This window comes from Streptomyces sp. BYX5S (assembly GCF_054724165.1).
In genome coordinates this window covers 1,764,455-2,217,427 of sequence record NZ_CM138829.1, presented here as the reverse complement: position 1 = coordinate 2,217,427, position 452,973 = coordinate 1,764,455, and the positions used below count along the sequence as shown (strand labels likewise).

The 452,973-nt window shown below is 71.5% G+C and carries 420 protein-coding genes, 1 tRNA gene, 3 rRNA genes, 5 pseudogenes and 1 riboswitch (2 of these 430 only partly in view); of the genes and pseudogenes, 181 read left to right on the top strand and 248 right to left on the bottom strand.

All coding sequences use genetic code 11. The features are described from left to right. A protein-coding gene (locus tag ACYBSK_RS10055; protein ID WP_460246995.1) for a serine/threonine-protein kinase crosses the window boundary here: on the top strand, positions 1-1,235 show its 3' portion. 361 nt of this gene lie to the left of the window's left edge; the window shows 1,235 of its 1,596 coding nt (coding positions 362-1,596); its start codon lies beyond the left edge, outside the window; the stop codon is at positions 1,233-1,235. Positions 1,236-1,242: 7 nt separating this feature from the next. Here the strand turns inward: ACYBSK_RS10055 and ACYBSK_RS10050 are convergent, their stop codons facing one another. Beyond that, positions 1,243-2,052, bottom strand: coding sequence for an SGNH/GDSL hydrolase family protein (locus ACYBSK_RS10050; protein WP_460245832.1), 810 nt, complete (start codon positions 2,050-2,052; stop codon positions 1,243-1,245). Between the two features lie 223 nt (positions 2,053-2,275). Here ACYBSK_RS10050 and ACYBSK_RS10045 point away from each other — a divergent pair, with 223 nt between their 5' ends. From ACYBSK_RS10045 to ACYBSK_RS10025, 5 genes are all read left to right on the top strand, one after another. Then, entirely contained in the window at positions 2,276-2,686 is a 411-nt protein-coding gene (locus ACYBSK_RS10045) for a hypothetical protein (RefSeq protein ID WP_460245831.1), read from the top strand. Positions 2,687-3,081: 395 nt separating this feature from the next. After that, the gene (locus tag ACYBSK_RS10040) at positions 3,082-3,912 is read left to right on the top strand and encodes a glycosyltransferase family 2 protein (RefSeq protein WP_457476538.1); all 831 of its coding nucleotides are present in this window, start codon (positions 3,082-3,084) and stop codon (positions 3,910-3,912) included. A gap of 65 nt (positions 3,913-3,977) precedes the next feature. Beyond that, the gene (locus ACYBSK_RS10035) at positions 3,978-4,985 is read left to right on the top strand and encodes a glycosyltransferase family 2 protein (RefSeq protein WP_457481702.1); all 1,008 of its coding nucleotides are present in this window, start codon (positions 3,978-3,980) and stop codon (positions 4,983-4,985) included. Continuing rightward, entirely contained in the window at positions 4,982-5,803 is an 822-nt protein-coding gene (locus tag ACYBSK_RS10030; RefSeq protein WP_457476537.1) for a polysaccharide deacetylase family protein, read from the top strand. Before ACYBSK_RS10035 ends, ACYBSK_RS10030 begins: the two co-directional genes overlap by 4 nt. Beyond that, positions 5,796-9,749 carry a lipopolysaccharide biosynthesis protein gene (locus ACYBSK_RS10025; protein WP_460245830.1) on the top strand — a complete coding sequence of 1,318 codons (3,954 nt, stop codon included), beginning with the start codon at positions 5,796-5,798 and terminating at the stop codon, positions 9,747-9,749. The genes ACYBSK_RS10030 and ACYBSK_RS10025 overlap by 8 nt, the downstream gene beginning before the upstream one ends. 130 nt (positions 9,750-9,879) lie before the next feature. On the opposite strand, the gene ACYBSK_RS10020 is transcribed toward ACYBSK_RS10025, so the two are convergent. Further along, entirely contained in the window at positions 9,880-11,301 is a 1,422-nt protein-coding gene (locus ACYBSK_RS10020) for a GH39 family glycosyl hydrolase (protein WP_460245829.1), read from the bottom strand. Positions 11,302-11,440: 139 nt separating this feature from the next. Here ACYBSK_RS10020 and ACYBSK_RS10015 point away from each other — a divergent pair, with 139 nt between their 5' ends. Next, a complete protein-coding gene (locus ACYBSK_RS10015; RefSeq protein ID WP_460245828.1) occupies positions 11,441-12,535 on the top strand; it encodes a DUF5925 domain-containing protein in 1,095 nt (364 codons plus the stop codon). A 214-nt stretch (positions 12,536-12,749) separates the two neighbouring features. Here ACYBSK_RS10015 and ACYBSK_RS10010 read toward each other — a convergent pair whose 3' ends face one another. Further along, complete coding sequence (locus ACYBSK_RS10010; RefSeq protein ID WP_460245827.1) at positions 12,750-13,115, bottom strand: GntR family transcriptional regulator; 366 nt, start codon at positions 13,113-13,115, stop codon at positions 12,750-12,752. A 71-nt stretch (positions 13,116-13,186) separates the two neighbouring features. Here ACYBSK_RS10010 and ACYBSK_RS10005 point away from each other — a divergent pair, with 71 nt between their 5' ends. Both ACYBSK_RS10005 and ACYBSK_RS10000 read left to right on the top strand, forming a co-directional pair. Next, positions 13,187-14,122 (top strand): GNAT family N-acetyltransferase, encoded by a 936-nt coding sequence (locus ACYBSK_RS10005; protein ID WP_460245826.1) that lies wholly within the window; start codon positions 13,187-13,189, stop codon positions 14,120-14,122. Further along, entirely contained in the window at positions 14,100-14,597 is a 498-nt protein-coding gene (locus ACYBSK_RS10000; RefSeq protein WP_460245825.1) for a ribonuclease FAU-1 family protein, read from the top strand. Before ACYBSK_RS10005 ends, ACYBSK_RS10000 begins: the two co-directional genes overlap by 23 nt. Here ACYBSK_RS10000 and ACYBSK_RS09995 read toward each other — a convergent pair. Continuing rightward, entirely contained in the window at positions 14,590-15,189 is a 600-nt protein-coding gene (locus tag ACYBSK_RS09995; RefSeq protein WP_460245824.1) for a class I SAM-dependent methyltransferase, read from the bottom strand. The two genes, ACYBSK_RS10000 and ACYBSK_RS09995, sit on opposite strands and share 8 nt — an antisense overlap. 108 nt (positions 15,190-15,297) lie before the next feature. Here ACYBSK_RS09995 and ACYBSK_RS09990 point away from each other — a divergent pair, with 108 nt between their 5' ends. Continuing rightward, positions 15,298-15,441 (top strand): hypothetical protein, encoded by a 144-nt coding sequence (locus ACYBSK_RS09990; protein ID WP_457476529.1) that lies wholly within the window; start codon positions 15,298-15,300, stop codon positions 15,439-15,441. Between the two features lie 10 nt (positions 15,442-15,451). Here the strand turns inward: ACYBSK_RS09990 and ACYBSK_RS09985 are convergent, their stop codons facing one another. Genes ACYBSK_RS09985 through ACYBSK_RS09970 form a run of 4 tightly spaced genes read right to left on the bottom strand, consistent with a single transcriptional unit; the run spans position 15,452 to position 18,955 of the window. Then, positions 15,452-15,934, bottom strand: a complete 483-nt coding sequence (locus ACYBSK_RS09985; protein WP_460245823.1) for a GNAT family N-acetyltransferase — start codon at positions 15,932-15,934, stop codon at positions 15,452-15,454. After that, a complete protein-coding gene (locus ACYBSK_RS09980) occupies positions 15,931-17,439 on the bottom strand; it encodes a tripartite tricarboxylate transporter permease (protein WP_460245822.1) in 1,509 nt (502 codons plus the stop codon). The genes ACYBSK_RS09985 and ACYBSK_RS09980 overlap by 4 nt, the downstream gene beginning before the upstream one ends. A gap of 5 nt (positions 17,440-17,444) precedes the next feature. Next, on the bottom strand, positions 17,445-17,975 hold the full coding sequence (locus ACYBSK_RS09975; RefSeq protein WP_460245821.1) for a tripartite tricarboxylate transporter TctB family protein: 531 nt from the start codon (positions 17,973-17,975) through the stop codon (positions 17,445-17,447). After that, entirely contained in the window at positions 17,972-18,955 is a 984-nt protein-coding gene (locus ACYBSK_RS09970) for a Bug family tripartite tricarboxylate transporter substrate binding protein (RefSeq protein WP_460246994.1), read from the bottom strand. Before ACYBSK_RS09970 ends, ACYBSK_RS09975 begins: the two co-directional genes overlap by 4 nt. Before the next feature lie 180 nt (positions 18,956-19,135). On the opposite strand from ACYBSK_RS09970, the gene ACYBSK_RS09965 reads away from it, so the two are divergent. Beyond that, positions 19,136-19,792 carry a response regulator gene (locus tag ACYBSK_RS09965; RefSeq protein ID WP_460246993.1) on the top strand — a complete coding sequence of 219 codons (657 nt, stop codon included), beginning with the start codon at positions 19,136-19,138 and terminating at the stop codon, positions 19,790-19,792. A 166-nt stretch (positions 19,793-19,958) separates the two neighbouring features. Beyond that, a complete protein-coding gene (locus ACYBSK_RS09960) occupies positions 19,959-20,933 on the top strand; it encodes a lytic polysaccharide monooxygenase auxiliary activity family 9 protein (protein WP_460245820.1) in 975 nt (324 codons plus the stop codon). Between the two features lie 188 nt (positions 20,934-21,121). Here the strand turns inward: ACYBSK_RS09960 and ACYBSK_RS09955 are convergent, their stop codons facing one another. After that, positions 21,122-22,090 (bottom strand): DNA polymerase Y family protein, encoded by a 969-nt coding sequence (locus tag ACYBSK_RS09955; RefSeq protein WP_460245819.1) that lies wholly within the window; start codon positions 22,088-22,090, stop codon positions 21,122-21,124. Then, entirely contained in the window at positions 22,087-25,551 is a 3,465-nt protein-coding gene (locus ACYBSK_RS09950; protein ID WP_460245818.1) for a DNA polymerase III subunit alpha, read from the bottom strand. The genes ACYBSK_RS09955 and ACYBSK_RS09950 overlap by 4 nt, the downstream gene beginning before the upstream one ends. A gap of 195 nt (positions 25,552-25,746) precedes the next feature. Here ACYBSK_RS09950 and ACYBSK_RS09945 point away from each other — a divergent pair, with 195 nt between their 5' ends. Beyond that, entirely contained in the window at positions 25,747-26,817 is a 1,071-nt protein-coding gene (locus ACYBSK_RS09945; protein WP_457476522.1) for a DUF3533 domain-containing protein, read from the top strand. Positions 26,818-26,929: 112 nt separating this feature from the next. On the opposite strand, the gene adhE is transcribed toward ACYBSK_RS09945, so the two are convergent. From adhE to ACYBSK_RS09900, 9 genes are all read right to left on the bottom strand, one after another. Continuing rightward, positions 26,930-29,539: a bifunctional acetaldehyde-CoA/alcohol dehydrogenase gene (gene adhE, locus ACYBSK_RS09940; protein ID WP_460245817.1), complete on the bottom strand. Its 2,610-nt coding sequence runs from the start codon at positions 29,537-29,539 to the stop codon at positions 26,930-26,932. Between the two features lie 252 nt (positions 29,540-29,791). Further along, positions 29,792-30,874, bottom strand: a complete 1,083-nt coding sequence (locus ACYBSK_RS09935) for a S1 family peptidase (protein ID WP_457476520.1) — start codon at positions 30,872-30,874, stop codon at positions 29,792-29,794. A 231-nt stretch (positions 30,875-31,105) separates the two neighbouring features. After that, complete coding sequence (locus ACYBSK_RS09930; protein WP_457476519.1) at positions 31,106-32,038, bottom strand: slipin family protein; 933 nt, start codon at positions 32,036-32,038, stop codon at positions 31,106-31,108. A gap of 163 nt (positions 32,039-32,201) precedes the next feature. Further along, positions 32,202-33,107 (bottom strand): S1 family peptidase, encoded by a 906-nt coding sequence (locus ACYBSK_RS09925; protein WP_457476518.1) that lies wholly within the window; start codon positions 33,105-33,107, stop codon positions 32,202-32,204. A 234-nt stretch (positions 33,108-33,341) separates the two neighbouring features. Continuing rightward, positions 33,342-33,938 (bottom strand): GTP-binding protein, encoded by a 597-nt coding sequence (locus ACYBSK_RS09920; RefSeq protein ID WP_460245816.1) that lies wholly within the window; start codon positions 33,936-33,938, stop codon positions 33,342-33,344. Further along, on the bottom strand, positions 33,922-34,308 hold the full coding sequence (locus tag ACYBSK_RS09915) for a DUF742 domain-containing protein (RefSeq protein WP_460245815.1): 387 nt from the start codon (positions 34,306-34,308) through the stop codon (positions 33,922-33,924). The genes ACYBSK_RS09920 and ACYBSK_RS09915 overlap by 17 nt, the downstream gene beginning before the upstream one ends. Next, positions 34,305-34,733 (bottom strand): roadblock/LC7 domain-containing protein, encoded by a 429-nt coding sequence (locus ACYBSK_RS09910; protein ID WP_457476515.1) that lies wholly within the window; start codon positions 34,731-34,733, stop codon positions 34,305-34,307. The genes ACYBSK_RS09915 and ACYBSK_RS09910 overlap by 4 nt, the downstream gene beginning before the upstream one ends. Next, positions 34,730-37,084 carry a sensor histidine kinase gene (locus ACYBSK_RS09905; protein WP_460245814.1) on the bottom strand — a complete coding sequence of 785 codons (2,355 nt, stop codon included), beginning with the start codon at positions 37,082-37,084 and terminating at the stop codon, positions 34,730-34,732. Before ACYBSK_RS09905 ends, ACYBSK_RS09910 begins: the two co-directional genes overlap by 4 nt. A 194-nt stretch (positions 37,085-37,278) precedes the next feature. Then, positions 37,279-38,487 (bottom strand): DUF5685 family protein, encoded by a 1,209-nt coding sequence (locus ACYBSK_RS09900; RefSeq protein ID WP_460245813.1) that lies wholly within the window; start codon positions 38,485-38,487, stop codon positions 37,279-37,281. Between the two features lie 327 nt (positions 38,488-38,814). Here ACYBSK_RS09900 and ACYBSK_RS09895 point away from each other — a divergent pair, with 327 nt between their 5' ends. Then, complete coding sequence (locus tag ACYBSK_RS09895) at positions 38,815-39,264, top strand: cell division protein SepF (RefSeq protein WP_457476512.1); 450 nt, start codon at positions 38,815-38,817, stop codon at positions 39,262-39,264. Between the two features lie 67 nt (positions 39,265-39,331). Here the strand turns inward: ACYBSK_RS09895 and ACYBSK_RS09890 are convergent, their stop codons facing one another. After that, positions 39,332-40,954, bottom strand: coding sequence for an MFS transporter (locus ACYBSK_RS09890; protein ID WP_460245812.1), 1,623 nt, complete (start codon positions 40,952-40,954; stop codon positions 39,332-39,334). Positions 40,955-41,203: 249 nt separating this feature from the next. Here ACYBSK_RS09890 and ACYBSK_RS09885 point away from each other — a divergent pair, with 249 nt between their 5' ends. Together ACYBSK_RS09885 and ACYBSK_RS09880 are read left to right on the top strand one after the other, a co-directional pair. Next, positions 41,204-42,337: a hypothetical protein gene (locus ACYBSK_RS09885; protein ID WP_460245811.1), complete on the top strand. Its 1,134-nt coding sequence runs from the start codon at positions 41,204-41,206 to the stop codon at positions 42,335-42,337. 222 nt (positions 42,338-42,559) lie between these two features. Then, positions 42,560-43,549 (top strand): phosphatase PAP2 family protein, encoded by a 990-nt coding sequence (locus ACYBSK_RS09880; protein ID WP_460245810.1) that lies wholly within the window; start codon positions 42,560-42,562, stop codon positions 43,547-43,549. 104 nt (positions 43,550-43,653) lie between these two features. On the opposite strand, the gene ACYBSK_RS09875 is transcribed toward ACYBSK_RS09880, so the two are convergent. Next, positions 43,654-43,869, bottom strand: coding sequence for an I78 family peptidase inhibitor (locus ACYBSK_RS09875; protein WP_460245809.1), 216 nt, complete (start codon positions 43,867-43,869; stop codon positions 43,654-43,656). 377 nt (positions 43,870-44,246) lie between these two features. Between ACYBSK_RS09875 and ctaD the strand changes: the two genes are divergently transcribed. Next, entirely contained in the window at positions 44,247-45,932 is a 1,686-nt protein-coding gene (gene ctaD / locus ACYBSK_RS09870) for an aa3-type cytochrome oxidase subunit I (RefSeq protein ID WP_460245808.1), read from the top strand. On the opposite strand, the gene ACYBSK_RS09865 is transcribed toward ctaD, so the two are convergent. The 4 genes from ACYBSK_RS09865 to ACYBSK_RS09850 all read right to left on the bottom strand — a co-directional run bounded on the left by ACYBSK_RS09865 (position 45,929) and on the right by ACYBSK_RS09850 (position 50,038). Next, positions 45,929-46,729 (bottom strand): hypothetical protein, encoded by an 801-nt coding sequence (locus tag ACYBSK_RS09865; protein ID WP_460246992.1) that lies wholly within the window; start codon positions 46,727-46,729, stop codon positions 45,929-45,931. The two genes, ctaD and ACYBSK_RS09865, sit on opposite strands and share 4 nt — an antisense overlap. 71 nt (positions 46,730-46,800) lie before the next feature. Continuing rightward, entirely contained in the window at positions 46,801-48,048 is a 1,248-nt protein-coding gene (locus ACYBSK_RS09860) for a glycosyltransferase family 4 protein (RefSeq protein ID WP_457476506.1), read from the bottom strand. 177 nt (positions 48,049-48,225) lie between these two features. After that, entirely contained in the window at positions 48,226-49,506 is a 1,281-nt protein-coding gene (locus ACYBSK_RS09855) for an ABC transporter substrate-binding protein (protein ID WP_460245807.1), read from the bottom strand. Further along, positions 49,481-50,038, bottom strand: coding sequence for a hypothetical protein (locus ACYBSK_RS09850; RefSeq protein WP_457476504.1), 558 nt, complete (start codon positions 50,036-50,038; stop codon positions 49,481-49,483). Before ACYBSK_RS09850 ends, ACYBSK_RS09855 begins: the two co-directional genes overlap by 26 nt. A gap of 156 nt (positions 50,039-50,194) precedes the next feature. Between ACYBSK_RS09850 and ACYBSK_RS09845 the strand changes: the two genes are divergently transcribed. Genes ACYBSK_RS09845 through ACYBSK_RS09835 form a run of 3 tightly spaced genes read left to right on the top strand, consistent with a single transcriptional unit; the run spans position 50,195 to position 54,513 of the window. Next, on the top strand, positions 50,195-50,665 hold the full coding sequence (locus ACYBSK_RS09845; protein WP_457476503.1) for a hypothetical protein: 471 nt from the start codon (positions 50,195-50,197) through the stop codon (positions 50,663-50,665). 15 nt (positions 50,666-50,680) lie between these two features. Then, positions 50,681-53,803, top strand: coding sequence for an ABC transporter permease subunit (locus ACYBSK_RS09840; RefSeq protein WP_460245806.1), 3,123 nt, complete (start codon positions 50,681-50,683; stop codon positions 53,801-53,803). Continuing rightward, positions 53,800-54,513, top strand: a complete 714-nt coding sequence (locus ACYBSK_RS09835) for an ATP-binding cassette domain-containing protein (RefSeq protein ID WP_460245805.1) — start codon at positions 53,800-53,802, stop codon at positions 54,511-54,513. Before ACYBSK_RS09840 ends, ACYBSK_RS09835 begins: the two co-directional genes overlap by 4 nt. On the opposite strand, the gene ACYBSK_RS09830 is transcribed toward ACYBSK_RS09835, so the two are convergent. Continuing rightward, a complete protein-coding gene (locus ACYBSK_RS09830; protein ID WP_460245804.1) occupies positions 54,449-55,027 on the bottom strand; it encodes a transglycosylase family protein in 579 nt (192 codons plus the stop codon). The two genes, ACYBSK_RS09835 and ACYBSK_RS09830, sit on opposite strands and share 65 nt — an antisense overlap. Before the next feature lie 114 nt (positions 55,028-55,141). Then, a complete protein-coding gene (locus ACYBSK_RS09825; protein ID WP_457476499.1) occupies positions 55,142-55,789 on the bottom strand; it encodes a LysM peptidoglycan-binding domain-containing protein in 648 nt (215 codons plus the stop codon). 419 nt (positions 55,790-56,208) lie between these two features. Here ACYBSK_RS09825 and ACYBSK_RS09820 point away from each other — a divergent pair, with 419 nt between their 5' ends. Then, complete coding sequence (locus tag ACYBSK_RS09820; RefSeq protein WP_457476498.1) at positions 56,209-56,991, top strand: hypothetical protein; 783 nt, start codon at positions 56,209-56,211, stop codon at positions 56,989-56,991. 196 nt (positions 56,992-57,187) lie between these two features. Next, positions 57,188-57,493 (top strand): hypothetical protein, encoded by a 306-nt coding sequence (locus ACYBSK_RS09815; protein WP_457476497.1) that lies wholly within the window; start codon positions 57,188-57,190, stop codon positions 57,491-57,493. A 91-nt stretch (positions 57,494-57,584) separates the two neighbouring features. On the opposite strand, the gene der is transcribed toward ACYBSK_RS09815, so the two are convergent. The 6 genes from der to ACYBSK_RS09785 all read right to left on the bottom strand — a co-directional run bounded on the left by der (position 57,585) and on the right by ACYBSK_RS09785 (position 62,608). Continuing rightward, complete coding sequence (gene der, locus ACYBSK_RS09810; protein WP_457476496.1) at positions 57,585-59,060, bottom strand: ribosome biogenesis GTPase Der; 1,476 nt, start codon at positions 59,058-59,060, stop codon at positions 57,585-57,587. Between the two features lie 79 nt (positions 59,061-59,139). Continuing rightward, the gene (locus tag ACYBSK_RS09805; RefSeq protein WP_460245803.1) at positions 59,140-59,787 is read right to left on the bottom strand and encodes a lysophospholipid acyltransferase family protein; all 648 of its coding nucleotides are present in this window, start codon (positions 59,785-59,787) and stop codon (positions 59,140-59,142) included. Then, entirely contained in the window at positions 59,784-60,476 is a 693-nt protein-coding gene (gene cmk, locus ACYBSK_RS09800) for a (d)CMP kinase (protein WP_457476494.1), read from the bottom strand. The genes ACYBSK_RS09805 and cmk overlap by 4 nt, the downstream gene beginning before the upstream one ends. 113 nt (positions 60,477-60,589) lie before the next feature. Further along, entirely contained in the window at positions 60,590-61,675 is a 1,086-nt protein-coding gene (locus ACYBSK_RS09795) for a prephenate dehydrogenase (protein WP_460245802.1), read from the bottom strand. Next, the gene (gene aroH, locus ACYBSK_RS09790; RefSeq protein WP_399240359.1) at positions 61,672-62,034 is read right to left on the bottom strand and encodes a chorismate mutase; all 363 of its coding nucleotides are present in this window, start codon (positions 62,032-62,034) and stop codon (positions 61,672-61,674) included. Before aroH ends, ACYBSK_RS09795 begins: the two co-directional genes overlap by 4 nt. Positions 62,035-62,158: 124 nt before the next feature. Beyond that, positions 62,159-62,608 (bottom strand): YidB family protein, encoded by a 450-nt coding sequence (locus ACYBSK_RS09785; protein ID WP_460245801.1) that lies wholly within the window; start codon positions 62,606-62,608, stop codon positions 62,159-62,161. A gap of 133 nt (positions 62,609-62,741) precedes the next feature. On the opposite strand from ACYBSK_RS09785, the gene ACYBSK_RS09780 reads away from it, so the two are divergent. From ACYBSK_RS09780 to ACYBSK_RS09765, 4 genes are read left to right on the top strand one after another with little or no spacing between them, the layout of a single operon-like run. Next, positions 62,742-63,407, top strand: a complete 666-nt coding sequence (locus ACYBSK_RS09780; protein ID WP_460245800.1) for a hypothetical protein — start codon at positions 62,742-62,744, stop codon at positions 63,405-63,407. A gap of 27 nt (positions 63,408-63,434) precedes the next feature. Further along, positions 63,435-64,013, top strand: coding sequence for a DUF6529 family protein (locus ACYBSK_RS09775; RefSeq protein ID WP_460245799.1), 579 nt, complete (start codon positions 63,435-63,437; stop codon positions 64,011-64,013). Beyond that, positions 64,010-64,483 carry a Rieske (2Fe-2S) protein gene (locus ACYBSK_RS09770; RefSeq protein WP_460245798.1) on the top strand — a complete coding sequence of 158 codons (474 nt, stop codon included), beginning with the start codon at positions 64,010-64,012 and terminating at the stop codon, positions 64,481-64,483. The genes ACYBSK_RS09775 and ACYBSK_RS09770 overlap by 4 nt, the downstream gene beginning before the upstream one ends. A 22-nt stretch (positions 64,484-64,505) precedes the next feature. Further along, entirely contained in the window at positions 64,506-65,198 is a 693-nt protein-coding gene (locus tag ACYBSK_RS09765; protein WP_457476488.1) for a nucleotidyltransferase domain-containing protein, read from the top strand. Here the strand turns inward: ACYBSK_RS09765 and ACYBSK_RS09760 are convergent. From ACYBSK_RS09760 to ACYBSK_RS09710, 11 genes are all read right to left on the bottom strand, one after another. Beyond that, entirely contained in the window at positions 65,188-66,204 is a 1,017-nt protein-coding gene (locus ACYBSK_RS09760) for an ADP-ribosylglycohydrolase family protein (RefSeq protein WP_460245797.1), read from the bottom strand. The two genes, ACYBSK_RS09765 and ACYBSK_RS09760, sit on opposite strands and share 11 nt — an antisense overlap. Continuing rightward, entirely contained in the window at positions 66,201-66,926 is a 726-nt protein-coding gene (locus ACYBSK_RS09755; RefSeq protein ID WP_460245796.1) for an NUDIX hydrolase, read from the bottom strand. The genes ACYBSK_RS09760 and ACYBSK_RS09755 overlap by 4 nt, the downstream gene beginning before the upstream one ends. Before the next feature lie 80 nt (positions 66,927-67,006). Beyond that, positions 67,007-68,140, bottom strand: a complete 1,134-nt coding sequence (locus tag ACYBSK_RS09750) for a pseudouridine synthase (RefSeq protein ID WP_457476485.1) — start codon at positions 68,138-68,140, stop codon at positions 67,007-67,009. Between the two features lie 10 nt (positions 68,141-68,150). Beyond that, positions 68,151-68,726, bottom strand: a complete 576-nt coding sequence (scpB, locus tag ACYBSK_RS09745; protein ID WP_460246991.1) for an SMC-Scp complex subunit ScpB — start codon at positions 68,724-68,726, stop codon at positions 68,151-68,153. A gap of 71 nt (positions 68,727-68,797) precedes the next feature. Further along, a complete protein-coding gene (locus tag ACYBSK_RS09740) occupies positions 68,798-70,003 on the bottom strand; it encodes a segregation and condensation protein A (RefSeq protein ID WP_460246990.1) in 1,206 nt (401 codons plus the stop codon). A gap of 27 nt (positions 70,004-70,030) precedes the next feature. Then, positions 70,031-70,663, bottom strand: a complete 633-nt coding sequence (locus ACYBSK_RS09735) for a hypothetical protein (RefSeq protein WP_457476483.1) — start codon at positions 70,661-70,663, stop codon at positions 70,031-70,033. Then, positions 70,648-71,829, bottom strand: a complete 1,182-nt coding sequence (locus ACYBSK_RS09730) for a ParA family protein (protein ID WP_457476482.1) — start codon at positions 71,827-71,829, stop codon at positions 70,648-70,650. The genes ACYBSK_RS09735 and ACYBSK_RS09730 overlap by 16 nt, the downstream gene beginning before the upstream one ends. Before the next feature lie 342 nt (positions 71,830-72,171). After that, positions 72,172-73,287, bottom strand: coding sequence for an alanine dehydrogenase (gene ald / locus ACYBSK_RS09725; RefSeq protein ID WP_460245795.1), 1,116 nt, complete (start codon positions 73,285-73,287; stop codon positions 72,172-72,174). A gap of 144 nt (positions 73,288-73,431) precedes the next feature. Next, positions 73,432-75,450: a tetratricopeptide repeat protein gene (locus tag ACYBSK_RS09720; protein WP_460245794.1), complete on the bottom strand. Its 2,019-nt coding sequence runs from the start codon at positions 75,448-75,450 to the stop codon at positions 73,432-73,434. A 393-nt stretch (positions 75,451-75,843) separates the two neighbouring features. Then, on the bottom strand, positions 75,844-76,482 hold the full coding sequence (locus ACYBSK_RS09715; protein WP_460245793.1) for an NUDIX domain-containing protein: 639 nt from the start codon (positions 76,480-76,482) through the stop codon (positions 75,844-75,846). A 117-nt stretch (positions 76,483-76,599) separates the two neighbouring features. After that, a complete protein-coding gene (locus ACYBSK_RS09710; protein ID WP_460245792.1) occupies positions 76,600-78,285 on the bottom strand; it encodes a CTP synthase in 1,686 nt (561 codons plus the stop codon). A 506-nt stretch (positions 78,286-78,791) separates the two neighbouring features. On the opposite strand from ACYBSK_RS09710, the gene ACYBSK_RS09705 reads away from it, so the two are divergent. Continuing rightward, on the top strand, positions 78,792-80,594 hold the full coding sequence (locus ACYBSK_RS09705; protein WP_457481697.1) for a glycoside hydrolase family 15 protein: 1,803 nt from the start codon (positions 78,792-78,794) through the stop codon (positions 80,592-80,594). On the opposite strand, the gene ACYBSK_RS09700 is transcribed toward ACYBSK_RS09705, so the two are convergent. After that, positions 80,591-82,108, bottom strand: a complete 1,518-nt coding sequence (locus ACYBSK_RS09700; protein ID WP_460245791.1) for an APC family permease — start codon at positions 82,106-82,108, stop codon at positions 80,591-80,593. The genes ACYBSK_RS09705 and ACYBSK_RS09700 overlap by 4 nt on opposite strands. 223 nt (positions 82,109-82,331) lie before the next feature. On the opposite strand from ACYBSK_RS09700, the gene ACYBSK_RS09695 reads away from it, so the two are divergent. Then, the gene (locus ACYBSK_RS09695) at positions 82,332-83,996 is read left to right on the top strand and encodes a PucR family transcriptional regulator (protein ID WP_460245790.1); all 1,665 of its coding nucleotides are present in this window, start codon (positions 82,332-82,334) and stop codon (positions 83,994-83,996) included. A gap of 31 nt (positions 83,997-84,027) precedes the next feature. Here ACYBSK_RS09695 and ACYBSK_RS09690 read toward each other — a convergent pair whose 3' ends face one another. The 5 genes from ACYBSK_RS09690 to ACYBSK_RS09670 all read right to left on the bottom strand — a co-directional run bounded on the left by ACYBSK_RS09690 (position 84,028) and on the right by ACYBSK_RS09670 (position 89,278). After that, entirely contained in the window at positions 84,028-85,155 is a 1,128-nt protein-coding gene (locus tag ACYBSK_RS09690; protein WP_457476475.1) for a glycosyltransferase family 4 protein, read from the bottom strand. Positions 85,156-85,393: 238 nt separating this feature from the next. Next, complete coding sequence (gene recN / locus ACYBSK_RS09685) at positions 85,394-87,118, bottom strand: DNA repair protein RecN (RefSeq protein ID WP_457481696.1); 1,725 nt, start codon at positions 87,116-87,118, stop codon at positions 85,394-85,396. Between the two features lie 136 nt (positions 87,119-87,254). Then, positions 87,255-88,175, bottom strand: coding sequence for an NAD kinase (locus tag ACYBSK_RS09680; RefSeq protein ID WP_457476474.1), 921 nt, complete (start codon positions 88,173-88,175; stop codon positions 87,255-87,257). Beyond that, complete coding sequence (locus ACYBSK_RS09675; protein ID WP_457476473.1) at positions 88,172-88,987, bottom strand: TlyA family RNA methyltransferase; 816 nt, start codon at positions 88,985-88,987, stop codon at positions 88,172-88,174. The genes ACYBSK_RS09680 and ACYBSK_RS09675 overlap by 4 nt, the downstream gene beginning before the upstream one ends. 6 nt (positions 88,988-88,993) lie before the next feature. After that, positions 88,994-89,278 carry a hypothetical protein gene (locus tag ACYBSK_RS09670; RefSeq protein WP_460245789.1) on the bottom strand — a complete coding sequence of 95 codons (285 nt, stop codon included), beginning with the start codon at positions 89,276-89,278 and terminating at the stop codon, positions 88,994-88,996. Positions 89,279-89,320: 42 nt separating this feature from the next. Here ACYBSK_RS09670 and ACYBSK_RS09665 point away from each other — a divergent pair, with 42 nt between their 5' ends. Continuing rightward, a complete protein-coding gene (locus tag ACYBSK_RS09665; protein WP_460245788.1) occupies positions 89,321-89,668 on the top strand; it encodes an SCP2 sterol-binding domain-containing protein in 348 nt (115 codons plus the stop codon). On the opposite strand, the gene ACYBSK_RS09660 is transcribed toward ACYBSK_RS09665, so the two are convergent. From ACYBSK_RS09660 to ACYBSK_RS09650, 3 genes are read right to left on the bottom strand one after another with little or no spacing between them, the layout of a single operon-like run. Beyond that, positions 89,652-90,527: an ABC transporter ATP-binding protein gene (locus ACYBSK_RS09660; RefSeq protein ID WP_460245787.1), complete on the bottom strand. Its 876-nt coding sequence runs from the start codon at positions 90,525-90,527 to the stop codon at positions 89,652-89,654. The two genes, ACYBSK_RS09665 and ACYBSK_RS09660, sit on opposite strands and share 17 nt — an antisense overlap. Then, positions 90,524-91,588 (bottom strand): FecCD family ABC transporter permease, encoded by a 1,065-nt coding sequence (locus tag ACYBSK_RS09655; protein ID WP_460245786.1) that lies wholly within the window; start codon positions 91,586-91,588, stop codon positions 90,524-90,526. Before ACYBSK_RS09655 ends, ACYBSK_RS09660 begins: the two co-directional genes overlap by 4 nt. Continuing rightward, positions 91,585-92,631, bottom strand: coding sequence for a FecCD family ABC transporter permease (locus tag ACYBSK_RS09650; RefSeq protein WP_457476468.1), 1,047 nt, complete (start codon positions 92,629-92,631; stop codon positions 91,585-91,587). Before ACYBSK_RS09650 ends, ACYBSK_RS09655 begins: the two co-directional genes overlap by 4 nt. 63 nt (positions 92,632-92,694) lie before the next feature. On the opposite strand from ACYBSK_RS09650, the gene ACYBSK_RS09645 reads away from it, so the two are divergent. Both ACYBSK_RS09645 and ACYBSK_RS09640 read left to right on the top strand, forming a co-directional pair. Further along, positions 92,695-93,720 carry an ABC transporter substrate-binding protein gene (locus tag ACYBSK_RS09645; protein WP_460245785.1) on the top strand — a complete coding sequence of 342 codons (1,026 nt, stop codon included), beginning with the start codon at positions 92,695-92,697 and terminating at the stop codon, positions 93,718-93,720. Beyond that, positions 93,717-94,538 carry a siderophore-interacting protein gene (locus ACYBSK_RS09640; protein WP_460245784.1) on the top strand — a complete coding sequence of 274 codons (822 nt, stop codon included), beginning with the start codon at positions 93,717-93,719 and terminating at the stop codon, positions 94,536-94,538. Before ACYBSK_RS09645 ends, ACYBSK_RS09640 begins: the two co-directional genes overlap by 4 nt. A gap of 121 nt (positions 94,539-94,659) precedes the next feature. On the opposite strand, the gene ACYBSK_RS09635 is transcribed toward ACYBSK_RS09640, so the two are convergent. After that, positions 94,660-95,718 (bottom strand): HAD-IIA family hydrolase, encoded by a 1,059-nt coding sequence (locus ACYBSK_RS09635; RefSeq protein WP_460245783.1) that lies wholly within the window; start codon positions 95,716-95,718, stop codon positions 94,660-94,662. A 72-nt stretch (positions 95,719-95,790) separates the two neighbouring features. Between ACYBSK_RS09635 and ACYBSK_RS09630 the strand changes: the two genes are divergently transcribed. Beyond that, positions 95,791-97,092, top strand: a complete 1,302-nt coding sequence (locus tag ACYBSK_RS09630; RefSeq protein WP_460245782.1) for a DUF1015 family protein — start codon at positions 95,791-95,793, stop codon at positions 97,090-97,092. A gap of 81 nt (positions 97,093-97,173) precedes the next feature. Here ACYBSK_RS09630 and ACYBSK_RS09625 read toward each other — a convergent pair whose 3' ends face one another. From ACYBSK_RS09625 to ACYBSK_RS09600, 6 genes are all read right to left on the bottom strand, one after another. Continuing rightward, positions 97,174-97,854: a hypothetical protein gene (locus ACYBSK_RS09625; protein ID WP_457476463.1), complete on the bottom strand. Its 681-nt coding sequence runs from the start codon at positions 97,852-97,854 to the stop codon at positions 97,174-97,176. After that, positions 97,791-98,669, bottom strand: a complete 879-nt coding sequence (locus ACYBSK_RS09620; protein ID WP_460245781.1) for a hypothetical protein — start codon at positions 98,667-98,669, stop codon at positions 97,791-97,793. The genes ACYBSK_RS09625 and ACYBSK_RS09620 overlap by 64 nt, the downstream gene beginning before the upstream one ends. A gap of 223 nt (positions 98,670-98,892) precedes the next feature. Further along, positions 98,893-99,009, bottom strand: a 5S ribosomal RNA gene (gene rrf / locus ACYBSK_RS09615). Between the two features lie 135 nt (positions 99,010-99,144). Next, a 23S ribosomal RNA gene (locus ACYBSK_RS09610) occupies positions 99,145-102,266 on the bottom strand. A 309-nt stretch (positions 102,267-102,575) separates the two neighbouring features. Further along, positions 102,576-104,101, bottom strand: a 16S ribosomal RNA gene (locus ACYBSK_RS09605). Together the 16S, 23S and 5S rRNA genes form the textbook arrangement of a ribosomal RNA operon. A gap of 538 nt (positions 104,102-104,639) precedes the next feature. Continuing rightward, the gene (locus ACYBSK_RS09600) at positions 104,640-105,281 is read right to left on the bottom strand and encodes a DNA-3-methyladenine glycosylase (RefSeq protein ID WP_460245780.1); all 642 of its coding nucleotides are present in this window, start codon (positions 105,279-105,281) and stop codon (positions 104,640-104,642) included. A gap of 114 nt (positions 105,282-105,395) precedes the next feature. On the opposite strand from ACYBSK_RS09600, the gene ACYBSK_RS09595 reads away from it, so the two are divergent. The 3 genes from ACYBSK_RS09595 (at position 105,396) to ACYBSK_RS09585 (ending at position 107,467) form a co-directional block, all read left to right on the top strand. Further along, positions 105,396-106,178, top strand: coding sequence for a sporulation protein (locus tag ACYBSK_RS09595; protein ID WP_457476460.1), 783 nt, complete (start codon positions 105,396-105,398; stop codon positions 106,176-106,178). Positions 106,179-106,244: 66 nt separating this feature from the next. After that, positions 106,245-106,787 carry a YbhB/YbcL family Raf kinase inhibitor-like protein gene (locus ACYBSK_RS09590; protein ID WP_460245779.1) on the top strand — a complete coding sequence of 181 codons (543 nt, stop codon included), beginning with the start codon at positions 106,245-106,247 and terminating at the stop codon, positions 106,785-106,787. Positions 106,788-106,960: 173 nt separating this feature from the next. Next, a complete protein-coding gene (locus tag ACYBSK_RS09585; protein ID WP_457476458.1) occupies positions 106,961-107,467 on the top strand; it encodes an HNH endonuclease in 507 nt (168 codons plus the stop codon). A gap of 90 nt (positions 107,468-107,557) precedes the next feature. Here ACYBSK_RS09585 and ACYBSK_RS09580 read toward each other — a convergent pair whose 3' ends face one another. From ACYBSK_RS09580 to ACYBSK_RS09570, 3 genes and pseudogenes are all read right to left on the bottom strand, one after another. Then, complete coding sequence (locus tag ACYBSK_RS09580) at positions 107,558-108,517, bottom strand: SPFH domain-containing protein (protein WP_457476457.1); 960 nt, start codon at positions 108,515-108,517, stop codon at positions 107,558-107,560. Positions 108,518-108,653: 136 nt separating this feature from the next. After that, entirely contained in the window at positions 108,654-109,088 is a 435-nt protein-coding gene (locus ACYBSK_RS09575) for an NfeD family protein (protein ID WP_457476456.1), read from the bottom strand. 338 nt (positions 109,089-109,426) lie between these two features. Beyond that, positions 109,427-109,957: pseudogene (locus ACYBSK_RS09570) on the bottom strand (ABC transporter ATP-binding protein); the annotation flags it as partial. Between the two features lie 165 nt (positions 109,958-110,122). Between ACYBSK_RS09570 and ACYBSK_RS09565 the strand changes: the two are divergent. After that, complete coding sequence (locus ACYBSK_RS09565; protein ID WP_457476455.1) at positions 110,123-110,905, top strand: hypothetical protein; 783 nt, start codon at positions 110,123-110,125, stop codon at positions 110,903-110,905. Positions 110,906-110,989: 84 nt separating this feature from the next. On the opposite strand, the gene ACYBSK_RS09560 is transcribed toward ACYBSK_RS09565, so the two are convergent. The 4 genes from ACYBSK_RS09560 to ACYBSK_RS09545 form a co-directional block, all read right to left on the bottom strand. Next, complete coding sequence (locus ACYBSK_RS09560) at positions 110,990-111,229, bottom strand: chaplin (protein WP_457476454.1); 240 nt, start codon at positions 111,227-111,229, stop codon at positions 110,990-110,992. 204 nt (positions 111,230-111,433) lie between these two features. Further along, positions 111,434-111,679, bottom strand: a complete 246-nt coding sequence (locus ACYBSK_RS09555; RefSeq protein WP_457476453.1) for a chaplin — start codon at positions 111,677-111,679, stop codon at positions 111,434-111,436. 148 nt (positions 111,680-111,827) lie between these two features. Further along, positions 111,828-112,469 (bottom strand): response regulator, encoded by a 642-nt coding sequence (locus ACYBSK_RS09550; RefSeq protein WP_460245778.1) that lies wholly within the window; start codon positions 112,467-112,469, stop codon positions 111,828-111,830. Further along, positions 112,462-113,607, bottom strand: a complete 1,146-nt coding sequence (locus ACYBSK_RS09545; protein ID WP_460245777.1) for a GAF domain-containing sensor histidine kinase — start codon at positions 113,605-113,607, stop codon at positions 112,462-112,464. Before ACYBSK_RS09545 ends, ACYBSK_RS09550 begins: the two co-directional genes overlap by 8 nt. Before the next feature lie 185 nt (positions 113,608-113,792). On the opposite strand from ACYBSK_RS09545, the gene ACYBSK_RS09540 reads away from it, so the two are divergent. The 3 genes from ACYBSK_RS09540 to ACYBSK_RS09530 all read left to right on the top strand — a co-directional run bounded on the left by ACYBSK_RS09540 (position 113,793) and on the right by ACYBSK_RS09530 (position 116,648). Beyond that, the gene (locus ACYBSK_RS09540; RefSeq protein ID WP_460245776.1) at positions 113,793-114,488 is read left to right on the top strand and encodes an SDR family NAD(P)-dependent oxidoreductase; all 696 of its coding nucleotides are present in this window, start codon (positions 113,793-113,795) and stop codon (positions 114,486-114,488) included. Then, positions 114,488-115,570 carry an S-adenosylmethionine:tRNA ribosyltransferase-isomerase gene (locus tag ACYBSK_RS09535; protein ID WP_460245775.1) on the top strand — a complete coding sequence of 361 codons (1,083 nt, stop codon included), beginning with the start codon at positions 114,488-114,490 and terminating at the stop codon, positions 115,568-115,570. The genes ACYBSK_RS09540 and ACYBSK_RS09535 overlap by 1 nt, the downstream gene beginning before the upstream one ends. A gap of 322 nt (positions 115,571-115,892) precedes the next feature. After that, the gene (locus tag ACYBSK_RS09530; RefSeq protein ID WP_457476448.1) at positions 115,893-116,648 is read left to right on the top strand and encodes a transglycosylase SLT domain-containing protein; all 756 of its coding nucleotides are present in this window, start codon (positions 115,893-115,895) and stop codon (positions 116,646-116,648) included. A gap of 116 nt (positions 116,649-116,764) precedes the next feature. Here the strand turns inward: ACYBSK_RS09530 and ACYBSK_RS09525 are convergent, their stop codons facing one another. Continuing rightward, positions 116,765-119,302, bottom strand: a complete 2,538-nt coding sequence (locus ACYBSK_RS09525) for an ABC transporter ATP-binding protein/permease (protein ID WP_460245774.1) — start codon at positions 119,300-119,302, stop codon at positions 116,765-116,767. 271 nt (positions 119,303-119,573) lie between these two features. Between ACYBSK_RS09525 and ACYBSK_RS09520 the strand changes: the two genes are divergently transcribed. Then, positions 119,574-121,232, top strand: coding sequence for a streptophobe family protein (locus tag ACYBSK_RS09520; protein ID WP_460245773.1), 1,659 nt, complete (start codon positions 119,574-119,576; stop codon positions 121,230-121,232). Between the two features lie 178 nt (positions 121,233-121,410). Next, complete coding sequence (gene serB / locus ACYBSK_RS09515; RefSeq protein WP_457476445.1) at positions 121,411-122,652, top strand: phosphoserine phosphatase SerB; 1,242 nt, start codon at positions 121,411-121,413, stop codon at positions 122,650-122,652. A 72-nt stretch (positions 122,653-122,724) separates the two neighbouring features. Here the strand turns inward: serB and ACYBSK_RS09510 are convergent, their stop codons facing one another. The 4 genes from ACYBSK_RS09510 to ACYBSK_RS09495 all read right to left on the bottom strand — a co-directional run bounded on the left by ACYBSK_RS09510 (position 122,725) and on the right by ACYBSK_RS09495 (position 125,473). Continuing rightward, the gene (locus tag ACYBSK_RS09510; RefSeq protein ID WP_457476444.1) at positions 122,725-123,243 is read right to left on the bottom strand and encodes a SixA phosphatase family protein; all 519 of its coding nucleotides are present in this window, start codon (positions 123,241-123,243) and stop codon (positions 122,725-122,727) included. A gap of 171 nt (positions 123,244-123,414) precedes the next feature. Next, entirely contained in the window at positions 123,415-123,618 is a 204-nt protein-coding gene (locus ACYBSK_RS09505; protein ID WP_457476443.1) for a hypothetical protein, read from the bottom strand. 190 nt (positions 123,619-123,808) lie between these two features. Continuing rightward, positions 123,809-123,919: an SGM_5486 family transporter-associated protein gene (locus ACYBSK_RS09500; protein ID WP_306322525.1), complete on the bottom strand. Its 111-nt coding sequence runs from the start codon at positions 123,917-123,919 to the stop codon at positions 123,809-123,811. A gap of 243 nt (positions 123,920-124,162) precedes the next feature. Continuing rightward, positions 124,163-125,473: a CynX/NimT family MFS transporter gene (locus ACYBSK_RS09495; protein ID WP_457476442.1), complete on the bottom strand. Its 1,311-nt coding sequence runs from the start codon at positions 125,471-125,473 to the stop codon at positions 124,163-124,165. An 84-nt stretch (positions 125,474-125,557) separates the two neighbouring features. Between ACYBSK_RS09495 and ACYBSK_RS09490 the strand changes: the two genes are divergently transcribed. Then, positions 125,558-126,253 (top strand): FadR/GntR family transcriptional regulator, encoded by a 696-nt coding sequence (locus tag ACYBSK_RS09490; protein WP_460245772.1) that lies wholly within the window; start codon positions 125,558-125,560, stop codon positions 126,251-126,253. On the opposite strand, the gene ACYBSK_RS09485 is transcribed toward ACYBSK_RS09490, so the two are convergent. The 3 genes from ACYBSK_RS09485 to fabG form a co-directional block, all read right to left on the bottom strand. Beyond that, positions 126,228-126,563: a hypothetical protein gene (locus ACYBSK_RS09485; RefSeq protein ID WP_460245771.1), complete on the bottom strand. Its 336-nt coding sequence runs from the start codon at positions 126,561-126,563 to the stop codon at positions 126,228-126,230. The two genes, ACYBSK_RS09490 and ACYBSK_RS09485, sit on opposite strands and share 26 nt — an antisense overlap. Before the next feature lie 369 nt (positions 126,564-126,932). Beyond that, positions 126,933-127,709: an enoyl-ACP reductase FabI gene (gene fabI / locus ACYBSK_RS09480; RefSeq protein ID WP_457476439.1), complete on the bottom strand. Its 777-nt coding sequence runs from the start codon at positions 127,707-127,709 to the stop codon at positions 126,933-126,935. Positions 127,710-127,714: 5 nt separating this feature from the next. After that, a complete protein-coding gene (gene fabG, locus ACYBSK_RS09475) occupies positions 127,715-128,434 on the bottom strand; it encodes a 3-oxoacyl-[acyl-carrier-protein] reductase (RefSeq protein WP_457476438.1) in 720 nt (239 codons plus the stop codon). 195 nt (positions 128,435-128,629) lie between these two features. Between fabG and ACYBSK_RS09470 the strand changes: the two genes are divergently transcribed. From ACYBSK_RS09470 to tyrS, 3 genes are all read left to right on the top strand, one after another. Further along, positions 128,630-130,153, top strand: a complete 1,524-nt coding sequence (locus ACYBSK_RS09470) for a TldD/PmbA family protein (RefSeq protein ID WP_460245769.1) — start codon at positions 128,630-128,632, stop codon at positions 130,151-130,153. Beyond that, the gene (locus tag ACYBSK_RS09465; protein WP_460245768.1) at positions 130,150-131,544 is read left to right on the top strand and encodes a metallopeptidase TldD-related protein; all 1,395 of its coding nucleotides are present in this window, start codon (positions 130,150-130,152) and stop codon (positions 131,542-131,544) included. Before ACYBSK_RS09470 ends, ACYBSK_RS09465 begins: the two co-directional genes overlap by 4 nt. 81 nt (positions 131,545-131,625) lie before the next feature. Further along, on the top strand, positions 131,626-132,900 hold the full coding sequence (gene tyrS / locus ACYBSK_RS09460; protein WP_457476435.1) for a tyrosine--tRNA ligase: 1,275 nt from the start codon (positions 131,626-131,628) through the stop codon (positions 132,898-132,900). 122 nt (positions 132,901-133,022) lie between these two features. Here tyrS and ACYBSK_RS09455 read toward each other — a convergent pair whose 3' ends face one another. Beyond that, positions 133,023-133,298: a GlsB/YeaQ/YmgE family stress response membrane protein gene (locus tag ACYBSK_RS09455; protein WP_457476434.1), complete on the bottom strand. Its 276-nt coding sequence runs from the start codon at positions 133,296-133,298 to the stop codon at positions 133,023-133,025. A gap of 224 nt (positions 133,299-133,522) precedes the next feature. On the opposite strand from ACYBSK_RS09455, the gene ACYBSK_RS09450 reads away from it, so the two are divergent. Both ACYBSK_RS09450 and ACYBSK_RS09445 read left to right on the top strand, forming a co-directional pair. Further along, positions 133,523-133,873, top strand: coding sequence for a DUF3099 domain-containing protein (locus ACYBSK_RS09450; protein ID WP_460245767.1), 351 nt, complete (start codon positions 133,523-133,525; stop codon positions 133,871-133,873). Positions 133,874-134,078: 205 nt separating this feature from the next. Continuing rightward, positions 134,079-134,339 carry a hypothetical protein gene (locus tag ACYBSK_RS09445; RefSeq protein WP_457476432.1) on the top strand — a complete coding sequence of 87 codons (261 nt, stop codon included), beginning with the start codon at positions 134,079-134,081 and terminating at the stop codon, positions 134,337-134,339. 27 nt (positions 134,340-134,366) lie between these two features. Here the strand turns inward: ACYBSK_RS09445 and moaA are convergent, their stop codons facing one another. The 3 genes from moaA to ACYBSK_RS09430 all read right to left on the bottom strand — a co-directional run bounded on the left by moaA (position 134,367) and on the right by ACYBSK_RS09430 (position 137,496). After that, complete coding sequence (moaA, locus tag ACYBSK_RS09440; protein ID WP_457476431.1) at positions 134,367-135,356, bottom strand: GTP 3',8-cyclase MoaA; 990 nt, start codon at positions 135,354-135,356, stop codon at positions 134,367-134,369. 152 nt (positions 135,357-135,508) lie between these two features. Further along, a complete protein-coding gene (locus ACYBSK_RS09435) occupies positions 135,509-137,131 on the bottom strand; it encodes a solute symporter family protein (RefSeq protein ID WP_457476430.1) in 1,623 nt (540 codons plus the stop codon). Beyond that, positions 137,128-137,496 carry a DUF485 domain-containing protein gene (locus tag ACYBSK_RS09430; RefSeq protein ID WP_460245766.1) on the bottom strand — a complete coding sequence of 123 codons (369 nt, stop codon included), beginning with the start codon at positions 137,494-137,496 and terminating at the stop codon, positions 137,128-137,130. Before ACYBSK_RS09430 ends, ACYBSK_RS09435 begins: the two co-directional genes overlap by 4 nt. 269 nt (positions 137,497-137,765) lie before the next feature. Here ACYBSK_RS09430 and ACYBSK_RS09425 point away from each other — a divergent pair, with 269 nt between their 5' ends. From ACYBSK_RS09425 to ACYBSK_RS09410, 4 genes and pseudogenes are all read left to right on the top strand, one after another. Then, positions 137,766-139,307 (top strand): S8 family serine peptidase, encoded by a 1,542-nt coding sequence (locus ACYBSK_RS09425; RefSeq protein WP_457476428.1) that lies wholly within the window; start codon positions 137,766-137,768, stop codon positions 139,305-139,307. Positions 139,308-139,422: 115 nt separating this feature from the next. Then, positions 139,423-140,847, top strand: a complete 1,425-nt coding sequence (locus ACYBSK_RS09420) for a CoA transferase (protein ID WP_460245765.1) — start codon at positions 139,423-139,425, stop codon at positions 140,845-140,847. Between the two features lie 188 nt (positions 140,848-141,035). Beyond that, entirely contained in the window at positions 141,036-142,055 is a 1,020-nt protein-coding gene (locus ACYBSK_RS09415; protein WP_460245764.1) for a CopD family protein, read from the top strand. A 97-nt stretch (positions 142,056-142,152) separates the two neighbouring features. Further along, positions 142,153-142,368 (top strand): annotated as a pseudogene (locus tag ACYBSK_RS09410) (hypothetical protein); the annotation flags it as partial. On the opposite strand, the gene ACYBSK_RS09405 reads toward ACYBSK_RS09410, so the two are convergent. The 8 genes from ACYBSK_RS09405 to ACYBSK_RS09370 form a co-directional block, all read right to left on the bottom strand. Further along, complete coding sequence (locus ACYBSK_RS09405; protein ID WP_457476425.1) at positions 142,317-143,360, bottom strand: zinc-dependent alcohol dehydrogenase family protein; 1,044 nt, start codon at positions 143,358-143,360, stop codon at positions 142,317-142,319. The pseudogene ACYBSK_RS09410 and the gene ACYBSK_RS09405 sit on opposite strands and share 52 nt — an antisense overlap. 40 nt (positions 143,361-143,400) lie before the next feature. Beyond that, positions 143,401-144,075, bottom strand: a complete 675-nt coding sequence (locus ACYBSK_RS09400; protein WP_457476424.1) for a lysoplasmalogenase — start codon at positions 144,073-144,075, stop codon at positions 143,401-143,403. After that, a complete protein-coding gene (locus ACYBSK_RS09395) occupies positions 144,072-144,956 on the bottom strand; it encodes a sterol desaturase family protein (RefSeq protein WP_457476423.1) in 885 nt (294 codons plus the stop codon). The genes ACYBSK_RS09400 and ACYBSK_RS09395 overlap by 4 nt, the downstream gene beginning before the upstream one ends. A 72-nt stretch (positions 144,957-145,028) precedes the next feature. Further along, positions 145,029-145,751 carry a VIT1/CCC1 transporter family protein gene (locus tag ACYBSK_RS09390; protein ID WP_457476422.1) on the bottom strand — a complete coding sequence of 241 codons (723 nt, stop codon included), beginning with the start codon at positions 145,749-145,751 and terminating at the stop codon, positions 145,029-145,031. 25 nt (positions 145,752-145,776) lie between these two features. After that, complete coding sequence (locus tag ACYBSK_RS09385; protein ID WP_460245763.1) at positions 145,777-147,012, bottom strand: amidohydrolase family protein; 1,236 nt, start codon at positions 147,010-147,012, stop codon at positions 145,777-145,779. Then, positions 147,009-148,292, bottom strand: coding sequence for an amidohydrolase family protein (locus ACYBSK_RS09380; RefSeq protein WP_460245762.1), 1,284 nt, complete (start codon positions 148,290-148,292; stop codon positions 147,009-147,011). Before ACYBSK_RS09380 ends, ACYBSK_RS09385 begins: the two co-directional genes overlap by 4 nt. Positions 148,293-148,309: 17 nt before the next feature. Continuing rightward, a complete protein-coding gene (locus ACYBSK_RS09375; RefSeq protein WP_460245761.1) occupies positions 148,310-149,194 on the bottom strand; it encodes an SDR family NAD(P)-dependent oxidoreductase in 885 nt (294 codons plus the stop codon). 1 nt (position 149,195) lies between these two features. Continuing rightward, on the bottom strand, positions 149,196-149,993 hold the full coding sequence (locus ACYBSK_RS09370) for an acetoacetate decarboxylase family protein (protein ID WP_457476418.1): 798 nt from the start codon (positions 149,991-149,993) through the stop codon (positions 149,196-149,198). Positions 149,994-150,115: 122 nt separating this feature from the next. Here ACYBSK_RS09370 and ACYBSK_RS09365 point away from each other — a divergent pair, with 122 nt between their 5' ends. The 6 genes from ACYBSK_RS09365 (at position 150,116) to ACYBSK_RS09340 (ending at position 155,630) form a co-directional block, all read left to right on the top strand. After that, positions 150,116-150,748 carry a TetR/AcrR family transcriptional regulator gene (locus ACYBSK_RS09365; protein ID WP_460245760.1) on the top strand — a complete coding sequence of 211 codons (633 nt, stop codon included), beginning with the start codon at positions 150,116-150,118 and terminating at the stop codon, positions 150,746-150,748. A gap of 57 nt (positions 150,749-150,805) precedes the next feature. Continuing rightward, positions 150,806-151,801 (top strand): DEDDh family exonuclease, encoded by a 996-nt coding sequence (locus tag ACYBSK_RS09360; protein ID WP_460245759.1) that lies wholly within the window; start codon positions 150,806-150,808, stop codon positions 151,799-151,801. A gap of 81 nt (positions 151,802-151,882) precedes the next feature. Further along, on the top strand, positions 151,883-152,116 hold the full coding sequence (locus tag ACYBSK_RS09355; RefSeq protein WP_356388499.1) for a hypothetical protein: 234 nt from the start codon (positions 151,883-151,885) through the stop codon (positions 152,114-152,116). Between the two features lie 84 nt (positions 152,117-152,200). Next, positions 152,201-152,995 carry an SURF1 family cytochrome oxidase biogenesis protein gene (locus ACYBSK_RS09350; protein WP_457476415.1) on the top strand — a complete coding sequence of 265 codons (795 nt, stop codon included), beginning with the start codon at positions 152,201-152,203 and terminating at the stop codon, positions 152,993-152,995. 81 nt (positions 152,996-153,076) lie between these two features. Continuing rightward, positions 153,077-154,870, top strand: a complete 1,794-nt coding sequence (locus ACYBSK_RS09345) for a glycoside hydrolase family 15 protein (protein WP_460245758.1) — start codon at positions 153,077-153,079, stop codon at positions 154,868-154,870. A gap of 4 nt (positions 154,871-154,874) precedes the next feature. Next, on the top strand, positions 154,875-155,630 hold the full coding sequence (locus ACYBSK_RS09340) for an SDR family oxidoreductase (protein WP_460245757.1): 756 nt from the start codon (positions 154,875-154,877) through the stop codon (positions 155,628-155,630). A gap of 5 nt (positions 155,631-155,635) precedes the next feature. On the opposite strand, the gene amaP is transcribed toward ACYBSK_RS09340, so the two are convergent. From amaP to ACYBSK_RS09315, 5 genes are all read right to left on the bottom strand, one after another. Next, positions 155,636-156,223: an alkaline shock response membrane anchor protein AmaP gene (gene amaP, locus ACYBSK_RS09335; protein ID WP_460245756.1), complete on the bottom strand. Its 588-nt coding sequence runs from the start codon at positions 156,221-156,223 to the stop codon at positions 155,636-155,638. After that, on the bottom strand, positions 156,220-156,870 hold the full coding sequence (locus ACYBSK_RS09330; RefSeq protein ID WP_460245755.1) for a DUF6286 domain-containing protein: 651 nt from the start codon (positions 156,868-156,870) through the stop codon (positions 156,220-156,222). The genes amaP and ACYBSK_RS09330 overlap by 4 nt, the downstream gene beginning before the upstream one ends. Beyond that, positions 156,867-157,202, bottom strand: coding sequence for an Asp23/Gls24 family envelope stress response protein (locus ACYBSK_RS09325; protein WP_457476410.1), 336 nt, complete (start codon positions 157,200-157,202; stop codon positions 156,867-156,869). Before ACYBSK_RS09325 ends, ACYBSK_RS09330 begins: the two co-directional genes overlap by 4 nt. 3 nt (positions 157,203-157,205) lie before the next feature. Next, positions 157,206-157,391 carry a hypothetical protein gene (locus tag ACYBSK_RS09320; protein WP_457476409.1) on the bottom strand — a complete coding sequence of 62 codons (186 nt, stop codon included), beginning with the start codon at positions 157,389-157,391 and terminating at the stop codon, positions 157,206-157,208. 70 nt (positions 157,392-157,461) lie between these two features. Continuing rightward, positions 157,462-157,932: an Asp23/Gls24 family envelope stress response protein gene (locus ACYBSK_RS09315; RefSeq protein WP_460245754.1), complete on the bottom strand. Its 471-nt coding sequence runs from the start codon at positions 157,930-157,932 to the stop codon at positions 157,462-157,464. Positions 157,933-158,039: 107 nt separating this feature from the next. Here ACYBSK_RS09315 and ACYBSK_RS09310 point away from each other — a divergent pair, with 107 nt between their 5' ends. After that, positions 158,040-158,810 carry a nucleopolyhedrovirus P10 family protein gene (locus ACYBSK_RS09310; protein ID WP_460245753.1) on the top strand — a complete coding sequence of 257 codons (771 nt, stop codon included), beginning with the start codon at positions 158,040-158,042 and terminating at the stop codon, positions 158,808-158,810. Positions 158,811-158,941: 131 nt separating this feature from the next. Here the strand turns inward: ACYBSK_RS09310 and ACYBSK_RS09305 are convergent, their stop codons facing one another. The 3 genes from ACYBSK_RS09305 to ACYBSK_RS09295 form a co-directional block, all read right to left on the bottom strand. Further along, entirely contained in the window at positions 158,942-159,733 is a 792-nt protein-coding gene (locus ACYBSK_RS09305; RefSeq protein WP_457476406.1) for an enoyl-CoA hydratase/isomerase family protein, read from the bottom strand. A gap of 130 nt (positions 159,734-159,863) precedes the next feature. Next, positions 159,864-160,085, bottom strand: coding sequence for a helix-turn-helix domain-containing protein (locus ACYBSK_RS09300; RefSeq protein WP_006123601.1), 222 nt, complete (start codon positions 160,083-160,085; stop codon positions 159,864-159,866). 370 nt (positions 160,086-160,455) lie between these two features. Beyond that, positions 160,456-162,054 carry an ABC-F family ATP-binding cassette domain-containing protein gene (locus tag ACYBSK_RS09295; RefSeq protein ID WP_460245752.1) on the bottom strand — a complete coding sequence of 533 codons (1,599 nt, stop codon included), beginning with the start codon at positions 162,052-162,054 and terminating at the stop codon, positions 160,456-160,458. A gap of 223 nt (positions 162,055-162,277) precedes the next feature. Here ACYBSK_RS09295 and ypfJ point away from each other — a divergent pair, with 223 nt between their 5' ends. Next, positions 162,278-163,165: a KPN_02809 family neutral zinc metallopeptidase gene (ypfJ, locus tag ACYBSK_RS09290; RefSeq protein ID WP_460245751.1), complete on the top strand. Its 888-nt coding sequence runs from the start codon at positions 162,278-162,280 to the stop codon at positions 163,163-163,165. Positions 163,166-163,183: 18 nt separating this feature from the next. Here the strand turns inward: ypfJ and ACYBSK_RS09285 are convergent, their stop codons facing one another. The 3 genes from ACYBSK_RS09285 to ACYBSK_RS09275 form a co-directional block, all read right to left on the bottom strand. Then, positions 163,184-164,575 carry a hypothetical protein gene (locus ACYBSK_RS09285; protein ID WP_457476403.1) on the bottom strand — a complete coding sequence of 464 codons (1,392 nt, stop codon included), beginning with the start codon at positions 164,573-164,575 and terminating at the stop codon, positions 163,184-163,186. 121 nt (positions 164,576-164,696) lie between these two features. After that, on the bottom strand, positions 164,697-165,827 hold the full coding sequence (locus ACYBSK_RS09280; RefSeq protein ID WP_460245750.1) for an alpha/beta hydrolase: 1,131 nt from the start codon (positions 165,825-165,827) through the stop codon (positions 164,697-164,699). 80 nt (positions 165,828-165,907) lie between these two features. After that, the gene (locus ACYBSK_RS09275) at positions 165,908-166,576 is read right to left on the bottom strand and encodes a class II aldolase/adducin family protein (RefSeq protein WP_460245749.1); all 669 of its coding nucleotides are present in this window, start codon (positions 166,574-166,576) and stop codon (positions 165,908-165,910) included. 196 nt (positions 166,577-166,772) lie between these two features. On the opposite strand from ACYBSK_RS09275, the gene ACYBSK_RS09270 reads away from it, so the two are divergent. From ACYBSK_RS09270 to ACYBSK_RS09235, 8 genes are all read left to right on the top strand, one after another. Beyond that, positions 166,773-167,519 (top strand): lysozyme, encoded by a 747-nt coding sequence (locus tag ACYBSK_RS09270; protein ID WP_457476400.1) that lies wholly within the window; start codon positions 166,773-166,775, stop codon positions 167,517-167,519. Positions 167,520-167,724: 205 nt separating this feature from the next. Further along, positions 167,725-168,999, top strand: a complete 1,275-nt coding sequence (locus ACYBSK_RS09265) for an inorganic phosphate transporter (RefSeq protein WP_460245748.1) — start codon at positions 167,725-167,727, stop codon at positions 168,997-168,999. A gap of 16 nt (positions 169,000-169,015) precedes the next feature. Then, on the top strand, positions 169,016-169,237 hold the full coding sequence (locus ACYBSK_RS09260; RefSeq protein ID WP_457476398.1) for a hypothetical protein: 222 nt from the start codon (positions 169,016-169,018) through the stop codon (positions 169,235-169,237). Positions 169,238-169,346: 109 nt separating this feature from the next. Then, positions 169,347-169,490, top strand: a riboswitch (cobalamin riboswitch). A gap of 37 nt (positions 169,491-169,527) precedes the next feature. Then, positions 169,528-170,484, top strand: a complete 957-nt coding sequence (locus ACYBSK_RS09255) for a cobalamin biosynthesis protein (RefSeq protein WP_460246989.1) — start codon at positions 169,528-169,530, stop codon at positions 170,482-170,484. After that, entirely contained in the window at positions 170,481-171,992 is a 1,512-nt protein-coding gene (locus tag ACYBSK_RS09250; protein ID WP_460245747.1) for a cobyric acid synthase, read from the top strand. The genes ACYBSK_RS09255 and ACYBSK_RS09250 overlap by 4 nt, the downstream gene beginning before the upstream one ends. Positions 171,993-172,101: 109 nt before the next feature. Further along, a complete protein-coding gene (locus ACYBSK_RS09245; protein WP_460245746.1) occupies positions 172,102-174,171 on the top strand; it encodes a putative cobaltochelatase in 2,070 nt (689 codons plus the stop codon). Continuing rightward, the gene (gene cobO, locus ACYBSK_RS09240) at positions 174,172-174,771 is read left to right on the top strand and encodes a cob(I)yrinic acid a,c-diamide adenosyltransferase (protein WP_457476395.1); all 600 of its coding nucleotides are present in this window, start codon (positions 174,172-174,174) and stop codon (positions 174,769-174,771) included. Then, on the top strand, positions 174,765-176,168 hold the full coding sequence (locus ACYBSK_RS09235) for a cobyrinate a,c-diamide synthase (protein WP_457476394.1): 1,404 nt from the start codon (positions 174,765-174,767) through the stop codon (positions 176,166-176,168). Before cobO ends, ACYBSK_RS09235 begins: the two co-directional genes overlap by 7 nt. A gap of 5 nt (positions 176,169-176,173) precedes the next feature. On the opposite strand, the gene ACYBSK_RS09230 is transcribed toward ACYBSK_RS09235, so the two are convergent. Continuing rightward, positions 176,174-176,905: a ZIP family metal transporter gene (locus ACYBSK_RS09230; protein WP_457476393.1), complete on the bottom strand. Its 732-nt coding sequence runs from the start codon at positions 176,903-176,905 to the stop codon at positions 176,174-176,176. 48 nt (positions 176,906-176,953) lie between these two features. On the opposite strand from ACYBSK_RS09230, the gene ACYBSK_RS09225 reads away from it, so the two are divergent. From ACYBSK_RS09225 to cobC, 3 genes and pseudogenes are all read left to right on the top strand, one after another. Beyond that, entirely contained in the window at positions 176,954-177,343 is a 390-nt protein-coding gene (locus ACYBSK_RS09225; RefSeq protein ID WP_460245745.1) for a cobalamin biosynthesis protein, read from the top strand. A gap of 80 nt (positions 177,344-177,423) precedes the next feature. Then, a pseudogene (locus ACYBSK_RS09220) lies at positions 177,424-177,657 on the top strand (Rv2231c family pyridoxal phosphate-dependent protein CobC); the annotation flags it as partial. Between the two features lie 129 nt (positions 177,658-177,786). Continuing rightward, the gene (cobC, locus tag ACYBSK_RS09215; protein WP_460246988.1) at positions 177,787-178,875 is read left to right on the top strand and encodes an Rv2231c family pyridoxal phosphate-dependent protein CobC; all 1,089 of its coding nucleotides are present in this window, start codon (positions 177,787-177,789) and stop codon (positions 178,873-178,875) included. Between the two features lie 289 nt (positions 178,876-179,164). Here cobC and ACYBSK_RS09210 read toward each other — a convergent pair whose 3' ends face one another. Further along, positions 179,165-180,112: an SCO1860 family LAETG-anchored protein gene (locus tag ACYBSK_RS09210; protein ID WP_457476391.1), complete on the bottom strand. Its 948-nt coding sequence runs from the start codon at positions 180,110-180,112 to the stop codon at positions 179,165-179,167. A 340-nt stretch (positions 180,113-180,452) separates the two neighbouring features. Beyond that, positions 180,453-181,547, bottom strand: coding sequence for an amidohydrolase family protein (locus ACYBSK_RS09205; protein WP_460245744.1), 1,095 nt, complete (start codon positions 181,545-181,547; stop codon positions 180,453-180,455). A 75-nt stretch (positions 181,548-181,622) separates the two neighbouring features. On the opposite strand from ACYBSK_RS09205, the gene ACYBSK_RS09200 reads away from it, so the two are divergent. The 5 genes from ACYBSK_RS09200 (at position 181,623) to thpD (ending at position 186,352) form a co-directional block, all read left to right on the top strand. Further along, positions 181,623-182,723 (top strand): pyridoxal-phosphate-dependent aminotransferase family protein, encoded by a 1,101-nt coding sequence (locus ACYBSK_RS09200; RefSeq protein WP_457476389.1) that lies wholly within the window; start codon positions 181,623-181,625, stop codon positions 182,721-182,723. Between the two features lie 404 nt (positions 182,724-183,127). Then, positions 183,128-183,670 carry a diaminobutyrate acetyltransferase gene (gene ectA, locus ACYBSK_RS09195; protein WP_457476388.1) on the top strand — a complete coding sequence of 181 codons (543 nt, stop codon included), beginning with the start codon at positions 183,128-183,130 and terminating at the stop codon, positions 183,668-183,670. A 63-nt stretch (positions 183,671-183,733) separates the two neighbouring features. Continuing rightward, positions 183,734-185,005 (top strand): diaminobutyrate--2-oxoglutarate transaminase, encoded by a 1,272-nt coding sequence (gene ectB, locus ACYBSK_RS09190; protein ID WP_457476387.1) that lies wholly within the window; start codon positions 183,734-183,736, stop codon positions 185,003-185,005. Positions 185,006-185,045: 40 nt separating this feature from the next. Further along, positions 185,046-185,450: an ectoine synthase gene (locus ACYBSK_RS09185; protein WP_457476386.1), complete on the top strand. Its 405-nt coding sequence runs from the start codon at positions 185,046-185,048 to the stop codon at positions 185,448-185,450. Between the two features lie 5 nt (positions 185,451-185,455). Next, positions 185,456-186,352: an ectoine hydroxylase gene (thpD, locus tag ACYBSK_RS09180; RefSeq protein ID WP_457476385.1), complete on the top strand. Its 897-nt coding sequence runs from the start codon at positions 185,456-185,458 to the stop codon at positions 186,350-186,352. A 77-nt stretch (positions 186,353-186,429) separates the two neighbouring features. On the opposite strand, the gene ACYBSK_RS09175 is transcribed toward thpD, so the two are convergent. From ACYBSK_RS09175 to ACYBSK_RS09145, 7 genes are all read right to left on the bottom strand, one after another. Continuing rightward, positions 186,430-187,512, bottom strand: a complete 1,083-nt coding sequence (locus tag ACYBSK_RS09175) for a maleylpyruvate isomerase family mycothiol-dependent enzyme (protein WP_460245743.1) — start codon at positions 187,510-187,512, stop codon at positions 186,430-186,432. Further along, positions 187,512-188,078, bottom strand: a complete 567-nt coding sequence (locus tag ACYBSK_RS09170) for a sigma-70 family RNA polymerase sigma factor (protein ID WP_457481693.1) — start codon at positions 188,076-188,078, stop codon at positions 187,512-187,514. Before ACYBSK_RS09170 ends, ACYBSK_RS09175 begins: the two co-directional genes overlap by 1 nt. A 157-nt stretch (positions 188,079-188,235) precedes the next feature. Continuing rightward, complete coding sequence (locus ACYBSK_RS09165) at positions 188,236-189,324, bottom strand: aminotransferase class V-fold PLP-dependent enzyme (RefSeq protein WP_460245742.1); 1,089 nt, start codon at positions 189,322-189,324, stop codon at positions 188,236-188,238. 83 nt (positions 189,325-189,407) lie between these two features. Beyond that, positions 189,408-190,124, bottom strand: coding sequence for a DsbA family oxidoreductase (locus ACYBSK_RS09160; protein WP_460245741.1), 717 nt, complete (start codon positions 190,122-190,124; stop codon positions 189,408-189,410). 104 nt (positions 190,125-190,228) lie between these two features. Further along, on the bottom strand, positions 190,229-190,702 hold the full coding sequence (locus ACYBSK_RS09155) for a GNAT family N-acetyltransferase (protein WP_460245740.1): 474 nt from the start codon (positions 190,700-190,702) through the stop codon (positions 190,229-190,231). Between the two features lie 67 nt (positions 190,703-190,769). Further along, entirely contained in the window at positions 190,770-191,378 is a 609-nt protein-coding gene (locus tag ACYBSK_RS09150; RefSeq protein WP_457476380.1) for a DUF1349 domain-containing protein, read from the bottom strand. Between the two features lie 37 nt (positions 191,379-191,415). Then, positions 191,416-192,948 (bottom strand): aldehyde dehydrogenase (NADP(+)), encoded by a 1,533-nt coding sequence (locus ACYBSK_RS09145; RefSeq protein ID WP_457476379.1) that lies wholly within the window; start codon positions 192,946-192,948, stop codon positions 191,416-191,418. 131 nt (positions 192,949-193,079) lie between these two features. Here ACYBSK_RS09145 and ACYBSK_RS09140 point away from each other — a divergent pair, with 131 nt between their 5' ends. The 7 genes from ACYBSK_RS09140 to ACYBSK_RS09110 all read left to right on the top strand — a co-directional run bounded on the left by ACYBSK_RS09140 (position 193,080) and on the right by ACYBSK_RS09110 (position 198,963). Continuing rightward, positions 193,080-193,874, top strand: a complete 795-nt coding sequence (locus tag ACYBSK_RS09140) for an IclR family transcriptional regulator (RefSeq protein WP_457476378.1) — start codon at positions 193,080-193,082, stop codon at positions 193,872-193,874. Continuing rightward, positions 193,874-194,338, top strand: a complete 465-nt coding sequence (locus ACYBSK_RS09135; protein WP_460245739.1) for a GNAT family N-acetyltransferase — start codon at positions 193,874-193,876, stop codon at positions 194,336-194,338. Before ACYBSK_RS09140 ends, ACYBSK_RS09135 begins: the two co-directional genes overlap by 1 nt. A gap of 94 nt (positions 194,339-194,432) precedes the next feature. Next, positions 194,433-195,893, top strand: coding sequence for a peptidoglycan D,D-transpeptidase FtsI family protein (locus tag ACYBSK_RS09130; protein ID WP_460245738.1), 1,461 nt, complete (start codon positions 194,433-194,435; stop codon positions 195,891-195,893). A 124-nt stretch (positions 195,894-196,017) separates the two neighbouring features. Further along, positions 196,018-196,605 (top strand): SigE family RNA polymerase sigma factor, encoded by a 588-nt coding sequence (locus ACYBSK_RS09125; RefSeq protein WP_457476375.1) that lies wholly within the window; start codon positions 196,018-196,020, stop codon positions 196,603-196,605. Next, positions 196,602-197,426 carry a hypothetical protein gene (locus ACYBSK_RS09120; protein ID WP_460245737.1) on the top strand — a complete coding sequence of 275 codons (825 nt, stop codon included), beginning with the start codon at positions 196,602-196,604 and terminating at the stop codon, positions 197,424-197,426. The genes ACYBSK_RS09125 and ACYBSK_RS09120 overlap by 4 nt, the downstream gene beginning before the upstream one ends. 91 nt (positions 197,427-197,517) lie before the next feature. After that, on the top strand, positions 197,518-198,345 hold the full coding sequence (locus tag ACYBSK_RS09115) for a pectate lyase (RefSeq protein WP_457476373.1): 828 nt from the start codon (positions 197,518-197,520) through the stop codon (positions 198,343-198,345). A gap of 126 nt (positions 198,346-198,471) precedes the next feature. Further along, positions 198,472-198,963, top strand: coding sequence for a hypothetical protein (locus tag ACYBSK_RS09110; protein WP_460245736.1), 492 nt, complete (start codon positions 198,472-198,474; stop codon positions 198,961-198,963). 2 nt (positions 198,964-198,965) lie between these two features. Here ACYBSK_RS09110 and ACYBSK_RS09105 read toward each other — a convergent pair. Both ACYBSK_RS09105 and ACYBSK_RS09100 read right to left on the bottom strand, forming a co-directional pair. Further along, positions 198,966-199,424: pseudogene (locus ACYBSK_RS09105) on the bottom strand (right-handed parallel beta-helix repeat-containing protein); the annotation flags it as partial. An 86-nt stretch (positions 199,425-199,510) separates the two neighbouring features. After that, positions 199,511-200,305 (bottom strand): HAD family acid phosphatase, encoded by a 795-nt coding sequence (locus ACYBSK_RS09100; RefSeq protein ID WP_460245735.1) that lies wholly within the window; start codon positions 200,303-200,305, stop codon positions 199,511-199,513. 242 nt (positions 200,306-200,547) lie between these two features. On the opposite strand from ACYBSK_RS09100, the gene ACYBSK_RS09095 reads away from it, so the two are divergent. Beyond that, the gene (locus tag ACYBSK_RS09095; RefSeq protein WP_460245734.1) at positions 200,548-200,784 is read left to right on the top strand and encodes a hypothetical protein; all 237 of its coding nucleotides are present in this window, start codon (positions 200,548-200,550) and stop codon (positions 200,782-200,784) included. 21 nt (positions 200,785-200,805) lie between these two features. Here ACYBSK_RS09095 and ACYBSK_RS09090 read toward each other — a convergent pair whose 3' ends face one another. From ACYBSK_RS09090 to ACYBSK_RS09015, 16 genes are all read right to left on the bottom strand, one after another. Beyond that, positions 200,806-201,984: a dienelactone hydrolase family protein gene (locus ACYBSK_RS09090; protein WP_460245733.1), complete on the bottom strand. Its 1,179-nt coding sequence runs from the start codon at positions 201,982-201,984 to the stop codon at positions 200,806-200,808. Then, positions 201,977-203,011: a pectinesterase family protein gene (locus ACYBSK_RS09085; protein WP_460245732.1), complete on the bottom strand. Its 1,035-nt coding sequence runs from the start codon at positions 203,009-203,011 to the stop codon at positions 201,977-201,979. Before ACYBSK_RS09085 ends, ACYBSK_RS09090 begins: the two co-directional genes overlap by 8 nt. Next, complete coding sequence (locus ACYBSK_RS09080) at positions 203,011-204,156, bottom strand: pectinesterase family protein (protein ID WP_460245731.1); 1,146 nt, start codon at positions 204,154-204,156, stop codon at positions 203,011-203,013. The genes ACYBSK_RS09085 and ACYBSK_RS09080 overlap by 1 nt, the downstream gene beginning before the upstream one ends. Before the next feature lie 177 nt (positions 204,157-204,333). Next, the gene (locus ACYBSK_RS09075; protein ID WP_460245730.1) at positions 204,334-205,653 is read right to left on the bottom strand and encodes a pectate lyase family protein; all 1,320 of its coding nucleotides are present in this window, start codon (positions 205,651-205,653) and stop codon (positions 204,334-204,336) included. A 44-nt stretch (positions 205,654-205,697) separates the two neighbouring features. Further along, a complete protein-coding gene (locus tag ACYBSK_RS09070) occupies positions 205,698-206,519 on the bottom strand; it encodes a rhamnogalacturonan acetylesterase (protein ID WP_460245729.1) in 822 nt (273 codons plus the stop codon). Between the two features lie 129 nt (positions 206,520-206,648). Next, on the bottom strand, positions 206,649-208,019 hold the full coding sequence (locus tag ACYBSK_RS09065; protein WP_457476364.1) for an ABC transporter substrate-binding protein: 1,371 nt from the start codon (positions 208,017-208,019) through the stop codon (positions 206,649-206,651). After that, entirely contained in the window at positions 208,016-209,587 is a 1,572-nt protein-coding gene (locus ACYBSK_RS09060) for a glycoside hydrolase family 43 protein (protein ID WP_460245728.1), read from the bottom strand. Before ACYBSK_RS09060 ends, ACYBSK_RS09065 begins: the two co-directional genes overlap by 4 nt. Further along, positions 209,584-210,447, bottom strand: coding sequence for a DUF6807 domain-containing protein (locus ACYBSK_RS09055; protein WP_460245727.1), 864 nt, complete (start codon positions 210,445-210,447; stop codon positions 209,584-209,586). Before ACYBSK_RS09055 ends, ACYBSK_RS09060 begins: the two co-directional genes overlap by 4 nt. Continuing rightward, positions 210,444-211,670, bottom strand: a complete 1,227-nt coding sequence (locus ACYBSK_RS09050) for a Gfo/Idh/MocA family protein (RefSeq protein WP_460245726.1) — start codon at positions 211,668-211,670, stop codon at positions 210,444-210,446. Before ACYBSK_RS09050 ends, ACYBSK_RS09055 begins: the two co-directional genes overlap by 4 nt. Before the next feature lie 8 nt (positions 211,671-211,678). Further along, positions 211,679-212,605, bottom strand: coding sequence for a carbohydrate ABC transporter permease (locus ACYBSK_RS09045; RefSeq protein ID WP_457476360.1), 927 nt, complete (start codon positions 212,603-212,605; stop codon positions 211,679-211,681). Then, positions 212,602-213,543, bottom strand: a complete 942-nt coding sequence (locus tag ACYBSK_RS09040; protein ID WP_460245725.1) for a carbohydrate ABC transporter permease — start codon at positions 213,541-213,543, stop codon at positions 212,602-212,604. The genes ACYBSK_RS09045 and ACYBSK_RS09040 overlap by 4 nt, the downstream gene beginning before the upstream one ends. 151 nt (positions 213,544-213,694) lie before the next feature. Next, positions 213,695-215,434 carry an L-arabinonate dehydratase gene (gene araD, locus ACYBSK_RS09035; RefSeq protein ID WP_460245724.1) on the bottom strand — a complete coding sequence of 580 codons (1,740 nt, stop codon included), beginning with the start codon at positions 215,432-215,434 and terminating at the stop codon, positions 213,695-213,697. After that, positions 215,431-216,348 carry a dihydrodipicolinate synthase family protein gene (locus ACYBSK_RS09030; protein ID WP_460245723.1) on the bottom strand — a complete coding sequence of 306 codons (918 nt, stop codon included), beginning with the start codon at positions 216,346-216,348 and terminating at the stop codon, positions 215,431-215,433. The genes araD and ACYBSK_RS09030 overlap by 4 nt, the downstream gene beginning before the upstream one ends. Then, positions 216,345-217,016: a GntR family transcriptional regulator gene (locus ACYBSK_RS09025; protein ID WP_457476356.1), complete on the bottom strand. Its 672-nt coding sequence runs from the start codon at positions 217,014-217,016 to the stop codon at positions 216,345-216,347. The genes ACYBSK_RS09030 and ACYBSK_RS09025 overlap by 4 nt, the downstream gene beginning before the upstream one ends. A gap of 251 nt (positions 217,017-217,267) precedes the next feature. Beyond that, a complete protein-coding gene (locus tag ACYBSK_RS09020) occupies positions 217,268-218,428 on the bottom strand; it encodes a hypothetical protein (RefSeq protein WP_460245722.1) in 1,161 nt (386 codons plus the stop codon). Next, a complete protein-coding gene (locus ACYBSK_RS09015; RefSeq protein WP_460245721.1) occupies positions 218,425-219,387 on the bottom strand; it encodes a 5-dehydro-4-deoxyglucarate dehydratase in 963 nt (320 codons plus the stop codon). The genes ACYBSK_RS09020 and ACYBSK_RS09015 overlap by 4 nt, the downstream gene beginning before the upstream one ends. A 213-nt stretch (positions 219,388-219,600) precedes the next feature. Here ACYBSK_RS09015 and ACYBSK_RS09010 point away from each other — a divergent pair, with 213 nt between their 5' ends. The 6 genes from ACYBSK_RS09010 (at position 219,601) to ACYBSK_RS08985 (ending at position 225,815) form a co-directional block, all read left to right on the top strand. After that, positions 219,601-220,446, top strand: coding sequence for an NAD-dependent epimerase/dehydratase family protein (locus ACYBSK_RS09010; protein WP_460245720.1), 846 nt, complete (start codon positions 219,601-219,603; stop codon positions 220,444-220,446). A 318-nt stretch (positions 220,447-220,764) separates the two neighbouring features. After that, entirely contained in the window at positions 220,765-221,526 is a 762-nt protein-coding gene (locus tag ACYBSK_RS09005) for a DeoR/GlpR family DNA-binding transcription regulator (RefSeq protein ID WP_460245719.1), read from the top strand. Between the two features lie 117 nt (positions 221,527-221,643). Continuing rightward, a complete protein-coding gene (locus ACYBSK_RS09000; RefSeq protein WP_457476351.1) occupies positions 221,644-223,017 on the top strand; it encodes an ABC transporter substrate-binding protein in 1,374 nt (457 codons plus the stop codon). After that, positions 223,014-223,952 (top strand): carbohydrate ABC transporter permease, encoded by a 939-nt coding sequence (locus tag ACYBSK_RS08995; RefSeq protein ID WP_460245718.1) that lies wholly within the window; start codon positions 223,014-223,016, stop codon positions 223,950-223,952. Before ACYBSK_RS09000 ends, ACYBSK_RS08995 begins: the two co-directional genes overlap by 4 nt. Continuing rightward, positions 223,952-224,785, top strand: coding sequence for a carbohydrate ABC transporter permease (locus ACYBSK_RS08990; RefSeq protein ID WP_457476349.1), 834 nt, complete (start codon positions 223,952-223,954; stop codon positions 224,783-224,785). Before ACYBSK_RS08995 ends, ACYBSK_RS08990 begins: the two co-directional genes overlap by 1 nt. A gap of 40 nt (positions 224,786-224,825) precedes the next feature. Further along, positions 224,826-225,815, top strand: coding sequence for a zinc-dependent alcohol dehydrogenase family protein (locus ACYBSK_RS08985; RefSeq protein ID WP_460245717.1), 990 nt, complete (start codon positions 224,826-224,828; stop codon positions 225,813-225,815). Between the two features lie 81 nt (positions 225,816-225,896). Here ACYBSK_RS08985 and ACYBSK_RS08980 read toward each other — a convergent pair whose 3' ends face one another. After that, on the bottom strand, positions 225,897-226,853 hold the full coding sequence (locus ACYBSK_RS08980; protein ID WP_457476347.1) for a PRC and DUF2382 domain-containing protein: 957 nt from the start codon (positions 226,851-226,853) through the stop codon (positions 225,897-225,899). A gap of 244 nt (positions 226,854-227,097) precedes the next feature. Further along, a complete protein-coding gene (locus tag ACYBSK_RS08975) occupies positions 227,098-228,327 on the bottom strand; it encodes a TerD family protein (RefSeq protein ID WP_460246987.1) in 1,230 nt (409 codons plus the stop codon). Between the two features lie 145 nt (positions 228,328-228,472). On the opposite strand from ACYBSK_RS08975, the gene ACYBSK_RS08970 reads away from it, so the two are divergent. Beyond that, positions 228,473-229,966 carry an amino acid permease gene (locus ACYBSK_RS08970; RefSeq protein ID WP_460246986.1) on the top strand — a complete coding sequence of 498 codons (1,494 nt, stop codon included), beginning with the start codon at positions 228,473-228,475 and terminating at the stop codon, positions 229,964-229,966. Between the two features lie 4 nt (positions 229,967-229,970). Here ACYBSK_RS08970 and ACYBSK_RS08965 read toward each other — a convergent pair whose 3' ends face one another. Then, positions 229,971-231,410, bottom strand: coding sequence for an alkaline phosphatase PhoX (locus ACYBSK_RS08965; protein ID WP_460245716.1), 1,440 nt, complete (start codon positions 231,408-231,410; stop codon positions 229,971-229,973). 138 nt (positions 231,411-231,548) lie between these two features. On the opposite strand from ACYBSK_RS08965, the gene ACYBSK_RS08960 reads away from it, so the two are divergent. The 4 genes from ACYBSK_RS08960 (at position 231,549) to ACYBSK_RS08945 (ending at position 234,294) form a co-directional block, all read left to right on the top strand. Continuing rightward, complete coding sequence (locus ACYBSK_RS08960; protein ID WP_460245715.1) at positions 231,549-232,304, top strand: SDR family NAD(P)-dependent oxidoreductase; 756 nt, start codon at positions 231,549-231,551, stop codon at positions 232,302-232,304. An 87-nt stretch (positions 232,305-232,391) separates the two neighbouring features. Next, entirely contained in the window at positions 232,392-232,631 is a 240-nt protein-coding gene (locus ACYBSK_RS08955) for a hypothetical protein (RefSeq protein WP_457476344.1), read from the top strand. A gap of 71 nt (positions 232,632-232,702) precedes the next feature. Continuing rightward, positions 232,703-233,836, top strand: a complete 1,134-nt coding sequence (locus tag ACYBSK_RS08950; protein WP_460246985.1) for a chymotrypsin family serine protease — start codon at positions 232,703-232,705, stop codon at positions 233,834-233,836. Between the two features lie 11 nt (positions 233,837-233,847). Continuing rightward, positions 233,848-234,294, top strand: a complete 447-nt coding sequence (locus ACYBSK_RS08945) for a hypothetical protein (RefSeq protein ID WP_457476343.1) — start codon at positions 233,848-233,850, stop codon at positions 234,292-234,294. A gap of 190 nt (positions 234,295-234,484) precedes the next feature. Here the strand turns inward: ACYBSK_RS08945 and ACYBSK_RS08940 are convergent, their stop codons facing one another. After that, positions 234,485-235,921, bottom strand: a complete 1,437-nt coding sequence (locus ACYBSK_RS08940; protein ID WP_457476342.1) for a hypothetical protein — start codon at positions 235,919-235,921, stop codon at positions 234,485-234,487. Between the two features lie 263 nt (positions 235,922-236,184). Here ACYBSK_RS08940 and ACYBSK_RS08935 point away from each other — a divergent pair, with 263 nt between their 5' ends. After that, positions 236,185-238,020, top strand: coding sequence for an endonuclease/exonuclease/phosphatase family protein (locus tag ACYBSK_RS08935; RefSeq protein ID WP_457481689.1), 1,836 nt, complete (start codon positions 236,185-236,187; stop codon positions 238,018-238,020). Between the two features lie 8 nt (positions 238,021-238,028). Here ACYBSK_RS08935 and ACYBSK_RS08930 read toward each other — a convergent pair whose 3' ends face one another. From ACYBSK_RS08930 to ACYBSK_RS08915, 4 genes are all read right to left on the bottom strand, one after another. Then, a complete protein-coding gene (locus ACYBSK_RS08930) occupies positions 238,029-238,781 on the bottom strand; it encodes an SRPBCC family protein (protein ID WP_457476341.1) in 753 nt (250 codons plus the stop codon). Positions 238,782-238,900: 119 nt separating this feature from the next. Continuing rightward, positions 238,901-239,566, bottom strand: coding sequence for a hypothetical protein (locus ACYBSK_RS08925; protein WP_460245714.1), 666 nt, complete (start codon positions 239,564-239,566; stop codon positions 238,901-238,903). Then, positions 239,563-239,718, bottom strand: coding sequence for a hypothetical protein (locus tag ACYBSK_RS08920; RefSeq protein ID WP_460245713.1), 156 nt, complete (start codon positions 239,716-239,718; stop codon positions 239,563-239,565). Before ACYBSK_RS08920 ends, ACYBSK_RS08925 begins: the two co-directional genes overlap by 4 nt. Then, positions 239,715-240,014, bottom strand: a complete 300-nt coding sequence (locus ACYBSK_RS08915) for a hypothetical protein (protein WP_460245712.1) — start codon at positions 240,012-240,014, stop codon at positions 239,715-239,717. The genes ACYBSK_RS08920 and ACYBSK_RS08915 overlap by 4 nt, the downstream gene beginning before the upstream one ends. 212 nt (positions 240,015-240,226) lie before the next feature. On the opposite strand from ACYBSK_RS08915, the gene dapA reads away from it, so the two are divergent. From dapA to ACYBSK_RS08860, 11 genes are all read left to right on the top strand, one after another. Then, positions 240,227-241,117: a 4-hydroxy-tetrahydrodipicolinate synthase gene (gene dapA / locus ACYBSK_RS08910; RefSeq protein ID WP_460245711.1), complete on the top strand. Its 891-nt coding sequence runs from the start codon at positions 240,227-240,229 to the stop codon at positions 241,115-241,117. Between the two features lie 396 nt (positions 241,118-241,513). Beyond that, a complete protein-coding gene (locus ACYBSK_RS08905; RefSeq protein ID WP_460245710.1) occupies positions 241,514-241,912 on the top strand; it encodes a hypothetical protein in 399 nt (132 codons plus the stop codon). Positions 241,913-242,117: 205 nt separating this feature from the next. Then, entirely contained in the window at positions 242,118-243,071 is a 954-nt protein-coding gene (locus ACYBSK_RS08900; RefSeq protein ID WP_457476335.1) for a hypothetical protein, read from the top strand. A 102-nt stretch (positions 243,072-243,173) separates the two neighbouring features. Further along, complete coding sequence (locus ACYBSK_RS08895) at positions 243,174-244,703, top strand: peptidoglycan-binding protein (protein ID WP_460245709.1); 1,530 nt, start codon at positions 243,174-243,176, stop codon at positions 244,701-244,703. Further along, entirely contained in the window at positions 244,700-245,404 is a 705-nt protein-coding gene (locus ACYBSK_RS08890) for an ABC transporter ATP-binding protein (protein ID WP_460245708.1), read from the top strand. The genes ACYBSK_RS08895 and ACYBSK_RS08890 overlap by 4 nt, the downstream gene beginning before the upstream one ends. Then, entirely contained in the window at positions 245,401-246,690 is a 1,290-nt protein-coding gene (locus tag ACYBSK_RS08885; RefSeq protein WP_460245707.1) for an ABC transporter permease, read from the top strand. Before ACYBSK_RS08890 ends, ACYBSK_RS08885 begins: the two co-directional genes overlap by 4 nt. Positions 246,691-246,843: 153 nt before the next feature. Continuing rightward, the gene (locus ACYBSK_RS08880; protein ID WP_457476331.1) at positions 246,844-247,353 is read left to right on the top strand and encodes a SigE family RNA polymerase sigma factor; all 510 of its coding nucleotides are present in this window, start codon (positions 246,844-246,846) and stop codon (positions 247,351-247,353) included. Between the two features lie 13 nt (positions 247,354-247,366). Continuing rightward, complete coding sequence (locus ACYBSK_RS08875; protein WP_460245706.1) at positions 247,367-248,308, top strand: hypothetical protein; 942 nt, start codon at positions 247,367-247,369, stop codon at positions 248,306-248,308. A 94-nt stretch (positions 248,309-248,402) separates the two neighbouring features. Beyond that, entirely contained in the window at positions 248,403-248,720 is a 318-nt protein-coding gene (locus ACYBSK_RS08870) for an SCO4225 family membrane protein (protein WP_460245705.1), read from the top strand. Positions 248,721-248,773: 53 nt separating this feature from the next. Beyond that, positions 248,774-249,043 (top strand): type II toxin-antitoxin system Phd/YefM family antitoxin, encoded by a 270-nt coding sequence (locus ACYBSK_RS08865; protein ID WP_460245704.1) that lies wholly within the window; start codon positions 248,774-248,776, stop codon positions 249,041-249,043. Beyond that, the gene (locus ACYBSK_RS08860) at positions 249,033-249,491 is read left to right on the top strand and encodes a type II toxin-antitoxin system VapC family toxin (RefSeq protein WP_457476327.1); all 459 of its coding nucleotides are present in this window, start codon (positions 249,033-249,035) and stop codon (positions 249,489-249,491) included. Before ACYBSK_RS08865 ends, ACYBSK_RS08860 begins: the two co-directional genes overlap by 11 nt. Before the next feature lie 371 nt (positions 249,492-249,862). Here the strand turns inward: ACYBSK_RS08860 and ACYBSK_RS08855 are convergent. The 14 genes and pseudogenes from ACYBSK_RS08855 to ACYBSK_RS08790 form a co-directional block, all read right to left on the bottom strand. Next, positions 249,863-250,004 (bottom strand): annotated as a pseudogene (locus ACYBSK_RS08855) (IS256 family transposase); the annotation flags it as partial. Positions 250,005-250,125: 121 nt separating this feature from the next. Beyond that, positions 250,126-251,121 carry a 2,3,4,5-tetrahydropyridine-2,6-dicarboxylate N-succinyltransferase gene (gene dapD / locus ACYBSK_RS08850; RefSeq protein ID WP_457476326.1) on the bottom strand — a complete coding sequence of 332 codons (996 nt, stop codon included), beginning with the start codon at positions 251,119-251,121 and terminating at the stop codon, positions 250,126-250,128. 87 nt (positions 251,122-251,208) lie between these two features. Next, the gene (locus ACYBSK_RS08845) at positions 251,209-252,234 is read right to left on the bottom strand and encodes a CU044_5270 family protein (RefSeq protein ID WP_460245703.1); all 1,026 of its coding nucleotides are present in this window, start codon (positions 252,232-252,234) and stop codon (positions 251,209-251,211) included. Beyond that, a complete protein-coding gene (locus ACYBSK_RS08840; protein WP_460245702.1) occupies positions 252,231-252,869 on the bottom strand; it encodes an RNA polymerase sigma factor in 639 nt (212 codons plus the stop codon). The genes ACYBSK_RS08845 and ACYBSK_RS08840 overlap by 4 nt, the downstream gene beginning before the upstream one ends. 92 nt (positions 252,870-252,961) lie before the next feature. Next, complete coding sequence (locus tag ACYBSK_RS08835; protein ID WP_457476323.1) at positions 252,962-253,504, bottom strand: TetR/AcrR family transcriptional regulator; 543 nt, start codon at positions 253,502-253,504, stop codon at positions 252,962-252,964. Next, a complete protein-coding gene (locus ACYBSK_RS08830) occupies positions 253,504-253,824 on the bottom strand; it encodes a DMT family transporter (RefSeq protein ID WP_457476322.1) in 321 nt (106 codons plus the stop codon). Before ACYBSK_RS08830 ends, ACYBSK_RS08835 begins: the two co-directional genes overlap by 1 nt. Before the next feature lie 200 nt (positions 253,825-254,024). After that, complete coding sequence (locus ACYBSK_RS08825; protein ID WP_018533312.1) at positions 254,025-254,360, bottom strand: metal-sulfur cluster assembly factor; 336 nt, start codon at positions 254,358-254,360, stop codon at positions 254,025-254,027. Further along, positions 254,357-254,815, bottom strand: a complete 459-nt coding sequence (sufU, locus tag ACYBSK_RS08820; RefSeq protein ID WP_457476321.1) for a Fe-S cluster assembly sulfur transfer protein SufU — start codon at positions 254,813-254,815, stop codon at positions 254,357-254,359. The genes ACYBSK_RS08825 and sufU overlap by 4 nt, the downstream gene beginning before the upstream one ends. A gap of 12 nt (positions 254,816-254,827) precedes the next feature. Continuing rightward, positions 254,828-256,084 (bottom strand): cysteine desulfurase, encoded by a 1,257-nt coding sequence (locus ACYBSK_RS08815; protein WP_460245701.1) that lies wholly within the window; start codon positions 256,082-256,084, stop codon positions 254,828-254,830. Beyond that, the gene (gene sufC, locus ACYBSK_RS08810; protein WP_255969546.1) at positions 256,081-256,845 is read right to left on the bottom strand and encodes a Fe-S cluster assembly ATPase SufC; all 765 of its coding nucleotides are present in this window, start codon (positions 256,843-256,845) and stop codon (positions 256,081-256,083) included. The genes ACYBSK_RS08815 and sufC overlap by 4 nt, the downstream gene beginning before the upstream one ends. 7 nt (positions 256,846-256,852) lie before the next feature. After that, positions 256,853-257,176: a non-heme iron oxygenase ferredoxin subunit gene (locus ACYBSK_RS08805; protein ID WP_457476319.1), complete on the bottom strand. Its 324-nt coding sequence runs from the start codon at positions 257,174-257,176 to the stop codon at positions 256,853-256,855. Beyond that, positions 257,176-258,360 carry a Fe-S cluster assembly protein SufD gene (gene sufD / locus ACYBSK_RS08800; protein WP_457476318.1) on the bottom strand — a complete coding sequence of 395 codons (1,185 nt, stop codon included), beginning with the start codon at positions 258,358-258,360 and terminating at the stop codon, positions 257,176-257,178. The genes ACYBSK_RS08805 and sufD overlap by 1 nt, the downstream gene beginning before the upstream one ends. Positions 258,361-258,421: 61 nt before the next feature. Continuing rightward, positions 258,422-259,846 (bottom strand): Fe-S cluster assembly protein SufB, encoded by a 1,425-nt coding sequence (gene sufB / locus ACYBSK_RS08795; RefSeq protein WP_457476317.1) that lies wholly within the window; start codon positions 259,844-259,846, stop codon positions 258,422-258,424. Beyond that, on the bottom strand, positions 259,843-260,565 hold the full coding sequence (locus ACYBSK_RS08790) for a helix-turn-helix transcriptional regulator (RefSeq protein ID WP_460245700.1): 723 nt from the start codon (positions 260,563-260,565) through the stop codon (positions 259,843-259,845). The genes sufB and ACYBSK_RS08790 overlap by 4 nt, the downstream gene beginning before the upstream one ends. Before the next feature lie 207 nt (positions 260,566-260,772). Here ACYBSK_RS08790 and ACYBSK_RS08785 point away from each other — a divergent pair, with 207 nt between their 5' ends. The 4 genes from ACYBSK_RS08785 (at position 260,773) to ACYBSK_RS08770 (ending at position 264,422) form a co-directional block, all read left to right on the top strand. Further along, complete coding sequence (locus tag ACYBSK_RS08785) at positions 260,773-261,564, top strand: AAC(3) family N-acetyltransferase (RefSeq protein ID WP_460245699.1); 792 nt, start codon at positions 260,773-260,775, stop codon at positions 261,562-261,564. Positions 261,565-261,620: 56 nt separating this feature from the next. After that, entirely contained in the window at positions 261,621-262,544 is a 924-nt protein-coding gene (locus tag ACYBSK_RS08780; RefSeq protein ID WP_460245698.1) for an ABC transporter ATP-binding protein, read from the top strand. After that, a complete protein-coding gene (locus tag ACYBSK_RS08775) occupies positions 262,541-263,329 on the top strand; it encodes an ABC transporter permease (protein ID WP_460245697.1) in 789 nt (262 codons plus the stop codon). The genes ACYBSK_RS08780 and ACYBSK_RS08775 overlap by 4 nt, the downstream gene beginning before the upstream one ends. Positions 263,330-263,435: 106 nt before the next feature. Continuing rightward, complete coding sequence (locus tag ACYBSK_RS08770; protein ID WP_460246984.1) at positions 263,436-264,422, top strand: COX15/CtaA family protein; 987 nt, start codon at positions 263,436-263,438, stop codon at positions 264,420-264,422. A 16-nt stretch (positions 264,423-264,438) separates the two neighbouring features. Here ACYBSK_RS08770 and ACYBSK_RS08765 read toward each other — a convergent pair whose 3' ends face one another. The 3 genes from ACYBSK_RS08765 to ACYBSK_RS08755 all read right to left on the bottom strand — a co-directional run bounded on the left by ACYBSK_RS08765 (position 264,439) and on the right by ACYBSK_RS08755 (position 267,032). After that, entirely contained in the window at positions 264,439-265,533 is a 1,095-nt protein-coding gene (locus ACYBSK_RS08765; protein ID WP_460245696.1) for an amidohydrolase family protein, read from the bottom strand. Positions 265,534-265,650: 117 nt separating this feature from the next. Continuing rightward, on the bottom strand, positions 265,651-265,986 hold the full coding sequence (locus ACYBSK_RS08760; protein WP_457476311.1) for a hypothetical protein: 336 nt from the start codon (positions 265,984-265,986) through the stop codon (positions 265,651-265,653). Positions 265,987-266,081: 95 nt separating this feature from the next. Then, on the bottom strand, positions 266,082-267,032 hold the full coding sequence (locus ACYBSK_RS08755) for a heme o synthase (protein WP_457481687.1): 951 nt from the start codon (positions 267,030-267,032) through the stop codon (positions 266,082-266,084). Between the two features lie 379 nt (positions 267,033-267,411). Between ACYBSK_RS08755 and tkt the strand changes: the two genes are divergently transcribed. The 5 genes from tkt to pgl are packed head-to-tail and all read left to right on the top strand — an operon-like array spanning position 267,412 to position 274,052. Beyond that, entirely contained in the window at positions 267,412-269,499 is a 2,088-nt protein-coding gene (gene tkt / locus ACYBSK_RS08750) for a transketolase (RefSeq protein ID WP_460245695.1), read from the top strand. A gap of 34 nt (positions 269,500-269,533) precedes the next feature. After that, complete coding sequence (gene tal / locus ACYBSK_RS08745) at positions 269,534-270,652, top strand: transaldolase (RefSeq protein ID WP_457476309.1); 1,119 nt, start codon at positions 269,534-269,536, stop codon at positions 270,650-270,652. Between the two features lie 4 nt (positions 270,653-270,656). Further along, on the top strand, positions 270,657-272,192 hold the full coding sequence (gene zwf / locus ACYBSK_RS08740; protein WP_457476308.1) for a glucose-6-phosphate dehydrogenase: 1,536 nt from the start codon (positions 270,657-270,659) through the stop codon (positions 272,190-272,192). Continuing rightward, positions 272,189-273,262, top strand: a complete 1,074-nt coding sequence (gene opcA, locus ACYBSK_RS08735) for a glucose-6-phosphate dehydrogenase assembly protein OpcA (RefSeq protein WP_460245694.1) — start codon at positions 272,189-272,191, stop codon at positions 273,260-273,262. Before zwf ends, opcA begins: the two co-directional genes overlap by 4 nt. A 55-nt stretch (positions 273,263-273,317) precedes the next feature. Continuing rightward, complete coding sequence (pgl, locus tag ACYBSK_RS08730) at positions 273,318-274,052, top strand: 6-phosphogluconolactonase (protein WP_460246983.1); 735 nt, start codon at positions 273,318-273,320, stop codon at positions 274,050-274,052. Positions 274,053-274,113: 61 nt separating this feature from the next. On the opposite strand, the gene ACYBSK_RS08725 is transcribed toward pgl, so the two are convergent. The 12 genes from ACYBSK_RS08725 to uvrC form a co-directional block, all read right to left on the bottom strand. After that, positions 274,114-274,596 carry a DUF2087 domain-containing protein gene (locus ACYBSK_RS08725; RefSeq protein WP_457476305.1) on the bottom strand — a complete coding sequence of 161 codons (483 nt, stop codon included), beginning with the start codon at positions 274,594-274,596 and terminating at the stop codon, positions 274,114-274,116. 156 nt (positions 274,597-274,752) lie between these two features. After that, positions 274,753-276,411, bottom strand: coding sequence for a glucose-6-phosphate isomerase (gene pgi, locus ACYBSK_RS08720; RefSeq protein WP_460245693.1), 1,659 nt, complete (start codon positions 276,409-276,411; stop codon positions 274,753-274,755). 152 nt (positions 276,412-276,563) lie between these two features. Next, positions 276,564-276,851 (bottom strand): RNA polymerase-binding protein RbpA, encoded by a 288-nt coding sequence (locus ACYBSK_RS08715; protein ID WP_007448238.1) that lies wholly within the window; start codon positions 276,849-276,851, stop codon positions 276,564-276,566. Positions 276,852-277,127: 276 nt separating this feature from the next. Beyond that, positions 277,128-277,358: a preprotein translocase subunit SecG gene (gene secG, locus ACYBSK_RS08710; protein WP_306322637.1), complete on the bottom strand. Its 231-nt coding sequence runs from the start codon at positions 277,356-277,358 to the stop codon at positions 277,128-277,130. Positions 277,359-277,471: 113 nt separating this feature from the next. Next, positions 277,472-278,227, bottom strand: coding sequence for a triose-phosphate isomerase (gene tpiA, locus ACYBSK_RS08705; RefSeq protein ID WP_457481686.1), 756 nt, complete (start codon positions 278,225-278,227; stop codon positions 277,472-277,474). Positions 278,228-278,266: 39 nt separating this feature from the next. Then, positions 278,267-279,478 carry a phosphoglycerate kinase gene (locus tag ACYBSK_RS08700; RefSeq protein ID WP_457476303.1) on the bottom strand — a complete coding sequence of 404 codons (1,212 nt, stop codon included), beginning with the start codon at positions 279,476-279,478 and terminating at the stop codon, positions 278,267-278,269. 116 nt (positions 279,479-279,594) lie between these two features. After that, positions 279,595-280,602, bottom strand: coding sequence for a type I glyceraldehyde-3-phosphate dehydrogenase (gene gap / locus ACYBSK_RS08695; RefSeq protein ID WP_460245692.1), 1,008 nt, complete (start codon positions 280,600-280,602; stop codon positions 279,595-279,597). Positions 280,603-280,794: 192 nt separating this feature from the next. Then, positions 280,795-283,743: a M14 family metallopeptidase gene (locus ACYBSK_RS08690; protein WP_460245691.1), complete on the bottom strand. Its 2,949-nt coding sequence runs from the start codon at positions 283,741-283,743 to the stop codon at positions 280,795-280,797. Positions 283,744-283,938: 195 nt separating this feature from the next. Further along, on the bottom strand, positions 283,939-284,952 hold the full coding sequence (gene whiA / locus ACYBSK_RS08685; RefSeq protein WP_457476300.1) for a DNA-binding protein WhiA: 1,014 nt from the start codon (positions 284,950-284,952) through the stop codon (positions 283,939-283,941). After that, entirely contained in the window at positions 284,943-285,980 is a 1,038-nt protein-coding gene (locus ACYBSK_RS08680) for a gluconeogenesis factor YvcK family protein (RefSeq protein ID WP_460245690.1), read from the bottom strand. Before ACYBSK_RS08680 ends, whiA begins: the two co-directional genes overlap by 10 nt. Continuing rightward, positions 285,977-287,074: an RNase adapter RapZ gene (rapZ, locus tag ACYBSK_RS08675; protein ID WP_457476298.1), complete on the bottom strand. Its 1,098-nt coding sequence runs from the start codon at positions 287,072-287,074 to the stop codon at positions 285,977-285,979. Before rapZ ends, ACYBSK_RS08680 begins: the two co-directional genes overlap by 4 nt. Continuing rightward, on the bottom strand, positions 287,071-289,194 hold the full coding sequence (uvrC, locus tag ACYBSK_RS08670) for an excinuclease ABC subunit UvrC (RefSeq protein ID WP_460245689.1): 2,124 nt from the start codon (positions 289,192-289,194) through the stop codon (positions 287,071-287,073). The genes rapZ and uvrC overlap by 4 nt, the downstream gene beginning before the upstream one ends. 177 nt (positions 289,195-289,371) lie before the next feature. On the opposite strand from uvrC, the gene ACYBSK_RS08665 reads away from it, so the two are divergent. Next, on the top strand, positions 289,372-290,322 hold the full coding sequence (locus ACYBSK_RS08665; RefSeq protein ID WP_460245688.1) for a hypothetical protein: 951 nt from the start codon (positions 289,372-289,374) through the stop codon (positions 290,320-290,322). Positions 290,323-290,417: 95 nt separating this feature from the next. Here ACYBSK_RS08665 and ACYBSK_RS08660 read toward each other — a convergent pair whose 3' ends face one another. Next, positions 290,418-290,843 (bottom strand): Rieske (2Fe-2S) protein, encoded by a 426-nt coding sequence (locus ACYBSK_RS08660; protein WP_460245687.1) that lies wholly within the window; start codon positions 290,841-290,843, stop codon positions 290,418-290,420. 523 nt (positions 290,844-291,366) lie between these two features. On the opposite strand from ACYBSK_RS08660, the gene ACYBSK_RS08655 reads away from it, so the two are divergent. Continuing rightward, complete coding sequence (locus ACYBSK_RS08655) at positions 291,367-292,341, top strand: carbohydrate kinase family protein (RefSeq protein ID WP_460245686.1); 975 nt, start codon at positions 291,367-291,369, stop codon at positions 292,339-292,341. A gap of 117 nt (positions 292,342-292,458) precedes the next feature. Here ACYBSK_RS08655 and uvrA read toward each other — a convergent pair whose 3' ends face one another. Beyond that, positions 292,459-295,512 (bottom strand): excinuclease ABC subunit UvrA, encoded by a 3,054-nt coding sequence (uvrA, locus tag ACYBSK_RS08650; RefSeq protein ID WP_460245685.1) that lies wholly within the window; start codon positions 295,510-295,512, stop codon positions 292,459-292,461. 298 nt (positions 295,513-295,810) lie between these two features. Here uvrA and ACYBSK_RS08645 point away from each other — a divergent pair, with 298 nt between their 5' ends. Both ACYBSK_RS08645 and ACYBSK_RS08640 read left to right on the top strand, forming a co-directional pair. Continuing rightward, positions 295,811-296,539, top strand: a complete 729-nt coding sequence (locus tag ACYBSK_RS08645) for a maleylpyruvate isomerase family mycothiol-dependent enzyme (RefSeq protein WP_457476292.1) — start codon at positions 295,811-295,813, stop codon at positions 296,537-296,539. Between the two features lie 9 nt (positions 296,540-296,548). Further along, on the top strand, positions 296,549-297,205 hold the full coding sequence (locus ACYBSK_RS08640) for an MBL fold metallo-hydrolase (RefSeq protein ID WP_460245684.1): 657 nt from the start codon (positions 296,549-296,551) through the stop codon (positions 297,203-297,205). Between the two features lie 47 nt (positions 297,206-297,252). Here the strand turns inward: ACYBSK_RS08640 and aroQ are convergent, their stop codons facing one another. The 8 genes from aroQ to ACYBSK_RS08600 all read right to left on the bottom strand — a co-directional run bounded on the left by aroQ (position 297,253) and on the right by ACYBSK_RS08600 (position 306,369). Beyond that, a complete protein-coding gene (aroQ, locus tag ACYBSK_RS08635; protein WP_460245683.1) occupies positions 297,253-297,726 on the bottom strand; it encodes a type II 3-dehydroquinate dehydratase in 474 nt (157 codons plus the stop codon). 82 nt (positions 297,727-297,808) lie between these two features. Next, entirely contained in the window at positions 297,809-298,909 is a 1,101-nt protein-coding gene (locus tag ACYBSK_RS08630; RefSeq protein ID WP_460245682.1) for a calcium:cation antiporter, read from the bottom strand. Between the two features lie 93 nt (positions 298,910-299,002). Beyond that, positions 299,003-299,305, bottom strand: a complete 303-nt coding sequence (locus ACYBSK_RS08625) for a hypothetical protein (protein ID WP_457476288.1) — start codon at positions 299,303-299,305, stop codon at positions 299,003-299,005. Between the two features lie 129 nt (positions 299,306-299,434). Beyond that, the gene (locus ACYBSK_RS08620) at positions 299,435-300,424 is read right to left on the bottom strand and encodes a TerC family protein (protein WP_457476287.1); all 990 of its coding nucleotides are present in this window, start codon (positions 300,422-300,424) and stop codon (positions 299,435-299,437) included. Between the two features lie 234 nt (positions 300,425-300,658). Further along, positions 300,659-302,533 carry a TerD family protein gene (locus ACYBSK_RS08615; protein ID WP_460245681.1) on the bottom strand — a complete coding sequence of 625 codons (1,875 nt, stop codon included), beginning with the start codon at positions 302,531-302,533 and terminating at the stop codon, positions 300,659-300,661. Positions 302,534-302,543: 10 nt separating this feature from the next. Further along, positions 302,544-303,110 (bottom strand): TerD family protein, encoded by a 567-nt coding sequence (locus tag ACYBSK_RS08610; RefSeq protein ID WP_457481685.1) that lies wholly within the window; start codon positions 303,108-303,110, stop codon positions 302,544-302,546. 163 nt (positions 303,111-303,273) lie between these two features. Beyond that, positions 303,274-305,424: an excinuclease ABC subunit UvrB gene (uvrB, locus tag ACYBSK_RS08605; protein WP_460245680.1), complete on the bottom strand. Its 2,151-nt coding sequence runs from the start codon at positions 305,422-305,424 to the stop codon at positions 303,274-303,276. A 75-nt stretch (positions 305,425-305,499) separates the two neighbouring features. After that, a complete protein-coding gene (locus ACYBSK_RS08600) occupies positions 305,500-306,369 on the bottom strand; it encodes an MHYT domain-containing protein (RefSeq protein WP_460245679.1) in 870 nt (289 codons plus the stop codon). Between the two features lie 212 nt (positions 306,370-306,581). Between ACYBSK_RS08600 and ACYBSK_RS08595 the strand changes: the two genes are divergently transcribed. The 3 genes from ACYBSK_RS08595 to ACYBSK_RS08585 all read left to right on the top strand — a co-directional run bounded on the left by ACYBSK_RS08595 (position 306,582) and on the right by ACYBSK_RS08585 (position 309,568). Continuing rightward, the gene (locus ACYBSK_RS08595) at positions 306,582-307,457 is read left to right on the top strand and encodes a glycerophosphodiester phosphodiesterase (RefSeq protein ID WP_460245678.1); all 876 of its coding nucleotides are present in this window, start codon (positions 306,582-306,584) and stop codon (positions 307,455-307,457) included. Between the two features lie 41 nt (positions 307,458-307,498). Continuing rightward, the gene (locus ACYBSK_RS08590) at positions 307,499-308,071 is read left to right on the top strand and encodes a methylated-DNA--[protein]-cysteine S-methyltransferase (protein ID WP_457476282.1); all 573 of its coding nucleotides are present in this window, start codon (positions 307,499-307,501) and stop codon (positions 308,069-308,071) included. Positions 308,072-308,314: 243 nt separating this feature from the next. Continuing rightward, complete coding sequence (locus ACYBSK_RS08585) at positions 308,315-309,568, top strand: MFS transporter (RefSeq protein ID WP_460246982.1); 1,254 nt, start codon at positions 308,315-308,317, stop codon at positions 309,566-309,568. 24 nt (positions 309,569-309,592) lie between these two features. Here ACYBSK_RS08585 and ACYBSK_RS08580 read toward each other — a convergent pair whose 3' ends face one another. Next, positions 309,593-309,967 (bottom strand): cupin domain-containing protein, encoded by a 375-nt coding sequence (locus ACYBSK_RS08580; RefSeq protein ID WP_460245677.1) that lies wholly within the window; start codon positions 309,965-309,967, stop codon positions 309,593-309,595. A 208-nt stretch (positions 309,968-310,175) separates the two neighbouring features. On the opposite strand from ACYBSK_RS08580, the gene fdhA reads away from it, so the two are divergent. Beyond that, positions 310,176-311,402 carry a formaldehyde dehydrogenase, glutathione-independent gene (fdhA, locus tag ACYBSK_RS08575; protein ID WP_457476280.1) on the top strand — a complete coding sequence of 409 codons (1,227 nt, stop codon included), beginning with the start codon at positions 310,176-310,178 and terminating at the stop codon, positions 311,400-311,402. Positions 311,403-311,481: 79 nt separating this feature from the next. On the opposite strand, the gene ACYBSK_RS08570 is transcribed toward fdhA, so the two are convergent. Continuing rightward, complete coding sequence (locus tag ACYBSK_RS08570; protein ID WP_457476279.1) at positions 311,482-312,282, bottom strand: methyltransferase domain-containing protein; 801 nt, start codon at positions 312,280-312,282, stop codon at positions 311,482-311,484. Positions 312,283-312,451: 169 nt separating this feature from the next. On the opposite strand from ACYBSK_RS08570, the gene ACYBSK_RS08565 reads away from it, so the two are divergent. Further along, a complete protein-coding gene (locus tag ACYBSK_RS08565) occupies positions 312,452-313,579 on the top strand; it encodes a magnesium and cobalt transport protein CorA (RefSeq protein ID WP_457476278.1) in 1,128 nt (375 codons plus the stop codon). A gap of 41 nt (positions 313,580-313,620) precedes the next feature. On the opposite strand, the gene ACYBSK_RS08560 is transcribed toward ACYBSK_RS08565, so the two are convergent. Next, a complete protein-coding gene (locus ACYBSK_RS08560; protein ID WP_460245676.1) occupies positions 313,621-314,253 on the bottom strand; it encodes a nucleoside/nucleotide kinase family protein in 633 nt (210 codons plus the stop codon). Positions 314,254-314,297: 44 nt separating this feature from the next. Between ACYBSK_RS08560 and ACYBSK_RS08555 the strand changes: the two genes are divergently transcribed. The 3 genes from ACYBSK_RS08555 (at position 314,298) to ACYBSK_RS08545 (ending at position 317,141) form a co-directional block, all read left to right on the top strand. Next, on the top strand, positions 314,298-314,996 hold the full coding sequence (locus ACYBSK_RS08555) for a DUF2293 domain-containing protein (RefSeq protein WP_457476276.1): 699 nt from the start codon (positions 314,298-314,300) through the stop codon (positions 314,994-314,996). Between the two features lie 61 nt (positions 314,997-315,057). Next, complete coding sequence (locus ACYBSK_RS08550; protein WP_457476275.1) at positions 315,058-315,543, top strand: anthrone oxygenase family protein; 486 nt, start codon at positions 315,058-315,060, stop codon at positions 315,541-315,543. Positions 315,544-315,638: 95 nt separating this feature from the next. Next, positions 315,639-317,141: a glutamate synthase subunit beta gene (locus ACYBSK_RS08545; RefSeq protein ID WP_457476274.1), complete on the top strand. Its 1,503-nt coding sequence runs from the start codon at positions 315,639-315,641 to the stop codon at positions 317,139-317,141. 22 nt (positions 317,142-317,163) lie between these two features. On the opposite strand, the gene ACYBSK_RS08540 is transcribed toward ACYBSK_RS08545, so the two are convergent. Next, the gene (locus ACYBSK_RS08540) at positions 317,164-317,436 is read right to left on the bottom strand and encodes a DUF397 domain-containing protein (protein ID WP_457476273.1); all 273 of its coding nucleotides are present in this window, start codon (positions 317,434-317,436) and stop codon (positions 317,164-317,166) included. Further along, positions 317,437-318,306, bottom strand: coding sequence for a helix-turn-helix domain-containing protein (locus tag ACYBSK_RS08535; RefSeq protein ID WP_457476272.1), 870 nt, complete (start codon positions 318,304-318,306; stop codon positions 317,437-317,439). A gap of 377 nt (positions 318,307-318,683) precedes the next feature. Here ACYBSK_RS08535 and ACYBSK_RS08530 point away from each other — a divergent pair, with 377 nt between their 5' ends. Together ACYBSK_RS08530 and ACYBSK_RS08525 are read left to right on the top strand one after the other, a co-directional pair. Further along, complete coding sequence (locus ACYBSK_RS08530; RefSeq protein ID WP_457476271.1) at positions 318,684-319,082, top strand: ATP-binding protein; 399 nt, start codon at positions 318,684-318,686, stop codon at positions 319,080-319,082. 55 nt (positions 319,083-319,137) lie between these two features. Continuing rightward, positions 319,138-319,614 carry a hypothetical protein gene (locus ACYBSK_RS08525; RefSeq protein ID WP_457476270.1) on the top strand — a complete coding sequence of 159 codons (477 nt, stop codon included), beginning with the start codon at positions 319,138-319,140 and terminating at the stop codon, positions 319,612-319,614. Between the two features lie 142 nt (positions 319,615-319,756). On the opposite strand, the gene ACYBSK_RS08520 is transcribed toward ACYBSK_RS08525, so the two are convergent. Together ACYBSK_RS08520 and ACYBSK_RS08515 are read right to left on the bottom strand one after the other, a co-directional pair. Then, positions 319,757-319,942: a hypothetical protein gene (locus ACYBSK_RS08520; RefSeq protein WP_460245675.1), complete on the bottom strand. Its 186-nt coding sequence runs from the start codon at positions 319,940-319,942 to the stop codon at positions 319,757-319,759. A 149-nt stretch (positions 319,943-320,091) separates the two neighbouring features. After that, complete coding sequence (locus ACYBSK_RS08515; protein WP_460245674.1) at positions 320,092-320,784, bottom strand: DUF899 domain-containing protein; 693 nt, start codon at positions 320,782-320,784, stop codon at positions 320,092-320,094. Positions 320,785-321,017: 233 nt separating this feature from the next. Between ACYBSK_RS08515 and ACYBSK_RS08510 the strand changes: the two genes are divergently transcribed. Continuing rightward, positions 321,018-321,983 carry an endonuclease/exonuclease/phosphatase family protein gene (locus tag ACYBSK_RS08510; RefSeq protein ID WP_460245673.1) on the top strand — a complete coding sequence of 322 codons (966 nt, stop codon included), beginning with the start codon at positions 321,018-321,020 and terminating at the stop codon, positions 321,981-321,983. Between the two features lie 30 nt (positions 321,984-322,013). Here ACYBSK_RS08510 and ACYBSK_RS08505 read toward each other — a convergent pair whose 3' ends face one another. Next, positions 322,014-323,837, bottom strand: coding sequence for an FUSC family protein (locus ACYBSK_RS08505; RefSeq protein WP_460245672.1), 1,824 nt, complete (start codon positions 323,835-323,837; stop codon positions 322,014-322,016). A gap of 138 nt (positions 323,838-323,975) precedes the next feature. Here ACYBSK_RS08505 and ACYBSK_RS08500 point away from each other — a divergent pair, with 138 nt between their 5' ends. Next, positions 323,976-324,509, top strand: coding sequence for a 2'-5' RNA ligase family protein (locus tag ACYBSK_RS08500; RefSeq protein ID WP_457476265.1), 534 nt, complete (start codon positions 323,976-323,978; stop codon positions 324,507-324,509). On the opposite strand, the gene ACYBSK_RS08495 is transcribed toward ACYBSK_RS08500, so the two are convergent. From ACYBSK_RS08495 to ACYBSK_RS08485, 3 genes are read right to left on the bottom strand one after another with little or no spacing between them, the layout of a single operon-like run. Next, positions 324,497-325,285 (bottom strand): nucleotidyltransferase domain-containing protein, encoded by a 789-nt coding sequence (locus tag ACYBSK_RS08495; protein WP_460245671.1) that lies wholly within the window; start codon positions 325,283-325,285, stop codon positions 324,497-324,499. The two genes, ACYBSK_RS08500 and ACYBSK_RS08495, sit on opposite strands and share 13 nt — an antisense overlap. Positions 325,286-325,294: 9 nt before the next feature. Further along, positions 325,295-325,720 carry a hypothetical protein gene (locus ACYBSK_RS08490; RefSeq protein WP_457476263.1) on the bottom strand — a complete coding sequence of 142 codons (426 nt, stop codon included), beginning with the start codon at positions 325,718-325,720 and terminating at the stop codon, positions 325,295-325,297. Between the two features lie 32 nt (positions 325,721-325,752). Next, positions 325,753-327,216, bottom strand: a complete 1,464-nt coding sequence (locus tag ACYBSK_RS08485) for an NCS1 family nucleobase:cation symporter-1 (protein WP_460245670.1) — start codon at positions 327,214-327,216, stop codon at positions 325,753-325,755. 156 nt (positions 327,217-327,372) lie between these two features. Between ACYBSK_RS08485 and ACYBSK_RS08480 the strand changes: the two genes are divergently transcribed. Both ACYBSK_RS08480 and ACYBSK_RS08475 read left to right on the top strand, forming a co-directional pair. After that, a complete protein-coding gene (locus ACYBSK_RS08480) occupies positions 327,373-328,047 on the top strand; it encodes a GntR family transcriptional regulator (RefSeq protein WP_460245669.1) in 675 nt (224 codons plus the stop codon). 65 nt (positions 328,048-328,112) lie between these two features. Beyond that, positions 328,113-328,526 (top strand): (2Fe-2S) ferredoxin domain-containing protein, encoded by a 414-nt coding sequence (locus ACYBSK_RS08475; RefSeq protein WP_457476260.1) that lies wholly within the window; start codon positions 328,113-328,115, stop codon positions 328,524-328,526. Here ACYBSK_RS08475 and pip read toward each other — a convergent pair. From pip to ACYBSK_RS08450, 5 genes are read right to left on the bottom strand one after another with little or no spacing between them, the layout of a single operon-like run. Beyond that, positions 328,504-329,484, bottom strand: coding sequence for a prolyl aminopeptidase (gene pip, locus ACYBSK_RS08470; protein WP_460245668.1), 981 nt, complete (start codon positions 329,482-329,484; stop codon positions 328,504-328,506). The genes ACYBSK_RS08475 and pip overlap by 23 nt on opposite strands. A 35-nt stretch (positions 329,485-329,519) precedes the next feature. Beyond that, positions 329,520-330,728, bottom strand: a complete 1,209-nt coding sequence (locus ACYBSK_RS08465; protein WP_460245667.1) for a nitrate/nitrite transporter — start codon at positions 330,726-330,728, stop codon at positions 329,520-329,522. A gap of 9 nt (positions 330,729-330,737) precedes the next feature. Next, on the bottom strand, positions 330,738-331,466 hold the full coding sequence (locus ACYBSK_RS08460; protein WP_460245666.1) for a uracil-DNA glycosylase: 729 nt from the start codon (positions 331,464-331,466) through the stop codon (positions 330,738-330,740). Positions 331,467-331,482: 16 nt separating this feature from the next. Next, positions 331,483-333,015: a YfcC family protein gene (locus ACYBSK_RS08455; RefSeq protein ID WP_460245665.1), complete on the bottom strand. Its 1,533-nt coding sequence runs from the start codon at positions 333,013-333,015 to the stop codon at positions 331,483-331,485. Next, entirely contained in the window at positions 333,012-334,415 is a 1,404-nt protein-coding gene (locus ACYBSK_RS08450; RefSeq protein ID WP_460245664.1) for a M20/M25/M40 family metallo-hydrolase, read from the bottom strand. The genes ACYBSK_RS08455 and ACYBSK_RS08450 overlap by 4 nt, the downstream gene beginning before the upstream one ends. Positions 334,416-334,564: 149 nt before the next feature. On the opposite strand from ACYBSK_RS08450, the gene ACYBSK_RS08445 reads away from it, so the two are divergent. Continuing rightward, positions 334,565-335,029, top strand: coding sequence for an RNA-binding S4 domain-containing protein (locus tag ACYBSK_RS08445; protein ID WP_457476254.1), 465 nt, complete (start codon positions 334,565-334,567; stop codon positions 335,027-335,029). 43 nt (positions 335,030-335,072) lie between these two features. On the opposite strand, the gene ACYBSK_RS08440 is transcribed toward ACYBSK_RS08445, so the two are convergent. Beyond that, on the bottom strand, positions 335,073-335,483 hold the full coding sequence (locus ACYBSK_RS08440; RefSeq protein WP_460245663.1) for a DoxX family protein: 411 nt from the start codon (positions 335,481-335,483) through the stop codon (positions 335,073-335,075). 104 nt (positions 335,484-335,587) lie between these two features. After that, a complete protein-coding gene (locus ACYBSK_RS08435) occupies positions 335,588-336,268 on the bottom strand; it encodes a class I SAM-dependent methyltransferase (protein WP_460245662.1) in 681 nt (226 codons plus the stop codon). Positions 336,269-336,390: 122 nt separating this feature from the next. Here ACYBSK_RS08435 and ACYBSK_RS08430 point away from each other — a divergent pair, with 122 nt between their 5' ends. Beyond that, positions 336,391-336,675 carry a DUF6343 family protein gene (locus tag ACYBSK_RS08430; RefSeq protein ID WP_457476251.1) on the top strand — a complete coding sequence of 95 codons (285 nt, stop codon included), beginning with the start codon at positions 336,391-336,393 and terminating at the stop codon, positions 336,673-336,675. A 9-nt stretch (positions 336,676-336,684) separates the two neighbouring features. Here ACYBSK_RS08430 and ACYBSK_RS08425 read toward each other — a convergent pair whose 3' ends face one another. The 6 genes from ACYBSK_RS08425 to rpsA form a co-directional block, all read right to left on the bottom strand. Continuing rightward, positions 336,685-337,047, bottom strand: coding sequence for a tetratricopeptide repeat protein (locus tag ACYBSK_RS08425; protein WP_457476250.1), 363 nt, complete (start codon positions 337,045-337,047; stop codon positions 336,685-336,687). A gap of 91 nt (positions 337,048-337,138) precedes the next feature. Continuing rightward, positions 337,139-337,531 carry a hypothetical protein gene (locus ACYBSK_RS08420; RefSeq protein WP_457476249.1) on the bottom strand — a complete coding sequence of 131 codons (393 nt, stop codon included), beginning with the start codon at positions 337,529-337,531 and terminating at the stop codon, positions 337,139-337,141. Then, entirely contained in the window at positions 337,528-338,136 is a 609-nt protein-coding gene (gene coaE / locus ACYBSK_RS08415; RefSeq protein WP_460245661.1) for a dephospho-CoA kinase, read from the bottom strand. Before coaE ends, ACYBSK_RS08420 begins: the two co-directional genes overlap by 4 nt. Before the next feature lie 23 nt (positions 338,137-338,159). After that, positions 338,160-339,098 carry a PAC2 family protein gene (locus ACYBSK_RS08410; protein WP_457476247.1) on the bottom strand — a complete coding sequence of 313 codons (939 nt, stop codon included), beginning with the start codon at positions 339,096-339,098 and terminating at the stop codon, positions 338,160-338,162. Between the two features lie 116 nt (positions 339,099-339,214). After that, on the bottom strand, positions 339,215-340,741 hold the full coding sequence (locus ACYBSK_RS08405) for a flavin monoamine oxidase family protein (protein ID WP_460246981.1): 1,527 nt from the start codon (positions 340,739-340,741) through the stop codon (positions 339,215-339,217). 353 nt (positions 340,742-341,094) lie between these two features. After that, entirely contained in the window at positions 341,095-342,603 is a 1,509-nt protein-coding gene (gene rpsA, locus ACYBSK_RS08400) for a 30S ribosomal protein S1 (protein WP_457476245.1), read from the bottom strand. 364 nt (positions 342,604-342,967) lie between these two features. On the opposite strand from rpsA, the gene ACYBSK_RS08395 reads away from it, so the two are divergent. After that, entirely contained in the window at positions 342,968-343,792 is an 825-nt protein-coding gene (locus tag ACYBSK_RS08395) for a class I SAM-dependent methyltransferase (RefSeq protein WP_457476244.1), read from the top strand. 40 nt (positions 343,793-343,832) lie between these two features. After that, positions 343,833-346,388, top strand: a complete 2,556-nt coding sequence (gene hrpB / locus ACYBSK_RS08390; RefSeq protein ID WP_460245660.1) for an ATP-dependent helicase HrpB — start codon at positions 343,833-343,835, stop codon at positions 346,386-346,388. On the opposite strand, the gene ACYBSK_RS08385 is transcribed toward hrpB, so the two are convergent. The 3 genes from ACYBSK_RS08385 to ACYBSK_RS08375 all read right to left on the bottom strand — a co-directional run bounded on the left by ACYBSK_RS08385 (position 346,378) and on the right by ACYBSK_RS08375 (position 349,451). Next, positions 346,378-347,382 carry a PorA family protein gene (locus ACYBSK_RS08385; protein ID WP_460245659.1) on the bottom strand — a complete coding sequence of 335 codons (1,005 nt, stop codon included), beginning with the start codon at positions 347,380-347,382 and terminating at the stop codon, positions 346,378-346,380. The genes hrpB and ACYBSK_RS08385 overlap by 11 nt on opposite strands. Before the next feature lie 37 nt (positions 347,383-347,419). Continuing rightward, entirely contained in the window at positions 347,420-347,554 is a 135-nt protein-coding gene (locus tag ACYBSK_RS08380) for an SPW_0924 family protein (protein WP_460245658.1), read from the bottom strand. A gap of 178 nt (positions 347,555-347,732) precedes the next feature. Further along, the gene (locus tag ACYBSK_RS08375) at positions 347,733-349,451 is read right to left on the bottom strand and encodes a lytic transglycosylase domain-containing protein (protein WP_460245657.1); all 1,719 of its coding nucleotides are present in this window, start codon (positions 349,449-349,451) and stop codon (positions 347,733-347,735) included. Positions 349,452-349,627: 176 nt separating this feature from the next. Between ACYBSK_RS08375 and ACYBSK_RS08370 the strand changes: the two genes are divergently transcribed. Beyond that, a complete protein-coding gene (locus ACYBSK_RS08370) occupies positions 349,628-350,485 on the top strand; it encodes a DUF4184 family protein (RefSeq protein WP_460245656.1) in 858 nt (285 codons plus the stop codon). Between the two features lie 67 nt (positions 350,486-350,552). Here the strand turns inward: ACYBSK_RS08370 and polA are convergent, their stop codons facing one another. Further along, complete coding sequence (gene polA / locus ACYBSK_RS08365) at positions 350,553-353,222, bottom strand: DNA polymerase I (protein WP_460246980.1); 2,670 nt, start codon at positions 353,220-353,222, stop codon at positions 350,553-350,555. A 263-nt stretch (positions 353,223-353,485) separates the two neighbouring features. Here polA and ACYBSK_RS08360 point away from each other — a divergent pair, with 263 nt between their 5' ends. Both ACYBSK_RS08360 and ACYBSK_RS08355 read left to right on the top strand, forming a co-directional pair. Beyond that, on the top strand, positions 353,486-355,765 hold the full coding sequence (locus tag ACYBSK_RS08360) for an FdhF/YdeP family oxidoreductase (protein WP_460245655.1): 2,280 nt from the start codon (positions 353,486-353,488) through the stop codon (positions 355,763-355,765). A gap of 61 nt (positions 355,766-355,826) precedes the next feature. Continuing rightward, entirely contained in the window at positions 355,827-356,297 is a 471-nt protein-coding gene (locus tag ACYBSK_RS08355; protein WP_460245654.1) for a PaaI family thioesterase, read from the top strand. 60 nt (positions 356,298-356,357) lie between these two features. Here the strand turns inward: ACYBSK_RS08355 and ACYBSK_RS08350 are convergent, their stop codons facing one another. Further along, complete coding sequence (locus tag ACYBSK_RS08350) at positions 356,358-358,247, bottom strand: Xaa-Pro dipeptidyl-peptidase (protein WP_460245653.1); 1,890 nt, start codon at positions 358,245-358,247, stop codon at positions 356,358-356,360. Positions 358,248-358,525: 278 nt separating this feature from the next. Between ACYBSK_RS08350 and ACYBSK_RS08345 the strand changes: the two genes are divergently transcribed. The 6 genes from ACYBSK_RS08345 to ACYBSK_RS08320 all read left to right on the top strand — a co-directional run bounded on the left by ACYBSK_RS08345 (position 358,526) and on the right by ACYBSK_RS08320 (position 365,153). After that, on the top strand, positions 358,526-359,143 hold the full coding sequence (locus ACYBSK_RS08345; protein WP_460245652.1) for a hypothetical protein: 618 nt from the start codon (positions 358,526-358,528) through the stop codon (positions 359,141-359,143). Between the two features lie 341 nt (positions 359,144-359,484). Next, the gene (locus tag ACYBSK_RS08340; RefSeq protein ID WP_457476234.1) at positions 359,485-360,723 is read left to right on the top strand and encodes a branched-chain amino acid ABC transporter substrate-binding protein; all 1,239 of its coding nucleotides are present in this window, start codon (positions 359,485-359,487) and stop codon (positions 360,721-360,723) included. 116 nt (positions 360,724-360,839) lie between these two features. Beyond that, positions 360,840-361,769 carry a branched-chain amino acid ABC transporter permease gene (locus ACYBSK_RS08335; protein WP_457476233.1) on the top strand — a complete coding sequence of 310 codons (930 nt, stop codon included), beginning with the start codon at positions 360,840-360,842 and terminating at the stop codon, positions 361,767-361,769. Positions 361,770-361,774: 5 nt separating this feature from the next. Further along, positions 361,775-363,574 (top strand): branched-chain amino acid ABC transporter permease, encoded by a 1,800-nt coding sequence (locus ACYBSK_RS08330; protein WP_457476232.1) that lies wholly within the window; start codon positions 361,775-361,777, stop codon positions 363,572-363,574. A 5-nt stretch (positions 363,575-363,579) separates the two neighbouring features. Further along, entirely contained in the window at positions 363,580-364,440 is an 861-nt protein-coding gene (locus ACYBSK_RS08325; RefSeq protein WP_457476231.1) for an ABC transporter ATP-binding protein, read from the top strand. Beyond that, positions 364,437-365,153, top strand: coding sequence for an ABC transporter ATP-binding protein (locus ACYBSK_RS08320; protein WP_457476230.1), 717 nt, complete (start codon positions 364,437-364,439; stop codon positions 365,151-365,153). The genes ACYBSK_RS08325 and ACYBSK_RS08320 overlap by 4 nt, the downstream gene beginning before the upstream one ends. 68 nt (positions 365,154-365,221) lie before the next feature. Here the strand turns inward: ACYBSK_RS08320 and ACYBSK_RS08315 are convergent, their stop codons facing one another. Further along, the gene (locus ACYBSK_RS08315; protein WP_457476229.1) at positions 365,222-365,875 is read right to left on the bottom strand and encodes an ANTAR domain-containing response regulator; all 654 of its coding nucleotides are present in this window, start codon (positions 365,873-365,875) and stop codon (positions 365,222-365,224) included. A gap of 107 nt (positions 365,876-365,982) precedes the next feature. Between ACYBSK_RS08315 and ACYBSK_RS08310 the strand changes: the two genes are divergently transcribed. The 3 genes from ACYBSK_RS08310 (at position 365,983) to ACYBSK_RS08300 (ending at position 368,985) form a co-directional block, all read left to right on the top strand. Next, positions 365,983-366,057 (top strand) — tRNA-Leu (locus ACYBSK_RS08310). Positions 366,058-366,163: 106 nt separating this feature from the next. Beyond that, positions 366,164-366,946 carry a transcriptional regulator gene (locus ACYBSK_RS08305; protein WP_460245651.1) on the top strand — a complete coding sequence of 261 codons (783 nt, stop codon included), beginning with the start codon at positions 366,164-366,166 and terminating at the stop codon, positions 366,944-366,946. A gap of 134 nt (positions 366,947-367,080) precedes the next feature. Next, entirely contained in the window at positions 367,081-368,985 is a 1,905-nt protein-coding gene (locus tag ACYBSK_RS08300; RefSeq protein WP_460245650.1) for an alkyl/aryl-sulfatase, read from the top strand. A 67-nt stretch (positions 368,986-369,052) separates the two neighbouring features. Here ACYBSK_RS08300 and pyk read toward each other — a convergent pair whose 3' ends face one another. Next, on the bottom strand, positions 369,053-370,489 hold the full coding sequence (gene pyk / locus ACYBSK_RS08295; RefSeq protein ID WP_457476226.1) for a pyruvate kinase: 1,437 nt from the start codon (positions 370,487-370,489) through the stop codon (positions 369,053-369,055). 132 nt (positions 370,490-370,621) lie between these two features. After that, a complete protein-coding gene (locus ACYBSK_RS08290) occupies positions 370,622-371,308 on the bottom strand; it encodes an SIMPL domain-containing protein (protein ID WP_457476225.1) in 687 nt (228 codons plus the stop codon). A 164-nt stretch (positions 371,309-371,472) separates the two neighbouring features. Here ACYBSK_RS08290 and ACYBSK_RS08285 point away from each other — a divergent pair, with 164 nt between their 5' ends. After that, positions 371,473-373,272: a bifunctional metallophosphatase/5'-nucleotidase gene (locus tag ACYBSK_RS08285; RefSeq protein WP_460245649.1), complete on the top strand. Its 1,800-nt coding sequence runs from the start codon at positions 371,473-371,475 to the stop codon at positions 373,270-373,272. A gap of 12 nt (positions 373,273-373,284) precedes the next feature. On the opposite strand, the gene ACYBSK_RS08280 is transcribed toward ACYBSK_RS08285, so the two are convergent. From ACYBSK_RS08280 to ACYBSK_RS08265, 4 genes are all read right to left on the bottom strand, one after another. After that, the gene (locus ACYBSK_RS08280; protein ID WP_460245648.1) at positions 373,285-374,718 is read right to left on the bottom strand and encodes a lysine N(6)-hydroxylase/L-ornithine N(5)-oxygenase family protein; all 1,434 of its coding nucleotides are present in this window, start codon (positions 374,716-374,718) and stop codon (positions 373,285-373,287) included. Continuing rightward, positions 374,715-376,130: a pyridoxal phosphate-dependent decarboxylase family protein gene (locus ACYBSK_RS08275; RefSeq protein WP_460245647.1), complete on the bottom strand. Its 1,416-nt coding sequence runs from the start codon at positions 376,128-376,130 to the stop codon at positions 374,715-374,717. The genes ACYBSK_RS08280 and ACYBSK_RS08275 overlap by 4 nt, the downstream gene beginning before the upstream one ends. 336 nt (positions 376,131-376,466) lie before the next feature. After that, the gene (pepN, locus tag ACYBSK_RS08270) at positions 376,467-378,968 is read right to left on the bottom strand and encodes an aminopeptidase N (protein ID WP_460245646.1); all 2,502 of its coding nucleotides are present in this window, start codon (positions 378,966-378,968) and stop codon (positions 376,467-376,469) included. Positions 378,969-379,093: 125 nt separating this feature from the next. Then, complete coding sequence (locus ACYBSK_RS08265; protein WP_457476220.1) at positions 379,094-379,432, bottom strand: chorismate mutase; 339 nt, start codon at positions 379,430-379,432, stop codon at positions 379,094-379,096. Positions 379,433-379,565: 133 nt separating this feature from the next. On the opposite strand from ACYBSK_RS08265, the gene ACYBSK_RS08260 reads away from it, so the two are divergent. Continuing rightward, on the top strand, positions 379,566-380,480 hold the full coding sequence (locus tag ACYBSK_RS08260; RefSeq protein WP_457476219.1) for a hypothetical protein: 915 nt from the start codon (positions 379,566-379,568) through the stop codon (positions 380,478-380,480). 112 nt (positions 380,481-380,592) lie between these two features. Here the strand turns inward: ACYBSK_RS08260 and ACYBSK_RS08255 are convergent, their stop codons facing one another. Continuing rightward, positions 380,593-381,558, bottom strand: coding sequence for an SDR family oxidoreductase (locus ACYBSK_RS08255; protein WP_460245645.1), 966 nt, complete (start codon positions 381,556-381,558; stop codon positions 380,593-380,595). 1 nt (position 381,559) lies between these two features. Next, on the bottom strand, positions 381,560-382,324 hold the full coding sequence (locus ACYBSK_RS08250; RefSeq protein WP_460245644.1) for an SDR family oxidoreductase: 765 nt from the start codon (positions 382,322-382,324) through the stop codon (positions 381,560-381,562). A gap of 106 nt (positions 382,325-382,430) precedes the next feature. On the opposite strand from ACYBSK_RS08250, the gene ACYBSK_RS08245 reads away from it, so the two are divergent. Genes ACYBSK_RS08245 through ACYBSK_RS08230 form a run of 4 tightly spaced genes read left to right on the top strand, consistent with a single transcriptional unit; the run spans position 382,431 to position 385,904 of the window. Further along, positions 382,431-383,201, top strand: a complete 771-nt coding sequence (locus tag ACYBSK_RS08245; RefSeq protein WP_460245643.1) for an enoyl-CoA hydratase family protein — start codon at positions 382,431-382,433, stop codon at positions 383,199-383,201. Continuing rightward, a complete protein-coding gene (locus ACYBSK_RS08240) occupies positions 383,198-384,052 on the top strand; it encodes a CoA transferase subunit A (RefSeq protein WP_460245642.1) in 855 nt (284 codons plus the stop codon). The genes ACYBSK_RS08245 and ACYBSK_RS08240 overlap by 4 nt, the downstream gene beginning before the upstream one ends. Continuing rightward, positions 384,049-384,807 (top strand): CoA-transferase subunit beta, encoded by a 759-nt coding sequence (locus ACYBSK_RS08235; RefSeq protein ID WP_460245641.1) that lies wholly within the window; start codon positions 384,049-384,051, stop codon positions 384,805-384,807. Before ACYBSK_RS08240 ends, ACYBSK_RS08235 begins: the two co-directional genes overlap by 4 nt. After that, entirely contained in the window at positions 384,804-385,904 is a 1,101-nt protein-coding gene (locus ACYBSK_RS08230) for an NAD(P)H-dependent flavin oxidoreductase (RefSeq protein WP_460245640.1), read from the top strand. The genes ACYBSK_RS08235 and ACYBSK_RS08230 overlap by 4 nt, the downstream gene beginning before the upstream one ends. Before the next feature lie 141 nt (positions 385,905-386,045). Here the strand turns inward: ACYBSK_RS08230 and ACYBSK_RS08225 are convergent, their stop codons facing one another. The 6 genes from ACYBSK_RS08225 to ACYBSK_RS08200 form a co-directional block, all read right to left on the bottom strand. Further along, positions 386,046-387,590, bottom strand: a complete 1,545-nt coding sequence (locus ACYBSK_RS08225; protein WP_460245639.1) for a DEAD/DEAH box helicase — start codon at positions 387,588-387,590, stop codon at positions 386,046-386,048. A gap of 134 nt (positions 387,591-387,724) precedes the next feature. Next, complete coding sequence (locus ACYBSK_RS08220; RefSeq protein ID WP_005318814.1) at positions 387,725-387,928, bottom strand: cold-shock protein; 204 nt, start codon at positions 387,926-387,928, stop codon at positions 387,725-387,727. Between the two features lie 207 nt (positions 387,929-388,135). Next, on the bottom strand, positions 388,136-388,786 hold the full coding sequence (locus tag ACYBSK_RS08215; RefSeq protein ID WP_460245638.1) for a TetR/AcrR family transcriptional regulator: 651 nt from the start codon (positions 388,784-388,786) through the stop codon (positions 388,136-388,138). Positions 388,787-388,799: 13 nt separating this feature from the next. Continuing rightward, the gene (locus ACYBSK_RS08210; protein ID WP_460245637.1) at positions 388,800-389,957 is read right to left on the bottom strand and encodes an acetyl-CoA C-acetyltransferase; all 1,158 of its coding nucleotides are present in this window, start codon (positions 389,955-389,957) and stop codon (positions 388,800-388,802) included. A 6-nt stretch (positions 389,958-389,963) separates the two neighbouring features. Beyond that, the gene (locus ACYBSK_RS08205; RefSeq protein WP_457476209.1) at positions 389,964-390,572 is read right to left on the bottom strand and encodes a TetR/AcrR family transcriptional regulator; all 609 of its coding nucleotides are present in this window, start codon (positions 390,570-390,572) and stop codon (positions 389,964-389,966) included. Further along, positions 390,569-391,357, bottom strand: a complete 789-nt coding sequence (locus ACYBSK_RS08200) for an SDR family oxidoreductase (RefSeq protein WP_460245636.1) — start codon at positions 391,355-391,357, stop codon at positions 390,569-390,571. The genes ACYBSK_RS08205 and ACYBSK_RS08200 overlap by 4 nt, the downstream gene beginning before the upstream one ends. A 98-nt stretch (positions 391,358-391,455) precedes the next feature. On the opposite strand from ACYBSK_RS08200, the gene ACYBSK_RS08195 reads away from it, so the two are divergent. The 3 genes from ACYBSK_RS08195 (at position 391,456) to ACYBSK_RS08185 (ending at position 394,518) form a co-directional block, all read left to right on the top strand. Beyond that, on the top strand, positions 391,456-392,595 hold the full coding sequence (locus tag ACYBSK_RS08195; protein ID WP_460245635.1) for an acyl-CoA dehydrogenase family protein: 1,140 nt from the start codon (positions 391,456-391,458) through the stop codon (positions 392,593-392,595). Beyond that, positions 392,595-393,542 carry an acyl-CoA dehydrogenase family protein gene (locus ACYBSK_RS08190; RefSeq protein WP_460245634.1) on the top strand — a complete coding sequence of 316 codons (948 nt, stop codon included), beginning with the start codon at positions 392,595-392,597 and terminating at the stop codon, positions 393,540-393,542. Before ACYBSK_RS08195 ends, ACYBSK_RS08190 begins: the two co-directional genes overlap by 1 nt. 250 nt (positions 393,543-393,792) lie before the next feature. Further along, positions 393,793-394,518 (top strand): glucose 1-dehydrogenase, encoded by a 726-nt coding sequence (locus tag ACYBSK_RS08185; RefSeq protein WP_460245633.1) that lies wholly within the window; start codon positions 393,793-393,795, stop codon positions 394,516-394,518. Positions 394,519-394,559: 41 nt separating this feature from the next. Here the strand turns inward: ACYBSK_RS08185 and ACYBSK_RS08180 are convergent, their stop codons facing one another. Further along, positions 394,560-395,153 carry a HutD/Ves family protein gene (locus tag ACYBSK_RS08180; protein ID WP_460245632.1) on the bottom strand — a complete coding sequence of 198 codons (594 nt, stop codon included), beginning with the start codon at positions 395,151-395,153 and terminating at the stop codon, positions 394,560-394,562. Positions 395,154-395,216: 63 nt separating this feature from the next. Between ACYBSK_RS08180 and ACYBSK_RS08175 the strand changes: the two genes are divergently transcribed. Next, positions 395,217-396,131 (top strand): chitosanase, encoded by a 915-nt coding sequence (locus ACYBSK_RS08175; protein ID WP_460245631.1) that lies wholly within the window; start codon positions 395,217-395,219, stop codon positions 396,129-396,131. A gap of 135 nt (positions 396,132-396,266) precedes the next feature. Here the strand turns inward: ACYBSK_RS08175 and ACYBSK_RS08170 are convergent, their stop codons facing one another. The 3 genes from ACYBSK_RS08170 to ACYBSK_RS08160 all read right to left on the bottom strand — a co-directional run bounded on the left by ACYBSK_RS08170 (position 396,267) and on the right by ACYBSK_RS08160 (position 403,406). Then, on the bottom strand, positions 396,267-397,730 hold the full coding sequence (locus ACYBSK_RS08170) for a glutamate synthase subunit beta (RefSeq protein WP_457476202.1): 1,464 nt from the start codon (positions 397,728-397,730) through the stop codon (positions 396,267-396,269). Continuing rightward, positions 397,723-402,321: a glutamate synthase large subunit gene (gene gltB / locus ACYBSK_RS08165; RefSeq protein ID WP_460245630.1), complete on the bottom strand. Its 4,599-nt coding sequence runs from the start codon at positions 402,319-402,321 to the stop codon at positions 397,723-397,725. The genes ACYBSK_RS08170 and gltB overlap by 8 nt, the downstream gene beginning before the upstream one ends. Positions 402,322-402,674: 353 nt before the next feature. Continuing rightward, positions 402,675-403,406 carry a VIT1/CCC1 transporter family protein gene (locus ACYBSK_RS08160; protein ID WP_457476200.1) on the bottom strand — a complete coding sequence of 244 codons (732 nt, stop codon included), beginning with the start codon at positions 403,404-403,406 and terminating at the stop codon, positions 402,675-402,677. A gap of 220 nt (positions 403,407-403,626) precedes the next feature. Between ACYBSK_RS08160 and ACYBSK_RS08155 the strand changes: the two genes are divergently transcribed. The 10 genes from ACYBSK_RS08155 to ACYBSK_RS08110 all read left to right on the top strand — a co-directional run bounded on the left by ACYBSK_RS08155 (position 403,627) and on the right by ACYBSK_RS08110 (position 415,176). Beyond that, positions 403,627-404,715 carry a LacI family DNA-binding transcriptional regulator gene (locus ACYBSK_RS08155; RefSeq protein ID WP_460245629.1) on the top strand — a complete coding sequence of 363 codons (1,089 nt, stop codon included), beginning with the start codon at positions 403,627-403,629 and terminating at the stop codon, positions 404,713-404,715. Between the two features lie 16 nt (positions 404,716-404,731). Beyond that, positions 404,732-405,700 carry a carbohydrate ABC transporter permease gene (locus ACYBSK_RS08150; RefSeq protein WP_460245628.1) on the top strand — a complete coding sequence of 323 codons (969 nt, stop codon included), beginning with the start codon at positions 404,732-404,734 and terminating at the stop codon, positions 405,698-405,700. A 65-nt stretch (positions 405,701-405,765) separates the two neighbouring features. Continuing rightward, positions 405,766-406,545 carry a carbohydrate ABC transporter permease gene (locus tag ACYBSK_RS08145; protein WP_460246979.1) on the top strand — a complete coding sequence of 260 codons (780 nt, stop codon included), beginning with the start codon at positions 405,766-405,768 and terminating at the stop codon, positions 406,543-406,545. After that, on the top strand, positions 406,545-407,858 hold the full coding sequence (locus tag ACYBSK_RS08140; RefSeq protein WP_457476197.1) for an ABC transporter substrate-binding protein: 1,314 nt from the start codon (positions 406,545-406,547) through the stop codon (positions 407,856-407,858). The genes ACYBSK_RS08145 and ACYBSK_RS08140 overlap by 1 nt, the downstream gene beginning before the upstream one ends. Before the next feature lie 30 nt (positions 407,859-407,888). Beyond that, the gene (locus tag ACYBSK_RS08135) at positions 407,889-408,989 is read left to right on the top strand and encodes an ADP-ribosylglycohydrolase family protein (RefSeq protein WP_457476196.1); all 1,101 of its coding nucleotides are present in this window, start codon (positions 407,889-407,891) and stop codon (positions 408,987-408,989) included. Continuing rightward, positions 408,986-410,554, top strand: coding sequence for an ADP-ribosylglycohydrolase family protein (locus ACYBSK_RS08130; RefSeq protein WP_460245627.1), 1,569 nt, complete (start codon positions 408,986-408,988; stop codon positions 410,552-410,554). Before ACYBSK_RS08135 ends, ACYBSK_RS08130 begins: the two co-directional genes overlap by 4 nt. After that, positions 410,551-411,696 (top strand): ADP-ribosylglycohydrolase family protein, encoded by a 1,146-nt coding sequence (locus ACYBSK_RS08125; protein WP_460245626.1) that lies wholly within the window; start codon positions 410,551-410,553, stop codon positions 411,694-411,696. The genes ACYBSK_RS08130 and ACYBSK_RS08125 overlap by 4 nt, the downstream gene beginning before the upstream one ends. Next, positions 411,696-413,120, top strand: a complete 1,425-nt coding sequence (locus ACYBSK_RS08120) for an ADP-ribosylglycohydrolase family protein (RefSeq protein ID WP_460245625.1) — start codon at positions 411,696-411,698, stop codon at positions 413,118-413,120. The genes ACYBSK_RS08125 and ACYBSK_RS08120 overlap by 1 nt, the downstream gene beginning before the upstream one ends. Then, positions 413,117-414,349 (top strand): CaiB/BaiF CoA transferase family protein, encoded by a 1,233-nt coding sequence (locus ACYBSK_RS08115; protein ID WP_460245624.1) that lies wholly within the window; start codon positions 413,117-413,119, stop codon positions 414,347-414,349. The genes ACYBSK_RS08120 and ACYBSK_RS08115 overlap by 4 nt, the downstream gene beginning before the upstream one ends. Beyond that, complete coding sequence (locus tag ACYBSK_RS08110; RefSeq protein WP_460245623.1) at positions 414,346-415,176, top strand: HpcH/HpaI aldolase/citrate lyase family protein; 831 nt, start codon at positions 414,346-414,348, stop codon at positions 415,174-415,176. Before ACYBSK_RS08115 ends, ACYBSK_RS08110 begins: the two co-directional genes overlap by 4 nt. An 86-nt stretch (positions 415,177-415,262) precedes the next feature. On the opposite strand, the gene lgt is transcribed toward ACYBSK_RS08110, so the two are convergent. The 10 genes from lgt to ACYBSK_RS08060 all read right to left on the bottom strand — a co-directional run bounded on the left by lgt (position 415,263) and on the right by ACYBSK_RS08060 (position 423,526). Next, positions 415,263-416,183 carry a prolipoprotein diacylglyceryl transferase gene (lgt, locus tag ACYBSK_RS08105; protein ID WP_457476190.1) on the bottom strand — a complete coding sequence of 307 codons (921 nt, stop codon included), beginning with the start codon at positions 416,181-416,183 and terminating at the stop codon, positions 415,263-415,265. Positions 416,184-416,256: 73 nt separating this feature from the next. Continuing rightward, positions 416,257-417,033: a DsbA family protein gene (locus ACYBSK_RS08100; protein ID WP_457476189.1), complete on the bottom strand. Its 777-nt coding sequence runs from the start codon at positions 417,031-417,033 to the stop codon at positions 416,257-416,259. Positions 417,034-417,112: 79 nt separating this feature from the next. Beyond that, positions 417,113-417,931, bottom strand: coding sequence for a tryptophan synthase subunit alpha (trpA, locus tag ACYBSK_RS08095; protein WP_457476188.1), 819 nt, complete (start codon positions 417,929-417,931; stop codon positions 417,113-417,115). After that, positions 417,928-419,214 (bottom strand): tryptophan synthase subunit beta, encoded by a 1,287-nt coding sequence (trpB, locus tag ACYBSK_RS08090; protein WP_457476187.1) that lies wholly within the window; start codon positions 419,212-419,214, stop codon positions 417,928-417,930. The genes trpA and trpB overlap by 4 nt, the downstream gene beginning before the upstream one ends. Positions 419,215-419,283: 69 nt before the next feature. Continuing rightward, a complete protein-coding gene (gene trpM / locus ACYBSK_RS08085) occupies positions 419,284-419,466 on the bottom strand; it encodes a tryptophan biosynthesis modulator TrpM (RefSeq protein ID WP_460245622.1) in 183 nt (60 codons plus the stop codon). 10 nt (positions 419,467-419,476) lie between these two features. Next, positions 419,477-420,283, bottom strand: coding sequence for an indole-3-glycerol phosphate synthase TrpC (trpC, locus tag ACYBSK_RS08080; protein ID WP_457476185.1), 807 nt, complete (start codon positions 420,281-420,283; stop codon positions 419,477-419,479). 124 nt (positions 420,284-420,407) lie between these two features. Next, positions 420,408-420,860: a DUF2752 domain-containing protein gene (locus ACYBSK_RS08075; RefSeq protein ID WP_460245621.1), complete on the bottom strand. Its 453-nt coding sequence runs from the start codon at positions 420,858-420,860 to the stop codon at positions 420,408-420,410. A gap of 105 nt (positions 420,861-420,965) precedes the next feature. Next, positions 420,966-421,217, bottom strand: coding sequence for an HGxxPAAW family protein (locus ACYBSK_RS08070; RefSeq protein ID WP_457476183.1), 252 nt, complete (start codon positions 421,215-421,217; stop codon positions 420,966-420,968). 96 nt (positions 421,218-421,313) lie between these two features. Continuing rightward, positions 421,314-421,967 (bottom strand): TIGR02234 family membrane protein, encoded by a 654-nt coding sequence (locus tag ACYBSK_RS08065; RefSeq protein ID WP_460245620.1) that lies wholly within the window; start codon positions 421,965-421,967, stop codon positions 421,314-421,316. Positions 421,968-422,038: 71 nt separating this feature from the next. Further along, the gene (locus tag ACYBSK_RS08060; protein WP_460245619.1) at positions 422,039-423,526 is read right to left on the bottom strand and encodes an anthranilate synthase component I; all 1,488 of its coding nucleotides are present in this window, start codon (positions 423,524-423,526) and stop codon (positions 422,039-422,041) included. Positions 423,527-423,604: 78 nt separating this feature from the next. Between ACYBSK_RS08060 and ACYBSK_RS08055 the strand changes: the two genes are divergently transcribed. Then, positions 423,605-424,093 (top strand): hypothetical protein, encoded by a 489-nt coding sequence (locus ACYBSK_RS08055; RefSeq protein WP_460245618.1) that lies wholly within the window; start codon positions 423,605-423,607, stop codon positions 424,091-424,093. On the opposite strand, the gene hisI is transcribed toward ACYBSK_RS08055, so the two are convergent. Then, positions 424,074-424,451, bottom strand: a complete 378-nt coding sequence (hisI, locus tag ACYBSK_RS08050; protein ID WP_457476179.1) for a phosphoribosyl-AMP cyclohydrolase — start codon at positions 424,449-424,451, stop codon at positions 424,074-424,076. The two genes, ACYBSK_RS08055 and hisI, sit on opposite strands and share 20 nt — an antisense overlap. A 71-nt stretch (positions 424,452-424,522) precedes the next feature. On the opposite strand from hisI, the gene ACYBSK_RS08045 reads away from it, so the two are divergent. Beyond that, a complete protein-coding gene (locus ACYBSK_RS08045; protein WP_457476178.1) occupies positions 424,523-425,158 on the top strand; it encodes a TIGR03085 family metal-binding protein in 636 nt (211 codons plus the stop codon). On the opposite strand, the gene ACYBSK_RS08040 is transcribed toward ACYBSK_RS08045, so the two are convergent. From ACYBSK_RS08040 to hisD, 11 genes are all read right to left on the bottom strand, one after another. After that, the gene (locus ACYBSK_RS08040) at positions 425,130-426,422 is read right to left on the bottom strand and encodes a PucR family transcriptional regulator (protein WP_460245617.1); all 1,293 of its coding nucleotides are present in this window, start codon (positions 426,420-426,422) and stop codon (positions 425,130-425,132) included. The genes ACYBSK_RS08045 and ACYBSK_RS08040 overlap by 29 nt on opposite strands. A gap of 119 nt (positions 426,423-426,541) precedes the next feature. After that, complete coding sequence (locus ACYBSK_RS08035) at positions 426,542-428,527, bottom strand: LuxR C-terminal-related transcriptional regulator (protein WP_460245616.1); 1,986 nt, start codon at positions 428,525-428,527, stop codon at positions 426,542-426,544. Between the two features lie 102 nt (positions 428,528-428,629). Continuing rightward, the gene (gene bdeA / locus ACYBSK_RS08030) at positions 428,630-429,562 is read right to left on the bottom strand and encodes a bis(hydroxyethyl) terephthalate hydrolase (protein ID WP_460245615.1); all 933 of its coding nucleotides are present in this window, start codon (positions 429,560-429,562) and stop codon (positions 428,630-428,632) included. A gap of 156 nt (positions 429,563-429,718) precedes the next feature. Then, positions 429,719-430,474: an imidazole glycerol phosphate synthase subunit HisF gene (hisF, locus tag ACYBSK_RS08025; RefSeq protein ID WP_457476174.1), complete on the bottom strand. Its 756-nt coding sequence runs from the start codon at positions 430,472-430,474 to the stop codon at positions 429,719-429,721. Then, positions 430,471-430,875 carry a RidA family protein gene (locus ACYBSK_RS08020; RefSeq protein ID WP_460245614.1) on the bottom strand — a complete coding sequence of 135 codons (405 nt, stop codon included), beginning with the start codon at positions 430,873-430,875 and terminating at the stop codon, positions 430,471-430,473. The genes hisF and ACYBSK_RS08020 overlap by 4 nt, the downstream gene beginning before the upstream one ends. After that, on the bottom strand, positions 430,872-431,600 hold the full coding sequence (gene priA / locus ACYBSK_RS08015; protein WP_457476172.1) for a bifunctional 1-(5-phosphoribosyl)-5-((5-phosphoribosylamino)methylideneamino)imidazole-4-carboxamide isomerase/phosphoribosylanthranilate isomerase PriA: 729 nt from the start codon (positions 431,598-431,600) through the stop codon (positions 430,872-430,874). The genes ACYBSK_RS08020 and priA overlap by 4 nt, the downstream gene beginning before the upstream one ends. After that, on the bottom strand, positions 431,597-432,244 hold the full coding sequence (hisH, locus tag ACYBSK_RS08010; RefSeq protein ID WP_460245613.1) for an imidazole glycerol phosphate synthase subunit HisH: 648 nt from the start codon (positions 432,242-432,244) through the stop codon (positions 431,597-431,599). Before hisH ends, priA begins: the two co-directional genes overlap by 4 nt. Further along, positions 432,244-432,408: a hypothetical protein gene (locus ACYBSK_RS08005; RefSeq protein ID WP_457476170.1), complete on the bottom strand. Its 165-nt coding sequence runs from the start codon at positions 432,406-432,408 to the stop codon at positions 432,244-432,246. Before ACYBSK_RS08005 ends, hisH begins: the two co-directional genes overlap by 1 nt. Beyond that, positions 432,405-433,004 (bottom strand): imidazoleglycerol-phosphate dehydratase HisB, encoded by a 600-nt coding sequence (hisB, locus tag ACYBSK_RS08000; RefSeq protein ID WP_385768792.1) that lies wholly within the window; start codon positions 433,002-433,004, stop codon positions 432,405-432,407. Before hisB ends, ACYBSK_RS08005 begins: the two co-directional genes overlap by 4 nt. Further along, the gene (locus ACYBSK_RS07995; protein ID WP_460245612.1) at positions 433,001-434,101 is read right to left on the bottom strand and encodes a histidinol-phosphate transaminase; all 1,101 of its coding nucleotides are present in this window, start codon (positions 434,099-434,101) and stop codon (positions 433,001-433,003) included. Before ACYBSK_RS07995 ends, hisB begins: the two co-directional genes overlap by 4 nt. Continuing rightward, positions 434,098-435,423, bottom strand: a complete 1,326-nt coding sequence (hisD, locus tag ACYBSK_RS07990; RefSeq protein WP_460245611.1) for a histidinol dehydrogenase — start codon at positions 435,421-435,423, stop codon at positions 434,098-434,100. Before hisD ends, ACYBSK_RS07995 begins: the two co-directional genes overlap by 4 nt. 227 nt (positions 435,424-435,650) lie before the next feature. Here hisD and ACYBSK_RS07985 point away from each other — a divergent pair, with 227 nt between their 5' ends. The 5 genes from ACYBSK_RS07985 (at position 435,651) to ACYBSK_RS07965 (ending at position 441,064) form a co-directional block, all read left to right on the top strand. Beyond that, positions 435,651-437,165, top strand: a complete 1,515-nt coding sequence (locus ACYBSK_RS07985) for an oxidoreductase (RefSeq protein WP_460246978.1) — start codon at positions 435,651-435,653, stop codon at positions 437,163-437,165. A gap of 309 nt (positions 437,166-437,474) precedes the next feature. After that, complete coding sequence (locus tag ACYBSK_RS07980; RefSeq protein WP_460246977.1) at positions 437,475-438,452, top strand: hypothetical protein; 978 nt, start codon at positions 437,475-437,477, stop codon at positions 438,450-438,452. Positions 438,453-438,457: 5 nt separating this feature from the next. After that, a complete protein-coding gene (locus ACYBSK_RS07975; RefSeq protein WP_460245610.1) occupies positions 438,458-439,243 on the top strand; it encodes an LON peptidase substrate-binding domain-containing protein in 786 nt (261 codons plus the stop codon). Positions 439,244-439,266: 23 nt separating this feature from the next. Further along, positions 439,267-439,773, top strand: coding sequence for a Cys-tRNA(Pro) deacylase (ybaK, locus tag ACYBSK_RS07970; RefSeq protein WP_457476166.1), 507 nt, complete (start codon positions 439,267-439,269; stop codon positions 439,771-439,773). A gap of 274 nt (positions 439,774-440,047) precedes the next feature. After that, positions 440,048-441,064, top strand: coding sequence for a dihydrodipicolinate synthase family protein (locus tag ACYBSK_RS07965; protein WP_460245609.1), 1,017 nt, complete (start codon positions 440,048-440,050; stop codon positions 441,062-441,064). 233 nt (positions 441,065-441,297) lie between these two features. On the opposite strand, the gene ACYBSK_RS07960 is transcribed toward ACYBSK_RS07965, so the two are convergent. The 4 genes from ACYBSK_RS07960 to ACYBSK_RS07945 form a co-directional block, all read right to left on the bottom strand. After that, entirely contained in the window at positions 441,298-441,978 is a 681-nt protein-coding gene (locus tag ACYBSK_RS07960; protein ID WP_457476164.1) for a DUF2567 domain-containing protein, read from the bottom strand. Between the two features lie 34 nt (positions 441,979-442,012). Further along, positions 442,013-442,822 carry an ABC transporter permease gene (locus tag ACYBSK_RS07955; protein ID WP_460246976.1) on the bottom strand — a complete coding sequence of 270 codons (810 nt, stop codon included), beginning with the start codon at positions 442,820-442,822 and terminating at the stop codon, positions 442,013-442,015. 5 nt (positions 442,823-442,827) lie between these two features. Continuing rightward, positions 442,828-443,808 (bottom strand): ABC transporter ATP-binding protein, encoded by a 981-nt coding sequence (locus tag ACYBSK_RS07950; protein WP_457481678.1) that lies wholly within the window; start codon positions 443,806-443,808, stop codon positions 442,828-442,830. A 211-nt stretch (positions 443,809-444,019) separates the two neighbouring features. Beyond that, complete coding sequence (locus ACYBSK_RS07945) at positions 444,020-445,267, bottom strand: NYN domain-containing protein (protein WP_460245608.1); 1,248 nt, start codon at positions 445,265-445,267, stop codon at positions 444,020-444,022. A 280-nt stretch (positions 445,268-445,547) separates the two neighbouring features. Between ACYBSK_RS07945 and ACYBSK_RS07940 the strand changes: the two genes are divergently transcribed. Further along, entirely contained in the window at positions 445,548-445,721 is a 174-nt protein-coding gene (locus ACYBSK_RS07940; protein ID WP_457476162.1) for a hypothetical protein, read from the top strand. A gap of 81 nt (positions 445,722-445,802) precedes the next feature. Here the strand turns inward: ACYBSK_RS07940 and dnaE are convergent, their stop codons facing one another. After that, entirely contained in the window at positions 445,803-449,342 is a 3,540-nt protein-coding gene (gene dnaE / locus ACYBSK_RS07935) for a DNA polymerase III subunit alpha (RefSeq protein ID WP_457476161.1), read from the bottom strand. 190 nt (positions 449,343-449,532) lie between these two features. Here dnaE and ACYBSK_RS07930 point away from each other — a divergent pair, with 190 nt between their 5' ends. The 4 genes from ACYBSK_RS07930 to ACYBSK_RS07915 all read left to right on the top strand — a co-directional run. Continuing rightward, positions 449,533-450,864: a DUF2252 domain-containing protein gene (locus tag ACYBSK_RS07930; protein ID WP_457476160.1), complete on the top strand. Its 1,332-nt coding sequence runs from the start codon at positions 449,533-449,535 to the stop codon at positions 450,862-450,864. Positions 450,865-450,947: 83 nt separating this feature from the next. Then, positions 450,948-451,628, top strand: coding sequence for a hypothetical protein (locus tag ACYBSK_RS07925; RefSeq protein WP_457476159.1), 681 nt, complete (start codon positions 450,948-450,950; stop codon positions 451,626-451,628). Between the two features lie 75 nt (positions 451,629-451,703). Next, positions 451,704-452,555, top strand: coding sequence for a thioredoxin domain-containing protein (locus ACYBSK_RS07920; protein WP_460245607.1), 852 nt, complete (start codon positions 451,704-451,706; stop codon positions 452,553-452,555). A 96-nt stretch (positions 452,556-452,651) separates the two neighbouring features. Further along, positions 452,652-452,973 carry the 5' portion of an alkaline phosphatase D family protein gene (locus ACYBSK_RS07915; RefSeq protein WP_460245606.1) on the top strand. Its footprint extends 1,322 nt past the window's final position, so 322 of the gene's 1,644 nt are visible here — the first part of the coding sequence; its start codon is at positions 452,652-452,654; the stop codon falls past the right edge of the window.

Sequence of the window (452,973 nt, the reverse complement as noted above, 5' to 3'; positions counted from 1 at the left end):
GCAACGTCCTGCTGTCGAACGACGGCAGGGTGGTGCTCACCGACTTCGGCATCGCCATGGTGGAGGGGACGTCGGCGCTCACGATGACGGGCGAGGTGATCGGTTCGCCCGAATTCCTCGCGCCCGAGCGGGCGTTGGGCCGCACGCCGGGGCCCGAGTCGGACCTGTGGTCGCTGGGTGTGCTGCTGTACGCGTCGGTGGAGGGGCACTCGCCGTTCCGGCAGGACACCCCGCTGAGCACGCTGCGGGCCATCGTGGACGAGGCGTTGCCGCCGCCCCTCAACGCGGGCCCGCTGGCCCCGGTCATCGAAGGTCTGCTGCGCAAGGATCCGGCCGAGCGGACCCCGGCCGCCGACGCGGAGCGGGATCTGCGCACCGTCGGCGCGGGCGGCACCGTGCGCGCCGGTCCGGTGCGGGCCTCGCCGCTGGCCTCGGCGCAGACGGTGACCTCGCTCCAGTCGCCCACGCCGCCGACGCCGGCCGCGGCGGGCGCGGGGGCGACCTCGACGACCGCCCCGGTCCCCGCCGGGACGGGCACCGGCTATCCGCGCCGGGCCTCCGTCGCCCTGATAGCGGGCATCGTCGCCCTCCTCCTCGCCATCGGCGGACTCACGTACGCCCTCCTCAACCGTGACGGCAACGACCCCAACGGGTCGACGAACAACGGCGGCGGTACGTCAGGCGGCGCGGGCGGCGGCGACTCGACCAGCGGCACGAACGACGGGAGCGGCGGCAGCGACGACGGGGGCGGGGGCGGCACCACCGGCGGGAGCGACGACGGCGGCTCCTCGGCCACCGGCGGGAGCGGCAACGGCGGCTCCGGCAGCGGTGGCCACTCGACCACCCCGGCGCAGTCCGTGCGCGTCAGCGTCCAGGCGGTGCGCGGCAGTTACGCGGGGCCGTGCCCGCCGCCGTCCGCGGCCGCCCCGGCCTTCTCCGCGACGATCACGGTGGGCCGGACCCCGGCCTCCGTGCAGTACCGCTGGGTGGTGAAGGACGGCGAGGCGTCGGACCCCGGCTGGAAGACGCTGAGCGTGCCCAAGGGCGCGGCGAACAAGGCCCGTACGGTCACCACGACGCAGTCGCGCTACAAGGAGGGCGGGACGCTGCGCGACGAGATCGGCGTCGAGGTGCGCAGCCCGGTGGCGGCGCGGTCCAACTACGTCGCGTACGCGGTGACGTGCGAGGTGGTGACCCCGACGAGCGGAGCCACCACCGGTTCACCGTCCTACTGAAGCCCGCTCACGCGGCGTCGGTGAACACCGGCAGATAACCGCTCGCCTGTCCGGTGGCCGTGGGGTGGTACGACTCCCCGATGTTCGTCCAGTTGACGCTGTGCAGCCACGAGGAGCCGGAGCAGATCTCGTGCCCGGCGAACGTGGTGGTCACGTCGCCGAAGGTGAAGCCGCGGGCCTGGGCGTTCTGCTTGATGGTGGAGTTGAGCAGGTCGGCGGCGCTGTTGATGGCGGAGCGCTCGTTCTCGGAGAGCCCGGCGACGCAGGTGCCGCTCAGCTTGTAGAAGCGCGGGTAGCCGAGCACCACCACGCGGGCCGAGGGCGCCTTGAGGGTGATCGCCGAGTAGACATCGCCGAGCTTGCCCGGAAGCGTCGACGTGACGTACGTACGGGCCTCGTTGATGCGGGACAGACAGGTGGCCTCGGAGTACAGGACACAGGTGGTCATGACGTCGGCGAAGCCCGCGTCGTTGCCGCCGACGGAGAGGGAGACGAGTCCGGTGCCGGTGCCGAGCGGGCCGAGCTGGTTGGCGATGACATCACCCGTACGAGCACCCGAACACGCCGTGAAGTTAAAGCTTGAGGGTGAATGGGCGGCTGCCCACAAGGCCGGGTACGCCTTGGTGGAGCGCTTGCAGGAACCGCTGGCGCTGTCGTAGCTGCCGGCGCCGACGCCGGACGAGTAGGAGTCGCCGAGGGCCACATAACCCGTGGCCGCAGCGGTGTCGGAGGCCTGCGCGACCGTCGCCCCGGTGAGGGCGGCCGCCACGGCAAGCGCGAAGGAGGAGACGTATGCCGCAATTCGGAAAGATCTCATGGAACCTCCTTTAGCAGGATCGGCAGGGTCGCTGCCGCCCGCACGTGTTGCAGGTTCATGCCAGAGTTGACATACCCTCAGCTCACTCGCGCTACGCCCGTAGAAGTACGTCCAACTGGACTCTCGCGCAACGGAGTTGCGGGTCCGGGCCACCTTGACGCCGGACCGAGGACTGCGCGACATTGAAGCCCGGCATCCGGCGCTTCGGGGGGCAAAGTCGCCAATGCAGACCATCGGCATCAAGCCGTCCGCATCGGACGGCCGTCAGCTGCTCGCGGGAGCGGGCGCCGTCGCGGGAGCGGCGGGCCTGATCCTCGCGCTCTCGCACGCGGACTCCCCGCTGCGCGGGCCGCTCGCGCTCTTCTTCCTGCTCGCCGCGCCCGGCTCGGCGTTCGCGGCCGCCCTGCGCGGCCTCGACCCGTGGGCCCGCGTGCTCGTCTCGACCGCCGGCGCGGTCGCGGTCGTCATGCTGGTCTCCCAGGGCATGCTCGCCGTGCACCGCTGGTCGGTGGACGGCGGGGTGCTCGCCATCGGCGTACTGAGCGCCTCCGCTTTCCTTCTGCAATGGGGCGTCCGACGGCTGCGCGGGGGTGCGGCACGGGACATCCTCAACCGGATCGGAAAAATCCACTGAGGAGGGACGCACGTTAAGAGAATGGCCAAAACAATAAAAACGTGAGGCCTCGTTCCAGGTCTTGCCATACAGTCCTAATCATCAATACCGTCGTACATCCACCCGCATCGGGCCAGTAAGAAATGCGATCAAGGGGAGGGACCGAGGTCGCGAAAGGCCCGGAGCGGGGCGCGGCAGGGGGGTGCCGCGCTCGGCGAGCCACGCGCTTCGGCGTCGTGGGCCGCCGTGTCGCGTGCCGCGCGGCCGGTCCGACGAACCGGTGTGTACAGCCAGCTCACCCGGCCTGAACGGAGAGCTCTTCCGGCATGCCGTAAGTGAGAACCCCCCTTTCGAACCGGACACGAAGCCGGACCGCCCGGGGGCGGGCGGTCCACCGGACGAGAGGGACCAGACTCATGAGCAGTTCCGTTGTGCCTCCGGTGATCCCTGAAGGGACGACTCCGGAAGGCCGAATTCCCGCCCAGTACCGGGCGATCTCCACGCACCTGGCCATCGCGCCACGGGTCAGCGTGGTCATTCCCGCGATGAACGAGGCGGAAAATCTTCCGTACGTCTTCAAGACCCTTCCCGACTGGATCCACGAGGTCGTTCTGGTGGACGGGAATTCCACCGACAACACCGTGGAAGTGGCCAGGGAATTGTGGCCGGACGTCGTGGTCGTGCCGCAGCACGGAAAGGGCAAGGGAGATGCCCTGATCACCGGCTTCAAGGCCTGCGGCGGCGACATCATCGTGATGGTCGACGCGGACGGCTCCGCCGACGGCCAGGAGATCGTCTCCTACGTCTCCGCGCTCGTCTCCGGCGCCGACTTCGCCAAGGGCTCGCGGTTCGCCAACGGCGGTGGCACGGACGACATGACGCCCATCCGCAAGCTCGGCAACTGGGCGCTGTGCTCGGCCGTCAACGCGAAGTTCGGCGCCCGGTACACCGACCTGTGCTACGGATACAACGCGTTCTGGCGGCACTGCCTCGACGAGATCGAGCTCGACTGCACCGGGTTCGAGGTGGAGACCCTGATGAACATCCGGGTCGTCAAGGCGGGGCTGAAGGTGCAGGAGATACCGAGCCACGAGTACCTGCGCATACACGGAGCGAGCAACCTTCGCGCCGTGCGGGACGGGCTGCGGGTGCTGAAGGTGATCGTGAAGGAGCGGTCGAACCGGCGGGACCTGCGGCGACGCGCCGCCACGCCGCGGCTCCGCGTGGTGCGGGGGGACGGGTCTTGAGCGGTCGTACCGGCGTACGGTCGCGGGGCGCCGCCCCGGACCCCGCTCCTCAGTCGCCGCAGGGGCTGGAAAGCGTCTCCGTCGTCATCTGTGTCTATACCGAGGACCGGTGGAGCGACATTCTCGCCGCCGTCGACTCCGTGCGCGGGCAGTCGTACGCCGCGTTGGAGACGTTGCTCGTCGTCGATCACAACCCGGGGCTGCTCGCGCGGCTCGTCGAGGAGTTCGACGGGGCGGCGGACGTGCGGGTGCTGCCCAATGCCGGGCCCCGGGGGCTGTCGGCCGGGCGGAACACCGGGATCGCCGTCGCGCGCGGCGGGATCGTCGCGTTCCTCGACGACGACGCCGTCGCGGAGCGGGACTGGCTGCACTGGTTCGCCGAGGGCTACGCGGATCCGCGGGTCCTCGCCGTCGGCGGGCGTACCGAGCCGATCTGGGCGTCGGGCCGCCGGCCCGTCTGGTTCCCGGAGGAGTTCGACTGGGTGGTGGGCTGCACGTACAGGGGGCTGCCGCGCGGCAAGGTCGAAGTGCGCAACGTGCTGGGCGGCAACGCCTCCTTCCGGCGCGGCGCGTTCGACATCGCGGGCGGTTTCGCCACCGGGATCGGCCGGGACGGCGACAAGCGCCCGCTGGGCTGCGAGGAGACGGAGCTGTGCATCCGGATCACGCGCGCGAGACCGGACGCGGTGCTGCTGATCGACGACCGGGCCGTCATCCACCACCGGGTGCCGGCGGGACGGGAGCGGTTCGGCTACTTCCGTACGCGGGCGTACGCGGAAGGTCTGTCGAAGGCGCTCGTGGCGCGCAGTGTCGGCGCCGACAAGGGACTCGAGTCCGAGCGGGCCTACACGTCCCGGGTGCTTCCGGCAGGAGTGGCGCGCGGCGTACGGGACTTCGTGCTCGGCCGGGCCGGTGGCGCGGGCCGCGCCGGGGCGATCGTCGCGGGCGCGCTGACGACGGTCGGCGGATACGCGGTGGGGAGCCTGCGGGCGCGCCGCGGGGGCGCCCGGTTCACGGTGCCCGGGATCGACGCCGCCACGGACACGGTCGGGAGAACGGAGGCGGCCGCATGAGCGCCCGAGCGCGGACGTCCGGCGACGGCGCCGTGCCGATCCTCATGTACCACGCCGTCTCCCCCGACCCGAACCGCGCGACCCGTCAACTGGCAGTGACGCCAGGCCAGTTCGCCGAGCAGATGGCGCTGCTCGCCGACCACGGGCGCACCCCGCTGACCACCGCCGAGCTCGCCGCCCGCTGGCGCGACGGGCGGGCGCTGCCCGACCGGCCCGTCCTGATCACCTTCGACGACGGCTATGAGGGCGTGCACACGCACGCCCTGACCGCTCTCGCCAAGCATGGTTTCGCCGCCACCCTGTTCGTCTCGACGGGGTGGCTGCGCGGCGCGTACGACACCGGGGGCGGGCTCGACGCGATGCTCGACTGGCACCAGGTGCGGGCGCTCGCCGCGCAGGGCGTGGAGATCGGCGGGCACAGCCACACGCATCCGCAGCTCGACCAGCTCGACGACGAGGAGCTGGAGTTCGAGCTGGTGCGGTGCCGCGAAATCGTCTGCGGCGAGCTGGGCCGCATGCCGCGCTCCTTCGCGTACCCGTACGGTCACTCCGACCGGCGGGTGCGGCAGGCGGTGCGCGCGGCCGGGTACGCCCAGTCGCTCGCCGTCGGCAACGCGCTCGCCCGGCGCCGCCAGGGCCCCTACGCCCTGCGCCGGGTCACCGTGCGCCGCTCCACCGACCTCACCGAGTTCGAGCGGCTCGTCGAGGGCCGCGCGATCGGCCGCAACTTCGCCAGGGACCGTGCCCTCACCAAGGGGTACGCCGTGGTCCGCAGAGCCCGACAGGCCCGCCGGAAGGCAGCGCGAACCCGTGTCTGACACGACGACCACCCCCGCCAAGGCCGATCCGGCCACCACCACCGACGCCGGACCGCGGGAACCCGTCGGCCGCCGGCTCAGGCTGCCCGGCATAGGGCGCGGCAGGAAGGGCAACAAAGACGGCATGGGTGGGTCGGGCGGCGGAAGCCAACTGTTCCGGAACGCCTATGCGCTGATGCTGAACACCGGCATCTCCGGCGTCCTCGGTGTCGGCTTCTGGCTGGCCGCCGCGCACTACTACACGGCGGACGCGGTCGGGCAGGGCTCGGCGGCCATCGCGGCGATGAAGTTCCTCGCGGGCCTCACCGCCGTGACGCTGACCGGGGCGCTCGCCCGCTTCATCCCCGTCGCCGGACGCGCCACCGGCCGGTTCATCTTCCGTACGTACGCGGGGAGTTCGGCGGCCGTCGCGTTCGCCGCGCTGGTCTTCCTGCTGACGCTCGACGTGTGGGGGCCCTCGTACCGGTTCCTGCACGGCACGCTGCACGGGCTCGGCTTCGTCGCGGCCGTCGTCGCCTGGTCGCTGCTGACGTTGCAGGACGGGGTGCTCACCGGGCTGCGCAGCGCGCTGTGGGTGCCGGTGGGCAACACGGTGTTCTCGCTGGTCAAGCTGGGACTGCTGGTCGCGTTCGCGGGGGCGTTCGCGACGACCGGCGTGTTCGTGTCGTGGGTCGTCGCCATCGCGTTCTCCGTGGTCCCGCTGGGCCTGCTCGTGTTCCGGCGGCTCGTGCCGCGGCACATCGAGGCCACGGGCGACAGGTCCGAGCCGCCGACGCTGCGCGAGATGGGGCGGTTCCTCGCCGGCGACTACACGGGGTCGCTGTTCTCGCTCGCCGTCGTCTACCTGGTGCCGGTGCTCATCGCCTCGCAGGTCAGCTCGGCGGACAACGCGTACTTCTACATCGCGACCACGATCGGCGGCACGGTCAACCTGCTGGCCATCAACATGGGCGCCTCGCTGACCGTGGAGGGCTCGCACGACCCGGCGCAGCTCGCCGCGAACACGCGGGCCGCGCTGCGCCGCATGGCCCGCATCATGCTGCCGATCTGCGCCCTGCTGTTCGTGCTGGCGCCGTACGTGCTGCACGTCTTCGGCGCCGACTACTCGGACGCGGCGACCCCGCTGCTGCGGTGGTTCGCGGTCGGGGCGGCACTGCGGGTCGTCATGGAGACGTACTTCGCGGTGCTGCGCGCACAGAGCCGCACCTCCGGACTCGCCTGGCTCCAGGGCCTGTTGTGCGTGCTCGTCCTCGGTCTGACGCTGCTCCTGCTGCCCCGGATGGGGCTCACGGGCGCGGGCGTCGCCGAGATCTCCTCGCTCGCCGTCATCGTGGCGATCGCCGCGCCGAAACTGTGGCGCGTGGTGCGCGCGGCCCCCGCGGCCCCGGCACCCGAGGGCGCGCCGCCGGACGGCGACCTCGCCGACCTGGGCACGCCGAAGGCGGGGGCGGCCGGGAAGGAGGGCGGCCCCAAGTGGGCGCTGCGCGACGCGATGGACTCGGACACGCTGCAACTCGCGGTGCAGCTGAACCTGGACCACCAGGAGCGCCGCCCCGACGTGCGCCCGCGCCTCGTGACACCGCCGACGGGCAGCCACCTGCCCACGTGGGCGCTGAAACCACCGTACGCGTCCACCTCGCAGGCGACCAGCGGGACCCACGGCGAGGACGGCTCCGGCACGGGCGGGCCCTCCGGCACCGACACGCCCCTCGACGCCGACGCGATCTTCGGCCCCAACCCGGCCCGCGCCACCACTGCGACACCGCGCGCCGTTCCCGACCCCGGCCCTGAGCCGCCGGACCGGGACGACGACCCGCACCCGGACCTCGTCGACCTCGCCTTCGACGACGTACGGGAGGAGGACGTACGCGCGGATGAGCCCGCCACGGCGGGGCCCCTCACCCCGGCGGAGCCGGCCCGCCGGGCGCGGCTGACGCCCACCGTCGTGGTGCTCGCGCTGCTGCTCGTCGCGGCGCTCGGGCTGTACTGGGGGCCGGTCCTCGGGATGGGCGAGGCCGATCTGGACCGGATGGGCGGGCTCGGCCTGGTCTCCGTCCTGTCCCCCGTGACGCTGCTCGGCGGCGCCCTGCTCATCGGTGTGTTCGCGTCGCTGCTCTGGCTCGAACGCCCGCACAAGCGGCTGCTGTTGCTGACGCTCCTCGCCACGGTCGTGTCGCTGCACGCACTGCCGGCCGTCATCGAGGCGGAGCCCCGGTTCGCGACGGCCTGGCAGCACCTGGGCTTCATGGACTACATCGACCGCACCGGCTCCGCGGTCCCCGACCTGGACGCCCGCTGGAGCTGGCCCGGCTTCTTCGCCGCCGCCGCGTTCCTCGCGAAGGCGTGCGGGGTCGACGACCTCACCGAGATCGTCCGGTGGTGGCCGACGGCCGTCCAACTCCTGTACCTGGCGCCGATGTTCTTGCTGCTGAAGTCCGTACGGGCGAGCTGGCGCGCCAAGTGGACCGGGCTGTGGATCTTCGTGCTCAGCGGCTGGGTGGGCCAGGACTACTTCTCGCCGCAGGGCTTCACGTACCTGCTCTATCTGGTCTTCGTGGCGATCCTGCTGGTCTACTTCCGCGCGCCGCGCATGCTGTGGGGCAAGCGGCGTCCCGGCGAGACGGAGGTCGCGCCGACCGACAGACGGCAGCGGGCGGTGCTGCTCGTCGTACTGATCGCGCTGTTCGCGGCGACGGTCCCGGCGCACCAACTGACGCCGTTCGTGATGCTGGGCGTCCTCGCGGTCCTCGTCCTGGTCGGCAAGTCCGAACTGCGCGGACTGCCGCTGCTGTTCGGCGTCATCGTCGTCGTCTGGCTGGGCTTCCTGGCCGAGCCGTACTGGTCCGGGCACTTCAACGAGCTGTTCGGCGGGGTCGGCGGCGTCGGCGGCAACGTGACGTCCTCGGTATCCGGCCGTATCCAGGACGGCAGTTCCAGCCACAAGCTCGTCCTGTACACGCGCGTGGCGCTGGCCGGCGCCGTCATGGCGTTCGCCGCTTACGGCTGGTGGCGCCGCCGCGAGTGGAAGTACCGCGAGCGCTCGCTCCTGGTCCTGACCTTCGTGCCGTTCCTCGGTTTCGGCATGCAGAGCTACGGCGGCGAGATGGCGCTGCGGGTCTTCCTGTTCGCCCTCCCGGGCGCCGCGCTGCTCGCCGGTCTCGCGCTGTTCCCGCGCACCGGCGTCACGGCGAAGGAGCGCGACAAGGACCGCATCAGCCTCGCGCCGCTGGCCGCGCTCATGGCGGGCCTGATGCTCATGGGCGGCTTCCTGGTGGCCCGTTGGGGCAACGAGCCGTTCGAGCGGATCCGTCCCGGCGAGGTCGCGGCGATGGACTACGTCTACGCCCACGACAAGCCGACCGTGCGCCTGCTGTGGCTGAGCAACGACGTCGTCGACAACGTCACGCCCGCGCTGCCGTGGGGCGCCCGCGACATGGAGCGGGTCAACTACGTGCCGACGCTCGCGCCCGTCGACCCGGTGCTGGTCGGCGGCCTGGTCAAGGCGCTCAAGGACGCGGGCCCCAACTCGTACCTCATGCTCAACAAGAGCCAGGTCGTCTATCTCCAGATGGACGTCGGCTACTCCCAGGCCTGGCCCACCCGCCTCGTCGAGAACCTCGACCGGCGCGAGGAGCTGAAGAAGGTCTACGTCAACGCGGACGTCACCATGTACCAGCTGCGCGAGGAACCGGCGGGCAAGGCCCCGAAGGCCGACCCGGGCCCGATCGGCCCCCAGGTCACCTGGACCCCGTGGTCCCTGGTGGGCGCACTCGCGGCGGTCGCCCTGATCGTGCTGCTCACGGCACGCGAGGTGGTACGCGTCGCGGCACGCCCGAGCGTGCGCCAACTCCGCTGGCTCCAAAGCACGTTCTGGTTCTCCCTGCCACTCCTGGCGGTGGTCCTGGCGTCGCTGGTCCAACGGTTCATCACGATGGGCCTGAACTGAGCAACGGGACCACATTCGAGCCCCTGCGGCGATTGACCAGCGAGACCACATTCGAGCCCCTGCGGCGATTGAGCAGCGGGGTCCGGGGCAGAGCCCCGTGACCGCAACGCCGTCGACCGCAGGGGGGCACCTACCGCCGCAGCCACTTCACCTCGTAGCCCCGCATCCCGAACCGCCGCCCATCAACCTTCGCGCTGATCGGGCGGTCCAGGGTGTTCACGACGAGGATCGCCTCGTCGTCGGCGAGGACGCGTACGTTCGGGACGTCGTCCCGGGCCACCGACACCTTCTCGTACACCGTGCCGGGACCGAACTCCTCGTTGAAGCGTGACACCAGCCCGTACATCGGCAGCGGCGCTCCCCCGGAGGCGCGGTCGGTGGGGCGCCACAGGCAGCCCGCGCAGCGCGCGCCCTTCTCGTCCTCGGGGTTCCAGTAGAACCCGGAGGTCGCCCCGCCCTGGGCCAGCGCGATCATCCCGGAGGCCTGCACGGCGACGCGGTGCGGTTCGCTCCAGCCCTGCCGCTCGTCGCGGCTGTCGGCGGGCTCCACGTAGTACTCGGCCCACCACAGCGGCAGGTCGCCGGTCTGCCGCTCGATCCATCTGCTGACGGCGGTGAACTTGTCGGTGGCGGCGAACTCGTCGGGCAGCATCTCGTCGTCGTTCGTGTAGCTGGATCCGTCGACGACGACGAAGTCGGCGCCCGCCCTGTGCTTGTTCCAGTACGTGAAGGCGTCGACGATCCGCTGGTCCATGCGCCCCCACGGGCCGCTGACGGCGTCGGAGGTGCCGTCGGTCTGCTGCGGGTGGAGGCTGTCCATGACCAGGTAGGGGCCGCCGACCATGATGTCCTCGCGGACGTCCTTCAGCGCCTTGTAGACCCGGTTGTACAGCTTCGTGTACCCCTCGTAGTCCCAGCGGGCCTCGTCGTCGTTCCAGAACCCCTTGAACTCGTTCCAGACGATGAAGTGCCGTACGTACGGGTAGCGCTTGGCGACGGTCGCCGCGAGTTTCGCGAAGTCCGCGTAGTGCTCGGGCGACGGCGCGGTCTCCAGGGAGGCCCTGCTCCAGTCCGTGTTGCCGACGCCGGCCTTGCCGCCCTTCATCCAGTCGGGCGCGCAGCACAGCGTGACCACGGGCGTGCCGCCGGACTTGCGGATGAAATCGATGCGCCGGTCCATCTCCTCGAACTGGTAACGCCCCTTCACCGGCTCCGGGTTGCTCGCGCCCCAGCCCATGATGTGCTGGTTCTGCGGCATCGGGCGCTCACCCAGCAGCTTCTCCGCGCGCTCGACCGCCGCGGACGCGCCCTCGTCGGCGGAGAACTGGGTGTGGGTGAAACCCCAACCGACCTGCGGGCCCAGCTCCTTGGGCGGCTCGCCGGGCGTGCCGTGCACCCGGTCGCCGTCGGTCGTGGTGCCCGTCGTGTCGCGGTCGTTGTCCGGAAGCGTGCTGACCACCGTCAGCACCAGGGCCAGTACGGCCATCCCCACACCGAGCAGGGCGATGAGCCGCCATCGCCGTACCCCCGATTCCCACCCATGACGTCCCATCAAGGACAAGGGTAACGAGGGCAGTTGGCGGAAGGACCAGCTCCGTTGCCACGGACTCGTAACGGCGGGTGCGGTTCCGGACGGGCGCGCGCTGCGGAAATTCCGTGCGGACGACCCGTTCGTGCCGGATCATGGCGGCATGTCTGCCAACCCCTTCGACGTGCTGCCGGTCCGGTTGGGCGTCGACGACAGCGACTCGCCGTCCGACGTCGTCGACGCCCTGTTCCTCGGCCGCTTCGCCACGGGCGAGCAGCCCTTCTCGCACGCCGCGAACATCGACCGGGTCCGCTCCGCTGCCACCCTGCTGCCGCCGGGCGCCCGCGTGCTGCGCTCCGCGCGCGACGACGACCGCAGCGCGACGCTCGCCGAGGGCGACGGGTGGACGCTGCTCGTCTCCCGGTGGAGCAGGGGCGCGGACGTCACCGTGACGGCGACGAGCGCGGAACTGGCGGAGAAGGTGCTCGGGCAGGCCACGGACGGGGCGGCGGACGAGCCGGAGCCGCAGCCGGAGAACGTGACGATGGGCTTCTGGTACGTGTCGCCGCGGCGCGGCCCGCACCGCACGACCCGGCAGATCTCGGCCGGTACGTGGGAGGAGGTGCGGCCCAACTACACGGCGCCGGTCGCCGAGGCGATGGACGGGCTGATGAAGACGCGGCCCGAGGACATCGCGGGCCGGCTCCTGCTGCTGCACGGACCGCCGGGGACGGGCAAGACGTCGGCGCTGCGGACGCTGGCGCGGTCGTGGCGGGACTGGTGCCAGGTCGACTGCGTCCTCGACCCCGAGCGGCTGTTCTCCGACGTCGGCTATCTGATGGACATCGCGATCGGCGAGGACGACGGTACGGGCAAGGGCCGGTGGCGGCTGCTTCTGCTGGAGGACTGCGACGAGTTGATCCGGGGAGAGGCGAAGCACACGGCGGGGCAGGCGTTGTCGCGCCTGCTGAACCTGACGGACGGGTTGCTGGGACAGGGGCGCAATGTCCTGGTGGGGGTCACCACGAACGAGGACCTGGAGCGGTTGCACCCGGCGGTGGTGCGGCCCGGCCGGTGCCTCGCCCGGATCGAGGTGTCCGCGCTGACGCGTCGCGAGGCGACGGAGTGGTTGGGGACGGAGGACGGGGTGGGGCGGGAGGGTGCCACCCTGGCGGAGTTGTACGCGTTGCGGCGCGGGGTGTCTCCGACGGCGGTGCCGGATCCGCGGGGCGGGGCGGAGGCGGGGCTGTACCTGTAGCCCCGGCTCCCCCTACGCCACGGGGCTCCGCCCCGGACCCCGCTGCTCAATCGCCGCAGGGGCTTGATTACCCGGTCCTCCGCCGCCCCAGGGGCTGGAGGTGTCCGCACCGGCGCTGCGGCCCCCGCAAGAGCTGGCAGTGTCCGCACCGGCGTGTGGCCCCCGGAAGGGCTGGAATGTCGGCAGCGGCGCCGTGGCTTTCCGCAGGCAGCTGTTACGCGTACGTCGCGCGCAAGGCGTCCTCGACCGTGGCGTGGGCGGCGTCCTTCGACAGGCCGAGGCGGCGGACCCGTTCCGCGTACGCCTGTGCCGCCAGTACGGCCTCGCGCTCCGCCGCGTCCCCCGCGGAGGCGACGAACGTCCCGTTGCGGCCGCGCGTCTCGATCACCCCGTCCGTCTCCAGGGCGCGATACGCCTTGGCCACGGTGTTCGCGGCGAGGCCGAGCTCCTCGGCGAGGCCGCGGACCGTGGGCAGCTTGTACCCGACGGGGAGCGCCCCCGACCTGGCCAGTTCCGAGATCTGGGCCCGCACCTGCTCATAGGGGGCCCCGCTGTCGTCAATGCGGATCTTCAAGGTCACGCGCCCGATTCTCCCGCAGCGCGGAAAAATGGGAGGCACCCGGTCGCGCGTGGCGCGTAGCGTGCGCGTCCATGACCGTGATCGTGCGCGCGCTGCGCCCCGACGACCCGGCGGACACCACGGCGTTCGCCCGGATCCGCCGCACCTGCCTCCCCGCCATGCTCGCGACCCCGGCCGCCGTCGCGTACGCCACCGCACACGCCCATCCCGACGCCCACTACCGCCAGCTGATCGCGCTGGCGGGCGACGGGGAGACGATCGGCACCGCGCAGGTCGGCATCGCCCACGAGAGCCCGGAACCGGGCCAGGGCTACGCGAACGTGTACGTGCACCCGGAGCACACCGGCCGCGGCGCCGGCACGCTCCTGCTGCGCACGGCGGAGGAGCACCTCGTCCAGCACGGCGCGACGCAGGCGCACTGCTGGGCCCTCGACGCCCCGCGCAACCTCGCCTGGGCCGCGGCGCAGGGCTACCGTCCGGGCCGCAGCGCCCACTTCCTGCGTCTGGACCTCACCGCGGGTTCGCTCCCGCCCCGGCAACCCGCGCCGTCCGGCGTCGAGTTGCGCACCGGGTCCGCGTACGCGGCGGACCCCCGGCCCCTGTTCGAGCTGGACGCGGAGACCACCTCCGACGAGCCGAGCGACATCCCGGCCGAACTCAGCGACTACGAGCAGTGGTTGCGCGACACCTGGTACCACCCGCTGCTCAACCAGGAGCTGACGACGGTGGTCCTGGTGGACGGCGTCCCCGCCGCGTTCACGGCGGCCCTCACCGACGGCGAGGGCCGCTACGTGTCGGGCATGACCGGCACCGCACGCGCCTTCCGCGGGCGCGGCCTCGCCAAGCTGGCCAAGAACGACTCGCTGCACCGGGCCCGCGCCGCCGGGGTCACCGTGGCGTACACGGGAAACGACGCGGGCAACGAGCCGATGCTCGCCATCAACAAGTGGTTCGGCTACGCCCTCGACGCGACGGAGATCCGCCATGTCCGCACCCTCCCCCGCTGAGACCGTCCGGGTGCGGCTGGTCAAGGCGGGCCGTACGAAGATCAGTTACCCGGCGGAGCTGCTGCACGACGACGGCGTCCGCGTCACCGTCCGCGCCCCCTGGGCCGGTGACGGCGTCCGTGACTTCGGCTTCGTCCGGTTCGCCCCCGGCGACGTCTTCACCGAGCACTACTGGCGCGACCGCTGGTACGCGGTGAAGGAGGTCCGTACCGCCGACGGGACGCTGAAGGGCTGGTACTGCGACATCACCCGCCCCGCCGTCCGCACCGCCGAGGGGGACCTCCGCTCCGAGGACCTCGACCTCGACCTGTGGGTGTCGGCGGACGGCCGCCGGGTGCTGCGCCTGGACGAGGACGAGTTCGCCGACAGCGGCCTCACCGCCCGGGACCCGGGGGCCGCGAGCGCGGCGGTGCGGGCCCTGGACGAGCTGGAGCGGTTGGCGAGGGACGGCGCCTTCCCGCCGTCCCTCACGTGAGCGCCACCACCGCGTACCGCTCGTCCGTCACCTCCTTGCCCCACAGCCGCGCGTCCCCCGACAGCGGTACGTGCCGGACGTCCGCGACGAGCGGCGCGAGCACGTCCACGAGCCGCTCCGCCGGGATCCCGGCCGGACTCACCTCGCCCCACACCCCCTCCACCAGCACCAGCCGCCCGCCGGGCCGCACCAGCGACACCCAACGCCGCAGCACCGCCCCGGTGTCCGGCAACGTCCACAGCACATGCCGGGCCAGTACCACGTCGTACGCCCCCTTTCGTACGGGTGGTGACGACGCGTCCCCGACCAGGAACGCGGCGTCACGGCCCGCCAGTTTCCGGCGGGCCAGCCGCAGCATGTTCGGCGCGAGATCCACCCCGGTCACCCGGTGTCCCCGCTCCGCCGCGAGGAGTGCCAGGCTGCCCGTCCCGCAGCCGAGATCCAGCACGTCGCAGGCGTTTGGGGGCATCCACCCCGCAAGTCGCTCCGCCCAGGCGGCCCGCACCCCCGGATCCCTCAGTCCATGGTCCGCCTCCTCGTCGAATCCGTCCGCCAGCGCGTCCCAGTCGACCGTTCCCCCGGATGTCTCCATGCCCCCATCGTGACAACCGCCACTGACAATTGCGCTTCGAAGGGGGACCCTCCGGGAACAGGTCTACAACGGCCCCACGTTGGGACCCGTGTAGGTACAGGAGGCACCATGCGCCGAGTGACCGTGCACAAGCCGACCGGATCGAGCACCCTCAGGCGCCGCCTGCGCGAGGACGCGACCGCGGCCGATCTCAAGCGCGAACGCCCGGAAGTGCGGCGTGACGTCCGCAAGACGTGGTGGCCGGACGAGTGAGCGGGGCCGGTCAGATGTCACTCAGACCCGGTGCCAGCCGCTTGCGGTAGTGGATGCGGTCGTAGGGGCCGTCCGTGCGGCGCTCCACGACCTCGTATCCGTACCGCGGGTACAGCTTCTGGTTCTCCCACATGAGGGCGTTCGTGTAGAGACGCACCTCGGGGAGGCCCTGTGCGCGGGCGTGCTCGTCGACGAAGGCGAGCAGGCGGCGGCCCACCCCCTGCCCGTGGGCGGCGGGGTGGACCGCGATGCTGTCGAGGAAGAGGTGGTCGGGGCGTGCCTCGACCACGACGAGGCCGGTGATCTCCGGCTCTCCCGTGACGTACACCCGGCCGGCCGCGACGTCCGCGGCGTGGTCGGCCTCCATGGGCACGGGCACGAGCCCGATGCGCTCGATGTAGGGGTGGTACGCCGCGTCCGTGACCGCCTTGACGGCGGGCACGTCCGCGGCTGTCGCCCGGCGGATCCCGGGCCCGGGGTTCTGGTCGCTCATGCCGTCCTGTCTACGCCACCGCCCCTGCCCCGCACCACCAGCTTCTTCACGAGCGGCCACGCGACGATGAGCAGGACGACGGCGTAGACCGTCACGGAGAACGGGGTGTTCACCAGTCCGCTGACGCTGCCGTCGCTGATCTGGAGGGCGCGGCGCAGCTGTTGTTCGGCGTTGGGGCCGAGGATGACGCCGATGACGGCGGGCAGGACGGGGAGTCCGTAGCGGCGCATGCCGAAGCCGATGAGGCCGATGATCAGCAGGATGACGAGGTCCACGGCCTCGCCGCCGACCGCGTAGGCGCCGACGGCCGCGAAGAAGAGGATGCCGGCGTAGAGGTAGGGGCGGGGGATGCGCAGGAGCTTCGCCCAGACGGGGGCCAGGGGGAGGTTCAGCGCGAGGAGCAGCACCATGCCGACGAACAGGGAGGCGATGAGGCCCCAGACCAGTTCCGGTTCGCGTTCGAAGAGGAGCGGGCCGGGCTGGATGCCGTACTGCTGGAAGGCCGCGAGCATGACGGCGGCGACCGCGGTCGTCGGAAGGCCGAGGGTGAGCATCGAGACCAGCGTGCCCGCCGCCGATGCCGAGGCCGCCGATTCGGGGCCCGCCACGCCCTCGATGGCGCCCTTGCCCCACTCGTCCTTGTGCCGCGAGAGCCGCTTCTCCGTCACGTAGGAGAGGAACGTGGGGATCTCGGCGCCGCCCGCGGGGATCGCGCCGAAGGGGAAGCCGATGAAGGGGCCGCGCAGCCAGGACTTCCAGGTGCGGCGCACGTCCTGCCTGCCGAGCCACGGGCGGCCGACGGGGATCGCCTCGCCGCTGGTGCGGCGCAGGTGGGCGGCGACCCACAGGGCTTCGCCGATGGCGAAGAGTCCGACGGCGACGATGACGACGTCGACGCCGTCGGCGAGCTGCAACGAGCCGAAGGTGAGGCGTTGTTGGCCGGTCATCTGGTCGAGGCCGACGAGTCCGATCGTGAGGCCGATGAGGAGGGACGCCAGGCCGCGGACGCGCGAGGAGCCGAGGACGGAGGTCACGGCGATGAACGCGAGGACCATGATGGCGAAGTAGTCGGGCGCGCCGATGTCGACGGCGAGTTCGGCGACCTTGGGGGCGAGGGCGACCAGCAGGATCGTGCCGATCATGCCGCCGGCGAAGTGGCCGACGGCGGCGGCCGCGAGGGCCTGTGCGCCGCGGCCGGACTTCGCCATGGGGTTGCCCTCCATGGCGGCGACGACGGCGGCGCTCTCCCCCGGGGTGTTGAGGAGGATCGAGGTGGTCGAGCCGCCGAACATGGCGCCGTAGTAGATGCCCGCGAACATGATGAACGCGCCGGTGGGTTCGAGTCCGTAGGTCACCGGGAGGAGGAGGGCGACGGCCATGGCGGGGCCGATGCCGGGGAGGACGCCGATGGCGGTGCCGAGCAGGACGCCGATGGCGGCCCACAGGAGGTTGATGGGGGTGAGGGCCGTGCCGAAGCCGTCGAGGAGCGAGTTGAGGGCGTTCATGGGGTTTACAGCACCTCCATCAAGGGGCCGCCCGGCAGCGGGACGCCGAGCAGGTTGTTGAAGACGACGAAGGTGAGCAGGGAGAGGCCCGCGGCGATGAGCGGGTCGCGGGTGAGGTGGCGGCTGCCGAGCGCGTACGCGGCGCCCCAGAACAGCAGGGCTCCGGCGAGCGGGAAGCCGAGCGGTTCGATGAGGACGGCGGTGGCGAGGAAGACGCCGGCGAGGAGCAGTACGGTGCGCCAGTCGGCGGGTTCGGACAGGTCGATGTCCTCGCCGGCCTCGGCTTCTCCCCGGCCGCCGCGCAGCACGTCGACGGCGAGGAGCACGGCCACGACGAGGAGTCCGGCGCCGACGACGACCGGTACGGTTTTGGGCCCCACGGGGCCGCGCTGGGAGATGTCGACGTTCATGGTGAGCGCGTCGGTGAGGACGAGCACGCCGAGCGCCAGCAGCAGGACGCAGACGCCGAGTTCGGAGTGGTCGCGCAGCCAGGACCCGCCGGACTCGCGGGTCTCACGGGTGTCGGTGGCGGTCACAGGCCCAGCTCCTTCAGTACGGACACGACCCGCTTGTCCTGGGCGTCGAGGAACGTTCCGAAGTCGTCACCGACGAGGAACGCGTCGTCCCAGCCGTTCTTCTTCAGCGACTTCTTCCATTCCTCGGAGGCGTGCAACTTCCGTACGAGACCGGTGAGTTTGGTGCGTTGCGTGTCGCTGAGGCCGGGTGGGGCGACGATGCCGCGCCAGTTGGTGAAGTCGACGTCGTAGCCGGATTCCTTGAGCGTGGGGCCGTCGAGGCCGGAGACGCGTTCGGGCCCGGTGACGGCGAGGAGGCGCAGTTCGCCGCTCTTGATCTGGTCGAGGTACTCGCCGACGCCGGAGACGCCGAAGGCGACCTTGTCGCCGAGGATGGAGGCGAGGAGTTCGCCGCCGCCGTCGAACGGGACGTAGTTGACCTGCTTGGGTTCGATACCCGCGGCGCGCGCCATCAGCATGGGCGCGAGGTGGTCGGGTCCGCCGGGCGAGGAGCCGCCGCCGACGGGGAGCTTGCCGGGGTTCTTCTTCCAGGCGTCGACGAGCTGCCCGATGTTCTTGTACGGGGAGTCCTTCGCGACCACGACGACGTCGGGCTCCTCGGTGAGCCGGGCGATGGGTGTGGTGTCGGCGAGGGTCGTCGGGGAGTGGTTGGAGCGGGCGGCGCCGACGACGCCGAGGCCCATGGACATGGCCAGCTTGCCGTTGCCGTGTTCGCCGGCGAGCCGGGTGAGGCCGACGGTGCCGCCGGCGCCGGGCAGGTTGAACACCTCGATGCTGTGGGTGAGTCCGGCGTCCTCGGCGTTCTTGGCGGCGGTGCGTGCCGTGATGTCGTAGCCGCCGCCGGGGGTGTTGGGGACCATGAGGCGCAGGCCGGGGATCTGGGTGCCGGTGTCGGCGCCGCTGCCCGTGGTGAGCAGCGGCGGCCCCACCAGGACGAGAGCCGCGGCCCCGAGCAGGGCGAGGGGTGTGCGCAGGCGCACGGGTGCCACCACCTGTCGGTTCGTGGGGTCGGGGGGTGCGAGTGGCCCACATGTTGCCTACGCGTTAACAACCTGTCTCTCTTCCGCAAGCAACGGACGTTGTGGTCCTTGTGGTCGCACACCTACCCTGCGCCAGTGACAAAGGGCTTGGTCAAGGTCTTGATCGTGGACGACGACTTCATGGTCGCGAAGCTGCACAGCCGGCACGTGTCCGCGATGGACGGGTTCGTGGTGGCGGGGGTGGCGCACAGCGGCGCGGAAGCGCTGCGCGCGGCGGAGGCGGTACGGCCCGAACTGGTGCTTTTGGACGTGTACTTGCCGGACATGGACGGCATCGAGGTGTTGCGGCGGCTACGGGCGCAGGAGGAGCGGGATGCGTCCCGGACGCCGGTGGACGCGCTGTTCATCACGGCGGCGCGGGACGCGGAGGTGGTGCGGGCGGCGCTGCGGGCGGGGGCGCTGCACTATCTGATCAAGCCGTTCAACCAGGCGGCGCTGCGGGAGCAGTTGAGGCATGTGGCGGAGCTGCGGGCCCGGCTCGACGACCTCGACGAGGCCCGCCAGGAGGACGTCGACCAGATCTTCGGGGCCCGCCCGCCGGGTTCCCGGGAGCTCCCGAAGGGCCTCGCGGCGCACACCGCGGATCTGGTGGAGCAGACGCTGCGGGCGCATCCGGGGGGCCTGTCGGCGACGGAGTGCGCCCAGGAGGCGGGCTCGCTGTCGCGGGTGAGCGCGCGCCGGTACCTGGAGTTCTTCGCGGGGACGGGGCGGGCGCGGGTGTCGTTGCGGTACGGGGGGACGGGGCGGCCGGAGCGGCGGTACCGGTGGGTGTCCTGAGGGTCCCGGGACCCGTCCCCGAGGGCCGTCCCTGAGCGCAGGCTGAGTGGCACCTTAAGGGGGCCATAAAGATCCACTCGGGGCGCTCCTCGGGGCCGATCGGCGCGTTTTTTCGGGCTAACTTCCTTGCCGCACCCCCCAATGCACTCGATCAAGGAGTACCCCCATGCCTGCAACGCGCCGCAAGATCGCCGCGCTCACCACGGTCGGCGCGATCCCCCTCGCCCTGACCGCCCTGTCCGCGAGCCCCGCCGCGGCACACGGCACGCTCGGCGATCCCGTCAGCCGGGTCGCCGCCTGTTACGCGGAGGGCGCCGAGAACCCGACGTCGGCGGCGTGCAAGGCGGCGGTCGCCGAGGGCGGCCCGCAGGCCCTGTACGACTGGAACGGCATCCGGGACGGCGAGGCGGCCGGCAAGCACCAGGAGAACATCCCGGACGGCAAGCTGTGCTCGGCGAACTCCGAGGAGTTCAAGGGCATGGACCTGGCGCGCGACGACTGGCCCGCGACGGAGGTCTCGGCGGGGTCGTACACCTTCAAGTACAAGGTGACGGCGCAGCACAAGGGCACCTTCAACCTCTACATGACGAAGCAGGGCTACGACGCGTCGAAGCCGCTGAAGTGGTCCGACCTGGACCTGGCGAACCCGGTGGCGACGAAGACGGATCCGGTGGCGGCGGACGGCTACTACACCTTCTCCGGCAAGCTTCCCGACCGTACGGGCCGTCAGCTGATCTACGGCATCTGGCAGCGGTCGGACAGCCCGGAGGCGTTCTACTCCTGCTCGGACGTGACGTACGGCGGTTCCTCCGCCGGTGCGGCCGCGGCGACGACCACGGCGGAGGAACCGTCGGACGAGCAGATCGCGGCGGACGCGGACAAGTCGACGGTGGATCACAGCGGGATGGACATGGGGGACGACGCGCACGCGTCCCACGAGTCGGCGGCGCCGGAGGCGTCGGCGGCGGGTGACGCCAACGCGCCTGCCGCGCAGGGGAGTTCGCAGAACCTCGCCGAGACGGGTGGGGACGCCACGACTCCGTACATCGCGATGGGCGGGGCGGCGGCGCTGGCCGTCGGCGCGGGGGGCCTCTTCCTCTCGATGCGCCGCCGCGCCACGACGGGCCGCCACGGCCGCTGATCCCTGCGGTCTGCCCTGCGGTCTGCCCTGCGGCGGTCGAGCCGATCAAGCCCCTGCGGTGGTCGAGCCCCCTCAAGCCCCTGCGGCGTTTGAGCAGCGGGGTCCGGGGCGGAGCCCCGGGGGTCGGCCCGGGAGCCGCCTGCTCAATCGCCGCAGGGGCTTGAGGGGGCCGCAGGGGCTGGGAGGGGTCAGGCCGCCGCAGGGTGGGCGGCTTGGGGGCCGAATTTGGTGCGGGCGCGGTCGACGGCGGCCTCGATACGCCGAGCCCGCTCATCCGCGGGATCGAACAGAAGCTGCCGCACCGCCTGCTCCGCCGGAACCAACCTCTCGGCCCGCACCGCGAAGGACCGCACCCGCGCCCGCTGCAACCCCAGCCGATCGTGGAGCTCGTACGCGAGCGCGGTCAGCGCCGGGGTGTGGGCGGACGCCTCCCGCAGCGTGCGGGTCCGCGTGGTCGTACTGCGGTCCGCGTACCGCACGCTGAGCGTGAGCACCCGCGCCGCCTGCCCCTCGGCCCGCAGCCGCAGCCCGAGCCGGTCGGTGAGCGAGAGCAGCGCGGCCCGCTGCCGGTCCCGGTCCAACTCGTCGTGCGGGAAGTCGTGTTCGACGCGGATGGAGCGGGCGGGCGCCTCGGGGACCACGGGCGTCGGGTCGAGGCCGCGGGCGGCGTCGTGCAGCTTGCGGCCCGCGGCGGCGCCGAGGATGCGTTGCAGGGTGCCGAGCGGCGCGGCGGCGATCTTCCCGACGCTGTCGAGGCCGTACGAGGACAGCGTCCGGGCGGTCGCGGGCCCCACCCCGTGCAGCGCGGCGGCGGGTTTGTGGGCGAGGAAGGCGGCGACCGCGTCGAGGTCGTCGGGGAGTTCGCGGACGGTCGAGGGCGGGCCGTCGACGGCGACCATGCGGGCCAGCATGGGGTTCGCGGCGACGCCGATGGTGGAGCGGAGCCCGTACAGGCCGCCGGTGCGGGCCCGGATCCGCTCGGCCAGGGCGGGCGCGTCCGTGCCGAAGTACCGCAGGCTGCCCGTGACGTCGGCGAGCGCGGCGTCCGGCGGCAGCGCCTGCACGAGGGGCGTGAACTCGGCGAGCAGCCCGAGCAGCCGCAGGTAGAGCTGCTCGTCCACGAGATCGTGGAAGTGGACGTACAGGACCTGTGTCATCCCGCGCTCCCCGGACTCTGGTGCCACAGCTTGCGGCTCTGCTTGACGGGTTCACCGGCCGGCTGGAGGTCCGCCCAGGGGTGCAGGTCGTAGCCGGTCTCCAGGCGGATGCTGCGGCCGTCCGCCGCGACGGCGGCGGGGGTGTGGGCCTCGGTGAGGCGTTCGGTCACCGCCGACAGGCCCCCGGCGCGGCGCAGTTCGGCGAGTTCGGTGAGGTCCCAGGCGGCGGAGCCGGTGACGGAGAGGGCCTTGCCGGTGCCGCCGCCGCGGCGCTGCACCACGCCTCGTACGAGGAGCAGCCAGGCGTGGAAGACGGTGTGGGCGGCCGCGTCGTGGCTGTCCTCGAAGAACGCGCAGTCGACGAGGCCCGAGGTGTCGTCGAGCGTCGTGAAGATGACGCGTTTGCCGGAGCGGATCGGCGGTGTCTGCACGGCGCCCTTGGCTCCGGCGACGAGGACGACCTGGCCGTGCGGGAGGTCCCGCAGCCGCCGCGCGTCGACGACTCCGAGTTCGTCGAGCAACTCGCGGTGGTCGCCGAGGAGATGGCGGGAGGTGTCCATGCCGAGCACGCCGAGTTCGGCGCCGAGGCGTTCGACGTCGTCGAGGTCGGGCAGCTGGGCGGGCGCGACCACGTCCGGAGCGGAGTCCGTCTCGCCGAGCGCCAACTGGCCCTGCGCGCCGCCTCGTTGCCCTTGGTGCAGTTCGGCGATGTGCAGCATGAGGTCGCGCCGGTTCTTCCCGAAGGCGTCCAGCGCGCCGACCTGGGCGAGGCGTTCGGCGACCGGCCGGGACGGACGGGCGCGGGAGACGAAGTCCTGGAGCGAGACGTAGGGGCGGCCCGCGACGATGCGTTCCGCCTCGGCCTCGCTCATGCCGCGCACGTCGTCGAGCGCAAGCCGGACACCGTGCACGAAACCGTCCCCTCCATCAGACACCAGTTCGATTCGATAGGCCGGGTCGGACGCGTTCACATCGAGCGGCAGCACCGGCACCCCCCACCGCCGCGCGTCCGCGAGCAGCAGCCGCTTCGGGTACATGCCGGGGTCGTGCGTGAGCAGCCCGGCGTAGAACGCGGCCGGGTGGTGCGCCTTCAGCCACGCCGACTGGTACGACGGCACGGCGAACGCGACCGCGTGCGCCTTGCAGAACCCGTACGCGCCGAACGCCTCGACGATCTCCCAGGTCCGCGTCACGACCTCCTCCTCGTATCCGCGCTCGCGGGCCCGCTGCGCGAACCAGGCGCGCACCCGGCCGAGTTGGTCCGCCTTCGACAGGGCCCGCCGCGTGTAGTCGCCGAAGGCGAGGCTGCACCCGGTCATGACGTTCAGGATCTTGATGATCTGCTCGTGGAAGACGACCACGCCGCACGTCTCCTCCAGCGCCTCCTTCAGGTCCGGATGCGGGTACGCGGGCGCCTGCTTGCCGTGCCGCGCCTTGATGAACGGGTCGACCATGTTGGCCGCGACGGGCCCGGGACGGAACAGCGAGATGTCCACGACCAGGTCGTGGAAGGTCTCGGGCTGGAGCCGCGCGAGCAGGTCGCGCTGGCCCGGCGACTCGGTCTGGAAGCAGCCCAGCGTCTGCGAGTTCTTGAAGAGCTGGTACGTCTTCGGGTCGCCCGGCGGCACCTGCGCCGGGTCGTCGAGGTCGATGCGGCGGCCGCTCACCCGCTCGACCTCCCGGACCGAGTGCGCCATCGCGGACTGCATCCGCACGCCGAGCACGTCGAGCTTGAGCAGCCCGAGGTCCTCCACGTCCTCCTTGTCGAACTGGGACATGGGGAAGCCCTCGGTGCTGGTCGGCACGACCGGGGTGCGCCGCAGCAGGGTGGTGTCGGAGAGCAGCACCCCGCACGGGTGCATGGCGATCCCGCGCGGCAGGGCGTCGAGCGCCTCGACGAGGTCCCACATCCGGCTGCCGCCGTACGTCTCGGGGTCGATGCCGCGCAGCTCCGGCAGTTCCTGGAGCGCGGCGCGGGCGTCGCGGGCGCGGATGTGCGGGAAGGACTTGGCGAGCCGGTCCACCTCGGCCGGCTCCAGACCGAGGGCGAGGCCCACGTCCCGTACGGCGTGCCGGACCCGGTAGGTCTCCGGCATGGACACGGTCGCCACCCGCTCGGGACCGAAGCGGTCCAGGATCGCCCGGTAGACCTCCAGGCGGCGGGCGGACTCCACGTCGATGTCGATGTCGGGCAGTTCCATGCGCTGCTCGGACAGGAAGCGCTCCATGAGCAGGTCGTGCTCGACCGGGTCGGCGGTGGCGATGCCGAGGAGGTGGTTGACGAGCGAGCCCGCGCCGGAGCCGCGCGCGGCGACCCGGATGCCCAGGTCCCGGGTGTCCTCGACGACCTGGGCGACGGTGAGGAAGTACGAGGCGTAACCCTGCCGTTCGATCAGGCGCAGCTCGTCCTCAAGCCGGTCCCAGTAGCGGCGCTTGTAGTCGTAGCGGCGGGCCAGCATCGCGGCGGCGGTGCGCGAGCGCAGCACCCGGTCGGGGGTGCGGCGGGCGGCGCCGACGAGGTCCGGTTCGGGGAAGTGGACGCGGCCGAGCCCCAGGTCGTCCTCGGGGTCGACGCGGCAGGCGGCGGCCGTGTCCTCGGTGACGGCGAGGAGGCGGCGCGCGGTGTTGGCGCCGTATCCGGCGGCCTCGGCCACCTTCAGGGCGATGTCGGCCATGTCCGTCGCGGGCTTGAGCCACCGTTCGCCGCTGTCGAGGGTGCCGCGCGGGTCGATGGGGACCAGGCGGCGCGCGGAGTCGAGGACGTCGGCGACCGGGCCCTGTCCGGCGTCGGCGTAGCGGGCGGCGTTGCTGAGGACGGGGAGGACGCCCTGGTCGGCGGCGAAGCCGAGGGCGCGGGCGGCGTGCCGCAGCGAGCCGGGTCCGGTGCCGCTCAGACCGTGGCTGACGACCTCGACGCGCAGCGCCTCGCTGCCGTACCGCTCCCGCCAGGGCGCGAGGAGCCGGGCCGCGCGGTCCGGGCGGCCCGCGGCGAGGGCGCGGCCGACGTCGGAGTCGGGGCCGAGCAGGACGAACACGGGGCCCGCGTCCAGGGCGTCCCAGGGCAGGAGTGGCCGGCGGTCGCCGCCCGCGTCGCGGTGCGCGGCGGTGACGAGCCGGCACAGCTCGGCCCAGCCGGCCGCGCCGTCCCGGGCGAGGAACACCGCGCGCTGCGCCGACTCGTCGACGAACGCGCCGCCCCTGGCCGGGGTGCGGCGCCGCTCGGTGCGCTCGGCCGCCTCGGCGGGCGCCGCGACGGCGAGGTCCACGCCGAACAGCGGCCGGATGCCCGCCCGGCCCGCGGCCTTGGCGAAGCGGACGGCGCCGCCGAGGGTGTCGCGGTCGGTCAGGGCGAGCGCGTCGAGGCCGCGCTCGGCGGCGCGCTCGGCGAGCGCGTCCGGGTGCGAGGCCCCGTACCGCAGGGAGAAGCCGGAGGCGGTGTGCAGATGCGTAAATCCCCGCATCCGAACCACCTCGCCACTACTCCCCCCTCTGCCTGAGCTGCCACACCAGCCCCATCAGGGCCGATGCCCTCACCGTAAACCATGTTCGAATATTTGTGCGAGCCGAAAGCGCCACCTTCGAACCCGCCGGTACGCCACCCACCCGTTCGGCCCTCCCCGACTGCACGAGCCGGGCCCGCGCCCGAGCGTTGAGGCATGAAGTTCGCCGAAGAGTTCAGAAACGCCGTCACACCGAGAGCCGCGCTCCTTGTCATCGGTGTCCTGGCTCTCCAGCTCCTGTTCATCACCTCGTACGTGGGGGCGCTGCACAACCCGAAGCCGAAGGACGTCGCGTTCGGCGTCGTCGCGCCGCAGCCCGCCGTGGCGAAGCAGACCGCGCAGCAGCTGAACAAGCTCCAGGGCTCCCCGCTCGACGCGCGGGTGGTCGAGGACGCCAAGACCGCGCGCGAGCAGGTCCTGAACCGGGACATCGACGGCGCCCTGGTGCTCAACACGAAGGGCACCCAGGACACCCTCTACGTCGCGTCCGGCGGCGGCACCGTCCTGGCGTCCTCGCTCCAGGGACTGGCCACCACGATCGACGCCGCGCAGCAGCGCACGGTGCGCACCGTCGACGTGGCGCCCGCCTCGTCCCAGGACTTCGACGGCCTCTCGGCCTTCTATCTCGTCGTCGGCTGGTGCGTCGGCGGCTATCTGTGCGCGTCGATCATGTCGATCAGTGCCGGGTCGAAGCCCGCGAGCCCGCAGCGCGCCGCCATCCGGCTCGGTTCGCTCGCCGTCTTCTCGATCGTGGGCGGCATCGGCGGCTCGCTGATCATCGGCGACGCGATCCTGGGCGCGCTGCCCGGCTCCTTCTGGGGGCTGGCCGGGCTCGGCGCGCTCATCACCTTCGCGGTCGGGGCGATCACCCTCGCCCTGGAGGAACTCACCGGCATCGTCGGCATCGGTCTCGCGGTGCTGATCATCGTCGTCGCGGGCAACCCGAGCGCGGGCGGCGCCTTCCCGCTGCCGATGCTGCCGCCGTTCTGGCAGGCGATCGGCCCCTGGCTGCCGCCGGGCGCGGGCACCTGGGCGGCCCGCTCCATCGCCTACTTCCAGGGCAACGACCTCACCCAGTCGCTGCTCGTGCTGTCGGCCTGGGCCGTGGCGGGTGTGCTGGTGACGCTGCTGGTGTCGGGCCTGCGCGAGAAGCGGCGGAGCGCGACGGCGCCGGCCGCCGAGCCCGCCACGGGCGGCGCCGGGTCCACCGCCGGCCCCTCCGCGTGAGCCTTCCGCACCGCTCTCCCCGCGGGCCGGTTCCTGGCACCGCAAGAGCCCGCCGAGGCGTGACGGGGGACACGACTCGGCGGGCTCGTTCAGGGGCCGCGGGGCGGCGGCGTTACGCGGTGGTTCCGTAGTACGCCTGGCGCATCAGCCGCTTCATGTCGTCGATCATCGGCATCCGCGGGTTGGCGGGCGCGCACTGGTCGGCGTAGGCGTTCATGGCCTGCTGCGGCAGGGCCTCCAGGAAGGCCGCCTCGTCGACGCCCTCCGCCTGGAAGGACGCCGGGATGCCGCACCGCTCGCGCAGTTCCTCGACGGCCCTGGCGTAGGACTCGACGCCCTCTTCCGGGGTGGCCGCGGGCAGGCCGAGCATCTTCGCGATGTCCTGGAGCCGCTCGGGCGCCCGGTACGTCTCGGCCTTCGGCCACGGCGTCGCCTTGTACGAGACGGTGCCGTTGTGCCGGATGACGTGCGGCAGCAGCAGCGCGTTGGTGCGGCCGTGGGCGACGTGGAAGGTGTTGCCGAGGGTGTGGGCCATGGCGTGGACGAGGCCGAGGAAGGCGTTGGCGAAGGCCATGCCCGCGATGGTGGAGGCGTTGTGCATCCTCTCGCGCGCCTCGGGGGCCTTCGCGCCGTCCTTCACGCAGGCTTCCAGGTTCTCGAAGATGAGCTTGATGGCCTGGAGGCACTGGCCGTCGGTGAAGTCGTTCGCGTAGACGGAGACGTACGCCTCGGTGGCGTGGGTCAGCGCGTCGAAGCCGGAGTCCGCCGTCACGGTCGGCGGCAGGTTCATCGGGAGCATCGGGTCGATGATCGCGACGTTCGGGGTGAGCGCGTAGTCGGCGAGCGGGTACTTCTGGGCGGCCTCGGGGTCGGAGATGACGGCGAAGGGGGTGACCTCGGAGCCGGTGCCGGACGTGGTGGGTATCGCGACGAGCTTCGCCTTCTCCCCCAGCCGCGGGAACGTGTAGGCCCGCTTGCGGATGTCGAAGAACTTCTCCTTGGTGTCCGCGAACTCGACCTCCGGGTGCTCGTACATCAGCCACATGATCTTCGCGGCGTCCATCGGTGAGCCGCCGCCGAGCGCGACGATGGTGTCGGGCCGGAAGTCCCGCATGGCGGCGGCGCCCGCCCGCACGGTGGCCAGCTCGGGGTTCGGCTCGACGTTGTCGATGACCTGCAACGTCACCGCGGTGGGGCGGGAGTTGAGGATGTCGGTGATCTTCCGTACGAAGCCGATGTCGCTCATCGTCCGGTCGGTGACGACGGTGACGCGGTGCACGTCGTCCATCTCGGCGAGGTACGTGACGGCGTTGCGCTCGAAGTAGATCTTCGGCGGGATCTTGTACCACTGCATGTTGGTGTTGCGCCGCCCGATCCGCTTGATGTTGACGAGGTTGACCGCGGAGACGTTGTTGGACACCGAGTTGTGGCCGTAGGAGCCGCAGCCCAGGGTCAGCGACGGGAGGAAGGAGTTGTAGACGTCGCCGATGCCGCCGAAGGTGGAGGGCGCGTTGACGATGACGCGGACCGCCTTGACGCGGCGGCCGAACCTCTCGGCAAGCGCCTCGTCCTCGGTGTGGATCGCGGCGGAGTGGCCGAGGCCGTTGAACTCGACCATGCGCGCGGCCAGTTCGAGGCCGTGCTCGGTGCCGTTCGCCTTGAGGGCGGCGAGGACCGGGGAGAGCTTCTCGCGGGTGAGCGGCTCGCCGGGGCCGACCTCGGCGCACTCGGCGACGAGGATCGAGGTGTCCTCGGGGACCTCGAAACCGGCCTGCCCGGCGATCCAGGTCGCGGGCTTTCCGACGACGGACGCGTTGAGCTTCGCGCCCGCGCAGTCGCTGCCGTGGGCGGTGGTGCCGAAGACGAACTCCTCCAGCTTGGCCTTCTCGGCGGCCGTCACCACGTGCGCCTTGAGGCGTTGCAGCTCGGCGATGCCGTCCTCGTAGATCTCCTCGTCGAGGATCACGGCCTGTTCGGAGGCGCAGATCATGCCGTTGTCGAAGGCCTTGGAGAGCACGATGTCGTGGATGGCGCGCTGGAGCTTGGCATCCTTGGCGACGTACGCGGGTACGTTGCCGGCGCCGACGCCGAGGGCGGGCTTGCCGCACGAGTAGGCGGCCTTGACCATGGCGTTTCCGCCGGTGGCGAGGATCGTGGAGACACCCTCGTGGTGCATGAGCAGCCCCGTCGCCTCCATGGAGGGCTCCTCGATCCACTGCACGCAGTGCGCGGGGGCACCGGCCTCGATCGCGGCGTCGCGCACGATCCGGGCGGCCTCGGCGGAGCACTTCTGGGCGCTGGGGTGGAAGGCGAAGACGATCGGGTTGCGGGTCTTCAGGGCGATCAGCGCCTTGAAGACGGTGGTCGAGGTCGGGTTGGTGACGGGGGTCATCGCGCAGATGACGCCGACCGGTTCGGCGATCTCGGTGATGCCGTTGATCTCGTCGCGGGAGACGACACCGGCCGTCTTCAGGCCGCGCATCGAGTTCACGACGTGCTCGCTCGCGAAGAGGTTCTTGACGGCCTTGTCCTCGAACAGGCCGCGGCCCGTCTCCTCGACGGCGGCCTTCGCCAGGTCACCGTGGTGGGCGAGCGCCGCGAGCGACGCCTTCTTGACGATGTGGTCGACCTGTTCCTGGTCGTAGGTCTCGAACGTCGCGAGCGCTTCGCGCGCTCCGGCGACCAGTTCGTCGATCGTCCCCTCGACACCCTCGACATCCACGGCAGGCTCCCTTTTTCACACCTTTTCGCTGATGCCTCAATTCCACACCTTTGCGCTCCGCCGAGGGGGCGGGGAACGTCCCTGGCCTGCGGGTCGAAGGTCCCCGCGCGCCCGGACCGCGCCTCCGCACCCCCTGTCCCACCTGCGGCGATCCACAGGGACCAAAGACCCTTGCGAGCTTGTGAAGATTTTCACAAGAAAATCGCGAAAAGGCCCCGCCCCCTTTTCGGGGGCGGGGCCGGACGGTTCAGGTCAGCCGATTTCCGTGCCCGTGGCGGAGAGCGCCTCCGTCACCGGCTGGAAGAACGTCTCGCCACCGGAGGTGCAGTCGCCGCTGCCGCCGGAGGTGAGGCCGATCGCCGAGTCGCCGGAGAAGAGGGAGCCGCCGCTGTCGCCGGGCTCGGCGCAGACATCGGTCTGGATGAGACCGTTGACGATGTCGCCGTTGCCGTAGTTCACGGTGGCGTCCAGGCCGGTCACCGTGCCGTCGTGCACCTGCGTGGTGGAGCCGGAGCGGGTCACGTTCATGCCGACGGTGGCGTCCGCGGCCTGCGTGATCTGCTGCGCGGAGCCGTCGTAGAGGTTGACCTCGCTCGGGTGGTCGACGTCCGCCGAGTACTTCACCAGGCCGTAGTCGTTGTCCGGGAAGCTGGAGTCGGCGTTGGTGCCGATCTCCTGGCCGCTGGAGTCGGTCCACGTGGAGATCGACTCGGTGCAGTGGCCCGCGGTGAGGAAGAACGGCTCGCCGCCCTTGACCACGTTGAAGCCGAGGGAACAGCGGCCGCCGCCACCGGTGATGGCGTCGCCGCCCGCGATGAAGGGCTTGAACTCACCCTGGGTGCGCTTGAGTTCGGCGGTTCCGCCGAGCTTCTCGACGACGCTCGTGAGCTGGTTCCAGTCGGCGCCCCCGACCGTGCGGTCGGCGGTGACGACGACCTTGTTGGTGGCGGGGTCGACGGCCCAGGAGGTGCCCGGGATGGTCGCGTCCTGCTTCAGGGTGGTCCGCGCGCTCTTCAGCTCGGCCAGGGAGTTCTCCACCACTCTGGCCCTCGCGCCGGCGGCCTGCGCCGTCTGCGCGGCGTCCTCGTTCAGGACGTTGACGACGAGCTGCTTGGCCTTGGCGTCGTAGTAGCTGCCCGCCGAGTCCGCGCCGAGGTCCTTCGTCAGGGACGAGGCGAGCGTTCCGGCCTTGGCGACCGAAAGCGTGTGGGGCACGAGCTCCGGGGTGTCGGTGCTGGCGTTCGCGGTCTGGAAGGTGATGCCCGCGGCGGCCAGGGCGAAGATTCCCGCTCCGGCCACGGCGACACGCCGCTTGGGTATGCGTCGGTGCTTCAACTCTCGTCCTCCTGTGGGGGGTTGGGATCCCGGATCGGGTGGGGCCGAAGCGGGTCCTTGAGGCTGACTGGGCCACTATCCCGACCGTCACAGGGGGCACACAAGGTCGACTTCTGGACGCGCGTTCGCAGACGTTCGCGCGCCCTTCACGCCGTGGTCACGCGCCCTGCGCCGCACGTCGGTCCCCATCGCAAACACGCCGTGCGCCCGCCGGTGGGCGGAGGGTGAGGTCTACTCCTGTCCGGTTTTCGCCGTTGCCCGGCCGTCGGCGACCACCGGTTCGGAGGCGTCCGCCGCCGCCTTCTCCTCGAACACCGGCGCGTTGCCGCGCGCCTCGGTCAGCCCCGGAACCGCCCCTTCGGCGAGTTGCGTGACGGCGGCCCGCGCGGCGTGCGCGGCGTCCCCGGGGGTGGCGCGCTCCAGGAAACGCAGCAGTTCGACGGGGAAGGGCAGCACCAGTGTGGAGTTCTTCTCGGCCGCGACCGCCACCACGGTCTGCAACAGGCGCAGTTGGAGCGCCGCGGGCTGGTCGGACATCACCCCGGCCGCCTCGGCGAGCTTCTTCGAGGCCTGCAACTCGGCGTCGGCGTTGATGACCCGGGCCCGGCGCTCGCGATCGGCCTCGGCCTGCCGCGCCATCGAACGCTTCATGGTCTCCGGCAGCGACACGTCCTTGATCTCGACGCGGTCGATCTGCACGCCCCAGCCCACGGCCGGGCTGTCGATCATCAGCTCCAGGCCCTGGTTGAGCTTCTCGCGGTTCGACAGCAGGTCGTCGAGGTCGCTCTTGCCGATGATGGAGCGCAGCGAGGTCTGCGCCATCTGCGAGACGGCGAACCGGTAGTCCTCGACCTGCACCACGGCCTCGGCCGCGTCGACCACCTTGAAGTAGATGACGGCGTCGACCCGCACCGTCACGTTGTCCCGCGTGATGCCGTCCTGCGCGGGCACCGGCATCGTCACGATCTGCATGTTGACCTTGTGGAGCCGGTCCACGAACGGCACGATCATCGTGAACCCCGGGCCGCGCACGGACTTGCTGAGCCGGCCGAGCCGGAACACCACCCCGCGCTCGTACTGCTTGACGACCCGCGCCGCCGACATCACGTAGACCGCTCCGGCGCAGGCGACGGTCACTCCCGCCGCCACCAGTTCCTCGACCATCTCACGGCCCCCCAGGGTCCGAAGTGGGCGCATCAGGCGTGTACTTCGACGGTAGCCCCGTCAGGGACGCATAGGGAGAGCCCCCGCCGGGCCGAAATGGCCGGACGGGGGCTCCCACTGCTGGCTGCGACCGCGGAACGTACCGCGTGGTGGTGCGCTCGGATCAGTAGACGCTCACGCCGTACGCGCTGAGCGCCTCGGTCACCGGCTGGAAGAACGTGGTGCCGCCGGAGGAGCAGTTGCCGCTGCCGCCGGAGGTGAGGCCGTAGGCGGTGGAGCCGCCGTAGAGCGGGCCGCCGGAGTCGCCGGGCTCGGCGCAGACCGTGGTCTGGATGAGGCCGGAGACGATGTCGCCGCCGCCGTAGTTCACGGTGGCGTTCAGGGCGGTGACCCGGCCGCTGTGGATGCCGGTGGTGGAACCGCGCCGGGTGACGGTGGTGCCGACGGACGGCGTGGCCGCGCGCGTGATGTCCACGCTGCCGACGGTGCCCGGAGGCGTGGAGACCCCGGTCGCGTACTTCACGATGCCGTAGTCGTTGCCCGGGAAGCTGGAACCGGAGGTGCTGCCGAGCGTCGCGGTGCGCGCGGAGTTGGACCACCACGTCCCGGCGCCGTCGGTGCAGTGACCGGCGGTCAGGAAGTAGTAGGCCCCCGCGCTGTTGCGGACGTTGAAGCCGAGCGAGCAGCGCCAGCTACTCGCATAGATGGCGTCGCCGCCGGAGGCCAGCTTCTTGAAGGTGCCCGCCGTGCGTTCGATCTTGAGGGCGCCCGCGGTGTCCCCGGCCTCCTTCCTGATCTTGTTGATCTCGGCCTGCGACACCGTGCTGTCCACGGTGACGAGAACCTGTTTGGTCTTGCTGTCGACGGCCCATGCGGTGCCGGCGACATCGGCGGAGCGCACCGCGTCACGGGTCTGCGTGAGTTCGGAGGCGCTGAACGTGCTCGATGTGTCGGACGCGCTCGCGGAGGGGATCGCGAAGGCTGCCGCGGCGACGAGACCGGAGCCCACGGCGATCAGCCGGACCGATCTGCCTCTGCCGGTGCGGGGGGTGCTGCGCTTGTTCCTCACTGCTCGTTCCTCCCGTAGGGAAGTCGGGGGCCCTCGTAGGGGTAGGGCCCGTGAGGCGCAGTCAGGAGCAGGGCGGGAGTCCGGATTCCGAACACGCCGTGTTCCTGACAATCGCTGACCGGAGTATTGGGCTCTTCAACTTGCGTGCACAAGAGCGCCTTTCAGACTTCCCCCGTCTCTTCACGAACGCCCCCGCCCCGCCGGAGGAGGTGCGGGGCGGGGGCGTCGTCCGGGTCACCGGGACAGCGCCGGCACCCGTCTCGGCCGGGTGCGCACCCCGATCACCTGGTCCATCAGCGCGCCGAGCACATCCCGTACGGAGGCCCGGCCGCGCGCGTCGCACTCGACGACCGGTACCTCGTCACTGATGCCCAACGCCTCACGGATTTCAGCCAGTTCGAAGCGTTCGGCGCCCTCGAAACGGTTCACGGCGAGCACGAAGGGCGCGCCGTGCGCCTCGAAGTAGTCGAGCGCCGGGAAGCAGTCCTCGATGCGCCGCGTGTCGACGAGCACCACGGTGCCGAGCGCGCCCTCCACCAGGTCGTCCCAGAGGAACGAGAACCGGTCCTGCCCCGGCGTGCCGAACAGGTACAGCGCGAGCGCCGGATCGAGCGTGATCCGCCCGAAGTCGAGGGCCACGGTGGTCGTGGTCTTGTCCGCCACCCCGTCGAGCGAGTCGACGCCCACGGAGACCTGGGTGATCGAGGCCTCCGTGTCCAGCGGCTCGATCTCCGAGACGGCCCCGATGAACGTGGTCTTGCCGACGCCGAGCCCTCCGCTGACCACGATCTTCACGGCCAGCGGGGCGATGCGTTCAGAGCGCCCTGACATGGTCCCTGATCCTTTCGAGGGTGTGGAGCGGCAGCTCCGCGGGTTGCGAACACGACAGTCGGCCACCGACGACGAGGTCGGAGACGAGCACCTTGGCGACGCCGAGCGGGACGCCCACCGCCTCCGCGATGTGCGCGACGGTCGTGGGTTCCTGACACAGCGTCACAATGCGCTGGTGCTCGAACGCGAGCGGCGCGGCCCCCTCCGCCGCGTCGACCGCGACGACCAGGGTCTCCAGGCGCAGATCGGCCTGGGCGGGCACGGCGCGCCCGCCGGTGATGATGAAGGGCCGCACGAACTGCCCGTCGTCCACCGCCCCCTGGTCCTGCTCCCTCTGCTCCTGCTCCTGCTCCTGCGGCTGTCCACTCATCGCGGCAGCGTCCCCCGCAGGTCGGCGATGAGCGTCGGCGTCAGGAGGTCCCCGGCGCGCTCGGCGAGCACCGCCATCTCGTAGCCCACGAGGCCGAGTTCACCGCTGCTGTCGGCGAGCACGCCGAGGCAGCTGCCGTCGCGGATCGACGAGACGAGCAGGAAGCCGCGCCCCATCTCGATCATGATGAGCTTCACGCCGTCGAAGCTGTACCGCTTCGAGGCACTGCGGGCGAGGCTGGACAGGCCCGAGACGATGGCGGCGAGGCGGTCCGCCTCGGTGCGGTCGAGCCCGTCCGACACCGCGATGAGCAGCCCGTCGGAGGAGACGGCGACGGCGTCGCGGACGCCGTCGGTGCCGCGGACGAAGTTGGCCAGCAGCCAGTTGAAGGTCTGCGAGTCGCCCCGCGCGTCGACGGTGGTCACTTGGTGTCGCCCTGCCCTTCGGCGCCGTCCCCGGCCCCGGTCGTCTCCTGTGCGCCGCTCGTCCTGCCGGTGGCGGCGCGCTCCTTCTCGACGCTGATGGCTCCGCGCATGTGCGCGCTGCGCAGGCCCGACAGCATCCCGGACACCCCCTCGGGGGTGCGCTCGGCAGCGGGTTCCCCGGGCGCGGGCCGGGAGGGCGGCGCGGTCTCGTGCACCGCCTTCGAGATGGCGCTGCGCTGCGGCCGCTTGACGAGTCCGTTGCGGGTACGGGAGGCCGAGGACGGCGAACCCGCGTGCGCGCTGCGGGACTTGGGGGCGGCGCCCGCCTCCGCCAGTGGCCGCTGCTCCGTGCGCGGAACGGGCAGCTTCGGCGCCGCCACGGACTTCGGCGCGGGCTCCGCGCAGGGTCCCCGCACGGACTCCCCGGGCCTCTCCGCCGTCGCCCCGGCCTCCGTCAGCAGCCCCGCGGGCACCAGGACCCGGGCCACGACACCGGCGGCGGGCGCCTCCCCGAGCCGCACCTCGATGCCGCACTTGCGGGCGAGGGCGCCGACCACGAAGTGGCCGAGGAAGCGGGTGGGTTCGGCCATGAAGCTGGCGTTGCCCGAAAGCCGTACGTTGGCCTCGGCGAGGGAGGTGGTGTCCATGCCGAGCCCGTGGTCGACGATGGCGACGAGATAGCCCTCGCTGGTGCGCCGCCCCTCGATCTCGACGTCGGAGTCGGGCGGCGAGAAGCTGAGCGCGTTCTCCACCAACTCGGCCAGCAGGTGCGAGAGTTCGGCGACGACCGAGCCGGAGACCTGGGCGGGTTCGACGCGTCGCAGCGTGACCCGCCGGTACTCCTCGACCTCGGACAGCGAGGCCCGCAGCACGTCCGTGACGGACAGCGGCGTCGACCAGGTGCGCGGGCTCGACTCCCCCGCGAGCACGAGCAGCGATTCGGCGTTGCGGCGCATCCGGGTGGCCAGGTGGTCGAGCTCGAAGAGGTTGGCGAGGGTGTCGGGGTCGGCGTCCTGGTGCTCCAGCTTGTTGATGAAGCCGATCTGGCGGCGTACCAGGTTCTGGTTCCGGCGCCCGAGGCTGACCAGCGACTCGGTGGCGTTGCGGCGCAGCACGGCCTGCTCGGTGGCGAGGTCGAAGGCGGCGCTCTGCACCCGGTCGAAGGCCTCGGCCACCTCCCGCACCTCGGCGCCCGCGCGGGCGTCGAGGACGAGCGGGGCGGGCGGCTGCGGCGGGGTGTCACCGGCCGCCTGCACCGCGGCGACGGCCCGCGGCAGCCGCACCCCGGCCGTCTCGCGGGCCTGCTGGGCGAGTCCGGTGAGCGGCGCGGAGACGGAGCGTACGCAGTCGTGGGCGAGGGCGCCGAGGGCGGCGACGACGCCGAGCGCGAGGAGGACGAAGAGCAGCAGGTCGCGCTGGGCCGAGGCCTCCAGCTGCGCGGCGCGGTCCTCGACGTCGGCCGCGATGGAGACCTGTACGTCGCGCAGCCCGTCGATGGTCGACGTCATGGTGTCCCACCAGGCCGAGGGCGGTACGTCACGGGGGCCGATCTTGCCCGCGCCCCGCACGGCGGCCGCCTCGTAGCCGAGGGCGCGTTCGGCGTCGGGGGTGGCGAGCGCCGCGTCCAGCCGGCGTTCCTGCGCGGCGGTCGCGGTGCGCGGGAAGGTGTCGAGGGCGGCGAGGCGGCCGGAGCGGATCTCCATGAACGTGGGGTAGTCGTCGCCGCGGAAGTGCCCGCCGGCCCGTACCGAGCCGAGCACGATGGCCCGCTCCTGGCCCATGAACTCCTTGGCCGAGCCGAGGACCTGGAGCGACTGGTAGGCGTCGCGCAGCGGGCCGTCCGCCACGTCGTCGAGGCCGCGGCCGAGTTTCACCAGTTCGGCGATGGTGCGGGTGAAGTAGTCGAAGGTGGGCCCCACCCGCCCGGAGCCGTCGTCCGCGTCCTCGCGGATGCCGGGGAGCGAGTCGAGCCGCCCGAGCGCGTCCCGCACGGCCGGGGTGGTGCCCCGCGCGTCGTACGCGTTCTGGAGGGCGCGGCGCGCGCCGTCGGTGGCCTTGCGCTGGGCGGGCAGCTTGGCGCTGAACTGCCGTACGCCGCCGACGTATCCGGTGGTGAGGCCGCGTTCCTTCTGCAACTGGTGGACGAGCCCCTGGAGGGTGACCTCCAGGCGGGCGTCGGCCGCGGTCGCGGAGGCGGTGCGGTAGCCGGAGATCCGCTCGGCCACGGAGAAACCAAGAAGCGCGAGGAGGACGGTCAGGGCGAGGGCCAGGATGCGCAGCAGCCGGGTGCGGATGGTTCTGGGTCGGGAGGTGGCGGTGACGGAGGCCGTCACCGACGAGACGAGGTCCACTGAATTGCCTTATGGAGGGGGCTTGTTGACGGTGCGGAAACGGTGCTTCCGCGCCGGGCCAACGAGCCCTCAAAGACCCCGGTCACCGGATCAGATGATGGTTTTACGCCCCCGAAACAGCCGCGCCGCAGGCGCCCAGGTGGCCCCGCGTCACCCGTTCGGGGCGCCCCGGGCCCGTATACAGGGCCAGTGCCTCACAACCCGCAGTCGCAGCAGTCACAACAGTCGCAGCAGTCGGGACCGTCGCACTTGTGGCAGCAGCCCTCGCGCTTCTTCCGGGACCAGGGCCCCTCGTACTCCTCGGCGCAGCACACCTTGCAGGTGCAGCACAGACCGACCGCGACGACGCAGCCGGCGAGCAGCCCCCGCCGCGGCTTCGGCGACTTCCCGAAGAAGTCCCCGCCGCCGGAGCCCCCGGACCCACCGGACCCGCCCGAGCCTCCGGACCCGCCGGACCCGCCCGGTCCCCCGGCGCCGCCGACGTAGGACTCCTCGCTCCCGTGCACGTGCCCGTGGCCGTGGCCGTGCGCGGATACCTGGGCGTGCGGGTCGGTGCCGAACGCCCGGTCCACCGAGCGCCCCAGCTCGTGCGCGAGCAGTACGTGCGCGAGTTTGCCGTCCACGAAGTCGACGTCGCGCAGCGCGAGCCGGATGCCGTGCAGCGCGTCGTCCGCGAGGCGCCGCGCCTCGCCGAGCGTGGCGCCCGTCGCCACCAGCGGGTTCCAGGCGCCGGCCGCGACATCGGCCTCCCGGTCCTCCACCGCGTCCAGCAGGTGCGCGAGCCGCCCGAACAACCGGCCCGCCTCGGCGAGCGGCTCCGCGTTGCCCGGCCGCCCGGCGAGCGTCGCGGTGTGCGCGAACGCGGCGGCGGTCGCGGTCTCGGTCGGCTCGGTCACGGCGAGCAGGGAGGTGCCGGGCCCGGCCAGCGCCTCGACACCGGCCTGCCGTTCGACGGCGTCGACCAGGACCGCCGTGTCGAACCCGACGTCGGATCCGGTGCGCGCCCCGGCCCGCGTCCAGCTCGCGGCGACCTTCCGCGCGGCCACCGCGACGGGGCCGCGCGCGAACAGGCCGTCCCGGTCGTCGACGTGGTCGCGCACCTTCGCCGAGGCGAGCACCAGGGAGACGGCGGCGGCCAGCCGCGCGCCCTCGCCCTGTGCGACGGACGCGCCGCGCATGCCGCGCAGCGGACAGGGCCCGGCCTGCCGCCGCCAGTCACCGGAGCGCTCGCTCTGAACCTCCGTCAGAACCGAGACCAGCAAACCGTCGTAGTTGGTGACGATCCGGGCGAACTGCCCGTGGTCGCCGCGCAGCGCCAGACAGAGCCCGCAGAGGTGGGCCGTCCACTGGGTCCTGAGGCCCTCGCCGAGCCGATGCGAACAGGGTCGAACCATGCCGAACAAGAAGACTCCCCCGTACTTCGGATGACGGCCCGTCAACTCGGCCGTACGTCACGGCATCGTATCGACCTCGTCCGTGGCGCTCTCGTTCACCCGTACGCACTGAAGGTCACCCATACGCCGCGAAGAATCATATTTCACTCACCATCAGCAGCCGTATCCCGCGAAACCCTTGGGAATTCGGGTTCAACCCGGGCCAGACTGTGCACCAGTACCGTCACGAAACCCCCGCGCGGCGGCTATCCCCTTGGCGTCCCGTCTGCATCATGGACGAACATTGGGATGCACGACATGCGGAACGCAGTGGAACCGCTGTGAGAGGAGGCGTCCATGGGATCGGTGCGCAAGGCGAGTGCCTGGCTTGGCCTCGTCGACGACAACGATGACGAGCGTTACTACGACGACGACTACGACGAGGGGCCCGAGCCCGCGGCCGCCGGCGACGCGGCGTGGGTCACGGACCCGCGGGTGAAGGTCGCCTCCGAGGAGGCCCAGGAGAAGGGCCGCCGGATCGGCACCGTGACGCCCGACAGCTTCCGGGACGCGCGGCGCATCGGCGAGATGTTCCGGGACGGCGTCCCGGTCATCATGAACCTCACGTCGATGGAGGCCGCCGACGCCAAGCGCGTGGTGGACTTCGCGGCCGGCCTGATCTTCGGGCTGCGCGGTTCGATCGACCGGGTCGCCACCCGGGTGTTCCTGCTGAGCCCCGCGGACACGCAGATCGTCTCGGGCCGTGACGCCAAGGAACCGACCGACGGATTCTTCAACCAGAGCTGAGCGGTCCCGATCAAGCCCCTGCGGCGATCGAGCAGCGGGGTCCGGGGGCAGTCCGCCGGACCGTACGTCACACGGCCGAGGAGTTGGCCGGTGACGAAGCCCGCCGCGGCGCCGCCACCTCCGCGTCGTCCGCCGCGGGCGCCTCGCACTCCATCCGCCGCGGCAGCCGCAGCGCGGCGAGCGCCCCCAGGAACAGCAGCGCCGCACTGACCACCAGCGTGACGTGCAGACCGTGCACGAAGGCGCCCCGCGCGGCGGACCGCAGCGCGTCCCCCGCCGCGCCCCCGAGCCGCGCGGCGATCTGGTAGGCCTCCCCCAGCGAGTGACCCGCCGCGGTCGACGTCCCGGCGGACACCCCCGGCACATCGCCCAGGCCCGGCGCGTACGCCGCGTTCATCACGGAGCCGAGCAGCGCGATACCCATGCCCGCGCCCAGCTGGTACGAGGTCTCGCCGATCGCGGCCGCGCCGCCCGCGTCGTCCGCGGGCGCCTCCGTGAGCATCGACTCGTAGGCCCCGAACAGCGTGGTCTGGAAGCCGAAGCCGAGCAGGACGAAGCCGAAGCCGAGCAGCCACGGCTTGTCCTGCTCGCCCATCGCGCAGAGCATCAGCACGGCGCAGGCGGTGAGGGCGAAGCCGGAGGACACCATGGCGCGCGGCCCGAAGCGGCGCAGGTTCGCCGAGCCCAGGACACCGGCGGCCATCGCGGCGAAGGTCAGCGGCAGCATCCGCAGGCCGGTCTCCAGCGGGCTGAGGTCGAGCACGAGCTGGAGGTACTGGACCGCGATCAGCTCCAGGCCGACGAGGGCGAGCATCGCGATGACGATGCAGCCGACGGACGTGGAGAACGCGGCCCGCGAGAACAGCCGCATGTCGATGAGCGGGTGCTCGCGGCGGCGCTGGCGGCGCACGAAGAGGACGAGCAGGGCGACGCCGACGAGGAACGGCAGGACCGCCTCGGCGTCGAGCAGGTCGCGCTTGGTGCCGAGTTCCTTGATGCCGTAGACGACACCGAGCACGCCGAGCGCCGCGAGCAGCGCACCGAACAGGTCCCACGGTCCGTCGCTGCGCCCCTTCGACTCGGGCACGAGGACCCGGCACAGCGGCAGCATGATCGCCATCAGCGGGATGTTGATGAGGAAGACCGAGCCCCACCAGAAGTGCTCGACGAGGAAGCCGCCGAGGACGGGGCCGGTGGCGGCGCCGACCGCGGCGACCGCGGTCCACACGCCGATGGCGACGGCCCGCTCGTGCCGGTCGGGGAAGACGTCGCGCAGGATCGAGAGCGTCGCGGGCATGATCATCGCGCCGCCGATGCCGAGGATCGCGCGGGCCGCGATGAGGACCTGCGCGGTGTCGGAGACCACGGCGAGCGCGGAGGCCGCGCCGAACAGGCCGTAGCCGAGCAGCAGGATCCTTCTGCGGCCGACCCGGTCGCCGAGCGTGCCGAACAGGATCAGCAGCGAGGCGCACACCAAGGGGTACGCGTCACCGATCCACAGGAGCTCCACGGAGGTGGGCTTGAGGTCCTCGGTGACGGCGGGCAGCGCGACGTAGAGGATGGTCGAGTCGAGGGCGACGAGGAGGAGGCTTGTGCACAGGACGACGAGGACGACCCAGCGGTGGGGACGGGCACCCCGTGCGGCCAGGCGTCCCAGCGGGCGCCCGGAGGCCGTGTTCGTCCCGGACATGTGCGTACCTCCCAATGGTCCTCGCGTTCGGCGGATCCGAGGACTGGGGCTGCCCTCGGTCTCCGGCTCGGGAGGAGCGGTCTCCCGGCCCCGCGGCGAAAAGGCGAGTGAGCCGTCAGCGTACGCGAGTTCTCGCCAATGACACGTGGCGGACCTCTCAAGGCAGCCAGGACCGGGTGTGGCGTACACCACTCCGGGGACAGGGGCCTGTTGATGGGGCGGGTGGGGCGGATGCCGATAATCGGGGCCGTGACGGACGTGGACCAACGACATCGACCCTCGCCGCGGCGGGCCGCTCCCGCCCTGCTCTGGTACGCGGCGGTGCGGGCGCTCGGCCTGCTCGTGCTCACGGTGTGGAGCGCGGCGAACGGCAAGAGCGCGCACACGCTGCTCTCGGCTCGCTGGGACTCGCTCTGGTACACGCGGATCGCCGAACACGGCTACGGCTGGTCGGTGACGCTGCCCGACGGGACGGTCCACTCGAACCTCGCGTTCTTTCCGCTGCTGCCCTGGCTCGAACGTGCCGGCGCGGCGGTCGGCCCCTGGTCGTACGCGGACGCGGGTCTCGCGGTGAGCGCGCTCGCCTCGCTCGCGGCGGCGTGGGGGATCTTCGCCGTGGGCGACCTGCTGCACGGCAGACGCGCGGGGATCTGCCTGGCCGTGCTGTGGGGCGCGCTGCCCATCGGGATCGTGACGTCGATGGCGTACAGCGAGGCGCTGTTCACGGCGCTCGCGGCCTGGGGCCTGTACGCGGTCCTGCGCCGGCACTGGGTGAGCGCGGGGCTGCTCGCCGCGCTCGCGGGGCTGACCCGGCCGATCGGCGCGGCCGTCGTCGCGGCGGTGTGGGTGGCGGCGGCGCTGTGGATCGCGCGGGAGCGGCGGGTTCCGTGGCGGCTGGTGCTCGGGGTGGTGCTGGCGCCGGTGGGCGCGGCGGCGTACGTGCTGTGGGTCGGGCGGCGCTTTGGCGGCGGGCTGTTCGGCTACCTCGACGTGCAGGCGCAGTGGGGCAACGGCTTCGACGGGGGCGTGGCCTTCGCCCGGTTCGTCGCCGACAAGTTCACGTCACCGCTGGGCGCGCTCGCGGGGGCCGGGCTGATCGTCGGCGTCGCTCTGGTGGTCTGGCTCTACGTGGCCGGGGTGCGGCAGCGGCAGCCGGTGCCGGTGCTCGTCTACACGGGCGTCATCGTCGTGCTCGCGCTGTGCGCCTCGGGGTACTTCGGCTCGAAGCCGCGGCTGCTGCTGCCCGCGTTCCCGTTGCTGCTGCCGGTCGCGGTGGCGCTGGCGCGGTGGCGACCGGGCAGGTCGGCGTGGGTGCTCGGCGGTCTCGCAGTGTTGTCGGCCGTCTACGGAGCGTTCTGGCTGAACGGGTCGGGCCCGCCGTGAGCGGTGAGTGAACGGCCAATTCCGCACGGGCACCAGGTGAACGCATTCATAAGCGCCGTATAACCGCCGCGGATAAAGATCTCTTAATTCAGGAATCTTTCCTTCCGAGTGGCCGAAATACCCGGGACAATGGGCCACCTGAGATCAATCCCACATCACATCGTCATCACAAAGCCCCTGTTCCGTCCGGCTCCACGGCGCGTTCCCTGTAGCGTCGATTGAGTGCGTACCGAACGAAACCTGACCCGCCGGCTGGAGCGGGTCTTCGCCAGGCTCGACCGCGAGCCCGAACGGCCGACCCATGTGGACATCCCCCACATGAGCCGGCACCGGGTCGTGCTCTTCGGCCTGACCCTGTCCTTCTACCTCACGATCGTGGTGGCGGTGCTCACCACCTCGTGGCTGGTCGCGGTCGACTGGCAGGTCATGTTCTTCCGGCCGTACCAGCAGTGGCCGGACATCCACGCCTTCCTCGACTACTGGGTCGTCCTCGGCCAGCGCGGTCCGACGGCCGTGATGGTGATGTCGTGGCTGGGCTGGCGGTCCTGGCGGCAGCACACGCTGCGCCCGCTGCTGATGTTCGGCACCGCGCTGCTGCTGCTCAACGTGACGGTGGGCGCCGCCAAGTACGGCATGGGCCGCGCCGGTCCGCACTACGCGACCACCATCGGCGCCAGCGAGATGTGGCAGGGCGGCGACATATTTCCTTCGGGCCACACGGCGAACGCGGTGGTGACCTGGGGCATCCTCGCCTATCTGGCCTCCACGCCGAGGGCCCGGCGCTGGCTGTCCGCGGTCTCCGCGGTGATCTCCCTGAGCGTCGGCCTGACCACGGTCTATCTCGGTACGCACTGGCTGAGCGACGTCCTGCTCGGCTGGGCCGCGGGTCTGCTCATCCTGCTCGCGCTGCCCTGGTTCGAGCCGCTGGTGACGCGCGCGGAGGCGGTGATCCTCGCGTTCCGCGACCGCTGGCGCAGCCGCCTCTTCGGGGCCGGGCTGCCGCGCCCCGAAGCCGATCCGGTGCCGGTCGCGGCGGCCTCCCCGGCCCACACGCGCGAGTCCGCCGGCGCCAACCGGCCGAGCCGCCAGCTGCTCCCCCAGGGCCCGCACACCCCGCGCGGGGAGCGCACCCCGGCCACTCCGGCGGGCAGCCGCCGCCCGGCCACGGAGAGACTCACGCGCGGGACCCCGTCCACCAGGACGGCGCCCTAGCGCGGCCACGAACGGCGGGGCCCGGTACGCACAACCAGCCCCGCACCCACGAAGGCCCCCGAACCTCCAGCGGGTTCGGGGGCCTTCGCGCGCTCCGGGGGCTCTCAGCCCTTCCAGCAGCGCCTGACCTTTCCGTCGGCGACCTCGAAGTTCAGCCGCCCCGTCCGGTACTCCATGGTGATGATCGCGCCCGGCGGCAACTGCCGGACCGTGGACCAGCCGCGCGCGTCCGCCCGCGCCTCGGCCGTGTGCGCGTCGAGGCCGACGTACGTGTCCGGATCGTCCTGCGGTTCCGCCTGCGGGGTGGGGATGGGTGCCATGCGGCCACGGTAGGCGCCGGGTCACGCTTTTGTCACAAGATCACGACAGTTGTTTCTTAGGAGTTGCTCACACGATCGAGCGTTCCTTGTCTCTTACGGGCTTCTTGCTTTCGCCCTTGTCATCCCGGCGCACGGAATTCCCGCGGTCCACGCGAATAGCCTTCCGCGGAACCGCCGTCACGACATCCACACCTCCCTCGGGCAATTCCCCGGGCCTTGCGAATCCGGTGGCGGGGCGGGCGAGTTGAGGGCGTCCGGGAATTGCCTGTCCATGCCAGAAAGGGGGGTACGCCCTCTGTCGCGGTGGGTACCCGCGCGCGCATCATGGCCTGAGTCCGCAGCAGGCCCGAGGCGCGCGAGCAGCGAGGGGGCAAGCGATGGGAACGACCGGAGTGCAGGCCGGGCCTGCGTCGGTGGGGGCTGTGCGGGAGCGGCGGCCGGGCCGGATCGTCGTGGACTGGCTGACCACGACGGACCACAAGAAGATCGGCCACCTCTACCTGATCACGTCGTTCGTCTTCTTCCTGATCGGCGGCGTGATGGCCCTGCTGATGCGGGCCGAACTCGCCCGCCCCGGGCTCCAGGTGATCTCCAACGAGGAGTACAACCAGCTGTTCACCATGCACGGCACGATCATGCTGCTGCTGTTCGCGACGCCGACCTTCGCCGGGTTCGCCAACGAGATCATGCCGCTCCAGATCGGCTCGCCGGACGTCGCGTTCCCGCGTCTGAACATGTTCTCGTACTGGCTGTTCCTCTTCGGCGGGCTGATCGTGCTCGGCTCGCTCGTCGTGCCGGGCGGGGCCGCGGACTTCGGCTGGTTCGCGTACGCGCCGCTGAACAGCCTGACCCGCTCCCCCGGTATCGGCGCCGACCTGTGGATCATGGGGCTCGCGCTCGCGGGGTTCGGCACGATCCTCGGCTCGGTGAACTTCCTGACCACGATCATCGGGATGCGGGCGCCCGGCATGACGATGTTCCGGATGCCGATCTTCACGTGGAACACGCTGTTCACGTCGATCCTCGTGCTGATGGCGTTCCCGGTGCTGGCGGCCGCGCTGCTGTGCCTGGAGGCGGACCGGCGGTTCGGGTCCATGGTGTTCGAGGCCCAGTACGGAGGTGCGCTGCTGTGGCAGCACCTCTTCTGGTTCTTCGGGCATCCGGAGGTCTACATCATCGCGCTGCCGTTCTTCGGGATCGTCAGCGAGATCCTGCCGGTCTTCAGCCGCAAGCCGATCTGGGGCTACACGATGCTGGTCGGCGCGACGATGGCGATCACGGGGCTCTCGGTGATCGTGTGGGCGCACCACATGTTCGCCACGGGCGGGGTGCTGCTGCCGTTCTTCTCGTTCATGACGTTCCTGATCGCGGTGCCGACCGGGGTCAAGTTCTTCAACTGGTGCGGCACGATGCTGAAGGGCTCGCTCTCCTTCGAGACACCGATGCTGTGGTCGATCGGCTTCCTGACCACGTTCCTCTTCGGCGGCCTGACCGGTGTCATCCTGGCCTCCCCGCCGATGGACTTCCACGTCACGGACTCGTACTTCGTCGTGGCCCACTTCCACTACGTGGTGTTCGGCACGGTCGTCTTCGCGACCTTCGCCGGCTTCTACTTCTGGTGGCCGAAGCTGACGGGGAAGCTGCTCGACGAGCGGCTCGGGAAGATCCACTTCTGGACGCTGTTCATCGGCTTCCACACGACGTTCCTGGTCCAGCACTGGCTGGGCGCCGAGGGCATGCCGCGCCGGTACGCGGACTATCTGGCGGCGGACGGCTTCACGGCGCTCAACACGCTCTCGTCGATCGGCGCGTTCCTGCTCGGCCTGTCCACCCTGCCGTTCCTCTACAACCTCTGGAGGACGGCCAAGTACGGCAAGAAGGTCGAGGTCGACGACCCGTGGGGGTACGGGCGGTCGCTGGAGTGGGCGACGGCCTGCCCGCCGCCCCGCCACAACTTCGTGACGCTGCCGAAGATCCGCTCCGAGTCCCCGGCGTTCGACCTGCACCACCCGGAGTTCGCCGCGTTCGAGGACATGCCGGGGGTGTCCCGCAAGAAATCCTAGGCGCCCGGCCCGTCGGCCCGCTGGGCGGACGTCACCTGGATCGAGAGGTCGTTGGACCCCGTGTAGTACGGCTCCGCCACGAGTTCGCCGCGGCCCTCGACGGCGAGCCGGACGACCGGGTACGTGAAGATCGGCTTCTTGTCGGCGACGTCGTCGAGCAGCCGGGCCAGGCGCACCTGCGGCCCGTCGTCCCCCGCGGGCCGCAGCCACAGGTCCCAGCGGCCCTCGCGCAGCTCGTCGTAGCCGATGCGGAGGGTGAACCGGGGTCCGTCCCGGGTCAGTTCGCCGCGCAGGACCGGGCCGTGCGGCGCGCGGTCGCGGATCTCCGCGTACGCCTTCGCGGTGAACTCGGTGCCGTAGATCCGCCCGTGCGCGGTCAACTCGCCGTCGGCGATGAGCAGTTCACCGGCCTCCGCGTGCGGCGCCCGCAGCCAGCTGCGCACGGTGAGGTTGCCGTGCTTGGTGGCGTACGGGATGCGGACGGCGACGTAGCCGCGCGAGCCGCTCGGGGCCCGGTCCACCAGCGAACGCAGATCGTTGACGCCCGGCCCCAGCCGCACCGGCTCGTCCCCCGCGACCTGCGCGTACGCGTCCCAGCGGCCCTCCGGCAGGGAGACGCTGATCGGCAGCGACGCCCGCAGCCGGCCCTCGCCGGTCGGCGTCAGCGGCAGCCGCACGGTCTGCCCCGAGGTCCGGTCGACGAGCACCAGGTGGGCCGGGTCCGGGGAGCCGTGGTCGGTGACGTCGAAGGAGAGTCCTCCGGCGGAGTCCGCGATGCAGTCGGCTCGGGGCGGCATGAGGGCGCTCCTGTCGCTGTCGTCGTGGCCTTGGGGGTCGTGGCACGGCGGGGGCGGGGCCGTGGGGGCGGTCATGCGGGGCGTCCCTTCGGTTGCGTTCTGAGGGCGTCGCGCAGCGCGTAGGCGCCGCCGAGGAACGAGCCGCGGGCCCGGTGCAGCAGGCTCCGGGAGCCGCCGCGCCCGGCGAGCGAGCCGAACAGCGCCTCGTAGCGCTCGGCGATCCGCGCCGGGTCGAAGCGCTCGGAGTGGCGCAGCGCGCGGGCGCTCATCTCCTGGCGCAGCTCGTCGTTGTTGATGAGTTCGAGCAGGCCGCCGGAGACGGCGTCGACGCTGCCGACCTCGACGAGCCGGCCGTCGACACCGTTGTCGATGATCTCCCCGGGGCCGTGCGGGCAGTCGGTGGACACCACCGGCAGGCCGCAGCGCATGGCCTCGACGATGGTCATGCCGAAGGACTCGTACGTCGAGGTCACCGCGGCGAGGGAACCTTTCGCCCACTCCGGTTCGATGGGGTGGGCGGGGCCCATGAGGTACACGTGGTTGTAGAGGCCGAGCTCGTCGATGAGCGCCCGCAGCCTGTCCTTCTGCTTGCCGCCGCCGTAGATCCGCAGCCGCCAGTCCGGCCGCTCGGCGCGCACCCGGTCGAAGGCGCGCACCAGCAGGTCGTAGCGCTTGACGCGCGTGAGCCGGCCGGCCGCGACGACCCACTTGCCGCTGCCGTCGGCGGGCTCGATACCGGGCGAGGGCACCGGGTTCGGCATCGCCTCGACGCGGACGCCCGGCAGCCGCAGCCGGTCGCGGTAGGCGTGCGCGTCGGCCTCCGTCGTCGTGGTCAGCGCGTCCAGGCGCGGGTACACGGCGCGCAGGTCGCGGCGGAGCGCGGTGGAGTGCGTGGCGAGCGTGAGGTGCTCCTGGCCGACGCGCAGCACGCCGCGCCGGGTGTCGCGCGCGAGGTGCACGTTGAGTCCGGGGCGGGTGCCGACGACGACGTCGGCCTCCAGCGAGCCGAGGTGCTCGGCGATCCTGCGGTCGGTGAGGGCGCTGTACTGCTCGTAGCGCCCCTCGGCGCGCGGGAAGACCGCGGCGGCCGCCTCGAACTCGGGGTGGTCGCCCTCGTACCCGGCGGTGCCCTTGCGCAGGTCCACGAGGTGACGGACGCGCACGCGCGGGTCCGGGGCGAGGACCGGCTCGTCACGGTGGCGGAAGACGGACACAACCTCGACGTCGTGGTGGTCGGCAAGCGCGCTGGCGAGGTTGTACGTGGTGCGGATCGTCCCTCCGATCCCGTACGCATTGTGAATCAGGAAAGAAATCTGCATGCGTCCTCGTATCCGTCGGAACAGTCCGTCTTCTCCGCCTACCGGATGGTTAGACGGAGATGACCGTACGAGGGTTGTTCCTCATCATCATCTTGTTCCTGAACAGTTGCCCGATTGGTAGGGGATTTCAGGAACCTTTTCGCCGCATCGCCCGTCAGGGCTGATGTCATGGTGATGTCATGGCTGGTAGGCGAGCTGCGGGACGTCGAAGCAGGTGTCCCTCATGTCACGGCCCTGCGTGACCCAGCCCTTTTCGTCGGTCCATCTCGCGACCGAAAGACACGTTCTCCGTGTTCTCGGCGGCTCGGCCTGCTCTTCGAAGGTCACCGGCAGCAGCAGCCCGTCGGCCGAATACCGTACGTCGCGCTGCATGAAACGGTCGACGCACGCGCGCGTGACCGTCCGGCAGGAGCGGGCCGCGTCGGTGAACCACATGGCGGCGGCCCAGCCCTCCAGCTGCCACTGCGAGTGCGTCTTCAGCCCCTTGGTCGCCGCGCGGAAGGCGCGTACGGCGGGGTGCCCGGTGTCGGCGTGGTTGCGGCTGGCTCCGGTGGCCCACAGGGAGGCGCGGCAGCGGGGCGCGCCCTTGTAGGCGGAGCGGACGGCCGAGGACCAGTTCTGGACGTTCGTGACCTTCGCGGTGACGCGGGCGCCCACCTCGTCCATGGCGCGGCAGAGCCGGGCGTTGCCGTGCGCGTCGATGGCGTCGAAGACGAGGTCGGCCTTCCGGTCCTTCAGATCGGCGGCCGCGGCACGGAAGTTGGGCAGCGCGAAGTCCAGCTGTTCCGTGATCACTCGGTAGCCCTCGGCCTTCAGACCGCGCGTCACCAGCCGTGCGTACGCGGCGGAGGCCGCCTGGTTGTAGGAGACGACGGCGGCGGTGCGGGCGCCGTGCTCGCGCTTGAAGTAGCGGTAGACCTCGGTGCCGCCGTACAGCTTCCCGTCCCAGCCCGGTGTCCCGTCGCGCGGGGCGAGGCTGCCGTAGATCCCGTACAGGTGCGGATACGTGTCGTAGGCGGCGCCGATCGGCTGGCCGCCGATGTCGGGCACGCGCGCGCGGGAGACGCGTCGCGCGCCCGCGTAGTCGAGTGAGGTGGTGGCGACCAGGGCGGTCACCTTCCGTTCGTCGACGAGCTTGTGCACGCAGGTGTTGTTGCCGACCCCGCTGCCCCCGTCGTCGCACAGGTGCACTTCCACCGTGCGCCCCTTGATGCCGCCTTTCGCGTTCAGGTTCCGGAAGTACGCCTGTGCGCCGTCGCGGGTGTCGGTGAAGGCGGCGCCGCCGACGGGGCTGGTGGCACTGGTGATGATGCCGACCCGCAGCGGCTCGGCCGAGCGCGGCGCGGGCGCGGAGCGGTCCTCGAAGTCGCTCTCCGGCAGCCGCGAGCCGCACCCGGCGACGGCCACCAGGGCCAGGCCCACGGCGAGTGCCTCAGCAGCCCGGACCGGGCGACTCATTGCCGCTCAACTGCACCAGCGCGCACAGGGTCTTGACGGACACCTTCCAGGTGCCGTCCTGCTCGACGGAGGTCCCCTTGGCGTCGGGCAGCACCGTCGCGCCCTTGAGCGCGAGGGCGTACGTCACGTCGGCCTCGGTCGCCGAGCTGAACGCGACCTCGGTGACGGTGGCCTCCACCTGGCCGCCGCGCTCGTCGCCGCTGAAGCTCTTCAGGACGGGGCGCATCTCGGCGCCGTTCTCCAGGACCTTCTCCTTGTCCTCCATGGACACCTTCGGGTCGAAGAACTTCTTCCAGTTGGCCTTGATCTCCTTCTCCGCGGCGGCCCGGTCGGCGGGCCCGCTCCCGCTCGGCCGCGCCGAGGACGGCTCCTTGCTGGTCGGCGGCTGCGACGTGGGCGTCGGCGGCGCGCTGTCGTCCCCGCCGCTGTCGTCGCCGCAGGCCACCAGGGCCGGGCCGAGAACCAGGGTGAGGGCCAGGGCGAGCGCCGCGCCCCGCCCGTGCACCGCGCGCGTCGTGCTCCTGAGAACCATCGGGCTCACCACCGGGTGTCGGTCCGGGGCGGGGCCGACGGGATCGGGCCGATCCGCCGACTGCCCCCGGAGCTTTCCGAGTCGGTCTCCAGAAGGCATAGTGCAAGCGATCGGCGGACAAGGCCAGACACGCGCGCACACCAGTGGGGGCCGGCGATGCGGACTGCCCGAATACGTACGGTGCACCCCGCCCTGTGGGCGGGTCTCGCCGCGCTCGCCACCGGGGCGGCGCTGTGCGTGATCGGCTGGTACGGCGTGTCGGGCGAACGCTTCGCCGAGCGCCAACTCCCCTACCTGGCCAGCTGCACGGTGCCGGGCGCGGCCCTGATCGTCGCGGGCGCGGTGCTCCTCACGTACGGCCGCGGCACGCTGGCGGCGTCGCGTGTGGAGCGCCTGTACGAGTTGCTGGTCACGGCGGACCCGCGGGCCGAGGACACGTCCGGTGCCCCCGCGCCGCCGCTGGCCTCCAGCGGCAGCCTGCTCATGGTGCCGGGCGGCACGCTGTGGCACCGCGCCGACTGCCCCCTGGTGGAGGGCAAGCCGCAGGCGGTGCCGGCCGACGCGGGCGCCATCGCGGAGGCGGGTCTCGGCCCCTGCCCCATCTGCGAACCGCCCGACGGCAGTTGAGGGAGGACGCGGTCGGTGGCCTCCTTGACGTACGACCTCACGCTGGCCGGGCTGTCCGTGGGCGCGGCGGCGGCGCTCACCGGGATCGGCCTGATCGTCACCTACCGGGCGACGGGCGTCCTCAACTTCGCGCACGGGGCGGTCGCGATGCTCTGTGCCTATCTGCTGCGGCAGTTGGTGGTGGTGTGGGACGTGCCGCTGTGGCCGGCGGCGGCACTGGTGCTGCTGGTGGTGGCCCCGGCGCTCGGACTCGCCCTGGAGCGCGGCGTGTTCAGGCCACTGGCGCTGGCGGGTGACGATCCGGCGCGCACGCTCGTGGCCTCGATCGGCGTCTTCGTCCTCCTCGTGGGGGCGGCGGCGCTGCTGTGGGGCACCGGGGCGCTGGAGGACGCGCCCACGCTGATCGCCGGGGAGCCGTGGGGACAGCTCGCGGTGGCGTGCGCGATCGGGGCCGGGGTGTGGGCGGTGACGCGCTGGACCCGGTTCGGCGGCCGGCTGCGGGCGGTCGTCGACAACCGGCCGCTGGCCGTGCTCGGCGGGATCGACGCGGACCGGGTGGCGGCGGCGGGCTGGGCGTTCGGCACGTTCACGGCGGGCCTCACGGGGGTGCTGCTCGCCCCCTACGTCCGCCTGGACCCGTACGGTCTGCCGTTGCTGGTGATGGAGGTCGTGGCGGTGGCGGTCGCGGCGGGCATGCGGCGGCTCGGGGTCGCGGTGGTGGCGGCGCTGGCGATCGGCGTCGCGCAGAGCCAGTTGACGCGTCTGCACCCGGCGGGGTGGCGCGAACCCCTCCTCCAGGCGGTGGGGGCGAACCTGTTCGTGGTGGCGCTGCTGGTGGCGGCGCTGGCGCTGCCTGGGGTGGGCGGGAGGGCCGGGGCGGGACCGCGGCCGCCGACGCGGCGGGCCGGGGCCGCGCCGGGTGCGTCGAGGGGCGCGTGGCTGGTGGCGGGGGTGCTGTTCCTGCTGCCGCTCGGGTTCGCGGGTTCGGACCTTCAGACGTCGGTGCAGGTCCCGGCACTCGCCCTGATCCTGCTGTCCCTGGTGCTGGTGACGGGACGCGCGGGTCAACTGGCGCTCGGACAGGGGGCGTTCGCCGGTCTCGGCGCCCTGTTCACGGCGCTGCTGGCGACGGGCCGGTTCCCCGGTTCACCCGCACTGCCGGGCCTGGTGGCCCTCTTCGTGGCCGTCGTACTGGTGGCGCCGCTCGGCCTGCTGACGGCGGCGCCGGCGATCCGCCGCCAGGGGCTGGCACTGGCGCTGGCCACGTTCGCGGTGGGTGTCGGGGTGAGCCGCTTCGTGTTCGCGCAGCCGTTCGCGGCATCCGGCCTGACGCCCGAGCGGCCGTCAGGACTCGACGGGGACCGCGCCTTCTACCTCCTCGAACTCGCTCTCCTCGCCGGAGCGTTGGCCTTGACGGCGGCGGCCCGCCGGGGCCGGATCGGCCGGGCCCTGACGGCGGTGCGGGACCACGAGGCGGGGGCCTCGGCGGCGGGGGTCGGGGTGCCGGGGTTGAAGGTGGCGGTGTTCGTGGCGGGCGCGGGGCTCGCGGCGCTCGGCGGCGGCCTGCTCACCCTCGGCCTGCGCTCCTTCAACCCGTCCGCCTACGACCCGGTCCGCGGCCTCCTCTGGTTCGCCGCCATCCTCGTCCTCGGCCCCACCAACCCCTTCGGCGCCCTCCTCGGCGCCGCCCTCCTGGTCGGCCTGGACGCGGGCACCCGCGGCGGAGTGGCGGCGGTCGTGGTGGGAGTCCTGGCGGTGCTGGTGGGGCGGGAGCTGGGGGGCCGGGTATGGGGCCGGGGGCGCCTGACGGTGTTGGGGGGTGGGGTGAGGGAGGCGTTGGGGCAAGGGCGGAGGCCGGCGCGGGACCAGGGGCCGGAGCGGGGGACGCCGAACGGGCCGAGGCCAGGCGGGACCGCGCTTCCCGACCGGGAGCCCACCCCTGGCCACCCACGCGGGACCGCGCCCTCCGGACGGGGGCCCACCCCTGACCACCCACGCGGGACCGCACCCTCCGGACGGGAGCCCACCCTTGGCCACCCACGCGGGACCGCACCCTCCGGACGGGAGCCCACCCACACTCCCGATACGCCACGCGGGACCGCACCCTCCGGTCGGGAGCCCGCCCTTGACCACCCCCGTGGGACCGCACCCTCCGACCGGGAGCCCACCCACACTCCCGATACGCCACGCGGGACCGCACCCTCCGGACGGGAGCCCACCCCTGACCACCCACGCGGGACCGCACCCTCCGATCGAGAGCCCACCCACACTCCCGATACGCCACGCGGGACCGCACCCTCCGATCGGGAGCCCACCCCTGGCCACCCACGTGGGGCCGAAGCCCTCGAAGAGGGCGGGAGGGTGGGAGGTGACCCGGCCGCCGGGCGGCCACCCGCGTACGCGCCGGGCACGACGCCACCGGCCCGCACCGCACCCCCGGCGCAACCCACCCCCCGGCCCCCACTCCTCCGCGCCGACGGCCTCACCGTCACCTACGGCTCCCGCCCGGTCCTCCACGACGTCGGCATCCACCTCCCCAGCGGCAGCGTCACCGCCGTCGTGGGCCCCAACGGCGCCGGCAAGAGCACCCTTTTCCACTGCCTCGCCGGGACCCTGCGCCCCGACGCGGGCCGGGTCCGGTTCGGGGAGCGGGACGTGACGCGCGCCCCGGCCCACGCCCGAACCCGGCTGGGGATCGCGCGGACGTTCCAGCAACTCGTCGTCTTCCCGTCGTTGACCGTGGCCGAGAACATCCGGGTCGGCGCCGAGCACGGCCGCGTACGGGACCCGGCGGCCACCGCACGGGCACTGCGCCTGTTCGGCCTGCGCGGCGAGCAGCGGACCGAGGGCCTGCCCACGGGAACGCTGCGCCGCGTCGAACTGGCCCGCGCCCTCGCGGGCGCCCCGCACGTCCTGCTGCTGGACGAGCCGACCGCCGGCCTCGACCGCCGCGAAGTCGCCTCGCTGGCCCGCCTGTTGAGGGCGCTGGCCGCCGACGGCACGGCCGTCCTCGTGGTGGAGCACGACCTGGACCTGGTGGCGGAACTCGCGGACACCGTCCACGTACTGGCCGCGGGCCGCATCGTCGACTCGGGCGCCCCGGCCACCATCCTCGACCGCGCCCCGGACCCCGTATGAGCCCCGGCATCCAGCTCCGCGACGCCCGCGTCCACTACGGCCCCCTGGAAGCACTCCACGGCGTCACCCTCGCCGCCCCGGCCCGCGCCGTCACCGTGCTCCTCGGCCCGAACGGCTCCGGCCGCACCACCGCCCTGCGCGCCCTCGCCGGCACCGTCCGCCTCACCGCGGGAACCGTGGTGTGGGACGGCCTCGACGTCACCCGCCGCACCGCCCACGCCCGCGCCGCCGCGGGCCTGCGCCTCGTACCCGACCGGCAGGCCGTCTTCGGCGACCTCACCGTCGCCGAGAACCTCCACCTGGCGGCGGCCGGAGCCGTGGCCCCCGCCCTCGACGCCTACCCCGAGTTGCGCCCCCTCCTCCCCCGCCGCGCCGGCACCCTCTCCGGCGGGGAACAGCGGATGCTCGCCGTCGCCCGCGCCCTGCTCGCCCCCGCGCGCGTCGTCCTCGTCGACGAACCCGCCCAGGGCATGGCCCCACCGGTCGCGGCCCGCACCTACGCCCTCCTGCGGGCCCTCGACGCCTGCGTGGTGCTCGCCGAACAACGCCTGCCGCCCGGCCTCGCCCGGACGTCGGCCGGGTCCCCGGTCCTGGTGTACGGACTCGACCGCGGCACGGTCGTGTTCCGGGGCGAGGCGGGCGAGGTCAGCGCGGAGCGGGGAGGCGCAGCATCGTTCCCTCGTTCAGCCGGTCGGGGTACGGACCGATGATGTCCCGGTTGGCCTTGTAGAGGGCCTGCCAGCCACCCTTGACGTGGAAGCGCCGCGCGATGGAGTGGAGCGTGTCGCCGCGCTGCACGACATGGGCGCGCCCGGACAGCCCGTACCGCTTCGAGCACTGCGGCCACGCCTTCCAGCCCTGGGTGCGCAGCACCTCCTCCGCGACCTTGATCTGCTCGGCGCGGGTGGCGAGGTCGGCGCGCCGCGCGTACTGGAGACCGCCGTGCTCCACCCAGGTGGACTGCCGGAACTGGAGCCCGCCGTAATAGGAGTTGCCGGTGTTCTCGTCCCAGTCGCCGCCGCTCTCGCACTGCGCGATGCAGGACCACGGCCACTGGCTCTTCGCGCACGCGTACGGCGCGTACGAACCGCCCGGCCCGGAGGGCCGGGCGGCGGCCGCGGCGGGCAGCGCGGTCAGTACGAGCAGCGCGCCCAGCAGGGCCGTCACCCACCGGCGCGCGCCGCGCGCCCGCCGGGTCGTGGAGTACGTGGTGGTCAGGTGCATACGCGGACGCTAGGCAGCCGGTGCGCCGCGGCCCGCCGTGCCGCGCCCGCGCCCGCCGCGGCCCCACCCGGTCGGCGCACCGGCACCGGGCGGGGCCTCGTGACGCACGTGCGATCAGGCGAGCCGCAGCCGCTGGCCCGGCATGATCAGGTCGGGGTCGCCCCCGACGACCGCCTTGTTCACGGCGTACAGCCGCTGCCAGCTGGTGCCGTGGGCGGCGGCGATGCTGCCGAGTGTGTCGCCGCCGCGGACGACGTAGCCGCCGCCGCGGGTGGCACCGCGATCGGTGTGGCTCGAACCGCGCTGCTTGTTCAGCGACTTGGGCGCGGCCTTCGGGGCCGCCTTGGGTACGGCCTTCGGCGCGGACCGCACACTCGGCGCCCCCGGCGCACTGCCGTACGCCCCTGCTCGCGCGGCGCAGGTGGGCCACGCGCCCCACCCCTGCGCGCGCTGCACCTTCGTCGCGACGGCGATCTGCTGTGCCTTGGACGCCCGGTCGGCCGTGGCCGCGTAGGCGCCACCGCCGTACGCGCGCCAGGTGCCCGCCGAGAACTGGAGCCCGCCGTAGTAGCCGTTCCCGGTGTTGATGTGCCAGTTGCCGCCGCTCTCGCAGCGTGCGATGCGGTCCCAGACGCCGCCGTCCGCCGCCTGTGCGGGGCCGGCGAGGGCGAGGAGACCGAACGGGACGGCGAGGGCCACCCCGGTGAAGACCGCTGTCGTGCGAGCCGTTGTCGTGCGTGCCGTACGAATCGGCGCGGACATGAGAATCCCTCTCGTGGACTGCTCGTTGCGGACGGCGGTGGAATCTAGGCAGGCCACGGGGGCGGCGGCAACCAACGGTCCGTCCCGCCAGGCCAGTTCGCCGTTACCCGAGGTATCGACGATTTCAGGCCACCCGATACATACGTGCATTTCAGTATTTGTCGACCTGTCGCCCTGACGATCTGTGACCCACTTCACCGATCCAACTTCCTTGGAAAACCAACAAGTTGGCGTGGAGTGACGCGTTCCGGGCGGTCGCTCACGGTGTGCGCAGGATGAGGCGATTCCGTTCCGATCCGGGCGTGACCGAGGACACAGATCGTCCGTTGTCCCTTCATAAGCAATTGCCCCTCCATGGGCACCCCGCATGACCGCGACCGATCGCCCCGATCGGCCCGACAGATCCCTGAGGAGCCCCCGTGCCGCGCTTGCTCGACGTCAGCAACGACGTACGCGCCGAGATCGGCGACGAAGAAGCCGACCGGCTGCTGGCCGGCGACAACGCCCCGGGCAGCTACGACTGCACCTCCTGCCGCACGCCGGGTGATTCGCAGCAGGAGCGGACCAGCACCGTCCTCTTCGTCGGCGACGAGACCGCCGTACTCGCCTTCGCCCACGCCAACTGCCTGCCCTCGCAGGTCGTCCAGGTCGCCGAGGACCAGCTCCAGGGCGCCGTGCAGTCCGTCGCGGGCGCCGGTGGCGCCGACGCGCAGCCGGCCGCGCCCTCGCAGGCCGTGCTCGGTGTGACCAGCGGCCTCGTGCTGATCGGTGACACGGTGCACCCCGCCCTCGTCGTCGAGCCCACCGGGCCCATCGCCCGCCCCGGCACCACCACCGGCGGGGACGACTTCCTGCCGCTCCTGACCGAGCAGGGCTTCCTGCCGCTCTCCGACCTTGAGGCGCCGCCCGCGCCGCTGAGCGGCTGGTCGGTGCTGCTCGCCATGGGCCAGCTGCACGCGATCCTCCAGCCGGGTCCCGGCGGCTCCCCCTCCCAGGTCGCCTGGTGGCAGGCGCACCAGCCGCTGCTGGTGACGGAGGGCTGGCGGACCGCGGCGAACAAGACGCAGACCGTGTTCGTCTTCGCCGCGACCGCCGGTTCGATCGGCCGTCAGCCCCGCGAGGACCTGCTCCGCCAGGCCCTCGACAAGGCGGCGGCCAACGGACGTCTGGTGGGCGCCGCGATGCCGCTCGCCGGCACCTGAGCGAGCCCCGCCGCACCGCGCGGGCCCCCACGAATGCGCCGGTCACACCGCTGACAGCCAGCGAAAGCGGAGGCCAAGGGCGCATCCGTCGGGGGCCCGGTTCGTTGGCACATACGTGCACCCATACGACCCCACCTCATCCCCTGCGTCCGCCTCGGCCTCCCGGCACCAGCCGTACCAGAGTCCGATCCCATCGATGCGTCCCGCGGAGGACCAGTCGGGCGGCCACCACGGCCGTCACGCCGGGGGCAGCCAGTCGGCCACCCCGATCTACGACGCGCTGTACGCGGAGTACCGCCGGTCCTTCCGGGCCCTGCCCGGCGACCGCAGCGGCGAGGAGGACCTGGGGTTCAGGGGCTTCACCCCGGGCCACGGCGCACATCACCACACTCCGCACCACCAGCAGCACCCGCCCCGCTGGCAGCCGTACCACCCCCAGCCGCACACCCCGGCGCGGCACTTCCCGGCGGCCCTGCCCCCGGGACCGCGCCGGGAGCACTGACCCCGCGTCCCGCTGTACGCGAACGCCGCCGACGGATCTCTCCGTCGGCGGCGTTCGCGTACAGCGGGGTACTGCTTCGTGCAGCGGGGGGCTACTTCTTGCGGCCGCGCTTCTCGCGCACGCGCACCGAGATGTGGATCGGCGTCCCCTCGAACCCGAACTCCTCGCGCAGGCGGCGCTCCACGAAGCGCCGGTAGCCGTGCTCGATGAAGCCGGAGGCGAAGAGCACGAAGCGCGGCGGCTTGGAGGCCGCCTGGGTGCCGAAGAGGATGCGGGGCTGCTTGCCGCCGCGCACCGGGTGCGGGTGGGAGGCCACGAGCTCACCGAGGAACGCGTTGAGGCGGCCCGTCGGGACGCGGGTCTCCCAGCCGTCGAGGGCCGTCTCGATCGCGGGGACCAGCTTCTCCATGTGGCGGCCGGTGCGCGCCGACACGTTGACCCGCGGCGCCCAGGCGACCTGCGCGAGCTCGGTCTCGATCTCGCGCTCCAGGTAGTAGCGGCGCTCCTCGTCGAGGGTGTCCCACTTGTTGAACGCGAGGACGATCGCGCGGCCCGCCTCGACGGCCATCGTCACGATCCGCTGGTCCTGGATGGAGATGGACTCGGAGGCGTCGATCAGGATGACCGCGACCTCCGCCTTCTCCACGGCGGCGGCGGTGCGCAGCGAGGCGTAGTAGTCGGCGCCCTGCTGGAGGTGGACGCGCTTGCGGATGCCCGCCGTGTCGACGAACTTCCAGGTGACGCCGCCGAGTTCGATCAGCTCGTCGACCGGGTCGCGGGTGGTGCCCGCCAGCTCGTTGACGACGACGCGGTCCTCGTTGGCCACCTTGTTCAGGAGCGAGGACTTGCCGACGTTCGGGCGGCCGATCAGGGCGATACGGCGCGGGCCGCCGACACCGGCGCCGCCGAAGCTCTGCTGCGGGGCCTCCGGGAGCGCCTCCAGGACGGCGTCCAGCATGTCGCCGGTGCCGCGGCCGTGCAGCGAGGAGACCGGGTGCGGCTCGCCGATGCCGAGGGACCACAGGTACGCGGCGTCGGCCTCGCCGCTCGGGCCGTCCACCTTGTTGGCGCAGAGCACGACCGGCTTGTTCGCCTTGCGCAGCAGGCGCACGACGGCCTCGTCGGTGTCGGTGACGCCGACCTTGGCGTCGACGACGAAGACGACGGCGTCGGAGGCCTCGATCGCGTACTCGGCCTGCGCGGCCACGGACGCGTCGATGCCGAGCACGTCCTGCTCCCAGCCGCCGGTGTCGACGACCTTGAAGCGGCGGCCGGCCCATTCGGCCTCATAGGTGACGCGGTCGCGGGTGACGCCGGGCTTGTCCTCGACGACGGCCTCGCGGCGGCCGATGATGCGGTTCACGAGCGTCGACTTGCCGACGTTCGGGCGGCCGACGACGGCGAGGACCGGGAGCGGCCCGTGGCCCGCGGCGTCGAGCGCGCCCTCGACGTCCTCGAGGTCGAAGCCCTCCTCCGCGGCGAGCTCCATGAACTCCGCGTACTCCGCGTCGCCGAGCTCCCCGTGCTCGTGTTCCGGGGATCCCTCGGGCTGGATCTGGTCGTTCATGAAGTCCGTACCTCGTCGTTCATTCGTGGTGATCGGTGCGCGGACCCGCGAAGGTCACGTGCACTACTGAAAGTCTCGCTCAGCGCCCGGTCAGGCGCCTGGCGTTTTCCAGGTGGGCGGTCAGCCGCTCCTGGATGCGCACGGTCGCCTCGTCGAGCGCCTTGCGCGTACGCCGTCCGCTGCCGTCGCCCGCCTCGAAGGGATCGCCGAAGACGACGTCGACCCGGCTCCTGAGCGGGGGCAGCTTCTTTATCAACCGTCCGGAGCGCTCCGTGCTTCCCAGCACGGCGACCGGGACGATCGGCGCCCCGCTGCGCACCGCGAAGTACGAGAGTCCGGCCCGCAGCGACGCGAAGTCGCCCTCGCCCCGCGTGCCCTCCGGGAAGATGCCGAGCACGCCGCCGTCGGTAAGGACGCCGAGCGCCCGCGTGATGGCCGTACGGTCCGCGCTGGTGCGGTCGACCTTCACCTGCCCGATCCGGTCGAGGAACGGGCCGAGCGGTCCGACGAACGCCTCCTGCTTGATCAGGAAGTGCGTCGGCCGCGGGGCGACGCCCATGACCATGGGGCCGTCGATGTTGTGCGAGTGGTTCACGGCGAGGATCACCGGGCCGGTCGCCGGGACCCGCCAGGATCCCAGGACCCGCGGCTTCCACAGCCCGTACATGAGGCCGACGCCGATGCGCCGACCGACCTCGGCGCCCCGCTCGGAAGGCGCTGGGGTCACTTGGCGTCCCGCTTCTCCTCGACGAGGGTGACGACGCACTCGATGACCTGCTGGAGCGTGAGGTCGCTGGTGTCGACCTCGACGGCGTCGTCGGCCTTGGCCAGCGGCGACGTCTTGCGGCTGGAGTCGGCCTTGTCGCGGGCGATGAGCGCCTCCCGCGTGGCGTTCACGTCGGAGCCCTTGAGCTCGCCGGAGCGGCGGGCGGCGCGGGCCTCGGGCGAGGCGGTGAGGAAGATCTTGAGGTCGGCGTCGGGCAGCACGGTCGTGCCGATGTCGCGGCCCTCGACGACGATGCCCTTTTCCGCGCCGAGCGCGATGGTGCGCTGGAGTTCGGTGATCCGGGCGCGGACCTCGGGGACGGCGCTGACGGCGCTGACCTTGGAGGTGACCTCGGTGGTGCGGATCGGGGCGGACACGTCCGTGCCGTCCACCGTGATGGTGGGGGCGGCCGGGTCGGTGCCGGAGACGATCTCGGCCTTGCCGGCGACGGCGGCGATCGCGGACGGGTCGTCCAGGTCGATGCCGTTGTTCACCATCCACCAGGTGATCGCGCGGTACTGGGCGCCGGTGTCCAGGTAGCTGAGGCCGAGCTGCGCGGCGACGGCCTTGGAGGTGCTCGACTTGCCCGTGCCGGAGGGTCCGTCGATGGCGACGATCACTGCTGCGGCGGCGGTCGCGGCGGTTTCCATAGGTGACGGACACCTTTCTCAGTGCACGGGGGCATGGGTACGGGGCGCGGAAACGCCCCGTACAAGGTTACTGGCTCCGGAAGACCCCTTCTTACGTGCCTCCACCGGCCCCGTTACTGGCGCATCGCCCAGCCGCGCTCGCGCAGCGCGGCGGTCAGCTTGGGCGCCTGCGCGGGCTGCACCATGAGCTGCACGAAGCCGGCCTGCTGCCCGGTCGCGTGCTCGATGCGGACGTCCTCGATGTTCACGCCGGCCGCGCCCGCGTCGGCGAAGATCCGGGCCAGCTCGCCCGGCTGGTCGGAGATGAGGACGGCCACGATCTCGTACGCCGCCGGGGCCGCGCCGTGCTTGCCGGGGACGCGGGACTGGCCCGCGTTGCCGCGCCGCAGCATGGTCTCGACGCCGTCCGCGCCCTCGCTGCGCTTGGCGTCGTCGGAGGACTGGAGGGAGCGCAGCGCCCGTACCGTCTCCTCCAGGTCGCCCGCGACGGCGGAGAGCAGGTCGGCGACGGGGCCCGGGTTCGCGGAGAGGATGTCGATCCACATCCGCGGGTCCGAGGCGGCGATCCGCGTCACGTCGCGGATGCCCTGCCCGCACAGGCGTACGGCGGCCTCGTCGGCGTTCTCCAGGCGGGCCGCGACCATGCTGGAGACCAGGTGCGGCATGTGGGAGACGAGCGCGACGGCCCGGTCGTGGGCGTCGGCGTCCATGACGACCGGGACGGCCCGGCACAGCGCGACCAGCTCCAGGGCGAGGTTCAGGACCTCGGTGTCCGTGTCACGGGTCGGGGTCAGCACCCACGGCCGCCCCTCGAAGAGGTCGGCGCTGGCGGCGAGCGGGCCGCTGCGCTCGCGGCCGGACATCGGGTGCGTGCCGATGTACGGGGCGAGGTCGAGGCCCAGCTCCTCCAGCTCGCGGCGCGGGCCGCCCTTGACGCTGGCGACGTCGATGTAGGCGCGGGCGAGGCCCCGGCGCATCGCGTCGGCGAGCTGCGCGGCGACGTGCGCCGGCGGCACCGCGACGACGCACAGGTCGACGGGGCCCTCGGGCGCCTCGTCGGTCCCGGCGCCGAGCGCGGCGGCGGTGCGGGCCTGCGACGGGTCGTGGTCGGCGAGGTGCACGGCGACGCCGCGGGAGGCCAGGGCCAGGGCGGCGGAGGTGCCGATCAGGCCGGTGCCGATGACGAGTGCGGTTCTCACTGGGCGATGTCCTTGCGGAGGGTGGCCGCGGCGCCGAGGTACACGTGCGCGACCTCGGCCTTGGTCCGCTCGGTCTCGATGTGGGCGAGGATCCGGACGACACGGGGCAGGGCGCCCGCTATGTCGAGCTCCTGCGCGCAGATCAGGGGGACGTCGACGATGCCGAGCTTGCGGGCGGCGGCCGCCGGGAAGTCCGAGTGCAGGTCGGGGGTGGCTGTGAACCAGATGGAGATCAGGTCGTCGGCGGTCAGCTCGTTCCGTTCCAGGACGGCGGTGAGCAGCTCGCTGACCTGCTCGTCCATGTGCCCGGCCTCGTCCCGGTCGAGTTGGACGGCGCCCCGGACCGCTCGTACCGCCACGTCACTGCCCCTTTTCCATGTACGTGCAATGGGATAGGAGGCCAGCGTAATCAAGGTGGCGGACGCGGGTGCGCGGCGCCCGTCTGCCGAGACGGACACCGCGCGCTCCCTCGACGCCCTCGGGTCAGAGCTTCTGCTGCTTGATGAGGTCCTCCAGGGAGCCGGACGACGGCACCTGGCCCTCGGGGGTGAGCCTGTCGACGACCTGCGGGAGTTCCTTGGCGACCTGCGCCGCCGCCTCGTCGCGGCTGACGCCCGCCTCCCCCGCGACCCGGTCGAGGGTCTCGTCGGGCACGGCCTGCTTGACCTGCTCGGCGCTGAGCGGCTGGTTGTCGCCGGTGCCGACCCAGGAGTCGAGCTGGCCCTTGTCCACCAGGCCGGACTTCGTGATCATCTCCAGCAGGCCGCCCAGCGGGTTGGATCCGTTGCCGGCGCCACCGGTGCCGCCGGCCGCGCCACCGCCCAGCAGGCCGCCGAGCAGCGAGCCGAGGATGTTGCCGCCTCCGGCTCCGCCGCTCTGGCCGCCTCCGCCGAGGAGACCGCCGAGCAGACTGCCGAGATCGTTACCGGCCATGGTCACGCGCCTTTCGGGACATTACGGGAAACCCGGACCACCTCAATGTCACCCGAACCGCCCCCTGTCGCCACCCGGCCGGAGCTGCTTGCATGGAGGCGGTACCGCTGCCGCCTCGGGGGGAGGCCCGGCCATGAAGCGCTCGGGACCACTGTTCACACTGTTCGCCGGGCTGGCCCTGGGGCTGTTCGTGCTGTCGCTCAACGCGACGACGGGCGAGGGCACCACGTCGTACGGGAAGTCACCGGCGGCGACGGTCGGCGAATCGCCCGCCGCGACGCCGTCGAAGGCGAGTCCTCCGGCCTCGAAGGCGAGCCCCACGCGCTCCGCCCGCCCGCCCAAGACCAGCTACGCGGGGCGCACCGACGACGACTCGTCGGCGGTCTCCGTCTCCGTGCGCGGCGACAAGGCGATCGCCTACTTCTGCGACGGCCGCACCAAGGAGTCGTGGATGAAGGGGAACGTCGAGGACGACGGCTCCATGAAGCTGACCGGCAAGAACGGCGCGAAGCTGGACGGCAGGCTGACCGGCGACCGGATCCGCGGCACCACGACGGTCGACGACCGCCCCTACGGCTTCACGGCGAGGAAGGCGGTCAAGGGGTCGAGTCTGTACCGGTCGACCACCGAGGTGCGCGGCGCCGAGATCGACGGCGGCTGGATCGTGCTGCCCGACGGCCGCCAGGTCGGCATCGTGCGCCGCGACGGCAAGCCGTCCCCCGCTCCGAGCATCGACCCGGAGTCGGGCGAGGTCACGGTCGACGGCGACCGGCTGACGGCCCGCCCGGTGACTCCGTGACCGCGTGACCTGCTGAGAGGGTTTTCGATGACCGTCGACCCGAACGCCGCCACCCAGGACTTCCCGAGCCCCGACCACCGCCGCCCGTCCGCGGCCCGCTATCTGGTGCCCGCGCTGGTGGCGGCCGCGGTGGCCGTGGCGCTCGGCGCGTACGGCAGGGTGCACGACCCGGCGGGCACGGCGTTCAACCTCGCCGGTTTCTCCAGTACGAGCGCGGTGAAGTCCTGGCTGGCGACGGCGGCCTTCACCTTCGCGCTGGTCCAGATCGTCTCGGCCCTCATGCTGTACGGGAAGCTGCCCGGCCCCTCGTGGTCGGCCGCGCTGCACCGCTGGTCGGGCCGGATCGCGTTCCTGCTGGCGGTGCCGGTGGCCGTGCACTGCCTCTACGCGCTCGGGTACCAGTCCTACTCCAGCCGGGTCATGTGGCACTCGTTCCTGGGCTGCTTCTTCTTCGGGGCGTTCAGCGCCAAGATGCTGCTGCTGCGGGTGGAACGGCTGCCGGGCTGGCTGCTGCCGGTGGTGGGCGGTCTTGCGTTCGCGGTCCTCACGCTGCTGTGGTTGACGTCGGCACTGTGGTTCTTCCGCACCGTGGGAGTGACGACATGAGGCGTACGGCATCCCGCAGGAGCGTGCTCGTCGCGGGCACGGCGGCCCTGGCGGTGGGTTGCAGCAAGTACGGGGACGAGAACGAGGGCGGCGGGGGCGACGCCACGTCCGAGGCCCCGGCGCCCTCCAAATCCGCGAAGTCCCCCGCGAGCCCCGGGCAGAAGTCCGAACAGCCGCCCGCCGCCGACGCGTTGGCGAAGACCTCCGACATCCCGGTCGGCGGCGGCAAGGTCTTCCCGGACGACAAGGTCGTGGTGACGCAGCCGGCCAAGGGCGACTTCAAGGCGTTCTCCGCGGTGTGCACGCACCAGGGCTGCACGGTCAAGGACGTGTCGGGCGGCACCATCAACTGCCCCTGCCACGGCTCGAAGTTCAAGGTCGCCGACGCCTCGGTGGCGGGCGGCCCGGCCCCGAGCCCGCTGGAGGCCCGGCGGATCGAGGTCACCGGAAATTCGATCACGCTGGCCTGAGGCCGCCGCCTACCCTCACCCCATGAACCACGGGGAACACCTGGTGCGCGACCACACCGTCTACTCCTGCGTCGTGGGCTCGCGCGCCTTCGGACTGGCCACGGACGCGAGCGACACGGACCGCCGGGGCGTCTACCTGGCGCCCACGCCGCTGTTCTGGCGCTTCGAGAAGCCGCCGACGCACGTCGAGGGACCGGCCGAGGAGCAGTTCTCGTGGGAGCTGGAGCGCTTCTGCGCCCTGGCGCTGCGGGCCAACCCCAACATCCTGGAGTGCCTGCACTCCCCGCTGGTCGAGCAGGTCACCGACACGGGCCGCGAACTGATCGCCCTGCGCGAGGCGTTCCTGTCCCGTCAGGCGTACGACACCTTCGGCCGGTACGCCGAGAGCCAGCGCAGGAAGCTGGAGGCGGACGTCCGGACGCACGGCGCCCCGCGCTGGAAGCACGCGATGCACCTGCTGCGCCTGCTGGCCTCCTGCCGTGACCTGCTGCGCACGGGCCGGCTGACCGTCGACGTCGGCCCGGACCGCGAACCGCTGCTCGCGGTCAAGCGCGGCGAGGTGCCGTGGCCGGAGGTGGACCGCCGGATGGCCCGCCTGGCGGCCGAGGCGGAGGAGGCGGCGGCCCGGACCCCGCTGCCCGCGGAGCCGGACCGCGCCCGCGTGGAGGACTTCCTGGTCCGCACGCGCCGCGCCTCCGCCGCGCTCAGCCCCTGACCGGCGCGTCCCACCGCGCGCCGAACTCCAGCAGCTCGTCGCGGTGCTCGATCCGCTCGACCCACTCCTTCGGCCAGGCGTCGGCGCCGAGGTGGGCGCCCGCGAAGGCGCCCGCCAGGGCGGCGATCGAGTCCGAGTCGCCGGAGGTGCAGGCGGCGCGGCGCAGCGCGAGGACCGGCTCGTCGACGAAGAGCAGGAAGCACAGCAGCGCCGTGGCGAGCGCCTCCTCGGCGATCCACCCGGCTCCGGTGGCCAGGCAGGGGTCGGTCTCGGGGGACGGCTCCCGCAGCGCGTCCCGCAGCCGGTCGAGCGCGCCCAGGCACTCGTCCCAGCCGCGCGCGATGAACGCTTGCGGGGTCGGTTCGTCGCCGCGCCGCCACAGGTCGCCGAGCCACGCCTCGTGGTACGTCTCGCGGTTGTCGTAGGCGTACGAACGCAGGCGGCCGACCAGGCCCGTCGGGTCGGCGCCCGCGGCGAGGAGGCGGACGGCGTGCGCGGTGAGGTCGGCGGCGGCGAGGCCCGTCGGGTGGCCGTGGGTGAGCCCGGCCTGCAACTGGGCGGCGCCCGCCCGCTGTTCGTCGCTCAGGCCGGGCGCGAGTCCGAGCGGGGTGACGCGCATGTTGGCGCCGCAGCCCTTGGAGTGGATCTGGCTGGCCTCCTGCCAGGACCGGCTCCCGGTCTCCAGGAGTGCGCAGGCGCGCAGGCAGGTGTTGCCGGGCGCCCGGTTGTTCTCCGGCGACCGGTACCAGGCGACGAACGCCGCGCGCAGCGGCCCCTCGAAGCCCTTCGGCGCGGGCGGCCCGCTCGCGCGCAGCGCCCGCGCGACGGCGAGCGCCATCTGGGTGTCGTCGGTGATGTACGCGACGGGGTGGCCGGACAGCTGCATCTCCCGCCAGGGCCCCTGCTGGGCGAGGATCGCCGGTACGTCGCTGAACTCGGTCGGGTAGCCGAGCGCGTCCCCGAGGGCGAGGCCGAGCAGCGATCCGGTGGCCGGGCTGCGGTTCATGGGCGGGATCCTTCCGAGGGTTCGTGCGCGGGGCGCAGCAGCGGCGGGTGCAGGGACGTGGCGCCGCCCGCCCGGTAGAGCGCGGCGGGCTTGCCGCGCCCGCCGGTGAGCCGGGACGCGCCGGGGATCTGGGCGACGAAGCCGGGCGTCGCAAGCACCTTGCGGCGGAAGTTCGCCGGGTCGAGGTCGGTCCCCCACACCACCTCGTAGACCTGCCGCAGCTCGCCGAGCGTGAACTCGGGCGGACAGAACGCGGTGGCGAGGCAGGTGTACTCCAGCTTCCCGCCGATCCGGTCGTGCGCGTTGGCGAGGATCCGGTCGTGATCGAACGCGAGCGGCCCCTGCGTCCCGTACGGCAGCCAGTCGGCCCGCGCCGCGTCCCCGCCGCCCTGCGCCTGCGGGGCGTCGGGCACGAGCGCGGCGAACGCGACGGACACCACCCGCATGCGCGGATCGCGCCCCGGCTCGCTGTACGTCCGCAGCTGTTCCAGGTGCAGCCCCTCGACGTCGGCGAGCCCGGTCTCCTCGGCGAGCTCCCGCCGCGCGGCGGTCTCGGCGGACTCGTGCGGCTCCAGGAACCCGCCGGGCAGCGCCCAGCGTCCCGCGTACGGATCGTGCCCGCGCTCGACGAGCAGGATCTGCAGCTTGCCGTGCAGGAGCGTGAAGACGGCGAGGTCGACGGTGACGGCGAACGGTTCGTAGGCGTACTTGTCGTAGCTCATGCGGAAGCCCCCTCCCTTTATTGGTCTGCTTGACCTTAAAGGGAGAGGGCTGCCGTGGACAAGACCCGTGCGGGTGCGACCTACAGGTCGACCTCCTGCATCAGCATGCCGACCTCGGTGTTGGACAGGCGCCGCAGCCAGCCCGACTTCTGGTCGCCGAGCGTGATCGGGCCGAAGGCGACCCGCACCAGCTTGTCGACCGGGAACCCGGCCTCGGCGAGCATCCGCCGCACGATGTGCTTGCGGCCCTCGTGGAGGGTGACCTCGACCAGGTAGTTCTTGCCGGTCTGCTCGACGATGCGGAAGTGGTCCGCGCGCGCGTACCCGTCCTCCAGCTGGATGCCGTCCTTGAGCCGCTTGCCCAGGTCGCGCGGGATCGGCCCGACCAGGTGCGCGAGGTAGACCTTCTTCACGCCGTACTTCGGGTGCGTGAGGCGGTGGGCCAGCTCACCGTGGTTGGTGAGCAGGATGACGCCCTCGGTCTCCGTGTCGAGCCGCCCCACGTGGAAGAGGCGCGTCTCACGGTTCTGCACGTAGTCGCCCAGGCACTGCCGGCCCTCGTTGTCCTCCATCGTGGAGACGACACCGACCGGCTTGTTGAGCGAGAAGAACTGGTACGACTGCGTGGCCACGGTCAGACCGTCGACCTTGATCTCGTCCTTCTCCGGGTCGACGCGCAGGCCCTGCTCGACGACGATCTCGCCGTTGACCTCGACGCGGGCCTCGTCGACCAGCTCCTCGCAGGCACGCCGCGAGCCGTAACCGGCGCGGGCCAGCACCTTCTGGAGCCGCTCGCCGTCCTGCTCGGCACCGGGGAACGTCTTCGGGAGCTTGACGTCCTTCTTTCCCGCGTACCGCTCGCGGTTGCGCTCCTCGGCGCGCGTCTCGTACTCGCGCGAGCGCGCCGGAGCCGTACGGCTCCGGCCCTGCCCCTGGCCCTGCTGGCCGCGCTTGGGGCCGCCCTTGGCGCCGCCGCGCGCCGAGGCGCCGCGACCCGACTTCGGGCCCTCCTTCGAGGCGTTCGGGCCCACGTCGTAGAGCCGCTCCTCGGGACGCGGCTTCTTCGGACGGCCGCTGCCCTGCTTGTCGTCGCGGTTGTTGCCCGCGCCGCGGTAGTTACCGCGGCCCGCGCTCTTCCCGCCGCGGCCGCCGCTGTTGCCACCACGGCTCCCGCCGTTGTTTCCGCTGCTGTTCCTGCCGCTGCTGCTTCGCATCAAATTTCCGTTAGTCGGCTGTGTGCTCGGTGTGCTCGGAACCCGGCGCGTCGGACGCGTCGGGATCGAACGACGGAACCCCCTCGAGCGTGTCCGCCTCGATCGCGTCCGCCTCGGGGAGGAAGGGCGCGAGTTCCGGCAGCTCGTCCAGGCCCCGCAGGCCCATCCGCTCCAGGAAGTAGTTCGTCGTCCTGTACAGGATCGCACCTGTTTCGGGTTCCGCGCCCGCCTCCTCCACCAGCCCCCGCTGCAACAGGGTCCTCATGACCCCGTCACAGTTCACTCCGCGCACGGCGGAGACCCGGGAACGGCTGACCGGCTGGCGGTACGCGACGACCGCGAGGGTCTCCAGGGCCGCCTGGGTGAGCCGCGCCACCTGCCCGTCGAGCACGAAGCCCTCGACGGCGGCGGCGTACTCCGGCCGCGTGTAGAACCGCCAGCCACCGGCGACGAGCCGCAGCTCGAAACCGCGCCCCTGCGTCCGGTACTCGACGACGAGCTCGCGCAGCGCGTCCGCGACGGCCCGCCTGGGCCGCTGAAGGATCTTGGCGAGATGCTCCTCGGTGGCGGGCTCGTCGACGACCATGAGCACGGCTTCGAGGGCGGGCTTGAGCTCCAGCCCGGCCACTCCCCCGGGTTCCTCCTGTACGTCCACGCTCACGTGGCGGCCTCCTTCCGCTCGGGCACGTCGGGCGCCCGGTCGAACTCGTCCGTGACGACGGGCTCGGCGTCCCCGTCCCCACCGGTCCACCGCACGAGCAGCTCCCCCAGCGGGGTGTCCTGCTCCAGGCCCACGGCCTTCTCCCGGTACAGCTCCAGCAGCGCGAGGAACCGGGCGACGACGGTGAGCGTGTCGTCGGTATCGGCGACGAGCTCCCGGAACGGGGCCTCGCCGACCTCCTTCAGCCGGGCCACGACGTACTGCGCCTGCTCCTGCACGCTCACCAGCGGCGCGTGGATGTGCTCGACGTACACCTGCGGCTTCGGCTTGGGCTGCATCGCCTTCACGGCGAGCCTGGCGAATCCTTCCGCCCCGATGTTGATCACGACGTCGGGCAGCAGCTCGGCGTGGTGCGGTTCGAGCCCCACGGTCCGCGGATACCGCCGCGCCTCGTCCTCCAGCCGCCCGCTGAAGATGTCGGCGATGTGCTTGTACGCGCGGTACTGCAACAGCCGCGCGAACAGCAGGTCGCGCGCCTCCAGCAGCGCCAGATCGGCCTCGTCCTCCACCTCGGCGGCGGGCAGCAGCCGGGCGGCCTTCAGATCGAGCAGGGTCGCGGCGACCACGAGGAACTCGGTCGTCTGATCCAGGTCCCAGTCGGCCCCCATGGCCCGGATGTGCGCCATGAACTCATCGGTGACCTTGGACAGCGCGACCTCGGTGACATCGAGCTTGTGCTTCGAGATCAACTGCAACAACAGATCGAACGGCCCCTCAAAGTTCTCCAACCGAACCCTGAACCCCCGCTCCCCACCACCGTCCCCCGCCTCCCCACCCTCAACGGCCGACCCCGACCCCGCCTTGGGCAAACTGCCACCAGACCCCGGCTCCCCACCCCCGGCGGCCGACTCCGCCCCCGCCTCGGGCACCCCGCCGCCAAACCCCGGCTCCCCACCCTCAACGGCCGACCCCGGCCCCGCCTTGGGCAATCTGCCGCCAAGGGCGGCAGGGTGGGCAAGGCGGCCCCCGGTGCCGGTCTCGGACACGGAGGGCGCCGCCCCCGGCTCAGCGGGAAACACCGGCTCAGGCTCAGGCTCAGGCCCCGAGAGCCCACCACGCCCCAGCGCACGCCGACGACCAGCCGACGCAGACGCAGACGCAGACGCAGACGGCGGCGTACCAGAGGATTCGTTCACGGACATCAACCCAGGACGCTACCCGCCCAGCGGCTAGCGCCCCCGCAGCCGACGCACAAGAATGCTCGCGTCCCCCCGGGACTCGAGGTCGGCCAGCACCACGGCCACCGCCTCACGCACGATCCGCCCCCGGTCGACCGCGAGCCCGTGCTCACCGCGCAGCACGAGCCGCGCGTGCTCGAGGTCCATGAGCTCCTCGGCGGAGACGTACACCGTGATCTTCTCGTCGTGCCGCTCACGCCCACTGGGCCGCCGGTTCGCCGCACGGGACGACGACGACCGCTTCCGCGCCGGAGCGGCACCGGAACCGCGCCCCCCACCGGAGGAGGAGGATCCACCGGAACCTTCCTGCGCCCCACCGGAACCCCGCCGAGCCGCCTTCTCCGCGCCGTCGGCGCCACCGGCCCGGCTCCGCGAACCGGCCTCGGACTCGGCCTCCGCGGCGGAGTGCTCACCGGAACCGGAAGAGGCCGGAGCCGCCTCCGCGTCGCCCTCCTGGGCCGCACCGCCCGACGCGGCCGCGGCCTCGTCGCTCTCGCCGGCGGGCCCAGGAACACGAGCCGCCTCACCGTTCGCCGAACGTCTCGGCGAGGACGCCTGAAGTGCCATGCCACCGGTCGTACGGAACAGTTCGTCGGCCCCCGGCAGACTCACTCGGCGTGACACCGGGCGAGCACCTCCCTGGCGAGCTGGCGGTAGGCGGCGGCACCGACGGAGTTGGACGCGTACGTGGTGATCGGTTCACCGGCGACCGTGGTCTCCGGGAAGCGCACGGTCCGGCCGATCACCGTGTGGTAGACGTTGTTGTCGAACGCCTCGACCACCCGCGCGAGCACCTCACGGCTGTGCACGGTCCGCGAGTCGTACATCGTGGCGAGGATCCCGTCGAGCTCCAGCTCCGGGTTGAGCCGCTCCTGGACCTTCTCGATCGTCTCGGTCAGCAGGGCCACACCACGCAGCGCGAAGAACTCGCACTCCAGCGGAACGATGACCTTGTGCGCGGCGGTGAGCGCGTTGACGGTCAGCAGCCCCAGGGACGGCTGACAGTCGATCACGATGTAGTCGTAGTCGGCCATCAGCGGCTTGAGCGCCCGCTGGAGCGTGGACTCGCGCGCCACCTCGCTGACCAACTGCACCTCGGCAGCTGACAAGTCGATATTGCTGGGGAGCAGGTCCATGTTCGGAACCGCGGTCTTCAGCAGGACCTCGTCCGCGGCCATCCCCCGCTCCATGAGCAGGTTGTAGACCGTGAGGTCGAGCTCCATCGGGTTCACACCCAGGCCCACCGAGAGCGCGCCCTGCGGGTCGAAGTCGACGAGCAGGACACGGCGTCCGTACTCGGCGAGCGCGGCACCCAGGTTGATGGTCGACGTGGTCTTGCCGACGCCGCCCTTCTGGTTGCACATCGCGATGATCTTCGCCGGGCCGTGATCGGTCAGCGGTCCTGGAATCGGGAAGTACGGCAACGGACGCCCGGTGGGACCGACGCGCTCGCGGCGCTGGCGGGCAGCGTCGGGGGCGAGCGTGGCCGCGTACTCGGGGTCGGGCTCGTATTCGGCGTCGGGGTCGTAGAAGTGCCCCTCGGGCAGTTCGTCGTAGTCGGCGAAGTGGCTCTGTGTGTCGCCACTTCGGTCGCCGGCCATGGCGTTCACGTGATGGCCATCCATGCTCTGGTGTGCTGTCTGCGTCGGCGTCTGCTGGGGGATGCCCTGATAACTGCTCTGCTGCTGGGCAGCGAACGTACGCACAGCGACGGAGCCGACAGCCTGAAGCCCCGCGGGAACCTGTCCGCCTGGCTGGCCACCTCCGGGAGTAAATGTCGACTCATTCACAAGTCGTCTTACCTCCTTGGATATGACCAGGAACATTTATCGATAGGTCAGCGTGGCACCATGCCGACGGTTGGCGACTCTATGGCGTGTCACCACTCCGCAGCAACACAATCCGCCGGACCGGGCACGATGTGTCGGTAACGAAACACCCTCATGTCAAGGGCGTACGACGGCTCTTCGGTGCATTTCGTCGCCGCGCGAATCGGGTAAAGGGTTACGTTCACGGCGAGTTGACCATGTCCGGACCCGTCCGGATCCCTTACGCCTACGGCCGGACCCCTCGCAAGGTCCGGCCGTAGGCGTGAGATTGACGACTTTTGTTGACGTCGCCCGCGTGGCGTGTCAGCCGAGGAGGCTCTCCAGTTCGAGGTGCTCCAGGCCGTGCGCCTCGGCGACCTCCTTGTAAACGACCTTGCCGTCATGGGTGTTGAGACCCAGGGCGAGGGCCGGATCGCGGCGCAGGGCCTCGACCCAGCCGCGGTTCGCCAGCTCGACGATGTACGGCATCGTGGCGTTGGTCAGCGCGTACGTCGAGGTGTTGGGCACCGCGCCGGGCATGTTGGCGACGCAGTAGAAGACCGAGTTGTGCACCTTGAAGGTCGGCTCGGCGTGCGTGGTCGGGTGCGAGTCCTCGAAGCAGCCGCCCTGGTCGATCGCGATGTCGACAAGGACACTTCCCGGCTTCATGCGCGAGACGAGCTCGTTGGTGACGAGCTTCGGGGCCTTGGCGCCCGGGATGAGGACGGCGCCGATGACGAGGTCGGCGTCGAGGCAGGCCTTCTCCAGCTCGAAGGAGTTGGAGACGACCGTCTGGATCTTCGTACCGAAGACCTTGTCGGCTTCCTTGAGCTTGTTGATGTCCTTGTCGAGCAGGGTCACGTGGAAGCCCATGCCGATGGCGATCGTCGCGGCGTTCCAGCCGGAGACGCCACCGCCGATGACGACGGCCTTGCCCGCGTGCACGCCCGGGACGCCGCCCGGCAGCACACCGCGGCCGCCGTTGGCGGCCAGCAGGTGGTAGGCACCGACCTGCGGGGCCAGGCGGCCCGCGACCTCGGACATCGGGGCGAGCAGCGGCAGCTGCCGGTTCGCGGTCTCGACGGTCTCGTACGCGATCGCGGTCGTGCCCGACTCCAGGAGCGCGTCGGTGCACTCCTTGGACGCGGCCAGGTGCAGGTACGTGAAGAGCGTCTGGTCCTTGCGGAGGCGGTGGTACTCCTCCGCGATCGGCTCCTTGACCTTGAGCAGCAGGTCCGCCGTGGCCCAGACCTCGTCGGCGGTGCCGAGGATCCGCGCGCCCGCCGAGACGTACTCGGCGTCCGTGATCGAGGAGCCGACGCCGGCGTTCTGCTCGACGAAGACCTGGTGGCCGTGGCGTACCAGCTCATGGACGCCGGCCGGGGTGATGGCCACCCGGAACTCGTTGTTCTTGACCTCGCGGGGGATGCCGACCTTCATCGTCGATCACGGTCCTTGGCTCAGGGATTAAACGGGCAATGCACTACATACCGGCACAGCGCAGGACGCACCGGGAGATGCCACGGATCACCGCGGCAGAGCCAGTCTAATGAAGGTTATTGAGCTGTCTAGCCTTTCGATGCATCAATCTTCTGCGGATGCGCTACGGATTTCGCAGGTGTTAGCAGCCTGTTCCGAAGGTTTTGCTTCCGCTCCCTCCGAACCCGCCAGCTCCTCTCCCAGCATGCGCTCGGCCGCCCCCCGGTGCAGCTTGGCGGCGGTGGGGTCGCCGAGCCGTTCGAGGGTGTCGGCGAGGCGCAGCTGGAGCGCGGCCTGCAACCGGACGTCGCGCGCCTGGCGCGCCCACTCGACCGCCTCCTGGCAGGTGTGCAGCGACTCCTCCGGGCGGCCCGCGTACTCCAGGACCCGGGCCAGCTCGCTCAGCGCCCGCGCCTGCGCCTGCACGTCGCCCTCCTTGCGGTACCCGGCGACGGCCGAGCGCCAGCTGCGCAGCGCGTCGCCGTAGCGGCCCGCATACGTCTGGACGCCCGCGATCCGTCCGTGCAGACGCGCGGCGTCGGCCCGCTCGCCCCGCGTGAGGCGCTGCGCGAGGGCCCTGCCGTACCAGTCGGCGGCCCGCTGCCAGTCCCCCAGCTCCTGGTGGGCGCCGCCTACGGATTCCATCGCCCGGCCGGTCGCGTACGGGTCCTGCGCGGCGCGGCCCGCGTCGAGCGCGGCCCGGTAGCGGACGAGGGCCTCCCGGGTGCGTCCGGTCCTGGCGTCGAGGTCGGCGAGGTTGAGGAGGGCGGCGGCCTTCTCCCTCGGCAGGTTCCGGCGCTCGGCGACGTCGAGCACGAGCCGGTGGATGCCGTACAGCTCGGGCGCGGCCTCCTCGGTGCCCTTGTGCGCCACGATCGCCCGGACGAGCGCGGCCATGAGGCGCCGCGCGAGGGTGTCCAACTCGCCGTCGCCCACGGCCAGTCGGGCCGCGGCGAGCAGCGCGGGCTGCCGCACGCGCAGCCACTCGGCGGCCGCCCCCTGATCGGCGAAGCGCAGCGCGCTCGGCAGCCCGGCGAGCTTCTTGCGGGCCGGGGAGTCGTACGGTTCGGTGACGGCGCGGCAGGAGGTGAGCAGCCGGACGGTCCGCTCCAGCATCCGGGCGCGGGCCAGCTGCACCTCGCCCGGCCGGTCGACCGTCTCGGTGAGGCCGCGCAGGAACGGGGCGAGGCAGCCCGGCACCTCGTACTGCGGCAGCTCGGAGTCCACCGCCCGGACCAGGCCGAGCGTGACGAAGGCCTCCAAGGTGCTGTGGGCCGCGGCGACGGAGCAGCCGGCGAGGGCGGAGGCGGTGTGCGGGTCGACGTATCCCTCGGGGGCGAGGCACAGGTAGCGCAGTATCCGGGCGGCGGGTCCGGGCAGCGCCTCGTAACTGAAGCGGAAGACGCGGGCGAGGGCCGTGCCGTCGGGTTCGAGGGCGTGCAACTGCTTCGACAGGTCGGCGACGGACTCCTTGGGGCGCGCGGCGAGCCAGCCGCCGGCGATCTCCAGGGCGGCGGGTTCGGCGCCGCACAGCTCCACCAGGGACTCCGCCGAGCGCGGGTCGCAGGTGACGCGGACCGAGCCGGTGTGCCGCGTGAGCAGTTCGAGCGCGGCCTTGGTGTCGAGGCCGCCGAGCGTGCAGGGGCGTACGTCCGGGATGCCGGTCAGCGGGCCCTCGGCGACGGCGACGACGAGGCAGTCCGGGGTGTCGGGCAGCAGGGGGTCGACCTGCTCGGCGCCGCCCGCGTCGTCGAGCAGCAGCACGGCGCGGCGCACGGCGAGACCTTCGCGGAGCCGCTCGGCGAGGTCGTCGGCTTCCTCACCGGGCGGGGCGGGCAGTTCGAGTGCTTTCAGCAGCCCGCGCAGAACTCGCTCGGCGGGTACGGGAGTTCCGTCGGGTGCGCTGAGCCGGGTCCGGAGCACGCCGTCGGGGTACTGGTCGGCGACCTGCCGCACCAGTTCCTCGGCGAGGGCGGTACGCCCCGTGCCCGGACGCCCCGCGATGAGGAGCACCCGCGCACGGGGCGCCTTGCGCCCCGACAGGGTGTCGAGCCCGGCCCGCTCGATGTCGGACCGGAGCTGCGACAACTCCCTCTTGCGCCCCAGGAACTGACGCTGTGCCACCTCTTGTCCCCGACGGGTGCGACGCCGGTTGCGGGACCGTACCGGGGCCGATCCGGCCTCCGTCACGTCGTCCGACTCGACCGCCTGATCCGTCACGGGCCACGCTCCGTCTCACCCATCCCCTCCGGGGGTCGGCAGGGGGCGTTCCCGAGCCTAGTTGAGGGGGTGCGGGTGGCCTCGGCGGACGGCGCGCACGCATCCCCCGATCGGATCAGCGGATCGTCCGACCGGCACCGTGGTGACACCCACGGGGCTCCGCCCCGGACCCCGCTGCTCAATCGCCGCAGGGGCTTGATTCGTGCCCCTCCGGCGATGGGTGAGCCCAATAAGCCCCTCCGGCGATTGAGGAGCGGGGTCCGGGGCAGAGCCCCGAGACCGCAACACCGGCGCCGGTTACACCTGGAAGGGCCGCGCAGGCCACTCCGCGAGGGCGGGACGAAGGGCGTCGAGCCCGTCCCCCGCCAGCGCCGCGGCCAGCGAAAGCACCCCGACCACAAGACAGTTGTTGTGCAGCTCACCCGCGAGCACACCCCGCACGAGCTCCGCGAGCGGCACCCGCGCGAACTCCATGTCCGCCTCTTCCTCCTCCACCTCGAACCGCTCCCCCTCCGCCTCGGAGAGATCCCGCGCGAGGAAGATGCGGACCGCCTCGGAGCAGCCGCCCGGCGTCGTGTACACGTCCGTGAGGACCCGCCAGTCCTCCGCCTTGACGTGCACCTCCTCGTACAGCTCCCGCTGCGCCGCGTGCAAGGGGTTCTCGCCGGGGATGTCGAGGAGCCCCGCCGGAACCTCCCAGAGCTTCATGCTCACGGGGTGGCGGTACTGCTTGAGCAGCAGCACCCGGTCCTGGTCGTCGAGGGCCACCACGGCCACCGAACCGGGGTGCACCTGGTAGTCGCGCCGCGCGACGGAGCCGTCGGGCATCACGACGTCGTCCGTGCGCACGGAGGTCTTTTTCCCGACGAAGGGGGTGTCGGTCGCCCGGACCTCCCACTCCTCGGCGGTGTCCACGAGCGGCGTGTTGGCCGTCATACCGAAAGCCCTCCTACGTACGCATGAGCGGTGCTCACAAGAAACCGGGGCGCACGCCGCAAAAGGCGTACACCCCGGTTACCGTACATCGCTTGTGCGACAAGCTCCGCAGAGCCCTTACTTGGCCTTCTTGGCCCCCGCCGAACCGCCCTGCGCCGCCTTCACCTTGCGCTCCACGGCCGCCTTCACCAGACCGGCGAACAGCGGGTGCGGACGCGTCGGACGCGAGCGCAGCTCCGGGTGCGCCTGCGTGGCGACCAGGTAGGGGTGGACCTCGCGCGGGTACTCGACGTACTCGACGAGCTTGCCGTCGGGCGACAGACCGGAGAACTGAAGGCCCGCCTTCTTCTCCAGCTCGGCGCGGTACGCGTTGTTCACCTCGTAGCGGTGCCGGTGGCGCTCCTCGACGTACTCCTTGTTGTCGTACACCTCGCGCACGATGGAGCCCTCGGCGAGCTTCGCCGGGTACATGCCGAGCCGCATGGTGCCGCCCATGTCGCCCTCACCGGCGACGATGTCGAGCTGCTCGGCCATGGTCGAGATGACCGGGTGGGCCGTGGCGGCGTCGAACTCGGTCGAGTTGGCGTCCGGGATGTCGGCGAGATTGCGCGCAGCCTCGATCACGGTGCACTGAAGCCCGAGACACAGCCCCAGCAGCGGGATCTTGTTCTCGCGGGCGAACTGGATCGCGCCGACCTTGCCCGACACACCGCGGTCGCCGAAGCCGCCGGGGATGCAGATCGCGTCGACGTCGCCGAGCGTCTTCTTCGCGCCGGCCGGCGTCTTGCAGTCGTCCGACGTGACCCACTTGATCTTCACGCGGGCCTTGTTGGCGAAACCGCCGGCGCGCAGCGCCTCGGTCACCGACAGGTAGGCGTCGGGCAGGTCGATGTACTTGCCGACCAGCGCCATGACGATCTCGTGGTCGGGGTTGTGGACGCGGTCGAGCAGGTCGTCCCACTGCGTCCAGTCCACGTCACGGAACGGCAGGTCCAGCTTGCGGACGGCGTAGGCGTCCAGGCCCTCGGAGTGCACGGTCTTCGGGATGTCGTAGATCGAGGGCGCGTCGGGGCAGGCGACGACCGCGGCCTCGTCGACGTCGCACATCAGGCTGATCTTGCGCTTGATCGCGGTCGGGACCTCACGGTCGCAGCGCAGCACGATGGCGTCCGGCTGAATACCGATGTTGCGCAGCGCCGCAACCGAGTGCTGGGTCGGCTTCGTCTTCAGCTCACCCGACGGACCGATGTACGGCAGGAGGGAAATGTGGACGACCAGCACGTTGTCGCGGCCGACCTCGTGGCGGACCTGACGGACGGTCTCCAGGAACGGCAGCGACTCGATGTCGCCGACGGTGCCGCCGACCTCGGTGATCACGACGTCGACCTCGTCCGTCGCCATGCGGCGGATGCGGTGCTTGATCTCGTTCGTGATGTGCGGGATGACCTGGACGGTGTCGCCGAGGTACTCGCCGCGCCGCTCCTTGGCGATGACCTGCGAGTACACCTGGCCGGTCGTGACGTTGGCGGTGCCGTCGAGGTCGACGTCGAGGAAGCGCTCGTAGTGGCCGATGTCCAGGTCGGTCTCGGCGCCGTCGTTCGTGACGAACACCTCACCGTGCTGGAAGGGGTTCATCGTGCCCGGGTCGACGTTCAGGTACGGGTCGAGCTTCTGCATGACGACGCGGAGGCCACGGGCCTTGAGCAGCATGCCGAGGCTGGAGGCGGTGAGGCCCTTCCCGAGGGACGAGGCGACACCCCCAGTGACGAAGATGTGCTTGGTCGTCGAAGATTTCGGCTGCATGGCCAAGAGGGGGCTCCCGTGGTCGCGGTCGTGGGGTGCGTACCGACGCGCTCTGCCGTTTTTTCGGGAGGCGCCGTCGCTGCGGTTCGGGGGTTCTATGACCACCGGCTCACGGGCTACCAGGGTATCAGCGCATCGACGAGGCTGCTTCCGGCCACGCTCCGCGTACGGGCCATCACGCAGGTGGGACAGGCGGACCGTGATCACCCGTACGGCTCAGACGCGTTGCACTGAGCGGCACGCGGATCACTTGAGCGCGTCGTATCCTGCTCGGACACTCGGCTGGCGAGTAACAACGGAAAACGGCGTCACAACGGCAACACCCCCGCCCGTTCCCCACCGTTCATCGGAGCACCAAGTCCGTTCGCCGCGATCCCCACCCGGAACAACCGGCTCGTCAGGTCGTTTGACAACGACGTATCCGGACGGCGTATCAACGGACAAGATCCGTCGTCATTCCCTTCTACTTTTTCCCTCCAACCGTGGCCGTTCGACTGGAGATGCACGTGGCCGGGCGCATCGAGGATTACGCACTCATCGGAGACATGCAGACAGCTGCGCTGGTCTGCCGGGACGGCACAGTCGACTGGCTGTGCCTGCCCCGCTTCGACTCGCATGCCATTTTCGCCGGGCTGCTCGGCACCGAGGACCATGGCTTCTGGCGCCTTGGTCCCGCACACTCGGCCGACGCCGAGCCCCCCACGGCGACGCGCCGTGGCTACAGAGGCGATTCGCTGATCCTGGAGTCCGAGTGGGACACCCCGCGCGGCACCGTCCGGGTCACCGACTTCATGCCGCCGCGCGACGGCGCACCCCAGCTCACCCGGATCGTCGAGGGTGTGAGCGGGCGCGTGCCGATGCGCTCGGCGCTGCGGATGCGCTTCAGCTACGGCCGGATCACTCCGTGGGTGCACAAGGTGGACGGCCGTACGGTCGCCGTGGCCGGCCCGGACTCCGTGTGGCTGGACACGTCGGCGGAGACGTACGGCAAGAACCTGACGACCTACTCGGACTTCACGGTGGCGCCGGGCGACCGGATCGCCTTCACGATCCAGTGGCAGCCCTCGCACAAGGACCAGCCGCCGCTGCCTGACCCCGAGGGGTCGCTGGTGGCGACGGAGCAGTTCTGGCGCGAGTGGGTGGATCACTGTACGTACCACGGCCCGTACCGCGAGGCCGTCGTCCGTTCGCTGATCACGCTGAAGGCGCTGACCTACGCGCCGACCGGCGGCATCGTCGCCGCGCCGACGACCTCGCTGCCCGAGGAGATCGGCGGCGTACGGAACTGGGACTACCGGTACACGTGGCTGCGCGACGCCGCGATCACGCTGTCGTCGCTGCTGCGCACCGGGTACCGGGAGGAGGCGCGGGCCTGGCGCGAGTGGCTGCTGCGGGCCGTGGCCGGTGACCCGGAGAACCTCCAGATCATGTACGGCATCGCGGGCGAGCGGGAGCTCGGCGAGGCGGAGCTGGACTGGCTGCCCGGGTACGAGAACTCGGGTCCGGTCCGGGTCGGCAACGGGGCGGCGAACCAGCTCCAGCTCGACGTGTACGGCGAGGTGACGGAGGCGCTGCACCTCGCGCACATGACGGGGCTGGCGAGGAACGACTACGCGTCGCTGCTCCAGCTCAAGCTCATCCAGTACCTCGAGGGCCACTGGGACGAGCCGGACGAGGGCATCTGGGAGGTGCGCGGTCCGCGCCGGCACTTCGTGCACTCGAAGGTCATGGCGTGGGTCGCGGTCGACCGGACCATCAAGCTCATCGAGTCCGGGGACGCGGACGGGCCGGTGGAGAAGTGGCGCGATCTGCGCGACGACATCCACCGGGACGTGTGCGAGAAGGGGTACGACAAGGAGCGCAACACCTTCACGCAGTCGTACGGCAGCAAGGAGCTGGACGCGTCGCTGCTGCTGATCCCGCAGATGGGCTTCCTGCCGCCCGACGACAAGCGCGTCATCGGCACCATCGAGGCGATCCAGCGGGAGCTGTCGACGCCGGACGGGTTCATCCTGCGGTACCCGACGGACAGCGAGGACGGCAGCGTGGACGGGCTGCCCGGTGACGAGGGGGCGTTCCTGGCCTGCTCGTTCTGGATGGCGGACGACCTCGCGATGATCGGCCGGGTCGACGAGGCGCGCAAGCTCTTCGAGAAGCTGCTGGCCCTGAGGAACGATCTGGGGCTGCTCGCGGAGGAGTGGGACCCCCGGCTCAAGCGCCAGGTCGGCAACTTCCCGCAGGCGTTCAGCCACGTGCCGCTGATCGACACGGCGCTGCGACTGACCGCCTCCGGAGCGTACGGCGGTTAGACGGGCTGTTCGGCGGGGCGCTCCGTGCGCTCCGCCGCGTCCTCCAGGACGATGCGGCCGATGACCTCGTAGCGGTGCGGGTGGCGGTACTTCACGTACAGGCCCAGGGCGAGCCCGCCGAAGAAGACGAGGCCGACGGTCCACGGGATCGCCTTGAAGAACAGGGAACCGGCCGCCGTGCCCGCGGCCGTGTCCATGTTGAGCACGAGCAGGACGACGACCGCCGTCATGCCGATCCCGCCGAGCAGCGGCGCGACGAGCGTCCTGAACCAGTGCCGGTCCTCGGGGTGGTTGCGCCGGAAGTAGCCGATGACCGCGAACGAGCACAGCGTCTGCACGATGAGGATCGCCATCGTGCCGAGGATCGCCAGCAGCGTGTAGAGATGGACGTACGGGTCCTTGCCCGTCGCCCAGAACGCGCCGACCAGCGCCACCGCGATCACCGACTGCACGAACGACGCGACGTACGGCGAGCCGTGTCTGCGGTGCGTCCGGCCGAGCGCGGGGTGCAGGAAGCCCTCACGGCCGATCGCGTAGAGGTAGCGCGAGGCGCACTGGTGGAAGGCCATTCCGCAGGCGAACGAGCCGGTGATCAGCAGCCATTGGAAGGCGTCGACCGCCCACGCGCCGATGAAGGCGTGCGCCGGGTCGAAGAAGAGGTCGAGGGGGCTGGTGCCCGAGGAGACCTTCACCGATCCGTTGAGGCCGTTTCCGGCGATCGTCATCCACGAGACGTAGATGTAGAAGAGGCCGACGCCGACGACCGAGACGAGGGTCGCGCGCGGGATGACGCGCTTGGGGTCGCGGGACTCCTCGCCGTACATCGCCGTCGACTCGAAGCCGACCCAGGACCAGAACGCGAAGAACAGGCCGAGCCCCGCGGAGGCGCCGGTGAAGGCGTTCTTCGGGTTGATCGGTTCGACGGGGATGCCGTCGGGGCCACCGCCCTGGATCAGGACCGCGGTCGCCACGGCGAAGAGCACCGCGATCTCGGCGATCAGCATCACGCCGAGCGCCTTCGCGGTGAGGTTGATGTCGAAGAAGGCGAGGACGGCCGTGACGGCGAGCATGGCCGCCGCGTACACGATCCACGGGACGTCCCAGCCGAGTTGGTCGTGGACCGTGGTCTGCGCGAAGTACGAGAAGACGCCGACGATCGACGCCTCGAACACGATGTACGCGAGGACCGCCAGCATCCCGGAGGCCATGCCGGCGATCCGGCCGAGGCCGTGCGAGATGTAGCCGTAGAAGGCGCCGGCGGCGGTGATGCGCTTGGCCATGGCGACGTAGCCGACGGAGAACACCGTCAGGACGAGCGTCGCGAAGAGATAGCCGGCGGGGGCGCCCGTGCCGTTGCCGAAGCCGACGGCGATGGGCAGATTGCCGGTCATCGCGGTGATCGGGGCGGCCGTGGCGACGGCCATGAAGACCACGCCGACCAACCCCACCGAGTTCGCTTTCAGGCGCTGCACGGGTGCCGGCTCACGGCCGCTCTTGTCCACTGTCTCTGCCATTTCCGTCCCTTGCTTGAGGGCGTTGCCGCGAAATCCGTAGATCGAATCGAGGTGCTCGTGCGGATGCGCCAGTGTGGCCGGGTGGTGACCTACGCCACAACCGACACCCGGTCGTGCAAATCCGGCCGTGGGACGACGAGTTGTCGCGGCGCGGGCCCGGGTGATCGTCGCCGTGACCGGGCGGAGATGTCGCGGAAACGCGGGCGCCGGTAGCGTCCGTGTCATGGACAGCACCTCCCCCGAGTTCTCCGCCTTCTCCTCGCCGGGCGGCATCACCGTGCGGCGCGCCCTGGAGCTCCCCGGGCTGCGCAGCGGGCTGCCCGAGGTGGTGGCGGGCGGGGAGCGGCTCCAGCGGACCGTGCGCTGGGTGCACGCCGGTGAGGTGCCGAACATCGCGTCGCTGCTCAAGGGCGGCGAGCTGCTGCTGACCACGGGGTACGGGATCGGGACGCGGCCCGCCGAACAGCGCGCGTTCGTGCGCAAGCTGGCCGAGCGGGGCATCGCGGCGCTCGTCATCGAGCTGGGGCAGCGGTTCGCGCGGCTGCCGTCGGCGCTCGTGGAGACGGCGCGGTCGGCGGGCCTGCCGCTGGTGCAGCTGCACCGCGAGGTGCCGTTCGTGACGGTGACGGAGGAGATCCACACCGAGATCGTCAACGGGCACTACGCGCTGCTGCGGCGCGCGGAGGAGGTGCACCGGCGCTGCACGGACGCGCTCCTCGGCGGCGGCGGGGTGCCCCAAGTGCTGCGCATCCTCGCCGAGTTCAGCGGCAACCCGGTGTTCCTGGAGACCGCCGACGGCCAGCTGCTCTACGCGGCCGGGGCCGAGGACGACATCACCGATCCGCTCCAGGTGTGGCAGGGCATGCGCGGCACGCACCAGGACGAGCCGCCGGGCGGCGCCGTCCTCGTGGACGTGCCGGGCGGCGGCCCGGGGGCCGGTTCCGTACGGGCGCGACTGGTGCTGCTGCCCGTGTCGGCGACGCTCGCGCCCGTGCACCGGATCGCCGCCGAGCGGGCGGCCGGTTCGCTCGCGGTGGTGCTGATGCAGGCCCGCCAGGAGGAGGAGCTGGCCGCGCGCGGGCGCGGCGACTTCCTGACCGATCTCGCGGAGGGCCGGATCGCGGCCGACGACGCACCGGCGCAGGCCCGCGTCCTCGGGTTCAAGCCGACCGGGAGCGGGCCGCTGCTGCCCGTCGTGATGCGGCTGCCGGAGGCGTCCGTGGGCTCCGTCGGCCTGTCGCCGGGCGGCGGCTGGGCGGTACTGGCGCGCGCCGTGTCCGAGGAGCTGGCCTCAGTGGGGGTGCCGGTGCTGCTCGGCGTCCGGCCCGTGGAGGGGCGGGTGCCGCTACTGCTGGGACTGCGTACGGAGTCGGAGCGGGCGGCGGTCGCGGACCGGGTCGCGGCGGCGCTGCGGGCGGGCGTGGCGCGGGCCGGGATGCAGCGGGCGGGGGCGCGGCCGCCGGTGGTCGTGGTGGGCGGGGCCGGGGGCTGGGCGGCGGCCGCCGCCGGGCTGCGGCACGCGGCGGAGACGGCGACGGCGGCGCAGGGCCTGGACGACCGGCCGTGGTTCGACGCGCGGCGCCTCGACATCGACCTGCTGCTGTGGCGCCTGCGCGACCACCCGGACCTCGCGGCGTTCGTGGAACGGGCGATCGGCCCGCTCCAGGAACACGACCGCCGCGCGAAGCCGCCCCTGCTGCCCACCCTCCAGACGTATCTGGCGCACGCGGGCCGCAAGGCGGAGACGGCACGCGAACTGCACCTGAACCGGCAGACGCTCTACAACCGCCTGGCGCGGATCGGGGAGCTGCTCGGCACGGACCTGGACGACCCGCAGACGGTACTGGCACTGAGCCTGGCCCTACGGGCACGCCGCCACGCGTCATGACGCCCACGGCCCGGCGGTCGGTGTCCGGCGGTCAGTGGAAACCGGTCAACTCGTCGTAGACACTGAGGACTTGAGCGACGGTCGCGTCCTCGGTCGGCCAGGTCTTCGCCTGCGCGAAGCCCCGCTCCTTGAGCTGCTCGCAGCGCCGCGGGTCGGCGAGCAGCCGCTCCATGGCGCGGGCGAGCGCGGGCGCGTCCCCGTACGGGACCAACTCGGCGCCGTCCCCGACCAGTTCGGGAACCCCGCCCACTTCGGTCGCGATCAGCGGTACGCCCGCGTGCAGGGCCTCCTGCGCGAGCAGTGACCGGGACTCCCAACTGCTGGGCAGCACCGCGACGTCGGCGGCGTCCAGCAGCTCGGCGATGTCCTCGCGGCGGCCCGCGAGGCGCACCGGCAGGCCCTCGCTCTCGATACGCCGCTGGAGCGCGGCCCGCTCCGGCCCCTCCCCCGCGATGACGAGCAGCGGGACCGGGTCGAGCCGGAGCAGCGCGTGCGCGGCGTCCAGCAGCACGTCGTACCCGCGGTGCCGCTCCAGGCTGCCGACGGCCATCAGCAACGGCCGGTCCAGGGAGCCGAGTTCGGCGCGGGTCTTGCTGCGGGCGCGCTCGGCCTCGTCCTCCGTGAGCTCGCGGCGCGGCGCGGGGAAGGAGACCGCGGCGAGCCGGGCGTCCCGCGCGCCCCGGGCGCGGGCCCGGTCCACGAGGTCGGAGGAGGTGCCGAGGACCACGTCGGCCGCCCTGGCCACGCGGCGCTCCAGCATGCGCAGCAGGTGGGCGCGGGTGCCTTCGGCGTACGAGCGGGTGTGCCAGGTGACGACGAGGGGGACGCGGCGGCCGCTGAGGGCGAGGGAGGCGCGCAGCGCGGCGTGCAGTCCGTGGGCGTGCACGAGGTCGGCGTCGGTGCAGGCGACGCGGAGCGCGGCGACGGACGCCGGGTCGCCGCGGCGCGGCACCGGAAGGTGATGCGCTCCCGCGTCCGCGAACCGGTAGGCCCGCTCGGCCTCCATCGGCGCGCACACCGTGACGCGCACGCCGCGGGCCACCAACCCGGCGGTCAGGGACCGCACATGGGCGCTGCTGCCCGCGCTGCCGCCGCCCAGCACCTGCACGGTGCGCAGCGTCGGCTGTCCGTGCGCTGACTGGCTGCTGGGGTGGCTCACGCGGCCGGGCTCCTGGTGGGTGTCGGCTGGGTCGGTAGGTATACGGAGGGTACGGCCTTCCGGGTACGTACACGGTCAGCCCTCAAATATGCCAGCCCGCCCACCCCTTCCGACACCGACCACCCCGCCCCACCCCTCAGGCCTGGGCAACACACCACACGGGACCACCCACACGGGTGACCCCCCACCCCCCAACCTACGCACCCCCCACCTACGCCCACCCCACCCGCACACACCCCTACGTGGCGGACCGCGCCGTCTCCAACAACTCCTCCGCATGCGCCCGCGCCGTCTCGGAGTCCTCCTGCCCCGCCAGCATCCGCGACAACTCCCGCACCCGGTCCTCCCCTTCGAGCACCGTCACCCCGGAACTCGTCACGGACCCGTCGTTCGTCTTCTCGACCAGCAACTGCCGGTCGGCGAACGCCGCCACCTGCGGCAGATGCGTCACGACCACGACCTGCGCCGACTTCGCCAGCTTGGCGAGCCGCCGTCCGATCTCGACCGCCGCCTTGCCGCCCACCCCGGCGTCGACCTCGTCGAAGAGATATGTCGGCACGGGGTCGTTGCCCGCGAAGACGACCTCGACCGCGAGCATCACCCGCGACAGCTCACCCCCGGACGCCCCCTTGGCGATGGGCCGCGGCGGCGCACCGGGATGCGGGGCGAGCAGCAGCTCGACCTCGTCGACACCGGTGGGCCCACAGGCCACCACCCGCCCGTCGACCTCGACCCCGTCCGCCGCGTCCGTCTCGGTCTGCCGGATGTCGAAGGAGACCCGCGCGTGCGGCATCGCGAGCGACGCCAGCTCCGCGGTCACCGCGGCGGCGAACCGGTCGGCCGCCTCCACCCGCGCATGCGTCAACTCCTGCGCCAGCACGCCCAGTTCAGCGCGCAGCGACTCCCGCTCGGCCGTGAGCTCGCCGATCCGCTCGTCGTCCCCGTCGAGTTCGAGGAGGCGCGCCGCGCTCTTCTCGGCCCAGGCGAGCACCTCGGTCACGTCCTCGCCGTACTTGCGGGTGAGCGCCGTGAGGGCCGCCCGTCGCTCCTCCACCGCGGCCAGCCGCAGCGGATCGGCGTCCAAGTCGTCGGCGTACCCCGCGAGTTCCGCGGCGACGTCGGTGAGCAGGATCTGCACCTCGCCGATCCGCTCGGCGAGCGCGCCGAGCGCCGAGTCGTGGGAGCGCACGGCCTCCAGGGCCCGGTGCGCACCACCGACGAGGGTCTGCGCGTCGACACCCTCCGGGTCCTCCGGGTTCCCGGCGAGCGCGGCGTGCGCGACGGCCGCGGCCGAGGCCAGCGCTTCGGCGTGCCCGAGCCGGGAGGCCTCCTCGGCCAGCTCCACGTCCTCGCCGGCCCGCGGCTCCACGGCGCCGATCTCCTCCAGGCCGAAGCGCAGCAGATCCGCCTCCTGCGCCCGCTCACGGGCGCGCGTGGTGATCTCGTCGAGTTCCGCGCCGACGGCCTTCAGGCGCTTGTAGACGGCCCCGTACTTGCCCAGCGGCGCGGCGACGGCGTCACCCGCGTACCGGTCGAGCGCCTGCCGCTGCCGGCCGAGCTTCAGCAGTCCCTGCTGGTCGGTCTGGCCGTGCACGGCGACCAGGTCGTCGGCCAGTTCGCTCAGTACGCCCACCGGCACGGACCGCCCGCCCAGGTGCGCCCGCGAGCGCCCTTCGGCGGAGACGGTACGGCTGAGCAGCAGCACGCCGTCCTCGAGCTCGGCCCCGGCCTCCTCGGCCCGCGCGAGCGCACCGGAGCCGGCGGGCACCGCGATGCGCCCCTCGACCACGGCGTTCTTCGCGCCGATCCGCACGAGCGCGGCGTCGGCGCGCCCGCCGAGCAGCAAACCGAGACTGGTGACGACCATGGTCTTGCCCGCGCCCGTCTCACCGGTGACCGCCGTGAATCCGGGCGAAAGCTCCACCACGGCGTCGTCGATGACTCCGAGCGACCGTATCCGCATCTCCTCCAACACGCCTCTGACCTTACGAGGTCGGAGGCCATCCGTGCGACGGACCCTGGCCCCCGAGGTCGATTCCGCAGGTGGGAGGACGGTTACGGTGACAAACCTTCACGCCGCCGTCACCCGAACGTGCCGGTCAGTGCGGCGCCCCGCGCCACCCCGCCACCGGCAGTGCGAACTTCGCGACGAGCCGGTCCGTGAACACCGCGTGGTGCAGCCGCGCGAGCCGCACCGGCACCTCGCCCCGGCGGACCTCGACGCGCGCGCCGGGCGGCAGCTCGACGGTCCGCCGCCCGTCGCACCACAGCACCCCGTGCGGCGTGTGCTGCTGCACCTCGACGGCGAGCACCGAGTCGGGCGAGGTGATGAGCGGCTTGGCGAACAGGGCGTGCGCGCTGATCGGCACCATGAGCAGCGCCTCGACCTCGGGCCACACCACGGGCCCGCCCGCCGAGAACGCGTACGCGGTGGACCCGGTCGGGGTGGCGCACACGATCCCGTCGCAGCCGAAGCCGGTGACGGGCCGCCCGTCGATCTCCAGCACCACCTCGAGCATCCGCTCGGGCTCGATCTTCTGCACGGCCGCCTCGTTGAGCGCCCAGTCGCGGTGCAGTACGTCGCCGTTGCGGTGCACGGCGACGTCGATGGTCATGCGCTCCTCGACCTCGTACTCCTTGGTGACGACGCGGTCGACGACCTTGTCGAGGTCATCGCGCTCCGCCTCCGCGAGGAAGCCGACGCGGCCCAGGTTCACGCCGAGCATCGGCACCCCGGACGCCCGCGCGAACTCGGCGCCGCGCAGCAGCGTGCCGTCCCCGCCGAGCACGATGAGCAGTTCACAGCCGTCGAGACAGGCGGGTGTCGCCTCCGACTCCTTCACCAGTTCCACGGAGTCGGGCAGGGGCAGGTCCACCGCCTCCGTCTCCAGGACCCGCACCCCGAGGCCGCTGCGCAGCAGCCCCTGTACGACGAGTTCGGCGCTGCGGATCGCGGCGGGCCGGCCCGTGTGGGCGAGCAGGAAGACCGTACGGGCTGGGGTCTGTGGCCGATAAGTCAACGGGGTCCCTCCGCAACTGCACGATCTACGTCGGCCGGGTCGAGCTGATCAGCTCCGGCACGCAGCCACAGAAAGTACTCGACATTCCCGGACGGTCCCGGCAGGGGGCTCGCGGTGACCCCGCGCACGCCGTACCCGAGCTTCCATGCCTGCTCGGCGACCGTACGGACGGCTTCGGCCCGCAGTTCGGGGCTGCGGACGACGCCCCCGCTGCCGAGCCGCTCCTTGCCCACCTCGAACTGTGGCTTGACCATCAGCGCGAGGTCCGCGTCCGGCGCCGCGCAGCGCACGAGGGCGGGCAGCACCAGGCCGAGCGGGATGAAGGACAGGTCTCCGACGACCACGTCAACGGGCACTCCATCGATCGCCTCCAACGTCAATTCGCGTACGTTCGTACGGTCCTTGACGGTGACGCGTTCATCGCTCTGGAGTGACCAGGCGAGTTGCCCGTAGCCGACGTCGACGGCGACGACGTGAGCGGCTCCCGCCCGCAGCAGTACGTCGGTGAAGCCGCCCGTGGACGCGCCCGCGTCCAGCGCCCTGCGGCCCTCCACGACGAGCCCCAGCGGCGCGAACGCCTTCAGCGCGCCCGCGAGCTTGTGCCCGCCGCGCGAGACGTAGTCGGGGTCGCCGTCGTCCGCCGCGACCACGATCGACACGCCCTCGTTGACCTGCGTCGCGGGTTTGGTCGCGACGATCTTGGAGACGCTGACCCGGCCCGCGGCGATCAGCTGGCTGGCGTGCTCGCGCGAGCGCGCCAGCTTGCGGTTGACGAGTTCGGCGTCGAGGCGGCGACGTGCCACACCTGCCACGGTGGTTCAGCTCCTGTTGTCGTGCGGAGACGGGGATGCGGGGCGGGCGTCCAGCGCGGTCAGCGCGTTCCGCAGCCCTTGATGTACATCCTCGTACACCTCGACATGTCCGTCCGCCGCGAGGTGGTCCACATCGCCGAGCCGCTGGAGCTGCGCGTCCACCTCGGCGTGGTCGGTGGGGGTGCGCTCGATGCCCAGCGGGGCGGGGGCCGCAGGGTCGTACGTGGGTTCCGCGGCGGGTTCCGGCGCGGGTTCCGGCACGTCGGTGGGCTCGGTGGGCGTCTCGCTCATGCCCAGACGCTACCTCGTGGGCCCGGTGTACCGTCGATCACGATGGCGACCATTGAGGAGTGCCGGGCGGCACTCGACAAACTCTCGGACAACATGGCGGGCGCCGAGGGCGACGTGCGCGCGGCAACGGCCCTCGACCGCTCGCTGAGCTGCCGTATCACCGACCTGGACACGACGTTTTCCGGCCGACTCAAGGACGGCCGGATCGAGGTCCTCGACACCCGCCCCGGGCCGCCCGCCGAGAAGGCGCAGATCCGGCTCGCGATGGCCGGGGACGACCTGGTGTCCATGGTGAACGGCGAGCTGAACTTCGCGAAGGCGTGGGCGGCGGGCCGGGTCAGACTGGAGGCGTCGTTCCGGGACCTCCTGCGGCTCAGGACGCTGCTGTAGCGATCTCCTTGCGGCGGGCCTGGCGCGCGGCCGGCACCACCAGCGGGGTCCCCGTCTCCGGGTCGTCGATGACCTGGCACTTCATGCCGAAGAGCTGCTCGACGAGCTCGGCGGTGACGATGTCCTTCGGCGCGCCCTCGGCGAGCACCGCGCCGTCCCGCAGGGCGATGAGGTGGGTGGCGTAGCGGGCCGCGTGGTTGAGGTCGTGCAGGACGGCGACGAGCGTGCGGCCCTGCTCCTCGTGCAGCTCGGCGCAGAGGTCGAGGACGTCGATCTGGTGCTGGATGTCGAGGTACGTGGTCGGCTCGTCGAGCAGCAGCAGCGGCGTCTGCTGGGCGAGCGCCATGGCGATCCACACGCGCTGGCGCTGGCCGCCGGAGAGCTCGTCCACGTACCGCTCGGCCAGCTCGGCGACGCCGGTGGACTCCATGGACTCCCGTACGACCTGCTCGTCCTCAGGGGACCACTGGCGCAGCAGGCCCTGGTGCGGGTAGCGGCCGCGGGCCACGAGGTCGCCGACGGTGATGCCGTCGGGCGCCACCGACGACTGCGGCAGCAGGCCGAGGGTCTTGGCGACCTTCTTCGCGGGCATCGACTGGATGACGCTGCCGTCGAGCAGCACCCGGCCCGCGCTCGGCTTGAGCATCCGCGACAGGGCGCGCAGCAGCGTGGACTTGCCGCAGGCGTTCGGGCCGACGATCACCGTGAAGGAGTTGTCGGGTATCTCCACCGACAGCTTCTCGGCGATGACGCGCTGGTCGTATCCGAGGGTCACGTCGTCGGCGATCAGCCTGTTCACTGCGGTGCTCCTTTGGTGCGTCCGGTTCGTACGAGAGGTGTGCGGGCCGCGCGAGGTCATATGCGCCCCGCCTTCCGCTCGGTGACCAGCAGCCACAGCAGGTAGACGCCGCCGACCACGCCGGTGACCACACCGACGGGCAGCTGGTCGGCGCCGAACGCACGCTGCGAGACGAGGTCGGCGACGATCAGCAGGGCGGCGCCCAGGACGGTGGACGCCGCCAGGTTCGGCCCCGGCGACTTGGTCAGGCGCCGGGCGATCTGCGGCGCGGTGAGCGCCACGAAGGTGACCGGTCCCGCCGCGGCGGTCGCGGCGGCCGTCAGCACGACAGAGGCCGTGAGCAGCAGCAGCCGGGTCCGCTCGACGCGCACGCCGAGGCCACCGGCCGCGTCGTCGCCCATCTCCAGCATCCGCAGCGGACGCGCGGAGGCCGCGACGACGGGGATCAGGACGACGAACATGATCAGCAGCGGCCAGACCTGCGCCCAGTCCCGGCCGTTGAGCGAGCCGGTCATCCACACGGTGGCGCGGGCGGCGTCCACGAAGTCGGCCTTGGTCAGCAGATAGCCGTTGACCGCGGTGACGAAGGCGGAGACGCCGATACCGACGAGGACGAGCCGGTAGCCGTGCACGCCCCGCTTCCACGCGAGGACGTAGATCGCGAAGCCGGTGACGAGGCCGCCGACGAGGGCGCCGATCGCGACCTGCCCGGCGCTGCCCCCGAAGATCACGATCATGACGAGCGCACCGGCCGTCGCGCCCTGCCCGAGGCCGAGCACGTCGGGGCTGCCCAGCGGGTTGCGGGAGACGGACTGGAAGAGCGCGCCGGACAGGCCGAGCGCGGCGCCGACCAGCAGGCCGACGAGGACCCGCGGCAGCCGCAGGTCGTTGATGATGAATTCCTGGCCCGCGTTCCCGTTGCCCGCGAGGGTGCGCAGCACGTCGGCGACGGGGATCGGGAAGTCGCCGGTGCCGATGAGGAAGACGCTCGCGGCGAGCCCCGCCACGAGGAGGACGGTGACGACGGTGAGCGAGCGAAGGTCGAGCCGGACGGAGAGCCCGCCCGGTGTGCGTATCGCCTTGGTGCGGGCGGTCTTCGCCGGGGTCTTGGTCGCGTTCACAGCTGGGCCATCCTTCGGCGACGTACGAGCACGATGAACACCGGCGCGCCGATGACGGCGGTGACGATGCCGACCTGGAGCTCGGACGGGCGGGCCACGATCCGGCCGACGACGTCCGCGCCGAGCAGCAGCACGGGCGACAGCACGGCCGCGTACGGCATGATCCAGCGCATGTCGGGGCCGGTGAAGGAGCGCACCATGTGCGGCACCATCAGGCCGACGAAGGCGATCGGCCCGCAGGCGGCGGTGGCCGCGCCGCACAGCAGCGTCGCGGCGATCATGCTCAGGGCGCGGGTGCGGCCGAGGTGGGCGCCGAGCGCGCGGGCGGTGTCGTCGCCCATGGCCATGGCGTTGAGCGGGCGCGACAGGAACAGGGCGAGCACGGCGCCGACGGCGATGAACGGCCACACCTGCTGGATGGTGTTCATGGTGGACGTGGCCAGCGAGCCGACCTGCCAGAACCGCATCCGGTTGAGGGCCACGTCGTCGGTGATCATCACCGCGTAGAGGTAGCCGGAGAGGGCCGCGTTGATCGCGGTACCGGCGAGGGCGAGCCGTACGGGCGTCGCGTTGCGGGTGCCGCCGAGCGCGTAGACGAGCACGCCCACGGCGGCGGCGCCGAAGAAGGCGAACCACACGTAGCCCTGGAGCGAGGTCACCCCGAAGAAACTGATGGCGGAGACGACGGCGGCCGAGGCGCCCATGTTGATGCCGAGGATGCCGGGGTCGGCGAGCGGGTTGCGGGTCAGCGCCTGGAGCAGGGCTCCGGCGAGGCCGAGCGCGATTCCGGCCAGCAGGCCGAGCAGGGTCCGCGAGACGCGTTCGCCGACGACGACATCCGCGTAGTTCCCCGTGTCCTGGAACAGGCCGTGCCAGACCTGGTCGAGCGAGAGCGGCTTGGCCCCGATGGCGATGCTCGCCACGAGGACGGCCACCAGCACAAGGACAGACACGAGCAGCCCGACGGTGCGGACGAGCGCACGGCGGTCGGGGGGCGCGGGAGCGGTCACCGCGCTGGCTTCTGGGGGACTGTCGACCAACACGAGGTTAGGTTAGCCTACCCTGCAATTCGGCCACATCCCGCTGCACGGAGAGAAGCATCTCCCATGCCTCCTGCCTCATCTCGCACGGCCCCCGCTCCACGACGGCGCGCGCTGCTCTCGGCGGGCGGGGCGGTCGGCCTCGGTGCACTGCTCACCGCGTGCGGTGAGGACAAACCCGCCGACTCCAAGGATGCCAAAGCCTGGTCGTTCAAGGACGACCGCGGCAGGACGGCGCGGACCGGGGACACCCCGCGCCGCCTCGTCGCGTACATCGGCGCGGCCGCCGCCCTGCACGACCTCGGCGTCGAGTGCACCGGCGTCTTCGGCCCGACCACGCTCAAGAACGGCGAGCCCGACATCCAGGCCGCGGACATCGATGTCGACAAAGTGACCATCATCGGCAACAAGTGGGGCCAGTTCAGCGTGGAGAAGTACGCGGCCCTCGATCCGGACCTGCTCATCACGACGATGAACGAGCCGCCGGCCCTCTGGTACGTCCCCCAGGAGTCCGCCAAGAAGATCGAGTCGCTCGCTCCGAGCGTCGGCATCCTCACCGGCAGGACGTCCCTGACCGGCGCCATCGGCCGGTTCGCCGAACTCGCCGAGGCCCTCGGCGCGGACCTGAAGGCGGCGAAGGTGACGGCGGCGAGGAAGCGCTTCGAGGACGCCTCGGAGACCCTGCGCCGCGCCGCCCGCGCGAACCGCGGCCTGAGAGTGCTCGCGGTCGCCGCGACCCCGGACCTCCTCTACGTCGGCAACCCGGACGACTTCACGGACCTGCGCCACTACCGCTCCCTCGGCGTCGAGTTCGTGACGCCGAAGTCCACGGCCGACGGCGGCTTCTTCCAGGAGGTCGGCTGGGAGAACGCGGACCGGTACGCCGCCGACCTCGTCCTCGTCGACCGCCGCACCGGCAACCTCCAGCCCGCCGACCTGAAGAAGTCCAAGCCGACGTGGGCGAAGCTGCCCGCCGTCCGCGCGGGCCAGGTCGCGCCGTGGCTGAACGAGGCCCAGTTCAGTCACGCCGGATACGCGCCCCTGATCGAGCAGCTCGCCCACTCCATCGAAACGTCGGAGAAGACCGCATGACGACCACCACCACGCGCCCCGCCTCCTCCACCGCGGCCCCCTTCGACTTCTTCGACGTGCACGTCCTGCGCGTCCTCCACCTCACCCCGTCGATGATCCGGGTGGTCTTCGGCGGCGCGGACCTGACCCGTATGAGGTCGGCGGGCCGCGACCAGCGCATCAAGCTCTTCCTGCCGGCGGCCGGCCACGACGTCCCGCTGATCCCCGACAACAGCGACGGCAACTGGTACCCCGCCTGGCAGGCCCTCGACCCGGCCACCCGCGCCATCATGCGTACGTACACGATCCGCGACCTGACCCTCGACCCGGCCGAGCTGACGGTCGACTTCGCCACGCACGGCGACGCCGGACCGGCCTCCCGCTGGGTCCTGCGCGCCCGCCCCGGCGACCGCGTCTCGGTCCTCGCCCCGGTCGTCGAGGACAACGTCGCGTACGAGTTCCGCCCGCCGCGGGACACGGAGTGGGTCCTGCTGTCGGCCGACGGCTCGGCGCTCCCGGCGGTGGCGGCCATCCTGGAACACCTGCCCCGCGACCTCCCGGTCCGCGCGTGGATCGAGGGCGACCGCCAGCCGCTGACGACCGGGCCGAACGTCGAGGTCACCTGGCTGACGCCCGGGGAATCCCCGGTCGAAGCGATCCGCGAAGCCACCCTCCCGCAAGGGCTCCCCTACGCCTGGGTGGCCGGCGAATCCTCCACGGTCAAGGCCATCCGCCGCCACCTGGTCACGGACCGCGCCATCGACCGCAAGCGCATCAACTTCTCGGGCTACTGGCGCAAGGGCGCGTCGGAGGACAACCTATTGGAGACATCGGCCTGAAGACGGCCCCCCAGGGGCGCGAGGAACTGCGCAATCCTTTGGGGGGCAAGGGGGCGCAGCCCCCAGGGACGGGACGGGAAGGGGCGGCGGGGGCGACATCCCAACCAGCCCTCAGGCCGCGCTACAACCCCAACCGCGCCACGGCCTTCCCCGCATCCAGGTCACACACCCCGTCCCCCGCAGCGTTCCACGCCACCCCGCACAACGCCCTCAACCCATCAATCGGCGCCCCCTCCCCCTCAATCCGCAACTCCCCGTCCCCGACGGAGGCAGTCCAGCCACCACACCGAACCCCACCCTCGACCTCAACGACCTCCGGCTGCCCGGTCAACAGCCCCCGCAGATCCACATCCACATACGTCGGCCGATGCTCCGGCGGCGCCGCAAGCAGCTGCACCGCATCCGTCACCCCGGTGAGCACGAGCAGCGAATCCACACCCCCGTTGAACGCCCCCTCGATATCGGTGTCGAGCCGGTCCCCCACCACCAGCGGCGTCTTCGCCCCGGTCCGCAGAATCGTCTCCCGGTGCATCGGAGGCAACGGCTTCCCCGCGATCTGCGGCTCGGCCCCCGTCGCGATCCGGACGACTTCCACCGCCGCCCCGTTCCCCGGCGCGATGCCCCGCGCGCTGGGGATCGTCAGGTCGGTATTGGAGGCGAACCAGGGAACGCCCCGCGCGATGGCGTAGCAGGCCTCGGCGAACCGCCCCCAGGCCATGTCGGGCCCACCGAACCCCTGCACGACAGCGGCCGGATCGTCGTCGGCGGAGTCCACCGGCATGAGCCCCCGCTCCCGCAGCGCCACCCGCAGCCCCTCGCCGCCGATCACCAACACCCGCGCGCCACTGGGCACTTGCTCACTGATGAGCCGCGCGACGGCCTGCGCCGACGTGATGACGTCATCGGCCCCGGTCGGAATCCCCAGCTCGGTCAGATGCTCGGCCACCGTGTCCGGCGTCCGCAGCGCGTTGTTCGTGACGTACGCCAGCGCCATCCCGCCCTCGCGTGCCACGGCCAGCGACTCCACGGCATGCGCGATGGCCCGCCCGCCCGCGTACACGACCCCGTCGAGATCGAGCAGCGCGGTGTCGTACGCCTCGTGCAACGCCCGCGCGCTGCCACCGGGCCGCAGCCGAACCCCACCGTCGGCCGCCGCGCCCGCCCTGTCGCCCTGGCTCATTCCGCATCGCTCCTCGCTAGATCCCAGTCCCCCGATCATCCCCCACGCCACTGACACTCGTACGATGCCCGCATGAACACTGCAGGTCGCACGGCACAGACGGGCACCAACGGCCTGGACCTGATCCCGTTCAGGGGCGTCCGCTACGTCCCGGAACGGGTCGGCAGCCTGGCCGCCGTGACCTCACCCCCGTACGACGTGGTCGTACGGCCCGACGGACTGCTGCACCTGGAGAACGCGGACCCGCACAACATCGTCCGTCTGATCCTGCCGCAGGCCCTGGAGCCCCAGGCCCGCAACGACCTGGCGGCCACCACCCTGCACCGCTGGCTCACCGAGGGCATCCTCGCCCCGGACACCGAACCGGCCCTCTACGTGTACGAGCAGCGCAACGGCGACATGCTCCAGCGCGGCATCATCGGCGCCCTCCACCTCTCCGAGGCCTCCGAGGGTGTGGTGCTGCCCCACGAGGACGTCATGCCGCATGTGGTCGAGGACCGCGCCGGCCTGATGCGGACGACCGCCGCCAACTTCGAGCCGCTCCTGCTGACCTACCGGGGCAACGGCAACGCGACCGGCGCCACCGCGGTCATCGAACGCACCGCCAACAAGGCTCCGCTCCTCGCCACGACCACCGAGGACGGCTACAGCCACCGCCTCTGGTCGCTCACGGACCCCGACGACCAACGCCAGGTCCACGACGACCTCGCCGCCCACCAGGCCCTGATCGCGGACGGCCACCACCGCTGGGCCACCTACCTGCGCCTGCGCACCGAACACCCGGCGACCGGCGAGAGCCCCTGGGACTACGGCCTGGTCCTCCTGGTCGACACGGCCCGCTACCCGCTGCGCGTCCGCGCCATCCACCGCCTCATGGGCCGCCTCCCCCTCGACCGGGCATTGGCGGCGGTCCGCCCCCACTTCCGTGTCCGCGAGGTCGCGGGCCCCCTCCCGCACGCCATGGACGCCCTGGCCCAGGCATCCGCCGACGGCAACGCGTTCCTCCTGACCGGCACCGAGGACACCTACCACCTCCTGGACCGCCCGGACCCGGCACTCCTGGACCGTACGATCCCGGCCGACCGCCCCGAGGCCTGGCGCACGCTCGACGCGACGGTCCTGCACTCCACGCTCCTCGCCCACGTCTGGGAGATCCCCGAGGACTCCCCCGCCGACATCGCGTACATCCACGACCCCGAGGCGACGGTCGAGAAGGTGCGCCGCGACGGCGGCACGGCCGTCCTGATGCACCCCGTCCGCGAGGAGGTCGTCCGTGAGCTGGCCCGCCAGGGCGTGACGATGCCCCGCAAGTCCACGTCCTTCGGCCCGAAACCGGCCACGGGCCTGGTCCTGCGCACACTGACGGACGACTGACCGCCGTCGAGAACACCGAACAGAAACAGAAACGGGCGGGTGGGCTCCCCGAAAGGGAACCCACCCGCCCGTCACACGGTTCTACTCGCGCCCGGACTCCGGACCCGTCGCCCCGTCGTCCTCACTGTCGTCGAAGGCGTCGACGAACTCGACACCGTCCAGCTCGGCCAGCCGGTCGGACGCGTCGGTGCTGCCGTCCTTGTCGGACTCGACGGCCTTCGCGAACCACTCCCGCGCGTCGTCCTCACGCCCGGCCTCCAGCAGCGCGTCGGCGTACGCGTAGCGCAGTCGCGCGGTCCACGGCTGGTTGGAGTTCGAGGCCAGCTCGGGGCTCTGCAGCGTCACGATGGCGGCGTCGAGCTGCCCCATGTCGCGCCGCGCACCGGCGGCCACGAGCCGCATCTCGACCTGCCCGGCCTTGTCCAGCTTCGAGACCTCGGGGGCCCCGGCCATGTCGAGCGCCTTCTCGGGCCGCCCGAGCCCACGCTCGCAGTCGGCCATGAGCGGCCACAGGTCCACGTTCCCGGTCATCCGCCGCGCGGCCCGGAACTCGGCGAGCGCCTCGCTGTACTTCTGGTTCCCGTACGCGGCGAACCCGGCGGCCTCCCGCACGGCGGCGACCCGCGAGGCGAGACGCAGCGCGATCCTGGAGTACGCGTAGGCGCCCTCGGGGTCCTCGTCGATCAGCCGCGCCACCATCACGAGGTTCTTGGCGACGTCCTCGGCAAGCCCCTTCGGCAGCGACTGGAGCTCCTGCTGCACGTCCTTGTCGAGCTCGCCCCCGGAGACGTCCTCCGGAATCGGCAGCCGCTTGATCGGCTCACGGTCCCGCTCCCGCTCGTCACGGAACCGCGACCCACCGCCACGCCGGTCGTCCCGACGGTCACCACGCCTGTCGTCCCGCCGGTCGTCCCGTCCACGGAAGCCACCGGGCCGCCCGCCCCGGTCGTCCCGCCGCGGCCCACGATCCCGGTAACGATCGCGGTTCCCGTACGGACGGTCATCGCGACGGTCGTCCCGCCGGAACCCACCACCACGATTGTCATCGCGCCGGTCATCCCGACGCGGCCCACGATCCCGATCCCGATCCCGGTCCCGATTCCCGTACGAACGGTCATCCCGCCGGTCGTCCCGCCGGAACCCACCACCACGATTGTCATCGCGCCGGTCATCCCGACGCGGCCCACGATCCCGATCCCGATCCCGGTCCCGATTCCCGTACGAACGGTCATCCCGCCGGTCGTCCCGCCGGAACCCACCACCACGATTGTCGTCACGCCGATCGTCCCGACGCGGCCCACGATCCCGGTCACGGTCACGGTCGTCACGACGGTGCGAGGAGGGCCGGCCCCGGTCCCGGTCCCCGTAGGAACGGTCATCCCGCCGGTCGTCCCGCCGGAACCCACCGCCACGGTTGTCGTCACGACGGTCGTCACGGCGGAAGCCGCCACCACGGTTGTCATCGCGCCGGTCGTCGCGCCGCGGACCACGGTCCCGATCGCGGTCGCGGTCGCGGTCGTCGCGGCGGTAGGTGGGACGCTCACGGTCACCATCCCGCCGGTCACGGCGCGGGCCACCGTTGCCGCGGTACCCGCCCCGGTCACCACTGTCCCGGCGGCGCTGATCGCGCTCCGGACGGTCGTCGGGAGAGTTGGTGGCCATCGGTTGACTCCTGTCTTCGGTACCGCAGTCATTCTTGCGCAGCCGGGGTGCCGGCGCGCTCCGGGAAGAACTCTGGAAAAACAAAAAGGACCCTTGGTCCCAGCATGTGTGCCGGGACCAAGGGTCCTCTCAAAAATAGTTCGGCGGCGTCCTACTCTCCCACAGGGTCCCCCCTGCAGTACCATCGGCGCTGTGAGGCTTAGCTTCCGGGTTCGGAATGTAACCGGGCGTTTCCCTCACGCTATGACCACCGAAACCCTTTCAGACGCCCCTCAAAAGGGACATGTGAACAGGGCGGCGAACTAGCACACTCTTCAATTGAATAAGTGAAACTGTTCTGCCAGCACAACTGTTCGTTGTCTGGGAACAACACAGTGGACGCGAGCAACTGAGGACAAGCCCTCGGCCTATTAGTACCAGTCACCTCCACCCGTTACCGGGCTTCCAGATCTGGCCTATCAACCCAGTCGTCTACTGGGAGCCTTACCCCATCAAGTGGGTGGGAATACTCATCTCGAAGCAGGCTTCCCGCTTAGATGCTTTCAGCGGTTATCCCTCCCGAACGTAGCCAACCAGCCATGCCCTTGGCAGAACAACTGGCACACCAGAGGTTCGTCCGTCCCGGTCCTCTCGTACTAGGGACAGCCCTTCTCAATATTCCTGCGCGCACAGAGGATAGGGACCGAACTGTCTCACGACGTTCTAAACCCAGCTCGCGTACCGCTTTAATGGGCGAACAGCCCAACCCTTGGGACCGACTCCAGCCCCAGGATGCGACGAGCCGACATCGAGGTGCCAAACCATCCCGTCGATATGGACTCTTGGGGAAGATCAGCCTGTTATCCCCGGGGTACCTTTTATCCGTTGAGCGACGGCGCTTCCACAAGCCACCGCCGGATCACTAGTCCCGACTTTCGTCCCTGCTCGACCCGTCGGTCTCACAGTCAAGCTCCCTTGTGCACTTACACTCAACACCTGATTACCAACCAGGCTGAGGGAACCTTTGGGCGCCTCCGTTACCCTTTGGGAGGCAACCGCCCCAGTTAAACTACCCATCAGACACTGTCCCTGATCCGGATCACGGACCCAGGTTAGACATCCAGCACGACCAGAGTGGTATTTCAACGACGACTCCACAACCACTGGCGTGGCCGCTTCACAGTCTCCCACCTATCCTACACAAGCCGAACCGAACACCAATATCAAACTGTAGTAAAGGTCCCGGGGTCTTTCCGTCCTTCTGCGCGAAACGAGCATCTTTACTCGTAGTGCAATTTCACCGGGCCTATGGTTGAGACAGTCGAGAAGTCGTTACGCCATTCGTGCAGGTCGGAACTTACCCGACAAGGAATTTCGCTACCTTAGGATGGTTATAGTTACCACCGCCGTTTACTGGCGCTTAAGTTCTCAGCTTCGCCACACCGAAATGTGACTAACCGGTCCCCTTAACGTTCCAGCACCGGGCAGGCGTCAGTCCGTATACATCGCCTTACGGCTTCGCACGGACCTGTGTTTTTAGTAAACAGTCGCTTCTCGCTGGTCTCTGCGGCCACCCCCAGCTCAGAGTGCAAGACTCATCACCAGACGTGGCCCCCCTTCTCCCGAAGTTACGGGGGCATTTTGCCGAGTTCCTTAACCATAGTTCACCCGAACGCCTCGGTATTCTCTACCTGACCACCTGAGTCGGTTTAGGGTACGGGCCGCCATGAAACTCGCTAGAGGCTTTTCTCGACAGCATAGGATCATCCACTTCACCACAATCGGCTCGGCATCAGGTCTCAGGCACAAGCTGTCCGGATTTACCTAGACAGCGCCCTACACCCTTACCCCGGGACAACCACCGCCCGGGCTGGACTACCTTCCTGCGTCACCCCATCGCTCACCTACTACCAGCTTGGACCGGCGGCTCCACCACTCCGAACCACGTCAAAGACGAGGACGGCGGTTTCACGGCCTTAGCATCACTGGATTCGATGTCTTTCGCGTCACAGCGGGTACCGGAATATCAACCGGTTATCCATCGACTACGCCTGTCGGCCTCGCCTTAGGTCCCGACTTACCCTGGGCAGATCAGCTTGACCCAGGAACCCTTAGTCAATCGGCGCACACGTTTCTCACGTGTGAATCGCTACTCATGCCTGCATTCTCACTCGTGAACCGTCCACAACTACCTTCCGGTGCTGCTTCACCCGGCACACGACGCTCCCCTACCCATCACAGCCTCCGTTGGGAGTATTGCTGCAATGACACGACTTCGGCGGTACGCTTGAGCCCCGCTACATTGTCGGCGCGGAATCACTTGACCAGTGAGCTATTACGCACTCTTTCAAGGGTGGCTGCTTCTAAGCCAACCTCCTGGTTGTCTCTGCGACTCCACATCCTTTCCCACTTAGCGTACGCTTAGGGGCCTTAGTCGATGCTCTGGGCTGTTTCCCTCTCGACCATGGAGCTTATCCCCCACAGTCTCACTGCCGCGCTCTCACTTACCGGCATTCGGAGTTTGGCTAAGGTCAGTAACCCGGTAGGGCCCATCGCCTATCCAGTGCTCTACCTCCGGCAAGAAACACACGACGCTGCACCTAAATGCATTTCGGGGAGAACCAGCTATCACGGAGTTTGATTGGCCTTTCACCCCTAACCACAGGTCATCCCCCAGGTTTTCAACCCTGGTGGGTTCGGTCCTCCACGAAGTCTTACCTCCGCTTCAACCTGCCCATGGCTAGATCACTCCGCTTCGGGTCTTGAGCGCGCTACTATACCGCCCTATTCGGACTCGCTTTCGCTACGGCTTCCCCACACGGGTTAACCTCGCAACACACCGCAAACTCGCAGGCTCATTCTTCAAAAGGCACGCAGTCACGAGAACCAAGCAAGCTTGGTTCCGACGCTCCCACGGCTTGTAGGCACACGGTTTCAGGTACTATTTCACTCCGCTCCCGCGGTACTTTTCACCATTCCCTCACGGTACTATCCGCTATCGGTCACCAGGGAATATTTAGGCTTAACGGGTGGTCCCGCCAGATTCACACAGGATTTCTCGGGCCCCGTGCTACTTGGGTGTCTCTCAAACGAGCCGCTGACGTTTCAGCTACGGGGGTCTTACCCTCTACGCCGGACCTTTCGCATGTCCTTCGCCTACATCAACGGTTTCTTACTCGTCCCATCGCCGGCAGACGATGGAAGAGAGATCCCACAACCCCGCACACGCAACCCCTGCCGGGTCTCACACGTATACGGTTTGGCCTCATCCAGTTTCGCTCGCCACTACTCCCGGAATCACGGTTGTTTTCTCTTCCTGCGGGTACTGAGATGTTTCACTTCCCCGCGTTCCCTCCACACTGCCTATATATTCAGCAGCGGGTGACAGCCCATGACGACTGCCGGGTTTCCCCATTCGGAAACCCCCGGATCAAAGCCTGGTTGACGACTCCCCGGGGACTATCGTGGCCTCCCACGTCCTTCATCGGTTCCTGGTGCCAAGGCATCCACCGTGCGCCCTTAAAAACTTGGCCACAGATGCTCGCGTCCACTGTGCAGTTCTCAAACAACGACCAACCACCCATCACCCCGAACCTTCCGGTTCGAGTGCACTGGGGCCGGCATCGAGGATCGGGACAAGCCCGTGCCCTCAGACACCCAACAGCGTGCCCGACACCCTCGCCCCTCCATCTCGCTTTCCACGCCGAAGCAGTACTCGCGACCAGAGCAGGTCAAGTGTGCCGAATAATCAACGTTCCACCCATGAGCAACCACCGTCGAACGTTTGCCGACGTAATGGCCCTGGACCACCGGGCAAGCCCGGCAGCCTAGATGCTCCTTAGAAAGGAGGTGATCCAGCCGCACCTTCCGGTACGGCTACCTTGTTACGACTTCGTCCCAATCGCCGGTCCCACCTTCGACAGCTCCCTCCCACAAGGGGTTGGGCCACCGGCTTCGGGTGTTACCGACTTTCGTGACGTGACGGGCGGTGTGTACAAGGCCCGGGAACGTATTCACCGCAGCAATGCTGATCTGCGATTACTAGCAACTCCAACTTCATGGGGTCGAGTTGCAGACCCCAATCCGAACTGAGACCGACTTTTTGAGATTCGCTCCACCTTGCGGTATCGCAGCTCATTGTATCGGCCATTGTAGCACGTGTGCAGCCCAAGACATAAGGGGCATGATGACTTGACGTCGTCCCCACCTTCCTCCGAGTTGACCCCGGCGGTCTCCTGTGAGTCCCCATCACCCCGAAGGGCATGCTGGCAACACAGAACAAGGGTTGCGCTCGTTGCGGGACTTAACCCAACATCTCACGACACGAGCTGACGACAGCCATGCACCACCTGTACACCGACCACAAGGGGGCGCCCATCTCTGGACGTTTCCGGTGTATGTCAAGCCTTGGTAAGGTTCTTCGCGTTGCGTCGAATTAAGCCACATGCTCCGCTGCTTGTGCGGGCCCCCGTCAATTCCTTTGAGTTTTAGCCTTGCGGCCGTACTCCCCAGGCGGGGCACTTAATGCGTTAGCTGCGGCGCGGACAACGTGGAATGTTGCCCACACCTAGTGCCCACCGTTTACGGCGTGGACTACCAGGGTATCTAATCCTGTTCGCTCCCCACGCTTTCGCTCCTCAGCGTCAGTAATGGCCCAGAGATCCGCCTTCGCCACCGGTGTTCCTCCTGATATCTGCGCATTTCACCGCTACACCAGGAATTCCGATCTCCCCTACCACACTCTAGCTAGCCCGTATCGACTGCAGACTCGGGGTTAAGCCCCGAGCTTTCACAATCGACGTGACAAGCCGCCTACGAGCTCTTTACGCCCAATAATTCCGGACAACGCTTGCGCCCTACGTATTACCGCGGCTGCTGGCACGTAGTTAGCCGGCGCTTCTTCTGCAGGTACCGTCACTTTCGCTTCTTCCCTGCTGAAAGAGGTTTACAACCCGAAGGCCGTCATCCCTCACGCGGCGTCGCTGCATCAGGCTTTCGCCCATTGTGCAATATTCCCCACTGCTGCCTCCCGTAGGAGTCTGGGCCGTGTCTCAGTCCCAGTGTGGCCGGTCGCCCTCTCAGGCCGGCTACCCGTCGTCGCCTTGGTGAGCCATTACCTCACCAACAAGCTGATAGGCCGCGGGCTCATCCTTCACCGCCGGAGCTTTTAACCCACCCCCAGGAGGAGGAGAGTGTTATCCGGTATTAGACCTCGTTTCCAAGGCTTGTCCCAGAGTGAAGGGCAGATTGCCCACGTGTTACTCACCCGTTCGCCACTAATCCACCCCGAAGGGCTTCATCGTTCGACTTGCATGTGTTAAGCACGCCGCCAGCGTTCGTCCTGAGCCAGGATCAAACTCTCCGTGAATGTTTCCCCGTAATCGGGGTGACACCACGAGAGCGGAACAGTCGGAGGAATAATCCGACCGTTCACAGCGTCCTCGCTGTGTGCCTTCCGAAGAAGGACTTTTCAAAGGAACCTCGTCCCAGCGGATGCTGGAGACGGGGTATCAACATATCTGGCGTTGATTTTTGGCACGCTGTTGAGTTCTCAAGGAACGGACGCTTCCTTTGTACTTACCCTCTCGGGCTTTCCTCCGGGCGTTTCCCTTCGGTATTTCGTGTTTCCAACCCTACCAGATCCGTTTTCCGTTCCGTTTCCGGTTCGGAATTCATTTCCGGTGGCCGTTGGAGGGCCTTTGCCTTTCGGCGTGTCCACTACGTTAACCGAATCTCCCGGCAACTCATAATCGAGTCCGACGAGTTCGAATTACGGCGTGTGAGCACGCCGAAGAGACCCCGTCGAGGGAAGTCGTAGCTAGTGGTTTGGCCGCTTCCGGTGGTCGGCTGAGAGCCGGATCCGGTTTCAGCGGCTCGGGCCACATTACGGATCCCCCAGGGGCGCGTCAAGTTGAGCGGCGACGGGGAGTGTGGGCCCGATAGGGGCTCACCGTCGGGTCGTTGGCGACCCAGAAGCGCCAGGGGTGGACGCCGCCCTCGCCGGAGACTCCGGTGCGCGGACCGTTGCGTACCTGGTCGGCGGGTACGGGAGTGCCGTGCAGGACCGTCAGTGCGGAGTCGGTGGTGGCGCAGGCGTCGGTGCCGTCCAGGGCGCGGTCCACGCCGAGGGCCGTGGCCAGGCGGGCAGGGCCTTTGGCCAGTTCCTTGTCGTGACGGGCCGAAAGTCGACGTTTGCGGGCCAGTTCGGCGCCCGCGGTGATCTCGCCGGCGCGGAGCAGTACGGCGCTGGCTCTCCCCTCCTCGCCGCAGACCAGGTTCATGCAGTGCCACATCCCGTACGTGAAGTAGACGTACACGTAGCCGGGCGGACCGAACATCACGTCGTTGCGGGCGGTGCGTCCGCGGAAGGCGTGGGAGCCGGGGTCGTTCGCGCCGTCGTAGGCCTCCACCTCTGTGAGGCGGACCTCGATCGGTCCGTCGGGGGAGTTGCGGACGAGGGTGCGTCCGAGAAGGTCGGGGGCGACGTCCAGGACGGGTCGGTCGAAGAACTCCCGTCCGAGGGGCGTACGGTCAGGGGCCGCGATCATGCCCTCCGAGGGTAGTGGAGCGGGTGGGACGGGGCTCGGCGGAACCGGGCGCGGGTGTCCCGCGTTTGTAGTCAGCAGTATCAGCAGTGGTTCGCACACGGAGGAGATCGGGTCATGGGGTTCAAGCGGCTGTTGGCGAGTCTGGGTGCGGGCGGTGCGTCCGTGGAGACGGTGCTCACCGAGGTCAATGTCGTACCCGGTGGTGTCGTTCAGGGTGAGGTGCGGATCCAGGGCGGGTCGGTCGACCAGGAGATCGAGGGGCTGTCCGTCGGTCTTCAGGCGCGTGTCGAGGTCGAGGGCGCCGACCAGGAGACCAAGCAGGACATCGAGTTCACCAAGGTGCGGCTCGGGGGTGCCTTCGAGCTGAAGGCCGGGGCCGTGCACGCCGTTCCGTTCGGGCTCGAGATTCCGTGGGAGACGCCCGTCACGACGATCGACGGGCAGCAGCTGCGCGGCATGAACATCGGGGTGACGACCGAACTGGAGATCGCGCGGGCCGTGGACTCCGGTGACCTCGACCCGATCAACGTGCACCCCCTGCCGTCCCAGCAGGCGCTGCTCGACGCCTTCATCCGGCTCGGCTTCCGGTTCAAGAGCGCGGACATGGAGCGCGGTCACATCCGTGGGACGCGGCAGAAGCTGCCGTTCTACCAGGAGATCGAGTTCCACCCGCCGCAGCAGTACCGGGGCCTCAACCAGGTCGAGTTGAGCTTCGTGGCCGACGACCGGGAGATGGACGTCGTCCTGGAGATGGACAAGAAGCCGGGGCTGTTCAGCGAGGGCAGCGACACGTTCCGGTCGTTCGTCGTCGGGCACCACGACTTCCAGGGCACGGACTGGTCGGCGTACCTGCACCAGTGGCTGTCCGAGGTCGGCAGCAAGAAGAACTGGTTCTAGGGTTTCCGGAGCAGGGTCGGCAGGCCCTGTGGAGCCAGTGATTCCGTAGATCCAGGAGGTGTCGTTGTGACCGAGCAGCCCCAGAGGGCTTCGCTTCCTCATGACTTTCATCCGCAGGTGCCGTCGTTCACCGTCGTGAGCCAGGACTTCGAGCCGGGCGGGACGCTGGACGACGCGCAGGTGTACGCGGCCGGGAACACGTCGCCGCACCTGCGGTGGGAGGGCTTCCCGGCGGAGACGAAGAGCTTCGCCGTGTCGTGCTTCGACCCGGACGCGCCGACCGGCAGCGGGTTCTGGCACTGGAGCGTGTTCGACATCCCGGCCTCGGTGACCGAGCTCCCGGTGGGCGCCGGCAGCGGCAAGTTCGAGGGGCTTCCTGAGGGTGCCGTGCAGGTGCGCAACGACTACGGGACGAAGGAGTTCGGGGGCGCCGCGCCGCCTCCCGGGGATCCCGCGCACCGGTATGTGTTCACCGTGTACGCGGTGGACCAGGAGAAGCTCGGTCCGGATTCGGACGCTTCTCCTGCTTTCGTCGGCTTCAACCTGCGGTTCCACACGATCGCCCGCGCTCAGGTCATCGCCGAGTACGGGGCGCCCGCCGAAGGCTGAGCCTCAGCCCAGCGTTCACGGAACGTTTGCCCGCCCCTGGTCATGGAATTGATCAGGGGCGGGCATTTTTTGCGTGGGGCCACAGTTAATGCGTTGTCCATCTCGGCGTGCACGGCCAGAGTTGACGCACGGACGCCGAGGGGTGATCCGGTGCGCAACGGGAGGTGGGCAGGGTGCGAGACACATTGGTGCTGAACGCGAGCTTCGAGCCGCTCTCCACGGTGACGCTCAATCGAGCCGTCGTCTTGGTGCTGCAGGACAAGGCCGTGGTCGAGCAGTCCCACCCCGAGCTGCGCATGCGCGGTGCGGCGATCGACATCCCGGTGCCCCGGGTGATCAGGCTGTGCAGGTACGTCCGGGTGCCGTTCCGAAGACGCGCGCCGTGGTCGAGGCGGGGCGTGCTGGTGCGGGACCAGCACCGGTGTGCGTACTGCGGCAAGCGGGCGACGACCGTGGACCACGTGGTGCCGCGCTCGCAGGGCGGTGCGGACTCCTGGCTGAACACGGTGGCGTCCTGTGCCGACGACAACCACCGCAAGGCGAACCGGACACCCGAGCAGGCGGGGATGCCGTTGCTGCGGCAGCCGTTCGAGCCGACGCCGGCGGACGCGATGCTGCTGTCGCTCGGCGCGGGTGGCCGGAGCGGGCTGCCGGAGTGGCTGGCGACGACCGCAGCGTAGGGACGCGTAGGCGCGCGTAGAGACGTGCGAGGCATGAGCGAGGGCCCGCAGACCGGGTGGTCGGCGGGCCCTCGTGGTGTCTCGGTGGCCCTAGTCGATCGGGGGCTGTTCGCGGCGCGGCTGGGGCGGCGCCGGCATCACCGGCGGCGTCTTCGCGTCACTGCCGCCGCCCGGTGTGGCGCCGAAGTTGCCGAACGCGCCCGAGAGGCCCTTGAGGGCGTCGCCGATCTCGCTGGGGACGATCCAGAGCTTGTTGGCGTCGCCCTCGGCGATCTTCGGCAGCATCTGGAGGTACTGGTACGAGAGCAGCTTCTGGTCCGGGTCTCCGGCGTGGATGGACTCGAAGACCGTGCGGATGGCCTGTGCTTCACCCTCGGCGCGCAGGGCCGCGGCCTTGGCCTCACCCTCGGCCTTGAGGATCGCGGACTGCTTCTCACCCTCGGCGGTGAGGATCTGCGACTGCCGGATGCCCTCCGCGGTGAGGATCGCGGCGCGCTTGTCACGGTCGGCGCGCATCTGCTTCTCCATCGAGTCCTGGATGGAGGTGGGCGGCTCGATCGCCTTGAGCTCGACGCGGTTGACGCGGATGCCCCACTTGCCGGTGGCCTCGTCGAGGACGCCGCGCAGGGCCGCGTTGATCTCCTCGCGGGAGGTCAGGGTCCGCTCCAGGTCCATGCCACCGATGATGTTGCGCAGGGTGGTGACGGTGAGCTGCTCGATGGCCTGGATGTAGCTGGCGACCTCGTAGGTGGCGGCCCGCGCGTCGGTCACCTGGTAGTAGATGACCGTGTCGATGTTGACCACCAGGTTGTCCTGGGTGATCACCGGCTGGGGCGGGAAGGGTACGACCTGCTCGCGGAGGTCGATGCGGTTGCGGATCGAGTCGATGAACGGGACCACGATGTTCAGGCCCGCGTTCAAGGTGCGTGTGTAGCGGCCGAATCGCTCCACGATGGCGGCGCTGGCCTGCGGGATGACTTGGATGGTCTTGATCAGGGCGATGAAGACCAACACCACCAGAATGATCAGGACGATGATGATCGCTGACATCGAGTCTCCCGTGCCCCTCGTACCGTTCGTACCGTCGTGGTCCCGGCGCCCTCGCGCCGGAAAGATCATGAGGTCTTGCGCGTCGAGTGTGTCAGAACTGCCCACGTGACGGGGCTGGTTCGGGCCACATCCGGGTTCAGATGACGATCGCCGTGGCGCCTTCGATCTCGACCACGTCGACCTGGCGGCCGGGCTCGAACGTCGCGTCCGCGTCGAGGGAGCGGGCCGACCAGATCTCGCCGCCCAGTTTGATCCGGCCGCCCTCCTGGCCGTCGACCCGTTCGACGACGACGGCCTGTTTGCCCTTCAACGCGTCGACGCCCGTCGCGAGTTCGGGTTTCTGGGCGCGGTGCCGGTTGGCCACGGGTCGTACGACCGCGATGAGCGCGCAGGAGACGGCCGCGAAGACGATCACTTGGAGGACCACACCGCCGCCCATGCCCGCCGTGACGGCGCCCGCTACGGCTCCGACGGCGAGCATGCCCAGTTCGGGCATGGCGGTGATGACGAGGGGGATTCCGAGTGCGGCCGCCCCGATCAGCCACCACACCCATGCGTCGATGTCTGCCACATGACCATGGTAGATCCGCAACTCCCGCGCGGACAGAGGCCGTCCGGCTCGCACGGGGGCATGCGGGGCGCTCAGCTCAGGGGCAGGCCGGTGGCGGTCCAGCGGCCGTTGCTCTCCTCGACGACCAGCGGGAGGCCGAAGCACTTGGAGAGGTTGCGGGAGGTGAGCTCGAGCTCGATGGGGCCCGCGGCGAGGATCCGGCCCTGGCGGATCATCAGGACGTGCGTGAAGCCGGGGGCGATCTCCTCGACGTGGTGCGTGACCATGATCATCGAGGGGGCGATCGGGTCGCGGGCGAGGCGGCCGAGGCGGCGCACCAGGTCCTCGCGGCCGCCGAGGTCGAGGCCCGCGGCGGGCTCGTCGAGGAGCAGCAGCTCGGGGTCGGTCATGAGGGCGCGGGCGATCAGGGTGCGCTTGCGCTCTCCTTCGGAGAGCGTCCCGAACTTGCGGTCCAGGTACTCGTTCATGCCGAGGCGGTCGAGGAAGGCGCGGGCGCGCTGCTCGTCCACGTCCTCGTACTGCTCCTGCCAGCCGGCCGTCATGCCGTACGCGGCGGTGAGCACGGTCTGCAGGACGGTCTGCCGCTTGGGCAGCTTGTCGGCGAGCGCGATGCCGGCGACGCCGATGCGCGGGCGCAGTTCGAAGACGTCCGTGCCGGGCTTGCCGAGGGTCTCGCCGAGGATCGTGGCGGTGCCCCTGCTCGGGTAGAGGTAGCTCGAGGCGAGGTTCAGGAGGGTGGTCTTGCCGGCGCCGTTGGGTCCGAGGATGACCCAGCGCTCCCCCTCCTTCACCGACCAGGAGACCTGGTCCACCAGAGCCCGGCCCTCGCGGACCACGGATACGTCCTCCAGCTCCAGTACATCGCTCATGAGCGCGTTGTCTCCCATTGCAGTCTCGTCTGTTCGCCGCGTCCGTCGTGCCTTCACAGTTTTCCTGCTCGGCGCGGCCCCCAGGGAAAACCTACGCCACTGCCCCTGTGGTCCATTCCATCGGTCGGGCTTTCGGTGTCTTTGCGGGCTTCTAAGGTGGGGCGCATGCTCACTGAACCACGCTCCGGACGCCTTGCGGCATGGGGAAATGCCCTTCTTGGTGGATTTGTCGCGCCTGATGACGCGGCCCTCGCGATCGTCGGCGAGGACGCGTCGCACCGTGTGGCGGGTCTGCCCGGCGAGGACGCGCCGGTCGGTCTGACGCTCGCGCTCGGCCGCCTGCGGGCGCTCGGCGCGAGCGGGCTGCGGGTGGCGCTGCCCGCGCCGGGCCATCCGCTGGGTCTGAGCGGGCCGCCGGAGTTCAACGCGCGGGCCCTGGAGGCCGAGGAGGCGGTGGTCTGTCACGGCGCCGCGCTGGGGCTCGTGCCGGAGGTGTACGAGGCCGGTCCCGAGGGCGATGTGCACGTCGAGGTGGTGTGGCACTGCCTTCCGGTGCGGGAGGCGCCGCCGGCGGACGTGCCCTCGCTCGGAGAGGCCGAGCGGGAGCTGGCGGAGGCGCTGCGGGAGGCGACCGAGGTGCTGACGCGGCTCGACGTGGCGGGGTCCGGGCCGGTGGCCGAGGCCGCCGTGGACGCGTACCGGGCGCGGGCGGAGCGGGGGCGCGAGGCGCTGGCGCCGGGGTACCCGGGGCGCGCGGTGCGGGTGCTCGAACTGGCGCAGCGGGTCGGCCTGCTGGTCTCCGTGGCGTACGAGAGCGGGCACGGCGGCGCGGTGAGCGCGTCGGAGATGGGGGCGCGGGCGCTGGCGCTGCGGCCGGTGGAGCGGACGGCGCGGCGTGCGCAGGTGGCGGCGTACAACGCGTTCGTGGAGGAGCGGGAGCGGGGCTGAGGGGCGGCGCCCTGCCGGGGACGCGGGAAGGCCCCCACGGACCGGGTCCGTGGGGGCCTTCCTGTGCCTCAGGGGCGGCGAACCTCAGTTGTTCACCGCGGTGTTGCCGAACGCCGGGTTCAGCAGGCCGATCACGTTGACGCTGTTGCCCGAGGCGTTGACCGGGACGTGGACCGGAACCTCGACAGCGTTGCCCGAGCCGACGCCCGGGGACTGCACGGCCGCGCCGTGGGCGTCGGCGTCGGCGAAGGCAGCGCCGGCGGAGGCACCCGCGGCGAGACCGGCAACGGTGACGGCCAGGGCGGCCTTCTTGGCGATGTTCATGAGAAGCGTTCCTCCATGTATGGCGTTCCGACCCCAGCCGCGGGGCCGCACGCTGGGAAACGCGTGAGGCGGGTGAGGGACACGGGGTGAATCTTCGATGCGCCCGATTGGATCAATGGAATCGAAGATTCGATCCATGCGTGCGTGCCGACATGCGACCGCCCCCTCGGGTACTCCCAAGGGGGCGGTGGGCGTGCGTCTGCGTCAGCCGTTGAAGCCGTGGTTCGCGAACGCCGGGTTCAGGGCGCCGATCACCGTGACGGTGTTGCCCACGGCGTTCACCGGGATGTGGATCGGAGCCTGGACCAGGTTGCCCGAGCCGACGCCCGGGGACTGGACGGCCTGGCCGTGGGCGTGCGCACCGTCGGTGGCAGAGGCGAGACCGGCACCGGTGACGACCAGGCCACCGGCCACGAGGGTGACAGCCGCGGCCTTCTTCAGGTTCTTCACTTCTGGATCCTCCTAGCGATCGCCGCGGCGGGAGCGCCGCAGCACGCACTGGAGAACGCGGCCCGCCGCGAACGGATACGCCATACGGGCGACATATACACGACGGTATGAATCTCAGAACGGAGTGGAACCCTCCGCCCCGACGCGCTCAGCCCGTGACGCCGTGCCGGACCGCCCACAGCGCGGCCTGCGTGCGGTCCGCCAGGTCGAGCTTCATCAGGATGTTCGAGACGTGGGTCTTCACCGTCTTCTCGGAGAGGACGAGGGCGCGGGCGATCTCCCGGTTCGAGCGGCCGTCGGCGATCAGGCCGAGCACCTCGCGCTCGCGCTCGGTGAGGGAACCGCCCCTCCCCTGCCCGCTGTTGGTCTCCTCCTGGGCGAGCAGGGCGCCCGCCACCTCGGGCTGGAGCAGGATGTGGCCCGCGTGCACGGAGCGGATGGCGCCGGCCAGGGCGTCGGGGTCGACGTCCTTGTATACGTAACCGGCGGCTCCCGCGCGCAGGGCCGGTACCACCGTGCGCTGCTCGGTGAAGCTGGTGACGATCAGGACCTTGGCCGGGTTGGCGAGTTCGCGCAGCCGGCGCAGTGCGTCGACGCCGTCCATGACCGGCATCTTGACGTCCATGAGGACGACGTCGGGCTTCAGCTCCTCGGCGCGGTCGACCCCCTCGGCGCCGTCCGCCGCCTCGCCGACGACCTCGATGTCGCCCTGCACTTCGAGGAAGGTGCGCAGGCCCCGGCGGACGACCTGGTGATCGTCGACCAGCAACACCTTGATTGGGTCAGCCACCGGGGACCTCCATCTCGATCGTGGTGCCCTTGCCGGGCGCCGATTCCACTGCGAGCCTGCCGCCGACGCCGCTGGAGCGGTCGCGCATGGAGACGAGGCCCAGGTGGCGGCCCGCGCTGCGGATCGCCTGCGGGTCGAAGCCCGTCCCGTCGTCGGTGACGCGCAGCACCGCGCCCTGGCCGCGCTTGTCGAGCGTGACCCGGACCTTCTCGGCCCCGGAGTGGCGCAGCGCGTTGTGCAGCGCCTCCTGGGCCACGCGCAGCAGCGCCTCCTCCTGGGTGGCGGGCAGCGCCTTGAGGCCGCTGGTGGTGAAGGTGACGTGCGCCGAGTGGGCGCGGTCGAGCACCTGGGCCTGGGTGCGCAGGGTGGCCACGAGGCCGTCCTCGTCGAGGGCGGCGGGACGCAACTCGACGACGGCGGCCCGCAGTTCGTCCGCCGCCTCCGCAGCGAGCCCCGCCACGTGGCTCAACTCCCCCTTCGCGCGCGCGGGATCGCGGTCCACGAGGGCCGCCGCGGCCTGCGCGGTCAGGCGCAGGGAGAAGAGCTTCTGGCTCACCGCGTCGTGCAGCTCGTGGGCGATCCGGGAGCGCTCCTCGGCGATGGTGAGCTCGCGGCTGCGCTCGTACAGGCGGGCGTTGGTGAGCGCGATGGCGGCGTGCTGGGCGAGGATGCCGAGCAGTTCCTCGTCGTCCTGGGTGAAGCCGCAGCCGCCCTGCGGTTTCGGGCACCGCTTGTTGGCGAGGAAGAGCGCGCCGATGGTCTCCTCGCCGTCCTTGATGGGCAGGCCGAGGAAGTCGGACATGTCCGGGTGGGCGGCGGGCCAGCCCTCGAAGCGGGGGTCCTCGCGGACGTCGGCGAGGCGCTCGGTCCTCGCGTCGCGGAGCATCGCGGCGAGGATGCCGTGCTGGCGCGGCAGCGGGCCGATGGCCCGCCACTGCTCCTCGCTGACGCCGTCGACCACGAACTGGGCGAAGCCGCCGTGGTCGTCGGGCACGCCGAGCGCCGCGTACTCGGCGTCGAGCAGCTCGCGGGCCGAGGCGACGATCGTCTTGAGGACGTCGCGCACCTCGAGGTGCCTGCTCATGGCGAGGAGCGCGGCGCTGACCGCGGCCAGCCCCGTGCGTGGACCCTGACTCATGACCTCACCGTACCGGCGGGGTGTGACAGCCGGATCGGACCGGCGGCGGCCGGCGACTAGGTCCCTCGGCGTAGGGCGAAGGACCTTGCGTTGTTGCTGCTCGGGCACGAGGTGGCGGGGCCGCCCGGGTTCCTACGTTGAGGACACGACGCACGACGGACGACGTACGCAAGGGGACGGTTGTCATGACGGTAGCGATCATCACGGGGGCCTCGCGGGGGTTCGGGAAGGCGTTCGCCACGGCTCTGGCCGAGCGCGGCTGGGACCTGGTCCTGGACGCGCGCTCCGCGGGGCCGCTGGAGGAGGTCGCCGAGCGGTTGCGCGCGTACGGCGGGGCGGTGGCGGCCGTGCCGGGGGATGTCGCGGACGGCGGGCACCGCGCGGAACTGGTCGCGGCAGCGCGGGAGTTGGGTGGGCTCGACCTGCTGGTGAACAACGCGGGGGTGCTGGGCGCGGAGCCGCTGGTGCCGCTGGCCGGGCACGCGCTGGACGACTTCCGCAGGGCCCTGGAGGTCAATGTGGTGGCACCGCTCGGGCTGCTCCAGGAGGCGCTGCCGCTGCTGCGCGAGTCCCCCGCGGGGACGGTGATCGGCATGAGTTCGGACGCGGCCACGGAGGCGTACCCCACGTGGGGCGGCTACGGGGCGACGAAGGCGGCGCTCGACCGGCTCGTGGCCGTGCTCGCGGTGGAGGAGCCGGGCCTGCGCGTGTGGGCGGTCGATCCGGGCGGGATGCGGACGCAGATGCTGGCGGCGGCCGAGCCGGACGAGGACCTGAGCGGGGTGCCGCGCCCCGAGGACGTGGTCCCCGCCTTCCTGGGCCTTCTGGACCGGCGTCCCGCGAGCGGCCGGTACGCGGCCCCGTCGCTCGTGGAGGCGTGATGGCGCTGGCGCTGCGGGTGCCCGAGGAGCTGTCGGCGCGGGTCCCGGCCGAGCAGCGGGGGCCCGGTCGGGACAGAGCGTCGGTGCGCCTGCTGGTGTCGCGCGGCACCGAGGTCGCGCACCACCGGTTCGCCGAGCTGCCGTCCGTGCTGCGGGCCGGGGATCTGCTCGTCGTCAACACCTCCCCCACCTTGGCGGCCGCCGTGGACGGAACGCTCGGCCACGCGCGCGTGGTGGTGCACGTGTCGACGCGCGGCGACGACGGGCGCTGGGCGGTGGAGCTGCGGGAGCCGGACGAGCGGGGCACGACGCGGCCGCGCGCCGGGGGTCCGGCGGGGACGGTGGTGGCGCTCCCGGGCGGTGTACGGCTGGTCTGGGAGGAGCCGTTGGCGGCCGGGAGCGAGCGGCTGTGGTGGGTGCGGGCGACGGGGGACGTGGCGGCGGCGCTGGGCCGGTACGGGCGGCCGATCCGGTACGCTCACACGGAGCGGGACCAGCCGCTGGACGTCTATCAGACGGTGTTCGCGTTGCCGTACGCGGACGGGGCGGGCAGTGCGGAGATGCCGAGTGCGGCGCGGCCCTTCACGGAGGCTGTCGTGTCGCGGCTGGTGAGCCGGGGCGTGCAGTTCGCGCCCATCACGCTGCACACGGGGGTGGCGTCGGCCGAGTCGCACGAGCCTCCTTATGCGGAGCGTTTCGAGGTTCCGGAGGCGTCGGCGCGGCTGATCAACGCGGCGCGGGCCGCGGGGCAGCACGTCATAGCGGTGGGGACGACCGCCGTGCGGGCCGTGGAGTCCGCCGTCGACGGGGCCGGGGTCGTGCGGGCGGCGCGCGGCTGGACGGAGCTCGTCGTGACGCCGGAGCGCGGGGTGCAGGTGGTGGACGGGCTGCTGACCGGGCTGCACGAGCCGGAGGCGTCCCATCTGCTGATGCTGGAGGCGGTGGCGGGGCGGGCCGCGGTGGACCGTGCGTACGAGGAGGCGTTGCGGGGGCGCTACCTGTGGCACGAGTTCGGGGACGTGCACCTCATCCTTCCGGAGGAGAGGGCTCACGCAGAGCGTTGCAGTGGCAACTGCGGGTGAGTTTCACAGTGAGGGGATGTGACGCCGCGCATAGGGCCCACGTCACGTACGAAGGCCCCTAGTGGATGACTGCGGGACCTAAGTCCCATGGTCGCACCGGGACAGGAAGTCGGACATCGGCTTCCTGTCCCTTTTCGTGTGCCCCCGCTCCACTACCCGGCTTCGTACGTCACACCTTTGCCTCGGCATTTTGCGGCCGCTAAGAATGTCCAGCGTTGCTCGGCGCCGCGGTGGTCTACCCGCGGCGTTCGTGTCGTAAACACGAGAGCCCGGTCCCCCGGTCGGCGAGTGACTTCCGTTCTTAGAGAGGTCCCCGTTTCTCATGTCCAAGCACAGCCTTCCCGGCCATAGTCAGCTGACCCGAGGCCACAAGTTCTCGCTCGGTGGTGTCGCCGTTCTCGGTGCCGCCGCCCTCGCGGTGACGCTGGTTCCGGGTCACGACACCGAGGCGACCGCCAAGGACGAGACGGTCGCCGCCGCCCCGGTCGCGTTCACCACGCAGGCCGGTGCGAAGCAGATCAAGGACGTGCACGCCAGCGTCACGGACCAGCAGGCCGCCGCCAGCGAGAAGGCCAAGCAGGCCGAGGCCAAGGCGAAGGCCCGCAAGGAGGCCGAGGAGAAGAAGAAGGCCGAGGCCGAGGAGAAGGCCAAGGCGAAGGCCGAGGCCGAGGCCAAGGCGAAGGCCGAAGCGGAGGCGAAGAAGGAGCGCGAGGCCCAGGAGGCCGCCGCCCGCGCCGCCGCCCGCAAGCCCGTCTACGCCAACAACCTCGACGGCTGGATCAAGGAATCCCTCGCCATCATGAAGGACAAGGGCATTCCGGGTTCGTACGACGGCCTGCACCGCAACATCATGCGCGAGTCCGGCGGCGACCCGAACGCGGTCAACGGCACGGACATCAACGCCCAGAACGGCACGCCCTCCAAGGGCCTGCTCCAGGTCATCCAGCCGACCTTCGACGCGTACCACGTCGACGGCACGGCCAACAATCTGACCGACCCGGTGGCCAACATCGTGGCGGCGGCGAACTACGCGGCCGACAAGTACGGCTCGATCGACAACGTGGACAGCGCGTACTGATTCCTGTAGTCGGGACCTCCAGGTCCGGCACTCGCTGATCCCCCACGGCACGAAGGGCGGCACCCACTGGGTGCCGCCCTTCGTGTGTCCCGTACGTGTTCCGCGTACGGGGCCGGCTACTTGCGCATGACCTCCGGCTCGTGGCGGCGCAGCAGGCGGGCGACCGCGAAGCCGCAGATGACTCCGAGCACGATCAGGACCGTGAGGTTGATGCCCCACTGGCTGACCGAGTGCTCCCACAGCGGGTCCAGGTCGTTCGGGTTCTTCGGGTCCCACGGCGGCATGAGCTTGCTGAGGTCCAGGGTGGCGCCCGCGGCGCCCACCGCCCAGCGGGACGGCATCAGCCAGGCGAACTGCTCCAGGCCCAGCGTGCCGTAGATCTGGAAGAGCACGCCGGTGAACACGACCTGGACGATCGCGAACATGACGAGCAGCGGCATCGTCTTCTCGGAGGTCTTCACCAGCGAGGAGATGACCAGGCCGAACATCATCGACGTGAATCCGAGCGCGATGATCGAGATGCACAGTTCGGCGGCCGGCGGCAGCAGCAGCCCTTCCTTGGGCAGCTCGCGCGGCGCGAAGCCGATGGCGCAGATGATGACGCCCTGGAAGGCCGTGATCACGCCGAGCACGATGACCTTGGACATCAGGTACGCGGAGCGGGACAGGCCGGTGGCCCGTTCCCGCTCGTAGATGACGCGCTCCTTGATCAGCTCACGGACCGAGTTGGCCGCCGCCGAGAAGCACATGCCGACAGCGATGATCAGCATGATGGTGCCGGCGTCCCCGTTGAACTTGGACGGCGGCTTGGGCGGGCCGAGGCCGAACTCCGCCGGGATGACCACCGAGACGATGCCGAGGACCGCGGGCAGTATCACCATCAGCCCGAGGAAGCCCCGGTCGGAGGCGATCACCGAGCAGTAGCGGCGGATCAGCGTGAACAGCTGGGAGCCCCAGGGCTGCGTCTTCGGCGCCTTGATGGCGGCAGGCGGCGGGACGGATACCGACTGTGCGGCGACGGCGTCGATGTCGGCCGCGTACATCTGGTAGTGCTGCGAGCCCTTCCAGCGGCCCGCCCAGTCGTAGTCGCGGTAGTTCTCGAACGCCGAGAACACGTCGGCCCACGTCTGGTAGCCGAAGAAATTGAGGGCTTCCTCCGGCGGGCCGAAGTACGCGACGGCGCCGCCGGGCGCCATCACGAGGAGCTTGTCGCACAGCGCCAGCTCGGCGACCGAGTGCGTGACGACGAGGACCGTGCGCCCGTCGTCGGACAGGCCGCGCAGGAGCTGCATGACATCGCGGTCCATGCCCGGGTCGAGGCCGGAGGTCGGCTCGTCCAGGAAGATCAGCGACGGCTTGGTCAGCAGCTCCAGGGCCACGGACACGCGCTTGCGCTGGCCACCGGAGAGGGAGGTGACCTTCTTCTCCTTGTGGATGTCCAGCTTCAGCTCGCGCAGCACCTCGTCGATGCGCTGCTGGCGCTCCTGCTCGCTGGTGTCCGCGGGGAAGCGGAGCTTCGCGGCGTACTTGAGCGCCTTCTTGACGGTCAGCTCCTTGTGCAGGATGTCGTCCTGCGGGACCAGACCGATGCGCTGGCGCAGCTCGGCGAACTGCTTGTAGAGGTTGCGGTTGTCGTAGAGGACGTCGCCCTCGTCGGCGGGCCGGTAGCCGGTGAGCGCCTTGAGCAGCGTCGACTTTCCGGAGCCGGACGGGCCGATGACGGCGATCAGCGACTTCTCGGGGACGCCGAAGGAGACATCCTTGAGGATCTGCTTGCCGCCGTCGACCGTCACCGTCAGATGGCGCGCGGAGAACGACACCTCACCGGTGTCGACGAACTCCTCCAGCCGGTCGCCGACCAGCCGGAACGTGGAGTGGCCGACGCCCACGATGTCGGTGGCGCCGAGCAGTGCCGTGCCGCCCTTGGGGATCGGCTGGCCGTTGACGTACGTACCGTTGTGCGAGCCGAGGTCGCGGATCTCGAAGCGGCCGTCGGGCGACGCGTGGAACTCGGCGTGCAGCCGCGAGACCTGGAGGTCGGAGACGACCAGCTCGTTCTCCAGCGCGCGGCCGATGCGCATGACCCGGCCGAGCGACAGCTGGTGGAACGTGGTCGGGCTGCGGTCGCCGTAGACCGGCGGCGCCCCCGCGACCCCACCGGCGGCCTGCTGCGGCACCTTCCGGGCCGGCGACTGCTGCCACTGCTGCTGCTCCGGGGCCTGCTGCCGCTGCGGCGCCTGCTGCTGGGACCAGCCGGGCTGCTGCTGGTACTGCTGCGGCGGCGGCTGCTGGGCGAGGCCCGCGGCCTGCTGCTGGGCCTGGTGCGGCGAGGCGACGGCGGCGGGCCGGGCACCGCTCTGCGCGTTGCCCTGCGCCTTCAGGCGCGGGCCGTCGGTGGAGTTGCCGAGGTGCACGGACGAGCCGGGGCCGATCTCCATCTGGTGGATCCGCTGCCCCTGCACGAAGGTGCCGTTGGTCGAGCCGTGGTCCTCGATGACCCAACTGCGGCCGCTCCAGCTGATCGTGGCGTGACGCCAGGAGACTCTGGCGTCGTCGAGCACGATGTCTCCCCCCGGGTCGCGGCCGAGGGTGTACGGCCTGGACGGGTCGAGCGTCCAGGTCCTGCCATTCAATTCCAGTACGAGTTCAGGCACTCCATGCCCCACTGAGTTGTCCCCCGAGTTTTGCCCCCGTCATGGGGAGTCTAGGGATGTCGAACATCGTGAGGAACTATTTCAGGAAGCCGTCCGTGACCGGAACCCGGCCTTCGCCACGGCCCCGTGACAACTCTGCTACGGCCCTGGTTCACCGATCCCGTTGACGGTACGGACGGTGCCCCGGAGAGTGGTAACTGCCCACAACTCCCGACGGATCATGAGCAACTGGGATCTCGGGGGCGAGGCGGTACGGATCGGGGGGTCCTGAATGACCGTGACGGCGAGCGGCCACGAGGCGGGGCGGCGCGCCCGGTTGTCCGTCGTCGACGTGGCGCTGTCCGCGATCGCCGCGGTGAGCTGGGCGTTCATCGCCATGGCCGGAGTCGCGGCGCTCGGCCTGCACTTGCTGGAGGCGGACACGGCGGCCGCGCTCGGCCCGATGACGGCCGCGGTGGTGGCGCTCGGGGCGGGTGGGCGGGTGACGCCCTCCGGGGACGTGTCGGCCTTCGGGCTCGAGGGCGCGCAGGCGGAGACGGCGATCGACATCGCGCCGCTCGGTGTGGGCCTGGTGGGCGCGCTGGCGCTGAGTTGGTTCTTCCTGCGTTCGCTGCGGGCGGCGGGGGCCGAGGTGTCGCCGGGTGAACTCCTCGCGCGCGCGGGAGCGGTGGTGGCGCTCTTCGTGGCGATGATGGGCGGGCTCGTCTGGGCGGGGCACGACGTCATCACGATCGACGGTGCGCAGTTGGGGCTCGACGACATCGCGGGCGGCGAGGGCCTGCCGGGAGGCATAGCGGACGAACTGCCGGGCGGGGTCGGTGGGTTGCTGCCCGACCGGCTCGGGGACCTGGTCGACGCGAAGGCGTCCGTCGGGTTCACCGTGGAGATGGTTCCCTCGCTGCTGGGCGCGGCGGGGTTCGCGGTCGGCGTGCTGGTGATCGCCCTGCTCGCGTCGCGGCGCAGTCCGCTGCCGCGGGCGCTCGCCCCGTTGCACCGGATCGTGCGGCCTGCCGCGTCGGCGATCGTGGCGGTGCTGCTGATGGCGGTCGTGGCGGGTCTGGCGGCGGCGGTGTACGCGATGATCGGCGACGACCATCCGAAGCGGATCGCGGGGGCCGCGCTGCTGGGGGCGCCCAACGGGGTGTGGCTCGGCATTCCCGTCGGCCTCTTCGTGCCCTGGGACGGTGAGGCGACGGGTGAGCTCGCGAAGGTGCTGCCGGATCCGCTGGACGAGCTGCTGCGGGTGGCGGCGGACGAGCCGGTGACGTTGGGGCGGCTGGCCGAACTGGACGGCCGGGTGTGGCTGTTGGGGGTCGGGGCGGCCGTGATGATGCTGCTCGCCGGGGTGCTGACGGCGGTGCGGACGCCCGTGGCCGGGGGGCTCGGGGGGTTCGTGGGGCGGTGTGCGCTGCGGTTGGCGGGCGTGACGGCGCTCGCGCTGCCGCTCCTCGTGTGGCTGACCGAGGTGTCGGCGGGGGCGTCGCTGTCGGTGCTCGGCTTCGACGCGTTCGGGGCGGGGATCGAGCTGCACGGGCAGGTCGGGATGGCGGTGCTGCTCGGGGCGGCGTGGGGGGCCGGGGCGGGGGCGCTCGGCGCGGTGCTGGCGTATGCGAGTGGGGCGGCGGGTGGGCGGGTCGCGCCGCTTGCCGCGGCGGGGCGGTCTCCGGGTGGGTCCGGGGGGCCGGGTGCCGGTGGGCCCGGCGACGGTGGGTCCGGTGGGCCGGGTGAGGTGGGGCCGTATCGGCCGAGTCAGCCGTATCGGCCCGTCAATCCGGAGACGAATCCGTATCTGCGGTCGCCGTACGATCCCTCGGCGGGGTCGCCCACCGTGGCGAGTCCCGTGCGGAGGCCTCCGCGGCGGGGGCGGGGCGATACGGGGTGGCCTGCGCCGCCTCCTCCGCCGCCGCCTCCCGGGGGCGAGGACCGCTGACGGTCGTCCACCTTTCGCCCTCGGGGCTCCGCCCCGGACCCCGCTGCTCAATCGCCGCAGGGGCTTGAAGTACAAGCCCCGCCGGCGTTTGAGGCGCGGGGTTCGGGGCGGAGCCCCGTGGTCGTGGGTGACCGGGATTGTCGGGGGCGTGGAGGGGACCGATAACGTATGGCTCATCATGAGCGCTTCGCAGCCCCAGCCCACCGCTGATGCCCCTCCCGTGGACGTTCCGGCGGACGTCCCCACCCTCCTCGTCAAGATCTTCGGCAAGGACCGCCCCGGCATCACCGCCGGGCTCTTCGACACCCTCGCCGCCTACTCCGTGGACGTCGTCGACATCGAGCAGGTCGTCACGCGTGGCCGGATCGTCCTGTGCGCCCTGGTGACCCAGCCGCCGGCCGGGCTCGAAGGGGATCTGCGGTCGACCGTCCACAGCTGGGCGGAGTCGATGAAGATGCAGGCGGAGATCATCTCCGGCATCGGCGACAACCGTCCGCGCGGCACGGGCCGCTCCCACGTCACCGTCCTCGGCCACCCCCTCACCGCCGAGTCGACCGCGTCGATAGCGGCCGCCATCACCGGTACCGGCGGCAACATCGACCGCATCTTCCGGCTCGCCAAGTACCCCGTGACCGCCGTCGAGTTCGCCGTGTCCGGCACCGCTACCGAGGAACTGCGCACCGCCCTCGCCATGGAGGCCGCGAAGCTGGGCGTGGACGTGGCGGTCGTCTCCGCCGGTCTGCACCGGCGCGCGCAGCGCCTCGTCGTGATGGACGTCGACTCGACGCTCATCCAGGACGAGGTGATCGAGCTGTTCGCGGCGCACGCGGGCTGCGAGGACAAGGTCGCCGAGGTGACGGCGGCGGCGATGCGCGGCGAGCTCGACTTCGAGCAGTCGCTGCACGCGCGCGTGGCGCTGCTGGCGGGGCTCGATGCCTCGGTCGTGGACAAGGTGCGCAGCGAGGTCCAGCTGACGCCGGGCGCCAGGACCCTGATCCGTACGCTCAAGCGCCTCGGCTACCAAGTGGGGGTCGTCTCGGGCGGGTTCACGCAGGTCACGGACGACCTGATGGACCGCCTCGGGCTCGACTTCGCGCAGGCCAACACGCTGGAGATCGTCAACGGCAAGCTGACCGGCAGGGTCACCGGCGAGATCGTGGACCGCGCGGGCAAGGCGCGCCTCCTGCGCCGGTTCGCCACCGAGGCCGGGGTGCCGCTGGAGCAGACCGTGGCGATCGGCGACGGCGCGAACGACCTGGACATGCTGAACGCGGCGGGGCTCGGCGTCGCCTTCAACGCCAAGCCCGTCGTGCGCGAGGCCGCGCACACCGCGGTGAACGTGCCGTTCCTCGACACGGTGCTCTATCTGCTCGGGATCACGCGCGAAGAGGTCGAGGCGGCCGACGCGCAGGAGGCGTAGGCGGCGCGAGGCGTCGTACGGGGGCCCGGTACCGTCCGTCGGTACCGGGCCCCATGACGTGCGTACGAGCGGTTACTCGCTCGGCGCCCAGTAGTCGACGAGCCTGGCGGTGCCGGGCTCCAGGCTCTTCCATGGTCCGTCGAACGTGAGGACGGAGAAGGCGGCGGTGGGGAAACCGCGCCGGTTCAGCCGCTGCCGGGCGTCGTCCTCGGCGTCGGCGGCGAGGATCTCGGAGAGGGCCTGCACACCGGGGTTGTGGCCGATCAGCACGACGCTGCGCACGTCGTCCGGGGTCTCGTTCAGCACCGCGACGAGTTCGCCGGGCGATGCCTCGTAGATCCGCTCCTCGTACACGGTCCTGGGGCGCTCCGGCAGCTCCTGGACGGCCAGCTTCCAGGTCTCGCGCGTCCGCGTTGCGGTCGAGCAGAGGGCCAGGTCGAAGGGGATGCCGGAGTCGGCCAGCTTGCGGCCGGCGACGGGGGCGTCCCTGCGCCCTCGCTCGGCGAGCGGCCGCTCGTGATCGGAGACCTGGGGCCAGTCCGCCTTGGCATGCCGGAAAAGGACAATCCTGCGGGGTTCTGCGACGCTCATGCGTTCCAGCTTCGCATGAAACCGGCCGTCGGGCGCAGGGAGTTGACGGGGTCGCCCGGCACGAGTGAACGGGGTGCAGGGGCGCTGCTGAAGGGGGCGGAGGCGGTTCCGGGGCCGCTGGGAGGCCCGCTGTGCGGATCCAGCGCTCAAGCCTGATCCAAACGACGGGCTCTAGCCGAGCATCAGGTCCTTCGCGCGCCCCATGAGGTGGACGAGGGGGTCGCCCGCGGTGGCTCCGCCGTCGGCCGGGTTGAGGATCAGCAGGAGCAGCACCACGAAGGCGACGGCCGGCAGCACGAGCGCCCACCACGGCAGCCGGATGTCGACGCGGCCCGTGGCGGCCGGGTGGGGCGGGGTCTGCGTCGGGGCCGACATGGGTGCCTCCGGGGTCCGGGTTCCGTATGCACGTGTGTGCGCTTCGTCCGTACGCCGGCGATCTCGGCGACACTTCGAAGGTACGGAACCCGGGGCCGCGGCCCCATCCGGTGATCCACCCACTTCACCCTGACACTGGCCCCCTAGGGGATGGGGGAGTTAACCCCACCCCGCGCGCGGGGGCCGTGCTTCACGGTGCGGCGATGGACGCGATGATGCCGATGACCACGGTGACGGCCAGCATCGCGCCGAGCACCAGAAGGAGCTTCTTCTGGCCGTTCTGGGGATTCGGATCGAGCACAGGCGACATGCGCCAAGTGTCGCACCCGTCCCCGCGCCTCAGGACGCGGGGGCCGCCTAGGGCCCTTCTGACGGATCTTGCTGGAGTCGCGGGCCCTGGCACGCACACCTGCTGCGTTGTCGTCGGTTGCCAACGCTCCGCGTTGACGCCCTCCTCCGCCTTGCAGCTGCACGCACCAGACCCCGCTCGCCGGAACCGAACATGCACGGCCACCCGCATCCAGCCTGACCCGTCAGAAGGGCCCTAGTCGCCGCGTGACACCGCGGCCGCCTCGTCCTCGACGGTGCGATTGCGGCCGGCGAACACGCCCACCACGATCTGCGGCACCATCAGCACCGCCATGAAGATGATCGGCACGCCCCAGCCGCCGCTGTGCTGGTAGAGGACGCCGACGAGCAGCGGTCCGGGGATCGAGATCAGGTAGCCGGTGGACTGCGCGAAGGCGGACAGCTTGGCGACGCCCGCGCCGGTGCGGGCGCGCATCCCGACCATCGTGAGGGCGAGCGGGAACGCGCAGTTGGAGATGCCGAGCAGCACCGCCCACGCCCAGGCGCCGGAGGAGGGCGCGAAGTACAGGCCCGCGTAACCGGCGAGGCCGCACACGCCGAGGGCGATCACCATCGGCCCCTGGTGGGGCAGCCGGGCGGCGAGCCGCGGGATGACGAAGCCGAGCGGGATGCCCATGGCCATGGTGACGGCGAGCAGCACGCCCGCGGTCGAGGCGGAGACCCCGGAGTCGCGGAAGATCTGCGCCATCCACCCCATGGTGATGTACGCGGCCGTGGCCTGGAGGCCGAAGAAGACGGCGAGCGCCCAGGCGGTGCGGCTGCGGGCGATGCGCAGCCCGTCGCCCGCCGGAGCGGACGCGGCGGGTCCGGCCGGGGCCGCTACGGCCGATGGGTCCTTCTTGCGTACGAGGGGCAGCCAGACCAGGGCCGCGGCGACCGCGAGGACGGCCCAGACGGCGAGACCGGTCTGCCAGCTGCCGCCGAGCGCCTCGGTCAGCGGCACCGTGGCGGCGGCCGCGCAGGACGTGCCGAGCGCGAGGGCCATCGAGTACAGGCCGGTCATGGTGCCGACCTTCTCGGGGAACCAGCGCTTGACGATGACCGGCATCAGTACGTTGCTGACGGCGATGCCCATCAGGGCGAGCGCGCTGGTCACCAGGAAGCCGGCGGTGCCGCCGGTGAACGGGCGGACGACGAGCCCGGCGGCGATGGCGAACATGCCGGCGCAGACGACGGCGCTCGGGCCGAAGCGCTTGGCGAGCCGGGGCGCCATCACGCCGAAGATCGCGAAGCAGAGCGGCGGCACGGAGGTGAGCAGCCCGGCGACGCTGCCGCTCATCCCGAGCCCGTCGCGGACCTCTTCGAGGAGGGCGCCGAGGCTGGTGATGGCGGGCCGCAGGTTCATCGCGGCGAGGACGATGCCGACCACGACCAGACGGACGACCCACGCGCGCGGGGCGTTGTTCTCGGTGCGCAGGGGGGTGTCGGGGGTGGCGCTCGGTGGTGCCATCGTCGGGGTTTCCTCACTAGCCATGAGACCCATCATAGATTCATGGGATGATTGGCTGTCCAGCTCGTCGAATCACGTTCGCTACCGTACGCACCACTTCCGTCCGCACGAAGGAACGTCATGCCGCTGACCTCGCCCCAGCGCTCGGCCCTGTCCGAGCAGGTCATCTCCGCCCTGCGCGCCCAGATCTCCTCGGGCGAGTGGCCGGTGGGCTCCCGCATCCCGACGGAGCCGGAGCTGGTGGAACAGCTGAGTGTGGCCCGGAACACGGTGCGGGAGGCGGTACGCGCCCTCGCGCACAACGGCCTGCTGGACATCCGGCAGGGCTCGGGCACGTACGTGGTGGCGACGAGCGAGCTGGCCGGGGTCATGCAGCGGCGGTTCGCGGACGCCGCCCCGCAGGACATCGCCGAGCTGCGCGCCACCCTGGAGTCGAGCGCGGCGCGGTTCGCGGCGCTGCGGCGCACCGAGCGCGACCTGAAGCAGCTCGACGCGCTCCTCGTGCGCCGTGAGGAGGCGTGGGCGTCCGGGGACACGGAGGCGTTCGTGACGGCGGACGCGACGTTCCACCTGGCCGTGGTGGCCGCGTCCCACAACGAGGTGCTGACGGCGATGTACGCGGACCTCGGCGAGGTCATGCGGGACTGGCTGCGCGAGGACGTCGGCGAGCGGCTGACCGCGGAGAACCACATGGACCATGCCACGCTCGTCGACGCGATCCGGGTGGGCGACGCGGAGGGCGCGGCCAAGGAGGCGGCGCGTTATCCGTACGACTGCCGGCCGGGGCGGCTCAGCGCGCCGGCCGCCGGTGGCTGACCCAGGCGGTCTGCACGTTCTTCCAGCAGCGGCCGTCCATGCGGAGGGTCTGTGCCGGGAGGACCGGTTTCGGGCGGGAGTCGGTGTCGATGTCCCACCACTGTTCGCACTCGATGTGCAGGGCGACGCGGTCGACCGTGGGGTACGGGTTGTGGCAGGTGGCGGTCACCAGGAAGCGGTCGACCTCGATGCGGCACTCCGCGCCGAAGTGGTCGCGCTTCCTCTTCGGCTGCTCGTCGGACGCGGCGTCGTAGGGCAGCGTGAGCAGCAGGGTCAGTGCGGTGAGGGCGGTGGCTGTGCGGCGGGGCAAGCGCAAGGGGACCTCCTCGCACCAGGGTGCGTGGAGGTCCCCTCGGGGCGCCCGGCCGGTGGGCCGAACGGGGTAACGCCTCGGGGCTCCGCCCCGGACCCCGCTCCTCAAACGCCGGAGGGGCTGGATTGTGCCCGGCCCGCGCTCATGGAGAGCAGGAGGGGCTGGATTGTGTCCGGCCCGCGCTCATGGAGAGCAGGAGGGGCTGGATTGTGTCCGGCCCGCGCTCATGGAGAGCAGGAAGGACTGGATTGTGTCCGGCCCGCGCTCATGGAGAGCAGGAAGGGCTGGATTGTGTCCGGCCCGCGCTCATGGAGAGCAGGAAGGGCTGAAAATGCCGGACCGGCTGCCAGGACGCCCCGGAAGAGGTCAGGCGCCGATCGCGTGGAGGCCGCCGTCGACGTGGACGATCTCGCCCGTCGTCTTCGGGAACCAGTCCGAGAGCAGCGCGACGATGCCGCGGCCGGCCGGCTCCGGGTCCTCGAGCTTCCACTCCAGGGGGGAGCGGGAGTCCCAGACCGAGGCCAGCTCGCTGAAGCCCGGGATGGACTTCGCGGCCATCGAGCCGATCGGGCCCGCCGAGATCAGGTTGCAGCGGATGTTCTGCTTGCCGAGGTCGCGCGCCATGTAGCGGCTGGTGGCCTCAAGAGCGGCCTTGGCCGGGCCCATCCAGTCGTACTGCGGCCAGGCGAACTGCGCGTCGAAGGTGAGGCCGACGACGGAGCCGCCCTCGGTCATCAGCGGCAGCAGCGCCGTCGTCAGCGACTTCAAGGAGAAGGCGGAGACGTGCATGGCCGTGGCGACGGACTCGAACGGCGTGTTCAGGAAGTTGCCGCCGAGGGCGTCCTGCGGCGCGAAGCCGATGGAGTGCACGATGCCGTCGAGGCGGTCGCCGAGCTGCTCACGGACCTGGCCCTCCAGGCGCGCGAGGTGCTCGTCGTTGGAGACGTCGAGCTCCAGGACCTTGACCTTCTCGGGCTCCGGCAGCTTCTTGGCGATGCGCTCGGTGAGCGACGGCCGCGGCCAGGCGGTGAGGATGATCTCCGCGCCCTGCTCCTGGGCCAGCTTCGCGGTGTGGAACGCGATGGAGGACTCCATCAGCACACCGGTGATGAGGATCTTCTTGCCCTCGAGGATTCCAGCCATGATCGTCAGTGACCCATTCCCAGTCCGCCGTCAACCGGGATGACGGCTCCAGTGATGTACGAGGCGTCGTCGGAGGTCAGGAACTTCACCACTCCGGCGATCTCCTCGACCTGCGCGTACCGGCCGAGCGGCACCTGCGACACGATGCCCGCGCGCTGCTCGTCGGTGAGCGCCTGCGTCATGTCGGTGTCCACGAAACCGGGCGCGACGACGTTGAAGGTGATGTTGCGCGACCCGAGCTCGCGGGCGAGCGAGCGCGCGAACCCGACCAGGCCGGCCTTCGAGGCGGCGTAGTTCGCCTGCCCCGCCGAGCCGAGCAGGCCGACGACGGAGGAGATCAGCACGACGCGGCCCTTCTTGGCGCGCAGCATGCCGCGGTTGGCGCGCTTCACGACCCGGAAGGTGCCGGTGAGGTTGGTGTCGAGGACGGACGTGAAGTCCTCCTCGGACATGCGCATGAGGAGCTGGTCCTTGGTGACGCCGGCGTTGGCGACGAGGACCTCGACGTTGCCGTGCTTCTCCTCGATCTCCTTGTACGCGGCGTCCACCTGCTGGGCGTCCGTGATGTCGCAGCGGACACCGAGGGCGCCGGCGTCGACGAGCTCCTTGGGGGGCTCTCCGGAGCGGTAGGTGAAGGCCACCTTGTCGCCCTGCTCCAGGAAGGCGCGGGCGATGGCGAGGCCGATGCCCCGGTTTCCCCCGGTGACGAGAACCGAGCGGCTCAACGGATCACCCTTTCGTTCGGCGGTCAGGTACCCGTTGAACCTATCCGCCTGCGGCACCGGGTGCCGAATCCGGGGGCGACAGGGCGAGGGGGTGCTCTCTGTGGGGTTCCCACAGAGAGCACGTGTCGTGGTTCACTCACACGCACCGTGCCGCCCACGCCGCGTGCCGCGCCGTGACAGAAGGGGAAGCCGCCCATGGCCCATGAGATCGATCAGTCCTTCCTGGATCTGCCCCTGCGGGCACTCGCCGACGCCGCACTCGCGCGCGCTCGCGCGCTGGGCGCCGAGCACGCGGACTTCCGGCTGGAGCGGGTGCGCGGTGCCTCGGTGCGGCTGCGGGACGCGAAGCCGTCGGGGTCCTCGGACAGCACGGACCTCGGCTACGCGGTCCGCGTGGTGCACGGCGGGACCTGGGGGTTCGCCTCCGGTGTCGATCTGACGATGGACGGCGCGGCGAAGGTGGCCTCGCAGGCCGTGGCGATGGCGAAGCTGAGCGCGCAGGTGATCGCGGCGGCCGGGTCGGACGAGCGGGTGGAGCTGGCGGACGAGCCGGTGCATGCCGACAAGACCTGGGTCTCCTCGTACGAGATCGATCCGTTCACCGTGCCCGAGGAGGAGCGGGCCGGGCTGCTCGCCGACTGGAGCGCGCGGCTGCTCTCGGCGGACGGGGTGTCCCACGTGGACGCCTCGCTGTACTGCGTCCACGAGAACAAGTTCTACGCGGACACGGCGGGGACCGTGACCACCCAGCAGCGGGTGCGGCTGCATCCGGAGCTGACGGCGATCGCCGTGGACGACTCCAGCGGCGAGTTCGACTCGATGCGCACGATCGCGCCGCCGGTGGGGCGCGGCTGGGAGTACCTCACCGGGACCGGCTGGGACTGGGAGGCCGAGCTGGCCGAGATCCCCGAGCTGCTCGCCGAGAAGATGCGCGCGCCGAGCGTGAAGGCCGGCGCGTACGACCTGGTCGTGGACCCGTCGAATCTGTGGCTGACGATTCACGAGTCCATCGGGCACGCCACCGAACTCGACCGCGCGCTCGGCTACGAGGCCGCGTACGCGGGCACCTCCTTCGCCACCTTCGACCAGCTCGGCACGCTCAAGTACGGCTCCGAGATCATGAACGTGACCGGCGACCGCACCGCCGAGCACGGGCTCGCCACCATCGGGTACGACGACGAGGGCGTGGCCGGGCAGTCCTGGGACCTGGTGAGGAACGGCACCCTCACCGGCTATCAGCTCGACCGGCGCATCGCGAGGCTGACCGGGTTCGAGCGTTCCAACGGCTGCGCGTACGCGGACTCCCCCGGGCACGTCCCCGTGCAGCGGATGGCGAACGTGTCGCTCCAGCCGGATCCGGGCGGGCTCGCGACGCAGGACCTGATCTCGGGGGTCGACCGGGGGCTGTACCTGGTGGGCGACCGGTCGTGGTCCATCGACATGCAGCGCTACAACTTCCAGTTCACGGCGCAGCGCGCGTACGCGATCCGGGGCGGGAAGCTCGCCGGGCAGGTGCGGGACTTCGCGTACCAGGCGACGACCACGGACTTCTGGGGCTCCATGGCGGCGGTCGGCGGCCCGCAGACGTACGTCCTCGGCGGCGCCTTCAACTGCGGCAAGGCCCAGCCGGGCCAGGTCGCGGCCGTCTCGCACGGCTGTCCGTCCGCTCTCTTCAAGGGCGTCAACATCCTCAACACCACGCAGGAGGCCGGTCGATGAGCCCTCGGAGCAGCAAGCCGTACGAGATCGTCGAGCGCGCCCTGGAGCTGTCGCGGGCCGACGGCTGTGTGGTCATCGCCGACGAGACGTCCACCGCGAACCTGCGCTGGGCGGGCAACGCGCTCACCACGAACGGGGTGACGCGCGGACGCACCCTCACCGTCGTCGCCACGGTCGACGGCAAGGAGGGCACGGCGTCCGGTGTCGTGTCCCGGTCGGCCGTGACCGCCGACGACCTGGAGCCGCTGGTGCGCGCCGCCGAGGAGGCCGCCGCCAAGGCCGGGCCCGCCGAGGACGCGCGGCCGCTCGTCGAGGGCGTGCCGCACTCCCCCGGGTTCACGGAGGCGCCCGCCGAGACGTCGTCCGCCGTGTTCGCGGAGTTCGCTCCGGCGCTCGGCGAGGCCTTCGCCCGCGCGCGTGCCGGTGGCCGGGAGCTGTACGGGTTCGCCAACCACGAGCTGACCAGCAGCTACCTCGGTACGTCGGCGGGGCTGCGGCTGCGTCACGACCAGCCCAACGGGACCCTGGAGCTGAACGCCAAGTCGCACGGGCGCAGGCGGTCGGCGTGGGCGGGACGCTCGACGCGGGACTTCAAGGACGTCGACCCGGCGGCGATGGACGCGGAGCTCGCCACCCGGCTCGGCTGGGCCCAGCGGCGCCTCGACCTGCCCGCCGGGCGGTACGAGACGCTGCTGCCGCCGACCGCCGTCGCGGACCTGCTGATCTACACCATGTGGTCGGCGGGGGCCCGGGACGCGGCGGAGGGCCGGACCGTGTTCTCCCGGCCGGGCGGCGGTACGCGGGTGGGTGAGCGGCTCAGCGCGCTGCCGCTGACCCTGCGCAGCGATCCGCACGCGCCGGGGCTCGAGTCGGCCCCGTTCGTCCTCGCGCACGCGTCGAGCGACGCCGCGTCGGTGTTCGACAACGGGCTGCCGATCGGCGCCACGGACTGGATCCGCGAGGGCGAGCTCGCGCACCTCACGACGACCCGGCACAGCGCGGAGCTGACCGGTCTGCCGGTCGCGCCCGCGATCGACAACCTGATCCTGGACGGGGGCGGCGAGAAGTCCCTGGACGAGATGGTCGCGGGCACCGAGCGGGGGCTGCTGCTCACCTGTCTCTGGTACATCCGCGAGGTCGACCCGGCGACGCTGCTGCTCACCGGGCTCACCCGGGACGGCGTGTACCTCGTGGAGAACGGCGAGGTGGTGGGCGAGGTGAACAACTTCCGGTTCAACGAGTCGCCGGTCGGCCTCCTCGACCGGGCCACGGAGGCCGGGCGCACGGAAAAGACGCTGCCGCGCGAGTGGGGCGACTGGTTCACTAGGGCTGCGATGCCGGCGCTGCGGGTGCCGGACTTCAACATGAGCTCGGTCAGCCAGGGCGTCTGAGGCCCGCGCCGTACGGCGCTGTCGGTGGGCGCCCATAGACTGGCGGGGTTACAGCAGACCTGTTCAAGGAGAACCAGAACCGTGACCGACATCGTCGACGAGCTGAAGTGGCGTGGCCTGTGGGCCCAGTCCACTGACGAGGACGCACTGCGCAAGGCGCTCGCGGACGGTCCGGTCACGTTCTATTGCGGCTTCGACCCGACCGCGGCCTCCCTGCACGTCGGTCACCTGGTGCAGGTGCTCACCATGCGCCGGCTCCAGCAGGCGGGCCTGCGCCCGCTCGCGCTGGTCGGCGGGGCCACGGGCCAGATCGGCGACCCGCGTCCGACGGCGGAGCGCACGCTGAACGACCCGCAGACGATCAAGCTGTGGGTCGCCCGGCTGCGCTCGCAGATCGAGCCGTTCCTCGACTTCGAGGGTGAGAACGCGGCGACGATGGTGAACAACCTGGACTGGACCGCGGGCCTGTCCGCGATCGAGTTCCTGCGGGACATCGGCAAGCACTTCCGGGTCAACAAGATGCTGACCAAGGACTCCGTGGCCCGCCGCCTGGAGTCCCAGGAAGGCATCAGCTACACGGAGTTCAGCTACCAGCTGCTCCAGGGCATGGACTTCCTGGAGCTGTACCGGCGCTACGGGTGCACGCTCCAGCAGGGCGGCTCCGACCAGTGGGGCAACCTGACGGCCGGGCTCGACCTGATCCACCGCCTGGAGCCGGACGCGCAGGCGCACTGCATCGCGACGCCGCTGATGGTGAAGGCGGACGGCACCAAGTTCGGCAAGTCCGAGGGCGGCGCCATCTGGCTCGACCCGGAGATGACGACGCCGTACGCGTTCTACCAGTTCTGGCTGAACACGGACGACCGGGACATCTCGAAGTACATGCGGATCCTGTCCTTCAAGTCCCGCGAGGAGCTGGAGGAGCTGGAGAAGCAGACCGAGGAGCGGCCGCAGGCCCGTGCCGCGCAGCGTGCGCTGGCCGAGGAGCTGACGACGCTGGTGCACGGCGCCGACTGGACGGCCGCCGTGATCTCCGCGTCGAAGGCGCTGTTCGGCCAGGGCGACGGGAGCCTGGCGGACCTGGACGAGGCCACGCTGGCGGCGGCCCTGTCGGAGCTGCCGAAGGCCGAGGTCACCGAGCTGGGCCCGGTCGTCGACCTGTTCGCCGAGGTCGGCCTGGTGGCCAGCAAGTCGGCCGCGCGTCGCACGGTGAAGGAGGGCGGCGCGTACGTGAACAACGTGAAGGTGGCCGCCGAGGACTTCGTGCCGGGCGCGGACGAGCTGCTGCACGGGCGGTGGCTGGTGCTGCGGCGCGGCAAGAAGAACCTGGCGGCCGTGGAGGTCAAGGGCGCGTAGGGCGCACAGCGCTCCCGCCCCGGCCCAGAGGCCCGGCCCGCCGCTCAGGCGGCGGCCGGGCCTTCAGCCGTTTCCGGCCCGTGCGTTCTCGTGCTGTGCGTTCTCGGGCCGTGCGGCCGTCGCTAGGCCCTGCTCTTGTTGCCGCGCAGCGCCACCCACAACCGGTCGCCCACGCCGACCACCACCACCGCTCCGATCAGTTGCAGCAGATGGCGGATCCAGTCGATGCCCTTGGTGTCGTTGACTCCCATGCCCGTGGCCGCCCAGTTGCCCAGGACGCTGCCGATGATGCCGAAGACCACCGTCAGCCACAGGGGGATCTGCTGCTTGCCGGGCAGGATCGCCTTAGCGATCAGGCCAAGCACCAAGCCCACGATGATCGCCCACAACCAGCTCATGTCGTCGCCTCCTCGCGCGGTGCGGGGTGCCGTACGGCCACCCGTGCGATCAGTCTCACCGCGTACTCCATACGGCGCATGTCGGACGGCTCCGTACGTGGGAGTGCGCACGTACGTCTCCCAGGTCAGGCCCGCCCCGGTCTCGTAGCCGACGCATGGCGGGCGTACCGTGGACGAGGTCCGGTCCGGGGAGTGTCCGGCGAGTCGGCGGGCGGTGGAATGTGATGCGGAAGCGCAAGGGCAACGGCGGAGCAGAGGTTTTCCGGATCACGGGAGCCCGGCAGGGGCTCGCCGCCGATGTACGCGGCCGGCAGCGCCGGTACGTCATCTCGATGTCCGTCCGCACTGTTTCGGTGATCCTCACGGCAGTGCTGTGGAACGTGGAGCGGCACGTCGCCGTCGTGACGCTCGTGCTGGGCGCTCTGCTCCCCTACGTCGCGGTGGTCTTCGCCAACGCGGGGCGGGAGAACGCGCCGGGGCTGCCGTCGACCTTCGTGCCCGCGCCCTCGCGGCCCATGATCGCGCCGGCCCCGTCCGGAGATCCGGCGGAATCCGCCCGGGAGGACCGGGCCTGAGCGCCGTCCGCGCCGGGCGCGCAACCGGCCGACAAAGCTCAAGAAAAGCTCAGATCAATCATGTGGATCCGGTGCCGGGCAGCGGGTCCCCCGTGACATACTGCGTACGCGCTCCGCATCCCCCGTCGGAGCGACGGACCGACGCCGGGCAGCTCCCCCCGTGGCTGCTCGGCGTCGCCTTTTCCAGGGCGTTTAAGGTTGACGCGTGAACCTCGCGAACCTCTCCGAACCGTCGCCCACCACTCCTCAGTGCTCGGCCAAGGGCTGCCGCGCCGACGCGGTGTGGGTGCTCGCGTGGAACAACCCGAAGCTGCACACGCCGGAGCGCCGCAAGACGTGGCTGGCGTGCGACGAGCACCGCGAGCACCTGGCCAAGTTCCTCGGCGTCCGCGGGTTCCTGAAGGACACCGTGCCGCTGGCGCAGTGGGAGGCGGACGGCGAGGGCGAAGAGGGCGGCGCGCGGTAGGGCCTGATCCGAACGACAGGCCCTGGCTCAGCCGCCGATCGCCGACATCGGGCGGTCCGGCTGGAGGAACGTCGGGTCGTCGAGGCCCGAGCCGGCCTTCTTGCCCCACATGGCGCGCTTCCAGATGGCGGCCAGCTCCTCGTCCGGCATGTCGGAGCGCAGGGCCGCGCGCAGGTCCGTCTCCTCGCGGGCGAAGAGGCAGGTGCGCACCTGGCCGTCGGCGGTGAGCCGTGTGCGGTCGCAGGCCCGGCAGAAGGGGCGGGTGACCGAGGCGATGACGCCGACGCGGTGCGGTCCGCCGTCCACCACCCAGCGCTCGGCGGGCGCGGAGCCACGCTCGTCGTCGCCCTCCGGCGTCAGCTCGAAGCGCGTACGCAGCGAGGCCAGGATGTCGCCCGCGGTGATCATGCCGTCGCGCTTCCAGCCGTGCTGGGCGTCGAGCGGCATCTGCTCGATGAAGCGCAGCTCGTAGGCGTGCTCGACGGCCCAGGCGAGCAGGTCGGGGGCCTCGTCCTCGTTGAGCCCCGGCATCAGGACCGAGTTGACCTTCACCGGCGTCAGGCCCGCGTCGCGCGCGGCTTCGAGGCCCTCGATGACGTCCTTGTGGCGGTCGCGGCGGGTGAGGGTCTTGAAGACGTCGGGGCGCAGGGTGTCCAGCGACACGTTGACCCGGTCGAGGCCCGCTTCCTTGAGCGCCCCCGCCGTGCGCTTCAGCCCGATCCCGTTCGTCGTCAGGGACATCTTGGGGCGGTGCTCCAGGGCGGCGACCCGCTCGACGATGCCGACCAGGCCGGGGCGGAGCAGGGGCTCGCCGCCGGTGAAGCGGACGTCGGTGACGCCGAGGTCGGTGACCGCGACGCGGATGAGGCGGACGATCTCGTCGTCCGTGAGCAGGTCGGGCTTGGCGAGCCATTGCAGGCCCTCTTCGGGCATGCAGTACGTGCACCGCAGGTTGCAGCGGTCGGTCAGTGAGACCCGTAGGTCGGTGGCCACTCGGCCGTAAGTGTCGATGAGCACGTGGGCCCCCTCCCTCAGCGCGTTCTTCCCTACTGATCCCGAGCCTACGTGACAGGTCCGACAGTGGCAGGACCGTGAACCCACGAGTGTGCCGGGCCCCGCGTCGTACGGATCTACGACGCGGGGCCCGGCACGGGAACGCGGTGGGCAGGTCAGTGCGCTCCGGTGCCCGTCAGGGAGCGGACCTCCAGCTCGGCGTACTTGCCCTTGTCGGCCTTCTCCTTGGCCATGTACGTACCGATGATGCCCAGCAGGAAGCCGACCGGGATCGAGATGATGCCGGGGTTCTCCAGCGGGAACCAGTGGAAGTCGACGCCCTTGAACATCGAGGTCTTCGGGTTGCCCGAGACGACGGGCGAGAAGAGGACCAGGAAGACCGCCGAGAACAGACCGCCGTAGATCGACCACAGCGCGCCGTTGGTGTTGAACCGCTTCCAGAACAGCGAGTACAGGATCGTCGGCAGGTTCGCGGAGGCCGCGACCGCGAAGGCCAGCGCCACCAGGCCGGCGACGTTCAGGTCGCGGGCGAGGGCGCCGAGGGCGATGGAGACGATGCCGATGAAGACGGTGGCCCAGCGGGCGGCCTTCATCTCCTGCTTCTCGGAGGCCTGCCCCTTCTTGATGACGTTCGCGTAGATGTCATGGGCGAAGGAGGACGACGAGGCCAGGGTGAGGCCCGCGACGACCGCGAGGATCGTGGCGAAGGCGACCGCCGAGATCGAGGCGAGCAGGATCGCGCCCCAGCTGGAGTCGACGCCGCCCAGATGGAGTGCGAGCAGGGGCGCCGCCGTGTTGCCCGCCGGGTTCGATTCGATGATCTCGGCCGGCTTGATGAGCGCCGCGGCGCCGAAGCCGAGCGCGATCGTCATCAGGTAGAAGGCGCCGATGATGCCGATGGCCCAGTTGACCGACTTACGGGCGGCCTTGGCGGTCGGCACCGTGTAGAAGCGGATCAGGATGTGCGGCAGTCCGGCGGTGCCGAGGACGAGCGCGATGCCCAGCGAGAGGAAGTCGAGCTTCGACGTGGACGTGGCGCCGTACTTGAGGCCCGGCTCCAGGAACGGTGTGCCCTTGCCGCTGTTGGAGGCGGCGGTGCCCAGCAGGTCGGAGACGTTGAAGTTGAACTTCAGCAGCACCAGGAAGGTCAGCAGGATGGCGCCGGCGATCAGCAGGACCGCCTTGACCATCTGCACCCAGGTGGTGCCCTTCATGCCGCCGATGGTGACGTACACGATCATCAGGACGCCGACGAGCGCGACGATGAGGATCTTGCCCGTGTCCGTGGTGATGCCGAGCAGCAGGGAGACCAGGACACCGGCACCCGCCATCTGCGCGAGCAGGTAGAAGATCGAGACGACGATCGTCGAGGTGCCGGCCGCGGTGCGGACGGGGCGCTGGCGCATCCGGTAGGCGAGGACGTCGCCCATCGTGTAGCGGCCGGAGTTGCGCAGCGGTTCGGCGACCAGGAGGAGCGCCACCAGCCAGGCGACCAGGAAGCCGATCGAGTAGAGGAAGCCGTCGTAGCCGAAGAGGGCGATGGCGCCCGCGATGCCGAGGAACGACGCGGCGGACATGTAGTCGCCGGAGACCGCGAGGCCGTTCTGGAAGGCGGTGAACTGGCGGCCGCCCGCGTAGAAGTCGGAGGCGCTCTTGGTCTGGCGGCCCGCCCAGACGGTGATGACGAGGGTCGCGACGACGAACACCGCGAAGAGGCTGATGATCAGCGGCCGGTGCTCGCTGGCCTCCTGGGCCGCGAGGGTCACTGCGGGGCTCATGCGCCGCCCTCCATCCGGGACTTGATCGCCTCGGCCTTGGGGTCGAGCTTCGCGGCGGCGTGCTTCGAGTACCACCAGGCGATGAGGAACGTGGTCAGGAACTGCCCGAGCCCGAGGACGAAGGCGACGTTGATGTTGCCGAAGAGCTTGGTGCCCATGAAGCCACCCGCGTAGTTCGACAGCAGCACGTACACCAGGTACCAGGCGATGAACGCGATGGCCAGCGGGAAGGCGAACGAGCGGTGCGCGTGGCGCAGTTCACCGAACTCCGCGCTCTGCTGCACCTCGATGAACTCTTCGGTGGAAGGCAGTGCGGGCCCGCTGTCCGGGCTGCCCTTCTGCGGTGGTGGTGCGTCGGTGGCCACGGTTCTCCTCGGAAATGGGTGCTTGCTCTCAGACCTGAACGTGATCTGGATCACGCGGGCCGGGTCGCGATGGTAGAGCGCCCCGACTCCCTGCACAACGGCACGGGAGCATCCGCGGAGCGGTTCAACTCACCTTGTTTCTTTCGGAAATCGTTGCTGACCTGCGGTGGCCGGGGATACCTTCACACCGCACCACGCGTCATGTACCTGTCCGGGGGCCACGCAACTCCCGGGCATTTCCTCGTTACGACGGATGATGTGGAGACCCCATGGCTCATCTGCCTGCCAGACGCCTGACGCCCAGGCGCCGCATGGCCCTCGCCCTGCCGATCGGAATCGCTCTGACGGCATCCTTCGGTTTCCTGCCGTCCGCGGCCGCGGCTCCCACGGCCGACTCCCCCGCGGCGAGCGCCACTTCGGCCTCCGCACTCGCCTACGTGGTGAACACGCGCGGCACCGACGCGCGCACGATCTCCTCGGTGTCGAAGGCGATATCCGCGGCCGGCGGCTCGGTCGTCGCCACGTACGCGAAGATCGGCGTCTTCGTCGTGCACTCCTCGAACCCCGACTTCGGCAAGCAGATACGCGCCGCGAAGGGCGTGCTCACTGCGGGCGCGACCCGCACCTCACCGCTCAGCCTCGCGGGCACCACGGACGAGGGCGCCGTGCAGAAGCTGTCGGCGGCGCAGGCCAAGTCGGTCGCCAAGCAGTCGACTTCGGCGCAGGAGCCGCTGGAGGCCGACCAGTGGGACCTGCGGGCGATCGGCGCGGACAAGGCCGCGAAGATCAACCCGGGCAGCCGCAAGGTCACGGTCGGTGTCATCGACACCGGCGTCGACGACACGCACCCGGACCTCGCCCCGAACTTCTCCGCCTCCCAGTCCGCGAACTGCGTGGGCGGCAAGGCGGACACCTCGCCGGGCGCCTGGCGGCCCGCCACCCCGGACCACTACCACGGCACGCACGTCGCCGGTGAGATCGCCGCCGCGCGCAACGGGATCGGCGTCGCCGGTGTCGCGCCGGGCGTGAAGGTCGCGGGCATCAAGGTGGCGGACCCGGTCAGCGAGCTGTTCTACCCGGAGAGCGTGGTCTGCGCCTTCGTGTTCGCGGCCGACCACGGCATCGAGGTCACCAACAACAGCTACTACGTGGACCCGTGGCTCTACAACTGCGTGGACGACCCCGACCAGCGGGCCATCGTCGACGCGGTGAACCGGGCGCAGCTGTACGCCCAGCGCAAGGGCACGCTGAACCTGGCGTCGGCGGGCAACTCCAACCACGACCTCGACTCCGACGCGATCGTGGACGACACCAGCCCCGACGACTCGACGCCGGTCACCCGCACCATCGACCCGCACAGCTGCTTCGACATCCCGACCCAGCTGCCGGGTGTCGTCACGGTCAGCGCGACGGGCGTGAACAAGGCGAAGTCGTACTACTCGACGTACGGCAACGGCGTCATCGACATCGCGGCGCCGGGCGGCGACAAGTACCAGATTCCGGCGGACACCCCGTCGAAGAACGGACGCATTCTGTCCACGATGCCGGGCGGCGAGTACGGCTGGCTCCAGGGCACGTCGATGGCCTCGCCGCACGCCGCGGGTGTCGCCGCGCTCCTGAAGTCGACGCACCCGAAGGCCACTCCGGCGCAGTTGCAGGCCCTGATGAAGGCGCAGGCCGACGAGGAGGCCTGCCCGACCTCGTACGACGGGGACGGCGACGGCACCGTGGACGCGGTCTGCGAGGGCGGGCTCCAGCGCAACGGCTTCTACGGACACGGGATCGTCGACGCGCTGAAGGCCGTCAAGTGACCCGCTCCGCACGGGCCTTGTAGGGCAACGCAGGAGGGCCGGGTGGCGTGCGCCGCCCGGCCCTCGGCGTGCGCCGCTCGTGTGCCGGGGCCAACCGCTGCGCGATAGTGCGGACATGACACATGCGCCCCATGGACCGGTCGACACCCAGGCCGCGTGGGCGGCGCTCGGCGGCGACCCCGCCCTGCCCGCCCGTATCTCGTACCTCACGCGCGCGGGTGCGCTGCCCGCCCGCCTGCCCGTCCTCGACCTGGCCAGATCCTGTGTCGGCGCCTGTTCCCTGGCCGCCGCCGAACTGGCCGCCACGCGCGCGAGGCATCCGGTGGGCGACATACGGGTGCGCGTCGACGACGGGGCGGTCGCGACCGCGTTCACCAGCGAGCGGCATCTGCTGATCGACGGGCGCGCCCCGGTCGACTTCGCTCCGCTGTCCCGCTTCTGGCGCGCGCGGGACGGCTGGCTGCGCACCCACGCGAACTATCCGCACCACCGGGCGCGGCTGTGCGCGACCCTCGGGATCGACGCCGACGCTCCCGTGGACGAGGTGGCGGCGCTGCTCGCGGAGCGCTCCGCGTTCGAGGTGGAGGAGACGGTCCACGCGGCAGGCGGCCTGGCCGTCGCGCTGCGCACGCCCGAGGAGTGGCTGGCGCACCCGCAGGGCGCGCGGGTGGCGGCGCACCCGCTCCTGACCCGCGACCGGGTCGACTCGGCGCCGCCGCGCAGACTGTCGCGCGGCGTGCTGTCGCCCGCGGCCGGGGTCCGGGTCCTCGACCTCACGCGCGTCATCGCGGGCCCGGTCGCGACGCGCACCCTGGCGCTGCTCGGCGCGGACGTGCTGCGGGTGGACGCGCCCCAGTTGCCGGAGTCCCCGGACGCGCACGCCGACACCGGCTTCGGCAAGCGCTCGACCCGGCTCGACCTGGCGGACGCGGCGGACCGGCGCACGTTCGACGAGCTGCTCGCGGGCGCGGACGTGGTGGTCACGGGGTACCGACCCGGCGCGCTCGACCGGTTCGGGCTCGCTCCCCAGGCGCTGGTCGAACGGCGCCCGGGGCTGGTGGTGGCGGGGCTTTCGGCGTGGGGCGGGTACGGGCCGTGGGGCGGGCGGCGCGGCTTCGACAGCCTCGTGCAGGTCGCGTCGGGCATCGCGGCGGCCGAGGGGTCCCGGGAGCGGCCCGGGGTGCTGCCCGCGCAGGCGCTGGACCACGGCACGGGGTATCTGCTCGCGGCGGCGGTGCTGCGCTCGCTCACCGAGCAGACGGCGGACGGCGGTTCACGGGTGCTGCGGCTCGCGCTCGCCCAGACGGCGGCCTGGCTCGTGCGGGGTGCGCGGCCGGGGCCGGGGCGGACGGAGCACGGCGGGCACGCGGAGCCGTACGAGGCGCGGGACCCGGCCGCCTGGCTGAGCGAGGCGGACAGCCCGATCGGCCGGCTGCGGCACGCCCTGCCCCCGCTGTCGTTCTCCGGCGGACCCGCGAACTGGGCCCGCCCGCCGATGTGTTGGGGCACGGACGTGGCGGAGTGGCTGCCCGCGGGCTGAGCGGGGCCACGTCGCGATACGGCTGCCGGCGCAGGGCCGGTGAACCAAGCGGCCTCGAATGCACGTCCTACGTAGTCGTGAACCAGCCCACCGCGGCACCGGAGCCGACCCCGCGTGGACCGGAGCCCCATGCCCCAGTTGTAGGCCTGCGCTTGCCGGGTTCCGCACCTCCTGGTGAAGATCCAGAAATGAGCTCCGTTCCGCCGCCCGCCGAGGCCCCCGTACCCGTCGGGGCCGACGTCCCGCTGCGCAGACCCGGCGCGGGGCGCGCCGCCGCCGTGCTCGTGCTCGTCGCCCTGGCCGCGCTGATCCCGCTGCTGGGCCCGCGCGCCGCGCTCGACGGCACCGGTGAGGCCGCCGCGCCCGGTGTCGGCGTGGTCTCGGTCCTCCGTACGGTCGTGTTCGCGGCGTTGTGCGTGCAGGTCGGCGAGGTGTTCGCCGGGTTCCTCGCGCGCCGGGCGGACCCCTTGCGGGAGCCGGCCCGCACGTGGTCGGCGCCCGCGGCGTGGGCCGGGTGCGCCGCCGCGCTCGGGCTCGCCTCCGTGGTGGCGTCGGGGAACCTGCTCCCGCGCGGCCTCGCCGCCCTCGACCTCGGGGGCCTCGGCGGGACGCGGGACGGCACGCTCGCCCTGCTGGAGGTCAACGGCTTCCTGATCGCGGCCCTGTGCGCCCGCTCACGGCGCCCCGGGACGGCGCTGGCACCGCTGGCCGCAGTGATCGTCGCGGAGGCGCTGCGGGCGCACCCGCCGACCGAGGACAGCGCGCTGCTCGGCTCGGGGCTCACCCTGGTCCATCTGACGTGCGCCGCCCTGTGGGTGGGCGGGCTGCTGTACGTGCTGCGCACCACGTACGCCTGGCGCCGGGCCGCGCCCGAAGCGGGCACCGCCCTGCTGGGCCGCTACGCGCGCGTGGCGGCGCTCCTGCTGGCCGCCATCACCGCGACGGGCGTGTGCAGCACGCTTCGCCGGATGCCGCCGAGCACGGTCCTCGACCAGCTGACGACGACGGCCTACGGACGGGCGCTGCTCGCGAAGGTCCTCCTCGTGGCCGTCGTGGCCGCGCTCGCCCTGGCGGCCCGGCTGCGGCTGCGCCGCGCCCAGGACCGTACGAGCGCCTACGCGCCCGCGCGCGCGGAGGTGGTGATCCTGGCGGTCGTGGTGGCGGTGTCGGCCGTGCTGACGGCGCTGCCGGTGCCGATCCGCTGGTGATCCGGCGGTGCGCTCACGGCAGCAGACGGTGCCGTGCCGCGGCCGCCACCGCGCGCGTGCGCACGCCGGGCTTGTCGTAGACGCGGCTCAGGTGGGTCATGTGCTGCGCGAGGACTTCTACTACCGCACCGGGACACTGCTCTCCCTGGCCGCGGCCCACGGTCTGGCGGCACGCTTCATGGACGACTGGGAGGAGCTGAAGCACGGTCAGTCGAAGATTCGCGTCACCAGGGAGACGGACCGACGCGCCTGGCGTTCGGTTCAGTTGGTGACCATCACCTTGAGCGCGGTGCGCTCGTCCATCGCCTTGTAGCCGCCGGGCACGCCCTCGACGTCGACCGTCATGTCGAAGACGGGCGACGGGTCGATGGTGCCGTCCAGGACGTCGGGCAGCAGGTCCGGGATGTAGCTGCGCACGGGGGCGACGCCGCCGCGCAGCGCGATGTTGTGGTCGAACATGACGCGCAGGTCGACGCCGGTGCCGCTGCCGTGCGGGACGCCGACGAAGCCGATGGCGCCGCCGTCGCGGGTGATGTTCACGGCGGTGTGCATGGACTGCTCGGTGCCGACCGCCTCGATCACCGCGTGCGCGCCCTGCCCGCCGGTGAGTTCGCGGACCGCCGCGACGGCCGCCTCGCCGCGCTCGGCGACGACGTCGGTGGCGCCGAAGCTCCGCGCGATGTCCGTACGGGCCCGGTGGCGGCCGAGCGCGATGATCCGCTCGGCGCCGAGCCGGCGGGCCGCGAGGACGCCGCACAGGCCCACGGCGCCGTCCCCGACGACCGCGACGGTGGAACCCTCGCGCACGCCCGCGCCGAGCGCCGCGTGGTGGCCGGTGCCCATCACGTCGGACAGCGTCAGGAGGGCGGCCAGCAGGCGGTCGTCCGACGCGGCCTCGGCCGGCAGCGCGACGAGCGTGGCGTCGGCGTACGGGACGCGCACGGCCTCGCCCTGGCCGCCGTCGTGGCCGACCGCGCCCCAGAACCCGCCGTGCTCGCAGGACGTGGTGAGCCCCTCGCGGCAGTAGTCGCACACCCCGTCGGACCACATGAAGGGCGCGACGACCAGGTCGCCGCGCTTGAAGACGGACACCTCGGACCCGGCCTCCTCGACGATGCCGAGGAACTCGTGCCCGATCCGCTGCCCCGGCTCCCGCGCGGCCTCGCCCCGGTAGGCCCACAGGTCGCTGCCGCAGATGCACGCGCGCAGGACGCGCACCACGGCGTCGGTGGGCCGGACGACGGCGGCGTCGGGAACGTCCTCCACGCGCATGTCGTACGGGGCGTGGATGGTGGTGGCGCGCATGGGAGGTGTTCCTTCGTGCGGGTCCCGCAGTCGATGCAGGTCAGTGAGCGACGCGCCGGGTTTCGACGCGCCTTTCACGGTACGCCGAGGTCGGCGCGGCCCGCTCCCCGAGGACGCCCCGGGCGATCAGGTACTGCGCGGCCACGTAGGTGGCCATGACCCAGAAGTCGGGACGCGGCAGGGCCGGCCAGTCGGCGACGCCCATGGCGATGAGCGAGTCCGACAGCAGGAACAGCGCGCCGCCTGCGCCCGCCACCGCCCCGAGCCGGGACGACGCGAACGCCATGCAGGTCAGCAGCACGCTGTAGGCGGCCACGGGCCCGCGCATGTCCGCCGGCAGATCGGGCCACAGCGCGACCACGGTGGCGACGAGCGCGACGGCGTACGCGGCCCCGAGCAGCGCACCACGCGCGCGTGCCGTCCCCTGCCTCCTGAACAGCACCAGGTAGCAGACGTGCCCGACGGCGAAGGCGCCCATCCCGGCGAGGAACGCGGCGTCCTGGTCGAAGAGCAGCAGGACGTCGCCGCACCACCCCAGCAGCAGGGCGGCGCACAGCAGTCGGGGGCCGCGGCACGCGACCACGTGGGCGACGAGCGCCGGCATGAGCAGGGGCTTGAGGACGACGTGGGCGGTGTCCGCGCCCGCCAGCAGGGCGAGGAGGTCCGCGGCGCACACGGCGAGGAACGTGGCCCGCAGCGCCGGGGCGAGCCTCACGCGGCGCCCTCGGTGACCTTCTGCGGGGGCTCCGGCGCCGCGACGGGTGCGGGCTGCCACCCGGGCCCCCGGAAGACCCTCCCGGCCCGCTCGCGCCAGCCGGCGGCCGCACGCAGGTCCCTGGCGATGGCCGCGTACTCGTGGGTGGCGACGCGCAGCGGGTTGTACGTGGCGATGTTCTTGGTGAGCCCGAACCGTGGGCGGTCGGTCTCCGCCACCCACGAGCCGAAGAGCCGGTCCCAGACGATGAGGATCCCGCCGAAGTTCCGGTCCAGGTAGCCGCCCTGGGAGGCGTGGTGGACGCGGTGGTGGGAGGGCGTGTTGAAGACGAACTCGAAGGGCCGCCACAGCTTGTCGATGCGCTCGGTGTGGATCCAGAACTGGTACACGAGGTTGACCGACGAGCAGAACGCGAGCGCCGCCGGGTGCACGCCCAGGGCGATGAGCGGCAGGTAGAACGGCCACACGGTGAGGCTCGTCCAGGGCTGGCGCAGCGCCGTGGTGAGGTTGAACCTGCGGCTGGAGTGGTGCACCACGTGGCACGCCCACAGGATGCGGATGACGTGGTGGCCGCGGTGCGACCAGTAGTAGAAGAAGTCCTGCCCGAGCAGCATCAGCGGGATCGTCCACCACAGGACGGGCACCCGCAGCGGCGTCAGCTCGTACACAGCCGTGTAGATCGCGACGATCGGGATCTTCCACAGGAAGTCGAAGACCAGGCTCCCGAGCCCCATGGTGACGCTCGTCGCCGCGTCCTTGGTCTCGTAGCCGGCGGCGTCCTCGTCGGGATGGATGCGGACGCTGACGATCTCCACGATCGTGAGCAGCACGAAGGCGGGGATCGACCACAGCACGACGTCGGGCAGGTTCGGGGACGACATACGTGCACCGTAAGGGCCTGAACCGGTCCCCGCCTATAGGTAGTTACCGACAAGTATTACCGTCGGTAGGGCTCAGACTCCGGCGGCTCCCAACAAAGATCCCGCCGCGTACGTGACCGCCATCGCCAGTGCTCCCCCGCCCACGTTGCGCCACACCGCGGGCCGCGCCGCCGCGTCGCCCGTGCGGGCGCTGCTGTAGCCGGTGACCGCGAGTGCGAGCAGGACGGAGCCGACCGTGACGGGCAGCCGCCAGGCGGCGGGCGGCAGGACGATGGCGAGGAGGGGCAGCAACGCGCCCGCCGTGAAGGCGAGGAAGCTGGCCCAGGCGGCGTGCCACGGGTTGGTGAGGTCGTCGGGGTCGATACCGAGTTCCACGCGCGCGTGGGCGCGCAGGGCGTCGCGTTCGGTGAGCTGTTCGGCGGCCTTCCCGGCCACCTCGTGGCTGAGGCCGTACCCCTCCAGCAGACCGGCGAGTTCGCGGAGTTCGGCCTCCGGCTGCTCCCTCAGCTCGCGTTTCTCCTGGGCGATGGCGGCCTTCTCGGAGTCGCGCTGCGTGGACACGGAGACGTACTCGCCCGCGGCCATGGACATCGACCCGGCCAGCAGTCCGGCGAGCCCGGCCGTGAGCAGCGTGGAGCGGTCGTCGGTGGCCCCGGCGACGCCGACGACGAGGCCCGCGGTGGAGACCACGCCGTCGTTGGCGCCGAGGACGGCGGCGCGCAGCCAGTTGAGCCGCGAGCCGAGCGCGCCGCCGTGGGCCTCGTCATGACTTTTCGTTGCCTCTGGTTCCGTCACGGGGCGAGCATGGCACCCCGCACCCTCACCACACCCGTACCGACGCCCCCGGCGCGAACACCGGGCTGGTCGCGTCCGCGGGCGGCTCCTTCAGGGGTTCGTCGATCTCCGCGACCGTGGGGCCCACGCGGGCCGCGATGGGGTCGAGGAGGCCGAGGTCGAAGCCGTAGACGCGGGCGGTGTTGCCGCCGACCATCGCGGCGATCTCGTCCCTGGGCAGCCCGGCGTAGGCGATGCGCAGGCCTTCGCGCGTGTACGGGTAGGTGCCCTCGTCGTGCGGGTAGTCGCTGCCCCACATGATCTTGTCGAGGCCGATCCGATCCCGCAGCGGCACCTCGTGGGGGCGCATGAAACTCGCTCCCACGAAGCAGTTCTCGCGCCACACCTCGGAGGGGCCCTTGCCCATCGAATCGGCGAGCCCGGCGCCGAACTTGGACTCGGCGGTGTTCGCGCGCGTGGCGGCCTTCACCAGGCGCGCGTGGTAGTAGTCCAGCATGTCCAGGACGCCGGGGATCCAGCCCGAGCCCTGTTCGGTGAGGACGAGCCTGAGGTCGGGGTGCTTGCGGAAGGCGCCGCCGAAGACGAGGTGCCACAGGGCGCGGTGCGAGAACCACGTCGTCTCCACCATGAACACCGCGCGGGCCGCCGGTTCGTCGCCGAGCGGCGGGGACGCCGAGCCCGCGTGGTGGTTGACGGGGACGCCGAGTTCGGCGCAGGTCCGCCAGATCGGGTCGTACGTCGACGAGTAGAGCTCCGGCAGGCCGGAGCCCGGCGGCGTACCGGGCAGCAACAGGCCGCCCTTGAGGCCCGCTTCGGCCGCCCAGCGGATCTCCTTGACGGCCTCCTCGACGTCGTTGAGGAGGATCTGGAAGACGCCCGCCCTGCGGCCGGGAGCCGCGGCGCAGAAGTCCGCCAGCCACCGGTTGTGGGCGCGCAGGCCCGCCCAGCGCTGCTCGAACTCCTCGCGGGTGGGGGCGGGCGCCATGAGCGACGCCGACGGGAAGAACGGCGGGATGGTGTTGGGGAAGACGACCTCGGCGACGATGCCGTCCCGCTCCAGTTCCTCGACGCGGCGGTCGGAGTTCCAGTTCCGGTCGGCGGTGTCGGCGAGCAGGTCCTCGTACGGGTTCACGTAGGAGGCGGCCCACGCGTCGAACGTGTCGTGGTGCCGGGACTCCAGGTACGGCTTGTAGTCGAGGAGATCGGCGCCCGCGTGGCAGTCCGCGGAGATGACGGTGTACCTGTCCTGGGGAGTGTTCACGGGGTCACCCCGATGCTCGGGAAGTCGTGCTCGGTCAGCCAGTGCCGCCCCACCTCGCGCGAGCGCGCCCAGGACGCCTCGACGGCGCTCTGGTCGGCGTCCTGGCCGAGTTCGGCCGGGGTCGGGCCGATGCGGGCGGCCAGCGGCGCCAGCGTGGCGGTGTCGAAGCCGAAGACCTCGGCGGCGGACAGTCCGAGCATCCGCCGGGTCTCGGAGACCGGGATGTCGTGGAAGGTCTTCTTCAACCACGCGCGCGTGTCGGGCCAGGTGCCTTCGGGGTGCGGGAAGTCGCTGCCCCACAGGATGTTGTCGACGCCGATCTCGTAGCGCTGGGCGAGTTCGCGGCGCTTGGTGTTGGTGGCGCACACGAAGACCTGCCGGTCCAGGTACTCCGCCGGGGAGCGCTTCAGCTCGGCGAACGGCGAGAGCTTCTTGCCGCCGTGCGCGCCCAGGTAGAGGCGGTCCATGAACCACAGCAGGTTCGGCAGCCACCAGCAGCCCGACTCGGCGACGCCGAACTTCAGCCCCGGATGCCGCTCGAAGGCACCGGACCACAGCAGGAACCACAGGGGCCGGGCGGGCCACCACGTCACTTCGCTGACGTAGATGCCCAGATGGTCGCCGTACTCGTGGCGCGGCGCCGCCCCCGAGTGCGTCACCACGGGCATCTCGCACTCGGCGGCCGCCGCCCACACGGGGTCGTAGCGGCGCGCGTGGTAGGGGTCCTGGTCGACCCACATGGAGGGGATCATCAGGGCGCCGAGCCCCGACTCCTTGGCGCGGTGGATCTCCGCGACGACCTTGTCCGGCTCCGCGGTGACCGGCAGCAGGGCGACGCCGCAGTGCCGTTCGGGGTGCTGCGACACGAACTCGGCGAGCCACCGGTTGTGGGCCTGCGCGCCCGCCATGCCGAGTTCGGGGTCCTGGTCGCCGGAGAGGCCGAGGCCGACGCCGAAGGGCGCCGCGGTCTGGCTGTCGACGGCGTCCGCGTCGGGGAAGACGACTTCGGCGGCCACCCCGTCGCCGTCGAGTTCCTTGAGGCGCTGCGCGGTGTCCCAGCCGCCGCGCAGGCCCTCTTCGTTGTCCTCGAACCACTTGGCGGCGAACGCGTCGTTGCGGATGCCGAGCCGGGTGGCCTCCTCGCGGCGCTTGTCCCGCTCGGCGAGGAACGCGTCGAACTCGCGGTGGAACCGGCTGTCCAGGTAGGGCCGGTACTCCTCGGTGGGGAGGCCGGCGTGGCAGTCGGAGGAGATGATCAGGTACGGGTCTTGGTCGGTCATCACACGTCCCTCCGTGCTCAGTCGAGAATGAAGCTCTCCAGGTACGCCGGGTTCGCCCGGTCCAGCATCGACCGCGACCGCGCCCGGATCTGCCGGTCGCTGTGCTCGCTCTCGGGGAGCAGCCAGAACCGGTCCGCGGCGATGCCCTCGGCGACGAAGTCGGCGACCTCCTCCACGGGCGTGAACGCGACCTCGTTCCCGGCCTCCTTCATCGCGGCCTCCCACTGGTCGAGGCTGCGGTACGGCGTCCTGCGCGGCCGCTCCTTCGCGAACCGCTCGGGCCGGTTGCGGTGCGACTCCCACAGGCCGGTGCGCAGCATGTGCGGTCCGGGGAACAGCACGGACGCCCCCACGCGCGCGTGCTCCGCCCTCAGATGCGCGTACAGCGACTCGGTCATGGTGACGACGGCCGCCTTCGTCACCGCGTACACGGACGCCGTCGGCAGCGGCGCGATGCCGCCGTCGCCGGACGAGGTGTTGACGACGTGGCCGGGCTCGCCGCCCTCGATCATGCGCGGTACGAAGGCCTGGATGCCGTGGAAGACGCCCCACACGTTGACGTTGAACGCCCACTTCCAGTCGTTCGGCTCGTGGCTCCACATGCGGCCCTCGGCGCCCGAGCCGACGCCCGCGTTGTTGCACAGCACATGGCAGGCGCCGAACGTCGCGTACGTGTCCTCGGCCAGCTCCATGACCTGTTCGCGCTCGCCGACGTCGACCACGCGCGCGTGCACGGTGGCGCCCGAGCGCCGCAGTTCCTCGGCGGCGCCCTCCAGCGCGCCCTTCTCGACGTCGGCGAGGACCACCCTGAGCCCGTCCGCCGCGAACCGCCGGGCCATGGCGAGCCCGATCCCGCTCGCCGCGCCCGTGACGACGGCGACCTGCCCCTCCCGCAGCTCCATGTCAGGCGCTCCCCTCGGGCGGACCGTCGTGGATCTGCTGCGGGTCGTCGTAGCGCTGGTGGATGTACGGGAGCAGGGCCTGGGCGCTGACCCGCTCGACGACCCTGCCCTTCTGGTCGGTGGTCTTCTCACCGATGGTGATCTCCACCAGGGTGCGCACCGGAAGGTCGGCGACCGGGTCGAACATGGACTCCCGCAGGACGACGTCCCCGGTGATCCGTTCCAGCTTCCTGACCTTCTCGCCCCGCAGGCAGTGCACGAGGACCGGTTCCGCGTCGAAGCCCGAACCGTCCACGCCGGGAAGGAACTTGAAGTAGAAGTCGGTCTTCTGCGTCGGCTCCGGGACCGGCAGGTCCCCGCTGACGGCGCCGCGCACCTCCACGAAGGCGATGCCGTGCCGCGCGAGCGCCGCCCGTACGACGAGCCCGTCGCGCTCCACCGTGACCTCGCCGAGCTTCTTCGGTTCGCCGAAGACCTCCCGTCCGCCGATCAGCGCCCGCTCGTGCGTCATCGGCATGACGAGCGGATACCAGCCCTCCACGCCCCCGTGCTCGGCGGCGACGGCCACCGAACCCGCGCCCAGCGGGTAGCCCGGCAGTTCGACCCTGCTGATGTTGGCCCGCACCAGGGGCCGCCCGGTGGGCTTCAGCGGCGGCGGCAGCACCGCGGCCACCGCGTCCGGATCGGACTCCCACACGGCGACCACGCCGGTGGACCAGATGTCGGGAAGTCTGCTGCTCGCCGTGCGTGCGGCGGCGATCTCCGCCTCGCTGCGCGCTCCGTACCGTACGCGTGCCATGTCGTACCGCCCTTCGTCCGTGACGTGTCGGGGGTCGTTCGCTCGGCGCCTGTAACACAGTTACACCGGCGGCGATGAAGGGTAAAGACATGTGCACCGGAGGGAGTTGAGGGGGTGAGGGGATGGCGCGTGCACCGCTCACCCGCGACGAGGTGCTGTCCGCGGCCGCGGAGCTGGTCAAGCAGCACGGGCCCGGGGCGCTCTCCATGCGCAAGCTGGCCGCCGAGCTCGGCACGGCCGTCACCTCGATCTACTGGCACGTCGGCAACCGCGAGTCGCTGCTCGACGCCCTCGTGCGGCGCACCGTCGCCGACCTCGGCACGATCCGGCCGCGCGGCAGGGGCCCCGAGGAGCGGGTCGTCTCGATCGCCCGCGCCCTGCGGCGGCAGCTGCGCGCCCATCCGCATCTGGTGGCGATGGTGCACGAGCGCGGCCTGACCGAGCACATGTTCCTGCCGGTGCAGCAGGCCCTGGTGCACGAGGTGCACGCGGCGGGGCTGCGCGGGGCGCCGGCCGCGGAAGCCGTGCGGGCGGTGCTCTTCCAGGTCGTCGGGCACGTCCTCGTGGAGCGGAACCGGGAGCGCTCGCCGGTGCAGCGGCCCGGTGAGGAGGAGTTGTGGGCCGGGGCGCGGGGGGTCGGCGCCGAGAACGACCGGGAGCTGGCTCGGGCCCTGGCCACTCCGGTCGATCCGGACCGGCTGTTCACGACCTCCGTACGGGCCCTGGTGAAGTCGCTCCTCGGCCAGCCGACTTGACCCCGAGGGGGACGGCGGCGACCGGAGTGTCAGTGACGGCCCGTATCCTCTGGGACCATGCTCGAAGACCATCCGACCGCAGCGTCCGCAGCCTCCTGGCCGGCCGCGTATCCGAAGGGATACGCGGTCGTCGACGTGGAGACCACCGGCCTGTCCCGGGACGACCGGATCATCTCCGCCGCCGTCTACCGCCTGGACGCGCGCGGCGATGTCGAGGACCACTGGTACTCGCTGGTCAACCCGCAGCGTGATCCCGGCCCGGTGTGGATCCACGGACTGACGACGGACGTGCTGACGTCGGCCCCGCTGTTCGCCGACATCGCCGAGGAGTTCGCCACGCGCCTCGACGACCGCGTCCTGGTCGCGCACAACGCGGTGTTCGACTGGTCGATGATCGCCCGCGAGTACGCGCGCGCCGAGCGCACGGCGCCGGTCCGCCAGCGGCTGTGCACCATCGCGCTCTCCAAGGAGCTCGGCCTGCCGCTGCCCAACCACAAGCTGGAGTCGCTCGCGGCGCACTTCGGCGTCGTCCAGGAGCGCGCGCACCACGCGCTCGACGACGCGCGCGTGCTCGCGGAGGCGTTCCGCCCGAGCCTGCGCGCGGCCGCCGCGGACAATGTGCGGCTGCCGCTGCTCGAATGCCGTCCGCTCACCGAGTGGGTGGACCAGTCGGGCGCCGCGGTGCCGCGTCAGTCCGGGGCGTCCTACCGGGGCGGCGGGGGCGGCGGCACCTGGCGCGCCTCCCGCAAGCGCCCCGCCTGCCCGTACCCGAACCCGGGACGGTACGAACCGGGCGAACCGCTCAAGCAGGGCATGCGGGTGGCGTTCTCCGGCGACACGTCGGTCGACCGGGAGCTCCTGGAGGACCGGGCGGTCGACGCGGGCCTGCACGTCGCGACGAGCCTGTCCCGGCTCACCAGCCTCCTGGTGACCAACGACCCGGACTCGTACACGTCGAAGGTCGTGAAGGCGAAGCAGTTCGGCACGCCGGTCGTCGACGAGGCCGCGTTCGGACAGCTGTTGCAGGACGTGGCCCCGGCGGACGCCACGTAGGCCGGGCAGACGGGTGAACGCGGGGCGACTCGCCCCGCGCGCGCTCGCCCGGCGCCGCTTTCGGCACCCACCCTGTGGCGCATGGCACGTTGCGAGGTCTGCGGAAACGACTACGGCATGTCCTTCGAGGTGCACGCGCAGGGCGCGGTGCACGTCTTCGACTGCTTCTCCTGCGCCATCCACCGCATGGCGCCCATCTGCGAGCACTGCCGGTGCCGCATCATCGGGCAGGGCGTCGAGGTCGACGGGCACTGGTTCTGCGGGGCGCACTGCTCCCGCGCGGAGGGGAAGGTGGGCATCGTCGACAGCGTCTGACCGTCCCCGGCCACGGCACACGCCCGCCGCAATCGGGCGCACCCCACTGAAAGCACCCCATGACACCGGCGGTACCGTCATGGGGTGTACCGCTTCCTGTTGACCCGGCAGTGGGTGATCCTCACGCTGGTCGCCCTCGTCCTCATCCCCACGATGATCAAGCTGGGCATCTGGCAGATGCACCGCTACGAGGAGCGCGACGCCAGGAACCAGCTGGTCACCGACGCGCTCAACGCGAAGCCCGTGCCCGTGGAGGACCTGGCGTCCCCCGACCACACCGTCACCAGCGACGAGCGGTACCGCTCGGTGACCGCGAAGGGCCGCTTCGACACCGACGACGAGGTCGTCGTGCGCCGCCGCGTCAACTCCAACGAAGAGGTCGGCTTCCACGTCCTGACCCCGTTCGTCCTCGACGACGGAAAGGTCCTGCTGGTCAACCGCGGCTGGATCCCGGCGCCCGGGGCGCAGACCGCCTACCCGAAGGTGCCGGCCCCGCCGCGCGGCGAGACGACCGTCACCGGCCGCCTGATGCCCAACGAGACGACCGAGGCCAGCGGTATCAAGGACCTCAAGGACCTGCCCGACCGGCAGATCATGCTGATCAACAGCAAGGAGCAGGCCGAGCGCCTGGGCAGGACGGTCCTCGGCGGGTACGTCGCCCAGACCGCGCCCGAGCCGAAGGGCGACACGCCCGAACTGGTCGGGGCCCCCGGCAAGGAGGACTCCGCGCTGAACTACGCCTACGCGATCCAGTGGTGGCTGTTCGCCGCCGCGGTGCCCGTGGGCTGGATCGTGCTCGTCCGGCGCGAGCTGCGCGAGCGGCGCCGCAAGGAGGAGGACTCGGCGGCCGAGTCCGAGGCACCGGCCCCCGTCGGCTGACCGGGCGGCTCACGACGCCGGCGCGGAACTCGCCCGGAACAGTGATGCAATCCCCGGCCGATGACGGGGAACGTGTGCCGTGTGCGCCCACATATCGAGGACTACGCCCTCATCGGTGACCACCAGACCGCCGCGCTCGTCGGCAGGGACGGGTCGATCGACTGGCTGTGTCTGCCCCGCTTCGACTCCCCCGCCTGTTTCGCCGCACTCCTCGGCGACGAGGACAACGGCTACTGGCGGCTCGCCCCCGACGGCGCCGGACAGTGCGCCTCGCGCGCGTACCGGCCCGGTTCCCTCGTGCTCGACACCGAGTGGGAGACACCGGACGGCAGCGTCCGCGTCACCGACTTCATGCCGCAGCGCGACAACGCCCCGGACGTCGTCCGCATCGTCGAGGGCCTGAGCGGACGCGTCACCCTGCGCGGGACGCTCCGCCTGCGCTTCGACTACGGCTCCGTCGTGCCGTGGATGCGCCGCTCCGACGGACACCAGGTGGCGGTCGCGGGCCCGGACTCGGTGTGGCTGCGCAGCGAACCGCACGTCCACACGTGGGGCGAGGACTTCGGTACGCACTCCCGGTTCACGGTCGAGGAGGGCGAGACGGTCGCCTTCGTCCTGACCTGGCACCCCTCCCACGAGCAGCGCCCCCCGCTCGTCGACCCGCACGAGTCACTGCGGCACAGCCTGGAGGACTGGCGGGCGTGGGCGGACCGGTGCAGCTACGACGGCCCGCACAAGGAGGCCGTCCAGCGCTCCCTGCTCACCCTCAAGGCCCTCACCTTCGCGCCGACCGGCGGCATCGTCGCCGCGCCCACCACCTCGCTCCCCGAGGAGATCGGCGGCGTACGGAACTGGGACTACCGCTACTGCTGGCTGCGCGACTCGACCATGACGCTGAACGCGCTGCTCTCGGCCGGCTATCTCGACGAGGCCGAGGCCTGGCAGGACTGGCTGCTGCGGGCCGCCGCCGGGAACCCCGCCGACCTCCAGATCATGTACGGCCTCGCGGGCGAGCGGCGCCTTCCCGAGCAGGAGCTCGGCTGGCTGGACGGCTACCGCGACTCGCGCCCCGTCCGCGCCGGCAACGACGCCGTGCACCAGCTCCAGCTCGACGTGTACGGGGAGGTCGTCGACTCGCTCGCGCTCGCCCGCCGCGAGGGACTGAAGGCCCAACCCCACGCGTGGCGGCTCCAGTTGGCGCTGCTCGACTTCCTGGAGGAGGCGTGGCGGGAACCCGACGAGGGGCTGTGGGAGGTACGCGGCCCGCGCCGGCACTTCGTGCACTCCAAGGTCATGGTGTGGGTCGCCGCGGACCGCACCGTGCGCGCCATGGAGGCCGACCCGGAGCTGCCCGGCGACATCGACCGGCTGCGCAAACTGCGCGACGCCGTCCACCGGGACGTGTGCGAGCACGGCTACGACGCCGAACGCGGCACGTTCACCCAGTCCTACGGCTCCTTGGAACTCGACGCCGCCCTGCTGCTCCTGCCGCGCGTCGGCTTCCTGCCGCACGACGACCCGCGCGTGATCGGCACGGTCGACGCCGTCCGCGACGAGCTGTCGCACCACGGGCTGCTGCGCCGCTACAGCACCGACGAGACCGAGGTGGACGGGCTTCCCGGGCAGGAGGCGCCGTTCCTCGTCTGCTCGTTCTGGCTCGCGGACGCACTGCACATGACGGGCCGGACGAAGGAGGCGCGCGAACTGTTCGAGCACCTGGTGTCGCTGCGCAACGACGTGGGGCTGCTCGCCGAGGAGTACGACCCCGTGGCGGGCCGCCAGCTCGGCAACTTCCCGCAGGCGTTCAGCCACATCGGTCTCGTCGGCACGGCGCTGACCCTGTTCGGCGGTCGGGACGGACGAGAGGGAGGATAGGGCCATGGATCTTGGACTGAAGAACCGTGTGTACGTAGTCACCGGCGCGACGCGGGGCCTCGGCAACGCCGCCGCGCGTGAGCTGGTCGCCGACGGCGCGAAGGTCGTCATCAGCGGCCGCGACGACCAGAAGGCCAAGGAGGCGGCGGCCGCGCTCGGCCCGAACGCGTACGGGGTGGCCGCCGACAACGCGGACCCGGACGTCGCCGAGCGGCTGATCGCGGCGGCCCGCGAGCAGTTCGGCGGGTTCGACGGGATTCTGGTGAGCGTGGGCGGGCCCGCACCCGGCTTCGTCGCCGACAACACGGACGAGCAGTGGACGGCCGCGTTCGAGTCGGTGTTCCTCGGGGCGGTCCGGCTGGCGCGGGCGGCCGCCGAGCGGTTGGAGGAGGGCGGCGTCATCGGGTTCGTGCTCTCCGGCTCCGTGCACGAGCCGATCCCCGGGCTGACCATCTCGAACGGGCTGCGGCCGGGGCTCGCCGGGTTCGCGAAGTCGCTGGCGGACGAGCTGGGCCCGCGCGGCATCCGCGTGGTCGGGCTGCTCCCGGCGCGGATCGACACGGACCGCGTGCGCGAGCTGGACGGGCTGGCGGCCGATCCGGAGGCGGCGCGGGTGGCGCAGGAGTCCCGTATCCCGCTGCGCCGGTACGGCACGCCCCAGGAGTTCGGGCGCACCGCGGCGTTCTTCCTGTCGCCCGCGGCGTCGTACCTCACGGGTGTGATGCTGCCGGTGGACGGCGGGTTCCGGCACGGGTTCTGACCGGGTCAGCTGACCCGTTCCGCGCGATGCTTGGTCGCCTTGAGGCGGACCTCCGTGGGCAGCTCCGCGAGACCCGCGGAGCCCCGCGCCTGCTTCAGGGCGTCCTGGCTCAGCAGGCGGAGCGCCTCGTCGGGAACCGCGTGGGGTTCCAGCGTGAGGGTCGCCCGCGCCTGCGGCGCGGAGCGGCGGCCGATGAGGCGCACGCCCGCCCGGTCGACCCCGTCGACGGACTCCGCCCCGCTCACGAGGACGCTCTCCAGGGCCCGGCCCCGGAGCACCGCGCCCTCGCCGTCGCCGGTGTCGACCAGCACCTCGGCCAGCCGGCGCCTCCGCAACTGGGCCACGAACCACCACAGCGCGAGCAGGACGACCACGCCGAGCACGGCGATGACCGTCGGCCAGAACCAGCCCTCGTCGTGCCACCGCGCCCGGTCCGCGTCGCTGACCAGCACGTCGTCCGGGCCGTCGTGGATCCACCACGACGGCGGGTCGACACCGAGTCCGACGGCGAGCACCGATCCGCCGCCGACCACGAGGACGAGCCCGAGCAACCCGAGCACGATCCGGTTGACGGTCCTCAGCACGCCGCTCACCCCTTCTTCCCCGGCCGCGCGACACGCACGGAGAGGCGCGGCGCCCTGCCGAGCCCGAGTTCCTTGATGCCGGCACCGAGCGTGGAGTCCAGGTCGGCGCGTACGTCGTCGAGTTCACGGAAGTGCGAGAGCGCCCGCACGTCCACCTTGGAGCGCTTCATCCGGACCCGTACGGACTGCACGCCCGCCACTTCCATGGCCCGGTCGCGCAGGACCATCGCCGCGGCATCCCGGTGCAGCAGCGCGCGGACGTCGGGGTGCGTGCGGCGCATCGGCAGCAGGGCGCGCAGCCCCGGCGTCAGCGCGAGCAGGATCAGCCACAGTCCGAGCGCGGCCGCGACGCCCGCGCCGATGAGCACGGCGGTGTCGTCGAGGGGCCGGGTGGCCAGCTCGTCGGCGAGGGTCTTGCGCCACTGCATGGAGTCGCGCCCCGCGCGCACGGCGGCGACGTCGTAGAGCAGCAGGCCCGCGCCGCCCAGGATCACCAGGGCGGTGAGCGCCGCGGGGATCCGGCGACCCGCCCAGAGGCGGGTCGCCTTCTGCTCGCTCTCCAGCGTGGGGTGCGGCTCGTACGCGGTGGACGCCGACTCGTCGGGCCCGCTCCCGGTGTGCTCGACGACCGGGACCGGCCGGGTGGGATCGCTCATCGGATCCTCCCCCGGTCGGCCTGCGCCGAGTGCAGCCGTTCAACCTGGACGGCCACCTCGGGCACCTCCATTCCCGCCAACTCCCTCACCCGCTCGGAGACTTGACGGCGCACCGCACCGCACTCGGTGCCGATGTCCGCCGGATACTCCAGCTCCAGGCTGATCCGGACCCGCGCGCTGTCGCCGCGCACCGCCACCGTGGCGTGCGGCGCCGCCCCGTTCTCGGGGATCCGCGTCAGTGCCTCTCGTGCCGCGTACGCGGCGATCTTCGCGACGACCCGGTCGGCGATCCGGGTCGCGCCGCGCTCGGCCGGCGCGACCTGTGCCGCCATCGGTCACCCCCGCCGATCGCCGCGCGAACGGAAGAACTCGCCGGGTTCCATGTCCCCTTCCAGGAACCGGCCCGCGACGAAGCCGATGGCGCCGAGCGCCGCCACCAGCAGGAAGGCCCCGAAGCCGCCGAAGTATCCGGCGAACCCGAGAGCCATGCCGGCGATCATGCCGATCACGGCCAGATTCATCGTGCGCTCCTCCTGGGGAAGCCCGTGAAGCCTGTGGAACCTGCGGGAGTTGTCAGTACGGCCTCGGACGTCATTGGAGTCGGGACTCCGGCTCCTCGTCCTCCTCGTCCGGCAGCTTCACGTCGCTGACGGCGATGTTGACCTCGACGACCTCGAGCCCGGTCATGCGCTCGACCGCCGTGATGACGTTCTCCCGCACGTCGCGCGCGGTGTCCGCGATCGACACGCCGTACTCGACGACGATCTCCAGATCCAGTGCCGTCTGTACCTCGCCGACCTCGGCCTTCACGCCGCGCGACACGGACTTGGTGCCGCCGGGGACCCGGTCGCGCACCGCGCCGAACGTGCGGGAGATGCCGCTGCCCATGGCGTGCACGCCCTCGACGTCGCGTGCCGCGAGGCCCGCGATCTTCTCGACGACGCCGTCGGCGATGGTGGTCCGCCCCCGGCCGCCGGGGTCGCCGCCGCCCCGCTTGGTCACGTTGGTCCTGCCTGCTGCGGGCGCGGGCGCCTCGCCCGGCTTCTGCGCGGTGTCACTCATCGGGCCGTCCCCTCGGTGAGGTGTGATCTCGGTGGGGTGCTGCTTTCTTTTGCCCACATTAAGTGCGGTTACGCGAAGGCGCGCTCGGTATGGGGCAGCCTGGGGCAATGACGGCTGATCGATGGACTCAGGCAGTGCGTACGCAATTGGGGCTCGGCAGGCTGCTGCCGCTCGGCGGGCCCGGTGACGGGGCGTGGATCACGGAACCGGCGGCCACGGGGGCGTTGCGCCGTGCGGCGCAAGGGGTGCGTGGGGTGCGGCTCGGTGCGTTGCGGATCGGTCTGGCCGATCCCGACGAGGCGGCGGAGTCCGTGGTGCCGGCTCCGCCGAGTGCGCTGGCGCCGGGGGCGTTGCGGGTCAGCGGGGAGTGCGCGGCCGCGGCGGACGAACCTCTGCCGGTTGCCGCCGATCGGCTGAGAGGGGTGCTGGCGGGGGCGGCGGAGCGGGTGGGGCTGGTCGTGGAGGAGGTGGATCTGCGGGTGACGGGGTTGCTGGAGGAGGAGGGGGCGGCGGGCGAGGCCTCCTCCGGCGGCGCCGACGAGTCCGAGGAGCCCGGGGAGTCCGGGGAGTCCGACGCGCCGGCCGCCGATCAGGCCTCCGGCGGGGCCGCCGGGGATGTGGAGCGGGTGGCGGAGGCGGTGCTCGGGGTGCCGGGGGTGGTGCGGTTGACCGGGGCGCTCGGGGGGCTGGGGCGGGCGATCCACGTCGAGGAGCGGGGCGGGGAGGCGGTGTTGCCGCGGCGCCATGTGCGGGTGGAGCTGGCGGTGGCGGAGGGGGCGCGGGCCATTGAGGTGACCGGGGCGGTTCGGGTGGCGGTGGGGCGGGCGCTGCCCGGCAACCCGACCGTCGCGGTTCTCGTCACCGCCCTCACGCCGTAACTCGCCCCCGCCGCCCCTTCCCGTCCCGTCCCCGGGGGCTGCCGCCCCCGGACCCCCCGGTGTCCTCAAACGCCGGACGGGCTGAAGAGCCGGACGTGTCAGTCGCCGGACGGGCTGGAGAGCCGGACGTTTCAGTCGCCCAGGCCCGCCAGGTCGCGGAGGCGGCGGGCCTGGGAGGCGCGTTCGGCGGCACGTTGGGCGTCCAGGGTGCGGGTGGAAGCGCCCTGGAGCAGGGTCTTCGTTTCGATGGCGGCGTCGCGGGGGGCCGCCACGAGGGCCGCCACCAGGTCACGGGTCGCGTCCGCCAGCTCCGCCGCCGGCACGGCGACGTTGGCGAGGCCGCTGCGGACGGCCTCGTCGGCGTGGACGTAGCGGCCGGTGACGCAGATTTCGAGGGCGCGGGAGTAGCCGACCAGGCCGACGAGGGGGTGCGTGCCCGTCAGGTCGGGGACCAGGCCGAGGCTGGTCTCGCGCATGGCGAACTGCACGTCGTCGGCGACGACGCGCAGGTCACAGGAGAGGGCGAGCTGGAAGCCCGCGCCGATCGCGTGCCCCTGCACCGCGGCCACCGACAGGATGTCGCCGCGCCGCAGCCAGGTGAACGCGTCCTGGTACTCGGCGATCGTGGCGTCCAGCGTCGCGTCGTCGCCGCGCGCCAGGTCGATGAAGGACGGCTCGCCCTCGAAGCCCTCGGGCGTGAAGGCCTGCCGGTCGAGGCCCGCGGAGAAGGACTTGCCCTCGGCACGCACCACGACGACCCGCACGGACCCCGGCAGGGCACGCCCGGCCTCGGTCAGCGCACGCCACAGGGCGGGGCTCTGCACGTTGCGCTTGTCCGGGTTGGTCAGGGTCACTGTGGCGATCGCGTCGTCGACGGTGAGCCGGACGCCGTCCTGGTCGAGCAGCGGTGCGGGCAGGTTCATCTGGACCTCCGGGTCTGCGCAGTCGTGTGCAACGCACATGCGTAAGTGACTGCACAGTAACCACCCGGCCGGACAGCGGACCGACCGGGTGGTCAGTTGGAGCCAGTGAGCCGAACGAACCCTGCGAGGGTCAGGCCGACGCGGCCTTCTTGCCTCGCGTGGCCCCACCGCGACCGCGCAGCGTGACCCCGGACTCGCTCAGCATCCGGTGCACGAACCCATACGAGCGGCCGGTCTCCTCGGCCAATGCCCGAATGCTCGCACCGGAGTCGTACTTCTTCTTCAGGTCTGCCGCGAGCTTGTCGCGCGCGGCGCCGGTCACCCGGCTGCCCTTCTTCAGAGTCTCGGCCACCCGTGCCTCCTCATGGGAAGTGCGCTCTGGATTTCCCATGATCACCCCTTGCGGGCTTCCTGGCCACCCATTCGGCAAGGTCTATAGGCCCTCAATTCCGCTCGCGGCGGGGATCCGCACGAGTGGAATCAAGAATTCCGGCGGGGTTTCGCGGCCCGGAAAACTGCCCGCGCGACAGAAGCGGCAGGTCAGCAGCGACCCAGGCGCCGCAAAGGCGCCATGGACGACGCGGCCCCGAATTCCGTGCACGACACACCTGGGTACGAGGCGATCTCACCCAGATGAAGGATCACGGATCGGCCGAATGATCCAGACGGAGTGGATCATTCAATGGATCAGCCGGTGATCACGGAGTGGATCACCGCGTGGATCATGCGAGCGCCACGAGATCCGCGTAGGCCTGGCCCCACAGGTCCTCGATTCCGTCCGGCAGCAGAATGATCCGCTCCGGCTGGAGGGCCTCCACGGCGCCCTCGTCGTGCGTGACGAGGACGACGGCGCCCTTGTAGGTGCGCAGCGCGCCGAGGATCTCCTCGCGGCTGGCCGGGTCGAGGTTGTTCGTCGGCTCGTCGAGGAGCAGGACGTTCGCCGACGAGACCACCAGGGTCGCGAGGGCGAGACGGGTCTTCTCGCCGCCGGACAGCACCCCGGCCGGCTTGTCGACGTCGTCACCGGAGAACAGGAACGAGCCGAGCGTCTTGCGCACCTGGACCAGGTCCAGGTCGGGGGCGGCGGAGCGCATGTTCTCCAGGACCGTGCGCTCCGGGTCGAGGGTCTCGTGCTCCTGCGCGTAGTAGCCGAGCTTGAGGCCGTGGCCCTCGATGACCTGGCCCGTGTCCGGCTTCTCGGCGCCGCCGAGGAGCTTGAGCAGGGTCGTCTTGCCCGCACCGTTGAGGCCGAGGATGACGACGCGCGAGCCCTTGTCGATGGCCAGGTCGACGTCCGTGAAGATCTCCAGGGAGCCGTACGACTTCGACAGTCCCTCGGCCATGAGCGGCGTCTTGCCGCACGGCGAGGGCTCGGGGAAGCGCAGCTTGGCGACCTTGTCGGACTGGCGGACCTCTTCGAGGCCGGCGAGGAGCTTGTCGGCGCGCTTGGCCATGTTCTGCGCGGCGACGGTCTTGGTCGCCTTGGCGCGCATCTTGTCGGCCTGCGCGTTCAGCGTCGCGGCCTTCTTCTCGGCGTTCTGCCGCTCGCGCTTGCGGCGCTTCTCGTCGGCCTCGCGCTGCTGCTGGTACAGCTTCCAGCCCATGTTGTAGACGTCGATCTGGGAGCGGTTGGCGTCCAGGTAGAAGACCTTGTTGACGACCGTCTCGACCAGGTCGACGTCGTGGGAGATCACGATGAAGCCGCCGCTGTACGTCTTCAGGTAGTCGCGCAGCCAGACGATCGAGTCCGCGTCGAGGTGGTTCGTGGGCTCGTCGAGCAGGAGGGTGTCCGCGTCCGAGAAGAGGATGCGGGCCAGCTCGATACGGCGCCGCTGACCGCCGGAGAGCGTGTGCAGCGGCTGGCCGAGCACCCGGTCCGGGAGGTTGAGCGCGGCGGCGATGGTGGCGGCCTCGGCCTCGGCGGCGTACCCGCCCTTGGTGAGGAACTCCGTCTCCTGGCGCTCGTACTGGCGCAGGGCCTTGGCCTGCGTGGCGCCCGTGCCGTTGGCGATGCGCTGCTCGTTCTCGCGCATCTTGCGGATCAGGGTGTCCAGGCCGCGGGCGGAGAGGATGCGGTCGCGCGCGAGCACGTCGAGGTCGCCGGTGCGCGGGTCCTGCGGGAGGTAGCCGACCTCACCGGAGCGCGAGATGGTGCCGCCGGCCGGCTGGCCCTCGCCCGCCAGGCACTTCGTGAGCGTCGTCTTGCCCGCGCCGTTGCGGCCCACCAGGCCGATGCGGTCGCCCTTGGCGACCCGGAAGGTGGCGTTCTCGATGAGGATGCGCGCGCCCGCGCGCAGTTCGATACCGGATGCGGTGATCAAGGGAGGTACTCCAGGACAGGATTAACGGCTGGTTGACAGGGCGGGGGCCAATCAGCGCCGCTAATGCACCCAGAGAAGAAACGTCATACGAGCCAGTTTAACGGTGCGGGGCAAGCGCTTTTCCCGGGCGGGCGCGTCCCCCGTTCGGCCCTCCGATCAGGGCCGCCTGACCAGCGGCGTAACAGGATGAGGGGGTCGATCGACGGCGAGAGGGCGGAAGGGCATGCAGTTCGACGACGACGCGCGTCTGGACACCTCCGAGGTGCGGGACGTGCGCGGCAGCCGGCTCCCCGGCGGGAAGGCGACCATCGGCGGCGGCCTCGTAGGGGTGATCGCCCTCGTCCTCGGGCTGCTCTTCGGGACGGACCAGGCGGGGCTCTCCTCCGACGGCACCGGGATTCCCGCGACGACGGTGTCCAGCGAGGCGCAGGTGTCGGACGAGTGCCGTACGGGCTCGGACGCGAACAGCAGGCAGGACTGCCGGACCGTCGCCGTGGTCAACAGCGTGCAGGACTTCTGGGGCGCGGAGTTCGGGCGCAGGAGCGCCACCTACACGCCCGCGTCGACCGTGTTCTTCACCAACCGGGTGGCCACCGCGTGCGGCTCGGCGACCTCGGCGGTCGGCCCCTTCTACTGCCCCGGCGACCGGCGGGTCTATCTCGACCTGGGCTTCTTCGACGAGCTGCGCACCAAGTTCGGATCGAGCGGCGGACCCTTCGCGCAGGCCTACGTCGTGGCGCACGAGTACGGGCACCACGTGCAGAACCTGATGGGCACGCTGACCCGCGCCCAGGACGGCCGCACCGGCGAGGACAGCAACGCGGTCAAGGTCGAGCTCCAGGCGGACTGCTACGGGGGTGTGTGGGCGCGGCACGCGACGCGCACGCCCACCGAGTCCACCGGCAGGCCGCTGATCACCAGCCTGACCGACGCGGACATCCGTGAAGGCCTGGACGCCGCGGCGGCGGTCGGCGACGACCGGATCCAGGAGCGGTTCCAGGGCCAGGTGACGCCGGAGACGTGGACGCACGGTTCGGCCGCCCAGCGCCAGCAGTGGTTCTACCGGGGCTTCGAGAGCGGCGACATGGCCCAGTGCAACACCTTCCGGTGAGTCCGGGCCACTGAGCGCCTACGCGCCGCCGGTGTGCACCTGGAAGGCGGCCCTGCGGACCGCCTTGGCGAGCGCCGGGTCGGGGTGCGCGGCGGCGAGCGCCACGAGCACCTGCACCGTGCGCGGATGCCCGACGGCGCGCACCTCCTCGATGAGCGCGGGCACCGTCGGCTGCACCGCGGCCTCCAAGTGCCGTACGAGGAGGGGGGCTTCGCCGTGGTCGGCGACGGCGGCGGCGGTGTCCACCCACAGCCAGGTCGCCTCCTTCCGGCTGAGCACCGTGTGCACGTCCTCGGGGTCGGCGCCCTCGTACTCGGCGAGCCACAGCAGGGCGTAGGGGCGCAGGTGCGGGTCGTCGGCGGCGCGGCGGACCTCGGGTTCGGCGGGGGCGCCGACGACGCGCAGCGCCTCGAAGGCGAGGCCGCGCAGCAGGGCGTCCTCGCCGCGGGCGGCGTCGAGGAGTTCGGTGACGGCGGTGCCGATGTCGCGGGCGGCGAGCCAGGCCCGGTACTCGTCGCGGGCCGCCTTCGGGCGCAGGCGGGCGCAGCCGCGCAGCATGTCCTCGGCGGCCACCTCGATGTTGCCCGCGGGCGACTGGGCGGCGACGCAGATCTGCTCCAGCTTGACCCACACCGCCCAACTGCCCAGCGGGGTCAGGGTCGCGAGCCCGTTCTCGTACGTCAGGGCGCCCACGGCGGCGAGGCCGCGCAGGGACCAGTCGAGGAGCGGCAGGAGCGGGGTCTCCTGGGGGGCGACCGGTTCCGGCTGGGGGCCGAAGGGGATCTCGCAGCGTTCCGTGCGCAGTTCCGTGACGCGCTGGTCCAGGAGGTCCAGGAGCTGGGGCGCGGCCACGGGGTCCGCCATCAGCTGGAGGAAGCTCAGAAGCTGCGGCATCGCCTCGACGACCTCGGCCACGGCCGTGGGGCCGACCTCGTCGGGTGCCGGGTGCGCCAGCGACCAGGCGTCGAAGAGGGCGACCCAGCCGCGCAGTACGGCGGTGTCGTCACGGTCCCAGGCGCGCAGCCGCCAGCCGGGGCGGGCGCTGGCACCGTGCACCTCGACGAGTCCGGCGAGGCGGGCCGTGTCCCAGTGCGCGCGGACCTGATCGACCGTCAGCCCGAGGTCGTCGGCGGCGCGCCGGGCGGTCGCGTCCGCGAGGGTGCCCTTGCCGTCGCGGGCGGCCATGTCGTTGCCGGGGCCGATCTTGGCGTCCGCCCAGCGGGCCACGCGGACGGCGTCGGCGAGGCCGCGGCGGGCGGCGCGGGCGAGCTCCGAGGGTGGCGGGGTGCCTTCCGGGGGGCGGGGGGCCGGGCGGCGTGCGGCCACGGGCCGCGGGGTCGGGGCGGCCAGGGGCTGGCGGCGCGGGCTGACGAGTCGGAGCCGGGAGTCGCGCGGAGTACGGGACGTCACGGTAGGCAGTCTCGCGGTTGACGGTCCGTTTTCCCAAACGGGCGGCCGTCAGGCCTGTTTCGGGGTGTTCTGTGCCGCCGCTCCGGGACGGGCGTCCCCGTCCAGGACCCCGTCCCGGCCGTCACATGAGGGGGGTCAGGAAGCGGCGGAGGGCTTCCTCGTAGGCCTTGGCGTCCGCGTTCCACATCGCGTTGTGCGGCGCGTCCTCGACCTCGTGGAGGGCCACCAGGTCGGGGCGGGCGTCCGCGAGGGCGCGGGAGAGGTGCCAGGGGGCGACCTCGTCGGCGGGGCCGTGGACGAGGAGGGTGGGGACCTTGAGGGCGCGGGGGTCCGCGGCCGCGAGGAGGAGGCGGTCGCGGCTGAGGCCCGTGCGGCCCTGCGCGGCGCGGACCCCGAGCGGGAGCAGCGGACCCGGGGTGCGGCGGGCGCGGGCCAGGGCGCGCAGGGTGGCCTCCCAGCTGAGCACCGGTGAGTCGAGGACCAGCCCCTTGATCCGGTCGCGCAGCGCCGAGTGGGCCGCCGCGTGCAGGGCCATCGCGGCGCCGGTCGACCAGCCGAGCACGATGACGTCGCGGGCGCCGTAGCGCACGGCGTAGCGGATCGCGGCGTCGAGGTCGCGCCACTCGGTCTCGCCGAGGTGGTTCAGGCCGTCCGGGGAGCGGGGCGCGCCGAGGTCGCCGCGGTAGGCGAGGTCGAGCACCGGGAACCGGTGGTGGTGCAGGAACTCCATGAGGTTCATGGGGTGTTCGCGGGTGGTGCCGAGGCCGTGCACCGTGATCACCCAGGTGTCGCGGACGCCGGGCACGAACCAGGCGGGCAGCGCCCCGAGCTCGCCGGGCACGTCGACGTCCGCGTGGTCGAGGCCGAGCGCGGACTTGGGGTCGCCGATGTGCACCTGGGGTGTGAGCCAGGCCCTGGCCCCGGATTCCAGGGTGCCGTGGGTGACCCGCTCCAGGCGGCGGACGACGGTGTCGGCGGAGTGGGGCGCCGACTCGACGACCGGGCCGACGACCGCGTGGTAGCCGTCGCCGTGGAGTCCGTACGTGCCGGGGCGCTGCGAGGCCAGGTCCCGGGTGAGGGTGATCTGGCCCGCGGCCGTGGCGTGCACGGTGAGTCGCGGTTCGGTGGCCAGCGGCCGGCCCGAGGGCGCTTTGAGCGCCGCGTCGCTGGCCAGACGGCCCGCGGCGATCGCGGCGGCCGAGGCTCCTATCACTGCGGTGACGGCTGCGGCCGTCGCTTTGGCGGTGCGCACCCGTCCAGTGTCCGTGTCCGCGCCCGCCGCGGCCAGTGGGGCGACGGCTCGGGGTGACGCGGAGGGTCCTCGGGCGGGTGCTAGGCGGGTCGCTGCCCGTATCCGGTCAGCCGCTCCTCCACCTCGCGGAGCTGCTCGGCGGTGAGCAGGGACGGGGTGAGGCCGGGGACGGAGTGGGCGGTGAGCCAGAGGCGGCACATCCATTCGAGCTGGGCGGTGCGGTCGTACGCGGCGGCGAGGGTGTCTCCGTAAGTGAGGGTGCCGTGGTTCTGGAGCAGGCATCCTGTGCGGTCGGCCAGCGCGACCAGCATGTTCTCGGCCAACTCCTCGGTTCCGTACGTGGCGTACGGGGCGACCCGGACGGGTCCGCCGAGCGCCGCCGTCATGTAGTGCACGGGCGGGAGTTCCGGCACGAGCGTGGAGACCGCGGTGGCGTGCACGGCGTGGGTGTGGACGACGGCGCGGGCGGCGGTGTGCCGGTAGACGGCGAGGTGCATGGGGAGCTCGCTCGTGGGCCTGAGGGTGCCGGCGCGCCGCTCGCCGTCGAGGCCGACCGCGACGAGGTCGTCCGGGCCGAGCTCCTCGTAGGGGACGCCGCTCGGGGTGACGAGGACCGTGTCGCCGTCGTCGCCCGGCACCAGGACCGAGACGTTGCCCGAGGTTCCGACGACGAGGCCGTCGGTCACCGTCCGGCGGGCCGTCGCCACCAGGTCCTGCCATGCCGCGCCGAGTTCCGGGAGCTGTGTCATGGCGCGCATCCTGCCAGCCGCCGGGCGGACGGCCGGCTGAGGTGAGGGCGGATCCAGCAACTCCGGAAGCCGCCATATGGTGATTCATCCGCTTCTGGCATTGATTGGCTGATCTTTGACGGGCAAGTGGTGATCTACCGCTACTCTCTGGGTGATCTCAGTGGATTTGTCTCGCACGTCGCTTTCGGGGGAAACCATGGTTTCTGGTCGTACGCCGCTTCCGCGCCGCTCCCGCCTCGCCGCGTTCACGTCCGTCGCGGCGCTGGCCGTAGGCGGGACCCTGCTCGCGGAACTGCCGGCCCAGGGCGCGGGCAAACCGCGCGGGCACGACGTCTCCTCGCACCAGAAGAAGGTGAACTGGCAGAAGGCGAAGGAGAAGGGCGCCCGGTTCGTCTACGTGAAGGCGACCGAGTCGACGACGTACCGCAACCCCTACTTCTCGCAGCAGTACGACGGCGCCCGGAACGCGGGCATCATCCGGGGCGCGTACCACTTCGCACTGCCCCACAAGTCGTCCGGCACGGCGCAGGCCTCGTACTTCGTGCGCAACGGCGGAGCGTGGCGCGGGGACGGCTGGACACTGCCGCCCGCGCTCGACATCGAGTACAACCCGTACAGCAAGAAGCACCCCTGCTACGGGCTGCGGAAGTCCACGCTGGTGTCCTGGATCAAGTCGTTCAGCGACCAGGTCGTGCGCAGCACCGGGCGCCGTCCGGTCATCTACACCAACACCCGGTGGTGGCAGAAGTGCACCGGCAACAGTCCGGCCTTCGCGAGCAACCACGCGTTGTGGCTCGCCCGGTACGACGCGAGCGCGGGCGCACTACCCGCGGGCTGGACGTACTGGACGTTCTGGCAGTACGACAACAGCGGCCGGCTCCCGGGTGATCAGAATCTCTTCAACGGCTCGACGGACCAGCTCAGGCGGTTCGCGAGGGGGTAGCCGAAGGTCCCGGCCCTTCGGCCCTGGAGCCCACCGTTCCGGGGCCGAACGGCCCTCGAACCGGAATCGGCGGGACCGTCGCGCGGGAAGCGGAGAGATCGCCCTCCGGTTCGGGTCACCAGTGCGCCCGACCCAGTTCATCTTCCGTTCACTCGGGCTCTTTACGTTCCGAAGAACCACTGACGTCCAACCGAAGCCTGGGTAAATGGAACACATCACGCTGCTCCTAGCGATCGTGATCGTTACCGCGCTGGTCTTTGATTTCACCAACGGTTTCCACGACACCGCCAACGCGATGGCTACGACCATCTCGACGGGCGCCCTCAAGCCGAAGACGGCGGTGGCCATGTCCGCCGTGCTGAACCTCGTCGGAGCGTTCCTCTCCGTCGAGGTCGCCAAGACGATCTCCGGCGGCATCATCAACGAGGACGGCCTCAAAACAGAGGTCATCTTCGCGGCGCTGGTAGGCGCCATCCTCTGGAATCTGCTGACCTGGCTGCTCGGCCTGCCGTCCAGCTCCTCGCACGCCCTGTTCGGCGGCCTCATCGGCGCCGCGGTCATGTCGATGGGCTGGTCCTCGGTCAACGGCGGCACCGTCGTCACGAAGGTGCTGCTGCCCGCGGTGGCCGCGCCGCTCGTCGCCGGCATCGCCTCGATGCTGGCCACCCGCCTCACGTACCGCATCAGCAGGAAGACGGACGAGAAGGCGACCGCCAAGGGGTACCGCGCCGGGCAGATCGCCTCCGCGGGCCTCGTCTCCCTCGCGCACGGCACCAACGACGCGCAGAAGACGATGGGCATCATCACCCTCGCCCTGATCACCGGTGGCGTGCTCGCGCCGGACGCCGACCCGCCGATGTGGGTCATCGTCTCGGCCGGTGTGGCCATCGCCCTCGGCACGTACCTGGGCGGCTGGCGCATCATCCGCACCATGGGCAAGGGCCTCACCGAACTGGCGCCGCAGCAGGGCTTCGCCGCCCAGACCAGTGCGGCGACCGCGATCCTCGCCTCCTCGCACCTGGGCTTCTCGCTCTCCACCACGCAGGTCTGCTCCGGCGGTGTGATGGGCGCGGGCCTCGGCCGCAAGGGCGGTGTCGTCCGCTGGTCGACCGCCACCCGGATGTTCGTCGCGTGGGGTCTGACCCTGCCGGCCGCCGGTCTGGTGGGCGCGGGCGCCGAGTTCCTGACCAAGCAGGGCCCGTGGGGCGTCGGCCTCACCGCCGCGCTGCTCGTGACCGGCTCCGCGGTCATCTGGAAGCTGTCGCGCCGCAACTCCATCGACCACACCAACGTCACGGCGGACGACCCGCACGGCGAATCCGCGCAGGAGGCCCCGGGTGTCGTGACGACCGCGATCGCCTCGGTCAGCCCGCCGCCGGTGGGCACCGTCGAGCCGGTCGAGTCCGAGGCCCGGATCCCCGTCCAGCCGAAGGCCGGAGCGGTGAACGACCCCGCGCGCGCCGCCGGCGCCACGCTGTAAGGAAGCAGGAGCAGCTATGAAGATCGACTGGGCGGCCCTCGGCTCCGTGTTCGGCGTCAGCCTCGTGGTCACCGTGGCCCTCGTGGGCCTGTTCACCCTCGGCATCGTGAGCCTGTCCAAGCGGGAGTCGGCGGCGCAGCGCGGCGGTTCCGCGGCGGTCGCGACGTCCGGGGCCTACCTCTGCTTCGCGCTCTGCGCGGCGGCCGTGGTCTACGGGATCTCCCTGATCGTGGCCTGAGAAGGCCGAGCCCCGAACCAGGCGGGCGGGGTGCGGGACGTTTCGGCGTCCCGCACCCCGCCCGCTCGTGTCACCCCACCCGCGTACGCCTGAACAGCAAGTTGACGTGCCAACTCGGAGCGTGGTGGACTTCCCCCGCCATATACGGCAGCAGTTGAGGAAGCCGGTGCGAATCCGGCGCGGTCCCGCCACTGTGAGCCCCCTTCTTCCGGATGGGGCGAGCCAGGAACTCTCGCTGCCGGTCTCGTCGAACCAGGGCGTGGACACCCTGAGTGAGGACACCCACCGCCATGTTCGCCCCGCGCGGCAACTGGCGGCACGAGCGCGTGTACGCGTGCGGTGCCGCCGTCGGAATCTTCGCCGACCTCCTTCTTGGTGATCCGCGCCGAGGGCACCCCGTCGCCGGTTTCGGCCGCACCGCGGGCGCCGTCGAACAGGTGCTGTGGCGGGACCACCGGGGCGCGGGCGCCCTGCACACCGCGGTGTGTGCCGGTGGCGCCGCCGCTCTCGCCGCCGCCACCGCCCGTCTGGTACGCCGTTCCCCCGCCGCCTCCGTCGCGCTGACGGCCGCCGCGACCTGGGCCGTCGTCGGGGGCACCTCGCTGGGCCGGGAGGCGCGGGCCGTCGGCTCCGCGCTGGAGGCCGGGGACGTGGAGCTGGCGCGGGAGCTGCTGCCCCGGCTGTGCGGGCGCGACCCCGAGGGCCTCGACGCCGACGGGATCGCGCGCGGCGTCGTCGAGTCCGTCGCCGAGAACACCTCCGACGCCGTCGTGGGCGCGCTCGTGTGGGGCGCGCTCGGCGGGGTGCCGGGCCTGGTCGCCTTCCGCGCGGTGAACACGCTCGACGCGATGGTCGGCCACAAGTCCCCGAGGTACCGGCGGTTCGGCTGGGCCTCGGCCCGCCTCGACGACGTGGCGGGCTGGCCGGGGGCGCGGCTCACCGGGGTCCTCGCGGTGCTCGCGGGCGGCCGCCCGAAGGAGGCGCTGGCCGCGTGGCGGGCCGACGCGCGGCGTCACCCCAGTCCGAACGCCGGCGTCGTCGAGGCCTCCTTCGCGGGGGCGCTCGGGGTGCGGCTCGGCGGGACGCTGGCGTACGGCGGGCGGGTCGAGCACCGGCCGGTGCTGAACGAGCCGGGGCGCGCCGTCGAGGTGCGTGATGTGGATCGGGCCGTGCGGCTGTCACGGCGGGTTTCTCTGTTGGCGTTGGGAGTCTGTGTGAGCGGGCGGTTGCTGTGGGCGCGACGATGACGGGCGGGGGGCTCCTCGTCGCGGGGACCACCTCCGACGCCGGGAAGAGTGTCGTCACCGCCGGGATCTGCCGGTGGCTGGTGCGGCAGGGCGTGAAGGTCGCGCCGTTCAAGGGGCAGAACATGTCCCTGAACTCCTTCGTGACCCGCGAGGGTGCCGAGATCGGCCGGGCGCAGGCCATGCAGGCGCAGGCCGCCCGGGTCGAGCCGAGCGCGCTGATGAACCCCGTCCTGCTGAAGCCGGGCAGCGACCGCAGCAGCCAGGTCGTCCTCATGGGCAAACCCGTGGGCGAGCTGAGCGCGCGCGGCTACCACGGCGGGCGGCAGGCGGCGCTGATGGACACCGTCGTCGGATGCCTGGAGGAACTGCGGGCCACGCACGACGCCGTGATCTGCGAGGGCGCCGGATCGCCCGCCGAGATCAATCTGCGGCGCACCGACATCGTGAACATGGGGCTCGCGCGGGCCGCCCGGCTGCCGGTGCTCGTCGTGGGCGACATCGACCGGGGCGGGGTCTTCGCCTCGTTCTTCGGGACGACGGCGCTGCTCGCGCCGGAGGACCAGGAGCTGCTCGCCGGGTACCTGGTGAACAAGTTCCGCGGCGACGTGAGCCTTCTCGAACCGGGGCTCGACATGCTCAAGTCCCTCACCGGGCGGGCGACTTACGGTGTGCTGCCGTTCCAGCACGGCCTCGGCATCGACGAGGAGGACGGGCTGCGGGTCTCCCTGCGGGGCGCCGTCCGGGAGTCGGTCGTGGCGCCTCCCGTGGGCGAGGACGTGCTGCGGGTCGCCGTGTGCGCGGTGCCGCTGATGTCGAACTTCACCGATGTGGACGCGCTGGCCGCCGAGCCGGGAGTCGTCGTGCGGTTCGTGGACCGGGCCGAGGAGCTCGTCGACGCGGACCTGGTCGTGGTGCCGGGCACGCGCGGCACCGTGCGGGCGCTGGAGTGGCTGCGCGAGCGCGGGCTCGCGCGGGCTCTGGCGCGGCGGGCCGCCGAGGGGCGGCCGGTGCTCGGCATCTGCGGCGGGTTCCAGCTGCTCGGCGACACCATCGAGGACGACGTGGAGTCGCGGGCCGGAACCGTGGAAGGCCTCGGCCTGCTTCCCGTACGCGTGCGGTTCGAGGCGGAGAAGACGCTCGCCCGGCCGGTCGGGGAGGCGCTCGGCGAGTACGTCGAGGGGTACGAGATCCATCACGGTGTCGCCGAGGTGCTGGGCGGCGAGGCGTTCTTGGACGGGTGCCGGGTCGGGGCCGTGTGGGGGACGCACTGGCACGGGTCGCTGGAGTCGGACGGGTTCCGGCGGGCGTTTCTGCGGGCCGTCTCCGATGCTGCCGGGCGGCGGTTCGTGCCGGCGGCGGACACGTCGTTCGAGGCGCTTCGGGAGGAGCAGCTCGACCGGCTCGGGGATCTGGTCGAGCGGCACGCGGACACGGATGCGTTGTGGCGGTTGATCGAGGGGGGTGCGCCCGCGGGGCTGCCGTTCGTGCCTCCCGGGGCGCCGTCGTGAGAATCGCCCCCTCCGCCCCTTCCCGTCCCGTCCCTGGGGGCTTCGCCCCCAGACCCCCCGAAAAGATTGCGCAGTTCCCCGCGCCCCTGATGATGGAGGTCCGTTTTCGATGAGCGCTCCCTATCCGTTCACCGCCGTCGTCGGGCAGGACGATCTGCGGCTCGCCCTGTTGCTCAACGCCGTGTCGCCCGCCGTCGGCGGTGTGCTCGTGCGCGGCGAGAAGGGGACGGCCAAGTCCACCGCCGTGCGGGCGCTGTCCGCGCTCATGCCGGGCGTCGACGTCGTCCCCGGGTGCCGGTTCTCGTGCGATCCGGCGGCGCCCGATCCGCGGTGCCCGGACGGGCCGCACGGGCAGGCCCCGGGGTCGCTGCGGGACGCCCGCATGGTCGAGTTGCCGGTCGGCGCGTCCGAGGACCGGCTCGTGGGTGCGCTCGACATCGAGCGGGCGCTCGCCGAGGGCGTGAAGGCCTTCGAGCCGGGGCTGCTCGCCGACGCGCACCGCGGGATCCTCTACGTCGACGAGGTCAATCTGCTCCACGACCACCTCGTCGACCTGCTGCTCGACGCCGCCGCCATGGGTGCCTCGTACGTCGAGCGCGAGGGCGTGTCCGTGCGGCACGCCGCGCGCTTCCTGCTCGTCGGGACCATGAACCCCGAAGAGGGCGAGCTGCGGCCGCAGTTGCTCGACCGGTTCGGGCTCACCGTGGAGGTCGCCGCCTCCCGCGAGCCGGAGCAGCGGGTCGAGGTCGTCAAGCGGCGCCTCGCCTACGACGACGACCCCGAGAGCTTCGTCGGCCGGTGGGCCGAGGACGAGGCCGACGTACGGGCCCGGATCGTCGCCGCGCGCGAGCTGCTGCCCCACGTCCGGCTCGGTGACCGGGCGTTGACGCAGATCGCGGCGACGTGCGCGGCCTTCGAGGTGGACGGCATGCGCGCCGACATCGTGATGGCCCGCACCGCCACGGCGCTCGCCGCCTGGGCGGGACGCACCGACGTGCTCGCGGAGGACGTGCGGCAGGCCGCGCTGCTGGCGCTCCCGCACCGCCGGCGCCGCAACCCCTTCGACGCGCCGGGGCTCGACGAGGACAAGCTCGACGAGACCCTGGACGAGTTCGGTCCCGAGGACGAGCCCGAGGGCCCCGACGACGACCCCGACGGGGGTCCGGACGGCGGCGGTCCCGGTGGCGGTGTGCCGCCGCAGGACGGCCCGCACGACGCTCCCCAGGACACCGGCGACACCCCGGAGCCGCAGGACGCCCCGGCCGGCGACGACCGCGAGGACTCCCCCGAGCAGCCCGCCACCGCGCCCGCGTCCGCCTCCGGGGCGCCCGAGCAGAAGCCCGTGGCGGCCGGTGAGCCCTTCCGTACGAAGATGCTGAGCGTTCCCGGTCTCGGCGAGGGAGCCGCGGGGCGGCGGTCCCGGGCCCGTACCGAGCACGGCCGCACCACCGGCGCCACCCGCCCGCGCGGCGCCCTGACCAAGCTGCACCTGGCCGCGACCGTGCAGGCCGCCGCCCCGCACCAGCGGGCGCGCGGCCGTTCGGGCCGGGGGCTCGTCGTACGCCGGGACGATCTGCGGCAGGCCACCCGTGAGGGCCGCGAGGGCAACCTCGTCCTGTTCGTGGTCGACGCCTCCGGGTCGATGGCGGCGCGGCAGCGGATGACCGCCGTGAAGGGCGCCGTGCTCTCGCTGCTGCTCGACGCCTACCAGCGGCGCGACAAGGTGGGGCTCGTGACGTTCCGGAAGTCGGGGGCCGAGGTCGCCCTGCCGCCGACGTCCAGCGTGGACGCCGCCGCCGCCCGCCTGGAGTCACTGCCGACCGGCGGGCGCACCCCGCTGGCGGCCGGGCTGCTGAAGGCGCACGAGGTGCTGCGCGTGGAACGGCTGCGGGATCCGGCGCGGCGGCCGCTCATGGTCGTCGTGACCGACGGGCGGGCCACGGGCGGCCCGGAGCCCGTGAAACTCGCGGGGCGGGCGGCCGGGCTGCACGCCGCCGAGGGCACCGCCTCCGTCGTCGTCGACTGCGAGACCGGCATGGTGCGCCTCGGGCTCGCCGCCGAACTCGCGGGCCGTCTCGGCGGCACCGCCGTCACGCTGGACGAGCTGCGGGCGGACTCGATCGCCGGGCTCGTGAAGGACGTCACCGGAACGCAGAACACCACCAGGAGGGCCGCTTAAATGCCGCAGGGACAGCCGAGCGTCGTACCGAACGACGGACTGACGACTCGTCAGCGCCGCAACCGGCCACTGGTGTTCGTGCACACCGGCATCGGCAAGGGCAAGTCGACGGCCGCGTTCGGGCTCGCGCTGCGCGCCTGGAACCAGGGGTGGCCGATCGGGGTGTTCCAGTTCGTCAAGTCGGCGAAGTGGAAGGTCGGCGAGGAGAACGCGCTCAAGACGCTCGGCGCGAGCGGCGAGGGCGGCACCGTGGCCTGGCACAAGATGGGCGAGGGCTGGTCGTGGGTGCAGCGTGACGATCAGGCCGACAACGAGGAGAAGGCGCGCGAGGGCTGGGAGCAGGTCAAGCGGGACCTGGCCGCCGAGACCTACCGGCTGTACGTGCTCGACGAGTTCGCCTACCCGATGCACTGGGGCTGGATCGACGTGGACGACGTGGTGGAGACGCTGCGCAACCGTCCCGGACAGCAGCACGTCGTCATCACGGGCCGCAACGCCCCCGAGAAGCTGGTCGAGTTCGCGGATCTCGTCACCGACATGTCGAAGGTGAAGCACCCGATGGACGCGGGCCAGAAGGGCCAGCGGGGCATCGAATGGTAGCTGTGCGGGCCGTGGGCGTGCCCCGACTGGTGGTCGCCGCTCCGGCCTCCGGGACCGGCAAGACGACCGTGGCGACGGGCCTGATGGCGGCGTTCGCCGAGCGGGGGCTCGCCGTGTCGCCGCACAAGGTGGGGCCGGACTACATCGACCCCGGGTACCACGCCCTCGCGACGGGCCGTCCGGGGCGCAACCTCGACGCGTACATGTGCGGGCCCGAGCTGGTGGCGCCGCTGTTCGCGCACGGGGCGGCGGGGTGCGAACTCGCCGTGGTGGAAGGCGTGATGGGGCTCTTCGACGGTGCGTCGGGCGAGGGGGAGCTGGCGTCGACGGCGCATGTCGCGAAGCTGCTGAAGGCGCCGGTCGTCCTCGTCGTCGACGCCTCCTCGCAGTCGCGGTCGGTGGCGGCGCTCGTGCACGGGTTCGCCTCGTTCGACCCCGAGGTGCGGCTGGCGGGGGTCATCCTCAACAAGGTCGGTTCCGACCGGCACGAGGAGTTGCTCCGCGAGGCCATGGAGGAGGTGGGCGTTCCGGTGTACGGGGCGCTGCGGCGTGCTCCGCAGGTGGAGACGCCGTCGCGGCATCTGGGGCTGGTGCCGGTGGCCGAGCGGAGTGCGGGGGCGGTGGAGTCCGTACGGGCTGCTGCCGCGATGGTGCGGGAGGGGTGTGATCTGGAGGGGTTGTTGGGGCTTGCGCGTACGGCTCCGCCGCTCTTGACGGAGGCGTGGAGTCCCGGCCCGGCCGGGGTTGACGCCGCGGGGCTCTGCCCCGGACCCCGCTCCTCAATCGCCGGAAGGGCTGGAACGGTGGCGGTTGCCGGCGGCGCGGCGTTCACCTTTTCGTACGCCGAGCACACGGAGTTGTTGCGGGCGGCGGGGGCCGAGGTCGTGACGTTCGATCCGCTGCACGACGAAAGCCTCCCGGAGGGCACCGCGGCCGTGGTGATCGGTGGCGGGTTTCCCGAGGTGTACGCGCCCGAGCTCTCGGCCAATGAACGGCTGCGGAAGGCCGTGGCGGAGCTGGCGCGGTCCGGGGCTCCCGTCGTCGCGGAGTGCGCGGGGCTGCTCTATCTGTCCCGGTCGCTCGACGGGCAGCCGATGTGCGGGGTGCTGGAGGCCGACGCGACGATGTCGGGGCGGCTCACGCTCGGCTACCGCGACGCCGTGGCCGTGTCCGACAGCCCGCTCGCCCCTGCGGGGGCCCGGCTGCGCGGGCACGAGTTCCACCGGACCGTGCTCGAACCGGGCGCGGGGCCCACGCCCGCCTGGGGCATGCGGCTGCCGACGCGGCGCGTCGAGGGCTTCGTCCAGGGCGGCGTGCACGCCAGCTATCTGCACACCCACTGGGCGGCGCGGCCGGACATCGCGCACCGTCTGGTCCAGTGGACCGGCGCACGGTGAACGGCTCAGCCCGCGATGCCCACCACGAGCCAGATGAACGCCGCGCCCGCGACGGTGCACAGCAGCGTCGAGCGGGCCGGGTGCTCGTGGTGGGCCTCCGGCAGGATCTCCGCGGCGGCCAGGTACAGCAGGACGCCGCCGAAGAATCCGAGATAGCCGCCGAGCAATTGCTCCGGAATGGTGAACAGCAGCGTCGACGCGGCGCCCACCACGGGCGCGCAGGCGTCCGCGAACAGCATCATCAGCGCCTTGCGGCGGGCGTTCCCGTACAGCCGGGTGATCGTGTACGTGTTGAAGCCGTCCGCGAAGTCGTGGGCGATCACGGCGAGCGCCACCGCCGTGCCCATGCCGCCGCCGATCTGGAAGGCGGCGCCGATGGCCATGCCGTCCATCAGGCTGTGCCCGACCATCGCGGACGCCGCGGTGAGGCCCACCTCGGGGGCCCGTCCGTTCGCGGTCTCCTCCGCTCCGTGGGCGGCCTGGCGGCGGGCCAGCAGGTGCTCCATGATGTGCGCCCCGAGGAACCCGGCGACGAACAGCAGCAGCGCCGCCGGCACCCCGAACACCTCGCCGCCCGCCGCCTCCAGGGCTTCCGGCAGCAGGTCGAGGCCGACGACGCCGAGCATCAGTCCACCGGCGAGGCCGAGCACCAGGTGGCGCCGGTCGGTGACCCGCTGCGCGGTCCAGCCACCGACCAGGGTCATCACAAAGGCGCTCAGCGCCACGATCACGGCCATGGCCCCTTGCTAACCCATCCGGGGGCCGGTTCGCACATCCGGCGCGGCGTGATCGTCGGTGTCGGCGCCCGGTCCGGCGTCTCGGCGGACGATGTGCTCGGGCTCGTCCGGGCCGTGCTGGCCGAGGCGGGGACGACGCGGGTGCTGGCGCTCGCGACGGTCGACACGAAGGGCCGCGAGCCCGGCATCCTCGCGGCGGCGCGGGCGCTGGGCGTGCCGCTGGAGACGTACGACGCCGAGCGGCTCGCCGCCGTCCCCGTGCCGCATCCGTCCGCGCGGGCCCGCGCCGCCGTGGGCACCCCCTCGGTGGCGGAGGCCGCGGCGCTCGTACGGGGTGGTGAACTGCTCGTCCCGAAGCGGACGTCGGCCGGGGCGGGCGGAGGGCCGGGGCGGGTGACGTGTGCGGTGGCAGGCGTCCGGCCCGCGCGCCCCGGGTAGGCACGTGGCCCTCGGCCTTCGGGGCCCCCGTACGCTGCCCCTCCTCGACTCCCTCTGATCTTCCGCAAGGAGCCCGATCCATGCACACTCCTCCCCCGGCCCTGCTCGCGGCCCTGGAGCAACGGCTCGACGACGTTCTGGGCGGCGGCCCGCGCACCCCGCGCGACCGGGCCGACGCGACGGTGCTGCTGGTCGGTCCGGGAGCGGCCGACCCCGCCGCCAACGCCGAACTCGCCGCCGCGGCACGGCTGTTGTGGGAGGGCAGCGGGTACGCGGGAGTGGAGACGGCGTACGTGTCGGCGGCGCCCGACGTACCGACGGGGCTCGACCGGTGTGCGGCGCTCGGAGCGCGGCGGGTGGTCGTGCTGCCGTACGAGGGGCTCACGTCGGACCGGTTCCGGGCGCAGGCCGAGGGGTGGGCGGCGGCGCGGCCGGAGGTCGAGGTGCGGTGCGCGCCCCTCGCCGCCGCGCCCGCCCCGGCCGACGGGCCCGATCTGCGGCACCACGGTGACGCCGAAGTCCGCGACGACGGAGAGAAGTTGACCGATCTCGCGGTGAACGTACGGACCGGGACGCCGCCGTCCTGGCTGCGGGAGCACATCGCCGGGTCGCTGGAGGGGCTCGCGGCGTACCCCGACGGGCGCGCGGCGCGGGCCGCCGTGGCCGCGCACCACGGGGTGCCGGCGGAGCGGGTGCTGCTGACGGCCGGGGCGGCGGAGGCGTTCGTGCTGCTGGCGCGGGCGCTGCGGGTGCGCAGGCCCGTCGTCGTGCACCCTCAGTTCACCGAGCCCGAGGCGGCGTTGGAGGACGCCGGGCATGCGGTGGGGCGGGTGCTGCTGCGGGAGGAGGACGGGTTCCGGCTCGATCCCGGGCTGGTGCCGCACGACGCGGACCTGGTGGTCGTCGGCAACCCGACCAATCCGACGTCGGTGCTGCATCCGGGGCAGGCGCTGACGCGGTTGGCGCGGCCGGGGCGGTATCTGGTGGTCGACGAGGCGTTCATGGACGCGGTGCCGGGCGAGCGGGAGTCCCTGGCCGGGCGGACGGACGTGCCGGGGCTCGTGGTACTGCGGAGCCTGACGAAGACGTGGGGGCTCGCCGGGTTGCGGGTCGGGTACGTGGTGGCTCCGCCGGAGGTGGTGGCCGCGCTGGAGCGGGCGCAGCCGTTGTGGCCGGTGTCCTCGCCCGCGTTGGTCGCGGCGCAGGCGTGTGTGTCGGCGCGGGGGGTCGCGGAGGCGGCCGACGCGGCGAGCGCGGTCGCGGCCGACCGGGAGCATCTGGTGGGCCTGCTGCGGGAGTTGGAGCCGTACGGGGTGTCCGTGGCCGGGCCCGCGGAGGGGCCGTTCGTGCTGGTGCGGGTGCCGGGGGCGGTGGGGGTCCGGGAGCGGTTGCGGGGGGTCGGGTTCGCCGTGCGGCGGGGCGACACGTTTCCTGGGCTGGGGCCGGACTGGATACGGATCGCGGTCCGCGACCCCGCCACGCACACCCGCTTCACCCAGTCCCTCCGCGACACCCTCCCCCACCCATCGTGACCGTCACGCCTGCCGGACACATTCCCCGCGGCCGCCGCGCCCGCTACGCCGGTTGAGCAATTCCAGCCCCTCCGGCGCTTGAGGAGCGGGGTCCGGGGCAGCGCCCCGTGACCGTACGCCCCTGCGGTGTTGCGGACGCGGGGCTCCGCCCCGGACCCCGCTGCTCAATCGCCGCAGGGGCTCCAATGGCTGCACCAGGGCCCAGGAGCAGGATGGGCGCAGCCCCACCGCAGGGGCTCCCGTGGCTGCACCGGGGCGCGGCCCCACCGCAGGGGCTGGAAGCGTGGCGTTACGCCCTGGCCCGGCCCCGGCGCGCGAGCGCAACCGCTCCGCCGCCCGCCACCAACAACACAATCGCCCCGCCCGCGATGTACGGCGTCAGATCGTTGCCACCCGTCTCGGCGAGATCCTGTCGCTCCGCCTTCGGCTCAGTCGCCGGCTCCGCCTCCGCCACCGGCTTCACCGGCGTGTCCGCCTGCTCGCCCTGCGGCTCGGGCGCCGCCTTCGGCGTCTCGCAGGTGGCCTCCGCGAGGGTGACCTCACCGTCGACCTCCGCGACGTTGAGGTTCAACGGGTTGACGTGGACCTTGAGTTGCAGCGCGGACGCCGCCGCCGTCGTGTCCGTCGTGGAACGGTTGGAGAGGCCGAGGGTCACCTCGCCGACCTCCGGCACCTTGATGGACGTCGTACCGCCCGCGGTCAGCGTGATCTTCTTGCCGAGGACGGTGACGTCCCCCAGCACGTTGGACTCGGCGACCGGCTTCTCCCCCGCGACGCACGTCGCCCTCGACGTGACCTGCCCGACCTCGATGAGGGAGAGCAGCGGAAGGCCGGGGACGTGGACCTTGGCATGGGCGAGCTCGGTGAGGCCCTCCGCCTTTCCGCCCTCGACCGTGGCCTTCGCCTTCGCCACGTCGGCGCGCAGCACGCTGAACGGCTGCCCGCCGTCGACGCCGTCGAGCCGGGCGGTCAGGGCGGTCTTGTCGGCGCTCTCGGGCGCCTGCACCTCGTTGAGCGAGACCTTGAGCGGGACGTTCACGGTCTTGTTGAGGAGCGACACGTCGAGCCCCGTGCGGAGCACGGTCGCGCTGGACTTGCCCCCGCGGTCCTCGGTCGCCGAGGCGGGCCCCGCGGCCGCGAGCACCGCGGGTCCCGCGACGAGCGCCGTGACGGCGGCGGTCGCGGCGAGGCGGCGGGCGGGCGTGCGCAGTGCGGTGGTCAGGGTGGAGCTGGGCATGGCGGTGGGACCCCCAAGGGAAAAACCGGGACAGGAAGAACCGGGACGAGAAGAACGGGACGGTCTCGACCCGACCGGCCGACGGTCCGTCTGGCGGACGGACTCGACCGGTCGTCGATGAGGGAATCTTTACGCACTGAGAGTGAACGGGCGGCAACCCGGCGTGAGTTCACCCCATCGAGCGGTTTCCGCGCACCTCTTCGAATCCCTGGGCTCGTTCGTTCCCTTCCGCCCCGCGGGTGTCGTCCGTAGTGTCGAAGCGCCTGGTGTGCGCCGGTCGACTGCGCGGGAGCCGTCAAGAGGTGAGTAACGAGCACCGGTGATCGCGCGTCACGCTGCGTCAACCCACCACGTTGCCGCGCAGCACGATCCTGCGCGGCGCCGCCAGCACCCGTACGTCCTCGCGGGGATCCGCTCCGTACACGACGAGGTCGGCGGACGCGCCCTCCTCCAGGCCGGGGCGGCCGAGCCACGCGCGCGCTCCCCACGCCGTCGCCGAGAGCGCCTCGACGGGCGGCAGTCCGGCCCGCACCAGTTCCTCGACCTCGCCCGCGACGAGCCCGTGCGCGAGCGAACCGCCCGCGTCCGTGCCGACGTAGACCGGGATCCCGGCGTCGTAGGCGCTGCGGACCGTGTCGTAGCGGCGGTCGTACAGCCGCCTCATGTGCGCCGACCAGTCGGGGAACTTGGCCTCGCCGCCCGCCGCGAGGTCGGGGAACGTGGCGATGTTGACGAGGGTCGGGACGATCGCCACCCCCCGCTCGGCGAACAGGGGGATCGTGTCGTCGGTGAGGCCCGTGGCGTGCTCGACGCAGTCGATGCCCGCCTCGACGAGGTCGCGCAGGGAGTCCTCCGCGAAGCAGTGGGCCGTGACGCGGGCGCCGAGCCGGTGCGCCTCGGCGATCGCGGCCTCGACGGCCGCGCGTGGCCAGCAGGCGCTCAGGTCGCCGGTGCCGCGGTCGATCCAGTCGCCGACGAGCTTGACCCAGCCGTCCCCGCGCCGCGCCTCCTGGGCGACGTAGGCGACGAGGTCCTCGGGTTCGATCTCGTGCGCGTAGTTGCGGATGTAGCGGCGGGTGCGGGCGATGTGGCGGCCGGCGCGGATGATGCGCGGCAGGTCCTCGCGGTCGTCGATCCAGCGGGTGTCGGACGGCGAGCCCGCGTCGCGCAGCAGGAGCGTGCCGTGGTCGCGGTCGGTCAGGGCCTGCTTCTCGGCGGTCTCGGCGGGGACCGGGCCGTGCGAGTCGAGCCCGACGTGGCAGTGCGCGTCGACCAGGCCGGGCAGTGTCCAGCCCGTGACGGTCGTGACGTCGAGTCCGGCCGTCACCGGGCGTTCGTAGGTGATCCGGCCGCCGACCACCCACAGTTCGTCGCGTACGTCGTCGGGCCCCGCGAGGACCCGGCCCTTCACGTGCAGCACCCCGCCAATACTCATGCGCGCAGCCTATGAGGCGGTCGGTACGCTCGACACCGGCACCCGTACGAACCCGTGAGCGAAGAAGGCACCACCGTGACGCATCCGTTTCTCGACCTGGCCCCGCTGAGCGCCGAGCATTTCGCCTCCATCGAGGACCGTGTCGCCCGGCTCATGGACACGTCGCAGGACGTCGTGATCATGCAGGGGGAGGCGCTGCTTCCGCTGGAGGGCGCGATCCGCGCCGCCGCGGGTCCCGGGACGGTGGCGCTGAACGTGATCACCGGCCCCTACGGGCAGACCTTCGGCGACTGGCTGCGCGACTGCGGCGCCACCGTGCACGACCTGGCCGTGCCCTTCCACACGGCGGTCACCGCGGAGCAGGTCGGGCAGGCGCTCGCCGAGCACCCGGAGATCGACTTCGTCTCCCTGGTGCACGCGGAGGCCGCGACCGGCAACACCAACCCGGTCGCGGAGATCGGTGACGTGGTGCGGGCGCACGGGGCGCTGTTCTATCTGGACGCCGTGGCGTCGGTCGCCGCCGAGCCGGTGCTCCCCGACGCGTGGGGCGTGGACCTGTGCGTGATCGGCGCGCAGAAGGCGATGGGCGGCCCGGCGGGTGTCTCGGCGGTGTCGGTGAGCGCGCGGGCCTGGGAGCGGATGGCCGCCAACCCGAACGCGCCGCGCCACTCGTACCTGTCGCTGCTCGACTGGAAGCAGCGGTGGGTGGACAGCGGCCGCAAGGCGCTGCTGCACGCGCCGGCGCAGCTGGAGATGCTCGCCCTGGAGGCGTGCGTGGAGCGCATCGAGAGCGAGGGCCTGGACGCGCTGATGGCGCGGCACTCCTCGGCCGCCGCCGCCACCCGCGCCGGCGCGCTGGCGCTGGGCGGTGGTCTTGAGCCATACGTGCACGAGTCCCGGGACGCGGCGCCGGTCGCCACTACACTGCGCGCCCCCGCGGGCACGGACGCCCGCGAGCTGGTGGCCAGGGCGCTGGCCGTGGATCCGGTGCTTCCGCTGGTCGCGGGCGGTGGCGCGCTCGCGCAGGAGATGATCCGGGTCAACCACTACGGTCCGCAGGCGACCCGCGGCGTCGTACAGTCCTCGCTCGCGGCGCTCGGCGGGGCGCTCGCGGAGGCCGGGGCCGAGGTGGATCTGGAAGGCGCGCGCAAGGCGGTCGCCGGCGCCTGGCGATAAGCACTGCCCGTACATAAGCGCTGCCCGCGCACTCGAATCAAGGCGTCGCCCCAATCGGGCGGCGCCTTTGAGTTTATCCATTTATTATTCAGGCAGAATTTTCCCGCGTTTTATCGGCCGCATTCAGCGCGGCTTCCCGTATTGCTTCTGCCCGCTTTCTCGCGGCGTAAACGCCTAGATTTCATCAACGGGAACCGACGTAATTCGGACACGTCTCGCAAGAGTTACGGCTCTGTGACGTACTCCACATTGAAGTCGCAATGCACCTTTTGTTCGCATGAAATCGGGGCATATCGCCGCTCGGTCGTGCGCGCACCCACCTGCGCGCGATAACACAAACATCGGCGTTGCGTAACCCCTGTCGCGGGTGCAATCCCGAAAATTGCTCGGTAAATTCAATTTCCATGACCGCCGCACAAGCGCAATTCCTGGAAGTCGCCGAAACAGCCCCGGTCCCCGACGGACTGAAGATCGTCCACCCCGAGGTGGCCGACGGCGCCGCGATCTGGCGTATCGCCCGCGACTCGAAGGTGCTCGACCTCAACTCCTCCTACAGCTACCTGCTGTGGTGTCGCGACTTCGCCGCCACGTCGGTGATCGCACGCGACGAGAAGGGCGAGGTGGCCGGTTTCATCACCGGCTACATGCGTCCCGACCGCCCCGACACCCTCGTGGTGTGGCAGGTCGCCGTGGACGCTGCGCACCGCGGACGCGGCCTCGCCGCCGCGTTGCTCGACGGGCTGGCCGCGCGGGTCGCGGCGGCACGTCCGGTCACCCTGCTCGAAACGACCATCACGCCGGACAACGCCGCGTCGCAGGCCCTGTTCTCCTCGTTCGCCCGCAGGCACCGCGTCGGTGTGGCGCGCACGGTGCTGTTCGACGCGGGTCTGTTCCCGGACGACGGGCACCTGCCCGAGGAGCTGTACCGCATCGGTCCGCTGGCCTGAGCACGCCCTCGAAACCCACCCACCCGAACCCCCCTCATCTTCCCTCCCTAGAGGAGTTTCGCTGTGACCATCACCCAGCCGGACCTGAGCGTCTTCGAGACCCTTGAGTCGGAGGTGCGCAGCTACTGCCGCGGCTGGCCCACCGTCTTCGACCGGGCCCAGGGCAGCCGCATGTACGACGAGGACGGCCACGAGTACCTGGACTTCTTCGCCGGCGCAGGTTCGCTCAACTACGGCCACAACAACCCCGTGCTGAAACGCGCCCTGATCGACTACCTGGAGCGCGACGGCGTCGTGCACGGGCTCGACATGTCGACCTCGGCCAAGCGCAACTTCCTGGAGTCCTTCCAGAACATCATCCTGCGCCCGCGCGACCTGCCGTACAAGGTCATGTTCCCGGGCCCGACGGGCACCAACGCCGTCGAGTCCGCGCTGAAGCTGGCCCGCAAGGTGAAGGGCCGCGAGTCCATCGTGTCCTTCACCAACGCCTTCCACGGCATGTCGCTCGGCTCGCTCGCCGTGACCGGCAACGCGTTCAAGCGGGCCGGCGCCGGCATCCCGCTGGTGCACGGCACGCCGATGCCGTTCGACAACTACCTCGACGGGCGCACCCCCGACTTCATCTGGTTCGAGCGCCTCCTGGAGGACTCCGGTTCCGGCCTGAACACCCCGGCCGCCGTGATCGTCGAGACCGTGCAGGGCGAGGGCGGCATCAACGTCGCCCGCGCCGAGTGGCTGCGCAAGCTCGCCGATGTCTGCGAGCGCTGGGACATGCTGCTGATCGTCGACGACATCCAGATGGGCTGCGGCCGCACCGGCGCCTTCTTCTCCTTCGAGGAGGCGGGCATCACACCGGACATCGTGACCGTTTCGAAGTCCATCAGCGGGTACGGGATGCCCATGTCCCTGTGCCTGTTCAAGCCGGAGCTCGACATCTGGGAGCCGGGCGAGCACAACGGCACGTTCCGCGGCAACAACCCCGCGTTCGTGACGGCCGCCGCGGCCCTGGAGACGTACTGGACCGACGGTGCGGCCATGGAGAAGCAGACCATGGAGCGCGGCGAGCAGATCGACCAGGTGCTCGGCGCGCTGCGCCTGGAGTACCACGACGACATCGTCGAGTACCGCGGCCGGGGCCTCGTCTGGGGCATCGAGTTCCGCGACAAGGAGCGGGCCGGGAAGGTCGCCAGGCGCGCCTTCGAGCTGGGCCTGCTCATCGAGACCTCCGGCCCCGAGAGCGAGGTCGTCAAGCTGCTTCCGGCGCTGACGATCACCCCCGAGGAGCTGGACGAGGGGCTTCGCACGCTCACCCGAGCGGTGCGCGAAACCGCCTGACAAGCACCACCACGTTGACGAGGAAAGGCAGCAACCCACCGTGATTGTCCGTTCGTTCAAGGAGATTGAGAACACCGACCGGCACGTGAAGTCGGCGACCGGCACCTGGGAGAGCAAGCGCATCGTCCTCGCGAAGGAGAAGGTCGGCTTCTCCCTGCACGAGACGATCCTCTACGCCGGTACGGAGACCGATATGTGGTACGCCAACCACATCGAGGCCGTACTCTGCGTAGAAGGAGAGGCCGAGCTCACCAACCGGGACACCGGTGAGACGCACTGGATCGAGCCAGGAACGATGTACCTCCTGGACGGCCACGAGAAGCACACTCTGCGCCCGAAGACCGACTTCCGCTGCGTCTGCGTGTTCAACCCTCCGGTGACCGGACGGGAGGATCACGACGAGAACGGCGTCTACCCGCTGCTGACCGAGGACGAGGAGGCCTGATCCCGATGACGACCGCACCCGACATCACGGACCTGTACCCGACGCGTGGCGCCTCCGAGGTCGCCACGCCGCGTGTCGACCCGGTCGTCTGGTCGGCGGAGGGAGCGCGAGGACCGATCCGCCAGTCGGACCTCGCCTCCTTCGAGCGGGACGGCTTCCTCGCCATCGACGAGCTGATCGGTCCGGACGAGATCGGCATCTACCAGGCCGAGCTGAATCGTTTGGTCACCGATCCGACGATGCGCGCCGACGAGCGTTCCATCGTCGAGAAGCAGTCGCAGGAGATCCGCTCGGTCTTCGAGATCCACAAGATCAGCGAGGTCTTCGCCAACCTGGTGCGCGACGAGCGCATCGTGGAGCGGGCCCGCCAGATCCTCGGCTCGGACGTGTACGTCCACCAGTCGCGGATCAACGTCAAGCCCGGTTTCGGGGCGCGGGGCTTCTACTGGCACTCGGACTTCGAGACCTGGCACGCCGAGGACGGCCTGCCGAACATGCGGACGGTGTCCGTCTCCATCGCGCTGACGGAGAACTACGACACCAACGGCGGGCTCATGATCATGCCCGGTTCGCACAAGACGTTCCTCGGCTGCGCGGGCGAGACGCCGAAGGACAACTACAAGAAGTCGCTCCAGATGCAGGACGCGGGGCTGCCCTCGGACGAGGCCCTGAGCAAGTTCGCCGATGCCCACGGCATCAAGCTGTTCACCGGCAAGCCCGGCTCGGCGACCTGGTTCGACTGCAACGCCATGCACGGTTCGGGCGACAACATCACCCCGTACCCGCGCTCGAACGTGTTCATCGTGTTCAACAGCGTGGAGAACACGGCGGTGGAGCCGTTCGCGGCGCCGGTGCGGCGGCCCGAGTACATCGGGGCGCGGGACTTCACTCCGGTGAAGTGACCGGCACGGGAACATGAGTGGGGGCGGGACCGTTCGCGGTCCCGCCCCCACTCATGTGACGGGGGTCGCCGGCCGCCTCACAGCCAGGCGAGTTGTGCGGCGCGGTCCAGGAGGGTGCGGGCCGCCGCCGGGTCGCCGGTGCCCGCGGGCAGGGCGTCGGGGGTGGTGCGGCCGCCGACGAGGAGGCAGAAGTCGACCGGGTCCAGGGCGAGTTCGGCCCGCACCGGCTCGCCCTCGGAGCCGAGGATCCACTCCGTGGTGCGACTCGCGTCCGTGACGGTGAGGGCGACCGGCGAGGCCCCGGGGCCCAGCGCCGTGCCGAGAATCCGTACGGCCAGTTGCACCAGACGCCACAGGTGGGCGGTGGGCGGCGCGGGCACGGGGAGGTCGAGGGCGCGGCCGATGTCGCCGCTGTGGATCCACGTCTCGAAGGCGCGCACCAGGAAGTGGTCGGCGACGGGCAGCCGCGCCCCCATCAACGTCGCTGCCTGCGCGGCGAGTTCGGGGTCCTGGGCGGCCGGGGCGGCGAGCAGTCCGGCGGCGCGGTGGCGCCAGGTGTCCACCGTGTCGCGCGGGTCGCGCGCGCGTTCGTGGGCGATGACCGTACGGGTGCGGGCCTCCCAGGAGGTGCGCCAGTCGGTGGCGTCGTCCGCCGCGTCGGCGGGCGATGCGTGGGTGGGCAGGCCCAGGTGGGCGGCGAGCGGCTCGTCGGCGGCGATGAGGTGCGCGACCGTGTCGCGGACCGTCCAGCCGTGGACGACCTCCGTGGTCCACGCGTCCTCCGCCTCGGCGAGCAGCGCCTGGAGCGCGGCGACCACGGCCGCGTAGGGCTGCGCGTGCGCGGCGGTGGCCGCGGCGGCGGGGCGGGGCGCGGGCGGGCGGCGGGCCAGGGCGGCGGCGAGCGGCCCGCTGTCGGTGCGCAGCGGGAGGGAACCGGCCGCGCCGCCGTTGCCGTGCGGACCGCTGCCGTTCGAGCCGTTGCCGTTGGGCCCCCGCAGCGCCCGGACCGTCGCCCGGAGCCGCTCCGCCTCCGCCGCGCACTCCTCGCAGTCCGCCAAGTGGGCGGGCACCAGGCGCTGTTCGTCGGCGGGGAGGGCACCCAGGGCCCAGGCGCCCAGGAGTTCGCCGACGGTGGCGTGGTCGCGCGCGTCCGTGGCCATCAGGCACCCCTTTCCTGGGCCTCGTAGGCCGGGTCCGGCGGGTCCGCCAGGGTCTCGGCGAGGCGGTGCAGTGCGGTCCGCATGCGGGTCTTGGCGGTCCCTTCCGGGATGCCGAGTTCCGCCGCAGCTTGACGGTACGTCCGGCCGGCGAAATACGCCAGGTGGACCACTTGCCGCTGCGGCAGGGGGAGTTGGGCCACCGCCGAGTGCAGCAGCAGCGAGCGCTCGCGGTCGACGACGCGCTCGTCGGGCCCGGGGTCCGGGGCCGGGATGGCGTGCAGCGCCGCGTCGTCCGCGGTGGCGGCCTTGCGGTGCCGGGCCTCGCTGCGCACCCAGTCGACGGCGCGGCGGTGCGCCAGCATGGTCAGCCAGGTACGGAGCGTGCCGCGGCGCGCGTCGAAGGCGTAGGGGCGGGCCCACAGGTGCGCGAAGACCTCCTGCGCGACGTCGTCCGCCGCGCCCGCCGAGCGGGTCACGCGCACGGCGACGCCGCGGACGAGCCCGCTGTACGCGTCGTACGCCTCGGAGAGCGCGGCCTCGTCCCCGTAGACGAGACGTCGATGCAGCTCGGCGTCGTCCGCGGCCCGGCTCCCGGGGTCGCCCTTCCGGTCGTCCTCGGGCTCGTCCTTCGGGTCGTACGTGTCCGTACGGGCCACCGGCACCACCACCTCGTAGTGCCTTCCTAGCGTCCCGGGGAGCGGGGCGCCAGGGTCCGGCCGGACTTCAGCCGGAGAGCACGTCGAGGAGCCGGTCGACGTCGGCGGCCGTGTTGTAGAGATGGAAGGAGGCCCTCAAGTTCCCTGCCCTGTTGGAGAGTTCGATGCCCGCGCTCTGCAACGCGGGCTGTTTCGCGCCGAGTCCGGGAACGGAGACGATCGGCGAGCCGGGCGACGGCACCGGTGCGCGCCCGAGTCCGGCGAGTCCGGTGCGGAACCGGTCTGCGAGCGCGAGGTCGTGGGCCCGGACCGCCTCCACGCCCAGCTCCTCGATCACGGCGAGGGATTCACGCGCTCCCGTGTACGCGATCAGGCCCGGCGTCTCGTCGAACCGGCGGGCGGAGCGGGCGAGTTCGGTCACCGGCCCGTAGCAGCTGTCCCAGGGCCTCTCCCCCGCGACCCAGCCGCCGAAGACGGGTGTGAGCGCCTCGAAGCCCTCGGTGTCGGCCGGGCCGACGAAGAAGACGGCGCCGCGCGGGCAGGTCAGCCACTTGAAGGCGACGGACGCCAGGTAGTCGGCGTCGGCCGCGAGCGCGGCGACCGGGTACCAGCCCGCCGCCTGCGACACGTCGACGTAGAGCCGGGCGCCGTGCGCCCGGGTGGCGACGCGGAGCGCGGGCACGTCCGCGACCCGGCCGTCCGCGGACTGGGCCGCGCTCACCGCGACGAGCGCGGTGCCGGGGCGGACGGCGTCGGGGAGCGCGTCGAGGGGGACGGCGCGGACCTTGAGGTCGCCGCGCGCGTGGAAGGGATTGACCGTGGAGCTGAAGTCGCCCTCGGCGGTGAGGACTTCGGCCCCGGCGGGCAGGGAGGCGGCGAGGAGTCCGCTGTAGACGGCGACGGATCCGCCGACCGCCACCCGGCCGACGGGGACGCCCGCGATCCGCGCGAACGCGGCCCGCGCCTCCTCGACGTCGCCGAAGAGCGAGTCCGGGGAACGTCCCTCGGTCATGTCGGCGATCGCGGCCCGCATCGCGGCCGCGGCCCGGACCGGCAGCAGCCCGGAACTCGCGGTGTTCAGGTAGGTGGTGGCGGGGGTGTACTGCGCGCGGACGAGCTCCGCGTCGAGAGCCTGGTGCGCACCGGAAGTCTCCATGGGCACCACTGTGCCGCGCCACCACCTACCCGTCCATCGCGAATTTCTACCGGGTACGTCCAAGCAACGCTTATGCGTGCAGGTCAGGACTGCGGGACCGCGCAGCCGTCGGGGCCGCAGGCGTCGCCGCCGGCCGCGCTGTCGATGACGGTGAGCGGGGAGCGGTCGCCCCACGCCTGGGTCAGCGCCTGCGTGAAGACGTCGGCGGGCTGGGCGCCGGAGACGCCGTACTTGCGGTCGATCACGAAGAAGGGCACGCCGTTCGCGCCGAGCTCGGCGGCCTCGCGCTCGTCGGCGCGCACCTCGTCGGCGTAGACCGTGGGGTCGGCGAGCAGGGCGCGCACCTCGGTCTCGTCGAGGCCGGCCTCGACGGCGAGCCGCACGACGTTCTCGGTGTCGCCGAAGACAGAGTCCTGCTCGGCGAAGTTGCCCCGGTACAGGGCGTCGATCATCTGGTCCTGGACGCCCTTGTCCTTGGCGAGATGCAGCAGCCGGTGCAGGTCGAAGCTGTTGCCGAAGTCGCGGCCCTCGGTGAGGTAGGGCAGGCCGAGGGTGGCGGCCTGCTGCCCGAGGCCCTGCTCGTTGGCGGCGGCCTGCGCCTCGCTGATGCCGTACTTCTTGGCGATGTACGGGACGACGAGCCCGGTCTCGCCCCGCTGGGCGTTCGGGTCGAGCTCGAAGGACCGGTGCACGACCTCCACGTCGTCCTTGTGCGCGAATCCGCCGAGCGCCTCTTCGAAGCGGGCCTTGCCTATGTAGCAGAACGGGCAGTTGATGTCGGTCCAGATCTCGACGCGCATGAGGGTCTCTCGCTCCAGCGGGGTGTGTACGGGGGGTGCGTACCGGGGGTGTGTACGGGGCGGGGGTGGCCGGCCCGTCCCCTACAACCGGCCGGGGCCCGCGGTCATTCCCGGCGCGGGGTGAGCCGCATGCGGTGGTGGGAGCCACCGGCGTGCCCGGGTCCCTCGTCGACCCAGCCGTGCCGGGCGTAGAAGGTCTGGGCGCGGGTGTTGTCCCCGTGCACGATGAGGTGGGCCTCGGTGACCCCGTCCACCCGCCACTGCTCCAGGCAGGCGGCGTGCAGTTCCGCGCCGATGCCGCGGCGCCAGTGGTCGGGGTCGACCTGGAACTGGTACAGGACGACCGTGTCCGCGGGGGCGTCCTCGGGCCGCCGGAACGAGGCGAGGCCGACGACGGTGCCGTCGCGCACGCACACCAGCACATGCCCCCGCACCCGCCCGATCGCCTGCTCCCACCGCTCCACCCACTCCCGCGGATCGTCGTCCCCCGGCACCCCGTCCGGGTAGTACGTGGCGCGGGCCCTGCGGTGCAGGGCGGCGAGCGTGGGGGCGTCGGCCGGAACGGCGGTACGGATCATGTACCGGGAGACGCGGGGACGGGCCGCCGGGTTTCACGGGCCCCCGGCCCGCCCCCGCGAGGGAACCTCAGGAGCCGTCGCGCAGGGCGCTCGGCCACGTGGGGCGGTAGGCGATGTGGTCGTAGGTGACCACGCAGCCCTCGCCCACCGGCGACTGCGCCAGGAAGCCGACGAGGGCCGCCGACGCGGACTTCTCGTCGCCGAGGGAGAAGATGCGGACGAACGTCCACGTCTCGCCGTCGGCGGAGGCGTGGAAGGCGAAGGCGGAGCCGGTGCGGCTCACCCGGAGCCACACCGAGGACCCCGGCACCACGAACGCGTTCGCGTCGTCCGAGTGCCCGCGCGTGACCACCGTGCAGATCGTCGGCTCGTCCGGCGACCGCTCGAAGCAGAGCTTCGCCCACTCCCGGTCGCCGACGTGGACGTAGAGCACCCCCGCGTCGAAGGCGGCGGCGAAGCCGACCGTGACGCGGGCTATCAGCTGGAAGTCCCCGTCGGGGGCGCCGAGGAGGCGCGGCGCGTCCGAGGCGGGGTCGAGCGAGGACCCCGTCGGCGGCACGAAGCGGTCCTGGCGGGGCCCCGCCCACCCGGTGAGCACCCCGTCCTCGTACGACCAGTGGCCGTCGGGTCCGTAGGTGCGCAACGGGAAGGGCAGGGGCGGCAGTTCGAGATCCATGCCGTCAGTCTCGCAGGGGCGCGTGCGCCCCGTCCGCTCAGAGCTCCAGTCGGCCGTTGTAGCGGCGCGGCAGCCCCAGCGGGTTGTCGTCGCGCAGCTCCGGCGGCAGCAGCGCCTCCGGCGTCGTCTGGTACGTGACCGGGCGCAGCCAGCGCTCGATGGCCGTGCCGCCGACCGACGTGGACGTCGACGTCGTCGCCGGGTACGGGCCGCCGTGGTGCTGAGCGGGGGCGACGGCGACACCGGTCGGCCAGCCGTTGACGAGGACGCGGCCCGCGATGGGGGTCAGCTCGGCGAGGATCTCGGCGCCGCGGCCCTCACCGGCGGCCTCGGCGGCCGACAGCTGGACCGTCGCCGTGAGGTTGCCGGGCAGCCGGTTCAGCACCGCCGTGATCTCGTCGGCCGAGTCGTAGCGCGCGACGACCGTGACGGGGCCGAAGCACTCCTCCAGGAGCAGGTCGTGCGCGCCGCCCTCGGTGGCGAGCCGGGTGGCCGGCACCGTGAGGAAGCCGGGCGCCACCGAGTGCTCGCCGCCCGCGCCGGGCGTCACCGGGGCCTCGACGTCGGGCAGCTGGGCCCGCTCGGCGACCCCGGCGATGAAGTTGTCGCGCATGCGGTGGTCGAGCAGGACGCCGGAGGCGGTGTCGCTGACGGCGGCGGTCAGGGACTTGACCAGGCTGTCGCCCGCCTCGCCGGTCGGCGCGAAGACGAGGCCCGGCTTCACGCAGAACTGGCCGACGCCCAGCGTCATCGAACCGGCCAGGCCGGTGCCGATCTGGTCGGGGCGCTCGGTGGCCGCGTCCTCGGTGATCACGACCGGGTTCAGCGAACCCAGCTCGCCGTGGAAGGGGATCGGGTTCGGGCGGGCCGCGGCGGCGTCGAAGAGCGCGCGCCCGCCGCGTACGGAACCGGTGAAGCCGGCCGCGGAGACCAGCGGGTGCTTGACCAGCTCGACGCCGGCCTCGAAGCCGTGCACCAGGCCGAGGACGCCCTCCGGGATGCCGTGCTCGACGGCAGCCCGGCGGATGGTGGCGGCGACCAGCTCGGACAGGCCCGGGTGGTCGGGGTGGGACTTGACGACGACCGGGCAGCCGGCCGCGAGGGCGCTCGCCGTGTCACCGCCGGGCACGGAGAAGGCGAACGGGAAGTTCGACGCCGCGTAGACGGCGACGACGCCGAGCGGGATCTTGTAGCGGCGCAGGTCCGGGATGGGCGGCGTCGCGGTGTCGTCGGGGTGGTCGATGACGACGCCGAGGAAGGCGCCCTCGTCGACGATCTCGGCGAACTTGCGCAGCTGGAAGCAGCTGCGCGCGAGTTCACCGGTGAGCCGGACCGGGCCGAGCGCGGTCTCGGCGTCCGCGGCCTCGACGAGGTGGTCCTTGGCCTCTTCCAGGCGGTCGGCCGCGGTGCGCAGGAACGCGGCGCGGACGGTGCGGTCGGCGAGCGCGGCACGAGCGTCCTCGGCGGCACGGACCGCCTGGTCCACCTCTTGTGCCGTGGCCTCGACCGCGACCTGTTCCCGCTGCTTCCCGGTTCGAGGGTCGACACTCCAGACTGGTGTTGCTGCCACGGCGAATTCCTCCAGCTTTTCTCGCTGCTCACCGGGGTGAGCCCCGAGGTGCGTTCGATATACTGAACGCTGTCTCTGTTGATGAACTACTCACCGAGACTATTTCTCGTCGAACGAAGGGGTCAAGGGCGATGTCGGCAGGCGAGACGGGGGCCGCGGCGAGCGGCGCGGCAGGTGGCGCGCAGGTCAAGTCGGCGGTTCGGACGGTGGAACTGCTGGAGTACTTCGCGGGCCGCCCCGGCATGCACTCGCTGGCGGCGGTGCAGGAGGCGGTCGGCTATCCGAAGTCCAGCCTCTACATGCTGCTGCGTACGCTCGTCGACCTCGGCTGGGTGGAGACGGACGCGACCGGGACGCGGTACGGCATCGGTGTCCGCGCGCTGCTGGTCGGCACGTCGTACATCGACGGCGACGAGGTGGTGGCGGCGGCCCGGCCCACCCTGGACCGGCTCTCCGACGACACGACGGAGACCATCCACCTCGCGCGTCTCGACGGCACGAACGTCGTGTACCTCGCCACCCGCCAGTCGCAGCACTACCTGCGCCCGTTCACGCGCGTCGGCCGCCGGCTCCCCGCGCACTCCACGTCGCTGGGCAAGGCGCTGCTCGCCACGCACACCGACGAGCAGGTCCGCAAGCTGCTGCCGGAGACGCTGCCGGCGCTGACCGAGCACACGACCACCGACCGCGAGAAGCTCATCGAGGAGCTGCACCAGATCCGCGAGCAGGGCTTCGCCGTGGACCGCGAGGAGAACACGCTGGGCCTGCGCTGCTTCGGCGTGGCGATCCCCTACCGCACCCCGGCCCGCGACGCGATCTCCTGCTCGGTCCCGGTGGCCCGCCTCACCCCGGCCCACGAGCAGATGGTCAAGGACGCCCTCTTCGACGCCCGCGACCGCCTGACGCTCGCCACGCGGAGGCTCTGATGCGGCTGACCCTGCGCCCCGTCCTCCCCGGCGACCTGCCGGCCTTCTTCCGTCAGCACAACGACCCCGCGGCCATGCGCATGGCCGCGTTCGTCTCGCCGAAGTCGGCGGACCGGGAGCTGTTCGAGGAGCACTGGCACCGGATCCGCGAGCAGTACGTCGTGCGGACCGTCCTGGTCGACGGCGAGGTGGCCGGCAGCGCGGCGGTCTACGGCGAACCGGGCGAGCTGGAGGTCACGTACTGGATCGACCGCGCGCACTGGGGCCGGGGCGTCGCGACGGCGGCGCTGCGGGCGCTGCTCGCGGAGGTCACCGAGCGCCCCCTGCACGCGCGTGCCGCCGCCGACAACCAGGGCTCGATCCGCGTGCTGGAGAAGTGCGGGTTCGTCGTCACGGGGCACGACCGGGGCTTCGCGCACGCGCGCGACGCCGAGATCGACGAGGTCGTGCTCCGGCTCGGCTGACCCGGCGGGCCGTCGCTCGCCCCCACATGAACGTACGGTGAGAAAACACACGGTCCGGAACGATTCGCGCCGGTCCGCTCGTCTTCCGTACGCGATGAACAAGACGATCAGGCGCGCCTCCGTCTTCACACTGCTGCTCGTGTTCGCCCTGCTGGTGCGGGCGACCTGGGTGCAGTTCTACGACGGCAAGGCCCTCGCCAACAGTGACGACAACCGGCGGAAGACGATCTCGCAGTACGCGAATCCGCTCGGCGACATCATCGTGGGCGGAAAGGCGGTGACCGGTTCGACGAGGACGGGCGACTCCAGCGACCTGAAGTACAAGCGGACGTACACCGACGGTTCGCTGTACTCGGCGGTGACCGGCTTCACCTCACAGGTGTACGGCGCCACCCAGCTGGAGGGGATCTACCAGAGCGTGCTGGACGGCACCGACACGCAGCTGAAGAACCCGCTGGACACCCTCACCGGCAAGAGCACCGACCCGGGTGACGTGATCACGACGATCGACCCGGCCGTGCAGAAGGCCGCGTACAGCGCGCTCGGCGACAAGAAGGGCGCCGCCGTCGCCATCGACCCGGACAGCGGCAAGATCCTCGGGATGGTGTCGACGCCGTCGTTCGACCCCTCGAAGATCAGCGGCTCGGGCTCCTCGGACGCCGCGGAGTGGAAGAAGCTCTCCAAGGACGAGGACTCCCCCACCGTGAACCGGGCGCTGAAGCAGGCACTGCCGCCCGGCTCGACGTTCAAGCTGGTGGTCGCCGCGGCGGCCCTGGAGAGCGGCCTGGTCTCGTCGATCGACGAGAAGACGGACACCCCGAACCCGTACAAGCTGCCGGGGACGACCACGTACCTGAAGAACGAGACGACCTCGATGCCCTGCGAGGACGCCTCGGTGCGCACGGCGCTCCAGTACTCCTGCAACACCGTCTTCGGGAAGCTCGCCGTCGAGCTGGGCCAGGACAAGGTGCGGGCGATGGCCGAGAAGTTCGGCTTCAACGACGACAAGACGGACGTTCCGGTGCGCGCCGCCAAGAGCAACTACCCCTCGAAGATGGACGACGCGCAGACCGCGCTGTCCGGCATCGGCCAGTTCGACGTGACGGCGACGCCGCTGCAGATCGCCATGGTCTCGGCGACCATCGCCAACGGCGGCGAGCAGGCGTCCCCGCACATGGTGTCGCAGGTGACGGACGCCGACGGCGACGCGGTGAAGTCCTTCGAGGACGGCGACGACACCCGCGTGATCAGCGAGTCCACCGCCTCGCAGCTCCAGTCCGCGATGCAGACCGTGGTCTCGAAGGGCACCGGTACGGTCGCGCGGATGGACGGTGCGACGGTCGGCGGCAAGACCGGTACGGCGCAGCACGGCGAGAACAACAGCGAGACGCCGTACGCCTGGTTCACCTCGTACGCGAAGGACGACTCGACCGGCAAGAAGGTGGCCGTCGCGGTGCTCGTCGAGCAGTCGGACGCGGCCCGCTCCGAGGTGAGCGGCAGCGGCCTCGCGGGGCCGGTCGCCAAGGCGATGATGCAGGCGGCGCTCAAGAGCTGACGCTTCATCAATCACGCACACAGCGAAGGGTGTCCGATACCACGGACACCCTTCGATGCGTCGTACGCACCGCTGGTACGCTCACGCATCCCCCGTCGGGCCGCCACAGTGAGGGAGGGATCGCGTGAGCACGGTTGTGGATGCTGGGGACGACTCTGCCGCCGTCGAGTTCCACGCCTTCTTCGAACGGCACCACTGCGAACTCGCCCGCCTCGCCCACCTGTTGACGGGTGAGGCGGACGCCGCCGACGACCTCGCGGCGGACGCCCTGCTCGCGCTCTGGCACCGCTGGGACCGGGTCCGCGCCGCCGAGCACCCGGTCGCGTACGCACGCGGTGTCGTCGCGAACCTGGCCCGCACCCGGATCCGCAGCGCGGTGCGCGAGCGGCGGCGCGTGGCCCTCTTCTGGTCGGGCCGCCAGGACCGCACCGAGGGCCCGGACGTGCCGGCGGTCGTCGACGTGCAGGACGCGCTGCGGGAACTGCCGTTCCGCAAGAGGGCATGCGTCGTACTGCGGCACGCCTTCGACCTGTCGGAGAAGGACACCGCGCTCGCCCTCGGCGTGTCCGTCGGTACGGTGAAGAGCCAGACGTCGAAGGGCATGGCGGAGCTGGAGAGACGGCTCGGGCAGAGCGGACTGAACGGACCCGCCCCCGGGCGCGTACGGTCGGTCGGCGCGGCACTCGACGCCACGGAAGGAGGTCGTGGATGAGCGACGAGCACCTGCGGCAGCGGCTGCGCACGGCCGCCGACGCGCACCGCCCGGACCGCGAGCGGATGCTCGCCCGGATCGAGCGCGGCATGCACGAGCAGCCCGCCGCGCCCGAGCCCGAGCGGCGCCCCGCGGTGGGCTGGGTGCGCATCGCCGGGGTCACCGCGGGCGTCGCGGGGGCGCTCGCCGTGGGCGGTTTCGCGGTCGGCGCGGCGCTGCGGCCCGATCCGGCGCCGCAGAAGCAGCAGGTCGCCGTGGAACCGTCGACGGCGCCCTCCCCCGACGCCACGTCGCGCTCGCCGCGGCCCTCGGATCCGGCCTCACGGGGCTCTTCCTCGGCGTCGGCGACCGCCTCCCCGCCGGCCTCCGAGGACAAGCGCCGCTCGCCCTCCGCGTCGACGTCCACGCGTACGGCGCCCGCGGGGTCCGGGGAGCGGGCGGAGGAGCTGTGGGGCGACGGGTCGGTGGACCCCGGGTCCAACGACTACTGGGGGCAGTCGAACGTCACGTTCAAGACAAAGGAGCAACTCACCTCGCTGACGGTCGAGTTGCGGGTGGCGCAGACCGGGAAGGTCGCCGACACCGGCAACTGGCGTTCGCTGCCCGCCGACGACTTCACGGCGTCCGTCGCCGAGCGGGACGGGTTCCTCGTGTACCGGTGGGTGCTGAGGCCGGGCCGTTCGGTGCCGGTGGGCGAGCATGTCTTCGCGGGGCAGTACGACCACGCGCAGGGCGGGCGGGACGCCTCCGACGACAGGTACTCCGTGACGGGGCGGGCCGGGGGCGGCCAACGGGTCGCGGTGGACGGGGACTTCGAGTAAGGAACGGGGCTCCGCCCCGGACCCCGCTCCTCAAACGCCGGAGAGGCTGGTTCGGCGGCAACCTCCCGGCGCCCGGTGGCGACCAGTACGCATGACAAAAAGAAACCCGCACTCGCACCGCCGCCGCGCCACCCGCCGCAGAGCCCTCCTCGGCTCGCTCGGCGCACTCACCCTCACCGGCGCCGCCCTCGCCGCCACTGGCATGCTCAGCACGGCGGGCGCCGCGGCCGCCTGGCCGACGGCCACGGGTACGCAGGCCGTGAGCAGCACGATCTCCGTCTCGGGGACGTACGACGGCGGCTACAAGCGCTTCTACGGCTCCGGAGACCTCGGCGGCGACGGACAGGACGAGGGCCAGGACCCGATCTTCAACCTCGCCGACGGCGCCACCCTCAAGAACGTCATCATCGGCTCCCCCGCCGCCGACGGCGTGCACTGCGCGGGCAGTTGCACGTTGCAGAACGTGTGGTGGGAGGACGTCGGCGAGGACGCCGCCACGTTCAAGGGCAAGTCGACGTCGTCCGTGTACACGGTGTACGGGGGCGGCGCGAAGAAGGCCTCCGACAAGGTGTTCCAGTTCAACGGCGCCGGCAAGCTCGTCGTCACCAAGTTCCAGGTCGCCGACTTCGGCAAGCTGGTCCGCTCCTGCGGCAACTGCTCGACGCAGTACAAGAACCGCAACATCATCATCAACGACGTGGACGTGACGGCGCCCGGCAACTCGATCGTCGGCATCAACTCCAACTACGGCGACACGGCGGCCCTGCGCAACGTCCGGATCCACGGCGACAGCAGCAAGAAGATCAAGCCGTGCGTCCGCTTCGAGGGCAACAGCACGGGCGCCGAGCCCAAGGAGCTCGGCAGTGGCCCCGACGGCACGTACTGCCGGTACACCGCTTCGGATCTGACCTACGACTGATGAGGACGTGAGCAGGTTGTACGGCACGGCACGGGTCGTGGTGTGAGAAGGGACATGGCCGCGACCCGTGATGCCCGAGCCGTCTCGTCCGCTGGTGGAGTGCCGAGGAAAGAAGGGGTGCACACCATGCCTGAGGGCACTGCGGACGAGATGCGGGCGGCGGCCCTCATGCGGCGGCACGCGGCGCGGTTCGTCTCGCGCGTCGCGCCGTCGCGACTGCCGCTTAACTACTCCGTCGCCAGCCTGCGCGTCGTCGACCGCCTCATCGACGGACTGCGCAAGGGAAGCCCCGAACGGGACCGGCCGGACGCCGTCCTGTTCGGGCTCGGCGCGTATGTCGGGGAGGTGCTGGCCCGGCGGGCGGGCGCCGTCTGGGTGGAGCTGGACGAGGGCCAGCGCGCCTTCTTCGGCCAGCGGGTGGGCGTGCGGATGCCGGACGGGCGGGTGTGGAGCCCGCTGGGCAAGGTCGTCAACCGGTACGAGTTCGGCGCGGAGGAGTCGCTCGCGACGTTCTATCTGACGCTCTCCGGCCGCTCACCGGCTCAGTCCATCGTCGCCCCGATGGTGGTCGACCCCGTCGTCAGGAACGTCGTCGTGGGCAGCGAACCGTCCCTCTGACGGTTGTCGGTGGTGACGAGGTTCTCGAAGACGCCGCCGACGGACGACGTGGCGACGAACCCCTGGGCGGGGGCGTTCTGGAAGGTGAGGTTCTGGACGGTCCAGTGGTCGCCGTGGATGCCCGCGAGCCAGGCGCCGTCGGGGAGCTTCGAGCCGTCGATCCGCACCTTCTCGCTGCCGTGCGCGGTGAGGGTGATGCGGGCCGAACGGGTGCCGTTCGCGGTCGACTTGAGGGTCTGCGCCGGGTAGTAGGTCCCGGCGCGGACCCGGATGGTGGTGCCCGCGGCGGCCGCGGCGACGGCCGACTCCAGCTGCACTGTCGTGGCGACCGTGACGGTCGTCGCCGCTTCGGCGTCGGGCACCTGGAGGCCGAGGTGGAGGCCGCCCGCGCCGGCCGCGACCGCGATGGCGGCCGCGACCGGGGCGGCGCGGGAACGGCGGTGGCGGGCCCAGCGGCGCACGAGGGCTTCCTTCCCTGAGGAGTCGGTGCGCCGTTGAGTGGTCGCAGCCCGCGGGAAAGGTTGCCGTCGCGGTGGCCCGGGGCGGGCTACTCGACGTAGTACGTCGGGTTCGGGAGCTTGTACGTCCGGTCCGCGTAGCCGCCTTCGAGGTCGGAGTACTGGTCGCCGAAGTTGGCGACGATGTCGTGGCCGAGGGACTCGATGTGCTTGCGGGTCCCCGACTTGTACTGCACCGTGGTGCAGTTCCAGGCGGCGGCCGTGGCGCAGTCGGCCAGGTAGGCGGGCGGGTTGGCCTTGTCCTTGAGGAAGACGTGGTCCTTGTCGAGGTTGACGTCGATGCCGACCTTCTTCAGGTTCTCGACAGCGGCGGAGCGCTGGGCCTCGCCGAGCCCCGAGTTGTAGAAGACCTCGACGCCCTTGGACTCGGCGTACCGGATGAGCTCGGGCGTGCCGAAGACCGCGGGGCGGTCGGCCTTGCCCACGTACTCCTTCCAACTGGCGTCGTTGTAGACGAAGTTGGTCTTCTGCTCGTAGTCCAGGCTGAGCAGCAGGGTGTCGTCAATGTCGAAGACGACCGCGGGCCTGTCCCCCTTGCCGTGGTACGCCTTCGCGGCCTTCGATATGCGCCGCTCGGCCGCCTTCTCGATCCGGGCGAGGTCATCGGCGTAGGGGCTGTCGGGTGAGGCCTGCCATACGCCGTCGGCGTCCTGCTTGGCGCCGTAGTAGGTGTCGATCTCCTTGACGAGGAGGCCGATGTTGTGGGGCTCGGCCGTGGTCCTGTGGTCCGTGCCGCCCGCACCGGCGGAGCCGGTGGTGACGAGGCCGGCGAGTACGAGGGAAGCGACCGTCGCTGTGGCGGCGGCGAGATGGCGCTTGCGCATCGGTGTCGACATCCATTTCTGGCCATGACGATCGCTGGGGCGACCGCCGGAAGACGGGGAGTCCGTGCAGGTGGGTACCTGTCTACGCGCATCACACGGAACGCCGCGACCGACTTTGCCCGATCGATACAGACATACCTGGGAGGGACCATTGCCCCGGCATGGCGCCGTGTTGACCCTGCCTTGAATCCGCCCTTCTAGGGTCGAACCAATCGATCGACCCACAGAATGCAGGCCCCCTCGTGACCGTGCCCCCGACGCGCCTCCTCCCCCTCGCCGCCGGCGACCGCGCCACCTCGCCCGTCCTCCTCGGCGTCTTCGTCCTGGGTGGCCTCATCGCCATCGGCGCGGGCCTGAGCTGGGTCCTCGACCTCCGCGGCACGGCCCGCGTGAGCCACCTCCGCGCGCTGGGCGCGGCACTGACCCTGGCGGGCGTGGTCCTCCTGGGCGTGACGTTCACGCTGTGGCAGTTGGGCTGACGGTTTCCCGCGTGCGCGGGGTCAGAGGGTGCGGTCGAGCCAGGTGAAGACGGCGTCCTGCATGGGTTGCACGAAGACGTGGCCGAGGTCGGGCCAGGTTTCCGTGCGCAGGTGGCCGGGGGCGTGGCGGGAGTGCCAGACCGTGCGCATGCGGGCGTACGCCGCGTCGACGCCCTCCCGCGTGAAGAGGGTGTCGTCCGCGCCGTCGAGGAGGTACATCGGGCGGGGCGCCGCGAGGGAGGCGACGTCGGGGATGTCGAGGTGGCGGGCGAGGCCGGGGTGGAGCATGTAGTAAGAGGACTGGCCGCGCAGGGTGTTGTTGCCGGGGACCATCATCTCCTTCAGGCCCGTCATCCAGCAGACGCTCACGGCCGCCGCCACCGCGTCGCTGAGCGCGGCCGTCTGCCAGGCGCGGTAACCGCCCATGGAGAAGCCGACGGCGGCGACGCGGCGGCTGTCCACGCGGTCGAGGCCGGCGAGGAAGGCGGCGGCGCGGGCGTCCTCGCGGGCCATGAGACCGGCCAGCGACGAGCCCAGGTTGTAGAAGTTGCTGGCCAGCGCCTGCTGTTGGTCGTACGCGACGGGGCCGCGGTCGCCCCAGCCGTACGCGTCGAAGCAGAGGACGACGTAGCCGCGGCGTGCCAGTTCGTCGCCGACGAAGCGGCCCGTGAAGTACGTGTCGGCCCAGGCCTCCGCGGAGGTCAAACGGGTGTCGTCGTACCAGGGGCGGACGAACTTCTCCTTGCCGATGTCGAACCTGGCGCCGTGGTCGTGCAGGAGCAGTACGGCCGGGAAGGGGCCGGGGCCGTCCGGGGTGAGGAGGGCGCCGCGGACCCGTTCGTAGCGGGTGAGGGCGACGTCCACCAACTGGCGGCTGTATCCGTCCCCTTGGGAGGCCGCTTCGAAGCGCGGCGCGTACGGGACGTCGCTCTGGCGGTCGACGAGGAGGAGGTCCTCGAACGTGGCGCGGGCCGTGCGCCGCCACGTACCGAAGTCGCGGATGGGGGAAGTGCCCCACGCCAGCGGGTAGTTCAGCTCCTGCTTGAGGAGGGGGTGGAAGGCGGGCAGGTTGCCTCCGACGGGTTCGGCGGCCTGCGCCTGCCCCGCTCCCCCGGCCCCGGCCGCCGTCGCGAGCGCCGCGGCGGCGGCTCCGGTCACGAATCCGCGGCGGCCCAACGGGGTCGGTGACGGCTCAGGCATACGGCCTCCAGTTCCCGAGGTAGGTCTCGCGGGTGTGCGCGGCGGCGTCCGCGCGGGTGAGTTGCGGCCGGTTCTCCGGGACGGAAATCGCCGCCCCGGGGCCGGAGTTGGCGTACTCGGCGAAGCGCATGCTCTGCCACGGGTACGCGTCCCGCATGTTGGTGTACGGCGCGACCGGGTCGATGCCGGGGCCGAGCCAGGAGTCCCGTACGACGAGGGAGGGGTGGGCGGTCGTCTCGTAGGACGGGACCCAGGGGCGGGCCAGTTTGTACGCGCCGTCCTCCGCGCCGGAGGTGAAGCGGCAGCGCGCCGCCAGGAAGCCGTGCGGGTTGGCGCGGGCGGTGGCCGGGGCGAAGACCATGCCCTTCGGGGTGAAGTCGACGTCGCGGGCGAGCGCCCGGAAGTGGCAGCGCTCGAAGACGGCGGTGCCGCGGCCGAAGACGAAGTCGACGTCGCCCTCGACGTAGCAGTCGCGGAAGTACTGGCGGTCGAAGGCGTCGAGCGCGGTCGTGTCCGCGAAGAGGGTGTCCTGATGACCGAGGAGGCGAACGTTGTCGAAGCGGGTCCGGTCGCCCGTGACGTACGCGGCGACCGCCTGCGTTCCGGTGATCTCCGGGTGGTCGGCGCGCAGCCAGTCGTTGGCGAGGGTGAGGTCGCGGACCGTGAGGCCGGGGGCGGCGGAGGTGAAGGTGGCGGAGCCCGCGGTGCCGTAGGTGCCGGAACCGTCGGGCTTCACGGTGCCGTTGGCATTGTCGTACACGATGACGGTGGCGCGGGGGTCGGTGCCGGGGAGGCCTCTGAGTGTCAGGCCGGTGGCTGCCGGCGGGACGAGGACCGTTTCCCGGTACGTGCCCGGGTGCACGAGCACCGTCCAGCCCGGTCCCTTCACCGCCGCCAGCGCCGCCTGCACCGAGTCGCCCGGCCGCACGTGGAGTGTGCGGGGCGTGCGGGGGCGGGGCTCGGCGGCGGCGAAGGTGGTCGCGGCGAGGGCGGCCGAGGCGGCGGTGAGCAGTGTCCGGCGGCGCATCACCGGGGACCTCCCGGCGCCGCCGGGGCCCAGTCGCCCAAGTAGGCGGTGCGGACGGCCGATTCGGCTTCCGCGCGGGTGAGTTGGGGGCGGTTCTCCGGGTGCGGGATCGCGGCTCCGGGGCCGGTGTTGCGGTACTCCGCGAAGCGCTGGTCCTGCCAGGGGAAGCTGTCCGACATGTTGGTGTAGGGCGCCATCGCGTCGATGCCAGGGCCGAGGTGCGTGTCGCGGACGACGAGGGAGGGGCGGGCCGTGGTGTCGGAGCTCGGGACCCAGGGCCGGGCCAGCTTGTAGTACGCCTTCGGCGCCGTGGAGCTGATCCGGCCGCGGCTGACCAGGAATCCGCGCGGGTTGGCGGCCGCCGTGGACGGCGCGAACACGAAGCCGTACGGGGCCGAGGCCAGGTCGGTGCGGTCGAGCGTCCGGAAGTGGCAGTGTTCGAAGACGGCGGTGCCGCGGCCGAAGACGAAGTCGACGTCGCCCTCGACGTAGCAGTCGCGGAAGTACTGGCGGGAGAAGGCGGTCAGCGCGGGCGAGTCGGCGTACAGCGTGTCCTGGTGGCCGAGGAACCGGCACGACAGGAACGCCGAACGGTCGCCCATGACCTTGACGGCGACGGCCTGCGTACCGGTGATCTCCGGGTGGTCCGCGCGCAGCCAGTCGTTGGCGAAGGTGAGGTGGTGGGCAGTGAAGCCGTCGGGGCGGAGGGTGACGGTGGCGGAGCCGGTGGTGCCGTAGGTGCCGGAGCCGTCGGGCTTCGGGGTGCCGGCGGCGTTGTCGTACACGACGACCGTGTCGCGGGGGTCGCGGGTGGTGCCCAGCCAGGTCATGCCGGTGGCCGTGGCGGGGACGGAGACCGTCTCCCGGTAGGTGCCGGGGGCGAGGACGAGGGTGGGGGCGGGTGTGGTGGTGGCGGCGGTGACGGCGGCCTGGACCGTGGTGTGGTCGCCGGCGCCTCCGGGGTGGACGTACAGGGTGGCCGGGGTGAGGCGGTTCCTGGGTGAGCCGTAGGGGCCGAAGGGGGTGGGTGTGGGGGTGCGGGTGGGAGTGCGGGTGGCGTGGGCCGGGGGTGCGGTGAGGGTGAGTGTCGTGGCTGCGGTTGCGGCCGCGGCCAGGAAGGTGCGTCTGGGCAGGGGGGTGTGCACGGTGCGGCTCCGTGGGGTGGGGGCCGGCGATCGAGGTGCACGTCGCGGGGCGCTGCCCCGGACCCCGCGCCTCAATCGCCGGCGGGGCTTGAGATGGCTCGTTCCCCGGCGTGGCTGCAAAGATCGGGGCTCCGCCCCGGACCCCGCGCCTCAATCGCCGGCGGGGCTTGATGCGGCTTACCTGAGCCGGTCCGGGCCGGCTCCCCGCTCGACCACCGACGGCACCGCCTTCGCCGGGTGGACCGTTGTGCGCAGGGTCGGCTTCCAGCCCGCGTTCTCGCGGATGGGGGTGGTCGGGTTGGCCGTGTTGTAGGCGGTGATGAGGTCCACCGTGCGGCCGTTGACCTGGTTGCCGGTCGCCGTGACCGGATAGTCGTCCCAGCGGTGCAGGACGGCGGCTGCCCCGATGTCCTTCGGGAGCCTGAACGCGTTCTTCTCCGCGTAGAGCTGCGACTCGAAGCCGACGCCGAAGGAGTAGGCGTAATCGGCGTTGCCCACATAGGAGTTGTTGTAGACGTCGACCTGGCCGAAGCGGACGCGCGGGGCGCGTTCGACGAGGTTCTTGAACAGGTTGTGGTGCAGGGTGACGCGCAGCTTGCCGCGGTCGGTGGCGGCCGCGCTGTTGCTGTTGCCGATCATCAGCGTCTTGTCGTGGTCGGCGAACACGTTCCAGGACGCCGTCACGTAGTCGGCGCCGCGCACGATGTCGAGTTCGCCGTCGTGCTGCTGGTAGATGCGGCCGAAGTAGCTGGGGAGGGTGGAGTCCGGGTGGGCGCCGTCGGTGAACTCGTTGTGGTCCAGCCAGACGTGGGTGGCGTTGTAGACGACCGCCGAGTCGTACTCGGAGTTCCAGTTGCCGGTGTCGCCGTCCGTCGGGTCCCACTGCGGGAAGCAGTCGAGCGGGGACTCCAGGGTGAGGCCGCGGACGATGACGTTGTCGACGCCGTTGATCTGGAGGCTGCCGCCGACGATGCCGGGGTTCTTGCCGACACCGATGAGGGTGGTGTTGGCGGGGACGTTCGCTTTGATGGCCTTGGCCTGGGCGGCGGCGGACGCGGCGCGCAGGTCCTCCTGTTCGCCGCTGACCTCGGTGTCGTAGCCCCAGGTGGCGGGGTCGTAGTCGGTGAGGTACTGGTCGAAGTCGTAGCCCTCGGCGGCGAATTCGGAGCAGGTGGCGCCGTCCGCGTCGAGGGTGCCCCGGACCTTGATGATCTTCGGTGCGGTGCCGCCGTCGGCGAAGGCGGCCTTCAGCTCGGCCCACGTGGTGACCGTGTAGACGTGGTCGGCGTCGGCGGCGGCGCCGCCCGTGGTGCCGGTGGTGGCGGAGGCCCAGCCGTCGTTCCTGGCCAGGGTCTGCCGGGCGATGTCGCGGCCCTTCGGCTCGGCGGCGCCCGCCGTGCCGATCGTTCCGGTGGCGGCGAGGACGACGGCGGTGCAGCCGGCGACCCCGGCCGCGACGATCGCGTGTCTCTTCTTGCTGTTCCTGTGTGCGCGCACGGTGCGGCTCCTAGAGGGCTGTGGGCGAGGGCTGTGGGCGAAGGTCAGGCGGGGGTGGTGCCGGTGAGCCAGGTCAGGCGGGAGTGCCACGCCGGGTCCAGCTCGTCGAGGTCGTCGGTGCGGCGCACGTCGCGGGCGGGCAGCACCTCGCGGCCGAGCAGTTCGGTGGCCACGAGCCGGGCCACGGCGATGGCGCCGGGCGGGTTGAAGTGCGTGTTGTCCTGTTCCGTCGCGGTCCAGTTGAAGTACGTCTTCGTGTTCTCGACGCCGAGCTTCTGCCACAGGGCGAGGGACAGCGCCTGGATGTCGAGGAGCGCGACGCCCTCCGCCTCGGCGAGGGCGCGCATCGCCGCCGGGTAGTCGCCGTGGGTGGGCAGGGAGTTGCCGCCCGCGTCGAACTTCCTGCGTTCGACGGACGTGGCGAGCACCGGGCGGGCGCCCTTGTCCCTGGCGCCGTCGACGTAGAGCTTCAGGTGGTCCTGGTACGTCGACCAGGGCTCGGTGTAGCGCGTCGGGTCGGCGCTCTTCTCGTCGTTGTGCGCGAACTGGACGAGGAGGAGGTCGCCGGGGCGGATCGCGGCGAGGACCGCGTCGAGGCGTCCCTCGTCGACGAAGCTCTTCGAACTGCGGCCGTTGACCGCGTGGTTGGCGACGCGGACGCGGTCGGCGAGGAAGAACGGCAGGGCCATGCCCCAGCCGGTCTCGGGCTTCGCGTCGAGGTACTTCTGGGCGGCGGTGGAGTCACCGGCGATGAAGAGGGTGCGCCGGCCGTTCCTGGTGGTGGCCGCCGAGGCCGGGGAGGCGAGGGCCGCCGCGAGCGGCAGGGAGGCGAGGGCGGCCAGGGTTGCTCTTCGGGTGGTCGACACGACGGTGTGCCGTCCTTTCGCAAGCAGGGTGAATGCGCGGGGTGCTGGTGGGGTCGGCGGCGGGAGCCGCGGGGCACTGGGCGTCGCGCCGCCGACCCGGCAAAGGGGTGAACAGACAGCCGTGCAGGGCTAGTTGGCCTGCTGCTTCCACTCGGCCTGCGCCTTGTTCAGCTGCTCGGCCAGCGAGTCGAGGAAGGCCTTCGCGGTCGTCTTGCCGAGCATGACCTTCTGGAGGTCGTCCTCGTTGTCCGCCTTGGAGATGGTGTTCCAGTCGGGCAGGTAGTACGGCAGCTGCACGATCTTCGTGGAGCCGGACTGGAGGGCCTCCGCGGCGAGCTTGGTCGGCTCGGACTTCTGCACCCAGTCGTCCTTGGCGGCCTCGTTGTTGGCCGGGATCTGCTTGGCCGACTCGTTCCACTTGCTGTTCTCCGCGTGCGACGCGGCGAACTCGATGAACTTCCAGGCGGCCGCCTTGTTCTTGCTGGACTTGAACAGGCCGAGGCCGTCGACCGGGTTGGAGACCTGGACGCGGGTGCCGTTCGGGCCCATCGGGTTGGGCAGGCCGCGGAACTTGTCGCCGAAGGCCTTCTGGTGGTCACCGAGCGAGCCCAGGTTGTGGTTGAGCATGCCGATCTTGCCGCTGTCGAACTGCGCGACCATCTTCGTGAAGTCGTTGTTCACGTCGGCGGACGGCGTGGCCTTCTTGTACAGGCCCGCGTACTTCTCCAGCGCGGCCACGTTCTTCGGGTCGTTGACCGTGGTCTTCTCGTTGTCGGCGTCCCAGAACGAGGTGATGCCGCTCTGCCCGTACATCGCGTCGAGGGCCTGGGCGATGGAGCCCTCGCCGCCGCGGATGGTGTAACCGAACTCGTTCTTGCCGGTGTTGGTGAGCTTGGACGCCGCGTCGAAGAACTTCGTCCACGTCGTCGGCGCGTCCAGGCCGGCCTTCTCGAACAGGTCGGTGCGGTAGTAGAGGACACCGTTGTTGGCGGAGGTCGGCATCGTGTAGACCTTGCCGTCGGTGCCCGCGGCCTTCACCGACTCCATGAACGCGTCGTTCAGCTTGCCGTTGAGGGAGCTGGCGGCGATGCGCTCGTCGAGCGGTTCGAGGGCGCCCTGCGCGGCGATGCCGGAGAGCATCGCGGTGCCGAGGCCGCCGACGTCGGGCAGACCGCCGCCCTGGATGCTGGTGTCGTACTTCGACTGCACGTTCTCGGCCGGGATGCCGACGTACTTGACCTCGATGTTCGGGTACTTCTTCTCGAAGTCCTTGATGATCTCCATCCAGACGTCGCGGCGCACGGCCGTGTTGTTGTCCCAGAAGGTGATCTCGCCCTTGCCGGAGCCCTCGTCGCCCTTGTCGCCGCCGGACCCGCTGCCGTCGTCACCGCAGGCGGTGGCGGTCAGGGCGAGGACGGTGCTGAGGGCGACGACGGTGCCGGTGCGCAGCGCGCGGTCGCGTATGCCGGTGCGCGTGCCTCTGCGTGTACGGATGGTCATGATCGGCTCTCTTCTTCTGGATCCAACGGGAGGGTGGTGAGGTGGAAGTGCGTGAACCGGGCGGTACCGGCGTCCTCGGCGCCCGGTGGTGCCGCCGCGAACAGGCCGAGCAGGGCGCCGACCCAGCGCCAGGGCTGCGCGGCGAAGACCTGCCCGGAGCGGCGGAAGCCGTCGCCGGTGTCGACGAGGAGGCGGCAGCGGGCGCCGTCGATGATGTCGACGCGGAGCCGGACCGTCCCGTCCGGCGCCTCGCGCGGGTGCGCGGCGTCCCGCTCCGCCTCCGCGGTGGTCTCGGCGAACCGGTGCACGGCGTGGACGGCGCCGTCCGCGCCGCGTTCGAGGCCGATCCACGTGTACGCGTCGCCGAGCACGGCGAGTCCCGCCCGCGCGCCGGGGGTGGTGGCGTCGAGCCGGAGGCCGACCTCGACGCGGCTGGGCAGCAGCGGGAGCCGCTGGGTCAGCAGATGCGGGGCGCGGCGCAGGTCGCGCACCCCGTCGGCGGAGGGCACGCAGGTGAGGTGCAGCCCGTCCCCGTCGCCCGGACTCGTCCAGCCCGCGGCCGGGTTGGCCGTCCACTGCCACTGCGGTCCGAAGCGGCCCTCGGGGAATGCGTCGTCCGTCGCGGGCGCCGTCACCGGCTGCGGAGGCAGCGCGGGTTTGGTGTGGGCGTCGACGGGGGCGCCGTCGTCGCCCATCACCGGCCAGCCCCGCGCGTCCCAGCGCATCGGCTGGAGGTGCACCACCCGCCCGTAGGGGCCGCGCTGCTGGAAGTGCAGGAACCAGTCCTCGCCCGCCGCGGTGCGCACCCAGCCGCCCTGGTGGGGGCCGTTGACGTCGGTGTCGCCCTGTTCCAGCACGACCCGCTCCTCGTAGGGACCGAAGAACGAGCGGGAGCGGAAGGCGCCCTGCCAGCCGGTCTCCACGCCGCCCGCGGGGGCGAGGATCCAGTACCAGCCGTCGCGCCGGTACGCCTTGGGGCCCTCGACGGTGAACCAGCCGGGGATGCGGTCCCCGTCGATCACCACCTGGCCCTCGTCGAGGAGTTCGGTGCCGTCGGGGGCCATGCGGTGGCCGGTGAGGCGGTTCTTGATGCCGGCGCGGGACTTCGCGTAGGCGTGCACGAGGTACGCCTCGCCGGTCTCCTCGTCCCACAGCGGGCAGGCGTCGATGAGTCCCTTGCCCGCCTTGATCAGGTACGGCGCCGTCCACGGCCCCTCGATCGAGGGCGAGTTGACGTGGTACACGCCGTGGTCGGGGTCGCCCCAGAAGATCCAGAAGCGGCCGTCGTGGTGCCGGATCGACGGCGCCCACACCCCGCAGTCGTGCCGGGGGGCCGCGAACGCCTCGGCGGGTTCGAGCCGGTCCAGGGCGTGCCCGACGAGCGTCCAGTTGACGAGGTCGCGGGAGTGCAGCAGCGGCAGTCCGGGGACGCGGCCGAAGCTGGACGCGGTCAGGTAGAAGTCGTCCCCGACGCGGACCACGTCCGGGTCGGACCAGTCGGCGGCGAGCACGGGGTTGCGGTACGTCCCGTCGCCGAGGTCCCCGGTCCTCCCCGGCCCCCGGCTCATGCCGCCACCGCCTTGCGGACCAGCGTCGCCGCCCGCGCGCGGTCGAGCGCCCCGTCGGCGACGACCGTGACCACGCGGCGTACGGCGGTGGCGCCCGCGCCGACGGTCAGGCGGGCGTCGGAGGCGAGGGAGGAGCCGACGCCCGGGTACTCGTCGGCGCGGACGAACCACGGGTCGCGGCGGGTCTCGGCGGTGGCGCCCGCGAAGACGAGGGTCCAGCGCTCCCCCGCCATGGCCAGCCAGTCGGCGCGGCGGCCGTGGACCGCGGCCTCGCCCTCGGCGTCGGCCGTGAACACCGCGGGCGGCACGGCCTCCTTCGGTGCCCGCCAGAAGAAGCCTCCGTAGGCGGCGCCGGGGCGGCCGTTGGTGGCGGGGCTGCCGATGGTCAGCTCGTCGCCGGACGGGTTGGTGAGCGAGAAGGTGAGGTCCAGCGCCCAGGCGTCGTCGGCGAGCCGGGTGACGGCGACGGTGCGGCGCTCGCGCAGCAGGGTCGCGCCGTCCGCGGTCCAGTCGAGGTCCTCCACGAACCCGTCGGGGTCGCACAGCTTGAACTCGCGGTGCCGCTGCTCGCCGTGGTTGTCGAGCTCGGTCGGCCCCTGGCCGCGGACGTAGGTGCGCCCGCCCCAGAAGTTGCGCCCCTCGACGTCCGGCACGGCGACGCTCACGCCGAGGTGGTGCGCGTGGTCGGCGGGCGCGAACTCGGTGACCGGGGTGCCGGCGAGCGTGGTCACGGGGTGCAGGAAGGGGCGCGCCGACAGCCGCCGTTCGACGTCGGGGCGGATCTCGTAGCGGGCGACGGGGCGGCCACCGCAGCTCAGCGTCAGGGGCGCGGTGACGAGCCCGTTCAGGGTGCGGGTCATGAGGCGGCCTCCGCTTCCGCGCGGGCCCAGGGCGCGCCGAGCCCGGCGAACCCGGTGAGGGTGTCGGCGCTCGCCGCGACGAGGCCGTCGACGCCGTCGACGACCCGCCGTGCGACGCCGGGGCGCTCGGCGGGCACCGTGCGCCAGGCGTCGGCGGGCAGCGCCAGCGGGTCGGGGGCCCGCCGGATCGCCTCGACGACGCGCATGAACGCGCCGGTGGCGGCGGGCGGCACGAGCAGCGGCACCTCCCCGTCGGTGGCGAGGTGGTCGACGAGGTTGGCGAGGAGGTCGGTGCGCCCGTGCACGGTCTCGTCCGGGCCGTGTCCGGCGCGCTGCACGAGGACGCGGTCCTGCTTGTACCAGAACGTGATCCGGCCGCGGCTGCCGTGCACGACGACGTACGGCTCGTCGGGCCGCTCGGCGCACAGGGACGCGGCGACGGTGACGCGCGATCCGGTGCGGGTGGTCAGCTCGACGTACGAGGTGTCGTCGGCCTCGATGTCGTTGGCGCGGTACAGCTCGGTGCGGACGGCGGTGAGGTCGTCGCCGCCGGTCGCTCCGTCGAGGGCGAGGGAGGTGGCGACGGCGTGGGCGAGCGGGTTGGTGAGGACGCCGTCGACGACGTCGACCGTCCGGCCGCCCGCGTCGGCGAGGCGGCGGTGGCCGGCCCAGGGGGCGCGCCGGTAGTAGGCCTCGTCGCGGGCCCAGGCTCCGGCGGCGCCGATGCCGAGGGGTTCGCCGATGAAGTCGTCGCGTACGAGGTCGCGGATGTGGGAGACCGCGTGGGAGCCCAGCGACTGGAAGCCGACCTGGCAGGCGATGCCCGCTTCCGCCACGCCCGCCGCCATCCGCTCGTACTCGGCGTACGACGGCGCGGGCGGCTTCTCCAGGAGCAGGTGCACGCCCCGGGCGGCGGCGGTCAGCGCCAGGTCCGTGTGGGTCGGGATCGGGGTGCAGATGATCGCGATCCGGGCGCCGGTGCGGTCGAGGAGCTCCCCGAAGTCGGCGGACTGGGCGATGCCGTCGGCGTCGAACCCGTCGAGTTCCGCGGCGTCCAGCGGCCGCAGTTCGCACACGCCCGCGAGCCGCACCCGGCCCGCTGCCGCGAGCCGGTGGAGGTTGTTGAGGTGCCAGCGTCCGTGTCCGCGGGCGCCCGCGAGGACGACGGGGACGGGTTCGTGCGCCGGGTCGTCGTTCGGCTTCATGATCGATTCGATCTTCATAGTGCTTGTCATCCCTTCACCGCCCCCGCGCTGAACCCCGTGACGAGCCATTTCTGAATGAAGGCGAAGACGATCACCACGGGGAGCGCGGCCACGACACCGCCGGCGGCGAGCGCGCCGAGGTCGACGGAGTCGGCGCCCATGAGGGTGGCGAGCCCGACGGGGATCGTCTGCTTCTCCTGGTTGGACAGGAACATCAGGGCGAACAGGAAGTGGTTCCAGCTGTGCACGAAGGCGAAGGAGCCCACCGCGATCAGTCCGGGCCGCAGCAGCGGCAGGACGACGGCGCAGAAGGCGCGGAAGCGTCCGCAGCCGTCGACCCAGGCGGCCTCCTCCAGCGAGTACGGCACGTTCTTGATGAAGCCGCTGAGCAGGATCATCGTGAGCGGCAGCTGGAAGACGGTCTCGGCGATGATGACGCTGCCGAGCGAGTTGATCATCCTCAGGTTGGCGAAGATCTCGAACAGCGGGACCAGCATCAGGGCGCCCGGGATGAACTGCGAGCACAGCAGCGCGAGCATGAAGCCGCGCTTGATCCGGAAGTTGAAGCGGGCGAGCGCGTAGCCGCCGGCCAGTGCCACGACCGTCGTCATCAGCATCGAGGCGACGCCGACGAGCAGGCTGTTCTGGAAGAAGAGGCCGAAGGACCGCTCGTTCCACACCTTGTCGAAGTGCTCGAAGGTGAGCGGCCACGGCACGAGGGCGGTGGATCCCGCGGGCCGGAACGCGAAGAGCAGCATCCAGTAGAAGGGGACGAGCGTGAAGAGGAGGTAGACGCCGAGCGGGAGGTAGATCTGCCAGCGCGGTACGTCCTCCCAGGAGGGCCCGGAGCGCCCCTTCTTCGTGGGCGGGAGGGAGGCGCGGTGCCGGCCGCCGCCGGAGGTGGTGACGGGCGCGGGCGTGGTGGCGGTCAACTGGGCTTCCTTGACGGTCACTTGTCCTCGCCCCCGAACTTGCTCAGACGGAGATAGATCATCGAGCAGAACAGGAGGATCACGAAGGCGATGGACGTCAGCGCGGACGCGTAGCCGAAGTCGTGACTGTCGACGGCGATGGAGGCGATGCGCAGCGGCAGGGTGGTCGTCTCACCCGCGGGTCCGCCGCCGGTGAGGGTGTAGAGCAGGTCGACGTTGTTGAACTCCCACACGGCCCGCAGCAGCGTGGACAGGATGATGGCGTCCTTGAGGTGCGGCAGCGTGATGTGGAAGAACTGCCGCAGCCGGCTCGCCCCGTCGACCTCGGCGGCCTCGTACAGGTCCTTCGAGACGGACTGGAGGTCGGCGAGGATGAGGATCGCGAAGAAGGGGACGCCGCGCCAGAGTTCGGCGGTGACGACGGCCGGGAAGACGGTCGCGGTGTCGGAGAGCCAGGACGTGCCGTAGCTGCCGATGCCGATGTCCGCGAGGTAGCGCGTGATGCCGGTCTGGGAGTTGTAGAGCAGCATCCAGACGGCCGAGGTCAGCACGCCGGAGACGGCCCACGGCGAGAAGACGAGGGCGCGGGCCATGCCGCGGCCGACGAACGTCTGGTTGACGACGAGCGCGAGCCCGAGGCCGAGCAGCAGTTGCAGCACCACTTGGACGACGACCCACTGGAGGCTGAAGCCCAGGGTGCGCCAGAAGTCGGGGTCGTTGGTGAACGCGGTGACGAAGTTCTCGAGACCGGCGAACCCGTTCCGCCACGGCTTGGTCGGGTTGTAGTGCTGGAGGCTGTAGTAGAAGACGCTGATGACGGGATACGCGATGAAGCCCAGCATCAGCAGCCCGGCGGGCGCGATCAGCAGATACGGGAGCCTGCGCGGGGTGGCTGACTTGCGGCGCCGGGGCGGCGACGCACCCTGCGGGGCTTTGGCCACGGCTGCGGCTTGGGCCATGACGGGAACTCCGTTCTCGGTGGCTCAGGTCGGTGCTTCGGTGGTTCTGCGGTCGTAGAAAGCGCTTGCACGTGGCACGTATCGAAGCGCTTCCCAGACGGTGTTCGGGGGTGTCGGCCGATGCCGGCGACGGTGGTGCGGGTGCGGTGGTTCAGCTCGCGTACGGGTCCGGGACCGTGCCCGGCCGCGCGAGGAAGGCGAAGTCGCAGCCGGTGTCGGCCTGGGTGATCTGCTCGTTGTAGAGCACCCCGTAGCCGCGCTCGCTGCGCTCGGCGGGCGCGGTCCACTCGGCCCTGCGCCGCTCCAACTCGTCGTCGTCCACGTCGAGCCGAAGGCTCCGCGCGGCGACGTCGAGGGTGATGGTGTCGCCGCTGCGCACCAGCGCGAGCGGGCCGCCGACGTGCGACTCGGGGGCGATGTGCAGGACGCACGCCCCGTAGCTGGTGCCGCTCATCCGGGCGTCGGAGAGCCGCACCATGTCGCGCACGCCCTGCTTGAGCAGGTGGTCGGGGATGGGCAGCATCCCGTACTCCGGCATGCCGGGTCCGCCCTTGGGGCCGGAGCCGCGCAGCACCAGGACGCTGTCGGCGGTGATGCCCAGCTCCGGGTCGTTGATGGTGCGCTGCATGGTCTTGTAGTCGTCGAAGACGACGGCGGTGCCGGTGTGCTTGAGCAGGTGGGCTTCCGCGGCGATGTGCTTGATGACGGCGCCGTCGGGACAGAGGTTGCCGCGCAGGACGGCGACGCCGCCCTCGGCCGCGACCGGGTTGGCGCGGGTGCGGATCACCTCGTCGTTGTGGACCTCCGCGCCCTCGATCTGCGCGCCGAACCGCCCGTTGACCGTGGGCCGTTCGAGGTGCAGCAGGTCGGCGATCCGGGAGAGGAACGCGGGCAGGCCACCGGCGAAGTGGTAGTCCTCCATCAGGTACGTCCGCCCGCCCGGCCGCACGTTGGCGAGCACCGGCACGGTGCGCGCGACGCGGTCGAAGTCGTCGAGCGTGAGCGGCACCCCGGCCCGTCCGGCCATGGCGATCAGGTGGATCACGGCGTTGGTGGAGCCGCCGAGCCCGAGCACGGTGGTGACGGCGTCCTCGAAGGCCTCGGGGGTGAGGATCTCCGACGGCCTGAGCGCGGTCCACGCGAGGTCGACGGCGCGACGCCCGGAGGCGGCGGCCATCCGCTCGTGCGCGGAGTCGACGGCCGGGATCGACGAGGCGCCCGGCAGCGTCATGCCGAGGGCCTCGGCCGCCGCGGTCATGGTGGACGCGGTGCCCATGGTCATGCAGTGACCGGGCGAACGCGCCAACCCGCCCTGGAGCTCCCGCAGTTCGCAGTCGGTGAGGTTGCCGGCGCGGTGCTCGTCCCAGTACTTCCACATGTCGGTGCCGGAGCCGAGGGTCTCGCCGCGCCAGTGCCCCGGCAGCATCGGCCCGGCGGGCACGAAGATCGCCGGTACGTCGGCGGAGGCGGCGCCCATGAGCAGGGCTGGGGTCGACTTGTCGCAGCCGCCGAGCAGCACCGCCGCGTCGACCGGGTAGGAGCGCAGCAGCTCCTCGGTCTCCATGGCGAGCAGGTTGCGGTACAGCATCGGGGTCGGCTTCTGGTACGTCTCGGAGAGCGTGGCCACGGGGAATTCGAGCGGGAAGCCGCCGGCCTGCCATACGCCCCGCTTCACGGCCTCGGCGCGCTCGCGCAGATGCACGTGGCAGGGGTTGATGTCGGACCAGGTGTTGAGGACGGCGATCACCGGGCGGCCCTGGTACTCCTCGGCCTCGTAGCCGAGCTGGCGCATCCGGGCGTTGTGCGACCAGGTGCGCAGCTGGCCCTCGGTGCCGTACCACTGGTGGGAGCGCAGCTGTTCGGGCGTCAGTCTCCGGTCGGCGGCGGTCATACGGACCACCCCGCCGCTATCTCGGCGACCTCGGCGCGCTCCGCCTCGGGCAGCTCCTTGCTCGGCGGGCGGACGTCGCGGCGGCACAGTCCGAGGGAGGCGAGGGCCTCCTTGACGACCGTGACGTTGTTGGCGGAGGCGTCGGCGCCGCGCAGTTCCTCGAAGCGGCGGATCTGCTCCCACACCTTCATGGCGGCGACGTAGTCACCGGCGCGCAGCGCTTCGATCATGGTGAGGGAGACGCTCGGGGCGACGTTGACGAGCCCGGAGGTGAAGCCGGTGGCGCCCGCGGAGAAGTACGAGGGCGCGTACGGCTCGGCGAGCCCGGCCACCCACACGAACCGCTCCAGGCCCGAGTCCCGCGCGAAGCCGGCGAAGCGGGCGGCGTCCGGCACCGCGTACTTCACGCCGATCACGTTCGGGCAGGCGTCGCCGAGTTCGGCGAGCCGGGCGCCGGGCAGCGCCGCGTTCCTGAGGTAGGGGACGACGCCGAGTTCGGGCACGGCCCGCGCGATGGCGCGGTGGTAGTCGACCCAGCCGACCTCGGAGACGTAGGGGTGCACGGGCTGGTGGACCATCACCATGTGCGCGCCGTGCTCACGGGCGTGCCGGGCGGCCTCGGTCGCGGTCGGCACGTCGTGGCCGACGCCGACCAGGACCACGCCGCGCTCGCCGACCTCGTCGAGGGTCAGCTCGGTGACGCGGCGGCGCTCCTCGGGGCTGAGGGCGTAGAACTCGCCGGTGTTCCCGTTCGGCGTGAGCGTGCGCACTCCGCTGTCGAGCAGCCGCCGCAGCAGGGCCCGGTACTGGCCCTCGTCGACGGAGCCGTGCTCGGTGAACGGGGTCACCGGGATCGCGACCACGTCGGCGAGCGCGGCGCGCTGGGTCTCGAACGTGACTGATGTGACGGTCATGAGGTGTGCTCACCCTCTTCTTCCCGGTCCTCCCGCACTTCGGGGAAGGCCCGCTCAACGAACGACGCGATGTGACCGCGCAGCGCGCGCGAGGCGCCCTGGGCGTCACCGGCGAGGGCGAGCTCCAGGATCTCCCGGTGCTCGGCGGCCTCCCGGTCCCACGAGGGGTCGGCGGCCCAGGCCACCGCGGACACCAGGGCGGCCTGGTCACGGACCTCGTCGAGCATCCTGCCGAGCAGCGGGTTGCCGCAGGGGAGGTAGAGGGCGCGGTGGAACTCCCGGTTGGCGAGGGAGCGCTGGGCGGTGTCGCTCGCGGTGGCGGCCCGCCGCAGCGCGTCGCGGGCGGCGTCGAGGGACGCCTTGCGGTGCACGGTGCGGCGCAGCGCCTCGGGTTCGAGCAGCAGCCGCACGTCGTAGACCTCGCGGGCCATGTCGGCGTCCACCATGCGCACGGTGACGCCCTTGTACTGGCTCATCACGACGAGCCCGGTGCCGGCGAGGGTCTTCAGCGCCTCCCGTACGGGGGTCTTGGAGACCCCGAACTGCGCGGCGACGTCGGTCTCCACCAGCGCCTGCCCCGGGCGCAGCTGCCCGGTCAGGATGCGGTGCTTGATCTCCTCCAGGACGTACTGGGTACGGGAGGGGATCGGCGTGGGCACAGAGGTCATGCGGGCCTCTCGGTGTCGCGGTGCGCGGTCGCGCGTCAGATGTCTGACGTATCTCGTATCGCGTCTCATATATGACGTACGAGGTACGACGCGTTGAAGCTAGAAGTGCCGTCGCGTTTCGTCAACGCTTCCGACACAAGAAATCCACCGAACTTCTGTCGATCTTGGGCCAGTTGAGCCGTACGCCCCCGCGCACACGCCGAGCCGGGCCGGGGCGCGTCGGCCGCCCCGGCCCGGCTCGTCCGGCCTCCTCAGAGCGCCGCCAGCGCCCCCGCCACCGTCTCCAGGTCCCCGTCCGACGCCAGCCCCGCGTGGTAGAGCCGCAGCTCCGTGGCGCCCAGCTCGCGCGCGGCCCGCGCGTCCTCGGCGAGGGTGTCGGGGCTGCCGCCCATGCCCCGTACGACGGTGAAGTTGGCGGCGACCACTCCCCCGCCCCGCTCCGCGAACGGCCGCACGAGCCCCGCGCCGCCCGTGCACGGCACGACGACACCGTCGGCGACGGAGAGGATGTGGGCGGGGTCGACGCCGGCGTTGGCGCCGCAGTGGTACGCGACCGGGTCGGCGTGCAGCAGCACCTGGAAGCCGTCCGGGGCGGCGGCCCGTACCGCCGTGACGGCCGCTTCCTGGAGCGAGCGGGCCGTGGTGTCGCGGTGGGCGCGGGTGGCGGCCGCCGTCTCGGCGCCGAGCAGTTTCTCGACCGTGACCCAGCCGTCGTCCGCGCCCTGCCCACGCCAGACGGGGTCGAGCGCGGACCGGACCGTGACCGCCAACTCGACCGGATCCAGGCCCTGTTGGGCGTATCCCTCGCGGCACGCCGCGCAGAAGCACAGCGACATCAGGTACTGCCCGGCGTCGCCGAGCCCGACGCCGCCGGTCTTGTCGTGGGCGTGCAGGTGCGCGAGGCCGTACCAGCCGAGGGATTCGAGTTCGGTGCCGCGTGCGCCGGGGCGCACGGCCGCCTCCGCGGCGAGGTCCACCAGGTACCTGCGCGTGGCGGGCTGGGCGATGCACGGCGCCCAGGGGTAGCGGTCGCCGTAGGCGTTGACGACGGAGGTGCCGGGGTGTTCGGCGCCCAGCCGGGAGTTGTGGGCGAGCACGACCCACGTGTGGACGTCGAGTCCGGCGGCCGAGAGGGCCTCGGCGGCCTCTCCGTAGGCGTCGCCGGGCGCCCAGGACCCGGCCGCGTACGGCGCCAACTCCCTTCCCTGCCAGCGCTGTTCGTCGACCGGGTAGAGCACGGCCGCGTGCTCGGCCGTGACGATGCGGTGGCGCGGATGGCGGGGCGTCAGGGCGCGCGTGGAGTGGTACGCGGCGGCGAGGGTGACCTGCTGGACGCCGAGGTCGGCGATGCGCCGGGCGGCGTCCGGGTCGCCGTTGACGTCCCAGGGGTAGACGAAGGCGGATGTCCTCACGCGTCTGCTCCTTCCAGCAGCTGCTGTCCGTGGACCATGAGTTCGGCGAGCCGCTTGACGTGCTCCTCGCTCGGCTCGTGCAGCGGCGGCCGTACGCCGCCGACGTCGAGCCCGCGCAACCGTACCCCCGCCTTGACGAGGGACACCGCGTATCCCCGTCCCTGGTTGCGGAGTTCGACGAGGGGCCGGTAGAAGCCGTCGAGGAGCCGGTTCACGGTGACGTCGTCGCCCGCGCGGAGCGCCGCGTGGAAGGCCTGCGCGAGGTCGGGCGCGAAGCAGAAGACGGCGGAGGAGTAGAGGGTGACGCCGATGCCGCGGTAGGCGAGGCCGGTGAGTTCGGCGGTGGGCAGTCCGTTGAAGTAGAGGAAGTCGTCCGGGATCTCGGACGAGTGCGCGGCTTCGGTGCGGACCGCGCTCACGATGCGCTGCATCAGGTCGAGGTCGCCGAGGCCGTCCTTGAGCCCGACGATCCTGGGGTGGCGGGCGAGCGCGACGACGGTCTCGGGAGTGAAGACCGCGTTGTCCCGCTGGTAGACGACGAGGTCGAGGGCGGTCGCGTCGGCCAGCTCGGTGTAGTGGCGCAGCAGCCCCTCCTGCCCTGCGACGACGAGGTAGGGCGGCATCGCCAGCAGCCCGTCCGCGCCCGCGCGTTCGGCCGCGCGCGCGTAGCGGACGGCGAGCGCGGTGCCGTATCCGGCGCCCGCGACGACCGGCACCCGGCCCGCCGTCACCTCGACGGCGGCGGCGACGCAGGCCTCGTACTCCTCGGGCGTGAGCGCGTGGAACTCCCCGGTGCCGCAGCAGGCGAACACGGCGGCGGCCCCGGCCTCGACGCCACCGCGGACGTGGGTGCGGTAGGCGTCCAGGTCCACGGCCCCGCCGGGTCCGTAGGCGGTGACGGGGAAGAACAGCGGGCCGCTGGGGATACTGAGGCGGGCGGCGAGAGGGGCTGACGTCACGGGCTCTCCCTGAGCTGTACACATCGGGGTGTGCACGAGTGTGATCCGCGTTTACATTTCTGAACGGCGCCACGGTAGGACGCGCGCGAAGGCCAGGTCAAGCACACAAATCACGCGAACTCCCCGCGTGCGCACGCCTCTTGACTGCCACGACGGCGCTCCATAGCGTGTCCACGAATGTGAATGCCGCTCACGCACACGGAGATCACACGCATGCCAGTCCCTTCAAGGACCCGCACCATCCTGCTCACCGGCGCGGCCGGCGGACTCGGCACCCTCATGCGGGAGCTGCTGCCCCGGCACGGCTACGAGCTGCGCCTGCTCGACGTGCGCCCCGTCGAGGGCGCGCCGGACGCGATCGTCGCCGACCTGAACGACTCGGACGCGCTGCGCGAGGCGGTGCGCGGCGTCGACGGCGTGCTGCACCTCGCCGGCATCAGCCTGGAGTCGACCTTCGAGAAGATCCTCGACTCGAACATCAAGGGCACCCACCGCCTGTACGAGGCGGTGCGCGAGGAGGCCGCGTCCCGCGCCGACGGCACCGCGCCCCGGATCGTCTTCGCCTCCTCCAACCACGCCATCGGCTACACGCCGCGCCCGCGCGTGGAGGAGGGCGCCCCGCTCGTCCCCGTCGACACCCCGCGCCGCCCCGACACCTTCTACGGCCTGTCGAAGTCCTTCGGCGAGGACCTCGCCCAGTTCTACTGGGACGAGCACGGCATCGAGACCGTCTCCGTCCGCATCGGCTCCTGCTTCAAGGAGCCCACGGACGTCCGCATGATGTCGGTGTGGATGAGCCCCGCCGACGGCGCCCGCCTCTTCGACGCGGCGCTCACCGCGGAGAAGGTCGGCCACACGGTCGTCTACGGCTCCTCCGCCAACACCCGCCTGTGGTGGGACCTTTCGAGCGCCCGCGCCCTCGGCTACGAGCCGCGGGACGACTCGGAGGTCTACGCGGAGAAGCTGCTCGCCGAGTTCGGCCCCCTCGACGACGACAACCCCGCGCACCGGTACATGGGCGGCCGCTTCATCAACGACCCGCCGATCTGGCCGCACTGATCCACGGCTTCCGGGCGGCGGGCGGGCACCGAACGGGCCCGCCCGCCGCCCTGTTCGGGCACCCGGCCCGCCCGAACCCACACGCGCGCCCGCTCCCCCGCAGGTCGACGCCGGGCAACGCGCCCGCGAAACGGGCAGGAACGGGCGGCATCGAGTCCCCTTCAGACCTGTTCACCTCGCCGTACCGCCGGTAGAACTTCCGGTACGGGCTCTTCCGGGCCCGAACGGGCAGCACCTGCCCGGCACGGGCAGGGCGCCGGCACGGCACGGGCGATGCCCCGGGCGGCGCACGGCAGGGACGGTACGGAGGTCGGTGGCATGAGCGCGGAGGAACGACAGCGGGAGATCGTGCGGGTGGCACGGCACTCCGGCTCCGTCGACGTCACCGAGCTCGCGACCGCCCTGGGCGTGGCGAAGGAGACCGTGCGCCGCGACCTGCGCGCCCTTGAGGACCACGGCCTGGTGCGGCGCACGCACGGCGGGGCGTACCCGGTGGAGAGCGCCGGGTTCGAGACGACGCTCGCCTTCCGCACCACGATGCACGTCCCCGAGAAACGGCGGATCGCCACGGCCGCCGCGGACCTGCTCGGCGACGCCGAGACCGTCTTCGTCGACGAGGGGTTCACGCCCCAGCTGATCGCCGAGGCGCTGCCCCGCGACCGGCCGCTGACCGTCGTGACCGCCTCCCTCGCCACGGCGGGCGCGCTCGCGGAGAACGAGAACACCAGCGTGCTGCTGCTGGGCGGGCGGGTCCGGGCGGGCACGCTCGCGACCGTCGACCACTGGACGACGAAGATGCTCGCCGGTTTCGTCGTCGACCTCGCCTACATCGGCGCCAACGGCATCTCCCGCGACCACGGTCTGACCACCCCCGACCCGGCGGTCAGCGAGGTCAAGGCGCAGGCCATCCGGGCGGCGCGGCGCACCGTGTTCGCGGGTGTGCACACGAAGTTCGGCGCGGTCAGCTTCTGCCGCTTCGCCCCGGTGGGCGCCCTGGAGGCGATCGTCACCAGCACCCAGCTGCCCGCGTCCGAGGCGCACCGCTACTCGCTGATGGGGCCGCAGGTCATCCGCGTCTGACCACCCGGCCCCGCACAACTCCATGGGTACGGGGCGGGGTTCCGCACACCCGCCGACGTACCACTTCCTCCCCATTTTTAACCTTTCCCCCTTTTCCCCTTACGTCCAGGAGCATCGATGCGAACCCAGAGCCGACGCAGGCCACCGGGCACCCTGCTCGTGATGGCCGCCGCAGGGACGCTGCTCACCCCCTTGCTGTCCGGCTGCTGGGTCGGCGCCGGCGGGCACGGCAGCGGCGGTGACTCGCTCAACGTCCTGATGGTCAACAACCCGCAGATGGTCGAGTTGCAGAAGCTCACGGCGAAGCACTTCACGCGCGAGACCGGTATCAAGGTCAACTTCACCGTGCTGCCGGAGAACGACGTCCGCGACAAGATCAGCCAGGACTTCGCCAACCAGGCGGGCCAGTACGACGTCGCGACTCTCTCCAACTACGAGATACCGATCTACGCCCGCAACGGCTGGCTGCGCCCGCTCGACCCGTACGTCGCCAAGGACACGGCCTTCGACCAGAAGGACATCCTCGCCCCGATGCGCGAGTCGCTCACCGGCGACGACGGCAAGCTGTACGGCCAGCCGTTCTACGGCGAGTCGTCCTTCCTGATGTACCGCAAGGACGTCTTCGCGAAGAAGGGCCTGAAGATGCCCGAGCACCCGACCTGGCAGCAGGTCGCGGACCTGTCGGCGAAGGTCGACGGCGCGGAGAAGAGCATGAAGGGCATCTGCCTGCGCGGACTGCCCGGCTGGGGCGAGTCGATGGCGCCGCTGACCACGGTCGTGAACACCTTCGGCGGCACCTGGTTCGACAAGGACTGGAAGGCGCGCCTCGACGACAAGGGATTCAAGGAAGCCACCAGGTTCTACGTCGACCTCGTCCGCAAGCACGGAGAGTCCGGCGCCGCGCAGGCCGGCTTCGCCGAGTGCCTCAACAACCTCACCCAGGGCAAGACCGCCATGTGGTACGACGCGACCTCCGCGGCCGGCTCCCTCGAAGCCGCCAAGTCCCCGGTCAAGGGCAAGATCGGCTACGTGTCGGCACCCGTCGAGAAGACGAAGTCGAGCGGCTGGCTCTACACCTGGGCCTGGGGCCTCCAGCAGGCCTCCCCCAACCCGGACAAGGCCTGGAAGTTCATCTCCTGGGCGTCCGGCAAGGAGTACGAGAAGCTCGTCGGCAAGGAGTTCGGCTGGGCCAACGTGCCCGCAGGCAAGCGCGCCTCCACGTACGACATCCCGCAGTACCGCGAGGAGGCCGCGCCGTTCCAGGCGCAGACGCAGGCCGCCATCGAGAGCGCGCGGCCGGGCGATCCGGGCGTGCAGCCGCGGCCCGCGCCCGGCATCCAATTCGTCGGCATCCCCGAGTTCACCGACCTCGGCACGAAGGTCTCGCAGGAGATCAGCGCGGCCGTCGCCGGACGCCAGTCGGTCGACTCGGCCCTCGCCAAGTCCCAGAAGCTCGCCGCCGAGATCGCGAAGGAGTACGAGGGCCGATGACGACGACGACCGCCGCTCCGGCGCCCCGCACCACTTCCGCGCCGCCCGCGCCGCGCACCCCTGGCAGGCTGCGCGCCTGGGCGACCCGCGCGCCGCTGCTGCCCGCCCTGGTCTTCATGATCGTGGTCACCCAACTTCCGTTCGTGGCGACGCTCGTGATCTCGTTCTTCGACTGGAACGCGCTGTACCCCGACGCCCGCCACTTCGCCGGTTTCGGCAACTACGCCGAGGTCCTCACCGACCCGGAGCTGCGCAAGTCGGTCCTCACCACGATCGTCCTGACGGTGTCGGTGGTGGTGGCGAGCCTGGTGCTCGGCCTCGCCCTCGCACTGCTGCTCGACCGGCGCTTCAAGGGCCGCGGCCTGGTCCGTACGCTGCTGATCGCGCCGTTCCTGATCGTCCCGGTCGCCGCGGCCCTGCTGTGGAAGCACGTGCTCTACAACCCCGAGTACGGGCTGCTCAACGGTCTGCTGCACTACGTGGGCGGGCCCCAGCCCGACTGGATCTCGAACACGCCGCTGCTCGCGGTGGAACTCTCCCTCGTCTGGCAGTGGACGCCGTTCATGATGCTGATCCTGCTCGCGGGACTCCAGTCGCGGTCCGCCGAACAGATCGAGGCCGCCCGCGTGGACGGCGCGGGAGCCTGGCAGATCTTCCGCCACCTCACGCTGCCGCACCTGCGCCGGTATCTGGAGCTGGGCGCGCTGCTCGGTTCGATCTACATCGTGCAGAACTTCGACGCCGTCTTCACCATCACGTCCGGCGGCCTCGGCACGGCCAACCTGCCGTACACCGTCTACCAGTCCTTCTACCAGGCCCACGAGAACGGTCTCGCCTCGGCGGCCGGCGTCCTGGTCGTCATCGGATCCATCGTCATCGCGACGTTCGCGCTGCGCGTCGTGTCGTCCCTGTTCCGCGAGGAGGTGGCGCGGTGATGACGTTCTCGACGTTCCTCAAGAGCAAGGGGCTCGGTCTCCTCGCCTGGCTGGCCGGCATCGTCTTCTTCCTGCCCATCGCCTGGATGGCGCTGACGTCCTTCCACTCGGAGGCGGACGCCGCCACCAACCCGCCCTCGTTCGCCGCCGCGCTCACCCTCGACGGCTACCGCGACTTCTTCGGCGCGGACGGCGGCGCGAGCCCCTGGCCCGCGCTGATCAACTCGACGGTGGCCTCGCTCGTCGCGACGCTGCTCGTGCTGGTCCTCGCGCTTCCGGCGGCGTACGCGCTGTCGATCCGGCGGGTCCGCAAGTGGACGGACGTGCTGTTCTTCTTCCTGTCGACGAAGATGCTGCCGGTGGTGGCGGGCCTGCTGCCGATCTACCTCTTCGCGAAGAACACCGGCTTCCTCGACAACATCTGGCTGCTCGTCATCCTCTACACGTCGATGAACCTGCCGATCGCGGTGTGGATGATGCAGTCGTTCCTCGCCGAGGTACCGGTCGCGGTGATCGAGGCGGCGCAGATCGACGGTGCGAGGCTGCCGACGGTACTGACCCGGGTCGTCGCCCCCATCGCCCTTCCCGGCATCGCGGCGACCGCCCTGATCTGCTTCATCTTCTCCTGGAACGAACTCCTCTTCGCCCGGGTGCTGACCGGCGTCGTCGCGCAGACCGCACCCGTCTTCCTGACCGGCTTCATCACCAGCCAGGGCCTGTTCCTGGCGAAGGTGTGCGCCGCGTCCCTCGTGATCTCCCTGCCGGTGCTCGCGGCAGGGTTCGCCGCCCAGGACAAGCTCGTCCAAGGCCTGTCCCTCGGCGCGGTGAAGTGAAAGATCGTAACAACTCCCGTACGTGCTTTGGAGGTTGTCCATGAAGGCCGCGATCGTCGAATCGGTGGGCAAGGTCGTCGTCGGCGAGGTGCCGGACCCGACACCGGGCCCCCGCGACGTGATCGTCGAGGTCGCCGCCTGCGGGCTCTGCGGCACCGATCTGCACATCCTCCAGGGCGAGTTCGCCCCCACGCTGCCGGTGGTGCCGGGCCACGAGTTCGCGGGCACGATCGCCGAAGTGGGCTCGCAGGTAACGGAGTTGAGGGTCGGCGACCGGGTGGCGGTCGATCCGTCCCTGCACTGTCACGAGTGCCGCTACTGCCGGGCCGGACGGGGCAACCTGTGCGAGCGGTGGGCGGCGATCGGGGTGTCGACGGCGGGCGGCGCCGCGCAGTACGCGGTGGCGCCGGTCGCCAACTGCGTCCCGCTCCCCGACCACGTGGCGACCCAGGACGCGGCGCTCATCGAGCCGCTGTCCTGCGCGGTGCGCGGCTACGACGTCCTCCAGTCGCGGCTCGGCTCGCACGTGCTGATCTACGGCTCGGGCACGATGGGCCTGATGATGCTGGAGCTGGCCAAGAAGACCGGCGCGGCGAGCGTCGACGTGGTCGACCTCAACCCGGACCGCCTGGCGACCGCCCAGCGCCTCGGCGTCTCGGCGTCCGCAACCAACCCCGACGAGCTGGACCGCCCCTCGGGCTGGGACGTCGTCATCGACGCGACCGGCAACGCGGCGGCGATCCAGGACGGCCTCGGCCGCGTCGCGAAGGCGGGCACGTTCCTCCAGTTCGGCGTCGCGGACTACGCGACGCGCGTGACGATCGACCCGTACCGCATCTACAACCAGGAGATCACCATCACCGGCTCGATGGCGGTCCTGCACAGCTACGAGCGGGCGGCGGAGCTGTTCGCGGGCGGTGTCCTCGACCCGTCGGTCTTCATCAGCGACCGGCTGCCGCTCGACCAGTACCCGCAGGCGCTCGACCAGTTCGCGTCCGGCGTGGGCCGGAAGATCGTCGTGGTGCCCTGACACGGAAGCGCCCCGACACGGCAGTGCGGGCCCGGCTCCCGGCCGGGCCCGCACGACGCCTGGGGCGCGGTACCGCTGCTGTCAGTGGCGCGGCCCGCGGCGGCCGTGCTTGCCCTCGCCGGGCATGCCGCCGTCGTCCTTCGGGTTGTCGAACTCGATCTTCTCCTTGCGGACGGTGTCGGAGACCTCCTGCGTCTCCGTGACCTTCTCGGTCTCCAGCCGGACCCGCTCGACGGGAACGGTCTCCTTGCGGATGACCGGACGCTCCGCGTGCAGCGTCACCTCGGTCTCGGCCTCGCTGATCGTGCCCTTCACGCGGTCGCCCTCGCGGATCGGTTCGCGCACGACGCGGACCTCCTCGTGGGACACCGGCACCGACGTGGTGACGTTCTCCGTCTCCACCGTCTTGCGCAGGTGCGCGTGGCCGACCTCCTGCTCCTCGACGCCGACCCGCAGGCGCTCCTCGGAGCGGATCATCTCGTCGGCCTTGGGGTCGCCACCCACGCCGGACGCCGAGCGCAGGGCCGGCTCCCGCTCGGCGGCGCCCGCGTGCCGGCCGGACTCCGAGCGCGCACCGGCGGCGCCCATGGCACCCGCGGCGCCCGCCGCGCCCGCCATGCCTGCCGTGCCCGCGGCGCCCGTCGTGCCCGCGGTGCCCATGCGGCCGGTGTCGGCGAGGGGCTGCTGCCCGGTGCGGCCGTCGCCCGCGTCCATGCCGCCGCGCGTCATGCCGTAGTGCGCGTACAGCTCGGTCTTCTCGTCCTCGTCGAGGTGCTGGTCGGCGTCGACCCGCGGGGCGTCCTTGACCGCTTCCTTCGTGTACCTGACGTTGAGCCGCTCGTCGTCGTGCGTGGCACCCCTCAGCGGCACGAAGGTCTCCTTCATGCCGAAGAGGCCGGTCTTGACCGTCACCCAGTCGGCCTTGCCGGTCCTGTCATCCAGGTAGACCCGCTCGACGCTGCCGATCTTCTCCCCGGTGCGGTCGTAGGCGGTGAGCCCGACGAGGGCATCGGGGTTGTTGATCTCGCTCTGCGTCATGCGTGATCACTCCCTTCGGGACATGGAGGCGGCTGGAGGCCGCCGCGTGGGCCATGTGCCTCATGTCCCATCGCGCGGTGCGCGCGGGGAGTTCGCAACAAGGGACTTCACTCGGCGTAACCGCATCGCCTGGTCGGAGCCTTTTCGCGGCCTCATGAAGGGCCGCGGCCGGAACAGGCCCGGATACGCCGAGTGCCTCCATACGGGTGAACGGTTGGCGTCTGCCACCGCCCGCCCGCGCGGGCTACAGCGCCTGCGCCGCCGGCTTCACCATGCCGCGCACCGTCCGCGACTTCACGAAGTCGCCCATCGCGGTCATCTCCCACTCGCCGGAGAACTGCTTGATGAGCTTCGCCATCATCACGCCCGTCTGGGACTCGGCGTTCGTGAGGTCGAAGCGGACCAGCTCCTCGCCCGTCGCGGCGTCGAGGAGACGGCAGTACGCCTTGGCGACCTCGGTGAACTTCTGCCCGGAGAACGAGTTCACCGTGAAGACCAGGCCCGTGACCTCCTGCGGCAGCCGGCCGAGGTCGACCACGATCACCTCGTCGTCACCGCCGCCCTCGCCCGTGAGGTTGTCGCCGGAGTGCTTGATGGCGCCGCCGACGATCGAGAGCTTGCCGAAGTAGCAGCTGTCGATGTGGTTGCGCTGCGGCCCGTACGCGATGACCGACGCGTCCAGGTCGATGTCCTTGCCCCGGTAGGCGGGCTCCCAGCCGAGGCCCATCTTGACCTGGGACAGCAGCGGCTGACCGCCCTTCACCAGGGAGACGGTCTGGTTCTTCTGGAGGGAGACGCGGCCCTTGTCGAGGTTGATCTTGCCGGTGCCGGGCGCCGGGGCCGGTGCCGCGGCGGCGGGCGGCGCGGTGACCGGCGCGGGCGGCGCCGTGCGCGGGTCCGCGGGCGGCGTGGTGGGCGCGGGCATGGCGGCGGGCGGGGCCTGCGGGGCGGGGGCCGGGGTCGGGGCCGCCGGGGCGGCGGGCTCCTCCACCGAGACGCCGAAGTCCGTGGCGATGCCCGCCAGCCCGTTGGCGTAGCCCTGGCCGACGGCGCGCGCCTTCCACGCGCCGTTGCGCAGGTACACCTCGATGACCACCAGCGCCGTCTCCCCGCCGAGCTGCGGCGGCGTGAACGTGGCGAGGACCGAGCCGTCGTCCGCGGCGCGGATCGTGGCCGTCGGTTCGATGCCCTGGAACGTCTGGCCCGCGGCGTCCGGGCTCGCGGTGACGACGATCTTCTCGATGCCCGGCGGGACGGCGGCGGTGTCCACCGTGATCGCGTCGGGCGCCGAGCCCCCGCCGGACGTGTAGGTCACGCCCGGCCCGGAGGGCTGGTTGTAGAAGATGAAGTCGTCGTCCGAGCGCACCTTGCCGTCGGCGGTGAGCAGCAGGCCCGATACGTCGAGCCGCACGGGCGCCGTGACGTCCACCGTCACGCGCTGAGCCGTGAGCGGGATGTTCGAGCCGGGAGTCATAGCGGTCATGACAGGGGTAACGAGCGACCCCGCTTTACCGTTCCCTTACCGATGACTTTTGCCGAGGACTTTTCCCGCCCCGTCCCGGCTGCGGCGCGTAGCTGCGACGGCGGGCGCTTAATTTGCGAGAGTGCCGGGCGTGAACATGCACAAAGGCCATCAAAGCGGACCCGCGGGAGAAGACCCCCACCTGGACGACCCGATCACCGCCGAGGGCGTCACCGACGCCGGTGACCTCGGCTACGCCAAGAGTCTCCAGCCACGCCACATCAGCATGATCGCGATCGGCGGGGCGATCGGCACGGGGCTGTTCCTCGGCGCGGGCGGCAATCTCGCCAAGGCGGGCCCCGCCCTCGCGTTCGCGTACGCGATCTGCGGCGTGTTCGCGTTCTTCGTCGTGCGGGCGCTCGGCGAACTGGTCGTGCACCGGCCCTCGTCGGGCTCCTTCGTCAGTTACGCGCGCGAGTTCCTCGGTGAGCGGGGCGCGTTCGTGGCGGGCTGGATGTACGTACTGAACTGGTCGTCGGCGGGGATGGCCGACATCACGGCCGTCGCCCTGTACGTGCACTACTGGTCGATGTTCACGTCGATCCCGCAGTGGGTGCTGGCCGCGGTCGCCCTCGCGATCGTGCTGACCATCAACCTGATCTCGGTGAAGAGCTTCGGCGAGATGGAGTTCTGGTTCGCCATCGTGAAGGTGGCGGCCCTGGTGCTGTTCCTGCTGATCGGAATCTTCTTCCTGGTCACGGGGAAGCCCGTGGACGGGAACCACGACCCGGGTATCTCGCTCATCAGCGACAACGGCGGCTTCTTCCCGCTGGGCGTGCTGCCGGTCGTCCTCATCACGCAGACCGTGGTCTTCGCCTACGCGGCGGTCGAGATGGTCGGGGTGACGGCGGGCGAGACCGCGGAGCCGGAGAAGGTCGTGCCGAAGGCCGTGAACTCGATCATGTGGCGGGTCGGCATCTTCTACGTCGGCTCGGTCGTGATGCTGACGCTGCTGCTGCCGTGGACGGCGTACTCGGCGGGCGAGAGCCCCTTCGTGACCGTCCTGTCGAAGATCGGGGTGCCGTCGGCGGGCGGCATCATGAACCTGGTGGTGCTGACCGCCGCCATGTCCTCGCTCAACTCCGGCCTCTACACGACCGGCCGCATCCTGCGCTCGATGTCGATGGCCGGTTCCGCCCCGTCGTTCACGGCGCGGATGAGCGGCAGCCATGTCCCGTACGGCGGGATCCTGCTGACGGCGACGGTGGCGCTGTTCGGCGTGGCGCTGAACGCGTGGCTGCCGGAGGACGCGTTCGCCATCGTCACGAACATCTCCTCGCTCGGCGTCATCTCCACCTGGGTCATGATCATGCTCTGTCACCTGGTGTTCGTGCGCCGGGCCCGGGAGGGCCTGGTGCACCGGCCCGCGTTCCGGCTGTGGGCCTCGCCGTGGATCGAGCTGACGACGATCGCGTTCCTGCTCGCCGTCATCGTGATGATGTGGTTCGACAAGGACGGCGCGGGCCGCGACACGGTGCTGATGCTGATCCCGATCGCGGCGTGCCTGACGATCGGCTGGTACGTGGTGCGGGGGCGGGTCCACCGGATCGCCGCGGAGCGCGAGGCGCCGCCGGTGGACCCGCTCCAGTGACCGCTCAGCGCTGGCGCTTCCAGGGGCCCTTGATGGCCAGCAGGATGCCGGGGTTCTGGATGCTGGCGTAGAGGGTCGAGCCGTCGGGCGAGAAGGTGACGCCCGTCATCTCGCTGTACTCGGGCTCCTCCTCGGTGCCGATGTTCAGTTCGTTGCGCGCGATCGGGTAGGTGCGGCCCTTCTCGGTCGCCCCGAACAGGTGCTGGATGCCCTCGCCGTCCTCGGAGATGACCAGACCGCCGTACGGGGAGACGGTGATGTTGTCCGGGCCGTCGAAGGCACCGTCCTTCGACGGGTCCGGGTTCACGCCGAGCAGCACCTTCAGGGTGAGGGTGCGGCGCTTGGGGTCGTAGAACCAGACCTGTCCGTCGTGCGCGACGGGGCTCTCCTCGCGGGCGAACGAGGAGACGACGTACGCGCCGCCGTCGCCCCACCACATGCCCTCCAGCTTGCGGGCGCGGGTGATCTCGCCGTCCTTGAACTGCTTGCGCGTGGAGACCGACTTGGCGTCGCGGTCCGGGACGTCGACCCAGTCCACGCCGTACGTCGTGCCGATCCTCGTGGCGCGCGAGAGGTCGTCGACGAAGCGGCCGCCGGAGTCGAAGCAGCGGGTCGCCTGGAGCACGCCCGCGTCGTCGGCGAGGGTGCGCAGCTTGCCGCGGCCGTGCTCGAAGCCCTTCGGCGGCACCCAGCGGTAGAGCAGGCCGTTGGGGCCCGAGGCGTCCTCGGTGAGGTAGGCGTGGCCGCGCTTGGGGTCGATGACGACGGCCTCGTGCGCGAAGCGGCCGAACGCCTTGATGGGCTTCGGCGAGCGGTTGGCGCGGCGGTCGGCGGGGTCGACCTCGAAGACGTAGCCGTGGTCCTTGGTGAACCCGTTCTTGCCGGCCTTGTCCTCGGTCTCCTCGCAGGTCAGCCAGGTGTTCCACGGGGTGTGGCCGCCCGCGCAGTTGGTGGCGGTGCCCGCGATGCCGACCCACTCGGCGACCTCCCCGCCGCGGCGGACCTCGACGACGGTGCAGCCGCCGGCCGCCATCGGGTCGTAGACGAGACCCTCGGTCAGCGGCACCGGGTGCGGCCAGTTCGCGCGGGCGCCGGCCAGCTCGTGGTTGTTGACGAGCAGCGTGGCGCCGCGCGGGCCCGGGAAGGTGGCGGTGCCGTCGTGGTTGGAGGGCGTGAACTCGCCGGACTCCAGCTTGGTCTTCCCGCAGTACGTGATGACCGTGTACGAGAAGCCCTCGGGCAGCGCGAGGATGCCGTCGGGGTCGTCGATCAGCGGGCCGTAGCCGACGCCCTTGTCCCTGCCCTTGAGTACGTCGACGCCTGCGCCGTCGGTGGCGGCGAGCGCGTTCGGCGCCGTGGCCAGGGAGCCGACGGAGCCGGCGAGCGCGATGCCGGCGCCGGTGGCCGCGGACCGTGTCGTGAAGTCCCTGCGAGTGAGCGACATGTAGCTGTCTCCCGTGGAGGTGATGTGTGCGGGGGGTGGCTGACCCTGTTTTCGGCCACACGTTCTCGCTCGCGTATAAACGGCGGTTGAACACCGTCCGACGTCGAGGGGCCCTCTGCAGTGACTTCCGTGAATTCCGTGAACGTCGAACCGTCGGGCCGCCGGGTCCTCGTCTCCGGGGCCTCGCGGGGTCTGGGCAGGGCGCTCGCCCGCGCCTTCGCCGCGAACGGCGACCGGGTCGCGGTGCACTACGGCTCGCGCGAGGACGAGGCGCGGGCCACGCTCGACTCGCTGGAGGGCTCCGGGCACGTCCTGATCGGCGGCGACCTCTCCGACCCGGCGGGCGCGGCGTCCGTCGCCGACCGGGCGGCCGAGGGCCTCGGCGGCCTCGACGTGCTGGTCAACAACGCGGCCGTGAACACCCCGCACCCCCCTGCCACCACCCCGTACGAGGAGTGGGTGCGCCAGTGGCAGAGCCATGTGTCCGTGAACCTGCTCGGTACGGCGCTCCTCAGCCACCGCGCCGCGCACCGCATGATCGGGCAGGGCACGGCGGGCCGGATCGTCAACGTCGGCTCGCGCGGCGCCTTCAAGGGCGAGCCGGACCACCCGGCGTACGGGGCGACGAAGGCGGCCGTGCACGCGCTCGGCCAGTCCCTCGCGGTGGCGCTCGCGCCGCACGGCATCGGGGTGGCGTCGGTGGCGCCCGGCTTCATCGAGACGGAGCGGGTGGCGCACCGGCTGACCGACGAGGTGCGCGCGCAGAGTCCGTTCGGGCGGGTGGCGTCGGCGCAGGAGATCGCCGACGCCGTCCTGTGGCTCGCTTCCCCGGCCGCTCAGTGGGCCGCCGGTACCGTCCTCGACCTCAACGGCGCCTCGTACCTCCGTACGTGACCTCTCCGTATTTCGCGCGGAACGCCTTGACCGGTCCGCCCTGCCGCAATAGACAGACGGCAGAGGACAGTTCGGAGGTGCGGGCCGATGGACGTACGCCAGGCGCGCGGCCTCCATGAGAGCCGGCTGATGAGGCTGGCCAATGTCACCGGAGTCGGGACCGGGAAGGACGAGCACTCGGGCGAGGACGTCATCGTCGTCTTCGTGACCCGCAAAGTGCCCCGCGACCGGCTCCGTGCGGAGGACGTCGTCCCCGACACGCTCGACGGGGTACCGGTGCGGGTGCTCGCGATCGGCGACGTGCACGCCCATGACGACGAGTCGTGAGGGGCCCTCCCCCGCACTTCGACGGCAAGTCAGGGGAATAGAGGTGGTCTGGCGTGCGCCAGCCCGAATTGATGCGCGGACCGGCCGGGGGACAGCTCAGTGACAGCTCCCGGCAGCAAGCGACCAGTGACTTCCTGCGGCGCGAGGCGCCCCTTGCCAATGTGGTCGGCTTCGGCCACGGCGTGAAATGGTCCGGCGGCGAGCCGACGGGCGAGGAGGCCGTCCTCGTCTTCGTGACCCAGAAGGTGCCCGAATCCCTGCTGCCGGAACGGGATGTGATCCCTCGTCAGATGGACGACGGCACCCCGACCGACATCGTGGCCGTCGGCCACGTCTCCGCCCAGCGCCGGCAGAGCCGCCCCTCCGGCGCCCGCTCCGAGGAGGCGTACGGCCCCGACGGCGGCGTCGCCCAGCAGTACTCCGGCTCCGGCCAGTCGCTCCTGGAGGAGTACAGCGGCCCCGGCCTCTTCGAGCCCCAGCAGCTCGTGCGCCGGATGCGGCCGTGCCCCTCCGGCTTCTCCGTCGGCAACGTGACCGTCACCGCCGGCACCCTCGGCAGCGTCGTCTACGACTTCCTGCCGGGCGCCACCGTGGACCCGCCGGGCCCCGGCCTCGGCACGCCCGCCAAGTTCTACATCCTCTCCAACAACCACGTCCTCGCCGACTCCAACCGGGCCCAGTTGGGCAGCGCCATCCTCCAGCCCGGCCGGTTCGACGGCGGCACGGACCCCGCGGACCGCATCGCGACGCTGTCCCGTTTCATCACCATCCAGTTCGCCCCGCAGACGCCGCTGGAGCGGCAGAACAACGTGGTCGACTGCGCGCTCGCCGAGGTCCAGTTCCAGGACGCCACCCGTGAGCAGTACTTCAGCGGCCCGCCGCGGGCCTGGCGCCGCAAGGCGAACGTCGCGGTCGGCGACCTGGTGAAGAAGACGGGCCGGACGACGAACGTGTCCTTCGGCCGGGTCATCTCGGTCGACGCCACGATCGACGTCAACTACGGCACGGCGGGCACGGCGCGCTTCAAGGACCAGATCCTCACCACGAACATGTCGGCGGGCGGCGACTCCGGTTCGCTGGTCACATCGCTCGACAACGTGGCGGTCGGCCTGCTCTTCGCAGGCTCCTCGCAGGTCACGGTCGAGAACCACATCGAGAACGTACGCGCCCTGCTGCGCGTCGAGGTCTCCGAGCAACTGGCATAGGAGGTGACGTCATGACGACATCGGCACGCAAGGGCAAGAGCCAGTCCGGCGCGGAGCACCGCTTCCACAACCCGCAGGGCGCGGAGGTCAAGACCCGCGACGAGGCGTTCGCCACGCAGCGCGAGGTGTCCGCCGAGGCCCTGACCGTCGACTGCAAGCTGGAGCTGAACGCGGGCGCGGTCACCTTCGCCATCACCGCGAAGATCAACCCGAACACCCACCCCTTCGTGGTGACCGGCGGCCAGATCACGGCCGGCATCTGCGGTGCCCCGTGGGACATCACGGGCGGCTTCCTCGGCGACACGATCCGCCTGGACGCCAAACGCGCGGGCCAGGGCTCCTGCGCCACCACGATCACCGTGGTCGGCGAATACCAGAACCCCCCGTCCTACCGCGGCACCTACGGCTTCGACGGCGCCACCTCATCCTTCAAACACACGACGAGGTACCTCTGCTAGCACCCTCACGCCCGGCCGCCGCACACACAAGCGGCGACCGGGCACCATCAAGCCCTGCCGGCGGCCTTCAAGCCCCTCCGGCGATTGAGGAGCGGGGCCCGGGGCGGAGCCCCGATCTTTGAGCCCTTCCGGCGATTGAGGAGCGGGGCCCGGGGCAGCGCCCCGCGTCCGCAACCACGGCGCCGCGCAATCAACCACCCGCGGCGGACCGCGCCTTGAAGGCCGCCTTGCGCGCCTCCTTCGCCACCTTCTTGTCAGGATGCAACCGCCCCATCGCCTCCAACACCTCGGCGGTAGCCGGATGCTCCACCCGCCACGCCGCCGCGAAGAACCCCCCGTGCTGCGCCGCGAGCCCCTCCACCAACGCCTGCAACTCCTCCGAGTTCCCCTCGAGGGACAGCTGCGCCGCGATCGTGTCGACCGTCAGCCAGAACACCAGGTCCTGCGACGGCGCCGGCACGTCCGCGAACCCGTGCTCGGCCAGCCACACCCGGGCCAGCCCACCCAGCTCCGCGTCGTCCAGCACCTCCCTCAGCGCCGGCTCCGCCTCAGCCCCGACCAGCGACAGCGCCTGCTGACACCGCAGCCGCCGCAGCGGCGCCCACGCGTCCGCCCCGCGCGCCGCCCCCAGCAACTCCCGCGCCGCGGCCAGCGGTTCGCGCCGCGCGAGCCACCCCTCGATCTCGACCTGCGCCGCGGCCTGCGGAAACGCCGCCGTACCGTCGAGCAGCACATCGGCGCCCTTGTCGGCGAGGTCCCCGACGGCCGGCGCGTCGAGCCCCGCGTCGAGCATCCGGGCCCGGACCCCGTACAGCCCCAGCGGAGTGAGCCGCACCATCCCGTACCGGGAGACGTCCGCCTCGTCGAGGGGCTCGGCGGCCGCCTCCTCGGAGTCGATGTCGGCCATCAGCGCCTCGTCGACGGGCTGGAACTCCACGAGCCCGATCGGGTCGAGCAGCCGGAACTGGTCGTCGAGCCGCATCATCGCGTCGGAGACCTGCTCCAGCACGTCGTCCGTGGGCTCGCCCATGTCGTCGGGCACGATCATCGACGCGGCCAGCGCGGGCAGCGGCACCGACTCGTCGCCCGCCCCGCCCTCGCTGACGGTCAGCAGGTACAGATTGCCGAGCACGCCCTCCAGGAACTCGGACTCCGCCTCGGGGTCCCAGTCGAGCTGCGAGAAGTCGATCTCGCCGCCGTCCTCCATGGCGTCGACCAGGTCGTCGAGGTCCGGGACGCTCGCGTCGGCGAGCACCGTGTCGAGCGCGCCCAGCCACACCGCGAGGACGTCCGCGGGGCCGCCGGAGGTCAGCGTGCCGAGCTCCTCGCCGACGGTGACGGTGCCCGCCTCCTCGTCGACGACCTCGACGAGGCCGGTGTCGACGGCGACCCGCCAGGCCTCGCTCGCGTACGCGGCGCCGTCCTCGTCCTCAGTGAGTCCCAGCTCCGCCGCGGCCGCGGGCAACTGCTCCTCGACGAGTTCACCGCCCGCGCCGACCCGGGTCCCGGGACCGGCCCAGCGGGCGAGCCGCACCGCGCGGGACAGCAGGGGGGTGGCAAGGGCGTCCCGCGCCAGCTCCGCTTCGGCGGGCAGCCGCACCGGCGGCAGGGGGGAGCTGTCTGACATCGGCTGGTTCTCCTCAAGGGCGTACGTTGCGACCGCCAAGCGTAGACGGATTTGCACCCATGCTGCCGGGTTCATGTACCGGTCAGGTTCCCCTCATGTCCCCGACGTCCGGGAAACCTTGACAACTCGCGCGCGGAGGACGGAAATTGACGCGCGTAGAAGAAGACGGGGGCCCACGGCGCGTGCGCGCCGCCCCGTCCCCGGTCCCGCTCCGCCACCGCGTCCCGGCGCTCGCCGACCGCACGTTCCCGGAGGAACCCCGTATGCCGAGCAAGCCCGCCCTGTCCCGCTCGCGCCTCGCCGCGCTCGCCGTCGCCTGCGCCGCGGTGTCCGGCACCCTCGCCACCGTCCCCGCCCACCCGGCCGCCGCCGCCGATGTCGCCATCCACGACATCCAGGGCGCCACCCGGACGTCCCCGCTCGCCGGACAGCAGGTCACGGGCGTGACGGGGGTGGTGACGGGCGTCAGAACGTACGGCTCGTCCCGCGGCTTCTGGTTCCAGGACACCCGGCCGGACGCCGACCCGGCGACCAGCGAGGGTGTCTTCGTCTTCACGAGCTCCACGCCCACGGTGCGGGCGGGCGACGCCGTCACCGTCTCCGGCACGGTCACCGAGTACGTGCCCGGCGGCGCCTCGTCCGGCAACCAGTCGGTGACCGAGCTGACGAAGCCGACCGTCACCGTGACCTCCTCCGGCAACCCGGTGCCGGTCACGACCGTCAACGCCAAGTCGATCCCCGACCGGTACACGCCGCAGGGCGACCCGGCGGCGAACGGCTCCGTCAACAGCCTGCCGCTGCGGCCCCGCGCGTACGCCCTCGACTACTACGAGTCCCTGGAGGGGCAGAACGTCCGCGTCGGCTCCTCGCGGGTGGTGACCGCGTCCGACGCGTACGGCGAACTGTGGGTCACGGTGAAGCCGCACGAGAACCCCACCAAGCGCGGCGGCACCCGCTACGCCTCGTACGAGGACCAGAACGGCGGCCGGCTCCAGATACAGTCGCTCGGCGCGCTCGCGGACTTCCCCGCCGCCGATGTCGGCGACGTCCTCACCGGCACCACCGAGGGCCCGCTCGACTACAGCCAGTACGGCGGATACACGCTGGTGGCACGGGAGTTGGGGGCGCTGCGGCAGTCCGGCCTCGAACGGGAGACGACGCGCGCGCAGAAGTCGGGCGAGCTGGCCGTGGCGACGTACAACGTGGAGAACCTCGATCCGTCCGACGCCACCTTCGACGCGCACGCGGCGGCGATCGTCGGCCATCTGCGCTCGCCCGACATCGTGTCCCTGGAGGAGATCCAGGACGACAACGGCGCGAAGAACGACGGGACGGTCACCGCCGGCGCGACGATGGGCAAGCTGATCGACGCGATCGTCGCCGCGGGCGGACCGCGCTACGACTGGCGTTCGATCGACCCGGAGAACAACAAGGACGGCGGCGAGCCTGGCGGCAACATCCGCCAGGTCTTCCTGTTCAACCCGGACCGCGTCTCGTTCACGGACCGTCCCGGCGGCGACGCCACCACGGCCGTCGGCGTCACGACCGAGAAGGGGAAGGCGGCGCTGACGGCCTCCCCGGGCCGCGTGGCCCCGGCCGACGCCGCGTGGGCGAACAGCCGCAAGCCGCTGGCCGGCGAGTTCACGTTCCGCGGCAAGCGCGTCTTCGTGGTCGCCAACCACTTCGCGTCCAAGGGCGGCGACCAGGGCCTGACCTCCCAGTACCAGCCGCCCGCGCGCTCCTCGGAGACGCAGCGGCACGCGCAGGCGACGGCGGTGAACACCTTCACGAAGGACATCCTCGCCGCGCAGCGGGACGCGGACGTGATCGTGCTCGGCGACATCAACGACTTCGAGTTCTCCGGCACGGCGCGGCGCCTGGAGGCGGGCGGTGCGCTGTGGTCGGCGATCAAGTCGCTGCCGAAGCACGAGCGGTACACGTACGACTACCAGGGCAACAGCCAGGTCCTCGACCAGATCCTGATCAGCCCGTCGATCCGGGCGAAGGACGCGTTCGCGTACGACAGCGTCCACATCAACAGCGAGTTCCACGACCAGATCAGCGACCACGACCCGCAGGTGCTGCGCTTCCGCCCGTAGGGCGCAGTTCAGGCGAAGAGCTGATTCAGCCAGTCGCCCCACTCGGTCTCGTTGCGCCGCGCGTCGGCGTCCGCGGCGAAGTCGTGGACGCTGATGCCGAGCGGCGCGCCCCAGCGGCCGCGGCCGAAGAAGCGGTACAGGGCGTCGTCGGTGCGCAGGCCGAGGAAGTGCGCGTCGCGGTAGTCGAGGACCGCGTCCAGGGCCCGCCCCGCCGGGCCCTGGACGCGTACCCGCGCGCCCTCCGCGGCGTCGGCGGGCAGGTTGAGGGCGCGGCCGACCGCGGTGAGCGCCTCGGGCCCCGCGGAGACGGCGGGGCCGTCGAGGGTGGCGAAGGCGACCGGGCGGCCCGCGAAGTACGTCACGTACTGGCGCAGGGTGTGCAGATAGAAGTCGGTGTGCTTGTCGGCGGCGTCGTGGTGACCGGCCCAGTCCTCGGTGAAGACGCCGCTGTGGACGTAGCGGACCCAGGAGCGGCCGCCGCCGTCGCGCGGCTCGATGGTCCAGTCGAGCTGATTGAGGGGCTGGCCGGGCGGGAGCGCGGCCGGGGCGTCGGAGCGGGCGGTGAGCCGGCGCGGCGGGTCCCAGACGGTCAGCACGGACCGGAAGGGCCCCTCGCCGCCCTCCTTGGCCTCGTACGCCATGGGCCACAGCCAGCCGCCCGCGCCCTGCGTGACGGCCTCCCACACCTGCTCGGGGGCGGCATCGACCTCGAACTCGCGCGGGATCTCGAACGGTTTGCCGTCACCGCGGGACCCGGTCATGACTGCCGCCTTCGTCGCATGGCTCCACGGTCTCCCGGAACCCGCGCTCCGTCCAGGCGAGGGAGCCGGTCGCGCGGCGGGCGGACGCGCGGCCGCTCGGGCCGCCCCCGCCCGAGGCGCTACTTCTCGCCGCCCATCGCCCGGCCGAGCCGCGCCAACTGGCCCTGGAACCAGTCGAGTCGGGCCTGCAACAGGGCGGCCTCCGCCGCCAGTTCCGGCATGCCGGGGGCGGCTCCGCGCGCTTCGGCCCCCGGCGCGGCGAGCACCCGCAGCCCGTCACCGGCGAGCCGCGCGAACACCTGGAGGGTCCAGCGCGCCCGGCCGCCCGCGCAGCCCCCGCACGCCGGCTCCACCGCCCACCAGCCCTCGCGCCCCCACCCGGCGTCGGCCAGCACGGCGGCCTCGGCGCCGCACGGGCAGGGCCCGACGGTGGCGGTGCGCACCCGCTGGCGGCCGTAGCGGAAGCCGCGCTCGAACCGGATGTAGGGGCCGAGGACGGAGACCTCCAGGAGCGTCGCCCTGCGGTGCTCGGCGTGCGCCAGCATCCCTTCGGCGTCCCGGCGCTCGTGAACGCAGTGGAAACCGCAGTCGCAGCGCCGGTGCGGCGCGCGGTGCCGCCGCCCGTAGACGCAGCGCGCCTCGTCGAGCACCCGGTAGGGCGCGGCGGCGCCCAGGGAGACTCCGAGGAAGCCGGCGCGTCGGCCGTCCGCGTCGAGCACGGGGTGGGCGATCTTGTATCCGGTGGGCGGCTCCGTCGGACGCTCCTCGGGAAGCCGGAGCCTCATCGCGCGGCCGGGACCTCGGCGGGCTCCGGTGCGGCGTCGCGCGCAGCGGCCTCGGTCGTCAACTCCTGTGGCAGCTCGTCCACTTCGGGCCTCGCGGTGTCCTGCGGCGCTTCTTCGGCGATTCCGGTGGCGAGTGCTTTTCCGAGCCTCATGCTGCCTCCCCTGAACGGCCTTCGGCGACCCGGTCACCGGTCACCGACCTCTCATGGTGGCGCATGTGCCCGGTTTTGGCACCAGTGCGTCCGGCGTCGCACATCAGCAGGGCGTGCTGATCGGCCACCACCGCCTCGGCCACGGCGACCGCCCGCTCCCCCGCGAGCCGCAGCCCCGCCTGCGACCAGGGCTCGGGCGCCGGGTTACGGCGCCGCCACCAGGCGGCGCACGCGGCGTAGATCCCACTCGCACACATCACGGCGGGCGCGGCAAGCGCCACCACCAGGTCTCGCACTTCAAGCACCTCACGAACGGGCCGGCGTCTCCACTCAGTTGATCGGGTTCCCGTCGCACCGCCTGAAGCACGCGTTCCGGCCAAAAACGAGCGCGCGTGGGCGAGTTCGAGCCTTTTCGTTCCTTTTCCGCCACGACTCTTCAGCGATGCTCCGCACCACCTCGTAGCGGAATTAAGTGGAGCTGCACAGTCACGAGGCCGACACTCCCCTCATGACCGACAAGACCACCCGATCCGCCCCGTTCAACCGTGCGCTGTGCGCCATGGTCACGCCCTTCACGCCGTCGGGCGCGCTCGACCTCGACGCCGCCCAGCGACTCGCCGACCGTCTCGTCACCGAAGGCTGCGAGGGACTCGTCCTGTCCGGCACGACCGGCGAGTCCCCGACCACGACGGACACCGAGAAGACGGACCTCGTACGGGCGGTGCGCGCCGCGGTCGACGGCCGCGCCACGGTCGTCGCCGGCGTCGGCACGTCCGACACCGCTCACACGATCGAACTCACCCGTCAGGCCGAACGAGCGGGCACCGACGGCGCGTTGGTGGTCACCCCGTACTACAGCCGGCCGCCCCAGGACGCGGTCGAGGCGCACTTCCGCGCCGTCGCCGACGCAACGGAACTTCCCCTGATGCTCTACGACATCCCCGGCCGCACCGGCACCCGCATCGAACCGGAGACCATGATCCGGCTGGCCGCGCACCCCCGGATCGTCGCCGTCAAGGACTGCGCGTACGACCTGCTCGGCACGGAACGCGTCATGTGCGAGACGGACTTGGCGTACTACACGGGCTGCGACGAGTACGTACTGCCGCTCTACGCCCTGGGCGGCGCGGGCTACGTCTCGACGGTGTCGAACGTGGCGCCCGCGGCCTTCCGCGCCGTCATCGACGCCTACGACGCAGGGGACACGGCCGAGGCGGCGCGGCGCCAGCGGCTCACCGTCCCGCTGACCCAGTTGATGATGAACGCGGGCCTGCCCGGCACGGTCACCGTCAAGGCGCTCCTCGGCGGCCCGGTCCGCCCGCCCCTGCGGTCCGCCGACCCGGAGACCACCGCGGCCCTGCGCGCAGCACTCGATCATTTGTTCGTCGAACAGGGGTGAAGTTCGGCCAACATCCGCGACGTGGTGCGCCCGCTTCATCCCGATTGCGGCGGATGGAATGAAGGCATCCAAATGCGTGGCCAGTATTCCACTTAAACGGAAATCAAGGACTTTCCCTGCTATTTCCGAACCTCTCGGTGATCGCGCTCCGTCGCCGCTCCCGGACCGCACCAGGAGCGGGGTAGCGGTGCGTGATCAGCGGACCGGCGCAGGTCGCGATGAACCGGTTCAGGCCACCGAGATCAACTCTGTTGTTCCGGGGTGACCGGACGCCTACATTTCCTGCCGGGCGCCGCCGGGAGTGATCGTGAGAGCGCATCAGGTGGCGTCAACTACCCCAGAAAGAACGGCAGTTGATCTTCCGGATGCCGCCGTTCCCGAACGAAGGACATGTTCATGCGTGTCAGAAGACTGGTCGTGGCCGGTGCCGTCACCCTCGCGGGTATCGGCACCGCGCTGTCGACCGCCGGTACCGCGAACGCCGCCGAGTCCTGCACCAGCGGTTACGCGTGCCTCTACTACAACAGCAACTACTCCGGTGCCTTCTACCGGCAGTACTTCGACATCTCCAACTACGCCGGCTACTACTTCAGCGCCAGCGCCGCCGGCAGCGCCGGTGCCGGCCAGCCGGTGAAGAACAACACGGCGTCCGTGGACAACTGGGACTTCTACAACGGCATCCGCATCTACTACAACAGCGGCTTCACCGGGGCTTCCCAGTCCATCGGCGCCGGCGGTCAGGCCAACCTGAACACGACGCTCAAGAACGAGAACGCGTCGGGCAAGTTCTACTAGGCCGACCCGACAGGCCGACCTGGTTCATCGGTACGCCACCCGCCGCCCTCCACCTCTGTAACGGATCGCGGTGCGCAAGGCGTCTGACGAAGTGAACAAGAGGGTGTGCTGCCCAATGCAGCTGGGCAGCACACCCCGCTTCGCAGTCTAGCCAGTGGCCTTCCCGTCCGAGAGAACCAACGTCACCCGAAGGATGAGCATCCCCATGCGCAGGCACCCTCTCTCCCTCTCCCTGATCGCGTTCGGCGGCATCGCCGCCGTGCTGGCCGTCACCGGCTGCGACTCCTCCTCCGGCTCGGACGGCTCCGGGGGCGCCACCGGGAGCGGCGCGCCGCGCACCGCGGCCGTGCCCAAGCTGGCCTCGACGACGGACAAGTCGCTGCCGGTCGAGGCGTACATGTACACCAAGGACCAGACCGACCAGCTGAACAACGCGGTCGTGACGCTCCGTCAGGACTGCATGAAAGACTTCGGGTTCCCGTACCAGGACCAGAAGGCACAGGGCATGTACCAGCCCAAGAGCATCACGCAGTTCCGGTACGGCATGACCGACGCCGACGAAGTGGCCGTGCACGGCTACAAGCCCGCGGGCTCCGAGAAGAAGGTCGTCAAGCCGGCCCCCCTGAAGCTGTCGCCCGCCGCGACCACGGCCCTGACCGGCACCGAGGACGCGAACGTCAAGCCGGGCTCGACCGAGGCCAAGGGCGGTCAGGACATCAACGGCAAGAAGGTCCCGGCCGGCGGCTGCATCGGGCAGGCCAACCGCAAGCTGGGCGCCACCTCCGCGCAGGGCTTCGGCGACGCCCCCGTCGTCGTGAAGGTCAACACCGACAGCTGGGCCAAGTCGTACAACGACAAGCGGGTCCGGGCGGTGTTCACCAAGTGGTCGGCCTGCATGAAGGAGAAGGGCTACACCTACGCCGACCCGATGAAGGCCAGCGACGACCCGCAGTGGCAGAAGACGACCACCGCCACCCCGCGCGAACAGCAGGTCGCCTCCGCGGACGTCGCCTGCAAGCGGAAGTACAACGTGCTGGGCGTCTGGTACGCCGTCGACGTCGCCTACCAGAAGCAGATGATCGAGCAGAACGCCGAGGCGCTGGACGACGTGAAGAAGCGGATGGACAAGCAGTTGAAGCTGGCGGCCGATCTCGCGTAACGCGGCGGGCACTTCGAGGCGTCCACGACGTGTGAAGTGCGGATCGGGACCTGACGGTCACCAGACGACGAGTGCCGGGCGCCACCGGCCTGGAGAGACGCGATGATCGAATCCGAAGCCCGCAGCGCCCGCGACACCGCCGACGTGCCGGGCCAGGAGGAAGTACAGGCCGGCGGCCCGCCGCGGACGGGGCGCGGCCGACGGCGGCGCGGCGGCGGGACACCGGCCGAGGACGGCGGCGCGGCCTCCGGGCTCGGGCGGCGGCGCCGGGTCGTGGCCCTCGTCGCGGGCGGCGCGCTGGTGCTGACCGGCGCCGGTGTCGCCGCGTCGCTGGTGGTCAGGTCGCCCGCGCAGGTCGCGGCCGAGGCCAAGGCCCCGCACCAGGGCGTACTGACCGCGCCCGTGGAGAAGCGGGTGCTGAAGGACTCCGTCGTGCTGCGCGGCACGGTGGTGGCCGGGCAGTCCGTCGACGTCCAGGTGTCGAGCGCGGCGGGCGGTACGGGCACCAGCCGGGCCGTCGTCACCAAGGCGCCCAAGCCGGTCGGCGCGAAGGTCACGGCGGGGCAGGTGATCGCCGAGGTCTCCGGGCGTCCGGTGTTCGCGCTCAAGGGGCGGGTGCCGGTCTACCGGGACCTGAAGTCCGGGGCCACCGGCGACGACGTGGCCCAACTCCAGTCCGCCCTGGCCGACTTGGGGCACGCCTCGAACCCGGACGCGCGCGGCACCTTCGGCTCCGGCACCCGCCGCGCCCTGGCCGCGTTCTACACCTCCATCGGCTACGACCCGGTCTCCGCGCAGACCGACGGCGCCACCGCGGTGCAGGACGCGCAGGACGCCGTGACCACGGCCGAGCGGACGGCGCAGGACGCCGAGGACGCCCGCGACGCGCGCTCGACGCAGGAGACCCGGCGGGCCGCGGAGCGCGCCGAGCAGGATCTGGAGCGGGCCCGCACGCGGCTGAGCGAGGCGCAGGCCGAGGCGGGGCCCATGCTCCCGGCCTCGGAGGTCGTGTACCTGTCGGCGTTCCCGGCGCGGGTGGACAGTGTGTCCGCGGTGCTGGGCTCGGCCGTCACCGGCAAGGTGATGACGCTGTCGGCGGGCCGCCTCGTCGTGGACGGCTACCTCCAGGAGGCCCAGAAGGGCCTGGTCAGGGCCGGGCAGAAGGCAGAGGTCCTGCAAGAGCAGACCGGCACGACGACCAAGGCGAAGGTGCGGTCGGTCGCGGACACCCCCGAGGCCGCCGAGCAGAGCGACGACGGCTCCGCCGCGTCGGACGCGGGCGGCGAGTCGGGCTCCGGTCAGCAGTCCGCGGCGCAGGGCTACCGGATGGTCGTGGCGCCCGACACCCCGCTCGCCTCGGGCGCGGTCGGCCAGGACGTGCGGCTCACCGTCGAGGCGGCGTCCACCGAGGGCGAGGCGCTCGTCGTCCCGGTCTCCGCCGTCTCCGCCGCGTCGGACGGCGGCACGGTCGTCACCGTCGTCACGTCGAGTGGGAAGCAGCGCAGGGTCGCGGTCCGCACCGGCACCAACGGCGACGGCTATGTCGAGGTCAGGCCGGTGGACGGCGCGGCCCTCGCCGAGGGCGACGAGGTCGTCACCGGGGTCCGGTCCGGCTCGGGGGACGCCGGGTGAGCGGCGCCGAAGGGGCGGCGCGACCGCCCGTCATCGAGTTCCAGCGGGTCGCCCTGACCTATCCGGGACCCCCTCCCGTACCGGCCCTGCTGCCCTGTGAACTCCGCATCGAACAGGGCGAGTTCGTGACCGTGGTCGGCCCGTCCGGGTCCGGCAAGTCGACGTTCCTGAACATCGCGGGGCTGCTCGACGCGCCCACCGAGGGCCGCTACCTGCTCGACGGCATCGACACCGGCGCGCTGCGCGACAGCGACCGCACGGCGCTGCGCGGCCGGCGCATCGGGTTCGTCTTCCAGTCCTTCCACCTGCTGCCGCACCGCAGCGCCCGCGAGAACGTGCAGCTGGCCATGGTCTACAACGACACTCCGCGCGCCGAACGCGCGGGCCGTGCCCGGCAGGCGCTGGAGCAGGTCGGGCTCGGGCACCGGCTGGACGCGGCGCCGACCCGGCTGTCGGGCGGTGAGCGCCAGCGGGTGGCGATCGCCCGCGCGCTGGTGTCGCGGCCCTCGCTGCTGCTGTGCGACGAGCCCACCGGCAACCTCGACAGCAAGAACGCCGAGTCGGTCCTCGTCCTCCTCGAAGAGCTGCACCGCTCGGGCATGACGGTCCTCGTCATCACGCACGACCCGGCCGTCGCGGCGCGCGGCGCCCGTACGGTGGCCATCCGCGACGGTGTCCTGCACGAGCGGGTGGCGGTATGAGCCGGCACCGCGGCGCCGACCGGCGCCGTCCCGCCCTGCGGTGGCCGGGCCGCGGGCGCGGCGACCGGGCCGTCGAGCCGTCCGTGCTCAACCCGCGCGACCTGCTCGCCGAGTCACTCGCCGGGGTGCTCCAGCGTCCGGCCCGCTCCGCCCTCACCGCGCTCGGCACCGTCCTCGGCGTCGGCACGTTCGTGGCGATCCTCGGGCTCACGGCGACGACGTCCTCGCAGATCGACTCCCGCTTCAACGCGCTGACCGCGACCGAGGTCAACATCGAGGACGTGGGCATCGAGCAGAACGAGTTCGTCCACCTCGCCTTCCCCAAGGACGCCGACCAGCGGGTGGAGCGGCTCTCCGGGGTCGAACACGCCGGTGTGTACTGGACGGTGGACACCCGCGGCACCGACGCCACCGTCCGCTCCTCGCCCGTCGGCGACGCGGCGGACGGCGAGCGGGCGGGCATCGTCGCCGCGTCGCCGGGCGTCATCGAGGCGGCGGTGCCGCACATGGCACAGGGCCGGATCTACGACGAGTACGCGGAGAGGACCGCGCAGCCCGTCGTCGTGATCGGCGCCGGCATGGCGCGGCGGCTCGGCATCACCACCCTGGAGACGCGGCCCGCGCTGTTCATTGGGGACCAGCCGTTCACCGTCGTCGGCATCGTCGACGACGTGGAGCGCAAGGCGGACCTGCTGCTGTCGGTCGTCGTCCCGCGCTCCACCGCGCTGAAGACGTGGGGCGAGCCGCAGGCCGGCGGCGCCAAGATGCTCGTCTCCACGAAGATGGGCGCCGCCCGCCAGGTCGCCCGCCTCGCGGCGACGGCCCTGCGCCCCGACCACCCCGAGTACTTCAAGTCCGTCCCGCCACCGGACCCGCGCACCCTGCGCGGCAACGTCACGGACGACCTCCAGCAGCTCTTCCTGCTGCTCGCCGCGATCTGCCTGGTCATCGGCGCGGTCGGCATCGCCAACACCACGCTCGTGGCGGTCCTGGAACGCACCGGGGAGATCGGGCTGCGGCGTGCGCTGGGGGCCCGGGGCGGCCACATCACGGCGCAGTTCCTCGCGGAGTCCGGGGCGATGGGCGCGCTGGGCGGGCTGATCGGGACGAGCCTCGGCACCCTGACCGTCGTGGGCGTCGCCATCGCCCGGGACTGGACGCCGGTGCTGCACACGTCGACGGTGGCGTCGGCGCCGGTCATCGGGCTGGTGACCGGTGTGGTGGCGGGTCTGTACCCGGCGTGGCGGGCGGCCCGCATCCAGCCGGCGGAGGCGCTGCGGCGCTGAATCCGCGTACGTTCGGGGCCCTCGGACCGATCCGGTCCGGGGGCCCCGAACGCGTGCGGGCAGAACGGAAATCGACACCGGGAAGCTGTAACGCGACCACCGTGCCAAGGCGTCAAAGGTGTGGAGCGTACGCATGGTCAGGAGGGGACCCAGATGCGCGGATCAGCGCACCGGACCGAGGAGATGGAGGAGTTCATGCGGACCATCAGCCCGAGCCTGCTCCGGGCGGCGCTGCTGGTCTGCGGGGACCACCATCTCGCCGAGGACCTGGTGCAGACGACCCTGGGCAAGGTCTTCGTCTCCTGGCGACGGGTACGCAAGGCCGATCACCCACCGGCGTACGTGCGCGCGATGCTGATGCGCACCTACCTCTCGTATGCCCGGCTGCATCGGACATACGAGAAGCCGGTGGGTGAGCTGCCGGAGCAGTTGTCCGGCGCCCACGACCCGGCCCTGCGGCTGACGCTGGTGAACGCACTGGCACAGCTTCCGCCGCGGGACCGGGCCGTGGTCGTCCTGCGCTACTGGGAGGACCGCAGCGTCGCCCAGACGGCGGCCGAACTGGGCCTGAGCGAGGGCAATGTGCGCATCCGCAGCATGCGGGCGCTGAAGGTCCTGCGCGGCGCCCTGGCGGGCCAGCACGACATCCTCACGGGGAAGTAGGGAGGGAGCGGAGATGACACGAGCGGACCACCGCCGGGCGGGGGACGACACGGCCGACCGGCGGCAAGCGGACTTCGAGCGGCACCTGAGCACCCTCCTGGACGGTTACGCGAACGACGCGCCCGTCCGCACCGACACCCTGGTGGCCGGGGGCCTGACCCGCGGCCGCCGGATGCGCGCCCGCCGCAGGGCGCTGTGGGGCGCGGGCACCGCGGCGTGCGCGGGCGCGCTCACCGTGGTGGTCCTGGTCTCGGGCGGCGCCCCGAACCCGGCACCGTCGCAGGCGAGCGGCGTCACCATCCCCGACTTCTCCCCGGCCGCCGCCTCCGCGTCGGGGACGCCGCTGACCGGGAAGCAGGCGGTGACGGAACTCCGCGGCCTGCTGCCGGACAACGGTACGACGGGGGCCCGCTGGTGGGACGGCGCCGCCGAGGACGCGAAGCGCCCCGCGGCGGGCGGCCGCCTCCTGCTGCACGGCACCGAGGTCACGGTCAGCGTGCAGGGCAACTTCCAGCTGACGGCCGCAGACGCCCTCACCAAGGAGGCGGCCCGCGAGTCGTCGCGGGCGACGGACAAGAGCGGAGCGGTGTCCCCCGACAAGTCGGCGGCGGCGCGGCACGCCGAGGACGGCAAGCGAACGCAGCCGGCCTCCCGCGCGCAGCTGCGCACGTTCTACTCCTGCCCCGCCCGGTCGGCCCCCGGCACGACCCTCTCCGACTGCTCGGCGCGCAACCTCTCCGACGGCTCGGTCCTGCTCACGTACCAAGAGCGCCACGGCGACCTGGTGCAGCGCACCGCCGACCTGCTCCGCAAGGACGGCACCCGCGTGGTCCTGACGGCGGCCAACGCGGAGAACGCGAAGAAGGGCCCGCCAAACACACCCACTCCCCCCTTGACGTCGACGGAACTCTCCGACCTGGCCCGCTCGACGACCTGGCACCCCTGGTCCCCCTGACCCACCCGAACCAGGTACGGATACTCATGACGGCGCCCCGCCCCGCCAGCACGATGGGAACAGGAAGAAGCCACAGAAACGGGGAGCCACCGACATGACCGCCCGCACCCTCCTGCGCCTGACCGTCACCAACCCGGCGTCAGCGATCTACCTGAGCCTGGTCGGCGCATCCGTCGTCTTCACATCCATCGTCCTGCTCACCTCCCCGGACCCCGGCTTCGTCGCCGTCTGGCCCTTCTTCTTCACCGCCCCCACGTCCCTCCTGGCGGTGGGCCTGATCAGCGCGACCGGCGACACCTCCTACTGGCTCCTCGCCGCCACCCTGACAGCCAGCGCCCTCCTCCAGTCCCTCGCCCTCGGCACCACCCTCCAGGCCCTCCGCGGCCGCCTCCACTTCCGCCGGGCGGCTTGACGTCCGTAGCACGGTGTGGCACCGCGTGGCACACCGCCGCTATCGTGGTCGGTATGACAGCGCAGCCCGAGATCACGCAGCGCGATCTGCGCACGCGTTCCAAAGAGATCATGGACGCCGTCCAGGGCGGGCAGGCGTTCACCGTCACGCGCGACGGGCACCACGTGGGCGAGCTCATCCCGCTGCGGCGCCGTCGCCGCTTCGTCCCGCGCGCCGAGTTCGCGGCCATGTCGCGCACCGCGCCCGACATCTCCCTGGAGGCCTTCCGCGACGACCAGGACGTCGTCGTCGAGCAGGAGCTGGACGACCCGTATGCCCGTTGAGTACGAGCAGGGCCTGCTCGACACGAACATCATGATCCTGCGCAAGTGGATCAACGCCGACGAACTGCCCGCCGAGATGGCCATCACCGCCATCACCCTCGCCGAACTCTCCGCGGGTCCGCATCAGGTACGCGGCGGCAGCGAGCAGAGCGACTACGACGAACACGCCGAGCGCGCCCGCCGCATGGACGTTCTGCAACGCGCCGAGAACGAATTCGACCCCATCCCCTTCGATGTGGAGGCGGCCCGCATCTACGGCAGAATCTGCGCCGCCGTCGTCTCCGCGGGCCGCACACCCCGCCGCCGTGTGGCCGACCTGATGATCGCCGCTGTCGCCGCCGCCGAAGACCTCCCCCTCTTCACCACCAACCCCGACGACTTCAAGGGCCTCGACACGTTGATCACCATCGTGCCGGTCACACGCCCTGAGGTTCTGCACGACCGGTAGCGCGGGGCTTGGGCGGCCGCCTCCCGCTCACCCGTAAACCGAGCCCTGCCGAGAGCGGCTCGGCACAGTCGCCCAGTCCGGACGGTTGCCCAGCCGACGAGGCAAGCTGCACAGCATCCGCTGAATCGAACGCGTCGGCCGCATCGGGGCCAAGTTCACGAACGACAACCGATCGCATTCGTCTCGCACCGGCCAACGATCTCGTCAACCTGCTGCTTAAGGACGAAGACCTGCCCGGCGGACCCTTGGCCGTGTCGGCACAGTTCAATGCGCCCGGAAGCGGCGAGTCCTCCCGCTCGTCCGCGGCCAACTCCTCGGCCCTATAGGAGTTCGTGCCGTAGGTGTCGTGGACGGTCATCTGAGTATTCTCCTCAAACAGCGTGACTCTCGGCGCGCTCGACCAGCAGGCCGCTCTCGCCCCGCCCCTCAGCCAGGACGAGTGGGACCAGGTGGGCTCCGGTGATCGCCCGCCAGCGGGCCTGGGCGATCGACGAGTTCGAACACCATGGCCATCAAGTGCGGCTGCCCAACACGCGCGAGCGCCCTCCCGGGCCGTTCTGGGGCCGTGGAAGGGCGCTCGCGTGGTGCGGAGCGGTGGAGCGAGCCGGACGGTGTGCGTCACGGCCGTCCCACGCTAGTTGTGGCTGTGCAGGACCTCGTTGAGGCCGCCCCAGACCGCGTTGTTGGGGCGGGCCTCGACCGTGCCGGTGACCGAGTTGCGGCGGAAGAGGATGTTGGAGGCGCCGGAGAGGTCGCGGGCCTTGACGACCTGGCCGTCGGGCATCGTGACGCGGGTGCCCGCCGTGACGTAGAGGCCGGCCTCGACCACGCACTCGTCGCCGAGCGCGATGCCGACGCCCGCCTCGGCGCCGACGAGGCAGCGCTCGCCGATGACGATGCGGACGTTGCCGCCGCCGGACAGGGTGCCCATGGTGGAGGCGCCGCCGCCGATGTCGGAGCCGTCGCCGACGACGACGCCCGCGGAGATACGGCCCTCGACCATCGACGTGCCGAGCGTGCCGGCGTTGAAGTTCACGAAGCCCTCGTGCATGACCGTGGTGCCCTCGGCCAGGTGCGCGCCGAGGCGGACGCGGTCGGCGTCGGCGATGCGCACGCCCTTGGGGACGACGTAGTCCGTCATGCGCGGGAACTTGTCGACCGAGGTGACGGCCAGGTGCAGGCCCTCGGCGCGGGCGTTCAGGCGGGCCGTCTCCAGGTTGTCGACGGCGACCGGGCCGAGCGAGGTCCAGGCGACGTTGGCGAGGAAGCCGAACTGGCCGTCCAGGTTCAGGCCGTGCGGCTTGACCAGGCGGTGCGAGAGCAGGTGCAGACGCAGGTACACGTCGTGCGCGTCGAGCGGCTTGTCGTCGAGGGACGCGATGACCGTCCGTACGGCCACCGTCTCCACGCCTCGGCGGGCATCGGGACCGATGGCCTTCGCGGCGCCCTCGCCGAGCAGTTCGACGGCCTTCTCGGCGGAGAGCCGTTCGCTCCCGGCCGGGCCGGGCTCGGCGACCAGCTCGGGGGCCGGGAACCAGGTGTCGAGAACGGTGCCGTCGGTCGTGACGGTGGCGAGGCCGGCGGCGACGGCGCCGGTGGAACGGGGAGCAGTGGTGGTCGTGTCGGTCATGGGCCCAACTTAATCGGCGGGCCCCCGTTCGAGCGAACCAACGGGGGCGGCGTCTCAGCTGCCGGGCGCCGCCCCCGCCGCCGCACGTCAGGGGCGGTCCCCCTGGTGGTCGACGACGCCGGAGGCCAGCTCCGCGCTCTGGTAGACGATGTCGCCCGTCTTCCAGGGTTGGTCAGGCGTGTTGCCTCCGGGGAACTTTTCGTCGTAGTCCTTGATGACGACCCAGCGACTGCCGAGGACCTCATACGTGTGCGGGTCGATCAGGATCTCGTTGCGGTGCAGCGCCTTGCCGCTCTCGTCGAGCCCGACGACGATGGCCTCCCGGCCCGCCAGGTCTCGTACGAGGCGGTGGTCGACCTGCACGCCGGGCATCGCCGCAAGGGCCCTGTACAGCTTGGCCAGCGCCTCGGGCGGCATCGGGTCGGCGGTGAGCAGTACCCTCACGGCGCCGAAGTCGTGCTGCACCCTGGGCTCGGGGTCGGCCTTGGGGTCGTCCGGGTAAAAGGCGCGGGCCTTCTCCAGGAGAGCGGCCGGATCGTCCGGGAGTGACTTCAGGAAGCGGAACTGTTCACGCCGCGAGCGGTCGTCGCCCTCCTTGCCGTTCTCGAAGCGAAGGTCTGCGTACTTCGTCCAGGACTCGTTCGGCTTCGGCTTCTGCGTCGGCTGATCCGAGCTCCGCGGCCAGCTTCCGCCGCCGTCGAAGATGCCCTTCTCGTAGATCCACTGGTTGTCGCGCGGTTCGGGGACCGCGGGGTTCTTCTCGACGGCGTCCGCGGCCCGCCGGAGGACCTCGGCCGGTGTGCCAGACACGGTTCCGGTGGGGGCAGGCGCGGTCGTGGCGGGCGTCGCCCGGTCCGCGGTGTCCTGACCGCCTCCGCCGAGGCCGGTAGCGAGCACGGTGACCGCGGAGATCGCGGCGGCGGCCCCCATCGCGGCAATCCTCCAGTCGTCCCTGATCCGGCGGACCCGGCCCGCCCGGGCCGCGTCGGTGAGCCGGGATCGCCCCTCGGCGAGCCGCCCGGCGTCGGGCGCGGGCGCCCCGGCACGGAAGTTCCGTACGTCCCGCAACTCGTCCGTGTCTTGGTTCGCGTAGCTCCCGTAGTTCCCGCTCACGGCCCGACCACCTCCGCCTCCGCCATCTCGCCCATGAACAATGGGGCCGCCCCCAGCGCGGCCCGCACTTTCCGGCGCGCCCTGTTCAGCCGGGACCTGACCGTCCCGACCGGTATGCCGAGCGCCTCGGCGACCTCCTGGTACGTCAGATCGGCCCAGGCCACGAGCAGCAGCACGTGCCGGTCCGCGGCGGACAGCGACGCGAGGGCGTCGGCGAGCGGGGCGCGGGCCGCGATCCGGTCCGCGGTGTCCTCGACCCAGCCGGCCGCGACCGGGTCGTGCCCGGTACGTGCCAGGGCCCGCAGCCCGCGCAGTTCCTTGCGCCGCTGCTTGCCGATGAGGTGCGCGGTGATGCCGTACAGCCACGGCCGGGCGCTGGGCCGCGTGGTGTCGTACCGGCCGCGCACCCGGAACGCCGTCAGGAAGGTCTCGGCGGTGATGTCGTCGGCCGCGTCCGCGCCGAGGCGGCGGGCCGCGTAGCGGTGGATGTCGGGCGCGTACCGGTCGTAGAGCCGGGCGAAGAGCTCGGGCTGCTCCAGCGACCTGGCGATGGCGAGCGCGTCGCCATCGGGGCCGAATGCATCGGGATCGGAAGCACCGGGGCCGGAAGCATCGGGATCGGGTGGTCCGGTCACTGGGTCGGGTCTCCGTCCGCGGCGGGAAGTCGAGCGTGTCACCCGTTGTTCCCCGCGGCCCTCCCCAGGGTTCACGGCCGCACAGGAAATTCTCAGGGGATCAGACGCCCCAGCATCTCGCGCGCGTACCCGGCGTCGAACTCCCGGCCCGTGAGCAGCACTTGGAGGCAGATGCCGTCCATCAGCGCGACGAGCGCCCGCGCCGTGACGGGATCGGTGCGCCGCGCCACCACCTCCGCCAGCTCCTCGCACCACTCGGCGGCGACGGGCCGCAGCGCCGGACGGCGCAGCGCGGCCAGGTACAGCTCGTACTCCAGCTCCACGCCCTCCCGGTCCCCGGCCAGCCACTCCCCCAGCACCGCGGCCAGCTCGGCGGGCAGATCGCTGCCCCGGTCCTCGATGGCGTGGTGCGCGGCGACGACCTTCGCGAAGCCCTCGTTGGCCTGCCGCAGCGCCGCCACCATCAGCTCGTCGAGGGTCTTGAAGTGGTACGTGGTCGAGCCCAGCGGCACGTCGGCCTCGCGGGCCACGCTGCGGTGGCTGAGCCCGCCGATGCCCTTCGCCCCGACGACCCGGATCGCGGCGTCGATGATCCGCTGGCGCCGCTCGGGATCGTAGCGCCGCGCCGCCGCCATCAGTGCGCCCCGCCCAGATTGAGCAGCACGACCCCGCCGATGACGAGGACGATGCCCGCGCCCTTGGCGAGCGTCAGGCCCTCGCCCATGAACAGCATGCCGATCGCCGCGATGATCGCGGTCCCGGTGCCCGCCCAGATCGCGTACGCGGTACCGATCTGCACGGTCTTCAGCGTCTGCGCGAGCAGCGCGAACGCGACGACGTAGCCGGCGACGGTGAGCAGCGAGGGCCAGAGCCTGCTGAACCCCTCGCTGTACTTCATGGCGGTGGTGGCTCCCACCTCGGCGGCTATGGCGCCGGCCAGCAGCACGTATCCCATGTGTACGAGTGTACATATCGTTGCGTACGGGCGTACACAACGGGGCGCTTCACGCGGCCTGAGAATCCCCCTCGAACGGCGAAAGGCCCCGGCGGACCGAAGTCCACCGGGGCCATTCGCCGTCGAGCCTCTCCGGCGATCGAGGAGCGGGGCCCGGGGCAGAGCCCCGCGACCGCGCCCCGCCGGGAGCCGCGCGTGCGTCAGACGTTGAAGCCCAGCGCCCGCAGCTGCTCGCGACCGTCGTCCGTGATCTTGTCCGGGCCCCACGGCGGCATCCAGACCCAGTTGATCCGCAGCTCGTTGACGATGCCGTCGGTCGCGGACTTCGCCTGGTCCTCGATGACGTCGGTCAGCGGGCAGGCCGCCGACGTCAGCGTCATGTCGATCGTCGCGATGTTCGCGTCGTCGATGTGGATGCCGTAGATCAGGCCCAGGTTGACGACGTCGATGCCCAGCTCGGGGTCGACGACGTCGTACAGCGCCTCGCGGACCTCCTCCTCGGAGGCCGGCTTCATCTCAACAGCGTTCTCGGTCATGCGGTCTTCGCCTCCTCAGCGAAAGCCTGGGCCGTCGCGTCCTTCCACGCCATCCAGCTCAGGAGGGCGCACTTCACTCGGGCCGGGTACTTGGAGACTCCGGCGAACGCTACGGCGTCCTCCAGGAGCTCCTCCATCGCGTCGTCCGGCTCGATCTGCCCCTTGGACTGCATCAGGTCCAGGAAGGTCTCCTGGATCCTGCGCGCGTCGGACAGTTCCTTGCCGACCAGGAGGTCGTTGAGGACGGAGGCCGAGGCCTGGCTGATGGAACAGCCCTGGCCCTCGTACGACACGTCCTCGATCTTCTCGCCGTCGTACTTCACACGCAGCGTGATCTCGTCACCGCATGTGGGGTTGACGTGGTGCACCTCGGCGTCGCCATCCCGCAAGCCCCGCCCGTGCGGGTGCTTGTAGTGGTCCAGGATGACTTCCTGGTACATCGAATCCAGCTTCACGTCTGCAGCCCCTCAGCCGAAGAAGTTCCGTACGTGCTCCAGGCCGTCGACCAGAGCATCGATCTCGCCGGGCGTGGAGTACAGATAGAACGACGCTCGCGTGGTCGCAGGAATTCCGTACCGCAGGCACACGGGCCGCGCGCAGTGGTGTCCGACCCGGACGGCGATGCCCTGCTCGTCGAGGACCTGGCCCACGTCGTGCGGGTGGATGTCGCCCAGCGTGAAGGAGATCGCCGCGCCGCGCTCCTCGGCCGTGGTGGGGCCGATGATCTTCAGGTCGGGGACCTCCTGGAGCCGCTTCACCGCGTACTCGGTGAGCGCCTGCTCGTGCCGGAGGATGTTCTCCATGCCGATCGAGTTCAGGTAGTCGATCGCCGCGCCGAGCGCGACGGCCTCCGCGATCGGCGGCGTACCGGCCTCGAACTTGTGCGGGGCGGGGGCGTACGTCGACGAGTGCATCGACACCGTCTCGATCATCTCGCCGCCGCCGAGGAACGGGGGCAGGTCCTCCAGGAGTTCCTGGCGGCCCCACAGCACACCGATGCCGGTCGGGCCGCACATCTTGTGGCCGGTGAAGGCCACGAAGTCGGCCTGGAGCGCCTGCACGTCGACCGGCATGTGCGGGGCGGCCTGCGAGGCGTCGATGCAGACCAGGGCGCCGACTTCCTGGGCGCGGCGCACGATGGCCTCGACCGGGTTGTGGGTGCCGAGGATGTTCGACACGAGCACGAAGGAGACGATCTTCGTCTTCTCGGTGATGATCTCGTTGATGTTGCTCAGGTCGAGACGGCCGTCGTCCGTCAGACCGAACCACTTCAGCTTCGCGCCGGTGCGCTGCGCGAGCAGCTGCCACGGAACGATGTTGGAGTGGTGCTCCATCTCCGTGATCACGATCTCGGTCTCGTGATCGACCTTGTACGGCTCGTCGGCCCAACCGAGCATGTTGGCCACGAGGTTGAGCGACTCGGAGGCGTTCTTCGTGAAGACGACCTCGTCGCGGCTCGGCGCGTTGATGAACGCGGCGACCTTGTCGCGCGCGCCCTCGTACAGCGCCGTGGCCTCCTCGGCCAGCACGTGCACGCCGCGGTGGACGTTGGCGTTGTGCTGTTCGTAGTACTCCGTGATGGCGTCGAGGACCTGGCGCGGCGTCTGCGAGGTCGCCGCGTTGTCCAGGTACACGAGCTTCTTGTCGTCGTGGAGCACCCGGTCGAGGATCGGGAAGTCCTTGCGGATCGCCTCGGTGTCGAGGAGGCCCGGCAGCTGTGTCACGCGGATGCGCCACCCTTCACGTACTTGTCGTAGCCCTCGGCCTCGAGCTGGTCGGCGAGCTCGGCGCCGCCGGACTCGACGATCCGGCCGCCCGCGAAGACGTGGACGTGGTCCGGCTTGATGTAGCGCAGGATGCGCGTGTAGTGCGTCACCAGGAGGGTGCCGACCTCGCCGTTCTCACGGACGCGGTTGATGCCCTCGGAGACGATGCGCAGCGCGTCGACGTCCAGGCCGGAGTCGGTCTCGTCGAGGATCGCGATCTTCGGCTTGAGGAGCTCCAGCTGGAGGATCTCGTGGCGCTTCTTCTCACCGCCGGAGAAGCCCTCGTTCACGTTGCGCTCGGCGAAGGACGGGTCCATGGAGAGCTTCTCCATGGCCTCCTTGACCTCCTTGACCCAGGTGCGCAGCTTGGGGGCCTCGCCGCGCACGGCCGTGGCCGAGGTGCGCAGGAAGTTGGAGACGGAGACACCGGGGACCTCGACCGGGTACTGCATGGCGAGGAAGAGACCGGCGCGGGCGCGCTCGTCGACGGACATCTCCAGGACGTCCTCGCCGTCGAGGGTGACGGTGCCGGAGGTGATCGTGTACTTGGGGTGCCCCGCGAGGGAGTACGCCAGGGTCGACTTGCCGGAGCCGTTCGGACCCATGATCGCGTGGGTCTCGCCCTGCTTCACGGTCAGGTCGACGCCCTTGAGGATCTCCTTCGTGGCGTTGTCCGCCTCGACGGTGACGTGCAGGTCCTTGATTTCAAGCGTTGCCATGGGGACTTCAGTTCTCCTGGGTGAGGGAGACGAGAACATCGTCCCCTTCGATCTTCACGGGGTATACGGGCACGGGGCGGGTGGCCGGGAGGCCGGACGGCTTGCCGGTGCGCAGGTCGAACGCGGAGCCGTGCAGCCAGCACTCGATCTGGCAGTCCTCGACCTCGCCCTCGGAGAGCGAGACGTTCGCGTGCGAGCAGATGTCGTTGATCGCGAACACCTCGCCCTCCGTCTGCACGATGGACACGGGCGTGCCGTCGACCTCGACCCGCTTGGGGGTGTCGGTCTCCAGCTCGCTGAGCCCACAGGCGCGTACGAAGGTCGTGGTCATCAGACCGTGGCCTCCAGCTCGGCCTCGATCTTCTCGAGCAGGCGCTCCTCGATGTCCGGGACACCGATCTGCTGGACCAGCTCGGCGAAGAAGCCGCGCACGACGAGGCGGCGGGCGTCCTCGGCGGGGATGCCGCGGGCCATCAGGTAGAAGAGCTGCTCGTCGTCGAAGCGGCCGGTCGCGGAAGCGTGGCCGGCGCCGACGATCTCGCCGGTCTCGATCTCCAGGTTCGGCACGGAGTCGACGCGGGCACCGTCGGTCAGAACCAGGTTGCGGTTCATCTCGTACGTGTCCGTGCCCTCGGCCGCGGCCTCGATGAGGACGTCACCGATCCACACGGCGTGCGCGTCGTCGCCCTGGAGCGCGCCCTTGTAGACGACGTTCGACTTGCAGTGCGGGGTGTTGTGGTCGACCAGGAGGCGGTGCTCCTGGTGCTGGCCCGCGTCGGTGAAGTACAGGCCGAACAGCTCGGCCTCGCCGCCGGTGGCCGCGTACTGCACACGCGGGTGCAGGCGGACGACGTCGCCGCCGAAGGTGACGACGACCGACTTGAAGGAGGCGTCGCGGCCGACGAGCGCGTTGTGCTGCGCGACGTGCACGGCCTTGTCGTCCCAGTCCTGCACGGAGACGACGGTCAGCTTCGCGCCGTCGCCGAGCAGGTAGTCGACGTTGGCGGCGAGCACCGCGTCACCGGTGTGGTCGATGACGACGACGGCCTCGGCGAAGGCGCCCAGCTCGATGACCTGGTGGCCGTAGGCGACGCCGCCCTCGCCGTGCACCGCGATGCGGATCGGCTCGGTCAGGACCGTCTCCTTGGGCACGGAGACGACGGACGCCTTCTCGAACGCCGAGTACGCCTGCGCGGCGACCCGGTCGACGGGCTTGCCGGCCTTGCCGACACGGGCGTCGTCGCGGCCGACGAGCTCGACGCCGACGCCCTCGGGGGCCTCGACATCGACCTTCACGCCGTCACCGGTCGCGGTGGCGGTGCCGTCGTGCAGACCGCGCAGGCGCTCCAGCGGCGTGAACCGCCACTCCTCCTCGCGGCCGTGCGGGACGGGGAAGTCCTGCACGTCGTACGAGGGGGGCGCGCTCATGCGGGTGGCGACGGTCGACTCGGCGGCGACCGCGACGGCGCCCGCGGTCGTCGAGCCTGCCGGGATGGTGGTGGGAGCCTCAGCCATGGCTGTCGTAGTGCTCGCTTTCGTTACGTAAGTGGCTTGACGGAGAAGGCCGTTGAGGGCGTCAGCCCACGGCACCTTCCATCTGGAGCTCGATCAGCCGGTTGAGCTCGAGCGCGTACTCCATGGGCAGCTCCTTGGCGATCGGCTCGACGAAGCCGCGCACGATCATCGCCATGGCCTCGAACTCGGAGAGGCCGCGGCTCATGAGGTAGAAGAGCTGGTCCTCGGAGACCTTGGAGACGGTCGCCTCGTGACCCATCGACACGTCGTCCTCGCGGACGTCGACGTACGGGTACGTGTCGGAGCGCGAGATCTGGTCGACGAGCAGGGCGTCGCAGAGCACGTTCGACTTGGCGCCGGGGGCGCCCTCGCCGATCTCGATGAGGCCGCGGTAGGAAGTGCGGCCACCGCCGCGCGCCACGGACTTCGAGACGATGTTGGACGACGTGTTCGGCGCCATGTGGACCATCTTCGCGCCGGCGTCCTGGTGCTGGCCCTCGCCCGCGAAGGCGATGGACAGCGTCTCGCCCTTGGCGTGCTCGCCCATCAGGTAGACGGCCGGGTACTTCATGGTCACCTTGGAGCCGATGTTGCCGTCGACCCACTCCATGGTCGCGCCCTCGTAGGCGACGGCGCGCTTGGTGACCAGGTTGTAGACGTTGTTCGACCAGTTCTGGATGGTCGTGTAGCGGCAGCGGGCGCCCTTCTTCACGATGATCTCGACCACCGCGGAGTGCAGGGAGTCCGACTTGTAGATCGGCGCGGTGCAGCCCTCGACGTAGTGGACGTAGGCGTCCTCGTCGACGATGATCAGCGTCCGCTCGAACTGGCCCATGTTCTCCGTGTTGATACGGAAGTAGGCCTGGAGCGGGATCTCGACGTGCACGCCCTTCGGCACGTAGATGAAGGAGCCGCCCGACCACACGGCCGTGTTCAGCGCGGCGAACTTGTTGTCGCCGGCCGGGATGACCGTGCCGAAGTACTCCTTGAAGAGCTCCGGGTGCTCCTTGAGGGCCGTGTCGGTGTCCATGAAGATGACACCCTGCTCCTCCAGGTCCTCACGGATCTGGTGGTACACGACCTCGGACTCGTACTGGGCCGCGACACCGGCGACGAGGCGCTGCTTCTCCGCCTCGGGGATGCCGAGCTTGTCGTACGTGTTCTTGATGTCCTCGGGCAGGTCCTCCCAGGACTCCGCCTGCTTCTCCGTGGAGCGCACGAAGTACTTGATGTTGTCGAAGTCGATGCCCGACAGGTCCGAGCCCCAGTTCGGCATGGGCTTCTTGCCGAACAGCTTCAGACCCTTGAGACGCAGCTTGGTCATCCACTCCGGCTCGGACTTCTTGGAGGAGATGTCCTTGACGACGTCCTCGTTGATGCCGCGCTTGGCAGAGGCACCGGCCTCGTCGGAGTCCGCCCAGCCGTATTCGTACTTGCCCAGGCCCTCGAGCTCAGGGTGGGCAGTCTCCTCGATGGGGAGAGTCATGCGGGGTTCCTCCCGGCCGTGCTTGCAGATGCGTTGGTGGTCGTATTGGGGGTGTTCTTGGGGATGAACGTCGTGCAGACCCCGTCGCCGTGGGCGATGGTGGCCAGTCGCTGTACGTGGGTGCCCAGCAGCTGCGAGAACATTTCGGTCTCGGCCTCGCACAGTTGCGGGAACTGCTCGGCGACGTGGGCGACTGGGCAGTGGTGCTGGCAGAGCTGCTCACCGACCGGTGCGCTACGCGCCGTAGCAGCGTACCCGTCCGCGCTCAAGGCCTTCGCCAGGGCCTTGGCGCGCTCCTCGGGGGCCGCGGCCTCGATCGCCGCCCGGTACGGAGCGGCCTGCGCGGCGATCAGCGCGCGGGCGAACGAGACGAGCGCCTCGTCGCCTCCGGCGTGCTCCTTGATCCAGCGGAGCGCTTCCGCGGCGAGCTTGTCGTAGGACTGGTCGAAGGCGTCCCGGCCGCAGTCGGTCAGCGCGAACGCCTTGGCGGGGCGGCCGCGGGTGCGGGCTCCGTAGACGCGCTGCTCCCTGGGCGCCACGACGTCGTCGGCCACGAGGGCGTCGAGGTGGCGGCGGACGGCGGCCTGGGTGAGGCCGAGGCGCGTGGCCAGCTCGGCGACGGTGGACGGGCCGTGGTCCAGGATGGAGCGCGCGACGCGGTTGCGGGTGGACCGCTCTCCGGTCGTGAGCTCCTCAGGGCCCTCGCCAACGTTTTTCACAACGCCATTGTTGCGTAATTCCTCAGACCCTGACAAGCGGTGTGGTGATCGCCCCACGGTGCCGTGCATCACTTAGGTACACCTAAGTAGACACGGTGCGTGACCTGCGGAAACGATCTTTGATCGATCAGAATTCGGGTGGCCCGGAGGCCGCGCCGACGCGTAATTTTGTGGCGCCCGCAGGCCCTCACGGGGACACTCGCACCCATGCCCACACCCCCTCCGACCGGCCCACTCGTCACGCGCGACACGCTCGCGTCGGACCTCCGTTCGCTCGGCGTCCGATCGGGCGACACCCTGCTCGTGCACACCTCGCTCAGCAGCCTCGGGTGGGTGAGCGGCGGCCCCGTCACCGTCGTCCACGCCCTCCTCGACGCGGTCGGTTCCCACGGCACGCTCGTCGTCCCGACACAGACCGGCGACCTCACCGACCCGGCGCACTGGCGGAACCCGCCGGTCCCCGAGGAGTGGTGGGAGCCCCTCAGGGCGACGATGCCCGCCTACGACCCGGCGACCTCGCCCACCCTCGGCGTCGGCGTCCTCCCCGAGACCCTGCGCACGTGGCCGGGGGCGCGGCGCAGCGCGCACCCGCAGACCTCCTTCGCCGCGCTCGGGGCGCGCGCCGCCGAGGTCACCGACGGGCACGCCGTCGACTGCCGGCTCGGGGAACGCAGCCCGCTGGCGCGCCTTGAGGAGCTGCACGCGCGCGTGCTGCTCCTGGGCGCCGGCTACGAGGCGTGCACGAGCTTCCACCTCGCCGAGTACCGGACCCCCTTCACCTTGGAGGACGCCGGGCGGCCGGGGCCCGACGGGTGGGAGCGCGTGAGCGAGGTGGCCATCGACAGCGACCGGTTCGACGAGCTGGGCGCCGCCTTCGAGGCCGACACCACGGTGCCGCGCGGCCGCGTCGGAGGCGCCGAGTGCCGCCTCTTCGCGGTCGCCGACGCCGTGGCGTACGCGCAGAAGTGGCTGCCGGTGAACCGCCCCGCCGTGCCGTGACGGTGCCGCGGCCCCGGCGGCCCGGGGACCGCGCCGCATCCTTAGACTTGCCCACCATGCGAACCGAGCCAGTCGTCCACATCACCGGTCTGGTGAAGCGGTACGGATCCAAGACCGCGGTCGACGGCCTCGACCTCACGGCGGCCCCCGGCATCATCGCCGTCCTCGGCCCCAACGGCGCGGGCAAGACCACCACGGTCGAGACCTGTGAGGGCTACCGCAGGCCCGACTCCGGCACCGTCCGCGTCCTCGGCCTCGACCCGGTGAAGCAGGCCTCCGCGCTGCGCCCCCGCATCGGCGTGATGCTCCAGTCCGGCGGCGTCTACTCCGGCGCCCGCGCCGACGAGATGCTCCGCCACATCGCCAAGCTGCACGCCCACCCGCTCGACGTGGACGCCCTCATCGAGCGCCTGGGCCTGGGCAGCTGCGGCCGCACCACCTACCGGCGCCTCTCGGGCGGCCAGCAGCAGCGGCTCGCGCTCGCCATGGCCGTGGTCGGCCGCCCCGAGCTGGTCTTCCTCGACGAGCCGACGGCGGGCCTCGACCCGCAGGCCCGGCACGCCACCTGGGACCTGGTGCGGGACCTGCGGGCCGACGGCGTCTCCGTCATCCTCACCACGCACTACATGGACGAGGCGGAGCAGCTCGCCGACGACGTGGCGATCGTCGACTCCGGCACGGTCATCGCGCAGGGCTCCCCGGAGCAGCTGTGCAAGGGCGGCGCCGAGAACACGCTCCGCTTCTCCGGCCGTCCCGGCCTCGACGTGGCCTCGCTCCTCAAGGCGCTGCCCGCCGACGCCGCGGCCGCGGAACTGACCCCCGGCTCGTACCGCGTCAGCGGCAAGATCGACCCCCAGCTCCTCGCGACGGTCACCTCCTGGTGCGCCCAGCACGGCGTGATGCCGGACAAGATCTCCGTCGAGCGGCACACCCTCGAAGACGTCTTCCTCGAACTGACCGGCAAGGAGCTGCGCGGATGAGCGCCACCGAAAGGCACCGCGGCGCCGGTACGTACGCCCCCGCCCCCGGAGCCGCCCCGCTCCCCCGCATGATCGCGACGCAGGCCGCGCTCGAGACGAAGATGCTGCTGCGCAACGGCGAACAGCTGCTGCTCACGGTCGTCATCCCGACGCTGCTGCTGGTGCTGTTCTCGGCCGTCGACATCGTCGACACGGGTTCCGGCGAGGCCGTCGACTTCCTCGCCCCCGGCATCCTCGCGCTCGCCGTGATGTCCACGGCCTTCACCGGCCAGGCCATCGCCACCGGCTTCGAGCGCCGCTACGGGGTGCTGAAGCGGCTCGCCGCCTCCCCGCTCCCCCGCTGGGCGCTGATGACGGCGAAGACGCTCTCGGTGCTGGTCACGGAGATCCTCCAGGTCGTCCTGCTCACGGTCATCGCGTTCGCGCTCGGCTGGTCCCCGCAGGGGAACCCGTTCGCCGTTCTCCTCCTCCTGGTGCTCGGCACCGCGGCGTTCTCCGGGCTCGGCCTCCTCATGGCGGGCACGCTGAAGGCGGAGGCGACGCTGGCCGCGGCGAACCTGGTGTTCCTGCTCCTGCTGGTCGGCGGCGGCGTCATCGTGCCGCTGGACAAGTTCCCCGACGCCGCGCAGTCGGTGCTCGGCCTGCTGCCCATCTCGGCGCTCTCCGACGGCCTGCGGGACGTGCTCCAGCACGGCGCGGCGATGCCGTGGGGCGACCTGGGCATCCTCGCCGTCTGGGCGGTCGTGGGCCTCGGCGCGGCGGGCCGGTTCTTCCGCTGGGAGTGACGCCCGGCGGCCTCCGAGTGACGTAACCCCCGTCACAGTTGGCCCAGTTACGTCCCCCTCGTGAAGCCGTGCACAAGCGGCCGCCTACGATGGGCGCGTGCCAAAGCTGACCCCCACCGACGCCGCGCGGGCGCTGCGCAACCCGCTCGCCTTCATCGCCGAGCACTGGACCCCCGCTCAGCGGACCGTCCAGCGCGCCGCCATGTCCGCCGTCGTGATGACGGTGATCATCGTCTGCACCGGCGGCGCGGTGCGCCTGACCGGCTCGGGCCTCGGCTGCCCGACCTGGCCCAAGTGCACCGACGAGTCGCTGACCTCGACGGCCGAGATGGGCTTCCACGGAGCCATCGAGTTCGGCAACCGCATGCTCACGTACGTGCTGTGCGCGGCGGTCGGCTGGGCGATCATCGCCGCCCGCTCGCAGAAGCCGTGGCGGCGCACGCTGACCCGGCTCGGCTGGGCCCAGTTCTGGATCGTGATGGGCAACGCGGTGCTCGGCGGCGTCGTCGTCCTCGTCGGCCTGAACCCGTACACGGTGGCGGCCCACTTCGTCCTCACCACGGGCCTGCTGACGGTCGCCGTCGTGATGTGGCAGCGCACCCGCGAGGGCGACGCGGAGGCGCGTCCGCTGGTCGGCAAGGCCATCAAGCAGCTGGTGTGGGCCCTGGTCGCGGTGGCCGCGCTGCTGATCGTCGTCGGCACGGTGGTGACCGGCGCGGGTCCGCACGCGGGCGACTCCAGCGACGTGCACCGGATGCCGCTCGACTGGGAGATGGTCTCGAAGGCGCACGCGGTCCTGGCCTGGATCGTGGTGACGCTGACCTTCGCCCTGTGGTTCGTGCTGAAGGCGGTCGACGCCCCCAAGGGCCCGCTGCACCGCACGCGCGACCTGTTCCTGATCCTGCTGGCGCAGGGCGTCATCGGCTACGTCCAGTACTTCACGGACCTCCCCGAGATCCTGGTCGGCCTGCACATGCTGGGCTCGGCGCTGGTGTGGATCGGGGTGCTGCGCGTGGTGCTGTCGCTGCGCGAGCGTCCGGTGCGCGAGCCGGGCCTGCCGGCGCAGTCGGGCCAGGAGCTCTCGGCGGTCTGACGCCCCGTGTACGGGCTCAGGCCGAGCCGAGCCCGTACACCCGCCGCGCCGTCCCCGACGCGATCATCGTGGCGACCCGCTGGGCGTCGCCCAGCGACCAGGCGCCGTCGGCGACCCACTCCCCGAGGACCCGCCCGAGCGCCTGGCGGAACAGCCGCGCGCCCACGACGTGCAGCTCCGGCAGGCCCTGCGCGCCGGTCGAGAACAGCAGCTTGCCGAAGGGCGCCAGCTCCAGGAACTCCGCGAGCAGCCCCGCCGCCCGCGCCCCCGTCCGGGCGAGCGCGGGCCCCAGGTCCGCGTAGACGTGTGGGAAGACGCCCGCGAGGTGCGCGGCGTGCCGGTGGTACGGGTAGCCGTGCAGCAGCACCACGTCCGTGCCGAGCCCCGCCGTGGCGCGCGCGAAGTCGGCGAGGACCACGGGGTCGGTGGGGTCGAGGTGGCCCCAGCGCAGTTGCAGCGGGCGGCCCGAGGCGACCGCGATCCACAGCAGGTGGCGCAGGAGCACGGGGTCCGTCAGCGCCCCGCCGACCTGCCGCCCGGCCAGCCACCGTCCCGCCGCGCCGCGCACCTCCCCCGGGCCCGGCGGCTGCGGCGCGAGGGCGAGGCCGTGGCGCACGCCCGCGACCGAGGTGAAGGCGACGGCGCCGGAGGCCGCGCCGTGCACCGACTCGGCGAGGTTGGCGAGGAAGGACTCGACGGTTCCGGAGGTGTCCGCGACCTGCTCCGCGAGGAGTTCGAGGCGGACGATCTCGTGGGCCTCGCACTGGGCGGCGGAGGCCATCTCGGCGGGCCCGGTCAGATCGTCGGCGAGCCCGGTGTCCATGAGGTACGTGGTGATGCCGCTGCCGCGCAGCAGCCTGCGGCCCGCCTCGACGACGCCGAGTTCGCGGCGCCTGGCGAGGTAGCGGGCGGGCGGGCAGTGCGGTTCGAGGCCGAGCAGCGGCGGGCACCAGCGGCGCACCGCGAACCCGGTCTGGGTGTCGAAGAAGGTGGTGCCGGGGGCGGGCGGCCCCTCGCCCCGGCCGAGGTGGGCCTCGAACGTGCCGAGGCCCAGCTCCGTACGCAGCACCCCGTGGCAGTACTGATCCACGAGGGACGGCGTGTCGATCATCCGGGCTCCCCGCGTGTGGACCGTGCTGCTCCTACCGGTCCTAACGGGTGAACGGGCCCGTGGTGTTGCTCGATCTCCGCCCGTACACACGCGCGACTGGGCCGCCGAACGTGCGGTTCAGCCGCCGAGCTGGATGCCCGCCATGCGCTTCCACTCGTACGGGCCGGTCTCGACCTTGGCCGCGAAGTCGCCGTCGAAGTCCTCGTGGACGGTGATGCCCGCCTTGTCGACGGCCTTCTGCGCCACCTCGTACGTGGTGGCCACCAGGTCGCCCCAGCCGCCGTCCTCGCCGACGAGCACGATGCGCGTGCCGTGCTCGCCGATGTACGCGAGCTGTCCCTCGGCGCCGCCGTGGGCCTTGGCGAACGCGCCGATCTCCTTGGCCAGCTTGGCCGCGCGACGCTCGTCCTTGGCCGCCCGACGGGGCGCCTCCACCGCTTGAGTCTCTGCCATGGACAGGATGCTACCGACGAGTAGCCCAACAATCGAGAAGTGGGGTGCGTGGCCTGGGCCACGCACCCCACTTCATCGGAAACCTGCCGTGCCGGTCAGCGCAGGAACGGGTCCACCGCGATCGCCACGAAGAGCAGCGAGACATAGGTGATGGACCAGTGGAACAGCCGCATCTCCTTGAGCTTCGCGCCCGTGACCTCGGCCTTGGCGCGACTTTGCAGCCCGTGCGCCTCCCACAGCCAGAACCCGCCGGAGACCAGCGCGACCGCCGTGTAGAACCAGCCCGTGTAGCCGAGCGGCTGGAGCAGCAGCGACACCGCCACCATCACCCAGCTGTAGGCGACGATCTGCTTGGCGACGACCTTGTTGGAGGCGAGGACCGGCAGCATCGGGACACCCGCGCGCGCGTAGTCGTCCTTCACCTTCATGGACAGCGGCCAGTAGTGCGGCGGCGTCCAGAAGAACATGACCCCGAAGAGGATGATCGGCGCCCACGACATGGAGTTCGTGACGGACGACCAGCCGATGAGGACCGGCAGGCAGCCGGCGATGCCGCCCCAGACGATGTTCTGCGCGGTGCGCCGCTTCAGGATCATCGTGTAGACGACCACGTAGAAGAGGAGCGCGCCGAGCGACAGCCAGGCCGACAGCCAGTTCACGGCGAAGCCGAACAGCAGCGTCGAGATCACCGCGAGGGAGATGCCGAAGACCAGGCATTCATTGGGGCTGACCATGCCCGTGACCAGCGGCCGCTGCGACGTGCGCTCCATGAGGGCGTCGATGTCGCGGTCGTACCACATGTTCAGGGCATTGGCCCCGCCCGCGGAGAGGTAACCGCCGAGGCAGGTGATCAGCACCAGCCAGAGGTCGGGAACGCCCTGTTCCGCGAGGAACATCACCGGAACCGTGGTGATGAGAAGCAGCTCGATGATTCGCGGCTTGGTCAGCGCCACGAACGCCTTGACGCGGGCCCCGAACGGCCGCTGGCCCCGACTGCTGCTCGTCAGCGCTCCCGCTGGACGGGATTCGACGGCCGTCACGCACACCCCTGACAGAGACTCCAGCGAGCCCCCGATGCGGACCACTTGATGTGAAGTCCCGGTAAAGGCTCGCGCGTACCACGCCACTCTAGACGTTGCCCATACCCAGCCCTTCGTGGGGGTGGGTCGTGTTGGCCCGCATGCCGTAACGCCCTCCGGAAGGGTGCTCCGGATGAGCTTTTCCGGCCACGGATGAGCCCCCATCTGAGCGCTTGCGTATTCACGTGTCGAAAGCGCGCCGATCCCCGTCAGGAGGCGGATCCGACAGAGTCCCGGCAGTCTGGAACGAGTCGAAAAAAAGCACGTTCCAGCGCAGGTAGGCTCGACACCGGCCGGTGGCGGACGTCACCGGCATGAGACATGTGGAGAGGAGCCCTGACCCAGGGTGAGCACCAAGCCGACCACCACAGACTTCGAGTGGACCGATGTGGACCAGCGGGCCGTTGACACGGCGCGTGTCCTGGCCGCCGACGCCGTACAGAAGGTCGGCAACGGCCATCCCGGTACGGCGATGAGCCTGGCCCCGGCCGCGTACACCCTCTTCCAGAAGGTGATGCGGCACGACCCGGCGGACGCCGACTGGGTCGGGCGGGACCGTTTCGTCCTGTCCGCCGGTCACTCTTCCCTGACCCTCTACATCCAGCTCTACCTGGCCGGCTTCGGCCTGGAGCTGGACGACCTCAAGGCATTCCGCACCTGGGGCTCCAAGACGCCGGGCCACCCGGAGTACGGGCACACCACCGGCGTGGAGACGACCACCGGCCCGCTCGGCCAGGGTGTCGCCAACGCGGTGGGCATGGCCATGGCCGCCCGCTACGAGCGCGGCCTGTTCGACCCGCGGGCCGCGGCCGGCGAGAGCCCCTTCGACCACTACGTCTACGCGATCGCGGGCGACGGCTGCCTCCAGGAGGGCATCTCCGCCGAGGCCTCGTCGATGGCCGGTCACCAGCAGCTCGGCAACCTGATCCTGCTGTGGGACGACAACCACATCTCGATCGAGGGCGACACCGAGACCGCGGTCTCCGAGGACACCTGCAAGCGCTACGAGGCGTACGGCTGGCACGTCCAGCGCGTGGAGCCGAAGGCGGACGGCGACCTGGACCCCGAGGCGATCTTCCACGCCATCGAGGCCGCGAAGGCCGTCACCGACAAGCCGTCCTTCATCGCGCTGCGCTCGATCATCGCCTGGCCCGCCCCGAACGCGCAGAACACCGAGGCCGCGCACGGCTCGGCGCTCGGCGACGACGAGGTGGCCGCCACCAAGCGCGTCCTCGGCTTCGACCCGGAGAAGACCTTCGAGGTCTCCGACGAGGTCATCAACCACACGCGCGGCGCCCTGGAGCGCGGCGCGCAGGCCAAGGCCGAGTGGGAGAAGTCGCTTCAGGAGTGGCGCACCGCCAACGCGGAGCGCGCCGCCGAGTTCGACCGCATCCAGGCGGGCGAGCTGCCCGCGGGCTGGGAGGAGAAGCTCCCCGTCTTCGAGACCGGCAAGGGTGTCGCCACCCGCGCCGCGTCCGGCAAGGTGCTCCAGGCGCTCGGCGGTGTGATCCCCGAGCTGTGGGGCGGCTCCGCCGACCTCGCGGGTTCGAACAACACGACGATCGACAAGACGTCGTCCTTCCTCCCGAAGGGCAACCCGCTGCCGGAGGCCGACCCGTACGGCCGCACGGTGCACTTCGGCATCCGTGAGCACTCCATGGCCGCGGAGATGAACGGCATCGCGCTGCACGGCCACACGCGCATCTACGGCGGCACCTTCCTGGTGTTCTCCGACTACATGCGCAACGCCGTGCGCCTCTCCGCGCTGATGTCGCTGCCCGTCACCTACGTGTGGACGCACGACTCCATCGGTCTCGGTGAGGACGGCCCGACCCACCAGCCGGTCGAGCACCTGGCGTCGCTGCGCGCGATCCCCGGCCTCAACGTCGTACGCCCCGCGGACGCCAACGAGACGGCGATCGCCTGGCGCGAGATCCTGCGCCGCGGCAAGAAGGAGTACGGCGTCTCGCACCCGCACGGCCTGTCGCTGACCCGCCAGGGCGTACCGACGTACGAGGCGAACGAGGACACGGCCAAGGGCGGTTACGTCCTCGCCGAGGCCTCGAAGGAGACGCCGGACCTGATCCTGATCGCCACCGGTTCCGAGGTGCACCTGGCCGTCGAGGCCCGCGAGCAGCTGGAGTCCGAGGGCATCGCCACCCGCGTCGTCTCGATGCCGTGCGTCGAGTGGTTCGAAGGCCAGGACCAGGGGTACCGGGACAGCGTCCTGCCGCCGTCGGTCAAGGCGCGCGTCGCGGTCGAGGCCGGCATCGGTCTGACCTGGCACCGCTTCGTCGGGGACGCCGGTCGCATCGTTTCGCTGGAGCACTTCGGCGCGTCCGCCGACGGCAAGGTCCTCTTCAAGGAGTTCGGCTTCACTGCGGAGAACGTCGCCGCGAAGGCGAAGGAATCTCTCGCCGCGGCTCAGCGCTGACGCCACTACACGACACGTAGGAGATGCAATTTCCATGACAGACGCACTCAAGCGCCTCTCCGAGGAAGGCGTGGCGATCTGGCTGGACGACCTGTCGCGCAAGCGGATCACGTCCGGCAACCTCGCCGAGCTGATCGACCAGCAGCACGTCGTGGGCGTCACCACCAACCCGTCGATCTTCCAGAAGGCGATCTCGCAGGGCGACGGCTACGACCAGCAGCTCGCCGACCTCGCCGCCCGCAAGGTCACCGTCGAGGAAGCCATCCGCATGATCACGACGGCGGACGTCCGCGACGCCGCCGACATCCTGCGCCCGGTCTTCGACGCGACGGGCGGCCAGGACGGCCGGGTGTCGATCGAGGTCGACCCGCGCCTGGCGCACAACACCAGGGCGACGGTCGCCGAGGCCCGCCAGCTGGCGTGGCTGGTGGACCGGCCGAACACGCTGATCAAGATCCCGGCGACCAAGGCGGGCCTGCCCGCGATCACCGAGACGATCGGCAACGGGATCAGCGTCAACGTCACGCTGATCTTCTCCCTGGAGCGCTACCGCGAGGTCATGGACGCCTACCTCGCGGGCCTGGAGAAGGCCAAGGCCAAGGGCCTCGACCTGTCCCAGATCCACTCGGTCGCCTCCTTCTTCGTGTCCCGCGTGGACACCGAGATCGACAAGCGGATCGACGCGCTCGGCACGGACGACGCCAAGGCGGCGCGCGGCAAGGCCGCTCTCGCCAACGCCCGTCTCGCGTACGAGGCGTTCGAGGAGGTCTTCTCCTCGGACCGCTGGGCCGCCCTCGACAAGGCGCAGGCCAACAAGCAGCGTCCGCTGTGGGCCTCGACCGGCGTGAAGGACAAGGCGTACAAGGACACCCTGTACGTCGACGAGCTGGTCGCCCCGGGCACGGTGAACACCATGCCGGAGGCCACGCTGGAGTCGACGGCCGACCACGGCCAGATCTCCGGGAACACGATCGCGGGCACGTACGACCAGTCCCGCAAGGAGATCGAGGCCGTCGAGAAGCTGGGGATCTCGTACGACGAGGTCGTGCAGCTGCTGGAGGACGAGGGCGTCGAGAAGTTCGAGGCGTCCTGGAACGACCTGCTGAAGTCGACCGAGGCGGAGCTCAAGCGCCTCGCCCCCTCGGAGGGCTGATCCCTTGACCGCACACGGAGCGAACGGCAATCCGCTCCGTGACGCCGCCGACCGACGGCTCCCGCGCATCGCGGGGCCGTCGGGTCTGGTGATCTTCGGCGTTACGGGCGATTTGTCACGTAAGAAGCTGATGCCTGCGGTTTATGACCTCGCGAACCGGGGTCTGCTCCCGCCCGGCTTCTCGCTGATCGGGTTCGCCCGCCGCGAGTGGCAGGACGAGGACTTCGCGCAGGAGGTGCACGACGCGGTCAAGCAGCACGCGCGCACGCCGTTCCGCGAGGAGGTCTGGCAGCAGCTCATCCAGGGGATGCGCTTCGTCCAGGGCAACTTCGACGACGACGACGCGTTCGAGCAGCTCAAGGCCACGATCAACGATCTCGACAAGTCGCAGGGCACGGGCGGCAACTTCGCGTTCTACCTCTCCGTTCCCCCCAAGTTCTTCCCCCAGGTCGTGCAGCAGCTCAAGAAGCACGAGCTGGCGGACGCGCCCGAGGGCTCCTGGCGGCGCGCCGTCATCGAGAAGCCGTTCGGCCACGACCTCGCCTCCGCCAAGGAGCTGAACGCGATCGTGCACGAGGTGTTCGACCCGGACCAGGTGTTCCGGATCGACCACTACCTCGGCAAGGAGACCGTCCAGAACATCCTGGCGCTGCGCTTCGCCAACCAGATGTTCGAGCCGATCTGGAACCGGTCCTACGTCGACCACATCCAGATCACGATGGCCGAGGACATCGGCATCGGCGGCCGTGCCGGTTACTACGACGGCATCGGCGCCGCGCGCGACGTCATCCAGAACCACCTGCTCCAGCTGATGGCGCTGACCGCGATGGAGGAGCCCGCCTCCTTCGACGCGGACGCGCTCGTCACGGAGAAGGCCAAGGTGCTGGGCGCCGTGCGGCTGCCGAAGGACATCGGCAAGGACACGGTGTTCGCGCAGTACGCGGCCGGGTGGCAGGGCGGCGAGAAGGCCGTCGGCTACCTCCAGGAAGACGGCATCGACCCCAAGTCGAAGACCGACACCTACGCGGCCGTCAAGCTGGAGGTGGACAACCGCCGTTGGGCGGGCGTGCCCTTCTACCTGCGGACCGGCAAGCGGCTCGGCCGGCGTGTCACCGAGATCGCCGTCGTCTTCCAGCGCGCCCCGCACTCCCCCTTCGACCACACGGCGACGGAGGAGCTGGGCAAGAACGCGATCGTGATCCGCGTCCAGCCGGACGAGGGCATCACGGTCCGCTTCGGCTCCAAGGTGCCGGGCACCTCGATGGAGATCCGGGACGTCTCGATGGACTTCGCCTACGGCGAGTCCTTCACGGAGTCGAGCCCGGAGGCGTACGAGCGGCTCATCCTGGACGTCCTGCTGGGCGACGCCAACCTCTTCCCGCGCACGGAGGAGGTCGAGCTGTCCTGGAACATCCTCGACCCGATCGAGGAGTACTGGGACAAGCACGGCAAGCCCGCGCAGTACCCGTCCGGCACGTGGGGGCCCGCCGAGGCGGACGACATGCTCGCACGAGACGGACGGAGCTGGCGGCGGCCATGAAGATCGATCTCACGGACACCACGTCCAGCAAGGTCAACAAGGCGCTCGTACAAGGGCGCCGGTCCATCGGCACACCTGCCGTCGGCATGGTGCTCACCCTCGTCATCGTCACCGACGAGGAGAACGCCTACGACGCGCTCAAGGCGGCCAACGAGGCGTCGCGCGAGCACCCTTCGCGCACGCTCGTCGTCATCAAGCGCGTCTCCCGCTCGCCCCGCGACCGCACCAAGTCCCGGCTCGACGCCGAGGTCCGGGTGGGCGCCGAGGCGGGCACCGGCGAGACCGTCGTCCTGCGCCTGTACGGCGAGGTCGTCAACCACGCCCAGTCGGTCGTGCTGCCGCTCCTCCTGCCGGACGCCCCGACGGTCGTCTGGTGGCCCGTGGACGCCCCGCTGGACCCCGCGAACGACCCGCTGGGCGCGCTCGCCCAGCGCCGCGTCACCGACACGTACGCGGCCGAGCAGCCGGTCCACGAGCTGGAGGCCCGCGCGGCGTCCTACGCGCCCGGCGACACGGACCTGTCGTGGACCCGCATCACGCCGTGGCGCTCGATGCTCGCCGCCGCGCTCGACCAGGTGACCTGCGACGTCACCTCGGTCGAGGTCGAGGGCGAGGAGTTCAACCCGAGCTGCGAGCTGCTGGCCATGTGGCTGGCGGACCGCCTCGACGTGCCGGTGAAGCGGTCGCTGTCGGCGGGCCCGGGTCTGACCGGCGTCCGCCTGGAGTCCACCTGCGGCCCGATCGTGCTCGACCGGGCCGACGGCACGCTGGCCACGCTCTCCATCCAGGGCCAGCCGGACCGCGCGGTCGCGCTCAAGCGCCGCGAGACGTCCGAGCTGATCGCGGAGGAGCTGCGCCGCCTCGACCCGGACGACACGTACGCCGCCGCGCTGAAGTTCGGCGTGGACCGGCTGGGCGAGCCGGAGGACCAGAAGACGGTGCCGGACGCGGTGTCCGAGGCGGCCTCCGCCGCGGCCGGCGCGGCGCCCGCCCAGAAGACGGCGGCGAAGAAGGCACCGGCCAAGAAGGCACCCGCCAAGCGGGCGGCCAAGAATGCCTCGACGAAGTGAGCGAAGACACGTGAGCGCAGCACCCCAACTCGTCGTCCACCGGGACAAGGAGCTGATGGCGCAGGCGGCCGCGGCCCGACTGATCACGAAGATCGTCGACGCCCAGTCCGCCCGCGGCACCGCCTCCGTCGTCCTGACGGGCGGCCGCAACGGCAACGGCCTGCTCGCGGCGCTGAAGGCGGCGCCCGCGCGGGACGCGATCGACTGGGGCCGCCTCGACCTGTGGTGGGGCGACGAGCGGTTCCTGCCGGACGGCGACCCCGACCGCAACTACACGCAGGCCAAGGAGGCGCTGCTGGACGCGGTGCCGCTGGACCCCGCGCGCGTGCACCCCATGCCCGCGTCGGACGGTTCCCTGGAGGCGGACGCCGCGGCCGAGGCGTACGCGGCCGAGCTCGCGAAGGCGGCGGGGCCCGAGGACCACGGCCCGGTGCCGACCTTCGACGTCCTGATGCTCGGCGTCGGCCCGGACACGCACGTCGCGTCGCTCTTCCCGGAGCTTCCGGCGGTCCGCGAGACGGAGCGCACGGTCGTCGGCGTGCACGGCGCCCCCAAGCCCCCGCCCACCCGCACCACGCTCACGCTCCCGGCGATCCGGGCCGCGCGCGAGGTGTGGCTGCTGGCGGCGGGCGAGGACAAGGCGAAGGCCGCGGCGATCGCGCTGTCCGGCGCGGGCGAGATCCAGGCCCCGGCGGCGGGCGCGTACGGCCGCTCGCGGACGCTGTGGCTGCTGGACGCGGCCGCGGCCTCGCAGCTGCCGCCGGAGCTGTATCCGCCGGCCGTGTCGTGACCACCACGCGCGCGTAGTACGGCACAACACGTAGGGGCCCACCTCTTGAAGAGGTGGGCCCCTACGCCTGCTGCGGCACCCGGTAGTCCGTTCCGTCCTTCTCCCGTACGAGCAAGCCGTCGATCACGCAGTAGCGGCGCAGCGCGGCCGTGTCGTCGTGGACCGTGCGCAGCGCCGCGTTGACCTCGCGCTCGCTGTAGGTGCGGTCGGCGTCGAAGAGGGTGTCCGTGAGGTGCACGAGGAGTTCGTGGCGCACGGCCGGCCGCACCGGTATGGCCGTGAGCCGGCCGCGCGCGAAGAACCCGGTGAGGTGGCGCGGCACCCCCGTGGCGGGCTCGGGCGTGCGGTGGCGCCGGAACACCTCGGGGCCCGCCCGCAGCGACCCGTCCTCGCAGCGCTCGACGAGGCCCGCGGCCATCAGCCGGCCCAGATGGCGCCGGGCCACCGGGGAGTCCTCCTCGCGGGGCGGCAGGTCGCCGAGGACGACGCGCGCGTACAGCCTGAGTCGTTCGGGATCGGCGAGCGCCGACATGAGCTGGTCCACGGGTGCCTCCCGGCTGGGTCACGGACGGGCAGTCTCGCCCGCCGGGCGGCGTCGCCGCACCCGATTATCGTTTCCCGCGCAACGTCGCGGCGGCGTAAGCGACCTGACGCGGCGTCCACGGGGCCGCGGAGTCCGGCCGTTCCACGGTGGCGTTCGTCACGAACGCCCACGCAGCGCACGGTACGTGGCGACGAGCGCCTTGGTCGACTCGTCGAGTCCCGGCACGTCCGCGCCCTCGGTGAGCGCCGGCTCGACGCGCTTGGCGAGCACCTTGCCGAGCTCGACGCCCCACTGGTCGAAGGAGTCGATGTTCCACACCGCGCCCTGGACGAACACCTTGTGCTCGTACAGCGCCACCAACTGGCCGAGCACGGACGGCGTGAGGTCCTTGGCGAGGATCGTGGTCGTCGGGTGGTTGCCCTTGAACGTCTTGTGCGGCACCAGCTCCTCGGGCACCCCCTCGGCGCGCACCTCGTCGGGCGTCTTGCCGAAGGCCAACGCCTGGGTCTGCGCGAAGAAGTTGGCCATCAGCAGGTCGTGCTGGGCGACGAGTCCGGGCAGCAGATCGGCGACGGGCTCGGCGAAGCCGATGAAGTCCGCCGGGATCAACTTCGTTCCCTGGTGGATGAGTTGGTAGTAGGCGTGCTGCCCGTTGGTGCCCGGCGTGCCCCACACCACGGGGCCGGTCTGCCAGCCGACCTCCTCGCCGCTCCGCTGCACGTACTTCCCGTTCGACTCCATGTCGAGCTGCTGGAGGTACGCCGTGAACTTGGAGAGGTAGTGCGAGTACGGCAGCACGGCGTGCGACTGGGCGTCGTGGAAGTTGCCGTACCAGATGCCCAACAGGCCCATCAGCAGCGGCACGTTGGACTCGGCGGGCGCCGTGCGGAAGTGCTCGTCCACGAGGTGGAAGCCGTCGAGCATCTCGCGGAAGGCGGCGGGCCCGATGGCGATCATCAGCGACAGGCCGATCGCGGAGTCGTACGAGTAGCGGCCGCCGACCCAGTCCCAGAACTCGAACATGTTGGCCGTGTCGATGCCGAACTCGGAGACCTTCTCGGCGTTCGTCGACAGCGCCACGAAGTGCTTGGCGACGGCGTCCTGACCGGCCCTCAGCCCGGTGAGCAGCCAGTTGCGCGCGGACGTCGCGTTGGTGATCGTCTCGATGGTGGTGAACGTCTTCGAGGCGATGACGAACAGCGTCTCGGCCGGGTCCAGGTCCCGTACGGCCTCGTGCAGATCGGCTCCGTCGACGTTCGACACGAACCGGACGGTCAGCTCGCGGTCGGTGAAGGAGCGCAGCACCTCGTACGCCATCGCCGGTCCGAGGTCGGAGCCGCCGATACCGATGTTGACGACGTTCCTGATGCGCTTGCCGGTGTGTCCGGTCCACTCCCCCGACCTGACCCGGTCGGCGAAGGCGGCCATCTTGTCGAGCACGGCGTGCACGCCCGGCACCACGTTCTCGCCGTCGACCTCGATCACGGCGTCGGCCGGGGCGCGCAGCGCGGTGTGCAGGACGGCCCGGTCCTCCGTCGTGTTGATCTTCTCGCCGCGGAACATGGCGTCGCGCAGGCCGAAGACGTCCGTCGCGGCGGCCAGCTCGCGCAGCAGGCTCAGCGTCTCGTCGGTGACCAGGTGCTTCGAGTAGTCGACGTGCAGGTCACCGACCCGCAGCGTCCAGCCGGACCCGCGCGCGGGATCCGCCTCGAAGAGCTCCCGGAGCTGTACGTCGCCCAGCTGCTCACGGTGCTTGGCGAGCGCCTGCCACTCGGGCGTCTGGGTCAGTGCTGTCTGCTTGTCGGACGCGTTCATCTCGAACTTCAGCCTTCTCTCGTACCTGCGTGCGTACGGTGCTCCGCTGCCGCCACCCAACCTAATTGATCAGGGTGAATCGGGCCTTTCGGTGCGCCGAAAGTACGGATAAGGGCCGGGCACCTTCCCGTGTGCCCGGCCCTTTCGCCGACTCAGATCTCGCCCCGCAGTTTCGCGAGCGCCTCGGCGAGGATCGCCTCGCCGTCCGCGTCGCTGCGCCGCTCCCTGACGTAGGCCAGGTGCGTCTTGTACGGCTCCGTACGCGGCGGGTCCGGCGGGTTGTCCCGGTCCTGCCCGGCCGGGAAGCCGCAGCGCGGACAGTCCCAGGTCTCCGGCACCTGCGCGTCGGAGGCGAAGCTCGGCTGCGTCTCGTGCCCGTTCGAGCACCAGAAGGAGATGCGCAGGCGTGGCGCGGACTCGCCGCGCTCGGCCTCACCCATCGGCCCCGCCCCGACCCGACTTCCTCGGATCGCGTTGCCACTTGCCACGGTCGTAACTCCCTGCGTGATGGTGCCGCGAAGCGTGTCGGCGTGTCAGCTTCGCCGCGGAGCGCCTCAGTCTACGTAAGGCCCAACGCGCGTCCAGTGATTGGAGTTACATCGCTCCCTAGACGCAAGCCCCATGATAGGCCGCGTTGTTGAGCGCGTACCGAACATGGGGCTTTACGTGAGCAGTATGCGGTTGTGAGCGGCGATCAGTCGCTGATCGTGCGCGTATCAGTTGTTGATCTTCATCAGGATGCCTAGCACCACGATGCACGCGAACCACAGCAGACCCACCACGATCGTGATCCGGTCGAGGTTGCGCTCGGCGACCGAGGAGCCGCCGACGGAGGACTGCATGCCGCCACCGAACATGTCGGAGAGACCGCCACCCTTTCCCTTGTGCATGAGCACAAGGAGCATCAGCAGCAGGCTGAAGACGATCAGGGCGATCGAGAACCCCATAACCACGGCTGGACCAACTTCCTCGGAACTTCTCGGACGACGGGGCCGGGCGGCAGTCGCCCGGCCCCGCAAGGGTACGACGTATGGCGCCTAGCGCCTACTCACTGCTCGTGTCACTGCTCGTGGAAGCGGACGATCTTGACGAACTCGTCGGCGTCCAGCGAGGCGCCGCCGATCAGCGCGCCGTCGATATCGGGCTTCGCCATGATCTCCGCGACGTTGCCGGACTTCACCGAACCGCCGTACTGGATGCGGATCTTGTCGGCGACGTCCTGCGAGTACAGCTCGGCGAGCTTGCCGCGGACGGCCGCGCAGACCTCCTGCGCGTCGTCGGCGCCGCACACCTTGCCGGTGCCGATGGCCCACACGGGCTCGTAGGCGATGACGATGGTCTCGGCCTGCTCGGCGGGCAGGTCCTTGAGGCCGCCCTCGACCTGGGCGAGCGTGTGGGAGACGTGGTTGCCCGCCTCGCGGACGTCCAGCTCCTCACCGACGCACAGGATCGGCGTGAGGCCGTGCTTGTACGCGGCCTTGACCTTGGCGTTGACGATCTCGTCGGTCTCGTCGTGGTACTGGCGGCGCTCCGAGTGGCCGATGGCCACGAAGGTGCACTTCAGCTTGGCGAGCATCGGACCGGAGATCTCGCCGGTGTACGCGCCGGAGTCGTGCGCCGAGAGGTCCTGGGCGCCGTACTTGATCTTGAGCTTGTCGCCGTCGACCAGCGTCTGCACGGAGCGCAGGTCGGTGAACGGCGGCAGGACGGCGACCTCGACGGCCTCGTAGTCCTTGTCCGCGAGAGCGAAGGCGAGCTTCTGGACGTGCGCGATGGCCTCGAGGTGGTTGAGGTTCATCTTCCAGTTGCCCGCCATCAGCGGCGTGCGGCCCTGTACGGGAGCAGTCATGCGGGGTCAGTCCTCCAGTGCGGCGAGACCGGGCAGCGTCTTGCCCTCGAGGTATTCGAGGGAGGCGCCGCCACCGGTCGAGATGTGGCCGAATGCCTTCTCGTCGAAGCCCAGGGTACGGACCGCCGCGGCGGAGTCTCCGCCGCCCACCACGGTGAAACCGGGAGCGTCGATGAGGGCCTGGGCGACCGCCTTGGTGCCCTCGGCGTAGTCGGGGTGCTCGAAGACGCCCATGGGACCGTTCCAGAACACGGTCTGCGCGTCGGCGAGCTTGGCGGCGTACAGCTTGCGGGTCTCCGGGCCGATGTCCAGGCCCTCCTGGTCGGCCGGGATGGCGTCCGCGGCGACGGTGGTGGGGTTGGCCGGGGTCTTGCCCTTGAGGTCGGGGAACTCCGGCGAGACCAGGACGTCGACCGGGAGCACGAGCTCCACGCCGTTCTTCTCGGCGCGCTCCATGTACTCGGTGACGGCCGGCAGCTGGTCCTCCTGGAGGAGCGAGATGCCGACCTCGTAGCCCTTGGCCTTGAGGAACGTGTACGCCATGCCGCCGCCGATGAGGAGGCGGTCGGCCTTGCCGAGCAGCTGGTCGATGACGGCCAGCTTGTCGGAGACCTTGGCGCCGCCGAGCGCGACCACGTAGGGGCGCCGGACGTCCTCGGTGAGCTTCTTCAGGACGCCGACCTCGGTGGCGATGAGGAAGCCGGCGTAGTGCGGCAGCCGCTTCGGCAGGTCGTACACGGAGGCGTGCTTGCGGTGGACCGCGCCGAAGCCGTCGCCCACGTACACGTCGGCGAGGTTGGCGAGCTGCCCGGCGAAGTCGCCGCGCTCGGCGTCGTCCTTGCTGGTCTCCCCGGCGTTGAAGCGCAGGTTCTCGATGACGGCGACCTGGCCCGGCTCCAGTCCGTCCACGGCCTCGTTGGCGGCGGGGCCGACCGTGTCCTGGGCGAAGGCGACGGGCTTGCCGAGGAGTTCGCCGAGGCGCTCGGCGGCGGGCAGCAGCGAGAACTGCGGGTCCGGGGCGCCCTTGGGACGGCCCAGGTGGGAGGCGACGATCACCTTGGCGCCCGCGTCGGCGAGCGCCGTGACGGTGGGCAGCACGGCGCGGATGCGGCCGTCGTCGGTGATGAGGCCGTCGGCCAGCGGCACGTTGAGGTCGGCGCGGACGAACACCCGCTTCCCGTCGACTCCTTCGGCGAGAAGTTCCTCAATGGTCTTCATGACTCGGCTCCTTGAAAGAACGGTGAGGCTGACGTGCGAAGGGTCCGGACTGTCGCGCGGCGTCGCGCGGGTCCGGACCCTTCGCTCACATCTGAGTGCCTTGCTGCTCTAGAACTCTAGAGCTGACCACCGACGAAGACCGTCAGGTCCACGAGGCGGTTGGAGTAGCCCCACTCGTTGTCGTACCAGCCGAGGATCTTCACCGTCTTGCCCTCCTGGACCATGGTCAGGGAGGAGTCGAAGGTGCAGGAGGACGGGTCGCTGACGATGTCGGACGACACGATCGGGTCGTCGGTGTAGGAGAGGAAGCCCTTCAGCTCGCCGTCGGCGGCCTTCTTGAACGCGGCGTTGATCTCGTCCTTGGTGGTCTCGCGCTGGAGCTCCACGACCAGGTCGGTGGCCGAGCCGGTCGGGACCGGGACGCGCATCGCGATGCCGTCGAGCTTGCCCTTGAGCTGCGGGAGGACCAGGGCGGTGGCCTTGGCGGCGCCCGTCGTGGTCGGGATGATGTTCTCCGCGGCGGCGCGGGCGCGGCGCAGGTCGCTGTGCGGGAAGTCCAGGATGCGCTGGTCGTTGGTGTACGCGTGCACCGTCGTCATCAGGCCCTTGACGATGCCGAAGTTCTCGTCGAGAACCTTGGCCATCGGCGCCACACAGTTGGTGGTGCAGGAGGCGTTGGAGATGACGTGGTGGTTCGCCGGGTCGTACTGGTCCTGGTTGACGCCCATCACGATGGTGATGTCCTCTTCCTTGGCCGGAGCCGAGATGAGGACCTTCTTGGCGCCGCCGGCGATGTGCTTCTCGGCGTCGGCCTTCTTCGTGAAGATGCCCGTGGACTCGACCACGATGTCGACGCCCAGCTCGCCCCACGGGATGTCGGCGGGGTTGCGCTCGGACAGCACCTTGATGGTGTGACCGTCGACGGTGATGGTGTCCTCGGTGTGCGACACCTCGGCCTTGAGGCGGCCCAGGATGGTGTCGTACTTCAGGAGGTGTGCGGTGGTCGCGGTGTCACCCAGGTCGTTGACAGCCACGATCTCGATGTCCGCACCCTGCTCCAGCAGCGCGCGGAAGTAGTTACGACCGATGCGGCCAAAGCCGTTGATGCCTACGCGGATCGTCACGAACCGATCTCCTCGTTGGTACGCCGGAGTATCGACGCCGGCGAGATTTATTGGGATGTCCCCGACCGCCTCCGACCCTACCCCCCATAAGCGCTTGGGGTGACATCGAGCGACTCCATGGAGGACACAACGGCCCGTACTCATGAGTAACGTACGGGCCGCCGTGTATTTCGCGGGTAATTCAGACCCCGTTCAGTCGCTAATTGAGCGCAGGGCCTTTCTGATGAGCGCATTTCGATCCGCGCTCGCGGTGACGTGTTCCAGTCCGAATCCGAGAAGGACGGTGTCCGGGGTGCTGATCGCGCCGTAGGTCGTGAACAGGTTCTTGGCGAGCGCCCAGTCCTTCACCGCCGGCGGACTGCCCGCGGGCGGCCCGGGAACGCTCCACGCGCCCAGCGACGTCTCGAAGCCCTCCGTCTCGGTGGCCTGGCCCCCGATGACGACGGAGGTGTTGTCCGCGCGCACGCCCTCGCCGCCGGTGCCGGGGTCGGACACGTAACTGAGGGAGACCTCGACGGACTTGCCGGCGTAGGCGCTCAGGTCGTACGTGACCGTCTTCCAGTCGTCCGAGGACCCGGTGAGGCTGTTCCACTGGCCGGAGGTGCCGGTGTTGCCGCAGGCGGCGCCGTCCACCGTCAGGTACCGCTCCAGCGCCGGGTGGTCCTGGACGAAGAACCCGGCCTCGCACTCGGTGGGCACCTTGTTCGACGTCAGTCCGTCCTTGTCGGGCAGCGTCGTCCAGTCCTCGGCGCCGGTGGTGCGCGCCTCCAGGATGACGTGGTCGTAGCCCGGCTCGGTGTCCCACAGCAGCTGCGTGCGCAGCGCCGGTGCCTGCGCCGCGGTGACCCCGGTGAGGTCGATCGTGCGGGTCAGGCGCTTGTACGCGTCGTCCGTGTGGACGGCGGCCGCCATGCCCGCGCCGTCGTACTGGCCCGCCCCCGCGCTGGTGAACTGCGGCAGCGTGGCCGAGGTCGCCTCGTACAGGCCCGCGCCGTTCAGCGGGTTGCCGGGGGCGTCGCCGAGGGCCGCGGCGATTCCGTCCAGGGCACCGGAGCCGTCGAAGCGGGTCGCCACGGGGGCGGCGGTGCGGGAGTAGGCGCCGAGGTAGTACTGGCTGAAGTCGTTCGTCGTGGTGTCGACGATGTCGACGGAGCCGCCCGCCTTCTCACCGGCCTCGACGAGCTTGCCGCCCTCGTTCAGGTAGTCGCGCAGGGCGAGCTGGGTGGCGAGGGTCGGCCTGTCCGCGCCCGTGTAGTGGACGACCGCGTCGAAGTGGCCGAGGACCGCGAGCGGGTCGGGCGCGCCCTGCCGGGCCACGTTCCAGACCACCGGGGAGCGGCCCGCCGCCTTGAGCGCGTTCACATAGGCACCGGTCTGCACTCCGGCGGCGTCGTTCTCCGCCACGACAAGAGTGTCGCCCTTGTCGCGCGCGGCGACGGAGTAGGTGAAGTGCTCGCTGCTCGTGCGTTTTCCGGATTTCGTTCGCCCGGTGAACCACACCTCTACCTTGTCACCCGGATCGGCGTCCTCGACCTTCGCCCTATACGCGTCGAAGTGCAGATTGTCGTCGCCTCCGTAGGTCTCGCCGCCCTTCCAGGCGCGCAATTCCTCATCGTGCGAACGACCGCCATTGATCCGGTAGTTCAGCTCCTTGTCGCGCACCGACTTCCGGGCGATCACGGAAACTTCCTGGTCGCCACCGCGCGCGTACGAAGTGGTGAACTTCGCCGGGGTGAAGTCGGGCGCCTCCAGGCCGACCGCGGACGCGGGCTGGTCCGGGTGCAGGGAGGTCTCGGCGACGGACATCGCGAAGGGAACGTTCTTCGCGAACTCGGTCTGGATGAGCTTCTCGTCGTCCGGGAACGTGAAGATCGACGCGCAGTCGGCGGCGTTCCACTCGTCGTTCGGGACGGAGTTCGACGCGGTCTGGCAGGTGCTCATCTCGGGGGTGAACAGCGAGACGCCGTTGACGTTGGCGGCGTGCCCGTCGGCCTCCCCGTTCGTCGTGTACAGCTCGGACGACACCTGCGGGTGGTACCCGGGTATCGCGGAGTTCTCCGGGGTCCCGGCGAGCGCCCGGTAGATCACGTCGTCCGGGGTCGGGGTGGCGACCTGCCAGCCCACTCCGTAGAGCAGCAGTTCGGCGGCGGAGTGGTAGTTGATGCCGTACTCGAAGCCGATGCGCTTCTGGAAGGCGTCGATGGCCTTGGTCTCGGGCTCGGATCCCGGGCTCGCGCCGCGGTACGTCTGGCTGGCGGGAAGCGGTGACGAACCCTCGTCGTCGTAGCCCCACTTGTAGGCGAAGTTGCGGTTGAGGTCGACGCCGTCGCCGGTGGTGTACTTGCCGTCGCCGTTGATGTCGCGCATGTTCTTGCGCCACTGGCGGTTGCCCGCCGCGTCGAACGTCCAGTCGTAGCCGTCGGGGTTGGCGGAGAGGACGAACCACATCTCCGTGGAGTCGACGAGCTTCTTGACCTTCGCGTCCTTGGAGTAGTTGTCCAGGTAGTGGTGCATCAGGCGGCGGGTCATCTCGGGGGTGATCCACTCGCGTGCGTGCTGGTTCGACATGTAGAGCACGGACGGCTTCGCGCCGTCCTTGACCCTCTTGGCGCCCTTGCTGAGCTTGAGGGCGAGGATGTCCTTGCCCTGGACCGTCTTGCCGATGGAGACGACCTTGGTGAGGTCCGGGTGCTCCTGGCCGGTGCGGACGATCTCCTCCTGGAGGCCGCCCTTGCCGCTGTACGGGCGGAAGACGCCGTCACCGGCGGCCTTCACGCGGGCCGTGGCCGCGGCGCTCAGCTTGTGCTCGGTGAGTTCGACGCCCTTCTTGCGCAGGCCGTCCGCCTGCTTGTCGGTGAGGTAGACCTCGACCTTCGCGGTGCCCTTCTCGGGCGCCTGCTCGCTGAGTTCGTGGCCGTCCTGGCCCGCCTGGAGCAGCAGCGGTATCTGCTCCTTCGACACGTCGGCGCGGAACACCTTGATGGCGTCCGCGCCGTTGCCGCTCTTCGCCGGGTCGTCGTCCGCGTGGGCGACGGGCGCCAGTGCGGCGCCTCCCACTCCCAGGACGAGCGCCCCGACGGCGAGGATCGATCTCGCTCTTCGTGCCGGCCGTTCCGCTCTTCGTCCCGCGCTTCGTCGCATGAGCCCCCCTTGCAGTTGTCTGCCACGGTTGTGGCGCGATGCCGCAGAAGCGAACAAGCGCCAGACTCATGACAGTTCATGGTCAAGTCAAGGGGGCCTCAACAGCCGTTCACGGCAACGGAAAAGCCGGTGGCGGCGCCCTGAGTGGGGCGCCGCCACCGGCTTGCCGGGACGGTCGGAGGGAGCTGTGCGGAGTCAGCCCGCCATGTTGTCCGCGAGGCTGTCCGCCATCTCCTCGGTCATGTCCTCCGTGATGTTGGACTCCGTGCCGGGGATGCCGAGGTCCTGGGCCCGCTTGTCCGCCATGGCGAGCAGCCGGCGGATCCGGCCCGCGACGGCGTCCTTGGTCAGCGGCGGGTCGGCGAGCGCGCCCAGCTCCTCCAGGGAGGCCTGCTTGTGCTCCATGCGCAGCCGGCCCGCGGCGGCGAGGTGCTCGGGCACGTCGTCCGCGAGGATCTCCAGGGCGCGCTGCACACGGGCCCCCGCGGCCACCGCGGCGCGGGCCGAGCGGCGCAGGTTCGCGTCGTCGAAGTTCGCGAGGCGGTTCGCCGTGGCGCGCACCTCGCGGCGCATCCGGCGCTCCTCCCAGGCCAGCACCGACTCGTGCGCGCCCATCCGGGTGAGCAGGGCGCCGATCGCGTCGCCGTCCCGAACGACCACGCGGTCCACGCCGCGCACCTCACGGGCCTTGCCCGCGATCTGGAGTCTGCGGGCGGCGCCGACCAGGGCGAGCGCCGCCTCGGGTCCCGGGCAGGTCACCTCCAGCGAGCTGGAGCGCCCCGGCTCGGTGAGCGAGCCGTGCGCGAGGAACGCGCCGCGCCAGGCCGCCTCGGCGTCGCAGGTGGCCCCCGAGACCACCTGCGGGGGCAGGCCCCGGATCGGCCGGCCGCGGCCGTCCACCAGGCCCGTCTGGCGGGCCAGCTGGTCGCCGCCCGCGACCACGCGTACGACAAAACGCGAGCCGCGGCGCAGCCCGCCGGGCGCCATCACAATCAGCTCCGAGCTGTGCCCGAAGATTTCGAGAATGTCCCGCTTGAGCCGCCGTGCGGCCATCGCGGTGTCCAGCTCCGCCTCGATCACGATGCGGCCGCTCACCAGGTGAAGGCCGCCCGCGAACCGCAGGATCGCCGAGACCTCGGCCTTCCTGCAGCAGGTCCGGGTGACGGGGAGCCGGGAGATCTCGTCCTTCACCGCTGCCGTCATCGCCATGGGCCGATCCTTCCATGCATCCGAAAAATACGGTCGTACGCGGCGGCCAACAGCTCCGGATCATGCCTCGGTGTGCCATCGGGCCTGGCCACCGGCGCCAGCTCGACCGCGGCACCGAAACGCTCCTTGGCGGTGTCGGTGAGGGACTCGCGATCGGGCACGGCGGCCTCGTCGGCCAGCACCACGTCCAGGGCGAGTTTAGGGGCGTGTCGTCCCAAAACTTCCAAATGACGCTGCGGGGAGAACCCCTCAGTTTCTCCGGGTTGCGGCGCGAGGTTGAGCGAGAGGACCTTGCGGGCCTTCGTCTCGACCAGCGCGTCGAGCAGTTCGGGCACCAGCAGGTGCGGGATCACGGAGGAGAACCAGGAGCCGGGGCCCACCACCACCCAGTCCGCGTCGAGCACCGCGGCGACCGCCTCCGGGACGGCCGGCGGGTCGCGCGGCACCACGTGCACCGACTGGACCTCGCCGCGGGTGAGCGCGACCGTGGCCTGGCCGCGCACCGTGTCGACGTCGTCCGGGCGTGTCGGATCGTGCCCCTTGACCAGCGCCTGGAGCTCCAGCGGGACGGCGGACATGGGCAGCACGCGGCCCTGCGCGCCGAGCAGCTTGCCGACCAGGTCCAGGGCCTGCACATGGTCGCCGAGCTGCTCCCACAGGGCGACGATCAGCAGATTGCCGACCGCGTGCTCGTGCAGATCGCCCTTGGACTGGAAGCGGTGCTGGATGACGCGGGCCCAGGTCTGGCCCCAGTCGTCGTCCCCGCACAGCGCCGCCAGCGCCTTGCGCAGGTCGCCGGGCGGCAGCACGCCCAGCTCGTCGCGCAGCCGGCCGCTGGAGCCGCCGTCGTCGGCGACCGTGACGACGGCCGTCAGGTTGTTGGTGATGCGGCGCAGCGCGGCGAGGGACGCCGACAGACCCATGCCGCCGCCGAGGGCGACGACCTTCGGGGTGGCGCCCTTGCCGGGCGTCACCGGTGAGCTTCTGCGGCGGATCCTGCTGGTGAGCCGCAGCGTACGTCCCGTCATTCCCGTCCCATGTCCCGATGGACGACCACGGTCTCCACGCCCTGCGCGGCGAGCCGTGCGGCGAGCTTCTCGGAGGTCGCGACGGAGCGGTGCTTGCCGCCCGTGCAGCCGACGGCGATCGTCACGTAGCGCTTGCCCTCGCGGCGGTAGCCGGCCGCGATCAGCTGGAGCAGCTCGGTGTAGCGGTCGAGGAACTCCTTGGCGCCGGGCTGCGAGAAGACGTAGTTCGACACCTCTTCGTTGAGCCCGGTGAAGGGGCGCAGCTCGGGGACCCAGTGCGGGTTCGGCAGGAAGCGCATGTCGACGACGAGATCGGCGTCGACCGGCAGGCCGTACTTGAAGCCGAAGGACATGACGGTGGCCCGCAGCTCGGGCTCCTCCTCGCCGGCGAACTGGGCGTCCATCTTGGCGCGCAGCTCGTGGACGTTGAGGCTGGAGGTGTCGATGACCAGGTCGGCGTCGCCTCTCAGCTCGCGCAGCAGTTCGCGCTCGGCGTCGATGCCGTCGACGATCCGGCCGTCGCCCTGGAGGGGGTGCGGGCGGCGCACCGACTCGAAACGGCGCACCAGGGCCTCGTCGGAGGACTCCAGGAAGACGATGCGCCGCGTGACGTGCTTGGCCTCCAGGTCGGCGAGGGACTCCCGGAGGTTGTCGAAGAAGCGCCGGCCGCGCACGTCGACGACGACGGCGATCCGCGCCACGTTGCCCTGCGAGCGGGCGCCGAGCTCCACCATGGTGGGGATCAGCGCGGGCGGCAGGTTGTCGACGACGAACCAGCCGAGGTCCTCCAGGCACTTCGCGGCCGTGGAGCGGCCCGCGCCCGACATCCCGGAGATGATCACGAGCTCGGGGATGGCGGCGTCGGGGACGCCGGGCGCGCTTGGCGCCTCGACGGCCTTGCCCGCGCTCGGCGCGGCGTCCGCGTCGCCCGTGGCGCCCGCGCCGGTGTCCGGTCCGGCGTCCGAGTCTGCTTCTGTGCCTGGTCCCGTGCCCGTGCTCACCTGTGCTCCGTGCTGTGGTTGCGGCTGTTCGTGTGCTGCGGAGCCCTGTGGCATGCCGCTGGTGTCGCTGCTCTCGTGGTCCTGCTCGCTCATGGCTCCTGCCCCCGTCGTTCCTCCGGGGCCCCCGCGCTGACGGGGTCCCCGCCGGTCGGCACGTCCGTCGTGCCGTCCTCGTCCTCAATGATCTCTCCGGTCGCCGTGTTCACCGCCGGAGCCGCAGGCGCGGCCTTCGCGAAGGCGATCACGATGGCCTCGGCCGTCTTGCGGCCTATGCCGGGGACCTCGCAGATCTGGTCGATGGTGGCGGCCCGCAGCCGCTTCACCGAACCGAAGTGCTTGAGCAGGGCCTGCTTGCGCGAGTCGCCGAGCCCCTGCACGTCGTCCAGCGGGCCCGCCCGGAAGCGCCTGGCCCGCTTGCTGCGCTGGTACGTGATGGCGAAGCGGTGCGCCTCGTCGCGGACGCGCTGGAGCAGGTAGAGCCCTTCACTGGTGCGGGGCAGGACCACCGGGTCGTCCTCATGGGGCACCCAGACCTCTTCGAGTCGCTTGGCGAGGCCGCACACCGCGATGTCGTCGATGCCCAGTTCGTCCAGGGCCCGCTGGGCCGCCGCGACCTGCGGCTGCCCGCCGTCGACCACCACGAGCTGCGGCGGGTAGGCGAACTTCTTGGGGCGGCCGTCGTCCTCCATGAGGCGCGACTCCTCGACGACCGGCTCCCCGGCCGCCTCGGCTCCCCCGGCCCCGTCGGCACCCGCGGCGCCCTCCGCCGCGTCGGCCGATTCCGGCTCCTCGTCGGACCAGTCGCGCGACTTCTCCTGTGCGGAGAGGTAGCGCTTGAAGCGGCGGGTGATGACCTCGTGCATGGACCGGACGTCGTCCTGCCCCTCGAAGCCCTTGATCTCGAAGCGCCGGTACTCGCTCTTGCGGGCCAGGCCGTCCTCGAAGACGACCATGGAGGCCACGACGTCGTCACCCTGGAGGTGCGAGATGTCGTAGCACTCGATGCGCAGCGGGGCGCTGTCCAGATCGAGGGCGGCGGCGATCTCCTCCAGCGCGCGCGAGCGCGTGGTGAGGTCGGAGGCGCGCTTCGTCTTGTGCAGGACGAGCGCCTGCTGCGCGTTGCGGTGGACCGTCTCCATGAGCGCCTTCTTGTCGCCGCGCTGCGGGATGCGCAACGACACGTTCGACCCGCGGCGCTCGGTGAGCCAGGCCTGGACGGGCTCCAGGGGGTCGGGCAGCGCGGGGACGAGGACCTCCTTGGGGACGGCGTCCCCGGTCTCCTCCCCGTAGAGCTGTTGCAGCGCGTGCTCCACGAGGTCGCCGCTGGTGACGGCCTCGACCTTGTCGGTGACCCAGCCGCGCTGGCCGCGCACGCGTCCGCCGCGCACGTGGAAGATCTGGACGGCCGCCTCCAGCTCGTCCTCGGCGAGGGCGACCAGGTCGGCGTCGGTGGCGTCGGTGAGGACGACCGCGCTTTTCTCCATGGCCTTCCTCAGGGCCTCGATGTCGTCGCGCAGGCGGGCCGCCCGCTCGTACTCCATCTCGTCGGCGGCCGCCGCCATGTCCTTCTCCAGGCGCCGGATGTACGTCCCCGTGCGCCCCGCCATGAAGTCGCAGAACTCCTCGGCCAGTTCGCCGTGCTCATCCGGGGTGACGCGGCCCACGCAGGGGGCCGAGCACTTGCCGATGTAGCCGAGCAGGCAGGGCCGGCCGGTGCGCTCCGCGTTCTTGAACACGCCCTTCGAGCATGTGCGTACCGGGAAGACGCGCAGGAGCAGGTCCACGGTGTCGCGGATCGCCCACGCGTGCGTGTAGGGGCCGAAGTAGCGCACGCCCTTCTTCTTCTGGCCGCGCATCACCTGGACGCGCGGGAACTCCTCGTTCATCGTCACCGCGAGGTACGGATAGCTCTTGTCGTCGCGGTACTTGACGTTGAACCGGGGGTCGTACTCCTTGATCCAGGAGTACTCCAGCTGCAGCGCCTCGACCTCCGTGGACACCACGGTCCACTCCACGGACGCGGCCGTGGTGACCATCGTGCGCGTGCGGGGGTGCAGGTTCGCCAGGTCCTGGAAGTAGTTCGCCAGGCGCTGGCGCAGGCTCTTCGCCTTCCCGACGTAGATCACCCGGCGGTGCTCGTCGCGGAACCTGTACACCCCTGGGGAGTCGGGGATCTGTCCCGGCTTGGGGCGGTAGCTGGAGGGGTCGGCCATGTCAGACACCCTACTGGCGGGGTGTGACAGTCCGGCGTCGCCGGCGCCCGTCGGACGCGGTGGGCCGCCGGACGCGGGGCCTCGGCGACGAGTCTTGTCGGGGGCAGGTCAACACGCTTCAATGCCGGTGTCACAGCGACAGCCCGCGGGCGGAGCGCGCCCCAGCAGGAGGCCCGGATGCGGCTCGGCGAACGACAGACGGAGTGGGCGCAGGCCCCGGACCTGGAGGCGGCGCTGCGCTCCGGCCCGTTCCACAGCGCCCTGCGGGCCGCGATCGCCGCCCGCAGACTGCCGCTGCACCGGGTGCGGCACCATCTGGCCCGCCGGGGCGTCAACATCGGGGTCACCAGCCTCAGTTACTGGCAGCAGGGCGCGCGGCGGCCGCAGCGTCCCGAGTCGATGCGGGCCGTGCGCGCGCTGGAGGAGATCCTCGAACTGCCCGAGGAATCGCTGATCCGCCTCCTCGCCCCCGTGCCCGGCGCGGGCGCGCCCCGCCGCCCCGCGGCCCGCTCGTACCGTTCCGTCGTCGAGGCCTCGGGCGCCGCCGAACGGCTCCTCGCGGAACTGGAGTCCCCGCTGGACGGCGGGCTGCACACCGTGGGCCACCACGAGCGGGTGCGGATCGGGGCCCGGCGGCAGCTCCTCGGCAGGGACTCGCAGCAGATCGTGCGGGCACACCGCGACGGCGTGGACCGCTATATGGCCGTCCACCGTGGCGACCCGGGCTGCACCCCGTCGGATGTGGCGGTGTGCGCCATGGAGAACTGTCGTACGGGCCGGGTGCGTTGGGACGACGGCACGGGCGTCCTCGTCGCGGAGCTGCTCTTCGACGCGCGACTGCGGGCCGGCGACACCCATCTGTTCCGGTACGGGTTCGAGGACGGCACGGCCGGTCCCTCCACCGAGTACGTACGCGGGTTCGGTTTCGCCGGCGGGCAGTACGCGCTCCAGGTCCGGTTCGCGGACGAGGCGCTGCCCGTGCGTTGCCACCGTTTCGCCCAGCAGTCGAGCGCGGGTCCGCGCGGCGACCGGCGCGAGCTGGCGCTCAGCGACCGGCACCGCTCGGTGCACGTGGTGGAGCCGCAGGTCAGGGCGGGGCTTGTGGGGATCGGGTGGGACTGGGAGTGACTCGGGAGTGACAAGGGAGTGCCCCGGCGTCGTTCCCGGAGGTGCCCGCCCCGGGGGCCTTCCCGGGGGCTACTTCTGGGAGCTACTTCTTGGGGCTACTTCTTGGGGCTCACCACGAGTTTGCCGCCGTCGGCCTTCACCGACAGCTTCTCCAGCGGTTCGGTGGCCGGGGCCTGGAGCACCTTGCCGGTCGTGGCGTCGAACTTGCTGCCGTGGCAGTTGCAGGTCAGTTCGGTGCCCTTGAGCATGCCGATCGGGCAGCCCGCGTGGGTGCAGACGGTGCTGAACGCCTTGTAGTCGCCGCTGTCCGTGCGGCTCACGACGACGCGCTCGTCCTTGTAGAGCTTCGCCCCGCCCTCCGGGATGTCGCCCGCCCTGCCCAGGTCGACCGGCTCGGCGGGGCCGCCGTCCGCGCCGCCCGACTCCGTGGAGCACGCCGTGAGGCCGAGGCCCGCCACCCCCGCGACGGCCGCTCCGCGCAGGGCGGTGCGGCGGGACAGGTGGGAGGACGAGCCGGACATGGGGACTCCACGGGTGGCGCCGGGCGGGGCCCGCGCGGGGGAACGGGGGTGACGACGGATCCGACGATACCGGTGGGGAATCGGGCGCTTTGTGGGGGCCCGGTGCCTTCGGGGGGCCGGGCGCCTTCAGGGGCCCGGGCCTTCAGGGGCTCTGTGCCTTCGGAGCCCGGTGCCTCAGGGGCTCTGTGCCTTCGGGGCCCGGCCCTCAGGGGCCCGGCGCCCTCAAGGCCCGACGTCTTCGGCGCCCGGTGTCCCCGAGAGCCGCGTGCCGCGAGGGGAAGGCCGGGCGGGGCGGGCACGGGGTCGCGGTGGGGTGGCCCGGCCGGGCGGCGGTGTGACGCGGGGTTTCGGTGGCGTCGGGCGTGCCCGGGTTCGCGGTGGGCGTGCCCGGTTCGTGGCCGGTGGGTGCCACGGGCGGCGCGAGGCTCTAGCGTCGACGGTGCCCGCGGGTCCACCAGCCCGCGGCCCGGCAGTCCGTGGCAGGGCAGTCCGTGGCCCAGCAGTCCGTCCGAGAGGAAGCACCGTGATCGTCGTCGCCGGAGAGGCCCTGATCGACCTCGTCCCGCAGGGCGTGGGACCCGGCAGCGAGCCGGGCGGCGACACAGGAGGCGCCCCGGATGCCCCGGCCACGGAGCTGCCCGCCCTCGCCCCCCGGCTCGGCGGCGGCCCGTACAACACGGCGGTGGCGCTCGGCCGGCTCGGCTCCCCCGTGGCGTTCTGCTCGCGGGTGTCGCGGGACACCTTCGGCGAGGCGCTGCTCGGCGGGTTGCGGGCGGCCGGCGTGGACGTGTCCCCGGTGCAGCGGGGCGACGAGCCGACGACGCTCGCCGTGGCCTCCGTCGGCGCCGACGGCTCCGCGGCGTACTCGTTCTACGTGGAGGGGACCGCGGACCGGCTCTTCGCCGTCCCCGAGGCGCTGCCCGCGGGTACGCGCGCGGTGTCGTTCGGCACCTGTTCGCTGGCCCTGGAGCCGGGCGCGACGGCGTACGAGGAGCTGATGCGGTCGGCCGCCGCGCGGGGCGTGTTCACCGCTCTCGATCCGAACATCCGGGCAGGTCTGATCCCGGACGCGGACGCCTACCGGGCCCGCTTCAAGAGCTGGCTGGCGTCGACCGCGCTGCTCAAGCTCTCCGAGGACGACGCCGAGTGGCTCGGCGGCACACCTCAGGAGTGGCTGGCCGCGGGTCCGGCCGCCGTGGTGGTGACGCGCGGCGGGGACGGACTCACGGTCTTCACACGGGACGGGGGCGCGTACACGGTGCCGGGCAAGCGGGTCGACGTCGTGGACACGATCGGTGCCGGTGACACCGTCAACGCCGCGCTGCTGCACGGGCTTGCGCGCCGGGACGCCCTCTCCCCCGCCGCGGTCGCCGGGCTGGACGGCGACGACTGGTCCCGGCTGCTGCGCTTCGCCGCGCGGGCGGCGGCGATCACGTGCTCACGGGCGGGTGCGGAGCCGCCGTACGCCTCCGAACTGGCGGGCGCCGACCGCGCGTAGCGGCTCGGGCGCGGCAATGCCCGGCGCAGGCGCAGGGTCCCGGACACGCGAACGCCCGGTGTCCCGTGGGCGGTTCCCACGGGACACCGGGCGTCCGCCCGTTCACGCGCGCACGGTTCAGGCCTTGCGGGCCCGGCTCGTCGCCTTCTTGGCGGCGGGCTTCTTCGCCGCCGCCTTGGTGGACTTGGCCGCCGTCGTCTTCTTGGCGGCGGGCTTGGCGGCCGCCGTCTTCGCGGTGGCCGTCTTCTTGGCGGGCGCCTTGGTGGCCGCCACCGTCTTCTTCGCCGTCTTGCGGGTGCGCGCCGCCGGCACGGCCGCGTCGCTGACCCGGTCGGCGCCGAGGACGTCGCGCAGGAACTTGCCGGTGTGGCTGGCCGGTTCGGCCGCGACCTCCTCCGGGGTGCCCTCGGCGACGACGAGCCCGCCGCCGCTGCCGCCCTCGGGACCCATGTCGACGATCCAGTCGGCGGTCTTGATGACGTCGAGGTTGTGCTCGATGACGATGACCGTGTTGCCCTTGTCGACGAGGCCGGACAGCACCGTGATGAGCTTGCTGATGTCCTCGAAGTGCAGACCGGTGGTCGGCTCGTCGAGCACGTACACCGTGCGGCCCGTGGAGCGCTTCTGGAGCTCGCTGGCGAGCTTCACGCGCTGCGCCTCACCGCCGGAGAGCGTCGGCGCGGGCTGCCCGAGCCGGACGTAGCCGAGCCCCACGTCGTTGAGCGTCTTCAGGTGGCGGGCGATCGCCGGGACGGCCTCGAAGAAGGTCAGCGCCTCCTCGATCGGCATGTCCAGGACCTCGGAGATGGACTTGCCCTTGTAGTGGACCTCCAGCGTCTCCCGGTTGTAGCGGGCGCCGTGGCAGACCTCGCAGGGGACGTAGACGTCCGGCAGGAAGTTCATCTCGATCTTGATGGTGCCGTCACCGGAGCAGTTCTCGCAGCGGCCGCCCTTGACGTTGAAGGAGAAGCGGCCCGGCAGGTAGCCGCGGACCTTCGCCTCGGTCGTCTCGGCGAACAGCTTGCGGACGTTGTCGAAGACTCCGGTGTACGTCGCCGGGTTGGACCGCGGGGTCCGGCCGATGGGCGACTGGTCGACGTGCACGACCTTGTCGACGAGGTCGTCGCCGTCCACGCGCGTGTGCCGGCCGGGAACGGAGCGCGCCCCGTTCAGCTCCCGGGCCAGGTGCGTGTACAGGATGTCGTTCACCAGCGTCGACTTGCCGGATCCTGAGACACCGGTGACGGCCGTGAGGACGCCGAGCGGGAACGACACGTCGATGTCCCGCAGGTTGTTCTCCTTGGCGCCGTGCACGGTGAGGCGGCGTCCCGGGTCGACGGGCCGGCGCACGTCGGGCATCTCGATGGCCTTCTTGCCCGCGAGGTACTGCCCGGTCATCGACTCGGCGTTGCTCAGCAGCTCCTTCAACGGACCGCTGTGCACGACCTTGCCGCCGTGCTCGCCCGCGCCGGGGCCGATGTCGACGATCCAGTCGGCGACCTTGATGGTGTCCTCGTCGTGCTCGACCACGATGAGCGTGTTGCCCATGTCGCGGAGCCGGACGAGCGTCTCGATGAGCCGGTGGTTGTCGCGCTGGTGCAGGCCGATGGACGGCTCGTCGAGCACGTACAGGACGCCGACGAGACCGGAGCCGATCTGCGTGGCGAGCCGGATGCGCTGGGCCTCGCCGCCGGAGAGGGTGCCCGCCGCGCGGTTCAGCGACAGGTAGTCGAGGCCGACGTCGACGAGGAAGCGCAGCCGCTCGTTGACCTCCTTCATGACGCGCTCGGCGATCTTCTTGTCGCGCGCGTTGAGCTTGAGCTCGCCCAGGAAGTCGGCGCAGTCGCTGATCGACATGGCCGAGACCTCGGCGATCGACTTGCCCATGATCGTGACGGCCAGGATGAGCGGCTTCAGTCGCGTGCCCTCACAGGTGGGGCAGGGCACCTCGCGCATGTAGCCCTCGAAGCGCTCGCGGCTCGCGTCCGACTCGGCCTCGCTGTGGCGGCGCTTCACGAACGGCACGGCGCCCTCGAACGGCGTCGTGTAGCGGCGCTCGCGCCCGTACCGGTTGCGGTAGCGGACCTCGATCTGCGTCTTGTGGCCGTTCAGGAGCGCCTTCTTGGCGCGCTGCGGAAGCCCCGCGAAGGGGATGTCCGTACGGAAGCCGAGCGCGTCGGCGAGGGCGCCGATGAGTCGGCCGAAGTAGTCCTTCGTGTGCCCGTGCGACCACGGGTGGATGGCGCCCTCGTCGAGCGACTTGTCCTCGTCGGGGACGATCAGCTCGGGGTCGACCTCCATGCGCGTACCGATGCCGGTGCAGTCGGGGCAGGCGCCGAAGGGCGAGTTGAAGGAGAAGGAGCGCGGCTCCAGCTCCTCGAAGGACAGGTCGTCGTACGTGCAGTACAGGTGCTCCGAGTACATGCGCTCGCGCTCGGGGTCGTCCTCGGGGAGGTCGACGAAGTCGAGCACGACCATGCCGCCGGAGAGGCCGAGGGCGGTCTCCACGGAGTCGGTCAGGCGGCGCTTGGCGGAGCTCTTCACGGTGAGGCGGTCGACGACCACCTCGATGGTGTGCTTCTCCTGCTTCTTCAGCGTCGGCGGCTCGGACAGCTGGATGGTCTGCCCGTCCACACGCGCGCGGGAGTAGCCCTTGGTCTGGAGGTCGCTGAAGAGGTCGACGAACTCGCCCTTGCGCTCGCGCACCAGCGGCGACAGGACCTGGAAGCGGCTGCCCTCGGGCAGCTCCAGGACCTTGTCGACGATGGCCTGCGGCGACTGGCGGGCGATGGGTCGGCCGCACTCGGGACAGTGCGGCTTGCCCACGCGCGCGAAGAGCAGACGCAGGTAGTCGTAGACCTCGGTGATGGTGCCGACCGTCGAGCGCGGGTTGCGCGAGGTCGACTTCTGGTCGATCGAGACGGCCGGGGAGAGGCCCTCGATGAAGTCGACGTCGGGCTTGTCCATCTGGCCGAGGAACTGACGGGCGTACGAGGACAGCGATTCGACGTACCGGCGCTGCCCCTCGGCGAAGATCGTGTCGAACGCGAGGGAGGACTTACCGGAGCCGGACAGACCGGTGAAGACGATGAGGGAGTCGCGCGGGAGGTCGAGCGAGACATTCCGAAGATTGTGCTCGCGCGCGCCACGGACGATGAGACGGTCGGCCACGCCGGTCCGCACCTTTCTGGAGAGACAAGTGACAGGGGCGGGCCCCCGTCTCTCGAGGTCTGACTCTCAAGGGGTCGCACGCCACGATCGGGACGGAGCGGCCCTGAGACAGCTGTCCTTCGAAGACTAGAGGGAGCCACTGACAACGCCGGTCGGATTCCATGGTTGGTAACAAATCGCCCCACCCAGAACTTCCCGCGTACCCGACGCCGCCCTCGACCATATAGCACGTACATTCGATTCACACGCTTCGCAGGCCACCTTCACCCGAACGTGTGGCGCGGCTATCGTCTGCGCCATGAGTGATCATGCGCGCGACCTGGCGTCCGTACGTGAAGCGACCGACCGGCTGCTCAGCGCGGTCGGCAGCCTGGACAACGCCGCCACGGCCGAGCCGTCACGGCTTCCCGGCTGGAGCCGCGGTCATGTCCTCGCCCACCTGGCCCGCAACGCGGACGCCCTGGTCAACGTCCTCGAAGGCCACCCCATGTACGCGAGCGCCGCGGCCCGCGACGCCGACATCGAGCGGGACGCCCCGCGCGGACTGCGCGAGCAGCTCGGCGACGTCCAGGACAGCGCCGAGCGCTTCCAGCGCCTGTGCGCCGAGGAGGCCGACTGGGCGCGCACCGTGGAGCTGCGCAACGGCGTGAAGGACCTTGCCTCGAACGTGCCGTTCCGGCGCTGGATCGAGGTCGAGCTGCACCACGTGGACCTCGGGATCGGCTACGAGCTGGAGGACCTCTCGCCCGAGTTCACCCAGCGGGAGATCAACTTCCTCGCGAAGCGGTTCCGTGACCACCCCGGCCTGCCGCCCCTGCTGATCAAGCAGGACGACGGCCGGATGATCTCGACGGGGGCCGTGCAGACGCTCTCCATGGAGGAGATCAAGGACGGCGCTCCCCTGCCGCCCCTCGGCATCGTCGTCAAGGGCCGCCAGGCCGACCTCCTGGGCTGGCTCGCGGGCCGCAGGGACGGCGGCGCCCTCACCGTGGACCGGGGCTCCCTTCCGCCCCTGCCCCCGCTATAGGCTGAATCCATGACGTACAGCGGAGCGGTGAAGGTCGGCGGCCCGGCGGACGTGCACGAGTTGCAGGACCTGATGATCTCCAAGGTCGCGGTCGGCCCGATGGACAACAACGCGTACCTGCTGCGGTGTCGCGCGACCGATCAGCAGCTCCTGATCGACGCCGCGAACGAGCCGCACACGCTGCTGCGCCTCATCGGTGAGGACGGCATCGCGGCCGTCGTCACCACCCACCGGCACGGCGACCACTGGCAGGCCCTCCAGGAGGTCGTCGAGGCCACCGGCGCGCGCACGTACGCGGGGCGCGACGACGCCGAGGGCATCCCGGTGCCGACGGACGTCGCCGTCGCCGACGGGGACACCATTGAGTTCGGCCGGATCACGCTCACGGCCCGCCACCTGGTCGGCCACACGCCCGGTTCGATCGCGCTGGTCTACGACGACCCGCACGGGCACCCGCACGTCTTCACCGGTGACTGCCTGTTCCCCGGCGGCGTGGGCAACACGTGGAAGGACCCGCAGGCCTTCGCGAGCCTCATCGAGGACGTGGAGACGAAGATCTTCGGCACGCTGCCGGACGAGACGTGGGTCTACCCGGGCCACGGGGGCGACACGTCGCTGGGCGCCGAGCGCCCCCACCTCAAGGAGTGGCGCGAGCGGGGTTGGTGACCTCTTTGGTGGGCCGTTTCGTTTCGGCCCACCTATAGGCTGCGTTTTTACGCCTGCGCCACCCCCGGCGCGGCGAGCGCCGCGACCCGCTCCACGCCGAACGCGTAGCCCTGCACGCCGCAGCCGGCGATCACGCCGTCGGCGCGCAACGAGACGTAGGAGTGGTGCCGGAACTCCTCGCGCTGGTGGATGTTGGAGATGTGGACCTCCACCACGGGCATACCGTCACAGGTGTTGAGCGCGTCCAGGATCGCCACGGACGTGTGCGAGTAGGCGGCCGGGTTGATGACGATGCCGACGTGGTTCTCGCGGGCCTCGTGGATCCAGTCGACGAGCTCGCCCTCGTGGTTCGACTGCCGGAAGTCCACGGTCGCGCCGAGCGCGGTGGCCGTCTTCACGCAGAGCGCCTCGACGTCGGCGAGGGTGTCGCGGCCGTAGATCTCCGGCTGGCGCTTGCCGAGCAGGTTCAGGTTCGGGCCGTTGAGAACCATGATCGGGGCGTTGGCGAGAGTGCGCGGCACGGTGACCTCCGTAGAAGAGCGATTGCTCCTTGAGGGTCTATCACGGCGCCGCCGGCGCCCGAAGAGGGTGTTCGCAGGGCGGTCAGGGCGTGACGGCGAGTTCGATGTACGCGGCCAGGATCACCAGGTGCACGCCGCCCTGGAGCGGTGTGGCGCGGCCCGGAACGATGGTGAGGGTCGCGACCACCATGGTCAGCGCGAGCAACACCATGTGGGTGGCGCCGAGCCCGAGGACGAGCGGCCCGGTCAGCCAGTACGAGGCGATGGCGACGGCCGGCACGGTGAGGCCGATGCTGGCCATGGCCGAGCCGAGCGCGAGGTTGAGGCTGGTCTGCACGCGGTCCCTGCGGGCCGCCCGGAGCGCCGCGATGGTCTCCGGCAGCAGCACGAGCAGCGCGATGATCACGCCGACCACGGCCTGCGGCATGCCCGCCGCCTCCACGCCCTGCTCGATCGTCTTCGAGACGCCCTTGGTCAGTCCGACGACGGCGACCAGCGCCAGCCCGAGCAGGCCGAGGCTGAGCAGCGCGGTGCGGGTGCTCGGCACGTCGGCGTGGTCGTCGGCGTCGATGACCTCGCCGTGCTTGGTGATCGGCAGGAAGTAGTCGCGGTGGCGGACGGTCTGCGTCGCGACGAAGAGCCCGTACAGGACGAGCGCGGAGACCGCCGAGAAGACCAGCTGGGAGGTGGAGAACTCCGGGCCGAGCTTGCTGGTGGTGAAGGTCGGCAGGACCAGGCAGAGCGTCGCGAGGGTGGCCACGGTGGCGAGGGCTCCGCCGGTGCCCTCGGACTGGAAGATCGCCACGCGGTGCCGCAGCGCGGCCGCGAGCAGACTGACGCCGACGATGCCGTTGCAGGTGATCATGACGGCGGCGAACACGGTGTCGCGGGCGAGGGTGGAGCTCTTGGGGCCGCCGTCGGCCATGAGGGTGACGATCAGCGCGACCTCGATGATGGTCACGGCCACGGCCAGCACCAGCGAGCCGAACGGTTCACCGACCCGGTGGGCGACGACTTCCGCGTGGTGCACGGCCGCGAGGACGGAGACCGCGAGCACCACCGCGACGACGGCGACCACGGCACCCGGCAGCTCACGCCCCCAGGTGAACGCGAGCAGCACGACCGCGACCAGCGGCACCACCACGGTCCACTGCGTGCTCAGCGCCCGGACTCTGGTGATCATTCATCGATGGTGCCCGTGGCGCGGCGGGGGCGCGACTTCAGCGGCCGGGGAGGCGGCGGCGCCCGGCGGAGGCGGGGCGCCGCGCGCGTGGCGTCACTTGAGTTCGCGCATGTCCTTGAGGTCGCAGTTGATGAAGGCCGGCGGGCGGCTGCACAGGGCCGACAGCCGCTGGTTGAGTTCGGCCACCTCGGGGAGTTCGTTGCTGCGCATCGCGTCCTCGTAGGACTCGAATTCGATGATCGCGAGATAGCGGCCCGTGGTGTCCCGGTCCTTGAGCATGATGCGGTGCGTGGGGCCGCCCTCCGTGCCCTTCATCCGCTGCTCGAAGTCGTCGAGCAGCTCCCGCATCTCGCCGAACCGCTGGGACTCGAAGTCGATGATCTGGACGAACTTCATGGGGTCCTCCCCCGTCGTGCTCCCGCGCCCCGGCGGGACGCGCTCAGGGCACAAAGAAGCACCGGGAGGGGCACGCGGCAATCGGCCGCGCACCGCTCCCGGTGCTGGTAATTCCTACGCTCGACGCCGTCAGGCCTCGATGCTGTCCTTCTGAGCCGCTTCGGCCGCTTCCCGCTCGGCCTGCTTCTTCGAAGCGATGAGGCTGGTGATCGTCGTGATGATCAGCACGCCGCAGATGACGGAGAGCGAGACCGGGATGGAGATCTCCGGTACGTGCACCCCGGACTCGTGCAGCGCGTGCAGGATCAGCTTCACGCCGATGAATCCGAGGATCACCGACAGGCCGTAGCTGAGGTGCACCAGCTTCTTGAGCAGTCCGCCGATGAGGAAGTACAGCTGTCGCAGACCCATCAGCGCGAACGCGTTGGCGGTGAAGACGATGTACGGGTCCTGGGTCAGGCCGAAGATCGCCGGGATCGAGTCCATCGCGAACAGCACGTCGGTCATGCCGATGGCGAGCATGACGACCAGAAGCGGCGTCATGACCTTCTTGCCGTGCTGCTGGATGAAGAGCTTCGTGCCGTGGTACTGGTCCGCGACGCCGAACTTCTTCTCGATCGACTTCAGGAGGCGGTTCTCCTCGAACTCCTCCTCTTCCTCGTCCGCCATGGCCTCCTTGATGAGCTTCCAGGCGGTGTACAGGAGGAAGGCGCCGAAGATGTAGAAGACCCACGAGAAGCTGGAGATGATCGCCGCGCCGGCCGCGATGAAGATCGCGCGCAGCACGAGGGCGATCAGCACACCGAACAGCAGCACACGCTGCTGGAGGTGGGTGGGGACCGAGAACTTCGCCATGATCAGGATGAAGACGAAGAGGTTGTCCACACTGAGGGACTTCTCGGTGATGAAGCCCGCGAAGAACTCGCCACCGGCCTGGCTGCTGCCCCAGAGCATCACACCGATGCCGAACAGCACGGCGAGCACGATCCAGACGATCGTCCAGATGCCCGCTTCCTTGATCGATACGTCGTGGGGCTTTCGCCCGATGAAGAAGTCGACCGCGATGAGGGCGCACAGACCGAGAACGGTCAGCACCCACACAGTCATCGATACGTCCACTACTGCGCCTCCGGCGTCGTACGGCTACTGATCAGCGTCGTCGCTGCCGGAGGTCTCTTCCACCCGAGCGCATGAGCGCGACTCGGGCCGACGCCCCGGGATCGCAGGTTTTCGAGCCTGTCGTCCGTACTGACGGGAACGCCGCGTTGGAGTACTCCCCTCCGCGTCAAGGAGCGTACTGGATATACCCATGAAAGGTAAAGGGAAAGGTAAAGCGGTCCCCAAGTCCGCAGGTCAGAGGCCCCTCTCGCGACGGGCTTTCGCCACCTCCGCGAGCACCTGACGCAGGATCCCGCTGCCCCGCGGGACCGTCGACGGCTCGTACGTCCACGCATGCCCCACCCACGGATCGGCCAGGTGGTCGTCGGGGACCGGCGTCAGGCGCAGCAGGGAGCGCCACAGCGGGTCCAGCAGCGGCCCGTACTCGGCGGCGTCCGCACGGTCGGCCACGAGCATCAGATGCACGCCCACCCGCGGCCCCTCGTCCGCCAGGTAGCGCAACCGGGTGATGGCCCGGTCGTCGAAGCCGTGCGGGAAGTCGTGCACGATCAGGAGCTGCTCGGCGACGTCCAGGTCCGGCGGCAGCGCGTCGGCCGCGCCCGCCCGCACCGCCATCTGCACGAGGTCGACGCGCTCGGTCAGCCGGGTCAGCGTCTCCGCGACGCCCGCCGCTCCCCTGGCCGGCGGCCCGGCGAGGACGCCCGCGTCCACGAGCGGGGCGAGCGCTCCCGCCGCCGTGCCCGCCGGATCGACGACGTGCACGCTGAACGCGCCCGCCGGGTACGCCGCCAGCAGCCGCGCCGCGTGCACCACCGCGATCCGGGCGGCACGCGCGCGCAGCGCGTCGGCGTCGGTGAGGCCGTCGGCTGCGGAGGCCCCCGCGTCGATCCACAGCCCGCGCTCCAGCGGCAGCCGGACGAGCATCGGGACGCGCAGCCCGGCGCTCTCGCTCTCGGGCAGGCTCAGCTCCCCGAGGCGCACGGCCATCGGGGTCTCCAGAGGGCTGCGGTAGGCATGCCAGCAGGGGCTGTCCCAGCCCGCGTACGCCGCCGGGAGCGCGGGCTCGACGACCTCGGCCTCGGCGGCGAGCTGCGCCAGGTCCCGGTCCAGCGCTTCCCTCGCGCGGTCGACGAGGGCGCCGTGCTTGGCGCGGGCCGCCTCGCGCGCGGCGTCGCCCTGCCCGCCGAGACGGCCGCGCGGGTCGGAGAGGGCCTGGTCGAGCTCCTGCTCCATGCGGGAGTCGGCGAACTCCACGGCGCCCCGGTACGCGGCCGTGGTGCGGGCCAGGTCCTCGAACATGCCCCACACCTGGTTGTAGAGCCGCTCCTCCTGCGTCCACCCCGTCGCGTCCCCGGCGACCGGCGCCTCGGGCTGCCGCGCGGGCGTGGACGGCGCGGTGGGGCGGCGGCCGGGGTGCGTGTAGTCGACCGGTCCGCCAGGCCCGGAGGCGGGCGCCTGCGGGGACGTGGGCGGCAGGGCTCCGGAGGCGTGGCCCGCCGTCGCCGCGGCGCGCACGTGCGTCTCGTCGGCCGCGCGCGACGACGTCGCCGTCGTCGCGCGGCCCCGGGCCACGGCGTCGTGGATGGTGCCCGCGAGTGCGTGCGCGTCCGGCAGTCCCTGGTCGGCGAGGAGCGCGGCGAGACCCTCCGCGTAGCCCTGGCCGACGGCGCGCACCTTCCAGGCGCCCTGCCTGCGGTACAGCTCCAGGGCGACGACCGCCGACTCCGTGTCGAGGTCGGTGATCGTGTAGCTGGCCTGCTCCGTGCCGTCCCGCCCCGTGACGGCGAGGAACGGAACCGCCGCCGCGCCGAACCGGGCGGGCCCGCCGCCGCCCACGGGCAGCGCGAGCAGCACGGTGACGCGGTGCACGTCGCGCGGTACCGCGTCCAGGTCGACGGCGAGGCGGTGGTCGGCCGCGGCGTCGCGCGGGACGTCGAGGCCCGGCAGCGCGGGCGCGCCGGGGTGGGCAATCCGGTCCGCGCCGCGGACGGCGCCCCGGTCGTCGGCGAGCGTGGCGCCCGCGACGACCGGGTGGCCGGCCGACACCCGGATCTCCAGACGGGTCTGGGTGAGGGGGTGGTTCTGGCCCCTCACCAGTTCGGCCGCCATCGTGGGTCCGCTACAGGCTGGGCAGGATCGAGGGCATCAGGTCCTGGAACGTGCGGCCCTGGGCCGCCGCGCCGAGGGCCGTCATCTTCCAGCCCGCGCCGTCCCGGTGCACCTTCGCCATGATCTGCGCCGTGTACTTCCCGCCGCCGTCCAGCGTGTACCGGGCGAGTTCCTGGCCCGTCGTCTCGTCGACCAGACGGCAGAACGCGTTCTGCACCTCCTGGAAGGTCTGTCCCGTGAAGGAGTTGACCGTGAAGACGATCTGGTCGATGTGGACCGGGACGCGCTCCAGGTCGACGAGAATCGATTCGTCGTCCCCGCCCTGTCCCGCGCCGCCCACCAGGTTGTCCCCGGTGTGCCGCACGGAGCCGTCGTCGCTGACGAGGTGGCGGAAGAACACCACGTCCACGGGCTGCTTGTCGGCGAAGAGCACCGCCGACGCGTCGAGGTCGACCTCGCGCGTGCGGGTGCCGAACAGGCCGCGCCGGGGGGCCGCCTGCCAGCCCAGCCCCATCCTCACGGCGGTGAGGCTGCCTCCGCCCTGCTTCTCCAGGCTGATGGCCTGACCCTTGGTCAAGTCGATGCCCACGCGCTGTCCCCTCTCGGACCGTCCCCTGTTGCCGCGGCGAATGCGCGGTTGGGCCAAACCCTAGAGGGCGGCACTGACAGCGCCGCCACCGCGGGCGGGGTTTTGTGGCGGTGTTGCAACACACCCCCGCCGCCCCGCCCGTCGTGGCAGGTCAGGCGATGCCCGCCTCCTTCATCTGCCGCAGTTCCTTCTTCATCTCCGACACCTCGTCGCGCAGCCGTGCCGCGACCTCGAACTGGAGGTCCGCGGCGGCCGCGCGCATGCGGTCGGTCATCTCCTCGATCTGCTCGGCGAGCTCGGCCGCCGGGCGGTCCGTGGGAGCCGCCTCGTCCGCCTTGCCGCGCTTCTTCTTGGCCGCGCCCTTGTCCGCCTTGCCCGCCTTGCCCGCCGACGGGACGGGGGCCTTGGCGCCCTTTCCGTCCTTGCCGCCCTTGCGGTACCCGGTGCCGAGCAGCGCCTCCGTGTCGACGTCCTCGCGCGCGATGGACGCCACGATGTCGTTGATCTTCTTGCGCAGCGGCTGCGGGTCGATCCCGTTCGCCTCGTTGTACGCGATCTGCTTCTCGCGGCGGCGGTTGGTCTCGTCGATGGCCTTCTCCATCGCCGGGGTGACCTTGTCGGCGTACATGTGGACCTGGCCCGACACGTTGCGGGCCGCGCGGCCGATCGTCTGGATCAGGGACGTGCCGGAGCGCAGGAAGCCCTCCTTGTCCGCGTCGAGGATCGCGACCAGGGAGACCTCGGGCAGGTCGAGGCCCTCACGCAGCAGGTTGATGCCGACGAGGACGTCGTACTCGCCCGCGCGCAGCTCGCGCAGCAGCTCGACGCGGCGCAGCGTGTCGACGTCACTGTGCAGGTAGCGGACCTGGATGCCGAGCTCGATGAAGTAGTCGGTGAGGTCCTCGGCCATCTTCTTGGTGAGCGTGGTCACCAGGACGCGCTCGTCCTTCTCGGTGCGCGTACGAATCTCGTGCACCAGGTCGTCGATCTGGCCCTCGGTGGGCTTCACGACGACCTCCGGGTCGACGAGGCCGGTGGGGCGGATGATCTGCTCGACGTGGCCGTCGGCGCGCGACAGCTCGTAGGTGCCGGGGGTCGCCGACAGGTAGACGGTCTGGCCGATGCGCTCCTGGAACTCCTCCCACTTGAGCGGGCGGTTGTCCAGCGCGGACGGGAGCCGGAAGCCGTGGTCCACGAGGGTGCGCTTGCGGGAGGCATCGCCCTCGTACATGGCGCCGATCTGCGGCACGGTGACGTGCGACTCGTCGATGACGAGCAGGAAGTCGTCCGGGAAGTAGTCGAGCAGCGTGTTCGGCGGGGAGCCGGGCTCGCGGCCGTCGAAGTGCATCGAGTAGTTCTCCACGCCGGAGCAGGACCCGATCTGGCGGAGCATCTCGAGGTCGTACGTGGTCCGCATCCGAAGGCGCTGGGCCTCCAGCATCTTGCCCTGCTTCTCCAGCTCGGCGAGGCGCTCCTCCAGCTCCTTCTCGATGTCGTTGGCCGCGCGCTCCAGCCGCTCGGGGCCCGCCACGTAGTGGGTCGCCGGGAAGATGTACAGCGACTCGTCGTCGCTGATGACCTCGCCGGTGAGCGGGTGCAGGGTGGAGAGCGATTCGATCTCGTCGCCGAACATCTCGATGCGGACCGCGAGCTCTTCGTAGACGGGGAAGATCTCGATGGTGTCGCCGCGGACCCGGAAGGTGCCGCGCTGGAACGCCATGTCGTTGCGCGTGTACTGGATGTCGACGAAGCGGCGCAGCATCTCGTCGCGGTCGATCTCGTCGCCGACCTTCAGGGGGACCATGCGGTCCACGTACTCCTGCGGCGTACCGAGGCCGTAGATGCAGGAGACGGAGGCGACCACGACGACGTCCCTGCGGGTCAGCAGCGAGTTCGTCGCGGAGTGCCGCAGGCGCTCCACCTCCTCGTTGATCGAGGAGTCCTTCTCGATGTAGGTGTCCGACTGCGGGACGTACGCCTCGGGTTGGTAGTAGTCGTAGTACGAGACGAAGTACTCCACCGCGTTGTTCGGCAGCAGCTCGCGGAATTCGTTGGCCAGCTGGGCGGCCAGCGTCTTGTTCGGCGCCATCACGAGCGTGGGGCGCTGGAGCTTCTCGATCATCCACGCCGTGGTGGCGGACTTGCCGGTGCCGGTCGCGCCGAGCAGGACGACGTCCTTCTCGCCGCCGCTGACGCGCTTCTCCAGCTCGGCGATGGCCGCGGGCTGGTCACCGCTGGGCTGGTACGGGCTGACGACCTCGAAGGGTGCCACCGTGCGTTCGATCTTGGATACGGGCCGCATGGAATCCACCGTACGACCCACCACTGACAACCGGGTCCGAACCGCCGTCGCGCCCGGCCCCCAGGGGCTCCTCGGTCACCAGTCCTGCGGGGCGCGCGAGTCCTGCGGGGAACGCTGGCCGGGCCGGCCCAGGGGGCGGCGCAGACGCGTGACGGTGGGTGCCGGGGTGCCGAGCCGGGCCTCGGCGGCCCGTGCGTCGCGCCAGTCGGGGCGGCCCGTGACGAGCATCGGGTCGAACATGACGACCACGCCGGCCAGGAGCAGGAAGCTCAGCGGGCCGATCAGCATGGGCGCGAGGATCGAGGCCGCCGAGTCGCCGCCGGGGGAACCGGTGGAATGGGTGTGCACGTGGACGCTGACGCCCGCCATCGCCATGTAGTGCATGCCGGAGACGGCGAGCCCCATGACGAGACTCGCGCCGATGCTCCACATGATGCCGCGCACCTGTACGGCGGCCCACAGGGCGGCGGTCGCGGCCGCCATCGCGATCACCACGGAGGCCGCCACGGTGAACGTGTTGTAGCTGATTGTTCCGTGAAGACGCATACCGGCCATTCCCAGGTAGTGCATCGATGCCACGCCCAGGCCCGTGATGGTGCCCCCGGTGAACAGGGCGGTGCCGGTCGCGCCCTTGTACCCGACGATGAACACGCCGATGCCGACCATCAGGATGGCCACGCCCAGGCTCGCGAACGTGGTCAGCGGGTCGTAGCGGATGGGCGCGCCCTCCACGCTGAACCCCATCATCGCGATGAAGTGCATGGTCCAGATCCCGGAGCCGATCGCCGCGGAGCCCAGCGCGAGCCAGCCCATCCGCCAGGTGTGGGCGACGAGCAGGGACCTGGTGGTGCAGCGCAGCCCCAGGGCGCCTCCGAGGCAGGCCATGACATACGCCACCACCGGAGTGACGAGCCCATAACTGAAGCCGTCGACCGTGCCCTGCATATGTGGCAGCCCTTCCGCCTGTTTTCCCGAGATTAAAGCGCACGCGAGAACGCCCGAACGATTTTCCGGCAAAGATTCCGGGTGCTCGACACGGGGGTCGGTTGCACTCGGTCACCGCCGTTCAACTCGTGACCATCTTGCGCCTACTTATCGTTCGCTCTCAGCTGTCAACCTCATACCGTCCGTGATCACACGACGCTTGAGGAGCAGACTTGTACGCACGCGCAGCATCCGCACTGACCTCAGTGGCCGGCTCCGTGATCATCGGTGTCCTGGTCCTGCCCACGCCCGCACAGGCCGCCGCCGACCACGGCAGAACCGTGGTGGTCGCCCACCGGGGCGCCTCCGCCTACGCCCCCGAGAACACCCTCGCAGCCGTCGACAAGGCCGATGACCTGGGGGTGACCTGGGTCGAGAACGACGTGCAGCGCACCAAGGACGGCGCCCTCGTGGTCATCCACGACACCACGCTGGCGCGCACCACCAACGTCGAGCAGGTGTACCCCGACCGCGCGCCGTGGAACGTGGCGGACTTCACCTCGGCCGAGATCGCCAAGCTGGACGCCGGCAGCTGGAAGGGCGCCCAGTTCACGGGCGCGCGGATCCCGACGCTCCACGAGTATCTGCGACGCGTGGACCGCAACCACCAGAAGCTGCTCATGGAGATCAAGGCGCCGGAGCTGTACCCGGGCATCGAGGCCCAGATCCTGCGGCAGCTGCGCGCGGACGGCTGGCTGGACCACTGGGACGTCAAACACCGGCTGGTCATCCAGAGCTTCAGCGCGGACAGCGTGCGGACCGTGCACGAGCGGCGTCCGGACATCAAGACGGGCTTCCTCGGCACGCCCGCGGTGTCCGAGCTTCCCGCGTACGCGAAGTTCACCGACCAGATCAACCCGTCGAACACGACGATCTCGAAGGACTACATCGACGCGGTGCACGCGCTCAAGGGCCCGCACGGCAAGCGGCTGGAGTCGTACACCTGGACCGTCAACGACGCCGCGAACGCGCAGCGGGTCGCCGGCTACGGCGTCGACGGGATCATCAGCAACGCGCCCGACGTGGTCCGGGCGGCCCTCGGCGGCTGACGCCGGGGGCGTTGTCAGTGCCCGGCCGTACCGTGGTCGGCATGAACGCCACTGGGCAGAGCGAGAGCACTCCCGCCGCGGCGCGGCAGGCCGTGTGGGCCGTCGTGCGCAGCGACATCGGCCCGCTCCTGCTGGCCGCGACGGACGCCGGTCTGGTGCACGTGGTCTTCCACGCGACCGACGCGGTGCGTGACGAGGCGCTCGACCGGCTCGGCTCCAGGCTCGGGGCCGAGCCCGTGGAGGCGCCCGGCTCACCCCTGCTCGCCGAGGCGATACGGCAGCTCGCCGAGTACTTCGCGGGGCGGCGCCGCGACTTCGACGTGCCGCTCGACTGGTCGCTGATCACCGGGTTCAACCGGGAGGTGCTGCGCGAGCTGGCGGCCGGGGTGCCGTTCGGGGCGGTCGTCGGGTACGGGGATCTGGCCCGCCGGGTCGGGCAGCCGGGGGCCGCGCAGGCCGTGGGCGCGGCGATGGGGGCGAATCCGCTGCCGGTCGTGGTGCCGTGCCACCGGGTCGTGGAGCGGGACGGCGGGATCGGCGGCTTCGGGGGTGGTCTGGAGACGAAGCGGAAGCTGCTCGCCCTCGAAGGGGTGTTGCCCGAGCCGCTGTTCTGAGACGGTCCTGGGGCGGAGCGGACGGGGGCGGGCCCCGGGAGCCCGTGGGGTCGAGAGGGGCGGGGTCGCGCGTTGAGCACGGACGAGGGACGGCTGCGGCGTCGGAAGGACGCGTCCGCGCGGGACGGGCGCGCGCCGGACGGCGGCTCGGCCGGTGACGGCGCACCGGTCGCGGACGGCGGGACGGCCGAGGGGCTCGCGCCCACCGACGGCAGCGGGCCGGTCGGGCACGCGGCCGGACTCGTGCGGGGCGTGGCGGCCGGTGCGCCGTCCCCGGACGAGGGCTTGCAGCGGCGGACGCAGCGCGTGCTCGTCGCCTCGCAGATACTCGGCGGCCTCGGGACGGCCACGGGCATCGCGCTGGCCGCCGTGCTCGCCAAGAAGGTCAGCGGGGACGAGGCGCTGTCCGGCCTCGCGTCCACGGCGAGCGTCGCGGGGACCGCCGTCCTCTCCGTGCCCCTGGCCGCGCTGATGAACGCGCGCGGGCGGCGGGCCGGCCTCGTGCTGGCGTATCTGATCGGAACGCTCGGGGCCGTGGTGACCGTCGCCGCCGCGGTGATCGAGAACTTTCCGCTGCTGCTCATCGGCCTGATGGGGTTCGGCGCGGCGTCCTCCGCCAACCTTCAGGCGCGGTACGCGGCGGCGGACCTCGCCGCGCCCGACCGGCGGGCCCGCGCCATCTCGACGGTCGTGTGGGCCACCACCATCGGCGCCGTCCTCGGGCCGAACATCGCGGCGCCCGCGGGCCGCAGCGTCTCCGGGCTCGGCATACCGGCGGAGGCCGGGCCTTTCGTGTGGGCGGCCGGGGTGTTCCTGATATCGGCGGTCGTGGTGCACCTGCTGCTGCGCCCCGATCCGCTGCTGACCGCGCGGGCCCTGGCGCCCGCCGAGGAGCAGTCGCCCGCCGCGCGTTCCGTCCGGGCGGGGTTCAGGGCCGTGTCGGAGTCGCCGCGCGCCCGGCTCGCGCTCGTGACGGTGGCGGTGTCGCACACGGCGATGGTGTCCGTGATGTCGATGACGCCGGTCGATCTCGAACACCACGGCGCGGGCATCGAGTTGATCGGGCTGGTGATCAGCGTCCACATCGCGGGCATGTACGCGTTCTCCCCGGTGATGGGCCGCCTCGCCGACGCGTTCGGCAGGTTCACGGTGATCGGGCTCGCGGTGGCCCTCCTCGCGTGCGCGGCGCTGCTCGCCGGGACCGCGGGCGGGCGGCACGGGCAGAGCGCGGCGGCGCTGTTCCTGCTGGGGCTCGGCTGGTCGGCGGGGCTCGTCGCGGGCTCCGCGCTGCTCACCGACTCCGTGCCGCAGGCCGCTCGGGCCGCCGCGCAGGGGCTGTCCGATCTGACGACGAGCCTGTCGGCGGGGATCGGCGGCGCGGCGGCGGGCCTGGTGGTGGCGACGGCGAGCTACGCGTGGCTGAATCTGGTGGCGGCCTGCCTGCTGCTGCCGCTCGGCGCGCTGGCGCTGTTCACGCGGCGGGCCCACCAGCCCTAGCGGGGCGGGGAGTTCGTCCGCGGCTCAGGGCAAGGTGATGTGGTACGCCTTGCGCAGGGTCTCGTGGACGGTCCACGTCGTGCGGTCGCCCTCGCGGAGCACGGCGGCCGTGCCGGGGCCGAGTTCCAGGCTCGCGCCGCCCTCGACGGCGACGGTGGCGCGACCGCTGACGACCACGAACAGCTCGTTGGCCTCGGTGTCGGTGACCACGCCGGGCGTGATCTGCCAGATGCCGCGCAGCTGCTTGCCGTCGGCCGACTCCCACAGCACCTTGCCGGTCACCTCGGGGGCGCCGGAGACGATCTGGGCGGGGTCGAGCGGCTCCGGTTCGAGGTCCGCGTCGGGGACGTGGACGGCGAAGGAGCCGGGGGCCGCCGCGAGCGGTTCGTTCGTGGTCATGGCCCGTCACCCTAGACGGCCCCCGCCCCTCCTCCCACTGGACGGCCTGTGCCGTTCGGGCGCCGCCGGCTCGACGGCTCGTCGAGGCTTCAACGCCCCCGTACGGCAGGGCTCCTCAGAACGCCGTTTCGGTAGCAGACTCCCCCGTGCGCACAGCCGGAGCATCCGCCGTAGACGAGTCACGGAGCCGAAGGGACGGCGATCAGGCATGAGCGGAAACAGGGCAGTCGCATATCTCAAGCCGGGCGCGGTGGAGGTCAGGACCATCGAGCACCCGACGCTGGAGCTGAAGGACGGGCCCGGGGTGGCCCGGGAGAACGTGGGCCGGGTCTGTCGACACGGCGTGATCCTCAAGGTGCTCGCCACGAACATCTGCGGCAGCGACCAGCACATGGTGCGCGGCCGCACCACGGCGCCCGAGGGCCTCGTCCTGGGCCACGAGATCACCGGCGAGATCGTCGAGAAGGGCCCGGACGTCGAGTTCCTGGGCGTCGGGGACATCGTCTCCGTGCCGTTCAACATCGCCTGCGGGCGCTGCCGCAACTGCAAGGAACGCAAGACCGGCATCTGCCTGAACGTCAACCCGGCCCGCCCGGGGGCGGCTTACGGGTATGTCGACATGGGCGGCTGGGTCGGCGGTCAGGCCGAGTACGTCATGATCCCGTACGCGGACTTCAACGCGCTGCGCTTCCCCGACGCCGACCAGGCGCGCGAGAAGCTCCTCGACCTGACGATGCTCTCCGACATCTTCCCGACCGGCTTCCACGGCGCGGTCACGGCGGGCACCACGGTCGGTTCGACGGTGTACGTGGCCGGGGCCGGTCCCGTCGGGCTCGCGGCGGCGGCGTCGGCGCATCTGCTGGGCGCGGCCGTGGTGATCGTCGGGGACCTGAACCCCGAACGGCTCGCGCAGGCACGGAGTTTCGGCTGCGAGACGGTCGACCTCACGCGCGGCACCGTGGAGGAGCAGGTCGCGGAGATCCTCGGCGTTCCGGAGGTGGACGCGGCCGTGGACGCGGTCGGCTTCGAGGCCCGCGCGCACGGCCCGGACGCGCCCGAGGCACCGGCCACCGTCCTCAACTCGCTGATGGGGCTCACGGCGGCCGGTGGCGCGCTCGGCATCCCGGGTCTGTACGTCACCGACGACCCCGGCGGCGTCGACCAGGACGCGCGGACCGGGACGCTGAAGGTGCGGCTCGGCCTCGGCTGGGCGAAGAGCCACCGGCTCACGACGGGGCAGTGCCCGGTGATGCGGTACCACCGGGGTCTGATGATGGCGATCCTGCACGAGCGCGTGCACATCGCGAAGGCCGTCAACGCGACCGTGATCGGCATCGAGGACGCCCCGCGCGGCTACGCGGAGTTCGACCAGGGCGCGAGCCGCAAGTACGTCCTCGATCCGCACGGCGCGCTCAGCGGCGTACGCCCGGTCTGAGCCCTGTCCCGCGCTGTCGGGGGAGGTGGGCTCCACGCGCGGCCGCACGCGCGCGTGGAGCCCGCGTTCCTGTCCCGGGTCAGGCCTTCCTCCCCCACGCCGAGATCAGCGGGGCGGTCGCCAGGTCCATGGAGCCCTCCGCCACGTTGGCCAGGTGCCGGTCGATCTCCTCGTCCGTGGCGAGGCCCGCCTCGACGAGCCGCGAGCGGATCTGGGCGACCGTGGCCGTCTCCAGGGCCGTGCAGGCCGGGGACGCGAGCGGGAAGTAGGCGTCCGCCTCGACCTGGCGCAGACCCGCCGCGCGCAGCAGACCGGGGAGCTTGCGCCCGTACGACAGGTCGGCGCCGCGCTCCGCGAGGAGGGAACGGAAGCCGTGGCGCAGGCGGTTGGCCAACTCCTGCGCGGGGCCCGTCTCGTCCGGGCAGAGCAAGGGCTGGAGGGCGGGGTCGGCGTCCTCGACGAGGAGCCGGCCGCCGGGGCGCAGCGCGCGGATCATCGACGCCAACGCCCGCTCCCGGTCCGGCACATGGACCAGGACGAGCCGCGCGTGCACGAGGTCGAAGCTCTCCGCGGGCGGCTCGTCGACCCCGACGTCGTGCCGGCGCACCTCGACGGGCGTGCGGGGCGCGGCGGTCTGCCAGGACGTGTCGATGTCGGTGGCGAGGACCCGCCCGGTCGGCCCCACCTTCCGCGCGAGCCACGACACCACCGACGTGCCCCCGGCCCCGACTTCCCAGCAGCGCCAGCCGGAACCGATGCCGAGACGCTCGATGTGCCGGAACGTCGTCGGGTCGAAGAGGACGGAGAAGGCGTCGAAGCGCTGGCCCGCCTCGGCCTGCCGGTTGTCGAGGAGGTACGCGTGCTCGCCGGATCGCATCATGAACCGATCATCCCAGCCGAATCACCGGATACCAGGCATTGCCCGACGGAGTGGAAGCCTCCGTTCCCACAGGGGTGGACGCGTTGTCGGTGGTCGCTGGCAGACTGGCCCACCAAGTCGTTCTCACGGCACCAATTCGTTTTCACGGCACCAACGGGAGGGGCCGAGCATGTCGATGGCGGGCAATCTGCGGAAGGTCGGCGACCTGCGCAAGGTGGGCGGCCTGCGCAGGGTCGCGCGGCTGGCACGGCGCAGGCCCAAGGTCGACCTGAGCCACCCGGCGCGTTCCCCGCTGGGCTCCGCGGTGGTGAACTGCGTGACGTACCGGGACGGTGTGCGCAAGTCGGGCGACAGCGATCTCGTCGACTCCCTGCGCGCGGTGCGCAAGGCGGCGGACGGCTTCGTCTGGCTGGGTCTGCACGAGCCGTCGGAGGACGAGTTCGCGGACATCGCCGAGCTCTTCGACCTGCACCCGCTGGCCGTCGAGGACGCGGTCCACGCGCACCAGCGGCCCAAGGTCGAGCGGTACGGGCAGACGCTGTTCGCGGTGCTGAAGACGGTCTGCTACGTCGACCACGCGGAGCTCACCGCGACCAGCGAGGTGGTCAACACCGGCGAGATCATGGTGTTCCTCGGCCAGGACTTCGTGATCACGGTGCGGCACGGGCGGCACGGCTCGCTCGGCCCGGTGCGCGAGCGGATCGAGGCGGACCCGGAGCAGCTCGCCAAGGGCCCGGCCGCGGTGCTGCACGCGATCGCGGACAACGTCGTGGACGACTATCTGACGGTGATCGACGAGGTCCAGACGGACATCGACGAGGTCGAGGCGGACGTCTTCGCGCAGAACGGCGCGAAGGCCGACCCCGGCCGGATCTACCAACTCAAGCGCGAGCTGCTGGAGTTGAAGCGGGCCGTGGTGCCCCTGTCGCGGCCGGTACTGGAGCTGTCGAGCCGCCCGTACCCCGCCGTGCCGCCGGAGATACAGGCGTACTTCCGCGACGTGTCGGACCATCTGCTGCGCGCGGCGGAGCAGATAGCGGCCTTCGACGAACTGCTCAACTCGATCCTCCAGGCCCACTTGGCGCAGGTGACGGTCGCGCAGAACGAGGACATGCGGAAGATCACGGCGTGGGCCGCGATCGTGGCGGTGCCGACGATGGGCTGCGGTGTCTACGGCATGAACTTCGAGAACATGCCGGAGCTGCACTGGCGGTTCGGCTATCCGCTGATGATGTCCGTGATAGCCGCGCTCTGTTTCGTGGTCTACCGGGGGTTCAAGCGCAACGGCTGGCTCTGAGCCGCGTCACGCCGACGCCTCAGCCGCGCCCGGCCCGCACCTCAGCCGTTCCACGCCGGATGCCGCGGGTCGTCCGCGCGGACGACGATGTCGGCGGTCCCGGCCGGGTCGGTCTCGGACTCGTAGCGCTCGAAGGCCGGGAGCGTCCACTGCTCGGCCTCGGGTGTACGGCGCCGCAGCGCGCCCCGCGACAGGCTCACGTGCACGGTCAGATCGAAGGGGAACCAGTGGTGGAGCAGAAAGGGGCCGTGCAGCAACAGCACGCCGCCGGGCGGGAGGTGCACGTAGTCGCTGCGCGTCGCCCGGTCCGCGACCGGGTCCCACAGATCGGGCAGGACGCGGCCCGTGCCGTCCGGTTCGAGCGGGCCGAACACCTCGCGCCACAGGGCGCCCGTGTCGAACCAGCCGCTGTAGTACGCCTCCACGTCGCGGTGCCCGTACTCGAAGCGGAGCGAGGCCGGGCGCAGGAACCCCGCCGTGGCGACCGTGAGCGAAGACCGGCCGCGGGCGCGCAGCGCCTCGGAGACGAGGGCCGCGAGTTCGCCGAGGTGCGCGGCGGGCGCCCCGTCCAGGGCGACCTTCGTCCAGGGGCCGCCGTCGGCCGGCTTCAGGTCGAGCAGCCGCTCGGCGAGGGAGTCGCCGAGCCGTTCCCAGGTGATCGCTTCGAGTCGCACGCCCTCCATGATGCAGGCCGCGCGCGGGCGGGCATCACGGACGTATGACCAGAGCCACCGCCCCGCCCGTCGTCTTCCAGTCCGTCAAGCGCAAGCGGTGCCGGAGTTGTGGCCGGGGGCCGCTCGGGCTGCTGGTCGTGGAGGCCGGGCAGCCGCGGTGCCTGGACTGCGCCGACCTGGGACACCTCGTGTTCCTGCCGCGCGGCGACACGGCACTGACGCGCAGGGCGCGCGAGGAGAGCGCGCTCTCGGCCGTCGTCGTCCGCTTCCACCGGCGGCGCGGGCGGTACGAGCGGCAGGGCGTGCTCGTCGAGGAGGCGGGGCTCGCGCGGGCGGAGGCGCGCTGCCTGGCGGACGCGGAGGCGAGGGCCCGGCGGCGGGCGCGGGACGCGGTGCGGCGGGCGGCGCGGGACACGGTGTTCGTGGCGGAGTTCGCGGAGCGGATCCGGCTGCGGTTTCCCGGCTGCCCCGTGGACCGGGCGGCGGCGATCGCCGCGCACGCCGGGGAGCGCGGGAGCGGGCGGGTGGGGCGGAGCGCGGCGGGCCGGGCGTTCTCGGAGGGTGCGGTCGTGGCCGCGGTGCGGGCGGCCGTCCGGCACGTGGACACGCCCTACGACGCGTTGCTGATGGCGGGCGTGGCCAGGAGGGAGGCGCGGCTGCGGGTGGCCGGAACCGTGGCGGAGGTGCTGGAGAGCTGGCAGGAGACGCCTCCGGGCGGAAACGGACGCGTTCGCTCATCGTAATCGCGAAATCACTGTGCACTACCGACAAACTGCGGCATGATCCCCTCAGACAGGGGGGCGCATGATCGAGGGTCCGTATTTCGTGCTGGTCGTGCTGGGGGCGGTCTGGTGCGCGGTGAGTTCAGGGGTGTTCATCGCGTTCTCCACGTTCGTGATGCGGGGGCTGGGCGCGCTGCCCGCGGCGCAGGGGATCGCCGCGATGAACTCCATCAACATCGCCGCTCTCACGCCGCCGTTCATGGTCGTGTTCCTGGGCGCGGCGGTGCTGTGCGCGGTCATCGCGGTCGTGACGTTCGTGCTCTGGCCGGATCCGGGCACCCTTGAGCTGCTGCTCGGCTGCGCCCTGTACCTGGTGGGCTCCTTCGGGGTGACGGTCCTCGCGAACGTGCCGCGCAACGCGGCGCTCGCCGGTCTCGCGGGCGCCGAGGAGTCCGAGAGCAGCGCCGCGCACTGGCGCGCGTACCTGGTCGAGTGGGTGCGGTGGAACCACGTACGGGCCGCGGCCGGAGTCGTCGCCTCGGCGCTGTTCGTGCTCTCCCTGACCTGAGGTCGGCGCGCTCCCCGGCCCGAGCCCGCGCAGCCCCGCCCCGGCCGACGTATCGTGACGAAAAGAGCCACGACGCACGGCACAGGGAGACGGCCATGGCCGACCCCAAGGGCTTCCTCACCACACCCCGGCGGGAGGCGCCGCGCCGCCCCGTCGGCGAACGGGTCCGCGACTGGGACGAGGTGTACGTCCCCGGCGGTCTGTTGCCGATCGTCGGCGCGCAGGCCGACCGCTGCATGGACTGCGGCATCCCGTTCTGCCACGAGGCCTGCCCACTGGGGAACCTGATCCCGGAGTGGAACGAGCTGGTCGCGCGGGACGACTGGCAGGCGGCGAGCGAGCGGCTGCACGCCACGAACAACTTTCCGGAGTTCACCGGCCGCCTGTGCCCCGCCCCCTGTGAGGCGGGCTGCGTGCTCGCGATCAATCAGCCGGCCGTGACCATCAAGAACGTCGAGGTCGCCATCGCCGACCGGGCCTGGGACGAGGGCTTCGTGACCGCCCAGCCGCCCGAGCGGCACAGCGGGCGGACCGTCGCCGTGATCGGTTCGGGCCCGGCCGGGCTCGCGGCCGCGCAACAGCTGACGCGGGCCGGGCACACGGTGGCCGTGTACGAGCGGGACGACCGGCCGGGCGGACTGCTGCGCTACGGGATCCCGGCGTTCAAGATGGAGAAGGCGCAACTGGACCGCCGCCTCGACCAGTTGGCCAAGGAGGGTGTGCGGTTCCGCACGTCGACGGAGATCGGCCGGGACGTCGACGCGGCGGAGCTGCGGGCCCGTTACGACGCCGTCGTGATCGCGACCGGCGCCACCGCCTGGCGCGACCTGGACGTCCCCGGGAGGGAACTGGCCGGGATCGAGCAGGCGATGGAGTACCTCCCGTGGGCCAACCGCACGTACGACCACCAGCACGGCGCCCAGACGGCGCAGTCACCGCTCAGCGCCACCGGCAGGCACGTGGTGATCGTCGGCGGCGGCGACACCGGCGCCGACTGCCTGGGCACGGCGGTCCGCGAAGGGGCGGCGTCCGTGACCCAGTTGGACATCTACGGGATGCCGGGCGAGGCGCGCGACGAGGACGCCGAGCCCTGGCCCACGTACCCGAAGCTGTACCGGATCTCCGCCGCGCACGAGGAGGCGGGTGAGCTGCGTACGGCCCCGGCGGCGGACGCGGACGCCCGGCTCTTCGCGGCCTCCACGCTGCGTTTCACCGGCGACGCGGCGGGCCGGGTGCGCGCGCTGCACGTGGTCGAGGTGGACGCGGGGCGCCGGCCGCGGCCGGGGACGGAGCGGACGCTGCCCGCCGATCTCGTCCTGCTCGCGCTCGGCTTCCACGGGCCGGAGCACGGACCCGGCGGCCTCGTCGACCAGTTGGGCCTCGGCCTCGACGGGCGGGGCCGGCTGGCGCGGGACGCCCGCTTCGCCACGGACGTGCCGGGCGTGTTCGTCACGGGTGACGCGGGACGCGGCGCGTCGCTCGTGGTGTGGGCGATCGCCGAGGGCCGGGCCACGGCCGCGGCGGTCGACCGCTGGCTGACGGGCCGGACCACGCTGCCGGAGCCGATCGGCGCGCACGACCGCCCGATGACCGTCTGACGGCCTCCCGGGAGGCCGCCGGTCACGACAGCAGGAAGTCCGCCGCTCCCGACTTCGCGCCTTCGATGAACGCGGTGATCTCCCCGAGGGTGTAGATCAGGGCCGGCCCGTCCGGGTCGGAGGACTGGCGTACCGCGACGCGTCCGTCGGCCAGCTTCATGGCTTCGACGCAGTTGCCCCCGTTGCCGCCGCTCCACGGCTTGTGCCAGCCCTCGCTGCCGAGTTCGCGCGCCGGCATGCCGTTGTAGATCGGCTCTCCGTCGACGCCTCGTATCCGGTCCTTGATCGAGTCCATTCACAGCTCCTTGCGGAGATCACGGAGGATCTCCTTTGTGCGTTGCGCCGTCGCGGCATGCGCCGCCATGCGGTCCATGACCTCTAGGTGGGTCGCCACCTCGGGGCGCGCGTCGAGATAGACCGCGCCGGTCAGGTACTCGCTGTAGACCATGTCCGGCAGTTCTGACATGGCAAATCGGAACAGGACGAAGGGTCCGTACGTGCCCGGGTGGGGGCCCGCGGCGAACTCCGCGACCTGGAGCGTCACGTTGGGCAGTTCCATCGCTTCGAGCAGCCGGTCGATCTGGGCGCGCATCACGTCCGCGTCGCCCACCGGGCGGCGCAGCGCGGTCTCGTCCATCACGACCCACAGCCGGGGCGCGTCCTCGCGGGTGAGCAGGGCCTGGCGCCGCAGGCGCAGCGCCACGTGCCGCTCGACCACGTGGGGGTCCTCGGCGAGCGCCCGCCCTATGGCGCCGGACGCGAGCACCCCGCGCGCGTAGTCCTCGGTCTGGAGCAGGCCGGGCACGAAGTGCGGGTCGTACGACCTGATGAGGCGGGCGGCGCCCTCCAGGCTCACGTACATGCTGAACCAGTTGGGCAGGATGTCGTGGTACCGCTGCCACCAGCCGGGCCTGTTCGCCTCCTCCGCGAGCTGCACGAACGACTCGATCTCGTCGTCGCCGACGCCGTACGACTTCAGCAGCAGCTGGACGTACGGGATGCGCAGCGAGACCTCGGCGGTCTCCATGCGGCGGATCGTCGCGGCGGTTACGCGGAGTACTTTCGCGGCCTCTTCGCGCTTGAGTCCGGCGCCCTCGCGCAGGTCCTGAAGTCGGCGGCCGAGGACGACCTGGCCGACGGTCGGTGCGGACCGCGGCTCGCTCACGACCCTTACCTCCCAGTAGTCCCGGTGCTTGAATCCCGCCACTTTTCATCTTGAGAAAAGGCGCGGAAAGAGTCTCTCACCGGCCGTTTCCCCGCGATCGGCCCCCAAGGGGGGCCGCGCGGCGCGCTGTTGCGAGCAGTCTGCCATGCCCGCTCCACGGGGCATACGCCACTCTGCACTTTTCAGAGTGGCCCTTGCCAAGTGTTCATGGCGGGGAGATAGTGGCAAGCGTGACTCCGTCTGCGCCTTTAGGAACAGAAGTCGGCGAAGCTACGCTCGGTGACCGTTCGGGCACCCCGGGAGGGGCCCGCGCGTCGGCGCGCCGCAGCAGTTTCGAACTGGCTCCCCACCCGGGCTCCGCCGCTCAGGCCCGGCGCATGACGCGCACCCACCTCGATGCGTGGGGCGCGTGCGAGGACACCTGTGACGCGGCGGCCCTCGTCGTGTCCGAACTGGTCACGAACGCGATCGTGCACACCGCGAGCCGACGGATCCACTGCGAACTGCGCGAGCTGCGCGACGACGCCGGTGAGCGCCTGCGCATAGCGGTCCGCGACGAGGGCTGCATCCCCGGTGACACCCCCCGGGGGCGGCGCGCGCCGGAGGAGGAGCACGGCAGAGGGCTGCTGCTCGTGGCCGCGGTCGCCACGGCGTGGGGCGCCCAGGAGACCGGGCCCGGTCTCCTCGTCTGGGCCGAGCTGCCCCGCGACGGCGTGGGCCGGGAATCGGCGGACCCCGTCCCCGGCGCCTCGGACGGCGCCGGATGGGCCTGGTGAACCCCCGCTCCCATCGAGCGGGCGGAGCAACGACGAACGTGCACAACGGGATCGGATGGGCGTGGTGACGACGGGCAAGCGGACGATGCACTTGAACTCGCTGGCCGGACTGGCCGCGCGGCGCCGCGCCCGGCACCCGGACCTGCCGGGGGCGCCCCGGGCGGGGCGCGCCGCTCCCGTGCGGTTGCGGGTTCCCGCGGGCATGACGGCGCCGCTCGGCTGCGATGCCGTCGCGGTGCCGGAGGAGTTCGGGCGGGCGATGGCGCAGCGGTTGCCGCGGATGGGGTGCGTGTACGCGGACGGGGCGCACTGGTGGTGGCTCGTGCCGGCGGACTCCGACGTGTCGTTGGAGTGGCCGGCGCCCGCGCGGTACACGCCGGGGGCGTGGGTGCGGGATGCGGTGCGGGTGCCGGCGGTGGTGCACTGCCCGGAGGGGGCGGTGCCGTACACGCCGCCGATTCCCTTGTATCTCGCGCTGTGCCGGGTCACCGGGACCACTCCCGCGTGGTCGCGGTCCGTCCGCGCGTCCTAGGGCACCCGGCCCACGCCCTCGGGGCTCCGCCCCGGACCCCGCTGCTCAATCGCCGCAGGGGCTTGAAGTGCTCCGGTCGGCCGACCGGCTCCGGTGATTAGCGGCCCCACCCGCCGGATCCGAGGCTTGAAGTGCGCCCCACTCAGCCCACCGGGTCCGCGGTCAGGGGTGCGCGGACGATGACCAGGAAGGCGTCCGTGGCCAGGTCCATGACGACCTCGGCCGGCTGGCCCTCCTGGCGGCGGCGGTTGGCGTATTCCTCCGCGGGCCATGAGCCGCGGGGTCCGCCCGCCGGGAAGCGTTGCAGCACCACTCGTCCGTTGATCATCATTGGTCCCTGCCCCCGTGATCGTGCCGATGTCGCCACGCCCGGTGCGTCCGGGCGCTGTATGGGGGAGAACGCTGACAGGGGCCGTTCCGGCTCGCAACGTGACGAGAATGACACCGAGTTGATACGAGGTCAGGCCGCGCGTGGTGTCAGTCGACGTATTCGTCGTGGTAGCGCACGCGCGCACTGCCCGCGGGCGCCCCAAGAGCCGACGCCCGTCCCTCCGGCTTCTCCCACTCCTCCTGTCGGCCGAGAGCGGTGAGGTCCAGGAGGTTCGTGGTGAACCCGATGTGGTCCATGCCGCGGGCGAACGTCGAGTACGTGTGGAAGACGCGCTCGCCCTCGCGCAGGAAGCAGCTGATCGCGGGCCGCTCCTCCAGACGGCCGTCCTCGCCCACGACCGTGGCGCCGAAGTCCGCGTTGAAGTCGCTGAGATGGGAGGAGTACCAGGGCACCGTCCAGCCCATCCGCGCCTTGAACGGCAGGATCCGCGTGAACGGCGCGCGCGAGACCGCCGCGAACTCCGTGCCGCGGGCCCTCAGGTGCGCCAGGTGCCCGATCTGGTCGAGGAATCCGGAGCAGCTGCGGCAGCCCGCGTCCCAGTCGGGCGCGAACATGAAGTGGTAGACGACGAGTTGGGGCCGGCCCTCGAACAGGTCGAGCAGCTCGGACTTCCCGTCGGGGCCCTCGAACACGTACGTCTTGTCGATCTCGACCATGGGCAGCTCGCGCCGCCGTGCGTTCAGCTCGTCCCGCGCCCGGGTCGCCGCCTTCTCCAGGGCGAGCAGTTCGGCGCGCGCGGCACGCCACTCCTCGCGGGTGACCACCTTCGGCAGCCCCATGGTTCCTCCTCCGGTCGTGTCTTACGGAGGGGTGACCGGCGGCCCGAGCGGAACTCATCGCTGCGGCGGAAGTTTTTTCCTGAGCAATTCCCCGAGCCCGTCCGGGAGTCCGCCGCAAGGGCATCCGCCTCCCCTTCCGGCGGAGTCCTGCTGGAGTCCTGTCCTCCCCGCTCGGCCGCTGGCACGCTGGCCGCCCCGGCCCCGTCCGGGCCGGCCAGAGGACGGAGCACACCATGCTCGTCGGTACCTGGAACCTGGAGAACCTCTACCGCCCCGGCGGGCCCTACGGCCCGCGCGACAAGGCCACGTACGAGGCGAAACTGGCCCCGCTCGCCGCCACCGTGAACGCGCTGCGGCCCACCCTGCTCGGGGTGCAGGAGGTCGGTGACCCGGCCGCGCTCGACGATCTGGTGCAACTGCTCGACGGCCGGTACGAGACGACGCTGTCGCAGTACCCCGACGAGCGCGGGATCCGGGTCGGCTTCCTCAGCGACGTCTCCGTGAACGTGGTCGCGGACACCGCCGCGTTCCCCACGGCGCTGCGCCCGGTGCAGGTCGAGGACGGCGGCAGGACCGCGGACCGGGCGGGCCGGGGCGTGCTCGCCGTGCACTTCTCGACGCGGGCGACGTGGCTGACGGCGGCCGTCTGCCACCTCAAGTCGAAGCTCCTCGGGTATCCGGGCGGCCGGTTCGTGCCGCGCGACGAGGGCGAGCGGGCGCGCTACGCGGTGTACGCGCTGCACCGGCGCGCGGCGGAGGCCACCACCGTACGGGCCCTCGCGGACACCCTCCTCGGGGAGAACGGCCGCCGTGAACGGGTCGCCGTCCTGGGCGACTTCAACGACGAGGTGTCCGCCGCGACCACCCAGATCCTCCAGGGCCCGCCCGGCTCCGAGATCGGCACGCCCGGCTTCGACCACGCCGACAAGGGCGACGCGCGGCGGCTGTGGAACGTGGCGCCGCTGATCCCCGAGGAGCAGCGGTACTCACGGGTGCACGCGGGCCACCGCGAGCTGATCGACCACGTCTTCGTCTCGCACGAACTGCTCGGCCACGTCGTCCGCGCCGGCACCGGCCCGACCCGCGAGCCGTCCGGATCGGCCCCTGCACCGCTGCCGTCGGTGGGCGCGGACCCCGAGGAGCGCCGGGACGCGCCGGGCTCCGACCACGCGCCCGTGTGGATCGACCTGCGTCCGTGACCTACGGCCCCGCGCGCGGTGCGGACCCCGCTACGCGGCCAGCTCCGCGAGCAGTACGCCGATGCGCTCGGCGTGCTGCTCGGGCACCCGTCCGGTGTCGTCGACCTGCACCGCGCACGCGGTCGTCGCGTCGACGAGGCGTTCCAGCGTGACGGTCACCTGCCGCGAGCCGTCGGAGTGCCGCGCGAGCACCGGCAGCTCGGCGGCGGCCAGGTCCACGGCGGCCCGCGCCTGCGCGAGCGTCCGGTACGCCTCGCGCCGCAGCGCCCACCGCCCGTGCCGGTCGACGGCGCCCGTCCCCTGCGCGGACTCGCTGAGCACATGCCGTACGTAGGCGTGCGCGGCGTCGTGCGCGACGGCGAGCCGCACGCGCACCCCGCCGCCGCGGTGTCCGCCCGGCAGCGGCAGGTGTCCGGCGACGAGCACGATGGCGCAGGCGAGGAGCGTTTCGGTGATCCGGTTCCAGGAGGCCTGCGGCTCCCCGCCCACCATCACCAGGGACAGTACGAGGACGGTGACGACGGCGGTCTGCGCGGCGAAGTGCCGGGTGGCGACGGGGATGAGCGCCCCGCACACGGCGACCAGCGCGACGAGGCCGAGCGGGTCGGGCAGTACGGCGGCGAGCCCGGCGAACAGCACGGACCCGGCGACCGTCCCCGCGGCCCGGCACAGCGCGCGCGAGGCGAGCGGCCCGAGGTCCGGCTTGACGAGGAAGACGGCGGTGGCGGGCAGCCAGTACCAGTGCATGGGGTGCAGGGCCTGCGCGACGGCGGCGCTGGCGCCGAAGGAGAGCCCGACGCGCACGCCGTACTCGCGTCCGGCGGGCCCGGCCGCCCTGCGCAGCAGCTGTCCGGCGGACGCCCTGCGGCGGGAGGGCGCCTGGTCGCCGGAGCCGTCGAAGGCCTCGGCGGCCCGCAGCAGCGCCTCGTCCAGGGCCCGCAGCCCGGCGTCGGCGCGGGCCGGAGCGGGCAGCGCCCCGGGCGTCCGCCCGGAGCGGACGGCGGCGGCGAGCCGGCGCGGCCCCTCCCCCGCCCGCGCGGGCACCGGCCGGCCGGCCCAGGCGAGCGCGGTGGCGGCCTCGGCGAGCGGCAGGGCGGCGGCGTACTGCCGGCGCAGCCGCCGGGTCGCCGCCGAGCGGCCGCGCCGCAGGGCGTCCTGCGCCTGGTCGAGGGCGGCGGTCAGCGCGACGCGGCGCGCCTGCGCGTCCGGGCCACCGGCGGCGTCGAGCAGCCCGGCCACGGCCTCGTACACGGAGGCGACGGCGGCACGCTCGCCGTCGTAGAGATACCCGAGCCCCTTCGTACCGAGCCCCTTCGTACCGAGTCCCTTCGTCCGTACGGGAGAGGGCAGCAGGAGCCGCAGGAGGATCAGCCACCCGGCGCCGCCCGCGAAGAGCAGCGCCCGCTGCCAGCCGGCCTCCGGCAGCGGCATGCCCGCGCCTATGGCGACGGTGACGAGGAACTGGGTTCCGGCGGCGGACGCGACGGGTCCGATCGCGCTGAAGGCGCCGCCCACGAGCCCGAGCACGCCGAAGAGGCAGGCGATGAGCGCCCCGGTCGGCAGCGCGTCCCCGGCGAAGCTGCCGACGGTCATGCCCACGGCCCCCGCCAGCGCGGGCCCGCCCAGCCGCGAGACGGCGGCGAGCCGCGGTCCCGGCCGGTCGTTGACCCCGGCGAGCATGGCGCCGAGCGCGAGCAGCACGCCACTGGTCGGATGTCCCGCGGCGACGGCGACGAGCAGCAGCAGTCCCCCGGCCAGGGCCCCGCGCACGACGGCGGGCCAGGGCACGGGCGCGCGCTGGGCGCGCAGGGCGTGACCGAGCCAGGGCGGAAGCGAGTGCAGGCGGCGGCGCATGGGGCTGAGCAGACTCCTGTCGTACGAGCACGGGAACGGTGCCGGACGACAGTGGCCAGCCTGGACTGGTGCTACCAGCGTAAGCGGAGTTGTGGGAGGGGAGGAAACGTCCAGGTTTCGGCAATGTGACACTTGACCGTGCCCACGCCCTCGAAGAGTGACGACGGATGGCCGGACGTCCCCGGCGACACCGCCCTGACGATCCACGTCCCGGAGGCGGACCCGCTGGTCCGTACCCCGTCGAGGGCGCACATCACCCTGCTGTACCCGTTCCTGCCGCTGGACCGGATCACGCCGGACACGGACGCGGAGCTGCGGCACCTGTTCGGGGCGACGCCCCCGCTGCCCCTCACGTTCGACGCGCCGCGCCGCTGGCCGGGCGTCCTCTATCTGGCCCCGGCCCCGGACGACGGCCTGCGCGCCCTGACGAAGGCGCTGCGGGAGCGCTGGCCGGAGGCGGTGCCGTACCGCGGGATCTTCGGCGCCGAGGGTCTGGACCCGCATCTCACGCTGGCGAGCGGCGCGGGCACGGACGACCTGGCGGAGTCGGAGTTCACGGGGGCGCTGCCGCTGCGCGCGCGGGTGGAGTCGGTGCGGCTGATCGTGACGGAGGGGGCGGGCACGGGCTGGCGGGACGCCCGTACGTACCCGCTGGGGTCTCAGTCCGGCTGAGGCGCGTCGGCGACGGCGCGCGCCAGGAGTTCCTTCGCCCGGTCGACGAGGTCCTCCAGCGGCAGCGCGGTGTCCCCCACGATCCGGTCGATCCCCCGCAGCCCGGCCCGCTCCAGGAGCCGCTTCTCGTTGGTCACCCACTCCCCGCGCGCGGCGAGCACCGCGTGGGCGGTCTGCGTCGCGGCGACGGCGACGGCTCCGACGACCTCGGTGCGGCCGCCGAGGGGCGCGTTGTTGTGCCGCGCGTAGTCGAGGGTGAGGGAGGCGCGCCCCCACCACGCGTCGGGGGCGGCCTCGCGCAGGGCGGCGGGGTAGCCGTCGGGCACGGGCGTGTGCCCCCGCAGCACCCGGTTCACGGCAAGCTCGGCGACCACGAGGTACGACGGGATCCCGGCGAGGTGGAACATCAGCGGTTCGACCCGCACCCGCCCGGCCTCGGCCTCCCGCAGTTCGTGCTCGACGACGTCGAGGTCGCGGTAGTGCACGTCGACGCGGCGCCCGTCGACGGTGAGCCAGGCCCCGCCGTTGAAGACGCCGCCGCCCCAGCCCCCGATCTCGGAGACCTCCCCGTCCCAGCCGAGGGCCCGCAGGTGCCGGGGCTCGAAGACTTCCTCGCTCCCTCGGTAGTACACGGCGGTGTCCCAGTCGCTCGCCGCGGTGTGCGTGCCCTGCGCCCGCGATCCGCCCAGGGTCACGGCGTGCACGCCGGGCAGGGCGTCGAGCCGGTCGGCGAGGCGGTCGAGGAAGGCGTCGTCGGTGCCGGGTGCGCTGGTCATGCGGGTACGTTAACGCCCCGGGTCGACCCGCCCCACGGAGCCGGCCTGGATGGTGACCTGGTGGGTGCCGCCGGTGATGGTGTTCTGCACGTGGTACGTCACGGTGGGCCCCGCGGCGCCGCCGTCGCCCAACTCGTCGAGGATCCGGCGGAGTTCGTCGGCCTGCTCGGGGTGGGCGGCGAGGGTGCGCCGCATCCGGGACCGCCACTCGGCCGTCACGTCGGCGGCCGTCTCCTCGTCCCCGGCCTCCCGCGCGGCCAGCAGCTCCTCCCGCGCGGCGTCCAACTCCTCGACGACCGCACCCTCTTCGCCTCCGCGCCCGCGCCCGAGCACCCGGGCGACGCCGTCCCGCACGCGGGTCCAGGCGTCGGCGGTCATCTGCTGCACGAGGGCGGTGGCACCGGCGGTGGCGAGGGCGGCGAGTTCGGGGTCCATGAGCGAACGGTAGTCGAGCGACCACCGCCGCGTCAGGCGCCCGGGGCCGGAACCGCTTCCGCCCGCTCCTTCCGGCACACCACCCCGTACAGCGCCGCCGCCACCGCCGTCCCGATGAACCACGAGTACGCCGCGACCGCGTCGAAGTACGGGACGAGGGCGAGGATCACGGCCAGGGTCGCCGACGGGAGGAAGGCGGCGAGGGCCTTGGGGTTCACGCCGCCGCGGTAGTAGTAGCGGGAGCCGGGGCGGGCGTCGAAGAGGGCGGCGTCGTCGATGCGGCCGCGCTTCACCCAGAAGTAGTCGAGCATCATGATGCCGAACAGTGGGCCGAGGAAGGCGCCGAGGCCGCCGAGGAAGTAGTTGACGACGTTCGGGTTCGAGTAGAGGTTCCACGGCGTGACCACCAGCGCCAGCACCGTCGAGATCGCCCCGCCGACCTTGAACGTGATCCTCTGCGGCCAGACGTTGGCCAGGTCGTAGGCCGGGGAGACGAAGTTGGCGACGATGTTCACGCCCATCGTGGCGATCGCGAAGGTCAGGGCGCCGAAGACGAGCACCCACGTGTTGCCGATCCGCGCCACCAGCATCGCCGGGTCGGTGATCGCCTCGCCGAAGACCTCGACGCTGCCCGCCGTCACGACGACCGAAAGCACCACGAACGCCGTGGAGTTGACCGGCAGACCCCAGAAGTTGCCGCGGCGCACGGTGCGGTAGTCCGGCGCGAAGCGGGAGAAGTCGCAGAAGTTGAGCATCAGCGTGCCGTAGGTCGCCAGGATCAGGCCGATCGCGCCGAACCACTGGCGGAACTGCTCACCCGTGGACACCGGGTGGGGCGTGGAGGTCAGCGAGATCGTCCAGCCGGCCTTCGCCCAGATCCAGACCGCCAGGGCGATCATCACGACCCAGATCGCCGGGCCGCAGAAGTCCTGGAACTTGCGGACCGATTCCATGCCGCGCGTGATGATCAGGGACTGGACCAGCCACAGGAGCAGGAAGGACGCCCAGCCGAGCGCGTGCAGGCCGAGGAAGGAGTGCTCCGTCCACGACTTCGTCTCCGGGAACGCCGCGAGCACCATCACGTTGACCGCCACCGACGCCAGATACGTCTGGATGCCGTACCACATGATGGCGATCACGGCCCGGACGAGGGCGGGGATGTTGGCTCCCCAGACGCCGAAGCTGATCCGGCTCACCACCGGGAACGGGACGCCGTGGCGCTGACCGATGCGACCCATCGCGTTGCAGCCGATGTAGATCAGGACGAAGCCGATGAGCAGGGCCGTGAAGACCTGCCAGGCGTTCAGGCCGAGCACCAACAGGCCGGCGGCGAACGTGTAGTTGCCGAGGTTGTGGACGTCGGACATCCACAGCGCGAAGAGGTCGTAGACCTTCCACTTGCGCTCGCGGGCCGGTGCCAGATCCTCGTTGGTCAGGCGCGGGTCGGGCGGCACGGGGGTGGCGGGCTGGGAGTGCACTGGCTCGGCCACGGACATGGCGGTCCTCCGGCGAGAAGATTTGGTATACCAATACCGCGCGATCGTCCCGCCGCCGACCGCACCCGGCCATGTCCGCGCGGTTACATCTGGGTAAAGCCGCCGAAGCCACCCCCGCTCCCCCTGCCCCTCGGGCACATCGACGAAGATGGACCCATGACGACGGCAGGATCGGTGGAGCCCCCGGAGCCCCTGGGCGCGGTGCGCGAGCGTGTGCTCGCGGCGCTGCGCGAGGACATCATCGGCGGGCGCCGGCGGCCGGGCGACCGGCTCGTGGAGCGGGAGCTCGCCGACCGGTTCGGGGTGTCCCGGGTGCCCGTCCGCGAGGCGATCCGGGCGCTGCTCGCCGAGGGCTTCGTGGCGTACGAGACACCCCGCAGGGCCGTCGTGCGCACCCTCACCCGCACCGACGTCGACGAACTGTACGAGCTGCGCGAGGCCTTGGAGGTCTACGCCGCCGGACTCGCGGCCGAGCGCGCCACCGCGGACGACCTGGCCGAGCTGGCGGGCCTGCTGGAGCGGGCCGCGCGCGCCACGCGGGAGGGCGACGCCGAGACCAACACGGACGTCAACTCCCGTTTTCACGACCGGGTGTTGGCGATGGCGCGCAACGACCTCATCGTCTCCGTGATGCAGCCCGTCAGCGGCCGGCTGCGCTGGCTCACCCGGCGCGCCGAGGAATGGGCCCAACAGCTCACGGAGCACAAGGAGTTGTACGAGGCGATGGCCGGCGGCGACGCCGGGCGGGCGCGGGCCGTGGCCCTCACCCACGTCCGCACCAACTACCACTTCACCGTCAGCCACCTCTTCGGCGACGAGCCGACGGCGTGACTCCGCACGAACCGACCGCACCCACCAGACGAGCCGACCCCGCAGCACCAGGAGTGTCCCCACCCGTGCCCACCCCCACCCTCATCGGCGCCGCCCGCACCCGCCCCTGCACCCTCGTGGTGTGCCGGGGCTGCTGCTGCGGCGACGCCCGCAAGTACCCCGGCTACGACCACGACTGGCAGCTGGAGCGGTGGCAGGCGGCGGCGCGCGCCTCGCAGGGGCGGCTCGCCGTGCGGGTCGTGGACTGTCTCGGGCCGTGCGACCAGGCGAACGTCGTCGTCCTCCAGCCGTCCGCGCAGGGCCGCGCCCGGGGCGGCAGGGCCGTGTGGATCGGCTGGACGATGGGCGACGACGCCACCGACGAGGTCCTGGCGTGGGCCGAGGCGGGCGGGCCCGGATTGGCGCCCGCCCCGGCCGCCCTGGAGTTGCAGTTCATCGAGCCGCAGGGCGAGCGCGTCAGGCGGCGCCGCGGCCGCTGATCCTGTCCGGACCGGCAAACCGGTCGAGGGCGGCGACGAGTTCGTCGGTGATGCCGGGCGCGCCCGCGTTGTGCCCGGCGTCGTCCACGAGCACCAGTTCGGCTTCGGGCCAGTCCCGGGTGAGGCGCCACGGGATGCCGAGGAGGTTGCCGAGGTCCACCCTGCCCTGCACGAGCACCGCGGGCAGCCCCTTGAGCAGTGGCAGGTCGCGCAGCACCGTGTCGGGTGCGTCGAGGAAGTGGCCCTGCGACCAGTAGTGCGTGACGGTCCGCGCGAAGCCGTAGCGGAAGCCGGGGTCCTGGTAGCGGGGCTCGGAGCGCGGCGGCTGCGAGGCCACCGCGGTCTCCCAGTCGGTCCAGGCCAGCGCCGCCCGCTCGCGCACGCCGGGGTCGGGCGACTCCAGGAGCCGGTGGTACGCGGCCGCGAGATCGCCGTCCCGCTCTCCTGCCGGCACCCCGTCGCGGAACGCCGCGAACGCCTCCGGGAACACCTTCCCGAGCCCCCGCGTCATCAGGTCGACCTCCTCCTGGCTGCCCGTCGCGAGCCCGGTCAGGACGAGTTCGGAGACGGCGTCGCGGTGCGTCTGCGCGTACCGCAGCGCCAGGGCGCAGCCGAAGGAGACGCCCCACACGAGCCAGCGCTCGATGCCGAGGTGGGCGCGCAGGAGTTCCAGGTCGCCGAGCAGCTTCGGGAGCGTGTTGACGCTCATGTCGGTGTCGTACGCGCTCGCCGGGGGCGTGGAGCGGCCCGCGCCGCGCTGGTCGAGCAGCACGATCCGGTAGCGCTCCGGGTCGAAGAGGCGCCGGGTGAACGGGGAGGCCCCGGAACCGGGTCCGCCGTGCAGCACGAGAGCGGGCTTGCCGTGCGGGTTGCCGCAGGTCTCCCAGTGGATCCGGTTGCCGTCGCCGACGTCGAGCAGGCCGTGGTCGTACGGTTCGAGAGGCGGGTGAAGAGGCATCCGGCGAGCCTATGGCCGGCCCGCCGGTCGTCGCCTCAGAGTTCTTGCGCCTTGATGCCGCGCATCCGTCCGTACGCGTACACACAGCCCGCGAGCGCGAGGTCGGACAGCAGCATGAAGCCGATGGAGTACGAGTTCTGCGAGCTGTAGATCGCGCCCATGACCAGGGGCGGGACGAAGCCGCCGAGGCCGCCGATGGCTCCCACGATGCCGGTGACCGAGCCGACCTGGGACGGTGGGGTGACTTGTGCGACGAGCGCGAAGACGCTGCCGCTGGCGGTGCCGAGGCCGGCGCCCATGACGAGCATGTCGACCGTGCCGCCGGGGGCCAGGTTCGGGTTGAATGCCTGCACGATGGCGAAGAGCGCGACGACGCCCAGCGCCCACGAGGTGACGACCGCCGGGTGGATCCGGTCGGAGAGCCAGCCGCCGAGCGGCCGGAAGACGACGGTGACGAGCGCGAACCCGGCGGCCTTCGTGCCCGCGTCGATGGGGTCGAGGTCGTACCAGGTCTTCAGGTACGTCGGCAGATAGGTGCCGTACGCGACGATGCCGCCGAAGCCGATGGCGTAGAGCGCGGACAGCTCCCATGTCACACGCAGCTTCCCGGCCTGGCCGAGGCGTTCGCCGAGCGAGGTCGTCGGGATGGTGCGGCCGGGGTGGTCGCTGATGAGGAACCAGGCGACCACCACGTACGCGGCGAGCGCGATGGCGACGATGTAGAACGGCAGGTTCTCGCCGTGCTTGGCGATGCGCGGCGTGAAGTAGCCGGACAGCGCCACACCGCCCATGCCCATGCCGAAGATGCCGACCGCCGCGCCGCGCTTGGCGGGCGGGAACCAGGAGTTCACCAGCGGAACGCCGATGGCGAAGGTGGTGCCGCCGAGCCCGAGCAGGAAGCCGACGAGGATCATGGCGAGGTACGAGTCCCTGGCCACCGTCACCAGCAGCACCGGGATGATCGTCGCCGCCGTCACCAGCGGGAACATCAGCTTGGCGCCGAACTTGTCGGTCAGGGCGCCGACCGGGATGCGGCCCAGCGAGCCGACGATCACCGGCACGGCGACGAGGAAGGACTGCTCGAAGGAGCTGAGCCCCAGGGACTCGCCGAAAGCGCTGCCGAGCGGGGCGATGAGGTTCCACGCCCAGAACGTGAGCGCGAAGCCCACGGTCGCCACGATCAGGTTGCGGTAGGCCGCCGCGGGCGGCTTGGGCGTCGTCTCCTGCGCTGTCTGTGCTGCCACAAGGCCACGCTAGGAAGCAGGGGCGTCCCGGTCTCCCTGAGCTGGGCCGAACGGGTGCATTCCGGCCGCGTCCGCCGCGTCGCGCAGCACGCCGCGCAGCATCTCCGGGGTGAGCCTGCCGGTGAACGTGTTGCGCTGGCTGACGTGGAAGCAGCCGAAGAGCGCCAGTCCGTCGAGGTCGACGCGGGCGCCGTGGCCGAAGGCGGGGCGCGGGCGCGGCACCGCCCACCCGGCCTCCGCGAACGCGGGCAGCGCCGCCTGCCAGCCGAACGCGCCGAGCACGACGACCGCGCGCAGGGTGGGCCGCAGCAGGTTCAGCTCCTGGACGAGCCAGGGGCGGCAGGTGTCGCGCTCGCCGGGCGTCGGCTTGTTGGCGGGCGGTGCGCAGTGCACGGGTGAGGTGATGCGGACACCGCGCAGGGTCAGCCCGTCGTCGGCGCTGACGGCGTCCGGCCGGGAGGCGAGCCCGATGTCGTACAGGGCGCGGTAGAGGACGTCGCCGGAGCGGTCGCCGGTGAACATGCGGCCGGTGCGGTTGGCGCCGTGCGCGGCGGGGGCGAGGCCGACGATCAGGAGCGACGCGTCGTGCGGCCCGAAGCCGGGCACCGGGCGCCCCCAGTACGTCCAGTCGGCGAAGGCGGCGCGCTTGGTGCGCGCCACCTCCTCACGCCACTCGACGAGCCGCGGGCAGGCCCGGCAGTCGCTGATCCGCTCGTCGAGTTCACCGAGACCGTCCATCCGGCCACGGTAGTTGCTACGTGAACGCCGCCCCCAGCGCGACGAACACGCAGATCAACACGAACAGGATGACCAGCAGCGGCCACACGAACCGCAGGTACTTGTCGTAGCCGACCTTCGCGAGGGCCACGCCGCCGATGGTGACGGCGGTCGTCGGCACCCACAGGTTCATCCAGCCGCTGGCCGCCTGCCACGCCGTGACGACGACCGCGCGGGAGACGCCCGCGAAGTCGGCGAGCGGCGCGAGGATCGGCATGGCGAGGGTGGCGTGCCCGGAGGTGGACGGGATGAGGAAGGCGAGCGGCAGGTTCACGAGGAAGACGATGATCGCGAAGATGCCCGACGAGGTGCCCTTCACCACTCCCTCGATGGCGTGCAGCACCGTGTCCGTGATCTTCGAGTTGTTCATGATCACGGTGACGCCGCGGGCCAGCAGGATCACGAGCGCGGGCGAGACGAAGTCGGCGGCGCCCTGGATGATCGTCGAGCTGAGCCCCTGCTCGCCCATCCGCGCGACGATCCCCACGAGCACGGCAGCGACCAGGAACAACGCCGCCAGCTGCGGGAACGACCAGTCGAGCTCCCAGCCGTACGGGGTGGCGTCGGCGTCACCGGTCAGGGCGCTCGCCCACGGCACCACCGAGAAGATCATGAAGGCGAAGACCAGCGCCGTGGCGACCAGGACGCCCTTGTGCAGGCCGGTCAGTTCGGGCACCTCCGCCGCCTCGGCGGACGCCTCGTCGAGGTCCCGGTCCCCCGGCAGGAACCCGGAGAGCGAGCGGCCGGGGTCGCGCCGCACGCGCTTCGCGTAGCGGATGACGTAGGCGACGGTGACCCCGGTGAGCACGATCCACATGGCGAACCGCAGCGCGATGCCGTCGCCGAGCGAGATGTCGGCGGCCGAGGAGGCGACGCCGGTCGCGAACGGGTTGACGGTGGAGCACAGCACGCCGACCCCGGCGCCGAGGATGATCGCGCCGACCGCGGTCATCCGGTCGTAGCCGAGCGCCAGCATCAGCGGCACGATCAGGCCGTAGAACCCGAGCGTCTCCTCGGCGAAGCCCTCGACCGTTCCGAGGACGGAGAAGACGACCATGACGCCCGCGATCAGCAGCGCCCCGCGCTCGCGCAGCCGGTGGGCGAGGCGGCCGATGCCCCGGTCGAGGGCGCCGGTCGCGAAGACGACGGTGATGAACGCGCCGATGGCGAGCACGAAGAGGAAGACGCCCGCACTGCCGTACAGATCACCGGAGTTGTCGGGCGAGACGAGCGCGGTCTTCGGGTCCTGGATGCCGTAGAGGCCGTTGACCGGGGAGAGGAACAGGTCGTTGAGGCGGTCGACGAAGGACTGGCCGGAGTCGACGCGCTGGTACGTGCCCTCGACGGGCGCGCCGTCGCCGTTGCGGTCGTACTCCCCCGACGGGATCAGGAAGGCGAGCAGCCAGATCGCGAGGGTGACGACGGCGAGGACGGTGAGGGCGCTGGGGAAGGTGAACTTCTTCTTCGCGGGCGGCTGTTCGGGCGCCTCGGTGGTGTCGGCGGTGCTCATGAGCCGCTCCGGAAGTCGGCCGCGTACTCCCGTACGAACGCGCACATGGCGACGACGGTGGCGTGCAGTTCGGAGAACAGGACGCGTTCGTTGGGGGCGTGCAGATTGCAGAGGTTGTCCTGCGCGCCGAAGAGCAGCACCTCGGCGCCGGGCGCGGCCTGCGCGAGACCGTTGACCAGCGGGATGGAGCCGCCGGTCGCGACGTATGCGGCGTCGGTGCCCCACGCCTCCTTGAGCGCGGCGCGGGCGGCGCGGTAGGCGGGGCCGCCGGTGGCGGCCTCGTAGCCGGGGCCGGTGTCGCCGGGGGTGACGGTGAGTCCGATGCCGAAGGGGCGCAGCGAGCGAAGGTGCCGCACGAGGAGTTCCTGGGCCTCGACCGGGTCCTGCCGGGGGTGGAAGCGGAGGTTGAGCTTGGCGCGCGCGTACGGGACGACGGCCGACGCGGCGTTCGCGACGCTCGGGGCGTCGAGGCCGATGACGGTGATGGCGGGGCCGCTCCACAGGCGCTCGCCGAGGGTGCCGCTGCCGAGCAGCGGCAGGCCCTCCTCGACACCGGCGAGCTCGCGGAACTCCTCGTCGGTGTAGCCGGCGCCGGTCCACTCCTCGCGGCGCAGCCCTTCGACCGCGACATCGCCGTGCACGTCGTGGAGGGTGCCGAGGGCCGTCAGGAGGGTGAGCAGGGCGTCGGGGGCGGCGCCGCCGAACTCGCCGCTGTGGCGCGCCTCCTGGAGCGTACGGACCTCGACGGTGACCTCGGCGGCGCCGCGCAGGCCGGTGGTGAGGGTGGGGGTGCCGGGGCGGATGTTGCCGAGGTCGGCGATGACCATGGCGTCGCAGGCGAACCGCTGGGGATCGGTCGGCGGGTAGCCGTCGAAGGGGCTGCCGTACTCCTCCTGGCCCTCGAAGACGATCGTGACGCCGACGGGCGGGCGGCCGCCGAAGACCCGCAGCATCCCCAGGTGGGCGATGACGTTCGACTTGTCGTCCGCGATGCCGCGCGCCCGCAGCCCGCCCTCGACGGCGGTCGGCTCGAACGGCGGCGACTGCCACAGGCTCTCGTCGCCGGGCGGCTGCACGTCGTAGTGCGAGTAGAGCAGCACGGTCGGCGAGTCGGGGGTGGGCGGCGGGACGTGCCCGAAGATCACGGGGGCGGTGTCGGGCAGTTCGAGCGTCTCGACGTGCTCGACGCCCACGTCCCGCAGCAGCCCCACGAGCAGGTCGTGGGCGGCGCGCACCGGCTCTTCCGGATAGCCGGGGAAGGCGACCGACGGAATGGCCGCGAGCCGTTCCAGGTCGGCCCGCAGCCCGTCCATCAGCCGGTCGACCTCAGCGTGCAGCTCACCGCCGGGCCCCGCTCCGCCCGTGGCGTCCGCGCCGTCCCTGCCGTCCGTCCCGCCCATGTCGCATGCACCCCTCACTGTCGATTACGCACCTTTCGCCCGGATTATCCGGTCTGGGCGGGGGCGGCCCGCCGGGGCTCGCCGAAGGCGACGGCACGGAGTGGCGCGACGGGTTCGGGGCGGGCGGGCCACGGGGCTAAGGTCGACGTATGGCATCGCAGACACCGGGGACACCGCCGGCGCCGCAGGACGCGGGCGGCGGCGCGAGCGTGCGGGTCGACAGCTGGATCTGGGCGGTACGCCTGGTCAAGACCCGCTCGGCGGGCGCCGCGGCCTGCAAGGGCGGCCACGTCAAGGTCAACGGGACGAGCGTCAAACCGGCGTACGCGCTGCGCGTCGGGGACGAGGTGCGGGTGCGCCGCCCCGGCGACCGCGAGCGCCTGGTCAAGGTGGTGCGCCTGATCCGCAAGCGGGTCGGCGCCCCGGTCGCCGCCGAGGCCTACATCGACAACTCCCCGCCGCCGCCCCCGCGCGCCGTGATCGCCCCGGTCGGCGTCCGCGACCGCGGCACCGGCCGCCCGACGAAACGGGACCGCAGGGAACTGGAACGGCTGCGGGGCATCTTCGGCCAGGGACCGGGAACATCCGGACCGTCGGGCCCCGAGCACGAGTGAGCCGAGGCCCGCACCGGGGCCTCGGCTCGACGAGCGGCGGACGTCAGCGCCGCACGAGCGCCAGCACCTCCCCGTTCCGCCCCCGCTGCGTCCACGCCAGCACGACGAGCGGCACGAGCAGGACCACCGGCGTCGCGGCGTTCTCCCCGTCGAAGGCGACGACCTGCACGAAGAACGCGCCGACCATCAGCGCGCTCAGGCCGATCGCCGCGAGCCCGCGGAGCACCGGCACCAACAGGCCGATGGCGCCCGCGAGTTCGACCAGACCGATGGCGTACATCCCGGGCCGCCCCCAGCCGATGCCCTCGAAGGCCTCGACGGCCGTGGGGTGGGCGATCAGTTTCGGCAGACCGCTCGCGGCGCCGTAGAACAGGGCGAGGAGGACGGCGGTCGTGCCCAGCGTGATCCGGACGGCGCGGGAGTGGACGGGGGCGACGGCTGCGGCGTTCGACATGACGGTCTCCTCGGTGACGGTGCGGGGGCGGACCGCCTGCTGCGGTGCGCTGTCACGGAGGTAGACCGGGCGCGGCGCGCGAACTCATCGGGCGCCGGACACCCTCACACGGGGACCGCGCGCACCCAGGTGCCGTCGTCCGTCAGCAGCCGGTCGATCCGCAACCCGGCCCGCGCCAGGGCCTGTTCGAACTCCTCGTGGGTGAGCGGACGGGCCCGGTACGTCTGCGTCCACACCGCGTCGGGGAACTCGTACTCGACCTTCACCGAGCGCACCCCGTCGTCCCCGACGGGCTCCGAGTACAGCTTGCGGATGGTGAGCCCTCCGGGCTTCGTCACCTCGCGCGGCAGGTTCTCGTGCGCCCCCTGCCACTCCCGCTGGATCAGCACGCAGCCGTCGTCGGCGACATGGCGCCGGCATGTGGCGAGCATGCCCTCGCGCACCGCCGCGTCACCGGTGTGCACGAGGATCGACCCGAGCAGCACCGCGTCGAACGTCTCGCCGAGGTCGAGCTCCTCGATGGCGGCGCACACGGTGCGCGCCCCGTGCACCCGCTCCAGCATCCGGTCCGACTCGTCGACCGCCGTCACCGTGAACCCGCGCTCGACCAGCGGATGCGTCACCCGCCCGACCCCGCAGCCCAGCTCCAGCAGCCTCGCTCCGGCGGGCACGGCGCCCGCGACGACCTCCGGTTCGCCCTCGGGCGCGAGCCGCGCGTAGAGCTCCACCGCGCACCCGTCGGGCGTGATCGCTCCCGGTCCCGTGCCCTCGTATCCCGTACGCATCTCAAGGCCCATGCACGCCCAACGAACCGCCCGTCCGCGCCGTTCCCCGGGCCCCGGAGGGCCGTGGCACCCTGGAAGGGCGCCTCCTGTCCGTCCGTCCACGCACCGAGGGGAGGACGACCGTGCACCGTACGCACGCCCACCACACGCGTCTCGTCCGCACCGGTGACGAGCCGGTCACCGCCCGCAGCCCGCTGCGCCTGCGGCTCGGGCTCGCGCTGTTCGGGCTGGTCTGGACGGTGTTCGGCACCGTCGCGTTCCTGCTGGCGCACCGCCCGTGGTGGGCGCTGGCCTGCGGAGTCCTGTGGCTGGTCACGACGGTCGACCTGGTCCTGATCCTGCGGCACATCCGCCAGGGCCCGCACTACCAGCCGGGCCGCGACGTACCTCCGTACCGCCGGGGCTAGGGCCTGTCGTCAGTCGTCGAAGCGGGCCGCCGCCAGGTACTCCGGCTGCGGGTCGAGCGCGGCGGCGAGCCGGAAGTGCTTGCGCGCCTGCGTCGGCCGCGCCCACCGCTCGTACGTCCTCGCGAGCGCGAAGTGCGCGAACGCGTTGTCCGGCTCGCGCTCCAGGACGATCGTGAACTCCAGCTCGGCGGCGCGCAGTTGCGCCGCGGCGAAGAAGGCGCGCGCTCTCAGCAGCCGGGCCGCGGTGTTCTCGGGATACGCGGCGAGGACCTCGTCCAGGAGCTTCACCGCACCGCGCGGATCGCGCGCGGCGAGCAGCTGCTCGGCGGCGCGAAAGTCGATGACGTGCGTCTCCGGGGTGGCTTCGGGCACGACGAACCTCCTTCGGGTGTCGGCCACGTCAACGCCGTGGACCGTCGGGCCTATTCCTGCCCGCCGCCCGCCGGGGGAACACGCGGCGCGCTCAGCGCGCGCGGCTCAGCGACACCGCGAGCACCATGCCCGCGAGCACCAGACAGGCCCCCGCGATCATGAAGGCCCGGTCCACCCCGGGCCGTTCGGCGCCGAGCAGCACGGTCTCGCGCGGATCGTCGGCGTCGTACGCGACGCTGACCGTGCCGCCCGCGGGCAGGGGCCGCCGCTTGCTGGGCGGCACCGGCGAGACCACCTCGACGACCCGCCCGTCGTCCGTCTCGAACTGGAGCAGGGGCCGCTCGCCGCCCGGCTGCGGCGGCTTGACCAGGGCCCGCGCGACGTTCCCCGCACCCCGGACGCGCCGGGTCCGCCGGAGGCCGTACGCGCCGGCGACCAGTGCCACGAGCCCGCCGAGCGCGGTGCACGCGGCGAGGACGATCACGCGGTCGCGGCACGCGCCCGGCGCGCCAGCTCCGCCCACACCTCGTCGACCCGCTCCCGCAGCCGCTCCAGCGGCACGTCGTTGTCGATCACGATGTCCGCGATCTCCAGCCGCTTCTCGCGGGTCGCCTGCGCGGCCATCCGGGCCCGCGCGTCCTCCTCGGTCATGCCGCGCAGCCGGGTGAGACGGTCGAGCTGGGTGTCGGGCCGGACGTCGACGACGACCACCAGGTCGTACAGCGGCGCCAGCCCGTTCTCGGTGAGCAGGGGCACGTCGTGGACGACGACGGAGTCGGGGCCCGCGGCGGCCTCCAGCTCGGCGGAGCGGGTGCCGACCAGCGGGTGCACGATCTTGTTGAGCACGGCCAGCTTGTCGGCGTCGGCGAAGACGACCGAGCCGAGCTTCGGCCGGTCGAGGCTCCCGTCCGGGGCGAGCACCTCGTCGCCGAACGCCCCCACGACGGCCGCGAGCCCCTCGGTCCCGGGCTCGACGACCTCCCGCGCGATCCTGTCGGCGTCGATCAGCACGGCTCCCCGCTCCACGAGCAGCCGCGACACCTCACTCTTGCCGGCGCCGATGCCGCCGGTCAGCCCCACCTTCAACATGAGCGGAAGCTTAGGCGCTGCGATCAGGCATCGCCCTCGCGTTCCGCCAGGAACTTCTCGAACTCGCGGCCGATCTCGTCGGCCGACGGGATGTCCACCGGCTCCGCCAGCATGTTGCCCCGCTGGTCCGCTCCGGCGGCCGCGTCGTACTGGTGCTCAAGGCCCTGGACCAGCGAGACGAGCTCCTCGTCGCCCTCCTGGACCTGCCGGTCGATCTCGGTCTGCGTCCGGTGCGCGTCCGTGCGCAGCCCGTGCGCGATGCCCGGCAGCACCAGGCCCGTCGCCCCCGTGATCGCCTCCAGGACGGTCAGCGCGGCGTCCGGGTAGGCCGAGCGCGCGATGTAGTGCGGGACGTGCGCGGCGACACCGAGCACGTCGTGCCCGGCCTCCATCAGCCGGTACTCGACGAGGGCCGCGGCGCTGCCCGGCACCTGCGCCTCGTCGAACGGGCTGGAGTGTCCCGGCACGAGGTCGGTGCGGTTGCCGTGCGGGGTGAGGCCGACGGGGCGGGTGTGCGGGACGCCCATGGGGATCCCGTGGAAGTTCACGGCGAGGCGCACTCCGAGGCGCTCCGCGATCTGCCGCACGGCGGCCGCGAACCGCTCCCACTCGACGTCGGGCTCGGGCCCGGCGAGCAGCAGGAACGGGGCGCCCGTGGCGTCCTGCACGAGCCGCACCTCCAGGACCGGCTCCTCGTACTCGGTCCACCGGTCGCGCCGGAACGTGAGCAGCGGGCGGCGCGCCCGGTAGTCCACGAGCCGGTCGTGGTCGAACCGGGCGACCACCTGGTGCGGCAGCGAGTCGAGGAGCCGGTCGACGATCTGGTCGCCGGTCTCGCCCGCGTCGATGTATCCGTCGAAGTGGTAGAGCATGTCGAGCCCGGCCGACTCCTGGGCCAGCGCCATGTCGACGGCGGCGAGCCCCTTCGGCTCCCATGAGTACAAATCCTGGGGATCAAGCACAGTGACCGCTCCTCCTCGTGTTCCACAGGCAAGAACGCGCGGAGCCGGTGCGGGCATTCCCGCCCGCACCGATTCTCAGCCGCCTCTCAGGGAGACAAGGAGCACGTCAGCACACGTCAATTGGCCATCACACGCGCGTGCAGCCTGCCCACGGCCCGCCGCGCGGAGGTGAACGCCCCGTGCTGCCAGGCGTCGGTGTAGCTGAGCCAGTCCCCGGCGAAGTAGACGCGGCCGGTCGGCTCGTTGAGCGGCTTGTAGCGGGGGTCGTCGGGTCCGCCGGGGGTGTCGTGCCAGGCGGCTTCCAGGTGCGGCGTCTGCCGCCAGTGGTGGGAGAAGGAGGCGGCGAGCTCGCTGCGGTACTTCTCGCCGTAGATCTTCACGCCCTGCGCCACGGCCCTCGCCTCCCGCTTCGCGGGCGTGAGCTTCGCGTACGCGTCGGCGTCGCCGCCGTAGTTGTAGTAGCCGATCATGAGGCCGCGCTCGCCGTGGAACCCGTAACTGGGGTGCCAGATGTGGCTGAGGTCCATGTCGGTCTCGGTGATGCCGCCGTAGATCCGGTGGTCGGTCTCCCACCAGCGGCTGCGGTACTCCAGGCCGATCTTCCCGGCGGACTGCGGCGTGATGGCCTCCAGGGCGCTCTGCACGCCGGAGCCGAGGTTGTGCGGGACCTTGGCGAGGATGTTGGGCGGCAGCGCCCCGACGCAGAAGTCCGCCTCGACGACCCGCGTCCGCCCGCCCTGCGTGTACGTGACGGAGACCCCGTCGCCCTTGTCCGTGATCCTCCCGACGACGGCGCCGGTACGGATCCGGTGAGCGCCGATCGCACGGACCAGCGCCTGCGGTATCCGGTCCATGCCGCCCACCGGCTGGAACATCAGCATGGCCTGGTCGAAGCCGAACTCGAAGGAGAAGTACCGGCCGACCCCGCTGGCGAACACCTCGGACGCGGAGGGCACGTCGCCGAGCACCACCCCGGGCGTCCCGGTCGCGGCGGGCACGGTGGAGTACCCACGCCGGTCCCCGCCCGTATAGGTGAGCTTGTCCCCCAACTCCCCGAAGTCCTTGAGGAATTCGACGAGCCGCTCCTGGTCGGCGGCGGTCAGCTCCTTGTCGAGGGCGCCCTTGTCGGTGGCCTTCGCCAGCAGCTCGGACACGTACCCGTAGACATCGGCCTTGGCGGTCCGGTGCCGCACGGGCGCGGTCATCCCGGCGCTCTCGTTGAAGATGTACGCGTCGGCGTTGGTGTTGGTGAACACCTCGACGGGCACGCCGAGTTCACGGCAGTAGTCGAGGGTCACCATCCACTGCGGAAGTCTCGCGGGACCGGCATTCATGTACTGCCCGTCGCTGAACCGCGCGGTCTGCCGGTTCCCGTAGGTGTCGACGGTCGAATCCCCGCCCCGCACCGTGAAGTTCCGTCCGCCGGCCCGGTCCCTGGCCTCCAGGACCGTACAGTCGTAGCCGGCCTTCCCCAGCTCGTACGCGGTGGCGAGCCCGGCGATGCCCCCGCCGACGATCACGACCTTCGCGGCGCCCCGCCCGCTGAGCGTGAAGTCCCCCGACCGGGGCGCCCGGTACGGCAGTTCACGCTGCGCGGCCTGCGCGGTCGGCGCGAGCCCCAGCGCCCCCATCGTCGCGAACATGGCCCCCGCGCCCCCGGTGAGCCCCACGCTCCGCAGAAACGCCCGCCGACTGCCGCCTGTCCCCACCGTCTGCTGTGCTGCCATGGTGCCGACTCCCCTCGCCTGGTGAGCGATCTTGGCTGATCCGGGGATGGTGGCAACGCCGCGTTACGGCACACCCGCACCTCGTGTATCCGCCACGTTTCTCTTGGGCGGGAAGCGGCGCGGCAGAAGGGGCGCGGGGAACTGCGCGCGCCACACATCGCCGCGGCACAGCCGACGAGGTGACGCCCTGTGGCCCAGGGCACAAAAAACGGTTGGCCCGCACCCAAGGGTGCGGGCCAACCACTAACTACCTGCTAGCGCAGAGCGTTTCAGCTCTGGCCACCCGCCAGCTTCTCGCGAAGCGCGGCAAGCGCCTCGTCCGAGGCGAGCGCGCCGGAGTTGTCGGCCGTCTCCGAGGAGTACGAACCGCCGCCGCCACCGGCAGCGGCCGGAGCCGCACCGGCGGGAGCCGCAGCGCCCTCGGCCTCGGCCTGGGCGTCCGCCTCGCGGGACTTGATGACCTGGGCCTGGTGCTGCTCGAAGCGCTGCTGCGCCTCGGCGTACTGGCCCTCCCACGCCTCGCGCTGGGTCTCGTAGCCCTCGAGCCAGTCGTTGGTCTCGGGGTCGAAGCCCTCGGGGTAGATGTAGTTGCCCTGGTCGTCGTAGGACGCGGCCATGCCGTACAGGGTCGGGTCGAACTCGACGGCCGACGGGTCGGCGCCGAAGGCCTCGTTGGCCTGCTTCAGCGAGAGGCTGATGCGGCGACGCTCGAGGTCGATGTCGATGACCTTGACGAAGATCTCGTCGTTGACCTGGACGACCTGCTCCGGGATCTCCACGTGGCGCTCGGCCAGCTCGGAGATGTGGACCAGGCCCTCGATGCCCTCGTCGACGCGGACGAACGCACCGAACGGAACCAGCTTCGTGACCTTGCCGGGAACGACCTGGCCGATCTGGTGCGTGCGGGCGAACTGCTGCCACGGGTCTTCCTGCGTCGCCTTCAGCGACAGGGAGACACGCTCGCGGTCCATGTCGACGTCGAGGACCTCGACGGTGACTTCCTGGCCGACCTCGACAACCTCGGACGGGTGGTCGATGTGCTTCCAGGAGAGCTCGGAGACGTGGACGAGGCCGTCGACGCCACCCAGGTCCACGAAGGCACCGAAGTTGACGATCGAGGAAACGACGCCGGAGCGGACCTGACCCTTCTGCAGGGTGGTGAGGAACGTCTGGCGGACCTCGGACTGGGTCTGCTCGAGCCAGGCGCGGCGGGACAGGACCACGTTGTTGCGGTTCTTGTCCAGCTCGATGATCTTCGCCTCGAGCTCCTTGCCCACGTAAGGCTGAAGGTCGCGAACGCGGCGCATCTCGACGAGGGAGGCCGGCAGGAAGCCACGGAGGCCGATGTCGAGGATGAGACCACCCTTGACGACCTCGATGACGGTACCGGTGACGATGCCGTCCTCTTCCTTGATCTTCTCGATCGTGCCCCAGGCACGCTCGTACTGAGCGCGCTTCTTGGACAGGATGAGACGGCCTTCCTTGTCCTCCTTCTGGAGAACCAGGGCCTCGATCTCGTCGCCGACGGCCACGACCTCGTTCGGGTCGACGTCGTGCTTGATCGAGAGCTCGCGGCTCGGGATGACACCTTCGGTCTTGTAACCGATGTCGAGGAGAACCTCGTCCCGGTCAACCTTGACGATGACGCCGTCGACGATGTCGCCATCGTTGAAGTACTTGATCGTCTCGTCGATGGCGGCGAGGAAAGCTTCCTCGTTACCGATGTCGTTGACCGCAACCTGCGGGGTGGTGGCGGTGGTCTCGGTGCTGCTCGTCATGTGGGAAAGGGCTCCGGCGGACATTGAAAGTCGGTGGGTACTGCTACGCCGGGAGCCCGTTTCGCTCTGATGAAGCCGGACAGCCTTGGAAGCGCCGAATCCGGGATTCCCTGGGGGAACCGGTGGCGCCTCGATAACCGAGGGGACATACAACAGATGCGAGCACAGCCTGCTATGTCCGAGGTGCGCAGGCCCGCAGCGCAACTTGTAGCATACGGGGGCAGCCGGACAGGGTCAATGCGCGAAGGCGCACACCCGGGGCGGATCGCCGCATACCCGGCACAAAACCCGTCACGCGAGGCCACTGGACCCGCAGGGCCCGCACACTATTACGAGGGAGCCGATCATCCAAGAGTCCGGACCAATGGAAGCGCACGACGCCCCCTCGACGGTGGACGACGACTCGACGGCGACCCGTCGTGACGCGGACACCGCGGAGAGCGCGCGGGCCAACCGCGGCTGGTGGGACAGGAACGCGGACGACTACCAGATCGAGCACGGCACGTTCCTGGGCGACGACCGCTTCGTGTGGTGCCCCGAGGGCCTGGACGAGATCGAGGCCGAGCTGCTCGGTCCGCTCGACGAGCTCGCGGGCAAGGACATCCTGGAGATCGGGGCGGGCGCCGCGCAGTGCTCGCGCTGGCTGCTCGCGCAGGGCGCGCGGCCCGTCGCCCTCGACCTCTCGCACCGCCAGCTCCAGCACGCGCTGCGCATCGACGGCGGCAAGGTGCCGCTCGTGGAGGCGGACGCGAGCGTGCTCCCCTTCCGGGACGGCTCCTTCGACCTCGCCTGCTCCGCGTACGGGGCGCTCCCCTTCATCGCGGACCAGGTGCAGGTGCTGCGCGAGGTGCACCGGGTGCTGCGGCCCGGCGGCCGGTTCGTCTTCTCCGTCACGCACCCGATCCGCTGGGCGTTCCCCGACGAGCCGGGCCCCGAGGGCCTGTCCGTCGCCGCCTCCTACTTCGACCGCACCCCTTATGTGGAGCAGGACGACGAGGGGCGCGCGGTGTACGTCGAGCACCACCGGACCATCGGGGACCGGGTGCGGGACGTGGTGGCGGGCGGCTTCCGGCTCGTCGACATCGTCGAGCCCGAGTGGCCGGAGTGGAACACGCAGGAGTGGGGCGGCTGGTCGCCGCTGCGCGGGAACCTGATCCCGGGGACGTCGATCTTCGTGTGCGAGCGGTAGGGGGAACCCCCGACCGAAGGCTGGGGGAGACACTGGTCGGGTGATCCGTGACGACGCCCTGCGAGCCCTCCCCGTACGTTCCGCCCTGCCGGACCTGACCTCCGCGCTCGACGCGGACGGCGTCGCGGTGCTCGTGGCCCCGCCCGGCACGGGCAAGACGACCCTCGTACCGCTGGTGCTGGCCGGGCTGCTCGACGAGGGCGCCCCCGTCCGCCGCGTGGTGGTCGCCGAGCCGCGGCGGATCGCGGCGCGGGCGGCGGCGCGGCGGATGGCGTGGCTGCTCGGCGAGAAGGTCGGCGGGCGCGTCGGGTACACCGTGCGCGGGGAGCGCGCCGTCGGGCCGGACACCCGCGTCGAGGTGGTCACGACGGGTGTGCTGCTGCAACGGCTCCAGCGGGACCAGGAGTTGGCCGGCGTCGACGCCGTGATGCTCGACGAGGTGCACGAGCGGCACCTGGACGCGGACACGGTGGCCGCCTTCCTCTGCGACGTACGGGCGGCGCTGCGGCCGGAGTTGCGGCTGGTCGCGGCGTCCGCGACGACGGATGCCGAGGGGTGGGCCCAGCTGCTCGGGGGCGCGCCGGTCGTCGAGGCCGAGGGCGTCTCGTACCCGGTGGACGTGGTGTGGGCGCCGCCCGCGCGTCCGGTGCGGCCGCCGCACGGGATGCGGGTGGATCCGGCGCTGCTCACGCATGTGGCGTCGGTGGTGCGGCGGGCGCTCGCCGAGCGGGACGGGGACGTGCTGTGCTTCCTGCCGGGCGTCGGGGAGATCGGCCGGGTGGCCGGGCAGTTGGGGGTGCCGGGGGACGTCGAGGTGCTTCAGGTGCACGGGCGGGCGCCGGCCGCGGTGCAGGACGCGGTGCTGTCGGCGGGGGCGCGGCGGCGGGTCGTGCTCGCCACGGCCGTCGCCGAGTCGTCGTTGACGGTGCCCGGGGTGCGGGTCGTCGTGGACGCGGGGCTCGCGCGGGAGCCGCGGGTGGACCACGCGCGCGGGCTGAGCGCGCTGACGACCGTACGGGCTTCTCGCGCGACCGGGACGCAGCGGGCGGGGCGGGCCGGGCGTGAGGCGCCGGGGGTGGTGTACCGGTGCTGGGAGGAGGCGGAGGACGGGCGGCTGCCGCGCTTCCCCTCCCCCGAGATCAAGGTGGCGGACCTGACGGCGTTCGCGCTGCACGTGGCGTGCTGGGGTGATCCGGACGCGTCGGGGCTCGCGCTGCTGGACGGGCCGCCGGGCGGGGCGATGGCGGCGGCGCGGGCCGCTCTGGCCGCGGTGGGGGCGGTCGAGGAGGCGTCGGGGCGGGTCACCGAGCGGGGTGGCCGGCTGGCGCGGCTCGGGCTGCACCCGCGGCTGGGGCGGGCGCTGGTGGACGCGGCTCCCGTGGTGGGTGCGCGGCGGGCCGCGGAGGTGGTGGCGCTGCTGAGCGAGGAGCCGCCGCGGGAGTACGGGGATGATCTGGGGCGGGCGTTGGGGAACGCGCGGCGGGGGCGCGACGCGTACGCCTCGCGGTGGGCGGGTGAGGTCCGGCGGCTCTCCGGCCTCGTCCTGGGATCCGCGCCCGCGGCGCGGGAGACGGCCGGCGCCGGGGTGGGCGGCATCGCCGTGAGCGGTTCCGGTGCCGGGGGTGACGATCACCTCGCCGGCGTCGTCGCCGCGCTCGCCTTTCCCGAGCGTGTTGCCCGCAGGACCGGCGGGTCGCTGCTGATGGTGTCCGGGACCCGCGCCGACGTCCCCGAGGGATCCGCCTTGCGGGACGCCGAGTGGGTGGCCGTCGCCGTGGCCGACCGGCCCGTGGGGGCGGGGCACGCGCGCGTGCGGCTCGGCGCCGTCGTGGACGAGGAGGTCGCCCGGCGGGCCGCCGCGCCGCTGCTGCGGGAGGGCGACGAAGTGGCGTGGGCCGGGGGCGAGTTGGTGGCCCGGCACGTCACCCGGCTCGGCGCCGTCGAACTCGCCGTGCGCCCGCTCAAGAACCCCGACCCCGGTCTCGTACGGGACGCGCTGGTCGAGGGGTTGCGGCGGGAGGGGCTCGGGCTGTTGCGGTGGAGCAGGGACGCCGTGGCGCTGCGGGAGCGGCTCGCGTTCCTGTGGCGGCACCTCGGGGAGCCGTGGCCGGACGTGGGCGACGATGCGCTGCACGCGCGCGTGGACGAGTGGCTGGAGCCCGAGCTGAGTGCCGCGCGGCGCCGGGCGGACCTCGGGCGGATCGACGCCGGGGAGGCGTTGAAGCGGCTGCTGCCGTGGGCGGGCGGGCAGGCCGGACGCTTCGACGAGCTGGCGCCGGAGCGCATCGAGGTGCCGAGCGGGTCCCGGATCCGGGTCGACTACTCCGATCCCGAACAGCCGGTGCTGGCGGTGAAGTTGCAGGAGATGTTCGGGCTGCGGCAGACGCCGCGGGTCGCCGGGGTCCCCGTCCTCGTCCACCTGTTGTCGCCCGCCGGGCGGCCCGCCGCGGTCACCGCCGACCTCGCCTCGTTCTGGGGTGACGGCTACCGCGCGGTGCGGGCCGATCTGCGGGGCCGCTATCCCAAGCACCCGTGGCCCGAGGACCCGGCGACGGCCGAGCCCACGCGGCACACGAACGCCCGCCTCAGACGCTGACCGGGTCGGGCTCCGGCTCGGCCGCCGGGGTCTGCTCCGGCTCGCCGGGCCGTCGCCCGCGCGCCTCCAGCCACAGTGACAGCGCGAGCAGCAGCGCGCCGAGGATCAGGAAGCCCCAGGGCAGGTACGAGGTGAGCAGGAGGACGAGGACGCGCTGCGACGTGACCAGGTCGACCGTCGAGTCGATGAAGTCGGGGCGCATCTTCACGTGGCCCGCGAACGCGGTGACCTTCTTGTCGGGATCGTTCGCGAGCAGGGTGCCGCCGCGCATCTCCTCCTTGTGGATCTCCTCGCCGTAGACGGGCGCTCCGGTCGTCGGCTCGACCCAGAACTTGCGGACCGTCGTGTAGTACATCTTGCTGCCGGTCTTGGCGACGGACTCCGCGGTGATGCCCTTGACGGGGAGCTTCTTCGGGAAGGGGACCTGCGTCCACGGGATGGTCTGCTCGAAGTAGTAGACGTTCAGGCCGCGGAAGTTCTGCGTGCCCTTGTAGTGGATCGGGCGGGTGACGCGGGCGCGGGCGTCGAAGTACTCGTAGTCGCGCGGCTCCGTCAGGAACGGCCACTTGAACTCGATGCCCTCGCGCTTGACGGGGTCGCCGTCCACGGATTCGCCCTGGGCGTGCACGGGGGCCGAGCTGTGGGCGTCGAAGATGTAGCGCTCGGGGATCTCGGAGACCATCTTCCCGTCGGGCCCGACCACGTAGGTGAGGCCGTCCCAGACGACGACGTCGCGCCCCGCGCTCTCCTCCACCTTCTCCGAGGCCTCGACGTTCCCCTTGAGGGTCTGCACGATGCTGAGCTTGGGGACCTTCTTCTCCTGCATGGTGCCGTAGTCGACGAGGGTCGCGTTCTTCGCCTCCAGGACCATCGTCTGGTACTGGCTCGGCGGGATCTTCGCCAGGCGCGGGAACGCGTACCAGCGCATCAGCGGGGACATCGCCGTGAAGAACACGGCGAAGGCGAGCAGGATCAGGCTGGCCTTGCGGCGCATCGCGGCGGCCCTCCTCAGCTACGGGCTCTACGGATGTCTACGGGTGTTCGGGGACGGTCTTCAGCAGCGGTTTCGGGGACGTCTCGCCGGGCGGGGCGCCGATCGCGGTCATGGTGAGGACCAGGGCGAAGGCCGCGGCAAGACCGACCGCCGCGGCGATGAGGGCACGCATGTCCGACCTCCCTGCCACCGTGCGGCACACGGGATCTGATGAGGCGTCAGGCCTCTGGGTCGGTGCACCGTAGCAACGCCGGGCGGGAATGAGAACACGTTGCGCGCGACGTAGTTGAGCCCCCGACCGGGCATGGTCGGGGGCTCTACTCGACGCTGGGAGGCGCCTTCTACGAGTTCTACGAGGCGGGTGCCTCGGTCACCTTCAGCTCGATGTCGACCGTGGCGCCGCCCGTCGTGGTGACGCGCAGCAGGAACGTGCCGGTGGTGTCGTCCGCGTACAGCTTCGGCAGCGTGAGGTTGCCGTCGGCGTCGGTCTCCAGGCCCTTGAGGGTGCGGAGCGTGGTGCCGTCCGCGTCCTTGAAGTAGGGGCCCTTGTCGGCCTGCGTCGCGTCGTCCTCGGACGTGATGAGGGTGGCGCTCGCGGCGACCTTGTCGGCGGCCGCGCCCTTGTAGGTGGCCTTGAGGGCGACGGCCTGCTCGAAGGTGCCGCCCGCGACGCAGCTCAGTTCCTCGTCGCCGACGCGGACCAGCTTGTCGGCGGCGCGCGCGGTGACGGTCGCCTTGTACTCGACGGCGTCGAGGCTGCGGCCGACGACGGTGGCCCGGACCGTGAACGTCCCGGTCTTCTCGCCCGCCTTGAGCGCCGGCGCGGTGGCGACGCCCGAGCCGTTGGTGGTGACGGTCGCGGTGGTGGCGCCGCCCGAGAACGTGGTGTCGGTGGCGCCGACGATCGCGAAGCGGATGCGTACGGAGCCGACGCCCGCGCCCGCCGCGTTCTTCGCCTTCACCGCGGCCCGCTCGCCGAAGACGTCACCGGCCATCGCGGTGAGGCCATCGGTGCCCGCGTCGGCGAGCCTGGTGACGGACCCGGTCGGCGTGGTGGGAGGCGTCGGGCTCGTGGTGGGCGGCGAGGTGGTCCCGCCGCCGGGGCTGCTCGAACCGCCGCCGGACGGCGGCGTGGACGACTCCTTGGACGGGCTCTTGGACGGGGTCGTGGACGGCGAGCCCGACGGCCGGCCGGAGGCGCGGTCGCTGGGGCTCGGCGACGCGCTCGCGCCGCCGCCACCGCTGCTGGGGTTCCTGGGCAGCACGCCGGTGCCGTCGGGCACGGAGTGCGAGTTCTTGCGGTAGTACTCCAGCCACGACAGGACGGTGGAGAGGTAGTCCGAGGAGTTGTTGTAGCTGAGGATCGCCTTGTTGAGGTCGCCCGCGTTCGACAGGTCCCAGCCGTTGCGGCACAGGTAGTGGCCGGCGGCGAGGGCGGCGTCGTAGACGTTGTTGGGGTCCTTCTTGCCGTCGCCGTTCCCGTCGCGGCCCGCCCACTCCCAGGTGGAGGGGATGAACTGCATGGGGCCCACCGCCCGGTCGTGGGTGGTGTCGCCGTCGTAGGAGCCGCCGTCGGTGTCGGTTATCTTCGCGAAGCCGTTGCCGTCCAGGGGCGGGCCGAGGATCGCGTGGAGCGTGTTGCCGTCCTTGTCGACGTCGCCGCCGCGTGCCTGCCCCGACTCGACCTTGCCGATCGCGGCGAGCAGCTGCCAGTCCAGGTTGCAGCCGGGCTTGGTGGTGCCTATCTCGCCTGCGGCCTTCTTGTACGCGTCGAGCACGGTCGCGGGGATACCGGCCTCGGCGTCGCCCTTGGTGTCGCCCGCGCCGGGCGAGGCCGTCGGGCCGTCGGTGGGGCTGTCCAGCGGGGGCAGGGTGGTGAAGTAGTCCGGGCCGGTCGCCGAGTCCGGCGGACTGTCGTCGGAGCGGTCCGCCGCGGAACTGCCGCCGTCCGCCGCCTGCGGAGTGGTCACGCCCGGTGCCTGGGACGCGGACAGGGCCGCCACCGCCGCGGCGGCCACCGCGGCCGTCGTGACACCCCTGCGCAGTCGCCTGCCGAATACCGCCGCCATGCCGCGAACCCTCCCCTTCGTCGCCGGACCGGTGCGCTCCCCAGCGCACGGATCCCGCCGACCCTACGACAACTTCCGCCGCACAGACACCCGTTCGTGCCCGGTATTGACCGAATGGCCTGATGACGGGTGTCGTACGATGCACCGCTCGCACGCAGGGGACTTCGGGGGGACAAGTGCCGTTCACCATCAGCCATGCCGCGGCCGTGCTGCCGTTCGTACGGCGGGACGGTTCGGGGCGCGGCCCGCTCGTTCCCGCGCTGCTCGTCGCGGGGTCGTTCGCGCCCGACCTCACGTACTACGCGGCGGGCGCGGTGCCGGGGGCGATGGAGTTCGGCGCGTTCACGCACTCGTTCACCGGCGTCCTCACCGTGGACGTGGGGGTCGCGCTGGCGCTGCTGGGACTGTGGCGGCTGGTCCGCGACCCGTTGCTCGGCCTGGTGCCGGGGCGGGCGCGGGGGCGCCTGGCGACGGTCGTGCGGCCCCGGCCGCGCACGGGGTGGTGGCCGCTGTGGTGGTACGTCTCCGCGGCGTTCGGCGCCACGACCCACGTCGTGTGGGACGCCTTCACGCACCCGGGCCGCTGGGGCACCCGCGTGCTCCCCGTCCTCGCCGACTCGTTCGCCGGGGCGCCGCTCTACTGGTACGTCCAGTACGCCGGTTCAGCCCTCGCCCTCGCCGTCCTCGCGGCCTTCACCTGGTGGACCGTACGGGGCGCCGTCCCGGCCGAGGCCACTCCGAGGCCGACGCCGGGACAGCGGCGGCTGGCCTGGTCCCTGATCGCGGGCTGCGCCTGCACGGCCGGAGCGCTGCGCGTCGCGCGCTGGCTGTCGTACGTCCACGAAGCCGACCTCCCCTGGAAACCCTGGGAAATCATCCCGACGCTGTGCTTCGGGGCGGGCGCGGGCATCGCGCTGGGTGTGGTGCTGTACGCGATGTCGCACGTGCTGCGACACCGCACGAACAACGTGAGGCCATCTAAAGCCCCGCCGGCGATTGAGGCGCGGGGTCCGGGGCGGAGCCCCGCGACGTAGGCCGGGCACGGGCCACGACAACGCGCACCCGCACCCGCACCCGCACCCGCACCCGGCCGACCAGGCCCTAGTGGGCCGCGGACTCCCAGTCCGCACCAAGGCCCACCGACACATCCAACGGCGCGCGGAGCGCAACCGCCCCGGCCATCTCCCTCCGCACCAGCTCCTCCGCCGCCTCCGCCTCCCCCGGCGCGATCTCCAGCACGATTTCGTCGTGGACCTGGAGCAGCATCCGCGACGCGAGCCCCGCCTCGCGCAGCGCCTTGTCGACATTGAGCATCGCGATCTTCACGATGTCGGCCGCCGTGCCCTGGATCGGCGCGTTGAGCGCCATCCGCTCGGCCATCTCACGGCGCTGGCGGTTGTCCGAGTTGAGGTCCGGCAGGTAGCGGCGCCGCCCCAGCATCGTCTCGGTGTATCCGGTGGCCCGCGCCTCGTCGACGACGCGCCGCAGGTAGTCCCGTACCCCGCCGAACCGCTCGAAGTACGTGTCCATCAGGCCGCGCGCCTCGCCCGGGTCGATGCCCAGCTGGCCGGAGAGGCCGAAGGCGGACAGACCGTACGCGAGCCCGTACGACATCGCCTTGATCTTGCGGCGCATCTCCGCGTCGACGGCGTCCCGCTCCACACCGAAGACCTGCGAGGCCACCGTCGTGTGCAGGTCCTCGCCGGAGGTGAACGCCTCGATGAGACCCGCGTCCTCCGACAGGTGCGCCATGACGCGCAGTTCGATCTGGCTGTAGTCGGCCGTCATCAGCGACTCGTAGCCCTCGCCCACCACGAACCCGCGCCGGATGGCACGGCCCTCGTCGGTACGGACCGGGATGTTCTGGAGGTTCGGGTCCGTGGACGACAGACGGCCCGTCGCCGCCACCGTCTGGTTGAACGTCGTGTGGATGCGGCCGTCCGCGGCGATCGTCTTGATCAGGCCCTCGACGGTGACACGCAGCTTGGCCTGCTCACGGTGGCGCAGCATGATCACGGGGAGTTCGTGGTCGGTCTGCGTGGCCAGCCAGGCGAGCGCGTCGGCGTCCGTGGTGTAGCCGGTCTTGGTCTTCTTCGTCTTCGGAAGGTCGAGTTCCTCGAAGAAGACGGCCTGGAGCTGCTTCGGGGAGCCGAGGTTGAACTCGTGCCCCACCGCGTCGTGCGCCTCCTTCACCGCCTGCTGCACGGCGCCCGCGAACATCTGCTCCATCTTCTCCAGGTGGGCGCGGTCGGCGGCGATGCCGTGCCGCTCCAGGCGCGCGAGGAGCGTGGACGTGGGCAGCTCGATGTCGGTGAGCAGCTCCGCCGCGTTGACCTCCTTGAGGCGCGTACCGAACGCCTCGCCGAGGTCGAGGATCGCGCGGGCCTGCACCATGAGCGCGTCGGCCTCGGCCCGGTCGTCCTCGTCGGTGCCGAACGCGAGCTGACCGTCGGCCGGACCGGCCGGGGCGAGCTCGCGGCCCAGGTACTCCAGCGACAGCGCGTCGAGCGCGAAGGAGCGGCGGCCGGGCTTGACCAGGTACGCGGCGAGCGCCGTGTCCATGGTGATGCCGTCGACGCTCCAGCCGTGCTCGGCGAAGACCCGCATGACGCTCTTGGCGTTGTGCAGCACCTTCGGCTTCTTCGCGTCGGCGAGCCAGGCGGCGAACGCCTTCTCGTCGGCCTCGTCGAGCGTCGCCGGGTCGAACCAGGCGGCCTCTCCCCCGGCGGCGGCCAGCGCGACCTCGGTGACCGAGCCGGTGCCGAGCGACCAGGTGTCGACGGACGCCAGGCCAAGGACTGCCTTGCCGTGCTCCGCCAGCCACGGCGCGACCTCGCCCGTCGCGAGGACCTTCCCGTCCAGCTCGACGCCCGGCTCGACCGGCGACTCCTCGGCCTCGGCGGCGCCCGGGTCGACGGCGAACAGGCGCTCGCGCAGCGACGGGTTACGGATCTCCAGCGTGTCCAGGATCATCGCGATCGCCGTCCGGTCGTACGCCTCGCGCCCGAGGTCGGCGACCGTCTTCGGCAGCTCCACGTCCCGCACCATCTCGGTGAGGCGGCGGTTCAGCTTCACGGCCTCGATGTGGTCCCGGAAGTTCTGCCCCGCCTTGCCCTTGACCTCGTCGGCGCGCTCGACCAGCTCCGCGAACGAACCGAACTGGTTGATCCACTTCGCGGCGGTCTTCTCGCCGACGCCGGGGATGCCCGGCAGGTTGTCCGACGGGTCGCCGCGCAGCGCCGCGAAGTCCGGGTACTGGGACGGGGTGAGCCCGTACTTCTCCTCGACCTTCTGAGGCGTGAACCGGGTCAGCTCGGAGACGCCCTTCGTCGGGTACAGCACCGTCACGTTCTCCGAGACGAGCTGGAACGAGTCCCGGTCGCCGGTGACGATGAGGACCTCGAAGCCCGCGGCCTCGGCCTGTGTGGCGAGCGTGGCGATGACGTCGTCGGCCTCGAAGCCGTCCACCGCGAAGCGCGGCGTGTGCATCGCGTCGAGCAGCTCGCCGATCAGCTCGACCTGCCCCTTGAACTCGTCCGGGGTCTTCGACCGGTTCGCCTTGTACTCGGTGAACTCCTCGGAACGCCACGTCTTGCGCGACACGTCGAACGCCACCGCGAAGTGCGTCGGCTCCTCGTCACGCAGGGTGTTCGCCAGCATCGACGCGAAGCCGTAGATCGCGTTCGTCGGCTGGCCCGTCGCCGTCGTGAAGTTCTCCGCGGGCAGCGCGAAGAACGCCCGGTACGCCAGCGAGTGCCCGTCCATGAGCATCAGGCGGGGACGCCCGCCGGAGCTGCCGTCTGCTGCCTTCGCCACCGGATCCACCGTCTTCTGCGTCGTCTTCGCTGCTGCTTTCTCTGCCACGCCCACGATCCTGCCAGACCCCACTGACAGCGCGGCCCATCCCGGACCGCCAGCGGCGTTGTCACACCCCCGTGCGAAGATCGGAGACGTAGCTCACAGCACCGCATCGCAGCATCGCGAGCGCCGTCCCCGGACGGCTCGAACAGGACTGCTCAAAGGGGAGCCGACCCATGGCAAGCAAGCCGCCCGCATCCGACCCGGTACAGGACGCGCCGCAGGTCGTCGCGCCACAGCACCATGCCGCAGGGCTCCCCGCCGTGAAGCACTCCCTGAAGATGGCCCGCGAGCAGATGGGCGTGAAGCGGACCGCGCTGACGCTGCTGCGCGTCAACCAGAAGGACGGCTTCGACTGCCCCGGCTGCGCCTGGCCCGAGCCCGAGCACCGGCACGCGGCGGAGTTCTGTGAGAACGGGGCGAAGGCGGTCGCCGAGGAGGCCACGCTGCGCCGCGTGACCCCGGAGTTCTTCGCCGCGCACCCGGTCGCGGACCTGGCGACGCGCTCCGGGTACTGGCTGGGCCAGCAGGGCCGGCTCACCCACCCGATGTTCCTGGCCGAGGGCGCCTCGCACTACGAGCCGGTCACCTGGGAGCGCGCCTTCGACCTCATCGGCGAGGAACTCCAAGGGCTCGGCTCCCCCGACGAGGCCGTGTTCTACACGTCGGGGCGCACCAGCAACGAGGCGGCGTTCCTCTACCAGTTGTTCGCCCGCGAGTTCGGCACGAACAACCTGCCCGACTGCTCGAACATGTGCCACGAGTCGTCCGGCTCCGCGCTCACGGAGACCATCGGCATCGGCAAGGGCAGCGTCCTGCTCGAAGACCTCTACAAGGCCGACCTGATCATCGTCGCCGGGCAGAACCCGGGCACGAACCATCCGCGCATGCTCTCCGCCCTGGAGAAGGCGAAGGCGGGCGGCGCGAAGATCATCTCCGTCAACCCGCTGCCCGAGGCGGGGCTGGAGAGGTTCAAGAACCCGCAGACCCCCAAGGGCCTCACCAAGGGCGCCGCGCTGAACGACCTGTTCCTCCAGATCCGCCTCGGCGGCGACCAGGCCCTCTTCCGTCTCCTCAACAAGCTGATCCTCGACACCGACGGCGCGACGGACGACGCGTTCATCGCCGAACACACCCACGGCTACGAGGAGTTCGCGAAGGCAGCCCGGGACGCCGACTGGGACGAGACGCTGAAGGCGACCGGCCTGTCCCGCGCCGACATCGAGCGCACCCTCGAAATGGTCCTCGCCTCCCAGCGCACCGTCGTGTGCTGGGCCATGGGCCTCACCCAGCACAAGCACTCCGTGCCGACGATCCGCGAAGTGGTCAACTTCCTGCTGCTGCGCGGCAACATCGGACGGCCCGGCGCCGGGGTGTGCCCGGTGCGCGGCCACTCCAACGTGCAGGGCGACCGCACCATGGGCATCTTCGAGCGCCCCGCCCCCGCGTTCCTCGACGCCCTGGAGAAGGAGTTCGGTTTCGCCCCGCCGCGCGAGCACGGCTTCGACGTGGTGCGCGCCATCCGCGCCCTGCGCGACGGACAGGCCAAGGTCTTCTTCGCCATGGGCGGCAACTTCGTCTCGGCGTCCCCCGACACCGACGTCACCGAGGCGGCGATGCGCCGCGCCCGCCTCACCGTGCACGTCTCCACGAAGCTGAACCGCTCGCACACCGTCACCGGCGCCCGCGCGCTGATCCTGCCCACCCTCGGCCGCACCGAGCGCGACCTCCAGGGCGGCGGCGAGCAGTTCGTGACCGTCGAGGACTCCATGGGCATGGTGCACGCCTCCCGCGGCCGCCTCGACCCGGCCGGCCGCCACCTGCTGTCGGAGCCGGCCATCGTCGCCCGCCTCGCCCGCCGCGTCCTGGGCACCGAATCGCGCACGCCGTGGGAGGAGTTCGAGAAGGACTACGCGACGATCCGCGACCGCATCGCGCGCGTGGTGCCCGGTTTCGAGGACTTCAACGAGAAGGTCGCGGACCCGGACGGCTTCGCGCTGCCGCACGCCCCGCGCGACGAGCGCCGCTTCCCCACCGCCACCGGCAAGGCCAACTTCACGGCCGCGCCCGTCGAGTACCCGCGCCTGCCCGAGGGCCGCCTGCTGCTTCAGACGCTGCGCTCCCACGACCAGTACAACACCACGATCTACGGCCTCGACGACCGCTACCGCGGCATCAGGAACGGCCGCCGTGTCGTCCTCGTCAACGCCGAGGACGCCAAGGACCTCGACCTCGCCGACGGCTCCTACGTGGACCTCGTCAGCGAGTGGAGCGACGGCGTCGAGCGGCGCGCGCCCGGCTTCCGCGTCGTGCACTACCCGACGGCCCGCGGCTGCGCGGCCGCCTACTACCCGGAGACGAACGTGCTGGTGCCGCTGGACGCCACCGCGGACACCAGCAACACACCCGCGAGCAAGTCCGTCGTGGTCCGCCTGGAACAATCCAGGACCGACTGAGCGTTTGCTCAGCCATCGCGGTCACTCAGGAACACAGGTACGAGGAACGGAGCCGGGCCCCATGGGCGAGCAGAACCACACGCAGTTCCCGCAAGAGGTCATCGACGAGTACGCGGCGCTCGGCATCGACCTGGTCGCCCTGTTCTCGGCCGGGCACCTCGGCACCCGCATGGGCATCGAGGTCAAGGAGGCCTCCGCCGAGCGCGTCGTCGGCACCATGCCCGTCGAGGGCAACACCCAGCCCTACGGACTGCTGCACGGCGGCGCCTCCGCCGTCCTCGCCGAGACCCTCGGCTCCGTCGGCGCGATGCTGCACGGCGGCAGTGGCAAGATCGCCGTCGGCGTCGACCTGAACTGCACGCACCACCGCGGCGCCCGCTCCGGCCTCGTCACCGGCGTCGCCACACCGCTGCACCGCGGCCGCTCCACGGCGACGTACGAGATCGTCATCACCGACGAGCAGGACAAGCGGGTCTGCTCGGCCCGCCTGACCTGCATGCTCAAGGAAGTACCGGACGCGCCCGCCGCGTGACCGGGACCGCCGGGCGCGGAGCGGAAGCCGCCCCGCGCGCGGCGGGCTGCCGCCCGGCGCCTACCTCCTGCCGGTGGGCGCCACCGGCAGCGTCACCGAGCTCTCCCCGGCTCGCACGGTCATCCTCGTGCCCGCCGGGTAGCGCAGCGTGTAGTCGTAGTCGGTCGAGATCAGGACGACGCCGAGCCGGTGCCCGGCCTTGAAGACGTAGTCCTGGGGCTGCATGTCCCACGTCAGCCGGTACTCGCGGCCCTCGACGACCTTCGACTGGCGCGCGTACGACGTCCGGTTGCGGGCGTCCAGCCAGCCCCGCGTCACGATCTTGAAGTCGGCGGTCTCGGTGCGGTGCTTCGTGCGGTACGCGCAGCCCGTCTCACCGGCGAGCCCCGGCACCCCCTCGCCGTAACAGACCTGCTGCGAGGTGTCGGTGACCGTACCGGCCGTGGCCCGGGTGTCCCGCCCGTAGTCGACGAGGAGCGCCGTCACGTACGGCGACGTCCCCGTGAGCGAGGCCCGCACGTCGACCGTCGGCACCCCGCCCAGCCGCACGTCCTCCTCCAGCGGGCCCGTCGTGTACGCGAGCCGGTTCGGGTTCAGCGCGTCCGGCGACGTCACGAGCCGCTCGGCGGGGACGCTCCGCCCGACGTCGGTCAGGGACTGGACGCGCGAGGGCCCGGCGACCCGGCCGAGACCGCCGTCGGCGCGCATCCGCAGCGTCGTCGAGCGGGTCCCGGCGGCCGGCCAGTCGCTCTGCCGCTGCCAGCCGAAGTCGGCCTGTTCGACGTCGACGCGGGGCTCCTTCGTGATGCCGTTGCCGATGCCGTACAGGTAGTGGTCGAACCAGTGGTGCACCTGGCGCAGCCACTCCTCCATGCGCAGCGGCATCGGGTTGGAGTGCCCGGCCTGGTGCAGCCACAGCTTGCGCGGCACGTGGTTCTTCTTCAGCGCCTCCCACAGCTGGCCCGCGTGCTTCGTCTTCACGTTCCAGTCGTTCAGGCCGTGCACGACGAACGTCGCCGCCCTGATCCGGTCGGCGTCCTTCAGGTAGTCGCGCTCCTGCCAGTACGGCGACCAGTCCCCGGTCACCCGGTCCTGGTCCCGCTCCAGCGCGTCGAGGACCGGCGCGCAGACCTCCCGGTCCGCCCGCGTGTACACGTACCTGGCGAGCACGTCGGTGTCCTCGCCCTGGAACGTGCCGGGCGCGACGACCCCGCCGTTCGCGCGGTAGTAGTCGTACCAGGAGGAGATCCCGGAGATCGGCACGATCGCCTTGAGCCCCTCGACTCCCGTACTGGCGACGGCCGTTGGCAGGGTGCCGTTGTACGAGATGCCCATCATCGCGGCGTTCCCGGTCGACCAGTCGGCGCGCACCGGTTCGCCGTCGGTGTCCCAGCCCTTGGCGCGGCCGTTCAGCCAGTCGATCGCGGCCTTCGCGCCCAGCGTCTCGTTGCGGCCGCCCGACGTGGGGCAGCCGGTGGAGTCGCCGGTACCGAGGCTGTCGACCTCGGCGACCGCGTAGCCGCGCGGCAGGAAGTAGTTGTCGTAGTAGCCGCCGTACGCCACGGCCGGGCCGCTCAACCCGACGCCGCCCGGCTCCTGTTGGAACTTCTTTCCCGTCTCCGGCAGGCCGTCCTCGTCCAGGTCGACGGCATGGTTCGGGACGTCGTTGCCGCCCGCCCAGTACGGGCTCGCCTCGACGATCGTGGCGACCTTCAGGCCCGCCGACTCCGTCTCCTTGGGCCGCAGGATCCGCATCCGTACGGTGTCCCGCTTCCCGTCGCCGTCGCTGTCGACCTCCGTCTGGACGTCGACCTTCTGCAGAACGGCGTCGGCGCGCGAGAAGGCGGGTTGCGTCTCGTGCCCCTCGATGCTCAACTCCGCCCGTCCGGGCGAGGGTTGAGCGGCGTACGCGGACGGGGCGGTCAGTACCGCCACCAGCGCGCATGCCATGGCCGTGCCGATACGTCTCTTACCGGTGGATCTCGCCATCGTGCCTCCAAGGGCGCGTTCAGAGAGCTCACTCGCGAAACGGGAGGTGACCCGAGCCATTCCACCGCGCCCCACCCCCACCGAACCAGAGCCCCACACCCGCCGATTGCGCCCCTCGACCCCACGCCACGGGGCTCCGCCCCTGACCCCGCCGCTCAATCGCCGCAGGGGCTCGATCGACCGAACCGCATCCTCCACCCCCCATTGGCGGACCCCCACCCTCCGCCCTACCGTCGAGCATGACCGGCATCGGACCCGTCGAGCCGCACGACCCGGGCGACGGCGACGCCCTCGCACCCCGGACACAGGACATCGTCACCGAGGGCCCCGACTCCCCCCGCCCGCGCGAGCGTTGGGCCGCGCTGCCGCCCCGCACCCGCACCCTCCTGCTCGCCGCCCTGACCACCGCCGCCACCGTCACGGGCACCCTCACCCACCCCCGCCCCGAACCACCCGCCCCACCCCCACCCGCACCCTGGCCCGCCCAGGTCACCCACCTGCGCTACGCCGGAACCCACGACGCCACCTTCCGCTTCACCGCCCGCGTCGACCACGAACCAACCGTGACGATCAGTCACATCCTGGCCGGTGACCCACGGTTGAGCGCCACCACCACACCCCGGCCACCCGTCCGCGTCACCCCGGACACCCCCCGCACCCTCACCGTGCGGATCGACGTCCACGACTGCGCCGCCCTGCCCCGCGCCCTCGACATGGCCTACCTCGACCTCACCCTCCACAACCGGCGCGCCACGGAACAGCACAGTTTCATCTTCGTCGACCGCTACCCGCACGACCTGCTCGCCCTGCTGCGCACCCGCTGCGGGAAACCTCGCACCGAACTCACACAGCGGTAACAGTCGGTTACCTCTGTTGCAACGAAGCAATGCGAACGTCACACGGCGCAGCCCTGTCCGCGCGCGCCGGGAGCGCACGCGCGAGTCGATCTTGAGAACACCCCCCTCCACTGCGGGACTTGAGGTGATCTTGGTCGCGCACCGCCCGACGGCACACCTCGGCATAACAAGAACGTCACAGCCTCTCCCGCACCCGCGCTCCACCCCTCCACCTGCGCTTATAGTCACGGCCAGTCACCGCGCCGCCGGGCGCGTCACTTGCACGGCCCAGTACCACTCCGTACGGCCCGGCGAGACATACGGACCCCATCCGAGGGACCGCGCCAGGGAGAGGAATGATCGTGCGACACCGTTCTTTGCTCATACTCACTTCCGTGCTCACCACCGGAGCACTCACGCTCACCGCCTGCGGATCGCGCGACGACGACAACAAGTCAGAGGGCGGCGAGAAGACCACCGTGGTCATCGGCGTCGACGCCCCGCTCAGCGGCGACCTCTCGGCCATCGGCATCGGCATCAAGAACTCCGTCGACCTGGCCGCGAAGATCGCCAACAAGAACAACGAAGTCAACGGCGTCACCTTCAAGACCCAGCCCCTCGACGACGTCGCCAACCCCTCCACCGGCGGCCAGAACGCCACCAAGCTCGTCGGCCAGGACGACGTCCTCGGCGTCGTCGGCCCCCTCAACTCCAGCGTCGCCCAGTCGATGCAGAAGACCTTCGCCTCCGCGAACCTCGTCCAGGTCTCGCCCGCGAACACCGCCCCCGAGCTCACGCAGGGCGCCAAGTACGCGACCGCGAAGTCCCGCCAGTTCGACACCTACTTCCGCACCGCCACCACCGACGCCCTCCAGGGCCCGTACGCCGCCCAATACGCGTACAACACCCTGAAGTTGAAGACGGTCTACTCCGTCGACGACAAGAAGACCTACGGAGCGGGCCTCGCCCGCACCTTCCGCCAGGAGTTCACCAAGCTCGGGGGCAAGGTCGTCGCCACCGACCACATCAACCCCGACGACCGCGACTTCGGCGCCATCGCCACGAAGATCAAGAACTCCAAGGCCGACTTCGTCTACTACGGCGGCGAGTACCCGGCCGGCGCCCCGCTCTCCAAGCAGATCAAGGACGCCGGAGCCAAGATCCCCGTCGTCGGCGGCGACGCCCTCCAGAGCGCCGACTACACCAAGCTCGCCGGCAAGGCCGCCGAAGGCGACTTCGCCACCTCCGTCGGCGCCCCGCCGGAGAAGCTCGACACCGCCAAGAAGTTCATCTCCGACTACGAGGCCGCCGGCTACAAGGAGCCCTACGAGACGTACGGCGCCCTCTCCTACGACGCCGCCTGGGTCATCATCCAGGCCGTCAAGCAGGTCATGTCGGACAACGACGGCAAGCTTCCCAGCGACCCCAAGGAAGCCCGCAAGAAGATCACCGAAGCCACCCAGAAGGTCTCCTTCAACGGCGTCACCGGCAACGTCGGCTTCGACAAGTACGGCGACACCACCAACCGCACCCTGACCGTCTACCAGGTCAAGGGCGGCAAGCACACCCCGGTCAAGACCGGCGAGCTGGAAGCCCAGTAACACCCAGGGAGCGCCCGGCACCCCGGACACTCCCCCAGCACCACACCAAGCGCGGGGGGCCCACCAACAGCCCCCCGCGCACCCGTACTTGACACCACACCCACGGAGGCCCAGCGGTGCACGATCTGCCGCAACAGCTGGTCAACGGCCTGATCCTCGGAGCCCTGTACGGCCTCATAGCCGTCGGCTACACCATGGTCTACGGCATCATCCAGCTCATCAACTTCGCCCACGGCGAGATCTACATGATCGGCGGCTTCGGAGCCCTCACCATGTGGCTCTGGCTCCCCGGCGGAACATCACTCGCCATCGCCCTGCCCCTCATGCTCCTGATGGGCATCACCTGCTCCGTCCTCATCGCCGTCGGCGCGGAACGTTTCGCCTACCGCCCACTGCGCAACGCGCCACGCCTCGCCCCCCTCATCACCGCCATCGGCCTCTCCATCGCCCTCCAGCAGGCCGTCTGGGCCTTCTACCCCGACGCCAAGGCCGACCGCACCTTCCCCCAGTTCGAAGGCGGCCCCATCGACCTCGGCGCCTTCACCCTCCAACGCGGCGACATCTTCCTCATCATCGCCGCCCCCATCTGCATGGCCGCCCTCGCCTTCTTCGTCGCCAAGACCCGCACCGGCCGCGCCATGCAAGCCACCTCCCAGGACCCCGACACCGCCAAGCTCATGGGCATCAACACCGACCGCATCGTCGTCACCGCCTTCGCCATCGGCGGTGCCTTCGCAGCGGTCGCCGCCATGGCCTTCGGCCTCAAGTACGGCCAAATCGGGTTCAAGATGGGCTTCATCGCCGGCCTCAAAGCCTTCACCGCAGCCGTCCTCGGCGGCATCGGCAACATCTACGGCGCCATGATCGGCGGCCTCGCCCTCGGCCTCGCCGAAGCCCTCGCCACCGCCTACATCCAGGACATCCCCGGCATGGAACTCCTCGGCGGCGGCGCCTGGAAAGACGTCTGGGCCTTCGTCCTCCTCATCCTCGTCCTCCTCCTGCGGCCCCAGGGCCTGCTCGGCGAACGCGTCGCGGACAGGGCGTGATCACCATGACGACGACCACCACCCCAGACGCCATGAAAACCACCGCCACCCTCCCCCTCCCCGAGAAGACCGCCCGCTACGGCACCGCCGGCGGCGCCCTCCTCACCCTCGCCAGCACCTTCCTCGCCTGGACCTGGACCGACGAATTCCCCGGCGACCTCACCGTCACCGGCTACCCCGGCGGCCTCCAAGTCCTCACCCTCGTCGGCGCACTCCTCACCCTGCTCCTGACCCTCTCAGGACTCGGCACCCGCGGACTGCGCTGGCTCACCCCCGGCGGCACCACCGCCCCCACCGTCCTCTTCGCACTCGGCACCCTCGGCACCACCGGCTACACCATGGGCGCCATCTCCGCGAAACTCGGCGGCGTCGTCAACCTCGAACCCGGAGCCTGGATCGCCGGCATCGCCGCCCTCCTCACCACCGTGTTCGCCCTCGGCCTCCCCGCCGACCTCCCCGACCCCGACGCCACGAACCCCTGGGCCCGCTTCCGCGCCGCCCTCAAAGCACCCACCGCACGCCCCAGCGCCACCACACTCCCCGCCTGGGCCGAAATCCTCCTCATCGCCGTCGCCTTCGGACTCGCCCTCTACGTCTTCACGTACGGCATCGACACCGAATACGGCGAACTCTTCGTCGGCTACCTCATCATCGTCGGCTTCGGAGCAGCCGCTCTCTCCAAATCCGGCCTCCTCACCCGCATCACCGGCCTCACCAACAAACACCGCAACATCAGCCTCACCGCCGCCTTCGTCGCCGCGGCAGCCTTCCCCTTCACCCAGACCAACGACACCTACACCAACGTCGCCGCCAACATCCTCGTCTTCGCCACCGTCGCCCTCGGCCTCAACGTCGTCGTCGGCCTCGCCGGCCTCCTCGACCTCGGCTACGTCGCCTTCCTCGGCGTCGGCGCCTACGCCGCGGCACTCGTCTCCGGCAGCCCCGACTCCACCATCGGCGTCCACTTCCCCTTCTGGGCCGCCGTCCTCACCGGCATGGCCGCCTCACTCGTCTTCGGCGTCGCCATCGGCGCACCCACCCTGCGCCTCCGAGGCGACTACCTCGCGATCGTCACCCTCGGCTTCGGCGAGATCTTCCGCATCACCATGAACAACCTCGACGGCGACTCAGGCCCCGACGTCACCAACGGCCCCAACGGCATCCCCAACATCCCCGACCTCAAAATCTTCGGATTCGACCTCGGCGAAACCCACACCGTCCTCGGCGTCGACCTCGGCCGCTTCGCCAACTACTACCTGTTGATGCTGTTCTTCACGATCATCGTCGTGACCGTCTTCCGCCGCGCCGGCGCCAGCCGCATCGGCCGCGCCTGGGTCGCCATCCGCGAGGACGAAACAGCCGCCCGCGCCATGGGCATCAACGCCTTCCGCCTCAAACTCCTCGCCTTCGCACTCGGCGCGGCACTCGCGGGCATGGCCGGCTCCGTACAAGCCCACATCCAGTACTCCGTCACCCCCGACCAGTACAAGTTCGTGGAGAACGCACCACCCAACTCCGCGTTCCTGCTCGCGGCAGTCATCCTCGGCGGCATGGGAACCGTCAGCGGCCCCCTCATCGGCGCGGCCCTGCTCTACCTCATCCCCGCCAAACTCCAATTCATCGGCGACTACCAACTCCTCCTCTTCGGCGTCGCACTCATCCTCCTCATGCGCTTCCGCCCCGAAGGCCTCGTCGCCGACCGCCGCAAGCAACTCGAATTCCACGACACCGGCCAACTCGACATCCCCGAACAGACAACCCTGCCAGGCACCGCCAGCACGGCATCCACCAAGGCAGGAGCGTAACCACGATGACCAACACGGCCACAGTGCTCCAGGCAAGCGGCGTCACCATGCGCTTCGGCGGCCTCACCGCAGTACGCAACGTCGACCTCCACGTCGACCAAGGCGAAATCGTCGGCCTCATCGGCCCCAACGGCGCCGGAAAAACCACCTTCTTCAACTGCCTCACCGGCCTCTACGTCCCCACCGAAGGCACCGTCAAATACCAGGACACCGTCCTCCCGCCCCAACCCCACCTCGTCACCCAGGCCGGCGTCGCCCGCACCTTCCAGAACATCCGCCTCTTCGCCAACATGACCGTCCTCGAAAACGTCCTCGTCGGCCGCCACACCCGCACCAAAGAAGGACTCTGGTCAGCACTCCTGCGCGGCCCCGGCTTCAAAAAAGCCGAACGCGGCAGCGAAGCCCGCGCCATGGAACTCCTCGAATTCATCGGCCTCGCCCACAAACGCGACCACCTCGCCCGCAACCTCCCCTACGGAGAACAGCGCAAGCTCGAAATCGCGCGCGCCCTCGCCAGCGAACCCGGACTCCTCCTCCTCGACGAGCCCACCGCCGGCATGAACCCCCAAGAAACCCGCGCCACCGAAGAGTTGGTCGTCGCCATCCGCGACACCGGCGTCGCCGTCCTCGTCATCGAGCACGACATGCGCTTCATCTTCAACCTCTGCGACCGCGTCGCCGTCCTCGTCCAAGGCGAGAAACTCGTCGAAGGCACCAGCGACGTCGTCCAGGGCGACGAACGCGTCATCGCCGCCTACCTCGGCACCCCCTTCGAAGGCGCTCCCGAGGACACCGCCATCGAAGAAGTCCAGGCCGCCGAGCACCAGGCCACCGAGAACCAGGCCGCGGAGGAGGAAACCAAGTGACCGCACTGCTCGAGGTCGAAGACCTCAAGGTCGCCTACGGCAAGATCGAAGCCGTCAAGGGCATCTCCTTCAGCGTCGACGAAGGCCAGGTCGTCACCCTCATCGGCACCAACGGCGCCGGCAAGACCACCACCCTGCGCACCCTCTCCGGCCTGCTGAAACCATCCGGCGGCAGAATAACCTTCGGCGGACAGCCCCTCGCCTCCGTCCCCGCACACAAAATCGTCGCCATGGGCCTCGCCCACTCCCCCGAAGGCCGCCGCATCTTCCCGCGCCTGACCATCGCCGAGAACCTCCAACTCGGCGCCTTCCTCCGCCGCGACCCCGCAGGCGTCGAAAAGGACATGCAGCGCGCCTACGAACTCTTCCCCATCCTCGGCGAACGCCGACGCCAGGCAGCCGGAACGCTCTCCGGCGGCGAGCAGCAAATGCTCGCCATGGGACGCGCACTGATGTCCCAGCCCAAACTGCTCATGCTCGACGAACCCTCCATGGGGCTCTCCCCGATCATGATGCAGAAGATCATGGCGACCATCTCCGAGCTCAAGTCGCAGGGCACGACCATCCTGCTCGTCGAACAGAACGCCCAGGCGGCGCTCTCCCTCGCCGACCAGGGACACGTCATGGAAGTCGGCTCCATCGTCCTCTCCGGCACCGGAGAGGACCTCCTCCACGACGAGTCCGTCCGCAAGGCGTACCTCGGCGAGGACTGACACCGCACGCACGACTGAGGCCCGCAACCCCAATGGGGCTGCGGGCCTCAGTCACACTCCGTGGACGGTCAGCCCTTCGACGCCTTCTTCTCCGCCGCATCCTGAATGACCGCCTCGGCGACCTGCTGCATCGAAAGGCGCCGGTCCATCGACGTCTTCTGAATCCAACGGAACGCCGCCGGCTCCGTCAGCCCGTACTCCGTCTGAAGAACCGACTTCGCCCGGTCCACGAGCTTCCGCGTCTCCAGGCGCTGCGTCAGGTCCGCGACCTCGTTCTCCAGCGTCTTCAGCTCCGTGAACCGCGAGACGGCCATCTCGATCGCCGGGACGACGTCACTCTTGCTGAACGGCTTCACCAGGTACGCCATCGCACCGGCGTCCCGCGCACGCTCCACGAGGTCGCGCTGCGAGAACGCGGTCAGCATCAGCACCGGCGCGATCGACTCACCGGCGATCTTCTCCGCCGCGCTGATGCCGTCCATCTTCGGCATCTTCACGTCGAGGATCACCAGGTCGGGCTTGTGCTCACGGGCCAGCTCGACGGCCTGCTCACCGTCGCCGGCCTCGCCCACGACGGTGTAGCCCTCTTCCTCGAGCATCTCTTTGAGGTCGAGGCGGATGAGGGCCTCGTCCTCGGCGATGACGACGCGGGTCGTCAGCGGCGGGACGTGCGACTTGTCGTCGTCGACTGCGTCGGGCTGGGGCGACTCGGGGGCGGTCATCGGGGGGCGCTCCTAGGTAGGACAGGGCGGGGTGCTGCTTACAAGAGCCTACCTAGCTGCGATATGGTGGTCGGGCAGCGGGTCGAGGTTAACCTTCGATTCTGTGGGCCCCGGTAGCCCAATTGGCAGCAGGCAATGGATTCAAAACCCATACAGTGTCGGTTCGAGTCCGACCCGGGGCACTTTTCCTTCGATTCGAAGGTCACCATCTTGAAGCGGATGCTCACGTTCTCGTGAACATCCGCTTTTTGCTGCGTGGCGTCACGCCTGACCACGCACTGTGTCCGCATGTACGACATGGGTACACGCAAGCGAGCACTGGCGCTGGTCGCACAGGGGCGCAGCCTCAACTCGGTGAGCAAGGAGACCGGCGTCTCAAGAGCCGCGCTACGCGCTTGGCAGACGCGCATCGAGCCATTGCCTCGCATGCTGCCCCAGGCCACGCCCTGCGCCCGCTGCAAGCCTGAGCCAGAGCTACCGGCCGACACGGCGGCGTACAGCTATCTGCTGGGGCTCTACCTCGGCGACGGCTGCATCAGTGCCGGAGCACGCTGCGGCTACTTCCTCCGCATCGCCTGCGCCAACGTCCATCCCGGCCTCATCGAGCAATGCGCAGCCGCCGTGCGAGCCATCAACCCCAGCGGCAGATCGGCCCGGGTCCAGGCCGTGGGATGCGTCTCGGTCGTCGGCTACAGCCGCCACTGGCCGTGCTTCTTCCCTCAGCACGGCCCAGGAAAGAAGCACGAGCGCAAGATCAGGCTCGAACCTTGGCAGCAGCAGATCGTCGACGCCCACCCGTGGGAATTCGTCCGGGGGCTCATCCACTCCGACGGGTGTCGGATCACCAATTGGACGACCAAGCTCATCGGTGGTGAGCGCAAACGCTACGAGTATCCGCGGTACTTCTTCACCAACACGTCCGTCGACATCATCCAGCTCTATACGAACACCCTCGACCTGCTCGGCATCGAGTGGAAGACGCTCAACCAGAGTCGGGCCGCAGTCACGATCTCGGTCGCACGCAGGGCCTCGGTCAGCGTCATGGACCTCCACGTAGGCCCCAAGCACTGACCCGCAATAGGACCGGTCACAACCGGCGCGCCCGGCCCGTGGGACCTCGCCCAAATTGTCCGTGAGGCATTGACCCGCGGATCCGGTCCGGACGATCTTCGGGGCACACCCGACCATCGCCCGAGGGGATACGCATGAGTCCGATCAATCGGCGTCACTTCGTCGCGGCCGCGGCCGGTGCCGCCGCTGCCGCCATGGCCGTGAGCCCGGGGTCCGCCTACGCCGCGCCCGCGCCGGACGACAGCGGTGACGACTTCGCGAACGCCGACCGGGGGTTCATAGCGGCCCTCACCCCGGGCGTCGTCAAGGACGCGAACGGCAAGGTCGTGTGGGACAACGACGCGTACGACTTCCTCAAGGGCGAGGCCCCGGACACCGTGAACAAGAGTCTGTGGCGGCAGTCGCAGCTGGTCCGCAAGCAGGGGCTGTACAAGGTCACGGACCGGATCTACCAGGTGCGTGGGCTGGACCTGAGCAACATGACGATCGTCGAGGGCGACACCGGCCTCATCGTCATCGACCCGCTGATCTCCGCCGAGACGGCCGCCGCCGCGCTGAAGCTGTACCGGGACCACCGGGACGCCGCGGGCAAGAAGGTCACGGCGTTGATCTACACGCATCCGCACGTGGATCACTTCGGTGGCGCGCACGGGGTGCTGCCGGACGGGGCGCCCGAGGGGGTTCCGGTGATCGCGCCGGACGGTTTCCTTGAGCACGCGGTCTCGGAGAACGTGTATGCCGGTCCGGCGATGCAGCGCCGGTCGTCGTACATGTACGGTGCGCGGCTGCCCAAGTCGGTGAAGGGGCAGGTGGGTTGTGGTCTGGGGCAGACGATTTCGCTGGGGAGCACTGGTCTGATCGCTCCGACGAAGAGCGTGACGAGGACGGGGCAGGTGGAGACCGTCGACGGGGTGCGGATCGAGTTCCAGATGACGCCGGGGACGGAGGCGCCGGCGGAGATGAACTTCTTGTTCCCGGATCTGCGGGCGGTGTGCATGGCGGAGAACGCGACGCACACGATGCACAACATCATTACGTTGCGTGGTGCGCAGGTGCGGGATGCGCGGGAGTGGGCGCGTTACTTGAACGAGTCGATCGGCTTGTTCGCGGGTCGGGTGGATGTGGCGTTCGCTTCGCATCACTGGCCGACGTGGGGCGGTGCGGAGATCGCGGAGCTGTTGACGGAGCAGCGGGACTTGTATGCGTACATGCATGATCAGACGCTGCGGTTGATGAATCGGGGGATGACGGGGCGGGAGATCGCCGAGGAGTTGACGTTGCCGCCGGCGTTGGAGGGGTGGGCGAATCGTGGGTATTACGGGTCGCTGAGTCACAACGTGAAGGGGATCTATCAGCGGTACATGGGGTGGTTCGACGCGAATCCGGCTCATCTGTGGGAGCACACGCCGGTTGATGAGGCGAGGCGGTATGTGAAGGCGTTGGGTGGTGGTGCGGCGACGGTGGCGAAGGCGCGGGGGTTCGTGCGGGACGGGGATCTGCGGTTCGCGGCGACGTTGTTGAACCATGTGGTGTTCGCTGATCCGGAGAACCGGAAGGCGAAGTTGGAACTGGCCGCTGTCTATACGAAGTTGGGGTATGCCGCGGAGAACGCGGTGTGGCGGAACTTCTATCTGACGGGTGCTGTGGAGTTGAGGGAGGGTGTGCGGCCCGGTGGGTCGGGGTCGGCGGGTTCGTCGATGATGCTGGCGTTGAGTGTGGATCAGCTCATTGATTCGGTGGCGGTTCGCATCAATGGTCCGAAGGCGTGGGATCTGAGGGTGCGGATGGACTGGCGTTTCCCGGCGTTGGGGGTCGTCTATCACCTGACGTTGCAGAACGGGGTGTTGACGTACACGAGTGATGGGGTGGCGGATCCGGGGGCGGGGGTGACGTTGACGATGACGAAGCCGCAGTTGCTGGCATTGCTGGCCGGTAAGGGGCTTGGGGACATTGGGGTGGAGGGTGATGTGTCGTTGTTGCGGGAGCTGTTGGGTGTGGTGGAGAAGCCTGATCCGGGGTTCGCGATCGTGACGCCGTAGGTGCGGGTATGCGTGAGGGGCCGCACCCGGGTGTTCGGGTGCGGCCCCTGTCGCGTGTGTCTGGCGTCTACTTGGGACTGTCGTCCTCGCCGATGTGGTGGATGCGGACGAGGTTGGTGGAGCCGGCCACGCCCGGAGGGGAGCCTGCGGTGATGACGACGACGTCGCCCTTCTTGCAGCGGCCGATCTTCAGGAGTTGTTCGTCGACCTGGGCGACCATGGCGTCGGTGGAGTCGACGTGGGGGCCGAGGAAGGTTTCCACGCCCCAGGTGAGGTTGAGCTGGGAGCGGGTGGCGGCCTCGGGGGTGAAGGCGAGGAGCGGGATGGGCGAGCGGTAGCGGGAGAGGCGTCGCACGGTGTCGCCGGACTGGGTGAAGGCGACGAGGAATTTCGCTCCGAGGAAGTCGCCCATTTCGGCTGCTGCGCGGGCGACGGCGCCGCCCTGGGTGCGGGGTTTGTTGCGTTCGGTGAGGGGCGGGAGGCCCTTGGCGAGGATGTCCTCTTCGGCCGCTTCGACGATGCGGCTCATGACCTTGACTGTTTCGATGGCGTATTTGCCGACGCTGGTTTCACCGGAAAGCATGACGGCGTCGGTTCCGTCGATGACGGCGTTGGCGACGTCGCTTGCTTCGGCGCGTGTGGGGCGGGAGTTGTCGATCATCGAGTCGAGCATTTGGGTCGCGACGATGACGGGTTTGGCGTTGCGCTTGGCGAGTTTGATGGCGCGCTTTTGGACGATCGGGACTTGTTCGAGGGGCATTTCGACGCCGAGGTCGCCGCGGGCGACCATGATGCCGTCGAATGCGGCGACGATGTCCTCGATGTTGTCGACCGCTTGGGGTTTTTCGACCTTGGCGATGACGGGGAGGTGGCGGCCTTCTTCGTTCATGATGCGGTGGACGTCTTCGATGTCGCGTCCGCTGCGGACGAAGGAGAGCGCGATGATGTCGGCGCCGGTGCGCAGGGCCCAGCGGAGGTCGGCTTCGTCCTTTTCGCTGAGGGCGGGGACGGAGACGGCGACGCCGGGGAGGTTGAGGCCCTTGTGGTCGGAGACCATGCCGCCTTCGACGACGCGGGTGTGGACGCGGGGGCCGTCGACGGCGGTGACTTCGAGGCTGACCTTGCCGTCGTCGACGAGGATGTTCTCGCCGGTGGTGACGTCGTCGGCGAGGCCTTCGTAGGTGGTGCCGCAGGTCTGTCGGTCGCCTTCGATGCCGTTTTCGACGGTGATGGTGAATTCGTCGCCGCGTTCGAGTAGTACGGGTCCTTCGCTGAATCGGCCGAGTCGGATCTTCGGGCCTTGAAGGTCGGCGAGGATTCCGACGCTGCGGCCGGTCTCGTCGGAGGCCTTTCGCACGCGCTGGTAGCGCTCCTCGTGTTCGGCGTAGGTGCCGTGGCTGAGGTTGAAGCGGGCTACGTCCATTCCGGCTTCGACGAGTGCCTTGATCTGCTCGTACGAGTCGGTGGCGGGGCCCAGGGTGCAGACGATCTTTGCTCGGCGCATGCTTTCGAGCCTAGACCTTACCGGTGGGTAGAGAATTGGTCGGTCATGACTACTCAACAACCTTTGCGTGAAGGGCTATTGACAAGGGTTGAATGTGGGCGACACTGCGCTCTGATGAGCACAGTGGTGCGCTCAGAGGGTCGGCGGGTGCATCGTAAAGCGGGCGTTGACCTGGGCGCGTACGCGTTGGCGTTGGGGTTCGAGGTCGAGTGCGGGGGCGGGGTCGGCTTCGGCGCCGGCGAAGGCGGCCATGCGGGCCGCGCCGGGTGGTGCGGGCATGGGGGCGGCGATCGGGGTGTCGGCGCCGATGTCGGCGATGTCGATGAGGGCGTCGAGGGTGGTGTCGAGGGCTTCGGCGTATTCGCGGGCTCGTTGGACGGCTTCGCGGACGGCTTGCTGGCGGGCTTGGGCGTGGACGGGTGAGGTGGGGCGCAGGGACCACCAGGGGCCGGTGACGCTGGTGAGGTCGAGGTCGGCGAGGCGGGTGGTGAGTTCGCCGAGTGCGGTGAAGTCGGTGAGGTGGGCGGTGATGTGGACGCGGCCGTGGTAGGTGCGGATGCGTTCGCCGCGGCCGCGTTTGGTGAGTTCGGGGGTGATGGAGAGGGCGCCGGTGGCGATTTTGTCGATGGCGTCGCCGTAGCTCTTGATGAGGTCGAGTACGTGGGTGTTGCGGCGGGTGAGGTCTTCGAGGGCGGTGCGGCGGTCGGTGCCGCGGGCGGCGACGGTGATGCCGATGCGGGCGAGTTCGGGGTCGGCTTCGATGTGGGCTTCGCCGCGGACGGCGATGCGGGGTGCCTGCGGTGTGGGGTCGGTGGTCATGGGCCCAGCTTGGCACTGGCCGTTGTCGGATTCCGGTCATCGAAACGAAACCTGTTGGGACTGTTGCGGGTTGGGGTTCGTGCGCCAGAATCTACGCGCGTTGCTGTGCTGAACACGCAGCTGAGTAGCTGGCTGAACACGTAGCCGTAGACGAGGAGTCCTCGATGCCGTTGAACCGCAGGTCCTTTCTGGGGAGATCCGCCGCCACGGGCGCGGGGGTGGCGCTGTCCGGTGCCGTGGCCTCGCCGGCCGTCGCCGCGCCCGAGCGGAAGCGGAAGAAGCGGTACTCGTTCACCGTGATGGGCACGACGGACCTGCACGGGCACGTGTTCAACTGGGACTACTTCAAGAACGCCGACTACGCGGACGCGGCGGGCAACGCGCAGGGGCTGGCCCGTGTCTCGACGCTGGTGGATCAGGTGCGTGCGGAGAAGGGGCGGCGGAACACGTTGCTCCTCGACGCGGGCGACACGATTCAGGGCACCCCGCTGACGTACTACTACGCGAAGGTGGATCCGATCACCGCGAAGGGTGGTCCGGTGCATCCGATGGCGCGGGCGATGAACGCGATCGGGTACGACGCGGTGGCGCTGGGCAATCACGAGTTCAACTACGGCATCGGGACGCTGCGGAAGTTCGAGTCGCAGTGTGATTTCCCGCTGCTGGGTGCGAACGCGGTGGACGCGAAGACGGAGAAGCCGGCGTTCCCGCCGTACTTCATGAAGCGGCTGCGCACTCCGCACGGCAAGGATGTGAAGGTGGCGGTCCTGGGGCTGACGAACCCGGGGATCGCGATCTGGGACAAGGCGTATGTGCAGGGTGTGCTGAAGTTCCCGGGGCTGGAGGAGCAGGCCGCGAAGTGGGTGCCGAAGCTGCGGTCGATGGGCGCGGACGTCGTCGTGGTGTCGGCGCACTCGGGGGCGTCGGGGCAGTCCTCGTACGGGGATCAGGTGCCCTATGTGGAGAACGCGGCGGCGAACATCGCGAAGCAGGTTCCGGGGATCGACGCGATCCTGGTCGGGCACGCGCATGTGGAGATCGAGCAGCAGCTGGTGACGAACGAGAAGACCGGGAGGACGGTCGTCCTGTCGGAACCGCTGTGCTACGCGGAGCGGTTGACGCTGTTCGACTTCGACCTGGTGTGGGAGAAGGGCCGTTGGACCGTCGAGTCGGTCAAGGCGTCGCTGCGGAACACGAACTCGGTGGCCGACGATCCGGAGATCACGAAGCTGCTGGGTGAGCAGCACGAGGCGGTCGTGGCGTACGTCAATCAGGTCGTGGGGACGGCGAAGCAGACGCTGACGACGGTGGACGCGCGGTACAAGGACGCGCCGATCATCGATCTGATCAACAAGGTGCAGGCGGATGTGGTGACGAAGGCGCTGGCGTCGACGGAGTACGCGTCGCTGCCGGTGCTGTCGCAGGCGTCGCCGTTCTCGCGCACGTCGGAGATTCCGGCGGGCGAGGTGACGATCCGGGATCTGTCGAGCCTGTACGTGTACGACAACACGCTGGTGGCGAAGTTGCTGACGGGTGCGCAGGTGCGGGCGTATCTGGAGTACTCGGCGGAGTACTTCGTGCGGACGGCGGCGGGTGCGGCGGTCGACGTGGACAAGCTGACGAACGCGAACAACCGGCCGGACTACAACTACGACTACGTGTCGGGGCTGAGCTACGACATCGACATCGCGCAGGCGCCGGGTGCGCGCATCAAGAACGTGATGTTCGACGGCAAGACCCTCGACGACGCGGCGCAGTTCGTGTTCGCGGTGAACAACTACCGGGCGAACGGCGGTGGCGCGTTCCCGCATGTGGCGGGGGCGAAGGAGCTGTGGTCGGAGTCGACGGAGATCCGGACGCGGATCGCGGAGTGGGTGACGGCGAAGGGCGTCCTCGACCCGGCGGACTTCGCTTCGGTGGACTGGAAGCTGACGCGGGACGGGACGCCGGTGTTCGCCTCTTGAGCCGCTCGGCTCTCAGTCCTGGAGTTTGACCATGGTGCCGCGCTGCCTTGTCTGCTGTCCGGGCAGGGTGGCGCGGTTCTCGTGCGGGGTGAGGCCGAAGGTGGTGAAGGCGGTGCGCCGGGGCTGCGGGTAGGGGTCCTTGCCGGTGAGGGCGTTGAGGATGGTGGCGCTGCGCCAGGCGGCGAGACCGAGGTCGGGGGCTCCGACGCCGTGGGTGTAGCGTTCGGCGTTCTGTACGTAGACGGAGCCCTGGACCGTCTCGTCGAGGACGAGGCGGAACCGGTCGTCGATGCGGGGGCGTTCGGAGCGGTCGCGGCGCAGGTAGGGGTCGAGTCCGGCGAGCATGCTGCTGAGGGGCCGCTCCTTGTAGCCGGTGGCGAGGACGACGGCGTCGGTGGTGAGGCGGGAGCGGGTGCCCTGCTGGCGGTGTTCGAGGTGGAGTTCGACCTTGGTGGTGGCGACGCGGCCGGCGGTGCGGACGCTGACTCCGGGGGTGAGGGTGGCGTCGGGCCAGCCGCCGGTGAGGGTGCGCTGGTAGAGCTCTTCGTGGATGGCGGCGATGGTGTCGGCGTCGATGCCCTTGTGGAGCTGCCACTGGGCGGGCACGAGACGGTCGCGCTCGGCTTCGGGCAGGTGGTGGAAGTAGTGGCTGTAGTCGGGGGTGAAGTGTTCGAGGCCGAGTTTGCTGTATTCCATGGGGGCGAACGCTTCGCTGCGGGCGAGCCAGTGGATCTTTTCGCGGCCGGCGGGGCGGGAGCGGAGCAGGTCGAGGAAGATCTCGGCGCCGGACTGTCCGCTGCCGATGACGGTGATGTGTTCGGCGGCGAGCAGGCGTTCGCGGTGGGTGAGGTAGTCGGCGGAGTGGACGACGGGCACGCTGGGTGCGTCGGCGAGGGGTTTGAGGGGTTCGGGGACGTAGGGGGCGGTGCCGACGCCGATGGCGACGTTCTTGGTGTAGGTGCGGCCGAGGGCTTCGGCTTCGCCGTCGGCGTCGAGCTGGGTGAAGTCGACTTCGAAGAGGGAGCGTTCGGTGTTCCAGCGGACGGCGTCGACCTGGTGGGAGAAGTGCAGTCCGGGGAGGTTCTCGCTGACCCAGCGGCAGTAGGCGTCGTATTCGGCGCGCTGGATGTGGAAGCGCTCGGCGAAGTAGAAGGGGAAGAGGCGCTGGCGGGTCTTGAGGTAGTTGAGGAAGGTCCAGTTGCTGGTGGGGTCGGCGAGGGTCACCAGGTCGGCGAGGAACGGGACTTGGAGGGTGGCGCCTTCGATGAGCAGGCCGGGGTGCCAGTGGAAGTCGGGGCGTTGTTCGTAGAAGGCGGTGTCGAGTTCGGTGAGGGGGTGGGCGAGGGCTGCGAGGGAGAGGTTGAAGGGGCCGATGCCGATGCCGACGAGGTCGCGGGGTGCTTCGGTGGGCGGCGTTGCGGGGTTGGGGGTGGGCGCGGCGGTCATCGGCGGCTTTTTCCTTCCACCAGTTCCAGGAGTGCGGTGAGGTCTTCGGGGGTGGTGTGCGGGTTGAGCAGGGTGGCTTTGAGGTAGAGCTTTCCGTCCATGCGGGCGCGGCCGAGGACGGCGCGGCCTTCGGTGAGCAGGTCGCGTCGGATCGCGGCGAGGTGCTCGTCGGTGGCGCCTCGGGGGCGGAAGAGGACGGTGGTGAGGGTGGGGGTGTCGTACAGCTCGAAGTGCGGGTGTCCGTCGACGAGGTGCGCCAAGTGGTGGGCGAGGGCGGCGACTTGGTCGACGAGCGTAGCGAGGCCGGCGCGGCCGAGGGCTTTGAAGGTGACGGCTGTCTTGAAGACGTCGGGGCGGCGGGTGGTGCGCAGGGAGCGGCCGAGGAGGTCGGGGAGTCCGGCTTCGGTGTCGTCGTCCGCGTTGAGGTAGTCGGCCTGGTGACCGAGAGTGGTGGTCTCGGTGGTGTCGCGTACGGCGAGGATGCCGGCGGCGACGGGCTGCCAGCCGAGTTTGTGCAGGTCGAGGGCGACGGTGTGGGCGCGGGCGAGGCCGTGGAGTTTGGGGGCTTCGCGGGGGCTGAAGAGGGCGCCCGCGCCGTAGGCGGCGTCGATGTGGAGGCGGGCGCCGTGCCGCTCGCAGATGTCGGCGATCTCGGGGAGCGGGTCGATGAGTCCGGCGTCGGTGGTGCCCGCGGTGGCGGTGACGAGGGTGGGGCCGGGGAGGGCGGCGAGCGCTTCGTCGAGGGCGGCGGGGTCGAGGGTGCCGGTGGGGGCGGGCACGGTGACCGGTTCGGGCAGTCCGAGGAGCCAGGCGGCGCGGGCGAGGCTGTGGTGGGCGTTGGCGCCGACGAGGAGGCGGACGGGGCGGGCGGCGGGGGGCGTGGTTTCGCGGGCGAGGAGGACGGCGAGCTGGTTGGCTTCGGTGCCGCCGGTGGTGACGAGGGCGTCGGGGGTGGGGCGCGGGTCCTCGCCGTGGGGGTCGTTCGGCGGGCCGTAGACCTCGTGGGCGAGGGTGGTGGTGAGGAGGGCTTCGAGGGCGGAGGCGGCGGGGGCCTGGTCCCAGGAGTCCATGGAGGGGTTGAGGGCGCTCGCGGCGAGGTCGGCGGCGGTGGCGACGGCGAGCGGTGGGCAGTGCAGGTGGGCGGCGCAGAGGGGGTCGGCGGGGTCGGCGGCGCCTTCGGTGAGGGCGGTGACGAGGGTGCGGAGTGCTTCCTCGGGGCCGGTGCCGTGGGTGGGCAGAAACTCCCCTACGTGGTGGTGGAGTTGTGCCGTGACGGCGTCGGGGCCGCCGGCGGGGAGGGGGCCGGCGCGGTGGGCGGCGCCTTTGTGGAGGGCGTCGAGGACGGTGGCGAGCAGGGGCCGCAGGGCGTCGGGGCCTTGGGTGCCTCCGGCGAGGGGCGGCGTGCTGCGCATACGGGTCCTTTGGGTGGTAGGCGTACGTGATGCATCAGCTTGCCGTTTGCGTGCCGATGCGGGTGCCTTTCCGGCGAGGGTGACCCGAAAGGGGGATGGGTGGGGGTGGGGTGGGGTGGGCGTGTGCTACGGGGGGCGTACGGGTTGCGGGTGGGTGTCCCCGGCCGGGGACGGTGCGGTCGGCCCGGCCTACGTCGCGGGGCTCCGCCCCGGACCCCGCGCCTCAAACGCCGGCGGGGCTGGATCTGCCCAAACGCCGACGGGCTGGATCTGCTCAAAGGCCGCAGGGGCTTGAAAGGGCGGCACCGCCGCAGGAGTTGCGGCGGTGCCGGGGGGTTACGCCTCGCGTACGCGGAGTGCGCGGTGGAGGTCGTCGAGTTGGTCGGTGAGTTTGCGGTGGAGGGACGGGATGGGGGCCGAGGGGCCGTCGGCGAGGTGGGACTCGCCCAGCCGGAGGGTGTCCGCGTCGATGGCGTAGACCGGGAAGGCGTGGCGTCCCGCCGCCTCGGCGATCGCGGGTCCGCGGCGCGCGGCCAGCGCGGTGGCGTCGGTGAAGTAGCGGGGGACGTAGCCGCGCAGGAGGTCGGTCTGTTCGGGTTGCCAGAAGCCCTGGGCCGTGGCGGTGAAGAGGTAGTTGGACAGGTCGTCGTCGGGGTTCGTGGTGAACATCGCGGCCCAGGCCTCGGCCTTGGTCTGCGGGTCGGGCAGGGACGCGCGGCAGCGGGCGGCGCCCTCCTGCCCGGAGGCGCTGGGGTCGTGGGCGAGTTCGGCCTCGATGACGGCTTCGTCGACGGCGCCGAGGACGCTGAGCCGGCCGAGGATGCGCCAGCGCAGCTCGGGGTCGAGTTCGGGTCCGCCGGGGACGGCGCCGGAGTCGTACCAGTCGCGGATGACGTCGGCGTGCCGGGCGGCGTCGATGAGGTGGCGTACGGCGGTGAGGCGGAGCCCGGGGTGGCTGCCGTCCTCGGTGCGGCGGATGAAGTCCTCGCAGAGGGCGGTGATGAGGGTGAGGGCCTCGGGGCGGTCCGCGGGGTCGGTGAAGCGGTCGGCGACCTGGGCGTGGGCGAAGGCGAGGACGCCCTGGACGAGGGCGAGGTCGCTCTCCTCGGGGAGGTGGGTGGCGACGGTCTCCAGGTAGGTGGCGGGGGCGAGTTCGCCGTCGCGGACCATGTCGCGCAGCGCGTTCCACAGGACGGTGCGGGTGAGGGCGTCGGGGATGCCGGAGAGGCCGCGCAGGGCGGTGTCCTGGGAGGCGGCGTCGAGGCGGATCTTGGTGTAGGTGAGGTCCTGGTCGTTGGGGACGATCAGGGCGGGGCGGGGGCCGTGGAACGTGCGGGCCGCTCCGTCGCCGGGGACTTCGACGTCGAGGCGTTCGCGCAGGACGAGTCCGCGGGCGTCGGCGGGTGCGTGGTCGTAGAGGCCGAGGGCGATGCGGTGGGGGCGGCTGCCGGTGCGGTCGACGGTGAGGGTCCAGGCGTCGTCGGTCTCGGTGACGGCGGGGGTGAGGGTGTCGACGCCGGTGGTGCGCAGCCAGGCGTCGGCCCAGGCGTGGACGTCGCGTTCGGTGCCGGAGGCGAGGGATTCGATGAAGTCGGCGAGGGTGGCGTTGCCGAACTTGTGGCGTTTGAAGTGGGTGTTGATGCCGGCGAGGAAGTCCTTCTCGCCGAGCCAGGTGACGAGTTGGCGCAGCGCGGAGGCTCCCTTGGCGTAGGAGATTCCGTCGAAGTTGAGGAGGGCGGAGGCCGTGTCGGGCACGGATTCGGGGGCGACGGGGTGGGTGGAGGGGCGCTGGTCGGCGTCGTATCCCCAGGATTTGCGGGCGACGCCGAAGTCATTCCACGTGTCGGTGTAGCGGGTGGCTTCGGTGAGTGTCTGGTAGCCCATGTACTCGGCGAACGACTCGTTGAGCCAGATGTCGTCCCACCACTTGAGGGTGACGAGGTCGCCGAACCACATGTGGGCCATCTCGTGGGCGATGACCATGGCGCGGGTCTGTCGTTCGGTGTCGGTGACGGCGGAGCGGTAGACGAACTCGTCGCGGAAGGTGACGAGTCCGGGGTTCTCCATGGCGCCGGCGTTGAACTCGGGGACGAACGCCTGGTCGTAGGAGTCGAAGGGGTAGGGCTCCTCGAACTTCTCGTGGTAGCGGTCGAAGCACGCGCGCGTGGCGTCGAGGATCTCGTCGGCGTCGGCGTCGAGGTGGGGGGCGAGGGAGCGGCGGCAGTGCAGGCCGAAGGGCAGGCCGCGGTGTTCGGTGCGGATGGAGTGCCAGGGGCCCGCGGCGACGGCGACGAGGTAGGTGGAGAGCGGGGGTGTGGTGGCGGCGCGCCACTTGCCCTCTCCGAGGTGTTCGGTGATGCCGTTGGCGAGGACGGTCCAGCCTTCGGGGGCGGTGACGGTGAGGTCGAAGGTGGCCTTGAGGTCGGGCTGGTCGAAGGCGGCGAAGACGCGCTGGACGTCTTCCATGAACAGCTGCGTGTACGTGTAGGTCTCGCCGTCGGTGGGGTCGGTGAAGCGGTGCATGCCCTCGCCGGTGTGCGAGTAGCGCATGGAGGTGTCGATACGGAGCTCGTGGGGGCCTGCGGTGAGGCCGGTGAGCGGCAGGCGGTTGTCGGTGAGGGTGGCGGGGTCGAGGGGGTGCCCGTCGAGGGTGGCGGAGCGCAGGGCGGCGGGCTTGAGCTCGACGAACGTGTCTCCGGCCGTGTGGGCGGTGAAGTGGATCTCGGCGTGGGAGTCGAAGGTGTCGTCCGCGACGGTGAGGTCGAGGGCGACGGTGTAGCGGTGGACGTCGAGGAGCCGGGCTCGGGTCTGCGCTTCGCTGCGCGTCAGTACGGGCATGCGGTCATGCTGCCGCATGCCACCGACATCGGGACAGGGTGGATCATGTGGTGCCGCACCGGGGTTTCGGTCGCGGGGCTCTGCCCCGGACCCCGCGCCTCAATCGCCGGCGGGGCTTGATCGGGTCAGCGTTTGGTGTCCTCGGCGATCTGCTCGTGGTGGCGGATGACCTCGCTGATGATGAAGTTGAGGAACTTCTCGGCGAAGGCGGGATCGAGTTTGGCGCTCTCGGCGAGTTGGCGCAGGCGCTCGATCTGGCGGGCCTCGCGGGCGGGGTCGGCGGGCGGCAGCTCGTGTTCGGCCTTGAGGTGGCCCACCTGCTGCGTGCACTTGAAGCGCTCGGCGAGCATGTGGACGACGGCGGCGTCGATGTTGTCGATGCTGTCGCGCAGCCGGCCGAGTTCGGCGCGCACGGCCGGGTCCGTCTGGGGGGCCGGCTTGTCCTGGGGCGTGCTGGTGGTCATGACGGATCAGCCTACGTCCCGGTGGTGCGGGCCTGTGGGGCGGCTCTGGCGTGGTGTCCGGTGCGGGGGTGCGGTCGTACTCTGGTCTGGCCGGGTCCGGGCGCGGGCTCCGGGGCCTTCAGGGGGTGCGCGCGTGGTGGACGGCGGACCGGTGGTGCACGGCTATCCGCATCTGGAGACGGTGCGTACGGCGATCACGGCGCTCTACAGGCGGCTGTCGTACGACACGGTGCACACGTTCGCGTCGAGTGTCGCGCCGGCGGATGTCGCGTTCAGTGATGTCGACGATCTGTATCTGGGTGCGCAGCGGGTGGCGCGGGAGCTGGTGCGGCACTATCGGTTGCCGGACGCGCGGATGATCGTGAGTTTCCGGGAGATGCGGCATGCGGCGAGTGTGGAGCTGGCGGCGGGTCCGGAGTACTTCATCGAGCTGAACGACCGGTTCCGTACGCATCGCCGGGACATCGGTGCGGCGTTGGCGCACGAGATCATGCATGTGTATCTGCATCGGTTGGATCTGTCGCTGCCGGGGACGCGGGACAACGAGATCCTGACGGACACCGCGGCGACGTATCTGGGGGCGGGGTGGCTGTTGCTGGACGCGTACCGGGAGGACGCGGCGTCGTCGCAGAAGCTGGGGTATCTGACGCCGGAGGAGTTCGGGTACGTGCTGGCGAAGCGGTCGCTGGCGTTCGGTGAGGGTCCGGAGACGTGGTTCACGAGTCCGCAGGCGTATGCGGCGTATGCGAAGGGGTTGGCGCAGGCGCGGCGGGACGAGCAGCAGCCTCCGCTGACCGCCGCGGGGTGGGCGGGGCGGCGGCGGTACGCGAAGGACCGGCGGTATGCGCAGGATCATGGTCCGCGGGGGCTGGATCCGGCGGGCCCGTACGTGTTCTCGGCGGCGGTGGACGGTGCGCGGGGGCGTGCTGGCGGGTTGCGGGTGGCGTTCGCGTGTCCGACGTGTCATCAGCGGATCCGGGTGCCGGTGCGGGGCCGGGTGCGGGCGCGGTGTGCGCTGTGCCGGACGGTGCTGGAGTGCGACACGTAGGCGGGCACGTGGGCGGGCGCGTAGGTGGGCGCGTAGGAGGACAGGCAGGCGGACGCGTAGGTGGACACGCTGGCGCCGACGTGGGTCGTCGGGGTGCGGCTTCGTGTGCGCGTCAGGATGCTCCGTAGACGCCTCCCGGTTGTGCGGCGCGTGCGAGGAGGTCGCGGGCGGCGTCTCCGGCGCCCGTGGGGGTCCAGCGTTCCTGCTTGTCGACGGTCGGTCCCGGTCGCCAGCCCTCCATGACGGTGATGCGGCCCGCTTCCACCTCGAAGACGCGGCCGGTGACTCCGTGCGCCGCGGCTCCCGAGCCGAGCCAGACGACGAGCGGTGACACGTTCTCCGGGGCCATCGCGTCGAAGGCGCCGGCTTCGGGTGCGGCCATGGTGTCGGCGAACGTGGCCTCGGTCATCCGGGTGCGGGCGGCCGGTGCTATCGCGTTGACCTGTATTCCGTAGCGGCCCATCTCGGCGGCCGCGACCAGGGTCAGGCCGAGGATTCCGGCCTTGGCCGCGCTGTAGTTGCCCTGTCCGACGGAGCCCAGCAGGCCGGCGCCGGAGGAGGTGTTGACGACGCGGGCGGCGGGGGTCCGGCCCGCTTTCGCCTCCGATCTCCAGTAGGCGGCGGCGTGCTTGAGCGGCAGGAAGTGGCCCTTGAGGTGGACGCGCAGCACGGCGTCCCAGTCGTCCTCGTCGAGGTTGACCAGCATGCGGTCGCGCAGGAACCCGGCGTTGTTGACCAGTGTGTCGAGCCGTCCGAAGGTGTCGACGGCCGCCGCGACGAGTGAGGCGGCGCCTTCGGGGGTGGCGATGTCGCCGCCGTGCGCGACCGCGTCACCCCCCGCTGCCCGTATCTCGTCGACGACGCGGGCGGCCGGGCTGTCCGGCGCGGGTGCGCCGTCGAGGCCCACGCCGAGGTCGTTGACGACGACTTTGGCGCCTTCGGCGGCGTATGCGAGGGCGTGTGCGCGGCCGAGGCCGCGACCGGCTCCGGTGACGGCGACCACCCGTCCCGCGCACAGTCCGTCGCCCCCGTGGTCGTGTTCCGTGTCGTGTCCCACGCCCGGCTCGTTGTTCGTCATCTCAGCTCTCCTTGTTGGCAGTTGCCGCGTCGAGGAACGCGGGGAGTTCGCCGCCGCCGTGCATGAGCAGGCTCGCTCCGGTGATGTACGAGGCGGCGTCCGACGCCAGGAACACCGCCGCGTCGCCGACCTCGCGCGGTTCGGCCAGGCGTCCCATGGGCACGGTGGCGCCGACGGCGGCGATGCCGTCCTCGTCCCCGTAGTGCAGTGCGCTCAGTTCGGTGCGGACCATGCCGAGCACCAGGGTGTTCACCCGTATGTGGGGCGCCCATTCCACGGCCATGGAGCGCGCGAGGTGTTCGAGTCCCGCTTTCGCGGCGCCGTAGGCGGCGCTGCCGGGTGAGGGGCGACTGCCGCTCACGCTGCCGATCATGACGATCGAGCCGTGGGCGGCGGCGAGTTTCTCGCGGGCGGCCAGGGAGGCGGTGAGCGCTGCGGTGAGGTTGAGTTCGAGCACGCGCGCGTGCCGGGCCGCGTCGGCCTGGGCGAGCGGCCGGTACGGTGTGCCGCCCGCGTTGTTGACCAGGACGTCGACCCGGTCGAGGTCCGCGAAGAGGTCCTCGACGGCCGCGGCGTCGCGCAGGTCGACGGGCCTGAACTCGCAGCCCTCCATGGGTTTTTCGGGTGGTCGGCGGGCGCAGGTGATCACCCGCGCTCCGGCCTGCGCGAAGGCGTCCGCGATCCCGGCGCCCACTCCCCTGGTGCCGCCGGTGACGACGGCGACCCGCCCGTCCAGATCCGCCCCGCTGTTCCTCGCGCCGCCCATGGCGCTCCCCTTCCCGTCCGTGTCCCGACCCGTTCCGCTGCCCCTCGCGGCCTGCTACCGTCATCGAGTACCAAACAAACGTTAGGTGGAAAGGTAGCTGAACGCCATGGGTGTCTCCACCTCCTCACCCGAAAAGGGGATCGCCGTCGTCACGGTCGACTTCCCGCCCGTCAACGCGCTGCCGGTGCGCGGCTGGTACGAGCTGGCGGACGCCGTGCGCGCGGCGGGCCGGGACCCGGACGTGCACTGTGTCGTCCTGACCGCGGCGGAGGGCGCCCGCGGGTTCAACGCGGGGGTGGACATCAAGGAGATGCAGCGCGAGACGGCCTCGCCGGGCGGCGGCCACCGCGCCCTGGTCGGTGCCAACCGCGGCTGCTACGAGGCGTTCTCGGCGGTGTACGAGTGCGAGGTCCCGGTGGTCGCGGCGGTCGCCGGGTTCTGCCTGGGCGGCGGTATCGGCCTGGTGGGGAACGCGGACGCGATCGTGGCGAGCGACGACGCGACGTTCGGCCTGCCCGAGCTGGACCGGGGCGCGCTCGGCGCGGCCACGCACCTGGCGCGCCTGGTGCCGCAGCACCTGATGCGCGCGCTGTTCTACACGTCGCGCACGGCCACGGCCGCGGAGCTGCACGCCCACGGCTCGGTGTGGCGGGTCGTACCGCGAGGGCGACTGCGGGAGGCGGCGCTGGAGTTGGCGCGGGAGATCGCCCGCAAGGACGGTTATCTGCTCCGCCTCGCGAAGTCCGCGCTGAACGGCATCGACCCGGTCGACGTGCACCGCAGCTACCGCTTCGAGCAGGGCTTCACCTTCGAGGCGAACCTGAGCGGGGTCGCCGACCGGGTCCGCGACACCTTCGGACAGGAGAGCGACCGATGACCACACCGGACAAGACCATGACGCCCGACGAGGTGGCCGGGCGGCTGCGCAGCGGCATGACGATCGGCATCGGCGGCTGGGGTTCGCGCCGCAAACCGATGGCGCTGGTGCGGGCGTTGCTGCGCAGCGACGTCACGGACCTCACCGTCGTCTCGTACGGGGGCCCGGACGTCGGGATGCTCGCGGCGGCCGGGAGGATCCGCAAGCTGGTCGCGGCCTTCGCGACGCTCGACTCGATCCCGCTGGAGCCGCACTTCCGGGCGGCCCGCCAGAGGGGCGCGTTCGAGCTGATGGAGGTCGACGAGGCGATGTTCATGTGGGGGCTGCACGCGGCGGCGAACCGGCTGCCGTTCCTGCCCGTGCGGGCGGGCATCGGCTCGGACGTCATGCGGGTCAACCCGTCACTGCGGACGGTCACGTCGCCGTACGAGGACGGGGAGACGTTCGTCGCGATGCCGGCGCTGCGCCTGGACGCGGCGCTGGTGCACGTCAACCGCGCGGACCGGGCGGGCAACGGACAGTACCTGGGCCCCGACCCGTACTTCGACGACCTGTTCTGCGAGGCGGCGGACAGCGCGTACGTGTCGTGCGAGCAGCTGGTCGACGGTTTCGGGGCGGCCGCGGTGCCGCAGACGCTGCTGGTCAAGCGGCATTCGGTGACGGGTGTCGTGGAGACGCCCCACGGGGCGCACTTCACCTCCTGCGTGCCCGACTACGGCCGCGACGAGGCGTTCCAGAAGCTGTACGCGCGCACGCCCTGGCCCGAGTTCGCCGAGCGGTTCCTGCCGCCCGGCGGTGACGAGAAGCAGTACCAGTCCGCCGTTCAGGCCTGGCACGAGGAGCAGAAGTGACGACCGCTCAGGACACCGGTGTGACGCGCGCGGAGTACTGCGTGATCGCGTGCGCGGAGGCGTGGCGGGACAACGGGGAGGTGCTGGCGAGCCCCATGGGGCTGATCCCGTCGGTGGGGGCGCGGCTGGCCAAGCGGGCGTTCGCGCCCGAGCTGCTGCTCACCGACGGGGAGGCGATGGTGGTCGGGCTCGACGGCGCGGCGGAGGGCTGGCTTCCGTACCGGCAGCATCTAACGATGGTCACGGGCGGGAAGCGGCACGTGATGATGGGGGCGAGCCAGATCGACCGGTTCGGCAACCAGAACATCTCGTGCATCGGCGACTGGGAGCGGCCGGACCGGCAGCTTCTCGGGGTGCGGGGCGCGCCCGTCAACACGCTGAACAATCCGGTGAGTTACTGGGTTCCCAAGCACAGCCGGCGGGTGTTCGTCGAGAAGGTCGACATGATCAGCGGGGTGGGCTACGACAGCGCGGCCGCGGCGGGCCCGTCGGCGACGCGGTTCCATCGCATCCCGCGCGTGGTGACGAATCTGGCGGTGCTCGACTTCGGGGGGCCGGACCACGCGATGCGGCTCGTGTCCGTGCATCCGGGGGTCACGGTGGCGGAGGTCCAGGAGGCGACGGGGTTCGCGCTGGCGCTCCCCGAGGGCGGCGAGGTACCGCCCACGCGGGAGCCGACGGCGGCGGAGCTGCGGCTGATCCGGGAGGTCGTCGACCCGCAGGGGACGCGGGACCGGGAGGTCGGGCCGGTATGACGTCGCCTTCCCGCCCGGCCGCGCCCGCGGCGGCCGACGCGTTCACGCTCCCCACGGCGCTGACCGGGCTGACCGGCGTGCGCCATCCGATCGTGCAGACCGGGATGGGCTGGGTCGCGGGCCCGCGCCTGGTGTCGGCGACGGCGAACGCGGGGGCGCTCGGCATCCTCGCCTCCGCCACCATGACCCTCGACCAACTGCGGTCCTGCGTACGGGAGGTGAAGGCGCGCACGGACCAGCCGTTCGGGGTGAACCTGCGGGCCGACGCGGGGGACGCGCGCGAGCGGGTCAAGGTGATCGTCGAGGAGGGCGTGCGGGTCGCCTCGTTCGCGCTGGCGCCGTCGCGGGAGCTGATCGCCGAGCTGAAGGACGCGGGCGTCGTCGTCATCCCGTCGATCGGGGCGCGGCGGCACGCGGAGAAGGTCGCGGCGTGGGGCGCGGACGCGGTGATCGTGCAGGGCGGCGAGGGCGGTGGGCACACCGGTGAGGTGGCGACGTCGGTGCTGTTGCCGCAGGTGGTGGATGCCGTGGACATTCCGGTGGTCGGGGCGGGCGGCTTCCGGGACGGGCGGGGCCTGGTCGCGGCGCTGGCGTACGGGGCGGCGGGGATCGCCATGGGGACGCGGTTCCTGCTGACGTCGGACTCGACGGTGCCGGACGCGGTGAAGGCGAAGTACCTCGCGGCGGGCGTCGGGGACGTCACGGTGACGACGGCGGTGGACGGGCTGCCGCACCGCATGCTGCGCACGGAGTTGGTGGAGTCGCTGGAGAACGTGGGGCGTACGCGCGCGCTGGTGCACGCGGTGCGGCGTGCGGCGGCGTTCCGGAGGCTGTCGGGGCTGAGCTGGCGGCGGATGGTGCGGGACGGGCTCGCCATGAAGCACGGCAAGGACATGACCTGGGGTCAGGTGCTGCTTGCCGCGAATACGCCGATGCTGTTGCGGGCGTCGATGGTGGAGGGGCGGACCGACCTGGGGGTGATGGCGTCCGGGCAGGTGGCGGGGGTGATCGAGGATGTGCCGAGTGTGGCGGAGGTGGTGGGGCGGGTGATGAGTGAGGCCCGGGTTGTCCTGGAGGGGCTTCCCGGGCCTCGCTGAGCCTGGGGTGTCGCGCCCTGCCGGGGCGGGGGTCGCGGGGCTCCGCCCCGGACCCCGCGCCTCAAACGCCGGCGGGGCTTGAAAAGCGCGCCTCAAACGCCGGCGGGGCTGTATGCACCCGCCGGATGGAGTCCCTTGCCCCTACGCCGCCTGGCGGGGGCCGCGGCCGCCGCCTCGGCCGCCGCGGCGGTTGGCCGTGGTGGAGGTGGTGGAGGAGGAGCGGCGGCGGGGGGTGGCGGAGCGCTGGCCCTCGGGGGTCGCGGCGCGGCCGGATCCGCCGTTGCCCGAGCCTCCGCGGGAGCGGCGCGAGCGGCGCGGCTTCGTCGAGGCGGCGGGGGCAGTGGGCTCCGGTACGGCGATGGTGACGGCGACACCGGACGGCTCGCGCGCGCCGGTGATCTCCGTCAGCTCCTCGGAGGAGGAGCGGACCTGGGTCGTACGCGGCTGGATCTTGGCGTCGCGCATCAGGCGCTGCACATCGCGCTTCTGCTCGGGCAGGACCAGCGTGACGACGCTGCCGGACTCGCCGGCGCGGGCGGTGCGGCCGCCGCGGTGCAGGTAGTCCTTGTGCTCGGTGGGCGGGTCGACGTTGACGACGAGGTCGAGGTCGTCGACGTGGATGCCGCGCGCGGCGACGTTCGTGGCGACGAGCGCGGTGACGCGGCCGTCCTTGAACTGCTCCAGGGTGCGGTTGCGCTGCGGCTGGCTGCGGCCGCCGTGCAGCGGCGCCGCGTACACGCCGGTGGCGAGGAGCCGCTTGGCGAGCCGGTCGGCGGAGCGCTTGGTGTCGACGAAGAGGATGACGCGGCCGTCGCGGGCGGCGATCCGGGCCGTGACGGCCTTCTTGTCGGTCTCGTCGGCGATGTGCAGGACGTGGTGCTCCATGGTCGTGACCGCGCCCGCCGACGGGTCGACGGAGTGGACCACGGGGTCGTTGAGGAACTGCTTGACGAGCCGGTCCACGTTGCGGTCGAGCGTCGCGGAGAACAGCATCGTCTGGCCGCCGGCCTCGACCTGCTTGAGGAGCGCGGTGACCTGCGGCATGAAGCCCATGTCGGCCATCTGGTCGGCCTCGTCGAGCACCGTGGTGCGCACCGAGCCGAGCACGCAGTCGCCGCGCTCGATGAGGTCCTTGAGGCGGCCGGGAGTGGCGACGACGACCTCGGCGCCGCGGCGCAGCGCGCCGGCCTGGCGGGAGATCGACATGCCGCCGACGACGGTCGCGAGCCGCAGCTTGAGCGCGGTGGCGTACGGGGTGAGGGCGTCGGTGACCTGCTGGGCGAGCTCACGCGTGGGGACGAGGACGAGCGCGAGGGGGGACTTCGGCTCGGCCTTGGCGCCCATGGTGTGGGTGAGCAGCGGGAGGCCGAAGGCGAGGGTCTTGCCGGAGCCGGTGCGGCCGCGGCCGAGGAGGTCCCGTCCGGCGAGCGAGTTGGGAAGCGTCGCGGCCTGGATGGGGAACGGCTCGGTGACGCCCTGTTCGCCGAGCGTCTTCAGGAGGGCGGCCGGCATGTCGAGTTCGGCGAAGCTGTCCACGGCGGGCAGCGCGGGAGTGGTGTTCTCCGGCATGGTGAACTCGCTGGGCGGCGCGGGCTGTTGCCTGCGGCGCTGCTGCTCGGGGGCGCGGCGCTGCCCGGCCGCGGGACGGGGGCCTCGGCGGCGGGACGGGCGGGGAGAACTGGCCATGCGGCGATGCCTTCCGGGACGGGACAGCAGGAACCGGGGCCCGCACCGTGACGGTGCGGGCCCCGGCCCGGTGATGCTCGATCCGACGTCCGCCGGGTGGACCCGGCGAGGTCGGGTGTGATCTACGAGCTAGATCAGGCGGGGAGGATGTTCTCCGCCTGCGGGCCCTTCTGGCCCTGCGTGACGTCGAACGTCACCTTCTGGCCCTCCTGGAGCTCACGGAAGCCCGAGGTGGCGATGTTCGAGTAGTGGGCGAAGACGTCGGCGCCGCCGCCGTCCTGCTCGATGAAGCCGAAGCCCTTTTCCGAGTTGAACCACTTCACGGTACCGGTGGCCATGTCGTTCTCCTTAAGAACAGGTAGCAGTCCCCATTCCGAGAACGCCCAGGTGAACGCCGGAAACCGGGAGATTTCCCCGGTTGAAAACAATAATGCGCCTGAGGAACATTCCCGTCAGGCGCACATAAAGTCTATGGGTACCAAAACTGCAACACGTCGAGCCTAGCATGCGCGTCCCGGGTTACGCCTCCCGCACCTGCGCGCGCCTCACGCACCGTGTTCCCGCGGGCGCACCGCGATGCCGTCGAGCACCATCGACAGGTACTGCCGGGCGATCTCCTCGGGGCTGTGGCGCCCGCCGGGCCGGTACCAGGACGCGGCGACCCATACGGTGTCGCGCACGAACCGGTAGGTGAGGCGGATGTCGAGGTCGGAGCGGAAGACCTGTTCGGCGACGCCGCGCTCCAGGGTGGTCAGCCAGGTCCGCTCGAACCTGCGCTGCGACTCGGCGAGGAACTCGAAGCGTTCCTGCGCGACGAGCTGCTGCGACTCCCGCTGGTAGATCGCGACGGCGGCGCGGTGCCGGTCGATCTCGCGGAAGGACTCGGTGACGAGGGCCTCCAGGGTTTCCCTGGGGCCGAGCTCGTCGTCGAGCACGGTGTCGTAGCCGGACCACAGCTCGTCGAGGAAGGTGCGCAGGATCTCCTCCAGCATCGATTCCTTGGAGTCGAAGTGGTAGTAGAGGCTCCCGGCGAGCATGCCAGCGTGGTCGGCGATCTTGCGGACGGTCGTGGCGTTGTAGCCCTGCTCGGCGAAGACCTCGGCCGCGGTGTGCAGGAGTTCGCCGCGCCGCTCGGGTGCGGCGGCGGTCGACGGCTGGGGCTTCTTCTTCGCGGGCTTCGTTGACTTCGTAGGCACGGGCCCATTGTGGTCACAGGCGCTCGATGATCGTGACGTTGGCCTGGCCGCCGCCCTCGCACATGGTCTGGAGGCCGAAGCGGCCGCCGGTGCGCTCCAGTTCGTGCAGCAGTGTCGTCATGAGTTTGCTGCCGGTGGCGCCGAGGGGGTGACCGAGGGCGATGGCGCCGCCGTTGACGTTGACCTTGTCGGGGTCGGTGCCGGTCTCCTTGAGCCAGGCGAGGACGACGGGGGCGAACGCCTCGTTGATCTCGACGAGGTCGATGTCGTCCATGGTGAGGCCGGTCTTCTTGAGTGCGTACGCGGTCGCGGGGATGGGCGCGGACAGCATCCGGATGGGGTCCTCGCCGCGTACGGAGAGGTGGTGGATGCGGGCCCGGGGGGTCAGTCCGTGTTCCCGTACGGCCTGTTCGGAGGCGAGGAGGAGGGCCGCGGCGCCGTCGGAGACCTGGGAGGAGCAGGCGGCGGTGATGGTGCCGCCCTCGACGACCGGGTTCAGGCCGGCCATCTTCTCCAGCGTCGTGTCGCGGCGGGGTCCTTCGTCGACGGTGACGTCGCCGTGGGTGACGGTTTCCTTGGTGAAGCGGCCCTCGTCGATGGCGCGCAGGGCCCGCCGGTGGGAGCGGAGCGCCCATTCCTCCTGGTCCTGGCGGGTGATGCGCCATTTCCGGGCGATGAGTTCGGCGCCGTGGAACTGGTTGACGGGGGTGTCGCCGTAGCGGGCGCGCCAGCCCTCGCTGCCGAGGAAGGGGCCTTCGGTGAGGCCGAGGGGTTCGGCGGCCTGCCGGGAGGCGTAGGCGATGGGGATCATCGACATGTTCTGGGTGCCGCCCGCGACGACGAGGTCCTGGGTGCCGGAGAGGACGCCCTGCGCGGCGAAGTGGATGGCCTGTTGTGAGGAGCCGCACTGCCGGTCGACGGTGACGCCGGGGACCTCTTCGGGCAGTCCCGCGGCGAGCCAGGCGGTGCGGGCGATGTCGCCGGCCTGGGGGCCGACGGTGTCGAGGCAGCCGAAGACGACGTCCTCGACGGCGGCCGGGTCGACGCCGGTGCGCGCGACGAGTTCCTTGAGGACGTGGGCGCCCAGATCGGCGGGGTGGACGGCGCTGAGTCCGCCCCTGCGCCGCCCGACGGGGGTGCGGACCGCTTCGACGATGTAGGCCTCGGCCATGACTGTTCAACTCCTGACGCGCTGGGGGTGGTGGGGGTGGGCTATCCCGTCGAGCACCATCGCCAGGTACTCGCGGGCGATCTCCTCGGGGCTGTGGCGGCCGCCGGGCCGGTACCAGGACGCGGCGACCCACACGGTGTCGCGTACGAACCGGTAGGTGAGGCGGATGTCGAGGTCGGAGCGGAACGCTCCGGCTGCCACGCCTTCGCGGAGGGTGGTCAGCCACGTCTGTTCGAACTTGCGCTGGGAGGCGGCGAGGAACGCGAAGCGGTCCCTGGCAGCGAGCGCCTTCGACTCCTTCTGGTAAATGGCGACGGCGGGCCCGTGCCGGTCGATCTCGCGGAACGACTCGGTGACCAGGGCCCGCATCGTCTCGCGTGGGTCGTGTCCGGCGGCGAGCACGGTGTCGTAGCGGCCCCACAGTTCGTCGAGGAAGCCGCGCAGTATCTCCTCGACGATGGAGTCCTTGGAGTCGAAGTGGTAGTAGAGGCTGCCCGCGAGCATCCCGGCGGCGTCGGCGATCCGGCGCACGGTGGTGGCGTCGTAGCCGTGCGCGGCGAACACCTCGGCCGCCGTGGCGAGGAGTTCGCGCCGCCGCTCGGGCGAGGGGCTCATGCGCGCTGGCTGCTGACGGAGACGACTTCGCCGGTCATGTACGAGGAGTAGCCGGAGGCGAGGAAGACCATCACGTTGGCCACCTCCCAGGGCTCGGCGTACCGGCCGAAGGCCTCCTTCTCCGTGAGTTCGGCGAGGAGTTCGGCCGAGGTGACCTTGACCAGGTGGGGGTGCATGGCGAGGCTCGGCGCCACCGCGTTGACCCGCACGCCGTACTCGGCCGCTTCTATCGCCGCCGTCCTGGTCAGGGCCATCACTCCGGCCTTGGCGGCGGCGTAGTGCGCCTGTCCGGCCTGGGCGCGCCAGCCGATGACGGAGGCGTTGTTGACGATGACGCCGGTGCGGCCGGTGTCGCGGAAGGCGCGCAGGGCGGCGCGCGTGCAGCGGAACGTGCCGTTGAGCGTGACGTCGATGACGCGGCTCCACTGCTCGTCGGCCATCTCGACGAGCGGCGAAGTGCCGCCGAGGCCCGCGTTGTTGACGACGATGTCGAGTCCGCCGTGCGCCTCGGTGGTGTGCGCGAAGAGGGCGGCGACCTGCTCCTCGTCGGTGACGTCGCAGGGCAGCGCGGTGACCTTGTCGGCGCCGAACTCCTCGGCGAGGGCCTGTTCGCTCTCCTTGAGCCGCCGCGTGTGGGCGTCGCTGAGGACGACGCGGGCGCCCTCCTCCAGGAACCGGCGCGCGGTGGCGCCCCCTATTCCGGCTCCGGCGGCGGCCGTGATCACGGCCGAGCGGCCGTAGAGCAGGTGGTGTCCGGGGACGTACTGGGGGGCTTCGGCGGTCATGCGCGCACCTCGCGGAGTCCGGTTCGAAAGGTCTCGACGCTGTCACTGCGGGTACGGTAACCTACCAAACACTTGTTAGGGAAGGTGGTGGGCGCCGGATGGACCTGGACTTCACAGCCGATCAGGACGCGTTCCGCGAGGAGGCGAGGGCGTGGCTCGCCGCGCACGTGCCGTCCGAGCCGCTGCCGTCGCTGGAGACCGCGGAGGGCTTCGCCGCGCACCGGGCGTGGGAGGCGGAGCTGTCCGCGGACCGCTGGTCGGTGGTGTCGTGGCCCGAGGAGTTCGGGGGCCGGGGCGTCGACATCTTCCAGTGGCTGATCTTCGAGGAGGAGTACTACGCGGCGGGGGCGCCCGGCCGGGTCTCGCAGAACGGCATCAATCTGCTGGCGCCCACGCTCTTCGACCACGCGACGGACGAGCAGCGGGCGCGGGTGCTGCCGTCGATGGCGAGCGGCGAGGTGATCTGGGCGCAGGCCTGGTCGGAGCCGGAGGCGGGGTCGGACCTGGCGGCGCTGCGGTCGCGGGCGGTGCGCGCGGACGGCGGGTGGCTGTTGCGCGGGCAGAAGACGTGGTCGTCGCGGGCCGCGTTCGCCGACCGGGCGTTCGGCATCTTCCGCACGGACCCGCAGGCCGCGAAGCCGCACCAGGGGCTCACGTATCTGATGTTCGACCTGCGGGCGCCGGGGGTCACGGTCCGGCCGATCGGCCGCATCGACGGCAAGCCGGCGTTCGCCGAGCTGTTCCTGGACGATGTGTTCGTGCCGGACGAGGACGTGATCGGGGAGGTCGGCCAGGGCTGGCGGATCGCGATGTCGACGACGGGGAACGAGCGGGGGCTGATGCTGCGCTCCCCCGGCCGTTTCCTCGCCGCGGCGGACCGGTTGCTGCGGCTGTGGCGGGAGCGGGGTGCGGACCCGGCGCTGCGGGACAGGGTGGCGGACGCGGTCATCGGGGCGCGGGCGTACCAACTGTTCACGTACGGCAACGCGTCGCGGTTCGCCGCGAATGAGCAGATCGGGGCGGAGTCGAGTCTGAACAAGGTGTTCTGGTCGGAGTACGACATAGCGCTGCACGAGACGGCACTGGAACTGCTGGGCGCGGACGGCGAGTTGGCGGACGGGGAGTGGGCGGAGGGCTACACCTTCTCCCTCGCGGGTCCGATCTACGCGGGGACGAACGAGATCCAGCGCGACATCATCGCCGAGCGGCTGCTCGGCCTGCCGAAGGGGCGTCGCTGATGAGGTTCCTGCTGGACGCGGAGCAGACCGAGTTCGGCCGTACGCTCGACCGGATGCTCGGCGCGGCCGACACCCCGTCGGTGATCCGCGCGTGGGCGGACGGCGACGCCGGGCCGGGGCGGGCGCTGTGGGGGCGGCTGGCCGAGGCCGGGGTGTTCGCCCTGGCGGTCCCGGAGGCGTACGAGGGGGTGGGGCCGCTTCCGGTGGAACTCGCGGTGGCGTACGTGGAGTTGGGGCGCCATGCGGTGCCGGGCCCGGTGGTCGAGACGGCGGCGGTGGCGGCGCTGCTGCACTCGGCGGGCGGGGCGGAGGCGGCGAAGGAGTGGCTGCCGCGGATCGCCTCCGGGGAGGCGGTGGTGACGCTGGCGTCGGGACCGTACGCCCTCGACGCGGACGCGGCGGACGCGGTGTTCGTGATCGACGGGGAGGCGGTACGGCTGGCCGCCGGTCGTGGTCCGCTCCGGGAGTCGGCGGATCCGGCGCGGCGGCTGTTCGTGCCCGAGGGCGGGGAGGTCGTGGCGCGGGGGGCGCGGGTGCGGGAGGCGGTGGACACGGCGGCGTTCCTGACGGCGGCGCAGGCGCTCGGTGTGGGCCTTGAGCTGGTGCGGCGCACGGTGGAGTACGTGAAGCAGCGCGAGCAGTTCGGGGTTCCGGTCGGATCCTTCCAGGCGGTGAAGCATCGGCTCGCGGACGCGCTGGTGGGGTTGGAGTTCGCGCGGCCCCTGCTGTTCGGGGCGGCGCTCACGAGAGGGTCGGCGGAGGTCGCGGCGGCGAAGGTGGCGGCGGGTGAGGCGGTGTACGCGGCGGCGCGGGCGGCGCTCCAGCTCCACGGCGCGGTCGGCTACACGAACGAGCTCGACCTCTCCCTGTGGCTCCGCAAGGCGCGGCCGCTGCGGGACGCGTGGGGGTCACCTGCGGTGTGCCGGGGGCGGGTGCTGGCGGGGTGATGACCATGGCCGGGCGCGGGTGTCCGTGGCCGGGGCCTTCGTCCGCGTCACGCCGCACCGTGGCGCCGCCTTGCCCACCCTGCCGCCCAAGGCGGCAGATTGCCCAAGGCGGCGTGCGGCCCACCGCCAGGCGCGAGAATCCGGGGCCAGCCAAGCCCCAATCAAGCCCCTCCGGCGATTGAGGAGCGGGGTCCGGGGCGGAGCCCCGGGGGTTCGGGGCGTACGGAGTGACGGAGAGGAAGGGGACCGCATGCGTGGGCTTGAGGGAAAGGTCGTCCTCATCAGCGGAGCCGGACGCGGCCAAGGCGCCGTCGAGGCCCGCCTGTTCGTGGAGGCGGGCGCCCGCGTCGTCCTCGGCGACGTACGCCAAGAGGAAGGGCACGCCGTCGCCAAGAACCTCGGCGACGCCGCCGTCTTCGTGCACCACGACGTCACCGACCCCCACAGCTGGGCGCACGCCACCCGCACCGCCCTCACCCGCTTCGGCCGCCTCGACGCCCTCGTCAACAACGCCGCCCTGTGGCACACGGCCTCCGTGGAAGAGGAAACGTACGAGGGCTTCGAAGCGCTGCTCCGCGTGAATCTGCTCGGCCCGTTCCTCGGCACACAGGCGGTCGTCCCGGCCATGAAGGAGGCGGGCGGAGGCTCCATCGTGAACATCTCGTCGACCGCCGGCCTGGTCGGCATCCGGAACCACGCGGCGTACGGCTCCTCGAAGTTCGGCCTGCGCGGCCTGACCCGGTCGTCCGCGCTCGACCTCGCACCGCACCGGATCCGGGTCAACTCCGTGCACCCGGGCGCCATCGACACCCCGATGATCGCCGACGTCAGCGGCAGGGACTGGTCGCACCTGCCGCTCGGGAGACCGGGGCGGCCCGAGGAGGTGGGTGAGCTGGTGGTGTTCCTGGCATCGGACGCGGCGTCGTACATCACGGGCGCGGAGTTCCCGGTGGACGGAGGCTCGACGACAGGCTGACCCCGTCGCACCTCACCGCACCCCGCCCACCTCCACCTCGGCTACACCAGCCCCGTCACCACTCCCACCGGCCCCCGCCCCCACACGTCAACCTCACCATCGCCCTCCACGGACACCGCGTCGAACCGCCCCAGTTCCCTCCCGGCCACCTCAGCCCCCTCCACCCCGAGCGCCACGAACAACGCACCCGCACCCACGCCCGGCGTGCACGCCACCCGCGCCCTCCCCCGCACCACCGCCACGGACGGCGGCGTCGGCAGTGCGGCGCGCCGCCACATGACGTTGAAGTTGACGACGGGCCCGCCCAGCAGGCGGCAGTCCGTGGGCACGTCGCCGGGGAAGTCCCGTGGCACGTACGGGAAGTCGACGACGGTCGGGCGGCCGTCGACGGTCAGCTCCATGCCCTGCCCCGCGACCATGGTGAGCGTCCGGTCGACGCCGGGGAACGCGGAGAACGGCCCGTCCGCCGCGACGTCCGCGAGGCTCGCCCGCCACCGGAAGTCCGCCGTGCCCGCGCCCCGCGGCGCCCCGGCGATCTCCCGCGTGACACCGCCGCCGTTCTTCCAGGCGACGGCCGCCCGGTCCGCGGCGGGCAGAAGACGTACGGCGGGCCCGTGAGGGGCTGGGGTGTCCATGGACGCAGACGCTACGCGACGCCGGTTCACAACTCGTACACACACTCGCTTACTCTGTGCCGCATGAAACGCGCGGGCTGTCTGGTGCTCTCCTTCATCGCTGTGGCTCCGCTCGCCACGGCCGCCGTCTACTTCATGTCGCCGAGCGACGACGAGCAGGGCGGCTCCGCCACCGGCACCCGCCCCTCCGCCGCCGCTCCGGCCCGCCCCGGCAGCCAGTCCGCCGCGGAGCGCAAGGCGGACGACAAGGTGATCGCGAGCCTGCCGCCGGGCCTCGCCGCACCGGGGAAGAAGGAACTGGCCTCGCGCATCGTCGCCAGCGCGGAGAACTCGACGCTCAACTGGCGTGAGCAGTACGGCTACATCGAGGACATCGACGACGGCCAGGGCTACACGGCGGGCATCATCGGTTTCTGCACCGGCACCCACGACCTGCTGACCCTGGTGGAGCGCTACACGAAGGCCCACCCCGACAACGGTCTGGCCCGCTACCTCCCCGCCCTGCGCGAGGTCGACGGCACGGACTCCCACGAGGGCCTCGACCCCGGCTTCACCGCGGCGTGGAAGCAGGAGGCGACCCAGAAGGCGTTCCGGGACGCCCAGGAGGAGGAGCGCGACCGCGTCTACTTCGAACCGGCGGTCCGCCTCGCCAAGCTCGACGGCCTGGGCACGCTCGGCCAGTTCATCTACTACGACGCGATGGTCCTGCACGGCCCCGGCACCGGTCCGCGCGGCTTCTACGGCCTGCGCGAGGCGGCGCTCGAGGAGGCCGACACCCCGGCCCAGGGCGGCGCGGAGAAGGCGTACCTGGACATCTTCCTCGACCTGCGCCGCAAGGCCATGAAGGCGAAGAACCCGGACCGCGACACGACCCGCATCGACACGGCGCAGCGCCAGTTCCTCTACGACGGGAACCTGTCGCTGAAGACGCCGCTGACGTGGAAGGTGTACGGCGAGACGTTCCACATCCCGGGCTGAACGCACCGCGACGCCCGCCCAGCGTCCGGTCGGGGACTTGATAGGGCGAGCGTCGCGCTCTGTTCCGTACGCCGTTGTACGGGACGTTCATCGACGGCCTGTCAGGCCGTGCGGGTCATACGGGGTGGCGGGCCGTCACACGGCCAGCGCGCGGTCCGTCGGGCGGATCGGGGCCGGGAGGTCGGACGCTCCGGTCAGGAAGCGGTCGACGCCGCGGGCGGCCGAGCGGCCCTCCGCGATGGCCCAGACGATGAGGGACTGGCCGCGGCCGGCGTCACCGGCGACGAAGACGCCGGGGACGTTCGTCTGGAAGTCGGCGTCGCGGGCGACGTTGCCGCGCGCGTCGAGCTCCAGGCCGAACTGGTCGACCAGGCCGTTGGACTGGTCCGTGCCCGTGAAGCCCATCGCGAGGGTGACCAGCTGCGCCGGGATCTTCCGCTCGGTGCCGGGCTTGTTGACGAGCTTGCCGTCGACGAACTCGACCTCGGAGAGGTGCAGCCACTGGACGTTGCCGTCCTCGTCGCCCTCGAAGTGGGTGGTGCCCGCCGAGTAGATGCGCTCGCCGCCCTCCTCGTGCGCGGAGGTGACCTTGTAGAGCATCGGGAACGTCGGCCACGGCTGCGTGGTCGTGTTCCGCTCGTCGTTGGGCCGCGGCATGATCTCCAGCTGCGTCACCGAGGCGGCGCCCTGGCGGTGGGCGGTGCCCACGCAGTCGGCGCCGGTGTCACCGCCGCCGATCACGACGACGTGCTTGCCCTCGGCGGTGATGGGCGGCTGGACGTAGTCGCCCTCCTGCACCTTGTTGGACAGGGGCAGGTACTCCATCGCGTAGTGGATGCCGTTCAGCTCACGGCCGGGGACCGGGAGGTCGCGGGAGACCGTGGCGCCCGCGGCGACGACGACGGCGTCGTAGCGCTTGCGCAGCTTCGCCGCGTCGATGTCCTGGCCGATCTCCACGCCCGTACGGAACTTGGTGCCCTCCGCGCGCATCTGCTCGATGCGGCGGTTGATGTGGCGCTTCTCCATCTTGAACTCGGGGATGCCGTAGCGGAGCAGGCCGCCGATGCGGTCGGCGCGCTCGTAGACGGCGACCGTGTGACCGGCCCGCGTCAGCTGCTGGGCGGCGGCGAGTCCCGCCGGGCCCGAGCCGATGACGGCGACGGTCTTGCCCGACAGGCGCTCGGGGATCTGCGGGGCGACGTCGCCCGTGTCCCACGCCTTGTCGATGATCGAGACCTCGACGTTCTTGATGGTGACGGGCGGCTGGTTGATGCCCAGCACACACGCCGACTCGCACGGAGCGGGGCACAGGCGGCCCGTGAACTCCGGGAAGTTGTTCGTGGCGTGCAGGCGCTCGGACGCCGCGCCCCAGTCCTCGCGGTACGCGTAGTCGTTCCACTCGGGGATCAGGTTCCCCAGCGGGCAGCCGTTGTGGCAGAACGGGATGCCGCAGTCCATGCAGCGGCTCGCCTGCTTGCTGATGATGGGGAGCAGGGAGCCCGGAACGTAGACCTCGTTCCAGTCCTTGACGCGCTCCTCGACCGGGCGGGTCTCGGCGACCTCGCGCCCGTGGTTGAGAAAGCCCTTGGGATCAGCCATTGGTCGCCGCCTCCATCATCTTCTCGGTGATCTCGGTCTCGGAGAGACCGGCTCGCTCGGCGGCGTCCTTGGCGGCGAGCACTGCCTTGTACGTGCTGGGGATGATCTTCGTGAACCGGGTCAGCGAGGTGTCCCAGTCGGCGAGGAGCTTCTCGGCGACGGTGGAGCCGGTCTCCTCGGCGTGGCGGCGCACCACGTCGTGCAGCCACTGCTTGTCGGTGTCGTCGAGGGGCTCGACGGCCGACTTGTTCCCGGCGTTGAGGTTGTCCGGGTCCATGTCGATGACGTACGCGATACCGCCCGACATGCCGGCCGCGAAGTTGCGGCCCGTCTCGCCGAGGATCACCGCGTGGCCACCGGTCATGTACTCGCAGCCGTGGTCGCCCACGCCCTCCGAGACGACCGTGGCACCGGAGTTGCGGACGCAGAAGCGCTCGCCGGTGCGGCCGCGCAGGAACAGCTCGCCGCCCGTCGCGCCGTACGCGATGGTGTTGCCGGCGATCGTCGAGTACTCGGCGAGGTGGTCGGCGCCGCGGTCCGGGCGAACGATGACGCGGCCGCCGGAGAGGCCCTTGCCGACGTAGTCGTTGGCGTCGCCCTCCAGGCGCAGCGTCACGCCGCGCGGCACGAACGCGCCGAAGGACTGGCCCGCGGAGCCGGTGAAGGTGATGTCGATGGTGTCGTCGGGCAGGCCCGCGCCACCGAACTTCTTCGTCACCTCGTGGCCGAGCATGGTGCCGACCGTGCGGTTGATGTTGCGGATGGCGACCTGGGCGCGGACCGGCTGGGCGTCCGTCTGGTCGTCGGCGGCGAGGGCGTCGGCGGCGAGCTTGATCAGCTCGTTGTCGAGCGCCTTCTCCAGGCCGTGGTCCTGCTCGATGATCCGGTGCCGGACGGCGCCCGCGGGCAGCTCGGGCACGTGGAACAGCGGCTCCAGGTCGAGGCCCTGCGCCTTCCAGTGGTTCACGGCCCGCTCGGTGTCGAGGAGTTCGGCGTGGCCGACGGCCTCCTCGATGGAGCGGAAGCCCAGCTCGGCGAGGAGCTCGCGGACCTCTTCGGCGATGAACTTGAAGAAGTTGACGATGTACTCGGCCTTGCCGGAGAACCGCTCGCGCAGCGTCGGGTTCTGCGTGGCGATGCCGACCGGGCAGGTGTCGAGGTGGCAGACGCGCATCATGACGCAGCCGGAGACGACGAGCGGCGCGGTCGCGAAACCGAACTCCTCGGCGCCGAGCAGCGCGGCGATCAGCACGTCGCGGCCGGTCTTCAGCTGGCCGTCGGTCTGGACGACGATGCGGTCACGCAGGCCGTTGAGCAGCAGCGTCTGCTGGGTCTCGGCGAGGCCGAGCTCCCAGGGACCACCGGCGTGCTTGAGCGAGGTGAGCGGGGAGGCGCCCGTACCGCCGTCGTGGCCGGAGATCAGGACGACGTCCGCGTGCGCCTTGGACACACCGGCCGCGACCGTACCCACGCCGACCTCGGAGACCAGCTTCACGTGGATGCGGGCCTGCGGGTTGGCGTTCTTGAGGTCGTGGATCAGCTGAGCCAGGTCCTCGATGGAGTAGATGTCGTGGTGCGGCGGCGGGGAGATGAGGCCCACGCCCGGCGTCGAGTGACGCGTCTTGGCGACCCACGGGTAGACCTTGTGGCCGGGCAGCTGGCCGCCCTCACCGGGCTTGGCGCCCTGGGCCATCTTGATCTGGATGTCGTCGGAGTTGACCAGGTACTCGGAGGTCACGCCGAAGCGGCCGGAGGCGACCTGCTTGATCGACGAGCGGCGCGCCGGGTCGTACAGGCGCTCCGGGTCCTCGCCGCCCTCACCGGTGTTGGACTTGCCGCCCAGCTGGTTCATGGCGATGGCGAGGGTCTCGTGGGCCTCGCGCGAGATGGAGCCGTACGACATGGCGCCGGTCGAGAAGCGCTTGACGATCTCGGAGGCCGGCTCGACCTCGTCGATGGAGATCGGCGTGCGGCCCTCGGACTTGAAGTTGAACAGGCCGCGCAGCGTCATCAGCCGCTCGGACTGCTCGTTCACGCGGTCCGTGTACTTCTTGAAGATGTCGTAGCTGCCCGAGCGCGTGGCGTGCTGGAGGCGGAAGACGGTCTCCGGGTCGAACAGGTGCGGCTCGCCCTCGCGGCGCCACTGGTACTCGCCGCCTATGTCGAGCGCGCGGTGCGCGGGCGCGATGCCGGAGGCCGGGTAGGCCTTGGCGTGCCGGGCGGCGACCTCCTTGGCGATGACGCCGAGGTCGGCGCCGCCGATCTTGGTGGTGGTGCCGTTGAAGTACTTCTCGACGAAGGCCTCGTCGAGGCCGACGGCCTCGAAGACCTGGGCGCCGCGGTAGGAGGCGACGGTCGAGATGCCCATCTTGGACATGACCTTGAGGACGCCCTTGCCGAGCGCGTAGATCAGGTTCCGGATCGCGTCCTCGACCTCGATGCCGTCGAGGAACGTGCCGGCGCGGACCAGGTCCTCGACGGACTCCATGGCGAGGTACGGGTTGACCGCCGCGGCGCCGAAGCCGATGAGCAGGGCGACGTGGTGGACCTCGCGCACGTCACCGGCCTCGACGAGGAGGCCCACCTGGGTGCGCTTCTTCGTACGGATGAGGTGGTGGTGGACGGCCGCGGTGAGCAGCAGCGACGGGATCGGCGCGTGCTCGGCGTCGGAGTGCCGGTCGGAGAGCACGATCAGGCGGGCGCCGGCCTCCAGGGCGGCGTCGGCCTCGGCGCAGATCTCGTCGATCCGGGCGGCGAGGGAGTCGCCGCCGCCCTGCACCCGGTACAGGCCGGACAGGGTGACGGCCTTCATGCCGGGCATGTCGCCGTCGGCGTTGATGTGGATGAGCTTGGCGAGCTCGTCGTTGTCGATCACCGGGAACGGCAGGGTGACCGCGCGGCACGTGGCGGCCGTGGGCTCCAGGAGGTTGCTGCCGGGGCCCAGCGGGGAGCGCAGCGAGGTGACGAGCTCCTCGCGGATGGCGTCCAGCGGCGGGTTGGTGACCTGCGCGAACAGCTGCGTGAAGTAGTCGAAGAGCAGCCGCGGGCGGGCCGAGAGGGCCGCGATGGGCGTGTCGGTGCCCATCGAGCCGATCGGCTCGGCGCCGGCCTTGGCCATCGGGGCGAGGAGGATGCGGAGCTCTTCCTCGGTGTAGCCGAAGGTCTGCTGGCGGCGCGTGACGGAGGCGTGCGTGTGCACGATGTGCTCGCGCTCGGGGAGGTCGGAGAGCTCGATCTCGCCGGCTTCGAGCCACTCCTCGTAGGGGTGCTCGGAGGCGAGGGAGGTCTTGATCTCCTCGTCGTCGATGATGCGGTGCTCGGCGGTGTCCACGAGGAACATGCGGCCGGGCTGGAGGCGGCCCTTCTTGACGACCTTGGCCGGGTCGATGTCGAGGACGCCGACCTCGGAGCCGAGGACGACGAGGCCGTCGTCGGTCACCCAGTAGCGGCCGGGACGCAGACCGTTGCGGTCGAGAACGGCGCCGACCTGGGTGCCGTCGGTGAAGGTGACACAGGCCGGGCCGTCCCAGGGCTCCATGAGGTTGGAGTGGTACTGGTAGAAGGCGCGCCGGGCCGGGTCCATGGAGGCGTGGTTCTCCCAGGCCTCCGGGATCATCATCAGGACGCTGTGCGGGAGCGAACGGCCGCCGAGGTGCAGCAGCTCCAGGACCTCGTCGAAGGACGCCGAGTCGGAGGCGTCCGGCGTACAGACCGGGAAGATCCGCTCGAGGTTCTCGTTGCCGCCGAAGAGGTCGGAGGCGAGCTGGGACTCGCGGGCGCGCATCCAGTTGCGGTTGCCCTTGACGGTGTTGATCTCACCGTTGTGGGCGACGAAGCGGTACGGGTGCGCGAGCGGCCACGACGGGAACGTGTTCGTGGAGAACCGGGAGTGCACGAGCGCGATCGCGGAGGCGAAGCGGCGGTCGGACAGGTCCGGGAAGAAGGGCTCCAGCTGGCCGGTGGTCAGCATGCCCTTGTAGACGATCGTGCGGGCGGAGAGCGAGGGGAAGTACACGTCGGCCTCGCGCTCGGCGCGCTTGCGCAGCACGAACGCCTTGCGGTCGAGCGCGATGTCCTTGCTCGTGCCGTCCGCGACGAAGAGCTGGCGGAAGGCCGGCATCGTCGAGCGGGCCATGGAGCCGAGCATCTGCGGGGCGACCGGGACCTCGCGCCAGCCGAGGACGTTCAGGCCCTCTTCGGCGGCGATCGTCTCGATCCGCGAGACGAACTCCTCGGTGCCCTCTTCGGGCAGGAAGGCGATACCGACGGCGTACGCACCGGCCTCGGGGAGGTCGAAGTCGACCACCTCGCGCAGGAAGGCGTCCGGGACCTGGGACAGGATGCCCGCGCCGTCGCCCGAGTCGGGCTCGGAGCCGGTGGCACCGCGGTGCTCCAGGTTTCGCAGGACGGTCAGCGCCTGGTCGACCAGCGTGTGGCTCGCCTCGCCGGTGAGGGTGGCCACGAAACCGACGCCGCAGGCGTCGTGTTCGTTACGCGGGTCGTACATGCCCTGGGCGGCAGGGCGAGCATCCATGTGCGACCAGGTCTGGCCGCTGTTGGAATGCTGGGACGGCTGGCGCGCGGTACGCATCGGCTCTCCCGTCGTCGTCGTGGCAAGGTGCGTGCCGAGGGACGACGTTGGCCCTCTGCGGAGAAGTGCTCAAAAAAGGGTGCTGCTCAAAAAATTTCGTGCAGGTTACATGATGGGTCGGTTCTCGGGAACCGGATAGTGCGTTCCAACATGCGGACACCGCGGGTGGCGGCGGGAGAGCCCGCTGCGGCCAGATCGATGGCCGGGGGGCCGGTGGTGCCGGAGTGCGCCGCGGGCCTCATTGCCCACAGCGCTTACGGCTCATGCCCCGTGGTCAAGTAATCGAAACCGCGCGGTAACGACTACTTATGCAAGGCCATGTATAGGCATCTTCAGGCCACAGCCCCGACCCGTCAACCAGCAAAAGTCCCGAAGATGCTTCCCAGGAGATACGTCACACCCGCCGCGGCACCACCCAGGACCAACTGCCGCAGGCCACTGAACCACCAGGATCGCGCGGTCACCTTGGCCACGACCGCCCCGCACGCGAAGAGCCCGAGGAGCGCGAGCAGCACGGCCGGCCACAGGGCGCTCGCCCCCAGCAGATAGGGCAGTACGGGGATCAGGGCGCCGAGCGCGAAGGACCCGAAGGACGAGACGGCGGCGACCATCGGCGAGGGCAGATCGCCGGGGTCGATGCCCAGCTCCTCGCGCGCGTGGATCTCCAGCGCCTGCTCGGGGTCGCGCGAGAGCTGCCTGGCGACCTCGCGCGCCAGCTTCGGCTCGACGCCGCGCGAGACGTACAGCTCGGCGAGCTCCCGCTCCTCGTCGGCCGGGTGCTTGCGCAGCTCGCGACGCTCGACGTCGAGTTCGGCCTCGACCAGCTCGCGCTGGGAGGCGACGGAGGTGTACTCACCGGCGGCCATGGAGAAGGCTCCGGCGGCGAGGCCCGACAGGCCGGTGATGATGATGGTCTGCTGCGAGACGGCGCCGCCCGCGACACCGGCCATGAGCGCGAAATTGGATACGAGGCCGTCCATCGCGCCGAAGACCGCGGGCCGCAGCCAGCCACCGTTGACATCACGGTGGGTGTGGTTGTCCCGGTGGGCGTCATGGAGGGTCGCCCCGGTCTCGATGATGGTCATGCTCGTGAACCCCGCTCCCCTTGCGATTGCTGTTCTGCGAGTTCGAAAGTACGCGCGAAAAATCGCCGCTGCCAGCAAGGAAGGCCGTACTTACCTGCGGTTTTGCGTCCTGCGCAACGCGCTGACCTCGATCTTCCCGAGCGCGTCCGTGAGGTGGATCACATGATCCGCGCGGCAGTGGGAAACGTTTACAGGACGACGACGAGGGGGGGGCGGGCGCGTGCCGGGAAGAGCGACGCGGACGACGCACACGGCCGGTGGCGGCGGTCAGCCGACGGTCGTCTCCATCGCCGAGCGCGCGGGCGTCTCCATCGCGTCCGTCTCCCGGGTGCTGAACGGGATCGGGGCCCGCCCCGCGACCGTGGAGAAGGTCGAGCGCGCCGCCGCCGAACTCGGCTACGTGCCGAACGCGGTGGCCCGCTCCCTCAAGGACGGCCGCACCCGCCAGCTCACCTTCGCGGTGCCCGACATCGGCAACCCCGTCTACGTGGCGATGGTCCGCGCCATCCAGTCCGTGGCGAAGGCCGCCGGGTACCGCCTGCTGCTGCACTCCACGGACGCCGTCGCCGAGGACGAGCTGGCCGTGCTCCGGGGCCTGCGCGACCGCACCAGCGACGGCCTGATCCTGTGCCCCATCCGCATCACGGACGCCCATGTGGAGGCGCTGCGCTCGGCGGCGGGCCCGGTCGTCGTCATCGGTTCGCTGCCGCGCGGGGTCCCGGTGGACAGCGTGCGCGCCGACTCCGTCGAGGGCGTCTCGCTGGCCGTGCGCCACCTGTACGAGACGGGACGGCGCCGCATCGCGTTCGTCAACGGCCCCGCCGACACGGTGCCGGGCCGGGGGCGCGGCGAGGGCTTCCGCAAGGCCATCGCGGACTGCGGTCTCGCATACGACCCGGACCTCGTCGTCCACACGGAGTTCGACATCGAGTCGGGGGCCGCCGCCACCGACTCGCTCCTCCGCCTGAAGCCCGACGCGGTCTTCGGCGCCAACGACCAGCTGGCGCTCGGCGCCGCCCGCGCCCTGCACGCCCGGGGCCTGCGGATCCCTCAGGACGTCGCCGTCGCGGGCATGGACGACAGTGTGCTCGCGCAGGCCGGCTGGCCCCCGCTGACCAGCGTCGACCTCGGCTCCACCGAACGCGGCCGGCGCGCCGCAGAACTTCTGCTGGACCGCCTGAACACCCCGGAACCCACCGGAGGCGAACCCCTCGGAGGGAGCCGCCCACCCCGTACGCCCCAGCGCACCACCGCCCCTCCCCGCCTCGTCGTCCGCGCCTCCACGGGCCGGGCGGCGCCCGACAGTTGAGACATCGAGGACTGCCATGAGTCTCACCGCGCCCCGGGACAACGCCGTCCCCGGCAGCCGCGGCACACCACCACCCCGCACACCGGGCCAGCGCAGACGCGCGCTCGGCCTGGACCGGGGCGCGTGGTTCCTGCTGCTACCCGCGCTGATCCCGATCCTGCTGCTCAGCGTGGTCCCGCTGCTGTACGGACTGTCGCTCGCGTTCACCGACGCGCAGGCGGGACGGACCTCTCCCACCCGGTTCATCGGCCTGGACAACTTCCTCGACCTGCGCCACGACTCGCTGTTCTGGGAGTCGTTCCGCATCGGGCTGGTCTGGGCGGTGTCGGTGACGGCCCTCCAGTTCGTCCTCGCGCTGGGCCTCGCCCTGCTGCTCGACCAGAACCTGCGGTTCCGCTGGCTGGCCCGCACCCTGGCGCTGATCCCGTGGGCGATGCCGGAGGTCGTCGTCGGCATCATGTGGCGGCTCGTCTACCACGCGGACGCGGGCGTCCTGAACAAGACGCTCAGTGACCTCGGCCTGATCAGCGAGAACGTCGACTGGCTCGCCGACCTCACCTACGCGCTGCCCGCCGTCATCGTGGTGGGCGTGTGGGCGGGCATGCCGCAGACGACGGTGGTGCTCCTCGCGGGCCTGCAGAACGTGCCGCTGGAGCTGCGGGAGGCCGCGCAGCTGGACGGGGCGGGGATGTGGCGCCGGTTCACGGCGGTGACCTGGCCGGCCCTGAAGCCGGTGGTCGTCGCGATCACGGCGCTCAACTTCATCTGGAACTTCAACTCCTTCGGCCTGGTCTACGTGCTGACGCAAGGAGGCCCCGGCGGCCAGACCCGGCTGCCGATGCTGTTCGCGTACGAAGAGGCCTTCAAGTACGGGCAGTTCGGCTACGCGGCGGCGATGGGGCTTGCGATGGTCGCGGTGATCGCGGTGCTGCTGACGCTGTTCCTGCGCAAGAAGCTCAAGGAAGATGTGGAGGCGGCGGCGTGAGCGCGAGTACGACACTCCCCCGGGTCGCGGGCCGAGCCGGCCAGTACGCGGCGCTGCTGTGCTACATGGCCTTCCTGGCCTTCCCGTTCCTGTGGCTGCTCTCGACGTCGTTCAAGTCCCCGCAGGAGCTGGGCGCGATCGACCCGAGCTGGCTGCCGCGGGACCCGAGCCTGGACAACTACCGGTCCGCGTTCGAGGCGCAGCCGCTGCTGCGCTCCGCGCTGAACAGCCTGGTCGTCGCAGTCGGCGCCTCCGTGATCTCGGTGGCGATCGCGGTCCCCGCGTCGTACGTGATGGTCCGCTACCGCAGCCGGGTGAGTCAGGCGGGCACGGGCTGGATCCTGGTCAGCCAGATGTTCCCGTTCGTGCTGGTGATCATCCCGCTGTTCCTGGTCCTGAAGAACCTGCGGATGATCGACAACATCGTCGGCCTGATCATCGTCTACGTCGTCTGGAACCTGCCCTTCTCGCTCTGGATGCTCCAGGGCTACGTGAAGTCGGTGCCGCGCTCCCTGGAGGAGGCGGCGGCGGTGGACGGCGCGGGCCGTCTGCGCACGCTGACCAGCGTGGTCCTCCCGCTGCTCGCCCCCGGTCTCGTGGCGACGCTGATGTTCAGCTTCGTGACCGCCTGGAACGAGTTCTTCTTCGCCCTCGTCCTCCTCAAGTCCCCGGAGAACCAGACGATGTCGGTCATCCTCACCCGCTTCCTCGGCGCCGAGGGCGTCGCGGACCTGGGCCCGCTCGCCGCGGCCTCGGTCCTCGCCACGATCCCCAGCCTCGTCTTCTTCGCGCTGCTCCAGCGGCGGCTCGTGAGCGGCATGCTCAGCGGGGCGGTGAAGGGCTGATGCGCAAAGCCCTCGCGGCGTCGGCCGCCGCGCTCGGTCTCGTCCTCGTCGCCGGCTGCTCCGGACCGGACGCCGACTCGACCGGGCCGGACGGCACGGTCACCCTGGAATTCCTCAGCCTCGCCTGGCAGAAGGAGTCGATCGAGGCCAACAAGGCGCTGGTCGAGCGGTGGAACGACACCCACGCCAAGGTCAAGGTCAAATATGTCCAGGGCGTCTGGGACAGCATCCACGACCAGATGCTCACCTCGTTCGAGGGCGGTGAGGCGCCGGACATCTTCCACGACGACGCCTCCGACCTCACCGACTTCGGGCACGGCGGCTACCTCGCCGACCTCACCCCCTACCTCCCGGCGTCGCTGCGCGAGGACATCCCGGAGGCGTCCTGGGCCACGACGACGTACGGGAAACGGATCTTCGGCATCCCGTTCCTCCAGGAGCCGCGCGTCCTCATCGCGAACACGAAACTCCTGGAGCGCTCCGGGGTGCGCGTCCCCACGGCGGAGCACCCGTGGACCTGGGACGAGTTCGAGGCGGCGAGCAAGCGGCTCACCCGCGACAAGAACGAGGACGGCAAACCCGAGCAGTACGGCGTCGCCTGGTCGATGAAGGAACCCGTCACCCAGTCCGTGAACCTCGCCCGCTCCACCGGCGGCAAGGTCTTCTACAAGGACGCCGACGGCAAGAACGAGATCCGCTACGACGCCGCGGACTCGGCGGTGCCGCGGCTGATCAGCCGGCAGATCAACACGACGCGCACCGCGCCCAAGTCGGCGCTCGGCATGTCGGGTTCGGACACGCTGCCCGGCTTCTTCGCGGGCAAGTACGCGATGCTGCCGCTCGGCTTCTCCTACCGGCAGCAGGTCCAGCAGCAGGCGCCCAAGGGCTTCGACTGGACGGTGCTGCCGATGCCGGAGGGCTCCGGCGGGCTCGAACAGGGCGTCGCCCCGCAGACCCTGTCGGTCTCCCGGGACAGTCGGCACAAGAAGGCGGCGACCGCGTTCATCGCCTACCTCACCCAGGCCGAGCACCAGGTCCAACTGGCGCGCGGCGACTGGATGCTGCCCACCAGTCAGGAGGCCCTGAAGGACCCGTCGCTCGCCACCCGGAAGTACGGCTGGCGGACCGGCCGCGACATCGCCGCCGCGCTGCGCCCGTCCCCGGTTCTCGGGGTGCGCGGATACGCCGAATGGAAGGACAAGATCGCGACTCCGGCCTTCCAGGAGTACTACAACGGCGCGTTCGGCGTAACAGAGCTGAGCGAACGCCTGGCAGACGACGGCAATCTGATCCTGAACCGCTATCAGCGCTGAGCACGACCCCAGAGATGAGCGCGAACACACATGAGCGTCAGCGTCGAACCGGAGCCTCCCGCGGACGACCCGGCGAGGCCGTGCGGACTCCGTACGGTCCCGTCCCCTCCGCCCCCGGCCACGATCTCCCTGCGGGACCGCGCCCGCGGGGCACTGCTCGGACTCGCCGTCGGTGACGCGCTGGGCGCGCCCGCGGAGAACATGAAGCCGTCCCAGATCCGTGAGCGCTGGGGCCGCATCGAGGGTTTCGTCTCCGCCGACCCGGCGGGCACGGACGACACCGAGTACGCGATCTTCTCGGGCCTGCTGCTCGCCGACCACGGCGCGGGGCTGACGATCGCGCACGTCGAGGAGGCCTGGCACACGTGGATCGCGGACCTCGACGAGGGGCCGTTCAAGGGCGCCGGGTTCAGCGAACGCGGCACCCTCGAAAACCTCCGCCGGGGCCTCGCCGCCCCCATCTCCGCCCAGCACCGGCACGCCTGGAGCGACGGCCTCGCGATGCGCGCGGCCCCCTTCGGGGTGTTCGCGGCGGGCTGCCCGGCCGAGGCGGCGCGCCTCGTCGCGATCGACGGCACGGTGTCGCACGACGGGGAGGGCATCCACGGCGGCCGGGCGGTGGCGGCGGGCGTGGCGGCGGCGATGGTCACCCACGACCCGGACACGGTGGTGCAGGCGGCGCTGTCGGTGGTCCCCGACGACTCCTGGACGGCGCGTTCCCTGCACCGGGCGGTCTCGGCGGCGCGGCGGGCGCGCCGGGACCCGGACGGCACGCAGCTGTCGATGGAACGGGCGGTCCGCAAGGCCGTCGTCATCGGCGGCTACCCGTGGACGGACCTCGCCCCCGAGGCGGTGGGCCTCGCCTTCGGCGCGTTCGCGGTGGCCCGCGGCGACTTCCGCGAGTCCGTCCTCACGGCGGTCAACATGGGGCGGGACGCGGACACGACGGCGGCGGTGGCGGGGGCGCTGGCGGGGGCGTTACGCGGCGAAGCCGCGATTCCGTCCGGCTGGGGGTCGGCGATCGGCCCCGTCCGGGGCAGCTGCCTCCCGTCCATGTCGGGCCTCCACGTCCTGGATCTGGCCGACCACCTGACGCCCCTGCCTCCGCACCACAAAGGAGCCGCAGCATGACCCCACCCCCGGAGGCCCCGCCCCCAGCCCCCCACTCCTCAACCACCGGAGCGACTCCAAACACCAACCCGCCCTTTCAAGCCCCAGCGGCAATCGAGCCCACCCAAGCCCCTGCGGCGATTGAGCAGCCCTTTCAAGCCCCTCCGGCGATTGAGGAGGCCTTTCAAGCCCCCGCACCGATCGAGCAGGCCCCCCAGGCCTCGGCGGCGAACGAGCCCATCCAAGCCCCTCCGGCGATTGAGCAGACCCACCCAGCCCCCGCGCCGATCGAGCAGCCCCCTCCAGCCCCTGCGGCGTTTGAGCAGGCCTTTCAAGCCCCTGCGGCGATTGAGCAGACCCACCCAGCCCCTGCGGCGATTGAGCAGCGGGGTCCGGGGCGGAGCCCCGGGGGTGGGGCGGCGTCCGCCCCGACGGCAGTCGACCGCATCCACGGCCTCCTCCTGGGAATCGCCGCAGGCGACGCCGCCGGCTGGCCCTCGGGCCGCCACCGCGCCGCACGCCTCCCGGACTGGACCCGCCGCCTCACCCGCGAACTCGACACCTTCGCGGAGCAGAACGCCACCACCACCCTCCCCGTCCCCATCGCCCTGAACCAACCCCCGGAACCCCTCCGCCTCGGCCCGTCCGACGACGCCGAATGGGCGGCGTTCACGGCGTACGCCATCCTCTCCGCCCACGCCTACGGCGCCCCCACCGACCACCACGTCCGCGTCGCCCTCTCCCTCGCCTGGAACACCCTCGCCGACGAGATCGCCGCGGCGGCGGCCCGCGCCGACGAGATCGAGTCCGCCGACATCCCGCTGCGCGCCCGCATCTCCGTGCGCGCCGGCCTCGGCAACCTCGCCGCGGGCCTGCTCCCACCCGCCACCGGCCACGACAACCCGCACTACTTCGACGACGCCGCCTGCGTCCGCGCCGCGGTCCTCGCCACCGTGCACCCCGGCGAGCCCCAACGCGCCGCGTCCCTCGCCGAGTTCGACGCCCGCTACACCCAGGACGGCGACGGCGTGTACGGCGCCCGCGCGATGGCGGCGGCCGTGGCGACGGCGCTCGGCGGCGCTCCGGTCGACGCCTGCGTGGACGCCGCCCTCGCCCAGCTCCCCGCCGGCACCGAGATCCACCGCAACGCCCACCGCGCGGTGGAGCTCGGCCGGGCCACGGCAGCCGCCCGCCCCGGCCTGCCCGGCAACGCGTTCGCCCTGGTCCCCGTCCTGGAACACGAGATCGTCGACCACGTCTACAGCTACGGCATCGCCGCCGCGGAAACCGTCCCGGTCGCCCTCGCCGTGGCGACGGCCGCCGGGGGCGCGGTCACCGAGGCCGTACCGACCGCGGCCTGCCTGTCCCGCGTCGCGGACTCCGCGCCCGCCCTGACCGGCGCCCTCACCGGCGCCATCGGCGGCGCGGACGCGCTCCCCCGCACCTGGCGGGACGCCTGCGACACCCTCGCGGGCTGCGCCCTGCCGCAACTCGCGGGCACCGAACTGTCGGCCCTCGCCGCCCGCCTCGCCCGCGCCACCTCGCCCGCCCCGAACTCCCGCGCAGCGGAAGGAACTTCAGCATGAGCGTTCCACTGGAAGACCGCACCACCGGTGCCCTCGTCGGCGCGGCCGTCGGCGACGCGCTCGGCGGCCCGGTCGAGGGCTGGACGCCGGAGGCCATCGCGGAGCGGCACGGGGGCCGCGTGCGCGGCATCGTCGAGCCGTTCCACAAGGACGACTGGCGGACGGCCCGCCCCATCGCCCCGTACCACAAGGGCGACGGCCACGTCACCGACGACACCCTCATGACGCACGCCCTCGTCCGCGTCTACGAGAAGGTCCGCGACCACCTCGACGCGTACGCGGTCGCCGACCACCTCGTCCCCGACCTGATCACGACGCCCCGCTGGATCCCGGAGCTCGAAGCGGAGGCCCTCCCCCTCCAGCGCATCTTCCTCGCCGAGAAGTGGATCGTGACGCGCATCCACTACGGGCACGTGGATCCGCGCGAGGCGGGCGTCGGCAACATCGTGAACTGCGGGGCGGCGATGTACATGGCGCCTGTCGGCGCGGTCAACGCGGGCGATCCGCGGGCCGCGTACCACGAGGCCCTGGACGTCGCGGGCGCCCACCAGTCCTCGTACGGCCGGGAGGCTGCGGGGGTCTTCGCGGCGGCGGTGGCGGCGGCGTACAAGCCGGGCGCGACGCCGCGGACGGTCGTGGAGGACGCCCTCGCGCTCGCCAAGGACGGCACACGCTCGGCGATCGAGGCGGTCTGCGAAACGGCGGTCCGCTACGACGACTTCGAGGAGGCCCTGGCCCCACTGCGCGAGGCGGTCACCCCCTTCGACACGGTCGGCCCCGAGTACCGCAGGCCCTCCCTCGGCGCCCGCCGCCCCTCCCGCCTGCACGCCATCGAGGAACTCCCCATCGCCCTCGGCATGCTGCTGGTCGGCCGCGGCGACTTCCGCCACACCGTGCTCGGCGCGGTCAACTACGGCCGCGACTGCGACTCGATCGCCACGATGGGCGGCGCGATCGTCGGGGCGCTGTACGGGGAGGGGGCGGTGCCCAAGGAGTGGAGCACGGAGGTCGCCCGCGCGAGCAGGCTGGACCTGCACGGCCCGGCGGCGTCCCTCGCCCGGGTCGCCCGTGAGGTGCACGCCAAGGACCTGGACCGGCGTCGCGCCCACGAAGCCGCGTTCGCGGCGATCGCGGGGTCGTGATGCTGCGGTTGACCTGGTCGCAGCCCGAGGACCTCATCGGCCACGAGCTGCGCCAGGCGGCGCAGGACGGCCGCGACGCCTCCGCGGTCGCGTCCCGGTGGCTGGCGGCGGGCGGCCACGTGGCCCCTGACCGGGCGGGGGCTTCCACCGTCCCGGCGTCACCCGGATTGCGCGCCCTGGCCGAGCGATTGCTCGACGAACTCGCGGCGATGCCCTCACCTTTGGCGGAACCGACGGACCTGCCGGCGATCGAGTCCGCAACGAAAGTCCTGCCGGACGGGCCTCCTCAATCGCCGGAGGGGCTTGAGAACAAGCCCCTCCGGCGATTGAGGAGCGGGGTCCGGGGCGGAGCCCCCGGGGTGGGGGAAGAGGCCGAACTGCTCGACCGGCTGCACGCCGCATGGCTGGGCCGGGCCGCCGGCTGCCTGCTCGGCAAACCCGTCGAGAAGCTCCCCCTCGACGGGATCAGAGCCATCGCCCGCTCCACGGGCAACTGGCCACTGCGCACCTGGTTCACCGCCCACGGCCTCGACCCGGCCCTCGCCACCGCCCACCCCTGGAACCGCCGCAGCGCCCCCACCTCCCTCGCCGAGAACATCGACGGCATGCCGGAGGACGACGACCTCAACTACCCACTGCTCGCCCTCCTCCTGCTCCAGCGGCACGGCACGGACTTCACCACCGACGACGTCGCCGCACTGTGGCTCGACGAACTCCCCGCGGGCCGCACCTTCACCGCCGAACGCATCGCCTACCGCAACCTCCTCTCCGGCCTCGAACCCCCGCACACAGCGACGTACAGGAACCCCTTCCGCGAATGGATCGGCGCCCAGATCCGCGCCGACGTCTTCGGCTGGACCAGCCCCGGCGACCCCGCCCGCGCCGCCCGTCTCGCCCACCGGGACGCCGTTCTCACGCACACGGCGAACGGCGTGTACGGCGCGATGTTCACGGCCGCCGCCCTCGCCACCGCCGCCGACGGCACGTCGGACGTGCACACGGCACTCGCATCCGGCCTCGCCGTCGTACCGCCGCGCTCCCGCTACGCCCGCGCCGTCCGCCACGGCATCGAACTCGCCCACGCCCACGACGACTTCGACACGGTCGTCGACGCGTTGCACGCCGCCTACGCCGACCACCACTGGGTCCACGTCCTGCCCAACACCGCCCTGCTCACCGCCGCCCTCACCCACGCCGACGGCGACTTCGAGGGCTCCATCTGCCGCGCGGTGTCCGGTGGCTGGGACACCGATTCCAACGGCGCGACCGCGGGCTCCCTCGCCGGTCTTCTCGCCGGTCACCCCGACGCCCTCGGCGACCGCTGGACGGCCCCGCTCAAGAACCGCCTGTCGACGTCCGTCGCCGGCTTCGACGGCATCGGCTTCGACGAACTGGCCCAGCTCACCCTGGAGGCCCGCACATGACGCCGCCCACCGACGACACCGCCCGCACCACTGCCGAAGCACCCCAGGGCCCCCTCACCGGCCTGCGCGTCCTCGACCTCGCCACCCTCTTCGCCGGCCCCCTGTGCGCCACGATGCTCGGCGACTTCGGCGCCGAGGTCATCAAGGTGGAGCACCCCCGCAGGCCGGACCCCTCCCGCGGCCACGGCCCGTCGAAGGACGGCGTCGGCCTGTGGTGGAAGACCCTCGGCCGCAACAAGAAGAACCTCACCCTCGACCTCTCCTCCCCCGGCGGCCGCGAGATCCTCCTCAAGCTGGTCGCCGGGTCCGACGTCGTCATCGAGAACTTCCGCCCCGGCACCCTGGAGAAGTGGCACCTCGGCTGGGACGAGCTGAGCGCCGCCAACCCGCGCCTCGTCCTCGCCCGCGTCACCGGCTTCGGCCAGTTCGGCCCGTACGCCCGCCGCCCCGGATTCGGCACACTCGCCGAGGCCATGAGCGGATTCGCCGCCCTCACGGGACAGCCGGACGGCCCCCCGACCCTCCCCCCGTTCGGCCTCGCCGACTCGATCGCCGCCCTCGCGACCTCGTACGCGATCATGGCGGCGCTGCGCGGCCGGGAGGCGACCGGCCGGGGCCAGGTCGTCGACCTGGCGATCATCGAGCCGATGCTGGCGATCCTCGGCCCGCACGCCACCTGGTACGACCAGCTCGGCTACGTCCAGCCGCGCACCGGCAACCGCTCCACCAACAACGCCCCGCGCAACACCTACCGCACCGACGACGGCAAGTGGGTCGCCGTCTCCACCTCCGCCCAGTCCGTCGCGGAACGCGTGCTGCGCCTGGTCGGCCACCCCGAGTTCCTCGACAAGGAGTGGTTCGCGACCGGCGCGGGCCGCGCCCAACACGCCGACGAACTGGACGCGGCGGTCGGCGGCTGGATCGCGCGCCGCACCCGCGACGAGGTGGTGGCGGCCTTCGAGCGGGCCGAGGCGGCCATCGCCCCGATCTACGACGTCCGCGACGTGCTGCGCGACGAGCAGTACCGGGCCCTGGGCACCGTCACCGAACTCCCCGACCCCGACCTCGGCACGGTGAAGATGCAGAACGTCCTCTTCCGCCTCTCCGAGACCCCCGGCGCCGTCCGCTGGCCGGGCCGCCCGCACGGCGCGGACACCGACGAGATCCTGGCCTCCCTGGGCCTGACGGACGCCGCCGTCGCGACGCTGCGGAAGGCCGGCGCGGTATGACCGACCACCTCTTCCTGACCTGGCTGTACGTTCCCGGGGACCGCCCCGACGTCGTCGCCAAGGCCCTCGGCGCGGGCGCCGACGTGGTCCTGGTCGACCTGGAGGACGCGGTCGCCCCCGACCGCAAGGCGTACGCGCTCGACGCGACCGCCGAGCTCCTCACCGACAAGCACCGGGTGCCGGTGCACGTCCGCGTCAACGCCCTGGACGGCCCGCTCGCCGAGCACGAGGTACGCCGCCTCACCCCGCTCCCCGGCCTCGACGCGCTGCGCCTGCCGAAGGTGACCGCCCCCGCGGACCTGACCCGCGTCGAGGAGTGGGCCGTGGAAGTCCCGGCCCTGTACGCCCTGTTGGAGTCGGCGATGGGCGTCGAGCGCGCCTACGACATCGCCGCGCACCCCGCCGTGCGCGGCATCGCGCTCGGCGAGGCCGACCTGCGCGCCGACCTCGGCGTCACGGACGGGGCGGGCCTGGCGTGGGTCCGCGGCCGGGCCGTCGTCGCGGCGCGCGCGGCCGCGCTCCCGCCCCCGCCGCAGTCCGTCTATCCCGACATCCGCGACATGGAGGGCCTGGCCCGCTCGTGCGCGCAGGGCCGCGCCCTGGGCTTCCTCGGCCGCACCGCCATCCATCCCCGCCAACTCCCGGTCATCGACCGCGCCTTCCGCCCCACGGAGGAGGAGGTGGCGGCAGCGCGGCGGATCGTCGACGCGGCCGCCGCCCACCCCGGCGCCCTCTCCCTCCCCGACGGTCACTTCGTCGACCCCGCCGTCGCCACGGAAGCCCGCCGCACCCTGGCCCTGGCCCGGAAAAACCCGTCCGGCGGTTGAGGAGGCCTTCGAGGCGTCGCCGCCCGCCACGCGAAAGGGCGCCGGACCATCCGGTCCGGCGCCCTGTCCCACGTACAGCCGAGGACTCAGGTCTTCTTCGCCTCGGCCTCGTCCTTGGAAAGATCCGCGTCGACGTCGTCCGCGACGTCACCGTCACGGTCCCCGTCGCCCTCGTCCGCCGGACCGTCAAAGGCGCCCGGTTCGACGATCTCTTCGCGTCCCGGCCGCGTCCTCGCCGAGACGACCAGGTAGACCACGGCCAGGATGAACACCGCGAGCGCGGTCCAGTTGTTGAGCCGCAGACCGAGGATGTGGTGCGCGTCGTCGACCCGCATGTACTCGATCCAGAACCGCCCCACGCAGTACGACGCCACGTACAGCGCGAACGCCCGCCCGTGCCCGAGCTTGAACCTGCGGTCGGCCCAGATCACCAGCAGCGCCACACCGATGCACCACAGCGACTCGTACAGGAACGTCGGGTGGTAGGTGCCCGGCACCCGCCCGTCCGTGTCCGAGGTGATCTTCAGGGCCCAGGGCAGGTCGGTGGCCCGGCCGTACAGCTCCTGGTTGAACCAGTTGCCCCAGCGGCCGATGGCCTGGGCGAGGGCGATACCGGGCGCGATGGCGTCGGCGTAGGCGGGGAGCGGGATGCCGCGGCGGCGGGCCCCGATCCAGGCGCCGACCGCGCCGAGCGCGATGGCGCCCCAGATCCCGAGGCCGCCCTCCCAGACCTTGAAGGCGTCCACCCAGTCACGGCCCTCGCTGAAGTACAGCTCGTAGTCCGTGATCACGTGGTAGAGACGCCCGCCGACCAGGCCGAAAGGCACCGCCCAGACGGCGATGTCGGCCACCGTGCCGGGCCGCCCACCACGGGCGATCCAGCGCCTGTTGCCGAGCCAGACGGCCACGAAGACGCCGATGATGATGCAGAACGCGTAGCCGCGCAGCGGAATCGGTCCGAGGTAGACCACTCCGCGCTCGGGGCTGGGAATGAAGGCAAGTTCCATGGCAGGTCCGACGCTACCGTGCCGGGCCGCGCGGACGGCGGGCAGCCCGGCAACGGCTGCATAACGGCGGCGCCTACTTGTTCGCCGCCTCGACCATCTTCTTGAACTTGGCCGGGGTCAGGCTCTGGTCCTCCAGGAGGTTCTTGCCGTCGAGCAGCACGGTCGGCGTGCCCGTGTGCCCCGCGTCCTGGAACGCCTTGTACGACTTGTTGACCCAGCTGTCGTGCGTACCGTCGTTCACACACGACGTGAAGGAGTCCGAGTCCAGGCCGTCGACCTTGCCGGCGAGGTCGATCAGCTTGTCGTTCTTCGCGAACGCGTCGTCGCTCTCCTCCGGCTGGTTCTCGAAGAGCACGTCGTGGTAGTCGCGGAACTGGTCGGTGCCGACGTCCTGCGCGCAGGCCGCCGCGTTGGCGGCGCGCAGCGAGCCGCTGCCCCGCAGATTCGCGTCGATGAGCGTGACGAGGTGGTACTCGACCTTCAGCTTCCCGGCGTCCTCCAACTCGTGGATCGTCGAGCGGTAGGCGTCCTCGAAGGACTTGCAGGCGGGGCAGCGGAAGTCCTCCCAGATCACCAGCGTCGACTTCGCGCCGCTGTCGCCGACGGGGATCGCCAGATCGTTTTTGCCCCCCGCGCCCTTCGGTGCGGTCACCGGTCCGGCGTCGCTGGAACTGTCGTCACCCGAATTCGCGGCAACCACCCCGATCACCGCGGCCAGGCCGAGCACGCACACGACGGTGGCGCCCACGATCAATGTCCTGCGCCGCTTCTCGGCGGTCTTCTGCTTCTCGCGCTCGGCGGCCAGACGCTCGCGGGCCGCGCGCTTTCCCTCTCGGTTCTTCTCGCTCACACCCGCGCCAACGAACCGGGGAGGCACGAGCGTGCCTCCCCGGTCCGGTTTCCACCCGTACGAGTTACGTAACGCCGAGTTACTCCGTGTTGTCCCTTACGCCCGCGGCGAGTTCACCGGCGAGGGCGCGCACCCCTTCGAGTCCGGCCTTCTCGTCCGGCGCGTCCAGCATCCGCTTCACGAACGCGGAGCCGACGATGACGCCGTCGGCGAAGCCGGCGACCTCCTTCGCCTGCTTCGCGTTGGAGACGCCGAGGCCGACGCAGACCGGCAGGTCGGTGGTGGCCTTGGTGCGCTCGACGAGGTTCTTGGCCTGGTCGCCCACGGACTCGCGGGTGCCGGTGACGCCCATCAGGGACGCGGCGTACACGAAGCCGGAACCGGCCGCCGTGATGGTGGCGAGGCGCTCGTCCTTGCTGCTGGGCGCGACGACGAAGACGGTCGCGAGACCGTGCTTGTCGGCGTGTTCGCGCCAGACGGCGGACTCCTGCACCGGCAGGTCCGGCAGGATGCAGCCCGCGCCGCCCGCCTCGGCCAGCTCGGCGGTGAACCGCTCGATGCCGTAGCGGTCGATGGGGTTCCAGTACGTCATGACGAGGACCGGCTTGCCGGTGGCCTCGTGGGCCTCGCGGACCGTCCGCATGACGTCCTTGATCTTCAGGCCGCCGCGCAGCGCGATGTCGTCGGCGGTCTGGATGACGGGGCCGTCGAGCACCGGGTCGGAGTGCGGCAGGCCCACCTCGACCACGTCGGCGCCGCCGTCGAAGGCGGCCTTGACCGCCTCGATGCCGCCGTCGACGGTCGGGAAACCGGCGGGCAGGTAGGCGATGAGGGCGGCGCGGCCCTCGGCCCTGGCGCCGGCCAGCGTGTCGTTCAGCAGCTGGACGTTCCCGCTCACTTGGCGTCTCCCTCGATCTCGGCCACCTCGGTGTCGGCGTTCGCCGCCACGGCGCCGTCCGTGCCGTACAGGCCGAAGTAGCGCGCGGCCGTGTCCATGTCCTTGTCGCCGCGCCCGGACAGGTTGACGATGATCAGCCCGTCCTTGCCCAGCTCCTTGCCGACGTCGAGGGCGCCCGCGAGGGCGTGCGCCGACTCGATGGCCGGGATGATGCCCTCGGTCCGCGACAGCAGGCGCAGGGCCTGCATCGCGGCGTCGTCGGTGACGGCGCGGTACTCGCCGCGCCCGGAGTCCTTGAGGTAGGCGTGCTCGGGGCCGATGCCCGGGTAGTCGAGGCCCGCCGAGATCGAGTACGGCTCGGTGATCTGGCCCTCCTCGTCCTGGAGGACGTAGGAGCGGGAGCCGTGCAGGATGCCGGGCTCGCCCGCGGTCAGGGTCGCCGCGTGCTCGCCGGTCTCGACGCCGTGGCCGGCGGGCTCGCAGCCGACGAGCCGGACGTCGGCGTCGGGGATGAACGCGTGGAACAGGCCGATGGCGTTGGAGCCGCCGCCGACGCAGGCGATCGCCGCGTCGGGGAGCCGGCCGGCCCGCTCCAGGATCTGGCGGCGGGCCTCGACGCCGATGACGCGGTGGAAGTCGCGGACCATCGCGGGGAACGGGTGCGGGCCCGCGACGGTGCCGAAGAGGTAGTGCGTCTCGTCGACGTTGGCGACCCAGTCGCGGAACGCCTCGTTGATGGCGTCCTTGAGGGTGCGGCTGCCGGACTTCACGGCCTCGACCTCGGCGCCCAGCATGCGCATGCGGGCGACGTTGAGGGCCTGGCGCTCGGTGTCGATCTCGCCCATGTAGATCTTGCAGTCGAGGCCGAGCAGCGCGCAGGCGGTGGCCGTGGCGACGCCGTGCTGGCCCGCGCCGGTCTCCGCGATGACGCGGGTCTTGCCCATCCGCTTGGTGAGCAGGGCCTGGCCGAGCACGTTGTTGATCTTGTGCGAGCCGGTGTGGTTCAGGTCCTCGCGCTTGAGGAAGACGCGGGCGCCCCCGGCGTGCTCGGCGAACCGGGGCACCTCGGTGAGGGCGCTCGGGCGGCCCGTGTAGTGGACGAGCAGCTCGTCGAGCTCGCGGGCGAACTCGGGGTCGGCCTTGGCCTTGTCGTACTCGACGGCGACCTCGTCCACGGCGGCGACGAGGGCCTCCGGGATGAACTTGCCGCCGAACGCGCCGAAGTAGCCCTCGGCGGTGGGGACTTGACCCTCCGGGTCAGGGATGAAGTAGTCGCTGGACATGCGTGTGCCTCACGGTTAGGTGTGTCATCGCCAACGTACGTGGGGCGTGCGGGATCACGCGGCTTACGGTTACCCGTGGTTGTTGCGCAGTTCCCCGCGCCCCTCATCAAGGGCGCTCTGCCATCGCATGCCGTTGATCTGGCCGGGTTCCGCGCCGATGTGGTAGCGGACCCGGCGGCCGCGCACACGCCTCGCCGGCGCGCGGCAGCCGCGGGGGCGGCAGCCGGGGGCGAGGCGGGCGGCGATGGACATGACGGAGAGCTTACCGTCCGTGGCGCAGGGCCGGGTGGGCGCCCGCGGCGACGAGGTCGGCGACGGCGGACTTCGGGTCGCGGCCGGTGACCAGCGACTCGCCGACGAGGACGGCGTCCGCGCCCGCGTTGGCGTACGCGATCAGGTCGTGCGGGCCGCGCACGCCGGACTCGGCGACCTTGACGATGTGGTCCGGGATGTCCGGGGCGACGCGCTCGAAGGTGCCGCGGTCGACCGAGAGGTCCTTGAGGTTGCGCGTGTTGATGCCGATGACCTTGGCCCCGGCGTCGACCGCGCGCTCCACCTCGTCCTCGTCGTGCGCCTCGACGAGCGGGGTGAGGCCGATGGACACGGCGCGCTCGATGAGGGACTCCAGGGCGGGCTGCTCCAGGGCCGCGACGATCAGCAGGGCGAGGTCGGCGCCGTAGGCGCGGGCCTCCCACAGCTGGTACGAGGTGACGATGAAGTCCTTGCGCAGGACCGGGATGTCGACCTTGGCGCGGACGGCCTCCAGGTCGGCGAGGGAACCGCCGAAGCGGCGCTGCTCGGTCAGTACGGAGATGACGGCCGCGCCGCCCGCCTCGTAGTCGGCGGCGAGGGCGGCCGGGTCGGCGATCGCGGCGAGCGCGCCCTTGGAGGGGCTGGACCGCTTGACCTCGCAGATCACCTTGACGCCGTCGCCCTTGAGCGCGGCGACCCCGTCCTTGGCCGGGCGAGCCTTCTCCGCGCGCTCCTTGAGCTCGTCGAGGCTGACGCGCGCCTGCCGCTCCGCAAGGTCGGCACGGACTCCGTCGATGATCTCGTCGAGCACACTCACGCGAGCGGACTCCTTTCCGGGCAATCCCTGGGTGTTCATCTGGTCCTTGTGATGGTATCCGCCGAGGGGCGAAGGTCCCGCATCCGGTTGACGCCGGTCCCACTACCTGGACAGATGCCGTTGATCAAGGGCTCAGGAAGCCACCGACCGGCGTGTTCCGGACAACGGTGAAGGCGAGCACGACCGCGCCCAGCGTCCACAGCTGTACGCGGCCCAGCGCGAGGCCGGCCGCCCTGCCGCGGGCCGCCCGCACCGCCCACACCGTCCAGAACACGGCGAACAGGCCGTAGCCGACGACGGCGAGGGCGTTGGCGCCGAGCGCGCCGGTGAGGTCCCCGTGCACGATCGCGTGGGCGCTGCGCAGTCCGCCGCAGCCGGGGCAGTAGGCGCCGGTGAGCTGGAGGAACGGGCAGGCCGGGTAGTGGCCGGGCTCGTTGGGGTCGACGGAGCCGACGTAGGCGAAGGCGAGGGCGACGCCGCCGAGCACGCCGAGCGGGACGCCGAGGCGGCGCAGGGCGGCGAAGCGGACGGAGCCGGTGGCTGTGTCGGTGTCTTGGTCGCTCGTCTCCACGGTCACCCGTGAATTCTGCCCCCGCGGGCGGCGAAACGCTCCCCCGGAAACGCGAAAGGGGTGGCACGGCCCGTCCGGCCGTCCACCCCTCCTCGTACGTGGTGCGGGGGCTCAGGCCTCCGAGCCGGCGGTCTGCCCGGCGCCGGTGGACTTGAGCTGCAGCTCGGCACGCTTCGGCTTGCCCATGCCCATGGCGCTCATGATGCCGCCGACGACCGCCGCGATGGCGAGCAGGGCCATGCCGGCCCAGAAACCGGCGACGCTGTCCATCACCATGAAGGCGCCCGCGACACAGAACCCGATGAAGGCGATGATGACACCGGTCCAGGCGGCCGGGGTGTGTCCGTGGCTGCTGTCCGCCATGGCTTGCTCCTCGTTGCTTATGGCCTATGCGTACGTATGGACGTACGACGTTCCTATCTATTGTCCCGCACCCGAATGGCGGATCTGAACGCGGGGTCAGGTTCCGGTCGGGTCCTCGCCGCGGTCGAGGGCCTTCCACAGCTCCTCGGGGCGCTCCGGGTCGACGGCCTTGCGGCGGGTCTTCGGGGCGCCGGAGCGCTCGTAGCGGCCGCCCATCGAGGGCCAGGCCGCGCCGTAGACCACGGCGAGGATCCCGGCGATCAGGATGAGGACGCCGCCGGCCGCGGAGACGTAGGGCCAGGCGGTGTGGCTGAGCGCGTGGATGGTGGCGGAGGCGTCACCGGCGGCCTGGGCGGCCTTCTCGTCGAGCGCGGCGCTGTCGCCCGCGCCGAGCACAGCGGCGGCGATGGCGCCCGCGCCGCTGAGCGCGAGCAGCGCGGCGACGAGGATCCGGCCGACCCTGCGGACGGCGAACACGGCGACGAGCGCGGCCAGCCCCACTATGGCGAGCGCGGCCGGGACGCCCGTGACCTCGCTGCCCTTCGCGGTCAGCGGCAGCTTGCCGCCCGCGACGGCGGCGATGCCGGAGCACCACTCCTGCCGGGAGGCGAGCAGGGCGACCGCGGCCCCGGCGGCCCCGCAGAGCAGGGCGACGCCGAGACTGCGCCGGCCGCTCGACGAGGCAGCGGCCGGATCGGCCGTCTCGGCGGCATCGGTACGGGGGTGCGGTACAGCAGTCACGTACTCCACTATCGCCTGTCTGTACGGGTTTACGTGACCCGGGGCCCGGAGTCGTGCGTCACGTCACAGCGTCTGCTGCCTCACATCCGGTTCGCGGTGTGCACGGCGCGCAGCACCGCCGCCGCCTTGTTGCGGCACTCGGTGTCCTCGGCGACCGGGTCGGAGTCGGCGACGACCCCCGCGCCCGCCTGCACGTACGCGGTGCCCTCGCGCAGCAGCGCGGTGCGGATGGCGATGGCGGTGTCGGAGTCCCCGGCGAAGTCGAGGTAGCCGACGCAGCCGCCGTAGACGCCGCGGCGCGACGGCTCCAGCTCGTCGATGATCTGGAGGGCGCGCGGCTTGGGGGCGCCGGACAGGGTGCCCGCCGGGAAGCAGGAGGTCAGCACGTCGAAGGCGGTGCGGCCCTCGGCGACGGTGCCCGTCACGGTCGAGACGATGTGCATGACGTGCGAGTACTTCTCGATGGACATGAAGTCGACGACCTCGACGGAGCCGGGCTCGCAGACCCGCCCCAGGTCGTTGCGCCCGAGGTCGACGAGCATCAGGTGCTCGGCCCGCTCCTTGGGGTCGCCGAGCAGCTCCTCGGCGAGGTCGTGGTCCTCCTGCGGCGTCGCGCCGCGCGGCCGGGTCCCGGCGATGGGGTGCACCATGGCGCGCCCGTCCTCGACCTTGACGAGGGCCTCGGGCGAGGAGCCGACGACGTCGAACCCGTCGAAGCGGAACAGGTACATGTACGGGGACGGGTTCGTGGCCCGCAGCACCCGGTAGACGTCCAACGCGCTTGCGGTGCAGGGGGTTTCGAAGCGCTGGGACGGCACGACCTGGAAGGCTTCCCCGGCCCGGATGCGCTCCTTGATGTCCTCGACGGCGTCCTGGTACTGCTCGCCGCCCCACAGCGCCGTGACTGTGCCGTTTTCAAAGGGCGGCAGCTCGGACGGCGGGAGGGCCGCGGGGGCGGACTCGACCGGCTTGGCGAGGTCGGCCTCCATGGCGTCGAGCCGGGCGACGGCGTCGGCGTAGGCCTCGTCGACGCCGGTCTCCAGGTCGTTGTGGTTGATCGCGTTGGCGATGAGGAGGACGGACCCGTCCCAGTGGTCGAGCACGGCGAGGTCGCTGGTGAGCATCATCGTCAGCTCGGGCAGCTTGAGGTCGTCGCGCTCCCCGGGGCCGACCTTCTCCAGGCGGCGCACGATGTCGTAGCCGAGGTAGCCGACCATGCCACCGGTGAACGGGGGCAGGCCCTCGTAGCGCGGGGTGTGCAGGGTCCCCACGGTGGCGCGCAGGGCGGCGAGCGGGTCGCCGTCGACGGGGACGCCGACGGGCGGCGTGCCGAGCCAGTGGGCCTGTCCGTCGTGCTCGGTCAGGGTGCCGGCCGAGCGGACGCCGACGAACGAGTAGCGGGACCAGGAGCGGCCGTTCTCCGCGGACTCCAGGAGGAACGTGCCGGGCCGCTCGGCGGCGAGCTTGCGGTACAGGCCGACGGGGGTGTCACCGTCCGCGAGGAGCTTGCGGCTGACGGGGATCACTCGGCGGTCGGTCGCGAGCTTGCGGAAGGTCTCGAGGTCCATGGCAGGAGCCTACTTCCGTCCGGGGGACGCCCCGCGCGCCTGGTCGAGGGGTGGACGGCGCACCGCTAGAAGGGAACGGTGACGAAGACGAAGAACCACCGCACCCCCCGTGTCGCGCGCGCCCTGTCCGGGGCCGCGCTGGCCGCCGCGGCCGTGACGGCGCTGACCGGCGCCGCGCCCGCCCCCGACGACTGGTCCGCGCCGAAGGACGTGGAGGCGCGCGTGCACGCGGCGGGCCTGGAGATGCTCGACGCGGAGGCGCTGGAGATGCACATCCACCCCCACCTCACCGTCTACGCGGACGGCCGCCGGGTCACCGTCCCCGCGGACCTCGGCATCGACCGCTCCGGCCCGAAGCCCCGTTACAGCCCGCTGCACACGCACGACACCAGCGGGACCGTGCACGTCGAGTCGCCGCAGTGGCGCGACTTCACGCTCGGCCAGTTCCTCACGGAGTGGGGCGTGCGGCCGGTGTGCACGGCCGAGGTCGACGGGGAGCCGGTGGCCGGGGACCCGGCCCGGATCGTCTTCCGGGACGGTCAGGAGATCACGCTGCGCTGCCGCTGACCGGCAGTTCGTCGCGGTCGAAGCAGGTGCGGGCGCCGGTGTGGCAGGCGGCGCCCACCTGGTCGACCTTGACGAGGACGGTGTCGGCGTCGCAGTCGAGGGCGACGGACTTCACGTGCTGGAAGTGGCCCGAGGTGTCGCCCTTGACCCAGTACTCCTGGCGGCTGCGCGACCAGTACGTGCACCGGCCGGTGGTCAGGGTGCGGTGCAGCGCCTCGTCGTCCATCCAGCCGAGCATGAGCACCTCGCCGGTGTCGTACTGCTGGGCGATGGCGGGGACCAGGCCGTCGGCACTGCGCTTGAGGCGGGCGGCGACGGCGGGGTCGAGGTTGCTGCGGGGCTGGGGAGCGCTGGTCATGTGGACCATTGTGCCGCGCCGACCGGATCGTCCACTGTCCGGTGCGGGGCGGGCGGTCGTAGGCTGACGTCATGTCGACCCATGCCAAGCGTGAACGACTTCTGCTCGCCGATCTGTTGGAGGCGTCCGGTCCCGATGCCCCCACCCTCTGTGAGGGGTGGAACACCAGGGACCTCGCGGCGCACGTGGTGGTGCGCGAGCGCCGGCCGGACGCCGCGGGCGGCCTCCTCGTCAAACAGCTCGCGTCGCGGCTCGAACGGGTGCAGGCCGAGTTCGCGGAGAAGCCGTACGAGGAGCTGATCCAGCTCATCCGCACCGGTCCGCCGCGCTTCTCGCCCTTCGCGCTCAAGCAGATCGACGAGGCGTCGAACGCGATCGAGTTCTACGTCCACACCGAGGACGTGCGCCGTGCGCGGCCCGACTGGACGCCGCGCGAGCTCGACCCGGTCTTCTCCGACGTCCTGTGGTCGCGCCTGGAGCGAATGGCGCGGGTGATGGGCCGCAAGGCGCCCGTCGGCCTCGTGCTGCGCCGCCCCGACGGGCAGACCGCGGTGGCGCACCGGGGCACCCCCGTGGTCACGGTCACGGGCGCGCCCTCCGAGCTGCTGATGTTCGCGTTCGGCCGGCAGGAGTCGGCGGACGTGGAGATGGACGGCGAGAAGTCGGCGATCGAGCGGCTCACGGAGACGAAGGCCCTGGGCCTGTGACGGGCCGGGGCTCAAGCCGGTAGGCGCTGAGCGCGAGCCCCAGTTCGACGAGGTCGGCGGGGCGGGCGAGGCTGCGCCCGGTGAGCTGTTCGCAGCGCCGCAGCCGGTTCAGGACCGTGTTGCGGTGGCAGTAGAGGCGGGCGGCGGCGCGCTGCGCCGACCCGTCGCAGTCCAGCCATGCCGTGAGCGTGTCGAGGAGCACGCTCCGGTCGCCCTGCGGCAGCGCGAGCAGCGGGCCGAGCACCCGGTCGGCGAGGATCCGGCCGAGGCCGGGCGCGGCGGCGACGAGGGCGGCGGGCAGCTGCTCCTCCAGCAGTACGGCGCCGCCCTCGGCCGGACACACCCGCAGCGCGGTCTCGGCGAGCCGTCGCGCCTCCCCCACGGACGCGAGCCCTTCGACGACGGGGCTGATGCCGATCCGGATCCCGGGCCTGGAGCGGCAGAACTCACGGAGCGCGCCGGCGAGCCGGGCGGCGTCGGGGCCGGTGACCGCGACGACGGCCCGGTCGACGCGCTCGGTCCGCCGGCCCCGGTCGGCCGGTTCGGTGCCCGTGGTGGTGTGCCAGACGGCGCGGGTGTCGGGTGGCAGGGCGGGGCGTGGGGCGGTGTGGCCGGAGCCGGTGGCGACGAGGACGGCGTACCGGCCGCGTTCGGGCAGGTCGAGCGTGGCGGCGGCCTCGGGCAGGTCGGCGATGCGGGTGGCGCCGTCGAGGAGGGCGGCGGCCATCAGCCGGCGCCGGTTCTCGCGGCGCCAGGTCAGTTCGCGCTCGGCGCGCCGGTAGGAGTCGGCGACGTGCGTGCAGTGCTCGTCGACGAAGTTCCACACGTCGACGGCGAGATGCACCAGCAGATGCGCGTCCTCGGGGTGCCGCAGGGTCACCTCGTCGACGAGCGCCTGCCAGACGAGGGCCCCGCCGAGCCGGAAGGCGTGCAGCACTGCGTCGAGCGGGAAGCCGCGGGCGGCGCGGTCGGCGCCGATGCGGGCGGAGCAGGCGCGGGCGGCGTCCCGGCTGCGCGCCGGGTCGAGCAGCGAGCCCACACTGTGCCGCAACGACCGCTGGATCTCCTCCCGTACGTCGCCGGGGTCGGCCTCGATCGCGGCGCGGTAGACCGGCTCCTGCTCGTAGAGCTGCATCGCCAACCGGTCGCTGAGCGCGGGCAGTTGACCCAGGAGCGGGCGGGCGGCCCGCCGCAGCACGGCGACCGCGTCCGTCCCGGCGCCGGGGCGTGGGTGGGGGCGGGTACGTACGAGATGCGCGGGCATAACGATCCTCCACGGCTCGTCCCTCGAGCCCGAAGAATGGCATACCGTCCGGTCGGTCTCCAGCCCTTGTACGAAAGGCGCAGGTCAAAGGGGTTCTCGTGGCGGGTTTTTGCCGCTTCTCAGTCGCCGGGGAGGCTCACCGCGCGGTCCACGAGGCGGGCCAGTTCCACCCGGGACCGGATGCCCAGCTGGGCGAAGACGTTGCGGAGGTGGTGGTCGACCGTGCGCGGGCTCACGGAGAGCCGGCGCGCCACCTCCCGGTTGGTGTCGCCGCTCGCCACGCAGCGCGCGATCCGCAACTGCTGCGGCGTCAACTCGGCCAGCCTGCCCGGGGTTTCGACGACGTCCGGCGCCTCCCCCGTGGCCCGCAGCTCCGCCGCCGTCTGTACGGCCCAGACCGACGCGCCGCACCGCTCGAAGGCGACCAGCGCGTCGCGCAGCAGCGCACGGGCCCGCCCCGGCCGCCGCGTGCGCCGCAGCCACTTGCCGTAGAGCGCGGCGGTCCGGGCCCGCTCGAAGTCCCCGCCCGCCCGCTCGTGCCGGGCCAGCGCCTCCTCGAACCGGGACTCCGCGACCTCGGGCACGTCGAACGCCAGCAGGGCCTGGCAGCGCGCCAGTTGCGCCGGGGCGAGCGCATCGTGCCCGCGTTCCGCCCACACCACGAACTCGCCGACCGCGGCCTGCGCCCCGCCCGGCTCCCCCGCGAGCACCGCCGCCTCGACGAAGCACGGCACGGCCAGCATCCGTACGCCGAAGTGCCCGCACCGGGGCCCCGGCCCGACCAGCGGCCCGAGCCGGGCGACCGCCCGTGCCGCGTCGCCGCGCGCCAGATCGGCGCGGGCGAGGGCCCATTGGGCGAGGGTCGCGGCCTGCACGAGCCCGTGCCGCGCGGCCACCTGCTGCGCGGCGGTGGCGTGCCGGGCGACGGTGTCCACGTCACGGTCGAGCGAGGCGACGAGCGCGAGCACGGCGTGCTGGTGGGCGAGGACGTTGCGCTGCCCCGCGGCGAGCGCCGCCCGCACGCCCTCCTCGGCGTGCGCGCGGGCCCGTGCGTGCCGCCCCGAGCGCAGCTCACCGTAGGCGAGCAGTTCGAGGGCGCGCGGCAGTTCGGCCGCGGCGTCGAGGTCCCGGGCGGCGGCGAGGGCACGGCTGCCGAGCCGGCAGGCCGCCTCGACGTCCCCCGCGACGAGCGCGGCGGCCCCGGCCCGCAGCAGCGCCCCCGGCTCCCGTTGATCGGCGGACCGCGCGACGACCCGGCGCAGCACGACCCGCCCCACCCCGGCCCGCTCCCCGAGCGAGGCGGCCATCCCGACCCGGTAGTCCAGGTCGGAGTCCACCGGCCGGTCGTGGCCGGGGCGACCGGCGCCCACCCCGACCGCCTCCCGGTAGCCCTGCGCGTCGCCCAGCGCCCACGACGCCTCGGCCGCGCCGAGGCGCGCTTCGAGCGCGTCCGGGCCCGCGCACAGGTGGGCCGCGAGCAGCAACGACTCCCGGGCGTCGGCGACGGGGCCGTCCCGCAGCGCGAGCAGCCCCCGCACGAGGGCGGCCCGGCCCCGCAGGACGCCTCTGCCGAGGTCGTCCCGTACGGGCAGGTCGCCCACCTCGTCGAGGAGTTCACGCGCGCGGTGCGGGCGGCCCGCGAGGCGGGCGTGGTCGGCCGCCGCGAGCAGCCGCTCGGCGCGGTCGGCCGGGTCGTCGGCGAGCCGGGCCGCGTGGGCGAGCGCCGTGCAGCGTTCACCGTGCGGCGCGCCCGTGCGCGCGGCCAGCTCCGCGCCGAGCCCCGCGTCCGGGTAGGCGGCGCCGAGCAGCCGGTGCAGCAGCCGCGCGGACCGCTGCCGCTCCCCCGTCGCCGCGGCCGCCAGCAACCGGTGGGCGGCCCTGCGCCGCTCCGGTGGCACGGCCTCGTAGAGCCTGCGCCGGCCCGGCAGCCGCAGCCGTCCGTCGGGGCCGCGCCGCAGCCCCGCGCGCTCGGCCGCGTCCAGGGCGTCGGCGCCGAGTCCGGCCGCCGCGGCGGCCCGCAGCACGATTCCCGCGTCGACGCCGGGCCCCTCGGGGTCGGCCTCGTACGCGGCGGCGGCAAGCAACAGGACGGTTCTTCCGCTCACCCGGCGTACCCTAGGGCCCAATCGCCGCACGCGCAGCGCCGGTTGGGCAGGGACCCAACCGGCGCTTTCGTTCGTTGTTCCGGCGCACAAGCCGCTAGAACGTCACGAGGTGTGCGGGCAGTTGCCCCGGTACTCCGCGATCGTCAGGCTCGAACTCGGCAGCGGGCAGAGGAACTGCTCGTACCGGGTGTCGTTGTCGATGAACCTCTTCAGCCACGAGATGCTGTACTTCGCGATCGTGGTGTTGGAGGTGTTCGGGGTGAAGTGCGTGGCCCCGCGCAGTTCCACGTACGCCTTGTCGAGCGAGCCGGGCAGGCTCTGGTAGAAGGGCTCGGAGTGCGTGGCGACCGGGGCGATGGTGTCGCCGTCGGCGCCCACGACGAGCGTCGGGGTCTGGATCTCCGGCCAGGTCTTGTCGAGGTTCCAGCCGGTGAGCGGGATCGCGGCCTGGAGCGACGGCCGGCTCTTCGCCGCCTCCAGCGTGCCGCCACCGCCCATGGAGTGGCCCATCACGCCGAGCCTGCTGGTGTCGATGCGGCCGCGCACCGAGCTCTGCTGGGTCAAGTAGTCGAGCGCCGACAGGAGTTGGCGGCCCCGGCTGTCCGGCTGGTCGAGGGTGGTGTTGGTGTCGATGGTGAAGACCACGAAGCCCTGGGAGGCGAGGCGCGGGCCGAGCCAGGCGATGGACGACTGGTACGCGGTGTAGCCCGGCGAGATCGCGACGGCGCCGAACGTGCCGTCCGCCGTGGACGTCGGGTAGTAGATGGTGCCGCCGCCGAAGCCGCTGACGCTCAGCGAGGAGACGCTGGTCTGCGACACGGCGTAGGAGCCGCGCGAGGCCTCGATGCTGGAGACCGTCGGGGCCGGGCCGCGCTCGTAGGGGTTCTCGGCCGCCTGGGCGGTCACGGCCTGCTGGGTGGCGATTCCGCCGATGGCCAGCAGGGTGGCAAGTCCGGTGCGCACGAGGCGGGTCCGGAACTTGCTCGCGGCTCGCCTGCCGTGCACGGGGGGCGCCGCACTGGAGTGCTGCTGCACGATGACGCGTCCTCTCGGGGAGGGCGGCGCCCGTCCCGGGTGCGCCGCCGTGGTCACTGACTGCGACCACGGTGGCGCCGGTTCCGCCTCTCCCGCATCGGCGAAATCACCGGTCTCGTACGGCGGTCGGACCGGGGGCGGCCCGAGCGGGCCGGGTCAGCGGACGGCGTTGCCCGCCTCGCGCAGCGTGTCCTTGACCTCGCCGATGCGCAGGTCACCGAAGTGGAAGACGGACGCGGCGAGCACCGCGTCGGCGCCCGCGGCGACGGCCGGCGCGAAGTGCTCCAGCTTCCCCGCACCGCCGGAGGCGATCACCGGGACCGACACGTGGCGGCGGACGGCCTCGATCATCTCGATGTCGTAGCCGTCCTTGGTGCCGTCGGCGTCCATCGAGTTGAGCAGGATCTCGCCCGCGCCCAGCTCGGCGGCCTGGTGCGCCCATTCGACGGCGTCGATACCGGCGGACTTGCGGCCGCCGTGCGTCGTCACCTCGAAGGACCCTTCCGCGGTACGGCGCGCGTCCACGGACAGGACGAGGACCTGGCGGCCGAACCGCTCGGCGATCTCCCGGATGAGGTCCGGGCGGGCGATGGCGGCGGTGTTCACGCCGACCTTGTCCGCACCGGCGCGCAGCAGCTTGTCCACGTCGTCGGCGGTGCGCACGCCGCCGCCGACGGTGAGCGGGATGAAGACCTGCTCGGCGGTGCGGCGCACCACGTCGTAGGTGGTCTCGCGGTTGCCGGAGGACGCGGTGATGTCCAGGAAGGTCAGCTCGTCGGCGCCCTCGGCGTCGTACACCTTCGCCATCTCGACGGGGTCGCCCGCGTCGCGCAGGTTCTGGAAGTTGACGCCCTTGACGACGCGGCCGTTGTCCACGTCGAGGCAGGGGATGACTCGGACGGCGAGCGTCACGGGGTGGCTCCTCGGAAGGCTTCGAGTTCGACTTCGACCAGGATGCGCGGGTCGACGAAGCCCGAGACGACCACCAGGGTCGTCGCGGGGCGCACCTGTCCGAAGACGTCGTTGTGGGCGCGGCCGACCTCGTCGATGTCCCGCGCGTGGGTCAGATACATCCGGGTGCGGATCACGGACTCGGGGCCGAGCCCGAACTCCGCGATCGCCTCCAGGGCGTTGCCAAAGGCGACCGTCGCCTGCTCGTACGGGTCGCCCTCGCCGTACAGGACGTCTCCGCGGAAGGAGGTCGTCCCGCCCACGGTCACCCGGTCCCCGGCGGCGACGGCGCGCGCGAAGCCGAAGGACTCCTCCCAGGGAGAACCGCTCTGCGTGCGCCGTACACCGTCGGTCGAGGTCATCGGGACACGGCCTCCAGGGCCTCCTCCAGCGTGAACGCCTTGGCGTACAGCGCCTTGCCGACGATGGAGCCCTCGACGCCGAGCGGCACGAGCTCGGCGATGGCGCGCAGGTCGTCGAGGGAGGAGACGCCGCCGGAGGCGACGACGGGGCGGTCGGTGGCCGCGCAGACGTTCTTCAGCAGCTCCAGGTTCGGGCCCTGGAGCGTGCCGTCCTTGGCGATGTCGGTGACGACGTACCGGGAGCAGCCCTCGGAGTCGAGGCGCTCCAGGGTCTCGTAGAGGTCGCCGCCGTCGCGGGTCCAGCCGCGGCCGCGCAGCGTCGTGCCGCGCACGTCGAGACCGACCGCGATCTTGTCGCCGTGCTCGGCGATGATCTTGGCGACCCACTCGGGGTCCTCCAGGGCGGCGGTGCCGATGTTGACGCGGGTGGCGCCGGTGGCGAGGGCGGCGGCGAGCGAGTCGTCGTCGCGGATGCCGCCGGACAGCTCCACCTTGATGTCCATGGCCTTCGCGACCTCGGAGATCAGGGCGCGGTTGTCGCCGGTGCCGAACGCGGCGTCCAGGTCGACCAGGTGCAGCCACTCGGCGCCGGAACGCTGCCAGGCGAGGGCCGCCTCCAGCGGGGAGCCGTAGGAGGTCTCGCTGCCGGACTCGCCGTGCACGAGGCGGACGGCCTGGCCGTCGCGGACGTCGACGGCGGGGAGGAGTTCGAGCTTGTTGGTCACAGTACGGAGATCCAGTTCTTCAGCAGCTGCGCTCCGGCGTCGCCGGACTTCTCGGGGTGGAACTGCGTCGCCCACAGCGCGCCGTTCTCGACGGCGGCGACGAAGGGCCCGCCGTGCGTGGACCAGGTGACCTTCGGCGCGCGCATGGTCGGGTTGTGGACTTCGAGCTCCCAGTTCTGCACGGCGTAGGAGTGCACGAAGTAGAAGCGCTCGTCGGTGTTCACACCGGCGAACAGCTGGGAGTCCTGCGGGGCGTCCACGGTGTTCCAGCCCATGTGCGGGACGACGTCGGCCTTCAGCGGCTCGACGACGCCGGGCCACTCGTCGAGCCCCTCGGCCTCGACGCCGTGCTCGATGCCGCGCGCGAAGAGGATCTGCATGCCGACGCAGATGCCCATCACGGGGCGGCCGCCGGACAGGCGGCGGCCCACGATCCAGTCGCCGCGGGCCTCCTTCAGGCCGTTCATGCAGGCGGCGAACGCGCCGACGCCGGGCACGAGCAGCCCGTCCGCGTTCATGGCCCGGTCGAAGTCACGGGTGATCTCGACCTCGGCGCCCGCGCGGGCAAGGGCGCGCTCCGCGGAGCGCACGTTGCCGAAGCCGTAGTCGAAGACGACGACGCTCTTGGTCTTGGCTGCCGACATCAGTAGAGCCACTCCAACCGCAGGATTCCGGCGACGAGGCACATCACGGCACCGATTCCCATCAGCACCACGACGCTCTTGGGCAGTTCCTGCTTGTGAAAGGACCAGGCCCCGCCGGCGAGGAACAGACCGACGAAGATCAGTACCGCGGACAGACCACTCACAGCGCGCCCTTCGTGGAGGGAAGGATGCCGGCGGCGGCCGCGCGCGGGTCGATCTCGCTCGCGTAGCGCAGCGCGCGGGCGAGCGCCTTGAACTGGCACTCCACGATGTGGTGCGCGTTGCGCCCGTACGGCACGTGGACGTGCAGGGCGATCTGGGCCTGCGCGACGAAGGACTCCAGGATGTGCCGGGTCATCGTCGTGTCGTACTCACCGATCATCGGCGCCATCTTCTCGGGCTCGGTGTGCACGAGGTAGGGGCGGCCGGAGAGGTCGACGGTGACCTGGGCGAGCGACTCGTCCAGCGGGACCGTGCAGTTGCCGAAGCGGTAGATGCCGACCTTGTCGCCGAGCGCCTGCTTGAAGGCGGCGCCGAGGGCGAGGGCGGTGTCCTCGATGGTGTGGTGCGAGTCGATGTGCAGGTCGCCCTCGGTCTTCACCGTGAGGTCGAACAGGCCGTGCTTGCCGAGCTGGTCGAGCATGTGGTCGTAGAAGCCGACCCCGGTCGCGACATCGACCTTGCCGGTGCCGTCGAGGTCGATCTCGACGAGGACCGAGGTCTCCTTGGTGGTGCGCTCTACACGTCCTGTGCGGCTCATGCGCCGAACTCCTTCTTGACTTCACGGGCCGCGTCCAGGAACGCGTCGTTCTCTTCGGGGGTTCCTACGGTGACGCGCAGGCGTCCGGGGACTCCGTTGTCACGGATCAGGACGCCGCGGTCGAGGATGAACTGCCAGACGGCGTGGGGGTCTTCGAAGACGCCGAACTGGACGAAGTTGGCGTCGGCGACGGTGACGTCGAAACCGAGCGCCTCCAACTCCGCGACCACGCGGTCGCGTTCGGCCTTCAGCTGCTCCACGTACTGGAGCAGTGTGTCGGTGTACTCCAGGGCGGCGAGCGCCGTCGCCTGGTTCACGGCCGACAAGTGGTAGGGCAGGCGCACCAGTTGGACGGCGTCGACCACGGCCGGGTCGGCGGCGAGGTAGCCGAGGCGCAGGCCCGCCGCGCCGAAGGCCTTGGACATCGTCCGCGAGATGACGAGGTTCGGCCGGCCCTCGATCAGGGGGAGCAGCGACGAGCCGTGGCTGAACTCGGTGTACGCCTCGTCGACGATCACCATCGCGTCCGGCCCGGCGGCCTCGTACAGCGCGAGGACGTCCTCGGCCGCCACCGCGTTGCCGGTCGGGTTGTTGGGGCTGGTGATGAACACGACGTGCGGCCGGTGCGTGCGGATCGCCTCGACGGCGGCCGGGACGTCGAGGGAGAAGTCGGCGCGGCGCGGGGCGCTGAGCCAGCCGGTGTTGGTGCCGCGGGCGAGCAGCGGGTGCATCGAGTACGAGGGCTCGAAGCCGAGGGCCGTGCGGCCGGGGCCGCCGAAGGCCTGGAGGAGCTGCTGGAGCACCTCGTTCGACCCGTTGGCCGCCCACACCTGCTCGTAGCCGACCTCGTGGCCGGTCGTCCGGGTCAGATACCGGGCGAGTTCCGTGCGCAGCTCGATCGCGTCGCGGTCCGGGTAGCGGTTGAGCTCGCGGGCGGCGTCGGCGACGCGCTCGGCGATCCGCGCCACCAGCGGCTCGGGCAGCGGGTACGGGTTCTCGTTGGTGTTCAGCCGTACGGCGACGTCCAACTGCGGTGCGCCGTACGGGGACTTGCCGCGCAGTTCCTCGCGTACGGGAAGGTCGTCGATCCTGGTCACTTGCTGTTGGGCACCTTCCACCCGAAACGGGCCTTGATCGCCGCGCCGTGCGCGGGCAGGTCCTCGGCGTCGGCCAGCGTCACCACGGTGGCCGCGACCTCGGCGAGGGCGTCCTTCGTGTAGTCGACGATGTGGATGCCGCGCAGGAAGGACTGGACGGACAGGCCGGACGAGTGGCAGGCGCAGCCGCCCGTCGGCAGGACGTGGTTGGACCCGGCGGCGTAGTCGCCGAGCGAGACCGGCGCCCACGCGCCGACGAAGATCGCGCCCGCGTTCCGCACCCGCTGGGCCACGGCGGCGGCGTCGGCGGTCTGGATCTCCAGGTGCTCGGCCCCGTACGCGTCGACGACCTTGAGGCCGTCGTCGAGCGAGTCGACGAGGACGATCGCGGACTGCCGCCCCTTGAGGGCGGGCAGGATCCGGTCCTCGACGTGCTTGGTCGCGGCGACCTGCGGCTGAAGCTCCTTCTCCACGGCGGCGGCGAGCTCCTCGCTGTCCGTGACGAGGACGGCGGCGGCCAGCGGGTCGTGCTCGGCCTGGCTGATCAGGTCGGAGGCGACGTGCACCGGGTCGGCGGTGGCGTCGGCGAGGACCGCGATCTCGGTCGGTCCGGCCTCGGCGTCGATGCCGATACGGCCCGTGAAGTAGCGCTTGGCGGCGGCCACCCAGATGTTGCCGGGGCCGGTCACCATGTTCGCCGGGGCGCAGGACTCGGTGCCGTACGCGTACATGGCGACGGCCTGGGCGCCGCCGACCGCGTACACCTCGTCGACGCCGAGCAGCGCGCACGCGGCCAGGATCGTCGGGTGCGGCAGGCCGCCGAACTCCTTCTGCGGCGGCGAGGCGAGCGCGATCGACTCGACGCCCGCCTCCTGCGCCGGTACGGCGTTCATGATCACGGACGACGGGTAGACGGACCGGCCGCCGGGCGCGTACAGGCCGACGCGCTCGACCGGCACCCACTTCTCGGTGACGGAGCCGCCGGGCACGACCTGCGTCGTGTGGCTTTCGCGGCGCTGCTCGCGGTGGACGATGCGGGCGCGGCGGATGGACTCCTCCAGGGCCGCGCGCACGGCGGGGTCGAGGTCGGCGAGCGCCTTGTCGAGCGCCTCCGCCGGAACCCGTACGGACTCCAGCTGCACGCCGTCGAACTTCTCCCCGTACTCGATCAGCGCCGCGTCGCCGCGATGATGCACGTCCTCGCAGATCGGGCGCACCTTCTCCAGGGCGTCCGCGACGTCGAAGTCGGCACGGGGCAGCAGCGAGCGCAGGGCCTGGCCCTCGGGGAGGGCGGCGCCACGCAGATCGATTCGAGAGATCACAGAACAATTCTCTCAGACGCGGGTTTACGACCGGCGTCCCGTATCAGTGGCTGATATCCGAGCCCGAAGGTGACCTTGACCACTAGCGTTCAACGGGTCGGGCAGCGGGCATGAACGGTTGTACGAACCGGCAGGCCGTAGGGGGAGGAAGGGCAGTCGTGGTCGAGGGGACGACCGACAGCGGCAACGGCGAGGTGCCGGACGGACTGACCGCCGCCGAGGTCGGGATGTGGCAGGCGTTCCGCAACGGAAGCGTCTACGACCTGCGGTCCGGGGACCCCGAGCGGGACGAGGCGCACGGCGGCCATCCCTGGGGGCCCGAGCGCAGCGTCCGGGCGCGGATCGTGGCGTGGCTGCTCCTCGACGGCCCGCCCGCCCTCGACGGCCGGGTGGCGTCGCTCAAGCTCCAGGGCGTGCAGATCACGGACGTGCTCGACCTCGCGGGCGGCACGGTCGACCCGTACGTCGAGATGAAGGGCTGCCGCTTCGAGAAGGAGGTCCTCCTCCCCGAGGCGCGCTTCACCACGGTGCGGCTCGTCGACTGCTCGGTGCCGCGCCTCGAAGGCGCCCGCGTGCACACGGAGGGCGATCTGCACCTCCCGCGCTGCCGCTTCCACAACGGAGTCCGGCTCACCGACGCGCACATCGGCACGGACCTGCTGCTCAACCAGGCCGTCGTCTTCAGCGACCGGCGCGGGAAGTCGATCATGGCGGACGGGCTCACGGTCGGCCAGGACCTCCAGGCGGAGCTGCTGGAGGCGCACGGCGAGCTGAGCCTGCGCGGCGCCACGGTCGGCGTCTCGCTCTCCCTGCGCGGCGCCCGGCTGCGCCATACGCGGGGCCGCCGGGCGCTGAACGCCCCGCAGATGTCGGTCGAGCGGACGCTGTACCTCGGCCCGGCCGCGCTCGGCACGCCGCTCCAGAACGGCGGCGGGACGCCCGCGCGCGGCACCCGGGTGCAGCGCTTCGAGTGCGCGGGCGGGGTGCGCCTTGACGACGGGCGGTTCGGCGACGCGGTCGACCTCGAACTGGCGCGCTTCACGATGGAGAACGAGCAGGAGGTCTCCATGCGCCGCGTCCAGACCCCGGAACTGCGTTTCCTGTGCGACAGGCCGGAGCGCGGGCGGATCGTGCTGTCCGGCGCCCGGGTGACCAATCTGATCGACCGGTCGACGAGCTGGCCGGGTCCCGGTCAGCTCCGCATCGGCGGCTTCCAGTACGAGAACCTCATCCCCTCCGGCTCCTTCCCCCTCGCCCGCCGCCTCGACTGGCTGGCCGCCGCGACGCCCGAGTACAACCCGGAGCCGTACGAGCGGCTCGCCGCGGTGATGCGGGGCAGCGGGGAGGACTCCGACGCGCGCGAGGTGCTGCTCGCCAAGCAGCGCAGGCGGCGGGAGACGTTGCCGCCCGCGGCGAAGGTGTGGGGGTACATCCAGGACTGGACGGTGGCGTACGGGTATCGGCCGGGGCGGGCCGCGCTGTGGATGGCGGTGCTGTGGGCGCTGAGCGCTGCCGCGTTCTCGCAGTCGCCGCATCCGCGGATCAAGCCCGGGGAGGGGCCGGTGTGGAACTCGGCCCTCTTCACCCTGGACCTTCTCCTGCCCGTCATCGATCTCGGGCAGGCCGGGAGCTGGCAGTTCGACGGGGGGTGGCAGTGGGCCTCCGCGATCCTGGTCCTGCTCGGCTGGACCCTCGCCACCACCGTCGCCGCCGGCGCCACCCGCCTCCTCCGCCGCAACTGACCCCACCCCGGGGCTCAATCGCCGGAGGGGCTGTAAAGGCAGCCATCCCCGCAGGAGCCAGGCGCGACTCCGCCCCATCAAGCCCCTCCGGCGATTGAGGAGCGGGGGCCGGGGCGGAGCCCCGTGGGGTGCCGCGCGAGGAGGGCGGGGGCGTCGGCCACGGTGCGGCAAAAAAAAGGGGGGCGTGGCGCACAACCTTCCACCCCCGCCGAGCGTCATCCCACCGCCACCCCCGTCCCGCGCAGCAAGAGACCGCGCAGAAGGAGGCCCACCGTGCCGTTTCTGCGCGCACTCGTCCGCACCACCCGCATGCTCCGCCACACCGCCCCCCTCGGCCTCGGCCTCCCCCCGGACGAGGACCTCCTCCTCGACGCCCCGGACGACCGCCTCGCCCCCGCCCTCGTCGCCGCGGGCCGCGGCGACCACGGCCCCGCCGCGAAGACCCTCGCCCACACCCGCGAAGCCGCCGAGTGGGAGAACCGGGACCGCGGCGTGCAGCGCCTCGCCGCGTTCGCCGCCGCCCGCCCGGAGTGGTTCGAGGCCTGGCAGGAGGCCTCGCCGCACGACCCCGACCTGCTCCTGGTCAAGGCCGAATTCGCCGTCACCCGCGCCTTCGCCTCCCCCGCCCGCGCCGAACTCCTCCGCGAGGTCACCCCCCTCGTCCTGGCGGCCGCCGAGTCCGATCGCCGGGACCCCGTCCCCTGGCGCATCGCCCTGGACCACGCCCGCGGCACCAACGCCCCGCACACCGAGTTCGAGCAGCTGTGGGAGCGCGCGGTACGCCGCTCCCCGCACCACTACGGCTGTCACGTCGCGGCGCTGCGCTACCTCTCCGCCGCCTGGTACGGCTCCCACCGCGAGTGCTTCGACTTCGCGGAGCGCGCCGCGCAGGACGCCCTGCCGGGCTCTCTGCTCCAGGCGCTCCCGGCCCGCGCGGCCCTCGCGTATCTGACGTCGAGCGCCCCTCGGACCGGCATCTCCCGCGTCCGCCTGGACGCCGCCGCCGACCTCGCCGTCGAACTCTCCCGCTCGTACGGCGCGGCCGACCCCTGGCCCGCGGAGGTGCGCAACCTGCTGACCTGCGTACTCGTGGAGCTGGAACGCTGGGAGGACGCCCTGGAGCAGCTGCGGCTCATCGGCCCGTACGCGACGTCGTTCCCCTGGGACCAGCTCACGGACGACCCGCTGGGTCACTTCATGGAGCTGCGCGGACACGTCCGGCTGGAGCTCGCGGCGACGATGCCGCTGCGCGGCGGACCGGCCCGGTCCGACGACCATTACGCTTGACCGACGTGACCACCGTCCGACTTCCGCTGTTCCCGCTCAACTCGGTGCTGTTCCCGGGACTCGTGCTCCCGCTGAACGTGTTCGAGGAGCGCTATCGCGCCATGATGCGCGATCTGTTGAAGGCGTCGCCCGACGAGCCGTCGGAGTCCGGCACCGAACCGTCCACCTCGGACGAGCCCCGCCAGTTCGTGGTCGTCGCGATCCGCGACGGCCACGAGGTCGCGCCCAGCGCCTCCGGCATGCCGGACGAGGTGACGACGAGGGAGGCCGGCGCCGGCCCGGCCGCGGGCTTCGGCGACGACCCCATCACGTCCTTCCACGCCGTCGGCTGCATCGCGGACGCCGCGACGATCCGGGAGCGCGCGGACGGCAGCTTCGAGGTGCTCGCCACGGGCACGCGCCGCGTGAAGCTGCACTCCGTCGACGCCTCGGGCCCGTACCTGACGGCCGAGGTCGAGGAGCTGTCCGAGGACGACGGCGAGGAGGCGGGCGCCCTCGCGGAGGGGGTGCTGCGCGCGTTCCGCTCGTACCAGAAGCGTCTCGCGGGCGCCCGTGAGCGCTCGCTGACGACGGGCGCGGAGCTGCCGGACGAGCCGTCGGTCGTGTCGTACCTCGTCGCGGCGGCCGCGGTGCTCGACGTACCGACGAAGCAGCACCTGCTCGAGGCCGAGGACGTGGCGTCCCGGCTGCGCGAGGAGCTGACGCTGCTGCGCGCGGAGACGGCGATCATCCGCCATCTGCCCTCACTGCCCGCGACGGACCTCACCCGGCAGTCGACGAGCCTCAACTGACGCGAGAATCAAGGAACTCGACCGTGGCGAAGAAGAACAAGAAGCAGCAGAGCCAGTCCGGGGGAACACCGGCCACCGTCGCGCTGACCGCCGCGGGCGTCTCCTTCACCGTGCACTCCTACGAGCACGACCCCGCGCACGCCTCGTACGGCGAGGAGGCCGCGGAGGCCATGGGCGTGTCCCCGGACCGCGTGTTCAAGACGCTCGTCGCGGACGTGGACGGTCAACTGACCGTCGGGGTCGTGCCGGTGGCGGGCCAGCTCGACCTGAAGGCGCTCGCGGCGGCGGTCGGCGGCAAGCGCGCCACGATGGCCGACCCGGCGCTGGCGGAGCGCACGACCGGGTACGTGCGCGGCGGCATCTCGCCGCTCGGGCAGCGCAAGAAGCTCCGTACGGTCGTCGACTCCTCCGCCGAGCTGCACGACACGATCTGCGTCTCGGCCGGGCGCCGCGGGCTCGAAGTCGAGCTGGCACCGAAGGACTTGGCGGCGCTCACGGACGCGGTGCTCGCTCCCGTCGGGCGTGCGTGACCCCTCGACGCGTCCCGCCGCTTCGGCTAAGTACCCAGGACATGTCGAAGAAGACGCGCAAGCGCAAGTGGCGGATCAAGAAGGGCAAGGCCAACCACGGGAAGCGCCCCGCCTGAGCGGCCGTCGAGGCCGTCGTCGTGCACCCGCGCGGCGGCCTCCACGGCTTCGGCACCCTTGACACCGTGCGCGGCGGTGGCGCACCGTCACCTCCAGGGCGTAGGACATCCCATGTCCCGGCTCCGTACACCGTCGGTTCACCCGGGAGACCGCCGCCATGACGCTCCGAGCCCCGTTCCCCGCCCCGCTGCGCGGTGTCGTCCCGCCGCTTCTCACTCCGCTCACCGCGGGCGGCGAGGTGGACGTCGCGTCGCTGCGGCGGCTCGCCGGGCACCTCATCGGCGCCGGGGTGCACGGCCTGTTCGCGCTCGGCTCCAGCGGCGAGGGCGCGTACCTCACGGACGCCCAGCGGCGCACCGTCCTGGAGACGGTCGTGGACGAGGCGGCGGGCCGGGTCCCGGTCCTCGCGGGTGTCATCGAGACGACCACGCCGCGGGTCCTGGAGCGGGCGCAGGACGCGGTGAAGGCGGGCGCCGACGGGCTGGTGGCGACCGCGCCGTTCTACACGCGGACGCACCCGGCCGAGATCGCGAACCACTTCCGCCGCATCCGCTCCGGCGCGGATCTGCCCCTGTTCGCGTACGACATCCCGGTCGCGGTGCACAGCAAGCTCGACCGCGGCACGCTCCTGGAACTCGCCGCGGACGGCACCCTCGCGGGGCTCAAGGACTCCAGCGGCGACGAGGGCTCCCTGCGCCGTCTGCTCGCCCCGCTGCGGGCGGCGGCCCCCGCGTTCTCGGTGCTGACCGGCTCCGAGCTGACGGTGGACGGCGCGCTCCTCGCGGGCGTCGACGGCGTCGTCCCCGGCCTCGGCAACGTGGACGCGCACGGTTACGTCCGGCTCTACGAGGCGGCGCGGGCCGGTGACTGGGCCACGGCCCGCGCGGAGCAGGACCGCCTCGCCGCGCTCTTCGCGATCACGGACGCGGGCGACCCGGCGGTCATGGGCGCCTCGTCCTCGGCCCTCGGCGCCTTCAAAACCGCCGTCCACCTCCAAGGCCTCATCACCTCCCCCACAACAGCCACCCCCCAACTCCCCCTCCCCACCCCCGCCACCCCCTACATCCACCACCACCTGACCAACTCAGGCATCCCCACTTCAACCCCCTACGCCAACCGCCACCCCTCAAGCCCCTGCGGCGACCGCCACCTCTCAAGCCCCTGCGGCGATTGAGCAGCGGGGTCCGGGGCAGAGCCCCAATCTGTCACCCCACCGACCGCACCGAACCATCCCCCTGCGGCGACCGCCACCCCTCAAGCCCCTGCGGCGATTGAGCAGCGGGGCCCGGGGCAGAGCCCCGATCCTTCACCCCGCCGACCGCACCGAACCATCCCCCTGCGGCGATCGCCACCTCTCAAGCCCCTGCGGCGATTGAGCAGCGGGGTCCGGGGCAGAGCCCCGGTCGTTCAGCCGGCCGACCGCGCCGAGCCATCCCCCTGCACCCCGTACGGCGTCGCAAAATACGGATCGGGATCACGCGGCCCGAACAACCCGGTCAACCCCAGATGCACCACCAACGCGGCCAACGGCCACGCCAACAACGCCCCCTTGGCGTTCAACTCCAGGGGCGCATCGAACACCACCCCCTTGCCCAACTCCTTCGCATGCGCCGCAACGTTCTGCGTCGGCCCGAGCCACACCCCGAACCGCCACGCCAGCACCCCGCCGAGCAGACTGCCCAGGGCCAGCGCCACCACCAGCGGTACGCCCCCGCGCCTGCGCCACAGGAAGACGGCCGCCCCGGTGACGGCACCGAACGCGAGCGCGAGCAGGGCGAACGTTCCGTCCACGCCGATGGCCTGCTCTCCCTCGGTGTCCTTGAGGTAGACCGCCGAGGCGTCCGAGACCAGCGGGACCCGCGGCGCGAGCCACAGCCACAGCGCGCCGAGCGCGAGCCCGACCAGCGCGACGCCGACCGTCACGAGGGCGGCCTCGCGCAGTTCGGCCCGGAGCCCGGGGCCGTCCTCGTGCGGCGCGGCGGGCGCGGGCGGCAGATGTCCGGTCATGGGGTCGGGGGCCTGCCAGGGGTCACTGTGCCCGTTGTTGTGCGGGGGCTGATGGGGTGGCGGTGTCAGCGGTGCGGTCACCCTGCCATCGTGCCAGGCGTCGCTGTGCGGCGCGTCACCGGACGGCGGCCCGCCGGTACGCCCACGTGGCCACGGCCAGCGAGGCGACGCCGACGGCCGCGCAGACGCCCAGGTCGAGCAGGACGACGGCCCAGTCGGGCTGCTCGGCGAAGGTCCGCGCGAAGGCCTCGACCCCGTACGTCGACGGGAGCAGGTCCCGCGCCCACTGCACGAACTCCGGCATCCGGTCGGCGGGCAGCACGCCGAGCAGCAGCGCCGCCGACATGCCCAACTGGCCGAGCAGCGTCGCCAGTTCCGGCCGGGGCGCGAGCAGCCCGAGCGCGGCGCCGAGCCCGGACAGGGCGGCCCCGGCGAGCGGGATCACGGCCACGAGCACCCACAGATGGGCGAGCGGCAGCTGGAACATCAGGCAGCCGACGACCGCGGTGACCACGGTCCCCGGCACGGTGAACGAGGCGTACGCGGCCGCGGCGCCCAGCACCACGGAGGCGGGCGGCACCGGCAGCGTCGCGTAGTGGTCGAGCCCGCCGGCGGCCCGGAGCTGCCCGAAGTACTGGGCGAGCAGGTTCAGCGCGACGAACGCGACGACGAGCACGGCGGACCCGGCGACGACGGCCTGCGCCTCGCGGCCGCCCTGGTCGACGACGCCGCGCATCAGGATCATGATGCCGATGCTCTGGAACGTCGCCACGAACAGCAGCGGGATCCGGGCCACCCGGGCCCGGCTGAGCTGCGCCCGGTAGACGGCGGCGAGCGACGGCAGGAACCGGGCGCGGGGCGCGAGCAGGTCCTCGGTCTCCTCGGACACGGACGCCTGGCGCGCGGGGGCCGCCTCGACGGGAATGACACTCACGCCTTCACCAGGCCCTTCACGCCGCTGCGGCTGCCGCCGAGCGCCAGGTACACGTCCTCCAGGCTCGGCGTCGCGAGCGTGAAGTCGTCGAGGAAGTCGAAGGCCGGGCCGCCGGTGACGGCGGCGACGGCGGCGCGGGCCGCGTCCGGCGCGAGCCGCAGCGACCAGCGCCGCCCGGACTCCACGGCGTGCGCGCGCAGCCGCGCCACCTCCGCCAGTTCCATCGGCGCCTCCTGGCGCCACACGAGTTCCACCCGCACCTCCCCGGCGACGCGCTCCTTGAGCCCCGCCGGGGTGTCGCAGGCGATGACGCGCCCCTGGTCGAGCACGGCCACACGGTCCAACACGGTCTCGGCCTCGATCACGTTGTGGGTCACGAGCAGCACGGTGGTGCCGCGCTCGGCCCGCCGCCGGTCGACGGCGGCCCACACGGCGCGCCGCGCGACGGGGTCCATCCCGGTGGTCGGCTCGTCGAGCACGAGCAGGGGCCGCTCGCCGACGAGCGCGGCGGCGAAACAGGCGAGCCGCCGCTGCCCGCCGGACAGCTTCTTCAGGGGCCGCGAGGCGAGCTCGCCGAGTCCGAGTTCGTCGAGCACGTCGTCGCGGGCGCTGCGGGCCTCCTTCAGCGGAAGCCCGCGCAGCCGCCCGGTGGTCTCGGCGGCGAGCGCCACGGTCAGCTCGTCGAGGGCGGTCGACTCCTGCCCGAGGTAGGCGAGGATCCGCGACGCCCGCTCGGGGTGGCGCACGATGTCGTGCCCGAGGATCTCGACGCTCCCCGCGTCGGGGCGCATCAGCCCGGTCAGCTGGCGTACGAGGGTGGACTTGCCCGCGCCGTTCGGCCCGAGCAGCCCGAAGATCTCGCCGCGCCGGATGTCGAGGTGCACGTCGTCGGTGGCCCGCAGCTCGGGCGTGCCGGGGACGCCGCGGCGCCCGCGCGAGGCGGGATAGGTCTTGCGCAGACCCCGCACCGCGCACACGACGGAGCGCCCGTTACGCTTCGGGGCGACGTCATCGGTGCGCATGCTCACGAGGGACGAGCCTACGGGGTCCGGCGTTCACGATTGCACGCGGGGCAGGACATTTCCCACGCATGGCTCCCCGGCCAGGGCGGATCGTGCCGCACCGGCGTCGCGGCCTCGGGGCTCCGCCCCGGACCCCGCTGCTCAACGCCGCAGGGGCTCGACGCGCCTACTCCGCGGCCGTCGCGTGCTCGGCCGTCCGGACGTCGATCTCCCGCCAGAAACCGGCCCGGATCGCGTACCGGTCGTGCTCGTCGATCTGGTCGTCCTTGTGCGCCAGCAGCCCGAACCGCGCCGCGTACCGCAACAGCTCCCCGTCGATCCGGTGCGGCACCCGCGGGTACATCGTCGCCAGCTTCTGAAGCTCCGTCTGGTCGGCGAGCCGCTCCCGCCACCGCCGCGCGAACACCTGCCCGACCTCGTACGGGTCGCCGCCGATCGCGGTGATGTCCTCCTCCCGGTCGGCCCACCGCTGCTCGGCCGTGGTGAGCTGCGCCAGCGTGGGCAGCGACGCCACGTCGGCCGGTTCCCCGCCGCCACCGGGCCGCTCGACCCAGCCCTTGTCGGACGACCACCGCAGGGTCGCGTTCGCGGGGTGCTGCGCGGCCTGCGCCCCGGGGCCGCGCAGCGCGGCGAGGTCCTTGGGCGTGGGCACGCCCTTGCGGTCCTCCTCCGGGGAGGCGGCCGCGGCGGCCGCCGCCGAACCGTTCTCGCCGCGCGCCGCCTGCGCGTGCCGCGCGGGCGCCGGGTCCTCGCTCTCCTGCGCGGGCCGCCCCGCCGCGGCCAGCGCGGACTCGGGCAGCGGAGCGGAGAGGATCGCCGCGATCTCCGGCCGCGGCACGGGCGGCGGGGCGCAGATCCCGCCGAACTCCTTGGACCGTACGGCCTTGGTGATCCAGGTCCGGTCGAGCACCCGCCGCTCGTCGGCCTCGGCGACGAGGTCCTCGGACTGGTTGTAGTCGCCGTCGGCGGCCTGCACGGCCCACAGGTGGACGGCGACGCCGTGTTCCTTGGCGGCCATCATGCCGGGGAGCAGGTCACCGTCACCGGTCACGAGGACCACGTCCGAGCAGGCACGGTTGCGCGCCAGCTCGGTCAGCTCCGCGTGCATGGCCGCGTCGACGCCCTTCTGCGCCCACCGCCCGTCGCTCCTGGTCAGCGCGCCGAGGCGGACGGTGACGCGCGGCATCACCCGCAGTCGGCGGTGCTCGGGCTGCGGCACCCGGTCGGGCGCGCCGTCGAACCAGTAGATGCGCAGGAGGTCCCGCCCGGTCTCCGTCTCGGCGCGCTCGCGCAGCCCCTGGATGAGGGCGGCATGGTCGACATGGATCCGGGAGCGGGAGGGCTCACCGGCGAGCAGACTCGCCGCGGCCCCCAGCAGATAACCGGCGTCCACCAGGACGATGCAACGATCCACGCGATCCACCCTCTTTCCGCCGACTTGCCAGCAGTCCGGACACGCTCCACGGGGCGGCTCCCGCGGCTTCGCTTCGGGTTTCCTTCGAGTCTGCCCGACCGCGCGGGGGTTAACGGCCCGAACTGGATCTTCGGCGTGGCGGAAGCCCGGAACCCGGGGCGGAGCACCGACCACCAATTGCCCGTTACTAACGGTAATAAACCGAAATGCGTTCTTCCTCCGCCTGTGTGAATCTGAATCCGGCCCTGGCCCCTAGATCCCCCTCAGGAGGCAGATCACCATGGCCAAGAACCGTAAGCAGCAGAACCGCCAGCAGCAGAAGGCGGCTCAGGCCGCTCAGCCCGAGGAGCAGGCCAAGTCCTCGGCCATGGAGGCCCAGGCCAAGTCGGCCGTCGAAGCCACGCCGGGCGATGTCGCCCGTAAGCACCGCGAGCGCCGCTTCGGCCACAACTGACCTGCCGCGCACGGCAGTTGCCACACGGCGAGGGGCGCGCCCGGAAGTCCGGGCGCGCCCCTCGCGCGTGTCTCGGTGGGATCAGCCGGTCAGGCAGGACGGGCCGAGCAGCACCTTCAGGTCGCCGTAGAGCGACGGGTCGGGCTTCACGCGGTGCCGGTCGAGCCGCAGCACCGTGGTCTTGCGCGGCCCCTGGAGCTTGATCCGGACCTCGCTGTCGCCCCGGTGGTTGGTGAGGATCTCACCGAGGCGGCTGACCATCGGCGGGGTCACCTTCAGGGCGGGGATGGTGAGGATCACCGGCGCGTTCGTGCCCGCGTTGGACAGGTCGGGGACCTGCATCTCCATGGCGACCAGGCGGGGCACGTCCTCGCGCTTGTCGAGGCGGCCCTTCACGAACACCACGGCGTCCTCGACGAGCTGCGTGGACACCAGCTGGTACGTCGCCGGGAAGAACATGCACTCGATGGAACCGGCGAGGTCCTCGACGGTGGCGATCGCCCAGGCGTTGCCCTGCTTGGTCATCTTGCGTTGAAGGCCCGAGATGATGCCGCCGACCGTCACGACCGCGCCGTCGCCGAAGTCGCCGCCGGTGAGCTGGCCGATGCCCGCGTCCGCCTTGTCGGACAGCACGTGCTCCAGACCGAAGAGCGGGTGGTCGGAGACGTAGAGGCCGAGCATCTCGCGCTCCTGGGCGAGCAGGTACGTCTTGTCCCACTCGTCGGTGGAGAACTCGACGTCGAGGCCGAAGCCCGGCTCGTCGTTGCCCCCGTCGCCCATGCCGCCGAAGAGGTCGAACTGTCCCTCGGCCTCCTTGCGCTTCACCGCCACGACGTTGTCGATCATGGGCTCGTACTGGGCGGTGAGGCCCTTGCGGGTGTGTCCCATCTGGTCGAAGGCGCCGGCCTTGATCAGCGATTCCGTCGTCCGCTTGTTGCAGGCGGCGGCCTCGATCTTGTCCAGGTAGTCGGGGAACGAGGTGAACTTCCCCTTCGCCTTGCGGGCGCGGGTGATCGACTCGACCACGTTCGCGCCGACGTTGCGGACCGCTTCCAGGCCGAAGAGGATCACGTCGTCGCCCTGGGCGGCGAAGTTGTGGACCGACTCGTTCACGTCCGGCGGGAGGACCTTGATCTTCATGCGCCGGCACTCGTTGAGGTAGACGGCCGACTTGTCCTTGTCGTCCTTCACCGAGGTGAGCAGCGCGGCCATGTACTCGGCCGGGTAGTTCGCCTTCAGATACGCGGTCCAGTAGGTGACCAGGCCGTACGCGGAGGAGTGCGCCTTGTTGAACGCGTAGCCGGCGAACGGCACCAGGACGTCCCACAGGGCCTGGATCGCCTGGTCGGAGAAGCCCTTCTTCTTGGCGCCCTCCTGGAAGAGCACGAAGTTCTTCGCCAGTTCCTCGGGCTTCTTCTTGCCCATCACGCGGCGCAGCACGTCGGCCTCGCCGAGCGAGTAGCCGGCGACGATCTGCGCGGCCTTCTGCACCTGCTCCTGGTACACGATGAGGCCGTAGGTCAGGCCGAGCGTCTCCTTCAGGGGCTCTTCGAGCTCCGGGTGGATCGGCGTGATCTCCTGGCGGCCGTTCTTGCGCTCCGCGTAGTTGATGTGCGAGTTCATGCCCATCGGGCCCGGCCGGTACAGGGCCGAGACGGCGGAAATGTCCTCGAAGTTGTCGGGCTGCATCTGGCGCAGCAGCGAACGCATCGGCCCGCCGTCGAACTGGAAGACGCCCAGCGTGTCACCGCGGCAGAGCAGTTCGAAGGTCTTCGGGTCGTCCAGCGGGAGCGAGAGCATCTCCAGGTCGATGCCCTTGTTGGACCGCACCATCTTGACGGCGTCGTCCATGATCGTCAGGTTGCGCAGGCCCAGGAAGTCCATCTTGAGCAGGCCGAGCGACTCGCACTGCGGGTAGTCCCACTGCGTGATCGTCACGCCGTCGGTGTGCCGCGTCCACAGCGGGGCGTGGTCGACGATCGGTTCGCTGGACATGATGACGCCGGCGGCGTGCACACCCATCTGCCGGACCAGTCCCTCGACGCCCTTGGCGGTGTCGATGACCTTCTTGACGTCCGGCTCGTTCTCGTACATCCCCCGGATCTCGCCCGCCTCCGAGTAGCGGGGGTGCTCGGGGTTGGTGATGCCGTCGAGGTCGATGCCCTTGCCGAGGACGTCGGCGGGCATCGCCTTGGTGAGGCGGTCGCCCATCGCGTACGGGTAGCCGAGCACGCGCGCGGAGTCCTTGATCGCGTTCTTGGCCTTGATCTTGCCGTACGTGCCGATCATGGCGACCTTGTCGGCGCCGTACTTTTCGGTCACGTACCTGATGACTTCGACGCGCCTGCGCTCGTCGAAGTCGATGTCGACGTCGGGCATGGAGACGCGCTCCGGGTTGAGGAAGCGCTCGAAGATCAGTCCGTGCTCGATCGGGTCGAGGTCGGTGATGCCCATCGCGTAGGCGACGATCGAACCGGCCGCGGAGCCACGGCCGGGGCCCACCGCGATGCCGTTGTTCTTGGCCCACATGATGAAGTCGGCGACGACGAGGAAGTAGCCCGGGAACCCCATCTGGATGATGACGTCCATCTCGTACTCGGCCTGCTTCTGCCGGTCCTCGGGGACGCCGCCCGGGAAGCGGCGCTGCATGCCGACCCGGACCTCCTCCTGGAACCAGGTGACCTCGGTGAAGCCCTCGGGGATCTCGAACTTCGGCATGAGGTCGCGCTTCTCGAACATGCCGGTCGTGTCGATCTGCTCGGCCACCAGCAGCGTGTTGCGGCAGCCCTCCTGCCAGGCGTCGGAGGAGTCGATGGCGTACATCTCGTCCGTCGACTTCAGGTAGTAGCCCGTGCCGTCGAAGCGGAAGCGGTCCGGGTCCGAGAGGTTCTTGCCGGTCTGGATGCAGAGCAGGGCGTCGTGGGCGACGGACTCGTGCGCGTACGTGTAGTGCGAGTCGTTCGTCACGAGCGGCGGGATGCCGAGCTTCTTGCCGATGTCGAGGAGGCCGTCGCGGACCCGGCGCTCGATCTCGATGCCGTGGTCCATCAGCTCCAGGAAGTACCGGTCCTTGCCGAAGATGTCCTGGTACTCGGACGCGGCCTTCAGCGCCTCGTCGTACTGGCCGAGGCGCAGCCGGGTCTGGAGCTCGCCGGAGGGGCAGCCGGTGGAGGCGATGATGCCCTCGCTCCACTGGGAGAGCGTCTCCTTGTCCATGCGCGGCCACTTCTGCAGCCAGCCCTCGGCGTACGCGTCGGAGGACAGCTTGAACAGGTGGTGCAGCCCCGTCTTGTTCGCCGCCCACATCGTCTTGTGGGTGTAACCACCGGAGCCGGAGACGTCGTCGCGCTTCTGGTGCGGCTGGCCCCACTGGATCTTCCGCTTGTTGCGCCGCGACTCCGGGGCCACGTACGCCTCGATGCCGATGATCGGCGTGATCCCGGCCTTCTGCGCGGTGTGGAAGAAGTCGTACGCCCCGTGCAGGTTGCCGTGGTCGGACATCGCGATGTGCGTCATGCCCATGTCGCCGGCGGCCTTGAACATGTCCTTCAGCCGCGCCGCACCGTCCAGCAGCGAGTACTGGGTGTGCACGTGCAGGTGCGTGAAGGGCGGCTTTGACACGGTGGGGGCCTCCAATGGAAAACACCGGGCGACGGATGGGGGACAGCTTGGAAGTCTACGACCGGCCACTGACAACCGGCGGGCACTCCGGAGTACGGTCGTGCGTTGGACGGAACAGAACATCTGTCCCACGCGTCAGCGCCCCGCGGCAGCGCGTACCGCAAGATCCCGTACCAGGAGGCACCCAGCGATGTCGGACCCGCAGCCCACCGCTGACCAGCGCGGCGAGCAGATCCTCTCCGTCTTCGACACCGCGTTCGGCGAGCTCCTCGCCGCGGATCCGGCGGCCTTCCGGGTCAAGTTCCGCAAGATGGCGGCCTCGGCCTTCGCCTTCTACCGGGGCACGGCCTGCCTGTTCTACCGGGACGTGGAGCGCGAGCAGCACGGCGGGCCGTTCCTCGACGACCGCACCAGCCGGGTGTGGATCCACGGCGACCTGCACGCGGAGAACTTCGGCACGTACATGGACTCCACGGGCCGGCTGATCTTCAACGTGAACGACTTCGACGAGGCGTACGTGGGCCCCTTCACGTGGGACCTCAAGCGCTTCGCCGCCTCCGTGGCGCTGATCGGCTACTCCAAGGCGCTCAGCGACGAGCAGATCACCGACCTGGTGCGCACGTACGCGGCGGCCTACCGCGAGCGCATCCACGCACTGGCGACCGGCGCCAAGCGCGACGAGGTGCCGCCCTTCACGCTGGACACGGCCGAGGGCCCGCTCCTGGAGGCGCTGCGCGACGCCCGTTCGCTGACCCGTTTCGGCCTGCTGGAGACCATGACGGAGATCCGCGACTTCGAGCGCCGCTTCGCGCCCGGCGGCGGCGCCGTCGAGCTGGACGCGGCGACGCGCTACAAGGTGCTCGCGGCGTTCGACGGCTACCTGGAGACGCTGCCCGAGGCCTCCCTCGCCCGCCCCGACTCGTACCGGGTGAAGGACGTCGTGGGGCGGCGCGGCATCGGCATCGGCTCGGCGGGCCTGCCCTCGTACAACATCCTTCTGGAGGGCAACAGCGACGCCCTGGAGAACGATGTGGTGATCTACATGAAGCAGGCCCAGACCCCGGCCGTCTCGCGGCACATCACCGACCAGGCGGTCCGCGGGTACTTCCGGCACGAGGGCCACCGCACGGTCATCTCGCAGCGCGCCCTCCAGGCCCACGCCGACCCGTGGCTGGGCTGGACCGAGCTCGGCGGCGCCGGGCAGCTGGTCGCCGAGGTCTCGCCGTACGCGGTGGACCTGGACTGGGGCGACATCGACGACCCGGAGGAGATCGCGGCGGTCGTCGCGGACCTCGGCCGGGCCACGGCGGCGATGCACGCGGCGGCCGACGACCAGTCCGGCGAGTCGCTCGTCCCGTTCTCCACGGAGCGCGCCATCGACGCGGCGATCGCCGCCGACGAGGACGGTTTCGCGCCCCTCCTGGTCGAGTTCGCGCACTCCTACGGGGCACGCGCGCGTGCGGACCACCAGATCTTCGTGGACCTGTTCCGCAACGGCCGGATCCCGGGTCTGGAGAGGTGACCGTGGGCTGAGCACCTGCGGATCCCACTCATAGCAACCCTTTAGGCATCGCTTACCGCAAGGCATGGCACACTCCTGTCGCGATGGACGACATATCCGGGACCCAGCTACGAGTGACGCGCGCGGCACTGTTCACGGCCTTCGCCGTGACGCTGTCCGTCGCGTCGCACGTGCTGCTGTCCCGGGCCCCGCTGCCGCTCACGACGGTCGCCGCGATCGCCGCGGCCGTCTTCGTGATCGCGTACGCGCTGGCGGGCCGGGAGCGCGGCTTCGGCCGGATCGCCGCCCTGCTCGTCCCGCTGGAGCTGGCGGCCGACACGGTCTTCACGGCCGGTCAGCACGTCTGTTACGGCGAGGCGGGCGGCCCCGTCGCGGGCCCGCTGCGCCAGTTCGGCTTCGACGTCCTGTGCGCCGGGAACGTGGGCACGCCGCTGGCCCGCATGACGGGCGGCGGCACCGAGCGGGCCGCGGCCCTCTTCGCCCACACCGACCCGGCGGCCTCCTGGCTGCTGCTCGGCGCGCATGTCGGCGTCGGTCTGCTGGCCGCCGCCTGGTTGCGCCGCGGTGAGCAGGCCCTGGCCCAACTGCTGCGCGCGGTGGCCGCCTTCGCGTTCCGGCCGCTGCTGATCGCGTTCGCCGCGGCGCCGCTGCGGCGCGAGCCCGCCGTGCGCCCGCCGCGCACCGCCACGCGCGTACCGGCCTCCCGCACCCGGCTGTGGGTGCACTCCGTGGGACGGCGCGGACCGCCGCCGCTCGCCGCCTGAGCCACCTTCCATCTCCCGGCTCGGGCCCGATACGGCAGTCCCCCACCCCCTGCGACTTACCCACGGAGCACGATCATGAGCAAGCGGAACACCCAGCAGGCGAAGACGGCGGCCCGCGAGCGGCTGCGCATCGAGCGCGAGCGCCAGGCCAAGAAGGACAAGACGAAGCGGCAGGCGATCGTCGGCGTCTCCGTCGTCGCGGTCCTGGCGATAGCCGGCGGCATCGGTTACGCGGTGGTGCAGGCCAGCAAGCCCTCCCACTGGGAGACGGCGATGGAGGCCAAGTCGTCCGCCGTGAAGGCGCCCGCCCACACCTCGGGCAAGGACGGCACGACCGTCGTCATCGGCAAGAGCAGCGCCAAGAAGACCCTGAAGCTCTACGAGGACTCCCGCTGCCCGGTCTGCGCCTCCTTCGAGCAGACGGTCGGCCCGCAGCTCCACAAGGACGTCGAGGCGGGCAAGTTCAAGCTCCAGTACGTCGGCGGCACGTTCCTCGACGGCGACAGCGCGGGCGAGGACAAGGTCGGCACCAACGGCGAGGGCTCGAAGAACGCCCTGAGCGCGCTCGGCGCGGCCCTCAACGTGAGCCAGGACGCCTTCCTCGACTACAAGGCCGCGCTCTACTCCGCGAAGTACCACCCGGACGAGAGCGAGGACAAGCTCAAGGACGACGACTACCTGATCGAGATCGGCGACAGCGTGGACTCGCTCAAGGGCAACAAGTCGTTCCAGAACGCCGTGAAGAACGGTACGTACGACAACTGGGCCATGAAGATGTCCAAGTCCTTCGACACCAACAAGGACGAGGTCACCGGCACCCCCAGCCTCGTCATGGACGGCAAGAAGCTGACCGGCACGGACGGCCAGAACGCGCCGATGACCGTGGCCGAGTACACCACCGCGATCGAGAAGGCCCTCAAGGGCTGACGTCCGGACCAGCGCCGCGGAAGAGCAGGCGAAAAGCGGGCGAACCTTTCGGGTTCGCCCGCTTTTTTCATGTACCTGTCAGTAGGCTGACCCGCCGTGACCAGTCGACTTCATCAAAGTGCACCCACCCGCAGAACGGTCGTGAAGGCCGCTGCCGCCGGCGCCGCACTCGCCGCACCGCTCGCCGCCACGGCCCCCGCCCACGCCGCCGAGGCCCCCGCCTTCCTGCACGGCGTGGCGTCCGGCGACCCGCTGCCCGACGGGGTGCTGCTGTGGACCCGTGTGACGCCGACCGCCGAGGCAGTGCCGGGTTCCGGGAAGGGCCCGGACGTGCAGGTGGGATGGGAGATCGCCGAGGACCGGACGTTCCGGACGATCGTCGCCAAGGGAACGGTGGGCGCGAGCGCCGCCACCGACC

Coding starts and splice junctions, on each gene's coding strand:
- ACYBSK_RS08525 (WP_457476270.1), top strand. CDS start 319,138: ATGGGCGTGGTGACGACGGGCAAGCGGACGATGCACTTGAACTCGCTG.
- ACYBSK_RS10040 (WP_457476538.1), top strand. CDS start 3,082: ATGAGCAGTTCCGTTGTGCCTCCGGTGATCCCTGAAGGGACGACTCCG.
- ACYBSK_RS09850 (WP_457476504.1), bottom strand. CDS start 50,038: ATGGTTCTCAGGAGCACGACGCGCGCGGTGCACGGGCGGGGCGCGGCG.
- recN (WP_457481696.1), bottom strand. CDS start 87,118: ATGCGGATACGGTCGCTCGGAGTCATCGACGACGCCGTGGTGGAGCTT.
- ACYBSK_RS09955 (WP_460245819.1), bottom strand. CDS start 22,090: ATGACACAGGTCCTGTACGTCCACTTCCACGATCTCGTGGACGAGCAG.
- ACYBSK_RS08290 (WP_457476225.1), bottom strand. CDS start 371,308: ATGACCACCGACCCCACACCGCAGGCACCCCGCATCGCCGTCCGCGGC.
- ACYBSK_RS08070 (WP_457476183.1), bottom strand. CDS start 421,217: ATGGCGGACAGCAGCCACGGACACACCCCGGCCGCCTGGACCGGTGTC.
- ACYBSK_RS08835 (WP_457476323.1), bottom strand. CDS start 253,504: ATGGCGGCGGCGCGGCGCTACGATCCCGAGCGGCGCCAGCGGATCATC.
- ACYBSK_RS09770 (WP_460245798.1), top strand. CDS start 64,010: ATGAGGCGTACGGCATCCCGCAGGAGCGTGCTCGTCGCGGGCACGGCG.
- ACYBSK_RS08995 (WP_460245718.1), top strand. CDS start 223,014: ATGACGACGACGACCGCCGCTCCGGCGCCCCGCACCACTTCCGCGCCG.
- ACYBSK_RS08590 (WP_457476282.1), top strand. CDS start 307,499: ATGAACGCCACTGGGCAGAGCGAGAGCACTCCCGCCGCGGCGCGGCAG.
- ACYBSK_RS08630 (WP_460245682.1), bottom strand. CDS start 298,909: ATGATCACCAGAGTCCGGGCGCTGAGCACGCAGTGGACCGTGGTGGTG.
- ACYBSK_RS09250 (WP_460245747.1), top strand. CDS start 170,481: ATGACGGGCGGGGGGCTCCTCGTCGCGGGGACCACCTCCGACGCCGGG.
- ACYBSK_RS08460 (WP_460245666.1), bottom strand. CDS start 331,466: ATGGACGGTCTCGGTGAACTCGACGAGCGGATCAGCGACTGCCGGGCC.
- ACYBSK_RS08715 (WP_007448238.1), bottom strand. CDS start 276,851: ATGGGTGAGGCCGAGCGCGGCGAGTCCGCGCCACGCCTGCGCATCTCC.
- ACYBSK_RS09000 (WP_457476351.1), top strand. CDS start 221,644: ATGCGAACCCAGAGCCGACGCAGGCCACCGGGCACCCTGCTCGTGATG.
- ACYBSK_RS08600 (WP_460245679.1), bottom strand. CDS start 306,369: ATGCAGGGCACGGTCGACGGCTTCAGTTATGGGCTCGTCACTCCGGTG.
- ACYBSK_RS09085 (WP_460245732.1), bottom strand. CDS start 203,011: ATGCGCCGCCGGACACTGCTCACCGCCGCCTCGGCCGCCCTCGCCGCG.
- ACYBSK_RS08925 (WP_460245714.1), bottom strand. CDS start 239,566: ATGAGGCTCCGGCTTCCCGAGGAGCGTCCGACGGAGCCGCCCACCGGA.
- ACYBSK_RS09695 (WP_460245790.1), top strand. CDS start 82,332: ATGGACAGCACCTCCCCCGAGTTCTCCGCCTTCTCCTCGCCGGGCGGC.
- ACYBSK_RS09545 (WP_460245777.1), bottom strand. CDS start 113,607: ATGAGTCAGGGTCCACGCACGGGGCTGGCCGCGGTCAGCGCCGCGCTC.
- ACYBSK_RS08545 (WP_457476274.1), top strand. CDS start 315,639: ATGGCCGACCCCAAGGGCTTCCTCACCACACCCCGGCGGGAGGCGCCG.
- hisB (WP_385768792.1), bottom strand. CDS start 433,004: ATGAGCCGCACAGGACGTGTAGAGCGCACCACCAAGGAGACCTCGGTC.
- ectA (WP_457476388.1), top strand. CDS start 183,128: ATGACCGCCGCACAAGCGCAATTCCTGGAAGTCGCCGAAACAGCCCCG.
- ACYBSK_RS08145 (WP_460246979.1), top strand. CDS start 405,766: ATGGCCTTCCTGGCCTTCCCGTTCCTGTGGCTGCTCTCGACGTCGTTC.
- ACYBSK_RS10020 (WP_460245829.1), bottom strand. CDS start 11,301: ATGGGACGTCATGGGTGGGAATCGGGGGTACGGCGATGGCGGCTCATC.
- ACYBSK_RS09235 (WP_457476394.1), top strand. CDS start 174,765: ATGGTAGCTGTGCGGGCCGTGGGCGTGCCCCGACTGGTGGTCGCCGCT.
- coaE (WP_460245661.1), bottom strand. CDS start 338,136: ATGTTGAAGGTGGGGCTGACCGGCGGCATCGGCGCCGGCAAGAGTGAG.
- araD (WP_460245724.1), bottom strand. CDS start 215,434: ATGACCGCCGCCGACCGGAGACTGACGCCCGAACAGCTGCGCTCCCAC.
- ACYBSK_RS09665 (WP_460245788.1), top strand. CDS start 89,321: ATGGCGACCATTGAGGAGTGCCGGGCGGCACTCGACAAACTCTCGGAC.
- ACYBSK_RS08515 (WP_460245674.1), bottom strand. CDS start 320,784: ATGGGGCTGCCGAAGGTGGTCACCCGCGAGGAGTGGCGTGCCGCGCGC.
- ACYBSK_RS09830 (WP_460245804.1), bottom strand. CDS start 55,027: ATGCACCTGACCACCACGTACTCCACGACCCGGCGGGCGCGCGGCGCG.
- ACYBSK_RS09210 (WP_457476391.1), bottom strand. CDS start 180,112: ATGCCCAGCTCCACCCTGACCACCGCACTGCGCACGCCCGCCCGCCGC.
- ACYBSK_RS08570 (WP_457476279.1), bottom strand. CDS start 312,282: ATGATGCGATCCGGCGAGCACGCGTACCTCCTCGACAACCGGCAGGCC.
- serB (WP_457476445.1), top strand. CDS start 121,411: ATGAGCGCTTCGCAGCCCCAGCCCACCGCTGATGCCCCTCCCGTGGAC.
- ACYBSK_RS09175 (WP_460245743.1), bottom strand. CDS start 187,512: ATGGCCACGGACGCGCGCGACCACGCCACCGTCGGCGAACTCCTGGGC.
- ACYBSK_RS09775 (WP_460245799.1), top strand. CDS start 63,435: ATGACCGTCGACCCGAACGCCGCCACCCAGGACTTCCCGAGCCCCGAC.
- ACYBSK_RS08445 (WP_457476254.1), top strand. CDS start 334,565: ATGGCATCGCAGACACCGGGGACACCGCCGGCGCCGCAGGACGCGGGC.
- ACYBSK_RS08550 (WP_457476275.1), top strand. CDS start 315,058: ATGATCGAGGGTCCGTATTTCGTGCTGGTCGTGCTGGGGGCGGTCTGG.
- ACYBSK_RS09760 (WP_460245797.1), bottom strand. CDS start 66,204: ATGAACCGCAGCCCGGCCACCGGATCGCTGCTCGGCCTCGCCCTCGGG.
- ACYBSK_RS09630 (WP_460245782.1), top strand. CDS start 95,791: ATGAACACTGCAGGTCGCACGGCACAGACGGGCACCAACGGCCTGGAC.
- ACYBSK_RS08130 (WP_460245627.1), top strand. CDS start 408,986: ATGACCCCACCCCCGGAGGCCCCGCCCCCAGCCCCCCACTCCTCAACC.
- ACYBSK_RS09560 (WP_457476454.1), bottom strand. CDS start 111,229: ATGAACATCGCCAAGAAGGCCGCCCTGGCCGTCACCGTTGCCGGTCTC.
- ACYBSK_RS09065 (WP_457476364.1), bottom strand. CDS start 208,019: ATGACCATCCGTACACGCAGAGGCACGCGCACCGGCATACGCGACCGC.
- ACYBSK_RS08945 (WP_457476343.1), top strand. CDS start 233,848: ATGACGACATCGGCACGCAAGGGCAAGAGCCAGTCCGGCGCGGAGCAC.
- ACYBSK_RS08900 (WP_457476335.1), top strand. CDS start 242,118: ATGCGCAGGCACCCTCTCTCCCTCTCCCTGATCGCGTTCGGCGGCATC.
- ACYBSK_RS08120 (WP_460245625.1), top strand. CDS start 411,696: ATGCTGCGGTTGACCTGGTCGCAGCCCGAGGACCTCATCGGCCACGAG.
- ACYBSK_RS08450 (WP_460245664.1), bottom strand. CDS start 334,415: ATGGGCGGGACGGACGGCAGGGACGGCGCGGACGCCACGGGCGGAGCG.
- ACYBSK_RS08150 (WP_460245628.1), top strand. CDS start 404,732: ATGAGTCTCACCGCGCCCCGGGACAACGCCGTCCCCGGCAGCCGCGGC.
- ACYBSK_RS08185 (WP_460245633.1), top strand. CDS start 393,793: ATGCGTGGGCTTGAGGGAAAGGTCGTCCTCATCAGCGGAGCCGGACGC.
- ACYBSK_RS07940 (WP_457476162.1), top strand. CDS start 445,548: ATGGCCAAGAACCGTAAGCAGCAGAACCGCCAGCAGCAGAAGGCGGCT.
- ACYBSK_RS10005 (WP_460245826.1), top strand. CDS start 13,187: ATGACCGTGATCGTGCGCGCGCTGCGCCCCGACGACCCGGCGGACACC.
- ACYBSK_RS09205 (WP_460245744.1), bottom strand. CDS start 181,547: ATGAGTATTGGCGGGGTGCTGCACGTGAAGGGCCGGGTCCTCGCGGGG.
- ACYBSK_RS10050 (WP_460245832.1), bottom strand. CDS start 2,052: ATGAGATCTTTCCGAATTGCGGCATACGTCTCCTCCTTCGCGCTTGCC.
- rpsA (WP_457476245.1), bottom strand. CDS start 342,603: ATGACGAGCAGCACCGAGACCACCGCCACCACCCCGCAGGTTGCGGTC.
- ACYBSK_RS08680 (WP_460245690.1), bottom strand. CDS start 285,980: ATGACGGGACGTACGCTGCGGCTCACCAGCAGGATCCGCCGCAGAAGC.
- uvrB (WP_460245680.1), bottom strand. CDS start 305,424: ATGCGGCCCGTATCCAAGATCGAACGCACGGTGGCACCCTTCGAGGTC.
- ACYBSK_RS10000 (WP_460245825.1), top strand. CDS start 14,100: ATGTCCGCACCCTCCCCCGCTGAGACCGTCCGGGTGCGGCTGGTCAAG.
- ACYBSK_RS08565 (WP_457476278.1), top strand. CDS start 312,452: ATGTCGATGGCGGGCAATCTGCGGAAGGTCGGCGACCTGCGCAAGGTG.
- ACYBSK_RS08530 (WP_457476271.1), top strand. CDS start 318,684: ATGACGCGCACCCACCTCGATGCGTGGGGCGCGTGCGAGGACACCTGT.
- ACYBSK_RS09060 (WP_460245728.1), bottom strand. CDS start 209,587: ATGAGCCGGGGGCCGGGGAGGACCGGGGACCTCGGCGACGGGACGTAC.
- ACYBSK_RS08355 (WP_460245654.1), top strand. CDS start 355,827: ATGGGCGAGCAGAACCACACGCAGTTCCCGCAAGAGGTCATCGACGAG.
- ACYBSK_RS09960 (WP_460245820.1), top strand. CDS start 19,959: ATGCCTGCAACGCGCCGCAAGATCGCCGCGCTCACCACGGTCGGCGCG.
- dapA (WP_460245711.1), top strand. CDS start 240,227: ATGACCGACAAGACCACCCGATCCGCCCCGTTCAACCGTGCGCTGTGC.
- ACYBSK_RS08865 (WP_460245704.1), top strand. CDS start 248,774: ATGACAGCGCAGCCCGAGATCACGCAGCGCGATCTGCGCACGCGTTCC.
- ACYBSK_RS08665 (WP_460245688.1), top strand. CDS start 289,372: ATGCGGCTCGGCGAACGACAGACGGAGTGGGCGCAGGCCCCGGACCTG.
- ACYBSK_RS09360 (WP_460245759.1), top strand. CDS start 150,806: ATGCTCGAAGACCATCCGACCGCAGCGTCCGCAGCCTCCTGGCCGGCC.
- ACYBSK_RS08990 (WP_457476349.1), top strand. CDS start 223,952: ATGACGTTCTCGACGTTCCTCAAGAGCAAGGGGCTCGGTCTCCTCGCC.
- ACYBSK_RS09465 (WP_460245768.1), top strand. CDS start 130,150: ATGAGCCCTCGGAGCAGCAAGCCGTACGAGATCGTCGAGCGCGCCCTG.
- whiA (WP_457476300.1), bottom strand. CDS start 284,952: ATGGCGATGACGGCAGCGGTGAAGGACGAGATCTCCCGGCTCCCCGTC.
- ACYBSK_RS08830 (WP_457476322.1), bottom strand. CDS start 253,824: ATGGGATACGTGCTGCTGGCCGGCGCCATAGCCGCCGAGGTGGGAGCC.
- ACYBSK_RS09040 (WP_460245725.1), bottom strand. CDS start 213,543: ATGGCCCAAGCCGCAGCCGTGGCCAAAGCCCCGCAGGGTGCGTCGCCG.
- ACYBSK_RS09115 (WP_457476373.1), top strand. CDS start 197,518: ATGACAAAAAGAAACCCGCACTCGCACCGCCGCCGCGCCACCCGCCGC.
- ACYBSK_RS09255 (WP_460246989.1), top strand. CDS start 169,528: ATGTTCGCCCCGCGCGGCAACTGGCGGCACGAGCGCGTGTACGCGTGC.
- ACYBSK_RS08170 (WP_457476202.1), bottom strand. CDS start 397,730: ATGGCTGATCCCAAGGGCTTTCTCAACCACGGGCGCGAGGTCGCCGAG.
- ACYBSK_RS09890 (WP_460245812.1), bottom strand. CDS start 40,954: ATGTCCGGGACGAACACGGCCTCCGGGCGCCCGCTGGGACGCCTGGCC.
- ACYBSK_RS09785 (WP_460245801.1), bottom strand. CDS start 62,608: ATGGCCGGTAACGATCTCGGCAGTCTGCTCGGCGGTCTCCTCGGCGGA.
- der (WP_457476496.1), bottom strand. CDS start 59,060: ATGAACGACCAGATCCAGCCCGAGGGATCCCCGGAACACGAGCACGGG.
- ACYBSK_RS09700 (WP_460245791.1), bottom strand. CDS start 82,108: ATGGCAGAGACAGTGGACAAGAGCGGCCGTGAGCCGGCACCCGTGCAG.
- ACYBSK_RS09150 (WP_457476380.1), bottom strand. CDS start 191,378: ATGGATCTCGAACTGCCGCCCCTGCCCTTCCCGTTGCGCACCTACGGA.
- ACYBSK_RS09715 (WP_460245793.1), bottom strand. CDS start 76,482: ATGACGGCCAACACGCCGCTCGTGGACACCGCCGAGGAGTGGGAGGTC.
- pepN (WP_460245646.1), bottom strand. CDS start 378,968: ATGCCCGTACTGACGCGCAGCGAAGCGCAGACCCGAGCCCGGCTCCTC.
- tpiA (WP_457481686.1), bottom strand. CDS start 278,227: ATGGCGGGCAACTGGAAGATGAACCTCAACCACCTCGAGGCCATCGCG.
- ACYBSK_RS08975 (WP_460246987.1), bottom strand. CDS start 228,327: ATGACTCCCGGCTCGAACATCCCGCTCACGGCTCAGCGCGTGACGGTG.
- ACYBSK_RS09595 (WP_457476460.1), top strand. CDS start 105,396: ATGGGGTTCAAGCGGCTGTTGGCGAGTCTGGGTGCGGGCGGTGCGTCC.
- ACYBSK_RS09520 (WP_460245773.1), top strand. CDS start 119,574: ATGACCGTGACGGCGAGCGGCCACGAGGCGGGGCGGCGCGCCCGGTTG.
- ACYBSK_RS09160 (WP_460245741.1), bottom strand. CDS start 190,124: ATGCGCGTCGAGATCTGGACCGACATCAACTGCCCGTTCTGCTACATA.
- ACYBSK_RS09355 (WP_356388499.1), top strand. CDS start 151,883: ATGGCACGTTGCGAGGTCTGCGGAAACGACTACGGCATGTCCTTCGAG.
- ACYBSK_RS08375 (WP_460245657.1), bottom strand. CDS start 349,451: ATGGCGGCGGTATTCGGCAGGCGACTGCGCAGGGGTGTCACGACGGCC.
- ACYBSK_RS09915 (WP_460245815.1), bottom strand. CDS start 34,308: ATGAGTGGACAGCCGCAGGAGCAGGAGCAGGAGCAGAGGGAGCAGGAC.
- ACYBSK_RS09265 (WP_460245748.1), top strand. CDS start 167,725: ATGGAACACATCACGCTGCTCCTAGCGATCGTGATCGTTACCGCGCTG.
- ypfJ (WP_460245751.1), top strand. CDS start 162,278: ATGCAGTTCGACGACGACGCGCGTCTGGACACCTCCGAGGTGCGGGAC.
- ACYBSK_RS08555 (WP_457476276.1), top strand. CDS start 314,298: ATGACCAGAGCCACCGCCCCGCCCGTCGTCTTCCAGTCCGTCAAGCGC.
- ACYBSK_RS08875 (WP_460245706.1), top strand. CDS start 247,367: ATGACACGAGCGGACCACCGCCGGGCGGGGGACGACACGGCCGACCGG.
- ACYBSK_RS09860 (WP_457476506.1), bottom strand. CDS start 48,048: ATGCAGATTTCTTTCCTGATTCACAATGCGTACGGGATCGGAGGGACG.
- ACYBSK_RS08385 (WP_460245659.1), bottom strand. CDS start 347,382: ATGCGCCGCAAGGCCAGCCTGATCCTGCTCGCCTTCGCCGTGTTCTTC.
- ACYBSK_RS07985 (WP_460246978.1), top strand. CDS start 435,651: ATGTGGCAGGCGTTCCGCAACGGAAGCGTCTACGACCTGCGGTCCGGG.
- ACYBSK_RS09670 (WP_460245789.1), bottom strand. CDS start 89,278: ATGAGCGAGACGCCCACCGAGCCCACCGACGTGCCGGAACCCGCGCCG.
- ACYBSK_RS09370 (WP_457476418.1), bottom strand. CDS start 149,993: ATGGCACGCGTACGGTACGGAGCGCGCAGCGAGGCGGAGATCGCCGCC.
- ACYBSK_RS08125 (WP_460245626.1), top strand. CDS start 410,551: ATGAGCGTTCCACTGGAAGACCGCACCACCGGTGCCCTCGTCGGCGCG.
- ACYBSK_RS09165 (WP_460245742.1), bottom strand. CDS start 189,324: ATGGAGACTTCCGGTGCGCACCAGGCTCTCGACGCGGAGCTCGTCCGC.
- ACYBSK_RS08880 (WP_457476331.1), top strand. CDS start 246,844: ATGCGCGGATCAGCGCACCGGACCGAGGAGATGGAGGAGTTCATGCGG.
- ACYBSK_RS08240 (WP_460245642.1), top strand. CDS start 383,198: ATGACCACACCGGACAAGACCATGACGCCCGACGAGGTGGCCGGGCGG.
- ACYBSK_RS09580 (WP_457476457.1), bottom strand. CDS start 108,517: ATGTCAGCGATCATCATCGTCCTGATCATTCTGGTGGTGTTGGTCTTC.
- ACYBSK_RS09780 (WP_460245800.1), top strand. CDS start 62,742: ATGAAGCGCTCGGGACCACTGTTCACACTGTTCGCCGGGCTGGCCCTG.
- ACYBSK_RS09100 (WP_460245735.1), bottom strand. CDS start 200,305: ATGCGCAAGCGCCATCTCGCCGCCGCCACAGCGACGGTCGCTTCCCTC.
- ACYBSK_RS08940 (WP_457476342.1), bottom strand. CDS start 235,921: ATGTCAGACAGCTCCCCCCTGCCGCCGGTGCGGCTGCCCGCCGAAGCG.
- ACYBSK_RS09420 (WP_460245765.1), top strand. CDS start 139,423: ATGACACATGCGCCCCATGGACCGGTCGACACCCAGGCCGCGTGGGCG.
- ACYBSK_RS09120 (WP_460245737.1), top strand. CDS start 196,602: ATGAGCGACGAGCACCTGCGGCAGCGGCTGCGCACGGCCGCCGACGCG.
- pgl (WP_460246983.1), top strand. CDS start 273,318: ATGGCGCAGGCGGCCGCGGCCCGACTGATCACGAAGATCGTCGACGCC.
- ACYBSK_RS08885 (WP_460245707.1), top strand. CDS start 245,401: ATGAGCCGGCACCGCGGCGCCGACCGGCGCCGTCCCGCCCTGCGGTGG.
- polA (WP_460246980.1), bottom strand. CDS start 353,222: ATGCTCATGGACGGGCACTCGCTGGCGTACCGGGCGTTCTTCGCGCTG.
- ACYBSK_RS08980 (WP_457476347.1), bottom strand. CDS start 226,853: ATGACGCAGAGCGAGATCAACAACCCCGATGCCCTCGTCGGGCTCACC.
- ACYBSK_RS09635 (WP_460245783.1), bottom strand. CDS start 95,718: ATGAGCCAGGGCGACAGGGCGGGCGCGGCGGCCGACGGTGGGGTTCGG.
- ACYBSK_RS09455 (WP_457476434.1), bottom strand. CDS start 133,298: ATGAGCTGGTTGTGGGCGATCATCGTGGGCTTGGTGCTTGGCCTGATC.
- ACYBSK_RS07980 (WP_460246977.1), top strand. CDS start 437,475: ATGCTCCGCCACACCGCCCCCCTCGGCCTCGGCCTCCCCCCGGACGAG.
- sufD (WP_457476318.1), bottom strand. CDS start 258,360: ATGGCTGAGGCTCCCACCACCATCCCGGCAGGCTCGACGACCGCGGGC.
- ACYBSK_RS09945 (WP_457476522.1), top strand. CDS start 25,747: ATGAAGTTCGCCGAAGAGTTCAGAAACGCCGTCACACCGAGAGCCGCG.
- ACYBSK_RS08930 (WP_457476341.1), bottom strand. CDS start 238,781: ATGACCGGGTCCCGCGGTGACGGCAAACCGTTCGAGATCCCGCGCGAG.
- secG (WP_306322637.1), bottom strand. CDS start 277,358: ATGGGGTTCTCGATCGCCCTGATCGTCTTCAGCCTGCTGCTGATGCTC.
- ACYBSK_RS09315 (WP_460245754.1), bottom strand. CDS start 157,932: ATGAGTGACACCGCGCAGAAGCCGGGCGAGGCGCCCGCGCCCGCAGCA.
- ACYBSK_RS08495 (WP_460245671.1), bottom strand. CDS start 325,285: ATGACCAGCGCACCCGGCACCGACGACGCCTTCCTCGACCGCCTCGCC.
- ACYBSK_RS09230 (WP_457476393.1), bottom strand. CDS start 176,905: ATGGCCGTGATCGTGGCGCTGAGCGCCTTTGTGATGACCCTGGTCGGT.
- ACYBSK_RS08220 (WP_005318814.1), bottom strand. CDS start 387,928: ATGGCCACCGGTACCGTGAAGTGGTTCAACTCGGAAAAGGGCTTCGGC.
- ACYBSK_RS09365 (WP_460245760.1), top strand. CDS start 150,116: ATGGCGCGTGCACCGCTCACCCGCGACGAGGTGCTGTCCGCGGCCGCG.
- ACYBSK_RS09330 (WP_460245755.1), bottom strand. CDS start 156,870: ATGAGCGATCCCACCCGGCCGGTCCCGGTCGTCGAGCACACCGGGAGC.
- ACYBSK_RS08160 (WP_457476200.1), bottom strand. CDS start 403,406: ATGACCATCATCGAGACCGGGGCGACCCTCCATGACGCCCACCGGGAC.
- ald (WP_460245795.1), bottom strand. CDS start 73,287: ATGAAGGTCGGCATCCCCCGCGAGGTCAAGAACAACGAGTTCCGGGTG.
- ACYBSK_RS09740 (WP_460246990.1), bottom strand. CDS start 70,003: ATGTCCGTGAACGAATCCTCTGGTACGCCGCCGTCTGCGTCTGCGTCT.
- ACYBSK_RS08380 (WP_460245658.1), bottom strand. CDS start 347,554: ATGCGTGCCCTCATCGCCGCGGCGGTCGGTCTTGCCGCGGCCTTCGCC.
- ACYBSK_RS09050 (WP_460245726.1), bottom strand. CDS start 211,670: ATGAAGATCGAATCGATCATGAAGCCGAACGACGACCCGGCGCACGAA.
- ACYBSK_RS09245 (WP_460245746.1), top strand. CDS start 172,102: ATGAGCGCTCCCTATCCGTTCACCGCCGTCGTCGGGCAGGACGATCTG.
- ACYBSK_RS09405 (WP_457476425.1), bottom strand. CDS start 143,360: ATGCGCGCCACCACCATCCACGCCCCGTACGACATGCGCGTGGAGGAC.
- ACYBSK_RS09930 (WP_457476519.1), bottom strand. CDS start 32,038: ATGGTCGAGGAACTGGTGGCGGCGGGAGTGACCGTCGCCTGCGCCGGA.
- lgt (WP_457476190.1), bottom strand. CDS start 416,183: ATGGAACTTGCCTTCATTCCCAGCCCCGAGCGCGGAGTGGTCTACCTC.
- hisH (WP_460245613.1), bottom strand. CDS start 432,244: ATGTCGGCAGCCAAGACCAAGAGCGTCGTCGTCTTCGACTACGGCTTC.
- ACYBSK_RS09305 (WP_457476406.1), bottom strand. CDS start 159,733: ATGAACCTGCCCGCACCGCTGCTCGACCAGGACGGCGTCCGGCTCACC.
- ACYBSK_RS09565 (WP_457476455.1), top strand. CDS start 110,123: ATGCTCACTGAACCACGCTCCGGACGCCTTGCGGCATGGGGAAATGCC.
- ACYBSK_RS09530 (WP_457476448.1), top strand. CDS start 115,893: ATGTCCAAGCACAGCCTTCCCGGCCATAGTCAGCTGACCCGAGGCCAC.
- ACYBSK_RS08905 (WP_460245710.1), top strand. CDS start 241,514: ATGCGTGTCAGAAGACTGGTCGTGGCCGGTGCCGTCACCCTCGCGGGT.
- ACYBSK_RS08275 (WP_460245647.1), bottom strand. CDS start 376,130: ATGCGCAGCACGCCGCCCCTCGCCGGAGGCACCCAAGGCCCCGACGCC.
- ACYBSK_RS09090 (WP_460245733.1), bottom strand. CDS start 201,984: ATGCCTGAGCCGTCACCGACCCCGTTGGGCCGCCGCGGATTCGTGACC.
- ACYBSK_RS08870 (WP_460245705.1), top strand. CDS start 248,403: ATGACCGCCCGCACCCTCCTGCGCCTGACCGTCACCAACCCGGCGTCA.
- thpD (WP_457476385.1), top strand. CDS start 185,456: ATGACGACCGCACCCGACATCACGGACCTGTACCCGACGCGTGGCGCC.
- ACYBSK_RS09855 (WP_460245807.1), bottom strand. CDS start 49,506: ATGAGTCGCCCGGTCCGGGCTGCTGAGGCACTCGCCGTGGGCCTGGCC.
- ACYBSK_RS09980 (WP_460245822.1), bottom strand. CDS start 17,439: ATGAACGCCCTCAACTCGCTCCTCGACGGCTTCGGCACGGCCCTCACC.
- ACYBSK_RS08440 (WP_460245663.1), bottom strand. CDS start 335,483: ATGTCGAACGCCGCAGCCGTCGCCCCCGTCCACTCCCGCGCCGTCCGG.
- ACYBSK_RS10045 (WP_460245831.1), top strand. CDS start 2,276: ATGCAGACCATCGGCATCAAGCCGTCCGCATCGGACGGCCGTCAGCTG.
- ACYBSK_RS08825 (WP_018533312.1), bottom strand. CDS start 254,360: ATGACCGAGAACGCTGTTGAGATGAAGCCGGCCTCCGAGGAGGAGGTC.
- ACYBSK_RS09310 (WP_460245753.1), top strand. CDS start 158,040: ATGACGGCTGATCGATGGACTCAGGCAGTGCGTACGCAATTGGGGCTC.
- ACYBSK_RS09535 (WP_460245775.1), top strand. CDS start 114,488: ATGGCGCTGGCGCTGCGGGTGCCCGAGGAGCTGTCGGCGCGGGTCCCG.
- ACYBSK_RS09155 (WP_460245740.1), bottom strand. CDS start 190,702: ATGATCCGTACCGCCGTTCCGGCCGACGCCCCCACGCTCGCCGCCCTG.
- ACYBSK_RS09540 (WP_460245776.1), top strand. CDS start 113,793: ATGACGGTAGCGATCATCACGGGGGCCTCGCGGGGGTTCGGGAAGGCG.
- ACYBSK_RS08965 (WP_460245716.1), bottom strand. CDS start 231,410: ATGTCGCTCACTCGCAGGGACTTCACGACACGGTCCGCGGCCACCGGC.
- ACYBSK_RS08950 (WP_460246985.1), top strand. CDS start 232,703: ATGCGCGGACCGGCCGGGGGACAGCTCAGTGACAGCTCCCGGCAGCAA.
- ACYBSK_RS09025 (WP_457476356.1), bottom strand. CDS start 217,016: ATGACCTCTGTGCCCACGCCGATCCCCTCCCGTACCCAGTACGTCCTG.
- ACYBSK_RS09270 (WP_457476400.1), top strand. CDS start 166,773: ATGGTTTCTGGTCGTACGCCGCTTCCGCGCCGCTCCCGCCTCGCCGCG.
- ACYBSK_RS09815 (WP_457476497.1), top strand. CDS start 57,188: ATGCGTCCCGCGGAGGACCAGTCGGGCGGCCACCACGGCCGTCACGCC.
- ACYBSK_RS09320 (WP_457476409.1), bottom strand. CDS start 157,391: ATGAATCTGGCCGTGATCGGCATGATCGCCGGCATGGCTCTCGGGTTC.
- ACYBSK_RS09450 (WP_460245767.1), top strand. CDS start 133,523: ATGCGGAAGCGCAAGGGCAACGGCGGAGCAGAGGTTTTCCGGATCACG.
- ACYBSK_RS08625 (WP_457476288.1), bottom strand. CDS start 299,305: ATGAAGTTCGTCCAGATCATCGACTTCGAGTCCCAGCGGTTCGGCGAG.
- ACYBSK_RS08285 (WP_460245649.1), top strand. CDS start 371,473: ATGCCGTTGAACCGCAGGTCCTTTCTGGGGAGATCCGCCGCCACGGGC.
- ACYBSK_RS08255 (WP_460245645.1), bottom strand. CDS start 381,558: ATGACGAACAACGAGCCGGGCGTGGGACACGACACGGAACACGACCAC.
- ACYBSK_RS08190 (WP_460245634.1), top strand. CDS start 392,595: ATGAGGTTCCTGCTGGACGCGGAGCAGACCGAGTTCGGCCGTACGCTC.
- ACYBSK_RS08245 (WP_460245643.1), top strand. CDS start 382,431: ATGGGTGTCTCCACCTCCTCACCCGAAAAGGGGATCGCCGTCGTCACG.
- ACYBSK_RS08985 (WP_460245717.1), top strand. CDS start 224,826: ATGAAGGCCGCGATCGTCGAATCGGTGGGCAAGGTCGTCGTCGGCGAG.
- ACYBSK_RS08180 (WP_460245632.1), bottom strand. CDS start 395,153: ATGGACACCCCAGCCCCTCACGGGCCCGCCGTACGTCTTCTGCCCGCC.
- ACYBSK_RS08640 (WP_460245684.1), top strand. CDS start 296,549: ATGACGTACAGCGGAGCGGTGAAGGTCGGCGGCCCGGCGGACGTGCAC.
- ACYBSK_RS08760 (WP_457476311.1), bottom strand. CDS start 265,986: ATGGCAGAGACTCAAGCGGTGGAGGCGCCCCGTCGGGCGGCCAAGGAC.
- ACYBSK_RS09010 (WP_460245720.1), top strand. CDS start 219,601: ATGCCAGTCCCTTCAAGGACCCGCACCATCCTGCTCACCGGCGCGGCC.
- ctaD (WP_460245808.1), top strand. CDS start 44,247: ATGGGAACGACCGGAGTGCAGGCCGGGCCTGCGTCGGTGGGGGCTGTG.
- ACYBSK_RS08195 (WP_460245635.1), top strand. CDS start 391,456: ATGGACCTGGACTTCACAGCCGATCAGGACGCGTTCCGCGAGGAGGCG.
- dapD (WP_457476326.1), bottom strand. CDS start 251,121: ATGACCGACACGACCACCACTGCTCCCCGTTCCACCGGCGCCGTCGCC.
- ACYBSK_RS09865 (WP_460246992.1), bottom strand. CDS start 46,729: ATGCCGCCCCGAGCCGACTGCATCGCGGACTCCGCCGGAGGACTCTCC.
- ACYBSK_RS09765 (WP_457476488.1), top strand. CDS start 64,506: ATGAACCACGGGGAACACCTGGTGCGCGACCACACCGTCTACTCCTGC.
- ACYBSK_RS08435 (WP_460245662.1), bottom strand. CDS start 336,268: ATGCGTACGGGATACGAGGGCACGGGACCGGGAGCGATCACGCCCGAC.
- cmk (WP_457476494.1), bottom strand. CDS start 60,476: ATGGAAACCGCCGCGACCGCCGCCGCAGCAGTGATCGTCGCCATCGAC.
- ACYBSK_RS08580 (WP_460245677.1), bottom strand. CDS start 309,967: ATGACCACGAACGAACCGCTCGCGGCGGCCCCCGGCTCCTTCGCCGTC.
- ACYBSK_RS08115 (WP_460245624.1), top strand. CDS start 413,117: ATGACGCCGCCCACCGACGACACCGCCCGCACCACTGCCGAAGCACCC.
- ACYBSK_RS09425 (WP_457476428.1), top strand. CDS start 137,766: ATGGCTCATCTGCCTGCCAGACGCCTGACGCCCAGGCGCCGCATGGCC.
- tal (WP_457476309.1), top strand. CDS start 269,534: ATGACAGACGCACTCAAGCGCCTCTCCGAGGAAGGCGTGGCGATCTGG.
- ACYBSK_RS08645 (WP_457476292.1), top strand. CDS start 295,811: ATGAGTGATCATGCGCGCGACCTGGCGTCCGTACGTGAAGCGACCGAC.
- ACYBSK_RS08225 (WP_460245639.1), bottom strand. CDS start 387,590: ATGGCCAGTTCTCCCCGCCCGTCCCGCCGCCGAGGCCCCCGTCCCGCG.
- trpM (WP_460245622.1), bottom strand. CDS start 419,466: ATGTCCATCGCCGCCCGCCTCGCCCCCGGCTGCCGCCCCCGCGGCTGC.
- ACYBSK_RS08205 (WP_457476209.1), bottom strand. CDS start 390,572: ATGAGCCCCTCGCCCGAGCGGCGGCGCGAACTCCTCGCCACGGCGGCC.
- ACYBSK_RS08490 (WP_457476263.1), bottom strand. CDS start 325,720: ATGGACCCCGAACTCGCCGCCCTCGCCACCGCCGGTGCCACCGCCCTC.
- ACYBSK_RS09505 (WP_457476443.1), bottom strand. CDS start 123,618: ATGTCGGCCCCGACGCAGACCCCGCCCCACCCGGCCGCCACGGGCCGC.
- sufC (WP_255969546.1), bottom strand. CDS start 256,845: ATGGCAACGCTTGAAATCAAGGACCTGCACGTCACCGTCGAGGCGGAC.
- ACYBSK_RS08140 (WP_457476197.1), top strand. CDS start 406,545: ATGCGCAAAGCCCTCGCGGCGTCGGCCGCCGCGCTCGGTCTCGTCCTC.
- ACYBSK_RS07925 (WP_457476159.1), top strand. CDS start 450,948: ATGGACGACATATCCGGGACCCAGCTACGAGTGACGCGCGCGGCACTG.
- ACYBSK_RS08395 (WP_457476244.1), top strand. CDS start 342,968: ATGGAAGCGCACGACGCCCCCTCGACGGTGGACGACGACTCGACGGCG.
- ACYBSK_RS08300 (WP_460245650.1), top strand. CDS start 367,081: ATGAGTCCGATCAATCGGCGTCACTTCGTCGCGGCCGCGGCCGGTGCC.
- ACYBSK_RS09130 (WP_460245738.1), top strand. CDS start 194,433: ATGAACAAGACGATCAGGCGCGCCTCCGTCTTCACACTGCTGCTCGTG.
- pip (WP_460245668.1), bottom strand. CDS start 329,484: ATGCCTCTTCACCCGCCTCTCGAACCGTACGACCACGGCCTGCTCGAC.
- ACYBSK_RS08780 (WP_460245698.1), top strand. CDS start 261,621: ATGCGAACCGAGCCAGTCGTCCACATCACCGGTCTGGTGAAGCGGTAC.
- ACYBSK_RS08480 (WP_460245669.1), top strand. CDS start 327,373: ATGACGACGGCAGGATCGGTGGAGCCCCCGGAGCCCCTGGGCGCGGTG.
- ACYBSK_RS09845 (WP_457476503.1), top strand. CDS start 50,195: ATGCGGACTGCCCGAATACGTACGGTGCACCCCGCCCTGTGGGCGGGT.
- ACYBSK_RS08660 (WP_460245687.1), bottom strand. CDS start 290,843: ATGTCCGGCTCGTCCTCCCACCTGTCCCGCCGCACCGCCCTGCGCGGA.
- ACYBSK_RS08785 (WP_460245699.1), top strand. CDS start 260,773: ATGCCCACACCCCCTCCGACCGGCCCACTCGTCACGCGCGACACGCTC.
- ACYBSK_RS09750 (WP_457476485.1), bottom strand. CDS start 68,140: ATGCGAAGCAGCAGCGGCAGGAACAGCAGCGGAAACAACGGCGGGAGC.
- ACYBSK_RS08775 (WP_460245697.1), top strand. CDS start 262,541: ATGAGCGCCACCGAAAGGCACCGCGGCGCCGGTACGTACGCCCCCGCC.
- ACYBSK_RS08860 (WP_457476327.1), top strand. CDS start 249,033: ATGCCCGTTGAGTACGAGCAGGGCCTGCTCGACACGAACATCATGATC.
- ACYBSK_RS09950 (WP_460245818.1), bottom strand. CDS start 25,551: ATGCGGGGATTTACGCATCTGCACACCGCCTCCGGCTTCTCCCTGCGG.
- pyk (WP_457476226.1), bottom strand. CDS start 370,489: ATGCGCCGAGCAAAGATCGTCTGCACCCTGGGCCCCGCCACCGACTCG.
- ACYBSK_RS09275 (WP_460245749.1), bottom strand. CDS start 166,576: ATGACACAGCTCCCGGAACTCGGCGCGGCATGGCAGGACCTGGTGGCG.
- ACYBSK_RS09140 (WP_457476378.1), top strand. CDS start 193,080: ATGTCGGCAGGCGAGACGGGGGCCGCGGCGAGCGGCGCGGCAGGTGGC.
- ACYBSK_RS09325 (WP_457476410.1), bottom strand. CDS start 157,202: ATGGCGGCACAGGTCGCGCCGGCCGAGCGCGGCGCGACCCGGATCGCC.
- ACYBSK_RS09995 (WP_460245824.1), bottom strand. CDS start 15,189: ATGGAGACATCCGGGGGAACGGTCGACTGGGACGCGCTGGCGGACGGA.
- ACYBSK_RS08765 (WP_460245696.1), bottom strand. CDS start 265,533: ATGATCGACACGCCGTCCCTCGTGGATCAGTACTGCCACGGGGTGCTG.
- ACYBSK_RS08455 (WP_460245665.1), bottom strand. CDS start 333,015: ATGAGCACCGCCGACACCACCGAGGCGCCCGAACAGCCGCCCGCGAAG.
- ACYBSK_RS09375 (WP_460245761.1), bottom strand. CDS start 149,194: ATGGAGCTGCGGGAGGGGCAGGTCGCCGTCGTCACGGGCGCGGCGAGC.
- ACYBSK_RS07930 (WP_457476160.1), top strand. CDS start 449,533: ATGTCGGACCCGCAGCCCACCGCTGACCAGCGCGGCGAGCAGATCCTC.
- scpB (WP_460246991.1), bottom strand. CDS start 68,726: ATGGTCGTCGACGAGCCCGCCACCGAGGAGCATCTCGCCAAGATCCTT.
- ACYBSK_RS09835 (WP_460245805.1), top strand. CDS start 53,800: ATGAGCCCCGGCATCCAGCTCCGCGACGCCCGCGTCCACTACGGCCCC.
- ACYBSK_RS08330 (WP_457476232.1), top strand. CDS start 361,775: ATGACGACGACCACCACCCCAGACGCCATGAAAACCACCGCCACCCTC.
- sufB (WP_457476317.1), bottom strand. CDS start 259,846: ATGACTCTCCCCATCGAGGAGACTGCCCACCCTGAGCTCGAGGGCCTG.
- rapZ (WP_457476298.1), bottom strand. CDS start 287,074: ATGAGCGAGCAGGACCACGAGAGCAGCGACACCAGCGGCATGCCACAG.
- ACYBSK_RS09985 (WP_460245823.1), bottom strand. CDS start 15,934: ATGAGCGACCAGAACCCCGGGCCCGGGATCCGCCGGGCGACAGCCGCG.
- ACYBSK_RS08970 (WP_460246986.1), top strand. CDS start 228,473: ATGCACAAAGGCCATCAAAGCGGACCCGCGGGAGAAGACCCCCACCTG.
- ACYBSK_RS08020 (WP_460245614.1), bottom strand. CDS start 430,875: ATGACCTCGACCGACGGTGTACGGCGCACGCAGAGCGGTTCTCCCTGG.
- ACYBSK_RS09395 (WP_457476423.1), bottom strand. CDS start 144,956: ATGTCGTCCCCGAACCTGCCCGACGTCGTGCTGTGGTCGATCCCCGCC.
- ACYBSK_RS08935 (WP_457481689.1), top strand. CDS start 236,185: ATGCCGAGCAAGCCCGCCCTGTCCCGCTCGCGCCTCGCCGCGCTCGCC.
- ACYBSK_RS09645 (WP_460245785.1), top strand. CDS start 92,695: ATGCCTCCTGCCTCATCTCGCACGGCCCCCGCTCCACGACGGCGCGCG.
- ACYBSK_RS08280 (WP_460245648.1), bottom strand. CDS start 374,718: ATGACCGCCGCGCCCACCCCCAACCCCGCAACGCCGCCCACCGAAGCA.
- ACYBSK_RS09920 (WP_460245816.1), bottom strand. CDS start 33,938: ATGTCAGGGCGCTCTGAACGCATCGCCCCGCTGGCCGTGAAGATCGTG.
- ACYBSK_RS09825 (WP_457476499.1), bottom strand. CDS start 55,789: ATGTCCGCGCCGATTCGTACGGCACGCACGACAACGGCTCGCACGACA.
- ACYBSK_RS08405 (WP_460246981.1), bottom strand. CDS start 340,741: ATGTTCGCGACGATGGGGGCGCTGGGGCTCGCGCCGACCGCGCAGGCC.
- ACYBSK_RS09710 (WP_460245792.1), bottom strand. CDS start 78,285: ATGCAGCCGAAATCTTCGACGACCAAGCACATCTTCGTCACTGGGGGT.
- ACYBSK_RS08505 (WP_460245672.1), bottom strand. CDS start 323,837: ATGCGCCGCCGCCTGCACTCGCTTCCGCCCTGGCTCGGTCACGCCCTG.
- ACYBSK_RS08510 (WP_460245673.1), top strand. CDS start 321,018: ATGCTCGTCGGTACCTGGAACCTGGAGAACCTCTACCGCCCCGGCGGG.
- ACYBSK_RS08350 (WP_460245653.1), bottom strand. CDS start 358,247: ATGGCATGCGCGCTGGTGGCGGTACTGACCGCCCCGTCCGCGTACGCC.
- ACYBSK_RS08485 (WP_460245670.1), bottom strand. CDS start 327,216: ATGTCCGTGGCCGAGCCAGTGCACTCCCAGCCCGCCACCCCCGTGCCG.
- ACYBSK_RS09135 (WP_460245739.1), top strand. CDS start 193,874: ATGCGGCTGACCCTGCGCCCCGTCCTCCCCGGCGACCTGCCGGCCTTC.
- ACYBSK_RS07965 (WP_460245609.1), top strand. CDS start 440,048: ATGACGCTCCGAGCCCCGTTCCCCGCCCCGCTGCGCGGTGTCGTCCCG.
- ACYBSK_RS09875 (WP_460245809.1), bottom strand. CDS start 43,869: ATGGCACCCATCCCCACCCCGCAGGCGGAACCGCAGGACGATCCGGAC.
- ACYBSK_RS09990 (WP_457476529.1), top strand. CDS start 15,298: ATGCGCCGAGTGACCGTGCACAAGCCGACCGGATCGAGCACCCTCAGG.
- ACYBSK_RS09380 (WP_460245762.1), bottom strand. CDS start 148,292: ATGACCGACCAAGACCCGTACCTGATCATCTCCTCCGACTGCCACGCC.
- trpB (WP_457476187.1), bottom strand. CDS start 419,214: ATGTCCAGCGACTACTTCATCCCTGACCCGGAGGGTCAAGTCCCCACC.
- ACYBSK_RS08615 (WP_460245681.1), bottom strand. CDS start 302,533: ATGGCGGCCGAACTGGTGAGGGGCCAGAACCACCCCCTCACCCAGACC.
- ACYBSK_RS08690 (WP_460245691.1), bottom strand. CDS start 283,743: ATGCGACGAAGCGCGGGACGAAGAGCGGAACGGCCGGCACGAAGAGCG.
- fabI (WP_457476439.1), bottom strand. CDS start 127,709: ATGGCTGGAATCCTCGAGGGCAAGAAGATCCTCATCACCGGTGTGCTG.
- ACYBSK_RS08700 (WP_457476303.1), bottom strand. CDS start 279,478: ATGAAGACCATTGAGGAACTTCTCGCCGAAGGAGTCGACGGGAAGCGG.
- ACYBSK_RS08250 (WP_460245644.1), bottom strand. CDS start 382,324: ATGGGCGGCGCGAGGAACAGCGGGGCGGATCTGGACGGGCGGGTCGCC.
- cobO (WP_457476395.1), top strand. CDS start 174,172: ATGCCGCAGGGACAGCCGAGCGTCGTACCGAACGACGGACTGACGACT.
- ACYBSK_RS09965 (WP_460246993.1), top strand. CDS start 19,136: ATGGTCGCGAAGCTGCACAGCCGGCACGTGTCCGCGATGGACGGGTTC.
- ACYBSK_RS09030 (WP_460245723.1), bottom strand. CDS start 216,348: ATGACCGTCACATCAGTCACGTTCGAGACCCAGCGCGCCGCGCTCGCC.
- ACYBSK_RS10015 (WP_460245828.1), top strand. CDS start 11,441: ATGTCTGCCAACCCCTTCGACGTGCTGCCGGTCCGGTTGGGCGTCGAC.
- ACYBSK_RS09640 (WP_460245784.1), top strand. CDS start 93,717: ATGACGACCACCACCACGCGCCCCGCCTCCTCCACCGCGGCCCCCTTC.
- ACYBSK_RS08520 (WP_460245675.1), bottom strand. CDS start 319,942: ATGATCAACGGACGAGTGGTGCTGCAACGCTTCCCGGCGGGCGGACCC.
- ACYBSK_RS08060 (WP_460245619.1), bottom strand. CDS start 423,526: ATGGACCTCGAGACCTTCCGCAAGCTCGCGACCGACCGCCGAGTGATC.
- ACYBSK_RS09435 (WP_457476430.1), bottom strand. CDS start 137,131: ATGAGCCCCGCAGTGACCCTCGCGGCCCAGGAGGCCAGCGAGCACCGG.
- uvrC (WP_460245689.1), bottom strand. CDS start 289,194: ATGGCCGACCCCTCCAGCTACCGCCCCAAGCCGGGACAGATCCCCGAC.
- ACYBSK_RS09055 (WP_460245727.1), bottom strand. CDS start 210,447: ATGACCCGCACCCTGAACGGGCTCGTCACCGCGCCCCTGACGCTGAGC.
- ACYBSK_RS08345 (WP_460245652.1), top strand. CDS start 358,526: ATGACCGGCATCGGACCCGTCGAGCCGCACGACCCGGGCGACGGCGAC.
- ACYBSK_RS09895 (WP_457476512.1), top strand. CDS start 38,815: ATGGGATCGGTGCGCAAGGCGAGTGCCTGGCTTGGCCTCGTCGACGAC.
- ACYBSK_RS08360 (WP_460245655.1), top strand. CDS start 353,486: ATGGCAAGCAAGCCGCCCGCATCCGACCCGGTACAGGACGCGCCGCAG.
- ACYBSK_RS09755 (WP_460245796.1), bottom strand. CDS start 66,926: ATGAGCTACGACAAGTACGCCTACGAACCGTTCGCCGTCACCGTCGAC.
- ACYBSK_RS08540 (WP_457476273.1), bottom strand. CDS start 317,436: ATGGACTCGATCAAGGACCGGATACGAGGCGTCGACGGAGAGCCGATC.
- ACYBSK_RS08200 (WP_460245636.1), bottom strand. CDS start 391,357: ATGACCGCCGAAGCCCCCCAGTACGTCCCCGGACACCACCTGCTCTAC.
- ACYBSK_RS08230 (WP_460245640.1), top strand. CDS start 384,804: ATGACGTCGCCTTCCCGCCCGGCCGCGCCCGCGGCGGCCGACGCGTTC.
- ACYBSK_RS09490 (WP_460245772.1), top strand. CDS start 125,558: ATGCCGCTGACCTCGCCCCAGCGCTCGGCCCTGTCCGAGCAGGTCATC.
- ACYBSK_RS08325 (WP_457476231.1), top strand. CDS start 363,580: ATGACCAACACGGCCACAGTGCTCCAGGCAAGCGGCGTCACCATGCGC.
- ACYBSK_RS08955 (WP_457476344.1), top strand. CDS start 232,392: ATGGACGTACGCCAGGCGCGCGGCCTCCATGAGAGCCGGCTGATGAGG.
- ACYBSK_RS10030 (WP_457476537.1), top strand. CDS start 4,982: ATGAGCGCCCGAGCGCGGACGTCCGGCGACGGCGCCGTGCCGATCCTC.
- ACYBSK_RS09510 (WP_457476444.1), bottom strand. CDS start 123,243: ATGAGCGTCGCAGAACCCCGCAGGATTGTCCTTTTCCGGCATGCCAAG.
- hisI (WP_457476179.1), bottom strand. CDS start 424,451: ATGACCAGCGCTCCCCAGCCCCGCAGCAACCTCGACCCCGCCGTCGCC.
- ACYBSK_RS09260 (WP_457476398.1), top strand. CDS start 169,016: ATGAAGATCGACTGGGCGGCCCTCGGCTCCGTGTTCGGCGTCAGCCTC.
- ACYBSK_RS08920 (WP_460245713.1), bottom strand. CDS start 239,718: ATGAGGCTCGGAAAAGCACTCGCCACCGGAATCGCCGAAGAAGCGCCG.
- fdhA (WP_457476280.1), top strand. CDS start 310,176: ATGAGCGGAAACAGGGCAGTCGCATATCTCAAGCCGGGCGCGGTGGAG.
- ACYBSK_RS09600 (WP_460245780.1), bottom strand. CDS start 105,281: ATGATCGCGGCCCCTGACCGTACGCCCCTCGGACGGGAGTTCTTCGAC.
- pgi (WP_460245693.1), bottom strand. CDS start 276,411: ATGAACGCGTCCGACAAGCAGACAGCACTGACCCAGACGCCCGAGTGG.
- ACYBSK_RS09495 (WP_457476442.1), bottom strand. CDS start 125,473: ATGATGGGTCTCATGGCTAGTGAGGAAACCCCGACGATGGCACCACCG.
- ACYBSK_RS07920 (WP_460245607.1), top strand. CDS start 451,704: ATGAGCAAGCGGAACACCCAGCAGGCGAAGACGGCGGCCCGCGAGCGG.
- ACYBSK_RS08040 (WP_460245617.1), bottom strand. CDS start 426,422: ATGCCCGCGCATCTCGTACGTACCCGCCCCCACCCACGCCCCGGCGCC.
- ACYBSK_RS09660 (WP_460245787.1), bottom strand. CDS start 90,527: ATGACCTCGCGCGGCCCGCACACCTCTCGTACGAACCGGACGCACCAA.
- ACYBSK_RS08315 (WP_457476229.1), bottom strand. CDS start 365,875: ATGACCGCCCCCGAGTCGCCCCAGCCCGACGCAGTCGACGACGACAAG.
- ACYBSK_RS09415 (WP_460245764.1), top strand. CDS start 141,036: ATGAGCTCCGTTCCGCCGCCCGCCGAGGCCCCCGTACCCGTCGGGGCC.
- ACYBSK_RS08175 (WP_460245631.1), top strand. CDS start 395,217: ATGAAACGCGCGGGCTGTCTGGTGCTCTCCTTCATCGCTGTGGCTCCG.
- opcA (WP_460245694.1), top strand. CDS start 272,189: ATGAAGATCGATCTCACGGACACCACGTCCAGCAAGGTCAACAAGGCG.
- ACYBSK_RS08805 (WP_457476319.1), bottom strand. CDS start 257,176: ATGACCACGACCTTCGTACGCGCCTGTGGGCTCAGCGAGCTGGAGACC.
- ACYBSK_RS08895 (WP_460245709.1), top strand. CDS start 243,174: ATGATCGAATCCGAAGCCCGCAGCGCCCGCGACACCGCCGACGTGCCG.
- gltB (WP_460245630.1), bottom strand. CDS start 402,321: ATGCGTACCGCGCGCCAGCCGTCCCAGCATTCCAACAGCGGCCAGACC.
- ACYBSK_RS08045 (WP_457476178.1), top strand. CDS start 424,523: ATGTCGACCCATGCCAAGCGTGAACGACTTCTGCTCGCCGATCTGTTG.
- ACYBSK_RS08210 (WP_460245637.1), bottom strand. CDS start 389,957: ATGGCCGAGGCCTACATCGTCGAAGCGGTCCGCACCCCCGTCGGGCGG.
- ACYBSK_RS09110 (WP_460245736.1), top strand. CDS start 198,472: ATGCCTGAGGGCACTGCGGACGAGATGCGGGCGGCGGCCCTCATGCGG.
- ACYBSK_RS08265 (WP_457476220.1), bottom strand. CDS start 379,432: ATGACCACCAGCACGCCCCAGGACAAGCCGGCCCCCCAGACGGACCCG.
- ACYBSK_RS09340 (WP_460245757.1), top strand. CDS start 154,875: ATGGATCTTGGACTGAAGAACCGTGTGTACGTAGTCACCGGCGCGACG.
- ACYBSK_RS08110 (WP_460245623.1), top strand. CDS start 414,346: ATGACCGACCACCTCTTCCTGACCTGGCTGTACGTTCCCGGGGACCGC.
- ACYBSK_RS08135 (WP_457476196.1), top strand. CDS start 407,889: ATGAGCGTCAGCGTCGAACCGGAGCCTCCCGCGGACGACCCGGCGAGG.
- ACYBSK_RS09005 (WP_460245719.1), top strand. CDS start 220,765: ATGAGCGCGGAGGAACGACAGCGGGAGATCGTGCGGGTGGCACGGCAC.
- ACYBSK_RS08305 (WP_460245651.1), top strand. CDS start 366,164: ATGTACGACATGGGTACACGCAAGCGAGCACTGGCGCTGGTCGCACAG.
- ACYBSK_RS09470 (WP_460245769.1), top strand. CDS start 128,630: ATGGCCCATGAGATCGATCAGTCCTTCCTGGATCTGCCCCTGCGGGCA.